This window comes from Thalassobaculum sp. OXR-137 (assembly GCF_034377285.1).
Classification (GTDB): domain Bacteria; phylum Pseudomonadota; class Alphaproteobacteria; order Thalassobaculales; family Thalassobaculaceae; genus Thalassobaculum.
The window spans coordinates 4,248,240-4,709,612 of sequence record NZ_CP139715.1 but is presented as its reverse complement, the minus strand read 5'-3'; the positions used below and the strand labels follow the sequence as shown (position 1 = coordinate 4,709,612).

399 protein-coding genes, 1 tRNA gene, 2 pseudogenes and 2 riboswitches (2 of these 404 running past the window's edge) are annotated in these 461,373 nt (G+C 67.3%); of the genes and pseudogenes, 235 read left to right on the top strand and 167 right to left on the bottom strand.

Translation table 11 applies throughout. The annotated features are described in order from the left end of the window. The 6 genes in view from T8K17_RS21865 to T8K17_RS21840 are tightly spaced (at most 49 nt apart) and all read left to right on the top strand, a layout consistent with a single transcriptional unit that may run on beyond the window. A protein-coding gene (locus T8K17_RS21865) for an ABC transporter permease (RefSeq protein WP_322331851.1) crosses the window boundary here: on the top strand, nt 1-549 show its 3' portion. Its footprint begins 354 nt before the window's first position; the window shows 549 of its 903 coding nt (coding positions 355-903); its start codon lies beyond the left edge, outside the window; the stop codon is at nt 547-549. 11 nt (nt 550-560) lie between these two features. Beyond that, entirely contained in the window at nt 561-1,700 is a 1,140-nt protein-coding gene (locus T8K17_RS21860; protein WP_322331850.1) for an oligopeptide/dipeptide ABC transporter ATP-binding protein, read from the top strand. Nucleotides 1,701-1,716: 16 nt separating this feature from the next. Continuing rightward, on the top strand, nt 1,717-2,733 hold the full coding sequence (locus T8K17_RS21855) for an ABC transporter ATP-binding protein (protein WP_322331849.1): 1,017 nt from the start codon (nt 1,717-1,719) through the stop codon (nt 2,731-2,733). Between the two features lie 49 nt (nt 2,734-2,782). Next, entirely contained in the window at nt 2,783-3,496 is a 714-nt protein-coding gene (locus T8K17_RS21850) for an isochorismatase family cysteine hydrolase (RefSeq protein WP_322331848.1), read from the top strand. Further along, a complete protein-coding gene (locus tag T8K17_RS21845; RefSeq protein WP_322331847.1) occupies nt 3,493-4,491 on the top strand; it encodes an asparaginase in 999 nt (332 codons plus the stop codon). Before T8K17_RS21850 ends, T8K17_RS21845 begins: the two co-directional genes overlap by 4 nt. A 14-nt stretch (nt 4,492-4,505) precedes the next feature. Continuing rightward, complete coding sequence (locus tag T8K17_RS21840; RefSeq protein ID WP_322331846.1) at nt 4,506-5,423, top strand: DMT family transporter; 918 nt, start codon at nt 4,506-4,508, stop codon at nt 5,421-5,423. Nucleotides 5,424-5,427: 4 nt separating this feature from the next. Here T8K17_RS21840 and T8K17_RS21835 read toward each other — a convergent pair whose 3' ends face one another. The 3 genes from T8K17_RS21835 to T8K17_RS21825 form a co-directional block, all read right to left on the bottom strand. Then, nucleotides 5,428-6,849, bottom strand: a complete 1,422-nt coding sequence (locus T8K17_RS21835; RefSeq protein WP_322331845.1) for an amidase — start codon at nt 6,847-6,849, stop codon at nt 5,428-5,430. Continuing rightward, nucleotides 6,846-7,070, bottom strand: coding sequence for a hypothetical protein (locus T8K17_RS21830; protein WP_322331844.1), 225 nt, complete (start codon nt 7,068-7,070; stop codon nt 6,846-6,848). Before T8K17_RS21830 ends, T8K17_RS21835 begins: the two co-directional genes overlap by 4 nt. 152 nt (nt 7,071-7,222) lie before the next feature. Beyond that, nucleotides 7,223-8,230, bottom strand: a complete 1,008-nt coding sequence (locus tag T8K17_RS21825; RefSeq protein ID WP_322331843.1) for a DMT family transporter — start codon at nt 8,228-8,230, stop codon at nt 7,223-7,225. A gap of 261 nt (nt 8,231-8,491) precedes the next feature. Between T8K17_RS21825 and T8K17_RS21820 the strand changes: the two genes are divergently transcribed. Next, nucleotides 8,492-9,202: a GntR family transcriptional regulator gene (locus T8K17_RS21820; RefSeq protein ID WP_322331842.1), complete on the top strand. Its 711-nt coding sequence runs from the start codon at nt 8,492-8,494 to the stop codon at nt 9,200-9,202. A gap of 3 nt (nt 9,203-9,205) precedes the next feature. Here T8K17_RS21820 and T8K17_RS21815 read toward each other — a convergent pair whose 3' ends face one another. Then, nucleotides 9,206-9,706 carry a helix-turn-helix domain-containing protein gene (locus T8K17_RS21815; RefSeq protein WP_322331841.1) on the bottom strand — a complete coding sequence of 167 codons (501 nt, stop codon included), beginning with the start codon at nt 9,704-9,706 and terminating at the stop codon, nt 9,206-9,208. Nucleotides 9,707-9,799: 93 nt separating this feature from the next. Between T8K17_RS21815 and T8K17_RS21810 the strand changes: the two genes are divergently transcribed. Next, nucleotides 9,800-10,459: a glutathione S-transferase family protein gene (locus tag T8K17_RS21810; protein WP_322331840.1), complete on the top strand. Its 660-nt coding sequence runs from the start codon at nt 9,800-9,802 to the stop codon at nt 10,457-10,459. Nucleotides 10,460-10,462: 3 nt separating this feature from the next. Here T8K17_RS21810 and T8K17_RS21805 read toward each other — a convergent pair whose 3' ends face one another. Beyond that, nucleotides 10,463-11,428, bottom strand: coding sequence for an N-carbamoyl-D-amino-acid hydrolase (locus T8K17_RS21805; RefSeq protein WP_322331839.1), 966 nt, complete (start codon nt 11,426-11,428; stop codon nt 10,463-10,465). A gap of 81 nt (nt 11,429-11,509) precedes the next feature. Next, the gene (locus T8K17_RS21800) at nt 11,510-12,358 is read right to left on the bottom strand and encodes an amidohydrolase family protein (RefSeq protein ID WP_322331838.1); all 849 of its coding nucleotides are present in this window, start codon (nt 12,356-12,358) and stop codon (nt 11,510-11,512) included. A gap of 280 nt (nt 12,359-12,638) precedes the next feature. Here T8K17_RS21800 and T8K17_RS21795 point away from each other — a divergent pair, with 280 nt between their 5' ends. The 5 genes from T8K17_RS21795 (at nt 12,639) to T8K17_RS21775 (ending at nt 17,267) form a co-directional block, all read left to right on the top strand. Then, nucleotides 12,639-12,875 (top strand): SDR family NAD(P)-dependent oxidoreductase, encoded by a 237-nt coding sequence (locus T8K17_RS21795; RefSeq protein WP_322331837.1) that lies wholly within the window; start codon nt 12,639-12,641, stop codon nt 12,873-12,875. A gap of 74 nt (nt 12,876-12,949) precedes the next feature. Continuing rightward, nucleotides 12,950-13,543 (top strand): hypothetical protein, encoded by a 594-nt coding sequence (locus T8K17_RS21790; protein WP_322331836.1) that lies wholly within the window; start codon nt 12,950-12,952, stop codon nt 13,541-13,543. Nucleotides 13,544-13,691: 148 nt separating this feature from the next. Continuing rightward, entirely contained in the window at nt 13,692-15,383 is a 1,692-nt protein-coding gene (locus T8K17_RS21785; RefSeq protein ID WP_322331835.1) for a methyl-accepting chemotaxis protein, read from the top strand. Beyond that, the gene (locus T8K17_RS21780; RefSeq protein ID WP_322331834.1) at nt 15,346-16,209 is read left to right on the top strand and encodes a protein-glutamate O-methyltransferase CheR; all 864 of its coding nucleotides are present in this window, start codon (nt 15,346-15,348) and stop codon (nt 16,207-16,209) included. Before T8K17_RS21785 ends, T8K17_RS21780 begins: the two co-directional genes overlap by 38 nt. Continuing rightward, complete coding sequence (locus T8K17_RS21775; RefSeq protein ID WP_322331833.1) at nt 16,206-17,267, top strand: CheB methylesterase domain-containing protein; 1,062 nt, start codon at nt 16,206-16,208, stop codon at nt 17,265-17,267. Before T8K17_RS21780 ends, T8K17_RS21775 begins: the two co-directional genes overlap by 4 nt. On the opposite strand, the gene T8K17_RS21770 is transcribed toward T8K17_RS21775, so the two are convergent. Together T8K17_RS21770 and T8K17_RS21765 are read right to left on the bottom strand one after the other, a co-directional pair. Continuing rightward, complete coding sequence (locus T8K17_RS21770) at nt 17,264-18,595, bottom strand: hypothetical protein (RefSeq protein ID WP_322331832.1); 1,332 nt, start codon at nt 18,593-18,595, stop codon at nt 17,264-17,266. The genes T8K17_RS21775 and T8K17_RS21770 overlap by 4 nt on opposite strands. 16 nt (nt 18,596-18,611) lie before the next feature. Next, on the bottom strand, nt 18,612-18,917 hold the full coding sequence (locus T8K17_RS21765) for a cupin domain-containing protein (RefSeq protein WP_322331831.1): 306 nt from the start codon (nt 18,915-18,917) through the stop codon (nt 18,612-18,614). Nucleotides 18,918-19,099: 182 nt separating this feature from the next. On the opposite strand from T8K17_RS21765, the gene T8K17_RS21760 reads away from it, so the two are divergent. From T8K17_RS21760 to T8K17_RS21745, 4 genes are all read left to right on the top strand, one after another. After that, a complete protein-coding gene (locus T8K17_RS21760) occupies nt 19,100-20,491 on the top strand; it encodes a class II 3-deoxy-7-phosphoheptulonate synthase (protein ID WP_322331830.1) in 1,392 nt (463 codons plus the stop codon). A gap of 99 nt (nt 20,492-20,590) precedes the next feature. Next, complete coding sequence (locus T8K17_RS21755) at nt 20,591-21,787, top strand: nicotinate phosphoribosyltransferase (RefSeq protein ID WP_416153146.1); 1,197 nt, start codon at nt 20,591-20,593, stop codon at nt 21,785-21,787. Then, nucleotides 21,784-22,518: a glutamine amidotransferase-related protein gene (locus T8K17_RS21750; protein WP_322331829.1), complete on the top strand. Its 735-nt coding sequence runs from the start codon at nt 21,784-21,786 to the stop codon at nt 22,516-22,518. Before T8K17_RS21755 ends, T8K17_RS21750 begins: the two co-directional genes overlap by 4 nt. A gap of 64 nt (nt 22,519-22,582) precedes the next feature. Then, complete coding sequence (locus T8K17_RS21745; RefSeq protein ID WP_322331828.1) at nt 22,583-23,533, top strand: glycosyltransferase family 9 protein; 951 nt, start codon at nt 22,583-22,585, stop codon at nt 23,531-23,533. 194 nt (nt 23,534-23,727) lie between these two features. Here the strand turns inward: T8K17_RS21745 and T8K17_RS21740 are convergent, their stop codons facing one another. Then, the gene (locus T8K17_RS21740; protein ID WP_322331827.1) at nt 23,728-24,681 is read right to left on the bottom strand and encodes a glycosyltransferase family 9 protein; all 954 of its coding nucleotides are present in this window, start codon (nt 24,679-24,681) and stop codon (nt 23,728-23,730) included. 95 nt (nt 24,682-24,776) lie between these two features. Here T8K17_RS21740 and T8K17_RS21735 point away from each other — a divergent pair, with 95 nt between their 5' ends. From T8K17_RS21735 to T8K17_RS21640, 20 genes are all read left to right on the top strand, one after another. Further along, nucleotides 24,777-25,298: a dihydrofolate reductase family protein gene (locus T8K17_RS21735; protein WP_322331826.1), complete on the top strand. Its 522-nt coding sequence runs from the start codon at nt 24,777-24,779 to the stop codon at nt 25,296-25,298. A gap of 49 nt (nt 25,299-25,347) precedes the next feature. Next, entirely contained in the window at nt 25,348-26,679 is a 1,332-nt protein-coding gene (locus T8K17_RS21730) for an aspartate aminotransferase family protein (RefSeq protein ID WP_322331825.1), read from the top strand. Between the two features lie 118 nt (nt 26,680-26,797). Further along, nucleotides 26,798-27,097: a hypothetical protein gene (locus T8K17_RS21725; protein WP_322331824.1), complete on the top strand. Its 300-nt coding sequence runs from the start codon at nt 26,798-26,800 to the stop codon at nt 27,095-27,097. Nucleotides 27,098-27,143: 46 nt separating this feature from the next. Next, the gene (locus tag T8K17_RS21720; RefSeq protein ID WP_322334992.1) at nt 27,144-27,893 is read left to right on the top strand and encodes a tetratricopeptide repeat protein; all 750 of its coding nucleotides are present in this window, start codon (nt 27,144-27,146) and stop codon (nt 27,891-27,893) included. Nucleotides 27,894-28,026: 133 nt separating this feature from the next. Next, complete coding sequence (locus T8K17_RS21715; protein ID WP_322331823.1) at nt 28,027-29,457, top strand: UbiA family prenyltransferase; 1,431 nt, start codon at nt 28,027-28,029, stop codon at nt 29,455-29,457. Continuing rightward, nucleotides 29,454-30,782, top strand: a complete 1,329-nt coding sequence (locus tag T8K17_RS21710) for an FAD-binding oxidoreductase (protein ID WP_322331822.1) — start codon at nt 29,454-29,456, stop codon at nt 30,780-30,782. Before T8K17_RS21715 ends, T8K17_RS21710 begins: the two co-directional genes overlap by 4 nt. A 6-nt stretch (nt 30,783-30,788) precedes the next feature. After that, complete coding sequence (locus tag T8K17_RS21705) at nt 30,789-31,541, top strand: SDR family oxidoreductase (protein ID WP_322331821.1); 753 nt, start codon at nt 30,789-30,791, stop codon at nt 31,539-31,541. A gap of 4 nt (nt 31,542-31,545) precedes the next feature. Next, nucleotides 31,546-32,475: an NAD(P)-dependent oxidoreductase gene (locus T8K17_RS21700; protein WP_322331820.1), complete on the top strand. Its 930-nt coding sequence runs from the start codon at nt 31,546-31,548 to the stop codon at nt 32,473-32,475. 10 nt (nt 32,476-32,485) lie between these two features. Then, nucleotides 32,486-33,781: an NAD(P)/FAD-dependent oxidoreductase gene (locus tag T8K17_RS21695; RefSeq protein ID WP_322331819.1), complete on the top strand. Its 1,296-nt coding sequence runs from the start codon at nt 32,486-32,488 to the stop codon at nt 33,779-33,781. A 9-nt stretch (nt 33,782-33,790) separates the two neighbouring features. Then, nucleotides 33,791-34,222 carry a GtrA family protein gene (locus T8K17_RS21690; RefSeq protein WP_322331818.1) on the top strand — a complete coding sequence of 144 codons (432 nt, stop codon included), beginning with the start codon at nt 33,791-33,793 and terminating at the stop codon, nt 34,220-34,222. Further along, a complete protein-coding gene (locus T8K17_RS21685) occupies nt 34,219-36,345 on the top strand; it encodes a hypothetical protein (RefSeq protein WP_322331817.1) in 2,127 nt (708 codons plus the stop codon). Before T8K17_RS21690 ends, T8K17_RS21685 begins: the two co-directional genes overlap by 4 nt. Further along, on the top strand, nt 36,342-37,256 hold the full coding sequence (locus tag T8K17_RS21680; protein ID WP_322331816.1) for a DUF3445 domain-containing protein: 915 nt from the start codon (nt 36,342-36,344) through the stop codon (nt 37,254-37,256). Before T8K17_RS21685 ends, T8K17_RS21680 begins: the two co-directional genes overlap by 4 nt. A gap of 515 nt (nt 37,257-37,771) precedes the next feature. Then, on the top strand, nt 37,772-39,301 hold the full coding sequence (locus T8K17_RS21675) for an ABC transporter substrate-binding protein (RefSeq protein WP_322331815.1): 1,530 nt from the start codon (nt 37,772-37,774) through the stop codon (nt 39,299-39,301). A gap of 221 nt (nt 39,302-39,522) precedes the next feature. Further along, nucleotides 39,523-40,482 carry an ABC transporter permease gene (locus T8K17_RS21670; RefSeq protein WP_322331814.1) on the top strand — a complete coding sequence of 320 codons (960 nt, stop codon included), beginning with the start codon at nt 39,523-39,525 and terminating at the stop codon, nt 40,480-40,482. 10 nt (nt 40,483-40,492) lie between these two features. Continuing rightward, nucleotides 40,493-41,554, top strand: coding sequence for an ABC transporter permease (locus T8K17_RS21665; protein ID WP_322331813.1), 1,062 nt, complete (start codon nt 40,493-40,495; stop codon nt 41,552-41,554). A gap of 4 nt (nt 41,555-41,558) precedes the next feature. Further along, nucleotides 41,559-43,214, top strand: coding sequence for an ABC transporter ATP-binding protein (locus tag T8K17_RS21660; RefSeq protein ID WP_322331812.1), 1,656 nt, complete (start codon nt 41,559-41,561; stop codon nt 43,212-43,214). Between the two features lie 180 nt (nt 43,215-43,394). After that, a complete protein-coding gene (locus T8K17_RS21655) occupies nt 43,395-44,771 on the top strand; it encodes an aspartate aminotransferase family protein (RefSeq protein ID WP_322331811.1) in 1,377 nt (458 codons plus the stop codon). Nucleotides 44,772-44,878: 107 nt separating this feature from the next. After that, nucleotides 44,879-47,989, top strand: coding sequence for an ATP-binding protein (locus T8K17_RS21650; protein WP_322331810.1), 3,111 nt, complete (start codon nt 44,879-44,881; stop codon nt 47,987-47,989). A 71-nt stretch (nt 47,990-48,060) separates the two neighbouring features. Beyond that, nucleotides 48,061-48,477: a response regulator gene (locus T8K17_RS21645; protein ID WP_322331809.1), complete on the top strand. Its 417-nt coding sequence runs from the start codon at nt 48,061-48,063 to the stop codon at nt 48,475-48,477. Nucleotides 48,478-48,577: 100 nt separating this feature from the next. Next, the gene (locus T8K17_RS21640) at nt 48,578-48,988 is read left to right on the top strand and encodes a cupin domain-containing protein (RefSeq protein ID WP_028792748.1); all 411 of its coding nucleotides are present in this window, start codon (nt 48,578-48,580) and stop codon (nt 48,986-48,988) included. Between the two features lie 54 nt (nt 48,989-49,042). On the opposite strand, the gene T8K17_RS21635 is transcribed toward T8K17_RS21640, so the two are convergent. From T8K17_RS21635 to T8K17_RS21620, 4 genes are all read right to left on the bottom strand, one after another. Continuing rightward, entirely contained in the window at nt 49,043-50,077 is a 1,035-nt protein-coding gene (locus T8K17_RS21635) for a TRAP transporter substrate-binding protein (RefSeq protein WP_322331808.1), read from the bottom strand. 63 nt (nt 50,078-50,140) lie between these two features. Next, on the bottom strand, nt 50,141-51,466 hold the full coding sequence (locus tag T8K17_RS21630; RefSeq protein WP_322331807.1) for a TRAP transporter large permease: 1,326 nt from the start codon (nt 51,464-51,466) through the stop codon (nt 50,141-50,143). Next, entirely contained in the window at nt 51,466-52,080 is a 615-nt protein-coding gene (locus tag T8K17_RS21625) for a TRAP transporter small permease subunit (RefSeq protein WP_322331806.1), read from the bottom strand. The genes T8K17_RS21630 and T8K17_RS21625 overlap by 1 nt, the downstream gene beginning before the upstream one ends. A 137-nt stretch (nt 52,081-52,217) precedes the next feature. Continuing rightward, nucleotides 52,218-52,718, bottom strand: a complete 501-nt coding sequence (locus tag T8K17_RS21620) for an N-acetyltransferase family protein (RefSeq protein WP_322331805.1) — start codon at nt 52,716-52,718, stop codon at nt 52,218-52,220. Between the two features lie 67 nt (nt 52,719-52,785). On the opposite strand from T8K17_RS21620, the gene T8K17_RS21615 reads away from it, so the two are divergent. From T8K17_RS21615 to T8K17_RS21605, 3 genes are all read left to right on the top strand, one after another. Next, nucleotides 52,786-53,226 carry a cupin domain-containing protein gene (locus T8K17_RS21615; RefSeq protein WP_322331804.1) on the top strand — a complete coding sequence of 147 codons (441 nt, stop codon included), beginning with the start codon at nt 52,786-52,788 and terminating at the stop codon, nt 53,224-53,226. 105 nt (nt 53,227-53,331) lie between these two features. Further along, the gene (locus tag T8K17_RS21610) at nt 53,332-53,850 is read left to right on the top strand and encodes a PAS domain-containing protein (RefSeq protein ID WP_322331803.1); all 519 of its coding nucleotides are present in this window, start codon (nt 53,332-53,334) and stop codon (nt 53,848-53,850) included. A gap of 98 nt (nt 53,851-53,948) precedes the next feature. Beyond that, entirely contained in the window at nt 53,949-54,464 is a 516-nt protein-coding gene (locus T8K17_RS21605; RefSeq protein WP_322331802.1) for a hypothetical protein, read from the top strand. Between the two features lie 9 nt (nt 54,465-54,473). Here T8K17_RS21605 and T8K17_RS21600 read toward each other — a convergent pair whose 3' ends face one another. Next, nucleotides 54,474-55,730, bottom strand: a complete 1,257-nt coding sequence (locus T8K17_RS21600) for a flavin-dependent oxidoreductase (protein ID WP_322331801.1) — start codon at nt 55,728-55,730, stop codon at nt 54,474-54,476. Nucleotides 55,731-56,003: 273 nt separating this feature from the next. Here T8K17_RS21600 and T8K17_RS21595 point away from each other — a divergent pair, with 273 nt between their 5' ends. From T8K17_RS21595 to T8K17_RS21585, 3 genes are all read left to right on the top strand, one after another. Beyond that, the gene (locus T8K17_RS21595) at nt 56,004-56,615 is read left to right on the top strand and encodes an RNA polymerase sigma factor (protein ID WP_322331800.1); all 612 of its coding nucleotides are present in this window, start codon (nt 56,004-56,006) and stop codon (nt 56,613-56,615) included. Beyond that, nucleotides 56,612-56,938 carry an anti-sigma factor family protein gene (locus T8K17_RS21590; RefSeq protein ID WP_322331799.1) on the top strand — a complete coding sequence of 109 codons (327 nt, stop codon included), beginning with the start codon at nt 56,612-56,614 and terminating at the stop codon, nt 56,936-56,938. The genes T8K17_RS21595 and T8K17_RS21590 overlap by 4 nt, the downstream gene beginning before the upstream one ends. 119 nt (nt 56,939-57,057) lie before the next feature. Next, nucleotides 57,058-58,227, top strand: coding sequence for an MFS transporter (locus tag T8K17_RS21585; RefSeq protein ID WP_322331798.1), 1,170 nt, complete (start codon nt 57,058-57,060; stop codon nt 58,225-58,227). A 26-nt stretch (nt 58,228-58,253) separates the two neighbouring features. On the opposite strand, the gene T8K17_RS21580 is transcribed toward T8K17_RS21585, so the two are convergent. Further along, nucleotides 58,254-58,562 carry a hypothetical protein gene (locus T8K17_RS21580; protein WP_322331797.1) on the bottom strand — a complete coding sequence of 103 codons (309 nt, stop codon included), beginning with the start codon at nt 58,560-58,562 and terminating at the stop codon, nt 58,254-58,256. A 360-nt stretch (nt 58,563-58,922) separates the two neighbouring features. Between T8K17_RS21580 and T8K17_RS21575 the strand changes: the two genes are divergently transcribed. Further along, entirely contained in the window at nt 58,923-59,261 is a 339-nt protein-coding gene (locus T8K17_RS21575; RefSeq protein WP_322331796.1) for a hypothetical protein, read from the top strand. A gap of 4 nt (nt 59,262-59,265) precedes the next feature. On the opposite strand, the gene gcvA is transcribed toward T8K17_RS21575, so the two are convergent. Continuing rightward, the gene (gcvA, locus tag T8K17_RS21570) at nt 59,266-60,168 is read right to left on the bottom strand and encodes a transcriptional regulator GcvA (protein WP_322331795.1); all 903 of its coding nucleotides are present in this window, start codon (nt 60,166-60,168) and stop codon (nt 59,266-59,268) included. A gap of 133 nt (nt 60,169-60,301) precedes the next feature. Between gcvA and T8K17_RS21565 the strand changes: the two genes are divergently transcribed. The 5 genes from T8K17_RS21565 (at nt 60,302) to T8K17_RS21545 (ending at nt 62,946) form a co-directional block, all read left to right on the top strand. Beyond that, nucleotides 60,302-61,144, top strand: a complete 843-nt coding sequence (locus T8K17_RS21565) for a phytanoyl-CoA dioxygenase family protein (protein WP_322331794.1) — start codon at nt 60,302-60,304, stop codon at nt 61,142-61,144. A gap of 219 nt (nt 61,145-61,363) precedes the next feature. Next, nucleotides 61,364-61,906: a hypothetical protein gene (locus T8K17_RS21560; protein WP_322331793.1), complete on the top strand. Its 543-nt coding sequence runs from the start codon at nt 61,364-61,366 to the stop codon at nt 61,904-61,906. 10 nt (nt 61,907-61,916) lie between these two features. Next, entirely contained in the window at nt 61,917-62,375 is a 459-nt protein-coding gene (locus T8K17_RS21555) for a Fur family transcriptional regulator (RefSeq protein WP_416153145.1), read from the top strand. 13 nt (nt 62,376-62,388) lie between these two features. Further along, on the top strand, nt 62,389-62,589 hold the full coding sequence (locus T8K17_RS21550; RefSeq protein WP_322331792.1) for a hypothetical protein: 201 nt from the start codon (nt 62,389-62,391) through the stop codon (nt 62,587-62,589). Nucleotides 62,590-62,757: 168 nt separating this feature from the next. Further along, on the top strand, nt 62,758-62,946 hold the full coding sequence (locus tag T8K17_RS21545) for a hypothetical protein (RefSeq protein WP_322331791.1): 189 nt from the start codon (nt 62,758-62,760) through the stop codon (nt 62,944-62,946). A 145-nt stretch (nt 62,947-63,091) separates the two neighbouring features. Here T8K17_RS21545 and T8K17_RS21540 read toward each other — a convergent pair whose 3' ends face one another. The 4 genes from T8K17_RS21540 to T8K17_RS21525 form a co-directional block, all read right to left on the bottom strand. After that, entirely contained in the window at nt 63,092-63,880 is a 789-nt protein-coding gene (locus T8K17_RS21540; RefSeq protein ID WP_322331790.1) for an SDR family NAD(P)-dependent oxidoreductase, read from the bottom strand. Then, entirely contained in the window at nt 63,873-65,159 is a 1,287-nt protein-coding gene (gene hisD, locus T8K17_RS21535; protein WP_322331789.1) for a histidinol dehydrogenase, read from the bottom strand. Before hisD ends, T8K17_RS21540 begins: the two co-directional genes overlap by 8 nt. 96 nt (nt 65,160-65,255) lie before the next feature. Then, nucleotides 65,256-66,272: a phytanoyl-CoA dioxygenase family protein gene (locus T8K17_RS21530; protein WP_322331788.1), complete on the bottom strand. Its 1,017-nt coding sequence runs from the start codon at nt 66,270-66,272 to the stop codon at nt 65,256-65,258. Between the two features lie 327 nt (nt 66,273-66,599). After that, nucleotides 66,600-67,535, bottom strand: a complete 936-nt coding sequence (locus tag T8K17_RS21525; RefSeq protein ID WP_322331787.1) for a LysR family transcriptional regulator — start codon at nt 67,533-67,535, stop codon at nt 66,600-66,602. A 153-nt stretch (nt 67,536-67,688) separates the two neighbouring features. Here T8K17_RS21525 and T8K17_RS21520 point away from each other — a divergent pair, with 153 nt between their 5' ends. The 3 genes from T8K17_RS21520 to T8K17_RS21510 all read left to right on the top strand — a co-directional run bounded on the left by T8K17_RS21520 (nt 67,689) and on the right by T8K17_RS21510 (nt 69,130). Continuing rightward, nucleotides 67,689-67,961 (top strand): RSP_7527 family protein, encoded by a 273-nt coding sequence (locus T8K17_RS21520; protein ID WP_322331786.1) that lies wholly within the window; start codon nt 67,689-67,691, stop codon nt 67,959-67,961. Between the two features lie 150 nt (nt 67,962-68,111). Next, nucleotides 68,112-68,636: an antitoxin Xre/MbcA/ParS toxin-binding domain-containing protein gene (locus tag T8K17_RS21515; protein ID WP_322331785.1), complete on the top strand. Its 525-nt coding sequence runs from the start codon at nt 68,112-68,114 to the stop codon at nt 68,634-68,636. Then, entirely contained in the window at nt 68,633-69,130 is a 498-nt protein-coding gene (locus T8K17_RS21510; protein WP_322331784.1) for an RES family NAD+ phosphorylase, read from the top strand. Before T8K17_RS21515 ends, T8K17_RS21510 begins: the two co-directional genes overlap by 4 nt. A 12-nt stretch (nt 69,131-69,142) precedes the next feature. On the opposite strand, the gene T8K17_RS21505 is transcribed toward T8K17_RS21510, so the two are convergent. Beyond that, nucleotides 69,143-69,721, bottom strand: a complete 579-nt coding sequence (locus T8K17_RS21505; RefSeq protein WP_322331783.1) for an XRE family transcriptional regulator — start codon at nt 69,719-69,721, stop codon at nt 69,143-69,145. Between the two features lie 52 nt (nt 69,722-69,773). Here T8K17_RS21505 and T8K17_RS21500 point away from each other — a divergent pair, with 52 nt between their 5' ends. From T8K17_RS21500 to T8K17_RS21485, 4 genes are all read left to right on the top strand, one after another. Then, nucleotides 69,774-70,481 (top strand): hypothetical protein, encoded by a 708-nt coding sequence (locus T8K17_RS21500; RefSeq protein ID WP_322331782.1) that lies wholly within the window; start codon nt 69,774-69,776, stop codon nt 70,479-70,481. After that, nucleotides 70,478-71,623, top strand: a complete 1,146-nt coding sequence (locus tag T8K17_RS21495) for an aminotransferase class I/II-fold pyridoxal phosphate-dependent enzyme (protein WP_322331781.1) — start codon at nt 70,478-70,480, stop codon at nt 71,621-71,623. The genes T8K17_RS21500 and T8K17_RS21495 overlap by 4 nt, the downstream gene beginning before the upstream one ends. Before the next feature lie 204 nt (nt 71,624-71,827). Further along, nucleotides 71,828-71,919, top strand: a tRNA-Ser gene (locus T8K17_RS21490). Nucleotides 71,920-72,226: 307 nt separating this feature from the next. Further along, entirely contained in the window at nt 72,227-72,568 is a 342-nt protein-coding gene (locus tag T8K17_RS21485) for a hypothetical protein (RefSeq protein WP_322331780.1), read from the top strand. Nucleotides 72,569-72,616: 48 nt separating this feature from the next. Here the strand turns inward: T8K17_RS21485 and T8K17_RS21480 are convergent, their stop codons facing one another. From T8K17_RS21480 to T8K17_RS21465, 4 genes are all read right to left on the bottom strand, one after another. Then, complete coding sequence (locus T8K17_RS21480) at nt 72,617-73,807, bottom strand: serine hydrolase (protein ID WP_322331779.1); 1,191 nt, start codon at nt 73,805-73,807, stop codon at nt 72,617-72,619. 148 nt (nt 73,808-73,955) lie between these two features. Further along, nucleotides 73,956-74,966, bottom strand: a complete 1,011-nt coding sequence (locus T8K17_RS21475) for an LLM class flavin-dependent oxidoreductase (protein WP_416153144.1) — start codon at nt 74,964-74,966, stop codon at nt 73,956-73,958. A gap of 926 nt (nt 74,967-75,892) precedes the next feature. Further along, nucleotides 75,893-77,233, bottom strand: a complete 1,341-nt coding sequence (locus tag T8K17_RS21470) for a HAMP domain-containing sensor histidine kinase (RefSeq protein ID WP_322331777.1) — start codon at nt 77,231-77,233, stop codon at nt 75,893-75,895. A 32-nt stretch (nt 77,234-77,265) separates the two neighbouring features. Beyond that, the gene (locus tag T8K17_RS21465) at nt 77,266-77,991 is read right to left on the bottom strand and encodes a response regulator (RefSeq protein ID WP_322331776.1); all 726 of its coding nucleotides are present in this window, start codon (nt 77,989-77,991) and stop codon (nt 77,266-77,268) included. A 431-nt stretch (nt 77,992-78,422) separates the two neighbouring features. Here T8K17_RS21465 and T8K17_RS21460 point away from each other — a divergent pair, with 431 nt between their 5' ends. From T8K17_RS21460 to T8K17_RS21445, 4 genes are all read left to right on the top strand, one after another. Next, on the top strand, nt 78,423-79,247 hold the full coding sequence (locus tag T8K17_RS21460) for a MipA/OmpV family protein (RefSeq protein WP_322331775.1): 825 nt from the start codon (nt 78,423-78,425) through the stop codon (nt 79,245-79,247). A gap of 193 nt (nt 79,248-79,440) precedes the next feature. Then, complete coding sequence (locus tag T8K17_RS21455; protein WP_322331774.1) at nt 79,441-80,583, top strand: amidohydrolase family protein; 1,143 nt, start codon at nt 79,441-79,443, stop codon at nt 80,581-80,583. 92 nt (nt 80,584-80,675) lie between these two features. Continuing rightward, nucleotides 80,676-81,359: a response regulator transcription factor gene (locus T8K17_RS21450; protein ID WP_322331773.1), complete on the top strand. Its 684-nt coding sequence runs from the start codon at nt 80,676-80,678 to the stop codon at nt 81,357-81,359. Next, complete coding sequence (locus T8K17_RS21445; RefSeq protein WP_322331772.1) at nt 81,356-82,357, top strand: HAMP domain-containing sensor histidine kinase; 1,002 nt, start codon at nt 81,356-81,358, stop codon at nt 82,355-82,357. The genes T8K17_RS21450 and T8K17_RS21445 overlap by 4 nt, the downstream gene beginning before the upstream one ends. A gap of 268 nt (nt 82,358-82,625) precedes the next feature. Here T8K17_RS21445 and T8K17_RS26320 read toward each other — a convergent pair. The 3 genes and pseudogenes from T8K17_RS26320 to T8K17_RS21435 all read right to left on the bottom strand — a co-directional run. Beyond that, nucleotides 82,626-83,177, bottom strand: a pseudogene (locus T8K17_RS26320) (O-antigen ligase family protein); the annotation flags it as partial. 447 nt (nt 83,178-83,624) lie between these two features. Further along, nucleotides 83,625-85,145 (bottom strand): glycosyltransferase, encoded by a 1,521-nt coding sequence (locus T8K17_RS21440; protein ID WP_416153143.1) that lies wholly within the window; start codon nt 85,143-85,145, stop codon nt 83,625-83,627. A gap of 282 nt (nt 85,146-85,427) precedes the next feature. Further along, nucleotides 85,428-86,507, bottom strand: a complete 1,080-nt coding sequence (locus T8K17_RS21435; protein ID WP_322331770.1) for a helix-turn-helix domain-containing protein — start codon at nt 86,505-86,507, stop codon at nt 85,428-85,430. 383 nt (nt 86,508-86,890) lie between these two features. On the opposite strand from T8K17_RS21435, the gene T8K17_RS21430 reads away from it, so the two are divergent. The 3 genes from T8K17_RS21430 (at nt 86,891) to T8K17_RS21420 (ending at nt 97,110) form a co-directional block, all read left to right on the top strand. Next, nucleotides 86,891-94,450 carry a DUF4347 domain-containing protein gene (locus T8K17_RS21430; RefSeq protein ID WP_322331769.1) on the top strand — a complete coding sequence of 2,520 codons (7,560 nt, stop codon included), beginning with the start codon at nt 86,891-86,893 and terminating at the stop codon, nt 94,448-94,450. A gap of 214 nt (nt 94,451-94,664) precedes the next feature. Beyond that, a complete protein-coding gene (locus T8K17_RS21425; RefSeq protein WP_322331768.1) occupies nt 94,665-95,648 on the top strand; it encodes a calcium/sodium antiporter in 984 nt (327 codons plus the stop codon). A gap of 139 nt (nt 95,649-95,787) precedes the next feature. Then, entirely contained in the window at nt 95,788-97,110 is a 1,323-nt protein-coding gene (locus T8K17_RS21420) for an FAD-binding oxidoreductase (protein ID WP_322331767.1), read from the top strand. 25 nt (nt 97,111-97,135) lie between these two features. Here the strand turns inward: T8K17_RS21420 and T8K17_RS21415 are convergent, their stop codons facing one another. Further along, nucleotides 97,136-97,786, bottom strand: a complete 651-nt coding sequence (locus tag T8K17_RS21415; protein WP_322331766.1) for a polysaccharide deacetylase family protein — start codon at nt 97,784-97,786, stop codon at nt 97,136-97,138. Nucleotides 97,787-98,271: 485 nt separating this feature from the next. On the opposite strand from T8K17_RS21415, the gene T8K17_RS21410 reads away from it, so the two are divergent. The 3 genes from T8K17_RS21410 (at nt 98,272) to T8K17_RS21400 (ending at nt 101,880) form a co-directional block, all read left to right on the top strand. Continuing rightward, entirely contained in the window at nt 98,272-99,387 is a 1,116-nt protein-coding gene (locus tag T8K17_RS21410; protein WP_416153142.1) for a reverse transcriptase domain-containing protein, read from the top strand. Further along, nucleotides 99,387-99,812 (top strand): hypothetical protein, encoded by a 426-nt coding sequence (locus tag T8K17_RS21405; RefSeq protein ID WP_322331764.1) that lies wholly within the window; start codon nt 99,387-99,389, stop codon nt 99,810-99,812. The genes T8K17_RS21410 and T8K17_RS21405 overlap by 1 nt, the downstream gene beginning before the upstream one ends. A 199-nt stretch (nt 99,813-100,011) precedes the next feature. Further along, nucleotides 100,012-101,880, top strand: coding sequence for a dihydroxy-acid dehydratase (locus tag T8K17_RS21400; RefSeq protein ID WP_322331763.1), 1,869 nt, complete (start codon nt 100,012-100,014; stop codon nt 101,878-101,880). 90 nt (nt 101,881-101,970) lie between these two features. On the opposite strand, the gene T8K17_RS21395 is transcribed toward T8K17_RS21400, so the two are convergent. Both T8K17_RS21395 and T8K17_RS21390 read right to left on the bottom strand, forming a co-directional pair. Then, nucleotides 101,971-105,285, bottom strand: coding sequence for an ATP-binding protein (locus T8K17_RS21395; protein ID WP_322331762.1), 3,315 nt, complete (start codon nt 105,283-105,285; stop codon nt 101,971-101,973). A gap of 155 nt (nt 105,286-105,440) precedes the next feature. Next, a complete protein-coding gene (locus tag T8K17_RS21390; protein ID WP_322331761.1) occupies nt 105,441-106,385 on the bottom strand; it encodes an aminotransferase class IV in 945 nt (314 codons plus the stop codon). A gap of 86 nt (nt 106,386-106,471) precedes the next feature. Between T8K17_RS21390 and T8K17_RS21385 the strand changes: the two genes are divergently transcribed. Beyond that, complete coding sequence (locus T8K17_RS21385) at nt 106,472-106,996, top strand: nuclear transport factor 2 family protein (RefSeq protein WP_322331760.1); 525 nt, start codon at nt 106,472-106,474, stop codon at nt 106,994-106,996. A 17-nt stretch (nt 106,997-107,013) separates the two neighbouring features. On the opposite strand, the gene T8K17_RS21380 is transcribed toward T8K17_RS21385, so the two are convergent. The 6 genes from T8K17_RS21380 to T8K17_RS21355 all read right to left on the bottom strand — a co-directional run bounded on the left by T8K17_RS21380 (nt 107,014) and on the right by T8K17_RS21355 (nt 115,341). Further along, nucleotides 107,014-108,591 carry a sensor histidine kinase gene (locus tag T8K17_RS21380; protein WP_322331759.1) on the bottom strand — a complete coding sequence of 526 codons (1,578 nt, stop codon included), beginning with the start codon at nt 108,589-108,591 and terminating at the stop codon, nt 107,014-107,016. A 2-nt stretch (nt 108,592-108,593) separates the two neighbouring features. Next, a complete protein-coding gene (locus tag T8K17_RS21375; protein WP_322331758.1) occupies nt 108,594-108,983 on the bottom strand; it encodes a hypothetical protein in 390 nt (129 codons plus the stop codon). Nucleotides 108,984-109,091: 108 nt separating this feature from the next. After that, a complete protein-coding gene (gene hisS / locus T8K17_RS21370) occupies nt 109,092-110,450 on the bottom strand; it encodes a histidine--tRNA ligase (RefSeq protein WP_322331757.1) in 1,359 nt (452 codons plus the stop codon). A 249-nt stretch (nt 110,451-110,699) separates the two neighbouring features. After that, nucleotides 110,700-112,466 (bottom strand): hydantoinase B/oxoprolinase family protein, encoded by a 1,767-nt coding sequence (locus tag T8K17_RS21365; RefSeq protein ID WP_322331756.1) that lies wholly within the window; start codon nt 112,464-112,466, stop codon nt 110,700-110,702. Further along, entirely contained in the window at nt 112,466-114,541 is a 2,076-nt protein-coding gene (locus T8K17_RS21360; protein WP_322331755.1) for a hydantoinase/oxoprolinase family protein, read from the bottom strand. The genes T8K17_RS21365 and T8K17_RS21360 overlap by 1 nt, the downstream gene beginning before the upstream one ends. Before the next feature lie 44 nt (nt 114,542-114,585). Next, a complete protein-coding gene (locus tag T8K17_RS21355; RefSeq protein WP_322331754.1) occupies nt 114,586-115,341 on the bottom strand; it encodes an aspartate/glutamate racemase family protein in 756 nt (251 codons plus the stop codon). A gap of 253 nt (nt 115,342-115,594) precedes the next feature. On the opposite strand from T8K17_RS21355, the gene T8K17_RS21350 reads away from it, so the two are divergent. The 5 genes from T8K17_RS21350 to T8K17_RS21330 all read left to right on the top strand — a co-directional run bounded on the left by T8K17_RS21350 (nt 115,595) and on the right by T8K17_RS21330 (nt 120,550). Further along, nucleotides 115,595-116,416 carry an NAD(P)-dependent oxidoreductase gene (locus tag T8K17_RS21350; protein WP_322331753.1) on the top strand — a complete coding sequence of 274 codons (822 nt, stop codon included), beginning with the start codon at nt 115,595-115,597 and terminating at the stop codon, nt 116,414-116,416. A gap of 34 nt (nt 116,417-116,450) precedes the next feature. Then, entirely contained in the window at nt 116,451-117,380 is a 930-nt protein-coding gene (gene kdgD, locus T8K17_RS21345; RefSeq protein WP_322331752.1) for a 5-dehydro-4-deoxyglucarate dehydratase, read from the top strand. Nucleotides 117,381-117,554: 174 nt separating this feature from the next. After that, nucleotides 117,555-118,541 (top strand): TRAP transporter substrate-binding protein, encoded by a 987-nt coding sequence (locus T8K17_RS21340; RefSeq protein WP_322331751.1) that lies wholly within the window; start codon nt 117,555-117,557, stop codon nt 118,539-118,541. Between the two features lie 176 nt (nt 118,542-118,717). Next, nucleotides 118,718-119,254, top strand: coding sequence for a TRAP transporter small permease (locus T8K17_RS21335; protein ID WP_322331750.1), 537 nt, complete (start codon nt 118,718-118,720; stop codon nt 119,252-119,254). Between the two features lie 12 nt (nt 119,255-119,266). Continuing rightward, entirely contained in the window at nt 119,267-120,550 is a 1,284-nt protein-coding gene (locus T8K17_RS21330; protein WP_322331749.1) for a TRAP transporter large permease, read from the top strand. Nucleotides 120,551-120,685: 135 nt separating this feature from the next. On the opposite strand, the gene T8K17_RS21325 is transcribed toward T8K17_RS21330, so the two are convergent. Next, a complete protein-coding gene (locus tag T8K17_RS21325) occupies nt 120,686-121,591 on the bottom strand; it encodes an SMP-30/gluconolactonase/LRE family protein (protein ID WP_322331748.1) in 906 nt (301 codons plus the stop codon). 14 nt (nt 121,592-121,605) lie between these two features. Further along, the gene (locus tag T8K17_RS21320) at nt 121,606-122,301 is read right to left on the bottom strand and encodes a FadR/GntR family transcriptional regulator (RefSeq protein ID WP_322331747.1); all 696 of its coding nucleotides are present in this window, start codon (nt 122,299-122,301) and stop codon (nt 121,606-121,608) included. 281 nt (nt 122,302-122,582) lie between these two features. On the opposite strand from T8K17_RS21320, the gene T8K17_RS21315 reads away from it, so the two are divergent. The 7 genes from T8K17_RS21315 (at nt 122,583) to T8K17_RS21285 (ending at nt 133,472) form a co-directional block, all read left to right on the top strand. Next, nucleotides 122,583-126,509, top strand: coding sequence for a response regulator (locus T8K17_RS21315; protein ID WP_322331746.1), 3,927 nt, complete (start codon nt 122,583-122,585; stop codon nt 126,507-126,509). Between the two features lie 13 nt (nt 126,510-126,522). Beyond that, nucleotides 126,523-127,452: a diguanylate cyclase gene (locus tag T8K17_RS21310; RefSeq protein ID WP_322331745.1), complete on the top strand. Its 930-nt coding sequence runs from the start codon at nt 126,523-126,525 to the stop codon at nt 127,450-127,452. A gap of 169 nt (nt 127,453-127,621) precedes the next feature. Next, nucleotides 127,622-128,653: a BMP family protein gene (locus T8K17_RS21305; RefSeq protein WP_322331744.1), complete on the top strand. Its 1,032-nt coding sequence runs from the start codon at nt 127,622-127,624 to the stop codon at nt 128,651-128,653. After that, nucleotides 128,653-130,200, top strand: coding sequence for an ABC transporter ATP-binding protein (locus T8K17_RS21300; RefSeq protein ID WP_322331743.1), 1,548 nt, complete (start codon nt 128,653-128,655; stop codon nt 130,198-130,200). The genes T8K17_RS21305 and T8K17_RS21300 overlap by 1 nt, the downstream gene beginning before the upstream one ends. Continuing rightward, nucleotides 130,190-131,239: an ABC transporter permease gene (locus tag T8K17_RS21295; protein WP_322331742.1), complete on the top strand. Its 1,050-nt coding sequence runs from the start codon at nt 130,190-130,192 to the stop codon at nt 131,237-131,239. Before T8K17_RS21300 ends, T8K17_RS21295 begins: the two co-directional genes overlap by 11 nt. 3 nt (nt 131,240-131,242) lie before the next feature. Further along, nucleotides 131,243-132,187, top strand: coding sequence for an ABC transporter permease (locus tag T8K17_RS21290; protein ID WP_322331741.1), 945 nt, complete (start codon nt 131,243-131,245; stop codon nt 132,185-132,187). A gap of 1 nt (nt 132,188) precedes the next feature. After that, complete coding sequence (locus T8K17_RS21285; RefSeq protein WP_322331740.1) at nt 132,189-133,472, top strand: amidohydrolase family protein; 1,284 nt, start codon at nt 132,189-132,191, stop codon at nt 133,470-133,472. A gap of 132 nt (nt 133,473-133,604) precedes the next feature. Here T8K17_RS21285 and T8K17_RS21280 read toward each other — a convergent pair whose 3' ends face one another. From T8K17_RS21280 to T8K17_RS21260, 5 genes are read right to left on the bottom strand one after another with little or no spacing between them, the layout of a single operon-like run. Beyond that, nucleotides 133,605-134,294 (bottom strand): glutathione S-transferase family protein, encoded by a 690-nt coding sequence (locus tag T8K17_RS21280; RefSeq protein ID WP_322331739.1) that lies wholly within the window; start codon nt 134,292-134,294, stop codon nt 133,605-133,607. Between the two features lie 11 nt (nt 134,295-134,305). Then, complete coding sequence (locus T8K17_RS21275; protein ID WP_322331738.1) at nt 134,306-134,926, bottom strand: glutathione S-transferase family protein; 621 nt, start codon at nt 134,924-134,926, stop codon at nt 134,306-134,308. A gap of 19 nt (nt 134,927-134,945) precedes the next feature. Next, a complete protein-coding gene (locus T8K17_RS21270) occupies nt 134,946-135,827 on the bottom strand; it encodes a transglutaminase family protein (RefSeq protein WP_322331737.1) in 882 nt (293 codons plus the stop codon). Between the two features lie 9 nt (nt 135,828-135,836). Then, nucleotides 135,837-138,239 carry a circularly permuted type 2 ATP-grasp protein gene (locus tag T8K17_RS21265; RefSeq protein WP_322331736.1) on the bottom strand — a complete coding sequence of 801 codons (2,403 nt, stop codon included), beginning with the start codon at nt 138,237-138,239 and terminating at the stop codon, nt 135,837-135,839. Between the two features lie 3 nt (nt 138,240-138,242). After that, a complete protein-coding gene (locus T8K17_RS21260; RefSeq protein WP_322331735.1) occupies nt 138,243-141,593 on the bottom strand; it encodes a transglutaminase family protein in 3,351 nt (1,116 codons plus the stop codon). A 187-nt stretch (nt 141,594-141,780) separates the two neighbouring features. Between T8K17_RS21260 and T8K17_RS21255 the strand changes: the two genes are divergently transcribed. The 5 genes from T8K17_RS21255 (at nt 141,781) to T8K17_RS21235 (ending at nt 146,831) form a co-directional block, all read left to right on the top strand. Beyond that, nucleotides 141,781-142,965: an ABC transporter substrate-binding protein gene (locus tag T8K17_RS21255; protein WP_322331734.1), complete on the top strand. Its 1,185-nt coding sequence runs from the start codon at nt 141,781-141,783 to the stop codon at nt 142,963-142,965. A gap of 73 nt (nt 142,966-143,038) precedes the next feature. Beyond that, a complete protein-coding gene (locus T8K17_RS21250; protein WP_322331733.1) occupies nt 143,039-143,821 on the top strand; it encodes an ABC transporter ATP-binding protein in 783 nt (260 codons plus the stop codon). After that, entirely contained in the window at nt 143,818-144,522 is a 705-nt protein-coding gene (locus T8K17_RS21245; protein WP_322331732.1) for an ABC transporter ATP-binding protein, read from the top strand. The genes T8K17_RS21250 and T8K17_RS21245 overlap by 4 nt, the downstream gene beginning before the upstream one ends. A 3-nt stretch (nt 144,523-144,525) precedes the next feature. Next, nucleotides 144,526-145,536 carry a branched-chain amino acid ABC transporter permease gene (locus T8K17_RS21240; RefSeq protein WP_322331731.1) on the top strand — a complete coding sequence of 337 codons (1,011 nt, stop codon included), beginning with the start codon at nt 144,526-144,528 and terminating at the stop codon, nt 145,534-145,536. After that, nucleotides 145,533-146,831 carry a branched-chain amino acid ABC transporter permease gene (locus tag T8K17_RS21235; RefSeq protein ID WP_322331730.1) on the top strand — a complete coding sequence of 433 codons (1,299 nt, stop codon included), beginning with the start codon at nt 145,533-145,535 and terminating at the stop codon, nt 146,829-146,831. Before T8K17_RS21240 ends, T8K17_RS21235 begins: the two co-directional genes overlap by 4 nt. Here T8K17_RS21235 and T8K17_RS21230 read toward each other — a convergent pair. After that, the gene (locus tag T8K17_RS21230; RefSeq protein WP_322331729.1) at nt 146,815-147,486 is read right to left on the bottom strand and encodes a TetR/AcrR family transcriptional regulator; all 672 of its coding nucleotides are present in this window, start codon (nt 147,484-147,486) and stop codon (nt 146,815-146,817) included. The genes T8K17_RS21235 and T8K17_RS21230 overlap by 17 nt on opposite strands. Before the next feature lie 158 nt (nt 147,487-147,644). Between T8K17_RS21230 and T8K17_RS21225 the strand changes: the two genes are divergently transcribed. The 4 genes from T8K17_RS21225 (at nt 147,645) to T8K17_RS21210 (ending at nt 154,691) form a co-directional block, all read left to right on the top strand. Continuing rightward, complete coding sequence (locus T8K17_RS21225; protein WP_322331728.1) at nt 147,645-148,838, top strand: efflux RND transporter periplasmic adaptor subunit; 1,194 nt, start codon at nt 147,645-147,647, stop codon at nt 148,836-148,838. A gap of 24 nt (nt 148,839-148,862) precedes the next feature. Continuing rightward, complete coding sequence (locus T8K17_RS21220; RefSeq protein WP_322331727.1) at nt 148,863-152,006, top strand: efflux RND transporter permease subunit; 3,144 nt, start codon at nt 148,863-148,865, stop codon at nt 152,004-152,006. Between the two features lie 185 nt (nt 152,007-152,191). Beyond that, entirely contained in the window at nt 152,192-153,235 is a 1,044-nt protein-coding gene (locus T8K17_RS21215; RefSeq protein ID WP_322331726.1) for a siderophore-interacting protein, read from the top strand. A 127-nt stretch (nt 153,236-153,362) separates the two neighbouring features. Further along, nucleotides 153,363-154,691, top strand: a complete 1,329-nt coding sequence (locus T8K17_RS21210; RefSeq protein WP_322331725.1) for a methyl-accepting chemotaxis protein — start codon at nt 153,363-153,365, stop codon at nt 154,689-154,691. A 25-nt stretch (nt 154,692-154,716) separates the two neighbouring features. On the opposite strand, the gene T8K17_RS21205 is transcribed toward T8K17_RS21210, so the two are convergent. From T8K17_RS21205 to T8K17_RS21185, 5 genes are all read right to left on the bottom strand, one after another. Further along, nucleotides 154,717-155,214 carry a PAS domain-containing protein gene (locus tag T8K17_RS21205; protein WP_416153141.1) on the bottom strand — a complete coding sequence of 166 codons (498 nt, stop codon included), beginning with the start codon at nt 155,212-155,214 and terminating at the stop codon, nt 154,717-154,719. A gap of 182 nt (nt 155,215-155,396) precedes the next feature. Further along, a complete protein-coding gene (locus tag T8K17_RS21200; RefSeq protein WP_322331723.1) occupies nt 155,397-157,658 on the bottom strand; it encodes a xanthine dehydrogenase family protein molybdopterin-binding subunit in 2,262 nt (753 codons plus the stop codon). Further along, nucleotides 157,655-158,137: a (2Fe-2S)-binding protein gene (locus T8K17_RS21195; RefSeq protein WP_322331722.1), complete on the bottom strand. Its 483-nt coding sequence runs from the start codon at nt 158,135-158,137 to the stop codon at nt 157,655-157,657. Before T8K17_RS21195 ends, T8K17_RS21200 begins: the two co-directional genes overlap by 4 nt. A gap of 5 nt (nt 158,138-158,142) precedes the next feature. Continuing rightward, the gene (locus T8K17_RS21190; protein WP_322331721.1) at nt 158,143-159,012 is read right to left on the bottom strand and encodes a xanthine dehydrogenase family protein subunit M; all 870 of its coding nucleotides are present in this window, start codon (nt 159,010-159,012) and stop codon (nt 158,143-158,145) included. A gap of 148 nt (nt 159,013-159,160) precedes the next feature. Further along, the gene (locus T8K17_RS21185; protein WP_322331720.1) at nt 159,161-160,789 is read right to left on the bottom strand and encodes an amidohydrolase; all 1,629 of its coding nucleotides are present in this window, start codon (nt 160,787-160,789) and stop codon (nt 159,161-159,163) included. A gap of 132 nt (nt 160,790-160,921) precedes the next feature. Between T8K17_RS21185 and T8K17_RS21180 the strand changes: the two genes are divergently transcribed. From T8K17_RS21180 to T8K17_RS21145, 8 genes are all read left to right on the top strand, one after another. After that, the gene (locus T8K17_RS21180) at nt 160,922-161,722 is read left to right on the top strand and encodes an MBL fold metallo-hydrolase (RefSeq protein WP_322331719.1); all 801 of its coding nucleotides are present in this window, start codon (nt 160,922-160,924) and stop codon (nt 161,720-161,722) included. An 84-nt stretch (nt 161,723-161,806) separates the two neighbouring features. Next, nucleotides 161,807-162,913 (top strand): ABC transporter ATP-binding protein, encoded by a 1,107-nt coding sequence (locus T8K17_RS21175; RefSeq protein ID WP_322331718.1) that lies wholly within the window; start codon nt 161,807-161,809, stop codon nt 162,911-162,913. A gap of 55 nt (nt 162,914-162,968) precedes the next feature. Then, nucleotides 162,969-164,159, top strand: a complete 1,191-nt coding sequence (locus T8K17_RS21170) for an ABC transporter substrate-binding protein (protein ID WP_322331717.1) — start codon at nt 162,969-162,971, stop codon at nt 164,157-164,159. Nucleotides 164,160-164,199: 40 nt separating this feature from the next. Beyond that, nucleotides 164,200-165,036: an ABC transporter permease gene (locus T8K17_RS21165; protein ID WP_322331716.1), complete on the top strand. Its 837-nt coding sequence runs from the start codon at nt 164,200-164,202 to the stop codon at nt 165,034-165,036. After that, nucleotides 165,033-165,863, top strand: coding sequence for an ABC transporter permease (locus T8K17_RS21160; protein ID WP_322331715.1), 831 nt, complete (start codon nt 165,033-165,035; stop codon nt 165,861-165,863). Before T8K17_RS21165 ends, T8K17_RS21160 begins: the two co-directional genes overlap by 4 nt. 56 nt (nt 165,864-165,919) lie before the next feature. Further along, nucleotides 165,920-167,524 (top strand): amidohydrolase, encoded by a 1,605-nt coding sequence (locus tag T8K17_RS21155; RefSeq protein WP_322331714.1) that lies wholly within the window; start codon nt 165,920-165,922, stop codon nt 167,522-167,524. Between the two features lie 32 nt (nt 167,525-167,556). Next, nucleotides 167,557-168,570 carry a dimethylarginine dimethylaminohydrolase family protein gene (locus T8K17_RS21150; RefSeq protein ID WP_322331713.1) on the top strand — a complete coding sequence of 338 codons (1,014 nt, stop codon included), beginning with the start codon at nt 167,557-167,559 and terminating at the stop codon, nt 168,568-168,570. 460 nt (nt 168,571-169,030) lie between these two features. Continuing rightward, on the top strand, nt 169,031-170,023 hold the full coding sequence (locus tag T8K17_RS21145; RefSeq protein WP_322331712.1) for an AraC family transcriptional regulator: 993 nt from the start codon (nt 169,031-169,033) through the stop codon (nt 170,021-170,023). A gap of 145 nt (nt 170,024-170,168) precedes the next feature. On the opposite strand, the gene T8K17_RS21140 is transcribed toward T8K17_RS21145, so the two are convergent. Genes T8K17_RS21140 through T8K17_RS21125 form a run of 4 tightly spaced genes read right to left on the bottom strand, consistent with a single transcriptional unit; the run spans nt 170,169 to nt 173,665 of the window. Further along, on the bottom strand, nt 170,169-171,068 hold the full coding sequence (locus T8K17_RS21140) for an SDR family oxidoreductase (RefSeq protein WP_322331711.1): 900 nt from the start codon (nt 171,066-171,068) through the stop codon (nt 170,169-170,171). Continuing rightward, nucleotides 171,065-171,772, bottom strand: coding sequence for a hypothetical protein (locus T8K17_RS21135; RefSeq protein WP_322331710.1), 708 nt, complete (start codon nt 171,770-171,772; stop codon nt 171,065-171,067). Before T8K17_RS21135 ends, T8K17_RS21140 begins: the two co-directional genes overlap by 4 nt. A 34-nt stretch (nt 171,773-171,806) precedes the next feature. Further along, nucleotides 171,807-172,616, bottom strand: a complete 810-nt coding sequence (locus T8K17_RS21130) for a sugar phosphate isomerase/epimerase family protein (RefSeq protein WP_322331709.1) — start codon at nt 172,614-172,616, stop codon at nt 171,807-171,809. Next, nucleotides 172,613-173,665, bottom strand: coding sequence for a Gfo/Idh/MocA family oxidoreductase (locus T8K17_RS21125; protein WP_322331708.1), 1,053 nt, complete (start codon nt 173,663-173,665; stop codon nt 172,613-172,615). The genes T8K17_RS21130 and T8K17_RS21125 overlap by 4 nt, the downstream gene beginning before the upstream one ends. A 124-nt stretch (nt 173,666-173,789) precedes the next feature. Between T8K17_RS21125 and T8K17_RS21120 the strand changes: the two genes are divergently transcribed. Both T8K17_RS21120 and T8K17_RS21115 read left to right on the top strand, forming a co-directional pair. Beyond that, complete coding sequence (locus T8K17_RS21120; protein WP_322331707.1) at nt 173,790-175,502, top strand: FAD-dependent oxidoreductase; 1,713 nt, start codon at nt 173,790-173,792, stop codon at nt 175,500-175,502. A 25-nt stretch (nt 175,503-175,527) separates the two neighbouring features. After that, nucleotides 175,528-175,968 (top strand): type II 3-dehydroquinate dehydratase, encoded by a 441-nt coding sequence (locus T8K17_RS21115; RefSeq protein WP_322331706.1) that lies wholly within the window; start codon nt 175,528-175,530, stop codon nt 175,966-175,968. A 605-nt stretch (nt 175,969-176,573) separates the two neighbouring features. Here T8K17_RS21115 and T8K17_RS21110 read toward each other — a convergent pair. Next, nucleotides 176,574-178,124 carry an AAA family ATPase gene (locus tag T8K17_RS21110; protein ID WP_322331705.1) on the bottom strand — a complete coding sequence of 517 codons (1,551 nt, stop codon included), beginning with the start codon at nt 178,122-178,124 and terminating at the stop codon, nt 176,574-176,576. 109 nt (nt 178,125-178,233) lie between these two features. Next, entirely contained in the window at nt 178,234-179,361 is a 1,128-nt protein-coding gene (locus T8K17_RS21105; protein ID WP_322331704.1) for a TauD/TfdA family dioxygenase, read from the bottom strand. A gap of 108 nt (nt 179,362-179,469) precedes the next feature. Between T8K17_RS21105 and T8K17_RS21100 the strand changes: the two genes are divergently transcribed. Then, nucleotides 179,470-180,372, top strand: a complete 903-nt coding sequence (locus T8K17_RS21100; protein ID WP_322331703.1) for a LysR substrate-binding domain-containing protein — start codon at nt 179,470-179,472, stop codon at nt 180,370-180,372. On the opposite strand, the gene T8K17_RS21095 is transcribed toward T8K17_RS21100, so the two are convergent. Then, nucleotides 180,361-181,245 (bottom strand): LysR family transcriptional regulator, encoded by an 885-nt coding sequence (locus tag T8K17_RS21095; RefSeq protein ID WP_322331702.1) that lies wholly within the window; start codon nt 181,243-181,245, stop codon nt 180,361-180,363. The two genes, T8K17_RS21100 and T8K17_RS21095, sit on opposite strands and share 12 nt — an antisense overlap. A 204-nt stretch (nt 181,246-181,449) precedes the next feature. On the opposite strand from T8K17_RS21095, the gene T8K17_RS21090 reads away from it, so the two are divergent. Genes T8K17_RS21090 through lpdA form a run of 4 tightly spaced genes read left to right on the top strand, consistent with a single transcriptional unit; the run spans nt 181,450 to nt 186,405 of the window. Then, complete coding sequence (locus tag T8K17_RS21090) at nt 181,450-182,694, top strand: 3-methyl-2-oxobutanoate dehydrogenase (2-methylpropanoyl-transferring) subunit alpha (protein ID WP_322331701.1); 1,245 nt, start codon at nt 181,450-181,452, stop codon at nt 182,692-182,694. Nucleotides 182,695-182,696: 2 nt separating this feature from the next. Then, nucleotides 182,697-183,710, top strand: coding sequence for an alpha-ketoacid dehydrogenase subunit beta (locus T8K17_RS21085; protein ID WP_322331700.1), 1,014 nt, complete (start codon nt 182,697-182,699; stop codon nt 183,708-183,710). Between the two features lies 1 nt (nt 183,711). Continuing rightward, nucleotides 183,712-185,013, top strand: a complete 1,302-nt coding sequence (locus tag T8K17_RS21080; RefSeq protein ID WP_322331699.1) for a dihydrolipoamide acetyltransferase family protein — start codon at nt 183,712-183,714, stop codon at nt 185,011-185,013. A 3-nt stretch (nt 185,014-185,016) separates the two neighbouring features. Then, complete coding sequence (gene lpdA / locus T8K17_RS21075) at nt 185,017-186,405, top strand: dihydrolipoyl dehydrogenase (protein WP_322331698.1); 1,389 nt, start codon at nt 185,017-185,019, stop codon at nt 186,403-186,405. 45 nt (nt 186,406-186,450) lie between these two features. Here the strand turns inward: lpdA and T8K17_RS21070 are convergent, their stop codons facing one another. Next, complete coding sequence (locus T8K17_RS21070) at nt 186,451-187,671, bottom strand: TauD/TfdA family dioxygenase (RefSeq protein ID WP_322331697.1); 1,221 nt, start codon at nt 187,669-187,671, stop codon at nt 186,451-186,453. Between the two features lie 364 nt (nt 187,672-188,035). Here T8K17_RS21070 and T8K17_RS21065 point away from each other — a divergent pair, with 364 nt between their 5' ends. The 4 genes from T8K17_RS21065 to ltaE all read left to right on the top strand — a co-directional run bounded on the left by T8K17_RS21065 (nt 188,036) and on the right by ltaE (nt 194,686). Then, nucleotides 188,036-189,589 carry an ABC transporter substrate-binding protein gene (locus T8K17_RS21065; RefSeq protein ID WP_322331696.1) on the top strand — a complete coding sequence of 518 codons (1,554 nt, stop codon included), beginning with the start codon at nt 188,036-188,038 and terminating at the stop codon, nt 189,587-189,589. Nucleotides 189,590-189,960: 371 nt separating this feature from the next. Further along, on the top strand, nt 189,961-191,523 hold the full coding sequence (locus T8K17_RS21060) for a methyl-accepting chemotaxis protein (protein ID WP_322331695.1): 1,563 nt from the start codon (nt 189,961-189,963) through the stop codon (nt 191,521-191,523). Nucleotides 191,524-191,810: 287 nt separating this feature from the next. Further along, a complete protein-coding gene (locus T8K17_RS21055) occupies nt 191,811-193,532 on the top strand; it encodes a methyl-accepting chemotaxis protein (protein WP_322331694.1) in 1,722 nt (573 codons plus the stop codon). Between the two features lie 95 nt (nt 193,533-193,627). Further along, the gene (gene ltaE, locus T8K17_RS21050) at nt 193,628-194,686 is read left to right on the top strand and encodes a low-specificity L-threonine aldolase (RefSeq protein WP_322331693.1); all 1,059 of its coding nucleotides are present in this window, start codon (nt 193,628-193,630) and stop codon (nt 194,684-194,686) included. 3 nt (nt 194,687-194,689) lie between these two features. Here the strand turns inward: ltaE and T8K17_RS21045 are convergent, their stop codons facing one another. Both T8K17_RS21045 and T8K17_RS21040 read right to left on the bottom strand, forming a co-directional pair. Further along, complete coding sequence (locus T8K17_RS21045; RefSeq protein ID WP_322331692.1) at nt 194,690-195,112, bottom strand: type II toxin-antitoxin system VapC family toxin; 423 nt, start codon at nt 195,110-195,112, stop codon at nt 194,690-194,692. Further along, on the bottom strand, nt 195,109-195,348 hold the full coding sequence (locus T8K17_RS21040) for a type II toxin-antitoxin system prevent-host-death family antitoxin (RefSeq protein ID WP_322331691.1): 240 nt from the start codon (nt 195,346-195,348) through the stop codon (nt 195,109-195,111). Before T8K17_RS21040 ends, T8K17_RS21045 begins: the two co-directional genes overlap by 4 nt. A 112-nt stretch (nt 195,349-195,460) precedes the next feature. Here T8K17_RS21040 and T8K17_RS21035 point away from each other — a divergent pair, with 112 nt between their 5' ends. From T8K17_RS21035 to T8K17_RS21025, 3 genes are all read left to right on the top strand, one after another. Then, nucleotides 195,461-197,299, top strand: a complete 1,839-nt coding sequence (locus tag T8K17_RS21035; protein ID WP_322331690.1) for an ABC transporter ATP-binding protein/permease — start codon at nt 195,461-195,463, stop codon at nt 197,297-197,299. 172 nt (nt 197,300-197,471) lie between these two features. Next, nucleotides 197,472-198,794 (top strand): OmpP1/FadL family transporter, encoded by a 1,323-nt coding sequence (locus T8K17_RS21030; protein WP_322331689.1) that lies wholly within the window; start codon nt 197,472-197,474, stop codon nt 198,792-198,794. A 74-nt stretch (nt 198,795-198,868) separates the two neighbouring features. Beyond that, nucleotides 198,869-201,259, top strand: coding sequence for a transketolase (locus tag T8K17_RS21025; protein WP_322331688.1), 2,391 nt, complete (start codon nt 198,869-198,871; stop codon nt 201,257-201,259). Between the two features lie 271 nt (nt 201,260-201,530). Here T8K17_RS21025 and T8K17_RS21020 read toward each other — a convergent pair whose 3' ends face one another. Beyond that, nucleotides 201,531-202,376, bottom strand: a complete 846-nt coding sequence (locus T8K17_RS21020; RefSeq protein ID WP_322331687.1) for a c-type cytochrome — start codon at nt 202,374-202,376, stop codon at nt 201,531-201,533. 201 nt (nt 202,377-202,577) lie between these two features. On the opposite strand from T8K17_RS21020, the gene hmgA reads away from it, so the two are divergent. From hmgA to T8K17_RS20995, 5 genes are all read left to right on the top strand, one after another. Beyond that, a complete protein-coding gene (gene hmgA / locus T8K17_RS21015; RefSeq protein WP_322331686.1) occupies nt 202,578-203,948 on the top strand; it encodes a homogentisate 1,2-dioxygenase in 1,371 nt (456 codons plus the stop codon). Between the two features lie 5 nt (nt 203,949-203,953). Continuing rightward, nucleotides 203,954-204,625 carry a hypothetical protein gene (locus T8K17_RS21010; protein ID WP_322331685.1) on the top strand — a complete coding sequence of 224 codons (672 nt, stop codon included), beginning with the start codon at nt 203,954-203,956 and terminating at the stop codon, nt 204,623-204,625. A gap of 291 nt (nt 204,626-204,916) precedes the next feature. Further along, the gene (locus tag T8K17_RS21005; RefSeq protein WP_322331684.1) at nt 204,917-205,873 is read left to right on the top strand and encodes a TRAP transporter substrate-binding protein; all 957 of its coding nucleotides are present in this window, start codon (nt 204,917-204,919) and stop codon (nt 205,871-205,873) included. An 82-nt stretch (nt 205,874-205,955) separates the two neighbouring features. Then, the gene (locus tag T8K17_RS21000) at nt 205,956-206,510 is read left to right on the top strand and encodes a TRAP transporter small permease (protein WP_322331683.1); all 555 of its coding nucleotides are present in this window, start codon (nt 205,956-205,958) and stop codon (nt 206,508-206,510) included. Then, on the top strand, nt 206,510-207,814 hold the full coding sequence (locus tag T8K17_RS20995) for a TRAP transporter large permease subunit (protein WP_322331682.1): 1,305 nt from the start codon (nt 206,510-206,512) through the stop codon (nt 207,812-207,814). The genes T8K17_RS21000 and T8K17_RS20995 overlap by 1 nt, the downstream gene beginning before the upstream one ends. 82 nt (nt 207,815-207,896) lie before the next feature. Here T8K17_RS20995 and T8K17_RS20990 read toward each other — a convergent pair whose 3' ends face one another. The 4 genes from T8K17_RS20990 to T8K17_RS20975 form a co-directional block, all read right to left on the bottom strand. Next, nucleotides 207,897-208,790, bottom strand: coding sequence for a PRC-barrel domain-containing protein (locus T8K17_RS20990; RefSeq protein WP_322331681.1), 894 nt, complete (start codon nt 208,788-208,790; stop codon nt 207,897-207,899). A 119-nt stretch (nt 208,791-208,909) separates the two neighbouring features. Continuing rightward, entirely contained in the window at nt 208,910-209,839 is a 930-nt protein-coding gene (locus tag T8K17_RS20985) for a polysaccharide deacetylase family protein (protein ID WP_322331680.1), read from the bottom strand. After that, nucleotides 209,836-210,564, bottom strand: a complete 729-nt coding sequence (locus tag T8K17_RS20980) for an aspartate/glutamate racemase family protein (protein ID WP_322331679.1) — start codon at nt 210,562-210,564, stop codon at nt 209,836-209,838. Before T8K17_RS20980 ends, T8K17_RS20985 begins: the two co-directional genes overlap by 4 nt. Beyond that, entirely contained in the window at nt 210,519-210,935 is a 417-nt protein-coding gene (locus T8K17_RS20975) for a DUF3830 family protein (RefSeq protein WP_322331678.1), read from the bottom strand. Before T8K17_RS20975 ends, T8K17_RS20980 begins: the two co-directional genes overlap by 46 nt. A gap of 218 nt (nt 210,936-211,153) precedes the next feature. Between T8K17_RS20975 and T8K17_RS20970 the strand changes: the two genes are divergently transcribed. Next, nucleotides 211,154-211,729: a GNAT family N-acetyltransferase gene (locus T8K17_RS20970; protein WP_322331677.1), complete on the top strand. Its 576-nt coding sequence runs from the start codon at nt 211,154-211,156 to the stop codon at nt 211,727-211,729. A 116-nt stretch (nt 211,730-211,845) separates the two neighbouring features. Further along, nucleotides 211,846-213,393 carry a glutamine-hydrolyzing GMP synthase gene (gene guaA, locus T8K17_RS20965; RefSeq protein WP_322331676.1) on the top strand — a complete coding sequence of 516 codons (1,548 nt, stop codon included), beginning with the start codon at nt 211,846-211,848 and terminating at the stop codon, nt 213,391-213,393. Nucleotides 213,394-213,427: 34 nt separating this feature from the next. Here the strand turns inward: guaA and T8K17_RS20960 are convergent, their stop codons facing one another. Then, nucleotides 213,428-214,297 carry a LysR family transcriptional regulator gene (locus T8K17_RS20960; RefSeq protein ID WP_322331675.1) on the bottom strand — a complete coding sequence of 290 codons (870 nt, stop codon included), beginning with the start codon at nt 214,295-214,297 and terminating at the stop codon, nt 213,428-213,430. A 146-nt stretch (nt 214,298-214,443) separates the two neighbouring features. Here T8K17_RS20960 and T8K17_RS20955 point away from each other — a divergent pair, with 146 nt between their 5' ends. Together T8K17_RS20955 and T8K17_RS20950 are read left to right on the top strand one after the other, a co-directional pair. Next, nucleotides 214,444-215,097 (top strand): hydrolase, encoded by a 654-nt coding sequence (locus T8K17_RS20955; protein ID WP_322331674.1) that lies wholly within the window; start codon nt 214,444-214,446, stop codon nt 215,095-215,097. 151 nt (nt 215,098-215,248) lie between these two features. Beyond that, complete coding sequence (locus tag T8K17_RS20950) at nt 215,249-215,953, top strand: sulfotransferase (protein ID WP_322331673.1); 705 nt, start codon at nt 215,249-215,251, stop codon at nt 215,951-215,953. A gap of 81 nt (nt 215,954-216,034) precedes the next feature. Here T8K17_RS20950 and T8K17_RS20945 read toward each other — a convergent pair whose 3' ends face one another. Then, nucleotides 216,035-216,250, bottom strand: coding sequence for a DUF3126 family protein (locus T8K17_RS20945; RefSeq protein ID WP_322331672.1), 216 nt, complete (start codon nt 216,248-216,250; stop codon nt 216,035-216,037). Nucleotides 216,251-216,426: 176 nt separating this feature from the next. On the opposite strand from T8K17_RS20945, the gene T8K17_RS20940 reads away from it, so the two are divergent. Further along, nucleotides 216,427-217,428 (top strand): nucleoside hydrolase, encoded by a 1,002-nt coding sequence (locus T8K17_RS20940; RefSeq protein ID WP_322331671.1) that lies wholly within the window; start codon nt 216,427-216,429, stop codon nt 217,426-217,428. Between the two features lie 61 nt (nt 217,429-217,489). Next, entirely contained in the window at nt 217,490-218,371 is an 882-nt protein-coding gene (locus T8K17_RS20935; protein WP_322331670.1) for a hypothetical protein, read from the top strand. 221 nt (nt 218,372-218,592) lie between these two features. Here T8K17_RS20935 and T8K17_RS20930 read toward each other — a convergent pair whose 3' ends face one another. The 5 genes from T8K17_RS20930 to T8K17_RS20910 form a co-directional block, all read right to left on the bottom strand. Next, on the bottom strand, nt 218,593-219,369 hold the full coding sequence (locus T8K17_RS20930) for an SDR family oxidoreductase (RefSeq protein ID WP_322331669.1): 777 nt from the start codon (nt 219,367-219,369) through the stop codon (nt 218,593-218,595). Nucleotides 219,370-219,432: 63 nt separating this feature from the next. Beyond that, a complete protein-coding gene (locus T8K17_RS20925) occupies nt 219,433-220,014 on the bottom strand; it encodes a hypothetical protein (protein WP_322331668.1) in 582 nt (193 codons plus the stop codon). 39 nt (nt 220,015-220,053) lie between these two features. Further along, nucleotides 220,054-220,407, bottom strand: a complete 354-nt coding sequence (locus tag T8K17_RS20920) for a PilZ domain-containing protein (RefSeq protein ID WP_322331667.1) — start codon at nt 220,405-220,407, stop codon at nt 220,054-220,056. 232 nt (nt 220,408-220,639) lie between these two features. Continuing rightward, the gene (locus tag T8K17_RS20915; RefSeq protein WP_322331666.1) at nt 220,640-220,897 is read right to left on the bottom strand and encodes a hypothetical protein; all 258 of its coding nucleotides are present in this window, start codon (nt 220,895-220,897) and stop codon (nt 220,640-220,642) included. Between the two features lie 336 nt (nt 220,898-221,233). Further along, nucleotides 221,234-221,572 carry a DUF2794 domain-containing protein gene (locus tag T8K17_RS20910; RefSeq protein ID WP_322331665.1) on the bottom strand — a complete coding sequence of 113 codons (339 nt, stop codon included), beginning with the start codon at nt 221,570-221,572 and terminating at the stop codon, nt 221,234-221,236. A 314-nt stretch (nt 221,573-221,886) separates the two neighbouring features. Between T8K17_RS20910 and T8K17_RS20905 the strand changes: the two genes are divergently transcribed. The 7 genes from T8K17_RS20905 (at nt 221,887) to T8K17_RS20875 (ending at nt 229,421) form a co-directional block, all read left to right on the top strand. Further along, nucleotides 221,887-222,531, top strand: a complete 645-nt coding sequence (locus T8K17_RS20905; protein WP_322331664.1) for a tetratricopeptide repeat protein — start codon at nt 221,887-221,889, stop codon at nt 222,529-222,531. Between the two features lie 7 nt (nt 222,532-222,538). Next, nucleotides 222,539-223,876: a PQQ-binding-like beta-propeller repeat protein gene (locus tag T8K17_RS20900; protein ID WP_322331663.1), complete on the top strand. Its 1,338-nt coding sequence runs from the start codon at nt 222,539-222,541 to the stop codon at nt 223,874-223,876. Nucleotides 223,877-223,886: 10 nt separating this feature from the next. Further along, on the top strand, nt 223,887-225,323 hold the full coding sequence (gene der / locus T8K17_RS20895) for a ribosome biogenesis GTPase Der (protein WP_322331662.1): 1,437 nt from the start codon (nt 223,887-223,889) through the stop codon (nt 225,321-225,323). A 56-nt stretch (nt 225,324-225,379) separates the two neighbouring features. Then, the gene (locus T8K17_RS20890) at nt 225,380-225,706 is read left to right on the top strand and encodes a hypothetical protein (protein WP_322331661.1); all 327 of its coding nucleotides are present in this window, start codon (nt 225,380-225,382) and stop codon (nt 225,704-225,706) included. 7 nt (nt 225,707-225,713) lie between these two features. Then, nucleotides 225,714-226,241 carry a cysteine dioxygenase family protein gene (locus T8K17_RS20885; RefSeq protein ID WP_322331660.1) on the top strand — a complete coding sequence of 176 codons (528 nt, stop codon included), beginning with the start codon at nt 225,714-225,716 and terminating at the stop codon, nt 226,239-226,241. A gap of 175 nt (nt 226,242-226,416) precedes the next feature. Beyond that, on the top strand, nt 226,417-226,881 hold the full coding sequence (locus tag T8K17_RS20880; RefSeq protein ID WP_322331659.1) for a PAS domain-containing protein: 465 nt from the start codon (nt 226,417-226,419) through the stop codon (nt 226,879-226,881). Nucleotides 226,882-227,048: 167 nt separating this feature from the next. Next, nucleotides 227,049-229,421: a HAMP domain-containing sensor histidine kinase gene (locus T8K17_RS20875; RefSeq protein ID WP_322331658.1), complete on the top strand. Its 2,373-nt coding sequence runs from the start codon at nt 227,049-227,051 to the stop codon at nt 229,419-229,421. Between the two features lie 12 nt (nt 229,422-229,433). Here T8K17_RS20875 and T8K17_RS20870 read toward each other — a convergent pair whose 3' ends face one another. From T8K17_RS20870 to alr, 7 genes are all read right to left on the bottom strand, one after another. Next, nucleotides 229,434-230,144: an SDR family NAD(P)-dependent oxidoreductase gene (locus tag T8K17_RS20870; protein WP_322331657.1), complete on the bottom strand. Its 711-nt coding sequence runs from the start codon at nt 230,142-230,144 to the stop codon at nt 229,434-229,436. A 7-nt stretch (nt 230,145-230,151) separates the two neighbouring features. Then, nucleotides 230,152-231,612 (bottom strand): amidophosphoribosyltransferase, encoded by a 1,461-nt coding sequence (purF, locus tag T8K17_RS20865; protein ID WP_322331656.1) that lies wholly within the window; start codon nt 231,610-231,612, stop codon nt 230,152-230,154. 96 nt (nt 231,613-231,708) lie between these two features. After that, nucleotides 231,709-232,398: a CvpA family protein gene (locus T8K17_RS20860; protein WP_322331655.1), complete on the bottom strand. Its 690-nt coding sequence runs from the start codon at nt 232,396-232,398 to the stop codon at nt 231,709-231,711. A gap of 12 nt (nt 232,399-232,410) precedes the next feature. Continuing rightward, nucleotides 232,411-233,814: a DNA repair protein RadA gene (gene radA / locus T8K17_RS20855; RefSeq protein WP_322331654.1), complete on the bottom strand. Its 1,404-nt coding sequence runs from the start codon at nt 233,812-233,814 to the stop codon at nt 232,411-232,413. A 14-nt stretch (nt 233,815-233,828) separates the two neighbouring features. Beyond that, on the bottom strand, nt 233,829-234,605 hold the full coding sequence (locus T8K17_RS20850; protein ID WP_322331653.1) for an ABC transporter ATP-binding protein: 777 nt from the start codon (nt 234,603-234,605) through the stop codon (nt 233,829-233,831). A gap of 11 nt (nt 234,606-234,616) precedes the next feature. Continuing rightward, entirely contained in the window at nt 234,617-235,390 is a 774-nt protein-coding gene (locus T8K17_RS20845) for an ABC transporter permease (RefSeq protein ID WP_322331652.1), read from the bottom strand. Between the two features lie 46 nt (nt 235,391-235,436). Continuing rightward, nucleotides 235,437-236,558 carry an alanine racemase gene (gene alr / locus T8K17_RS20840; RefSeq protein WP_322331651.1) on the bottom strand — a complete coding sequence of 374 codons (1,122 nt, stop codon included), beginning with the start codon at nt 236,556-236,558 and terminating at the stop codon, nt 235,437-235,439. Nucleotides 236,559-236,660: 102 nt separating this feature from the next. On the opposite strand from alr, the gene T8K17_RS20835 reads away from it, so the two are divergent. Beyond that, a complete protein-coding gene (locus tag T8K17_RS20835) occupies nt 236,661-237,473 on the top strand; it encodes a 2-keto-4-pentenoate hydratase (RefSeq protein WP_322331650.1) in 813 nt (270 codons plus the stop codon). 9 nt (nt 237,474-237,482) lie between these two features. On the opposite strand, the gene T8K17_RS20830 is transcribed toward T8K17_RS20835, so the two are convergent. After that, nucleotides 237,483-238,313, bottom strand: a complete 831-nt coding sequence (locus tag T8K17_RS20830) for a hypothetical protein (protein WP_322331649.1) — start codon at nt 238,311-238,313, stop codon at nt 237,483-237,485. A 205-nt stretch (nt 238,314-238,518) separates the two neighbouring features. Here T8K17_RS20830 and T8K17_RS20825 point away from each other — a divergent pair, with 205 nt between their 5' ends. Continuing rightward, the gene (locus tag T8K17_RS20825) at nt 238,519-239,916 is read left to right on the top strand and encodes an MFS transporter (protein WP_322331648.1); all 1,398 of its coding nucleotides are present in this window, start codon (nt 238,519-238,521) and stop codon (nt 239,914-239,916) included. A gap of 10 nt (nt 239,917-239,926) precedes the next feature. Here the strand turns inward: T8K17_RS20825 and T8K17_RS20820 are convergent, their stop codons facing one another. From T8K17_RS20820 to rpsF, 9 genes are all read right to left on the bottom strand, one after another. Continuing rightward, the gene (locus T8K17_RS20820; RefSeq protein WP_322331647.1) at nt 239,927-240,745 is read right to left on the bottom strand and encodes a PHB depolymerase family esterase; all 819 of its coding nucleotides are present in this window, start codon (nt 240,743-240,745) and stop codon (nt 239,927-239,929) included. Nucleotides 240,746-241,312: 567 nt separating this feature from the next. Next, entirely contained in the window at nt 241,313-242,842 is a 1,530-nt protein-coding gene (locus T8K17_RS20815) for a replicative DNA helicase (protein ID WP_322331646.1), read from the bottom strand. A gap of 279 nt (nt 242,843-243,121) precedes the next feature. Next, nucleotides 243,122-243,949 (bottom strand): phosphonate ABC transporter, permease protein PhnE, encoded by an 828-nt coding sequence (gene phnE, locus T8K17_RS20810; RefSeq protein WP_322331645.1) that lies wholly within the window; start codon nt 243,947-243,949, stop codon nt 243,122-243,124. Beyond that, a complete protein-coding gene (locus T8K17_RS20805; RefSeq protein ID WP_322331644.1) occupies nt 243,942-244,754 on the bottom strand; it encodes a phosphonate ABC transporter ATP-binding protein in 813 nt (270 codons plus the stop codon). Before T8K17_RS20805 ends, phnE begins: the two co-directional genes overlap by 8 nt. A 49-nt stretch (nt 244,755-244,803) precedes the next feature. Beyond that, nucleotides 244,804-245,685 (bottom strand): PhnD/SsuA/transferrin family substrate-binding protein, encoded by an 882-nt coding sequence (locus tag T8K17_RS20800; RefSeq protein WP_322331643.1) that lies wholly within the window; start codon nt 245,683-245,685, stop codon nt 244,804-244,806. Between the two features lie 383 nt (nt 245,686-246,068). Beyond that, entirely contained in the window at nt 246,069-246,662 is a 594-nt protein-coding gene (gene rplI / locus T8K17_RS20795; protein WP_416153140.1) for a 50S ribosomal protein L9, read from the bottom strand. A gap of 104 nt (nt 246,663-246,766) precedes the next feature. After that, nucleotides 246,767-247,693 (bottom strand): DUF2232 domain-containing protein, encoded by a 927-nt coding sequence (locus tag T8K17_RS20790; RefSeq protein ID WP_322331641.1) that lies wholly within the window; start codon nt 247,691-247,693, stop codon nt 246,767-246,769. 58 nt (nt 247,694-247,751) lie between these two features. Further along, nucleotides 247,752-248,006, bottom strand: coding sequence for a 30S ribosomal protein S18 (rpsR, locus tag T8K17_RS20785; RefSeq protein WP_175474174.1), 255 nt, complete (start codon nt 248,004-248,006; stop codon nt 247,752-247,754). After that, nucleotides 248,003-248,467, bottom strand: coding sequence for a 30S ribosomal protein S6 (gene rpsF, locus T8K17_RS20780; protein WP_322331640.1), 465 nt, complete (start codon nt 248,465-248,467; stop codon nt 248,003-248,005). Before rpsF ends, rpsR begins: the two co-directional genes overlap by 4 nt. Before the next feature lie 286 nt (nt 248,468-248,753). Here rpsF and ppk2 point away from each other — a divergent pair, with 286 nt between their 5' ends. The 6 genes from ppk2 (at nt 248,754) to mltG (ending at nt 254,225) form a co-directional block, all read left to right on the top strand. Next, nucleotides 248,754-249,641, top strand: coding sequence for a polyphosphate kinase 2 (ppk2, locus tag T8K17_RS20775; protein ID WP_322331639.1), 888 nt, complete (start codon nt 248,754-248,756; stop codon nt 249,639-249,641). Between the two features lie 116 nt (nt 249,642-249,757). After that, on the top strand, nt 249,758-250,720 hold the full coding sequence (fabD, locus tag T8K17_RS20770) for an ACP S-malonyltransferase (protein WP_322331638.1): 963 nt from the start codon (nt 249,758-249,760) through the stop codon (nt 250,718-250,720). Nucleotides 250,721-250,745: 25 nt separating this feature from the next. Then, nucleotides 250,746-251,486 (top strand): 3-oxoacyl-[acyl-carrier-protein] reductase, encoded by a 741-nt coding sequence (fabG, locus tag T8K17_RS20765; RefSeq protein WP_322331637.1) that lies wholly within the window; start codon nt 250,746-250,748, stop codon nt 251,484-251,486. Between the two features lie 173 nt (nt 251,487-251,659). After that, the gene (locus T8K17_RS20760; RefSeq protein WP_028792615.1) at nt 251,660-251,896 is read left to right on the top strand and encodes an acyl carrier protein; all 237 of its coding nucleotides are present in this window, start codon (nt 251,660-251,662) and stop codon (nt 251,894-251,896) included. 64 nt (nt 251,897-251,960) lie between these two features. Beyond that, nucleotides 251,961-253,226, top strand: coding sequence for a beta-ketoacyl-ACP synthase II (gene fabF, locus T8K17_RS20755; protein WP_322331636.1), 1,266 nt, complete (start codon nt 251,961-251,963; stop codon nt 253,224-253,226). Between the two features lie 15 nt (nt 253,227-253,241). Further along, complete coding sequence (gene mltG / locus T8K17_RS20750; protein ID WP_322331635.1) at nt 253,242-254,225, top strand: endolytic transglycosylase MltG; 984 nt, start codon at nt 253,242-253,244, stop codon at nt 254,223-254,225. 192 nt (nt 254,226-254,417) lie between these two features. On the opposite strand, the gene T8K17_RS20745 is transcribed toward mltG, so the two are convergent. After that, nucleotides 254,418-255,194, bottom strand: coding sequence for an SDR family NAD(P)-dependent oxidoreductase (locus tag T8K17_RS20745; protein ID WP_322331634.1), 777 nt, complete (start codon nt 255,192-255,194; stop codon nt 254,418-254,420). A 74-nt stretch (nt 255,195-255,268) separates the two neighbouring features. On the opposite strand from T8K17_RS20745, the gene T8K17_RS20740 reads away from it, so the two are divergent. Both T8K17_RS20740 and gmk read left to right on the top strand, forming a co-directional pair. Next, nucleotides 255,269-256,210 carry a YicC/YloC family endoribonuclease gene (locus T8K17_RS20740; RefSeq protein ID WP_322331633.1) on the top strand — a complete coding sequence of 314 codons (942 nt, stop codon included), beginning with the start codon at nt 255,269-255,271 and terminating at the stop codon, nt 256,208-256,210. 16 nt (nt 256,211-256,226) lie between these two features. Then, nucleotides 256,227-256,859: a guanylate kinase gene (gene gmk, locus T8K17_RS20735; RefSeq protein WP_322331632.1), complete on the top strand. Its 633-nt coding sequence runs from the start codon at nt 256,227-256,229 to the stop codon at nt 256,857-256,859. A 217-nt stretch (nt 256,860-257,076) separates the two neighbouring features. Here gmk and T8K17_RS20730 read toward each other — a convergent pair whose 3' ends face one another. From T8K17_RS20730 to T8K17_RS20715, 4 genes are read right to left on the bottom strand one after another with little or no spacing between them, the layout of a single operon-like run. Beyond that, nucleotides 257,077-257,847 carry a class I SAM-dependent methyltransferase gene (locus tag T8K17_RS20730; RefSeq protein ID WP_322331631.1) on the bottom strand — a complete coding sequence of 257 codons (771 nt, stop codon included), beginning with the start codon at nt 257,845-257,847 and terminating at the stop codon, nt 257,077-257,079. After that, a complete protein-coding gene (locus T8K17_RS20725; RefSeq protein WP_322331630.1) occupies nt 257,844-258,902 on the bottom strand; it encodes a glycosyltransferase family 4 protein in 1,059 nt (352 codons plus the stop codon). Before T8K17_RS20725 ends, T8K17_RS20730 begins: the two co-directional genes overlap by 4 nt. A gap of 9 nt (nt 258,903-258,911) precedes the next feature. Continuing rightward, nucleotides 258,912-259,310 carry a 6-carboxytetrahydropterin synthase gene (locus tag T8K17_RS20720; protein WP_322331629.1) on the bottom strand — a complete coding sequence of 133 codons (399 nt, stop codon included), beginning with the start codon at nt 259,308-259,310 and terminating at the stop codon, nt 258,912-258,914. Nucleotides 259,311-259,320: 10 nt separating this feature from the next. Next, on the bottom strand, nt 259,321-260,277 hold the full coding sequence (locus T8K17_RS20715) for a zinc-binding alcohol dehydrogenase (RefSeq protein ID WP_322331628.1): 957 nt from the start codon (nt 260,275-260,277) through the stop codon (nt 259,321-259,323). A 109-nt stretch (nt 260,278-260,386) separates the two neighbouring features. On the opposite strand from T8K17_RS20715, the gene T8K17_RS20710 reads away from it, so the two are divergent. The 3 genes from T8K17_RS20710 (at nt 260,387) to T8K17_RS20700 (ending at nt 262,494) form a co-directional block, all read left to right on the top strand. After that, nucleotides 260,387-261,013 carry a YceI family protein gene (locus T8K17_RS20710; protein ID WP_322331627.1) on the top strand — a complete coding sequence of 209 codons (627 nt, stop codon included), beginning with the start codon at nt 260,387-260,389 and terminating at the stop codon, nt 261,011-261,013. A gap of 169 nt (nt 261,014-261,182) precedes the next feature. Beyond that, the gene (locus T8K17_RS20705) at nt 261,183-261,806 is read left to right on the top strand and encodes a PadR family transcriptional regulator (protein WP_322331626.1); all 624 of its coding nucleotides are present in this window, start codon (nt 261,183-261,185) and stop codon (nt 261,804-261,806) included. Nucleotides 261,807-261,891: 85 nt separating this feature from the next. Continuing rightward, complete coding sequence (locus T8K17_RS20700; protein ID WP_322331625.1) at nt 261,892-262,494, top strand: NUDIX hydrolase; 603 nt, start codon at nt 261,892-261,894, stop codon at nt 262,492-262,494. Between the two features lie 4 nt (nt 262,495-262,498). Here T8K17_RS20700 and T8K17_RS20695 read toward each other — a convergent pair whose 3' ends face one another. Next, a complete protein-coding gene (locus tag T8K17_RS20695) occupies nt 262,499-263,350 on the bottom strand; it encodes a lysophospholipid acyltransferase family protein (RefSeq protein ID WP_322331624.1) in 852 nt (283 codons plus the stop codon). 115 nt (nt 263,351-263,465) lie between these two features. Beyond that, complete coding sequence (locus T8K17_RS20690) at nt 263,466-264,137, bottom strand: Fe2+-dependent dioxygenase (protein WP_322331623.1); 672 nt, start codon at nt 264,135-264,137, stop codon at nt 263,466-263,468. A gap of 108 nt (nt 264,138-264,245) precedes the next feature. Between T8K17_RS20690 and T8K17_RS20685 the strand changes: the two genes are divergently transcribed. Together T8K17_RS20685 and T8K17_RS20680 are read left to right on the top strand one after the other, a co-directional pair. After that, nucleotides 264,246-265,208, top strand: coding sequence for a glutathione S-transferase family protein (locus T8K17_RS20685; RefSeq protein ID WP_322331622.1), 963 nt, complete (start codon nt 264,246-264,248; stop codon nt 265,206-265,208). Nucleotides 265,209-265,323: 115 nt separating this feature from the next. Further along, a complete protein-coding gene (locus tag T8K17_RS20680; protein WP_322331621.1) occupies nt 265,324-266,043 on the top strand; it encodes a hypothetical protein in 720 nt (239 codons plus the stop codon). A gap of 599 nt (nt 266,044-266,642) precedes the next feature. Here the strand turns inward: T8K17_RS20680 and T8K17_RS20675 are convergent. Beyond that, nucleotides 266,643-267,167: a hypothetical protein gene (locus T8K17_RS20675; RefSeq protein ID WP_322331620.1), complete on the bottom strand. Its 525-nt coding sequence runs from the start codon at nt 267,165-267,167 to the stop codon at nt 266,643-266,645. A 479-nt stretch (nt 267,168-267,646) separates the two neighbouring features. On the opposite strand from T8K17_RS20675, the gene T8K17_RS20670 reads away from it, so the two are divergent. Together T8K17_RS20670 and T8K17_RS26315 are read left to right on the top strand one after the other, a co-directional pair. Further along, on the top strand, nt 267,647-268,456 hold the full coding sequence (locus tag T8K17_RS20670) for a fatty acid desaturase (protein ID WP_322331619.1): 810 nt from the start codon (nt 267,647-267,649) through the stop codon (nt 268,454-268,456). Nucleotides 268,457-268,617: 161 nt separating this feature from the next. Then, nucleotides 268,618-270,135 (top strand): P-loop ATPase, Sll1717 family, encoded by a 1,518-nt coding sequence (locus tag T8K17_RS26315; protein WP_416153139.1) that lies wholly within the window; start codon nt 268,618-268,620, stop codon nt 270,133-270,135. Nucleotides 270,136-270,170: 35 nt separating this feature from the next. Here the strand turns inward: T8K17_RS26315 and T8K17_RS26310 are convergent. Both T8K17_RS26310 and T8K17_RS20660 read right to left on the bottom strand, forming a co-directional pair. After that, nucleotides 270,171-270,455 (bottom strand): annotated as a pseudogene (locus T8K17_RS26310) (hypothetical protein); the annotation flags it as partial. A gap of 319 nt (nt 270,456-270,774) precedes the next feature. Continuing rightward, nucleotides 270,775-271,881: a mandelate racemase/muconate lactonizing enzyme family protein gene (locus tag T8K17_RS20660; protein WP_322331617.1), complete on the bottom strand. Its 1,107-nt coding sequence runs from the start codon at nt 271,879-271,881 to the stop codon at nt 270,775-270,777. Nucleotides 271,882-272,007: 126 nt separating this feature from the next. Here T8K17_RS20660 and T8K17_RS20655 point away from each other — a divergent pair, with 126 nt between their 5' ends. Further along, nucleotides 272,008-273,189 (top strand): iron-containing alcohol dehydrogenase, encoded by a 1,182-nt coding sequence (locus T8K17_RS20655; RefSeq protein ID WP_322331616.1) that lies wholly within the window; start codon nt 272,008-272,010, stop codon nt 273,187-273,189. A gap of 5 nt (nt 273,190-273,194) precedes the next feature. Here T8K17_RS20655 and T8K17_RS20650 read toward each other — a convergent pair whose 3' ends face one another. Together T8K17_RS20650 and T8K17_RS20645 are read right to left on the bottom strand one after the other, a co-directional pair. Further along, a complete protein-coding gene (locus T8K17_RS20650) occupies nt 273,195-274,019 on the bottom strand; it encodes a phosphate/phosphite/phosphonate ABC transporter substrate-binding protein (RefSeq protein ID WP_322331615.1) in 825 nt (274 codons plus the stop codon). Beyond that, complete coding sequence (locus T8K17_RS20645) at nt 274,016-274,900, bottom strand: helix-turn-helix transcriptional regulator (protein ID WP_322331614.1); 885 nt, start codon at nt 274,898-274,900, stop codon at nt 274,016-274,018. The genes T8K17_RS20650 and T8K17_RS20645 overlap by 4 nt, the downstream gene beginning before the upstream one ends. A 213-nt stretch (nt 274,901-275,113) precedes the next feature. Between T8K17_RS20645 and T8K17_RS20640 the strand changes: the two genes are divergently transcribed. Then, nucleotides 275,114-275,971, top strand: coding sequence for a fatty acid desaturase (locus tag T8K17_RS20640; protein WP_322331613.1), 858 nt, complete (start codon nt 275,114-275,116; stop codon nt 275,969-275,971). A 434-nt stretch (nt 275,972-276,405) separates the two neighbouring features. After that, on the top strand, nt 276,406-276,879 hold the full coding sequence (locus T8K17_RS20635) for a helix-turn-helix domain-containing protein (protein WP_028792594.1): 474 nt from the start codon (nt 276,406-276,408) through the stop codon (nt 276,877-276,879). Nucleotides 276,880-276,960: 81 nt separating this feature from the next. Here the strand turns inward: T8K17_RS20635 and T8K17_RS20630 are convergent, their stop codons facing one another. Beyond that, nucleotides 276,961-277,170: a hypothetical protein gene (locus T8K17_RS20630; RefSeq protein WP_322331612.1), complete on the bottom strand. Its 210-nt coding sequence runs from the start codon at nt 277,168-277,170 to the stop codon at nt 276,961-276,963. A gap of 125 nt (nt 277,171-277,295) precedes the next feature. Between T8K17_RS20630 and T8K17_RS20625 the strand changes: the two genes are divergently transcribed. The 6 genes from T8K17_RS20625 to T8K17_RS20600 are packed head-to-tail and all read left to right on the top strand — an operon-like array spanning nt 277,296 to nt 283,245. Then, the gene (locus T8K17_RS20625; protein ID WP_322331611.1) at nt 277,296-278,297 is read left to right on the top strand and encodes an iron-containing alcohol dehydrogenase; all 1,002 of its coding nucleotides are present in this window, start codon (nt 277,296-277,298) and stop codon (nt 278,295-278,297) included. Then, the gene (locus T8K17_RS20620) at nt 278,294-278,785 is read left to right on the top strand and encodes a GNAT family N-acetyltransferase (protein ID WP_322331610.1); all 492 of its coding nucleotides are present in this window, start codon (nt 278,294-278,296) and stop codon (nt 278,783-278,785) included. Before T8K17_RS20625 ends, T8K17_RS20620 begins: the two co-directional genes overlap by 4 nt. Beyond that, on the top strand, nt 278,782-279,819 hold the full coding sequence (locus T8K17_RS20615) for an aminoglycoside phosphotransferase family protein (protein ID WP_322331609.1): 1,038 nt from the start codon (nt 278,782-278,784) through the stop codon (nt 279,817-279,819). Before T8K17_RS20620 ends, T8K17_RS20615 begins: the two co-directional genes overlap by 4 nt. Further along, the gene (gene eno / locus T8K17_RS20610; RefSeq protein ID WP_322331608.1) at nt 279,816-281,105 is read left to right on the top strand and encodes a phosphopyruvate hydratase; all 1,290 of its coding nucleotides are present in this window, start codon (nt 279,816-279,818) and stop codon (nt 281,103-281,105) included. The genes T8K17_RS20615 and eno overlap by 4 nt, the downstream gene beginning before the upstream one ends. A 17-nt stretch (nt 281,106-281,122) precedes the next feature. Then, complete coding sequence (locus T8K17_RS20605; protein WP_322331607.1) at nt 281,123-282,070, top strand: 2-hydroxyacid dehydrogenase; 948 nt, start codon at nt 281,123-281,125, stop codon at nt 282,068-282,070. Between the two features lie 23 nt (nt 282,071-282,093). Beyond that, complete coding sequence (locus T8K17_RS20600; protein WP_322331606.1) at nt 282,094-283,245, top strand: alanine racemase; 1,152 nt, start codon at nt 282,094-282,096, stop codon at nt 283,243-283,245. A gap of 16 nt (nt 283,246-283,261) precedes the next feature. Here the strand turns inward: T8K17_RS20600 and T8K17_RS20595 are convergent, their stop codons facing one another. The 5 genes from T8K17_RS20595 to T8K17_RS20575 all read right to left on the bottom strand — a co-directional run bounded on the left by T8K17_RS20595 (nt 283,262) and on the right by T8K17_RS20575 (nt 291,086). After that, nucleotides 283,262-284,545 carry a pentapeptide repeat-containing protein gene (locus T8K17_RS20595; protein WP_322331605.1) on the bottom strand — a complete coding sequence of 428 codons (1,284 nt, stop codon included), beginning with the start codon at nt 284,543-284,545 and terminating at the stop codon, nt 283,262-283,264. Continuing rightward, nucleotides 284,542-284,916, bottom strand: a complete 375-nt coding sequence (locus T8K17_RS20590) for a hypothetical protein (RefSeq protein ID WP_322331604.1) — start codon at nt 284,914-284,916, stop codon at nt 284,542-284,544. The genes T8K17_RS20595 and T8K17_RS20590 overlap by 4 nt, the downstream gene beginning before the upstream one ends. Nucleotides 284,917-285,330: 414 nt before the next feature. Further along, nucleotides 285,331-286,584 (bottom strand): pentapeptide repeat-containing protein, encoded by a 1,254-nt coding sequence (locus T8K17_RS20585; protein WP_322331603.1) that lies wholly within the window; start codon nt 286,582-286,584, stop codon nt 285,331-285,333. A gap of 133 nt (nt 286,585-286,717) precedes the next feature. After that, nucleotides 286,718-289,942, bottom strand: a complete 3,225-nt coding sequence (locus tag T8K17_RS20580) for an efflux RND transporter permease subunit (protein ID WP_322331602.1) — start codon at nt 289,940-289,942, stop codon at nt 286,718-286,720. A 22-nt stretch (nt 289,943-289,964) separates the two neighbouring features. Then, the gene (locus T8K17_RS20575; RefSeq protein ID WP_322331601.1) at nt 289,965-291,086 is read right to left on the bottom strand and encodes an efflux RND transporter periplasmic adaptor subunit; all 1,122 of its coding nucleotides are present in this window, start codon (nt 291,084-291,086) and stop codon (nt 289,965-289,967) included. A gap of 168 nt (nt 291,087-291,254) precedes the next feature. On the opposite strand from T8K17_RS20575, the gene T8K17_RS20570 reads away from it, so the two are divergent. The 5 genes from T8K17_RS20570 to dxs all read left to right on the top strand — a co-directional run bounded on the left by T8K17_RS20570 (nt 291,255) and on the right by dxs (nt 295,936). Then, nucleotides 291,255-291,788, top strand: a complete 534-nt coding sequence (locus T8K17_RS20570) for a GNAT family N-acetyltransferase (protein ID WP_322331600.1) — start codon at nt 291,255-291,257, stop codon at nt 291,786-291,788. Between the two features lie 9 nt (nt 291,789-291,797). Next, nucleotides 291,798-292,724, top strand: coding sequence for a histone deacetylase family protein (locus tag T8K17_RS20565; protein ID WP_322331599.1), 927 nt, complete (start codon nt 291,798-291,800; stop codon nt 292,722-292,724). A 94-nt stretch (nt 292,725-292,818) separates the two neighbouring features. Next, nucleotides 292,819-293,082 (top strand): exodeoxyribonuclease VII small subunit, encoded by a 264-nt coding sequence (locus tag T8K17_RS20560; protein WP_416153138.1) that lies wholly within the window; start codon nt 292,819-292,821, stop codon nt 293,080-293,082. 12 nt (nt 293,083-293,094) lie between these two features. Then, a complete protein-coding gene (locus T8K17_RS20555; RefSeq protein WP_322331598.1) occupies nt 293,095-293,985 on the top strand; it encodes a farnesyl diphosphate synthase in 891 nt (296 codons plus the stop codon). Nucleotides 293,986-294,004: 19 nt separating this feature from the next. Continuing rightward, a complete protein-coding gene (gene dxs / locus T8K17_RS20550; RefSeq protein WP_322331597.1) occupies nt 294,005-295,936 on the top strand; it encodes a 1-deoxy-D-xylulose-5-phosphate synthase in 1,932 nt (643 codons plus the stop codon). Between the two features lie 7 nt (nt 295,937-295,943). Here the strand turns inward: dxs and T8K17_RS20545 are convergent, their stop codons facing one another. Then, a complete protein-coding gene (locus T8K17_RS20545; RefSeq protein ID WP_322331596.1) occupies nt 295,944-297,230 on the bottom strand; it encodes a DUF3422 domain-containing protein in 1,287 nt (428 codons plus the stop codon). Between the two features lie 136 nt (nt 297,231-297,366). Between T8K17_RS20545 and T8K17_RS20540 the strand changes: the two genes are divergently transcribed. The 3 genes from T8K17_RS20540 (at nt 297,367) to T8K17_RS20530 (ending at nt 299,981) form a co-directional block, all read left to right on the top strand. Then, complete coding sequence (locus T8K17_RS20540; protein ID WP_322331595.1) at nt 297,367-297,678, top strand: metalloregulator ArsR/SmtB family transcription factor; 312 nt, start codon at nt 297,367-297,369, stop codon at nt 297,676-297,678. Between the two features lie 63 nt (nt 297,679-297,741). After that, a complete protein-coding gene (locus T8K17_RS20535) occupies nt 297,742-298,767 on the top strand; it encodes a permease (protein ID WP_322331594.1) in 1,026 nt (341 codons plus the stop codon). Continuing rightward, nucleotides 298,764-299,981, top strand: a complete 1,218-nt coding sequence (locus T8K17_RS20530) for an MFS transporter (protein WP_322331593.1) — start codon at nt 298,764-298,766, stop codon at nt 299,979-299,981. The genes T8K17_RS20535 and T8K17_RS20530 overlap by 4 nt, the downstream gene beginning before the upstream one ends. Nucleotides 299,982-300,136: 155 nt before the next feature. Here the strand turns inward: T8K17_RS20530 and putA are convergent, their stop codons facing one another. Then, on the bottom strand, nt 300,137-303,796 hold the full coding sequence (gene putA / locus T8K17_RS20525; RefSeq protein WP_322331592.1) for a bifunctional proline dehydrogenase/L-glutamate gamma-semialdehyde dehydrogenase PutA: 3,660 nt from the start codon (nt 303,794-303,796) through the stop codon (nt 300,137-300,139). A gap of 89 nt (nt 303,797-303,885) precedes the next feature. Here putA and T8K17_RS20520 point away from each other — a divergent pair, with 89 nt between their 5' ends. Next, on the top strand, nt 303,886-304,335 hold the full coding sequence (locus T8K17_RS20520) for a DNA polymerase III subunit chi (protein ID WP_322331591.1): 450 nt from the start codon (nt 303,886-303,888) through the stop codon (nt 304,333-304,335). Nucleotides 304,336-304,485: 150 nt separating this feature from the next. Continuing rightward, complete coding sequence (ndk, locus tag T8K17_RS20515; RefSeq protein WP_322331590.1) at nt 304,486-304,908, top strand: nucleoside-diphosphate kinase; 423 nt, start codon at nt 304,486-304,488, stop codon at nt 304,906-304,908. A gap of 226 nt (nt 304,909-305,134) precedes the next feature. Here the strand turns inward: ndk and T8K17_RS20510 are convergent, their stop codons facing one another. The 4 genes from T8K17_RS20510 to purM form a co-directional block, all read right to left on the bottom strand. Next, a complete protein-coding gene (locus T8K17_RS20510) occupies nt 305,135-305,269 on the bottom strand; it encodes an aa3-type cytochrome c oxidase subunit IV (RefSeq protein WP_322331589.1) in 135 nt (44 codons plus the stop codon). Between the two features lie 102 nt (nt 305,270-305,371). Then, nucleotides 305,372-305,971, bottom strand: a complete 600-nt coding sequence (locus tag T8K17_RS20505) for a HupE/UreJ family protein (RefSeq protein ID WP_322331588.1) — start codon at nt 305,969-305,971, stop codon at nt 305,372-305,374. Between the two features lie 90 nt (nt 305,972-306,061). After that, complete coding sequence (gene purN, locus T8K17_RS20500) at nt 306,062-306,670, bottom strand: phosphoribosylglycinamide formyltransferase (protein WP_322331587.1); 609 nt, start codon at nt 306,668-306,670, stop codon at nt 306,062-306,064. Beyond that, nucleotides 306,670-307,779, bottom strand: a complete 1,110-nt coding sequence (purM, locus tag T8K17_RS20495) for a phosphoribosylformylglycinamidine cyclo-ligase (protein WP_416153201.1) — start codon at nt 307,777-307,779, stop codon at nt 306,670-306,672. The genes purN and purM overlap by 1 nt, the downstream gene beginning before the upstream one ends. Nucleotides 307,780-307,914: 135 nt before the next feature. On the opposite strand from purM, the gene T8K17_RS20490 reads away from it, so the two are divergent. From T8K17_RS20490 to T8K17_RS20465, 6 genes are all read left to right on the top strand, one after another. Continuing rightward, the gene (locus T8K17_RS20490) at nt 307,915-309,183 is read left to right on the top strand and encodes a DUF2066 domain-containing protein (RefSeq protein ID WP_322331586.1); all 1,269 of its coding nucleotides are present in this window, start codon (nt 307,915-307,917) and stop codon (nt 309,181-309,183) included. 5 nt (nt 309,184-309,188) lie between these two features. After that, nucleotides 309,189-310,289 (top strand): AI-2E family transporter, encoded by a 1,101-nt coding sequence (locus tag T8K17_RS20485; RefSeq protein ID WP_322331585.1) that lies wholly within the window; start codon nt 309,189-309,191, stop codon nt 310,287-310,289. Continuing rightward, nucleotides 310,273-310,989, top strand: coding sequence for a DnaA ATPase domain-containing protein (locus tag T8K17_RS20480; RefSeq protein WP_322331584.1), 717 nt, complete (start codon nt 310,273-310,275; stop codon nt 310,987-310,989). The genes T8K17_RS20485 and T8K17_RS20480 overlap by 17 nt, the downstream gene beginning before the upstream one ends. A 52-nt stretch (nt 310,990-311,041) precedes the next feature. Continuing rightward, complete coding sequence (locus T8K17_RS20475) at nt 311,042-311,821, top strand: SDR family oxidoreductase (RefSeq protein ID WP_322331583.1); 780 nt, start codon at nt 311,042-311,044, stop codon at nt 311,819-311,821. 142 nt (nt 311,822-311,963) lie between these two features. Continuing rightward, on the top strand, nt 311,964-314,267 hold the full coding sequence (locus T8K17_RS20470; RefSeq protein WP_416153137.1) for an RNA degradosome polyphosphate kinase: 2,304 nt from the start codon (nt 311,964-311,966) through the stop codon (nt 314,265-314,267). Nucleotides 314,268-314,384: 117 nt separating this feature from the next. Further along, the gene (locus tag T8K17_RS20465; RefSeq protein WP_322331582.1) at nt 314,385-315,818 is read left to right on the top strand and encodes a Ppx/GppA family phosphatase; all 1,434 of its coding nucleotides are present in this window, start codon (nt 314,385-314,387) and stop codon (nt 315,816-315,818) included. Between the two features lie 7 nt (nt 315,819-315,825). On the opposite strand, the gene rnd is transcribed toward T8K17_RS20465, so the two are convergent. Then, nucleotides 315,826-316,986 (bottom strand): ribonuclease D, encoded by a 1,161-nt coding sequence (rnd, locus tag T8K17_RS20460; protein ID WP_322331581.1) that lies wholly within the window; start codon nt 316,984-316,986, stop codon nt 315,826-315,828. Nucleotides 316,987-317,192: 206 nt separating this feature from the next. On the opposite strand from rnd, the gene T8K17_RS20455 reads away from it, so the two are divergent. Continuing rightward, the gene (locus T8K17_RS20455; RefSeq protein WP_322331580.1) at nt 317,193-318,104 is read left to right on the top strand and encodes an SPOR domain-containing protein; all 912 of its coding nucleotides are present in this window, start codon (nt 317,193-317,195) and stop codon (nt 318,102-318,104) included. Nucleotides 318,105-318,211: 107 nt separating this feature from the next. Here the strand turns inward: T8K17_RS20455 and T8K17_RS20450 are convergent, their stop codons facing one another. After that, nucleotides 318,212-318,937 (bottom strand): GGDEF domain-containing protein, encoded by a 726-nt coding sequence (locus T8K17_RS20450; RefSeq protein WP_322331579.1) that lies wholly within the window; start codon nt 318,935-318,937, stop codon nt 318,212-318,214. A 210-nt stretch (nt 318,938-319,147) separates the two neighbouring features. Here T8K17_RS20450 and T8K17_RS20445 point away from each other — a divergent pair, with 210 nt between their 5' ends. Next, entirely contained in the window at nt 319,148-320,005 is an 858-nt protein-coding gene (locus T8K17_RS20445) for an EipB family protein (protein WP_322331578.1), read from the top strand. A 19-nt stretch (nt 320,006-320,024) separates the two neighbouring features. On the opposite strand, the gene T8K17_RS20440 is transcribed toward T8K17_RS20445, so the two are convergent. Both T8K17_RS20440 and T8K17_RS20435 read right to left on the bottom strand, forming a co-directional pair. After that, a complete protein-coding gene (locus T8K17_RS20440; protein ID WP_322331577.1) occupies nt 320,025-321,338 on the bottom strand; it encodes a DNA polymerase IV in 1,314 nt (437 codons plus the stop codon). 7 nt (nt 321,339-321,345) lie between these two features. After that, entirely contained in the window at nt 321,346-322,329 is a 984-nt protein-coding gene (locus T8K17_RS20435) for an ROK family protein (RefSeq protein WP_322331576.1), read from the bottom strand. 108 nt (nt 322,330-322,437) lie between these two features. On the opposite strand from T8K17_RS20435, the gene T8K17_RS20430 reads away from it, so the two are divergent. Together T8K17_RS20430 and T8K17_RS20425 are read left to right on the top strand one after the other, a co-directional pair. Continuing rightward, the gene (locus T8K17_RS20430; RefSeq protein WP_322331575.1) at nt 322,438-322,851 is read left to right on the top strand and encodes a response regulator; all 414 of its coding nucleotides are present in this window, start codon (nt 322,438-322,440) and stop codon (nt 322,849-322,851) included. Nucleotides 322,852-322,855: 4 nt separating this feature from the next. Then, a complete protein-coding gene (locus T8K17_RS20425) occupies nt 322,856-324,262 on the top strand; it encodes a PleD family two-component system response regulator (RefSeq protein WP_322331574.1) in 1,407 nt (468 codons plus the stop codon). A gap of 107 nt (nt 324,263-324,369) precedes the next feature. Here T8K17_RS20425 and rpmG read toward each other — a convergent pair whose 3' ends face one another. From rpmG to T8K17_RS20380, 9 genes are all read right to left on the bottom strand, one after another. Then, nucleotides 324,370-324,537 (bottom strand): 50S ribosomal protein L33, encoded by a 168-nt coding sequence (gene rpmG, locus T8K17_RS20420; protein ID WP_028792559.1) that lies wholly within the window; start codon nt 324,535-324,537, stop codon nt 324,370-324,372. 65 nt (nt 324,538-324,602) lie between these two features. After that, nucleotides 324,603-326,213 (bottom strand): S41 family peptidase, encoded by a 1,611-nt coding sequence (locus tag T8K17_RS20415; RefSeq protein ID WP_322331573.1) that lies wholly within the window; start codon nt 326,211-326,213, stop codon nt 324,603-324,605. A 119-nt stretch (nt 326,214-326,332) separates the two neighbouring features. Then, nucleotides 326,333-328,579, bottom strand: coding sequence for a ribonuclease R (rnr, locus tag T8K17_RS20410; protein WP_322331572.1), 2,247 nt, complete (start codon nt 328,577-328,579; stop codon nt 326,333-326,335). Further along, the gene (gene topA, locus T8K17_RS20405) at nt 328,576-331,335 is read right to left on the bottom strand and encodes a type I DNA topoisomerase (RefSeq protein WP_322331571.1); all 2,760 of its coding nucleotides are present in this window, start codon (nt 331,333-331,335) and stop codon (nt 328,576-328,578) included. The genes rnr and topA overlap by 4 nt, the downstream gene beginning before the upstream one ends. A gap of 60 nt (nt 331,336-331,395) precedes the next feature. After that, nucleotides 331,396-332,565, bottom strand: coding sequence for a DNA-processing protein DprA (gene dprA / locus T8K17_RS20400; protein ID WP_322331570.1), 1,170 nt, complete (start codon nt 332,563-332,565; stop codon nt 331,396-331,398). Between the two features lie 109 nt (nt 332,566-332,674). Continuing rightward, nucleotides 332,675-333,292 (bottom strand): glycerol-3-phosphate 1-O-acyltransferase PlsY, encoded by a 618-nt coding sequence (gene plsY, locus T8K17_RS20395; RefSeq protein WP_322331569.1) that lies wholly within the window; start codon nt 333,290-333,292, stop codon nt 332,675-332,677. After that, nucleotides 333,285-334,619, bottom strand: coding sequence for a dihydroorotase (locus tag T8K17_RS20390; RefSeq protein WP_322331568.1), 1,335 nt, complete (start codon nt 334,617-334,619; stop codon nt 333,285-333,287). The genes plsY and T8K17_RS20390 overlap by 8 nt, the downstream gene beginning before the upstream one ends. Next, complete coding sequence (locus tag T8K17_RS20385; RefSeq protein WP_322331567.1) at nt 334,616-335,614, bottom strand: aspartate carbamoyltransferase catalytic subunit; 999 nt, start codon at nt 335,612-335,614, stop codon at nt 334,616-334,618. Before T8K17_RS20385 ends, T8K17_RS20390 begins: the two co-directional genes overlap by 4 nt. A gap of 56 nt (nt 335,615-335,670) precedes the next feature. Continuing rightward, nucleotides 335,671-336,918: a CaiB/BaiF CoA-transferase family protein gene (locus tag T8K17_RS20380; protein WP_322331566.1), complete on the bottom strand. Its 1,248-nt coding sequence runs from the start codon at nt 336,916-336,918 to the stop codon at nt 335,671-335,673. 156 nt (nt 336,919-337,074) lie between these two features. Here T8K17_RS20380 and T8K17_RS20375 point away from each other — a divergent pair, with 156 nt between their 5' ends. Further along, the gene (locus T8K17_RS20375; RefSeq protein WP_322331565.1) at nt 337,075-337,473 is read left to right on the top strand and encodes an MAPEG family protein; all 399 of its coding nucleotides are present in this window, start codon (nt 337,075-337,077) and stop codon (nt 337,471-337,473) included. Between the two features lie 6 nt (nt 337,474-337,479). Here the strand turns inward: T8K17_RS20375 and T8K17_RS20370 are convergent, their stop codons facing one another. After that, nucleotides 337,480-338,379, bottom strand: coding sequence for an AEC family transporter (locus tag T8K17_RS20370; protein WP_322331564.1), 900 nt, complete (start codon nt 338,377-338,379; stop codon nt 337,480-337,482). Continuing rightward, nucleotides 338,376-338,831: a Holliday junction resolvase RuvX gene (gene ruvX, locus T8K17_RS20365; protein ID WP_322331563.1), complete on the bottom strand. Its 456-nt coding sequence runs from the start codon at nt 338,829-338,831 to the stop codon at nt 338,376-338,378. Before ruvX ends, T8K17_RS20370 begins: the two co-directional genes overlap by 4 nt. An 84-nt stretch (nt 338,832-338,915) precedes the next feature. Between ruvX and gatC the strand changes: the two genes are divergently transcribed. The 7 genes from gatC (at nt 338,916) to T8K17_RS20330 (ending at nt 345,792) form a co-directional block, all read left to right on the top strand. Beyond that, nucleotides 338,916-339,203 (top strand): Asp-tRNA(Asn)/Glu-tRNA(Gln) amidotransferase subunit GatC, encoded by a 288-nt coding sequence (gene gatC, locus T8K17_RS20360; RefSeq protein WP_322331562.1) that lies wholly within the window; start codon nt 338,916-338,918, stop codon nt 339,201-339,203. Then, a complete protein-coding gene (gene gatA, locus T8K17_RS20355; RefSeq protein ID WP_322331561.1) occupies nt 339,203-340,684 on the top strand; it encodes an Asp-tRNA(Asn)/Glu-tRNA(Gln) amidotransferase subunit GatA in 1,482 nt (493 codons plus the stop codon). Before gatC ends, gatA begins: the two co-directional genes overlap by 1 nt. 3 nt (nt 340,685-340,687) lie before the next feature. Further along, nucleotides 340,688-342,148 (top strand): Asp-tRNA(Asn)/Glu-tRNA(Gln) amidotransferase subunit GatB, encoded by a 1,461-nt coding sequence (gene gatB / locus T8K17_RS20350; protein ID WP_322331560.1) that lies wholly within the window; start codon nt 340,688-340,690, stop codon nt 342,146-342,148. 100 nt (nt 342,149-342,248) lie between these two features. Continuing rightward, nucleotides 342,249-342,593 carry a cupredoxin domain-containing protein gene (locus T8K17_RS20345; RefSeq protein WP_322331559.1) on the top strand — a complete coding sequence of 115 codons (345 nt, stop codon included), beginning with the start codon at nt 342,249-342,251 and terminating at the stop codon, nt 342,591-342,593. Nucleotides 342,594-342,764: 171 nt separating this feature from the next. Further along, nucleotides 342,765-345,020, top strand: a complete 2,256-nt coding sequence (locus T8K17_RS20340) for an ATP-binding protein (RefSeq protein WP_322331558.1) — start codon at nt 342,765-342,767, stop codon at nt 345,018-345,020. Nucleotides 345,021-345,039: 19 nt separating this feature from the next. After that, nucleotides 345,040-345,435, top strand: coding sequence for a response regulator (locus T8K17_RS20335; protein ID WP_322331557.1), 396 nt, complete (start codon nt 345,040-345,042; stop codon nt 345,433-345,435). A gap of 135 nt (nt 345,436-345,570) precedes the next feature. Further along, nucleotides 345,571-345,792: a hypothetical protein gene (locus T8K17_RS20330; RefSeq protein ID WP_322331556.1), complete on the top strand. Its 222-nt coding sequence runs from the start codon at nt 345,571-345,573 to the stop codon at nt 345,790-345,792. Here T8K17_RS20330 and T8K17_RS20325 read toward each other — a convergent pair. From T8K17_RS20325 to T8K17_RS20310, 4 genes are all read right to left on the bottom strand, one after another. Then, nucleotides 345,761-346,351 (bottom strand): helix-turn-helix transcriptional regulator, encoded by a 591-nt coding sequence (locus tag T8K17_RS20325; RefSeq protein WP_322331555.1) that lies wholly within the window; start codon nt 346,349-346,351, stop codon nt 345,761-345,763. The two genes, T8K17_RS20330 and T8K17_RS20325, sit on opposite strands and share 32 nt — an antisense overlap. Beyond that, on the bottom strand, nt 346,348-346,959 hold the full coding sequence (locus T8K17_RS20320) for a cytochrome b/b6 domain-containing protein (RefSeq protein WP_322331554.1): 612 nt from the start codon (nt 346,957-346,959) through the stop codon (nt 346,348-346,350). The genes T8K17_RS20325 and T8K17_RS20320 overlap by 4 nt, the downstream gene beginning before the upstream one ends. After that, entirely contained in the window at nt 346,959-347,222 is a 264-nt protein-coding gene (locus T8K17_RS20315) for a PepSY domain-containing protein (protein WP_322331553.1), read from the bottom strand. The genes T8K17_RS20320 and T8K17_RS20315 overlap by 1 nt, the downstream gene beginning before the upstream one ends. 144 nt (nt 347,223-347,366) lie before the next feature. Beyond that, nucleotides 347,367-348,221 (bottom strand): TauD/TfdA dioxygenase family protein, encoded by an 855-nt coding sequence (locus T8K17_RS20310; RefSeq protein WP_322331552.1) that lies wholly within the window; start codon nt 348,219-348,221, stop codon nt 347,367-347,369. Nucleotides 348,222-348,278: 57 nt separating this feature from the next. Between T8K17_RS20310 and T8K17_RS20305 the strand changes: the two genes are divergently transcribed. Further along, nucleotides 348,279-349,244, top strand: coding sequence for a 2-hydroxyacid dehydrogenase (locus tag T8K17_RS20305; RefSeq protein ID WP_322331551.1), 966 nt, complete (start codon nt 348,279-348,281; stop codon nt 349,242-349,244). Between the two features lie 167 nt (nt 349,245-349,411). On the opposite strand, the gene T8K17_RS20300 is transcribed toward T8K17_RS20305, so the two are convergent. Both T8K17_RS20300 and T8K17_RS20295 read right to left on the bottom strand, forming a co-directional pair. After that, on the bottom strand, nt 349,412-350,362 hold the full coding sequence (locus tag T8K17_RS20300; RefSeq protein ID WP_322331550.1) for a CorA family divalent cation transporter: 951 nt from the start codon (nt 350,360-350,362) through the stop codon (nt 349,412-349,414). A 9-nt stretch (nt 350,363-350,371) separates the two neighbouring features. After that, nucleotides 350,372-350,866 carry a CinA family protein gene (locus T8K17_RS20295; protein ID WP_322331549.1) on the bottom strand — a complete coding sequence of 165 codons (495 nt, stop codon included), beginning with the start codon at nt 350,864-350,866 and terminating at the stop codon, nt 350,372-350,374. Nucleotides 350,867-350,966: 100 nt separating this feature from the next. Here T8K17_RS20295 and T8K17_RS20290 point away from each other — a divergent pair, with 100 nt between their 5' ends. Then, nucleotides 350,967-352,436, top strand: a complete 1,470-nt coding sequence (locus tag T8K17_RS20290; RefSeq protein ID WP_322331548.1) for an AMP nucleosidase — start codon at nt 350,967-350,969, stop codon at nt 352,434-352,436. A 116-nt stretch (nt 352,437-352,552) separates the two neighbouring features. On the opposite strand, the gene T8K17_RS20285 is transcribed toward T8K17_RS20290, so the two are convergent. From T8K17_RS20285 to T8K17_RS20270, 4 genes are all read right to left on the bottom strand, one after another. Further along, a complete protein-coding gene (locus tag T8K17_RS20285; protein WP_322331547.1) occupies nt 352,553-353,341 on the bottom strand; it encodes an SDR family NAD(P)-dependent oxidoreductase in 789 nt (262 codons plus the stop codon). 10 nt (nt 353,342-353,351) lie between these two features. Further along, entirely contained in the window at nt 353,352-353,852 is a 501-nt protein-coding gene (locus T8K17_RS20280) for a thioesterase family protein (RefSeq protein ID WP_322331546.1), read from the bottom strand. Nucleotides 353,853-353,859: 7 nt separating this feature from the next. Then, nucleotides 353,860-354,804, bottom strand: a complete 945-nt coding sequence (locus T8K17_RS20275; RefSeq protein WP_322331545.1) for a 3-hydroxyacyl-CoA dehydrogenase — start codon at nt 354,802-354,804, stop codon at nt 353,860-353,862. A 162-nt stretch (nt 354,805-354,966) separates the two neighbouring features. Continuing rightward, on the bottom strand, nt 354,967-357,717 hold the full coding sequence (locus T8K17_RS20270) for a chemotaxis protein CheW (protein WP_322331544.1): 2,751 nt from the start codon (nt 357,715-357,717) through the stop codon (nt 354,967-354,969). Nucleotides 357,718-357,955: 238 nt separating this feature from the next. Here T8K17_RS20270 and T8K17_RS20265 point away from each other — a divergent pair, with 238 nt between their 5' ends. Beyond that, nucleotides 357,956-358,456, top strand: a complete 501-nt coding sequence (locus T8K17_RS20265) for a PAS domain-containing protein (RefSeq protein ID WP_322331543.1) — start codon at nt 357,956-357,958, stop codon at nt 358,454-358,456. Nucleotides 358,457-358,466: 10 nt separating this feature from the next. Here the strand turns inward: T8K17_RS20265 and T8K17_RS20260 are convergent, their stop codons facing one another. Beyond that, nucleotides 358,467-359,234: a phytanoyl-CoA dioxygenase family protein gene (locus tag T8K17_RS20260; protein WP_322331542.1), complete on the bottom strand. Its 768-nt coding sequence runs from the start codon at nt 359,232-359,234 to the stop codon at nt 358,467-358,469. Between the two features lie 107 nt (nt 359,235-359,341). Here T8K17_RS20260 and T8K17_RS20255 point away from each other — a divergent pair, with 107 nt between their 5' ends. After that, nucleotides 359,342-359,887 carry a PAS domain-containing protein gene (locus T8K17_RS20255; RefSeq protein WP_322331541.1) on the top strand — a complete coding sequence of 182 codons (546 nt, stop codon included), beginning with the start codon at nt 359,342-359,344 and terminating at the stop codon, nt 359,885-359,887. A gap of 41 nt (nt 359,888-359,928) precedes the next feature. On the opposite strand, the gene T8K17_RS20250 is transcribed toward T8K17_RS20255, so the two are convergent. After that, on the bottom strand, nt 359,929-360,726 hold the full coding sequence (locus T8K17_RS20250) for an SDR family oxidoreductase (protein ID WP_322331540.1): 798 nt from the start codon (nt 360,724-360,726) through the stop codon (nt 359,929-359,931). Between the two features lie 296 nt (nt 360,727-361,022). Between T8K17_RS20250 and T8K17_RS20245 the strand changes: the two genes are divergently transcribed. The 11 genes from T8K17_RS20245 to T8K17_RS20195 all read left to right on the top strand — a co-directional run bounded on the left by T8K17_RS20245 (nt 361,023) and on the right by T8K17_RS20195 (nt 372,651). Further along, nucleotides 361,023-361,571 (top strand): hypothetical protein, encoded by a 549-nt coding sequence (locus tag T8K17_RS20245; protein ID WP_322331539.1) that lies wholly within the window; start codon nt 361,023-361,025, stop codon nt 361,569-361,571. Nucleotides 361,572-361,781: 210 nt separating this feature from the next. Next, nucleotides 361,782-363,227, top strand: a complete 1,446-nt coding sequence (locus tag T8K17_RS20240; protein WP_322331538.1) for a Do family serine endopeptidase — start codon at nt 361,782-361,784, stop codon at nt 363,225-363,227. Nucleotides 363,228-363,309: 82 nt separating this feature from the next. Beyond that, nucleotides 363,310-364,206: a LysR family transcriptional regulator gene (locus T8K17_RS20235; RefSeq protein ID WP_322331537.1), complete on the top strand. Its 897-nt coding sequence runs from the start codon at nt 363,310-363,312 to the stop codon at nt 364,204-364,206. Nucleotides 364,207-364,354: 148 nt separating this feature from the next. Next, a complete protein-coding gene (locus T8K17_RS20230; RefSeq protein ID WP_322331536.1) occupies nt 364,355-364,873 on the top strand; it encodes a PAS domain-containing protein in 519 nt (172 codons plus the stop codon). Between the two features lie 66 nt (nt 364,874-364,939). Next, a riboswitch (TPP riboswitch) is annotated at nt 364,940-365,035 on the top strand. A gap of 38 nt (nt 365,036-365,073) precedes the next feature. Continuing rightward, complete coding sequence (gene thiM / locus T8K17_RS20225) at nt 365,074-365,862, top strand: hydroxyethylthiazole kinase (protein ID WP_322331535.1); 789 nt, start codon at nt 365,074-365,076, stop codon at nt 365,860-365,862. A 94-nt stretch (nt 365,863-365,956) separates the two neighbouring features. Continuing rightward, nucleotides 365,957-366,388, top strand: a complete 432-nt coding sequence (locus tag T8K17_RS20220) for a GNAT family N-acetyltransferase (protein WP_322331534.1) — start codon at nt 365,957-365,959, stop codon at nt 366,386-366,388. Between the two features lie 299 nt (nt 366,389-366,687). Next, a complete protein-coding gene (locus tag T8K17_RS20215) occupies nt 366,688-367,173 on the top strand; it encodes an NAD(P)H-dependent oxidoreductase subunit E (protein WP_322331533.1) in 486 nt (161 codons plus the stop codon). Beyond that, nucleotides 367,170-368,726, top strand: coding sequence for a formate dehydrogenase beta subunit (locus tag T8K17_RS20210; protein ID WP_322331532.1), 1,557 nt, complete (start codon nt 367,170-367,172; stop codon nt 368,724-368,726). The genes T8K17_RS20215 and T8K17_RS20210 overlap by 4 nt, the downstream gene beginning before the upstream one ends. 10 nt (nt 368,727-368,736) lie before the next feature. Next, a complete protein-coding gene (fdhF, locus tag T8K17_RS20205) occupies nt 368,737-371,583 on the top strand; it encodes a formate dehydrogenase subunit alpha (RefSeq protein ID WP_322331531.1) in 2,847 nt (948 codons plus the stop codon). Nucleotides 371,584-371,596: 13 nt separating this feature from the next. Then, nucleotides 371,597-372,427, top strand: a complete 831-nt coding sequence (fdhD, locus tag T8K17_RS20200) for a formate dehydrogenase accessory sulfurtransferase FdhD (protein ID WP_322331530.1) — start codon at nt 371,597-371,599, stop codon at nt 372,425-372,427. Further along, nucleotides 372,424-372,651: a formate dehydrogenase subunit delta gene (locus tag T8K17_RS20195; RefSeq protein WP_322331529.1), complete on the top strand. Its 228-nt coding sequence runs from the start codon at nt 372,424-372,426 to the stop codon at nt 372,649-372,651. The genes fdhD and T8K17_RS20195 overlap by 4 nt, the downstream gene beginning before the upstream one ends. A gap of 6 nt (nt 372,652-372,657) precedes the next feature. Here the strand turns inward: T8K17_RS20195 and T8K17_RS20190 are convergent, their stop codons facing one another. The 3 genes from T8K17_RS20190 to T8K17_RS20180 form a co-directional block, all read right to left on the bottom strand. Next, complete coding sequence (locus T8K17_RS20190) at nt 372,658-373,374, bottom strand: GAF domain-containing sensor histidine kinase (RefSeq protein WP_322331528.1); 717 nt, start codon at nt 373,372-373,374, stop codon at nt 372,658-372,660. Nucleotides 373,375-373,713: 339 nt separating this feature from the next. After that, a complete protein-coding gene (locus T8K17_RS20185) occupies nt 373,714-374,283 on the bottom strand; it encodes a DUF882 domain-containing protein (protein ID WP_322331527.1) in 570 nt (189 codons plus the stop codon). Nucleotides 374,284-374,365: 82 nt separating this feature from the next. Next, on the bottom strand, nt 374,366-375,898 hold the full coding sequence (locus T8K17_RS20180; protein WP_322331526.1) for a L,D-transpeptidase family protein: 1,533 nt from the start codon (nt 375,896-375,898) through the stop codon (nt 374,366-374,368). Nucleotides 375,899-375,999: 101 nt separating this feature from the next. Further along, nucleotides 376,000-376,214, top strand: a riboswitch (cobalamin riboswitch). A gap of 123 nt (nt 376,215-376,337) precedes the next feature. Between T8K17_RS20180 and T8K17_RS20175 the strand changes: the two genes are divergently transcribed. The 9 genes from T8K17_RS20175 to T8K17_RS20135 all read left to right on the top strand — a co-directional run bounded on the left by T8K17_RS20175 (nt 376,338) and on the right by T8K17_RS20135 (nt 395,794). Further along, a complete protein-coding gene (locus T8K17_RS20175) occupies nt 376,338-378,263 on the top strand; it encodes a TonB-dependent receptor domain-containing protein (protein WP_322331525.1) in 1,926 nt (641 codons plus the stop codon). A 29-nt stretch (nt 378,264-378,292) separates the two neighbouring features. Beyond that, the gene (locus T8K17_RS20170; protein WP_322331524.1) at nt 378,293-379,096 is read left to right on the top strand and encodes an ABC transporter substrate-binding protein; all 804 of its coding nucleotides are present in this window, start codon (nt 378,293-378,295) and stop codon (nt 379,094-379,096) included. Further along, complete coding sequence (locus T8K17_RS20165) at nt 379,093-380,103, top strand: iron ABC transporter permease (RefSeq protein ID WP_322331523.1); 1,011 nt, start codon at nt 379,093-379,095, stop codon at nt 380,101-380,103. The genes T8K17_RS20170 and T8K17_RS20165 overlap by 4 nt, the downstream gene beginning before the upstream one ends. Further along, entirely contained in the window at nt 380,100-381,572 is a 1,473-nt protein-coding gene (locus T8K17_RS20160; protein ID WP_322331522.1) for a cobyric acid synthase, read from the top strand. Before T8K17_RS20165 ends, T8K17_RS20160 begins: the two co-directional genes overlap by 4 nt. Beyond that, on the top strand, nt 381,569-382,522 hold the full coding sequence (cbiB, locus tag T8K17_RS20155; RefSeq protein ID WP_322331521.1) for an adenosylcobinamide-phosphate synthase CbiB: 954 nt from the start codon (nt 381,569-381,571) through the stop codon (nt 382,520-382,522). Before T8K17_RS20160 ends, cbiB begins: the two co-directional genes overlap by 4 nt. A gap of 14 nt (nt 382,523-382,536) precedes the next feature. Next, complete coding sequence (gene cobO / locus T8K17_RS20150) at nt 382,537-383,157, top strand: cob(I)yrinic acid a,c-diamide adenosyltransferase (protein WP_322331520.1); 621 nt, start codon at nt 382,537-382,539, stop codon at nt 383,155-383,157. A gap of 90 nt (nt 383,158-383,247) precedes the next feature. Continuing rightward, nucleotides 383,248-383,781, top strand: coding sequence for a hypothetical protein (locus T8K17_RS20145; protein WP_322331519.1), 534 nt, complete (start codon nt 383,248-383,250; stop codon nt 383,779-383,781). Between the two features lie 238 nt (nt 383,782-384,019). Beyond that, nucleotides 384,020-384,685 (top strand): OmpW family protein, encoded by a 666-nt coding sequence (locus tag T8K17_RS20140; RefSeq protein WP_322331518.1) that lies wholly within the window; start codon nt 384,020-384,022, stop codon nt 384,683-384,685. Between the two features lie 255 nt (nt 384,686-384,940). Then, the gene (locus T8K17_RS20135) at nt 384,941-395,794 is read left to right on the top strand and encodes a hypothetical protein (RefSeq protein ID WP_322331517.1); all 10,854 of its coding nucleotides are present in this window, start codon (nt 384,941-384,943) and stop codon (nt 395,792-395,794) included. 314 nt (nt 395,795-396,108) lie between these two features. Here the strand turns inward: T8K17_RS20135 and T8K17_RS20130 are convergent, their stop codons facing one another. Genes T8K17_RS20130 through T8K17_RS20120 form a run of 3 tightly spaced genes read right to left on the bottom strand, consistent with a single transcriptional unit; the run spans nt 396,109 to nt 401,323 of the window. Next, a complete protein-coding gene (locus T8K17_RS20130) occupies nt 396,109-397,467 on the bottom strand; it encodes an HlyD family type I secretion periplasmic adaptor subunit (protein ID WP_322331516.1) in 1,359 nt (452 codons plus the stop codon). Beyond that, nucleotides 397,464-399,599, bottom strand: a complete 2,136-nt coding sequence (locus tag T8K17_RS20125; protein ID WP_322331515.1) for a peptidase domain-containing ABC transporter — start codon at nt 399,597-399,599, stop codon at nt 397,464-397,466. Before T8K17_RS20125 ends, T8K17_RS20130 begins: the two co-directional genes overlap by 4 nt. Next, nucleotides 399,596-401,323 carry a peptidase domain-containing ABC transporter gene (locus tag T8K17_RS20120; RefSeq protein ID WP_322331514.1) on the bottom strand — a complete coding sequence of 576 codons (1,728 nt, stop codon included), beginning with the start codon at nt 401,321-401,323 and terminating at the stop codon, nt 399,596-399,598. Before T8K17_RS20120 ends, T8K17_RS20125 begins: the two co-directional genes overlap by 4 nt. A 391-nt stretch (nt 401,324-401,714) precedes the next feature. Here T8K17_RS20120 and T8K17_RS20115 point away from each other — a divergent pair, with 391 nt between their 5' ends. From T8K17_RS20115 to T8K17_RS20090, 6 genes are all read left to right on the top strand, one after another. Next, nucleotides 401,715-403,016, top strand: a complete 1,302-nt coding sequence (locus tag T8K17_RS20115) for an FAD-dependent thymidylate synthase (protein ID WP_322331513.1) — start codon at nt 401,715-401,717, stop codon at nt 403,014-403,016. A gap of 98 nt (nt 403,017-403,114) precedes the next feature. Further along, complete coding sequence (locus T8K17_RS20110) at nt 403,115-404,251, top strand: SMP-30/gluconolactonase/LRE family protein (RefSeq protein WP_322331512.1); 1,137 nt, start codon at nt 403,115-403,117, stop codon at nt 404,249-404,251. A gap of 463 nt (nt 404,252-404,714) precedes the next feature. After that, nucleotides 404,715-406,253, top strand: coding sequence for an acyl--CoA ligase (locus T8K17_RS20105; protein ID WP_322331511.1), 1,539 nt, complete (start codon nt 404,715-404,717; stop codon nt 406,251-406,253). A 3-nt stretch (nt 406,254-406,256) separates the two neighbouring features. Continuing rightward, on the top strand, nt 406,257-407,231 hold the full coding sequence (locus T8K17_RS20100; RefSeq protein ID WP_322331510.1) for a 2-dehydropantoate 2-reductase: 975 nt from the start codon (nt 406,257-406,259) through the stop codon (nt 407,229-407,231). A 178-nt stretch (nt 407,232-407,409) separates the two neighbouring features. Continuing rightward, a complete protein-coding gene (locus tag T8K17_RS20095) occupies nt 407,410-407,736 on the top strand; it encodes a hypothetical protein (RefSeq protein WP_322331509.1) in 327 nt (108 codons plus the stop codon). 91 nt (nt 407,737-407,827) lie between these two features. After that, entirely contained in the window at nt 407,828-409,135 is a 1,308-nt protein-coding gene (locus T8K17_RS20090; RefSeq protein ID WP_322331508.1) for an ArgE/DapE family deacylase, read from the top strand. A gap of 212 nt (nt 409,136-409,347) precedes the next feature. Here T8K17_RS20090 and T8K17_RS20085 read toward each other — a convergent pair whose 3' ends face one another. The 3 genes from T8K17_RS20085 to T8K17_RS20075 all read right to left on the bottom strand — a co-directional run bounded on the left by T8K17_RS20085 (nt 409,348) and on the right by T8K17_RS20075 (nt 412,662). Further along, on the bottom strand, nt 409,348-411,351 hold the full coding sequence (locus T8K17_RS20085; RefSeq protein WP_322331507.1) for a pyridoxamine 5'-phosphate oxidase family protein: 2,004 nt from the start codon (nt 411,349-411,351) through the stop codon (nt 409,348-409,350). A 30-nt stretch (nt 411,352-411,381) separates the two neighbouring features. Then, on the bottom strand, nt 411,382-412,002 hold the full coding sequence (locus T8K17_RS20080) for a glutathione S-transferase (RefSeq protein ID WP_322331506.1): 621 nt from the start codon (nt 412,000-412,002) through the stop codon (nt 411,382-411,384). A 102-nt stretch (nt 412,003-412,104) separates the two neighbouring features. After that, entirely contained in the window at nt 412,105-412,662 is a 558-nt protein-coding gene (locus T8K17_RS20075; RefSeq protein ID WP_322331505.1) for a TetR/AcrR family transcriptional regulator, read from the bottom strand. A 173-nt stretch (nt 412,663-412,835) separates the two neighbouring features. Between T8K17_RS20075 and T8K17_RS20070 the strand changes: the two genes are divergently transcribed. Beyond that, entirely contained in the window at nt 412,836-413,912 is a 1,077-nt protein-coding gene (locus tag T8K17_RS20070; RefSeq protein WP_322331504.1) for an FAD-binding oxidoreductase, read from the top strand. 64 nt (nt 413,913-413,976) lie between these two features. Next, on the top strand, nt 413,977-415,629 hold the full coding sequence (locus T8K17_RS20065) for a thiamine pyrophosphate-binding protein (protein WP_322331503.1): 1,653 nt from the start codon (nt 413,977-413,979) through the stop codon (nt 415,627-415,629). A 281-nt stretch (nt 415,630-415,910) separates the two neighbouring features. Here T8K17_RS20065 and pcaB read toward each other — a convergent pair whose 3' ends face one another. After that, complete coding sequence (gene pcaB / locus T8K17_RS20060) at nt 415,911-417,227, bottom strand: 3-carboxy-cis,cis-muconate cycloisomerase (RefSeq protein WP_322331502.1); 1,317 nt, start codon at nt 417,225-417,227, stop codon at nt 415,911-415,913. A gap of 133 nt (nt 417,228-417,360) precedes the next feature. Between pcaB and T8K17_RS20055 the strand changes: the two genes are divergently transcribed. The 5 genes from T8K17_RS20055 to T8K17_RS20035 all read left to right on the top strand — a co-directional run bounded on the left by T8K17_RS20055 (nt 417,361) and on the right by T8K17_RS20035 (nt 422,217). Next, a complete protein-coding gene (locus tag T8K17_RS20055; RefSeq protein WP_322331501.1) occupies nt 417,361-418,998 on the top strand; it encodes a GMC family oxidoreductase in 1,638 nt (545 codons plus the stop codon). A gap of 11 nt (nt 418,999-419,009) precedes the next feature. Continuing rightward, nucleotides 419,010-420,035, top strand: a complete 1,026-nt coding sequence (locus T8K17_RS20050; protein ID WP_322331500.1) for an NADP-dependent oxidoreductase — start codon at nt 419,010-419,012, stop codon at nt 420,033-420,035. Next, a complete protein-coding gene (locus T8K17_RS20045) occupies nt 420,028-420,501 on the top strand; it encodes a MaoC family dehydratase (RefSeq protein ID WP_322331499.1) in 474 nt (157 codons plus the stop codon). Before T8K17_RS20050 ends, T8K17_RS20045 begins: the two co-directional genes overlap by 8 nt. Before the next feature lie 169 nt (nt 420,502-420,670). Beyond that, nucleotides 420,671-421,747, top strand: coding sequence for a PAS domain-containing sensor histidine kinase (locus tag T8K17_RS20040; protein WP_322331498.1), 1,077 nt, complete (start codon nt 420,671-420,673; stop codon nt 421,745-421,747). 107 nt (nt 421,748-421,854) lie between these two features. Beyond that, nucleotides 421,855-422,217, top strand: coding sequence for a response regulator (locus T8K17_RS20035; RefSeq protein WP_322331497.1), 363 nt, complete (start codon nt 421,855-421,857; stop codon nt 422,215-422,217). Nucleotides 422,218-422,325: 108 nt separating this feature from the next. On the opposite strand, the gene T8K17_RS20030 is transcribed toward T8K17_RS20035, so the two are convergent. After that, nucleotides 422,326-422,523 (bottom strand): CsbD family protein, encoded by a 198-nt coding sequence (locus T8K17_RS20030; RefSeq protein WP_322331496.1) that lies wholly within the window; start codon nt 422,521-422,523, stop codon nt 422,326-422,328. Between the two features lie 232 nt (nt 422,524-422,755). On the opposite strand from T8K17_RS20030, the gene T8K17_RS20025 reads away from it, so the two are divergent. Further along, the gene (locus tag T8K17_RS20025; protein ID WP_322331495.1) at nt 422,756-422,911 is read left to right on the top strand and encodes a hypothetical protein; all 156 of its coding nucleotides are present in this window, start codon (nt 422,756-422,758) and stop codon (nt 422,909-422,911) included. A gap of 104 nt (nt 422,912-423,015) precedes the next feature. On the opposite strand, the gene T8K17_RS20020 is transcribed toward T8K17_RS20025, so the two are convergent. After that, on the bottom strand, nt 423,016-424,173 hold the full coding sequence (locus T8K17_RS20020; protein WP_322331494.1) for an NADH:flavin oxidoreductase/NADH oxidase: 1,158 nt from the start codon (nt 424,171-424,173) through the stop codon (nt 423,016-423,018). A gap of 240 nt (nt 424,174-424,413) precedes the next feature. On the opposite strand from T8K17_RS20020, the gene T8K17_RS20015 reads away from it, so the two are divergent. From T8K17_RS20015 to glgA, 7 genes are all read left to right on the top strand, one after another. Beyond that, a complete protein-coding gene (locus T8K17_RS20015; protein ID WP_322331493.1) occupies nt 424,414-425,595 on the top strand; it encodes an acetyl-CoA C-acyltransferase in 1,182 nt (393 codons plus the stop codon). Between the two features lie 25 nt (nt 425,596-425,620). Beyond that, complete coding sequence (locus tag T8K17_RS20010; RefSeq protein WP_322331492.1) at nt 425,621-426,820, top strand: acyl-CoA dehydrogenase family protein; 1,200 nt, start codon at nt 425,621-425,623, stop codon at nt 426,818-426,820. Beyond that, nucleotides 426,817-427,947 (top strand): acyl-CoA dehydrogenase family protein, encoded by a 1,131-nt coding sequence (locus T8K17_RS20005; RefSeq protein ID WP_322331491.1) that lies wholly within the window; start codon nt 426,817-426,819, stop codon nt 427,945-427,947. Before T8K17_RS20010 ends, T8K17_RS20005 begins: the two co-directional genes overlap by 4 nt. Before the next feature lie 13 nt (nt 427,948-427,960). Further along, nucleotides 427,961-429,166 carry an acyl-CoA dehydrogenase family protein gene (locus tag T8K17_RS20000; protein WP_322331490.1) on the top strand — a complete coding sequence of 402 codons (1,206 nt, stop codon included), beginning with the start codon at nt 427,961-427,963 and terminating at the stop codon, nt 429,164-429,166. Nucleotides 429,167-429,250: 84 nt separating this feature from the next. Next, nucleotides 429,251-429,967 carry a tellurite resistance TerB family protein gene (locus T8K17_RS19995; RefSeq protein ID WP_322331489.1) on the top strand — a complete coding sequence of 239 codons (717 nt, stop codon included), beginning with the start codon at nt 429,251-429,253 and terminating at the stop codon, nt 429,965-429,967. Nucleotides 429,968-430,132: 165 nt separating this feature from the next. Beyond that, nucleotides 430,133-431,404: a glucose-1-phosphate adenylyltransferase gene (glgC, locus tag T8K17_RS19990; RefSeq protein WP_416153136.1), complete on the top strand. Its 1,272-nt coding sequence runs from the start codon at nt 430,133-430,135 to the stop codon at nt 431,402-431,404. Continuing rightward, nucleotides 431,401-432,870, top strand: coding sequence for a glycogen synthase GlgA (gene glgA, locus T8K17_RS19985; RefSeq protein WP_322331487.1), 1,470 nt, complete (start codon nt 431,401-431,403; stop codon nt 432,868-432,870). The genes glgC and glgA overlap by 4 nt, the downstream gene beginning before the upstream one ends. 168 nt (nt 432,871-433,038) lie before the next feature. Here the strand turns inward: glgA and T8K17_RS19980 are convergent, their stop codons facing one another. From T8K17_RS19980 to T8K17_RS19965, 4 genes are read right to left on the bottom strand one after another with little or no spacing between them, the layout of a single operon-like run. After that, entirely contained in the window at nt 433,039-433,428 is a 390-nt protein-coding gene (locus tag T8K17_RS19980) for a tautomerase family protein (protein WP_322331486.1), read from the bottom strand. 3 nt (nt 433,429-433,431) lie between these two features. Beyond that, entirely contained in the window at nt 433,432-434,490 is a 1,059-nt protein-coding gene (locus T8K17_RS19975; protein WP_322331485.1) for a phosphotransferase, read from the bottom strand. Between the two features lie 10 nt (nt 434,491-434,500). Continuing rightward, nucleotides 434,501-435,265 carry an SDR family oxidoreductase gene (locus T8K17_RS19970; RefSeq protein WP_322331484.1) on the bottom strand — a complete coding sequence of 255 codons (765 nt, stop codon included), beginning with the start codon at nt 435,263-435,265 and terminating at the stop codon, nt 434,501-434,503. A gap of 34 nt (nt 435,266-435,299) precedes the next feature. Beyond that, nucleotides 435,300-436,079, bottom strand: a complete 780-nt coding sequence (locus tag T8K17_RS19965; RefSeq protein WP_322331483.1) for a glucose 1-dehydrogenase — start codon at nt 436,077-436,079, stop codon at nt 435,300-435,302. A gap of 197 nt (nt 436,080-436,276) precedes the next feature. Here T8K17_RS19965 and T8K17_RS19960 point away from each other — a divergent pair, with 197 nt between their 5' ends. From T8K17_RS19960 to T8K17_RS19935, 6 genes are all read left to right on the top strand, one after another. Further along, entirely contained in the window at nt 436,277-437,797 is a 1,521-nt protein-coding gene (locus T8K17_RS19960) for an ABC transporter ATP-binding protein (protein ID WP_322331482.1), read from the top strand. Further along, on the top strand, nt 437,794-438,861 hold the full coding sequence (locus T8K17_RS19955) for an ABC transporter permease (protein WP_322331481.1): 1,068 nt from the start codon (nt 437,794-437,796) through the stop codon (nt 438,859-438,861). Before T8K17_RS19960 ends, T8K17_RS19955 begins: the two co-directional genes overlap by 4 nt. 10 nt (nt 438,862-438,871) lie before the next feature. Continuing rightward, nucleotides 438,872-439,792 carry an ABC transporter permease gene (locus T8K17_RS19950; protein ID WP_322331480.1) on the top strand — a complete coding sequence of 307 codons (921 nt, stop codon included), beginning with the start codon at nt 438,872-438,874 and terminating at the stop codon, nt 439,790-439,792. A gap of 37 nt (nt 439,793-439,829) precedes the next feature. Beyond that, nucleotides 439,830-440,909: a BMP family ABC transporter substrate-binding protein gene (locus T8K17_RS19945; protein WP_322331479.1), complete on the top strand. Its 1,080-nt coding sequence runs from the start codon at nt 439,830-439,832 to the stop codon at nt 440,907-440,909. A gap of 281 nt (nt 440,910-441,190) precedes the next feature. Next, nucleotides 441,191-442,123, top strand: coding sequence for an NAD-dependent epimerase/dehydratase family protein (locus tag T8K17_RS19940; RefSeq protein WP_322331478.1), 933 nt, complete (start codon nt 441,191-441,193; stop codon nt 442,121-442,123). 57 nt (nt 442,124-442,180) lie between these two features. After that, on the top strand, nt 442,181-442,519 hold the full coding sequence (locus tag T8K17_RS19935; protein WP_322331477.1) for an STAS domain-containing protein: 339 nt from the start codon (nt 442,181-442,183) through the stop codon (nt 442,517-442,519). A gap of 23 nt (nt 442,520-442,542) precedes the next feature. Here T8K17_RS19935 and T8K17_RS19930 read toward each other — a convergent pair whose 3' ends face one another. The 10 genes from T8K17_RS19930 to T8K17_RS19885 form a co-directional block, all read right to left on the bottom strand. Further along, nucleotides 442,543-444,090, bottom strand: coding sequence for a SpoIIE family protein phosphatase (locus T8K17_RS19930; protein WP_322331476.1), 1,548 nt, complete (start codon nt 444,088-444,090; stop codon nt 442,543-442,545). Between the two features lie 12 nt (nt 444,091-444,102). After that, entirely contained in the window at nt 444,103-445,491 is a 1,389-nt protein-coding gene (gene pelG / locus T8K17_RS19925; RefSeq protein ID WP_322331475.1) for an exopolysaccharide Pel transporter PelG, read from the bottom strand. Then, nucleotides 445,491-447,068, bottom strand: coding sequence for a GT4 family glycosyltransferase PelF (gene pelF, locus T8K17_RS19920; protein ID WP_322331474.1), 1,578 nt, complete (start codon nt 447,066-447,068; stop codon nt 445,491-445,493). Before pelF ends, pelG begins: the two co-directional genes overlap by 1 nt. Next, nucleotides 447,065-448,165 carry a hypothetical protein gene (locus T8K17_RS19915; RefSeq protein WP_322331473.1) on the bottom strand — a complete coding sequence of 367 codons (1,101 nt, stop codon included), beginning with the start codon at nt 448,163-448,165 and terminating at the stop codon, nt 447,065-447,067. The genes pelF and T8K17_RS19915 overlap by 4 nt, the downstream gene beginning before the upstream one ends. After that, nucleotides 448,162-449,565: a hypothetical protein gene (locus T8K17_RS19910; RefSeq protein WP_322331472.1), complete on the bottom strand. Its 1,404-nt coding sequence runs from the start codon at nt 449,563-449,565 to the stop codon at nt 448,162-448,164. The genes T8K17_RS19915 and T8K17_RS19910 overlap by 4 nt, the downstream gene beginning before the upstream one ends. Nucleotides 449,566-449,635: 70 nt before the next feature. Next, nucleotides 449,636-450,220: a CsgG/HfaB family protein gene (locus tag T8K17_RS19905; protein WP_322331471.1), complete on the bottom strand. Its 585-nt coding sequence runs from the start codon at nt 450,218-450,220 to the stop codon at nt 449,636-449,638. A 37-nt stretch (nt 450,221-450,257) separates the two neighbouring features. Beyond that, complete coding sequence (locus T8K17_RS19900; RefSeq protein ID WP_322331470.1) at nt 450,258-451,793, bottom strand: tetratricopeptide repeat protein; 1,536 nt, start codon at nt 451,791-451,793, stop codon at nt 450,258-450,260. An 8-nt stretch (nt 451,794-451,801) separates the two neighbouring features. Then, nucleotides 451,802-455,044, bottom strand: coding sequence for a tetratricopeptide repeat protein (locus tag T8K17_RS19895; RefSeq protein ID WP_322331469.1), 3,243 nt, complete (start codon nt 455,042-455,044; stop codon nt 451,802-451,804). Next, nucleotides 455,044-457,239: a hypothetical protein gene (locus T8K17_RS19890; RefSeq protein WP_322331468.1), complete on the bottom strand. Its 2,196-nt coding sequence runs from the start codon at nt 457,237-457,239 to the stop codon at nt 455,044-455,046. The genes T8K17_RS19895 and T8K17_RS19890 overlap by 1 nt, the downstream gene beginning before the upstream one ends. A gap of 38 nt (nt 457,240-457,277) precedes the next feature. Beyond that, nucleotides 457,278-457,970 carry an endo alpha-1,4 polygalactosaminidase gene (locus tag T8K17_RS19885; RefSeq protein WP_322331467.1) on the bottom strand — a complete coding sequence of 231 codons (693 nt, stop codon included), beginning with the start codon at nt 457,968-457,970 and terminating at the stop codon, nt 457,278-457,280. Between the two features lie 288 nt (nt 457,971-458,258). Here T8K17_RS19885 and T8K17_RS19880 point away from each other — a divergent pair, with 288 nt between their 5' ends. Continuing rightward, nucleotides 458,259-459,932 (top strand): GGDEF domain-containing protein, encoded by a 1,674-nt coding sequence (locus T8K17_RS19880; RefSeq protein WP_322331466.1) that lies wholly within the window; start codon nt 458,259-458,261, stop codon nt 459,930-459,932. A 268-nt stretch (nt 459,933-460,200) separates the two neighbouring features. Beyond that, entirely contained in the window at nt 460,201-460,890 is a 690-nt protein-coding gene (locus T8K17_RS19875; protein ID WP_322331465.1) for a Crp/Fnr family transcriptional regulator, read from the top strand. Nucleotides 460,891-460,897: 7 nt separating this feature from the next. On the opposite strand, the gene T8K17_RS19870 is transcribed toward T8K17_RS19875, so the two are convergent. Then, on the bottom strand, nt 460,898-461,373 hold the final stretch of the coding sequence (locus T8K17_RS19870; RefSeq protein ID WP_322331464.1) for a hypothetical protein. The gene runs 1,717 nt beyond the window's last position; only the last 476 of its 2,193 coding nucleotides appear in the window; its start codon lies beyond the right edge, outside the window; its stop codon occupies nt 460,898-460,900.

Genomic DNA, 461,373 nt, shown 5'->3' with positions numbered 1-461,373 from the left:
GGCACGCTCGGCATCGTCGCCGGCTTCGTCGGCGGGCGGACCAACATGATGATCATGCGCATGGTGGACGTGTTCTATGCCTTCCCGTCGATCCTGCTCGCGGTCGCCATTTCCGGCGCGATGGGCGGCGGCGTCGTCAACGGCATGCTGTCCCTGACCCTGGTCTTCATCCCGCCGCTGTGCCGGGTGGCGGAGACGGCCACCTCCCAGGTCCGCAACCTCGATTTCGTCGAGGCGGCGCGGGCCACAGGGGCGGGCACCCTCAGCATCATCCGCGTCCATATCCTGGGCAACGTGCTGGGGCCGATCCTGGTCTACTCCTCCAGCATGGTGAGCGTGAGCATCCTGCTCGCTTCGGGCCTGTCCTTCCTCGGTCTCGGCGTCACCCCGCCGGAGCCGGACTGGGGCCTCATGCTGAACACCCTGCGCCAGGCGATCTACATCAACCCGCTGGTCTGCGCGATCCCGGGCGTGGCGATCCTGATCACCTCCATCTGCTTCAACCTGGTCAGCGACGGACTGCGCGCGGCCATGGATGTCCGACTGTAGGGAGCAAGCCGATGACCATGACGGACGAGACCCGAAAGGCGCCGGCGCTGAGCCCGGTCGACCGCAAGGACGCCCGCGACCGCGGCGGCGAACGTCAGCCGATGCTGATCGCCCGGGAGCTGAAGAAGCACTTTCCCATTACCGGCGGCGTATTGAACCGCACCGTCGGCCATGTCCGAGCGGTGGACGGGGTGAGCTTCACGGTGATGAAGGGCGAGACCCTGGGCGTGGTCGGCGAGTCCGGTTGCGGCAAGTCGACCCTCGCCCGGCTGCTGATGCACCTGATCGAGCCGGACAGCGGCGAGCTGATCTTCGACGGCGACGCGGTCGGGGAGAAGGACGGGCTGCTGGTGCGCGACATGCGCCGGCTGATGCAGATGGTGTTCCAGGACAGTTACTCGTCGCTGAACCCCCGCATGCCCATCGAGGACTCGATCTCCTACGGCAAGAGGGTGCACGGGGCGAGCGAGGCGGAAGCCAAGGAGGCGGCGCGCGAACTGCTGACCAAGGTGGGGCTGGATCCGAACCTGTTCGGTCCGCGCTATCCGCACGAGCTGTCCGGCGGCCAGAAGCAGCGGGTGAACATCGCCCGCGCCCTGGTGCTGGAGCCCCGCGTGGTGATCCTGGACGAGGCGGTCTCCGCCCTCGACAAGTCGGTGGAAGCCCAGGTGCTGAACCTGCTGCGCTATCTCAAGCAGCATTTCAACCTGACCTACGTCTTCATCTCCCACGACCTGAACGTCGTCCAGTATGTCAGCGACCGGGTCCTGGTGATGTATCTGGGCGAGGTGGTCGAGATCGGTCCGGTGGACGAGATCTACGAGAACCCCAAGCATCCCTACACCCAGGCCCTGCTGGCCTCGCGGCTGTCCATGGATCCGGAGGACCGGATCGAGGAGCCGCCGCTGGTCGGCGATCCGCCGAACCCGATCAACCCGCCCTCGGGCTGCCGCTTCCGCACCCGCTGCAAGCACGCGGAGAAGATCTGCGAGATCGAGCGGCCGATCCTGGGCGAATGGTTGTCGGCGGAGGCCCATGTCACGGCCTGCCACATGTTCGTGCCGAATTCCGGCCACTCCGCCGCCGCCGCCGGCGTGCCGGTTCCGCCGACCCCGAAACCGTCTCTCACCGCCATGGCCGGCGGCGATTGAGCAGGAGGACAGCGCGATGACCGACATGGCCAAGACCCCGCTGGTCCGCCTTCAGGACCTCAACGTGAAGTTCGTGACCCGCGAGAGCACGGTGAGCGCGGTGAACGACGTGAACCTGACCCTCGATCCGGGCGAGGTGCTCTGCATCATCGGCGAGTCCGGGTCGGGCAAGAGCGTCAGCATGCGCGCCCTGATGCGGCTGCTGCCCGAGCGCCGCACCCGTATCACCGGCACCGTGGAGGTCGACGGCAAGGACGTGCTGTCGCTCAAGGGCAAGGAGCTGTCCGACCTGCGCGGCGGCCTCGTCTCCATGATCTTCCAGGAGCCGATGACGGCGCTGGACCCGGTCTACTCCGTGGGCCACCAGATCGCCGAGACCGTCCGCCGCCACGAGGGCTGCACTTATGACCAGGGCATGGAACGGGCGCTGGAGCTGCTGGAACTGGTGAAGGTTCCCTCGGCCGAGCGGCGGCTGAAAGCCTTCCCGCACGAGCTGTCCGGCGGCCTGCGTCAGCGCGCGATGATCGCCATGGCCCTGTCCTGCCGCCCGAAGCTGCTGCTGGCCGACGAGCCGACCACGGCGCTGGACGCCACGGTGCAGATCCAGGTGCTGATTCTGCTGCGCAAGATCCAGGCGGAGATGGGCATGGGGGTGATCTTCGTGACCCACGACCTGGGCGTGGCGGCGGAGATCGCCGACCGGGTGGCCGTCATGTATGCCGGCCGGATCGTGGAGACCGGGACGGTGACGGATGTGCTGCGCAATCCCAAGCACCCCTACACCCAGGGCATGCTGTCCTCCACCGTGCACGGCAACATGCGCGGCAAGGATATCGAGGCGATCCCCGGGTCTCCGCCCGACCTGCGTGCCATGCCGCCGGGCTGTGCCTTCGCCCCGCGCTGCAAATACGCCGAGCCCGCCTGCACCGCCGCCTTGCCGCCGGAGGTGATCTTCGATGCCGGCCGCATGGCGCGCTGCATCAAGGTGGCGCCGGACACCGTGCGCCAGAAGGAACTCGTCCCCGCCGAATGATGCCAACCGAATAATCCCCATCAGGAATTCCGCCGTCAGGGAGGCCGACATGATGAACAAGACCGAGATACCGCAGCGGGTCATCGACGCGGTGACCGCCCGCCTGGGCACGCCCCATCCGCACGCCAATCTGGACCCGTCGAAGACCGCGCTGATCGTCATCGACCTGCAGAACGGCTTCATGATGGACGACGTGGCCCATGCGCTCTGCGTCCAGGCCAGGGCCATCGTGCCGAACGTCAACAAGCTGGCGGAGGCGGTGCGCGCCACCGGCGGGCAGGTCTACTGGATCCAGAACACCCATGACGAGACCTGTCTGGAGAGCTGGTCGAACCTGCACGCGATGACCCCGCCGGCCAAGGTCGCCAAGCGGATCGAGTCCATGTCGCCGGGCGGGATCGGGCACCAGCTCTGGGCCGAGCTCGACGTGAAGGAGGGCGACCGCAAAGTCCTGAAGAACCGCTACTCCGCCTTCGTGGAGGGCTCCTCCGAGCTCCACGCAATCCTGCAGGCCGAGGGCATCGACACCCTGCTGATCACCGGCACGGTGACCAATGTGTGCTGCGAGTCCTCGGCACGCGATGCGATGATGCTGAACTACAAGGTCGTGATGGTGACCGACGGCAACGCCGCGGTGACCGACATGGAGCACAACGCGGCGCTGTCCAATTTCTACCTGACCTTCGGCGATATCTTCAGCACCGACGAGTTGGTCGACATCCTGCACAAGAATGCCGGCGTCGCGCAGGTGGCCGCCGAATGAGCAAGCCGAAGGTCGCAGTGATCGGCACCGGCGGCACCATCGCGTCGATCGGCAAGGGTCCCCTCGATATCCTCGACTACGGGGCCAACAACACCATGCTCGAGGTCGATAAGATCCTGGAGCTATTCCCCGAGGTGAATCTGGTGGCGGATGTGGTGGTGGTGCCGTTCCGCGCCATTCCCAGCCCGTCCATGGGCTTCGCCGAATGGAAGGAGCTGGTGCTCAAGATCGACGAGGTGGCGGCGGCCAATCCGGACCTCGCCGGCTTCGTGGTCACCCACGGCACCGCGTCGCTGGAGGAGACGGCCTACGTGCTCCATCTGACGGTCAAGACCGACCTGCCGGTGGTGGTGATCGGCTCCCAGCGGCCGTCCAGCGCGCTGTCGACCGATGCCGGGTTCAACCTGGTCAACGGCATCCGCACGGCGGCGAGCCCGCAGGCCAGAGGCATGGGCGTGATGACCCTGCTCAACGACGAGATCCAGTCCGCCCGCGAGGTGACCAAGACCTCCACCTACCGGATGCAGACCTTCCGCAGCCCCGATTTCGGCTGCCTCGGCCATGCGGACGGAGATGCGGTCGCCTTCTACCGCAAGCCGCTGCGCCGCCATGCGCCGGACACCGAGTTCGACATCCGGACGATGGACAGCCTGCCTCGGGTGGACATCGTCTATGCCTATTGCGGGTCCGACGGCACGGCGGCCCGCGCCTTCATCGAGGCCGGGGCCAAGGGCATCGTGTCGGCCGGCTTCGCGCCGGGTTTCTGCGGGCCTGGCGACGAAGAGCCGTTGAAGGAGGCGGTGGAGAAGGGCATCACCGTGGTTCAATCCAGCCGAGCCGGCAGCGGGCGCACCTTCAAGAGCACCAAGCTCAAGGAGAACGGCTTCCTCATCGCCGACAACCTCAACCCGCAGAAGGCCCGCATCCTGCTGGCCTTCGCCCTGGCGGTGACCAGCGAACCGGCCGAGATCGAGCGGATCTTCGCCACCTACTGACGGAGTCCTTATTCATGGCGACCGCCGACCCCGCTCAGGCGGCGGATACGGTCCAGCCTGATGGCCGGCGCGGCATCCTGCTGATGCTGGTCGGCCTTCTGCTGTTCTCGATCCTGAACGGCGTGGTCAAGGCGCAGACCGAGCTGTTTCCGGTCGTGCAGATCATGTTCTTCCGGAACTTCTTCGCCATGGTGCCGCTGGGCATCGTGATCCTGTTCGTCACCCGCCGCCGCTCCCTGCGCACCCGCCTGCCGCACTGGCATCTGCTGCATGCCGCCCTCATGTCAGGCGGCATCGGCCTGATCTTCGCCGGCTATGAGCTGCTGCCGCTGGCCGACGCGACGGCGATCAACTTCGCGTCGCCGCTGATCATCACCGCGCTGTCGGCGCCGTTGCTGGGGGAGCGGGTGGGGTGGGTGAAATGGGCCGCCGTCGCGGTCGGCTTCGCCGGGGTGATGTTCATGGTGCAGCCGAGCGGCGACGTGATCCGCGCGGGGGCCGTCTACAGCCTCGGCGGCACGATCCTCGCGGCCTTCGGTACCCTGGTCGCGCGGCATCTGAGCAAGCACGACAGCACCATGACCATCGTCTTCCTGTTCATGGCCCTGTCCTCGGCCATGGTGATCCCGCTGCTGCCGTCGGTGTGGGTGACACCGACGCCGCTGCAGGTCGCCGGGCTGATCGCCATGGGCCTGGCCTCGGGCGGGGCGCAGTACATGACGACCCGCGCCCTGTTCCATGCGCCGGCGGCGACCATCGCGCCGATGAACTATTCGAAGATGATCTGGGCCCTGCTGATCGGCTTCTTCGCGTTCGGCGACTGGCCGGGGCCGGTGGTGCTGGCGGGGTCCGCGCTGGTGCTCGCCAGCACCTGGGTCGTCTATCGCAGCGAGGGGCACGGCGAAGGGCGGCCGAAGCCGCCCCCCGCCTGATCCCTCACTCCGCCGCCGCGGCCCGCGCCGCCAGCATGGACGGCCGGTGCTTGCGCCACTCGGTGGCGGCCTCATAGGCGGCGCCGACCTGGAACACCGTCGCCTCGTCGAACGCCTTGCCGACGATCTGCATGGACAGCGGCAGACCGTTGCTGTGGTAGCCGGTGCAGACCGACATGGCCGGGCTGCCGGTGACGTTGAACGGCTGGGTCATCATGCCCGACAGCTTCATCGGATCGTCGCCCAGGCTGTCGAACCGGCCGGCGGTGACCACCGAGCACGGCGCGATCAGGGCGTCGTACTGGCCGAGGATCACGTTGTTCACCTCGATCGCCAGCTCGCGGCGCACCCGCAGGGCCTCCACATAGTCGGACCCGCGCACGAAAGCGCCGGCCATCAGCCGCTCCCGGGTCGGCCGGCCGTAGAGTTCCGGCCGCTCGATCAGGTCGTGCTCGTGGATGGCGTAGCATTCCGGCAGCACCAGCAGGCGGGCGCAGGCCTGGTACAGGTCGTAGGGGGAGAGTTGCACGGTCTCCACCGTGGCCCCTTCCGAGCGCAGGACGTCGAGGGCGGTGTGCAGGGCCTTGACCGCTTCCGGGTCGGCGGTGCCTTCCTCCTCGATCCAGTGCTCCACGAAGGCGATCTTCTTGCCGGCCACGCCTTTGTTCAGGACGGCGGTGTAGTCCGGCACCGGAACATCGGCGCAGGCCGGGTCCAGCGGGTCGAAACCCGCCATCACGGTCAGCGCGATCGCGGAATCCTCCACACTCCAGCTCAGCGGGCCGCAATGGTCCATGGTGTAGGAGAGCGGAAACACGCCCCGCCGGCTCACCCGGCCATAGGTCGGCTTCATGCCCACCGTGCCGCACAGGGCGGCGGGACCCCGGATCGAGCCACCGGTGTCGGACCCGAGTGCCATGCGCGTGATGCCCACGGCCACCGCCGCCCCGGAGCCGGAGGAGGAGCCGCCGGGGATGTGCTCGAGGTTCCAGGGATTGCGCGCCGGTGGGAAGAAGGTCTCGTCGTTCGGGGCGCCGGTGGCGAACTCGATGGTGGCGCATTTGCCCAGCATCACCGCCCCGCCGTCGAGCAGGAGCTGGACGGAATGGGCATTGGCGTCCGGTACGAACTCGGAGCGCAGGTGGGACTGGCAGGTCGTGAGCACGCCCTCGGTGTTGTAGATGTCCTTCACCCCGAACGGCACACCGTGCATCGGTCCAAGATCGGTCCCGGCCGCCAGTTCCGTCTCGGCGGCGGCGGCGCGGGCCAGGGCCAGGTCGGCGGTGACGGTGTTGAAGCTGTGGAGCGCGTCGTTGGTCGCTTCGATCCGCTCAAGCGCGGCTTCGGTCACGGCGACCGGGGAGACCGAGCCGTCGCGATACCCGCGGCCGAGCTCGGCGATGGACAGGTCCAGCAGCGCGCTCATACCACACCGCCTTTCCCGCCGTCGGACAGACGGCTGACGGTCTGGTAGGCGAAGACGTTGGCGGGCTCCAGCGCCGCCGGCTTGCGGCTGCGCACCACGTCGGTCCAGGCCTGTACCTGCTTATAGGCATTGAACATGGTCTGCTCGCGGTCCTGCGGAATGCTCAGGCCCGAGCGTTCGATCAGACCGTCGTACTGACGGCGGAGGGCGTCGTCATCCATGGTGTGTCTCCCTGAAGCAAGGCACGCGCGTTGGCGCACCGAAGGTCCCTGTCAGAGAGAACGGTAGACTCGGCAGGAATTGGATACAATTCGCAAATCGACATCTGTTTGTGTCCAGATGTTCATGGCCCAACCGATCAGGACGGTTCGGGTCAGGCCTGCGTCTCGGCCTTGCGCTTGCGGGCGGCCCGCTGTTCGGCGCGCACCGTGTAGAAGGAGGTAGCGCAGATCAGCGCCGCGCCCACCAAGGTCGTAACATCGGGAAGTTCCAGGAAGATGACAAAGCCCAGGATCGTCGCGAAAACCAGTCGCGAATAGTCCATCGGGGCCACGGCGGAGGCCTCGCCTTCCTTGAAGCCCTGAATGTTGCAGAGCTGGCCGATCACCGACAGCAGGCCGATGGCGAACATGATGCCCCATTGCTCCAGGGTCGGCGTTACCCAGAAATAGGCCGTCGGCACGATCATGATCACCCCCACCAGGATCGCCTGATAGCTCAGGATCGTCACCGGCCGGTCGTATTGCGAGACCTTGCGGATGATCACCATGACGCAGGCTGCCGCGGCGGCCCCGGCCACAGCCAGCAGGGAGTATATGTTGAAGCCGTCGGCGTCGGGCTTGACCATCACCAGCACGCCGACGAAGCCCAGGAGTACGGCGAACCAGCGCCTCGGTCCCGCCACTTCGTGCAGGAAGACCAGGGCGAGCAGGGTGACGAACAGGCTCTTGGCGAAGCTGAGCGCCGTCGCGTCGGCCAGGGGCAGGTGGACGAAGGCGGTGAATCCGCAGGTCATGGCGATCACCGCCATGCAGACGCGGGTCAGGTGCAGGGCCAGATGATTGGTCTTCAGAATTCCGGGATAGCCGGAGATCAGCACCGGCAGGACCGTGCAGGTCATGGTGATCTGCCGGAACATCAGGATCTGCACCACCGGGATTGTATCACCGATCTGCTTGATCAACGCGGTCATGAGGGTGAAGAAGAAGCCGGCGACGACGATCCAGACGGCCCCGCGCGCATTGGGGGACAGCGCGCCGAATGCGGTTCTTCCCGGTGCTGAAATACGCTCGATGCTGGTCTTCAATACATTGAAAGTATGGAAGAAACGGGACGAGGAACTGGGGTCGAGCCGGGCGTTGACCTGGGGGTCGCTTGACACGTAGACGGGCTTTCTGGCGAGGGCGCCGGCTTTCCGGCTGGACGGTGTATCCATGCGCCCGTTGGACATTGGATGCAATATGCCTTGACGGAAACAGTGTGAACGCTACCTAACGTGGGCCGGAAATGGTATATGACGGGAGCCGGTACAACGACCGGCGCGGGGGCGTGCGCCGGGTTTCGGCCTGAGCGGCTCTCCCGTTCAAGTCGGAGAAATGGGGCCGCCGGCAACGGACGGTCCATGGTTGGGATGGAACAGTCGATGGCAACACGCGGACAATCCGTCGCCCGCATACTGCGGGACGGCGTGCTCGACGGAAGCTACAAGCCGGGCGCGCGGATGAACGAAGTGGATATTTCCAACACGCTCGGCGTGTCCCGGACCCCCGTACGCGGCGCGCTGGGCGTGCTGGCGGCCGAGGGGCTGTTGGATTACGTGCCGAATAGCGGCTACGTCGTCCGCCGCTATACGGTCCAGGACGTGGAGGACGTCTATGCCGCCCGTTCGGTGCTGGAGGGGCTGGCCGCCCGCACGGTGGCCGAGCGCGGTCTACCCGATCACCATCGTGGCGTCCTGCACAAGGTCCTGTCGGAGACAGAGGCACTCTGCGACGCGCAGGAATGGAACGAGGACGTCCGGGATTCCTGGTCGCGTCTGAACGAGGCGTTCCACGAGGCGATCTTCGAGGCGGCGGACAACCGGCATCTGCGGGACCTGATCGGCAAGTCCCGGTCGATCCCCCAGTTGCAGGCGGTCAAGTTCCGCTGGCACGACCTGGACACGCTGATCGAGTCCTACTCCGACCATCTGGAGATCTTCGAGGCGATCGCCGACCGGCAAGGGGCGCGGGCCGAGCATCTGGCGCGCGAACATGTCTATCGCTCGGGCCGTCGTCTGATCGCCAGCTGGCGCCGGTTCGAGACCCCGACCCCGGTGAAGCGCCCCGTCCGCCGGGTTCCGCGGGCGGCCTGAGCCTCAGGACGCCGGGGCTTCCAGCGCCTGGGCAGCCGCAAAGGCCGCCCGGGCATCGTCGAGCACCGAACGCTGTGGCTTCGGCGCGCCAAGGTGCAGGTGGCGCAATTCGTCCATCAGCGCCTTCCACACTTCCGGCCCACCGTCGACCAGCAGCTTCGCGCGGGCCGAGAGCACGGCCGTGGGGTTGGTATGAGCCAGTCCCCAGGCGGCCATCTGCGCCAGCACCGGCACGAGCTGAATGCCCGCTTCGGTCAGGCTGTAGATGTGTTTCTGCCGGTGGCGCGGATCGGAAACGCGGGTGAGCAGGCCGCTGGCCGCCAGCCGTTTCAGACGGTCCGCCAGAATGTTGGACGCAATCCCTTCCAGATTGCCGCTCAGCAGGTCGCCATAGCTGCGCCGGTTCCCGAACATCACGTCGCGGATGACGATCAGGCTCCAGCGGTCGCCGAGCTGTTCGAGGGTCAGATTGATCGGGCAGCCGGACCGCCGTTCCTGCGCCAATGCTCGTCCTTTCTCAGACCGCTTGCAGAATGCAATTGGTCTCGCTAGGGTCATCCAGTTGCAAAATACAAGTGGTCAGGGGAAAGGCAAGCCATGCCGCTCATCGTCTACGGTCATTGCTTCTCGTCCTATACGCAGAAGGTCCTCCTCGCCCTGTACGAGAACGACACGCCCTTCGACTTCCGCGGTGTCGGGCCGGACCAACGGGACAACACCGCCGACTGGCTGCGCCTCTGGCCGATCCGGAAGTTTCCGGTTCTGGTGGACGGGGATCGCACGGTCGCCGAGACCAGCATCATCATCGAATACCTCGACCAGAATCACCCCGGCCCCGTGCGCTTCCTGCCGGACGAACCCAAGACAGCGCTGGAGGTCCGGTTCCTGGACCGGTTCTTTGACCTGCATGTCATGGAGGCGGCCCAGCACGCGGTGAACGGCGCGCTGACCGGCCTGGAAGACCGGGCCCGCGACGGACAGGCGCTGGCCGAAGAGAAGCTGGAGCGGTCCTACGCCTGGCTGGAAAACGCGTTGGCGGGCCGGGAATGGGCCGCGGGCGATGCCTTCACCCTGGCGGATTGCGCAGCGTCGCCGTCGCTGTTCTACGCCGACTGGGTGCACCGGATCTCCGACAGCTATCCGGTGCTGCGGGCCTATCGCGCCCGGCTGCTGGCCCGTCCGGCCTATGCCCGGGCGGTCGAGGAGGCCCGGCCCTACCGCAACCTGTTCCCGCTGGGCGCCCCCGACCGCGACTGACGCTCAGTCGTCGGGGCGGGCCAGCGCCGGGTCGATCCGCCTGGCCTCTTCCGGCGTTACTGGCCCCTTGGTGCCGGTGATCAGGCCGTAGGCGCCCGGCTCCCGGTGGCGCTCGAAGGCGAAGACGCTGTCGCGATAGGACTTGCACAGGTCGAGGTCGCAGGTGGCGACGACCAGTTCGTCCTCTTCGGTCACCGCCTGGGCGACGGTCTCGCCGGTCGGGGCGACGATCAGGCTGCCGCCCATCTGGTGCACCCCTTCCTCCACGCCCGCCTTGGCCACACCGACCACGAACGTGGCGTTCTGATAGGCGCCGGCCTGCATCACCAGTTCGTTATGGTGCCAGGACAGCCGGTCGTGCTCCGGCGCGGGCGGGTTGTGGATCGGCGTGTTGTAGCCGATCAGCACCATCTCCGCGCCCTGCAGGCCGAGCACCCGGTAGGTCTCCGACCAGCGCCGGTCGTTGCAGATCGCCATGCTGATGCGCCCGCCGAAAGCGTCGAACACGCGGAAGCCCAGATTGCCCGGCGCGAAATACCGCTTCTCCAGGTGCTGGAAGGCCCGCCAGGGCTCGTGCTCAGCATGGCCGGGGAGGTGGATCTTGCGGTACTTCCCGACGATCGACCCGGTTTTGTCCACCAGGATGGCGGTGTTGAACCGGGTGCCGTCGGCGGTCAGCTCCGCGTAGCCGAGATGGAAGCCGATCCCCAGGTCCCGGGCGGCCTCGAACAGCGGTTCGGTCTCCGGCCCGGGCATCTGCCGTTCGTAGAACCGGTCGAGTTCGGCCTCGTCCTCGAAATACCAGCGCGGGAAGAAGGTGGTCAGCGCCAGTTCCGGGTAGACGATCAGGTCGGCGCCCCGGCCTTTCGCGGTCTGCATCAGCCCGATCAGCCGGTGCACCGTCGCTTTGCGCGCCGTCTCCTGGGCGATGGGTCCGAGCTGGGCGGCGGCGACGGTGACTTGGCGCATGGGCGTGATCCCGGATCGGAAGCGGCGATCCGCAATGATGGAATGTTGCAGGTGCGAAGGGAAGACGCGATCCGCGCGCCGTCAGTCGTCCCATCCGTAGAGCCGGGCCGGATTGTCCTGCAGGATCTGCCGGCGGGTCTCCGCCTCGGGGAACCAGTCGGCCACCGCATGGTAGAGGCCAGCGGTGTCGAGCGGCTGATAGGACAGCATCGTATCGACGGAAGCGGTGGCACCGGAATGTTTCGGCGTATGCGGCCAGTCGCTGGCCCACACCATCCGGTCGGGCGCCATGGCGTGGATCGCGCGGGCGAGGTCGGCCACGCCCGCGCCGTCGGGGCCGGTGGAGATCCGGTAGGAGCCGGAGAGCTTCACCCAGGCGCCGCCGTCCAGCAGCCGGCGCATGTCGGCCAGATGCCGGTCGGGGTTGAGCGGATCGATCGCGCCGAAATGGTCGAGCACCAGCGGCACGCTCAGCGTCGGCTGGATCGCGGCGAGATCGGCCAGCACCGAGGCATCGCAGAATACCTGGATGTGCCAGGCACTGCCGGACAGCAGGCGGTCGAGCTTCGGCAGGACCGCGTCGACCGGAGCCGCCGCCGCCCGAACCGAGCGCAGGTTGACCCGCACCCCGCGCACCCGCCGGGCGTGGAGGGTCGCGAGGTCGGTGTCGCTGACCCTGTCCGCATCGATCACCGCCACGCCGCGCGCCGCATCGCCGACCGCATCCAGCGCATCGAGCGTGCAGCGGTTGTCGGTCCCGTAGGCGCTCGGTTGAACCACCACGACGCGGTCGATGTCGGTCTCCGCCACGGCCTTCCAATAGGCGTCGATCCCGGCTGGCGGCACGGTATAGCTGCGCGGTTCGGCGAACGGATAGTCCCTCTGGTCGCCGAAAATATGCATGTGGCAGTCCACCGCCCGGATGGTCATCGCCTCGCCTCCCTCGTGCTTTTTCCCGGCGCAGGGCGACCGGTTTGCCGCCTCAACCGTAGGACGTCGGCGGCTGGATGGGAAATTCAGTCTCTGACCGGCTTTAAAGCGCTGATGCCTATGGCAGGGTCCTCACGACCGGTAAGGTGGACGAGAGGGCGGCGACCAACTGCGTGCTGATCTGGCCCTCGAGCGGCCGAAGGAGGACGGCTTCACTTATGACAAGGTCTGGATCCGCTCCTACTACGATGCCCTGACCGACCCGCTGGCGGCCACGCCGGTGCATCCGTTCGGCATCACCGTGAACTCGGTCGCGCCGGGTTTCATGCCGACCAGCCCGGACTATGTCCGCCAATGGAAGTCCTATGGGGAGGAGGGACAGGCAGCCCTGGTCAAGAGCATCCCCATGGGTCGGATCGGCACCCCCACCGACATCGCCAACGCCGTGCTGTTCTTCGCTTCCGACCACGCCGAATGGATCACCGGCCAGACCTTGCGGGTGAGTGGCGGAATGTGAGCCTCCCGTCTCGGTTGCCGGTTCCGGCTTTCTGCATGCTAGTCTGAGCGTCCTGCCCGCCTGCGGACCCGTCCATGCTCACCTTCGCCGTCGCCCTGTTCTTCCTGATCATCACGCCGGGGATCGGGGTGCTGACGACGGCCGGCATCGGTGCCGGCTTCGGTGCGGGACCGGGCATCCGCTTCCTGGTCGGCCTGAATATCGGGACCAATCTGGCGGCCCTGCTGGTGGTGACGGGGATCGCGGCGGTGGTGCTGGCCCATCCGGTGATCGGCCCGACCCTGCTCTACGCCTCGCTCGCCTATCTGCTGTATCTGGCCTTCCGCATCGGCTGGGCCGGATCGCGGGTCGCCTTCATCGAGCGCAAGAGCGCGCCGGGCATCCTCGGCGGCATCGGCCTGCAGCTCATCAATCCGAAATCCTACGCGGTGAACACCACCCTGTTTTCCGGCTTCCACTTCATGGCGGAGGATCCGGCGCTGGAGATCGCGATCAAGTTCGCGATCATCAACCTGATCTGGGTGCCGGTGCATCTGACCTGGCTGTGGGCCGGCGTGTCGTTGAAGCGGCTCGATCTTTCGCCGCGCACCCAGTCGGTCATCAACAAGCTGATGGCCCTGTCCATGGTGATCGTGGTCGTGCTGGCCGCTTGGCCGGCCTCCGAGTGATTCGCGGAGTGGTGGCGGCGGAGGCTGCGCGGGACTCCTCGACCGGCCCCGCCAAGCCTCGGAATCAAAGCACTAATTGCGCTTTTCCTGCCAGCGGTCAGAATAGGGTCTTGGAAGCGGGCCTGGCCGGTCGATCGGGGGAAGACACATGCTGAGCAATATCTCCACAAAGCTGATTGCGCTTGTGGTGTTCATGACTGCGGCGCTTTTCGCGTTTGCCGGTTATACGATCCTGTCTCTCTCGATGGTCGCCAAACAGGTCGACCATATCGCGTCGACCGAAACCCCGATCGCGCAAAGTGCGTCGAAGGTGGTCGAAGCCCAGCTCCAGCAGGAACTCGCCCTGCATGTCGCCATCGCGGTATCCGGGCAGGGACGCGGCGATCTCGGCGAGGAGTATCTCAAGAAGTTCCAGAGCTATTCCCAAACGGTTGACGCCGAACTGTCGCAGATCGAAGCCATTCTCGACGCCGCCATGGCGCAGACCGACGAGCGCGAGGCCCTCTATGCGAGCCTGAAGGAGAACCTGCGGGAGATCCGCCAGCTCCGCGAACAGATCGCCGGCATCGCCAATCGAGTCATCACCCAGTACCGCGCGCTGGTCAGCGCGGCCGGTGCCCGCATTCCCCGGCTGTCCACCCTCGCTCCGAAGATGGAGGAGATCGAAGGCCTCCAGGGACGGCTGATGGCAGCGCTCGACAACATGGTCCACAGGGTCGATCAGATGACCTCGGACTCCGTCGCGATGATTCAGGAGTCGGAGCGGGATGTGATCCAGCATCTGATCATCGCCGCCGTCCTGATTGGCGCCGTGTCGCTGCTGATCGGAATCACCATGGCGCTGCGCATCCGCAGCCGGCTCGCCAATGCGGTGGCGACGGTCGACCGCTTCGCCATGGGCGACATGACGGTCCAGATCAGCAAGACCAACGCCAAGGACGAAATCGGCAGGGTGCTCTCGGCGCTCGGCCATATGCAGGAAAGCCTGATCGGCATCCTCGGCACCATCCGGTCGGTGGGCAACGGCATCACCACCGGCAGCAACGAGCTGCGCCAGACCGCGCGCCAAGTGTCCGACGGCGTCAACGATCAGGCGTCCAGCATCCAGGAAACCTCCGCCGCCATGGAGGAGATGACCGCCGGCATCCGGCAGAACGCCAAGAATTCCGAGGAGACCGAGAAGGTCTCCGAACGGATGGCGGTCGAGGCCGGTCGCTGCGCCGACGCGATGACCCAGACCGCCGCGGCGATGAAGGACATCTCCGCCAAGATCCTCGTGGTCGAGGAGATCACCCGCAAGATCGAGCTGCTGGCCCTGAACGCCTCGGTCGAGGCGGCGCGGGCCGGCGAGCACGGGCGCGGCTTCGCGGTGGTGGCCTCCGAGGTGTCGCGCCTGGCGGAGATCTCCAAGCAGGCGGCCAGCGAGATCCAGGACGCCTCGGCCGACGGCCGCGAGGCGGCGGAGAACACCAACCGCCTGCTGACCGACCTGCTGCCGGAGATCACCCGGGTGAAGGATCTGGTGCAGGGCATCAGCGCCGCCAGCGACGAACAGTCGGTGGGCGCGGACGAGATCAACGTGGCCATCCACCGTCTGAACGCGGTGGTCCAGCAGAACGCCGCCGCCGCCCAGCAGATGGCGGCGACCTCCGCCTCCATCGCCGGGCAGGGCAACGACCTGCAGAAATCCATGGCCCAGTTCAAGCTCGACGCGAATGGCGGCGGCACCGTCGAGGTCGCCCCGACACCGCGCAAGAGGGCCACTGCTCCGGTCGATGTCGAGGACGACGAGCCGGAGACCGATGACGCCATCACCTCCGGTAATTTCGGGAAGTATTGAGGCCGAGGGCGTGGAGCTGGAGAGCTTCCGACGGCTTGCGCATTCCCGGTTCGGCATCGTTCTGCCGGATAACGCGGAAAGTTTCCTGAATTCGCGCCTGCGCACCCTTATGGAGCGGACCGGCCACCGGGATCTGGAGACCCTGCTGCGATCGGCCGAGATGGAGAGCAACGGCGACCTGTTCATCGACATCGTCGAGCAGCTTTCCACCAACCACAGCTACTTCTACCGCGAACCGGCGCATTTCGAGTTCCTCACCACCGTCGCCTTGCCGGAGTTGACCGAGCGGCTGCGGCGGGAGCGGTCCCGGGACCTGCGGATCTGGAGTGCTGCTGCGGCGGCCGGGGAGGAGGCCTATTCCATCGCCATGGCGATGCGAAGCTTCTACGGCGCCCATTACAAGGACCTGGATGCCGGGGTCCTCGCCACCGACATCGCCAAGCGCTCCCTGCAGCGCGGCGCCGAAGGGGTGTACCGGTCGGAGACCTTTCGCCATATCCCCCAGGCTTGGCGCGAGGCCTATCTTCAGCCCGTGGACGACGACAGCTACCGGGTTATCAAAGAGGTCAGAGAGGACGTGATGTTCCGCTGGCTCAATCTGGTCGGGCCGATGACCGCCCTGCGCGGCGGCTTTCATGTCATCTTCTGCCGCAACGTCATGATCTATTTCGATGCGCCGACCCGCGAACGGCTGGTTCAGTCGCTCAACCATCTTCTGGCGCCGGGCGGATATCTGCTGATCGGCCATACCGACGATGCCGAGTTCGCGCGCAAGTATCTCGATCAGCTGCGCCCGGCGATTTTCCGTAAAAGAGTGAAGTCATGAGTGCCCTGCGGGTTGTGGTCGTCGCGGCGGATCCCCTGCTGCGCAAGGCGGTATCCGAGACGCTCACCGCGTTGCACAGCCTGGGCGAGGTGGCCGCCGTCACCCCGATCCGGGCGACGCCCGACCGGATGGCGGGTGCCGACGCGGTGCTGATCGCCGGGGCCGACGGCGACGCCAAAATCCTGAAGCCGGCGGTCGATGCTGCGATCGCCGCCGGCCGGCCGGTGGTGTTCGTGACCGTGGGCGACAACGGGTCGCCGGCCCTGCTGGCGCTCGGTGCCGCGGGGGCTCTCTCCGTCAAGGTCGCGGACCTGGACATCCGGGCACAGCTTGCCTCGGCCGCGCCTCGGATCGCCGACATGCTGCACCGGGCCGAGGCGGTGCAGGGGCCGAAGGGTGCCGAGGCGCCCAAGCCGATCGCCGCCGCGCAGACGGTTCGGCCGCCCGCCGCGCCTCGACCCGTGGCGCCGGGCGCACCCTATCTCGGCGTGGTGATCTGCATCGGCGCCTCGACCGGCGGGACCGACGCCCTGCTGGCGGTACTGTCCAAGACCCCGCGCAGCAGCCCGCCCATCGTCGTCGTCCAGCACATGCCGGAAGCCTATGTCGGCGATTTCGCGGCGCGGCTCGACAGGTCTTCGCCGATGGATGTGTCCCTGGCGCAGGACGATCTGCCGCTGCGTGCCGGCCTGGCGGTGGTGGCACCCGGCGGCCGGCAGCTTCGCCTGCATAAGGACAGCCGGGGCATCTGGACGCGGTCCGGCGAGGCCAGCCGTTTCGGCGGCCACTGTCCGGCGGTAGATGTGCTGATGCTGTCCGCCGCCGAGCAGCTCGGCAAGCGGGCCATCGGCGTGGTGCTGACCGGCATGGGTCGGGACGGGGCCGACGGGCTGCTGGCGATGCGCGAGGCGGGAGCCCGCACGGTGGCGCAGGACGAGGCGACCTCGGTGGTGTACGGCATGCCGCGGGCCGCCTTCGAGAACGGCGGCGCCGACACCGTCCTGCCCCTGGGCAAGGTGGCCGAGTTCGTTTCCGGGCTGGTGATGTCCCTACGTTAGCTGTCCGACTTCACCGTCCGGTCGGGCCAGTGCCGCAGCGCCGTTGCCACCCTCGCGACCACCGGCGCCCAGTCCCCGTCGCGCTGCTGCCGGAAGAGGCGTGTCCGCGGATACCAGAGCGAGTCCTCCCGCCCCAGGCCCCAGCGCCAGTCCGGATCGACCGGCAGCATCACATGGCAGGGCAGGCCCAGGGCACCGGCGAAATGCACGGTGTTGTTGGGCGGCGAGACCACCACGTCCATTGCCGCGACCAGGGCGGTCAACCCGTCGAGATCGTCGAACGGCTCGATGCCGTGATCGACCTCCAGGCGGTCGCCGAAGGCCGCCAGGTCGCCGCGGGACGCCCGGTACTGCAGCGAGATCAGGGCCACGTCCGGCAGGTCGGACAGCGCGTGCCAGAGCGTCGGCGCCACCGTGCGCCGCCACCCGTCTTCCGCCTGGCTGGTCCAGGTGATCCCGATCAGACGCTTGTCCGGATGGCGCCGTTGCAGGCGGTCGCGCAGCGTTCGGCGCTTGTGTCCGTCCGCCGTGAGATACGGCGCCGGCCGGACCGGGCCATCGTTCGATAGACCCAGGACGGCGGGAAGGTCGCCGGCGCAGATCCACGCCTCGGCGGGGGGCAGCGGGCCCAGGCTCCGGTCGGTATCCGGCGCGATCACCTGGATGTCCGGAAAGCTGCGCTGGATCGGCGCCGTCAGGCGTGCGGTCACCAGGAGCGTCACCGCGCCGACTCGCGGCCTGACCGCGGCGAGCAGGGTCAGGAACATGATCGTGTCGCCGATCCCCTGCTCGGTGATCAGCCGCAGCCGGCCGGCGATCGGGCGGCCGTCCCATTCGGGCAGTTCCGGCCAGATCGTCGCCGGGTCGGCCCCGAGCATCCGGTGGCGGGCGCGATAGAGCGGCCAGCCCCTGACGAAATCGCCGTGGCGGAGGTGGAGCAGGGCGGCGTTCATGTCGGCCATATGCGCCGGCGCTCCGGCCGCGCGGGCCCAGCCGCAGAGCCGCAGGGCGAGCGCGTCCTCGCCGTGGCGCTTCTTCGCGTTGCCGAAGTTGATCAAGGCAGGGCCGTCGCCTGGGGCCAGGAGCAGACCCCGAAGCCCGGCCGTCTCGGCCTCCCGGGTCCGGCCCAGCGTCCACAGCGCCAGCGCCTCCCGGTGGCGGGGCGGCGGCGCGAGCGGATCGGCGACCCGCGCGCGCCGGGCCCATTTGAGCCCCTCCAGCGGCGCCTCGGCCATCCGGCGTCCGGCCCAGGCATGAAGGACCCTGGGATCGTTGGCGCGGGTGACGGCGAGGCGCCGGATCTGGTCCGGAGGGAGCCCGTCGTTCATCGGACCGTCGCGGACATCAGGCGGACGCGGCTTCCTTCAGCTCGACTTCCATGAAGACGACCTTTCCGGGACCGTCGTTGATGACGTTGTGCTCGACGCCCGCGGGGCGGATATAGGGCTTGCCGACGACCATCTCGGCCTCGACGTCGCCGTCGGGCGTGGCGATGCGCAGCGGACCGCCGCTGGTCGGAACGATCACATAAGCCATCTCGTGCTTGTGCCAGCCGGTCGCGGAACCGGGCTCCAGGGTCCACTCGGTCACCCGGACCTTCTCGTCGTCGATATGCATGGCGGAACTGGCGGGCGGGTAGGTGTCGGTCATGAATGCCTCACAGGGTTGGATTGGGAGCACGATGCCCCCTCCCAGGGCACCGCGCAACGCGACGAGATGTGCCTGAGGGCGGATTTCCGCGCGAATCGGCTTCCAGTGCACGCATCGCGCTGTTAGAAACCGGCAAAACAAACGTAGGCTTTCGAGAACCCAATCCCCCGAGGGAGGGCGCGATGACGACCGAGTGGACCCCGACGACCTGGCGCGACCGGCCGATCCGGCAGGTGCCCGAGTATCCCGACCGGGAGAAGCTGGACGGCGTGCTGTCGACCCTGCGCACCTTTCCGCCGCTGGTCTTCGCCGGCGAGACCCAGCGGCTGCGCGCCGCGCTGGGCGAGGTCGCGGCGGGCAACGCCTTCCTGTTGCAGGGCGGCGACTGCGCCGAGAGCTTTGCCGAATTCTCCGCCGACAACATCCGCGACACCGTGAAGGTGCTGCTGCAGATGGCGGTGGTGCTGACCTTCGGCGCCGCCCTGCCGGTGGTGAAGATCGGCCGTCTGGCCGGTCAGTTCGCCAAGCCGCGGTCGGCCCCGACCGAGGTGATCGACGGTGTCGAGCTGCCGAGCTATCGCGGCGACATCATCAACGGCATGGAGTTCGACGAGGCCTCTCGGATCCCCGATCCGGAGCGGCTGCTGCGCGTCTACAACCAGTCGGCGGCGACCCTGAACCTGGTGCGCGCCTTCGCCACCGGCGGTCTCGCCAATCTGGAGGAGGTCCATCGCTGGACGCTCAGCTTCGTGGAGAAGAGTCCCGAAGGCGAGAAGTTCGAGCAGATCGCCGGCCGGATCGAGGAATGCCTGGCGTTCATGCGCGCCTGCGGCGTGACGCCGGAGAGCGTGGCCCAGCTCCGCGAGACCGACGTCTACACCAGCCATGAGGCGCTGCTGCTCGACTACGAGGAGACGCTGACCCGGCGCGACACGATCACCGACGACCGGGGCTGGTACAACACCGCCGCCCATATGGTCTGGATCGGCGACCGCACCCGGAACCTGGACGGCGCCCACGTCGAGTACTTCAAGGGCATCCACAATCCGATCGGCCTGAAATGCGGTCCGAGCCTGGATCCGGACGAGCTGATCCGGCTGATCGACGCGCTGAACCCGGACAACGACCCGGGCCGCCTGACGCTGATCGCGCGCTTCGGCTCCGACAAGGTGCGCGACGGCTTGCCGCCGCTGGTCCGCGCGGTGGAGCGCGAGGGCCGGCACGTGGTGTGGTCCTGCGACCCGATGCACGGCAACACCGTGAAGTCGTCCACCGGCTACAAAACCCGGCCGTTCGACCGGATCCTGTCCGAGGTGCGCTCGTTCTTCGAGGTGCACGAGGAGGAGGGGACCTATGCCGGCGGCGTGCATTTCGAGATGACCGGCCGCGACGTCACCGAGTGCATCGGTGGCGCCACCGGTGTGACCGAGGCCGCCCTGTCGGACCGCTATCACACCCATTGCGATCCGCGTCTGAACGCCGCCCAGTCGCTGGAGCTGGCCTTCCTGGTCGGCGAGATGCTGGTCCGCCGCCGCGGCGGCATCGGCGCCCAGGCCTTCAAGGCAGCGAGCTGACCGATATCGGGAGAGGAGGGGTGCCGTTCCGCATCCCCCCTTTTCCCTGTGCCGCTTCAAGCGCTACTCTCCAAGGCCTTGAGATTGGCGGAACGTTCCATGAGCGCGATCGAGCGGGATGACGAAGACCGGATGGCTCCGGCCGGCAACGGCTGGCCGACCACCCTTCGCCACCCAACCCCGGATACCCTGTCGGGGTATGTCGACAAGTACTTCACCCGCACCAAGGACTGCGTCGCCGCCTTCGGCGACAAGCGGGTGACCTATGCGGTCTTCATGCGCCGCCCCGTGACCTGCGCCACCCGGCTTGCCGTCGACTGGCTGAAATGGGTGATGGCCGAGCGCGGGGCGGAGGTGGACATCCAGGTCCTGCACAAGGAAGGGGCCTGGGTCGGCGCCGGCGAGCCGATGCTCTACATCACCGGCTCCTTCTATCACCTGGTCGATCTGGAGACCCAGTATCTGCAGAAGCTGGGTGCGGCCTGCGTGGCGGCCTACAACGCTTACACCATGTGCGTGGAGCTGCCGAAGACAGCGTTCCTGGCCATGGACGCCCGGCACTGCGCGGGCACCGAGATGGCCGAGATCATGGCCTATGGCGCCAGCGTCGGATCGGCCAAGGCGAAGAACAAGGTCGGCGCGGTCGGCTTCATCGGCAACGCGACCGATGCCACCGCCCATTACTTCGCTCAGAACCGCGGCTTCGGAACCATGCCGCACGCCCTGATCGGCTATGCCGGTTCCACCGTGCGCGCCGCCGAGATGTTCCACGAGACCCACCCGGCCGAGAACCTGACCGTGCTGGTCGACTATTTCGGCCAGGAGATCACCGACGCGCTTGCCGTCGCCCGCCGCTTCCCGGAGTTGGCGGCCGAGGGCAAGCTCGCGGTTCGGCTCGACACCCATGGCGGCCGCTATATCGAGGGTCTGGATACCGCCGAGGCTTATGCCGTGCTCGACCGCAAGGCGCCAGAGGCGATCCGAGGCTACCGCACCGAGGCCGAGCTGCGCTCGCTGATCGGTACCGGCGTGTCGGCCGCGGCGATCTGGTCCATGCGCGAGCGCCTGGACGCGGCCGGCTTCCCCAAGGTGCGGATCGTCGCCTCCTCCGGTTTCGGTCCGGAGAAGTGCCGGGTAATGGCCCTGGCCAAGGCGCCGGTGGACGTAATCGGTACCGGGTCCTATCTCCCTGACAAGTGGAGCGAGACCTACGCCACGGCCGACATCATCGATTACGATGGCGAACCGCGGGTGAAGGTCGGACGCGAGTTTCTGCTGCGCAAAGGAGAGTCATGACTTCGGACCGGTTTCTCATCGTCGTTCACCAGAAGACCTCCACCCCGGGCCGTGTCGGCCAGCTTCTGGAGGAGAGGGGCTACCGGCTCGACCGGCGCTGCCCCTGCATCGGCGACGACCTGCCGGACAATCTCAAGGACTATGCCGGCGTCGCCGTCTTCGGCGGGCCGATGAGCGCCAACGACTGCCAGCGCCTGGACGGCATCCGCTATGAGATCGACTTCACCAAGCGGGTCCTGGACGCGGACGTGCCGTATCTCGGCCTCTGTCTCGGGGCGCAGATCCTGGCCCGCGCCCTGGGCAGTACCGTCTCGCCGCATCCGGAACAGCATGCCGAGATCGGGTACACCAAGGTGATCCCGACCGAGGCCGCCGAGCGCGAGGGCCTGTTCGAGCACTCGACCCATTTCTACCAGTGGCACCGGGAAGGCTTCGAGATTCCGACCGGCGCCGAACTCCTGGCGACGGGCACGAACTCCTTCCCGAACCAGGCCTTCCGCTATGGCGACAAGGCCTATGGGCTGCAGTTCCATCCCGAGATCACCATCGACATGATCCACCGCTGGAACATGGGCGGCGGCCACCGTCTGGAGGTGCCCGGCGGCCAGCCGAAGCGCGCCCAGGTCAAGGGCTGGGAGCTGTTCCACGACGGGGTGCGCAAATGGACCCTGTCTCTGTTCGACCGGCTCGGCCTGCACCCCGTCCGCGCGATGCAGTCGGCGGCCGAGTAACCCCAGCACCTCGGATCGGGCGGAATAGGCTCGCGCGATCTATCCGCGCGCGCTATCGGGGGACATGCGCACGCTCTTCATCACATCGAACCGTCTCGGCGATGCCATTCTGTCGACGGCCGTCCTTGCCCGTCTGTTCGACGAGCATCCCCAGGCCCGGGTGACGGTGGCCTGCGGACCGGTGGCGGCGGCCTTGTTCGAAGGCGTGCCCCAGGTCGAGCGGGTGATTTCCTGGCGCAAGGAGAAGGGCGGTCGCCACTGGTGGACGCTCTGGCGGCAAGTGGCCGGCACATGGTGGGACCGGGTGATCGACATGCGCGGCTCGGCCCTAGCCTGGACTCTGCTGGCGCGACGGAGGGCAATCTACCGCACCCAGCGCGGCGACGCACACCGGCTGACGCAGATGGCCGAGGCCCTGGGGCTGGCGACACCGCTGATGCCGCGGCTCTGGCTGACCGAGGCGGACCGGACGGCGGCTTCGCAAATCCTTGGGACTGACGAACGCCCGCTGCTGGCGGTCGCCCCGACCGCGAACTGGCCGCCCAAGGCCTGGCCCGCTGACAGCTTCGCCGAACTGATCGGCCGGCTGACCGGTGAGGGCGGGCCGCTGGAGGGCGCCCGAGTGCTCGTGGCCGGTGGCCCCGGCGAGCGGGACCTAGCAGCGCCTGTGCTGGCGTCGGTGCCCGCCGACCGTCTGCTGGATCTGGTCGATCGCGCACCGCTCATGACTCTGGCGGCGTGCTTCGCGTGCTGCCGGCTGGTGGTGGCGAACGACAGCGGGTTGATGCATCTGTCCGCTGCGGCGGGTGCGCCGACCCTGGGCCTGTTCGGCCCCAGCAAGGATGCGCATTACGCGCCGGCTGGACCGGTCACGGCCTGGGTGCGCGCGCCGGAGAGTGCCGAGGCCCTGCTGGCGCGGTCGGCCGAGGTGGGGCGAACTCCCGGCGCGTTGATGACGGGGCTGTCGGTCGAGGCCGTGGAGGCGGCGGCGCGGGATCTGTTGGACACGTCCTAACCTCCCAACACTCCCCGGCCTCGTGCCGGGGCCCACGCCGAAACGCCCTCAGTCGGTTGACGGTGCCGATGGAAGCGTGGATCCCGGAACAAGTCCGGGAAGTGGGTGCGAGAGAATTTGATTGAACCTGCCCCCAGCGTCTTCCCGGGCCTGACCCGGGATCCGGAGCGCGATCGCTGGAGCGATGGGCGCGCCTACCCCAGCGCCCGGCTGAGGGCGTTCATCGTCGCTTCCACTTCGATCTCGGCCATGCGGTCGACCCGGTATTCCGCACCGCCCGCCGGCTGCAGCGCGTCCAGGTTCGGATACAGCGCCAGCGGCGGGGAGCCGCCGAACAGGCCGATGGTGGGCGCGCCCGTCGCCGCGGCCAGGTTCAGCATCCCGCTGTCATTGCCGAGAAATGCGTCCGCCGTCGCCGCCAGGGCCGCCGCCTGGCCGATCGGGCGGTTGATCGCCAGCACCACCTCGCCCCGGGCGTTCTGAAGGATGCGCTCGGCACTCTCCTTCTCCGCCTCACCGCCGACCAGGATCACGCTGCCGCCGGTGCGGTCGGTGAAGGCGCGGGCAAGTGCCGAGAAATTCCCCTCGGGCCAGAGCTTGAACGGCTCCGACGCGCCGATCCCCAGCACCAGCCAGGGACGGGGCAACTCGCCGTAGAGCCGCTGGATCTCCGCCTTCGCGGCGGCCGGCGGGTCGAGCCGCGGGGTCGGGTCGACGGTCAGCCCGCGCTGCCGCAGCAGGGCGGTCGCCTTGTCCGCCTGGTGCAGGTCACGGCCCTCGTTCGGCAGCTCGCGGTAGCTGATCCGGTTCGGGATATTGGCCATGCGGGTCGCCGTCAGGTAACGCCAGGAGCGGTGCAGGATCCACACCGTGTCCGCTTCGAACGCCTTCAGGTCGGTGCCCAGCCGCATCGCGCCGAGCGGGCCGTCGTGGCGGCCGGCCTTCTCCTTGCCCTGGGCGCGGTCGAGCCAGCCGATCTGCGAGATCCACGGCGCTCCCTCCAGCATCTGGTCGGCGGCCGAGCGCCGCTTGGTCACCAGCGCGATCTTGCCGTCCGGCGCGCTGTCGGCGATCGCCTTCAGATGCGGCAGGTGCCACACCATGTCGCCGATACCCGGCAGGGGCTGGATGACCAGCGTCTTCCCCACGACTCTCTCCCCTCGCGTCCTTGCGCTCCGTCGGCACAAATGCCTACACCACTGCGCCCGCGCCGTCAGTGCGCCAATGAGCGAAGGATTGTCAAATGGCCGAGGCCACATTCCGTCTCTACATGGCCACCAGCCTCGACGGCTATGTCGCCGACGCGGAGGGTGGGATCGACTGGCTGAACGATTACGAGACCGGCGTCGACTACGGTACCGAGGCGTTCATGGCCGAGGTCGATACCCTGATCATGGGCCGCGCCACCTTCGACCAGGTCATGGGCTTCGGGGGCTGGCCCTATGCCGGCAAGCGGGTTTTTGTCCTCACCTCGCGGCCGATACCCGACGCGCCGCAGGGCGTGGAGGGGACGTCCGATCTGGCGGGGCTGATCGCCGAACTGCGCGAGGACGGCGCCCAGGTGTGGATCGTCGGCGGACCGGCCGCGGTGGAAGGCTGCCGGGCCATGGGCGCGATGGACACGGTGGAGCTGTTCGTCATGCCGGTTCTGCTCGGCGCCGGCATTCCGCTCTTCGCCGGCGAGGCGGATGCCCTCGGCCTGCATCTGGTCTCGGTTGATGCCTACGAGACCGGCGCTGTCGCCCTGAAGTACGAGGTGGAGTGAACGCCCAATCGCTCCTAGTATCGCCCGACCAGCTTCAATGGAGTATGCCATGTCCCTCGCGGCCAATGAGTCGACCAAACCGAACGACCTTGAGTCGTTCTGGATGCCGTTCACGTCCAACCGCGACTTCAAGCAGAACCCGCGGCTGTTCGTCGAGGCCGAGGGCATGCACTACATCACCGCCGACGGCCGCCGGGTGCTGGACGGCACCTCGGGCCTGTGGTGCTCGAATGCCGGCCACCGGCGCAAGCCGATCGTCGACGCCATCAAGAAGCAGGCCGAGGTGCTCGACTTCGCGCCGGCCTTCCAGATGGGCCACCCGCTCTCCTTCGAGTTCGCCTCGCGGCTGACCCAGATGATCGAGGGCTTCGACCACGTCTTCTTCACCAACTCGGGTTCGGAGTCGGTCGACACCGCCCTGAAGATCGCGCTCGCCTATCAGCGCGCCCGGGGGCAGGGAACGCGGACCCGGCTGATCGGCCGGGAGCGCGGCTATCACGGGGTCGGCTTCGGCGGCATCTCGGTCGGCGGCATCGTCGGCAACCGCAAGCAGTTCGGCACCCTGCTCAACGGCGTCGACCACATGCGTCATACCCACGACATGGAACATAACGCCTATACCCGGGGCGAGCCGGAATGGGGCGCGCATCTGGCTGACGACCTGGAGCGGATCGTCGCCCTGCACGACGCCTCGACCATCGCCGCCGTCATTGTCGAGCCGGTCGCCGGCTCCACCGGTGTGCTGATCCCGCCGAAGGGCTACCTCCAGCGCCTGCGCGACATCTGCGACAAGCACGGCATCCTGCTGATCTTCGACGAGGTCATCACCGGCTTCGGCCGTCTCGGCTCCGCCTTCGGCAGCGACTATTTTGGCGTGAAGCCGGACATCTTCACCACGGCCAAGGGCATCACCAACGCCACCGTGCCGATGGGCGCCGTGTTCTGCCGCGACGGCATCTACGACGCGTTCATGGACGCGCCGGAGGGCGCCATCGAGCTGTTCCACGGCTACACCTATTCCGGCCACCCGCTGGCCTGCGCCGCCGGTCTCGCCACCATCGACCTGTACCGCGACGAGGGCCTGTTCGAGCGGGCGGCGGAGCTGGCGCCGTACTGGGAGGACGCCATGCACTCCCTGAAGGGCACCAACCACGTCATCGACATCCGCAACCTGGGCATGGTCGGCGCGGTCGAGCTGGAGGGCATTCCCGGCAAGCCGACGGCCCGGGCGATGGACGCGTTCAAGCAGTGCTACGAGAAGGGCCTGCTGATCCGCACCACCGGCGATATCATCGCGCTCTCGCCGCCGCTGATCGTCGAGAAGGACCAGATCGACTTCATCGCCGACACGATCGGCGGCGTGCTGCGCACCCTGCATTAACCATCGCGAAGAGTGTCCCGACGGTGTTTCGCTACACTCTTCAATAACTTGGCGGTTTACTCTACACTCCTCGACTGACAGCGGGGGGCCGCTGATGTTTGGACGGGGGTGAAGGGCGATGGGAACACTGGGACAGGGTCCGATACGGGCCGTTCTGGTGGTCGCTTGCGTCGGGCTGCTGGCCGGCTGCGCGGAGGTGGGGGCCTCCATGCAATCGGCGGTGGACGGCGTGAAGACCGCCTTCGAGCCGCCGAAGACCGAACCGGTGCCCGAGGTCGAGCCCCGTTACTGCTACCGCACGCTCGGCAAGGTGAACTGCTACCCGCAGCCCTTGCCAGCGAGCGAGGCGAACCGACTTGTCGGCTATCAGGGGCCGGCGCCGCGGGCCCATAGCGGAACAGGACCTCTCAGCCCGTGACGCCTCACATATGCTCGGCGCCGTCGGGGCGAGACCGCCAGTGACCATGCGCCTTCCCGGACTGCTCGTTCTGGCCAGCCTCTGCGTCCTCCCCCTGACAGCGCAGACGGTTCTGGCTCCCGCCGCCATGGCCCAGGGCAGCGTTCAGTCGGCCGATGCCGAGGTGCCGGTGCCCCGCACCTATGGCGAGGCGATGAACTGGTATCGCGAGGCGGCGGATGCCGGCGATCCCAAGGCGATGTTCTATCTGGGGCTGACCCTGGAGCAGGGATTGCGCGCCGGCGGGGATCCCAAGGACGCGATCGCGTGGTACCGCAAGTCCGCCGACAAGGGCTTCGCCCTCGCCCAGTTCAAACTTGGCCAGCTCTACCAGTTCGGGCAGATCGTGAAGCAGGATTCCGCGGCGGCGCGGGAGTGGTACGGCAAGGCGGCCGACCAGGGGCTCGCCGACGCGCAGTACAATCTTGCGGTCATGCTGGAGACCGGCGAAGGCGGCGCGGTCGACGCCGAGCGCGCGCTGGCGCTGTACCATGGTGCCGCCGACGGCGGGATTCCGGAGGCTTTCCTGAACCTCGCGGGCATCCTGGCGCAGGGGGAATTGGTCGATCAGGATCTGGTCGAGGCGCTGAAATGGCTGATCCTCGCGGACCGGGCGGGGCTCGAGCAGGGAGAGTCCATGTCGGCGGCGGTTCGCCAGCTGCTGAACGCGCCGGAAATCGCCGACGCGGAGACCCGCGCCGACCGCTGGCTGATCGCTCACGGAGAGCGCAACCGGACCCCCGGCGGACCGCAGTGAGGTCCGGCGCCGGCGGCAACGGGGCGGCCGGCTCTGCTGCGCCCATTTTGTTTCAATTTGATCCGCGCGTGCTCTAGAACGTCCGCGTAGCCAGTACCGATATTTGGGGGCGGACCGGGAGTCTCGGACCGCGATGGGGATGAAGCCGCCGATCTGCGTCGATCTCGATGGCACTCTGCTGCGCACCGACCTGCTGTACGAGTCGTTTCTCGTCGCCCTGCGGCGGCGTCCCTGGATCCTTTTCCTGCTGCCGTTTTGGCTGGCCGCCGGACGCTCGGTGCTGAAGCGCCGTCTGGCGCTGATCGCCACCGAAGCGCTGGATGTGGACTCCCTGCCGGCGACCGCGGATTTGGTCGACTACCTGCGGGCCGAGAAGGCGGGCGGTCGGCGGATCGAACTCGTCTCCGCCTCCGACCAGTTGCTGGTCGCCAAGGTCGCCGGGCGATTCGGCGACCTGTTCGATCATGTCGAGGGTAGCAACGGCACGACCAACCTCAAGGGAACGGCCAAGGCGCAGGTGCTCGCCGCCCGCCATCCCGGCGGCTTCGTGTATGCCGGCGACAGCGCCATCGATTCCGACGTCTGGAAGGTGGCCGCCGGCGCGATCCCGGTGAATGCCGCGCTGAAGCGCCGTGCGGCCATCGATCGTGAGGCGTCCGTGGAAGCCGCGTTCGGCGAGCCGCTGAACGAGCTCAAGGCGCTGCGCTCGTCCCTGCGCCTGCATCAATGGGCCAAGAACGGCCTGATCTTCCTGCCGCTGCTCCTGACCAGCACCCTCGCGCAGCCGGCGGTGGCTCTCGCCGCCCTGGCGACCTTTCTCGGCTTCTCCCTGGTCGCAAGCGGGACCTATCTGCTGAACGATCTGTTCGATCTCGCTGCTGACCGCCGGCATCCGACCAAGCGCTTGCGGGCACTGGCGTCGGGGCGTCTGCCGGTCGCCATCGGCATCGTGGCAGCACCCCTGCTCGTGGTTGCCGGACTGATCCTGGGCGCCCTGGCGGGGATAGGGGCCTTCTGGTGCCTCGCTGCCTATCTCTGCCTGACCCTGGCCTATTCCTTCGGCGTGAAGGCGATGGCGGTGGTCGATGTGGTGGTGCTCGGTGCGCTCTTCACCCTGCGCCTGTATGCCGGACACACGCTGATCGACAACGGGACGCCGGCCTGGCTGCTGGCCTTCTCGATGTTCCTGTTCACCAGCCTTGCCCTGGTGAAGCGGCTGGTGGAGGTGCGCGGGCTGGAGGCGAGGGGGCTCGACGCTATCCCGGGCCGCGGCTATCGCGCCGGGGACAGCGGCTTCATCGAGACCTTCGGCATGACCACCAGCATCGCGTCGGTTCTGATCTTCATGATCTATCTGGCGGTAGAGCCGGTCCATGTGGTCCGGCTCACTGACCCGGAATGGCTCTGGGTGGTGCCGGTGGCCATCGGCTTCTGGCTGCCGCGCGTGTGGCTGCTCGCCCGCCGCGGCGAGGTCCACGACGACCCGGTGGTCTTCGCCCTGAAGGATCCGCCGAGCCTCCTCCTCGGGGTGATCGCGCTGCTGGCGATCCTGGTGGCGGCATGACCGCGCGCGAGGACACCAAGGTCCTGGCCTGGGGCCGGGTCCATCGCGGCCGCCATATCGTCGCGGAACCGGCGATAAAGTCCGCGGTCGGTGAGGCCGTGCGCGAGACGGCCGCGGCGGGCGGATCGACCCTGGCCCATGGTCTGGGCCGATCCTACGGCGACAGCGGCCTCAATCTCGGGGGTGGGCTAGTCCGCACGATCGGGCTCGACCGGCTGATCGTCTTCGATCGGGAGACCGGGATCCTTCGGGCGGATGCCGGCGTGTCCCTGGACGCGGTTCTGCGGGCGGTGGTGCCGGCCGGCTGGTTCGTGCCGGTCACGCCGGGAACCAAGTTCGTCACCCTCGGCGGGGCGGTGGCAAACGACGTCCATGGCAAGAACCATCACCTGGCCGGAAGCTTCGGACGGCACGTCACCCGCTTCGGGCTCTGGCGCAGCGACCGGGGCGCGCTGGAATGCTCGGCGCAGGAGAATGCGGATCTGTTCGCCCTGACCATCGGCGGACTCGGTCTAACCGGCGTGATCACCTGGGTCGAACTCCGGCTGGAGCGGATCGCGTCGGCGATGCTCGATGTCGAGAACCTGCCGTTCGACGACCTCGACGCCTTCTTTTCCCTGTCGCAGCGCTCGGAAAGCTGGCCGTTCACCGTCGCCTGGGTCGATACCCTGGCGCGCGGGGCGCAGTTGGGGCGCGGAATCTTCTCCCGCGCCCGCTGGGCCCAGACCGGTGGGCTGGACCCGCATCGGCAGGGCGGCCCGCGGATGCCCGTCACCCCGCCGGGCGGCCTGCTCAACAGCGTGACCGTCGGTGCCTTCAACCGGCTGTACCGGGCCCGGCCGGGCGCGCGATTCCACGGCCGCCAGCACTACGATCCGTTCTTCTACCCGCTGGATCGGCTGCGCGATTGGAACCGCATGTACGGGCCGCGCGGCTTCTACCAGTGGCAATGCGCGGTCCCGGTGGCGACCATGCGCGAGGCGACGCGGACCCTGCTCGACACCGTCGCGGCCAGCGGCGACGCGTCGTTCCTGGCGGTTCTCAAGACTTTCGGTGATGTACCGTCTCCCGGCGTGCTGTCCTTCCCGACGCCTGGCGCGACCCTGGCGCTCGACTTCGCCAACCGCGGTGCCGAGACCCTGTCGCTGCTCGCCCGGCTCGACCGGGTTGTGGCAGAGGCGGGCGGGCGTCTATACCCGGCCAAGGACGGGCGCCTGCCGCAGGCCATGTTCCGCGCGGGCTACCCGCGGTGGACGGAACTGGAAGCGGCGCGCGACCCCGTCCTGATGTCGAGTTTCTGGCGCCGTATGACCGAGGAGGCCTGATCCGCAATGGCCGCGAAAAGCCGTATCCTGGTCCTGGGGGCCACCTCCGCCATCGCCGAGCGCTGGTGCCGCCTGCGCGCCACGTCGGGCGACAGCCTGCTGCTGGTGGCGCGGGACGGCGAAAAGCTGGCCGCGATCGCCGACGACCTGAAGGCGCGCGGCGCCGGAAATGTCCAGACGGTTGCAGAGGATCTGGCGGACACCGATGGCGCCGACGCGCGTTTCTCCGGCTGGGTCCAGACCCTGGGCGGGGTGGATATCGTGTTCCTGGCCTATGGCATCCTCGGCGACCAGGCCGAGGCGCAGCGCGACACCGACGCCTTGCTGCGCGGCATCGGAGCCAATTTCACCAGCGCGGTGGTCTGGTGCGAACTCGCCGCCCGGGCGTTCGAGCTGGCGGGGTCGGGCACGCTGGTCGGCATCTCCTCGGTGGCGGGCGACCGCGGCCGGCGCACCAACTACGCCTACGGTGCCGCCAAGGCCGGGCTGTCGACCTATCTGGAAGGCATGGCACACCGCTTTGCCGGGACCGGCGTCACGGTGATCTGCGTGAAGCCGGGTTTCGTCGCCACGCCGATGACCGCTCATATCGATGGCCGCGACGGCCCGCTCTGGGCGACGCCGGACCAGGTGGCCGAGGACATCCAGAAGGCGGTGGAGAAGAGGAAGCCGGAGATCTACACCCGCTGGTTCTGGCGCTTCGTGATGCTGATCATCCGCCATCTGCCGCGGCCCATCTTCAACAAGATGAAGATCTGATCCCATGCCGCGCATCGTCATCACCGGAGCCGCCGGCCTGGTCGGTCAGAACCTGATCGCGCGCATCGTCGACCGGGCCGACCTCCAGATCGTCGCCATCGACAAGCACCCCACCAACACGCCGGTGCTGGCGCGGCTTCACCCGGGCATCGAGGTGATCGCCGCCGATCTGGCGCAGCCGGGCTCGTGGAGCGAGGCGTTCAAGGGCGCCGACGCGGTCATTCAGCTTCATGCCCAGATCGGCGGCCTCGATCCCGAGGAGTTCGAGGCCAACAACGTGCGCGCCACGCGGCTGGTGCTCGACGCCATGAAGGGGCATGGCGTGCCCTATCTGGTGCACGCGTCGTCCTCCGTGGTGAACTCCAAGGCGGTCGATCTCTATACCGAAAGCAAGAAGGCCCAGGAGACGCTGGTGGTGGAGAGCGGCATCCCGCACGCCATCCTGCGCCCGACGCTGATGTACGGCTGGTTCGACCGCAAGCATCTCGGCTGGCTCGCCCGGTTCATGAAGAAGGCCCCGGTCTTTCCGATCCCGGGCGACGGCAAATACATGCGCCAGCCGCTCTATGGCGGCGACTTCTCCGACATCATCCTGGTCTGCCTGGACGAGCGGCGCGAGGGCGCCTGGAACATCTCCGGCCAGGCGGAGGTCGACTATGTCGATCTCATCAAGGCGGTGCGACGGGCGAGCGGGGCGAAGACTCCGATCGTCCATATCCCCTACAGCCTGTTCTGGATGCTGCTCCGGGTCTATGCGGTGTTCGACCGCGACCCGCCCTTCACCACCAAGCAGTTGGAAGCGCTCGTCACGCCGGACAGCTTCGAGGTGATCGACTGGCCGTCGATCTTCGGCGTGCGCGCCACCCCGCTTGACGAGGCGCTGGCCATCACCTTCAACGACCCGAAATATTCGGGCGTCGTTCTGGACTTCTGAGGAGGCCGGAATGGCCAAGGTCGCGATCATCGGCGCCGGGGCGATGGGGCTCGCCGCCGCCTATCACGCGCTGGAAGCGGGCCATGAGGTAACCGTCTACGAGGCGGATTCCGTGCCCGGCGGCATGGCGGCCCATCTCGACCTGGACGGGCTGTCGATTGAGCGGTTCTACCATTTCGTCTGCAAGGCCGATAAACCGACCTTCAAGCTGATGGAGCGGCTCGGCATCGGCGACAGGATGCGTTGGACCGGCACGTCCATGGGCTATTTCGTCGACGGCAAGATGTACCGCTGGGGCGATCCGATCGCGCTGCTGACCTTCCCGAAGATCGATTGGATCTCCAAGTTCCGCTACGGGCTGCAGATGTTCCTGTCGACCAAGCGCAACGACTGGTCGGATCTGGAAACCGTCTCGGCCAAGGACTGGATCCAGAAGGGATCGGGCAAGCGCGCCTATGACGTGCTGTGGCGCCGGCTGTTCGACCTGAAGTTCTTCGAATATGCCGACAATGTCTCCGCCGCCTGGATCTGGACCCGGATCAAGCGGGTCGGCACCTCCCGCCGATCCCTGATGCAGGAAGAACTCGGCTATATCGAGGGTGGGTCGGAGACCCTGGTCACCGCCCTGGTCGAGGCCATCGAGGCGCGCGGCGGGGTGATCAAGCTGGCCACTCCCGCCCGCGAGGTCATGGTCGAGGACGGCAAGGTCGTCGGCGTGCGCACCGATGCGGGCGTCGAGCCGGCCGAGGCCGCGATCTCCACCATGCCGACGCCGCTGGTCACTTCCCTGGTGCCGGCCCTTCCGGCCGACTGGAAAGCGAAATACGATGCCATTGTGAATATTGGCGTCGTTTGCGTTCTTCTGCGCCTGAAGACGTCGGTCACCGAGCACTTCTGGGTCAATATTAACGACCGGTCGATCGAGATACCGGGTATCATCCAGTTCTCTAATCTCCGGAACGTGGGTGACACGGTGGTCTATGTGCCGTTCTACATGCCGACGACCCACCCGAAGTTCGGCCGCGACGACCAGGCGTTCATCGACGAGAGCATGGCCTGCCTGAAACGCCTGAACCCGGCCGTGAGGGACAGCGATCTCAAGGCTTGGTCCGTCGGCCGACTACGCTATGCCCAACCGGTGTGCGAGCCCGGCTTCCTGGCCAAGATCCCGCGGATCCGGACGCCGATCCGCGGCCTGCAGATCGCCGATACCTCTTTCTACTACCCGGAGGACCGCGGGATCAGCGAAAGCGCCCGGGTCGCCGAGGAGATGGCGGCTGCCATCCCCGCCTCTCTCGCCGGCTGAGGAGCGGACGTGGCACGGACTCTGGTCCTCGGAGAATTCGGCCGTTTCCTGGTGACCGGCGGAATCGCGGCCGGCGCCAACGTATTGTCGCGTTGGCTCTTCAGTTTCGTCATGCCGTTCGAGGCCGCCGTGGTGGTCGCCTATCTGGTCGGGATGACCACCGCCTATGTGCTCGCCAAGCTGTTCGTCTTCGAGGCCTCCGGGCGCAGCGCCGGGGACGAGTTCTTCCGCTTCGCCCTAGTGAACGTCGTGGCCCTGGCGCAGGTCTGGCTGGTGAGCGTGGGGCTGGCCCGCTACCTGTTTCCGGCAGTCGGCTTTGCCTGGCATGCCGAAGATGTCGCCCATCTGATCGGCGTCGTGATCCCGGCGGTGACCAGCTATCTCGGCCATCGCCATTTTTCGTTCGCCGCCCGGTCGGCTACGGATGAAGGCGGTCGATGAAGAGCGTTGTCGCGTTCTCCATTGCCGTCGCACTAGGGACCATCGCTTTCGGCGCCGCGTATCCGTTGCTGTTCTCCACATCGACGCCGACCAACGACATCGTCGACTTCTATTATCGTTTCCTGGGATCCGGCGGATTCGCCGGATATGGACTGAAGAACCTCTACGCCCATCACAACGAGCATCGCCTGGTGGTGCCGCGGCTGTGGTTCATCGCCGACATCCTGCTGGTCCAGGGGCGCCAGACCTTCCTTCTGCTCGTCATCTTCGTCTCGGCCCTGCTCCATGCCGTCCTTTTGGCGGCCCTGTTCCGGGGGCTCGGCCAGTCTAAGAAGGCGGCGCTGGTGGCCTTCGCCTTGGCCGCCGCCGCGATGGTTTCTCCCGTCCAATACGAGAACCTGCTGCAGGGATTTCAGGTCCAATTCGTCCAGGTCTGGCTGTTCGCCACATTCGCGTTCGCTTTGATCGCCTGGGCGCCGGTGGACGAGGGGCGGCCGGTCCGGCTCGGCCTCTGCGTCGTCGGCGCGGTGACGTCGGCAATCCTGTCGACCTACAGCATGTTCAACGGCCTGGCGGTCTGGCCGCTGATGATCCTCTTCGTCTTCTGGCGCCGCCTGCCCTTGGGCTGGTGCCTGCTGGTGCTGCTGATCGGCGGCGCGCTGCTGGCGATTGAGATCTCCGGATTCCTGCATCGACCGCGCACCGGTCTTAACCTGCCTGCGGATGCGGATGCCTTCGTCTTCCTGCTTTACATGGCTCGCTACCTGACCTCCGGGATCGGCCAGATCGGGACCCTGGGTCAGGAGATTGTCGGCGTGGCCGCGATCCTCGGAGTTGTAGCGGCCGGCGTGCGCAACCTGCTTCGGCCCGGTCATTGCCCGCCGGCCCGCATGGCGATGTTCGCGGTCTGCGGCTTCATCCTGGTGGCGGCCTTCCTGACAGCGCTGGGCCGCTTGCAGTTCGGTTTGGGATCGTCCGACGCATCGCGCTACACCACGCCCTCGATGGTATTTCTTATGATCGTCGGAATGCTGGTTATGGACGACCTGTTGAGCCGATCCATGCCGAGGCTCCAACCGCCGGCGCTCGGCTTTCTCGTGGTCCTCTTTCTGGTGCCCGGGGTCGTGAAGGGCATCCGCGAGATGCCGACCCGCGCGATCGTGCGCGATCTCGCCGATCTTACCATCGTCAGCCATCTCGCCGGAGGGTATCGTCCGGAGGCGATGGTCTGGATCTATCCTCACTGGCCTCCCCATCCGGCGGGCGTGCTCGACATGATGCGCAGCAACAAGTTGGGACCCTTCTCCGAGCTCGAGCGCTTCCAGCCACCTGCGTCGGTATTCGCCGACGGCCCGGCTGTGGCAGGTCCGCTCTGCGAAGGAGCGGCCGAACGGCTTCAGATCGATCCGGTGACCGGCGTTACCTTCGCCGCCTGGATGATCGACCCGGCGACCGGACGCCAACCGCCCTGGGTCGTCGGACGCACGCTGGAAGGCAAGGTGATAGCCTGGGGAAAGGCGCTCGACCCGCGCCTTGACCGGGTGCCGATCCCCCACCCCAAACCGTCCGACCGTGGATATCAGGCCTTCGGCGATATCCCGGATCCGGGTGTTCGGGTGATCACCGTGGAAGGTGTTTTCGGCGATGGCAGCCGGTGCCGGCTTGCCGGCACCGTGTCCGCGGCACCCGATCTGTTCCTGGCCGAGCTGCCTGCCGGGGCGACCGTGGCCTTGGCAGGGCCGTGGACCTTTGACGGCGGCCCGCTCGATGGCGGCACGGGACCGTTTCCGGTGCCCGCGGAGGCGATGCCGGCCTATGGCAGCTTCGGCAAGGAGGATCGCCGCTTCGATGCGTCGATCGAGTTAGGCGATCCCGGTGGGGCGAGCGGCGTCCTGCTACCGATCCTGACCAACCGGTGGCCGCACGGTACCACCATCGAGCTCCTGAACCCGGCCGGCCAGCCGGTCGCCCAGTTTTACCTGGGCCGACCCGCCCAGGCCGGGTGGCTGTGGTTGGCCCTGCGGCCGACCTCGCTGGAGCCGGGCATGCGGCTGACGATCCGGACGACGAAGCGCCACGAGGCGAACAATGTGGCGTTCGGCACGCCGCACTGGCTGCCGTGACCGCGGCCGGCACCACCGCCCCGCGCTACGTGCCCTACGGCAAGGGGCGGTTTCAGCTCACGCTCGGGATCAAGGAAGTCGCCCCCGCGGACTGGCTCGATATCGACCGCTTCTATTCGGATCACATGGCCGAAAAGGAGCGCCTCCTGGCCGGATCCCATGGCGAGGTCTTCGCCGGGTTGCCCGGCAGCGAGGAGGCGCAACAGGAATGCCTCGAGGCGGTCCTGGAGGCACTTGCGGCGTTCCATCCCGGGCGGGTCTTTGCCGATGACCGCCAGGTCCGCACCGCCTGGGACGGGGGCCGTCTGAACCGGGCCGACTTCGCGGACCGGCCGCTCGATCTCGCGGGGCGGCTGGTGCAGGAGGATCTCTGCCTGATGCAGCCGGGCGAGGACGGCCATCGGCTGATTGCCGCGTCCCTGTGCTTCCCGGCGCGCTGGCGGCTGGCGGACAAGATCGGCCGGCCCATGAGCGCGATCCACGATCCGGTGCCCGGCTTCAACGACAAGCTGAACCGGCCCGTGGAACGGTTCTTCAGCGGGGTCGCCGCGGATCAGGTCTATATGCGGCTGAACTGGTCGGTGCTGGACGACCCCGCGCTGTTCCAACCGACCGGACACGGGCGCAAGGGGATCGACCCCACGATCACGCCGCAGACCGTCGCCGCGCGCCTGCACATCCGGATCGAACGCCAGACCTTCCGCCGGCTTCCGAACAGCGGCGTCCTGGTGTTCGGCATCAAGACTCTGGTCGATCCGATCGGGGCGATCGCGGACCGACCGGATCTGGCGGCGGCGATGCTCGGCTCCCTGCGGACCATGCCGGCGGACATGCGCGGCTATAAAAGTCTCGCTCCCTTCGCCGATGCGTTGGAGACCTGGCTGGAGGAGCGCTCTCGCCCGGTCGAGTGAGCAGTCGAATCCCCTGCCTGCACCGACGTCATCCGATTCGATCCGACTGAATTGTCTGTCTTCTTACTCCTGGCTGGGAACCGTCAGCACTTTCCGGCGTTCGTGTTTGTCTACTGGGGCGCGACGACTCGGGGGAAAATTCCAAACGAAATGTGTAGGGCCAATTGCCTGCCTGAGCTGGCGGGTCATGTCGCTTTTGGAACATTGTTTCTTCGGGTAACAACTTCGAGGCGACTGGATTTCCAAGACGAGGTCAGGACCCGGGCAATTTGTGAAAATGCGAGAAAACGGGCCGCCAAGGGGGACAGTGTGTTCCTACAGTGTTACGGTAGCCATCTCGGATGGGAACGATAGGGTCCTATAAACATCCAATGACCAAACACGCAGAGACCCTCGAAAATCGCTCGCATAGGACCAATCGGAAGGGAGCTACCATGTCAGAAAAATATCGCGACGACTTGATCGATCGCATGGCCGTCGAGGCAAAGCGAGGCCGGCTGTCTCGGCGTGACTTCATGCATTACGCGATGGCCGCCGGCGTTACTGCATCGGCGGCGGGAGGCCTTTGGACCTCCAAGGCGGCGATGGCTGCCCCCAAGCGCGGCGGCACGTTCCGTCTCGGCACTCATGACGGGAACACTTCGGACACCCACGATCCCGGCACCTATCTCAGTTTCTCCATCATCCAGCTCGCGCACACCTATCGCAGCTATCTGACCCAGATCACGCCGACCAATGAACTCGGCCCCGACGCGGCCGCGTCCTGGAGCGCCACGGACGACGCGACGGAGTGGACGTTCAAGCTGCAGAAGGGTGCGTCCTTCCACAGCGGCAAGCCGTTCACGGCGGATGACGCGATCGCCTCGCTCAACCACCACCGCGGCGAGAAGAGCACCTCGGCCGCCAAGGCGCTGCTGAAGGATGTCGTCGACATCGTCAAGGACGACGAGCACACGATCACCATCAAGCTGGCCAGCGGCAACGCCGACCTGCCGTGGCTGATGACCGACTATCACCTGGCCATGTGCCCGGCGAACAGCGACGGAACGATCGACTGGCAGTCCGGCGACGGCACCGGCCCGTACAAGATCGTCCACAACGAGTTCGGCGTCGGCAGCAAGCTCGAGCGTCACGACGGCTGGCACGGCGAAGGCGCGTATTTCGACGCGGTCGAGATGACCGTGCTGAACGATCCGAACGCCCGCCAGACCGCCCTGGTCACCGGCCAGATCGACGGCATCACGCAGCTCGAGCTGAAGACCCTGTCGCTGCTCAAGCGCAATCCGAACATCCTGGTGGATAACGTGCCGTCCGGTGCCGCGATCACCATGCCGATGTTCTGCGACGTGGCGCCGTTCGACAATGTGGATGTCCGCACCGCGCTGAAGCTCGCGATCGACCGCGAGGACATCATCAAGAAGATCACCTTCGACACGGCGATCCCGGGCAACGACTTCCACATCTCCCCGAACATGCCGTACTGGCCGGATCTGCCACAGCGCACCTACGATCCGGACAAGGCGAAGTTCCACCTGAAGAAGGCCGGCCAGGAGAACCTGACGGTCGATCTCTCCACGGCCGACAGCGTGTATTCCGGCGCGGTCGACATGTGCGTGCTCTATGCCGAGCATGCCAAGGCCGCCGGCATCACCATCAATGTGAACCGCGAGCCGAACGATGGCTACTATTCCGAAGTCTGGCTGAAAAAGCCGTTCTGCATGGTGCAGTGGGGCGCGCGTCCGACGCCGGACGTCATGCTCAGCCTGGCCTACAAGGACGATGCGGCCTGGAACGAGAGCCACTGGCAGAACGAGCGGTTCAACGAGCTGCTGCTGGCTGCCAAGGCCGAGCTCGACCAGGAGAAGCGAGCCGCCCAGTACCGCGAGATGGCCCAGCTCGCCCGCGACGACGGAGGGACCATCATTCCGATGTTCACCAACTTCGTCTACGCCCGGGCCAAGAACGTCGCCCATGGCGAAAACCTTGCCGCGAGCTGGCAGATGGACGGCGCGCGGGCCTGCAGCCGTTGGTGGTTCGACTCCTGAACCGACTTCGATCTTGACGGGTTCAGACCAGAACCCGTCAGCGATCGTTCGATACTGGTGGACCTTCCGGCCCGTGCCGGAAGGTCTGCTGGTTCAAACTATCGACGACAACCGTAGCCGGGGGGCTGTCGCTGGACTGCACTGCAAGCCGTAAGCGGAAAAAGCGGCGCAGGCGCACTTGGCAGCAAGCCAACTAGAAGCGATTGCAGAGGAGGCGGAAGATGAGCGACGTATTGAGCATCGTGCTCAAACGGCTCGGCCTTGGATTGATCACCCTGCTTGTGATCTCCATCCTGATTTTTTTCGCAGTTGAACTTTTGCCGGGCGACATTGCCCAAGCGGTCCTGGGACAGGGCGCTACCGAAGAGAACCTGAAAGCGTTGCGCGAGCAGCTCGGTCTGAACGAGCCCGCGATCTGGCGTTATCTCACTTGGCTCGGGGGCGCGGTTCAGGGCGACTTCGGCGTCTCGCTGATCTCCGGACGCTCGGTGGCGGAGACCATCGGTCCGCGCTTCGCGGCGACGCTGTTCCTGGCGAGCTATGCGGCGGTGATCGCGGTCCCGGTGGCCATCATCCTCGGCATCATCGTCGCCCTGCTGCGCGACAGCATCTTCGACCGGGTCGCAAACGTGCTGACCCTCACGTCGATCTCCTCGCCCGAGTTCTTCCTCGGCTATGTCCTGGTCCTGTATCTGGCGGTGAAGAACCCCTGGTTCCCGGCTCTTGCCAACGTGAACTTCCAGGATATCGGCACCTTCGAACTGTACTACCGAACCTTCCTGCCGGCGCTGACGATGGTTCTCGTGGTGGTCGCGCACATGATGCGCATGACCCGTGCGTCGATCATCAACCTGCTGGCCTCGCCCTATATCGAGATGGCGCGCCTCAAGGGGACGCCGGCGTGGAAGGTCATCGTCAAGCACGCGCTGCCCAACGCCTGGGCGCCGATCATCAACGTGGTCGCCCTGAACCTCGCCTATCTGATCACCGGCGTGGTGCTGGTCGAGGTGGTGTTCGTCTATCCGGGCATCGGCCAGCTTCTGGTCGACAGCGTGACCAAGCGTGACTTCCCTGTGGTTCAGGCCTGCTGCCTGATCTTCGCGGCGACGTTCATCCTGTTGAACCTCGCAGCAGATGTGGGGGCGATTCTGACGAACCCCCGCCTGCGTCATCCGAAGTGAGGGAAGCGTCATGAATTACTTCGTCATCGGTTACTACGCGCTTCTCATCGGAGCATCCTGCCTGGCCGCCTATTACTCGGTGCGCTCGGCTTTTCTGATCCTGTTCTCGCTGACGCTGGTCTCCTTCGTCGTCGGGATCGTCGGCGGCGAGTCCGCTCTTTGGACGATCACCATCTGCGCCGGAATTCTGGCCCTGTGCATCGGGACCGCCTACGCCTTCCGGGAGTTCCTGGTGATCGTCCTGTGGGGCGAGGGATCGAAGGCGATCAAGACCGCGCCGCTGACGGCGACGTTCGGCCTGTTCGTCATCATGACCTACGCCATCGCCGGCGTGTTCGCCCCTGTGATCGCTCCCTACGGCGAGGCGGAGGTGATCGCCGGGGCCTTCGCGCCGGCGGACGAGAACATGCTGCTGGGCGCCGACCAGCTCGGCCGCGATCTGTTCAGCCGCCTGGTGTTCGGCGCGCGGAACACCGTCGGCATCGCCCTCCTGGCCACGACCTTCGCATTCATCCTCGGCGCCCTGGCCGGGCTGATCGCGGCGACCCTGGGCGGGTTCTTCGACAACCTCATGAGCCGCGTCGTGGACGTGATCATGTCGGTGCCGTCGTTGATCTTCGCGCTGCTGCTGCTGTCGATCATGGGCACCAACGCCTTCGTGCTGATCTTCATCATTGCGATCATCTATGCGCCACGCGTCTTCCGCCTTACCCGGGCGGTCGCCGGCAACGTGGTGGTGATGGACTACATCGAGGCGGCACGGCTGCGCGGCGAGGGGCTCTGGTACCTGATCCGGCGGGAGATCCTGCCGAACTCCACCGCGCCGCTGATCGCGGAATTCGGGCTGGAGTTCTGCTTCGTCTTCCTGCTGGTGGCCGGCCTGTCGTTCCTGGGCCTGGGCATCCAGCCGCCGACCGCGGATTGGGGGTCGATGGTGCGCGAGAACGCGACGCTGATCTCGTTTGGCGAAATCACGCCGCTGTTCCCGGCGGGCGCCATCGCGCTGCTCACCGTGGCGGTGAACTTCGTCGTCGACTGGATGCTGTTCCGGTCCTCCGGACTGAAGGGGTAAGGATATGGCCGATAACAAAAACAAGGATCTGCTGCTCAAGATCCGCGACCTGCGGATCGAGGGCTACTCGGACGAGAAGTGGATCGAGATCGTTCACGGCATCGACCTCACCCTGCACAAGGGTGAGGTGATGGGCCTGATCGGCGAGTCCGGGGCGGGCAAGTCCACGATCGGCCTTGCCGCCATGGGCTTCGCCCGCGACGGCTGCAGGATCTCCAGCGGCTCGATCGAGTTCGACGGCATGGAGCTGACCACGACCACGGAAGCCGACCGCCGGGCCCTGCGCGGCTCGCGCATCGCCTATGTGGCCCAGTCGGCGGCGGCGTCCTTCAACCCGGCGCACAAGATCATCGACCAGCACACCGAGGCGCCGATCCACTACCGGATCCGCAAGCGGATGGAGGCGCAGGAGGACGCGATGGAGCTCTACGAGCGCCTGCGTCTTCCCAACCCGCAGGAGATCGGCTTCCGCTATCCGCACCAGGTGTCCGGCGGCCAGCTCCAGCGGGCGATGACGGCGATGGCCATGGCCTGCCGTCCCGACCTGATCATCTTCGACGAGCCGACCACGGCCCTCGACGTGACCACGCAGATCGAGGTTCTGGCCGCGATCCGCGACATCGTCGAGCAGTTCAACACCGCGGCGATCTACATCACCCACGACCTGGCGGTGGTGGCGCAGATGGCCGACACCATCAAGGTGCTGCTCAAGGGCAACGAGGTCGAGGAAGCCGACACCGAGACCATGCTGACCAACCCGAAGGAGGACTACACCAAATCCCTCTGGGCGGTGCGCAGCTTCAAGCGCGAGCAGAAGTCCCGCCCCGGCGGCGATGCCGTGCCGGTGGTCTCCGTGCAGAACGTGGATGCGGCCTATGGCGACACCCCGGTCCTGCACGACGTGTCCTTCGACATCCATGCCGGCATGACCGTGGCGGTGGTGGGCGAGTCCGGGTCGGGCAAGTCGACCACGGCGCGCTGCATCACCGGCCTCCTGCCGCCGACCGCCGGCAAGATCGTGATGAACGGCGTGGAGATGCCGCCGAGCTACAGGGACCGCTCCAAGGAGCAGCTCCGCCAGGCCCAGATGATCTATCAGATGGCCGACACGGCGCTGAACCCGAAGGTTCGGATCTGCGACATCATCGGCCGGCCGGCCCAGTTCTACATGGGCCTGCGCGGCGGTGCGCTGAAGAGCCGGGTCGACGAGCTGCTCGACCTGATCGAGCTGGAGCCGTCGAAATACTACAGCCGCTTCCCGCCGGAACTGTCGGGTGGCCAGAAGCAGCGCATCGGCATCGCCCGGGCGCTGGCGGCGGAGCCGAACTTCATCATCTGCGACGAGGTGACCAGCGCGCTGGACCAGCTCGTGGCCGAGGGGATCCTGAAGCTGCTCGACCGGCTGCAGAAGGAGCTGAACCTGGCCTACATGTTCATCACCCACGACCTCGCCACGGTGCGCTCGATCGCCGACGAGGTGGTGGTGATGAAGCAGGGCGAGGTGGTGGAAGCCGGCCCGAAGACCGAGATGTTCACCCCGCCGCACCATCCCTACACCGATCTGCTGCTGTCGTCGGTGCCGGAGATGGATCCGAACTGGCTGACCACCGTGCTCGAGGAGCGCGGCGTCGACAATATCGGCGAGGCGGCCAACACCTGACCGGTGGTCCGACCCGGGGAAAGGCGGCCATAGGGCCGCCTTTTTCTTTTCAGGCTCTATGGAGCGCACCGGGTCAGGCCTGACGGCCCCGAATTCCGGCCACAAAGGTTGCGGCGGCGGTCGATTTGCGCGATGTCCGAGGGCACAACCGATAAGTCTAAAAATGCGAGGTAGGCGGCCATGCTGACCAACGACCAGCTCGACAAGTGGGACCGGGAGTCCTTCTTCCATCCCTCCACCCATCTGGCCCAGCATGCCCGTGGCGAGAGCCCCAACCGTATCGTCACCGGCGGCTCCGGCGTCTATATCGAGGACCGCGACGGCAACCGGCTGCTGGATGGCTTCGCCGGCCTGTACTGCGTGAATGTGGGCTACGGCCGCCCCGAGATCGCCGAGGCGATCGCCGCGCAGGCGAAGGAACTGGCCTATTACCACGCCTATGTCGGCCACGGCACCGAGGCGTCCATCACCCTGGCGCAGATGGTCATGGACCGCGCGCCCGACGGCATGTCGAAGGTGTATTTCGGCCTCGGCGGGTCCGACGCCAACGAAACCAACATCAAGCTGGTCTGGTACTACAACAACATTCTGGGTCGGCCGGAGAAGAAGAAGATCATCTCGCGCTGGCGGGGCTATCACGGCTCGGGGCTGGTCACCGGCTCGCTCACCGGGCTGGAGCTGTTCCACAAGAAGTTCGACCTGCCGCTCGATCGCATCCTGCACACCACCGCGCCGGTCTATTACCGCCGCCCGAACCTGGCCAGCAGCGAGGCCGAGTTCGTCGCCGAGTGCGTGGCCGATCTGGAGGCGCTGATCGAGCGGGAAGGGGCCGACACCATTGCCGCCTTCATCGGCGAGCCGGCGCTCGGGACCGGCGGTCTGGTGCCGCCGCCGGCGGGTTACTGGCCGGCGATCCAGGCGGTGCTCGACAGGCACGACATCCTGCTGATCGCCGACGAGGTGGTGACCGGGTTCGGACGGCTGGGCTCCATGTTCGGCTCCGACCATTACGGCATCCGCCCGGATTTCATCACCATCGCCAAGGGCCTGACCTCGGCCTATGCGCCGCTGTCGGGTTCCATCGTGTCCGACCGGGTGTGGAAAGTGCTGGAGCAGGGCACGGACGAGTTCGGGCCGATCGGCCATGGTTGGACCTACTCGGCCCATCCGATCGGTGCCGCCGCCGGTGTCGCCAACCTGAAGCTGATCGACAGCCTCGGCCTGGTGGAGAATGCCGGCAGCGTCGGCGCTTATCTGAAGCAGGCGCTGATCGACGCCGTGGGCGACCACCCGAATGTGGGCGAGGTGCGCGGCGAGGGGCTGCTCTGCGCAGTCGAATTCGTCGCCGACAAGGCCGACCGCACGTATTTCGATCCGGCCCGGAAGGTCGGCGCGCGGATCGTGTCCGGCCTGCTGGAGCAGGGGGTGATCGGCCGGGCCATGCCCCAGGGCGACATCCTCGGCCTCGCCCCGCCGCTCTGCCTCACCCGCGAAGAGGCGGACAAGATCGTCGCCGCCACCAAAGTCGCGGTCGACCAGGTTGCCGGGACGCTCTGAGACCGGCGAAAGACCGTATAGAAAATAAGATTCTCGCTGCATTCCCGTTGCCAAGACTTAGGCGTTAGAGTTGACGCCGGGTCTTGGTTTGGGGGGATCGATTATTGTTGTCTCGCCGTTGGCTGGTCTTCGGGATCGTCGCGCTGTCGGTGCTGCTCGGCAGCGCCGGGATCTCGTACTGGGTCTACCACGCGCAGCGCGATGAGCTGGTCTCCGATGCCAGTCATGAGCTGAGCGACGCCACCGTCGCCTTCACCCAGGCGCTGAACGGGGTGTTCGAGCCGGCGCTGACGCTCGGCGGTACGGTGGCGGATTCCGGCATCCGAAATGCCCCCCCCAACCAGTGGCCGACCCTGTTCTTCGCTATCGCCACCGGGCCGGTGCGCCAGTTCGAGCAGATGAGCGGCGCCTTCCTGGGTTTTCCGGACGGCCGGTTCCTGCATGTTCAGGACCTGGAGGTCGCTGGCCCGAAACGGTCTTCCAGTCGCGGGCCGTCCAGCCGCGGCATCTATCAGCGGGTCATCGACACGCCCGACATCAATCCGCGCGGCCGGTGGCGGATCTACGATCCGGCGACGGGCCAGAGCAAGTTGTCGCCGCGGGTCACCGCACCCTACGATCCGCGCACCCGCGGCTGGTACAAGCTGGTCGCCGCCGACGGCAAGCCGCATTGGACCGACGTCTACCAGTTCGCGACCAGCGGCAAGCTGGGCGTGACCTATGCCCAGCCGATCCTGAACCCGGACGGCTCCCTCTGGGCGGTGCTGGGCGTGGACCTGTCGCTCACATCCCTGTCGCAGACCCTGCTGACCACCTCCGGCGCCCTGGCCCAGGCGGCCGATATCGTCTTCGCCACGGACCTCGGCGACAAGGTCCTGGGTCACCCGGAGCTGGCGGGCGATCCGGCCGATCTGGGGGCGAGCACCGCCGAATTCCTGGAGCGGTATCGCGACCCGACCTCCTTCGAAAGCCTTGCGGCGACTCAGCTCAAGCACGGCGCGCCGCTGCAGATCGTCGAGGCGGAGGGGAACAGCTACCTGACTACCAAGGCGGACCTGGATCCGGACCGGGCGATGCCGATGCAGATCTATCTCGCCCGCGACCTCGAGCAGGTGCTGTCCTCGGCCCGCGCGGTGGTCTATCGAAACGTGACCTTCGCCTTCCTCGTGGTGGTGGTATTCGGCGTGGTCGCCTCTTACGCGGTGAAGCTGCGGGTCGAGGTGGCCCTGCGCCAGCAGGCCGAGGCGGCGCTGATCGAGGCGCGCGATGTGGCCGAGGCGGCGACCCAGGCGAAATCGACCTTCCTCGCCACGATGAGCCACGAGATCCGCACTCCGATGAACGGGGTGATGTCCATGGCCGAACTCCTGGGACTGACCCGGCTCGACGGCGAGCAGCGGCGCATGGCCCGGATCATCATCGACTCCGCCACCGCCCTGCTGACGATCATCAACGACATCCTCGATTTCTCGAAGATCGAGGCCGGCAAGCTGGAGATCGAGGAGGTCGAGTTCTCGCTGATGTCGGTGGTCGGCGGGTCGGCGGAGCTGCTGGCCCCTCGGGCGGAGGCGCGGGGGCTGGACCTGATCGTTCACAACGATCCCTCCCTCATCGACCTGCGTCTCGGCGACCCCACGCGGCTGCGGCAGATCCTGCTGAACCTCGGCGGCAACGCGGTGAAGTTCACCGAGCAAGGACGGATCGACATCCGTGTCCGCCGGGTCGAGGCCGGTCCCGAGGAGACCGATACGATCGAGCGGCTGCGCTTCGAGGTGACTGATACCGGCATCGGTCTGACCGAGGAGCAGCGCTCCCGGTTGTTCCAGGCCTTTGTGCAGGCGGACAGCTCGACCTCGCGGAAATACGGCGGCACGGGGCTGGGCCTGTCGATCTGCCAGCGGCTCACAGAGCTGATGGGTGGCACCATTGGCGTCGACAGCGTGGCCGGGGAGGGCTCGACCTTCTGGTTCGAGCTGCCGCTGGCCGCGCTCGGCGATGCGCCGCCGCGATATCCGGACGACCTGTCCGCCGCCTCGGTCGCGTTGGTCGGTCTCGGCGACCGACTGGCCGAGGTGAGCGAGATCTATCTACGGGCCACCGGGATCGAGCGGATCGACCAGATGGGCTCGCTGATCGAGGCTTCCGGGGCAAGAACCTTGTGGATCCTGCGGTGCGGTGGTGAGGCGCCCGCTGTTGCGGACCTCGATCGGCTGGAGGGGCACATCGCGTTCCTCGGCTACCGCGGCGAACTGGCCGACCTGCCGCCGGCCGTGAAGAGCCGCGCAAGCGCGCTGCTGACGGTGCCGGTGGCACGCAACTCGCTGTGGCGGGCGGTGGCCATCGGCCTGGGGTTGCGGCCGGTCGAGGAGATCGAGGTCGAGCGGCGCGACGATATGGCCTTCTCGCCGCCGGATGTGGAGGCGGCGCGGATTGCGGACGCCCTGATCCTGGTCGCCGAGGACAACGAAACCAACCAGGTGGTGGTCCGCCAGATGCTCGCCCGGATGGGCTTCGCCTGCGAGATCGTCGACAACGGCCGGATCGCGCTGGAGCGGTGGCGCGCGTCCTCCGGCTACGGGTTGCTGCTGACGGACGTCAACATGCCGGAGATGGACGGCTTCGAGCTGGCGCGGGCCGTGCGGCGCGAGGAGGGCGACGGCGGTTCCCGCCTGCCCATCGTGGCGCTGACCGCCGATGCCCTGTCCGGCACCGAGGAAACCTGCACCCAGGCCGGCATGGACGGCTATCTGACCAAGCCGATCGACAGTCGGAAGCTGGGGGAGATGCTGGCCCGTTTCGTGCCGCAGGCGCTGGCTCTACGCCTGGAAGCGGACGACGTGCCGGCGGAGGAGCCGGCCGGTCCGGTCGTCGACTGGGACCCGGAAGTGTTCGATCCGGCGACGCTGACCGAGACCTTCGGAACGCTGGATGCCGAGGCGAAGGAACTGATCGCCGGAGCGGCCGCGACCTGGCCGGCTCGGATCGCCGAGATCGAGGCCGGGCTCGCCGACGGCGACAAGAAACGGGCGCGCGACGCCGCCCATGCACTGAAGGGAGCCGCTCTGTCGGTAGGGGCGAACCGCCTCGGCAGGATCGCGGCGGACCTGCAGGACTATCTCGACGATGACGAGTTGGAGATGGCCGGGATCATGGCGGAGCTGCTGACCCCCACCTTCGAGGAATTCCAGGATATTTTGCCTAAAATTATGTCGTTGTGAGTCGGACGCGTCTTGGGGGATGATTTTCAACCTATCCCGCTCAATCGCGGATCCAGTCTGGGGGCGAGGCGATGACTGCGTTCAACGAAGCCAACCCGTATGAGCAGATCCGCATTCTCGTGCTCGAGGACGAGAGCCACGTTCGCCAGATCATCGTCCGCCTGCTGCGGCAGATCGGCTTCCGGCTGATCCACGACGTCGCCAACGGCGCCGATGGGTTCAAGGAATTGCTGCGGGTCAATCCGCAGGTCATCCTCTGCGACATTCACATGGAACCGATCGACGGGCTCACCTTCCTGCGCAAGCTGCGCAGCCTCGGCAAGCCGGAGTTCACGCGTCTGCCGGTAATCTTTCTGACGGGGGATGCCGAGCGCGACACGGTGGTGCAGGCCAAGGACCTGCGGGTCGACGGCTATCTCGTCAAGCCGGTCTCGCCCAAACAGCTCAAGCAGCGGCTGGACGCCGTCCTGTTCCCGGCACAGTCCTGACGTCGGGCGGACCTGACAATATCCGACCCGTTGGCGCACGGGGCCGGTCGCGCTATCGTTTCCCCAACAGCAAGAACACTCGACCAAGAGAGAGGACGCGATGGGTAAGGAAACCTGGAAGTTCAGCCACAACGAAGCCGCCAACGCGGTCTTCACCGAGGGCATGCGCAAGATCTTCGAGTATCGGGATCTGGGCGTGAAGGACGCGACGAACGGCGATTATGTCGCCCATATCGTCAAGGCCAACGGCCGCAAGGACACCGACGAGGTGCAGCACTGGCACGTGCACGACTGCGACTTCCAGATGGTCTACGTGCTCAAGGGCTGGGCCAAGTTCGAGTATGCGGGCGAGGGCGTGCACACCATCCGCGCGGGCGACTGCATCAACCAGCGGCCGCTGATCCCGCACCGGGAGATCGAGTGCTCGCCGGACATGGAACTGCTGGAGATCGTCTCGCCGGCGAATTTCGAGACCCGGATCGTCGATGCGCCGGCCGAAGCGGCCGAGTAAGGCTTCATCCGACGGAGCGGCGGGCCCACCGCCGCTCCGGGACTAGCGGATAAGTCAGGTGTAGCGGTACGGCCGCCCGGCCTTTTCCATATCCTCGTTATACTGCTTGATGATGCCGACGACCTTCGCCTTGAGCGGGGATTCCTTGGCGATCTCGTCCCAGAACACCCGGGCGGCCGCCTCGACCGTCGCCCATTCGGCGTCGGGGATGGTGGTCAGTTCCATCTTGGTGCCGTTCACTCGCAGGCTCGCCTCGCCGCCCCAGTACCAGTACTGCCGGTAATAATGCGACTGGTCGCAGCACACCCGGAACAGGGTCTGCAGATCCTCCGGCAGTTCCTCCCAGCGGCCCATATTGGCGAAGAACGAGCCGCACCAGGCGCCGGAGATGTTGTTGGTCAGGAAGTAGTTGGTCACGTCGGCCCAGCCGACCGTGTAGTCCTCGGTGATGCCCGACCAGGCGATGCCGTCCAGCTCGCCGGTCTGCACCGCGACCTCGATGTCTTCCCAGGGCAGGGTGACCGGCACCACGCCGAACTGGGTCAGGAAGCGCCCGGCGGTCGGGAAGGTGAAGACCCGCTTGCCCTCCAGGTCCTTCAGCGACCGGATCGGGTCCTTGGTGGCGAAGTGGCAGGGATCCCAGGCACCGGCGGAGACGTGCTTCACCCCGACCTTGGCGTACTCCTCCTCCCAGATCTCGGCCAGGCCGTACTGATTGAACAGCACCGGCACATCCAGGGAGTAGCGCGAGGCGAACGGGAAATAGCCGCCGAATACCGTCACTTCGGTCGGCGAGGCCATGCTGTCGTCGTCGGACTGGACCGCGTCGATGGTGCCGCGCTGAAGCGCCCGGAACAGCTCCCCGGTGGGGACGAGCTGGTCGGCGAAGAACAGCTCGATCTGCATGCGGTCGCCGGCGATCTTGTTGAACATGTCGATAGCCGGCTTGATCACATGCTCGGCCAGCGCCGGGCCGGCATAGGTCTGCATGCGCCATTTGATGGTGGACTGCGCGATCGCCGGGGTCGCCAGCGCCACGGCGGGGGCGGCCGCGACGGCGCCCTTCATGAATGTGCGTCTCGTGGTCATGAAGCCCTCCTAATCTTTTGGTTGAGAAGGGTATGATGACCGGATTTTGCGGTGCGGCGAAAACTATTTCGCGTAGACCACGTCCGGCAGCCACAGGGCGATCTGCGGGAACACCATGACCAGGGCGAGCGCCAGCACCATGACCGCCGCGAAGGGCAGGATCGAGCGGTAGATATCGCGCAGGCCGATCTCCGGCGGGGCCATGGCGCGCATCAGGAACAGGTTGTAGCCGAATGGCGGGGTCATGTACGCGATCTGGGTGGTGATCGTGTAGAGCACACCGTACCAGATCAGATCGAAGCCCAGCGCGCCGACCAGCGGCACGTAGAGTGGGGCGACGATCACCAGCATGGCGGTGTCGTCGAGGAACGTCCCCATGATGATGAAGCTGAGCTGCATCAGGATCAGGATCGTCCAGGGGCTCAGGCCCAGCTTCTCGGTGAACAGGTCCTCGATCGCCTTGACCGCACCCAGCCCGTCGAAGATCGCGCCGAACCCGAGCGCTGCCAGGATGATCCACATGAACATGCAGGAGATCGCCAGCGTGTTCCGCGTCGTGTTCTCGAATACCTGCCGGGTCATCCGGCCCTTCAGCACGGCGGCGATAAAGGCGGCGAGCGCGCCGATGGCGGAGCTTTCCACCAGGGAGGTCCAGCCGTTCACGAAGGGGACCATCATCGACGCGAAGATCGCCAGCGGTAGCACGCCTGCGCGCAGCAGCCGCAGTTTCTCGGCCATGTCGATCTGCTCGCGCTCTGCCTTGTCGAGCGGCGGGCCGAGATGGGGCTGCAGCTGGCAGCGCACGTAGATGTAGACGATGAACAGCCCGGCCATCATCAGCCCCGGCATCACACCGGCGAGCCAGAGCTGACCGACCGGCTGGCGGGCGATCATCGCGTAGAGCACCAGCACGACCGAGGGCGGTACCAGGATACCCAGGGAGGATCCGGCCTGGATCACGCCGGTGACCATGATCTTGTCGTAGCCCCGGCGCAGCAGCTCGGGCAGGGCGATGGTGGCACCAATGGCCATGCCGGCGACCGACAGGCCGTTCATGGCCGAAATCAATACCATCAGCCCGATCGTGCCGATGGCGAGCCCGCCGCGCACCGGGCCCATCCAGACATGGAACATGCGGTAGAGATCGTCGGCGATCCGGCTCTCCGACAGCACATAGCCCATGAAAATGAACATCGGCAGGGTGAGCAGGGGGTACCACTTCATCAGCTTCATGGCGGCGGCGAAGGGGATCTCCACCCCGCCCACGCCCCAGAGAAGGACGCCCGCGGCCGCACCCACGAAGCCGATGGCGCCGAATACCCGCTGACCGGTCATCAGCATCAGCATCATGGAGGCGAACATCAGGGCGGCGATCAGCTCGTAGGACATCACGCCTCTCCCACCCGGTCGGTCTCTCCGGCGATCAGGCGATCAATGTCCTTGAACAGCTCGGCCAGCGCCTGCAACAGCATCAGCAGCACGCCCAGGCACAGGATGACCTTCACCGGCCAGATCAGCGGCCGCCAGGCGGTCGAGCTGCGCTCCAGATAGCCCATCATCTCCCCGGCCGCATCGAAGCCGCCGGTGACGAAGGCCCAGAACAGTTCCCCGAAGAAGCTGAAGGGCTCCATGCCGAAATAGCCCAGCGAATAGGCGGTGGAACTGACCGCGCCGTAGAACAGCACGCCGAGATAGAACATCAGGAACAGCACGGAGAAGCTGTCGACCCAGGCCTTGGTGCGCAGCGACCAGTCGCCGTAGAACAGGTCCATGCGGACGTTGGAGCCGAGCTGGATCGAGTAGGGGCCGCCCAGGATGTAGTAGGCGACCATCACGAACTGCGCGGTCTCCAGGGTCCACAGCGACGGGTCCAAGAAGGTCTTCGACGCCGAGGACCAGAGCAGCACGGCCATCAGCGCAAAGACCAGGTACATCGCGCAGCGCCCGATCGCCCGGTTGATCGCCTCGATGGCGCGCACATAGCCGCGCATGACCCCCAGCATCGGCCCCCTTCGTCGCCGCCTCGGGCGATCAGCCTTTGCGTTGAATCCCCGCAGGGTGTGCAACGCAGCGATGTAGTCCCGCGACTATCGGAGGGACGGGGCCGGGGTTCAAGCGGTTTAGGTCAGCACAGGTGACGTTACCCCGTGGCCCGTTGCATCACGACAACGTCGATCCAGTTGCCGAACTTGAAGCCGATCTTCTCCATATGCCCGACCTTTCGGAAGCCGAAGGCGGCGTGCATCGCCTCCGAGCCCGAGGCCGGGTCGCTGATCACCGCCATCATCTGCTTCCAGGGGCCCGCCTCGGCGATCCGCAGCAGCTCGGCCATCAGCGCGCGGCCGATGCCCTGCCGGATGGCGTCGTGGGCGATGTAGATCGAGTTCTCCACGGTGAAGCGGTAGGCGGAGCGGGGCCGGTACTTGCTGAGATAGGCATAGCCCACCACGACGCCGTCGCGCTCGGCGACGAGGTAAGGGAAGCCTGCGTCCAGGACGCCGGCACGGCGCTCGGCCATCTCGGGTTCGCCGGGCGCTTCCTCCTCGAAGGAGGCGGTGCCGTGCAGTACGTGGTGGGTGTAGATCGCGGTGATCGCGGGAATGTCGGACGGTTCCGACGGGCGGATGGTCACAGGGGTCATCGCGGACTTCCGAAAGGGGGACTTCGATGGTTCAATCCTGGCACCGAACGAACCGGGAGGACAGATCATGACGGTGATGGAAGCGGGGATCACGCCCGCCGGTGAAGGGGTGGACGGCGTCGTCTGGTCGATCCTGGGCCAGACCTACAAGCCGAAGCAGGAAAGCGAGAGCTGCTTCACCTTCGAGACCCTGTTCCCGCACGGCACCTTCGTGCCGCCGCATATCCACGCCGCCCAGGACGAGTTCATCTACATGCTCGACGGCACCTTCGATCTGGTGCTGGACGGCCGGAAGGCGCAGGCGGTGACCGGCGACCTGATCCACATGCCGATGGGCATCCCGCACGGGATCTTCAACAACTCCGGCAAGGACGTGAAAGCGCTGTTCTGGGTCTCGCCGGCCCGATCGCTCCGCCAGCTCTTCGAGAAGATCCACAACGTCGCCGATCCGGCCGAGGTCGTGCGTCTGGCGGCCGAATACGAGGTTGAGTTCCTGCCGCCGCCCTGATCACGGGAACTTTCCCTGGAAAATTTAGGGAATATGACCGATCTAAAATCGTATACGATCTCGACATAACGTTGGTAGAGACGCGTTGATGTAGGCTGATCGTATATGACGGCGTCGATGAAATGGCCGGAGCAGTTTCTCAACTGGCCGAGTTCCTACGTCTCCTTGCCCATCGAGCAGGTGAGCGACTATCCGTTGCTTGATGCGGCGCTAAAGGTCTGGCGCGACTCTGCGACGGACGGCCTGCCCAGCACCCTGGACCCGCTCGACCTGCCGCCAGCGCTGATCAAAGGCATCAGCCTGCTGTTCTGGGACGAGGACATTGAGGACTGGGTCATCCGCCTTTCCGCCACGCTTCTGGATGACGGCTATGGCCGGTCCATGCGGGGTGAGCGCATGGCGAACGCATTTCGTGCCGATGACGCTCCCGTTATCCGGGATGCGGTGAAGGCGGTGGTCGACAGCGGCCGACCGGACCTCATGCGGCGGGAGTATATGGATCGAGAAGGTCGTGTTTGGTCCTTCGTCCGTCTGGTTCTGCCGCTGAGCAGCGATGGGGGTAAACCCGACAGCTATGCGTTCGTCATAGATCCGGAAGCGTTCGGCCGCCGTATAGATCCTTGATATCGATACCGGGCGGTTCGCTTGTGAAAGCGGAGGAAAGATCAGCTTTGCAACCCATTTCCGAGGATCGCGCGTCTCCGCTTTACGGGCTCTCGCTGATGCCTCTGCACGATTCCGACGAACGCCTGCTGACCATGCCTGGGCTTCATGTGCCCCTGGCACTGGAGGCTGTCGAGGGCTATCCGATCCTCGCCCAGTGCCTGTCGGTCTGGCGCAGGGATGCCGTAGACCGGCTGCCGGTCACCGTTGACCCGGTCGAGATGCCGGTCGAAGCGATCAAGGGCATCAGCCTCATCGAATGGGACCCTCAGATCGGGGATTGGGTCGTGCGGCTGTCGGCCACGCTGATGGACCAGGGGCATGGCCGGTCGATGACCGGTGTGCGGATGCTGGAGACCTATCGGGACGAAGAGTATGCGGGCGTGAGCGAGCGGTTGCAGACAATCATGGACTCCGGCGAACCCGACCTGGCGCGGCGCGAGTTCGTCGGGTCGCGTAACCGGCGCTGGGCCTATGTGCGCCTGATCCTGCCGCTCAGCAGCGACGGGGTGAAGCGGGACCGCTACTGCCTGATCTACGACCCCGCGACCTTCGGCCACCGCATCGGCGTCTAAGCTCGGGCATCAAGCCCGAACGCGGTTGACGTCCGACTGGCTGAACTTGGCCAGGGTCGCGTATCCGCGCACGATAGCCTCCAGCTCTTCCCGGCTCGCCACATCGTCCAGCTTGGCGAACCGCTGGGGCGACCGGCTCTCCACCAGATCGATCACACCTTCCGGGCCGCCGGTCCGGTTGGTGCGCACGATTTCCGCGGTCGTCGGCAGGCGCTCCGCCTCGTAGGCCTTCAGGGCCCCCTCCACATCGCCGTCGCAGGTCGCCAGCAGGGGCGCGAGGCAGCGGGCGTCGAGGATCGCCTGGCTCGCGCCGTTGGAGCCCACCGGGTACATCGGATGCGCGGCATCGCCGAGCAGGGTAACCCGGCCGAAGGACCAGCGCTCGACCGGATCGCGGTCGCACATCGGAAACTCGTAGAAATCGACGGTCTGGGTGATCAGGTCGACCGGGTCGATCAGGTCGAGCTCGAACACGCCGTCCACATACTGCATCACGTCGGCCCGGTCGCCGAGCCGGCTCCAGTTCTCGCGCCGGGGCGGCGGGCGGTTTCCGTCGCCCAGCCGGGCGACCACGGCCCAGTTGATGAGCATCTTACCGGGCGTGTCCGGGTCGTTGTAGATCGGATAGCAGACGAACTTGGCGTTCATGCCGCCGGCGATGATCATCGAGCGGCCGGTCAGGAATGGGTCGCCTTCGACGGCGCCTCGCCACAGCATCAGCCCGTTCCAGCTCGGCGGGCCCTCGTCGGAATAGAAGGTCTCGCGGACCTTGGAATGGATGCCGTCGCAGCCGATCAGCACGTCCCCGGCCGCGGTCACCCGGGTGGCGGTGTCGCGACGCTCGAAGGTGGCGGTGACGGTCGCGCCGTCGTCCTCGAAGCCGAGGAGCTGGTGGCCGGTATGGATATGGTCGTCGCCCAGCCGCTCGCGCACCGCCTCCAGCAGCAGGGCCTGAAGCTTGCCGCGGTGGATCGAGAACTGCGGGAAGTCGTAGCCCGCATCGGTGCCGCGCAGATCGCGCCAGATCTCCTGGCCGAAGCGGTTCTGGTAGATCAACTCGTAGGTCCGGATGGCGACCGCATCGAGCCTTTCCAGCAGCCCGAGATCGGCGAGCTCCTTGATGGCATGGGGCAGGGTGTTGATGCCCACCCCGAGCTCGCGAATCGTCATCGACTGCTCGTAGACATGGGCGTCGATGCCCTGCTCGTGGAGGCTGAGCGCGGTGGCGAGGCCGCCGATGCCGCCACCGATGATGAGTGCTTTCATGCTCGCCCCTCCTTCGCGTCACGCCGCCCCCGGCCGCGGAGCCGACAGTCTTGCCGAGCCCATGCTCCCTGTCACGGCTCACCTGCGCCAGACCCCTCGGTCCGCCCCGAACCTCGGTAACCTTAGGAACAGCCGTCAAGCCATTGCCTTGACCTGAATCAATTCCCCATGATCGGCGGTCCGGATGATCGATGGGCCGAGGCGCGGCGTGCTAGAAGGCGTCCGTCTTGTTGGAAGGTCGGCGCCCGCGGCGTCCGGAGCCGGGAGAAGGGTATGGGGAGCACGGGCGGCGATCCGGCGGACGACAGCGCCCTTGTCGCCGGCTTGCAGGCGGGGGACCGCGCGGCGTTCGAGCGTCTGGTCCGCGATCACGGCGCCCGCCTGCTCGCGGTCGCCCGGCGCATGGTGCGCGACGAGGCGACGGCCCAGGATTGCCTGCAGGACGCGTTTCTCTCCGTGCATCGGGGGATTGCCCGGTTTGAGCCGCACGGTTCGTTTTCCGGGTGGCTGCACCGCATTACCGGCAATGCCTGCCTGATGCGCTTGCGCTCCGCCAAGCGGCTGGCCGAGACTCCGATCGACGACCTGCTGCCGGCCTTCGATGCGGATGGCGTGCGCATGGGCGAGCCGCGCACGGCGCTACGCGATCCGGAGAACGAGTTGGAGGCGGCCCGGATCCGCCGGTTCATGCGGCAGAAAATCGACGAACTCCCAGAGGGCTACCGTATCGTTCTGCTCCTGCGCGACATTGAGGGATACAGCACCCGGGAAGCGGCGGAGATGGTGGGCATCGCGGAGGGAGCATTGAAGGTTCGGCTGCATCGCGCCCGCGCGGCGCTGAAGACGCTGGTCGAGCCGCTTTGGAACGAATTGGAGCGGTCGTGATCACGCGTCGCAAGCTCAGATGGCGTATCCAGCACTGGCTGGAGGCCCGGCTGCCGGGACTGCTGACCTGTACCCAGTTCGAGGCGGTCGTTGATGCCTACATCGACGGCGAACTCGGATCGGTGGCTCGGGCGGCGGTGGATTTCCACACGCGCACCTGTCCCGTCTGCCGGCGCTACCTGACCGCCTACCGCAAGGTCCGGGACCTGGCGGCGGAGACCCTGACGCGGCCGGAGGCCGAGGCGCTGGAGAGCGTCCCCGACGATCTGGTCGCCGCCATCCTCGCCGCCCGGGACGCCGAGCCCGGCGCCGGATCCACCTAGCCTCTTTCCTGCCGCGTCGGGCGTCTAAGGGGGTGCACCGAGCGCCATTGCGTTTGATACTGAACCCTTCGTCGGGGCAGGTTCATCGCAGGGCATAGGTTTTGGAAATCCGCTTCCCCATGTGGCTTCGGGTGGTCGACAAGCCTGGGGCGACCGTTTTCGCGGCCCTGTCGGCGACCGAAGCCTTCTCGCGGGCGCTCGTTGCCGGCGTGATTCCGCTGGAGGCCTACCGGCTCCTCGATTCCGCGCGGAATGTCAGCCTGGCCTATACGGTGATCGGGGTGGTCGCCCTGCTGGCGAGTTTCGCGGTGCCGGTGGTGATCCGGGTGATCCGCCGGAAATGGATCTTCAGCGCGGGTTGCGTCTTCATGATGGCGGCGCCCCTGCTGATGCTGGCGGAAACCGCGATCCCGTTCGTCGGCGCACTGCAGTTCCGCGCCCTGGCGGTGGTCTGCGTCAACATCTCGCTGAACCTCTATATCCTCGACTATATCGCCCGAAAGGACTTCGTGACCGCCGAGCCGCGGCGCCTCGCCTTCATGGGGGTGGCCTGGTTCACCGGGCCGGGCCTCGGCATCTACCTGTACAAGACCTTCGGGCTGGAAGCGGTGTGCGTGCCGAGCGCCATCTTCGCGGTCGTGGCGCTTGCCTATTTCTGGGTGCTGCGGATGCGCGAGGATCCACGGGTCGCCCCGGCCAAGAAGCGTCCCCCCACACCCTGGGCGAATATCCGGCGCTATCTGGCGCAGCCCCGGCTGCGGCTGGCCTGGGCGATCCCGTTCGCCCGGAGCTCCTACTGGGCCGCGTTCTTCGTCTACCCGCCGCTGTATATCGCCAAGTACGGCGGCGACGAGATGCTGTCGGCAATCATGCTGTCGGCCGGGCAGGGGTTGCTGTTCGGCGCTCCGTTGGCGGGGAGGCTGGCGCGGGAACTCGGGATACGGCGGGTGATCATCCTGTCGTTCCTGTTCACCGGATCGGTCTGCATGGTCGCCGGCCTGACCCAGCCGTCGCCGGAGCTCGTGGCGGTGCTGTTCTTCGTCGGATCGGCGGGGGCGATGACCCTGGACGCGCTCGGCAACATCCCGTTCCTGCGCTCGGTCCATGCCTATGAGCGTTCCGAGATGACCTCGGTCTTCCGGACCTATATCGAAGTGTCCCAGCTTCTGCCGGCGGCGGTCTATGCCGTGCTGCTGCTGTATTTCCCGCTTACGGCCGTCTTCGTGGCGCTCGGCGTCCTGCTGCTGGCCACGGCCTGGATCTCGACCTACCTGCCGCGGCGGTTCTGACGCCGCTGCGGCAGCTCGAGTGCTGATCAGCGGCCGCCGGCGACGGCCCGCAGGGTCGGCTGGTCGTTCGCGGCCTCGCCGAGCATGTCGGTGTCGACCGGCTCCAGCTCCATCACCTCGACCGCGAGCACGACATTGTCGGCCACCGGGTTGCTGACCTGGGGGGTGGCGAGGGCGGCACGCTTGGCGTCGCGGTCCTCGCGCATGCTGGACAGGATGGCGGCGGCGATCGGCACCACGGCGCCGATCACGAAAATCACGCACACGATCGCCAGAAGAAGCGGATCAACGCTTCCGGTCTCGGCGAGGTGCAGGTTTTCGGTTCCCTGCGGCATGGCGCGCTTCCTTCTGTCCAGGGCCGGGCTTCTCGGCCGGAATACACATGGCCGAAATGTCGGCCGGAAAACAAAAGTCGGTCCCCGTTTCCGACGACCGACCCGGATCATATAGGACCTTCGTTACCAATCGGTTAGCTTACTTCCGACGTCGATGCTCCGCCGACGACATGGGGTGTCGCATTTACTGTTTTTTCTGTCGCGTTTTTCCGCTAAACGACCCTCGTCACCAAGGCCGGGTCGGCACGGGTCGGTCTCGGTGGCTTACGTACATTTTCGGGATGCGTCGCCTCTGGCCCACGGGCCGGTCGAGCGGCGCTTTTTCGTCCGACGCGCCTGTTGTGGGGGAGGCTCGAGGTCATGGCTATTCGTTTGGCGACTTTGCCGGTCGATGAGGTGAAGGTGCTGGCCGGTGTCGTGGGCTTCCCGCGCTGGGCCGGCGACGTGACCGTGGACGACGCCCTGATCGACCACCATCTGGCCAATGACGACCTGATCGAGCCGGACGACAGCCGCGATCCGAACGCCCCGATCCCGGCGGCCGAGCACGCCGGGCGGGTCGCCTGGCTGGTGCGCCACGTCGCCCGCGACGGCTGCTCCCTGACCCTGCGCGACGGCCGCATCCAGGACGGCAACCACCGTCTTGCCGCCGCCATGTATCGCGGCGACGCGCTGATCCGCGTCTGCTTCATGGATTGAGGCCTCAGGGGGCGGGGGATTTCTCCGCCTCCGCTCTGAGCCAGGCCACCAGTGCCCGGACCTTCGGCATGGCCATCCGGTCCGGCGGCGCCACCAGATGATAGCCCACCCCTTCGTCCACCGGCGCCAGATCGGCGAAGGGCTCGACCAGCGCGCCCGACGCCAGCGCGTCACGGGCCATGACCCGGTTCTCCAGCACCACCCCCAGTCCCTGAACGGCGGCCCGCAGCGAATGCGCCGACTGGGAGAAGCGCAGATTGCGGGCGCCCCGTAGGCCGGCGAGCTTGTGCCGGCGCAGCCAAGCCGTCCAACCGGTCAGGCGCTGGTCTGAATGGATCAGGGTCTGGCGCGCAAGGTCGGCTGGTGTGCGGATGCGGCCGGGTCCTCTCACCAGGGCCGGCGCGCAGAGTGCGACCAGACGTTCCGACACCAGTCGGTGGCTCTCCAACCCGGGCCAGGGGCCGATCCCGTAGCGGATGCTGGCATCCACCGCCTCGCGCCCGTAGTCGATGGGCCGGGAGGTGGCCTCGATCCGCAGGTCGACCTCCGGATGTTGCGTCAGGAACCCGGGCAGGCGCGGCAGCAGCCAGATCTCCGCGAAACTGGCCGGTGCGGTCACCACCAGCGTATCGGCCTGGCCGCGCTCGGCGATCTCGGCGGTGGCGGCCCGCAGGGTCTCGAAGGCCGGGGCGATCTTGGAGAAATAGACCTGCCCCGCATCGGTCAGCAGCAGCCGCCGGTTCAGCCGGTGGAACAGCTTCACCCCGAGCGCCTCCTCCAGAATGCGAAGCTGGTGGGACAGGGCCGACGGGGTAATCGACAGCGCCTCTGCTGCGGCCTTCACGCTCAGCCGCGTGGCCACCGCCTCGAAGGCGCGCAGGGCTGTCAGGGGAGGGAGCGTGTCCATATCGGATCGATATTCCTCAGCCGAATGCTGCAATAGTATCATTTGTCGGCCTGAAACCCGACTCTCATACTGGGTCCAAACATGAGCACCGCTCAGGTGAGGCGGGTGCCGGGACGCGATGAGGGAGAGAAAAATGGGCAAGATGCTCGATCAGGCGGCGATCGACCGCTACCACAGTGACGGCTATGCCTACCCGATCCGGGTCATGGACGCGGCCGATGCCGCGGGGTTCCGCCGGCGCTTCGAGGCATACGAGACCGCCAACGGCGGCTGGTACGAGCTGTCCAAGGGCCAAAAGCTCTACCTTCTGCAGACCTGGGTTTCCGATCTTGTCCAGCACCCCAAGGTGCTCGACGCGGTGGAGGATGTGCTCGGCCCCGACATCCTGTGCTGGGGCACCTCGCTCTTTGTGAAGGATGCGCAGAACCCGAGCTTCGTGTCCTGGCACCAGGACGCCACATACTGGGGCCTGGACCGGCCGGACGTGGTCACCGCCTGGATCGCCCTGTCGCCGGCGACCCTGGAGAGCGGTTGCATGAAGGTGCTCCCCGGCAGCCAGAAATGGGAGCAGATCGAGCATCGCGACACGCTGGCCAAGGAGAACCTGCTGACCCGGGGTCAGGAGATGGCCGTCGAGGTGAACGAGGAGGAGGCGGTGGCCATGCCGCTGGAGCCGGGCGAGATGTCCCTGCACCACGTCCTAGTCGCCCATGCCAGCAAGCCGAACGAGAGCGACGACCGGCGCATCGGCGTCGCCATCCGCTACGTCGCCCCGCATGTGCGCCAGATCAACGGCGACAAGGATTCGGCCCTGCTGTGCCGCGGGACGGACACCCACGGCAACTTCATCCACGAGACCCCGCCGGCGGCGGACATGGACGCGGCCGCCCGCGCCGAACACGCCCGGATCATGGCCTTCCGCCAGGGCGTTCTCTACAAGGGCGTGGCCGGAAAGCCGGCCCATACGGCGGTCTGAGGGATAACCTCATCGCGACGATCCCGGACGGCCGGCCGGTCGGTGCGGGATCGTCGCGGGGGCCCGCCGGAGGTCACGGGAAGGGCCGCTCCGACTCTCCTGTTTCAGCTAACGATAGGGATCGGCTATCGCCGTGATCGGCCTCAACTGTGTTGAGGCAAGCCGTCGGTTGGCGTAGGGTTTCCGGATAGACGCCGATCTCTGTTACAGGACGCGCAGATGGCCTACACATTTGAACAGTTCTGCCAAGACGCCCACGATGCCCTTGCGGCGGATCCGGGGCGCGGCGGCAGGGAGCGGATCCGGGATCTGCTCGAAACCCTCCTGCAAAACGAAGAATTCGTCACCGAGACCTGCGGCCCGCAGGCCGAAATCGGCGTCCATCAGATCTATCGGGATCCGGACTACGATTTCGTCGTGCTGGCCCATATCAACGATGCGCCGCGCCAGTCGCCGCCGCACGACCACGGGTCGTCCTGGGCGATCTACGGCCAGGCGACCGAATACACCGACATGAGCGAGTACAAGCGACTCGACGGTGGCGCCGGCGCCGGCGAAGCGAAGATCGAGAAATTGAAGACCTACCGCCTGACGCCGGGCCATGCCGGCCTATATGACGTGGGCGCGATCCATGCGATCGACTATCCGGCGGGCGCCCGCTTCGTGCGCGTCACCGGAACCGACCTCGCCACCGTTGAGCGGCTCAAGTTCGACGCGAAGGCCGGCAAGGCCGAGGTCATTCAGAGTGTTGGGGCAGGCTGAGGACGGACACGTGGCGGTTCAGATTCCGGTGAAAGACACCGATACCGTGGAAACGCGGATCGAGGATCTGTGCGCCAAGCGCGGATTGCGCATGACCGAGCCGCGCCGGGTGATCGCCCGCGTGCTGTCGGCGGCGGAGGATCATCCCGATGCCGAAGCGCTGTACGACCGGGTGAAGGAGGTCGACCCGACGATCTCCATGGCGACGATCTACCGCACCATGAAGCTGTTCGAGGAGATGGATATCGTCTCCAAGCGGGATTTCGGCGATGGCCGGGCCCGCTACGAGCCGCAATCCGGTCCGGAAGACCACCACCATCACATGATTGATGTTGAGACCGGCGAGGTTCTGGAGTTTTATAACCAGGAACTCGAAGACCTGAAGAAGCGGATCGCCCGCGACCTCGGCTTCGACCTTGTGGACCACCATCTGGAGCTGTTCGGCACCCGCCGGAAGAAACAGCACTGAGTCGGAAGCCATCATGACGGACGTACGAGAGATCGTCGCCTGTAGCCCGAGTGCCGCCTGCCATCAGGCGGTGACGCGTACCTACACTCGGTTGCGCGAGAACGGCGCGGACGAGCGTGTGGCCTTCGAGGCGGCGCAGAAGGTGTATTCCTGGCACCACCCGGAAGTGCCGCGCACCCAGGTTCCCTACGTCATCGCCGACTGGCTGCCCTGAGCGGAATCCTTTCTCGATCCAAATGAATTGTTAACCAAGCCGACTCAAAGCCGGCTTTTCCGTGCTGAATGATGCGCGGACAGCAATGCTGCATTGCAGCATACGCGCTGGAACCGCGCCGGGACCGGGATCATCTTCAGGAAAACCCCCTGAGGAATGGAGAGTCCGGTGGCGATCTATAAGAGCTACTACAAGGTCAAGTATCACGACGAGTACCAGGTCCGCTGGTCCGTCGAGCAGCAGAATGCCGTAAACGAGCTCGCCGGCCGTCCGGCCCGTGCCGTGTCCGGCACCGTGGGCGCTGTCTATGGCGGAACGATCGCCGGCAGCGACGCCGAAGCCGACCGCCGGGGCTGAGCGGCGCCCGGCATATCCCATACCGTCATCCCGGTGTGTCCCCGGACGTGGTCCGGGGCACGGCCGGGACCCATGGTTTGCTAAGGCGCCCGGTCCTGGGCAGCCCGGGGTCTCCCGGGATGACGGGACGGGGGTGAAACCGCCTTCAGCGTGCCGTCCAGCCGCCGTCGACCATGACCGACGACCCGGTCACCGAGCCCGAGGCCGGCGAGATCAGGTAGAGCGTCGCAGCGGCCACATCCTCCAGCTGCCCCAGCTCCCCCAGCGCGAGGCGGGACAGGGTATCCGCCTTGAAGGCGGGGTCCTCGAAGAAAGGCCGGGTCAGCGGCGTCTCCACGAAGGTCGGGCAGACCGTGTTCACCCGGATGCCGTGGCCGCCCAGATCCCAGGCCATCGCCTTGGTCAGCCCCTCCACCGCGTGCTTGCCGGCGCAGTAGACGGTCCGGTTCGGCGCGCCCACATGGCCCATCTGCGACGACATGTTCACGATCGTCCCCTTGATCCCGGCGGAGATCATCCCCGCCGCCACCGCCTGGGCGACGAAGAAACAGGCGCGCACGTTCACCCCGAACAGCCGGTCGTAGGTCTCCACCGACACCTGGGTGAACGGCTCCGGCTGGTTCGAACCGGCATTGTTCACCAGCCCGTCCACCGGTCCGATCCGCTCGAGGGCCGCCCGCGTACCCTCGATATCGGTGACGTCCTGCACCACCGTCTCGGCCGAGCCGCCCTGCGCCTCGATCTTCGCCTTCACCCGCTCCAGCGGTTCGGCGGAGCGGCTCAGCAGGATCACATGGGCGCCGGCCTCGGCGATCGCCTCGGCGCAGGCCGCTCCCAGCCCCTTGCCGGCGCCGGTGACCAGCACCCGCCTGCCGTCCAGCCGGAAGCGGTGGGCGACCCGGATCGGCCGGTCGTCTCCGCTCTGCTCAGGCATTCTTACCCCCATAGCGGCGCACGCGGATATCGGCCTGCTCCTTGTGTCCGGCGAAGCCCTCCAGGGCGCAGAGCCGCGAGCACACCTCGCCGACCTTCACGCTGGCCTCGTCGGTCAGCACCCGCTGGTAGGTGCAGGTCTTCATGAACTTGCCGACCCAGAGGCCGCCCGTGTACCGCGCCGCCTTCATGGTCGGCAGGGTGTGGTTGGTGCCGATCACCTTGTCGCCGTAGGACACGTTGGTGCGCGGGCCGAGGAACAGGGCGCCGTAGTTTGTCATGGTGTTCAGGAAGAAATCGTCGTCGGCGGTCATGATCTGCACATGCTCGCTGGCGATCTCGTCGGCGACCTTGGCCATCTCCGCCAGATCCTCGCAGACGATCACCTGGCCGTAGTCGCGCCAGGCCTGGCCGGCGATCTCGGCCGTTGGGAGCGACTTCAACTGGCGCTCCACCTCGGCCATCGTGTCCTTCGCCAGCTTCTCGGAGTTGGTCACCAGGATGGCCGGGGAGGTCGGCCCGTGCTCGGCCTGGCCCAGCAGATCGACGGCGCAGATCTCGCCATCCACGGTCTCGTCGGCGACGATCAGGGTCTCGGTGGGGCCGGCGAACAGGTCGATGCCGACCCGGCCGAAGAGCTGCCGCTTGGCCTCGGCGACGAAGGCATTGCCCGGCCCCACCAGCATGTCGACGCCGCCGATGGTCTCGGTGCCGAGCGCCATGGCGCCGACCGCCTGGATCCCGCCGATGCAGTAGATCTCGTCCGCCCCGCCCAGATGCTGGGCGGCGACGATCGCCGGGTTCGGACGGCCCTGATAGGGCGGGGCGCAGGTGATGATGCGCTTCACCCCGGCGACCTTGGCGGTCACCACGCTCATATGGGCCGAGGCGACCAGCGGGTACTTGCCGCCCGGCACGTAGCAGCCGACCGCGTTGACCGGGATGTTCTTATGGCCGAGCACGACGCCCGGCATGGTCTCCACTTCGATGTCCTGCAGGGCCGCCTTCTGGTGCTCGGCGAAGCTGCGGATCTGGGTCTGGGCGAAGCGGATGTCCTCCAGATCGGCCGGGTCGAGCTCGGCCAGCGCCTGCTCGATCTGCGCGTCGCTCAGCTTGAAGCTGTCGGGCGACCACTTGTCGAACTTCTCCGACAGCTCGCGCACGGCGGCATCGCCGCGCTTGGCGATATCCGCCAGCGTCGCCTCAACGACGGCGCGCACCTTGGCGTCGTCCTCCTGGCGTTCCTCTTCAGAGCGGGCGGTCTTCAGCCAGCGGGCCATCGTCGTCTTCCTCCACGAGTCTCGATTTGTTGTGGAGGACGGTGCCCCTGCGGCGGCGGGATTTCAACCGCCTATCGGCGGCCGATCGCGCCCCGATCAGGGCCGCATCGGCCGGCCTTCGTCAAAGCCATGGGTGATATAGTGCTTGTAGGCATCCACCTTGGCCTGCGCGACGTCCGGATTGGCCGCCAGATAAGCCTTGGCGTCGAAATCCTCCTTGGCGACGAGGCCGGAGGTCTCGTTCGTGAGGTGCGACATTGACGCGGTGTAGTCGTGATAGCAGACGCATCCCTCCGCAAAATAGTGGCAGACCAGCGCCTTGCGGCTCCATTGCCGGTCCCGGCGGGGCGAGCCGCCATGCAACAGGTTGGCGTGCCAGATCAGGACGTCGCCCTTCTTGGCGTCGAAATAGGTCGGTTCCAACCCGTTGGTTTCGATCAGGTTCTGGACATAGGGTTCATACTGGTTGTGATAGGCGACGTAACTGGCCTGTCCATCCTCGACGCTGATACCGATCTTGCCGGAGAAGGCGTAGTCCAGCTTGTGGGAGCCCGGGTAGTAGACCAGCGGTCCGGAATCGTCGTGGATATCCTCGAAGGCGAGCCAGGTCGCCGCCAGATAGCCCAGCGGATAGGTCGTCATGTGGATTGAATCCGAATGGGCGAGCTGCTGCGACCCCTTGTGACCCATGATCGTCTGGAAGGGCAGGGCGGAGACGCCCAGCAGCATGCTGATCACTTTGAGAATGTGCTCGTCGCACAGCAGAGCGTCGATCGCCGGCACTTTGAAATGCGGGTTCAGCACACGGCCCGGCAGCCCGGCCTCTGCTTCCTGACCGCGGTCCTCCACCGGCACCACGGTCCCACTGTCGATGGCCGCCTCGTAGTCGTGCCAAGCCTGTTCCAGCTGCTGGTCCGGAAAGGCGCCCTTGAGGATCACGTAGCCGTGCTCCCGCCAGTATCGGCACCACTCCGCCTCCTGGCGGGTAATCTCGCCGGTCGCAAGCTTGGCGTCGATCTGCGTCTCGGCATCGTCGCGGTCGAGCCATGGCACGGGGCCGGAACTCGGGAAATGCTCGGCGCGTGGGATCGGGATGGCCGTCGGGTCGATCATGACGTCCGGCTTAACCGGCGGAAAGCCCGGCGCGGACCGACGCAGCCGAGGCCGTTGCGATGACGCTGGCTCTGGCCCTGTCCTTCCACGACCGAGGCGCCGGGCGACGGCGCGGCGCACGGATGAAAGCAAAGTCATGGAGCCCCTCCCGAGTGTTCCTAGAAACGTCGGCCGGGCATTGAAAAACTATACGTGTGAGTATCCGGATACTATAGCCAGACCTTCTATAGGGTGAAAAATTTTATGGAATAGGTCAACCCGCAGCTCGACCTTCGCGCAGGCGGAATCCGCCGGCGCCTTCGATTCGCTACAGCCCTGTTGCGCGCCTTACTCCGCCGCGTCGCGGCCGCGCGTCGGGGTGCGGTCGAGCCAGTAGGGGCGGGGGCCGTACATCTCCACCAGATAATCGACGAAGGCGCGGACCTTCGGCGACAGGTGGCGGTTGGAGGGGTAGACCGCGTAGATCGGGACATCCTCGCTGACTAGGTCGTCGAGCACGGAGACCAGCTTGCCGTCCTGAAGATACTCACCGGCCACATGGGCGGCGAGCATGGTCAGGCCGGCCCCGGACAGGGCCAGGGCGAGGATCGAATCGCCGTGATTGGTGGCGATCAGGCCGCGGGCGCGGAACACCCGCTCTTCGTTGTCGACCTTGAAGTGCCAGTCGTTGATCGGGTTGCCCGGCTGCAGGGTGATCAGGGCGTGATCGGACAGGTCCTCCGGCTTCGCCGGCATGCCCCATTTCTCCAGATAGTGCGGCGAGGCCACCAGCTTGCGGTGGTTCGGCGCGAGCTTGCGCGCGATCAGCGAGCTGTCCTTGAGCTGGGCGATCCGGATGGCGAGGTCGACGCCTTCCTCGACCAGGTCGACCAGCCGGTCGGCGACCAGGAGCTGCACCTGCACCTCCGGGAAGCGGTCGATGAAGCCCGGCAGGTGCGGAGCGACATGGCGGTGGGCGAAGGTCGAGGGGGCTGTGATCTTCAGCAGCCCGCGCGGCGAGCTGTGGGCCGTGGTCACCGCCGCCTCGGCCTCGTCCACATCGGCGAGGATCCGCTTGCACCGTTCGTAATAGGCGGAGCCGACTTCGGTCAGGCTCACCCGGCGCGTGGTGCGGTTCAGCAGCCGCACGCCCAGCCGATCCTCCAGCGCCGAAAGCTGCTTGGAGACCACCGACGGCGACAGGTTCATGTGCCTTGCAGCGCCCGCCAGGCTGTTGTTCTCCACAACGGCCGCGAAAATCGACATTCCGGTCAGTACGTCCATGGCGGAACCATCCCCTTACCCGTCCAGAATTAATTCATCCGGAGCATGAATTCGGTGCCATCTTACTTAATTAAAGACCCGCTGAAAAGTTTTACATCTCGATCTCACAACGGCGCCGGGAGGATCTCCAGCGACCGATATACGGAGGTAGAGATGACCAGCATCGACACAAGGCATGCCCATCTTGGCGCGATTGCGACCGGAACGACCGATACGGCCGACGGCGCTCGTTGGACAACGGCCACCCTCTCGCCCAAGGCCATCGACCAGGCCGTTCTCCATGGCCGGCGCCTGCGCGCCCAGGCCTTTGCCAAGGCCGCGTCCGGCATCGGCGCCTGGGTCGTCGCCACAGTCCGCTCGGCGCTCGGCCGTCGCGCCACCAACAAGCTGGGCTGCGGCGAATGCGGCGACATGATGCGGGCGTGATGGCTTGTGAGGGCCATGGTTCAGGCTATTCCCATCAAACTCTGCAACAGGACGGCGATTGCAATTGCCGTCCGTGGTGATCGCCCGCTTAAGCCCTAGCGTTTCGCTCTCATTGTATTCTTCCGCCATGTGTCGTAGTTTGAGCGACACATGGCGGAAGGTGTTTCGATGGCGGCCGCAACAGATATTGATCTCGGTTTGGAGGACGCGGTCCGCAGCCCTGGCGCGGACGAGACGGTCCGAGCCTATCGATTGCTGGGTGGGCCGAAGGTCACCAAGCATCCGGTTCACACTGCGTTGGATGCGCACGATCTGATCGTCCGGGGGCTTCCTTCCACATCCCTTCTTCATCTGGTCGAGGCGGTCACCATCCTCGCCACTGGCGACGTCCTGAACAAGGCGATCGGCATCAGCATCCGGACTTTGCAACGGCGCAAATCGGACGCGAAGAAGAAGACGCTCTCGCCGGAACAGAGTAGCCGGGCATGGCGCTTTGCGGAGATCATCGCCCAGGCGACCGATGTCATGGGCAGCCAGGATGCTGCGGAAGCCTGGATGCTGGAGCCGGCGATCGGACTTGAGAACCGCCGCCCAATCGATCTCCTGGCATCCGCTGCCGGTGCGGAGGCGGTGCAGGACCACCTGACACGGCTGGAGTACGGGGTCTACGTATGACTCCTCTGCCGCCGCCGCTCGGATCCGGAGAAATTCGGTTCTGGCGGCTGGATCAGCGACGGCATGCGGAGACATGGGACGCTGGCGAAGGCGCGTATCGCGTCGGCGGCCGCTGGAACTCGAAGGGCGTTCGCGCGGTCTATACGTCGCTTGATCCCTCCACGGCGATCATCGAGGTGGCCGTGCATAAGGGGTTCAAGGTGTTGGATACCACGGCCCATATCCTGACAGCGGCGCGGGTGATCGATCCCTCCGTCATCCGGGTGGTCGAACCGGACGAGTTCCCGAACCCGAACTGGCTCGTGCCGGGCGCGCATGGTCCGGGCCAGCAGGCGTTCGGCAACCGGCTCCTGCAGGACCATCTGTTTGTACTGGTTCCATCCACGGTCTCCCGCCATAGCTGGAATCTGATCTTCGCTGCCGAGCGGGCCAAGGGTTACTTCGACGACGTGCGGCAGGAGCGATTTGCCCTGGATCCGAGGCTGCATACCTGAGCTGCGCCCGGGTCACCGGGCCCGGCGCACCATCATCGCCAGGACGTAGCGGCAGGTCTCGTCGCCGTCGTTGCGATAGGCGTGGCGGCTGGCGCCGTCGTAATAGATCGCATCGCCCGCCTCCAGCCGGTAGGGGACGTCGTCCAGGGTCACCGTCAGCGTTCCGGCTTCCACCAGCAGGTATTCGTGCGAGCCGGGCGGGTGCGGGCCGTATTCGCCGGTATCCACTTTAGGCGGCACGGTGGTCTGCATCATCTCGAACTCGACGCCGGGCACGACCGGAGAGAGGATCCGCCGGGTCCAGCCGCCGGGGCCGGGCACGACGACCTGGTCGCCGGCGCGCAGCACCACCGCGCGGGCCGGGCTCTCGTCCTCCACCAGCCGGGAAATGGAGGTCTCCAGCCCGGTGGCGATCCGGTGCAGGACCAGCACCGTCGCCGCTTTCTCGCCGCGCTCGACCGCGGACAGCATGCTGACGCTGATCTCAGCCCTCTCGGCAAGCGCGGCCAGGGTCAGGGACTGGACCTTGCGCATGGCTCGGATACGCTGGCCGAGCGCGATCAGGTCGAGGGCGGGATCGTCTCTTGTCATTGATTCCTCATTAGTGAAATATATCATCACTATCGAGGAATTCGAGGCGCAAATGCGCGGACGCAAACCGAAATTCAGGCATGTGCGGGGGCGGGACACGGCGTTCCAGTCGCTGCTCGGCCACAATGGCGGCCCGCCGCTGCCCTCGGCAGCGAGCTGGAATGCGTTCTGCTGGCGCAAGGCGGCCGCCAAGTCGCGCAAGACCCCGTCGCGCGAGGTCTTAGCGATCCGGATGCGCCGGGCCGCGGAACTGGGGCTTGATTATAGGACCTACGCCGCCGTGCTGGCCGATGGCGGCACCACGCCCCGCACGCTCGTGGTGATGCTGTCCCGCGCCGTCGTCGCCTATGGCCCGTTCGGCCCCCAGGTGAGCCTCGACGGGCTCCTGTCGCTGCAGAGTGCGGTATCCGACAAGCTCGCTGGCCTAAGCGGGCCGCAGATCGTGCTGATCGCGCCCGCCCCTGGCGGCGGCCCGGCCCGCGATGCGGTGTCGACGGCCCTGGACCGGACCGTGCGCGTCGCCGGCTGGCCCACCGCCGCGTCCGGGGTGCTGCCGGCCGCGCCGCCGGGGGAGGTCGCCGCCTGGCTGTGCGACCTGCTGACCGCTGCCGGCCTCTCGCCGCGCACCGCCCTGCTGATCGGCGAGCCGGAACCCTATCAGGACATCGTGACCCGGGCCCGTCTGCTCGGCCTTCTCCCGACACGGCGCTATTTCGATCTGCCGTCCCCGGCATCAAAGCCTCAAGGAACGCCTTCATGAAGACCAACAGACCGCTCGCCCCCGAAACCCTCGCCGCCCAGGCGCTCGGGTTCATCGATCCGGAGAACGGCGCCCTGGTGCCGCCGATCCACAGTGCGACGACCTTCGAGCGCCCGCCGGGCGGCATCGTCGGGCCCGGCTACAACTACACCCGCACCGACAACCCCACCTATGCCCAGGTCGAGGCGCTGCTGGCGCGGCTCGAGGGCGGGGCGGAGGCGCTGGTCCTGGCCTCGGGCATGTCGGCGGTGACGGCGCCCTTCCTGGCGCTCGGACCGGGCGACCATGTGGTGGTGCAGGACGTGCTGTACTGGGGCGTGCGCGCCTGGCTGAACGACTTCGCCACCCATTGGGGGCTGAAGGTGCAGTACGTGTCGGCCGGCGACCTGGACGCCCTGCGCGGCGCCATGCGGCCGGGCGAGACCAAGCTGGTCTGGGTCGAGACCCCGGCCAACCCGCTGTGGAACGTGGTCGACATCGCGGCGGCGGCCGAGATCGCCCATGCGGCCGGCGCCCGGCTGGCGGTCGACAGCACCGTCGCCACCCCGGTGCTGACCCGGCCGTTGGAGCACGGGGCCGATCTGGTGATGCACTCGGCGACCAAGTTCCTCAACGGCCATAGCGATGTGCTGGCCGGCGCCCTGATCACCGCCCGCGACGACGAGTTCTGGCAGCGCATCCGCATGGTCCGCAAGGACCTAGGCATGGTGATCGGCCCGCACGAGGCCTGGCTGCTGCTCCGCGGCATGCGCACCCTGCATATCCGCGTGCGCAAGGCCTGCGAGAACGCCCTGGCTATCGCCGAGGCGATGCAGGCCCATCCCAAGATCACGCACGTTCTTTATCCGGGCCTGCCGGACCATCCGGGCCACGTGGTGGCTAGGCGGCAGATGCAGGGCGGCTTCAGCGGCATGCTGTCGATCCGGGTGGCCGGCGGCAAGGAGGCGGCCCTGGAGACAATGCGCCGGATGGCGGTCTTCACCAGCGCCACCTCGCTCGGCGGCACCGAGAGTCTGGCCGAACACCGGCGTTCGACCGAGGGACCGGATTCGCCGGTGCCCGACGACCTGATCCGCCTGGCGGTGGGCATCGAGGCCACGGAGGACCTGATCGAGGACCTTACCCAGGCGCTCGATTTCTGAGCGGCGTCACGGCGGCGTCACGGCGGCGGGCGAGGGGCCGCGGGGCCGGCTGCGGTTCGGCGGGAGCCAGGATTGCCGCCATGCGGGTCGGCTCGGTCGGGCGGATGTCGCACGGCGCTTGACGGGGGCCATCGGCGGCCCGTAGAAGAGGCGCGCATACGCCGTGCGGGGGTCGGGAAACCGGCCCTCGAACGCCCTCCCGGCGGAGGGGTGGCCGAGTGGCTGAAGGCGGCGGTTTGCTAAACCGTTATAGGGGGAAACCCCTATCGTGGGTTCGAATCCCATCCCCTCCGCCAATTCCTTCTTTAGTCACTTGAAAATAAAGAGAAACTCTAGGGTGATAGGGCAATCTCCCTATTTGTCCCCTTGTGTCGGTTGGCTTAAGCGCTTTGTCGACAGTCTGCGATGATCTGCTCTTCGCTGAACCGACTGCGCTTCATCTGATCCGTCTCCTGCTCGGCGCCAGCCTCTACTCAAATCTGGAGGAATTTGCGAGCTCAGGTGAGCGTGAGCCGCCCTAAGAACGCCAACGTCAGCCATCGGAGTCCGCGTAGAGATGTGGCAAGGTCCATAGAATCCTACCCGCAACGTTAGGACATCGTCATGGCGCGCTTGAACCCCGTTGAACTTCGGGAGTTTTTGTTCGGAAAGACCCTGAATTGTTACGATCCCGAAAGTCGTGCGCATATATCGACCGCGCAGTACGGGGTGGACGGTGTTTGTCGGATGACGTTTTCGGACGGAACCGAGGACGCGGGTGTGTTTGGTCTGATCGATGACCTCTACTGGACCCAGTACAAGCAGTTCCGGTCGGGAACCTTGAACCACTTCTATCTTGAGTGGATATCGCCGCAGATGGCGCAGGCATTTCACAGCGATGGGCGCCGTGCGTTCCTGCAAACGCCTCTATCGGCGCCCGAAATTGGAGCGCTTGAAAGCCGTTGAAGGTCTGGCTTCCCTTTAAGGGGGACGGCCTCCATGGCGATCACTCGTTCACCCACGTAAGGCTTCCACGATTGCCCTGACCGCCCGGAGTGTGAGGTCGTTGCGCTCTTCGTCAATCGGGGCCGCTTGCGAGGAGACCTTGGCGATCACGACCTGGTTCGTGCGGTCGACGAACAGGTTCTGGCCGTGAACCCCAAAGCCAAAGAGGAGCGGGGCCGGGCCGTCCTGCACGTACCATTTGCTGCGGTACCGCATCGGCGCTCTTCGGAACAACTCGACGAAATCGCCTTCATTCCAGGCGTCGGGATCGCCGCCGGAAATCAGGTCATCGATCCATTCGGCGGGGATGATCTGCTGGCCATCGCGGCTTCCGCCCTGCAGCAGCAGCTGTCCGACCCTGGCGAGGTCGCGCACCGTTGTGCAGACGCCGCCCGCACACCGTGGCGCACCGAGCCGGTCGACCGTGATGTAGGCGCTGCGCTCCGCGCCCATGGGGCGCCAGAGGCGGTCGGACATGAGGTCGGCGTAGCGTTGGCCGCTCGCGCGCTCGATGACCCAGCCGAGCAGGTCGGTGTTGGGGGAGACATAGTGGAAGCGTCCGTTGTGCGGGCCGTCCGGCGCGGTCATGGAGGCGTAAAAGCTTCGTAGGTCGGACGGTCGCTCTCCTGGGTCGAGCGGGTTCCAGTTCTGCGCTTTGCGGTAGGCGATGATTGCGCCGGAGGTTGCCAGATAGTTCTCGTCGAATTCGACACCGGCCCGCATGTCGAGCAGATGGCGAACGCTGGCCCCTTTGTACGCCGTGTCGGCGATCTCGGGAACGTAGTCGGCCACAAAGGCGTTCGGATCGAGACTGCCGTCCTCTATCAGGATACCGGCAATCAGGCCGAGAAGCGATTTCGACACCGACATGAGGATATGCGGGGTGAAGGCGTCCATGCCATTGGCGTAGCTCTCGAAGACGATGTGGCCGTCATGCAGGATGACGATGCCATCGGTATCGGTCGCCGCCAGGAACTCGGTCAGCGACCCCGCGCCTTCTACGGCGAGTTGATCGAGATCGCGCGATGCGGTCGGCAGGGCTGCGACAGACTCGGGATCGTTGGGAATATCGGCCGAGGGCACGATCTCCCGCACGTGGTGAAAGGCCCAGCGGTTATAGGGAGCCGTCCGCCAATTCGACAAGTCCACCTGTGTCTCCGGAGACGGTGGAAAGCCCTGCATCAGGCGGGTTTTGGACATGTCGGCTCCTTTCGGCTGCACCGGCGGGCCATAGCCTATCCTCCCAACGCCGTACCGTCTCGCAGATCAGGTCCAGAGCCGGCCTGGCGAGAAGAGTCACCCCGTCATGACGTCGCTTGTGTTGCGGGACTCGCGGAGAGTCGCCGCCCTATGGGGTCGTCAGCCCCAGTTTCACGGCCAGCAGGGAGTAGCTGTCGCGGCGCGCCTGCTCGTCGTGGGTCCAGGTGACGATGGCCAACTCATCGACACCCGTCCGAGCCGCCAACTCGCGGATGCGATCGGCGACGCTGGGAGCCGCGCCAACGAAGGCGGTGCGGCGCAGCTCTTCGATGCGCGCGCGTTCGGCGTCGGTATACTCATAGCCCATCGCGAGGTCCGGCGGATCCAGCGGCAGATACAGGCCGCGGTCCCGGTAAAGCTGCCAGCGGGCACGGGAGCTGTAGTGATATTGCGCTTCTTCGTCGGTACCGGCGGCCAGCGCCCAGACACAGATTCCAGCATTCGGGGTCGGATGCCGGACGCTCGGCTTGTAGGTCTCGCGGTAGATGTCCAGGGCTTCCTGACCGCCTCTGCCGTCGGTGAAGAACCAGGCGAAGCTGTACGGAAGCCCGAAATGCGCCGCGACCTGTGCGCCGTAGGTCGAGCTGCCGAGAATCCAAATCTCCGGCGCGGTGTCGCCCTTGGGCATGGCTTCGACCACCCGGAAGGGATGGTTCTCTGCCAGCGGTTCGCCGTGAACCCAGGCCATCAGGTCGGCCACGTCGTTCGGGAACTGCGCCGGCCGCTCGTTCGCCAGCGGGTTCAGGGCGAAGGCGGTCCGGCCGTCCGATCCCGGCGCGCGCCCGAGCCCGAGGTCGATGCGGCCCGGCGCCAGAGCGTCGAGCACCCGGAACTGCTCCGCGACTTTCAGCGGCGCATAGTGCGGCAGCATCACCCCGGCGCTGCCGACCCGGAGACGGGTCGTCTGCGTGGCGATCGCGGCGATCAGGATTTCCGGTGCGGTGCCGACAATCGTCGGGTGGCTGTGATGCTCGGACACCCAGAACCGGTGATAGCCAAGAGTGTCGCAGTGTCTGGCAAGGGCCAAGGTATCGCGGATCGCGGCCCCCTGCGGGCGGCCGCTGGCAGCCACTGACTGGTCCAGAATTGATATGCGCACGGGGCGGGTCACTCCAGCTGTCGGGCAGGGCGTGCCGGGCGGGGTCAGGTCGAAATTGACCGCCTTATCCGAGGTTTTCGGACGGCACGCGCATCATTAGGCATTCCCTGCCATGAAGTCACGGACATGCCGCAGTGCGAGCTCGATCTTCCGGGCGTTCTCCTTTCAGGGGCAGAGGCTGGCCGGCGCGTTTGGTGCGAGCAGGGGCGTTTCCATTGCCGTCGCATACGGATGCGCTGGTCTGTCGTCGGGCATGACCTGAGCGCCTGGTTGCCTGCGGTTATTGGTCGAGTCCGGCACCACCCAGGAGACGGATCAGATGGAGCGCAGTCGGTTCATTGAAGCGCCGATCAGCGCGATTTTGCGTGAACAGAATGCTGGTCAGTGAGCGCGGATGAATCTCCCCTGAGTTCAGGAGACGCCGCAATCGACTCCGGATCTTGGTCCCTGATGACGCGGAACGCTTCTCCGATACTCAGAGAACGTTCCCTCTTCCAGGGAGCAGGAACGCGTCCCCAGAGCTAATTTCGGTAAGGCCTGCGTCGACCGCCAATTTTCTTTGAAATTTTTAGATTTTAAGAAGAAAAATTAATTATCTACATAATAGAATCCGGAATAATTATTTGATAATAAATATTGATCCATGATAGATGCCTGTATAGATCCATCGATCTTAGTATATGTTTCAGATATTTTCGTATCAGGGGGAGGTATATTATTTTTCTCTAGTAATTTTTTAGAATTTATTAAAAATGGAGGCAAAAACAAGAATCTCTTTCAAGTAAATGAGGAGCACATAGTCTCGAGGGGAGGCTCCAACGGTGACGTCTGCCGATGCGGTGGGACGGGCTCTACTAAACCAAGCTCCCTACCAGGTGCTGTGTCTCTTCCTTGCCGCAAATTCACGCAAGAAGCTGTTTCCGAAGTTAATGGCTAATAATCTGACCCGGCAACCAGATCCCTATTCTCAACCCATTATGCATGTTGGTTGCCCGTATGGTTCCGCCGTGCTTATGGACGATCGTCCGTGCTATCGACAGGCCGAGGCCCACATTTCCGGCCTCCGTGTTTCTGCCTTCGTCGACCCGGAAAAATGGCTCGAAGATATCGTCGAGCATCTCATCCGGCACACCCGGCCCCTCGTCGATGATCTCGATCGCAATGCCATCGTCATCTGGACCGACGGCCAAATGGACCTTGCTTCCGTAATTGACGGCGTTGTCGAGCACATTTCGAATGGCACGTCGCAATGACACCGGCCGGCAGAGATAGCTGTAGGTCCGCAGATTTGTAGAAAAGGCCACCCCGGGGAACTCTCTTGAGAGAGTCAATAGGGTCTCGACGAGATCGATCGTCTCGCTTCTCTCTTCCTGGACCTCCTGTCTGGCGAAAGCCAGGCTGCCTTCGACCATCGAGCCCATGTCCTGAAGCGTCTGGATCATCTCGGACTTGAGTTCTGGATCCTTGATGAATTCCGCTCTCAGTCGGAGGGAGGTGATGGGTGTCCGCAGGTCGTGACTGACGGCCGCCAGCATTTTCGTTCGGTCTTCGACAAATCGGCTGAGGCGTTCCTGCATCGTGTTGAACGCGATCGTCGTGGATCTGAGCTCGTCCGGCCCCGCCACCTCGATATATCCGACGGCCTCACCTTGGCCAAAACGTTCGGCAGCCAAAGACAATTGCCGCAATGGCGCCGTGATGCGTTTAACGATGATCGTGACGATCAGCAGGATGCCAATGAGCGTCAGGCCGGCGGACAGAATGACCGGCAGAAGAATCACCAGTTCGTCGACCGGCGACAAAACCCTGGCGTTCAGCCACTCCGTCTCATTCAGTTGCACCGAAACGTAATCAATCGGGCAGGTGATTCCTTGATCGGATGGCGCTTCCGCAATAAGGCAGTCTCCAATTTTCTTCGCGAACCAGAACTCCCAGACGCTCAAGGACGACACCGTATTATCGGTGGCGAATATAGGTATCCCGGATAGAGCGGCCGGGATGCGCGCAACACTGTCATCCGGAATGTCGAACCTGTGCTGAGTAAGCGGAAGATCATCAATGTGAAACTGAATATCCGGATCGCTCGTCGCTCTTAAGAGTTTCTCGCGTTCTGCTCCCGATGTCGTCCGCCCGATTTCATAAGCAGTCGCGACTTCCTCGATGACCATTCTGACCTGCTGTTCCTGGATACCTTCATCCGTCTTGACGTAGAAGACGACGAGGATGATGGCTTGAGACAGCAGCACGGTACCGATGATCAGAATCATCAGTTGTCCGGCAATCGTTCTGTGAAGTTTTCTCATCGGCGGGCAACGTCCAGAGTGAACATGTAACCGCCACCCCACACCGTTTTGATGATCTCGGGGTTTTTGGAATCCGCTTCGATTTTCTTGCGAAGTCTGCTGACCTGGTTATCGATCGACCTGTCGAACACATTGGCCGCGCGGCTGCTGACCATATCGAGCAACTGATCGCGCGAGAGCACCATCTTCGGATGGTCGAGAAAGGTCATTAGGAGCCTGAACTCCACCGTACTCAGCGCCGTTTCCTGATCGCCGTTCTCTTTCCTGAGGACCTGCCGGTCTACGTCGAGCACCCAGGTCCCGAAACCGATCTGACCCGCTTCAATTCCCGAATACTGCTTGGGTAGGCTGTGTACGCGTCGCAGCACGCCCTTGATCCGCGCCAGGAGCTCACGGGGGTTGAAGGGTTTGGTCAGGTAATCATCCGCGCCGATCTCCAGTCCGACAATTCGGTCGGTCTCACTGGCCACGGCTGTCAGCAGAATGACCGGTATGTCACGGGTCTCCCGTATCCGCCTGCAGATCTCCAGCCCACCTTCGCCCGGCATCAGGATGTCGAGGACGATCAGGTCGATATACGCTGCCTTAACGACAGCATCCATCTCGGCACCATTGGCGGCCATGGAGACCCGAAACCCGTTCTCGCCGAGATACTTCGCCAAGGGCTCGCGGATATTCCTGTGGTCGTCGACGACTAGGATGTGAGGATTCTTCGGCAGCATTGCGTTCAGAATCTCCAATCACCTCACTGCGTCGAGCTACGGACATTCGGATAATCAATTTGGCCGCGTCTCAAAAGCAGGAATATGTATAAAAGTATGCCAAGACCTTTACCTGGCACGGTTTTTTACAAAATCCGGCCGAGCCGGAGTAATCGTTCGGACCGTTCGCCACAGGAACGCGGGTGCGCGGTTTCGATTGGCGCCCAGGTCGGCGGAACTCGTGCCGCATGAGCCGCGCTCGATCGCCCGTTGGGAAATTCGCAGGATCGCCAAGCGCTGCCGAGACGCTGTTCTCCGGGCCATCGAAGCGCATAGGCTCTGTCACACTTTTTTACAACTTTACGGCCTTCCTGGCATACGCGTGTGAAATGTCGCCCCCAGACTGCCCAGCATCGAGACCTGAACGTCAAAGCTGAATGAGGGGCTAGGACATGAACTACATGGTTTGTCGCAACGGCGTCGCGGCCGGACTGCTGATGGCGAGCGTTGCACTCCCCGGGGTTGCGTCGGCCCAAGACGATTGGGAGTTCGTGATCGGAGCCGGCGTGGGATATGGATCCAAGTACGAGGGCTCCGACGAGATGGAGGCCATGTTCCTTCCGGTCGTCGACGTCACTTGGAAGGACACGGTGTATCTTTCGACGGAAGATGGATTGGGTGCCGTCGTTTACGACGACAACAATTTCACCGTGAATGTCGGCTTCAACTACGACTGGGGGCGCGAGGAAAGCGACAGTTCCGACCTGAGAGGGCTCGGTGATGTCGATGGTGCGGTAACCGCAAACCTGAGCCTCGAATATGACATCGGCCCCGTGACCCCGTTCCTCGAACTGACCCGGCATCTCGGCGGCACCAACGGGCTGGAAGCGTCCTTCGGTGTCGAAACCATGATCCCCGTGAGCGCCTTCATGGGTAGCGAGTCCGGGTCAAATGGAATGCGGTTGGGCGACGAAGGCGAGAGCGGACCGGCGTTCCTGGCGGGCCTATCGTCGACTTGGTCCGACGACAAATACATGAAGAACTATTTCGGCGTGAACTCGACGCAGTCGGCGCGCTCTGGCCTGCAGCAGTACACAGCAAAGTCTGGCCTCAAGTCGGTCACTGCGGAACTCGGCTTCCTGTATCCCGTCAACGAGAACTGGGAAGTCATGACCATGGTCGAATACAGCCGCTTGATCGGTGACGCGGCCGATAGTCCGATCAGCAAGGACGATGGTGTTGTCTTCGGCGGGTTGACCGTTTCCTACAAGTTCTGAGCGATCAGGGCGGGTCAGCCGTTGACCCAATGCCGCCTCACCGATCAGCAGCGATGCATGCCTCTTTACGCAAGCGTGAGCGGCAAAGGTTCGGAGCTGCGCTGACCCCAACGTCTATGGATCCAATCGCAGTCTTTGCACAGCGACAGCTGCCCCCAGACCGCACAGCAGAAACACCGGAGCGGATACTGATATGAAGCCGATCTTGAAGTCCCTAGAGCACGTGTTGATGGGGCGCCGCGACTTTCTGGGGGGCACGGCGGCCCTTGGTGTCGGTGCCGGATTGTCCGCACCCGCCATCGTCTCCCGCGCCGGCGCGGCGGAGCCGTCGGTCATCGCCCTACGAGACCGGGACCTGCCCTTTATCGCCACGGAAGAGACCTACACCACCGATGAGCTGATCGCGCTGAACGCGATCAACGACGATCACGTAGAGTACCTCAAGGAAACGGGTCTCGCCGAAATCGGCCCTGGCCGCGTCGGCGCGATGGACGGTGCGGGGATCAATGTTCAGATCCTCTCCGCACATACGCCGGGCGTGCAGAACCTCCCGGGCCAGGAAGGCGTCGATTTCGCCTATCGTCTCAACAAGATGATTGCCGATGGCCCGATGGCCGCCTATCCGGGCCGCTTCCAGGCCTATGCGACGTTGCCGCTGCAGGACCCGGAGGCATCGGCTGACGAACTGGAGCGCGCGGTTCGCGAAGATGGCTTTGTGGGAGCGATGACCAATGGATTCATTGGCAAGAAGTTCCTGGACCATCCCGATTTTGAGCCGGTTCTGGCGCGTGCCGAGGCCCTGGGGGTGCCGATCTACCTGCATCCGGGCTTCCCGCCCGATGAAGTCTTCGAGATCTACTACCGCATTACGCGGCCGGAATATAACAAAGAGTATCAGGACTACATCTTCAGTGGTTCTGGATATGGCTGGCACCAGGAAGTTATCACTCAATGCCTTCGCCTGATCATGACTGGGGCGTTCGACCGGTTCCCCAAACTGCAGATGATTATCGGGCACATGGGCGAGGGACTGCCGTTCTTCTACGAGCGTATCGTGGGGGATATGGGCGACGTGACCGAAGACGCGCTGAATAAGCCGCTCGGTCAATACTTCAATGACAATTTCTGGTACACGACCAGCGCCTTCTTCCAAGATGAACTTCTGCATCTTCTGCTGAGATACATCAGCGTGGATCGCGTCATGTTTGGTACGGATTACCCGTTTGCCGACATGAAGCAAGGAACCGACTGGTTTCGGGCCGTGGATCTGCCCCGGGAGGCCAAGGAAAAGATTGCGTTCCGAAATGCCGAGACGCTGTTCGGCATAAAGGTCTGACGCCTCTGCTCCGACAGGCGCCCGCGCTCGGCGCGGGGCCGTGCCCGCCGAGGTCCCTTCGCCGAGCCGTGCTGTCTGATCTGAGGCTGACCATGAGATCCCTGCTCATCGAAGATGACACGAAATCTGGCGCCTATATTGCCTCAAGCCTGCGCGAGATTGGGCACGTCGTCGACCATCTGGAAAACGGTCGCGACGGCCTTCTCCAGGCAACCCTGGGCGAATACGACGTTCTGATCGTCGACCGGATGCTGCCCGGCCTGGACGGTCTGGCACTGGTCCGCACTCTGCGCGGCGCCAGGATCCTCACGCCGATACTCTTTCTGACGGCAATGGATGGCGTCAACGACAGGGTCGAAGGCCTGAATGCCGGAGCGGATGACTATCTCGTCAAACCGTTCTCGTTCGCCGAACTCTCCGCCCGTATCAACGCTCTGGCCCGACGGCCGTGCCTGCGTGAAGAGGTCAGCGTTCTGACGGTCGGGGATCTTCAAATGGACCTCATTCGCCGGATCGTCACCCGGGCGGGCCAGCCGATCGATCTTCAACGTCGCGAGTTTGTTCTGCTGGAGCACCTCATGCGCACCGCCGGACGGGTGCAGACCAGGACGATGTTGCTGGAGGCCGTCTGGGACATTCAATTCGATCCGCAGACCAATGTGGTCGAGAGTCATGTCAGCCGCCTGCGCAGCAAGATCGACAAGCCATACGAGACGGACATGCTCCGAACGGTGCGCGGCGCAGGCTATGTTTTGCAGCCGGGAGGGCACGGATGACCGAGAACCCTGGCCCAGTCCGGCGCCGGTCAATGATGTGGTCCGGCCTGGAGAACATCGCCGCACCCGTCAGGCGTCTGTTCGCGACCACATCCATCTTCCGCCTCGCCGTGCTTGCGACGTCGTCGGCTCCATCGACCGCATCCCCTATCCGGCTCCCGTCCCGAACGGAAAGGCGGATCGTTGCGATCGGCAGGGCGCTGGACGCGGTGGCGGCGGGAGATCTGCACCGTAGACTGCCGGTTGGATCCGCAAGCGATGACCTCGATCGGGTCGCACAGGCCGTCAACACGATGCTCGACCAACTTGCTGAGACGATGGAAGGTCTGCGTCAGGTATCCGCTGATGTCGCCCACGAACTTCGCACGCCACTGACCCGGCTACGGACCACCCTACAACGTCTGGAAGCACAGACGGACCCGTTGGACCGGCCGATAGCCAAGGATGCGCTGGCTCAGATCGACTCCATCAACCAGGTCTTTCGCTTCATGCTGCAGATTGCCCAGATCGAGGCTGGGTCACCCCGTAGCCGATTTGTTCCGATCGATATGGCAGACCTGTGCCGTACCGTGGAGGAACTCTACGAGCCGATCCTGGAGGACGACGGGCGCCCGTTTACCGTCGATATCTGCGGATGCGGAGCCACTTGGGTCGCCGGCGACCGCGATCTGTTGATACAGATGATCGCGAACCTCCTCGATAACGCACTGCGCCATACGCCGCCCGGAACGGGTGTTGCGATGCGTCTCGCGCGTCAGTCGGCCGGCGAAGTCCTCCTCGAGGTGACCGACCGCGGGCCAGGCGTCCCGGAATCGGAACGGGATAAGGTGTTTCGCCGGTTGTACAGGTTGGAGCGGAGTCGCGGCTCCGAAGGCACCGGCCTTGGATTGTCTCTCGTAGCGGCCGTTGTTTCTCTGCATCGTTCGACGGTCTGCCTGTCCGACAATGACCCTGGATTGAAGGTGTCAATCGTCCTGCCGGCGACCGCTCCCGGTTAAGCCATGGCCCAGGCCCGTCGCCGGTCGGAACGGGCTCCGGGGAGGTGGGCGGCCGATGGTCGGCGGCGAACCGGAAGAGCAAAGCGGTCGCGGCCAGCGCGGCCCACCAGGAATCCGTTGTTATCTCGAAGTTCACCATGGACACCACGAGCGCGCTGGCAAGCGCGGCGTGAGCGAACGGCTGGCTGTGCCCCGGCATCCGGGAAACCCGACGCACGATCAAAAGAACGAAGGTCAGGGCGATACAGACGGAGATCCCACCGCCATACACCCAGAGCTCGATCCATTGATTGTGCGGATAGATGCCCGTTTCGGTCACGTGCGAGAAACCGGCCAACTCCTCCTGGGTAACCGGGATCTGCTTGGCAGTGGAGAAACCCCAACCCACCCAGGGGCGCTCCGCTATTCGGGCACTCATGTAGTCCCAGATCTCCAAACGATGCAGCCAGGATCGCTCAAGAGCGATGTTCGCTGAGACAACGTGTGGGAACGTCCACCGGACAAAGGCCGGTCCCATCCAGGCCACCACCGGCAGTCCGATCCAGAGGGCTTTTGTGACCACATGCGGCCGCCACAGGGTCAATAAGAGCACCACTGTACCGATGCTCAGCTGGAGCTTGGCGCCGGCACTCTGCGAGAGAGACGTCACCACAACGAGGGGAAGCGCAGCGGCGATTGCGCCGGGCCAGCCGAAACGGTTGCGCACTGCGAGCAAGATCGGCCAGGCAAGCACAACCAGATAGGCAATGCCCCGGTTATAGTCGCTTGGAGACCAATCCGCGGCATCACGGGCGAGGATGGCAAGGAGCCGGTGCTCCATCGCCAGATCGACGGCGGCCAGAGCAGAACCAACCGGCAGTCCGATCGCTGCGACCAGAAGTGCGAGACGGCGATGCGGCTCTTCGAAGGTCCGATCGTCGCAACCGAAAGCCAGAAGTCCCAGCGTGCCTGCAGAAATCAACGCCATCTGCATGATGCCGTCCAACGACGCGACGGGATCGATGCTCCACAGCGTACTGGCTGCGGACCAGATCAAGAATGCGGTGCAGAGCCAAGCGAGAGGAGGGTCGACGCGGACTGGAGGGTCGACCGTGCGGGGCTGCACCACGGCCAGCACCCCTGCCAGCCCGAAGATGATCGGCGCATAGGCGGCGCCATTGATGAGGCCCAATGTCGGCAAGAGGCCGCAAGCCAGTGCGACGGCAAAGGCGGAAATATGGCGCCGTCCGGCGATGCCGTTGCGGAAAAGCATCTTGGCCGCGCCGTATCAGTCGGCCATCGACAGACGGGATCGCGCCAGGCCCGAGGTCCAGCCGCGGTATGGCCGGTCCAACAGCGTTAGCAGACGATCGCAAAAGGCGGCGTTCCACCTGGCCAAAACCTCCGGGTCGCCCTCAGCCAGGGTGGCGTCGAGCTGATCCGCACCCAGGATAAGCACCGACCGACCGCTCATCTGGCGGTCGACGAGCCGTCGCAATCCCGAGAGTTCGATCAAGGCGGCATCGCGCGCCAGCGAGGTGTCCTGTCCCTCGTCATATGTCCAGTACGCGATTGCGGCGAGCACCGCCGCCGAGACCCGCTGGGCGTCCACTCCGGGCGCATTTTTCAGCATCTCTGCAGTCACTGCCGAGACCAGACGAGCATCGAGCTCCCCCACGGTGATCCGCGCCTGTCCGCCGGCGACCACTTGTCGATAGACGGCCATAAGGTCGGCAAGCACCTGCTCGCGGGAGAACTGTTTCACATATTTCCGGTGCCCGGCGTCAACCAACCGGGCCACCAGGTCCCGGTCCTGCGAGAGGCGCGTAATCGCAGACGCGAGCTCGGCAGGCCGATTGAACGGCACAACGAGGGCGTCCTCTCCATCGACCACATATTGACGCGGCCCATCGGCCGGCGTCGTGATCAGAGGGCGGCGCATTGACCAGGCCTCGGCGATGACGGTTCCGAACGGTTCGTACCGGCTCGGCAGAAGGCAAATATCGCAGAGCTCCAGCAACGCCCGCCGATCGGTCCGCCAGCCGAGAAAACGAACCTGGTCCGACACGCCCAACCTGGTCGCCAGGCGCCGGTACCTGCGCATTTCCGGGCCATCGCCGGCCAGCAGCAGGACCGTATCGGGAAGACCGCGAACCGCCTCGATCGCGGTGTCGACACCCTTCTTGTGATGCATCCGGGACAGCATCAGCAGGACCGTCGCAGTGGGTGCGATCGCCAGGTCCTCACGCCGTACGGGGGGATCCTCGCGCAAGGTGCCGAAGGTGTGGCAGAGGTAGGTGCGTCCGTGACCATCGCAGATCGTGCGGATGTGCCGGCAGATGTCTGGAGTCACTCCGATAAAGGCGTCGCAGTGCCGGAAATACTTCGCGGAGTAGTATCCTCCCATCCATCCCACGACCGGACACGGCATCTCGTCGGCCTCGATACCGGACCCGGGCACGAAGGATGCCGCGCGCGCCATCCAGGCGTGAACGATGTCCGGGCCCCAGTCCTCCGCCACCGACACGATCCTGGTTCGACCGCCGAGATACCGCGAGACAGGGGAAAACGACATGGTGACGGTCGGCAGACCCAACGCGGTCAGCCGCTGCAAGGTGAGATCATGCGGTCGGCAAATGATCTTTTGCTCAACCCCCTGGTCCGCCAGGGCCTCGATCGCGTCCAAGGCGAATGTCTCCGCTCCGCCAGTGGGGGCTCCCGCGATCACATGCAACACGCGCAGGTCCGCCACGTCCTGGGGGTGGTGACTGGAGATGGTACGAGGCCGTGCGGAAGATCGGTAAGGCATCAAGGCGCTCCCCGCGGACCCAACTGAGACAGGAGTCCGGCCATCCCAAGCGACTGGTGGAGATCGGGGAAAGAAACCAGAGACACAGCATGACCGGACGACCGCACTGTCTGCGGCGAACCTCACGGTCGTCTGACTTCGGGATTACCGATTTGTATAAATCACTGGCGAAGAACCGCCGGCATGAGCTTGGAGGAGAGACCGGGTGCGGCAATTCCCCTCGAGCACTCCGGCATCATCCTGCGTGAGGAGTTCCGCGCCCCTGCCCGACGGCTCTCCCCCCTATCCTGTGAGGTGAGACAGCCAGTCCTCGTAACGGCGGTCGGGACCGGACTGGTCGGACGCGCGCCAAGTCGAGGGCGTATATCCGGCCCGCGCCTCCCGCGGTGAAATGCCGAACCGGCGGCGGAAGGCCCGGGCGAACGCCGTGTCGCTCGCATAGCCGCTCTGCAGCGCGAGATCCAGGATCGGCAAGTCGCCGCCGGAATCCTTAAGCAACTCGGACAGCGCCCGGCGCAGCCGGCGCTCGCGGATATAGCTCTCCACCCCGCCATGGGGCTCGAACAGGTCGAACAGCCGGGTGCGCGATATCTGCATCCGCGCCATGATCCAGTCGACCGACAGGTCCGGCTCCGTGAGATGCGCCTCGATGAACCGCCGCACCGCGCTTCCCTGCGCGCTGGCGACGGCCATGCGCTGGCGCACATCCTGGCCGGGCGAACCGTTGAGGCACGCGGCCAACAGACCTATCGTGGTCGGGGCGAGCTGGAGCGCCTGGGGAAAGGTCAGCATCCGCGCGGTCTTCTCCAGCGAGATCATATGGTCCCGCAGAAGGCCGGCCAGCGGCAGGCGGGTGGGAATGATCCGCATATGCTGATCGTCGGGTGCGTGCAGCAGCCCCTCAAGTACCGCGCGCGGCACCACCAGCGAGAAATTCGTGAAATCGCGCGCGTTGGATGTGGATTCCTGGGCCAGATCGCGGACGAGCAGGTCGCCCGGCACCACCTGTCCGGACCGTCGGCCCACTTCCCATTCGCCGCCGCCGCTCTCGTAATACTGGATCAGGTAGTGGTCCAGACCGCCGCGCACGATCTGGGCGGCGGTGCGGCTCCACCGCTGCTGGACGATTCGGGAGCGGCCGATCAGACAATAGCCGAGCATGGCCGAGCGGATCTCCGCGTAGAACCCGCGATGGTGCAGCGTATGCGCGTCCACCTTGGTCTCGAACAGCATGGCCATGCTGTCCTGCCATAGATCCAGCCGGTCCTTCGCACCATTCCGGTCGATCCGGAACAGGGAGGTCGGAACGAGATCCGTCCCCGGATCGCCGTCCTTCTTCGGGTGTCCCTCTGACGGGGCCATGGCTTGGGTCGCGCCTTGCTTCGCGGAAGGAGATCGGACGGTCGAAGGCACCGCGCCCGGCTGACGGGCCCGCGTCCTCGACGCGTCGATCCCAAGATATCACCTCCGCCGGTGCCAAAGCAAAGGTGGATCTCGCCGCTAAGTTACCGAAAATTATTACAAAATTGTGAAATAGGCTCAGCCTTGGCCCCGGTTTCCCCGCTGAGGTTTTTCTGCCGGCCTGTTCGGTTTTCCGGACGCGCGGTCAGGTGGGGGCGTCCGTCCGGCGATATAGCCATTCCTGGAGTGTGGCATATGGCGGTGACCGGCACACCCGGTACCGAGCGCCACGCTCCCTTGCGCGACATTCCCCCCGTCGGTCGCGCTAACCAGCAGGTGTCGCTATGTCCGTGATCCGTCGCCCGTGGCCCGTCACAAGCCCCTCCATCCGCGCTCAGTCCGCCGCCCGGCATCGGCTGCTGGTCGTAGACAGCGACGTGCCGGCATCGCATGTCCTGGAAGCGGGTGTGGCGCCCGGCACCCGGATCCTGCGCCTGACATCGGCCGGCGACGGGCTGGGCCAGATCGCCCGCCATCTGGCCGGACGGCGCAGCGTCTCGTCCCTCCACATCCTGAGCCATGGCGAGCCCGGCGCGCTGCGACTCGCCGGTGAAAGGATCGACGCGGCCGCCCTGGACGCCGCCGCCGATGCGCTGTCGGAGATCGCCGCCTCCCTGTCGGAGGCCTCCGACGTCGTCGTCTACGGCTGTTCCGTTGCGCAAGGGGAGCAAGGGCGGCGCTTCGTCTCCGCGCTGGAGACCGCGCTGGGCACGCCGGTCGCCGCCGCCGCCGGCCCGGTGGGCACGGTCGAGCTGGGCGGATCCTGGGACCTGTCGCGCCTCGACGGCGCGTGGGTGGCGCCGGTCTTCTCGCCGGCCGCCCGGGCGGCCTTCCCGGCGGTGCTCGTCTCGACCGCGGGGACGGCCGGCGACGATCTGATAACCGGAACGTCTACCGCCGACGTGATTTACGGGTATGGCGGCAATGACAGCCTGAACGGCGGCGAGGGCAACGACCACATTTTCGGTCAGGACGGCAACGACCTCGCGAGCGGTGGCGACGGCAATGACACCCTGGACGGTGGCGATGACAACGATACCCTGGTCGGCGGCGACGGCGCGGACAACTTGGCCGGGCAAGACGGTGACGATGTTCTGTCCGGCGGCCTGGGCGACGACCTCGCCCGGGGCTATGCTGGCGCCGATACGATCTATGGCGGCGAGGGTGCCGATACGCTGCTTGGCGACGGCTATTCCAGCCAGGACGGCGCCGACCGGGTGTTCGGAGGCAACGGCGCCGACATCTTGAGCGGCGGCGGCGGCGCGGACACCCTGAGCGGCGGTGCCGACACAGATTCCCTGTTTGGGGGCAACGGCGACGACCTGCTTGCCGGCGGTGCCGATGCCGACCTGCTGCGCGGCGCTGCCGGCAATGACACCCTGAGCGGCGGCGACGGCAATGACGTCCTGAGCGGCGGTGCCGACCGTGACATGCTCCGTGGCGGTAGTGGCGAAGACACTCTGAACGGCAGTACCGGCGACGACACCCTCAGCGGTGGCGCGGATAGTGACAGCCTGAGCGGCGGTGCCGACAATGACGCCCTGTGGGGCAATGCCGGCGACGACTCCCTGTGGGGTAATGCCGGCAACGACTCCCTGATGGGGCATGCCGGGAGCGACGTGCTTTCCGGTGGCGCCGGCAATGACACGCTTCAGGGCGGCGCTGACGCAGACACGCTCGCCGGCGGCACCGGGAACGATCTGTTCACCGGCAGCTCCCCCGAACTCGACGGCGATACGATCCTGGATCTGGATCTCGATGGGGCCGATACGATCAGGCTCGATGGCTCCATGTTGACCTCGGCCAACGTCAGAGTCACCGGGACGACACTGGAGATCGACACCGACGATACCGATTTCTCAAGCGTCGAGGTCACCATCGAACTCAGCAAGAGCAACCTGGTGATCGATAGCGTCAATGGCTACGACCAGGCGATGTTCTCCTACGTCACGGACATCACCCTGAAATCGGGGTCCGTGGAGGTCACCTCGAACGCGGCCGGCTTCAACACCACCGACGGCACCAACCTGACCCCGTCCTCCGCCCTTGGGGCGACCAATGACAAGCTGACCATCGCCGATGCGGCGCATCTGGACGGATCGACACTTAGCGGCGGCGCCGGCACCGACACGATCGTGGCCGCGGACGGCAGCGACTTCACCAAGGTCGCTGCCCTGAACGGCTTCGAAGCCCTGACACTGACGACCGGCGGCTCCGCCACGATGACGGAGACCCAGTACGAGGGGTTCTCCACCATCGCAGGCGCGGGCAGCGAGACCATCACGCTCGCGGCGTCCGACGGCGACGACAGCGTCACCGGTGCGGCGGCCGTGGAATCCTTCGTTCTGACCGACACCTACAACTTCACCCTGGGCGCGGCCGGACAGAGCGTCACCGGCAGCAGCGGCGACGACACGGTCAGTATCGCCGGCTTTACCGCCACCGGCACCCTTAGCGGCGGGGCCGGGACCGATACGCTGCAACTCGGTGACGGCACCAACATCGCCGGGGCGTCGATCGACGGGGTCGAGACCATGACCCTGACCATGGGCGCGAGGGTCACCATGACCGCGGCCCAGCTCGTCCAGTTCACCGGCACGATCACCGGGACCGGCACCAATACCATCACGCTGACGACCACGGGCGACATCTCTTCGGCGGATCTGAGCGAGATCGAGACGCTGGCGACCAGCAGCGGTTCCACCGCCCAGACGGTGACCCTGACGGCGGCCCAGGCGGCCGGCAAGACGCTGACCGCAGTCGATTTGGGGCTGGACGGCTTCATGGTCACCGGCTCCGACGGCGACCAGAACGTCACGGGAAGCGGCGGCGCCGATACCCTGTCGGGCGGGGCCGGCGCCGACACCCTGTCCGGCAGTCTCGGCACTGACAGTCTTGTCGGCGGCGCCGGCGACGACAGTCTGAAGGGTGGCGCCCTCAACGACATCCTTTCCGGCGGATCGGGTGACGACACCCTGTCCGGCGGGGCCGCCAGCGACAGCATGGACGGCGGTGCCGGCGAAGATCTTCTCGCTGGCGGGGCCGGCGACGACACCTTCTCGGGTAGCGCGGAAGACTTCAACGGCGACACCATCGCCGATTTCGGCAAGTCGGACAGGCTGGTCGTGACCGGCGCGGACCTGTCGTCGCTGAACGGCCAGGTGGCGTCCGACAGCATCGCTATCGGCGACGGAACCCTGACCCTGACGGGGCTGACGAACGCGCTGACCTTCAGCGTGGCCTATGATACCGGCACGAACACCTCGTCCGTCTCGCTGGTCGACAGCCCGGTCTCCGCAACGCTGACGACGGAGAACGACACCCCGACCCTGACGGACGGTGCCGACACGATCGTGGCCGACGGCGCCAACGTGGTGAATCCCTCGGATCGGATCGACGGCGGTGCCGGCAACGACACGCTGCTGATCTCGCAGGATCAGTCCGCGACGTTCTCTGGCACCACCCTGACGAATGTCGAGACGATCCGGATCACCGGCGGCACCGCGACCCTCACCCTGGCCGACGGCACCGTCGCGTCCGGCCAGACCCTGACGGTCGACGCCTCCGGCTCTACCGCCGTCTTTATCGACGGCAAAGCCGAGGCGGACGGCACCTTCTGGATGAAAGGCGGGTCCGGAAACGACACGTTCAGCGGCGGTGATGGAGCCGACACCCTGTCGGGCGGCGCCGGTGACGACGCCATCGCAGGCGGCGCCGGTGACGACATCGCGGTCGGCGGCGACGGCAACGACACGCTGTCCGCTGCAGCGGGTTCCGACACGCTGTCGGGCGGCGCAGGCAACGACGAGGCCTACGGCGGCGACGGGGCCGATACCGTTCTCGGCGGCGCCGGTGCCGATACGGTCGCGGGAGGCGACGGCGACGACTACGTGGCCGGCGGCGACGGCGATGACAGAGTCTTCGGCAATGCCGGCAACGACACCCTTGTGGGCGGGGCGGGCAACGACGTCTTCGGCGGCGATGCCGGCAACGACCTGATCTCAGGCGGTGCGGGCAACGACCAGATGTACGGGGGTGCCGGCAACGACACGTTCTCGGGCGGCGACGGCATCGATCAGCTCTTTGCCGAAGACGGCGACGACCTCCTCATCGGTGGGGCCGGCAGCGTCGATATCCTGTCCGGCGGCGAAGGCGCCGACACCTTCGCCGGCACCCTCGACGAGCTTAACGGCGATCAGATCAAGGACTTCACCACCAACGACGTGCTCCTGGTGACCGGCACGGACCTGTCGTCCCTCGACGGCACCGCGGCGTCGGAGACCGTGCAGGTCGGCACCGGGAAGACCGCGACCCTGACTGGGCTCTCCGCCGCCAGCGGCACGTTCAAGGCGGTTTACGACAGCGGCAGCGGCAACACGACCATCACCCTGCTGCCGCCGCCGGTGTCCTTCACCCTGACCACCGGCTTCGACACCCCGAGCCTGACAGCCGGGGACGACACGATCCTCGCGGACGCCTCCGGTGTGCTGAACTCCCTGGACCGGATCTACGGCGGAGACGGCAACGACGTGCTGATCCTCTCCGTGGGACAGACCTTGGGGTTCCAAGGCACCCTGAGCAATGTCGAGACGGTCAAGGTCACCGGCGGGAACCAGACCATCACCACCGACGACGGCACGGTCGCCACCGGCAAGACCCTGACGGTGGACGCCTCGGACAGCTCGGACTGGATCAGTTGGAACGGCAGCGCGGAGACCGACGGTACCTTCGCCATCACCGGCGGCGACGGGGCGGACGTGGTGACCGCCGGCGCCGGGGCTGACACCCTGTCGGGCGGTGACGGCGCCGACACGCTGTACGGCGGCGGCGGAGTCGATTCCATCGTCGGCGGTACCGGAGCCGACTCTTTGTACGGCGGCGACGGGGATGACATCCTGCTCGGTGGCGACGGCGGAGACCTCCTGTCCGGCGGCGCCGGGGCCGATACCCTGTCCGGTGGCGCCGGCGCCGACACGCTGGTCGGCGGCGACGGCAATGACAGGCTGTTCGGCGACGCCGGGGCCGACACGCTTTACGGCAGCGCCGGCGCCGACACCCTGGCCGGCGGTGACGGCGACGATTCCTTCGTCGGCGGTGCCGGGAACGATGTGTTCACCGGCTCGGCGAGCGACTTGAACGGCGACACGATCGGGGACTTTTCCACGGGCGACCGCATCGTCGTCACCGGCTTGGACCTGTCGTCTCTCGACGGAGAGGATGCGGCGTCGACCATCGCGATGGATGAGGGGACGCTGACGCTTGCCGGCATCTCCGCCGCCAGCGGCACGTTCAGCGCGGTCTACGACAGCGGTACCGGCAACACGACCATCACCCTGGTGCCACCGCCGGTGACCTTCACCCTGACGATCAGCACCGACAATCCGACCCTGGGGGCCGGCAACGACACGATCACCGCCGATGCGTCCAATGTGCTGAACGCCGGCGACACGATCAACGGCGGCGACGGAACCGACGTGCTGACCCTTGCGGTGGCGCAGACGGTGACGTTCAATGCCACCAGCCTGACCAATGTCGAGACGGTCAAGATCACCGGCGGTGCTCAGGACATCACCACCCACGACGCCACGGTCGCCAGTGGCAAGACCCTGACGGTGGATGCGTCCGGCAGCACGGATGCGGTCAAGTGGTTCGGCTCGGCCGAACAGGACGGGTCCTTCTCGATCACCGGCGGCCAGGCCGGCGACACCCTGACCGGCGGCGGACTCGGCAGCACGATCTCCGGCGGTGCGGGCGATGATTACGCTGCGGGAAGCAACGGCAACGACGCGCTGTATGGCGGTGTCGGTAACGATTCCTTGTATGGGGCCATCGGGAACGACACCCTGTCCGGCGGCGACGGCAACGATCTCATGACGGCCCAGGCCGGCGATGACCTTCTGTTCGGCGGCGACGGCGCCGACACCCTATCCGGCAGTGCCGGTGCCGACACCCTGTCCGGCGGTGCGGGCGACGACTTCCTCGTCGGTGACTTTGACGATGATGCGGTCCATGGCGGCGCCGGCAACGACAGTCTTTACGGGGAGACCGGCAACGACAAGCTCTACGGCGGTGCCGACGCAGATGTTCTGAGCGGCGGGGCCGGGAGCGACACCCTGTCCGGCGGCGACGGCGCGGATCAGTTGATCGGGGAAGCGGGAGCCGACCTGCTCTACGGCGGCGCCGGCGCCGATACCTTCCGGGGAACCGCCGGCGACATGGATGGCGACACGATCGCCGACTTCTCGGTGGGCGACAGCATCAGGGTCATCGGAACCGATCTGTCGGCTCTGAACGGAACGACCGCGTCCGGCACTATCGCGACCGGAAGCGGCGATATCGCGCTGAGCGGCATCACCGGTGCCAGCGGCACGTTTGGGGCGGTCTACGCCGCTGGCACGACCACGATCACCCTGGTCGCCCCGCCCTCCGACGGCGGCTCCGGGGGCGGCAGCTCCGGGGGGAGCGGTGGTGGCGGGTCGTCGGGAGGCGGCGGTACCCCCAATGTCGTCGTCACTCCGACGACCCCCACCACTGGCACCGGCGGGTCCGGGACGACCACCGCGGAGACCATCACCAACAATGGAAGCACGCCAGGCTCGGCGCCGATCGTGCAGAACACGAACAACAACGGCAATGTGGTCACCGCCACCCTGCCGGCCGGGACCAGCCTCACCTCCGAAGGTCCGTCGACCGCCCAGTCCGGCGCCAACGCCGTGGACACCTTGGTCCAGGCGGTGGAGGGCCGCGGGTCGCCCTCGACCCCGCAATTGACGACCGGTGCCCGGGCTTTCCTCAACAACCTGAGCACCAACACGTCCCTGGACGTGCGCACGATCGTCCCGACCACGACTTCCGGCTCGACCTCGGAGCCGATCGTCATCGCCGGCAGCGAGCCGACCGACGGGTCGCCGCAGTCCGAGGCTTTCGTCATCGACATGCGCTCGATGCCGACGGGCTCCACCCTGCAGCTTGACAATATCGAGTTCGCCTCGGTCCTGGGCTCGACGACGGTCACCGGCGGCGCCGGGGACAACTATGTCACCGGCGACGAGAGCAGCCAGTTCATCTCGCTCGGCGTCGGCGACGACACCCTGTTCGGGGGGGCAGGGGCCGACACCATCGGGTCCGGCAGCGGCAAGGACGTCCTCTACGGCAACCAGGACAACGACCGGGTGTTCGGCGGCACCGAGGAGGACACGGTCTATGGCGGTCAGGACCAGGATGTCGTCTACGGCAACCAGGCGGCCGACGTGGTCTACGGCAACGCGGGCTACGACACGCTCTTTGGCGGTCAGGACTCAGATACCCTGTATGGCGGCCAGCACCAGGACCTGCTGTACGGCAACGTTGGTAACGACGTGCTCAACGGCAACAAGGGTCAGGACGCCCTGTATGGCGGGGCCGGCAACGACGCCCTGTCGGGCGGCGACGGCGCCGACACGCTGGTCGGCGGTGCAGGGGACGACACCCTGTCTGGCGGCCGCTCCAGCGAGGACGGGACCAACGACGGATCGTTCGACGTGCTGGACGGCGGCGCCGGCGACGACGCGTTCTACGGCGGCGAGGGCATCGACTGGATCTATACCGGTGCCGGGGCCGACCGGATCTATATCGAGGATCTCAACGGCTTCGACGTGGTCGCCGATTTCGACGTCTCGGAAGGCGACCGGCTGATGATCCAGGCCAATGTCAACGGCCAGGCCATCACCAGTTCGGCCGACGTCATCGCCCGGGCCAGCGACAATGCGGACGGCGATGTCGAGATCGACCTGGGCGGCCACTACGTCCGTCTGATCGGCGTCCACACCTCCGACCTGACGGAGACCCATTTCGGCTTCTTCTGAGGCGAGCGTCGCAAGTTGAAGGCCGCCCCTCGTCGTGTGTGACGGAGCGGCCGACATCGCGACGATCTTCCGGTTGGATTCTTTCGACGGAAATTGGGTTGCCATGGGGGTCAGGGCATTCACCCCGGGCCGTCGGCTCCCCATATGCGCCACCAGACGGTCGGCCTGCCGGTCACGCGATCGGATCCGGACCGGCCAAAGGGGTGCAATCATCTTGTTCGATATCTGGTTGCCGCTGCTCGGCGGTCTGGTGCTTCTCGTCGGCGGCGGCGAGTTGCTGGTGCGCGGGGCGGTTCAGGTCGCGACCCGGCTGGGTGTGTCGCCACTCGTCATCGGCCTGACGCTCGTCTGCTTCGGCACCTCGACGCCGGAACTGGTCACCTCGCTCCAGGCTGGTCTCGCCGGTGCGCCGGGCATCGCCTACGGCAACATCGTCGGCTCCAACATCTCCAACATCCTGCTGATCGTCGGCGTCTCGGCCCTGGTCTATCCGATCGCCGTCCAATCCGGCGCCCTGAAGCGGGACGGCGGGGTGATGGTAGCCGTGGCTGCGGTCTTCGCCGGGCTGTCCGCTCTGCTTCCCTTCGGACCGTGGATCGGCGCCATCCTCCTGGCCTCCCTGGCGGGCTACATCTACCTCGCGTTCCGTCAGGAACGGGTCGCCACACCGGACGGCCACGGCGCGGTCTATGACAAGAGCGCCGCGCTGCAGGACGCGGATCCCGGGGCGGTGCCCGGCGCCCAGCCGGCGGTCTCGCTTCTGGGATCCCTGGCGATCGCCGGGTTGGGCCTGGGCCTGGTGGTGCTGGGCGGTCATTTCCTGGTCGGGGGCGCGGTCTCGCTGGCCCGCGGTTTCGGGATCTCGGAGACGGTCATCGGTCTGACCATCGTGGCGATCGGCACGTCGATGCCGGAGCTTGTCACCTCCGTGATGGCGGGTATCCGGCGGCAGAGCGACGTGGCCTTCGGCAATATCGTCGGCTCCAACATCTACAACATCCTCGGTATCGGCGGTATGACCGCCCTGGTCGCGCCGGGCTCGGTGCCGGCCGAGATCGTCGGCTTCGACAATCTGGTCATGGTCGGCGTATCGGTCGTGATGATGGTGTTCGCCTATACCGGCCTGCGGATCGGCCGTCGGGAGGGCGCGTTGCTGCTCGCCGGATACGGCGGCTATCTCTACGTCATCTGGCCGTAAGGGACCGGCGCGGGGACGGGGACGGGCTGCGGGTTTCCGGATTTGTGCAGTGCGAAAACCAGGTGAGATTTCCGCGCGCTGCCGCTAGCCTGGAGGGCGCCAGATCGCTTCCTGCCGCCTGCCGTCCACGGAGTCCCCAATGCCCGCGCCGCTCGTCCGGATCGAGACGTCCGATACCCTGCCGTCCGAGGCCGATGTCGTCGTCATCGGCGGCGGCATCATCGGCACCTGCACCGCCTATTACCTCGCCCGCCGCGGCGTGGCGGTGGTGCTGCTGGAGAAGGGGCTGATCGGCGCCGAGCAGTCGAGCCGGAACTGGGGCTGGTGCCGACAGCAGAACCGCGACGCCCGCGAGCTGCCGCTCGCCACCCGCAGCCTGGCGCTGTGGGACGCGCTGCCGGAGGAGCTGGGCGAGGATGTGGGGTTCCGGCGCTGTGGGCTGACCTATCTGACCGACGACGAGAAGCAGCTCGCCACCTGGAGTGCGTGGTGCGATTTCGCCCGGGGCGAGGGTGTCGTCACCAGCGTGATGTCGGCGTCCGAGCTTGAGGAGCGCACGCGCCTGACCGGCAAGTCATGGCTCGGCGGCGTCTGGTCGCCCTCCGACGGCACCGCCGATCCGGCGCGGGCCGCTCCGCTGATCGCCAAGGGGGTGGAGAAGTTCGGCGGCACCGTCGTCCAGAACTGTGCCGCCCGCGGATTGGAAACCCATGCCGGCCGGGTCGGCGCCGTCATCACCGAAAAGGGCATCATCCGCACCTCCCGGGTCGTCATGGCGGGCGGCGCCTGGGCCTCGTCCTTCTGCCGGCAGCACGGCGTCCGCTTTCCCCAGGCGACCGTGCGGGCGACCGTGGTCTCCGTCGACGGCGCGCGGGACGTCCCGGATGCGCTGTTCACGCCGGATAATGCGATCACCAAACGGGCCAACGGCCGGGTCACCCTGGCCGTCGGTGGCCGGGGCGAGCTCGACCCGACCCTGCAGACCCTGCGCTTCGCCGCCCCGTTCCTGCCGATGTGGCTGGAGCGCCGCAAGTCGGTCTATCCCGGCAGCTTGCAGGGCATGTGCTGGGGGCACGAGACCATGGTGCGCTGGGTGATGGACCAGCCCACGCCGATGGAGAAGGCGCGCATCCTCGACCCGACGCCGTCGCGCCGGGCGGTCAACGAGACGCTGGCACGGGCGCAGAAGGTGCTGCCGGGTCTCCGCGACGCGACCGTGTCGCAGAGCTGGTCGGGCTATATCGACAGCACGCCGGACGGCGTCCCCGCGATCGGGGAGATCGAGGGGCTTCCCGGCTGCTTCCTGGCGGCCGGGTTCAGCGGCCACGGCTTCGGCATCGGACCCGGCACCGGTTACATGATCGCCGACATGGTCACCGGCACGCCGAGCTACGTGGACACCAACCAGTACCGGCTGTCCCGCTTCGACAAGTCGGCATGGGGCAAGGTCGCGGAGTTCTGATCCGGCCCGCCCGGGCTTGGCACGATCAGGCCGCGTCGGACATATACGGCTCGACCGGTGCCGCGATCCGCCCGTCGCGGATCGGCACGCAGGCATCGGGGAAATCCTGGCGGAACCGGGCGCCGAGTGCGGCGGCCTTGTCCAGGAACTCCTCCAGCCGGTCCATGGCCCCGGTGGGCAGGTCGTGCAGCACGATCAGGGTCCAGGGCTGCGCCTTGCACTGGGCCAGTGCCGTCTCCACCCAGCCGTCCGGGTCGGCCCAGTCCCGCGGGATGGCGTTCCACAGCACGCAGGAATAGCCCTCGCCGGTGAGGTGGTCGACGACCGCGCGCCGCAGCAGCCGCCCGTCGAGATTGCCGCCGCCGCCGAACGGCCGGAACAGCCGGGTTTTTGCTCCGGCCTCGCGTAGAACGCGGTCGGTCCGGGCGATCTCAGTCTCGACCAGATCCGGCGCCGGGTTCTCGCCGAGCGGGATGGAGTGGGTATAGGTGTGGTTGCCGATCCGGTGTCCGTCCGCCAGGGCGGCACGGACCAGGGCGGGTCCGTCCGGATGCTCCAGCTTCTTGCCGACCACGAAGAAGGTGGCCTTCAGCCCCCGCGCCCGCAGGATGTCGAGCACCCGGGGCGTGACCTCCGGGTCAGGGCCGTTGTCGAAGGTAAGGGTGAGGTCGAACATGGCACTGGTTTCTATCGGAATGACGCCTTGTTAGTCATTTCATATAACGCTTTTGATCTGCGTTTCCCAAACTATGTTGGGAGTGGGTTGAAATATACCTCAACGTATGGGAGGTATTCCTTGGCGCTTGCGGGTAGACTGAAATGCTGCGCTTCGCAGCAGAGGACAACAACGGTAGGCCCGCTGCTTGTCAGGACCATTAAAATCGTTGGTAATCTTATATATACCATGCGTACCACATCGCGAAAGAGTACCCGCAAGCGCTCTGATAGAAAATGACAGAATCGTACCTAAAATTGCTGCATGAAAGCAAATCTCTTAAAGATATAGCTGCGCTACTTCAAGTTACTCCGAAGGGGTTGTCCTACGCGCTGTATAAGATTCCTGAAGAAAAAAAGTACCGTACTATTGAAATTCCAAAGAAAAATGGCGGAGTTAGAATTATAAGTTCGCCAAATTCCAGGCTTAAGAATATTCAATAAAAATTGAATTCTATTTTATCCGAATGTATTATGGAAATACGGAAGGGGGATCCTCGTTATGATGAACATTCTTACGGATATATTTCTGGAAAAAATATCATAAAAAACTCAACTGTTCACTCGAGGAAAAGATTTGTATTTAATATTGATCTGGAAGATTTTTTTGGGTCAATAAATTTTGGTAGAGTGAGGGGGTATTTTATTAATGATCATTATTTTCGACTTGAGCCGGATGTCGCAACTATAGTTGCACAAATAGCGTGTTATAAAAATTCTTTACCTCAGGGTAGTCCGTGCTCTCCAATTATTTCTAACATGATCGGCAGAATACTTGATATTCGTTTAAGGGATTTGTCTAAAAAAAATAACATTGAGTATTCAAGGTATGTGGATGACATTACGTTTTCGAGTAACGAAAAAGTTTTTCCTAACGAGATAGCATTTCAGATTTCTATTTCTGATTGGGGAGTTGGAGAGCGATTAAATTCAGAAATAGAAAGGTCAGGATTTAAGGTTAATGAAGCTAAAGTAAGGATGTCGAAGAGACAAAGGAGACAGGTTGTTACTGGTTTGACAGTTAATGATAAGCCAAATGTTCGCCGAGATTTTCTAAAATATACGCGTGCAATGTGTGATAATTATTTTAATACTGGAAGGTATTTTATTAATTTTGAAAAAAATAAAATAGAAGAGTTTACCGCTGGTAACGTCCTGCGCGGAAGGCTGTCGCATATTTATTATGTTCAGCAGAGAAAAGATAGAAAAAATGAACACAATCAAATTTATATTGATAAAGGTGAATTTGTACCGCCGAAGGAAATGGTTGGTCTGTATCGAAATTTTCTTCTATTTTCTTATTTTGTTAAAATGGAAAAGCCAATAATAGTTACGGAGGGAAAAACAGATATTTTGTATTTTAAGAAAGCAATCAGAGCGCGGTCTGAGAAATATCGAGAACTTGGAGTAACCAATAGCAATGGAATTATTGAATACGCTGTAGATTTTTTTAACCCATCAATGAGAAATCAGGATTTGCTTGAGTTGGGAGTAGGGGTTATTGGGCAGAAAAAGCTAATTCAAGAATTTCCAGCAATAAAAAGAAATTTAATTTTAATTTAATGAATAAGCCTGTGATTATCGTTTGTGATAATGATGACGGCCCAAAGGGTGGACTGTTTAGCGTTGCAAAAAATATTTCAAAAAGGGAAATTTCCATTGAAACTACCGATATGTTTTATAATTTGTATGAAAATCTATATTTAGTGAAAACTCCGGAAAACGGAGATAAGTTTACATCTATAGAAGATCTTTTTCCAGATAGCGTTTTAAGAACAAAACTGTCTGGAAAAACATTTGATTCAACTAACAATTCTGATCCGAATACAACATACGGAAAGGCATATTTCGCAGATTATGTTGTATCACCGAATTGGAAGACAATCGATTTTTCAGGATTCGACAGTTTATTGGATCGTGTAGTTGCGTGCATAGCTGATTATCGTTCAAAGAGTGAGGAAGCTGAGGGTCCTGTTGAAGCAGCCTAATTGGTGCCCCTAGGATCGAGGGAAAATTTATTATTCAGCTAGCTTCTCCTCCTCATATTGACAACGCCTCCCGGGGGTTCCACTCCTTGGCCGAATGCCGCGCCATGCACTAGCATCCGGGGCCGGATCGGGGACCGCTTCCCAAGGGGAGCGGCAAACCGGAAAACCGACCGTCTCGTGCCGACCAGAGGGAACGCCTGTGAAAAACTCAAGAACCGTCCTGATCGACCGCCATCCGGGCCGCTCGGCCCAGACCATCGGGCTCGCCCGCGAGCTCGGCACCGACCCGGAGCTGATCCACGAGCCGTCCGTCGGCGTGGTCGGTACCAAGGGCGACAGCCAGTGCTATCTGGGCGTCCAGGCCAAGGTCGAGGCGATCCACCAGACCCTGAAGAGCCATGTGGGCTCCGAGGCGGACAAGCTGCGCCTGCGCCTCGTGCAGCCGGAATACACGATCGCCACCTCGGACGGCATCCGCAACGGCACCCGGGAGATGCGCTACTCGCTGATCGGCCGCGAAGTCACCCATGACGCGCTGTGCGAGCATCTGGAGGCCACGGGCCTGGCCGGCACCATCGCCGTCGTTGCCTGCGACAAGCCGCCGGTCGGGACGCTCGCCGCGATCCTGGAGCATAACCAGCCGGCCATCATCATGTCCGACGGGCCGATCCGCCCGGGCCACGATCCGAACACCGGCGAGGCCCTGGACATCGTCAGCGCCTATCAGGTCGCCGGCAATCCGGATGCCGAGTTCCGCCACCACATCTCCTGCCACGCCTGCCCGGGCTTCGGCAGCTGCGGCGGCATGTTCACCTACAACACGATGCAGACCTTCATCGGCGTCGTCGGCCTGCAGCCGCTGGAGATGGTTGCGCCGCCGTCGGACGATCCGCGCCGCCTGACCGAGTTCCCGGAAGTGCTGGTCAAGCACCTGGCCAGCATGATCGAGAAGGACCTGAAGCCGCGCGACATCGTGGTCCGCGACAGCCTGCGCAACGCGATGATCGTCGCCATGGCGATCGGCGGGTCGACCAACGTCACCCTGCACGCGCCGGAGATCGCGCGGGCGGCCGGCTACGCCGATTTCTGGAAGGAGATCATCACGCCGGAGGAGTTCAACCACCTGTCCCAGCACGTGGTGCCGGTGCTCACCGATGCCCGGCCCTACGGCAAGTATTCGATGGTCGATATCGACGCCGTCGGCGGCGTGCAGGTGATCGTGCGCGAGCTGCTGGAGGCCGGCCTGCTGAACGGCGACGTGCTGACCTGCACCGGCGAGACCCTGGCCGAGCAGGTCAAGCGGCTGGAGACCAAGAAGGTCGACGGCAAGGTCATCTATCCGGTGGAGAAGCCGTACAAGCCGACCGGCGGCCTGCGGGTGCTGGGCGGCAACCTGTCGCCGGACTTCTCCGCCATCCTGAAGCTCGCCGGCGTCGAGGTCGGGCTGGAGGACAACCGGTTCGTCGGCAAGGCTCGGGTGTTCGAGGGCGAGGCCGGGCTGCTCAAGGCCCTGGACGAAACGCCGGAGACCTTTGAGAACAACGACATGATCATCGTGCGCTACGAGGGGCCGAGCGGCGCGCCGGGCATGCCGGAGATGCTGGATCCGACCTCGCGCATCACCACCCTGTGCCGCGAGCGGGGCATCGCCGTCGGCCTGATGACCGACGCGCGGTTCTCGGGGGGCTCGGTCGGTCTGGTGATCGGTCATGTGGGGCCGGAAGCTGCACTCGGCGGTCCGATCGCGCTGATCGAGGACGGGGACGAGATCGTCGCCGACCTCAACACCAACGAGCTGTCCTGCACCGCCCTGGACGACAAGGCGACGCGGGATGCCCGTCAGGCGAAATGGGACAAGGAGGTCGCCGATAATGGCGGCATCCATCCGAACTGCGGCATCGCCGATACCCGCCTGCTGCACCGTGCTCGCCACACGGCGGTGCCGGCGACCCGCGGCGGCGGTCTGCACCCGAACCGCGAGGTCTGGGTGCGCGAGCCGAGGACGGCCGACCGGTCCGGCTTCTCGCCGAAGAACAAGTATCGCCCGCAGACCGACAAGACGTTCTGATCGGCAGTACCTTCCGCGCCGTCTATAGGACGGCTACCGGTATCCGCCTCCGGCGCTTCGATGGCGTTGGGGGCGGACCGCCGAGCGGTCTCAGGCCGCGTTGACGGAGGTCCGCGGCGCGCGTTGCAGGTACCGGGTGAGGGCGTCGACCGTCTCACCGCCGTAGGCCTTGATCTCCGACGCGGCCTGCTCGATCGGTGCGCGGTCACCCGCCCAGGCCAGATCCTCCAGCTGGCCGGCAAGTGCGGCCAGCTTGGGGGCACCGATATTCAGGCACAGGCCGCGGAGCGCGTGGATCTCGCGCGCCAGCTCGCCGGTATCCAGCCGGATCACGGTGTTGCCGAACTCTGCCGTACGCTGCTCGATCTCGGAGCAGGCGGAGCGGAGGAGCGGTGCGAAGACCTCTGGCGGCGTGATGCTCTGCAGCGTTGCCAGACGTTCGGGGTCGATCCACCGGTCGGTGGTGAGTTTGTCGGCAAACGGTGCTCCCGCGGGTCCGTCCGGTTCGACGGTCTCGTCGCCCGGCGCGGCCTGGGATATCGCAGCCTGAACGGCGCTCAGAAAGATCCCGAAGTCCATCGGCTTGGTCAGATACCGGAAGAAGCTGGCACCCTTGCCTTGGGCGCCGGCGTCCGTCAGGGCAGCCGCGGTCAGGGCGATGACCGGGATATCCCTGGTCTCCGGATTGGCGCGGAGAAGGGCGTGCACCTCCTGTCCGGAAATATCCGGCAGGTTGAGGTCCAGCACGATGACGTCCGGTCGCAACTCCGTGGCGCGATCGACCCCCTCCAGCCCGGTGGCCGCTTCCACGAACCGGACATCGGGCAGGGAGCTTACCGCATGCTCGACGATCCGCGCGTTGATCGGATTGTCCTCGATGCAGAGCAGGGTGAAACCCCCGACGGTCTCGGCCTGCTCCGGTTCCGCTTCGGGGCCGGAGGCCGGAGCGATCTCCTCCCTCGGCGCGGCCTCGCGGCTGCGCGGCAGGCTCAGCCAGAAGGTACTGCCGTTGGGCTGGGCCGGCTGATAGCCGATCTGGCCTGACATGGCCATCGCCAGTTTCTTGCTGAGGGCGAGGCCGATGCCGGTACCCTCGATACTGCCGAATTCGGCACCGAGCCGGTCGAACGGGGAAAACAGCCGCGCCGCCTTCAGCGCACTGATCCCGGGGCCGGAGTCGGTGACGGAGATCGTGATGTGGTTGTGGTCCTGCTCTACATGCACCCGCACGATGCCGCCGACGGTGTTGTACTTGATCGCATTGGACAGCAGGTTCAGCAGCACCTGGATCGAGCGCTGCTTGTCCGCCAGCACCGGGCCGATCGCGTCGTCGATCTCGACCTGCAGGTCGATTTCCCGCTGCTCTGCCAACGGCCGCACGCTGGTGACCGCCCGCTCGATCATTTGCGCGACATGGGTGGTCTGCGGTGTCACCTTCATCTGACCGGCCTCGACCGTCGAAAGGTCGAGAACGTCGTTGACCAGACTGAGCAGCAACTGTCCGCTGGAGACGATATAGCCGCTGTATTCGGTGACCTGCTTCTCGGAGAGCGAGCGGAGATCACCCCGCTGCAGGATCTCGCCGAAACCGATAATCGCGTTCAGAGGCGTCCTCAATTCGTGGCTCATGCTGGCCAGGAAGTCGGACTTCGCCTTGTTGGCCGCATTGGCGGCATCGCGGGCCCGGCGGATCTCCTCATACGCCATCTCGCGATCGGTAACGTCGAAACGCAGGAGCATTCGGCCGCCATCGGAGGTCTTCCGCTCGACCATCTCGATGGCCCGGCCGTTGATATGGATCAGTGTGGTGGCGTTGGCGTCGGCGTGCCGCTTGAGCCGCCAGCGGATCCAGGCCTCCGGATTCTCCTGGGCCTCCTCGATCATGCCGAGACCGACGACGCGTCGGATCATGGTTTCGAACGTATCGCCGATGCGCTCAACGAAGCCGATGCCGGTGGGGTGTTGGGACGGCGCGTTCCGGTAGATGAGTTCGTCGGCGTCGTTGAACAGCATGAAGCCGCCCGGGATGGCGTTGGTGGCGTCCCGAAGGCGCTCCTTGGCGTCGATGAAGTCGGTGATGTCGCGAGCCGTTCCCCGGTATCCGACGAAGGTTCCGTCCGTCCCGAAAATCGGAACGCCGCTGGTCCGGATCCATCGGATGCCGCTGGGCGAGCGCCGGGGATACTCGAAATCGGAGAATGGAAGGTGCTGGTCCAGAACCCGTTGGTGATCCTGAATCGCCGAGGGCGAGGCCATCAGCTCGCGGGCGCACATGTCGATGCGTCGCTTGCCCAAATGCCACTGCCGCGAGGCGTGGGACGCCTGCTCGACCGCCTTGGACATCCAGACCATGCGATGCTCGGCGTCGGTTTCCCAGAACCAGTCGCCGGAGGCTTCGGCGAAGTCGCGGAACCTGCCCTCGCTGTCGCGCAGCCGCTGGGCGACAGCTTCGCGCTGCCGGATCTGTACGATCAGGGCGGCGGCCACGCCGATCAGGAGCGCCACGGCGAGCAGCAGACGCCAGAAATCAGAAGCGAAGGCCGCCTTGAACCACGCCAGGGCTGGCGCGTGGTCTACCGAAATCGATAGAACGAACCGTCGATCGCCGGTCGGTGCGAAGCCGACGAGCCGGTCGATGTCGCTGGCGGCATCTTCGACGCGTAGATAGCCCGAGCCGATTTCGTCGATCACTCCGATGTCCAGCGCCGGCTCGAGAACCTGCAGGTTCGCGGGGTCGCCATCGAAAGGGTACCGGGCCAGGATGCGGCCGTCGGAGCGCGACAGGGTGACGACCGCACTAAGCCCGAGATCGGCCGCTTTGAAGAGTTGCCTGAAATAGGACGGATCGACGGTTCCGTAGATCAGGCCGTCGAACGTGCCTTCCTTGTCCGTCATCCGGTAGCCGACGAAGAATACGGTCGCCTGCAGCGTGGACGAGTAGAACGCCTCCGACACGTAGGACTCGGCGGACGGACCGTCGAGACTGCGGACGGCCCTGAAGCCGGGTGTCTTGGAAATGTTCAGCGGGGGCGGATTGGCCGAGCCGGAGGTGGCGAGCCGATTTCCCTCCCGATCCACCCACCCCAGGGTCTTCAGTACAGGCGTTCCGCCATGGACGGCCTTCAGCGTCCGGTGGATCTCCAGCGGTGTCAGCGCGCCGTCCCGCGCTTCCTGACGGATCCGAACCGTCTCGCGCAGGGCGGAATCGATGCCTTCGAAGACACGGGCGGTGTGCTGAGCGAGCAGTTGCGACGTGCGGCGGGACCTGGACTCGATCGAGTCGAGTTCTTGATTGTAGTCATGCCAATGGTCCCAGGAGACCATACCTATGAGCGCCACCAGGCCGATCGCAGCGCCGATCAGCACCTGGTGCTTCGGTTTTACGCTCAACCAGGACAAGGCCACAGGGAAACTCCGTCTAGAACAGATACGGAGCTAATTTGAGGCAAGTCGATTAGCATTCCCTTAACGCGGCCGATGGGCCGGCAGAGTAGTCCCGGTACCCGGGGGAGGGGTGAACGGCCGCTCTCCTCGAACTCCCCTGGTCCGCCTGCTGCGGATCAGCCGTAGTCGATCGGCGTGGCGTCCCGCCCCTCGCGGTGCCAGTCCCAGTAGGTCTCCTTCAGCCGGGCTGAGATCGGACCGGGCCGATCGTTGGAGAGAATCGTTCCGTCGATGCGCGCCGCCGGCATGACCCCGCCGGCGGTGGTCGAGGTGAAGATCTCGTCGGCGGCGCGGAGCTCGTCGGCGGTGATGGCGCGAATCTCCCAGGCGATGCCGAGCGCGTCGCACAGATCGAACACCGTCTGCCGGGTGATCCCTTCCAGCGCGCCGCGGTCGGGCGAGACCACGGTACCGTCCTTGACCATGAAGACGTTGAATCCGGGTCCCTCGGTCACCAGCCCGTCGGCGTCGAGCAGCACGGCGTTGTCGACCCCCGCATCCTCCGCCTCGAACATGGCGCGGACCAGATCGCCCCAATGGAAGTTTTTGATCGTCGGATCGACGCTTTCCGGCGAGATTCGCTGGGTCTTGGCGACGATCAGGTGGGCACCGCGTTCCTGCACGTCGGTGGGGATCACGTCGATCCACGGGATGGCATAGCAATAGAAGCGGTTCTGCATCAGGCTCGGGCGGCGCGGCATGCCGGGCAGGGGCACGCCGCGCGTGGCGATCATCGCGACATAGGCCTCCCGCAGGCCCGACAGCCGAACGCAGTCGGTCAGGATGCCGGCGATCGCTTCGCGGGAGTAGGGGATGGACATGCGAAGCCCGGCCATCGACTTCTCGAACCGCGCCAGGTGGTGCTCCAGGCGAAAGAAGGCGCCGCCCCAGACATGGACCACGTCGTAGGTCACGTCCGACTTGCCGAAACCCCAGTCCATGATCGAGATCGACGCCTCGCCGGCGGGGACGTAGCGGCCGTTGCAGAAAGCCGCCCCTTTGGAGAAGTCTGCGCCGCTATCGGCGGCCGTCCGGGCGTCGGGCGCGGTCAGATCGTTCATGGCGGATCCCCTTCATGCGTTCCCACATAGAGTGCGCTTGCGCTAGGACTGACGAAAATAGGGAAAATTGAAAAGGGAGAGCCCGGATGCCCCAGACGCACATCACCGCCGAGACCTTGGTTGACCGCGAGAAGATCAAGACGCTGAAGGCGCAGTACTGCCGTTTCCTGGATACCAAGCAGTGGGATCGGCTGGCGGGGCTGTTCCTGGAGGAAGCGACCTTCGAGGGGTTCGGGTCGGCCCCGACCGGCTCGACCGCCTCGCAGTTCGTCGCCGGCGCCAGCGCCCGTCTGCAGGAGGCGCTGACGGTGCATCACTGTCACATGGCCGAGATCGCGTTCGACGGGCCGGATCGGGCACGGGCCGTCTGGGCGATGGTCGACGTGGTCCAGTTCCTCGACGGCCGCGAGCCGATCGAGGCGCCCGGCCATAGCGGCTTCACCGGCTACGGCCACTACGAGGATGCCTGCCGCCGCGTCAACGGGATCTGGTACTTCGCCAGCAAGCGTCTGTCGCGAATCCGCATCGACCCGATCCCGCGGGACGATCCGGCAGCCTTGACCAATCGGTTGAAGGCCCATGCGGATTGGATCGGGTTCGCGGAGGCGTGACGGTCGCGGTCCGCCGCTCAGTTGCCGGTGCCGGTCTGGGCCAGGGCGTGCTGGTCGCGGTCAGCGAGGTACCGGTCGGCGGGCAGGTGGACGGTGACGCGGGTGCCGACACCCCATTCGCTTTCCAGCGTCAGCGCACCGCCGTGAAGTTCGGCCATCTTCCGCGCCAGCGGAAGTCCGAGCCCGGTTCCCTTCTCCAGGGGCGAGGACAGGCCTTCGACCCTGCCGAACGGCTCCATCACCTCGTCCAGGGACTCTGCCGGGATACCGGAGCCGGTATCTTCGACCAGGAGGGCGATGCGCCCGTCCGGCTCGATCCGGACATCGACCGAGACCATGCCGGCCACGGGTGTATGCTTCACCGCATTTCCCAACAGGTTGATCAGGATCTGCCGAATCTTCATCGGGTCGATCAGCAGCATCATGTGGTTGCGGTCCATCCTGGAGTCGAGCCGAACCCCGCGCTCGTGGGCGAGAGGGGCGATGACCCGCAGGGTTTCCGCCAGAAGTGAGGCGACATCGGTCGGCTGATCCGACAGGGATTCCCGGCCGACTTCGATCCGGGCGATATCCAGCAGGTCGTTGATCACCTTGAGCAGGTGCTTGCCGCTGTGCAGGATGTCGTCGGCGAATTCCTTGTAGCGGCCCGGCTCGATCCGTCCGAACAGTTCCCGGGACATGATCTCCGAAAACCCGATGATGGCGTTGAGCGGGGTTCTGAGTTCATGGCTCATCGACCACAGGAACTGGGTCTTGGAGTCGTTGGCCCGGTCCGCCTCGCGCTTGGCGATCTCCAGTTCGACGGTGCGTTCCACCACCCGCTGCTCCAACTCCTGGTTCAGCGTGGCGAGCGCGGTTTCCGATGCCTGGATCTGCGCGAAGGACTCCTGAAGCTGGCGCTCTCGGTCGGTCTCCGACACCACCAGGGTGTTGTACGCGTGCACGATGAGGCCCATTTCGTCGCGGCTGTTCCAGTGCACGATGTGCCGCGTCCCGGATCTGGCCGACCGCAGGATGGCGTCCGTCAGGCGGTTCAGCGGGCGGCGGATCAGGAAGCGGAACGACAGGCCGCCGGCGATGAGCGCCGCCAGGAAGGCGATGGAGATTGCCGACACGCCGAGCAGGAGCTCCAGCTCGCGGATCTCGACCAGTTCCGCATCGGAAAAGTCGGCCCGCAGCATCCAGTCCCCCCGGTCGTCGATGGGAAGCTCGAGAGAGTATCCCCCGTTTCCGGCCACGCAGCCCTGGGCCGGCGGCAGCGCGACGGCAACGGTCTCGCCGTTCCTGAGTTCGGCGCACAGAAACGCCCGGTCGGAGGCGAGGGGGGCCAGCAGATCGCCTGCCAGGGCCGGATCCACATAGGCGTCGTGCCGGTCGATCGCGCTGGCGACGCGGGCGGACAGATTGCCGATGCGGCTGGTCAGCAGCTCGTTATCCATGCGGTGCATGAAGCCGAAGATCAGCCAAGAGCAGGGGACGATGATCAGGAGGAAGGCGAGACTGATGACGGCGAGGAACCGGACGTAGAGCCGTTGCGTCCAGCGCGGCCGCGTGGGCAGTCCCGGGTCGGTCTTCGCCGCGACAGTCTCGGTCACGATTACCTCGTGACCTTTCCGGACGCCATCAGGCCCTGGAGAAGGGTGCGGTCGGCCACTGCGGTGTGAAACACCGTATAGGTGTTGTCCTGCCGCGCCATGTAGTAGTCGATCGGCACGGTCTCGCCAGCGTCGTCGCGAAAGTCGAAGCAGAGCACGAAATGCGCGCCGTAGATCAGGATCATGGGGTGGGCGGTCACCGGATGCAGCCGACGGACATCGCCGCTGGAACGATCGAGGTAGAGGATCGTGCCGTCGACCAGGCTGCGGTCGATATGGCGCTGCATGGCGGCCTGCAGGGTCGCCTTTTCGTTCAGGGACAGCTCCGTATCGGCGAATCCGGAGCCGGCGCTGAGCACGACCAGGACTGAGGCCAAAAGAAGCGCGCGCATCGCTTTCATCGAAAGACACTCATCGTCATTGCGTTGCAGTGCAAAATGCACGCACTGACTTAATAAACGATGAAGTCGGTTCCCGGCGATGTGGCGATCGTCGGCGGTCTATGGCTGGACGGAGAGCATGGTCTTCAGAGTTTCAACCAGCTTTTCCTCTTCGACCACCACCTGATCGCCCGACGCGAGGGTCTTCACCTGCCAGGTCCCGGCGGCGAACTCGTCCTCGCCGGCGACCAGGGCCAGCTTGAAGCCCTTGCGGTCGGCGTATTTGAACTGCTGGCCGATCTTGCGCTGCTCGGTCGCCACTTCCGCGCCGATCCCCGCCTTGCGCAGCTTGCCCGCCACGGTCAGGTACCGGTCCAGCTTGTCCTGGTCGAGCACGGTGACCAGGACCGGCGCGGTCGTCGCCTGCTCGACCGGCAGCAGCCCGGCCTCCATCAGGCGGGTGACCAGACGGGTCAGACCGATGGAAATGCCGACACCCGGCAGCTTGCGGTTGGTGTAGAGCCCGGCCAGGTTCTCGTAGCGCCCGCCGGAGCAGATGCTGCCGATGGACGGGTGGTCCACGAGGGTCGTCTCGTACACCGTGCCTGTGTAGTAGCTGAGGCCGCGGGCGACGGAGAGGTCGAGGATGAAGGTCTCCGGCGTCAGGCCGAGGCTGGCGGCCGCGCGGGCGACGGTGGTCAATTCCTCTACGCCGGCGGCGTAGGTCTCGTTCAGGCTGTCGGCCGGCGCCAGTTCCAGCAGCTTCGCGATCACCTCCTCGGCCGGGCCGCGCAGGGAGACATAAGCCATGATCAGGTCGAGCTGCTTGTCGTCGAGCTTGTAGGTCTCGGCCAGTTCCTTGCGGATCTCGTCCGGGCCGACCTTGTCGATCTTGTCGATCACCCGCATGGCGTCGGAGATCGAGCCGGATGGGATGCCGGTGCCGGACAGGAAACCCTCGAGCAGCTTGCGGTTGCTCATGCGGATCTGGAACGGCCCGATATTCATTTCCTTGAAGATGCCGTCGATGATCGCCGGGATCTCCGCATCGGTGATCAGGCTCAGCGTCTGGTCGCCGACCACGTCGATATCGCACTGGATGAATTCGCGATAGCGCCCGGCCTGCGCCCGCTCGCCGCGCCAGACCGGTTGGATCTGATAGCGGCGGAACGGGAAGACCAGCTCGCCCGCGTGCTGGGCGACGAAACGCGCCATCGGCACGGTCAGGTCGAAGCGCAGGGCGAAGTCGGTGTCCTCGCCGCCATCGGCGATCCGGTGGACGCCATAGACCTGCCGGTCGACGCTGTCGCCGCCTTCCTTGGCCAGCAGCACCTCGCGCAGCTCGAAGGCCGGGGTGCTGAGCGGCACCGCACCGGCCAGCTCGAAATGCTTCCGCACGATCTCGACGCAGCGGTTGAAGGTGATCTGCTCGGCGGGCAGGAACTCCCGCAGGCCGCTGATGGAACGGGGGCGAATCATGGCGTGCCGCTTCCCTTGTCGAAGTGCGTGTCGGCGCTCGGGGCGCTGGGGCCCTTGAACTAGAAGTTTGAAGGGGCGGGGGCAATAGCAGAGTGCGGGGGAGCGGGCGGCGACTCATCCCCCCGTCATCCTGAACTTGTTTCAGGACCTCAATTTGCCGCCGGATCGGCCCTCGGACGGTTGCAGACTGGCCCCGGGGCTTTGGAGGTCCTGAAACAAGTTCAGGATGACAGTGGATGGAAAGAGACCTTACCCCCGCCGTGCCGCCGTCGCCGCGACATCCACGCTGCCGTCCGACCCGATCACCACCCCGAACGCGTCGGCCGCCGTCTGCACCGAGATCAGCCCGTCCAGCACATCCTCGGCAACCGCCTGCGGATCGCGGGTCATCGGATCGCCGTAGCCTCCGCCGGCCGGGCCGAGGCAGCGGAAGCGGTCGCCCTTGGCGATGCGCATATGCGGCACCTTCGACGGCAGCTCGCGCACCGCGCCCGAGGGCGTGTGCAGCCGCAGCTCCGCCTGCTTGCCCGAGGCTCCGCCGTCGAAGCCCCAGGGGGCGAAGCCGTGGCCTTCGCCCTCCACCGACGCCCCGCCATCGGCGAGATACTCGAACTCCCGCACCGAGCCGAGGCCGCCGCGCCATTTGCCCGCACCCACCACGTCCTCACGCAACTCGTAGCGCGACACGCGTAGGGGGAGGTGGGTCTCGATATCCTCGATCGGGTTGTTGCGGGTATTGGCGTAGAGCGTGTCGACCGCGTCCATGCCGTCGCTGCCGTGCCTGCCGCCATAGCTGCCCTCGAAGATCTCCATGTGGACCCAGTGCTTGCCGGCATTGAGCCCGGAGAAGGCGATGACCTTCAGGTTGCCGATCCCGGCCGATACGTTATGCGGCATCGCCTGGGCCAGCGCCTTCATCACCGTGTCGGCAAGCTGGTTGCCCGGGCAGAAGCGGGCGATGGTCGGGGCCGGGAAGATCGGGTTGGCGAGGCACCCGTAAGGCGCCTTGATCTTGATCGGCCGGGTCAACCCGTCATTCACCGGGATATGGCCGTGCACGGCGGTGTCCAGCAGCACAGAGCGGATGGTCAGCCAGATGGCGATATCGGCGGTGCCGACCAGCGGCATGTTGATCGGCGCGTCGTCCACCTGGTCGGCGGTGCCTTCCAGATCCACCTCGATCTCGTCGCCGCGCACCCGGAGAGTGACACAGATCGGCAGCTCCTTCTTCTTCGGGTCGTCGGAATCCAGGAAGCCGTCGATATAGGTGGTGGCCGAGTAGTCGCCGTCCGGCAGCTTGGCGATGGCGCCGCGCATCAGCCGCTCGGCATGGTCCATCGCCCCCTCGCAGGCGGCCTCCAGGGTCTCCACCCCGTAGCGCTCCATCAGTTCCTCGAAGCGCTTCGCACCGATGCGGGCGGCGGCGATCTGCGCCTCCATGTCGCCGACCACCATGTCGGAAACCCGGATGTTGTCGCGCAGGATGTGCCAGACCGGATCGACCTTCACACCCCGGTCGTAGACCTTGATCGCCTTGAATTGCAGGCCCTCGGCATAGGCGTCGATGGCGTCGACGATGCCGCAGCTTCCGGGGGTCAGCGCGCCGATATCCAGGTGATGGGCGGTGGTGCCGGCCCAGGCGATCAGCCGCTCGCCGTGGAAGATCGGCACCATGAAGGCGACGTCGGGGCCATGGCTGGCGCCGGAATAGGCGTCGTTGTGCATGATCACGTCGCCCGGCCGCACGGTCTCGCCGCGCTCGGACAGGATCTTGTTGATGCCATGGATATAGCCGGGGATCGGACCGGATTGCAGCGGGGTGGATTGCGCACTCTCGGCGAGCCCTCGGCCGCTCGCGTCGACCAGGCCTGCGCCGAAATCCTCCGACTCCCGGATGATCGAGGAGTAGGACATCCGCATCAGCCGATAGCCCATTTCAACGGCGATGTTCTCCAGCGCGCCCTGGACGACGGCGATGGTGACCGGATCGACGCTCGGTTTGCTCTGGATGTTCATCACGCGTCTCCCTTGTTGAGCAGCAGGTTGCCGGCGGCGTCGGCGCGGGCGGTCCAGCCGGGCGGGACCACGGTTGTCGTGTCGGTCTGTAGGATCACCGCCGGGCCGGGTACGTCGGTGTCCAGCGGCAGCTTGAAGCGGTCTAGGAAGGCCGTGAGCAGGGGCTTTACGCCCTCCGACGTGGCGAACACCGCCTCGCCCCGGTGGACGGTGGCGGCCTCGACGCTGTCGCCGCCGGTGACGCTCGGCGGCGCGATCTTGGCCGCCTCGCCATTGGCGGTGACGCGGATGTTCACGATCTCCACCGGACTGCCGGGGAAGGCGTGGCCGTATTCGGCCTCGTGGGCACGGGCAAAGGCGTCGAGCACCTGCTTGACGACGGCGTCGGTCACCGCGCCCTCGGGGAAGGCGACCCGCAGCTCGTACCCCTGGCCGACATACCGCAGGTCGCCGGCGCGTCTGTAGGTCACGCCGGCCGGATCGACCTTGTCGGCGGCAAGCTGGGCGCCGAGATCGGCCTCCATCGCCGTGAAATCCTCATTCAGGCGGGCGAGGTCGATATCGGTGGAGACCTGGAACTCGGTCTTCACCGCGTCGTATTTCAGGTCCGTGGTCAGCAGGCCCACCGCCGAGGTGATTCCAGGCCATGCCGGGACCAGCACCGTCGGAATGCCCAGCAGGTCGGCCACGTCGGCGGCGTGCAGCGGACCGGCCCCGCCGAAGGCCACCAGGGCGAAGTCGCGCGGGTCGAGCCCCTTTTGCACCGTGCGTGAGCGGATGGCGTTGGCCATGTTGGCGTTGACGATGGTCAGGATGCCGGCCGCTGTCTCATGCAACTCGAGCCCGACCTTCCCCGCGAAGCCGGAGATGACCTTCTGCGAGGCGTCCACGTCGAGGGACATCTCGCCGCCCAGGAAGTTCTTCGGGTCGAGGCGGCCGAGCACCACATGGGCGTCGGTCACGGTCGGCTGGTCGCCGCCATGGCCGTAGGCGGCGGGGCCGGGCCGGGCGCCGGCGCTGCGCGGACCGACCCGCAGGGCCCCGCCGGCATCCATATGGGCGATGGAGCCGCCGCCGGCCCCGATGGTGTGGATGTCGATCATCGGGGCCAGGACCGGATAGCCGCCGATCCAGGTGTCTCGGGCCGTTGCCTCGGCGAAGGCGCCGTCGACGGTGATGCCGATATCCGCCGACGTGCCACCGATATCGAGCGTGATCAGTGAGGTGTGGCCGGACAGGGCGCCGCTCCACGCCCCGCCGAGCACACCGGCGGCCGGACCGGAGAGCAGGGTGAGGATCGGCTTCTCGGCCACCATCTTCGCCGTCGCCGCCCCGCCGTTGGAGCCCATCACGTGGAGGTCGCAGCCGAGCCCGCTGTCGCGCATGGCGCTTTCCAGGTGGCTGACATAGTCGCGGACCTTGGGGCCGATGAAAGCGTTCATCGCCGCCGTGGTGAAGCGCTCGAACTCGCGGAACTGCGGGGCGACGGAGGCGGAGGTGGTCACGAACGCCTCCGGATGTTCCTCGGCGACGATCTCGCGTGCCCGCTCCTCGTGCGCCGGATTGAGGTAGGAGAACAGGAAGCCGATGGCGATGGCCTTCACTCCCGCCGCCTTCAGCTCGCGGGCGGCCCGACGCACCGCGTCCTCGTCCAGCGGCACCAGCACCTCGCCGCGCGGCGGTGCCAGGCGCTCGGTCACGGTCTTGCGGTGGCGGCGCTTGACCAGCGGGCGGTCCTGCCACGGGATCTCCTGCATGATGGAATAGTGCTGCGGACGCTGGTGGCGGCCGATATGCAGGATGTCGCGATAGCCCTCGGTGGTGATCAGCCCGGCTTCGACCCCGTCATATTCCAGCACCGCGTTGGTGGCGATGGTGGTGCCGTGCATCAGGTGATCGATGCCGGCGGGATCCACGCCGACCCGGCGGCAGAGCTCGATCGCCCCCTCCACGACTCCACGAGACGGGTCGTCCGGCGTGGTCGGCGTCTTATGGATCACCGTCTCGCCCCTGTCGGTGTCGGTATAGACCAGATCGGTGAACGTCCCGCCGACATCGACGCCAATCAGTTTCATGCCTGTCTCCGCGCCCGGACGGGCGGCTAGGGTGGGAGGGGCGGTCACTCCGCCGCTTTGAGAGGGTCCTGGGGCGCGTGGCGGGAGAGTCCGCCGGAATAGGGCTTTACCCGGGGCGGGGCATAGGCGCCGCGTTTGCAGGTCTTCAGACCCAGTCCCACCAGCGCCTCGGCGAATTTCACGGCGGCCGCCACCCCGTCGATCACCGGCACCCCGGTCTCCCGGGTCAGCGCGTTGGCCAGATCGGTCATCCCTGCGCAGCCAAGCAGCACCGCTTCAGCCCGGTCCTCCTCGATGGCGGCGAGCACCTGATCGCGCACCTTGGCGGCGGCGGCCCCGCCTTCCTCCTCCAGCGCCAGCACCGGGATCGAGGCGGCCCGCACCCGGCGGCAGTGGCGCTCGAAGCCGTATTTCAGGGCCAGCATCTCGATGATCGGCACGGAGCGGTCGAGCGTTGTGACCACGGAAAAGCCGTGGCCGACCATGGAGGCTGCAGCCATCGCCGCCTCGCAGATGCCGACGACCGGCACGTCGACGATCTCGCGGCAGGCCTCCAGGCCCGGATCGTCGAAACAGGCGATCACCACGGCGTCGGCACCGTCGGCCACCCCTTTGCGGGTCTCCTCCAGCAGGCCGGGCAGGCAGAACGCCTCGTCGTAGTGGCCCTCGATGCTCACCGGGCCGTCTGCCGGGCTCAGAGCGAGGATCTGCGTTCCGGTCGCCGCCACGGCCACGGCCGTCTCGCGGATCTTGTCGGTCATGGAGGCAGTGGTGTTCGGATTGATCACGAGGATGCGCATGAGCCCGTTCCTTTGCCGGCGTCGGTGCCGGAGCGCCGCTGACAGCAGTGTATTCAGCGTCTCGACCGGCTGTGAAGGGTGCGCGGTCGGCGGTGGCGCCGGCGCGCAGCCGGGCCGCGCTTCATGCGTGCGCAAGACGCGATAGGCCACGGTCCTTGCCGACCCCACAGCCGGGATCTCGGAAAAGCGGTAGACGCATTGATCATATGAAGTTAGATCAATGATACCGATTGATCATATGGATGGTGTTGCCATGAAACGCGTGCTTCTCACGGGCGCCGGAGGCGGGATCGGCAAGCGGATGCGCCGGGAGCTGGCGGGCGCCTATCCGATCCTACGGGTGTCCGACGTGGCCGATCTGGGCCCGGCCGGGGAGGGGGAAGAGGTCGTCATCGGTGACATCTGCATCGCCGACGACCGCGCCCGCATGGTCGAGGGGGTGGACGGCATCATCCATCTCGGCGGCCTGTCGGTGGAGCATGCCTGGGACGATATCCTGCGGGTTAATATCGACGCCACCTACCGGCTCTACGAGGCTGCCTTCGAGGCCGGGGTGACGCGGATCGTCTTCGCCAGTTCGAACCATGCCGTGGGCTTCTACCCGCGCAGCCGGAAGCTCGACGGGACGGAGCGGCCGCGCCCCGACTGCCGCTACGGGTTGAGCAAGGTGTTCGGCGAGGGGCTGTCCCAGTATTTCGCCGACAATTACGGGATCGGAATCCTGTCGATCCGCATCGGCTGGTGCTTCCAGAAGCCCGAGACCCAGCGCCAGGTCGGGTGCTGGGTCAGCATCGGCGACCTGACCCGCCTGTGCCGGCTCGGCCTCGACCTGCCAGCCCTGCACCACGAGATCGTCTATGGCGTGTCCGACAATTCCCGCACCTGGTGGGATAACAGCACGGCCAGACGACTGGGCTTCGTGCCGCAGGACACGGCCGATGTCTGGATCCCGGAGGTCGACGCATCCACCGTACCGGAGCCGGGGAACGAGGTGGCCCTGGGCGTCCAGGGCGGTCCCTTCGCCAGCACGGAATATCACGGCGATCCGGCCCGGGTCGTGCCGGCCACCTCCTGATCGCCAAACCTGTCCGCCTCCAGAGGGAACAACCATGCCGCTGTCACCGCAGGAACTGAAATCGAAGATGGGATCGGGCCTGCTGTCCTTCCCGGTCACCCATTTCGACGCCGATCTGGAATTCGCCGAGGGGCCGTATCGCGAGCATGTCGGCTGGCTCTCCTCCTACGACGCCGCGACCCTGTTCGCCGCCGGCGGGACGGGCGAGTATTTCTCGCTCGGCCAGGATGAATTCGCCCGAATCGTCCGAGCCGCCGTCGAGGCGGCCGGCGGGCGCTGTCCGGTGGTCGCCGGCTGCGGCGTGAACACCCGCCGCGCCATCGCCGATGCCAAGGCGGCCGAGGCGGCCGGTGCCGACGGCGTGCTGCTGCTACCGACCTACCTGATGGGTGGCACACAGGAGGGCCAGTACGCCCATGTGAAGGCGGTCTGCGACGCGATCTCCATCGGTGTCGTTGTCTACAACCGGGCGACCTCGGTGCTGAAGGCGGACACGGTGGCCCGGCTGGCCGAGGCCTGCCCGAACCTGATCGGCTTCAAGGACGGGGTAGGGGAGATCGATCTGGTCACCCGCATCCGCGCCACCCTGGGCGACCGGCTGGTCTATGTCGGCGGCATGCCGACCCACGAGCTGTTCGCCTCTGCCTACGACGCCGCCGGGTTCTCCACGTATTCCTCGGCGGTGTTCAATTTCGTCCCCGAACTGGCGCTGTCTTTCTACGCCGCTCTGCGGGTCGGCGACCATACCGCCATGGATCGGATCCTGCATGGGTTCTTCTACCCCTTCGCCGATATCCGCGACCGGGTGGCGGGCTATCCGGTGTCGCTGATCAAGGGGGGGCTGAAGGCGGTGGGGCGCGACCCCGGGCCGGTGCGGCCGCCGCTGGTGAACCCGACGGAAAAGGACGTCGCCGACCTCGCCGAGGTGATCCGAAAGTCGGCCGAGTTCAGCGCGGCTGCATAAAAATACGATCAATAGACAGTTAGATTGACCAATTTCGTAAACGGAGCATACTTCTCGACAAAATAGAATTCCGACCGCGGACCCGAGCCGGATCGCCGGCGACCGCCGGGCGGATGCTCACCAAGTCGTGACGAAAAAAGCCCGGGTCAATCGGGCAACCATAGGGAGGATGACATGAAACTGATCGACAGGATTGGTGCGACCGCCATTGCGGTCGTCGTGGCGGCCGGCGTCGCCGGCGCTGCCCAGGCGGCCGAATGGAAGGGCTGGAACATTCACGTTCCGGACTATCCGAACACCGTCGCCATGGACAGGTTCGCCGAGCTCCTGGACAAGAACAGCGACGGGCGGATCACCCTGAAGATGTTCCATGGCGGCGTGCTCGGGAGCCAGCCGGACGCCATCGAGCAGCTCCGCATCGGGGCGATCGAGATCGGCAACTTCAACCTCGGCCCGATCGGTCCGGTGGCGCCGGAGGCGAACGTCGTCTCGCTGCCGTTCATCTTCAAGGACCAGGATCACATGCACCGGGCCATGGACGGCGCCCCGGGCGAGCAGATCAGTGCCGGCATGGAGAAGATCGGGATCGTCGCGCTGGCCTGGTACGATTCCGGCGCGCGCTCGTTCTACAACACCAAGAAGCCGATCATGAAGCCGGAGGACGTCGCCGGGATGAAGGTGCGGGTCATGAACAACGACCTGTATTCCGGCATGATCGCCGCCATGGGCGGCAACCCGTCGCCGATGGCCTTCTCCGAGGTCTATCAGTCGCTGAAGACCGGCGTGGTCGACGGGGCGGAGAACAACTGGCCGTCCTACGAGTCCACCGGGCATTTCGAGGTCGCCGGCTTCTACTCGATGTCCGAGCACCTGATCATCCCGGAATGCGTCTGCATCAACGCCGATGTCTTTAACGGCCTGTCGGACGCCGATAAGGACCTGGTGCGCAACGCCGCCCGCGAGTCCTCCGTCCTGCAGCGCGAGCTCTGGGCCAAGCGGGCCGAAGCGAGCCGCGACAAGGTCATCAAGGCCGGCGTGAAGTTCAACGCGATCGACGACAAGACCGCCTTCCAGGAGGCCATGAAGCCGGTCTACGCCAAGTTCCTGGAATCCAACCCCAATCTGAAGCCGCTGGTCGAAGCGATCCAGGCCACCCAGTAACGGCTTCCTGCGCGGCCGCCGGAGCCTACCGTCCCACGACGCTCCGGCGGCCCTTTTTTACAGGCGCTTCCTCCATCCGCGCCCGGCCAGCCGTGGCCGGCCAGCAGGGGTCAGTACAGCAGATGCATCCCCCGATTTCCGACGACAGGCCCGGCCGGGGAGGTCCGCTCCGGCCCGTGCTTCAACCGTTCTATCGGCTTCTGGACGCCGTCTGCCAGGTCAGCCTCGTGGTCTCCGGCACCGCCATGGTCACGCTGACGGTGATCTTCGGCTGGCTGGTCTTCGGCCGCTATGTGCTCAACGCCACCCCGACCTGGGTCGAGCAGGTATCGCTGCTGCTGGTGGCGCTGATCGGCTTCCTCGGCGCCTCGACCGGGGTGCACGAGCGCTCCCATCTCGGCGTGTCGTTCTTCCGGGACATAGCGCCCCGCCCGGTGCGGCTGGCGATGGAGCTGGTCTCCTATCTGATCATGGCGGTGTTCGGGGCGGTCATGATGGTCAACAGCTACAAGCTGGTCTTGTTCAAGTGGAGCGCCGAGATCCCGCTGATCAACCTGCCCGAAGGGTTGCGGGCCGTGCCGCTGACCCTCTGCGGCGCCTTCACGCTGGCCTATTCGATCGGCCACCTGATCCGCTTCTTCACCGGTGAGCGGCTGGACGACCGGATCTTGGAGACGCCGCCACCGGCCGATCTCCCGCATTCGGCCGAGTAGGGGGACGCCACGATGGGCCTGCTGATCCTTCTCGGGGTGTTCGCGCTGTGCGTGGTGATCGGAGTGCCGGTCGCCTTCGCCCTGGGAGTCGCCGCCGTCGCCGCCTTCTTCTACGAGGGCCTGCCGATGGTGATCGCGTTCCAGCGCATCATCTCCGGCATCAACGTCTTCTCGCTGATGGCGATCCCGTTCTTCATCTTCGCCGGCGAACTGATGTTCCACGGCGGCATCGCCATCCGGCTTGTGCGCTTCGCCTCGGCGGCGGTCGGCGCCGTGCGTGGCGGGCTCGGCGTGGTGAACGTCTTCTCCTCCATGCTGTTCGGCGGCATTTCCGGCTCGGCGGTGGCGGATATCTCCGCGCTCGGCTCGATCCTGATCCCGGTGATGAAGGAGAAGGGGTACGACGACGACTACGCGGTCAACGTCACCGTGACCTCCTCGATCGCCGGCATCCTGGTGCCGCCCAGCCACAACATGATCCTGTACGCGATCGCGGCGGGCGGCGGCATCTCCATCTCCTCGCTGTTCCTGGCCGGCGTGGTGCCGGGCGTGCTGATGTGTATCTGCCTCGCCGTCGCTGCCTATCTGATCGCGGTCAAGCGCGGCTACAAGGCGGAGGTGTTCCCCGGCTTCCATGCTCTGCTGCTGAGCTTCGTGGCGGCGATCCCGGGCCTGTTCACTGCGGTGATCATCGTCGGAGGCGTGCTGTCGGGCATCTTCACGGTGACCGAGTCCGGCGCCTTCGGCACGCTCTACGCCTTCGCCATCACGCTGATCGTCTACCGGTCCATGAGCTGGAAAGCCTTCAGCACGGCGGTGGTCAACTCGGTGCGCACCACCTCCATGGTGCTGATCCTGGTCGCCTCGGCCACGGCCTTCGCCTACATGCTGACCTTCTATCAGGTTCCCAACAAGATGATCGACTTCATGACCGGGATCTCCGAGAACCCGATCATGATCCTGATCATGATCAACCTCATGCTGCTGGTCCTGGGGATGATCATGGACATGGCGGCGCTGATCCTGATCTGCACGCCGATCTTCCTGCCGGTGGTCGTCTCCTTCGGCATGGATCCGGTGCAGTTCGGGATGATCCTGATGATGAACCTGGGGCTGGGCCTGTGCACCCCGCCGGTGGGCGCCTGCCTGTTCCTGGGCTGTGCGGTGGGCAAGGTGCCGATCGAGCGGGCGGTGCGCACGATCTGGCCGTTCTACGCGGCGATCCTGGTGGCGCTGGTCCTGACGACCTTCATTCCGGCGATCTCGCTGACCCTGCCGCAGTGGCTGGCGGGGTAAAATAAACATTAGCCGACTTCCTGCACGGTCCCGAAGGGCCGATCCAGGACCCTGTGACCGGCGCTGGGGCACGATCCTGGATCGGCCCTTCGGGACCGTCCAGGAAGTCGGAAAAGAGAGAGAGAAAGAGAGAAACTACGCCGCGCAGGGCGGCGGCGCGTATCCCGGAACGCCCGGATCGAAGGCGAAGAGGCCGCCGGCCCGGGGCTGCTTGGCCTCTGTTCCCTTGGTGATCAGCCCCGGCCCCATGCAGGTGAGGTAGAGCGTGTCCAGCCGCGGGCCGCCGAAGGCGAGGCAGGTCGGCTTCTCCACCGGAACCTGGACGATCCTGTCGATAGTCCCGGCGGGGGTGATCCGGATCACCTGCCAGCCTTCGATCCCGGCCATCCAGTAGCAGCCGTCCGCGTCCATCGCCGCGCCGTCCGGGCGCCCGGCGACCTGGCGCGTGTCGAAGAATACCCGGCGATTGGACGGGGTCCCGCTCGCCAGATCGTAGTCGAAGGCCCAGATGGTGCGCACCGCCGGATGGCTGTCGGACAGGTACATGACCGCGCCGTCCGGCGAGAAGGCCAGGCCGTTCTGCGTGTACAGGCCGTCGAGGATCTTCGGCGACGACCCGTCCGTCTCAAGCCGGAACAGGAGTCCGTTGCCCGGCTCCCCCGCGGCGGCGTTGGCCGGCCCGGCCTTCGGCATGGTGCCGGCCCAGAACCGCCCGGCCGGATCGACACAACCGTCGTTGAAGCGCATCCCGACGGCGCCCGGGGCGGCGGCGTTGAGCACGTCCACGCTGCCGGTCGCCGGATCGAAGGCGCACCAGCCCTCCTCCAGCCCAACCACCGCGCCGCCGCTCGCCCGCGGCGCCACGCAGCCGATGGCCGACGGCATCGGCCAGGTCTCGTTCCCACCGTTGGACGGGTCGAAGCGGTGCAGGGCAGGGGCGGCGATATCCACCCACCACAGCCGCTGGGCAGCCTCGTCCCAGACGATGCCTTCGCCCAACGTGGCACCGGCATCGAGCACGCAGTCGACGGTGGGGGCCATGGCCGCGGCTCCGTTCAGAGCGAGGCGCGGTAGCGGGCGATGCTGCCGCTCAGATGCGCGCGCATGGCGGCGCGGGCCCGGTCGGCATCGCCGGCGCTGATCGCATCGGCGATGGCCAGGTGCTCCTGGTGCACCCGCTGCAGGTAATCCTGGCTGATCAGGCGCTCCCGCTGTTCGGGCGAGAGAGAATTGCGCGGGATCGCATTTCGGCCGAGGGATTCCAGAAAGTCGGGAAACAGGTCGTTGTTCGTACCCTGGGCGATGGCGTCGTGGAAAGCGATGTCCAGCTCCACGGTCTTGGCGCCGGTCTCCAGCGCCCGGCCGAAATCGGCCATGTGCTCGCGGATCCGAGCGTCCTGGGACAGGGTGCGCCGGGTCGCGGCCAGCCCCGCCGCCTCGACCTCCACCGCCATCCGCAGTTCCAACAGGTCGAGCGCCTGATACATCTGGCCGGGCAGGAAGGACGGCATCGCGCGCGGCCGGGACTGCACCGGATCGAGCACGAAGATGCCCGCGCCGCGACGCGGCTCCACCAGCCCTTCGGCCTTCAGCACGGCGATCGCCTCGCGGATCACCGTGCGGCTGACGCCGAACTCGACCTCGAGTTCCTTCTCCGTCGGCAGACGGTCGCCCGCCTTCATGGGGCCCTCGGCGATCTTCGCGCGCAGCGCCTCGGTGGTCTGCTGGGTAAGACTGATGCTGCCCGTCATCTTCTATGCCCGATCTCTGGCGCTTCCAGGGTGTGTCGGACCAAAACGCCCTGCACATACGACTTTTGATACTCTTCGTCAGATATATTTAGCCTGTAATCCGGGGCTATGGAATCCCCGTAGGCAGTTCGGGCGGTCTGCGACGGGCGTCTTAACGATTTTCTTACCGAGTTGGATTTACCAACGACTCTGGGGCGAAGCGTCATGAATGAAGCGCGGTTAGCTGCTGCAACCGTCTGAGCCGATTAGGAGCCGCCGGATTGCGCTTTTCGCTTAGGACATTGACGATAGGACTGGTCGGCATTCTGTTTCTTGCCGGCTCCTTCGGCATCGGCGCGACGGCTTGGGTGCATCACCGGGTAGCCGAGACGCAGGAGAGCTGGAACGACTATCGCGATGCCAGCTCGGTGCGCGCCCGTTCCCTGGTCGAGATCACCGACAAGCTCGGGTATGGCGGCGCCATCGACCATCTCCTGAGCTTCGTGCTGCGCGGCGATTACGAGTACATCGAGAACCTGAACGCGGATCTGGGCTCCGTACGGTCGGCGGTCGACCGCTATCGGACCGTCGACATCACGGTCAAGGAAAAGGCCGCGCTGCGCGAGATCGAGGATCTCGTAAACATCCTCTACGACCGGTCCGAGCTTGCCCAGGTCATGCGCGCCTACGGCAATACGCCGAAGGAGACCGCCCGCGCCATGGCACTGTGGTCGCCGGGGGCGCTGATCGCCCTGGACGATCTACAGCATGCGGTGGTCGCGCGGCGGTCGCGCCACTCCACCGACGAGTCCAAGCTGGAACTGATCCGGGGCTTCCGGCGGGATGTCGGGTTCGGCGGGCTGATCGAATTCTACCGGAAACTCATCCTGCTCGGCGACACCGCCTTCGAGCCGCTGAGCCTGCGGGCGGCGGAACTTGCCCGGCAAACCCTCGACCGCTACCGGGCATTGCCGCTGAACGACCTGGAACGCCAGGCGCTCGACACCATCGGCGCCACGCTCGGGCAATACGAGGCGAGCATCCCGAAGATTGCCGCAATGGTCCGCGCAGGGACGCCGGCGAGGACGATCGATCACGCAACCGCCATCGACGACGGGCCGGCGCAGGCCTCGCTGGCCGTCTTGGAGCGGGCCGTGGCGTGGGATGCCAACCAACTCACCGAGATCATCCAGAACAATCTCGGCTTCGTGTCCCGCCTGACCAACGTGCTGGTCGTGCTGTTCGCCATCGGCGCGGTCTTGATCGGTGTGCTCATCGTCGGCGTGGTTCTCAATTCTGTGCAGCGCCCGCTCTCCCGGATCGCCGATGCCATGGTCCGGATCCCGGATGGCGATCTGGCGCCGGAGGAGAGCGTGGAGAGCCGGGTGCGCGAGGTGAGCGATCTGGCAAGCTCGCTCGAGATCTTCCGCCGCTACGCGTCCGATCTCGACATGACGGCGGCCATTCTTCACCAGTTCCACGAACTGTCGACGGACGTCTCGCTGAACACCCACGAGCGGATCCGCCAGATCCTGCAGCTCGGCGGCCGGCACTTCGGCACGGATGTCGGCACCGCGAGCCGGATCACCGGCGGACAGTATGTGGTCGAGCATTCGGTCGGCAGCGGCCCGATCCGCGCGCCCGGCACCACCTTCGATCTGAAGACGACCTACTGCAAACACACTCTGATGCACGATCGTGCGCTTGCCCTTCACGACGTGGAGACGAGCGACCTGGCCGAGGCGCTGTGCTTCCGTATCTTCGGCCTCCGGACCTATATCGGCGCGCCGGTGATCGTCGAAGGCGAGGTCTACGGGACGATCCACTTTTCGTCTCTCGACGCGCGCGAGCTTCCCTTCTCCAAGAGCGATCTGGTGCTTGTCGAGATGATGGGGCGCTGGCTCGGCATGGAGCTCGAGCGGGACCGGGCCCTGGCCCGACTGTCCTCGGCCCGAGACGCCGCCGAGGAAGGGACCCGGGCCAAGTCCTCTTTCCTGGCGAACATGAGCCACGAGATCCGCACGCCGTTGAACGGCATCATCGGTCTAGGCCGGCTGCTGTCCCAGACCCCGCTCAACCCCAAGCAGCAGGACTATGCCCAGAAGGTGCTGTTCTCCTCGGAGAACCTGCTCGGGATCATCAACGACATTCTCGACTTCTCGAAGATCGAGGCCGGTCAGGTCCAGATGGAGCGGACGGAGTTCCGTCTCATGAAGGTCATCGAGTCCGTCACCGCCATGGTGGCGCCCCGGGCGACGGAGAAGGATCTGGAGTTCCTGATCAGCGTCGATCCGGACACCCCCCAGGAGCTGGTGGGCGATCCGCTGCGCCTCGGGCAGATTCTCACCAACCTGTGCTCGAACGCCATCAAGTTCACCAGCGAGGGGGAGATCATCGTCTCGGTTCGGCCGGTCGAGATCGTCGACGGCCGGGTCGAGCTTCAGGTCTCCGTGCGCGACAGCGGCGTGGGGATGACGCCGGAGCAGATCGGCCAGATTTTCCGACCATTCACCCAGGCGGACGTGTCCACCACCCGGAAGTTCGGCGGGACCGGGCTCGGCCTGACCATCTCCAAGGAACTGGCGGAGCTGATGGGCGGGCGGATCTGGGTCGAGTCCGAACCGGGTGTCGGGTCCACCTTTCACTTCACCGCGCGCCTTGCCCTCGGTTCGGCCGGGGCCCACGCCGAAGCGGTGCTGCCGGCGGATCTCCGCGATCTGCGGATCCTGGTGGTCGACGACAACGAGATGGCGCGGCTGGTCATCGGCGACACGCTGCGCGCCATGGGTTTCCGGGTGGATGTGGCGGCGGACGGCCCCTCTGCCCTGGAGCGGATCCCGGTCGCGCCGGGAACGGCCGGCTATAACATCGTCCTGATGGACTGGATGATGCCGGGCATGGACGGTCTGGAAGCCGCCCGGCGCATCCGGGAGAGATGCGGCGACGGCCCCTGTCCCGCGACAATACTGGTCTCGGCCTTCATGCCGGACGAGGCCGTTCTGAGCATCGAAGGGGCGGGTCTCGCCGGCTACGTCACCAAGCCGGTCAACCAGTCCTCGCTGTTCGACGCGGTCGCCAATGCGGTGGGCCAGAACACCGGCCAGCGTTACGTCCGGACGGCCGGATCGGCCCGCGCCGATTCGACGATCCTGCCCGGTCTGCGCGTCCTTCTGGCCGAGGACAACGAGATCAACCAGGAAGTGGCCGTCGCCGTCCTGGAGCAGCAGGGCGTGACGGTCGATGTCGTGGAGAACGGCGAGGAAGCGGTGGCGCGGGTGCGCGACGGCGGCCCCGGTTACTACGACGCCGTCCTGATGGACGTGCAGATGCCGGTCATGGACGGTCTGGAAGCCACCCGGAAGATCAAGCTCGACCCCCGCTTCAACGCGCTGCCGGTCATCGCCATGACGGCGCATGCCCTGGAGGAGGAGCGCCAGAAGTGCTTCGCCGCCGGCATGTGCGATCACGTATCCAAGCCGCTGGACGAGGATAAACTGTTCGATGCTCTTGCCCGACACTGCCAGAAGCCGGATCGGCCCGCTGCAGCGCCCCGGCCCGGAAGACAGGCAGAGCCCACCCCCCCAATCTTGCCGGACGCGGAGGCGGCCATGACCATCGATGTGGATAGGCTGACGACGATCGACACGGTCGAGCTGCGCCGCGCGCTGCCGGACGACCTGACGTCGAGCCTGCTGCTGAAGTTCCGCGCGGCCCAGAGCGATACGCCTGCGGCGATCCGCCGGGGGATTGGCGAGGGGGACGCCCAGCAGGTGCGCCGCATCGCCCACCAGCTCCGGGGCGTGGCCGGAAATCTGCGCGCGACCGCGGTGTTCGAGGCCGCCACGTCGCTGGAACTCAAGATCGATGCCGACGGTCTGAGCGACGCTGACGAGATCGGCGCGCTGGTCACCCGCCTTACCGACGCGCTCGACGCCCTGATCGCCGATATCGATGCCGCGACGGTCCGCTCTGCACCGCCAACGACCGAGGCCGCAGGATCGGCGGGTGACGCGGGCGGCGAGGCGGTCCCGGCGGATCCGGCCGATATCCGGGCGCTGGTCGATCAGCTCCGCTCCGGCGCCATGGAGGCGGAGGAGACCTGGCGGAAGCTCGAGCCAGGGCTGCGCGCCCGCAATAACGAGGTCGCCGACACGGTGGCGGAAGCGATCGGAGATCTCGATTACGGAATGGCGGCCGCCAAACTCACGTCTTACCTCAGTGCGGCGTGACCCGGAGGCTATGATGCATCGAGACCTCGACATTTCCACATCGCGTATCCTGATCGTCGACGACGCGCGGGAGAATGTGCGGATCCTGGCGAGCATCCTGAAGGACGTTGCCTCCGTCTCGTTCTCGCTCGGCGGGCAGGACGCCCTGGTGAAGGCAAGTTCCACCCTGCCCGACCTGATCCTGCTGGACATCGAGATGCCCGATATGAACGGGCATGAGGTGATCACTCGGATTAAGGACGATCCGCGGACGGCGCCGATCCCCGTCATCTTCGTTACCAGCCATGCCGATGTGGAGGACGAGGAGACCGGGTTGAGGCTCGGCGCCATCGACTACATCACCAAACCCTTCAACCCCTCCATCGTGCGCGCCCGGGTGCGCAATCAGCTCATGCTGCGCGCTTATGCCAAGCAGCTGGAGGATCTGAACATCGAGCTGGAGCGGCTGGCGACCACCGATTCGCTCACCGGGCTTGCCAACCGGCGGGCGTTCCGCGAGCGGGTGACCCTCGAACTCAGGCGCCTCGACCGGTATGGCGGCGAAGCGTGCCTGATGATGATGGACCTCGACCACTTCAAGGCGGTGAACGATTCCTACGGTCACGACGCCGGCGATGCGGTGCTGCGGGCGGTGGCCCAGCGGGTGTCCGGCCAATTGAGGGAAACCGATACCTTCGGCCGCCTCGGCGGCGAGGAGTTCGCCGTCCTGGCCGCCGGGACGCCTGTCGAGCAGGGCGCGATGGTGGCCCACCGGCTGCTGAGCTCGGTCCGCGAGCAGCCGGTGATCTGGAACGGCCTGGAGATCGCGGTGACGACGAGTATCGGCATGACCGCCTTGCGGGCGGGCGACGGGTCGATCGACGCGGCTCTGGCGCGGGCCGACCAGGCGCTGTACGCGAGCAAGGACGGCGGCCGGAATCGGGTCGAGGTGCTCGCCGCCTGACAGCTGGGATTGCTGCGCTGCGGTGGCCTGTCCGGCGCGCCTGGGAGCGCCGGGAACTCAAGAGTATTGCGTCTTTATTGCACCCGCCTGTCGAGTGCGGCAGCATGCGTTTGCCACGGTGCACAAACGACTGCGCCGGCAATCGCAAGACAGGGACAGGGGTGGTGTCATGAACAAGAAACTTCAGATGGGCCGGTCCGGCTGGACCCGGCGCGGCGTGCTTGGCGCGTCCGGCGCGGCGATGGCGGCGGGGCTGCTGACGCGCCCGTCCCGCCTGTTCGCGGCCGAGCCGATCAAGACCGCCGGCATCTATACGGTGCCGGTCGAGCAGCAATGGGTGAGCCGAATCCACAAGGCCGCCGAGGCGGCCCAGGCGGCGGGCGAGGTCACCTATACCTTCTCCGAGAACACGGCCAATACCGACTATCCCCGGGTCATGCGCGAGTATGCCGAGCAGGGCGTGAAGCTGATCGTCGGCGAGATCTTCGGCGTCGAGCAGGAGGCCCGCGAGGTCACCCTGGAATACCCGGACGTTGCCTTCCTGATGGGCTCCAGCTTCATGCCGGACCCGGCCTATCCGAACCTGGCTGTGTTCGATAACTACATCCAGGATGCGTCTTATCTATCTGGTATCATTGCCGGATCGATGACGAAGTCTGGCAATATCGGCATGGTCGGCGGGTTCCCGATCCCCGAGGTGAACCGGCTGATGCACGCCTTCATGGCCGGCGCGAAGGAAATGAACCCGGACATCAAGTTCCAGGTGAGCTTCATCGGTTCCTGGTTCGATCCGCCCAAGGCGAAGGAGACCGCCTTCGCGATGATCGAGAACGGCGCCGACGTCCTCTATGCCGAGCGGTTCGGGGTGTCCGACGCCGCGCAGGAGAAGGGCATCCTCGCCATCGGCAACGTGATCGACACCCAGCCGGACTACCCGAAGACGGTGGTCGCCTCGGCCCTGTGGCATTTCGAGCCGACCTTCAACGCCGCCCTCGCGAAGGTGAAGGACGGCACGTTCAAGGCCGACAACTACGGCAAGTACTCCTTCATGAAGGAGGGTGGCTGCTCGCTGGCGCCGCTCGGCACCTTCGAGGGCAAGGTTCCGGCCGAGGCCATGGCCCTGGTCGAGAAGCGCGAGGCCGCGATCAAGGCCGGCGAGTACACCGTCGAGATCAACGACGAAGAACCGAAGTCGAGCTGATGCCCGCCGATCCGGGGGCGCGGGCTGTCCTGCGCCTCCGCACCATCACCAAGCGGTTCGGCCCGCTGACCGCCAACGACGCGATCACCTTCGACCTGCACGAGGGCGAGGTGATCGCGCTGCTCGGCGAGAACGGGGCCGGCAAGACCACCCTGATGAACATCCTGTTCGGCCACTACACGGCCGATGCGGGCGAGATCGAGGTGTTCGGCCATGCCCTCCCGCCGGGCAACCCGCGCGCCGCCCTGGAGGCCGGGGTGGGCATGGTGCACCAGCACTTCACGCTGGCCGACAACCTCTCCGTCCTGGACAACATCATCCTGGGCACCGAGCCGCTGTGGCGCCTGGGGACGGGCAGGGCGGCGGCGCGGGCGCGGATCGCCCAGCTCAGCCGCGACTTCGGCTTGGCCGTGCATCCGGATGCCAAGGCCGGCGCGCTCAGCGTCGGCGAGCGCCAGAGGGTGGAGATCCTGAAGGCGCTCTACCGCGACGCCCGCATTCTCATTCTGGACGAGCCGACCGCCGTGCTGACGCCGCAGGAGACGGACGACCTGTTCGCCACCCTGCGCAAGGCGGTGGCGCGCGGCCTGTCGATCATCTTCATCTCCCACAAGATGCATGAGGTGCTGGCCATCTCCTCGCGCGTCCTGGTGCTGCGCCACGGCAAGCTGGTGGGGGAGGTCGCGACGGCCGGGACCGACCGCCACCGGCTCGCGCATATGATGGTCGGCTCCGAGATCACCGCCCCCGAGGTCGGTGGGGCTGCCCCCGGCGAGGTGTTGCTGCGGCTGCGCGAGGTGTCCACCGTGCCGGTCGGTAATGCCGTGGGGCTGCGCGCCCTGTCGCTCGACCTGCGGGCGGGTCAGATCACCGGGCTGGCCGGCGTCTCCGGCAACGGACAGGCGGCTTTGGCCGACCTGATCGGCGGCGAGACGGTCCCGGCCTCGGGTGTCTTCGAGGTGGCCGGCGAGGGTGTCGGCGCCTGGACGCCCCGCGCCGCCCTGGACGCCCGGATCGGCCGGATTCCAGAGGATCGGCATCGCACCGGCACGATCTCTGATTTTACGCTGTCCGAGAACGCGGTCCTGGAAGCCTATGAAAAGGAACCGTTTTCCAAACGTGGCTGGTTCGACTGGAAGGCGATTGACCGGCACACGCGGGCGATCATTGAGCGCTACGACGTCCGCTGTCCTGGCCCCGACGCGCGCATCCGGCTTCTGTCGGGCGGCAACATGCAGAAGCTGATCCTGGGCCGCGCGCTTGAGGCCGAGCCGAAGATCATTCTGGCCGTCCAGCCGGTGCGCGGCCTGGATATCGGGGCGGTCACCTATGTGCAGAACCGGCTGATCGAGGCACGGGACGCCGGGGCCGCCGTGCTGCTGATCTCTGAGGACCTGGACGAGATCCTGACCCTGGCCGACGTCATCCACGTGATCTCCGAGGGCCGCCTGTCGCCGGCCTTCGCCCGCGGCACCAAGACCCCGGCGGAGCTTGGCGTGTGGATGGCGGGGCAGGGCTTCGAGGAAGAAGACAGCCATGCGGCTTGAACCTGTCGCCGATCCCGGCTGGTCCCGGACACTCGGCCTGCCGGCGCTGGCGCTGGGCGGGACGGTGGCCATTGCCATGGCGTTCGCCCTCGTGGCGGGATCCAGCCCGGTCGCCGTGCTCGGCCTGATCGTGAAGGGGGCGGTCGGCTCCAAATTTGCGCTGCTGGAGACCCTCAACCGGGCGACGCCGTTGATCTTCACCGGCCTCGCGGTCGCGGTCGCCTTTCGCGCTAAGCTCTGGAACATCGGGGCGGAGGCGCAGCTCTATATGGGCGCGCTGCTGGCGGTGGTGCTGGGCACCGGCCTGCTGCCGCTGCCCTCGGTCCTGCTGCTGCCGATCCTGATGATCGTCGCCATCGCCGGAGGCGCACTGATGCTGCTCGGCCCGGCCTTCCTGAAGACCCGGCTCGGCGCGGACGAGGTGGTGACCACGCTGCTGCTGAACTTCGTGATGATCCTGTTCGTCTCCATGCTGCTGGAAGGACCGCTGAAGGACCCGATGGGCATGGGCTGGCCGAAATCCCAGCGCCTGGTGGCCGAGGCGCGGCTGCCGCGGATTGTCGACGGGCTGCGGCTGCATTGGGGCTTCGGTCTCGCGCTGATCTGCGCGGTGGCGGTCTGGGTGATGCAGACCCGCACGACGCTCGGCTACGAAATCCGCGCCGTCGGCCTGAACCAGCGCGCCGCCGCCTTCGCCGGCATCCCGGTGACCAGGGTGGTGATCAAGACCGCCCTGATCTCCGGCGGTCTCGCCGGGCTCGCCGGCTTCTCGGAGGTGGCCGGGCTGAAGGGCAGCCTGACGTTGGATCTGAGCCCGGGCTTCGGCTACACCGGCATCATCGTCGCCATGCTGGCCCTGCTGAATCCGCTGGGTGTGGTCGTCTCCGCGTTGTTCGTCGCCGGCATCTTCGTCGGGGCCGACAGCATGAGCCGGGCGGCGGCCGTGCCGACCTATATCGCCGATATTCTGCTCGCCTCGGCCCTGTTGCTGATGGTGCTGGCGATCATGCTGACGCGCTTCCGCGTGGTGAGGGGGTAGGCGGTGGAGATCCTCGACATCCTGATTTCGGCCAGCTTCTGGGCGGCCGCCGTGCGCATCGCCAGCCCGCTGATCTTCGCCACCTTGGGCGAGCTGATCTGCGAGCGCGCCGGGGTTTTGAACCTCGGCATCGAAGGCATCATGGTGGTCGGCGCCTTCGCCGGCTGGATGGCGGTCTATTCCGGCGCCGATCTCTGGGTCGGGGTCGGTGTGGCCATGGCGGCGGGCATGCTGTTCGGGCTGCTGCACGCGATCCTGTCGGTGCCGTTCGGGCTGAGCCAGCACGTGGTCGGGCTCGGCATCACCCTGCTGGCGACGGCCTCCACCTATTTCGCCTATCGGGTCGCCCTGCCGCAGGTCACCAACCCGCCGCGGATCGAGGCATTCAAGGAACTGCCGATCCCGGTGCTGTCCGACATTCCGATCGTCGGCCAAGCTCTGTTCGCCCAGACGCCGCTGACCTATCTCGCCTTCGTCACCGCCGCGATCGTGGCCTTCGTCCTGTACCGCACGCCGCTGGGCCTGGCGGTGCGGGCGGTGGGCGAGAACCCGCATTCGGTCGAAGCCCAGGGCCTGTCCGTGACGGCGCTGCGCATGGGTGCCGTGGTGGTCGGCTCCGGGCTGATGGGGGTCGGCGGGGCGTTCCTGACCATGTCCGCCTTCAACTCGTTCTTCTTCGAGATGGTCAACGGCCGCGGCTGGATCTGCATCGCGCTGGTTGTATTCGGGGCCTGGAAGCCGGGCAAGGCGTTGCTTGGCGCGCTGCTCTTCGCCGCCTTCGATGCGCTGCAGATCCGCCTGCAGCAGACCTCGCTGGGGGCCGATATTCCCTACCAGATCTTCCTGATGATGCCGTATCTGCTGTCGATCCTGGCGCTGGTGGTGATGTCGCGCCGGGCCGAGGTTCCGGCGGCCCTCATGGTGCCGTTCAACAGGGGAGAGCGCTGAGATGTTCGACATCGTCGTGAAGGGCGGGACCCTGCCGGACGGGCGGGTCGCCGATATCGGCATCCGCGACGGCCGCATCGCCGCGGTGGAGCGGCTGGACGACGGCGTGGAGGCCGCAGAGGTGATCGACGCGGCGGGCGACCTCGTGAGCCCGCCCTTCGTCGACCCGCACTTCCACATGGACGCCACGCTCAGCTACGGCCTGCCGCGGATCAACGCGTCCGGTACCCTGCTGGAGGGCATTTCCCTGTGGGGCGAGTTGAAGCAGGTGATGACCGTCGACGAGGTCAAGGAACGCGCGCTCGCCTATTGCGACTGGGCGGCCAGCCTCGGCCTGCTGGCGATCCGCAGCCATGTGGACACCTGCGACGACCGCCTGCTCGGGGTGGAGGCGCTGCTCGACGTGCGCGAGGCGGTGAAGGGCTATATCGACCTGCAGCTCGTCGCCTTTCCCCAGGACGGGCTGTACCGCGACCCGACGGCCTACGCGAATACCGTGCGGGCCCTGGACATGGGCGTCGACGTGGTCGGCGGTATTCCTCATTTCGAGCGGACCATGGCCGACGGTGCCGCCTCGGTGACAGCGTTGTGCGAGATCGCCGCCGAGCGGGGCCTGCTGGTCGATATGCATTGCGACGAGACCGACGACCCGATGTCCCGCCATATCGAGATGCTTGCCTATGAGACGCAGCGGCTCGGCCTTCAGGGGCGGGTGGCCGGCTCGCACCTGACCTCCATGCACTCCATGGACAATTACTACGTCTCCAAACTGCTGCCGCTGATGGCGGAGGCGCAGGTGGCCGCGATCCCGAACCCGCTGATCAACATCATGCTCCAGGGCCGCCACGACACCTTCCCGAAGCGCCGGGGCCTGACCCGGGTGAAGGAGATGCAGGCGCTCGGCATCACCGTCGGCTGGGGCCAGGACTGCGTGCGCGACCCGTGGTACTCGCTGGGCACCGGCGACATGCTCGACGTCGCCTTCATGGGGCTGCACGTGGCGCAGATGAGCGCGCCGCAGGAGATGGCCCGCTGCTTCGACATGGTCACCACCGAGAGTGCGAAGATCATGCATCTGGACGGCTACGGCCTTGAGGTCGGCTGCGCGGCGTCGCTGGTGGTGCTGGATGCGGGGGACAAAGTGGAAGCGGTGCGGCTGCGCCCGGACCGGCTCTGCGTCATCGCCAAGGGCAAGGTGATCTCGCGGCAGGCGCGCAACGACGCCCGGCTCTCGATCCCCGGCCGCCCCGACAGCGTGCGGCGGCGGCACCGGGTGATGGGGTAGGGCGGCCTCCCTTAATCACCCCAAATTCCGTCATCCCGAACTTGTTTCGGGACCTCTTGGGGCGTGGATGAAAAATGAGGTCCCGAAACAAGTTCGGGATGACGATGGTAGAGGGAGGGCCGCGAGGTAGCCCTACCCCGCCGGTCGGACCGGCGACAGGAACAGTGGTGCTGCGATGCCTTCCTTCGAGGCGGCGGCCAGGGCAGCCGGGCGCTCCTGCAGCCGGGTCAGCATCGCCACCAGCTTGGGAAACCGCTCCAGATCGCCACGGCTCAGCGCCGGAGCCACGTCGCCGTAGAGCTGCGCCCAGCGGAGGCAGGCGGCGAGGTAGTAGTCGCACACGCTGACCGCCGCGCCGAGCAGCCAGGGGCGTCCATCGCCGAGCAGTTCCTCGTAGATCGCCAGATCCTCCAAGGTCTGGCGGCAGCTCCAGTCGGAGACGCCGACGGCCACAGTCCGGTCGTCCGAGACCCGGTCGGCGTAGAAGCCCAACCGCAGATAGGCATGCACCGTGTTGGACAGGTGGAACAGCCGGCGCAGATACTCTCCGCGCGCCGCCGCATCCTCCACCGGTGCACCGAGCGCGCCATGCTTGTCGCTGAGATACAGCAGGATCGCGGCGGTCTCCGCGATCGGCTGGCCGGTATCGTGGTCGACCAGAACCGGCAGCAGGCCGGTTGGATTCAGCTTGTGGAACGCCGCGTCCCGGCCGGTGCGCCGTCCCGCCACCAGGTGGTCGTCATAGGCAACGCCGAGCTCTTCCAGGGCGAAGCGGATGACCAGATTGGCGCTGTCGGGGTTGTAGAACAGGGTATAGGCCATGGAGGGCGCCGTCAGGATGGGTGGAAGGTGGTGGCGATCGCCGACGGGCGGGCGCGCAGCCGCTCGCACCAGTCGCGGACGCGGGGATGCGCATCCATCATCTCGCGGCCGACCGCGGTGAGGCAGAACAGGTCCAGCGCCGGCAGGAAATGGGTGTCGGCCAGGGTCAGCGCGGCGCCGGCGAGATACGGGCCGTCCCCCAGCCAGCGCTCCAGTTCGGCGAGCACCTTGCGCGAGACATCCAGCGCCTTGTCCCGCGGCATCCAGCCGGTCTCGACATCGCGCGCCTCGCTGACGAAGATGGTCCAAACCATGGCTGGATAGGCGTAGCTGTCCATGATCCGCATCGCCTGCACCGCACGGGCGAGGGCGCCGGGTTCGGTCGGCAGCAGCGGCGGCTCGGGATAGCGGGCCTCCAGATAGCGCTGGATCGCGTCGCTCTCGTAGAGCCTTACGTCGCCGTCCTCGAAGGCCGGGATCTTTCCGAACGGGTGCAGGTCGCCATACCAGTCCGGCAGGCCCGCCGGATCGAACGGGTCGACCGGCACCAGCTCGTAGTCCAGCCCCTTCTCCTCGAGGCAGAGCCGGACGGTGCGGACATAGACGCTGAACGGGCAGCCGTAGAGCTTCACCCGGTCCTCCTTCGATCGCTCATGAGAGCACGGCCACCATGTCGACCGATTGCGACGTGTCCTGGGAGCCGGCGGTGCGCAGGGCACCCTTGACCGGGGCCACGTCGAAATAGTCTCGGCCGACGGCGACCACCACATGATCCTCGCCGGCCATCATGTTGTTGGTGGGGTCGAACTCGACCCAGCCCATCTCCAGCCCGGACCATGCACGTACCCAGGCATGCATGGCGTCCGCACCCTCCAGCCGGGCCGCACCCTTGGGCGGGATGGTGCGCAGGAAACCGCTCACATAGCCCGCCGGCACGCCGATGCTGCGCAGGGCGCAGATGGCGATATGGGTGAAGTCCTGGCACACCCCGTGGCGGGCACGGAACGCCTCCTCCAGCGGGGTGTCGACGGCCGTCGCTTCCGGATCGAAGGTCATTTCCCGATGCAGGGCCGTGCAGATCGCCGTCACCGCTTCCAGGGCGGTGCCGCTGCCGGCGCTCAGCGTCTTCGCCCAGGCGGCGATCTCCGATACCTGCGGCACGCGAGGCGAGCGGCCGCGGAAGTGATGCGGAGACTCCGGCGAGACCGAATTGACCGTCTCCAGTTCCTTGGCGAGCCGTTCGAGGCTGGGCGAAACGTCGAACAGCTGTTCCAGGGCGGTGCGGTCGACCCGGGCCTTCATCAGGAAGGAGGTCTCCTCCACGGCCCCGTCATAGGAGATGTTGATGCACCGGTTGTCGAAGAAGTCGAAGAAAAGGCCCTGTTCGGTGGGGATCGGTGCCACGTCGAGGGACGAAGCGATGACCCGCTGTCGACCGGGCAGGGTGGCGGGCGTCAGCCGCAGGATGTGCCGGCCCGCGTCGGCGAGGCTGTCATAGGCGTACTCGATCTTCAGGGTGATGTCGTAGAGCATGCCCCGGCCCTAATGCAGATAGGTATCGGCCAGAAGGCCGGACAGGGACGCGGTGTCGGCCGACAGGGCGTCGAACCGATCCGGGGTGATCTCCCCTGGTGCGGCGGTGGTCAGCGCGGTCTTGATCTCCAGCACCTTGCGCTGGAACGGCGTCATCCGGACCTCCTCGACCGTGACCGGCAGGTAGGAGGCGTGATCGTCGATCGCCATGAGCTGCTGCAGCACGGAGCGTGGGTTCATGTCGTCGAGCATCAGCAGGTCGATGACCGTGTCCCGGCTCGTCCCCGCGGCGTAGCGGCGGCGGTGGGTCATCACGGAATCGCCGACCTCGATCGCCAGGTCCAGTGCGCCTTCCGGCGCCTCGGGATCGGTGCAGACCCGCAGGAAATGCATCATCGCGCCCGCGCGCTCGACCGCCCGGCCGATGCCGAGGAAGCGCCAGCCGGTCGACCGGTACATGTTCTCGTGCACCAGGCCGGCGAACCCGGCGATCTTGCGCAGCAGGACGCTGAAGGCGCGGGACGCGTCGTCGCCCGGCTGGATCCGCTCGGCGAACATCTCGGTGGTGCGGGTCAGGTCGACCAGCGCGTTCCAGGCATCGGTGGAGAACCGGTCGCGCACCTGGCCGGAACTGCGCAGGGCGGCGCGCAGGTCGTCCAGCAAGCCGTCCGAGATCGACTCCATCGCGTCGATCGACAGGGACTCCAGATAGTGGGACAGCATCGCCGCCAGCGGGTAGTCCTCGCCTCCGGTCTCCGCCAGACGGATGTGGAAGGACCGCAGCAGCCGCAGCTTGAAGTCGGCCCGCTCCACATACCGGCCGAGCCAGAACAGGTTGTCGGCCGCCGTGCTCGGCAGGGTGACGTCCTGGGTCCGCTTCGGCACGCCGCCGCCGGTGTCCAGCAGGGTGTCCACCGGTCCGGCATCGTCCGACACCACCCACACATCCGAGACCGCGCCGCCGCGCTGCATGGAGATGTCGGCGCTCTCCGCCGAATGGCCGATCCGCGCGAAGCCGCCGGGCATCACCACCCAGCCGTTGCCGGAACGGGCGACGAAGACCCGCAGGCTCATTGGCCGGGCCTCCAGCTTGCCGTCGACAAGGGCCGGGGCGGTGGACAGCGAGACGATCTCCTGGCCGGCCAGCAGGGGGCCGTTCTCGTCGATCCAGGCCGGGTCGACGTCGGTGCCGTCGGTCTTCTTGCCGGCGATCACCACGTTCGGGCCGTGGTCGAAAGGCAGACGGGTCGACATGGCGTTGTCGATGGTCATGCGCTCCAGATTGGCCTTCACGTAGTCGCACTCGCCCGGCCCGCCGCACCACCAGGTGGCGATGTTCGGCATGGCGAGGGGCTGACCGGTGAGGTGCTCGCTCATGCGCGGCATGAAGGCCATCAGGGCGCGGGCTTCCAGCGCGCCGGAGCCGAGCGCGTTGACCATGGAGAACGAACCGGCGCGCAGGGCCCCGATCATGCCCGGTGTGCCGAGCTGCGAGCTCTCGTTCAGTTCCAGCGGATCGGTCCATTCCGCGTCGAGTCGGCGCCAGACCACCGAGAGCGGCTGCAGCCCGCTGACCGTGCGGACCATCAGCCGGTTCTCCTTCACCGCCAGGTCGGCGCCCTGGACCAGCATGAAGCCGAGATAGCGGGCGATGTAGGAGTGTTCGAAATAGGTGTCGTTCAGCGGTCCGGGGGTGAGGATCGCCACCCGACTGCCGTCGCCGTCGCGCATCCCCAGCAGGGTGTCGCGGAACCGGCGGAAGAACCCGGCCAAGCGCATCACGTTCGCGCTGCTGATCAGCGAGGAGAAGCTGCGCGAGGTCGCCATGCGGGTCTCGAGCGCGAAGCCGGCGCCGGATGGGGCCTGGGTCCGGTCGCCCAGCACCCACCACTTGCCATCGGGCCCGCGGCCGATGTCGAAGGCGAGAAAATGCAGGTAGTGGACGTGCCGGGGTTGGACCCCGACCATGGGCCGCAGCCATTCCGGATTGGACGCCAGCAGGCGCGCCGGCACCACACCGTCGGCGACCAGCCGGTTCGATCCGTAGAAGTCGGCCATCGCCGCTTCCAGCACGTCGGCGCGCTGCATCAGGGCGGTGGCGATGTTCTGCCACTCACCGGCGTCGATCAGCATCGGCAGGTGGCTCAGCGGCCAGTCACGCTCCGTAGAATCGGTCGGGCCGTATTGCCGGAAGAACACCCCGGCATCGCGCAGATACTGGCTGCCCCGCGCCAGGGCATGGTCGAGCGCGTCTGGGTCGAGTGCCGCGAGATCGCGCAGGAACGGCTGCCAGACCGGGCGCACCCGGCCCTTGCTGTCGAACAACTCGTCCGCCACGCCGGGCAGCGTGCGGTAGGCGTCCAGGAGGCTGCCCCAATCGGATCGGTTCGCAGCCTGCTGTGGCTCGCTCATGGGTCAGGTTCCGGCCGCGCGTCTCAGGTCGAGGGTCAAGGGGAACTCGGGATGAGTCATCTCAGGTGCCGGAACATAGCTGCCCGGCGTATGTCCATGATACTCGAACCTTGCAAGTCTGCGTGCATCGGCTTCGTTGGCGTTGACCGGGAAGGTCTCGTAGTTGCGTCCGCCTGGATGCGCCACGTGATAGACGCAACCGCCCAGCGCCCGGCCTGACCAGGTGTCGTAGATGTCGAAGGTCAGCGGGGCATGGACTGGGATCACCGGATGCATCGCCATGGCGGGGCGCCAGGCCTTGAAGCGGACGCCGCCGACCGCGACTCCGCTGGTCTCGGTGGCGTGCAGCGGCATCCGGCGCTGGTTGCAGGTCACCACGTAGCGGCCCGGATCCAGCGCCGTCAGCTTGACCTGCAGCCGTTCGGTGGAGCTGTCCGTGTAGCGCGCGGTGCCGCCGATGGCGCCGGTCTCACCCAGCACGTGCCACGGCTCCAGCGCCTGGCGCAGTTCCAGATGGACGCCCTCGTATTCGACCTCGCCGCAGAACGGGAATCGGAACTCGGCCTGGGCCTCGTACCATTCGGACCGGAAGTCGAAGCCGTTCAGCCGCAGATCCTGCAGCACGTCCATGAAGTCGGACCACACGAAATGCGGCAGCATGAACCGGTCGAGCAGGGTGGTGCCCCAGCGGGTGAAGTTGCCGCCGATCGGCGACTTCCAGAACCGGGCGATCAGCGCGCGCAGGAGAAGCTGCTGCGCCAGGCTCATGCGCGGGTCCGGTGGCATCTCGAAGCCGCGGAACTCCACCAGCCCAAGCCGTCCGGTCGGGCCGTCCGGCGAGTACATCTTGTCGATGCAGATCTCCGAGCGGTGGGTGTTGCCGGTCACGTCGGTCAGCATGTTGCGCAGCAGCCGGTCCACCAGCCAGGGCGGCGGCGGGGCGCCGTTGTCCGGATGCGGGATCTGGCCGAGCGCGATCTCCAGCTCGTAGAGCGTGTCGTGCCGGGCGTCGTCGATGCGCGGCGCCTGGCTGGTCGGCCCTATGAACAGGCCGGAGAACAGGTAAGACAGGCTCGGATGGCGCTGCCAGTGCAGGATCAGCGACCGCAGCAGGTCCGGACGGCGCAGGAAGGGGCTGTCCTCCGGGTTGGCGCCGCCGACCACCACGTGGTTGCCGCCGCCGGTGCCGGTGTGCTTGCCGTCGATCATGAACTTGTCGGCGCCGAGACGGGACTGACGCGCCTCCTCGTAGACGCCTTCGGTGATCGCCACGCAGTCCTTCCAGCTGGTTGCCGGGTGGATGTTCACCTCGATCACGCCGGGGTCGGGGGCGACGCGGATCACGTTCAGGCGCGGATCGGTCGGCGGGGCGTAGCCCTCGATATGCACCTTCACGCCGACCTTGGCGGCGGCCCGCTCCACGGCGTCGAGCAGGTCGAGATAATCGTCGACCCGCTCCACCGGCGGCATGAACACGCACAGCCGGCCGTCGCGCGGCTCCACGGCGATGGCGGTGCGCACGGCGCCGCCAACCTCGCCGACCTTCTGCTCGATGACGTTCTGCACCTCGCCGCCGGCGGTGAAGCGCGCACGGGCCTGGTCCGGCGCCGTCTCGCCGGCCTGCGCCTCGCCGGGACCCCGTTCGGCGGAGAAGTCCGGCAGCGGGCTCTTCTCCTCCCAGGGATCGGCGATGTTCACATAGGGATACTGCGACGGCGGCACGTAGGGCAGGGCGCCCAGGGGCAGGCGGAAGCCGACCGGGCTGTCGCCGGGCACCAGGAACACGTGGCCCCGGCGCGGCTTCCACAGCTCGGACTTCCAGCGCCGGGTTTCCATCGACCGGGACTGCCAGCTCTGCACCGGCAGGACGTAGCCGGCCGGCTCGGTCAGGCCGCGGCTGAACACCCGGGCGATCCGGTGCCGCTCCTCGGCGTCGCGCAGCTTGGAGTTCTCCGGCGTCACGTTCTCCGGAAGGTTCGCCTCCTTCAGCACCCATTCGGCGGGGTCCTCGAAGGCGGGGACCACATAGTCCCGCTGGATCGCCAGGTTCTCGGCGATGGCCTTCAGCAGCGCCTCGGCCTCCTTTGGCCCGGCCTGCAGGGTCTCGGTCTCGCCGGCGATCAGGTCGGGGTCGCGCCAGATCGGCTTCTCGTCCCGCCGCCAGTACAGAGAGAAGGTCCAGCGCGGCAGGGTCTCGCCCGGATACCACTTGCCCTGGCCGTAATGCAGGAAGCCGCCCGGCGCGAACCGCTTGCGCAGCTTGCGGATCAGCACGTCGGCGAGGCCGCGCTTCATCGGGCCGACGGCGGCTGTGTTCCACTCCTCGGACTCGAACTCGTCGATCGACACGAAGGTCGGCTCGCCGCCCATGGTCAGGCGCACGTCGCCGGCGTTCAGCTCCGCGTCGACCTTCTCGCCCAGGGCGTGGAGTGCCTCCCAGGCATCGTCCGAGAACGGCATGGTGATGCGCGGATGTTCGGCCACCCGTTTCACCGTCATGTCGAATTCGAAATCGACCTTGGCGACGCTCGCCATGCCGGAGATCGGAGCGGCGTTGCGGTAGTGCGGGCAGGCGGCGAGCGGGATGTGGCTCTCGCCGGTCAGCAGGCCCGAGGTCGGGTCGAGCCCGATCCAGCCTGCACCCGGCAGGTACACCTCGGCCCAGGCATGCAGGTCGGTGAAGTCGTGATCCGTGCCGGCCGGGCCGTCCAGGGAGACCAGGTCCGGCTTGAGCTGGATCAGGTAGCCGGACACGAAGCGGGCGGCGAAGCCCAGATGGCGCAGCACCTGCACCAGCAGCCAGCTCGAATCCCGGCACGAGCCGCTGGCCAGTTCCAGCGTCTCCTCCGGCGTCTGCACGCCCGGCTCCATGCGGATCAGGTATTTCACCGCCTCGGAGACCTGGCGGTTCAGGTCGACGACGAAATTCACCGTACCGGACTGCGAGCGGTCCAGATTGTCGAGGAAGGACTGGACGCGCGGGCCGATGGGCTCCGGACGCAGATAGATGGTGAGGTCGTCGCGCAGTTCCTCGGGATAGGCGAAGGGCCACTGCTCCGCCGATTCCTCCACGAAGAAGTCGAACGGGTTGTACACCGTCATGTCGGCGACGAGATCGACCTCGATCTTCAGCTCGCGCACCGGCTCCGGGAACACGAAGCGGGACAGCCAGTTGCCGTACGGGTCCTGCTGGTGGTTCACGAAATGCGTGTCCGGGGTGACCTTCAGCGAGTGCGAGATCACACGGGTCCGGCTGTATGGCGCCGGGCGCAGACGGATGATCTGCGGACCCAGGCTGACCGGCCGGTCGTAGCGGTAATGCGTGAGGTGATGGATCGCGGCTTTGATCGACATGATTATCCAGATGGTTGCAGCGTCCGAGCGTACCCTAGGAGGTTATATCGCAATGGCGAAAGGTATTGCGAGGCTCCTATCGCATCCCGCGCGGAGTCCGCCGGATGGTCGCTTCGATTGCCGTCCTCGTTCACAAATGTATATTGGGGCAGACCACGAATGTGGCATCCAACAAGGGGAAACGACCATGAAACGTTTGCTACCGTTGCTCTGTGCGGCGGTGTTCTCCACCGCAGCCAATGCTCAGGAAGAGGTGAAGATCGGCATGCTCCAGGGCTTCACCGGCCCGACGGAGTCGCTGGTCAAGCCGATGGCGCTTGGCGGAGAGATGGCGATCCAGGAGATCTCCGACAGCGGACTGTTCCTGGGCGGCAAGAAGGTCGTCTCGGTGCGCGGTGACAGCACCTGCATCGACGCGGCGGCCGCCACGGCCGCGGCCACCCGTCTGATCACCTCCGAGAGCGTCGTCGGCATTGTCGGCGCGACCTGCTCCGGCGCGACCACCGCGGTCCTGAACAACGTCGCCCGCCCGAACGGCATCGTCATGATCTCTCCGTCGGCGACCTCGCCGGCGCTGAGCACGATCGAAGACGACGGCCTGTTCTTCCGCACCGCTCCGTCCGACGCGCGTCAGGGCGAGATCATCGGCGACATCCTGTCGTCCAAGGGGATCAAGTCGGCGGCGCTGACCTACACCAACAACGACTACGGCAAGGGTCTCGCCGACGCCATCCAGGCCGCTTTCGAGAAGGCTGGCGGCAAGATCACCGCCGTCGCCGCCCATGAGGACGGCAAGGCGGACTACTCGGCGGAAGTCGCGACCCTGGCCTCGGCCGGCGGCGACATCCTGATCGTGGCGGGCTACCTCGACCAGGGCGGCAAGGGCATGATCCAGGCCGCGCTGGACACCGGTGCCTTCGAGAAGTTCATGCTGCCCGACGGCATGGTCGGCGAGGCGCTGACCGAGAACTTCGGCGCTTCCATCGACGGCTCCATCGGCACCAACCCCGGCACCGACAGCCCGGGTGCGAAAATGCTGGCCGACCTTGCCGGCGGCAAGGGCTTCAAGGGCGACGACCCGTATGTCCCGGAGGCCTATGACGCCGCCGCCGTTCTGCTGCTGGCCATGCAGTCGGCCGGGAGCACCGACAGCGCGGTCTACAAGGAGCATGTGGAGAAGGTCGCCAACGCTCCGGGCGAGAAGATCTATCCGGGCGAGCTGGCCAAGGCCCTGAAGATCCTCGCCGATGGCGGCGACATCGACTATGTCGGCGGCACCGCGCTGGAGCTGATCGGCCCGGGCGAGTCCGCGGGCAGCTTCCGCGAGACGACCGTCGAGGGTGGCGCCTGGAAGACGGTGTCCTACCACTGACCGCCTGGCGGTTTTGATCGAACCGGGGACGGTCGGGCGCTGCCCGACCGTTTCCCGATCTCGGGTTGGCTGAATGATCAGAGTAGAAAACGTCACCAAGAACTTTGGTGGCATCCGCGCGGTGGACGGGGTCTCCCTGGAGATCGCGCAGGGGTCGATTACCGGCCTGATCGGCCCGAACGGGGCCGGAAAGACCACCCTTTTCAACATCATCGCGGGACATTTCCCGCCTTCCTCGGGGATGATCTTCCTCGACGGCGAGGATGTGACGGCGCTGGAACCGCACGAGCTGTTCCACAAGGGGCTGTTGCGCACCTTCCAGATCGCCCACGAGTTCTCCAGCCTGACGGTGCTTGAGAATCTGATGGTGGTGCCGGGCGAACAGCCGGGCGAGCAACTGCGCCACGCCTGGTTCAACTTCGCCAAGGTGCGCGAGGTCGAGGAAAAGGTCCGCCAGCGCGCCCGTGAGGTGATCGAGTTCCTGGAGATCCCGCATCTGGAGAACGAGCTGGCCGGCAACCTGTCCGGCGGCCAGAAGAAGCTTCTCGAGCTCGGCCGCACCATGATGGTCGACGCCAAGATCGTGTTCCTGGACGAGGTCGGCGCCGGCGTGAACCGCACGCTGCTGCAGACGATCGCGCGCTCGATCCAGCGCCTGAACCAGGAGCGCGGCTACACTTTCTGTCTGATCGAGCACGACATGGATTTCATCGCCCGGCTCTGCGACCCGGTCATCGTCATGGCCGAGGGACGGCTGCTGACCCAGGGGACGACCGAAGAGGTCATGAACAACGAGGACGTCATCGAGGCCTATCTGGGTACCGGCCGTAAGCACAAGCGGGTGTCCGAGGCATGAGCTTCCTGGCAGCGACTGGCATGACCGGGGGGTACGGCGGCGCCGACATCATCACCGGCTGCGAATTGCGGGTGGAACGCGGCGAGATCGCCGTGGTCGTCGGCCCGAACGGGGCCGGCAAGTCCACGGCGATGAAGGCCGTGTTCGGCATGCTGAACCTGCGCGAGGGCAGCGTGATGTTCGACGGCACCGACATCACAGGCCTGGCGCCGCAGGAGCGGGTGCGGGTCGGCATGGGCTTCGTGCCGCAGAACCGCAACGTCTTCGTCTCGCTCAGCGTCGAGGAGAATCTGGAGATGGGCGCGTTCATCCGCGACGACGACATCTCCCAATCGAAGGAACAGGTCTTCGAGCTGTTCCCGATCCTGGCCGAGAAGCGCAACCAGCCGGCGGGAGAGCTGTCCGGCGGCCAGCGCCAGCAGGTGGCGGTCGGCCGGGCGCTGATGACCCAGCCGCGGCTGCTGATGCTGGACGAGCCGACCGCCGGCGTGTCGCCGATCGTCATGGACGAGCTGTTCGACCGCATCGTGGAGATCGCCAAGACCGGCATCGCCATCCTGATGGTCGAGCAGAACGCCCGTCAGGCGCTGGAGATCGCCGATCACGGCTTCGTCCTGGTCCAGGGCACCAACCGCTTCACCGATACCGGCGAGGCGCTACTGGCGAACGAGGAAGTCCGCCGTTCGTTCCTGGGGGGCTGAGAGATGGAGATCGCCAACGCCTTCGCGCTGCTCGCGAATTTCGTCCTCGTTCCGGCGACCGCCTATGGCGCGCAGCTTGCGCTGGGGGCACTCGGGGTGACGATCATCTTCGGCATCCTGCGCTTCGCCAATTTCTCCCACGGCGAGCTGATGTCGTTCGGCGCCATGGTGACGATCCTGGTGACCTGGCTGCTGCAGATGAACGGGATCGGCCTCGGCCCGCTGCCGACGGCGCTGCTGGCGCTGCCGGTGGGCATCCTGGCGACCGTCGCCATGGCGGTGCTGACCGACCGCTACGTCTTCCGCTTCTACCGCAAGAAGCGGGCGAACCCGATCGTCTTCGCCATCGTCTCGGTCGGCGTGATGTTCATGATGGCGGGCATCATCCGCATCGTGATCGGACCCGACGACCAGAGCTTCGCCGACGGCGAACGGTTCCTGATCAGCTACGGCGATTTCAAGAAGCTGACCGGCTGGGACCAGGGCATCGCGATCAAGCAGACCCAGGTGGTCACCGTCGTCGTCACGCTCATCGTCGTCGCCTTCCTGTTCTGGTTCCTGCAGAAGACCCGCTGGGGCAAGGCGATGCGCGCCTATTCCGACGACGAGGATCTGGCGCTGCTGTCCGGCATCAACCCGGAGCGGGTGGTGCTGATCGCCTGGATCATCGCCGGCTCGCTCGCCTGCATCGCCGGCACGCTCTACGGTCTCGACAAGACCTATAAGCCGTTCATCTTCCTGCAGATCCTGCTGCCGATCTTCGCCGCCACCATCCTCGGCGGCATCGGCCAGCCGGTCGGCGCGGTGCTCGGCGGTTTCATCGTCGCCTTCTCGGAAGTCACGGTGACCTACGCCTTTAAGCGCTTCCTGGCCTATCTCGGCCCCGAGGGCTGGGAGCCCGACGGTTTGGTCCAGCTCCTGTCGACCGATTACAAGTTCGCGGTCTCCTTCGTCATCCTCGTCGTCGTCCTGCTGGTGCGACCGACCGGTATCATCCGGGGGAAAGTCATATGACCCGGCGCGTCGTTTTTCTGTACGGCCTCATGCTGCTGGTGCTGCTCGGGGTTGGGATGTTCCAGAGCTGGAACGTCGCCTTCGGCATCTTCAACCTGTGCCTGATCTCCGCGATCATGGCGCTCGGCGTGAACATGCAGTGGGGCTATGCCGGGCTGTTCAATGTCGGGATCATGGGCTTCACCGCGCTGGGCGCGCTGACCGCAGTGCTGGTCTCCATGCCGCCGGTGCAGGAGGCCTGGGCCGTCGCCGGCGGTGATCTTGCCTTGTCCGTCCTGTGTCTGGCCGCCACCGTGGTCGCCATTCTTGTGGCGCGGCGCGTGGTGCCGCCAGCCTTCCGGCTGCCGGTCACCGTCGCCCTGGTGGTCGCCGGCTACTTCCTCATCGGCGCCTTCTTCCTGCCGGCGACGGAGCGGATCGAGGCCATCGACCCGGCCCTGTCCGGCTATCTCGGCGGCATGGGCATGCCGGTGCTGCTGGCCTGGCCCCTGGGCGGCGTGGTCGCGGCCGGGGCAGGGTGGCTGATCGGCAAGATCTCGCTCGGCCTGCGGGCCGACTATCTCGCCATCGCGACCCTCGGCATTTCCGAGATCATCATCGCCGTCATCAAGTACGAGGAGTGGCTGTCGCGCGGCGTGAAGAACGTCACCGGCATCCCGCGCCCGGTACCCTACGAGGTCGATCTGGTCGACCAGCAGTGGTTCGTCGATCTGGCGACGTCGTTGGGCGCGACCGACATGAACGAGGCCTCCAGCCTATTCGTGAAGTTCTGCTACGCGGCGCTGTTCATCGTGGTCCTGGCCATCGTCATGTGGCTGGCCGAGCGGGCGCTGAAATCCCCCTGGGGCCGCATGATGCGGGCGATCCGCGACAACCGCGACGCCGCCGAGGCCATGGGCAAGGACGTGAAGGCCCGCCACCTGCAGGTCTTCGTGCTCGGCTGCGCCACCTGCGGCATCGCCGGGGCCATGCTGGCGACCCTGGACGGCCAGCTCACGCCGACCAGCTACATCCCGCTGCGTTTCACCTTCCTGGTTTGGGTGATGGTCATCCTGGGCGGCTCCGGCAACAACTGGGGGGCGGTTCTTGGCGGCTTCGTGATCTGGTTCCTGTGGGTCGAGGCCGAACCGCTGGGCAACTGGTTCATGGCGACGATCACGGCCCCGCTGCCGGACGACTCAGCGCTCGGCGCGCATCTGATGATGGGGGCGGCCTATACCCGCTACCTGCTGATGGGAGCGATCCTGCTGCTGGTCATGCGCTTCGCGCCCAAGGGGCTCATTCCGGAGCGCTGACGCGGTCTGAGGAGTCGTCCGTTGCCTCGACCGGCAGGTTGAGCGTGCGGGCGACCACGAAGCCGATCCATCGCACCGTCTCCGGGGCCCTCGGATCCCGTGCCGGCTGGGCGCCGAGCGAGCCGATCAGCCAGTCGCCGTGCAGGGCGTCCAGAAACAGCTTCGCGGCCTGATCCGGGTTGTCGATCGGCGCCTGTCCGCTGTCGCGGATTTCCGTCAGGTATCGGGCGAGGCGACGCTGCAGCCGGTCTGGGCCGTTGCGCAGGAAGGCGGCGATCACCTGCGGGAAGCGGTTCCCCTCGGTCATGAAGCTGCCGAAGATCCGCTGCGCCTCGGGTGTCCAGATCTGCTCGACCAGGTCCGTCGCCAGGCGGGTCAGGGTGGCGGTCGGATCGCCGGAGGCGTCGAGCTTGACCATCATCTGTTCGGCGAACGCCGCACAGCTCTCGCCGACCGCCGCCTCGATCAGCCCGTCCTTGTCGCCGAACGCCGAATAGATGGTGGCCCGGGAACCGCCCGCCCGCGCGATGATGTCGTCGAGGGTGGTCGCTCCGATCCCGTTCTCCTTGACCAGAGACCAGGCGGCGTCCACCAGCGCGCGGCGGCGGATCTCTCCGCGGGTCGGGGGTTTGCCGTGTCCCGGGCAACAGGCCATATCGGTCGCGATCCTCGTCGGGGGCTGGGGCGTTCGCACAAGTTTCTTGTTGTGCGGTGCAATATGTACTAGATAGTACACAAATTAGACAAGCCGCAACCCTGGACGCTGGAACCGATGCGTCCTCCGACGCAATTTCACGCACAAGGAACACGACTGTGCCGAAGGCTTTCCTGACCCGACTTTGTGTTGTGCTCGCCGCGACCATCGCGCTCGCCGGCTGTGAGGAAGAAAAGCAGGCCTCCGCGCCCGCGGCACGGCCGCCGGCACAGGTCGGTTTCACCACCGTGAAGGCGGAGGCGGTCGATCTGACCGCCCGGCTTCCCGGCCGCGTTGTGGCGTTCCGCCGGGCGGAGGTGCGCCCGCAGGTCGATGGCATCGTGACCAAGCGGCTGTTCGAGGAAGGGACGACGGTGACCGCCGGTCAGCCGCTCTACCAGATCGACGCCGCCGTCTACGAGGCCCAGGTGAAGATGGCCGAGGCCGACCTTGCCCGGGCGACGGCGACGCTGAACTCCACCCGCACGAAATTGAAGCGCTACGAGAGCCTGGTGAAGACCAGCGCCGTCAGCCGCCAGGCCTATGACGACGTCGCCGCCGAGGAGCAGGAGAACCGGGCCAGCGTGGCGTCGGCCAACGCCGCGCTCGACGCCGCCAAGATCAATCTTGGCTACACCGAGGTCCTGGCCCCGATCGGCGGCCGTATCGGCCGCTCGTCGATCACCGAGGGCGCGCTGGTGACGGCCGGGCAGGCGGATGCGCTGGCCACCATCACCCAGCTCGATCCGATCAATGTCGATTTCACGCAGTCGAGCGCGGAGCTCCTGCGGCTGAGCCAGATGTTCAAGACCGGGCAGCGGGCCCAGGGCAACGGCGACGAACTGCCGGTGACCCTGTTCCTCGACGCCATCGATCTGGAATACGACCACCGGGGCACCATGCAGTTCTCCGAGGTGACGGTGGACGAGACCACGGGCTCGGTCCGGCTGCGCGCGGAGTTCCCCAACCCCGAACGCGACCTGCTGCCGGGCATGTTCGTCCACGGCATCGTCAATCAGGGCGTGGTGGAGAACGGCTACCTGGTCCCGCAGGCCGCGGCGAGCTTCGACCGCATGGGCGACCCGTTCGTCTACGTGATCGGCGAGGACGATACCGTCAGCCAGGTCAAGGTTCACATCGTCGATGCCGCCGGCAAGGACTGGCTGGTCGACCGGGGGCTGAGCGACGGCATGCGGGTCGTGGTGGACGGGCTTCAGCGCATTCGCCCGGGGGCCAAGGTGACGCCGGTGGAAGTCCAGCGTCCCACCGCAGCTTCCGGCGAGAAGCCGCAGAAAATGAGTGCGCTGCACTAAGCGCGCTGAACCGAAAGCACTCCTATGGCCAGTTTCTTCATTGATCGCCCGGTCTTCGCCTGGGTCATCGCCATCGTGATCATGCTTGCGGGCGGTCTCTCGATCCTGCAGCTGCCGATCGAGCAGTATCCCTCCGTGGCGCCGCCGACGGTGCAGATCAACGCGACCTATCCCGGCGCCTCGGCGCAGACGCTCGAGAACACCGTGACCCAGGTGATCGAGCAGCAGATGACCGGTCTCGACAACCTGCGCTACATCTCCTCGACCAGCGACAGCAGCGGATCGGCGCAGATCAAGCTGACATTCGAGCCCGAGGCCGATCCCGACATCGCCCAGGTGCAGACCCAGAACAAGCTGCAGCTCGCCACCTCCCTGCTGCCGGAAGCGGTGGTGGAGCAGGGCATCCAGGTGTCCAAGGGCAGCGGCAGTTTCCTGATGGTGCTGGGCTTCGTGTCCGATACGGACATGGCGCAGACGGACATCGCCGATTTCGTCGCCGACAGCATCCGCGATCCGATCAGCCGCGTGAACGGCGTCGGCTCGGTCCGGCTGTTCGGCGCCCAGCACGCCATGCGCATCTGGCTCGATCCGGACCGGCTGCTCAGCTACAAGATCACGACCGCCGAGGTCCGGGCCGCCATCGTCGCCCAGAACACGGAGATCTCGGCCGGCCAGATCGGCGGCGCGCCCGCCGTGCCGGGCCAGCAGATCAACGCCACCCTGATCGCCCAGACCCGTCTGGAGACGCCGGAGGAATTCGGCAACATCCTGGTGCGGGTGAATACCGACGGCTCGCAGGTTCGGCTGAAGGATCTCGCGCGGATCGAGATCGGCGCCGCGTCCTACAGCACGGTTGCCCGATATGACGGCCGCCCGGCCGCGGGTGTGGGCATCAACCTCGCCTCGGGCGCCAACGCGCTCGATACCGCCGACGCGGTGCGCGCCAAGATCAAGGAGCTGCAGCCGTTCTTCCCGGCCGGGCTCGAAGTTGTCTATCCCTACGACACCACACCCTTTGTCGAGATCTCCATCAATGAAGTGGTGATGACGCTGTTCGAGGCGATCGTCCTGGTCTTCGTGGTGATGTTCCTGTTCCTGCAGAACATCCGCGCGACCCTGATCCCGACCATCGCCGTGCCGGTCATCCTGCTCGGCACCTTCGGCGTGCTGGCGGCGTTCGGCTTCACGATCAACACCCTGACCATGTTCGGCATGGTGCTCGCCATCGGCCTGCTGGTGGACGACGCCATCGTCGTGGTCGAGAACGTCGAGCGCGTGATGCACGAGGAAGGGCTCGGACCGCGCGAGGCGACCCGCAAGTCCATGTCGCAGATCACCGGCGCCCTGGTCGGTATCGCCATGGTGCTGTCGGCGGTGTTCGTGCCGATGGCCTTCTTCGGCGGCTCGACCGGTGCGATCTACCGGCAGTTCTCCATCACCATCGTGTCGTCGATGGTGCTCTCGGTGATTGTGGCCATCGTGCTGACGCCGGCCCTGTGCGCCACCATGCTGCGGGCGAAGGACAGCCACGGCAAGACCACCGGCCCGTTCGGCTGGTTCAACCGCGGCTTCGACTGGACCAACCGGTTCTACCGCAACAGCGTCGGCCATGTGGTCGGGCGCAAGTGGCGGTATGGCGTGGTGTACCTGCTGATCGTCGGCGGCCTCGCGTTCCTGTTCCTGCGCCTGCCGACCTCGTTCCTGCCGAACGAGGACCAGGGCATCATGTTCGCGCAGATCTCCCTGCCGGATAACGCCAGCCAGGAGCGCACGGTCGAGGTCCTCAAGAAGGTGGAGCGCCATTTTCTCGAGAACGAGAAGGACAACGTGAACGGCCTGTTCACCGTCGCGGGGTTCAGCTTCAGCGGCAGCGGCCAGAATGCCGGTATCGCCTTCATCAACCTTAAGGACTGGTCGGAGCGTCCGGATCCGGTGTCGGCTGTCGTCGGCCGCGCGTATGGCGCCCTGTCGCAGGTCCGCGAGGCGCAGATCTTCGCCTTCACCCCGCCGGCGATCATCGAATTGGGCAACGCCACCGGCTTCGAGTTCCAGCTGGTCGACCGCAGCGGCGTCGGTCACGCGGCGATGATGCAGGCGCGCGGGCAGATCCTCGGGTTGGCCGCGCAGGATTCGCGGGTATCGCAGGTCCGGCCGAACGGCTTTGCCGACACGCCGCAATACCGCGTCACCATCGACCACGAGAAGGCGAGTGCCCTCGGCCTGTCGATCTCCGACATCAACGCCACCCTGTCGACCGCCTGGGGCGCGTCCTACGTCAACGACTACATGGAGAACGGCAAGGTCAAGAAGGTCTACCTGCAGGCCGACGCGCCCTACCGGATGATGCCAGAGGATCTGGACCGCTGGTATGTGCGCAATGCGTATGACGAGATGGTTCCGTTCTCCGCCTTCGCGACCTCCGACTGGACCTATGGCTCGCCGCGCCTGGAGCGGTTCAACGGCTCGTCCTCGGTCCAGATCCAGGGTCAGGCGGCGGCGGGCGTCAGCTCCGGCGACGCGATGCAGGCGATGATCGACATGGCGCAGGAGCTGCCGGACGGCATCGGCTACGAATGGTCCGGCCTGTCCTATGAGGAGCGGATGTCGGGCGACCAGGCGCCGATGCTCTACGCGATCTCGCTTCTGGTCGTCTTCCTCTGCTTGGCCGCTCTGTATGAGAGCTGGAGCATTCCGGTATCCGTCATGCTGGTGGTCCCGCTCGGCGTGTTCGGTGCGGTGGCGGCGGCCTATCTGCGGATGCTGCCGAACGACGTGTACTTCCAGGTCGGGCTGCTGACCACGGTGGGTCTGTCGGCGAAGAACGCCATCCTGATCGTGGAGTTCGCCCGTGAGCTCTACGACGACGGCATGGACCTGCTGGACGCGACGGTGGAGGCCGCGCGCCAGCGCTTCCGGCCGATCATCATGACCTCCATGGCCTTCACCCTCGGCGTGCTGCCGCTGGCGATCAGCACCGGGGCGGGTGCGGCGAGCCGTCAGGCCATCGGCACCAGCGTCATGGGCGGCATGATCTCCGCCACCGTGCTGGCGATCTTCTTCGTGCCGCTGTTCTTCGTGATGATCATGCGGCTCTTCTCCAAGCGCCGGGCCCAACCGCCGAAGACAGAGACGCCGGACGGCGATCCGACGCCGGAGCCGGCCCACTAAGGCTCCGATAGATCGACAAGGGCGTCCGCCGCGCGGTGGGCGCCCTTTTTCGTTCGCGACCCCGACGCCGCCCGATCCGCGGAATAGCCGGATGGGAGCAGGTCCATGGTTGACAGCGGGGTCATTAATGCGAATGAGTTGCATTATTGTCCGTGCTGCTTCCCACCCCCTCCGAAGGCCGAGCCGTGACCGGATCCCTCCATGCCGAACTGAGCCTCACCCTGGACCGCGCCGATGCCTGGCTCGACGAGCAGGTGAAGCGTCTGGCCGAGCACGACCTACTGCCGGTCTCGCGCAGCCCCGATGCGGTCGAGTTCCAGAGCAGTTACGGGCGCTTCCGCCTGCAGGCGCACGGGACGGACCTGCAGGTGCGGGTCGAGAGCGCCGATGCGGGCGGTCTGGAGGTGCTGCAGGAGACGGTCTCCTTCTACCTGCTGGCCCACGACGGCACCCTGGCCGACCGCATGGTCTGGCGCGGATACGATCCGCAGGAAAGCCTGCCGGCGAACTTCCGGGAGATGGAGGTGATCGACCGCCGGCTGGTCAGCCCCTGGATGATCCGTCTGACCCTGAAGGGCAGGGACATCGACCACTTCGCCGAGCGCGGGCTGCATGTGCGGCTGATGGTGCCGCCAGCCGGCATTGGGCGCCCGCCGGTCTGGCCCAAGCGGTCGCGGTCCGGCGCAGTGGTTCTTCCGGAGGGCCCCGACGCACTGACCGTGCGCGTCTATACCATCCGGGCGATCTCCCTCGCCTTGGGGGAGATCGACGTGGACGTGGTGCGTCATGCCGGGGGCGCGGTGGCCGACTGGGCCGAGGTGGCGGCTCCGGGCGATCGGGTCGGGGTGATGGGCCCGGGCGGCGGTTCCTATCCGAAGGACGGGTGGCTGCTGATCGGCGGCGACGAAACCGCCTTGCCCGCCATCTCGCGGATCCTGGAGAAGCGCCCGAAGGATGCACGGGGGCATGCGGTGATCGGCCTGCGCAACGCCGAGGCGCGGATCGATCCGGTCGCGCCGGACGGCTTCACGGTCCAGTGGGTGGTCGGCGGCGATGGGGCGCTTGTCGAGGCCATGCGTTCTGTCGCTCTGCCGGCCGACGCCGGCGTCTGGTTCGCGGGCGAGGCGGAGACAGCCCGACAGGTGCGGGCACATTTCCGCGAGGATCTGGGCCTGCCGGCCGCCTGTGTCGCCAGCGCCGGATACTGGCGGCGCGACGGGTCCGCCTGACGGATCCGCTGGGGCGGAAAGCCCGAAGAAATCTCCGGCTATTGGCGGTCCACTTAACACTATCTAAACGGGTCGCTCCTAAGCTCCATCCGGACTGTCACGTTCGTCATTTGCTGGAGTCTGTAACATGAGCGCTGCGGAAGCGACCGGGTCGCTGTCGGCCGAGGATCTGATCGACGCGCTGCTCGCCGGCAATGAGGAACTGGTCGCCCGTCAGGGCGGCGAGATCGGCCAGAAGCTTCTGCGTCTCAAGGGCGTGGACACCGAGGGGGAGAGCCGCCTCGAACGCTGGGTGGAGATGTCGGTCGCGGCCAGCGACGGCGTGCGCCGGACCTCCGAAATGATGAGTTCCCTGCGCGATGTGGACAACCGCTCCCAGTCGATCGCCTCCGCCGTGGAGGAACTGACCGTTACGGTGCAGACGATCAGTCACACGACCGAGGGGGCGTCAGCCGAAGCCGCCGAGGCGGCGGCGGTGTCCGACAGCGGTCGGGCCGCGGCGGGTCAGGCGGTGGCCGCGATGGAAGGCGTCTTTCAGGTCGTCCAATCGGCGGTGCAGAAGGTGGACGCGCTGGCCGAAGCCTCCGTCGCCATCGGCGACATCGTCTCGACCATCGAAAACATCGCCAAGCAGACCAACCTGCTGGCGCTGAACGCCACCATCGAGGCGGCGCGGGCGGGCGAGGCGGGGAAGGGCTTCGCCGTCGTGGCCAGCGAGGTGAAGACCCTCGCCAACCAGACGGCCGGCGCCACCGTGGACATCCGCGAGCGCATCTCCGGCATCCGCACCGACATGCAGGAGATCGTCGGGGTCATGCGCTCCGGCGCGGAACGGGTCGAGGAGGGGCGGGGCACCATCCAGACCGTGGGCCAGGAAATGGAAAACCTCGCCGAGCGCATCGGCTCGGTGACGCGCAGCATGCACGAGGTGTCGCAGATCCTCGGCGAGCAGCAGACGGCCACCGCCGAGATCGCCGAGGGCGTCACCGCCATCGCCGACATGAGCGCGCGCAACGTCTACATGGTCGACAGCACCATCGGGCTGCTGGAGAAGACAGGTCCCACGATCAGCAAGGCGATCGACGGCTTCGTGCAGGCCGGCGTGCCCAATGCCACGATCCATGCCGCGAAGTCGGACCACATGATCTGGATGCGCCGTCTGGCCCAGATGCTGGTCGGTCGCGAGATGCTGCGACCTGACGAACTGGCCGACCATCATAGCTGCCGTCTGGGCAAATGGTACGACGCCCAGAATGATTCGCGGCTGACCGGCCATCCGGCCTGGAGGGCACTGATGACGCCGCATCAGCAGGTGCACCGTGCCGGCATCGACGCGGCCAAGGCCTTCGCCGCCGGCGACATCGCCCTGGCCACTGCGAAGGTCGAGGAGGCCGCCGAGGCGTCGCAGGAAGTCATGCGGCTGCTGAACGAACTGTCCGATCACCTGAAGAAATAGGGGGCCGGGCTCGGCCGCCTGCCGATCAGGGGGCGGGCAGGTAGACCGCAGCGCCGAGGATCTTGATCACGGTGCCCTCGTCGTCGGTGAGCGGCATCATCACGCTCTCGAAGCTCTTGTACTCCTTGTCGACCCAGCTCACCTGGCCGTGCGTTCGCACCGGAATGCGCCGCCGGCAGATCAGCCGGTAGATCTCGACGATCGGATGATCGGCTGGAAACGTGTCCGCGACCGTCCGCCCCGTCGCATCCCGATCCAGGATCTCGGTGATCCGGGTGCCGATCAGCGAATAGGTGAACTCCTGACCGTCGCCGGCAACCCGGACCATGAACAGGTCGGGCAGATGCGGGCGCAGGTCCAGCGGATCGATCCGGCTGGCTTTCGGCAGGCCTGCACCGTCCTTCAACGTTTCCCAATGTGCCAGGACGTGCCGCAAAGTCGGATGGGCGACCGTTGCTGTGAGATCGGCGTAAAACCAGGGCGGGAGGTCAAATTCCGAAGCCGATAGTGGGTCTGAATTCATTGGCTCCGCCTGCCTTTTCCTTACCTTTGTCTTTCTAACATGGGCTTGGTCTTGCTGCCATCGTGTGGGAAAGCCGGGAGTTGAAGCAGAAACGGCCGCCGGCTCGGTTGGGAGCGCGGCGGCCGTTCTTCGTCTGGAGCGGAGTGCCGGCTCGGGCCGGCGCTCCGTTGGTCAGTGTGCGGTTACTCGGCGGCCTGCTTGGCGGCGTTGGCGTCGATCGCGGCCAGGACGTTCGGCGGCGACAGCGGCAGGTCATCGATCCAGATGCCGATGGCGTCGTGCACCGCGTTGCGCACGGCCGCCGGACCCGGCACCAGCGGAACCTCGCCGACGCCGCGGACACCCTGCGGGTGCTTCGGATTCGGGATCTCGATGATGCCGCAATCGAGCATCGGCAGGTCGGAGCAGACGGGCATTCGGTAGTCGAGGAAGCCCGGATTATCGACCTGACCCTTCTTGTTGTAGATGTACTCCTCGTTCAGCGCCCAGCCAATTCCCTGGGCCACACCGCCCTGGAGCTGGCCTTCCACGTAGCTCGGGTGGATCGCCCGGCCGACATCCTGGAAGCAGGTGTAGCGCAGCACCCGCACGATCCCGAGATCGACATCCACCTCCACGTCGCAGACATGGGTGGCGAAGCCGCCTTCGGCACCGACGGTGTTGCTCTGGCTGCCGGCTCCGATCGGGCCGCCGGTGGCGTTCGCCTTAGCTGCGAGCTCCTCCAGGGTCATGGAGGGGAAGTTGGCGCTGTGCTCGCCCATCGGACGGGCCTCGCCGCCTTCCCAGACCACCTGGGACGGATCGATGCCCCAGATCTTGGCGGCCCGGCCCTTGAGCTGCTCGATCACCTGCTCGGTCGATTCGGTCACCACCATGGCCGAGGCGAACAGCACGCGGCTGCCGCCGGTCAGGTTGCTGTAGCCGATCGTGGCCGTATCGCCGATCTGCACGGACACCTGGTCGTAGTTGATGCCCAGAAGTTCGGCAGTGATGTTGGCGATGGACGCGCGCGAGCCGCCGATATCCGGGTGGCCCGTGGTCACCACGACGTTGCCGTCCTCGGTGATGTTCACCTGCGCGCTCGACTCGCCGCCGGCGTTGAACCAGAAGCCCGAGGCGACGCCCCGGCCCTGGAACTTGCCCGACAGCGGAGTCTTGTAGTGCTCGCTGTTCAGCGCGGCTTCCAGCGTCTCGACATAGCCGATGCGCGGGTAGGTGGGCCCGTGGGCGGCCTTGGTGCCCTCCTTGGCGGCGTTCTTCAGACGCAGCTTCAGCGGGTCCATGCCCAGTTCGGCGGCCAGCTCGTCCAGCACGCTTTCCACCGCGAAGGCACCGATCGGGGCACCCGGGGCACGGTAGGCGGCGACCTTGGAGCGGTTGGACACCACGTCGTAGCCGAAGGAATGCACGTTGGGGATGTCATACGGCGCAAAGGCGCAGCCCGCCGCCCCACGGATCGGCGAGCCCGGAAGGCAGCCGGCCTGGAGGTAGAAGGTTCCCTTGCCGGCGACGATGGTGCCGTCCTTCTTGGCACCGATCTTCACCGTGCTCTTGGAACCGGAGGTCGGGCCGGTGGCGCGCATGACCTCTTCGCGGGTCATGACCATCTTCACCGGACGGCCGGACTTCTTCGACAGGACCGTGGCGACCGGCTCCAGATAGACGATGGTCTTGCCGCCGAACCCGCCGCCGATCTCCGCCGGAATGGCGGTCACCTTGGACTGCGGGATGCCGGTCAGGAAGGAGGTCATCGCGCGGACCATGAACTGGCCCTGGCTGGAGCTCCAGATGGTGGTGCGGTCGTCGGGGGCGACGCTGACCACGCAGGCATGGGTCTCGATATAGCCCTGGTGCACCGGCTTGGTGGTGAAGCTGCGCTCGATCACCACGTCGGCCTCGGCGAAGCCCGCATCGACGTCGCCCAGGGTGTGCTCCAGGGTGCCGGCGATGTTGGACGGCTTGCCGTCGAACTTCATGAAGTCGTGCAGAATCGGCGCGTCCTTGGCGATGGCGTCGTCGATCTCGATAGCGAAGGGAAGAACCTCGTAATCCACCTCGATCAGCGCGCAGGCCTCGGCGGCGATCTCCTCGTTGGTCGCGGCCACGGCGGCGATCGGGTGGCCGTGGAACAGGACCTTTTCCTTGGCCAGCATGTTCCGGCTCATCCAGCGCATGTCCTGGATGCCCAGCGGCACCGGCGTATCGACCGGGAAGTCGACGAAGTCGGCGGCGGTGGCCACGGCCTTCACGCCCGGCAGGGCTTCGGCTTTGGATGTGTCGATCGACTTGATGACCGCATGGGGATACGGGCTGCGCAGCACCTTGGCCCAGATCATCCCGGGCATGGTGGCGTCGGCTGCATAGGCGGCGCGGCCGGTAACCTTGTCGGCGCCGTCCGGACGGACCGTGCGCTTACCGATCCATTTGTTGCTCTGGTCGTTCATCGGGCAGCCTCCCGCATGTCGGCGGCGGTCTCCATGACCGCGCGGACGATCTTGTCGTAGCCGGTGCACCGGCACAGGTTGCCGGCGAGCCAGAAACGGACTTCGGTTTCGGTCGGATCCGGATTGCGCTCCAGCAGCGACTTGGCCGCGACGAGCATTCCCGGGGTGCAGATGCCGCATTGCAGGGCGGCGGATTCCAAGAACTTCTGCTGCAGCGGATGCAGCTTGTCGGGCTTCGCCATGCCCTCGATCGTCTCGATCTCCTGGCCGTCGGCCTCGGCCGCCAGCATCAGGCAGGAACAGACCAGCCGGCCGCCCAGGGTGATGCTGCACGCGCCGCAGTCACCCGTGCCGCAGCCTTCCTTGGAGCCGGTGAGCCCGAGCGTGTCGCGCAGCGCGTCCAGCATGCTGTCGCCGGCATCGCACAGGAACTCGGTCGGCTCGCCGTTGATGGTGGTGGAAACGTGGATCTTCGCCATTGGTATCAGGCCCTCCCGGCGCGTTCGGCGGCGATTGCGGTCGTGCGCTTGAGCAGCACCCCGGCCACCTTTGTTCGGTATGCGATGGTGCCGCGCTTGTCGTCGATCGGGTTGCAGGCGGCCGAGCAGGCGGCGGCGGCCTTCTCGATCGCGGCGTCGTCCAGCTTGCTGCCGATCAGCGCCTTGGCGGCATCCTCGACGAGCAGGACGGTCGGGGCGACGGCACCCAGGCCGACGCGGGCGGCGGTGCAGGTGCCGTTGTCCATCGTCAGGCTGACGCCGACGCCGACCACGGCGATGTCCATCTCCGTGCGCGGGATCATCCGCAGATAGGCGTCGCTGGACCCCTTGGGGCGGGCCGGGAATGTGAAGCTGACGAGGATCTCGCCCGGCTCCAGGTTGGTCTTGCCCGGACCGGCGGGCACGTCCTCGACCTTCAACTCGCGGCTGCCGTTCGGCCCCTTGATGGTGGCGATCGCGCCCGCCGCAACGAGGGCAGGGACGCTGTCGCCCGCCGGCGAGCCGTTGCACAGGTTGCCGCCCATCGACGCGCGGCCCTGGACCTGGGTCGAGCCGATCAGGTTCAGCGCCTCGAGCACTCCCGGCCAGGCCTTGCCGAAGTCCGGGTCCTCCTCGAGCACCGCACCCGAGACGGCGGCGCCGATCCTGAAGCCGCCGTCCGCGGTCTTCTCGATCGCCGTCAGCTCCGGGATCTTCTTCACATCGAGGATCGTGCTGGGCTTCAGGAGGCCGGAGCGCATCTGCACGAGCAGATCGGTCCCACCGGCGAGAATGCGCGCAGCCCCCTCGGCCGCGGCGTATTGGGCGATCGCATCGTCGAGCGTCTGCGGCGCCAGATATCGAATGTCGGACATGGCCCTTCTCGTTTTCCTTTCCCGGACCCGCATCCCAATGACGCGGGGGCCCCTCTTCAGTGGGGGATTGCATACAAAATGCTCCGTCGCGCGAGGCTACGACGGTGACGGCGACACGACCACCCCCGAAAGATCGTCGGGATTTCGCCTATCGCTGGTGAACGACTCTACCGCCAATCACCGTCATGTCGACCTGCACATCGCGAATCTCTTCGGTCGGGATCGAGAAATAATCCCGATCCAAAACGGCGACGTCCGCCAGCTTGCCGACCTCGAGCGAGCCCTTCAGGTGTTCCTCGCGGCCTGAATGGGCACCGAGCCACGTATAGGCGTTCAGCGCCTCGGTCGGGGTGATCGCCTGGGAGGCGTCCAGATCGCCGCCGGTATCCGACTTGCGGTTGACCATCGACCACAGCGCCAGGAACGGGTTCGCCTGGCAGACCATGGCGTCGGAATGGCCCGGCGCAGGAATGCCGGCATCGATCATCGCCCGATGCGGCCACATGCGGGCCATGGCCTCCTGGCCGCGGTTGGCGATATAGGCGTCGCCCAGGTCGTACATGAAGCCGGTGGCAGAGCTGTCGATCACGCCGAGCGTCTTCAGGCGTTCCTGCAGCGGCGGGGTGACGTAGCAGCAATGCTCGACCCGCATGCGGTGGTCCTCCATCGGGTGCTGCTCCAGGCAGTACTCGATGGCGTCCAGGGCGAAGTCGATGCCGCGGTCGCCCACGCCCTCGATCATCACCTGCAGCCCGGCCTTGTGGGCGGCCAGCGCCCGGCGCTTCAGGTCTTCAAGCTCGTACAGCAGGACGCCGGTATTCGGCTCCGGCTCGCCTTTGATCTTCTTGCCGACATAGGGCTCGTAATAGGCGGCGGTGCGTCCGGAGGTGGAGCAGTCCGGACACCATTCCACGCCGATGATCCGCACCCAGTCGTCGCCGAATCCGGAGCGGATGCCCGCGGCGGCCAGGGATTCCACCAGCCCGGCCTCGCGGCCCGAGGCGATGATGCCGACCCGCATGTTGAGCCGTCCCTCGTCCTTCATCATCTGGTAGGCGCGGATGCCCTTGGACGGGGTCAGCGAGTTGTAGACCGAGGTGATGCCGTAGGAGGTCCACTCCGCGAACACTTTCTCCAGCCCGGCGGCAATGCTGTCCGGCGTGTCGCCCTCGTGCACCCGGTCGAGGAACAGATGGGCGGCTGTCTCGCGCACGATGCCGGTCAGCTTGCCGGTGTCCGGATGCTTGTCGAAGGCGCCGAATTCCGGCGGCTGGGTCGTTTCGTCGATGCCTAGCTCGGCGAAGGCCCGGCTGTTCGCCAGGCCGATATGGCCGTCGGTGCGCAGGATGAACAGCGGACGGCCCTGGGCGGCCGAATCCAGCTCTTCGATGGTCGGATAGCCGCCGGACTTGTTCTCGTTCAGCCGGTAGCCGGCGACCCATTCGTCCGGGCCCTTGCTCGCGGCGACCTCGGACAGGCGGGCGAGCAGGGCCTCGCGGCTCTGGATCCGGTCGGGGCTCAGCAGCTCCCAGGAGGCGAGGCGGGCGGCATAGGCGTCAGGGTGGTTGTGGCTGTCCACGATGCCGGGGATGACGGTGCGGCCGCCCAAGTCGATCACCTTGGTTCCGGGGCCGATCAGCGGCGCCATGTCGGCATCGCCGCCCAGGGCGACGATCTTGCCGTCGCGGGCGGCGAGGGCGGCGACCGTGGTCTTGTCCGCGTCCATGGTGGCGATACGCCCGTTGGTCATCACCAGATCGGCGGTGAGGCTGGTCATGTCAGTCTCCGGCTGTGCTTGCGCGGGAAGGAAGGGCATGCTGTGCGCCCGCCAATCCTCGCGAGGTTCGAAAGGGCAGACAAGCACCCTTCCTCGCATCCCCCCGTTTTTCGCCTGATCAGGGAGACAGCGATGCTGACCGGTTCCATCCCCGGCCCGACGTTCGACCGACTGCCGACCGCCGACAACTGGTTCGCCATCGAATGGTTGCCGCTCGGCTTGCTGCGCATATGGGAGCCGCATGTCTCCCGGCTGCTGCGGGCCAACATGTTCCTGGTGCGCGGCCGCGACCGCGACCTGCTGGTCGATGCGGGGATGGGGGTGTGCAGCCTGCGCCGGTTCCTCGACCCGTTTCTCGACAAGCCGGTCGTGCATGTCCTGAGCCACGCCCATGTCGACCATATCGGCTCGGCCCATGAGTTCGCCGACGATCTGCGCATGCACGCCGCGGAGGCCGAGGTGATGCGCAACCCGCCGGCCGACCTGCAACTCTCCTTCGACGGTTACAGCGAGAAGCGGAAAGAGGATCTGCGGAAATCCGGATTCGACGTGTCGGGCGCGCTGATCGCGGCTTCGCCCTCGCCGTCGTTCCGGCCCGAGGAATGGCGGATCCCCGGTGCTACGCCCACGGCGCTGCTGGCGGAAGGCGACACCGTCGACCTGGGCGACCGCAGCTTTCAGGTGCTGCACACGCCGGGGCACAGCCCGGGCTCCATCTGCTTGTGGGAGGAGAATACGGGGGTCCTCATCGGCGGCGACACGATCTACGATGGGCTCCTGATCGACACGCTGCCCGACAGCGATCCTGCTGCTTATGCTGTTTCTATGCGCAGACTAAAACAACTTAACGTCTCTGCGGTGCATGGCGGACACAGGGAAAGCTTTGGGTCTGCCAAGTATCAATTTCTGATTGATCAATATTTAGGCAGATAATGCTCGAAATTTGGGCTTGCGCTGCTGTTGCCTAAAAGCGCAGCATGCCGGCCTCGCTATTCGGTGAGTAAGGGATTAACACACATGCCGGACGGATCGACTGGGGCGCGGAGCGGCCACGCCCTGTCATTGCGGAACCTTTCGAAGGTCTACGGATCGCTTGCCGCGGTCGATGGGGTGGACCTCGACGTCCCGCGCGGGTCTTTCCTGACGCTCCTGGGCCCGTCGGGCTCCGGCAAGACGACAATTCTGATGTCGATCGCCGGTTTCGTCGAACCCAGCGGCGGCAGCATCCTGTTGGACGACAAGGACATCACGCGGTTCCCGCCGGACAAGCGGAACTTCGGCATGGTGTTCCAGGGATATGCCCTGTTCCCGCACATGACGGTGGCGGACAACATCTGGTTCCCGCTGAAGGTGCGCGGCGTCTCCAAGGCGGATGCCTCGGCGAAGATCAAGAGCGCGCTGGAACTGGTGCAGATGGGCCATCTGGCCGAGCGTTATCCCTCGCAGCTCTCCGGCGGCCAGCAGCAGCGCGTGGCACTCGCCCGCGCCATCGTGTTCGAGCCGGACCTACTGCTGCTCGACGAGCCGCTGTCGGCCCTCGACAAGAAGCTGCGCGCCGACCTGCAGTGGGAGCTGAAGTCGCTTCACCAGCGCCTCGGCACCACGTTCATCTACGTCACCCACGACCAGGAAGAGGCGCTGTCCATGTCGGACACGATCATCATCCTGCGAGACGGCAAGATCGAGCAGCAGGGCAACCCGGGCGACCTCTACGAGAAGCCCGCCACCCGCTTCGTCGCCGACTTCCTGGGTAAGTCGAACTTCCTCCACGGCACGGTCGCGGAGAAGCAGGACGGCTCGTTCACCTATGTCTGCGGCGGCCATCCGCTGGTGCAGGCCGGCACGCCGGCGCACACCATGGCCAATGGAGAGGTCGTGATTGCGCTGCGGCCGGAGAAGATCGCGCTGACGGCCGAACGCTCCGGGGCGACCAACGCCGTCTCCGGCAAGATCACCGCCTTCAACTATTACGGCTCGGCCTATCATTTCCAGGTTCAGACCGAGGCGCTTGGCGAGCTGATCGCCACGACGCCGGCCTGGACGTGCAAGATCGAGCCGTCGATCGGAAACACGATCTGGCTCGGTTGGGAGCCGGACGCGTCCGTGGTCGTGCGCGACCGCTGATATCCCATCAATCCGCGGTTGGCAGGGGGCCGGCCGCCAATGTGAGGAGCCTGGCATGACCTTGACCAAGACCCTGTACGAAAAGGATCTCTATCCTGAGATCGAGGACGCCGGTGACAGCGACTTCGCCCGCGACTGCGTGGAGATCGCCGCGCAGCGCCTGGAGAAGGGGCAGATCGACCGACGCACGTTCCTCCAGGCCATGGCGATCCTGGGCGCCGGCACGTCCGTCATGACCCTGGGCGGCGGTTCCGCCAAGGCGGCGGGCGAGATCGTGATTGTGAACTGGGGCGGTCCGGCGGTCGAGGCCTATCAGAAGGCGTTCGGCGATCCGTTCGAGAAGTCCAACGGCACCAAGGTCGTCATCGACGGCACCGGCCCGCTCGGCTCCAAGATCAAGGCGATGGTCGACGCGGGTGCGGTGACCTGGGACGTCTGCGACACCGGCACCGGCACCACGCTGGTCCTGCAGAAGCAGGGCGTCCTGCAGCCGATCGACTACTCCGTGGTCGACAAGTCGAAGATGCAGCAGCAGTTCGCCTACGAGTACGGCTGCGCCAACTACATGTTCAGCTTCGCGCTGACCTACAACAAGAAGTCCGTTCCGTCCGAGCCGACGGGCTGGAAGGACTTCTGGGACCTGGAAAAGTTCCCGGGCAACCGGACCCTGCGCAAGCAGCCGAACGGCATGCTGGAAGCCTGCATGATGGCCGCCGGCCGCTCGCCGAAGGAGGTCTACCCGATCGACATCGATCTGGCGGTCTCCAAGCTCAAGGAGATCAAGGACTACGTGATCGCCTGGGGCTCGGGCTCGCAGAGCCAGGAGCTGTTCCGCACCGGCGAAGTCGTCATGGGCAACATCTGGCACACCCGCGCCAACCTCCTGAACCAGGAGACCAACGGCGACGTGACCTGGACCTGGAAGGACGGCATCGTCACTGCCGGCATGTGGAACGTGCCGAAGAACAACCCGGCCGGTACCGAGACCGCGATGAAGTTCATCGCCTCGGCCCAGGATCCGGAACAGCAACTCGTGCTGTTCAACGCCATGGGCAACGGCCCGGCCAACCCGGCCGCCGCCAACATGGTTCCGGCCGACAAGAAGTACATCGATCCGGGTCAGCCCGAGAACCTCGCCGTCCAGGTCCTGCAGAACGGTCCCTGGTACGAAGAGGACAGCGGCGTCCGCAACCTGACCAACGACGAGCTGTCGCGCGAGAAGTGGCTCGACGCGCTGTCGTCGTAAGTCGATCGGTAATTAGACAAAGGGCATTGGCAGGCCGCACATGCACGCTTCACTTCGCCGGGTCTATTGGTGGCTGATCGCGCCGGCGGTCCTGCTCATGCTCGTCTTCTACATATATCCGCTGATCCAGGTTCTCTGGATCAGCGTGACCGATCCCGTGCCCGGGTTCGGCAACTACAGCGAACTGATCGACCGCTCCCTGATCCACCGGATCTGGATGACCACGGTCCGGGTCTGCGTGATCACCACCGCGATCACCGTGGTCTGCGGCTATATCGTCGCCTACGCCATGGCCCAGGTCGGCGAGCGCCAGCGCACCTGGATGATGTTCTGCGTGCTCCTCACCTTCTGGCTCAGCGTGCTGATCCGCGCCTTCGCCTGGGTCATGCTGCTGCGGACCCAGGGGCTCATCAACACGGGCCTGCAGGAGCTGGGCATCATCGACCAGCCGCTGCAGCTCGTGCGCAACGAATTCGGCGTGATCGTCGGCATGGTGCACTTCATGCTGCCGCTTGCGGTGCTGCCGATCTACTCCAACATGACCGGGATCCAGGACCGTCTGGTCAGTGCGGCCCGCGGCCTCGGCGCCTCGCCATGGGTGGCGTTCAAGGATGTCTACCTGCCGCTGAGCAAGCCCGGCCTGATCTCCGCGACCATTCTGGTCTTCGTGTTCTCCCTCGGCTTCTTCATCACCCCGGCGCTGCTCGGCGGCGGCAAGGTGGTGATGATCTCCGAGTACATCCAGGTGAGCTTCGAGGAGACGCTGCGCTGGGGCCAGGCCACCATGCTGGCCTCGACCCTGCTGTTCTCGGTGTTCCTGTCGCTCGCCCTGGTGGCCCGCTTCGTCGACTTGAAGAAAGTGTTTGGTGCGCGATGAAAAAGGATCCGCGCGTCGTCTTCGGCCGCTGTGTGGTCTATGGCCTTGCCTGGACCGTGCTGGCCTTCCTGGTCCTGCCGATGATCATCGTCGTACCGGTCTCCTTCACCGACCAGTACTACCTGTCGCTGCCCAAGGAAGGCTTGTCGCTGCAGCATTATGCGGCGTTCTTCGAGAAGGAGATCTGGCTGGCGGCCACGCTGGACAGCGTGATCGTCGCGACCTGTTCGACCATCGCCGCCCTGGTGCTCGGCACGCTCTGCGCCATCGGCTGCTGGCGGCTGGCGAGCAACGCGGCTGAGTCCGTCCGGACCTTCATGCTGACCCCGATCATCGTGCCGACGATCGTGCAGGCGCTCGCCATGTACCGGTTCTGGATCGATCTCGGGCTGATGGATACCTATTTCGGCCTGATCCTGGCCCATACCCTGATCGCCATCCCCTACGTGGTGATCACCGTCTCGGCCTCGCTCGCCAATTTCGACGTCCGGCTTGAGCAGGCGTCCCGCAACCTGGGGGCCTCGACCTCGCAGACCATCCGCTGGGTGATCCTGCCGAGCATCATCCCCGGCATGCTGTCCGGCGCGCTGTTCGCCTTCACCATCTCCTTCGACGAGATCGTCGTGGCGCTCTTCATCACCAGCCGCAACGTCTACACCCTGCCGAAGCGCATTTGGGACGGCATCCAGGATCACCTCGATCCGACCATCGCGTCGATCGCGACCATGCTGATCGCGATCACTCTCGCTCTGCTGCTGACCGAGCTGTGGGCGCGCCAGCGCCGACGCGCCCGGCTGACGGCCCGGATCGAGGGCGGCGAGGCCTGATCTTTCCGGCGTCGGCGCCAACCGCCGGCCGCCATGTCACATCGACGGAGACGACCATGACCGCGGAGTTGACGCCCGCCAAGCGGACCGCCCTTGCCTGGGTTGAAGCCAATGCCGAGCGCCTGTCGCGCGACCACATGGAGATCTGGCACCTGCACGAGCCGTCCTGGCGCGAGTACAAATCCGCCGCCTGGTATGTCGAGCGGCTGCGCGCCGAGAGCTTCGAGGTCGAGCCGGGCTCGGCCGGGATGCCGACCGCGCTCTGCGCCACCTGGGAGAACGGCACCGGCGGACCAACCATCTGTTGCTACGCCGAATACGACGCCGTGGTCGGCTCTAGTCAGGAGGCGGTGCCGTACCGCAAGCCGCGCGAGGGCGTGCATCCCTATGCCGCCGGGCATACCGATCCGCACTCGGCGCTGGGCCTGGGCGGGCTGACCGGGGCGCTGGCCATGCAGGCGGCGATGAAAGAGCACAACATTGCCGGCCGGATCAAATTCTTCGGCGAGCCGGCAGAGAAGATGTGCGGCTCCAAGCCGGTACATGCCAGCCACGGCTATTACGACGACATCGACGCGCTGATCAGCTTCCACCCGACCTCCCTGCCGGACCTGTCCAACACGGTGATCTGGGAGACCCATTGCGGCTGCTACTGGTCGAAGGTCTACACCTTCGAATCCGTCGATCCGGAGACCTGGGGCTCGGCCGGGGAGCGCAAGGGCTCGCAGAACAGCCACGCCATCGCCCGCGCGCCGGCGGCTCTGGACGCTATGTGCCTGATGTACACGACCACCAAGTACACCAAGGAGAACATGCTGCCGCACCGGGGCTCCTGGACCCTGAACGAGGCGATCCTCAACGGCGGCTTCGCCACGGCCGACAACCTGCCGCCGCGCTACTCGCAGATCCAGTACGCCTGGCGCTGCCCGTCCATCGAGATGGCCGAGGCGATCGAGCGGGTGCTGGACAACAACGCCGAGCATGTCGCCGGCCTGACCCACTGTCAGGTGAAGTCCGAATGGGTGACGAAGACCCGGCCGGGCATGGCGAACAACGCGCTGGCCGAGATCACCTACGCCAATTTCGAGTTGGTCGGCCCGCCGAAATTCTCCGAGGACGCCAAGGAGTTCGGCCGCGAGATGATCCGCAACCTGGGCTACGACGCGCCCGACGAGCCGTTCCCGGAGATCCTGGAGCAGCTCGTCGATCCGAAGGAGGGCGAGGCGATCCTGCGCTCGCAGATCCCGTCCTGGCAGAAGAACTATACCTCCGACGACTACACCGACATGACCTGGCACACCCCGACCGTGCGCCTCTATGTCGGCCGTGCGGCGCTGAAGAACCCGGCGCCTGGGGTGAAGGTGCCGCACTGGTGCCACTGCGCGCTGGGCGGCGTGCCGGGGGCCATGGACCCGATGTTCCTGACAGCCGGCAAGGTGATCGCCACGACCGGGCTTGAGCTGATGGAGAGCCCGGAGGCGCTCGCCCGCTGCAAGGCGGAGTTCGAGGAGCGCACCGGCGGCGGTATCGGCGGCAGCAAGTGGATCCCGCCGCTGCTCGGCAAGAACGCGCCGGCCCCGATCCACTTCCCGTGGCCGGAATATGTGGAGACGGTGCGGGGAACCGAATGGGTCATGCCGACGCCGCCGGCCCAGGACTGACAGCAAGACAAGAACGAAGAGGAGGAACCGCCATGGGTGCGGTCAGCGAATTCGAATACCGCTACAACATGACCATCAAGACTTTCCCCAGCCACGAGGAGCCGGGTTTCGAGAGCGCCGAGCAGCAGGAGACGGTCTGGGGCCGCAAATGGGGCTGCGACAACGATGTCGGCCGGCTCCGCATGGTGCTGATGCACCGGCCGGGCGAGGAGATGAAGATCCTCGACCCGTCCAAACGCCTGGAGCATCTGGGTTCCTACGGCGACGCCGAGGGTCAGACCTGGTACTGGCGCGGCGACAAGATCCACACCATGGAAGAGCAGCAGGAGCAGCATGACGGCCTCGCCGACGCCCTGCGTGCGGAGGGCGTGGAGGTCGTCTACCTGAAGCGCTGCGCGCCGGGTAAGCACAAGTCGATCTACACCCGGGACAGCTGCATCGGCGTGAAGGGCGGGGCCATCGTCACCCGCCTCGGCCCGATCGTGCGCCGCGGCGAGGAGGCCCCGGTGACCGAGACCCTCGGCGCGCTCGGCATGCCGATCCTGCGCACCGTCCACGGCACTGGCCTGATGGAGGGCGGCAGCTTCGTCTGGTTGAACTCCAAGACCGCCGTGATCGGCCGCTCTTCCCGCGTCAACGAGGAGGGCACCCGTCAGGTCGAGGAAGTGCTGAACGCCCAGGGCGTGGAGCTGCTGCGGGTGGATCTGACCGGCTACCGCCTGCATATCGACGGCGCGCTGGTGATGATCGACGTCGACACCGCGATTATTAACCCGACCCAGCTTCCGTTCTGGTTCCTCGGCAAGCTGAAGGAGCTGGGTATCCGGACCATCGAGGTGCATCCGGACGACCCTTCGGGCGTGGTCAACTGCATCGCGGTGAAACCGGGCCGGGTGATCATGGAGGCGGGCGCCTCCAAGCACACCGCCGACGCGCTCGACAAGCGCGGCATCGAGATCGTCCCGGTGAAGTACGACAAGGTGTTCCAGGGCGGCGGCGGCATCCACTGCTCGACCTCCCCGCTGATCCGCGACTCGGTCGACTGACCCAGCCACCTGCGACAAATTCGGGCCGTCCCTCCCGCTGCCCCGACTGCAGCGAAGGAGGGGCGGCCCCTTTGCTTTCAGGGCCTCTCTACCATAGGAAGGTTTCGCAAACGTCGGCGGCGAGGCGGCCCTGCCGGACGGACGGGAGCGGGTCGTACCGAAATCCCAGGCAACCTAGGCCGGATCTCCTATCTTTATCCTGCAGCATGTGCCACTGACGCTAGTGCCCCTGCACTCCGTGGGTTTCCGCGCGCGCCGTTTTTTGCAATTATTTCGCGCTCCCGAGCGGTTGCGGGTGCAGTCCGCAGCGGAAACTAACGCCTTTCTCGCAGTTGCGATTGCGACCTATTCGCAATACATTGATCTTTGAGCAATCAGCAGGTCTGGTCGAGGGCCATCTCGAATGAGTCATAGCAGCCGAACAGGAAACAGTCGCGCGGCCGAGGGGGTCGGATCCGCGGTGGATTCGGGTCAGCACCCGGGCGAAAGCGCCAATCTGGACTATTCCATCCGAACCCAGCAGATGACCGTGCCGTCGCACCCGATGGACGGCCGTTCCACATTCCAGGACTTCGCCTCCGGCATCAGCCTGGCAGCCACCGACGCGTTGGAGATGGCCGATCTCCAGTGCAGCACGACGCTGTATCCCGGCCTCAGCCTCGTGATGATGCTGGAGGGCAGTTACGACGCGACGATCGAAGGCGCCCCAGTGAAGTTCTCGGCCCGCCGCGGACCGGTCGGCCGGCTGATCTCGGTCACCCGGCCGACCACACTGCTGCGCACCTCCACCCGTGGCCGTTACGTCCGCAAGGTAACCCTGCGGGTGCCGATCTCCTGGTTCGAGGACCGCAGCGGCGACGATCCCGCCTCCACCCTGTCGCGCGAGCTTGAAGTCTTCCTGCGGGGCCAGGCGGCGGTCAGGGACTGGGAGCCGTCGACGGCCGCGGTGCGCAGCGCCGAGGATCTCCTGACCCGCGGCGCCGAGGGTGGGGTGCTGACCAGCATCGCCTCGGAGCGCGACATGCTGACCATCCTGGCCGATGCCCTGTCGGGGTTCCGGGTGGAGGAGCAGCGCGCGGTGCCGCGTCATCTGCGTGCCCGCGACATGGTGCGTGCCCAGACCGCGCGCGAGCTGATCCTGCGCAGCCTGGACGACGGCCTGCATCTTCCGGACATCGCCGCGCAGACGGGCATGAGCGTCAGCACCCTGCAGCGGGTCTTCCGAGACTGCTACGGCCAGACGGTGATGGAGTTCGCGCGGGTGCGCCGGCTGGAGATGGCCCGGGATCTGCTGGACAGGGAAGGGCTGTCGGTCGGCGACGTGGCGCAGCGGGTGGGCTATTCCAGCCCGGCCAATTTCGCCACGGCCTTCCACCGCGAATTCGGCTATCCGCCTTCCCAGGTCAAGGAACGCGCCCGCCGCGCGGCCATCGCCGAAAGCGAGCGGGTCTAGGGCTCCTTTCGCTCCCAGGTCTCGTGCCGGGGCCTACGCCACAGCAGGCCGAACGCCAGTCGACCACAGCCCGGCGGCGACCTGCGCCTAACCGTGGATCCCGGCACAAGCCTGGGAAGCCGGTTCAAGGAAGGGGAGAGCGGCGTTACGCCGCTCCCTCTCCCCGGTAGAACGAAACCGTCTTCGCCAGCCCGTTCGACAGCGGCGTATGGGGCAGGTCGCCGAGCACGGCGGCGATCGGGCTCGGGGCGATCACCGGATGCAGCGGCAGCGGCGGGCCCGACCAGTCGATCGCAGCACCCGGCACCAGCCCCATGATTCCCGACGCGATCGCCTCGACATCCGCCACCTCGCCGACCAGGGAGAAGGCGTGGGCGCCCTCGAACGGGCGTGTGGCGGCCGCCTCGAAGACGGCGGCGACGTCGTCCACATAGATCATGTCCGCCGCGCCGGAATAGCCGATCGTATAGGGACGCCCGGCGACCGCCTCGCGGCAGGCGATGGACGGCCCCGCCGTCAGCCCGGTCTCGCGGCCCGGCCCATAGACGATGGCCGGCCGGAAGCCAACGCTGGAGATCCCGGCATCGAGCCAATAGGCCCGCCCGCTGCCCTCGCAGGCGAGCTTGAAGGCGCCGTAATGGGTGGTGGGATAGGGGATGGCCCCGTCGTCGGGGCCGAAGACCCCGGCGCTGCTGGCATAGGCGACGCCGCGCATCCCCTGGGCCTTGGCCGCCTCGAACACGTTGAGCGTGCCGATCAGGTTGACCTGGGCGCCGAGGATGGGGTTCTGCGCACAGGCCGGGGTGAGAATGGCGGCCAGATGGATCGCGAAGTCGCAGCCTTCGGCCGCCCGCATCACGTCCTCGCCGGAGGCCACGTCGCCGGTGTGCCACTCGACCCGGTCGGCCGCGTCGCCGGCGATGGACCGCACGATGCCGCGATCCTCGCGCCGGTCGAAGACCCGCACCTGCAGGCCCCGCGCCGCGAGCCGTCGGATGATCCAGGCGCCGAGAAACCCGCCGCCGCCGGTGAGAAGGACGGTCATGCCGCACCGCCGGCCGCCATGTCGGCGGCGGTGAGCTGATAGGCGAGGTTGTAGACGATGGTCGCCGGGTAGCCGACGCCGCAGCCGCTCTCGGCGATGACCGCTTCGATGTCGGTGGCGGAGGCGATCAGCTCCGGCAGGCCGCTGCCTTCCACCAGGACGATGGCGTCGAATTCCTTCTCGCTCATCGTCGGGCGCAGCTCGGTCTCCTTGGTCTTCACGCCGGAGATCTCGCTGCGGGCGAGGCCGATATGGGTACAGCAGGCGCCGGTGACGCCCAAGAGAGTCCGGCTGAGCTGCGCCGCCTTGGCCCGGAGATCCGCCTCGCCGGCGCCGTCGAGGAAGTCGAGCCGCACCGTCGCCATCGCCCCGCCGTCGCCCACGCCGCTGGAGACCACCCGCTCGCAGGCGACCCTCAGGAAGTTGCGGAAGGTCGGCTGCACCTTGTTGCTCCAGTCGGTCGGGTTGTTGAGCCGCTCCAGATAGGCCGGCGAGCGGAACACCTCCGCCGTCTCGCCGCCATAGACCGTGCCGTAGCGGTAGCGCGGCAGGGCGTGGTTGATCAGCCGCTTGCCGACCGTGAAGCCGGGAATGGAGAGCCGCTCGGGCATGTGCTCGCGGGTATGCCACTCCATGTATTCGGTCCAAGACGCCGGATCGATGTCGTGGAACAGCGCCAGGAAGGCGGAGCCGGTCAGGGCCATGGGGTTTCCTCGTGGTTTCTTATGGTCGTTGGGGTCAGTCGCCGAGCAGGCGCTTGGTGGCTTCCAGGGAGCGGCGGGCCACCTCGGAGGCGCCGAAGCGGGCGGTGAGGTCCTGGTTCGGCACTTCGACGCTGACGGTCATCCCGGGCGGGATGTGGGCGGCGATCGCGGCGAGGTCGATGCCGCCCTCGCCGGGGATCATGCGGGCGGTGCGGGCCACCATGATCAGCCCCTCGTCGGACGGGTCGAAGGGCACCGGCCCGTCGCAGATCTGCACATAGTTCATCAGCGATGCGGGCAGGGCGGCGAGCTCGTCCAGGGTGGAGCCGCAGCGGTCGAAATGGAGGGTGTCGAACAGCACGGCGGCACTCGGATGGTCGGCCGCCTCCACCAGCCTGCGGGCCGAGCCCAGGTCCTTGCAGCCGGTCCAGGGCATGAACTCCAGGTCGGCGGTCAGCCGGTAGTCGCCCAGACGGTGACAGAGGGCCGTGTAATTGTCCTGGGTCCGCGCCGGGTCGGTGTCGTCGATGGCGACCAGCACGTGGCGGGCGCCGAGCTCGGAGATCCGGTCGAGGAACGGGGTGACACTGTCCAAATCCGTGTCCGGCTTCAGGCGGATCATCTCGGCATCGGCCATGGTCACGCCGGTGTCGCGCATCGCCGCTTTCACGTCGGCGAGGAGGGTGTCGTCGTCGAGCAGCGGGTGCAGGGTCTCGCCCGCGGCGGGCAGCAGGCGGAAGCTGACCATGTCGTAGCCGTGCTCGGCGGCGATCTTGACCGCCGTCACCGGATCGACGCCGTTGCCGGTGAGATAGCCGAGCGAATACAGGCGCTTGCCGGTCATGGCGCGGTCTCCTGCAGGCGCACCACCTGTCCGGTGGCGGCCGAGCGTTTGATGGCGGCGACCACCTGCATGTTCGCGATGCCGTCCTGGCAGGTGACCAAAGGTGTCACCTCACCCCGCACGACGGCACAAAAATGTTCCGCCTGGGCGACGTAGGTATCCTCTTTTCCGGCCTCCAGACGCCGCTGGGTGAGCGGATGCGTCCAGTTTCCGCCGGGCTCGTAGGTCCACAGCGACAGGTCCGGCAGGCTCAAGCCCCCCTCGCGCCCGGAATACAGATGGGTGATGTGATCGTGCTTGGGGAACCGGCCCGGATTCTCGCCCGACGACACCTCCCAGGACCAGGGGCCGACCGCCGCGTCCGACAGGGCGATGGTTGCGAGCCCGCCCTGCTCGAAGGTCAGGATCGCCGCCGTCGTGTCCTCCACCGCCAGACCGCGGGTCGCGTTCGAGTGGGTGCCCTGGACCGTCGCGATCTCGCCGAAGAAATGGCGCAGCAGGTCGATGTCGTGGATCGCGTTGATCAGCAGCGGGCCGCCCTGGGCGGGGTCGCGGCGCCAGGCCACGTCGAAATAGTCCGGCTGCTTCAGCATGGCGCAGGTCACCGTCGCCATCACCAGGGGGCCGATGGCGCCGTCGGTGATCGCTCGTTTGGCGGTCTTGATCAGCGGATTGTGCCGGCGGTGATGGCCGACCAGCACCGGCACGCCGGTCCGCGCCGCGACTTCGCCCAGCGTTGCCGCCTCCGACAGGGAACTGGCGACCGGCTTCTCCAGCAGGATCGGCAGGCCGGCGTCGAGCAGCCGGCCGGCGATCGGCACATGGGTGTCGTTGGGCGACGCCACGATGGCCGCCTCGCAGATCCCGGCCGCCAGCAGGGCGTCGAGATCGGCGAAATGCGGCACCTGATGCCGGGCCGCCAGGTCCCGGGCGGCGGGCGTCGGATCGACGATGGCCGACAGGCCGACGCCCTTTGCCTTCGACAGCGTGTCGATATGGGTGCGGCCGATCACGCCCGCGCCGATCACGGCGACCTTGAGGTCGTCCATTGGTTCCTCCCGTTTTACGTCAGCCTACACCGCGGGCGATCCAGGGTGGAACTGGGGTCTTGAATTGAAAACCCGGCACGGTGGGATAGGCTGGCATTCCCTCAGTCCGATGCGTGATCCCCCCATGTCCCGATTGCTGCCGTCGCCCGCCGATCCCCTCGACCGCGACTGGGACGTCATCGTGCTCGGCGGCGGGGCGGCCGGGCTGGCGGCGTCCGTCTTCGCCGGCCTGGAGGGGGCGCGGACCCTGCTGCTCGAGCGCTCCGAGTATGTCGGGGGTACCTCGGCCCTGTCGGCCGGGACGGTCTGGATTCCGAGCACCCGCCACGCCGATGCCGGCGGCAACGAGGACAGCCCGGACAAGGCGCTCGCCTTCCTCGACGCCGCGATCGGCAACCGGGCGCCGCGGGCGATGCGCCAGGCGTTCCTGGAGGCCGGACCGCAGGCCGTGCGGCGCCTGGAGGAGGCGACGGTGGTGCGGTTCCGCGCCCGGCCGTTTCATCCGGACTATCTCTACGAGCTCGAGGGGTCGGTCTCCGGCGGCCGCGCGCTGGAGGCGCTGCCCTTCGACGGCGGCACCCTGGGTCGGGCCCTGCGCAAGCTGCGGCCGCCGATCCCGGAGTTCACCCTGCTCGGCGGGATGATGGTCGACCGCGACGATATCGGCCACCTGATGAACGTCACGAAGTCCCGCACATCCTTCGGTCATGTTGCGCGGATGCTCGGCGGCTACGCGGTCGACCGGCTGCGCCATGGGCGCGGTGCCCGGCTGGTGATGGGCAATGCGCTGATCGGAAGGCTGCTGCGCGCGGCGCTGGATGCCGGCGTCACGGTGGCGACCGAGGCGGAGGTGACGGATATCGCCGGGGACGGTGCGGCCCGAACGGTCACGGTGAAGCGCGGCGGCCGCGAGGAGGTGCTGACGGCGACCGGCGGGGTGATCCTGGCGTCCGGCGGCTTCGCCCGCCACCCCACGCGGCGGGCCGAGTTCCTGCCCGATCCGCTGCCGGAATACAGCCCGGCCGCCCCCGGGAATACGGGCGCGCTGCACGACATCGCCCTGGCGCTCGGCGCCCGCTATGGCGAGGGCGCGGAGCAGCCGGTGTTCTGGGCGCCGGTCTCCCGACGCAAGCGGCGCGACGGCTCCATGGCGGTCTTTCCGCATTTCGTCCTCGACCGCTCCAAGCCGGGGATCGTCTCGGTCGGGCGCGACGGGCGGCGCTTCGTCAACGAAAGCCTGTCCTATCACCAGTTCGTCGCCGCCATGTACGCCGCGAACAGGGACGGCTCGACCATTCCGGCCTTCGAGATCTGCGATGCCGACGCCTTGCGGAAATACGGGCTCGGTATGGTGCATCCGGGCGGGCGCGGACCGGTCCCATTCCTGGCCGACGGCTACCTGGTGCGGGCCGACAGCCTGGAGGAACTGGCCGCGATGCTGGAGATCGACCCGGCCGGTCTGGCCGAGACGGTCGACCGCATGAACCGCTTCGCCGAGACCGGCGAGGACACCGACTTCCGGCGCGGCACCACGGTCTATCAGCGGGCCAATGGCGATCCGAAGCACGGGCCGAACCCGACCCTCGGGCCGATCCGCACCCCGCCCTTCTACGCGATCCGGCTGTGGCCGGGGGACATCGGCTCGGCCATCGGGCTGGAGACCGATACCGAGGCCCGCGTGCTGGGCGCGGAAGGAGCGCCGCTGGACGGGCTCTATGCCTGCGGCAACGACATGCATTCGGTGATGGGTGGGGTCTATCCGGCCCCGGGGATCAATCTCGGCCCGGCCATCGCCTTCGCCTATCTCGCCGCCCGCCACGCCGCGGGCCGGCGCTAATCAACGAAAATCTGGGAGGAAACCGATGTCTGAGCCCGTCGTCCACATCATCAACGGCCCGAACCTGAACACACTGGGCATCCGCGAACCGGAGATCTACGGCAACACGACCCTCGCCCAGATCGAGGGCTGGTGCCGCGAGGCGGCGCGCGGGCCGCTTGAGTTCAAGCAGTCCAATATCGAGGGCGAGATCGTCGACATGCTGCAGGCCGCGCGGGGCGTGGCCGACGGGGTGATCCTCAACCCGGCCGCCTACAGCTTCTATTCGGTGGCGATCCAGGACGCGCTGAAGATCTACGGCGGCCCGGTGATCGAGCTGCACATCTCCAACATCCACGCCCGCGACGAGGACCACCGCCATTCCATCCTGTCGAAGGCGGTCACCGCCGTGATCGCCGGCCTCGGCGCGCGGGGCTACGTGACGGCGCTGGAGGCGATGTACGAGCTGATCGACGCGCGGGGGTAGGGGCTGGGGCTGACTGCACTTCCCTTAAGGGAAAGGAGTGATGGTGGCCAACGGAGGGACCCACTCCCCGGATTCATTCCGGGGCAAGGCGTCCGCATGAGGGGACGTGGTTCAGCGATAACGAGCGTCAGCGAAGTCCCAGCGTTGCCCCGGAATAAATCCGGGAAGTGTCTGGTGAGAGGGGGACAAAGAACGGTGCCGCGAGTCCCGTGTGCTGAACTCGTTTTAGCCTGCCCCCCGCTCACACTGCCCGGCCTCGTGCCTGGCCGAGGGCCTCGGCGCGCGGGGATACGTGACGGCGCTGGAAGCGATGTACGAGCTGATCGACGCGCGGGGATAGGGGCTGACTGCACTTTCCTTAACGTCATCCCGAACTTGTTTCGGGACCTCTTCCGTCCCCGGTTGCCTGTTAGGTCCCGAAACAAGTTCGGGATGACGATTAAGAGGAAGGAGTGGTGGTGGCCAACGGAAGGAACCACTCCCCGGATTTATTCCGGGGTGAGGCTGGGGATCGCGTCGGCGCCAGATATCTCGGTTGCATCAGATGCCAAGCTGACGCCTTGCCCCGGAATAAATCCGGGGAGTGTTGCAGGGAGTAAGGCAGCCTAAACGCCCACCGCCGCCCGCGCCGCGGCCAGGGTCTGTTCCGGGCCGCCGCCGGCGTCGATCCGGTACCAGTCGAGGTATCCCAGATCCCGCTCCGCCTGGGACGCCACCACCGACCCGTCGGCGTCCGACGCGTCGCGCGCCCGGCTGTCGGCGCGGGCCACCAGGGTGTCGGTCGGCGCCTCCAGCCACAGACCGGTGAAGTCCACGTCCAGGTCGGCGGCGAGATCGGCCAGGGCCTCGCGCTCCTCCAACCGCTGGTTCACCGCGTCGACCACCACGCTCTGCCCGGCGCGCAGGGCGGCTTCCGCCTCCTGCAGCAGTGCGTCGTAGACCTGTCGGGTGACGTCCTGGGTGTAGCCGTCATCGTCCAGCTTCTCGTGCTCGCCCACGCCCATCAGCCGTTTGCGGATGATGTCGCTGCGCAGGTGGATCGCCCCGGGGAAGGGGGTGAGGTCGCCCGCCAGCTCGGCGGCCAGCGTGCTCTTGCCGGTGCCCGACAGCCCGCCCACGGCGATCAGCCGCGGCGGATAGGGCACAAGCACCGCCTCGGCGAAGTCGAAATAGCGCTGGGCTTCGGCCGCCAGCCCGGCCCTCTTGTCGTCGGCCGCGCTCTCCACCGAGGCGGCGATCACCTTGGCCCGGATCACCGCCCGAACGCTGACGAACAGCGGCATGGCGGCGAGGCCGGCGATCTGGTTCGGGTCGCGGTCCTCGGCCAGGTAGCGGTTCAGGATCAGGTTGGCTTCCCGTTTCAGCCCGCGCTCGCCCAGATCCATCAGCAGGAAGGCGAGGTCGTAAAGCACGTCGGTGGTGGCGAGCGCCTCGTCGAACTCGATGGCGTCGAACAGGGTGGGGGTCTCGCCGAGCAGCACGATGTTGCGCAGATGCAGGTCGCCGTGACAGCGCCGCACCCGGCCCTGGCGCTCCCGGGCATCCAGGGCGGAGGTGACGGATTTCAGGACCTCCTGGGAGCGGCGGGTCAGGTTCTCCGCCCGGAACGCGTCGAAGATCTCCGGCGTTTCCTTGAGGCTGCGGCCGTTGCTGCGGACGATCTCCTCAAGCGCCTTGGCGAAGCCGGTGCCCTCGCGCAGCGGCGCCCGTTTGTGGGAGGCGACGATGGCGGCGGCCGTGCGGCGCAGGAGGCCGTCGGAGAGGCCGTCACGCTCGGCGATCCGGTCCAGGGTCATGTCCACGTCGAAGCGGCGCATATGGACGGCCCACTCCACCGGTTCGCCCGTGCCGTCGATCGCCAGGCCGTCGCCATCGCGGGTGATCGGCACCGCGCCGAGATAGATGTCGGGCGCGTTCGGCCGGTTGACGGCGATCTCGGCCTCGCAGGCGGTCTTGCGCTTGTCTAGGGTGGAGAAGTCCATGAACGGGAACTTCACCGCCCGCTTCACCTTGTAGGCATCGTCCCCGGCCAGGAACACCGCGGCCCCATGGGTATCGATGCGTTGGACATCGTCGGCACCGGCATGGGTGGCGGGGTCGGCGAGGACGTCGAAGACCGCGCTCTGGTCCTCGACCACGTGGGAGGCGGTCGCCATCTCGGGCTCCTGGCAGTGGTGAGCGGAACAGCGGAGATTGCCGCTGCCCTTGTCGACATGGGCCCGTCGCGCCGGGGACGCAAGTTCGGAGATGTCGGGCTCGGCAGGGTCAGGCGGCGATGGCGCCCGCACCGTCCGCCCGGCGCCGGGCGTGCAGCCAGTACAGGCATTCCGGCCCGTCATAATCGATGTAGCAGCCTTGCAGGAACCGGGTCCCGTCCTCGGCGAAGGCGGTGCGGCCGTGCAGAGTGCGGTGGTTGTCCATCATCAGGCAGTCGCCGGGGGCGAGCTTGAAGCGGATCTGGAAGGCCGGGTCCTCGGCATAGGCGGCCAGCCGCCGGCGGCCCTCGAAGAACAGCTCGAGCACGTCGGGATGGGCGGCCGGCGGAAAGTCGAGCCGGGTGGAGAGCCGGATGGCCCGCAGGCGGCCGTCGGCATCGAGCGCGATCATCGGGGCGGTCGCCCGGTCGTCCACGTCGGCCGAGCGGTAGCGGAACGAGACCGGCAGCCGGGTCAGCACTTCATAGGCGTCGGGCGCGTCCCGCTTCAGCGCGGCGGCGATGGCGATGCCGTCCGCCAGGGTGCTGTCGCCGCCGGTCGCACCGTTCTCCAGGCAGTGCAGGAACTGGATCGCCGGGACCGCGCGGCGGTAGGGATTGTCGGAATGGGCGGTCAGCGCCAGGCCGGTATAGGCGAGGTCGGTCGCCTGGGCCTCGGTGCGCACGTTGAACAGCACGCCCCAGTTGGTCTCGCGGATCGGCCCGAAACGCCGGGCGATGGCGAGCAGGCTGTCCGGGTCCGTCGGCGTATCGCGCAGGATCGCGAAACCGCTGGTGAAGAATCCGTCGAGCAGGCCGTGTGTCGCCGCCGAATCCTCCAGCGCGGACCAGGAGGCCGAGGGCGGGACGATGGTGTCCGCCGTCCAGGCGGCGGGTTCGGGCAGGGCCGCCGGGTCGGGGGCGAGCCCGGCCTCCACCGCCAGCCAGTCGAGATCGAAGCGGCAGCGGTGCCCGTCAGAGAAATCGAGGGTCACGCCGGCGGTGTCGCTCGACGCCTCGACGATCCTCAGGTCGGCCGGTAGCCGGGTCGGATCGTAGGTGCGCTGATGGCTGTTCAGGTCCATCTGGTCCGGCGCCTCGCTGCGCTCCCGCAGCCAGAGCGGCACCAGCGTGGCGCGGCGCCCGCCCTGTTCGAGCCAGAGATGGCCGGTGGCCGGATCCAAGGTGCAGGAAGTCATCGTTCCGTCCCGTCGGTCAGTCGCAGTGGAGCGGAGTCTTCCTTTGATTCCGAATGCGTTACAGACATCAAATCCCGATATCTCCTATAATCTGACATTATGACTGAGATGCGTCACAGGCTGCCGTCGCTGAACGCGCTCGCGGTGTTCGAGGCGGCCGGCCGGCTCGGCGGCTTCAGCCGGGCGGCCCGCGAGCTGCGGATCAGCCAGCCGGCGGTCACCCGGCATATCCGCGGGCTGGAGGCGGCGGTCGGCCAGGCGCTGTTCCAGCGTGCCCATAACCGGGTCTCCCTGACCGAGCCGGGGCTGCGGCTCTGGCAGGCGGTGAATGCCGGCTTCGGCGATATCGCGGCGGTGGTCGACAGTCTGCGCGCGGCGGAGGAGGGGGCGGCGCTGGCGGTCTCCACCCATTCCGGCTTCGGCCAGCAATGGCTGCTGCCCCGGTTGGAAGGGCTGCGCGAGGCGTTGGGCGGCCGGTCGATCAGCCTGTCCATCGCCGACCGTTCGGCCGAGTTCGACCGCACCGAGTTCGATATCGGCGTGCGCCACGGCTATCGCGACGGTCTGGGGGCGAACGCCGTGCTGCTGGCGGAGGAGACGGTGATGCCGGTGGTCGGCTGGCGGCTGGCCGAGGCGCGCCCAGAACTGCTGTCCCTGCGCCCGGAGGATCTGGTCGACGCCACGCTGATCCACATGGACGAGGGCGACCGGCCGTGGATGACCTGGGCCCAGTGGTTCCGCCTCGCCGGCGTCCGCCGAACGCCGCCGCCGGCCCGGGTGCGGCTGAACCATTATCCGCTGGTGATGTCGGAGGTGATGGCCGGCACCGGGATCGGGCTCGGCTGGCGGCCGCTGATAGACGAGATGCTGGAGAGCGGCGTGATCGTCCCGGTCGGCCCGGAGATGGTGCGGCCGGACTGGGGCTGGTGGTTCGTGTGGAGCGACCGGGCGGCCCCCCAGGATGTGGAGCGCGCCCTGGCCTGGTTCCGCTCCTGGTTCTCAGGCGGGTGACATCACCCGCTCGCGCACGCCGCTGACGATCCGGTCGGCCACGGCGGACACCCGCTTCAGCCGCACGTCGGTCTCGTGTCTGATCAGGTAGAACGACCGCTTCAGCGCGATGGCGTCGCCGCGCACCGGCTTCAGCCCCGGATACGCCCGGGCGATGAAGTCCGGCAGGATGCAGACCCCCGCGCCGGCCAGCAGCCAGCGCAGCTGGATCAGCAGGCTGGTGGAGGTCAGCGCCGGGCGGACGTCGCTCACCACGTGCGGGATATAGTCGAGCGACGGATCGAATACGAGGTCTGAGATGTAGCCGATCCAGCGTGCCTGCCGCAGTTCCCAATCGCGCTTGAAACCGTCATGCCGGGCGATGACGGCATCGGTAGCGTAGAGGCGGAGCTGGTAGTCGGCGATCTTCTGCACGGTCAGCCGGCCGCTGGGCGGCGGCGAGACGGCGATGGCGAGGTCGGCCTCGCGCTGGGACAGGCTGAACACCCGGGGCAGGGCGACCACCTCCATGTCCAGATCCGGATTGCCGTTGCACAGCTCGATGCAAAGGTCGGAGAGCAGGAAATTCGCCACTCCCTCCGGCACGCCGATCCGCACCGCCCCGCTCAGGGTTTCGGTGGCTTGCCCGACCTGTTCGCGCGCCGCCTCGGCCGCCAGTTCCATCGCCTCGGCGTGGCGCATCAGGGCGTGGCCGGCCTCGCTCAGCGCATAGCCTTTGGGGCTGCGCTCGAACAGCTTGGTCTCCAGGCTGTGCTCCAGACCGGTCATTCGCCGACTGAGGGTCGCCACGTCCAGCCCGAGCCGGCGCGACGCGGCGGTCAGCTTGCCCTGGCGGCCGATGGCGAGGAACAGCTTCAGGTCGTCCCAGTTCATGTGGGCCAGTTCATGTGGCGTCTCCGATATGGGCGAAATTGCAAAATGATTTTGATATCTATCCTATTCAATGCGGCACATTTGCAAAATAAGACTTTGGTCCGGTGGGAACCGACCCTCGAATTTCCTGCCGCAGGGGACACATGAGGGAACTGAGGCGGTCCGGACCTGTTGACCCTGCAGAGGCCGCGTAGAGGAGGGAGCATGAGCGAGGAAACCGAGACCGGGCCGACGCTTAGCCTGCATGTGCCGGAGCCCGCCGTGCGTCCGGGGGACACGCCCGACTTCTCCAACGTCACCATCGCCCGCGCCGGTCAGGTGCCGCGTCCGCCGGTGGACGTGGCGCCGGACGACATCCGCGACATGGCCTTCTCCATCATCCGCGTGCTGAACCGTGATGCGGTGGCGGTCGGCCCGTGGGCCGGGCTGCTGTCGGCGGAGGAACTGCGCGAGGGCCTCAAGCATATGATGACCCTGCGGGCCTTCGACGCCCGCATGATGATCGCCCAGCGTCAGGGCAAGACGTCGTTCTACATGCAGAATCTGGGGGAGGAGGCGATCGCCTGCGCGTTCCAGAAGGCGCTCAGCCCCGGCGACATGAACTTCCCGACCTACCGTCAGGCGGGGCTGCTGATCGCGGCCGGCTATCCGCTGGTCGACATGATGAACCAGATCTATTCCAACGAGAAAGATCCGCTGAAGGGCCGCCAGCTCCCGATCATGTATTCCTCGCGGGACCACGGCTTCTATTCGATCTCCGGCAACCTCGCGACCCAGTTCATCCAGGCGGTCGGCTGGGGCATGGCCTCGGCGATCAAGGGCGACAGCAAGATTTCGGCGGCATGGATCGGCGACGGCTCCACCGCCGAGTCCGATTTCCACGCGGGCCTGGTCTTCGCCTCGACCTACAAGGCGCCGGTGGTCCTCAACATCGTCAACAACCAGTGGGCCATCTCCACCTTCCAGGGCATCGCCCGCGGCGGATCGGGCACCTTCGCGGCGCGCGGTCTCGGCTTCGGCATTCCGTCCCTGCGGGTCGACGGCAACGACTATCTGGCGGTCTACGCCGTGGCCAAATGGGCCATCGAACGGGCGCGGCGCAACCTGGGCCCGACCCTGATCGAGCATGTGACCTACCGGGTCGGCGGCCATTCCACCTCCGACGATCCGGCGGCCTACCGTCCGAAGACCGAGAGCGATGCCTGGCCGCTCGGCGATCCGGTGATGCGGCTGAAGAACCACCTGATCGAGCTCGGTGAGTGGTCCGACGAGCGCCATACCCAGGCCGAGGCCCAGATCCGCGACGAGATCATCACCGCTCAGAAGGAAGCCGAGAAGCACGGCACCCTGCATTCCGGTCAGCACCCCTCGGTGCGCGACATGTTCGAGGGCGTCTATGCGGAGATGCCGCCGCATCTGCGGCGCCAGCGCCAGCAGGCGGGGTACTGAGCATGACACGGCGCACGATGATCGAGGCGATCCGCGACGCCATGGACGTGTCCATGGAGCGCGACGACGACGTGGTGGTGTTCGGTGAGGATGTCGGCTTCTTCGGCGGCGTGTTCCGCTGCACCGCCGGGCTGCAGAAGAAATACGGGCCGTCGCGCTGCTTCGACACGCCGATCAGCGAGGCCGGCATCGTCGGCGCCGCCATCGGCATGGCGGGCTACGGGCTGCGGCCCTGTGTGGAGATCCAGTTCGCCGACTACGTCTATCCGGCCTATGACCAGATCGTGTCGGAGGCGGCCCGCATCCGCTACCGCTCCAACGGCCAGTTCACCGCCTCCATGGTGGTGCGCATGCCGACCGGCGGCGGCATCTTCGGCGGCCAGACCCACAGCCAGTCGCCGGAAGCGCTGTTCACCCACGTGGCCGGGCTGAAAACGGTGGTGCCGTCCAATCCGTACGACGCCAAGGGCCTGTTGATCGCCGCCATCGAGGATGACGACCCGGTGATCTTCCTGGAGCCCAAGCGGCTCTATAACGGTCCGTTCGACGGCTATCACGACCGGCCGGTCAAGCCCTGGTCCAGCTCCGAGCTGGGCGAGGTGCCGGACGGCCACTACACCGTGCCGCTCGGCAAGGCCAAGGTGGTCCGCGAGGGCAAGGCGGTCACCATGCTGAGCTACGGCACCATGGTGCATGTCAGCCTGGCGGCGGCCGAGGCGGCGGGGGTGGATGCCGAGATCATCGACCTGCGCACCCTGGTGCCGCTGGATCTGGAGACCATCAGACAGTCGGTGCTGAAGACCGGGCGCTGCGTCGTGGTCCACGAGGCGACCCTGACCTCCGGCTTCGGCGCCGAGCTGGCCGCCCTGGTGCAGGACGAGTGCTTCTTCCATCTGGAAGCCCCCGTGCGCCGGGTCGCCGGTTGGGACACGCCGTACCCGCATGCCCAGGAATGGGATTATTTCCCCGGACCGGATCGCATCGGCCGCGCCCTGCAAGAAGTTCTGGAGGTCTGAGATGGGCACCCACACCGTCAAGCTTCCGGATGTCGGCGAAGGGGTCGCGGAGGCCGAACTCACCGAATGGAACGTGGAAGTCGGCACCATCGTGCAGGAGGACGATATCCTCGCCACGGTGATGACCGACAAGGCCGCCGTGGAGATCCCGTCTCCCGTCGCCGGGACCGTCCAGTCGCTGGGCGGCGAGGTCGGCGAGGTGCTCTCCGTCGGCGCGCCGCTGGTGACGCTGGAGGTCGATGGCGACGGCAACACCGCGCCGGAACCCGAGGCGAAGGAAGCGGCACCGCTGCCGGTTGAAACCGACGACGAGCCGTCCGACGAGAAGCCGGAGCCGAAACCGGCATCCGAGAAGAAAGCCGAGAAGCCGGAACCGAAGAAACCTGCCAAGCCCGCCCCGGTCGCCACCGGCGGACCGGCCCGTGGCGAGCACGACCGGCCGATCGCGGCTCCGTCCGTCCGTCGTCGGGCGAAGGAGGGCGGGGTCGACCTGCGCCAGGTGCGCGGCACCGGTCCCGCCGGCCGCATCACCCATGAGGACCTGGACCTCTGGTTCAGCGGCTCGGGCGAGGCCCGCAGCGGCGGCGGCCGTGTGGCCAACAGCGCGGTGGAGGAGATCAAAGTCGTCGGCCTGCGCCGCCGCATCGCCGAACGCATGGCCGAGGCCAACGCCCATGTCGCCCATATCACCTATGTCGACGAGATCGACATGACCGAGCTGGAGCGGCTGCGCGAGACCCTGAACAAGGAACATGCCGGCGAGCGGCCGAAGCTCACCCTGCTGCCGTTCCTGATGCGGGCCATGGTCAACGCCATCGCCAAGCAACCGGCGATGAACGCCCATTACGACGACGATGCGGGCGTCATCCACCAGTATGGCGGCGTGCATATCGGCATCGCCACCCAGGCGCCGGGCGGCCTGATGGTTCCGGTGGTGCGCCATGTGGAGGCGCGCGGGCTGTGGGACAGCGCCGCCGAGGTCACTCGCCTAGCCGAGGCCGCGCGCACCGGGTCGGCGAGCCGGGACGAGCTGTCCGGCTCGACCATCACCATTACCTCGCTGGGGGCGCTGGGCGGCATCGCCACCACGCCGATCATCAACCGGCCGGAGGTCGCCATCGTCGGCGTGAACAAGATGCAGATGCGCCCGGTCTGGGACGGCACTCAGTTCGTGCCGCGCAAGATGATGAACCTGTCCTCCAGTTTCGATCACCGGGTCATCGACGGCTGGGACGCGGCGGTCTTCGTGCAGGCGATCCGTCGGCAGCTCGAAAACCCGGCCACCCTGTTCGTGGAGGACTGAGCGATGCGCGATATCAGCTGCAAGGTTCTCGTCATCGGCGCCGGACCCGGCGGCTATGTCTGCGCCATCCGCGCCGGCCAGCTCGGCCTGGATACGGTCATCGTGGACGGCGCGCCGCTGGGCGGCACCTGCCTCAATGTCGGCTGTATCCCGTCCAAGGCGCTGATCCACGCCGCCGACGAGTTCCACAAACTGGACGAGGCGGCGGCGGGCAATACGCCCTTCGGTCTGTCGGCATCGGCACCGAAGATCGATTTCGCCAAGACCATCGCCTGGAAGGACGGCATCGTCGAACGGCTGAACATGGGCGTCGGCGGGCTGCTGAAGAAGGCCGGCGTGAAGTCGATCCGCGGCTGGGCCAAGTTCGTCGATGGCAAGACCGTGGAGGTCGCCACCGATACCGGCACCCAGACGATCCGCGCCGAGAGCGTGGTCATCGCCACCGGCTCGGAGCCGGTCGAGCTGCCGGATCTGCCCTTCGGCGACCGGGTGATGTCGTCCACCGGCGCGCTGGCGCTCAAGGAGGTGCCGCGCTCCATGGCGGTTGTCGGCGGCGGCTATATCGGGCTCGAGCTGGGCACCGCCTTCGCCAAGCTCGGCTGCCGGGTGACGGTGGTGGAAGCGGCCGACCATGTGCTGCCGCTCTACGATGCCGAACTGGTACGGCCGGTGCTGGCGCGGCTGGAAGAGTTGGGCGTCACTGTGCTGACCGGTGCCAAGGCCGGCGGGATCGACAAGAAGGGGCTGAAAGTCGACCACGGCGGGGAGTCCAAGACCGTTGCTGCCGACAAGGTGCTGGTCACGGTCGGGCGCCGCCCGAAGACCGAGGGCTACGGGCTGGAGGAGCTGGATCTCGACCGCTCCGGCCGGTTCATCCGGATCGACGACCGCTGCCGAACCTCCATGCGCGGCGTCTATGCCATCGGCGACGTCTCGGGCGAGCCGATGCTGGCGCACCGGGCCATGGCTCAGGGCGAGATGGTGGCGGACATCCTGGCCGGCGAGCGCCGCTCCTGGGACAAGGTGGCGATCCCCGCCATCTGCTTCACCGATCCCGAGATCGTCACCGTCGGTCTCAGCCCGGCCGAGGCGGAGGCGGACGGCCACAAGACGATCTCCAAGCTGTTCCCGTTCCAGGCCAACGGCCGGGCGATGACGACGGCGCGGGAGGACGGCTTCGTGCGGGTGGTCGCGCGCGAGGACAACCACCTGCTGCTCGGCGTGCAGGCGGTCGGCGCCCATGTCTCGGAGATGGCGGCGGGCTTCGCGTTGGCGCTGGAGATGGGCGCGCGGCTGGAGGATGTCGCGGGCACGATCCACGCCCACCCGACCCACGGCGAGGCGTTCCACGAGGCCGCCCTGCGGACCTTGGGTCACGCACTGCACATCTAAGAAAAAGGCCCGGACCGTTGGGTCCGGGCCTCTGTCAGCGGGCCGTCAGTTGGAGACCAGCCGCGCCCGCTTGTGCCGGGCGATGATCCGCAACCGCGACCACAACTCCTCGCGCTCCACGTAGCAGCCGCGCAGCGCCCGCCCGCCGGTGCTCGGGTCGAAGGCGGTGCGGCCGTGCAGCACCCGCCGGTTGTCGAAGCCCAGCATCTCGCCGGCCTTCAGGCGCACATTCACCGAATTGTCCAGGCTCTCGCCCATCTCGAACAGCCGGCGCAGGCCCTTGTAGACCTTGTCGGCGGTGTCGAAATCGGCGGTGAGCGGCGCACGCAGCCACGGGCTCCAGCGCACCTCCTTCGGCTCGCCGGTGGCCGGGTCCAGATGGATCATCGGCACGGTCCAGCGGTAGTCGGTATTCACCGCCTTGTTGGCCGAGGTCATCGGCGTGGTCGACAGCGCCTCGTACAGCTCCGGCGCCTCGCGGCGCAGCTTCTCCACGACGAAGAACGAGTCCGCCAGCATGCTCTCGCCGCCGGTGGAGTCGTTCTGGATGCAGTGCAGGAACTGCAAGCCCGGCATGTATTCGCGGGTCGCCAGATCCACATGCAGCGGCAGGCCCATGGACGTGTAGGCGTTGGAATCCGCGTCCGGCTTGGTCACCACGTCGAAGGTGCGGCCGAAATTGTTGTCGCGTAGCGGGCCAAGCAGGGCGGGGATCGTCTCGACCACCGACCGGTCGGTGCCGACATTCTCCAGGATCGCGAAGCCGTAGACGTGCAGCGCCTCGCACCATCTGGCGAGCTGGTCCTCGTCCTCCAGGATGTTGGAGCCGTCGACCCGCACCGCCGAGACGTCCAGATCGCCGCCCCAGATCACCCGCTCCGGCAGGTCCTCGTCGCGGCTCGGCTGGCCGGGCCGGTAGGCGTAGAGCCAGCCGGGGTGGAAGCGGCTGGAGGTGCCGTCGGACCAGCGCACCGCGAGCGCGCCGGCCGGGTCGATCGTCGCCTCCAGCGCCGCCAGATCGGCCGGGAATTTGGTCAGCATCCGCGCCTGTTCGCGGGTCACCGGGTGGGTGGTCTCGGGGTCCGGCGAATTCTCGCGCAGGACCATCGGGTGAAACTTGCTTCGGCTGCCGTCGTCCCATTCCACCTCGACGCCGCCCCCGGCCGCCCGGGCGGCGGTGGGCCAGTGCTGGATGGGATAGCTGTCGAAGTCTGGCGTGCCGGGAAGACCGGTGGATTCGGCCACGGGCTCCAGGACCTGTGCCATATGGTATCTCTCCATTGGTATCGGTATGTGGGTCTGCGACGGGCGCGACGCCTCGCGTCCCGTGCGCGCAGTGTGGCGGAACGCCTGGGCTGACGAAAGGAAAATGCGGCCGGAACACGCGTGGGTCGGTTTAGTTGACTCCACGCAGGGTTGATGCACCGAATACGCTTCCGGTCCCTTGGGGTGCGATTGCGGGAACGGGATGCTATAAGCCGGCCATGCCGAAAACGGTGGCCTTGCCGATAGGGCAGTTTGGCTGTTGTGCGTCTGCTTTGGGTTCCGGGGAGTGGGACCTGTTGAGTCCGGAGGTCGCGCACCAGCCTTGGGGCACCGTTGGATTGGGCTTCACAAGAGGGGATACCACATGACCAAGATTTTGAGCGGCGCCTTCAATCGCCGCCGGTTCATGCAAACCACGGCCGTCGCTGGTATCGCGGCTGGCCTTCCGCTCGCCGGTGCGTCTGCCGCACCGAAGAAGGGCGGCACGATGAAGATGGGCAAGGCCCATGGCGGGACGTCCGACACGCTGGACCCCGGACTTTCGGAAAACGGCTTCACCCTGGCGCTGCTGTTCGGCATCCACGGCTATCTGACCGAGATCGGCGCCGATGGCGACGTGAAGCCGGGCGTCGCCGAGAGCTGGGAGGCCTCCGCGGACGCGTCCTCCTGGACCTTCAAGCTGCGCAAGGGCGTCACCTTCCACGACGGCCGCGAGCTGACCGCCGATGACGTGGTGGCGGCGATCAATCACCACCGCGGCGAGCAGTCGACCTCGGCGGCCGGTCCGATCGTCAAGGCGATCAAGGACATCAAGGTCGAGAACCCGTCGACCGTCACCTTCGTTCTCGACGGCGGCAACGCCGACTTCCCCTTTGTGGTCAGCGACTATCACCTGGCCATCGGCCCGGCCAAGGACGGCAAGCTCGACTGGAAGTCGGGCATCGGCTGCGGCGCCTACAAGCTGACCCGGTTCGATCCGGGCGTGATCGCCACCTTCGAGCGATATGACGGGTTCTGGGACGACAGCCGCGGCCATTTCGACGCGGTGGAGATGCACTGCCTGGTCGACCTGAACGCCCGCACCACCGCGCTGGTCTCCGGCGAGGTGCACGCGATCGACCGTCTCGACCTGAAGACCAGCGGCCTGCTGGGCCGCAAGCCGGGCATCGAGATCAACTCGGTCGCCGGCACCCAGCACTACACCTTCACGATGGATTGCCGGGCCGCGCCGTACAACGACGTCAACGTCCGCCGCGCCCTGAAGCACGCGGTCAACCGCGAGGAACTGGTCGAGAAGATCCTGTTCGGCTACGGCTCGGTCGGCAACGACGTGCCGATCGGCCCGAATCAGCGCTTCTTCAACAAGGAGATGCCGCAGACCTCCTACGATCCGGACAAGGCCAAGTTCTACCTGAAGCAGGCCGGCATGGACTCCCTGTCCGTGAACCAGTCGGCTGCCGATGCGGCCTTCGGCGGCGCGGTCGACGCGGCGGTCCTGTACCAGAACTCGGCCAAGGCGGCCGGCATCAACATCACCCCGGTCCGTGAGCCGAACGACGGCTACTGGTCCGACGTGTGGATGAAGAAGCCGTTCTGCGCGGTGTACTGGGGCGGGCGTCCGATCGAGGACCTGATGTTCTCGACGGCCTACCAGAGCGGCGTGGCCTGGAACGACAGCTTCTGGTCCAACGAGCGGTTCGACGAACTGCTGCTCAAGGCCCGCGCGGAGCTCGACGAGTCCAAGCGCCGCGAGATGTACTACGAGATGCAGGTGATCCTGAACGAGAACGGCGGCGTGATCATTCCGATGTTCGCCTCCTACGTCTTCGCGACCTCCGACAAGATCGGCCACGACAAGTTCGCGTCGAACTGGGATCTGGATGGCGAGCGCTGGATGGAGCGCTGGTGGTTCGAGTAATCCCAGATATCCGCCCGGATCTTCGATCGGATCTGCGGTCGGACCTTCGATCGAACGCATGACGGACGGCGGGCCCCTAGGGCCCGCCGTTTCGCGTTCGGCAGGCGGTTCGCGCTGCTTGGGTTTTGGGGCAATTAAACCTTAAAAAATTTGTGATTTCTGGCTGCAATCGAATACCCATTTTTATTGTATGACTAAGTGGTTCCCCCGAAAAATTACGGATAGCGTTCGCTGAGGAAGATCACTGCGGGCTCGGATATTCGAGCGGTAGCTGGGGGCGTCGTTACATGAATATCCGTCAGAAAATGGCTGCGTGTCTCGCAGGCATCATTTGCATATTTATTGCTGCCATCGCCTATGAGGCGCTGTCGTTGCGCCGCGATTTCGACCGGCTGGACGGCCTGCAGAACGAGGTCGAAGTCGGCTTCGGCAAGCTCGTCCCGCTGCAGCTGATGATGAAGGAGGCGCATTTCCTCATCATCCGGGCCAGCCGCGCGGCCGCGCAGGGCACCGAGGTCGCCGCCGACGCGGTGCGCGACAACGGCCGCGAAGCCGCCGATGCGCTGGAGACGGCCCAGAGATTGGCCGGACAGTCCGGCCTCGAGGACATCGCCAAGAACCTGGCCTCGGTGCACGCCTCCCTGGAGGCGGTGCTGCGCGAGAGGGTGTCGTCGGAAACCGCGAACAAGATGCGCGGCGTGGTCGGCGGGTTCAGTCTGGCGAACAACAAGATCAAGCAGGAGGCCAACGCGGCCATGGAGGCCACCACCGCGGAGATGGCGGCCGTGCGCGCCGATGTCGGCCGCTCGATTCTGTCCCTGCTGGTCGCCGCCGGCATCGCGCTCGTGGTGGCGGTGCTGCTCGCCTTCTACATGTTCCGGGTGATCCGAGACCCGATCGACAAGCTGATGCACGACCTGGATCTGGTGTCGCGCCGCTCCGACGAACCGCTGCTGCTGTCCGAGTCCCGCCGGGACGAGTTCGGTCCCGTTGCCCGGTCGCTCGCGCACCTGCACGGCGACCTGGTCGAGGCCGACCGCATCGCCGCCGAGCAAGACGCGGCCAAGGCCCGTCTGGAAGACGAGCGGCGCGAGAACCTGCGCGCCGTCGCCGGGGCCTTCGAGGAGCGGGTCGGCCGGATCGTGGAAGCCGTGGCGAGTGCTGCGACCGACCTGCGCGACTCCTCCGCCTCCATGACGTCGTCGGCCGACGAGGCGGCGGGCACCTCGTCCACCGTGGCGACCGCGGCCGAGCAGGCGGCGGGCAATGTCTCCACCGTCGCCGCGGCCGCCGAGGAGCTGTCCAGTTCGGTGAAGGAGATCCGCCGGCAGGTGATCACCTCCTCGGAGATCGCCGGCGCGGCCGCCGGCGAGGTGCAGGAGATCGTCGCGATGATCTGCGGCCTCGCCGACGCGGCGATGCGGATCGGCGACGTGGTCCGGCTGATCAACGAGATCGCCGACCAGACCAATCTGCTGGCCCTCAACGCGACCATCGAGGCCGCCCGCGCCGGCGATGCAGGCAAGGGCTTTGCGGTCGTCGCCAGCGAGGTGAAGGCGCTTGCGGGCCAGACGGCCATGGCGACCGAGGAGATCAGCACCCAGGTCGGCGAGATCCAGAGCGGCACCGGCGAGGCATCCAGCCACATCTCGCAGATCGCGGAAACCATCGGCCGGATGAACGAGATCGCCGCCGCCGTGGCCGCCGCCGTCGAGCAGCAGGGGGCTGCGACCGAGGAGATCGCCCGCAATGTCGATCAGGCCTCGGGCAGCACGCGCAACGTCTCCAAGAACATCGTCGGGGTGAGCGATGCCGTGAGCCGGACCGCCACGGTGGCCCATCGCATCGAAGGGGCGGCAGGCGAACTCGCCGGCCAGTCGACACGGCTTCAGGACGAGGTCAGCGGGTTCCTGGCGGAAGTCCGCGCCGGCTGACGACGACAGGGAAGGGCGGTGCGCCCGGCGTACCGCCCTTCCGGGATAGGGCGGACGACCCACACCGGGTGGTGGAGCGCGCGGGTATATCTATGCGCGTTCAGGTTAAAGGGAATTTCAATCCTGTTTGACGATAGGGCAAACACTGGGCCCGAAAACACGAGATTTTAAAGAAGTTTAATTCTTCTGCTGCGTAGCTGACGGCCGAATTCGCAGATAGCGTCACCGCCGTTTCGTCAGCCATCGAACCAGGGCGTTCCCCTGGTCCAGCAGGAAAATTCCCGACAATGACCATCCGTCAGAAAATGGCCGCATGCCTCGCGGGCATCATCCTCATTTTTGTCGCCGCGATCGGTTACGAGGCGGTCTCCCTCTCCAGAGATCTCAATCATCTGGAGAATCTGGAAGCCGAAGTGAACACCGCGTTCACGAAGATCGTGCCGCTGGACCTGCTGGTGAAGGACGTCCGGTTCCACGTGGTGCAGGTGCAGCAGTGGCTGACCGACATTTCGGCCACGCGGGGTCAGGACGGGCTGAATGACGGGTTCGACGAGGCGCGCAGCAACCGACAATCCTTCGAGACCGTCGTCGCCGAGGCCACGGCCCTGGCGCGCGACCTAGGCTATACGGACGTCGTGGCCGCGCTGAAGCGGACCTCGGAGGCGATGCCGCCGTTCTACGGTGAGGGCGAGAGGATGGCGAACGCCTATATCGAAGGCGGCGCGCCGGCCGGCAACAAGCTGATGGGCTCGTTCGACGCGGCCGCGGCGACCATGGCCGACGCGCTCGACACTCTGAGCGGTCTGATCGAAGGAAAGGGCGGTGAGACCACCGCGGCGGCGGTCGCGAATATGAGCAAGGTGCGCTCCGACGTCGCCCGCTCGGTCCAGATGCTGATCATCGCCGCTGCCGTCGCGATCTTCGCGGCGATTCTTCTGTCCTTCTACATGTTCCGGGTGATCCGCGAGCCGATCGACAAGCTGCTGGCCGACCTCGACACGGTATCGCGCCGGTCGAGCGAGCCGCTGCTTCTCAACAGCGGCCGCAGCGACGAGTTCGCCGCGGTGGGAACCTCCCTGGTCAAGCTCCATGGCGACCTGGTCGAGGCGGACCGGGCGGCCGAGCGGCAGAAGCAGGCCGAGGCGCGGCAGGAAGCCGAGCGCAAGGAGAACATGCTGGCCGTCGCCAAGTCCTTCGAGGACCGGGTCGGCGACGTCGTTCGGGCGGTCGCCAAGGCGGCGGCCGGCCTCAAGGAGTCGGCCACCTCGATGAGTGCGGCGACCGATCAGGCCGGGAGCCAGTCGTCTTCCGTCGCGGCGGCGGCCGATCAGGCGGCGGCGAATGTGCAGACGGTGGCCTCCGCCGCCGAGGAGCTGTCGAGCTCGATCGAGGAGATCCGGCGCCAGGTGTCGAATTCCTCGGAGATCGCGAGCGCGGCGGCGGGCGAGGTCGAACAGACGGTGTCCATGGTCAAGGGGCTGACGGAGGCCGCCGAGCGCATCGGCACCGTGGTCACGCTGATCCAGGACATTGCCGAGCAGACCAACCTGCTGGCGCTGAACGCCACCATCGAAGCCGCGCGGGCCGGCGAGGCCGGCAAGGGCTTCGCGGTCGTCGCGTCGGAGGTCAAGGCCCTGGCCGGGCAGACCGCGAAGGCGACGGAGGAGATCAGCCAGCAGATCGGCAGCATCCAGTCCGGTACCGGCGAGGCGGCCTCCGCCATCTCCCATATCGCCCAGACCATCGGCCGGATGAACGAGATCGCCGCGGCGGTGGCGGCGGCCGTCGAGGAGCAGGGCGCGGCCACCAACGAGATCGCCCGCAACGTGGAAGAGGCTTCCGCCGGCACGCGCGACGTGTCCGCCAACATCTCCGGCGTGCACCAGTCCGTCGGCCTGACCGCCGAGGGTGCGCGGCAGATCGAGACCGCCGCCACGGGGCTGGCCGACCAGTCGGACCGGCTGAGTCGCGAGGTGAACGGTTTCCTGGCGGAGGTGCGGGCCGGCTGACCGGAGCACATCGCGCGAGACGCCGTATTGGCGGCACGGACGGATCGGGGTATCGGTGTAGACCTTCCTAACCGCCCCGATCCCAGGAGCCTTCCATGACAGCCGCCGCCCTCCGCCCGGTCTCCGCGAACCGTACCCTGGACCTGCGCAGCGACACGGTCACCCAGCCGACCCCGGCGATGCGCGAGGCGATGGCCAAGGCCGATGTCGGCGACGACGTGTTCGGCGAGGACCCGTCCGTGCTGGCGCTGGAAGCCAAGGTCGCCGGCATCATGGGCAAGGAGGCGGCGCTCTACGTCTCCTCCGGCACCCAGTCCAACCTGCTCGGCGTGCTCGCCCATTGCGGGCGCGGCGAGGAATTTCTCATCGGCGACTGCTATCACGTGTTCCAGTACGAGGCGATGGGCACCGCCGTGCTCGGCAGCGTGGCGGCCTATCCGCTGCGCACGGACGCGGGAGGTGGGCTGGAGCCGCAGCAGGTGCTGGACGCGATCAAGCCGGACGACGTCCACAAGCCGATGACCAAGCTGCTCTCCCTGGAGAATACGGTCGCCGGCCATGTGCAGGCCCAGGACCGCATCGACGCCCTCGCCGACGCCGCCCATTCGCGCGGCCTGATGGTGCATATCGACGGCGCCCGGCTGATGAACGCGGCGGTCAAGCAGGGGCTGAAGGCCAAGGACATGGTGGCGAAGATCGACACGGTCTCGCTCTGCCTGTCCAAGGGCCTGGGCGCGCCGGTCGGTTCGGTGCTGAGCGGCCCGGCCGACTACATCAAGCGGGCCCGGCGCCTGCGCAAGATGCTGGGCGGCGGCATGCGCCAGGCCGGCATCCTGGCCGCCGCCGGCCTGCACGCCCTGGAACACCATGTCGACCGTCTGGCCGAAGACCACGCCAATGCCAAGCGCCTGGCCCAGGGCCTGGCCGAGGCGGGGCCGCTGAAGGTCGATGTGGACGATATCGACACCAACATGCTGTTCATCGAGCCCAGGGCCGAGGATGTCGAGCCGCTGCGGGCCTTCCTGAAGGAGCAGGGCATCGTGCTCGGCTCGCCGCGTCCGGCGAAGATCCGGGTGGTCACCCATCTGGACATCTCGGCCGAGGACGTCGACCGGATCGTCGAGACGGTCAAGGCGTTCTACGCCAAGCGCTGAGCTTCAGGGGCGGGCGGGCAGCACGGGGACGTTCAGCGCCTCGGCTGCCTGCCGGAGCTGCTGGTCGAGGGTGGCCAGCGGCAGCGACTGGGTGAGGGCGAGGTCCAGGTAGCAGGCGTCGTAGACCGTCAGCCTTGCGCCGGTTGCCAGGGCGAAGATGCGGGTGTGGAGACGGGCCAGTGGGGTGGGCTCGATCCGGACATCGAATGCCACCAGCGTTTCCAGCATTCCCTTGGCGCGATCCGCCGGAATGCGCCCGCATCGCGTGGCGGAAAGAAGGCCGTTCGCCACCTCTGTCGGCCAGATCGCGGGCGCGACGGCGCCTTCCGTTGCGACCCGGTCCATCAATCCGTCGCTGATCGGGTCGATCTCGTCGTCAAGCAGCCAGGTCAGGGTAACCGACGCGTCGAGGACGCAGACGGTCACGTGCGTCCGTCCTCGATCAATTCCTTCACCGTCACGCCGTCCAGGGTAAGGCCCTTTCGCAGCGCGCGGATCCGCGCGACCGCTTCCTTCGCCTTCTCCCGCCGGTCATCCGGGGCCGGGACAATATGGGCGATCGGCTTGCCCCGCCGGGTCACGACGATCTCCTCCCCGGCTTCGACGGCGTCCAGAAGCTGGGACAGGTGGGTTTTCGCCTCGAAGATTCCGACATGCCGCATGACACGCTCCTAACCAGTCATCTAGTTTATTTCGAGGATAGTCGGAAAACAATCCTGGTCGAGCGTGCGCCGATGCCCCATATCGTCAGGGCGACCGCAGACCGGAGTTCCGATGTCCCCCCGATCCCATGCCCGCCCTGACGCGAAGGGCGACTGGAACACAATTCGCACGCTGATGCCGTATCTCTGGCCGCCCGGCCAGAATGCCATCCGGGCGCGGGTGGTGGCCGCGGTGCTGTGCCTGGTCATCGCCAAGATCGCGACGGTCTACGTGCCGATCCTGTACAAGGATGCGGTCGACCTGATCTCCGGCGGCACCGATTTCGCCATCACCGCGCTGATCGGTATCGTGATCGGCTACGGCCTGCTGCGGGTCGCCCAGCAGGCGTTCGGGGAGTTCCGGGAATTCTTCTTCGCCCGGGTGGCGCAGCGGGCGATCCGCACGGTCGCGCTCAAGACCTTCGGCCACCTGCACGCCCTGTCCCTGCGCTTCCACATGGACCGCCAGACCGGCGGCCTGTCCCGGGCCATCGAGCGCGGGGTGAAGGGCATCGAATTCCTGCTCTCGTTCATGCTGTTCAGCATCCTGCCGACGCTGATCGAGATCGCCATGGTCTGCGGCATCCTCTGGTACTTCTTCGACGTCTGGTACGCGGTGGTCACCTTCGTGACGATCGCCGGCTACATCGCCTTCACGATGTTCGTGACCGAGTGGCGGCTGAAGTTCCGCCGGCGGATGAACGAGCAGGACCAGACCGCCAACACCCGCGCCATCGACAGCCTGCTGAACTTCGAGACGGTGAAGTATTTCGGCAACGAGCAGCACGAGGCGGACCGCTACGACGGCTCCCTGCGGCGCTACGAGGATGCCGCCGTCGCCTCGCGCAGCTCGCTGTCGCTGCTCAACGTGGGGCAGGGCTTCATCATCGCCGGCGGGTTGATCGCGCTGATGTCCATGGCCGGCTACGGGGTCAAGGCCGGGGCGATGTCGGTCGGCGACTTCGTCATGGTGAACACGTACCTGATCCAGCTCTTCCTGCCGCTGAACTTCCTCGGCTTCGTCTATCGCGAGATGAAGCAGTCGCTGGCCGACATGGAGGCGATGTTCCGCCTGCTCGACGTCCGGCGCGAGGTGGCGGACAAGCCGGACGCCACGGCGCTCACCCAGGGGCCGGGCCGGGTCGAGTTCGAGGACGTCCGCTTCGCCTATCGCGAGGACCGCCAGATCCTGCAGGGCATCTCCTTCAGCGTCGAGCCCGGCCAGACCGTCGCCATCGTCGGACCCAGCGGGGCCGGCAAATCGACCATCTCGCGCCTGCTGTTCCGCTTCTACGACGTCACCGGCGGCGCGGTGCGGATCGACGGCGCGGATATCCGCGACGTCACCCAGCAGAGCGTGCGCGCGGCGCTCGGCATCGTCCCCCAGGACACGGTGCTGTTCAACGACACGATCTACTACAACATCGCCTACGGACGGCCCGGCGCCTCGCCCTCGGAGGTGGAGGCCGCCGCCCGCCACGCCAGCATCCACGACTTCATCATGGGTCTGCCGGACGGCTACCAGACGGCGGTTGGCGAGCGGGGCCTGAAACTCTCCGGCGGCGAGAAGCAGCGGGTCGCCATCGCCCGCACGATCCTGAAGGATCCCCGGATCTACGTGTTCGATGAGGCGACCTCGGCCCTGGACAGCCACACCGAGCGGGCGATCCAGCAGAGCCTGCGCGAGGTGTCGCGAGGCCGCACCACCCTGGTCATCGCCCACCGCTTGTCGACCATCGTCGATGCCGACCAGATCCTGGTGCTGGAGGCCGGCCGCATCGTCGAGCGCGGCCGTCATGGTGAACTGCTTGCCCGCAACGGCGCCTATGCCGCCATGTGGCGCCGCCAGCTCGAGACCCGCGAGGAGGAGGACGAGCGGATCGGGGCCGAGACGGAACTCGTGCCGGGCTGATCGCGGTCGACTATCCGCGCGGCGCCTGCGTTCGGCGGATTTAACAATGCCGGTTCCTCCCCTACACTCGCCCCAAGGACCGGAGCAATTCCGGCGTTAACGGTTTGGAGAGCGGTTCCCGGTTCAGATTGCGGTGCGCTGAACCGATCGTGCTCTGGGGAGGAAGTACGGAATGCGGATCGCCCGTGCGGCTGCCTTTGCCACGCTGTTGGCATTTCCGGTCCAGGACGCGGCGGCTTCCGGATTCCAGATCAGGGAACAGAGCGCCAGCAAGCTCGGCAATGCCTTCGCGGGGGCAGGCTCATCGGGCGACGATGCGTCCATCCTGTTCTACAACCCCGCCGGTATCGCGCTGTTCGACGCGCCCCAGGCCCAGGCTGCCGTCTCGCCGATCTCGCCGCAGATCGAGTTCAGCGGCTCGGCCACCGACGCCACGGGAGGCCCGGTATCGCGCGGGGACGGGGGCGACGCCGGGTCGCCGGTGGCCGTTCCGAGCGCCTATCTGGTCGCGACGATCTCCGACCGGGTCAATCTCGGTCTGGCGCTCAACGTGCCGTTCGGCCTCGTCACCTCCTATGACGACGACTGGGTCGGTCGCTACCACGCGATCACCTCGGAACTTCAGACCGTGTCGATCACCGGGGTCGCCTCGCTGAAGATCAGCGACCGGCTCAGCATCGGCGGCGGGCCGGTCGTCACCTACGCTCAGTCGCGGCTGACGAACGCGATCGATTTCGGGTCGGTCTGCGTCGGCACGATCGGTCTCGGACCCTGTTCTTCTTTCGGTGCCCTGCCGCAGCAGGCGGACGGGAAAATCGACCTGCAGGGCAGCGACTGGGGCATGGGGGCGACCGCGGGACTCCTCTACGAACCGGTGAAGGGCACCCGGATCGGGCTGTCCTGGCGCAGTCAGGTCCGGCTGAAGGTCGAGGGCGACGCCGATTTCGACGTGCCGGCCAATGCCGCCATCCTGACCTCCGGCGGCGCCTTTACCGATTCCCCAGGATCGGCCGAGGTCACCTTGCCGGAGACCATCGGCCTCAGCGTCCATCATGACATCACCGACACGGTCGCCGTCATGGGGGACGTGGTCTGGACCGGATGGAGCCGCTTCGACGAGCTGCGGTTCGTCTTCGACAACCCGGCCCAGCCGGACGCGGTGACCCCGCAGAACTGGAACGACACGATCTTCGTCGCTCTGGGCGCGACCTGGCGCCCGACCGACGCCTGGACCTTGCGGACGGGCGTCGCCTACGATCAGAGCCCGACGGAGCAGAACTTCCGCACGCCACGGATGCCGGACAACGACCGGTACTGGGTCTCCCTCGGCGCCGACTACCGGATCGATCCGCGCTGGACGGTGTCGGCCGGCTACACCCATATCTTCGTCGAGAGCTCCAGGATGGATCACTCGGAGGCTGCCGCCGGCACGCTGCGCGGTTCCTACGAGGGCTCGATCGACGTTCTCACCCTCGGAGCGACCTTGCGCTTCTGACGCAACTTCCTGACATCGACGGGTCTGCGTCCCCTTGGTAGAACGGGGGCGTCAACCGGTGGAAAGGTATCGACATGGCGAAGCGGGCAGCGAACGCGGTCCCTGGCGGCGGTCTCATCGACCCCCAGAAGCTCGAGATCATGACCGCGCTGGAACGCAAGGTCCTGTGGCTGGCGATGTGGACAATCCACAACGCCAACCACATCCGCGACAGCCGCGACGGGCTCAAGGTCGGCGGCCACCAGGCGTCCTGCGCCTCGCTCAACACCATCATGAGCGCGCTGTATTTCGACGTGCTGCGCCCGCAGGACCGGGTCGCCGTGAAGCCCCATGCCAGCCCGGTCTTCCACGCCATCCAGTACATGATGGGCCGCCAGTCGGTGGACCAGCTCCAGCGCTTCCGCGGCTATGGCGGTGCCCAGTCCTATCCGTCGCGCACCAAGGATGCCGACGAGGTCGATTTCTCCACCGGCTCGGTCGGTCTCGGCGTGGCGATGACGCTGTTCTCCTCCATGGTGCAGGACTATGTCCGCATGCAGCACCTGGTCCAGGACCCGGAGCGCGCCGGCGAGGCGCCCGGCCGCATGGTCGCCCTGGTGGGTGATGCCGAGCTCGACGAGGGCAACGTCTACGAGGCGATGCTGGAGGGCTGGAAATACGACGTCCGGAACCTGTGGTGGGTGATCGACTACAACCGCCAGAGCCTGGACGGGGTGGTCTCCGACGGCCTTTTCCAGAAGATCCGCCAGTTCTTCGGCACGGTGGACTGGGAAGTCGTCATGCTGAAATACGGCAAGCGGCTGGAGCGGGTCTTCACCCAGCCAGGCGGCGACACCTTGCGCAACTGGATCGACGAATGCCCGAACGACCTCTACTCGGCCCTCACCTTCAAGGGCGGGGCGGGGGAGCCGGGCGTGTGGCGCGACCACCTGAAGAAGGACCTGCGCGGCGTCACCGGCATCAAGGCGATCCTGGAGGATCACGACGACGTCGAGCTGCACAAGCTGATGACCAACCTGGCCGGCCAGGACATGGAGGCGGTGCTCGAGGCGTTCCACGGCGTCACCGACGACCGGCCGCGCTGCTTCATCGCCTATACGGTCAAGGGCTACAACACCCCGCTCGGCGGCCATAAGGACAACCACTCCGGCCTGATGACCCCCGACCAGATGGCCCGCTTCAAGGCGGATCACGGTATCGAGGACGGCGAGGAGTGGGAGCCGTTCGCCAAGGCCGGGGTGGACGAGGGCACTCTGCGCGAGTTCGTGCAGGTGGTGGATTTCAACGCGCCGGGTTCGCGCATCCACAAGGCCGACAAGGTCGAGATCCCGTCGGTCCTGCCGATCCGCGGGCAGAAGACGATCTCCACCCAGATGGCCTTCGGCTCGGTGCTGCACGAGCTGTCGCGCGGCAACTCCGCCCTCGCCTCGCGCATCGTCACCACCTCGCCGGACGTGACGGTGTCGACCAATCTCGGCGCCTGGGTGAACCAGCGCGGCATCTTCTCCCTCGACGTGCGCAACGACGTGTTCCGCCAGGAGCAGGTGGCCTCGGCCCAGAAATGGATGCGCCACGGCGGCGGCCAGCACATGGAACTGGGCATCGCCGAGAACAACCTGTTCATCCTGCTGGCGGCGCTGGGCCTGTCCGGGCCGCTGTTCGGCACGCGGCTGCTGCCGGTGGGCACGCTGTACGATCCTTTCATCGCCCGCGGCCTGGATGCCCTGAACTACGCCTGCTATCAGGATGCCCGCTTCATGCTGGTCGCCACGCCGTCCGGCGTGACTCTGGCGCCGGAGGGTGGGGCGCACCAGTCGATCTCCACCCCGCTGATCGGTCTCGGCCAGCCGGGACTCACCAGTTTTGAGCCGGCCTATGCCGACGAGCTGGCGCAGATCATGCGCTGGGGCTTCGAGCACATGCAGGAAGAGAAGGGCGGCTCGGTCTATCTGCGCCTGTCCACCCGCTCCCTGGAGCAGCCGGACCGCAAGCTCGACGACGAGATGATCGCGGACATCCTGGCCGGCGCCTATTGGCAGGTCGAGCCGGGACCGGAGGCCGAGCTGGCGCTGGTCTATACCGGCGCGGTGGCCCCCGAGGTGATGGCGGCCTACGAGCAGATGGCCGACGACATTCCGGGCCTGGGCGTGCTGGCGGTGCCGTCGGTCGACCGGCTGTATCACGGCTGGCAGAAGAGCCTGCGTGGCCGCAATGGCAGCGGACCCGGGTCTAGCCATGTGGAGAAGGTGCTGTCGAAGCTGGCGCCGGGCGCGTCCCTGGTGACGGCCCAGGACGGCCACCCGGCGACCCTGAGCTGGCTCGGTTCCGCCACCGGCCGGCGGGTCTATCCGCTGGGCGTCACTGGGTTCGGCCAGTCAGGCGACATCCCGGACGTCTACGCCCATTACGGCATCGACACCGCGTCCATCGTGGATATGGCCGCGACGGCCTGTCTGGGGCGGTGATCCAACTACTCGCAACCCGTCATCCCGGTTTGTCCCCGGACCCGTTCCGGGGCAAGACCGGGACCGTGGCCCCGCCGCGGCTCCGGGTCCCGGCGGAGGCGGCTTGGTCCTGACGTTCGTCAGGACGACGGTTGAGGGTGCGAACGGACGCACCACCCCTCCCGTCATCCTGTCCCGGATTAAATCCGGGATCGTTTCAGGATCAAGCCGGCAGCTCGTCCGACGTCGCGAGGATCCTGATTTGCGTCAGGATGACGGCGCTTGAGCGCCGTCATTTCTCCGGCAAAGACCGCAAATACGCGATGATCGCCGCCATGTCGCTGTCGGACATGTGCGCGTAATACCCGTAGCCCATCGGCGGCAGCAGCTTGCGGCCGTCCTTGGCCACGCCGGAGCGTACCGCTGTGGCGATCTCCGCGTCGGTCCAGTCGGCCAGGCCGAGCGGCGTCAGGTTCGGCGCCACGCTCTCGCCCCACGGGCCCTGGAACTTCAGCCCGCCGCCGCCGAGCGCATTCACGACGTCCGGCGCGCCGGTGGCGCCGGGGCTTGAGTGACACTCCACGCAATGGGCGACCGGGCCCGCCAGATAGCCGCCATAGGCGACGGCATCCGCCGGATCCGGCGCGGCGACATGACCGACCGGCGGCCCCCAGCTCGGCGGCACCGGCACCCGGTAGACGCTCGCCGGGGTTTCGTTCTTCACCGCCGGGAGGCTGCGTAGATAGGCCACCAGCGCCATCGCGTCGGCGTCCGACATCCCACGATACAGGCCGATGGGCATCGGCGGGCCGATCACGCTGCCGTCGGGCCGCACACCCTCGCGGATGGCGCGGACGATCTCCGCGTCGCTCCAGCCGCCGATGCCGGTTTCCATGTCCGGCGTGATGTTGGAGGCGTAGACCGTCCAGACGGCGTTGTCTTCCATCAGCCGGCCGGAGAGCGCTTTGCTCATGTCGGGACCCTGCGGGCCGAACGGGGTGTGACAGTTGCCGCAGGCGGCCACCGCGTTCATCAGATAGGCGCCGCGCTCGACCGGTGTGTCGGCGGCCAGGGAGATGGAGGAAACGCACAGGAGGTTCAGCCCGGCCGCAGCCAGGGTGATAAGAAAACGATGCATGGAGGACCTCGCCCAATCCGCAACCGACCGGCGAGAGGCTATCAGCGTGAAGTGCCCGAGGCTATCCGATTTGGGGGTGGCGACCGGATCCGGATGCGACACTTAAGGTCGCAATGCACTATTGCCTTGCTCTCGGCCGGCTGCGGCGGTGGAATGACTCGCCCGTTACCCTGGTTCGCACCAACCCCCCGAGAGGGCGCCATGAACGAGCAATCGACCCGCATCTTCCGCGCCGCCAGCCGGGCGAAATACAACGAAGGCTACATGCCCGGCTTCGGCAACGACTTCGAGACCGAGGCGCTCGAGGGCGCGCTGCCGATCGGCCAGAACTCGCCGCAGCGCTGCCCCTACGGTCTGTATGCCGAGCAGCTTTCCGGCACGCCCTTCACCGCGCCGCGCGAGACCAACAAGCGCTCCTGGCTCTACCGGATGCGGCCGACGGTTCAGCATATCGGCGACATGACGCGGATCGAGCTGCCGCACTGGCGCTCCGCCCCGACGGTTGGGGAGAGCGACCTGCCGCTGGCGCCGATGCGCTGGGACCCCGCCCCGATTCCGGCCGATGCCGGCACCTTCCTGACCGGCATGCGCACCATCTCCACCGGCGGCGACGTGCATACCCAGACCGGCTTCGCCATCCACACCTACGCGGTGACCGAGAGCATGGACGCCGAGGTGTTCTGGAACGCCGATGGCGAGATGCTGGTGGTGCCCGAACTCGGGGCGTTGCGGATCTTCACCGAAATGGGCGTGCTCGACATCGCGCCGGGCGAGATCGCGGTGCTGCCGCGCGGCATCAAGTTCAAGGTCATGCTCGCGGGTGACGATCAGGCACGCGGCTATATCTGCGAGAATTACGGCGACCACTTCACCTGTCCGGAACGCGGGCCGATCGGGGCGAACTGCCTGGCCAACCGGCGCGACTTCCTCTCCCCCGTGGCCGCCTATGAGCGGCGCGACGGCACCGCCCACCGGATCGTCGTCAAATGGGGCGGCAGCTTCAACGCCTGCGAGATCGACCACTCGCCCCTGGACGTGGTGGCGTGGCACGGCAACTACGCGCCGTACAAGTACAACCTGCGCCATTTCTCGCCGGTCGGGCCGATCCTGAACGACCACGCCGATCCGTCGATCTTCACGGTACTAACGGCGCCCTCGGGCACGCCGGGGACGGCGAATATCGACTTCGTGATCTTCCCGCCGCGCTGGCTGGTGGCCGAGGACAGCTTCCGGCCGCCCTGGTACCACATGAACGTGATGAGCGAGTTCATGGGGCTGATCGAGGGCGTGTACGACGCCAAGCCCCAGGGCTTCGTGCCGGGCGGCATGTCGCTGCACAACATGATGCTGCCCCACGGACCCGACGCGGAGGCGTTCTACGGCGCGTCGGTGAAGGAGCTGACGCCGCAGAAGCTGGAGAACACCCTGGCCTTCATGTTCGAGACCCGGTTCCCGCAGCAGCTTACCCGCTACGCCGCTGCGCTGCCGACCCTGCAGGTGAAATATCCCGACTGCTGGCGGCCGCTGCGCAACCATTTCGACCCGGACCGGCCGGTCTGGAACGGGGACTAGGCGCGGTGATCGACAGGACCGAAGGGGTGGCGAGAGCCGGTCTCCGAACGCGGCACGATGGGCCGCGGGTCAACGATTTCGTCCGCGACGAGCCCGGCAGACCGACCTTCGGCGCGGTGGCCAAGGAAGGCAGCACGCCGGTCGATTGGCGCTACACCATGTGCCCGATCGATTCCGACGTGCTGGCATTCGGACCGTTCCGCGGCCTGGTGGCACAGTGGCGGATGCGCATCCGGCGCGGCGAGCTCCTGCCGCGGCGCGACGACTTCCAGTTCGAGGATTTCGCCGACTGGCTGGGCCGGATCTTCATCGCCAAGGTCGAGCGCGATCCGTTCAACCTGCGCTTCACCCTCTGGGGGGTGAAGCTGGTGGAGTGGTGGCGCGTCGACTACGCCAACCGGACCCTGGGCGAGCTTTCCTCGAACCCGGATCTCTGGCGGATGACCGAGATCCAGTACTTCGCCGAGATGGACCGCCAGCCGTTCATCGGCGTCGCCTGCGGCTTCCTCTCCCAGCACGGCCTCGCCCATATCAAGGTGCTCGGCCTCGACCTGCCGTTCTCCGACGGGAACGGCCTGACCCATGTGATCTCCACCCATATGAAGATCGATCTGGGCGAGACCATCGAGGACGTGCTGCCGGACTGCCCAATCTCGGATTTCACGCCGCCCTATTGAGCGTGATGCATTGAGTGCCTGGATATCGGGCACGGAATGTCCAATCATTGAGCACCGATTGCGGCTGCCCGTCCCTTGGGCGGGTGGTCTTCTCCCGGAAGCCGCCGGTCGGCGCCGTGGTCCCGTTTTTGCACTTGCGAGACGTGCCTGTGCGCTCTCCCGATATGCCGGCGACGGCACCAGGGGAAGGGAGAGACCTATCCGCATGACGCAACGAAGCGCCCGACCCTCGAAGTCGGGGCAATGGACATTCAGGAGAGAAGTACTATGGGGATCTTGAGGAAAACGGTCATGTCGGCGGTGGTCGGCGCCTCCATCGCCCTGACGGCCGGGTCGGCCTCGGCGGCGGAGTGGATCATGGCGTCCGGCTATCCGGACAGCAACTTCCACACCCAGAACATCAAGAAGTTCATCGAGGAGGTCGAAGCCACGACCTCGCTGAAGATTCAGCTCAACTCGAACGACACGCTGATCAAGCACGACGCCATCAAGACGGCGCTGCAGCGTGGCCAGATCCCGATCGGCGAAATCCGCCTCGGCGTCTACGGCAACGAGGATCCGATGTACGTCCTCGCCGGCCTGCCCTTCATCGCCGCCAACTACACCGAGGCGTGGCTGCTGAAGGACATGCAGAAGGGCTATTTCGACAAGATCTTCGCCGAGCAGGGTCTGCGGATCCTGTACTACGCCCCGTGGCCGGGCCAGGGCTTCTACACCAAGTTCCCGGTGAACGGTGTGGAGGACTTCAAGGACAAGAAGCTGCGCATCTACTCCACCGCCACCCAGCAGATGGGCGAGATGCTCGGCTTCAACGCCACCATCCTGCCCTTCGCTGAAATCCCGCAGGCCTTCTCCACCGGCCTGATCGAGGCGCTGTTCACCAGCCCGCAGACCGGTATCGACATCCAGGCCTGGGACAACACCTCCAACTTCACCTATGCCGGCGCGATCTTCTCCAAGAACGCCGTCGTGGTGAACGAGTCCTACTTCTCGGCTCTGCCGGTCGAGGAGCAGATGGCCATCCTGAAGGCCGCCGAGGCCGCCGAGCTGCGCGGCTGGGAGATGAGCGCGCAGACCACCGCCGCGCAGATGAAGACCCTCCAGGACAACGGCATGGCCACCGCCAGCGCCCCGCCGACCGTCATCGCCAAGATGAAGGAAATCGGCAAGGTGATGATGGACAACTGGCGCAAGGACGCCAGCCCCGAGGCCGCCGCGGTTCTCGACCGCTACCTCGCGCTGCAGTAACCCAGCGTGCCGCCGCCGGCTCCCGTCTCGGGGGCCGGCGGTTTTCGTTTGCCCCCGTGACTTACACCGCAGGACGCGCGCCATGCGCCAAGCTCTCGACCGGCTCTATCTCTGGAGCGGCTATCTGTCGGCCATTTTTCTGGTGGGGATCGCGCTGACGATCATCGCCCAGGTCGTCGCCCGCTTCTTTCCCAAGCACATCGTCGTGGATTCCACCGAGAGCGCCGGCTTCTGCCTGGCGGCCTCGACGTTTCTCGGCCTTGCCTACACCTTTCGCCACGGCGCCCATATCCGGGTCACGCTGCTGACCCGGCTGGCGACGGGGCTGGCCGACCGTCTGGCCCATCTGTGGAGCCTCGCGGTGTTCGCCGTGATCATGGGCTTCATGACGTACTATTCGGTCGACCTGGTCTATTTCTCCTACAAATTCCACGACATAAGCCCGGGCCTCCTGGCCATACCCTTCTGGATCCCGCGCTCGGCCATGGCGCTCGGCTCGCTGATCCTGCTGATCGCCCTGATCGACGAGATCGTCAGCGTCGCCCTCGGCAAAACGCCGAGCTACGTGGAGAACGACATGCAGGCCTACGAGGCCCATGACGACACCCCCGCCGTTCTGGATCGGGAGCGTGGCTGATGGACGCCGGGATCATCACACTCATCCTCTTCGTCCTGCTGCTGGGCCTGCTGGCCTCGGGCCTGTGGGTCGCGCCGACGCTGATCGCGGTCGGATACCTGGCGCTCGGGGTGTTCTCGCCGGCGCCGGCGGGCACGCTGCTCGCCAGCACCGTGTGGGACGCGAGCTGGAACTGGGCGCTGACGGCGCTGCCGCTGTTCGTGTGGATGGGCGAGATCCTGTTCCGAACGCGATTGTCGTCGGACATGTTCAACGGGCTCGCTCCCTGGACCTCGCGCCTCCCGGGCGGGCTGCTGCACGTCAACATCCTGGGCTGCGGCGTCATGGCGGCGGTCGCCGGATCCAGCGCCGTCACCTGCGCCACGGTCGGCCGCATGTCGATGCCGGAGTTGCGCAAGCGCGGCTACGACGAGGGGCTGGCGATCGGCACGCTGGCCGGATCCGGTACCCTGGGCCTGCTGATCCCGCCGTCGATCATGCTGATCGTCTACGGTGTCGTCGCCCAGGTCTCGATCTCGCGGCTGTTCATCGCCGGCATCGTGCCGGGCATCATGATCATCGCGATCTTCATGACCTATGTGGGGATCCGGGCGACGCTGAACCCCAGCCTGGCGCCGAAGCCGGACCGGCATCTGAGCTTTGGCGAGAAGCTGTGGGCGTCGCGCTTCCTGATTCCGGTCATGGGGCTGATCTTCGTCGTGCTCGGCTCGATCTACGGCGGGTTCGCCACGCCGACCGAGGCGGCGACCATCGGCGTGGTCGGCGCCCTGGTCCTGGCGGCGGTCAGCCGCTCGCTGACCTGGAGCTCCTTCATGGAGAGCCTGATGGGGGCGGTGCGGACCTCCTGCATGATCGCCTTCATCCTGGCGGGGGCGGCGTTCCTGTCGATCGCCATGGGCTTCACCGGCGTGCCCCGCGTGCTGGCGGGCTACGTGGACGCCTGGAACCTGTCGCCCTTCGCGCTGATCGCGCTGCTGACGGTGCTCTACATCTTCCTCGGCTGCTTCCTCGACGGCGTGTCGATGATGGTGCTGACGGCGGCCGTGGTGCTGCCGATGGTGGAGAAGGCGGGGATCGACCTGCTGTGGTTCGGCATCTTCACGGTGATCGTGGTGGAGATGGCGCAGATCACGCCGCCGGTCGGCTTCAACCTGTTCGTCCTTCAGGGCATGACAGGGCGGGACATCCTGAAGGTGACCAAGGCGGCGATGCCGTTCTTCGCGCTCATGCTGTTCGGCATTCTCCTCATCACCCTGGTGCCGGAAATCGTGCTGGGTCCGGTGCAGTTCATGCTGGCCAAATAGACCGACGGCGCCAGCGCCCGACCGCAACGAAAAAGGCCCGCGCCGAAGCGCGGGCCTTTCTGCATCCGCAAGGGACTGCCGATCAGTTCATAGGGGTCAGCAGCATGCCCTCGGTCTTCTTGGCGTAGCCGTCGGCGTCGTAGGCCGTGGCCGTGTCGAGCTGCTCCTCGGTGTACGGAACGATCACCGCGATCTCATCGGACTCGTTGCGGTACATCTCGACCTCCTTGAAGGCCATCGCCACCGGCTTCTCGCCGAGGCCGAGGAACCCGCCGACATCGACGACCATCGCGTCAATCTTGCCGTCGGCCGTCACCAGAACCTCACCGACTTCGCCGATATGGTTGAACTTGGTGTCATAGGCCCAGGCACCGTCGAGGGTTGCCGCCTCGATCTTCTCGGAGCTGAGCTTCTTGCGGCCTTCCATGAAGGACTCGCGGTTGTTCTTCGGCTCGGTAGCCGTGGTGGTCGCATCCTTGTCCACCGCGGCGACGGTCGAGGTCGCCGGCACGTTGTTCGCCGTCGACTCCTTCGTTGTCGGGGTCTTGTCGTCCAGGGACGTGGTGCGCTCCGGAGCCTCGTAGGCGCCGGCCTTCTCCAGCTCTTCCTTGGTCAGGGCGGAGACCAGACGGTACTCGTCGTCGCCGGCCTTCTCGAAGGAGAGACGGCTGAAGTCGACGGCGACGTTCTTCTCGCCCATGCCCAGGAACCCGCCGACGCCGATGATCACGGCCTTGATCGAGCCGTCCTCGCCGACGATGGCGTCGTCGATTTCACCGATCCGGTCGGCATCTTCGGCGGTGGACGCGTAGACGGAGTGACCCATCAGGTTGGACGCGAGATAGCCGCGGATCTGCTTGGCGCCGATCGTGTCGACGGATTCGAAGCGCATGTTGGTCTGAGCGTCGGAGGCAGCGATCGCCGGGCCCGACATCAGTGCGACGAGCGCCGTGGTGGCGAGCATCTTCTTGATCATGTTCTTCCCTCGATTCGTTGGGCGGCGTGGGTGACCGCATGGTTAACCAACGGGAGCAAGGGAGCGCAGTTCCAGGCGTTCGGTGTCGGCAGTGACACAAGTGATGCGTTTGATGCGACCTACGTTTTCGTGGCCGGATCGGCTGCGGCCGGATCGAAGTCGGACAGTCCGTTGAGCCGGCGCCAGTGGCGGGCGATCTCGTCCCGCCGGGCGACCCAGATGCCGCCCTTGGCCTGGATATGCTCCAGCACCCGGGCGAGGCCGGCGATGCGGCCCGGACGACCGATGATCCGCAGATGCAGGCCGATGGAAAGCATCTTGGGCGCCGTGCGGCCTTCCTCCCACAGCCAGTCGATGGCGTCGCAGCAGTAGCGGGCGAAATCCTCGGCGAAATGGAACCCGCCGCCGCGCTGGAACCGCATGTCGTTGGTGTCGAAGGCGTAGGGCAGGACGATATGGGGGCGGCCCCCGACCTCCAGTATCATCGGAAGGTCGTCGCCGTAATGGTCGCTGTCGTAGAGGAACCCGCCTTCCTCGACCAGCAGGCGCCGGGTGTTGGGGCTGGCCGCCGAGCGGGTGTGCCAGCCGAGCGGGCGCACGCCGGCGGCCTCGCGGATCTCCGCCACGCAGCGGGCGATGACGTCGCGCTCATGCGCCTCGTCCATGTTGGCGTGGCGCTCCCAGCGGTAGGAGTGGCAGGCGATCTCGTGGCCGCGCGCCGCCATGTCCCGGGCCAGCCAGGGCGACAGGGTGAGGGCGCGGGCACAGCAGTTCATCTGCGCTTTCGCCCCGTACCGGTCGAACAGCTCCATGATCCGCCAGTAGCCGGCACGGGTGCCGTAGTCGAAATGGGTGTCCTTGGCCGGGTCGGGGACGCCGACCACCTCCTCGACGATCTCGTAGACCGCCTCGTTGCGCTCGTCGCCGAGGGAAACGGAGAGTTCCGCCCCTTCCTCCACATTGACGACGAAGGACACCGCCAGCCGGGCGTCGGCCGGCCAGTGCGGATGCGGCGGGGTGCCGCCGTAGCCCTTCAGGTCGCGGTTCATGCGCCGTCGGCCTCAATCAGCGCCTTCAGGGCCAGGGCGGCGGCCGGAACCGGTTCCACGATCGGCAGGCTGGCCTCCGCGCCGAGCGCGCGCGCCGCCTGGGCCAGCGGCCCGCCGCCGACGATCACCGCGTCCACCTCCAGCGTCCCGGTCGCTTCGGCCAGCATCTCCCGCAGGGTCGCCATCAACAGTTCCGGGTCGCCCATCACCTTGTAGGGGTCGCCCTTGATCCGCAGGATGTCGACCAGCCGGTCGCCCTCGCCATAGACGACGGCCAACGCCCGCAGGTGCTCGTTCAGGTCGGGGGTGGTCGACAGGATGGCGAAGCGGCCATGGCGCCCCGCGGCCTGCATGGCGGCCTCGGCGATGCCGACCACCGGCACGTCCAGCAATGCCCTCAGATCCTCCAGCCCGGGATCCAGGAACGCCGACAGGATCACCCCCTCGCAGGGGTCGAGCCCGTCGCGGAACAGCCTCAGGAGCGAGGCGGTCGCCCGCTCCGCGCCGGCCATGTCGGTGATGATCGGCGGCGCGTCCTCGTTGGTCTTCAGCCGGACCGTCCAGTCGGGGCCGAGCGCTTCCTGGGCGAACGCGCCCATCAGATCGGTGGAGGCCCGCGTGCTGTTCGGGTTCAGCAGCAGGATGCTGTGGCCGGAGCCTTGATCGGCGGCGGACAGGGTCAGCGCTCCTCGAAGGAGATCGGCTGCGCCCCTTCCCACAGGCACAGGCGGCCCAGCTCGGCCAGGTTCTCCAGGCCCGAGGTGATGGTGATGAAGTGGTTGCCGGCGAGCTGGCCCATCTTCGAGGCGAACTGCACGCCGCCATAGGCCAGCAGGATTTCGGTCTCGCTGATGCCGCCCGGATAGAGCAGGATCTGGCCCGGTGCGGGATAGCTTGTGTGGTTCTCGTAGCCGACGCCGAACTCCAGGTCGCCGAGCGGCAGCCACACGCCTTCGCCGCTCCAGCGGACATGCACCGCCTTGCTGACGAAAGGCATCTGCTTGCGGAAGGCGGCGACGGTCTTCGGGGCCGCGGCCTCCTCGAATTTCGCCTCGAAGGTGAGGGGTCCGGCGGTGACGGTGAGGGCGCTCGGCATGGGCGTGTCCCGAAGGTTGTGACGGTGCGGATCACAGCCTGCCGCGCCGGCCGTCGCACTGCAAGATCGCCCGCGCGCCCGATGTCGGCCGCCTGCGGATTTCCCGTCCGCCGTCGCTGTTTCTTAACGGTTTGTGAGGTTTCCGCCGGTAGACTCCCTTCAAAGGGTGGGTAAGACTCCCCGGGGAAAGGGGGGCGCCACCGGTTCGGGAGAAGACCATGAAACAGATCACCGTCTCCATCCGGTCCGCCGAAACGTCGGATGCCGTCGGGTTGGCCCGCGTCCAGATCGAGACGTGGCGCGATGCCTATGTGGGCATGCTGCCGGACGAAGCGCTGATCGACCTCGACGAGATGCGCGCGGCCGTCCGCTGGACGCGGCTGGTTGCCCATCTCGAGGAACCGGACCGGCTGTCGGTGGCGGTGGTCGATGGCGACGTGGTCGGCTTCTGCCATGGCGGAAGCGGCCGGCGCGCCGTGTCCGCGGCCCTGGGCGCCGCCGACCGGATGGCCGAGATCTATGCCCTGTACGTCGATCCCAGCTTCCAGAGCCTCGGCATCGGCCGCGCCCTGCTTGGCCATGTGGCGCAGGGACTCGAGTCGGACGGTTTCACCGCGCTGACGATCCTCACCCTGGAGAGCAACCGTCACGGCAGGCGGTTCTATGAGACCCTCGGCGGGGCGGCAGGCGAGGCGGTTCCCTCGGTGATCACCGGCGCGCCGATCGACCAGACTCCCTATGTCTGGAGCGATCTTTCGGTTTTGGTGCGCCGCATCGAGACCGCCCAGGGTTAGGGATGGCGGGGCGGTCGCGCGGTTCCGCCTGATCGCCCGGAAAACCGCCGCTTGCCGGACCTTCGCGCTTGCAGTAGCTTCCGGCGCTTCCTGAGCACCGCGCCTGGGGGCAAAAGATGACCGATCGCGTTCTTATCCTGGATTTCGGCAGCCAGGTCACACAGCTGATCGCCCGCCGGGTACGCGAGAACGGCGTCTACTGCGAGATCTTCCCCTTCAACGTCGATCCCGAGCGCATCCGAGACTTCGGCGCCGCCGGCATCATCCTGTCGGGCGGACCCTCCTCGGTCTATGGCGAGGACGCGCCCCGCGCCCCCGAGCTGGTCTTTGAGATGGGCGTGCCGATCCTCGGCATCTGCTACGGCTCCCAGCTCCTGTGCCACCAGCTCGGCGGCACGGTGGAGAAGAGCGACGAGCAGGAATTCGGCCGCGCCGAGATCACCGTCAAGGACAGCTGCCTGCTGTTCGACGGCCTGTTCACCCCCGGCACGGTCGAGCCCGTCTGGATGAGCCATGGCGACCGCATCGCCGCCGTCCCGCCGGGCTTCAAGACCGTCGCCACCACCCCGTCCGCACCCTTCGCCTCCTTCGCCAACGAGGAGAAGCGGATCTACGGGCTGCTGTTCCATCCGGAGGTGGTGCATACCCCGCGCGGCGGCCAGCTCCTGCGCAACTTCACCCATAAGGTCGTCGGCCTGAAGGGCGACTGGACCATGGCCGCCTACAAGGACCAGGCGATCGCCAAGATCCGCGAGCAGGTCGGCGACGGCAAGGTGATCTGCGGCCTGTCCGGCGGCGTCGACAGCTCGGTGGCGGCCGTGCTGATCCACGAGGCGATCGGCGACCAGCTCACCTGCGTGTTCGTCGATCACGGGCTGCTGCGCGCCGGCGAGGCGGAGGAGGTCGACCGCCTGTTCCGCCAGCACTACAACATCCCGCTGATCACCCGCGACGCCAGCGACGTCTTCCTGGGCGAGCTCGAGGGCGTCGACGACCCGGAGGTCAAGCGCAAGACCATCGGCCGCCTCTTCATCGACGTGTTCGACGAGGAGGCCAACAAGATCGACGGCGCGCGCTTCCTGGCCCAGGGCACGCTGTACCCGGACGTGATCGAGAGCGTGTCGCCGACCGGCGGCCCGTCGGTCACCATCAAGTCGCACCACAATGTGGGCGGCCTGCCGGACTACATGAAGCTGGCGCTGGTGGAGCCGCTGCGCGAGTTGTTCAAGGACGAGGTTCGCGCGCTCGGCCGGGAGCTGGGCCTGCCGGAGACCCTGGTCGGCCGCCACCCGTTCCCGGGGCCGGGCCTCGCCATCCGCGTGCCCGGGGCGATCACCCGCGAGAAGCTCGACATCCTGCGCAAGGCCGACGCGATCTATCTCGACGAGATCCGCAAGGCCGGCCTGTACGACGAGATCTGGCAGGCCTTCGCCGTCCTGCTGCCGGTGCGCACCGTCGGGGTGATGGGCGATGCCCGCACCTACGACTACGCCTGCGCCCTGCGGGCGGTGACGTCGAGCGACGGGATGACGGCGGATTACTACCCGTTCCCCCACGACTTCCTCGGCCGCACCGCCACCCGCATCATCAACGAGGTGCGCGGCATCAACCGGGTGACCTACGACATCACCTCCAAACCGCCGGGGACGATCGAGTGGGAGTGAGGCGGTAGGGCCGCCCTGGCGTCCGCTTCCCGCCCTAATCCTTCTCGAAGAACTCCACCAGCAGCTCCGTCAGGACCCGGATCTTGCGGGCCGGATGCTGGCCGGGCGGGCGCATGAGATAGACGCCCGCCGGTGGCGGCGGGTGGTTCGTCATGACCTGTACCAACGCGCCTGAGGCCATGTACTCGTCGGTCAGGCAGTCGGGCAGGGCGGCGATGCCGAGCCCGGCGACCGCGGCGGCGGCGAGCGCTGTGCCGCTGTCGGCCTTGAAGCGGCCCTGGGGCCGGACCGTGACGATCCGGTCGCCATCCATCAGCCGCCAGCTCTCCGTCCCCTGCATGAGCGCATGGTGGGTCAGCAGTTCGGCGGCGGTCTGCGGCGCGCCATGGGCCTCGATATAGGCCGGGCTCGCCACGAACTTGCCGAACACCGGCCCGACCCGCCGGGCGATCAGGTCCGAATCCTGAAGATGGCCGACCCGGATCGCGCAGTCGAAGCCCTCGGCGATCAGATCCACGAAGCGGTCGGTATAGGAGGCATGGATGTGCAGCAGCGGGTGACGCCGCGCCATCTCTGCGAGCAGCGGCGCGAAATAGGTCGGGGCGAAGGACAGCGGTGCCGAAACCCGCAGGCGGCCGCGCAGATCGCCGTTCGGCAGGATGGCTTCGCGCGCCACATCCAGTTCCGCGCAGACCCGCGCCGCATGGTCCCGGAACGTCGCCCCGGCCTCTGTCAGGGCCGCGCCGCGGGTCGAGCGCGACAACAGCTGGACGCCAAGCTCCGCCTCCAGCCGGAGGAGCCGGCGGCTGACGATGGACTTGGACACGCCGAGTCGCCGCGCGGCGGCGGAGACGCCGCCCGCGTCGGCCACGTCCACGAAGGTCTGCAGGTCATCGGTGTCCATTCGGCGTTCCTCAATCTGCGACACAGCGTGGCAAAACCGATGGCTACCGTATCACGAAATGGAATGGCTATGTCCTCGCCAGCGGCACGGCACTCGGTCCGTGCGTCCGCACAAGCCTCCCCCACTCGGCATCAGAGGATCACACCATGTCCTTCCGCAACGGTCTCGCATCGCTTCTTCGCCCTGAAGACTCGGTCCTGGTTATGATCGACCACCAGCCGTTCCAGCTCGCAAACCTGCACAGCCACGATCCGCAGATGGTGGTGAACAATTCGGCCGGCCTGTCCAAGGCCGCCAAGGCTTTCAAGGTGCCGACCATCCTGACCAGCGTGCTGGCCGACCGCGGCGGGCTGATCTTCCCGCAGATCACCGAGGTGTTTCCGGGCCAGGAGGTGATCGACCGCACCCTGATCAATACCTGGGAGGACAAGACCGTCGTCGACGCCGTCACGGCGACCGGCCGCAAGCAGCTCATCATCGCCGGCCTGTGGACCGAGGTCTGCGTCGCCATGCCGGCGATCCAGGCGGCCGGCGAGGGCTGGGACGTCACCGTGGTCACCGATGCCAGCGGCGGGGTCTCGGTGGAGGCCCACCAGGTGGCGATCCAGCGCATGCTCGCCGCCGGCGTGAACATGATGACCTGGCTTGCGGTGGCGGCCGAATGGCAGCGCGACTGGGCCCGCGAGGAGACGGCGGAGGGTGTGACCGAGGTCATGCTTCAGCACGCCGCCGGCAGCGGCATCGCGTTCTTCTGGGAGCAGCAGTTGCTGAACACCCCGGTGCCGGGCGGCGCCGCCTGATCGATCCGAGGATGACGGGCGTGCCGTGCTGGATGACGCCCGTCATCCGACCCTTCGGGAGGCTCACGCCGTCCCAGGGAGGGCGAATTTGACTAACCTCGGTCTTTCCAACAAGGTATCGGCCATTGCGTAATTAGAGGCCGCGCGAACAATGACGCCAGACGAGTTCACGAGAATTGTTTCGCCGACCGTTCTGGCCAACAAGTCTTTCAACAAGATTTTCTGCATCGGCTACAATAAGACGGGCACGACGTCCTTAGAACAGGTGCTGCGGCTTTACGGATATCGGCTTCCCGATCAGCACGAGCAGGAAATCCGCCTCAGCAAACAGGTGTTCTCGACCAACTACCAGGAGATGAAGGGGTACTGCAGCCGGTTCGACGCCTTTCAGGACATGCCCTTTTCCCAGGGGCTGACCTATGTGGCGGCGGATGCGCTGTTCCCGGACAGCAAGTTCATCCTGACCGAGCGCGACTCGGACGCCTGGTTCGCCTCGATGTGTAATTTCCACCGGAAGGTCTTCCAGGCCGGGGAGATGTCGAAGCTCACGGAAGAGGACATCCGGGACCGGTTCACCTACCTCTATCCCGGCTACGTCCACGACACCAAGACGATGCTGTTGAGCGTCTTCCGCGGCGGAGAGCGGGAGGTCCGGTGGGACAAGCTCTACGACAAGGACTACTACGTCGGGATGTACGAATCCCGGAATGCCGAGATCAAACGGTACTTCTCCAACGCCCCGGACAAGCTGCTGGTGATCGACATCACGCAGGAACAGGACACCGCGAAGATCTGCGAGTTCCTGAACATTCCGACGCACATGAAGATCGCGGTGCCGCACTCGAACCAGACGTGATCGAGGGGCCGCACCGGGCTGCAAGGCGATTGCCCGCGTGCCGGCGCGCCCCTGAGGAGGGGCGCCGGCACCAGGTCGAGGTCAGAGCGACGCCAGGTCGATATCCAGAACGGTCATGTTGAACTGGTAACAGACCTCGCCGTCCTCGTCGTCGCGGAAGATGACGCCGAGGAACTCGTCGTCCAGCGTGACTTCGACGGAATCGTCCTTGTTCGCGCGCGGGACGAGGGCGATCCGATTGTTCGAAAAGCGATTGCGCAGATACGCCTGTACCTGAGCGATTTCCTTCGGGGTCACGTCTGTCTCCTCCCTATGAGCGTATCGGGCTGTTAAATAACTTGCGATGTGGTGAGTACGAGCTCGCTGTCCTCCACGGCTTATCGCAGGCGGCTGGGGTCGCGCAACCGCGATGGCGGTTTGGCGCAACGCCCGGATGGCTTAGAAGGGTACCCGATATCCGCCGAGAGACCGCCATGACCCCCCATCCTTCCCCGTCCGATCCCTCATCCGGCACCGCGCCCGCGGGTGCGGCCTCCGAAGACATCGTCATCGACTGCGATCCCGGCATCGACGACGCCATCGCCATCCTGCTGGCCGCCGCTTGCCCCGACCGGGTGCGCATGGCGGCGATCACCGCCACCCACGGCAATGTCGGCCTGGCCCTGACCGCCCGCAACGCCCGCAAGGTGCTGACGCTGGCCGGCCGATCGGACGTGCCGGTCCATGCCGGCTGTCCGCGCCCGCTGACCGCGCCGATCCACGACGCCGCCCATATCCACGGCGGCAACGGACTCGGCGGGGTGGACCTGCCGGACGGCGCCGGCGGCATCGACGACGCGCACGGCGTGGATGCGCTCATCGCCGAGGCCGAGCGGGGCCGCACGCTGGTCGCGGTCGGGCCGCTGACCAACGTGGCCGTGACCCTGATCAAGCGGCCCGAGACCGCCGCGCGCTGGCGCCGGCTGGTGATCATGGGCGGCGGCGTGGCCCGCGGGAACGTCACCCCCCAGGCCGAGTTCAACATCTTCACCGACCCGGAGGCAGCCCGCACCGTGCTGACCACGACCCTGTGGCCGGCGGAGGCGCGCCCGGTGCTGTTTCCGCTCGACGCCACCCATCAGGCGCTGCTGTCGCCGGCCTGGATCGCCGATCTCGCCGCGTCGGGCGGCACCGTCTGCAGGACCGCGGCGGCCATGCTGGGCGGCTACGAGACCCCCAGCACGGCGGAGCGCGGCGGCAAGGCGGTGCATGACGCCATGGCGGTGGCGTGGACCATCCGGCCGGAGCTGTTCGAGACGCGGCCGGCGCGGGTCGATGTGGTGACCGACACCGGTCCGTCGCGCGGCCGCACGGTCGCCGATTTCGCCTCGAGCGAACCGACGGCCGATATCGTGACCGGCGTGGACGCGCCGGCTTTCATCGACTGGCTGAAGGACCGGCTGGTGGCGCTGGACGCCGCCCGCCCCGGCGACTGATCGCCGACGCACACGGGACGTCCCGCATGACGTCCGACGGAAAACTTGGCATGGTAGGACAATGACGCTGACTGATCCTCTGATCGCCACCCTGGTGGTTCCCCTTGCGGTGACCGTGGCCGTCGCCCTGGCGCTGCGGCTGGTCGGCGGTGCCGGAACCGGGGCGCGGATCGCCGATTTCGGGATCCCGGTGGGCATGATCGTCGCCGTGGCGATTCTGCCCGGCCTGGCGCCCACGCCGCCGGTCACCATGATGGAGAAGATCGTCTGGCTGGCGGCGGCCGGCGGGCTGGTCGGTCTGCTGGTCGAGATGGTGACCCAGACCCGCTTCATCTCCGTCCTGCTGGCCTTCTTCTGGCCCTTTCTGGCGGTGGTCTGGACGTCGGGCATCGATGTGACCGCGATCGTCTCCGGCGAGACGCCGGCCCATAAGTTCCCCTACCGGGTGTTCGAGGTCTCCGCCGTCGCCGGCCTGATCGTCGGGCGGATGCATCAGCTTGCGGAAGTCGAGCTCTGCGCGCCGGTGGCGATGACCGTGATCGCCGCCGGGCTGGGCGTGCTGGGGCTGGTGACCGGGCCGAGCTATGCCTGGGCGATCGGTCTGCCGCTGGCGGCGGCCGGCCTCGGCTGGGTGATCTGCAACTGGCCGAACCGGCGCCTGCCGTTCGGCGCGCCGGGCGAGATCGGCGGCGGTGCAGTGGCGATCGCCCTGGCGGCGGTCATGGTCTACCAGGCGAAGCTCCCGGTGGTTCTGGTGCTGCTGGTGCTGTCGGCCCTGGCGATCGAGCCGCTGGCCCGCCGCTTCGTGGCGACCAACGCGCTGACCAAGTCGGACGCGGTGCGGCCGATCGCCCTGGCGGCGATCCTGGCCCTGCCGGCGGCGCTGGCGGTGGTTCTGGCACTCTACGCCCCGGCCCTGATCCCGAACCTCTACCGGCCGTAGGGGGCGTTTCCAATTCTTCAACATTGCCCGGATTTATTCCGGGCCGAGGCGTCAGCGCGCTTCCAAGCTTGGCCCGTCTTTCCCCAGCCCTTGCCCCGGCACAAGGCCGGGGAGTGCGTGGGAAGGGGATGTGGGTGAGGAGTCTGAACATCCCATTTCGTCATCCCGGACCACCCCGGACTTGATCCGGGCCTCGCCGGGATGACGGCGGTGTAAGGGGCTTACGCCAGCCCCTCCAGCCCGGCATCGACGCTGAGCGACTGGCCGGTGATGTTGCGGCCGGCCTCGGAGCAGATGAACAGGATCTGGTGGGCGATGTCGCCCGCCGTCACGAACCGCTTCATCAGGGTCACGTCGGCCATCTTGGTGCGCATCTCGTTCTCGGAGATGCCGCCGGCTTCCGCCTTCGCCCGGATCACCCGGTCGATGCGCGCACCCTCCACCGGACCCGGCTGGACGCAGTTCACGCGGATCCCGTGCGGGCCGAGCTCCATGGCGCAGGTGCGGGTGAAGCCGACGATGCCGAACTTCGCCGCCGAATAGGGGCTGCGCAGCGGGAAGCCGAACTTGCCGGCCGCCGAGGACAGGTTGACGATGCTGCCGCCGCCCGACTTGATCAGCGCCGGCACCGCCTTCTGGGTGCCGAGGAAGGCGCTGGTCAGGTTCACGGTCAGACAGGCGGTCCAGTCCTCCAGCGACACCTCTTCCACCGGCGCGGTCGGCCCGGCGGTGCCGGCGTTGTTCACCATGATGTCGAGCCCGCCCAGGGTCTCGATCCCCCTGTCCATGAAGTCCTGGAAGGCGGCCGCGTCGCCGACGTCGCAGGGCACGCCCTGCAGGCCCGGAATGGTCGCCTTGGCGTCCTCCAGCGCGTCCACGTCCAGGTCGCAGGTATAGACGGTGGCGCCGGCCGCGGCGAAGACCTCGGCGGTCTTGCGGCCGATGCCCTGGGCGCCGGCGGTGATGATGGCGCGCTTGCCCGTCAGATCGAGTTTCATGGGGTCCCTCCGGTCCTCGGTTTCTTGATCGGAGGCGACTATAGCGGGGGGAATATGGACGCGTCAGTCGTCCAGATTGAGTTTCTGACGCACGTCCTTGCGGATGACCTCCACGTCCTTGCCGCTCAGCATCACGCCGGCGACGACGAAGGCCAGGGCGAGGCCGATGGCCGAGGCCATGGCGCCGGTGCCCCAGGCCGGTCCGTAGGTCTCCCAGATGAACACCGTGCCGAACCAGAACCCGCCGAAGGAGGCCAGGGCGGCGAACAGCAGGAAGCCGACCCGCACGCACAGCCCGCCGATGCGGTTGGCCGACATCAGCTCGCGGAACATCGCCGAGGCCTCGGCTTCGGCGATAGCGCGGGTGATCTTGGTCTGCGCGATCCGAGCCCAGTCGTTGTAGGACATGCCGGTGCTGCCATCGAGGCGGCCCGGGTTGAGGATCGCCTCCTTCAGGTCCGCGACGATGGCGGCGGCCCGTTCGGCCGGCGTCTTGCGCTTCAGGCTCGGATAGATCGGGCCGTCATCGGAGTTCGCCGGCTGCTCGCGGAACACCGGAGGCGGCACCGCGCCCGCGCCGGGGCTCGCGGCCCCGCGACGCGGCGGCGGGGTGGCGCGGGCAGGGCGGTTGGACGGTGGGCGCATACGCTGTTCCGCTCGCATCGACATCGTTCCGGTCCGCGATCAGAGGACGCCGCGGAGCAATCTCTCGCGAAAATACCGGTTCAGCGTGTCGAAGGCGACCGAATCCAAATCGTTGAACGCCACGCCGACCGATCCGTCGGCCTCGTCCTTGCGCCGGACCTCGCCGTTGGTGCGGAACAGGGCGCCCGGGCCGGCGGTCGGCACGAAGACGCGCATGGCGGTGCTGTCGCCCGGCTCCAGCGCGCCGGAATATTCGAGAACCCGGAGGCCGCCCAGACTCCAGTCGCCGATGGCGTAGGGGGCGTTGCCGATGACCACGGTCATGGGCGCGGAGATGCGACGGGCGCGGCGGCGATCTGCGTTCTGGCTGCCCGAGGCGAGGGTGGCTGACATGGCGTCATCTCCGAATGGTGCTGCATCGTGTCCTGTGGAGCGGTGTCCGAGGGCACGGCTTCCGCCCGATATCCAGCAACCGGCGTGCCAGCGATCCGGCCTTTGAATTTCAACGATTCGCGCCCGGTGGTGCTGCCGCCGCTGCCGGTGCGACGGCAGAAACTGCCCGGTCGGATGCCGGGCAGAGACCGCCTTTGCCCAGTTGGGGGACGGCCCGGACGCCGGCGCGGACTCAGCCCGTGTGTTTGGTGATCTGCCCCTGGCTCGGCCAGGCCGGGCGGGTCGCCACGTCCTTCGAGCCGCAGGCGCTGCACCGCATCCGGGCGCCGATTTCCGGCACGGGGAAGTCCGGGCCGAGCTGCGCGACCAGCATGGCCGTCGCCGCCTCGGCATGGTGGCCGCAGCGGTTGCACCAGCAGAACACGCCGACCTTGGCCGACAGCAGATCCCCCAGATGGGCCGCACGCTGGGCGCGATCCGTCTTATCCATCAAGTCCCGCTTCAGCCGTCCCATCGCGCCACCGTCCTCGTTCCGTCGTCCGGGATGAGAACATAACAAGAACATTTGAAGCGAACAATCGGCACCGAAATTCAACCGGGCTTGGATTCAGCTAGAAGTTGTGCAGATGGCGAGGCGGCAGAGTGGATCGAAAATGAAGGCGGAAGAGACTCTTTGAGTGTGTTTGCGTATTTATTTATCGCGTCTCATACACACCCGATCCGTCATCCCGAACTCGTTTCGGGACCTTGCAAGGCCAAGGCTCCGATGAGGTCCCGAAACGAGTTCGGGATGACGGGTGAGGGGAGAGCGCGGAGTCCTGCGCCCTCAGCTCCGCACGAGCCGGGGCAGTTTCTCGAACACCGCGAGCACGTCGAGCAGGCTGCTGCTGCTCTTCAGCCGCTTCGGGCCGGCGAAGAGGGCGAAGGTCGGGCGCTTCTGGCCGCGGCGCTGGGTCTTCGACACCGAATACAGCGGCCGCTCGTGGGTGTGGCGGAAGATCGAGAACACCGCCATGTCGTCGTGCCGGTCCAGCGCGTAGTCCCGCCATTCGCCGGCGGCCACGCGGCTCGCATACAGCGACAGAAGCTGCCCCAGTTCATTGCGGGTGAAGAAGAAGTGGCGGACCGACTTGCGCGTGCTCGGGAGACGGATGAGATTTTCCATCGGCCGGCGGATATCCTTGCGTTACCTAGCCTGTCTGTCCGGAGAGTCTTCCTGAATTTGCCGGCGGGGTAAACCCCCAGCGGACACGCCGCGGCGCTGGGATTGCGTAAACCCGCGCGACACCGCCACACGGATGCCACGGCGTCGCCCCGGCATTGCCGCAGGGCGGTGGCAGCCCTGCAGACGCCCTGCGGGCGGTGCGCGTTGATTTCCGCACGCCCCGCCGCTAGGTTGCGCGACCGCCGCCACTCCGTGGGCGACTATGTCCCGGATGCGGGCGGCGGGCCGGACACCTGAGTTTGGAGAACGATGCCGTGGCCGACATCTTCCGGGAAGTCGACGAAGAACTGCAGCAGGAGCGCGCCGCGACGCTGTGGAAGAAGTATGGCGGATGGGTCATCGCGCTCTGCGTGGGCATCGTCCTGGCCGTCGCCGGCAACGTCTTCTGGCGTCAGTATCAGGCGAACGCCCAGGCCGAACAGGCTGCCGCCTATGCCACCGCGTCCGACCTGCTCGGCGAGGACAAGCCGCGCGAGGCCGCCCAGGCCTTCGCCGCGCTCGCCGATACCGGGGATGCCGGGTATGCCGCCATCGCCCGTCTGAGCCAGGCCGCCGCCCTGGTGGAGGCCGACGACATTCCGGCCGCCGCCGAGACCTACATGGCGATCGCCAACGACGCCTCGGTGCCCGCGCCCTATGGCGACCTCGCCCGGCTGCACGGCGTGCGGCTGCGCATCGGCGCGGCCGACGCGGCGACGCTGCACGGCGACCTGGCGCCGCTCCTGACCCCCGGCAACGCCTGGGAGCCGCTGGCCCGGGAAACCGAGGCGGCCATCTCGATCCAGCAGGGCGATACCGACGCTGCCCGGGAGACGCTGAAGCTGATCGCCGACAACCCGGCCACGCCGGCCCGGCTGCGCCAGCGCGCCAGCGAGCTTCTTCAGGCACTGGGCGGGTGAGGTCAGCGTGATTCGCTTCGGCGCCTGTTTCCCTCTCGCCGCCGCTCTCGCCGTCGCCCTGGCACTCGGGGCCTGCGGCAGCGGCGACTTCTTCGGCGAGGATTCCAAGGTCCCGCTTCCGGGCGAGCGGATTCCCGTCCTGCAGATCGGCGAGGGCATCAAAGCGGATCCCAACCTGGCCGACCAGCCGGTGGTGCTGCCGCGTCCCTACGTGAACGCCTACTGGTCGCAGCCCGGCGGCAACGCGTCCAAGGCGCTCGGCCATGTGGATGCCGGTGACAATCTGGCCCAGGCCTGGTCCGTGTCGATCGGCAGCGGCGGCGATGACGAGGTCTCGCTGCTCACCCAGCCACTGGTGGTGGGCGACACCGTCTTGGTCCTCGACAGCGAGGCCAACCTGCGGGCGGTCAGTGCCGCCAACGGCCGCGAGCTCTGGGACCACGACCTGAAGCCCGAGGACGAGGACGACGCGGTCTATCCGGGCGGCATCGTCGCCGATGCCGCCAACGTCTACGCCGCCACCGGCTTCGGCGAGGTGATCTCCTTCTCCATCGCGGACGGCTCGGAGAACTGGCGCGTGCGCCTGCCGGGCCCCGTCCGAGGCGCGCCGGCCATCGCCGACGGACGGCTGTTCGCGGTGACCCTGGAGAACCGCACCATCGCCCTGTCCACCGCCGACGGCTCCCGGATCTGGGAGCATCAGGGCATCACCGAGATCGCCTCCCTGCTGGGCGGCGCCGCCCCGGCGGTGCAGGGATCCACGGTCCTGGTGCCGTATTCCTCCGGCCAGCTCTTCGCCCTGCGGGTCGAGACCGGCCGCGTGGTCTGGGTGGAGAACCTGTCGAGCCTGCGGGCGCTGGACGCGATTTCCCGGCTCGCCGATATCCGCGGCAGCCCGGTTATCGACGGCGAGCTGGCCTTCGCCGTCAGCCACGCCGGCCGTATGGCGGCCATCGACATGCGCTCGGGCCGCCGGGTCTGGGAGCGGGCGATCGGCAGCACCCACATGCCCTGGGTGGCCGGCGACTACGTCTTCGTGGTCAGCCTGAGCGGCGAGCTCGTCGCCCTGACCCGGCTGGACGGCCGGGTGCGCTGGGTGCACCGGCTGCCGAATTTCGAGGACATGGAGGATCAGCAGGATCCGATCCAGTACGCCGGCCCTGTACTGGTGGGCGACCGCCTGCTGCTCGGCTCGTCGGACGGCTTCGTCTATGCGATCTCCCCCTATACCGGCAAATTGCTGGGACGCATCGAGGTCGGCGATCCGATCTACCTCGCCCCGATCGTCGCCGGCAGCACGGTCTACGTGCTAGACAACGACGCGCAATTGCGCGCGTACCGTTAGGGGACCGGACATGGCGCTCAAGGTCGCCATCATCGGCCGGCCGAATGTCGGCAAGTCGACGCTGTTCAACCGGCTGACCGGGACCAAGCACGCCCTGGTCGACGATACCCCCGGTGTGACCCGCGACCGGCGCGAGGGGGACGCCCGGATCGCCGATCTGAGCTTCCGCATCGTCGACACCGCCGGCCTGGAGGACGCTCACGACGACAGTCTGGAAGGGCGCATGCGCCGCCAGACCGAGGCGGCGGTGCAGCAGGCCGATCTGGTGTTCATGATGATCGACGCCCGGGCCGGCGTGACGCCGCTGGACGCGCATTTCGCCGACTGGCTGCGCCGGGTGAAGGTGCCGGTCACCGTGCTCGCCAACAAGTGCGAGGGGCGGGGCGGCATCGCCGGGCTCAGCGAGGCCTACAAGCTCGGCCTTGGCGACCCGGTGCCGATCTCGGCCGAGCACGGCGAGGGCATGGGAGAGCTCTACGACCTCATCCGCGCCCGGATCGAGGCCGACCCGGTGCTGGCGGCCGAACTGGCGGCCCAGTACGACGACGACCCGTTCCCCGAGGAGATCCTGGACGGCGTCGATCTGGACGAGGCCGACCTGGAAGAGGACGCGATCCTCAAGGACCGGGGGCCGAAGGGACCGCTGAAGCTCGCCATCGTCGGCCGCCCGAACGTCGGCAAGTCGACCCTGATCAACCGGCTGCTCGGCGAGGACCGTCTGCTGACCGGTCCGGAGGCCGGCATCACCCGCGACTCCATCGAGATCCCGTGGAGCTACAAGGGCCGGGACATCCACCTGATCGACACCGCCGGACTGCGCCGCAAGGCGCGGGTGGTGGAGAAGCTGGAGCGGATGTCCACCACCGACAGCATGCGCGCCGTGCGCTTCGCCCAGGTGGTCATGCTGGTGCTCGACGGCGAGCAGATGCTGGAGAAGCAGGACCTGGCCATCGCCCGCACGGTGCTGGACCAGGGCCGCGCCCTGATCATCGCCGTGAACAAGTGGGACGCGGTCGCCGACAAGAACGCCGCCGGCCAGCGCCTGCGCGACCGGTTGGACACCTCGCTCGCCCAGGTGCGCGGCATTCCCTGGATCGCCGTCTCCGCCCTGCGCGGCAGCAACCTGGACAAGCTGCTGGACGCGGTGTTCGACATCTACGACGTCTGGAACACCCGCGTGCCGACCAGCCGGCTGAACCGCTGGCTGGAACGGATGGTCGACCAGCATCCGCCGCCGCTGTCCAAGGGCCGGCGCCTGCGCCTGCGCTACATGACCCAGGTCAAGGCCCGTCCGCCGACCTTCGCCGCCTTCGTCAGCCAGGCCGACGAGCTGCCGGAAAGCTATGTCCGCTACCTGATCGGCGGACTCCGGGACGAATTCGGGCTGGTCGGGGTGCCGATCCGGGTTAACCTGCGCAAACGGCGCAACCCCTACGTCGACGACTGATCGCCGATAGGTGACGACGGAGGCGGTTGCCGATTACAGTGCTGCACGGAGCCGCCATGCGAGGCCGCGGAAAGACGAAGCCGGACGCCAGGGTGTCGATTTCCGACCTGGCCCGGATGTATGACGGCCGCAACAACGGCAAGCCGCCGACCCATCGCTATACGAAGGGGGCGATGCCGCTGCGCCGCAGTTCCCTCAACCCGAGCGGCACCGTCAACCAGAATGGCACGCGTCTGGCGCGGCTGAAGGCGCGGGCGTCCGGCATCCGCTATGCGCTGCAGACCGAGGCGATGGACCGCTCCAAGACAAGGGAGCTGGAGCAGACCCTGCGCAACCTTGAATTGGCGATCCAGGGTATGGAAAATGTCCTGAAGAACGAGTGAGGACACGGTGAGCGAGCGTCTCAAAACCCTGGTCGATGCGTGCCGCGCGGCGGTGACCTCCGCCGATCCGGTCGGCGGGGTCCGCGCCGCGCTTACGCTGCTGGGCGAGGAGCCGGACAAGGCCATCGCCGAAATCCCGGACTTCGAGGGCGAGGACTACGTCCTGCACCGCTCCGACGACCTGTCGGTCTTCATCGTCCGGCAGGCGCCGAATACCGCCGGCCCGCCCCATGACCACGGGATGACGGCGGTGATCTCGATGCTGGAGGGCGTGGAGATCCATCGCCGCTATCGCCGCGACGGGGACAGGATCGCGCTGGAGCGCGAACAGACCGCGGCACCGGGCGGCGTGCTCGTGCTCGCCCCGCGCGACGTCCATGCGATCGCCAACCCGGACGACGCGCCGTCCCTCGGCGTGCACGTGTATTTCGGCGACATTGTCGGCATTGAGCGCACGCTCTGGGACACCGGCACCGGGGAGGCGATGGCCTTCACCCTGCCGGACTACGAGCGCCGGGTGACGCCCTACCGCTAGCCGACGCCCGGCGAGACGGGCGGGATATGCGGCTTTCCTTGACTTCCGCACGCCACGCGCTAAGGGTGGGCGATATTTGAAGGTCGACATACGGCGCGTCAGTAGACGCCGGCCGACGGCACACGACCCCTCCATAGCCTGCGGTTTCCCCTCGATGCTAAAGCCTGAGACATTCGTGTCGGTGAACGACGGTCTCGATCTGTCGGCTATCGGCCAGTTCCCCATCCTGTCCAGCGTGCTGGAGACTTGGCAGCGGCTGGGCGGCGGCAAGGCGCCGGCCGGGATCGACGCGCTGGACCTGCCGGTCAAGGCGCTGCCCTACCTGATGCTGGTGGACCTCAAGGGGGATGACGACGCGGTGATCCGGCTGGCCGGAACGGCTGCCTGCGACATCTACGGCCGGGAGCTGCGCGGCACCAGCGTTCATGACTTCTTCGGCACCCGCGACGCCGGGCTGGTGCTCGACGACCTGCATGCCGTCGCCGAGACCGAAACGCCGATGCTGACCCGGCGCTTCTACGTCTCGATCAACGGCAAGCCGTGGAGCTATGTCCGCCTGCTGCTGCCGATACGGCCGGAGGGCGGGGCGGTTACCCGGATCCTGAAGGTGCTCGAGCCGAGCCGGTTCCGCTCCTCCTAGAGCGGCCTGTCCGCAATCGCACGAGACTATTGTCGGCGCTGCTGCCGATAGCTTGATGCTTGGGGGATCGGCCGATCGCCTGATAGCATCATGCTGGCCTACGTCGTCAAAGGCGGGGCCGGCAGGATCCCGGAATGCCTGTTCGACCTAGAGGGACGGGCAGCTTCATGCAGCTTAAATGGTTGGTAATAGTCGTCTTTGTCGGCGTTCAGACGCTGACCGCGGGTATTGTCGCCGTGACCACCTGGGCGGTGGTCACCAACTCCGTGGCCACCAACACCGCCCAGACGACCCGGGCGGTCGCCGACACCGTCCGCCTGCGCTACGAGCGGTTCGTCGATCCGGCGACCGACGCGGTCGATCTCGCCCGGTTCATCCTGCAGCGCCACGGCCCGGTCGATCTGTCCCTCGACACGTTCGAGCGGTTCATGTTCGATCAGCTCACCAGCCACCCGGTGGTCGACGCGCTGTATCTCGGGCGGTCCAGCGGCGAATTCATGATGCTCAAGCGCGTCCAGGCGCCCGGAGAGCCCAGCTTCCTGACCAAGCACATCCGGATCGAGCAGGGGACCCGCACGGTCGAGTTCCGGCTGCGCGACCGCCGGTTCGATCTGATCCGGAGCTGGCGCGACGACGACGACCCGTTCGATCCGCGCACCCGGCCCTGGTACCGGGTCGCCCGCGAGCAGGCCGAGGGCGACGGGCGGCGCTGGACCGAGCCGTACACGTTCTTCACCTCCGGCGCCCCGGGCGTCTCGACGGCCAACGCCCTGGTGGGGACGTCGCAGGATAGCTGGGGCGCGGTGTCGGTCGATATCGAGACCGGCTCGTTCTCCGAGTTCCTCTCCAGCCTTTCGCTGCCGAAGGGCGGCGGCGCCTTCATCGCCGGTTGGAACGGCGAGGTCGTGGCCCTGCCGTCGGAGGTTGACGAGGCGGCCCGGGCGCTGTTCGCGGATACCGACGGCAGCGGGCGTCCGGCCCTTCTGCTCGCCCTCATCGACGCCGACCCCGACGCCCTGGAGACGACGCGGGACGGCAGGGTGCTGCGCGACGTGATCGTCGGCGGCCAGCCCCATATCGTACAGCTCGTCGGCTTCGCGGAAGCCGGTATGCCCTGGAGCATCGTGGTCTCGGTCCCGGAGGAGACGGTCTTCGGCTGGGTGTATCGACTGCGCGATCGGATCATCTGGGTCAGTGTGGCCGCCAGCGTCGTGGCGACCCTGGTCCTCCTGCTGTTCTGGCGCCGGAGCATCGAGCGGCCGATGGCGGCGATCTCCTCCCGCCTCGCCATCATCGGCGCTGGGGGCTACAGCGGCGATCCCCCGGTGCGGGGGGTAAAGGAAATGCGCCGGATCGATGCGGCGGTGATCGCCGCGGGTCGCCTGATCAACGAGCGCCAGTCCGCCCGCCTGGAGCTGATCGCCCGCCTGCGCGACCTGGTGGAGGCGATGGAACAGGCGCCGGTGGGCATCGCCATCCTGGAAGCGGATCGGCGGCTGGGCTTCGCCAACCGGGCGGCCCGCATCGCCCTTTCGGTCGACGAGGGCGAGGACGAGTCGATCGATGCCGCCGTCCTCGGCATGACGGAGGCCGAATTTGCCGCCAAGGCGGAGCTCGTGCTCAACGGCCGCACCGTGCGGGGCGAGGCGGCGTTGCCGGGGCCGGCCGGCGTGACGTCCCAGTATGGCGTGGTGCTGTCGCCGCTCAGCGACGGGGGCTCCGTACGGCTTCTCCTGGTGCTGGAAGACGTCTCCACGGCCAACGATCTGGAGGCTGGGCTGATCGAGGCGCGCGAGGCGGCGGAGCGCAGCGACCAGGCCAAGACCCTGTTCCTGGCTCAGATGAGCCACGAGTTCCGCACGCCGCTCAATGCCATCGCGGGCTTCTCAGAAATGCTCCTGACCTCACCCGATCTCGGCGAGGCCAGGACCCGTCAGTATGTCGGCCATATCAGCGAGAGCGCGGCGACCCTGCTGGCGATGGTCGAGCGGATCCTGGAATACGTCCGCTACGAGAGCGGCGGCGTCGGCCGGATGCCGCGTCCGACCGACGTGGGCGAGGCCCTGGAGGCGGCCATTGTCGCTGTGGCCCCCGAAGCGGAAGCGGCCGGGGTCACCATGGACCTCACGCTGCACGGGCCGCTGGAGCCGGTGGCGGCGGACCCGGCCTTGCTGACCCGCGCCTTCGAGCAGATTCTGTCGAACGGGATCAAGTTCTCGACCGGCGGCGGCAGGGTCTCGGTCGCGGCGGCGGTGAGCCAGAGCAAGGGGGTGAGGCGGGTCACCGTCGGCGTGGTCGATCGCGGCAGCGGCATCAACCTGACCGATCTTCCGCGGGTATTCGAGCCGTTCTGGAAGGCGGCCACCCATCTGCGGACGAGCTCGCAGGGACCCGGCCTGGGGCTGGCCATCGCCCGCCGGATCCTCACCGGCTTCGGCGGCCGGATCGAGGTGGACAGCGCTCCCGGCGAAGGCACACGGGTGGTGGCGAGCCTGCCGGTCTTCGGCGGGCCCGGCGCGGACCGGTCGAACGACAACTGAGATCCGGGAGGATTATCCCTGGGCGTCGATCCGCTCGCCATGGGCCACGCAGGCCGGCGATGCGAGGTCGAGGAAGGCCGGCGCGATATCCTCCGGCGTCTTCAGGCTCATCGGATCTTCGCCCGGGAAGGCGGTCGCCCGCATTTTCGTGCGCGTGCCGCCCGGGTTCAGCAGGTTGACGCGCAGGTTGGTGCGCCGGGTCTCGCCGGCATAGGACCGCACCATGGCCTCCAGGGCGGCCTTGGAGACCGCGTAGGCGCCCCAGTTCGGCCGCTCGCCGACGGCGGCGCCGGAGGTCACGAAGATCGCCCGGCCGGCATCGGATTGGCGCAGCAGCGGATCGAGGCTGCGAACCAGACGCTGGCAGGAGGTCAGGTTGACCGTCATCACCTCGTCCCAGAGCTTGGGATCGTAATGCGAGATCGGGCTCAGCACCCCCAGGATGCCGTGGTTGGCGACCAGGACGTCCAGCTTGCCCCAGCGCTCGTAGATCGAGGCACCCAGGCGGTTGATCGCCTCGAAATCGGTGATGTCCATGGGCACCAAGGTCGCCGACCCGCCCGCCGCCTTGACCCGGTCGTCGGTCTCCTCCAGGCCGCCGACGGTGCGCGCGACCAGGATCAGATGAGCGCCTTCGCGGGCGAAGGCCTCGGCCACGGCGGCACCAATGCCGCGCGACGCGCCGGTGATGAGCGCGACACGCCCTTCGAGAATGCCAGACATCAAATCCTCAGGAGGCTTCGGCGAGCAGGGAAAGCTGACGGGTCCGGCCACCGCTGTAGTCGGTCAGCGCGATCGGATAGTCGCCGGTGAAGCACGCGTCGCAGAACTGCGGCTGCTCGTTGTTCCGCGCCGCTTCGCCCATCGCCCGGTACAGACCGTCGATGGAGATGAAGGCGAGGCTGTCGACGCCGATCTTCTCCGCCATCTCCTCCACCGACAACTGGGCGGCGAGGAGCTTCGAGCGCTCCGGCGTGTCGACGCCGTAGAAGCAGGAATGGGTGGTCGGCGGGCTGGCGATGCGCATATGCACCTCGGTCGCCCCGGCCTGGCGGACCATCTCCACGATCTTGGTCGAGGTGGTGCCGCGGACGATGGAATCGTCCACCAAGATGACCCGCTTGCCTTCCAATTGGCCGCGGTTGGCGTTGTGCTTCAGCTTCACGCCGAGGTGGCGGACCTTGTCGGTCGGCTGAATGAAGGTCCGGCCCACATAGTGGTTGCGGATGATGCCCAGCTCGAACGGCAAGCCCGAGGCCTCGGCATAGCCGATGGCGGCCGGCACGCCGGAATCCGGCACCGGGACGACCACGTCGGCGTCGACGCCGCTCTCGCGGGCGAGCTGGCTGCCGATGCCCTTGCGGGCGGCGTAGACGCTGTGCCCCTCGACCATGCTGTCGGGACGGGCAAAGTAGATGTACTCGAAGATGCAGAACCGGCTCGGCCGCGGACGGAACGGGAAGAACGAGCGCACGCCCTTGGCGTCGATCACCACCAGCTCGCCCGGATTGATGTCGCGCACGAAATCGGCGCCGATGATGTCCAGGCCGCAGGTCTCGGAGCACAGGATGTAGGCGTCGCCGATCTTGCCGAGCACCAGCGGGCGCACGCCGAACGGATCGCGCAGGCCGATCAGGGTGTCCTTGCTCAGGCAGATCAGGGAATAGCCGCCCTCGACCTGGTTCATCGCCTCGACCAGACGGTCGACCACCGAGGCGCGCCGCGAGCGGGCGATCAGGTGGATGATGACCTCGGTATCCATGGTCGACTGGAAGATCGAGCCCTGGCGGACCAGGCCCTCTCGCACCTGAAGCGCGTTGGTCAGGTTGCCGTTGTGGCACAGGGCGAAGCCGCCGAACTCCAGATCCGCGAACAGCGGCTGCACGTTGCGCAGCGCCGTCTCGCCGGTGGTGGAGTAGCGGGTATGGCCGATCGCCGAGTGACCGACGAGCTGGTCCATGACCTCCTGATTGTCCTCGCCGAAATTCTCGCCGACATGACCGAGGCCGCGGTGGACGTTGAACGTCGTCCCGTCGGTGGCCACGATCCCGGCCGCTTCCTGGCCTCGATGCTGCAGGGCATGGAGGCCCAGGGCGGTGTGCGCGGCGGCGTCGGACGTACCGAAGATGCCGTAGATCGCACACTCTTCATGAAGATGGTCGTCGTCGTAGGGGGAGGTCGTGAGCGTCATGCGCGGGTCCGGTCCTCAGTCGAGGGGGAGATACGGTCGGAGCGGTTCATACCGCATCCGATCGGCGACTGCCCTCCAAAACGAAACAGCACCCACCTATTGGGTGCTTTGGATGGCGCGGTTCAGTTCCTGACGTTCCTTGTCAGTATACCCCTGATTGGCTCCCGACGCATCGGGATTCGGGGTGTCTGTCTTGGGAGTGGGGCTGAGCAGCCGCTCTTTCAAGGCCTCGCGGGTCTCGTCCTCGGCCTGGCGGCGGAGCCGCGCCGCCTCGGTGTCGGCCTGGCTGCGCAGATGCTCGGGCACCAGGGCGGTCAGCCGGTCGGCACCGGCCACGATCAGCGGTAGAGATTTGGCTTCCGTCAGCCATGTGGGATGGTCCTGCGGATCCGGCTCGGCCCACAGCACCAGCAGATAGGCGACGCAGACCAGGATCGCGCCGCGCAGGATTCCGAACAGGAATCCGAGCGACCGGTCGACCGCGCCCAGGCCCACCATCTGCAGCGCGCCGCTCGCCAGACGCGCGAGGATCATGAAAACGATCAGCGCGACGATGAACAGCACGCCGCCGGCGATCAGCTCGCCCAGCGGCCCGTCGATCCCGGTCAGGTCCACAACCAGCGGCGTGGCGGGCTTGTAGCCGTAGATGCCGACCGCGAGCGCGCCGACCCAGGCGACGATGGAGAACACCTCCGCGACAAAACCCCGCATGAGCGCCAGAAGGCCCGACAGGACCACGACGGTGATGACGGCGATGTCGGTGATGTTGATCGGCAGAGAATCCATTGAGGGCCCGTATCAGGAGGCGACGACTCGGCGGCCGATGCGGGCATCGTCGCCAGGATCGTGGAGCAGGTCCACCAGATCATGTAGCCGGGAGATTTCGACCAAATCGAGGCCGCCGGACAGGGCCTTGCCGCCCTTGCGCCGGGAGGCGGGCAGCAGCGCCTTCTCGAAGCCGAGCTTGGCGGCCTCCTTCAGCCGCGCCTCGGCCTGGGTGACGGCGCGCACCTCCGCCGACAGGCCGATCTCGCCGAACACCACGGAGCCCTTTGGCACCGGCACGCCGGTCAGCGAGGAGAGCAGGGCCGCGGCCACCGCCAGATCGGCCGCCGGTTCGCTGACCCGCAGCCCGCCGGCGACGTTGAGGAACACGTCGTTGCCGGCCAGCGACACGCCGCAGCGCGCCTCGAGCACGGCGGTGACCATGGCAAGCCGGTTGCCGTCCCAGCCGACCACCGCTCGGCGCGGGGTGCCGTAGGGCGACGGGGCGATCAGCGCCTGGATCTCCACCAGCACCGGGCGCGTGCCCTCCACGCCGGCGAAGACGCAGGCGCCGGAGATGTCGTCCTGGCGGTCGGACAGGAACAGGGCGGACGGGTTGGACACCTCCATCAGCCCGCCCTCGGTCATCTCGAAGACGCCGATCTCGTCGGTCGGCCCGAAGCGGTTCTTCACCCCGCGCAGAATGCGGAACTGGTGGCCGCGCTCGCCCTCGAAGTAGAGAACGGTGTCGACCATGTGCTCCAGCACGCGCGGGCCGGCGATGGCGCCTTCCTTGGTCACGTGGCCGACCAGCAGCAGGGCGATGCCGCGTTTCTTGGCCACCCGGATCAGCTCCTGGGCGCTGGCGCGGACCTGGGCGACCGTGCCCGGCGCGCTGTCCAGGGCGTCCACATACATGGTCTGGATCGAGTCGATCACCACCACGTCGGGGCTGTCGGCCGCTTCCAAGCTGGAGACGATGTCGCGCACGCTGGTCGCCGCCGCCAGCCCGACCGAGGCACCGGCCACGCCGAGCCGCTGGGCGCGCATGCGGACCTGGTCGACCGCCTCCTCGCCGGAGACATAGGCGCAGCGGCAGGTGCTCGACAGGCCGGCGACGACCTGCAGCAGCACGGTCGACTTGCCGATCCCCGGATCGCCCCCGATGAGGGTCGCCGATCCGGGGACCAGCCCGCCGCCAAGCACGCGGTCGAACTCTCCGATGCCGGTGATCCGCCGGGGCGTCTCCTTGCTCTGGCCCGCGAGTTCGACGAAATTGATGCGCCGGCCGCCGCCGGGCTTAAGTCCCTTCGGCGCCGCCTCGACCACTTCCTCCACGAGGGTGTTCCAGGCGCCGCAGGCATCGCACTTGCCGGCCCATTTGGCCGTGACGGCTCCGCATTCCTGGCAGACGTAGCGGCTGGTCGATTTCGCCATCCGTCTCTGGCTCCTCAGCCGCGCCGGACGGCCATCTGGATCGGTCCCTCGGCCCGGCCGTGGATGAACTGGTCGACATAGTCGTTGCCGGAGCGGTCGATCTCCGCCACCGGGCCGACCCAGATGATCTTGCCCTGGTACAGCATCGCGACCCGGTCGGCGATCTTGCGGCAGCTCGCCATGTCGTGGGTGATCGACAGGCCGGTGGCGCCCAGCTCGCGGGTGCATTTCACGATCAGGTCGTTGATCACGTCGGCCATGATCGGGTCGAGGCCGGTGGTCGGCTCGTCGAAGAAGATGATCTCGGGGTCGGTGGCGATGGCGCGGGCCAGGGAGACGCGCTTCTGCATGCCGCCGGAGAGTTCGGACGGCGACAGGGTGGCCACGTCCTCGCTCAGGCCGACCTGGGCCAGCTTGTCGACCGCGACCTTGCGGGCATCGGCCCGGTCCACGTGCTTGGCGGCGATCAGGCCGAAGGCGACGTTCTCCCAGACCGGCAGGCTGTCGAACAGCGCGCCGCCCTGGAACAGCATGCCGAACTTGCGCATGTAGGCCTCGCGCTCCGAGCGCGGCAGGCCGACCACGTTCTCGCCGTCGATCTCGATGATCCCGGAATCCGGCTCCATCAGGCCGATGATGCATTTCAGCAGGACCGACTTGCCGGTGCCGGAGCCACCGATCACGACGATGCTCTCGCCGTCGCCGATATCCAGATCGATCCCGTCCAGCACGACCTTGGAGCCGAAGCTCTTCTTCAGGTCCCGGATGCGCAGTTTAGGGGTGTCGCTCATCTGCTCCGCCCTCAATCCGCAAAGAACATCTCGGTGATGACGTAGTTCGCCACCAGGATCATGATCGACGCGGTCACCACCGCGTTCGTGGTCGCCGCACCCACGCCCTGGGCCCCGCCGCGCGAGTTGAAGCCGTGGTAGCAGCCCATCAGCGAGATCAGGAAGCCGAACACCGCCGCCTTGACCAGGCCGGAGATCACGTCGATGCGCTCCAGATACTGGACGGTGGAGGTGATGTAGTTGGCGGCGTTGAAATCCAGCTTGTAAACGCCGACCACATAGCCGCCGAACACGCCGATGATGTCGCCGATCAGCACCAGGATCGGCAGGCTGATCGTCGCGGCGATCACCCGCGGCGCGATCAGGTACTTGAAGGGGTTGGTCGACAGGGTGGTCAGGGCGTCGATCTGTTCGGTCACCCGCATGGTGCCGATCTCGGCCGCCATTGCCGCCCCGACCCGGCCGGCGACCATGAGCCCCGCCAGCACGGGTGCCAGTTCGCGGGTCATCGACAGCACCACGACCGTGGCCACCGCGCCCTCGGCGGAGAACCGGGCGAAGCCGGTATAGCTCTGCAGCGCCAGCACCATGCCCGAAAACAGCGTGGTCATGCCGACCACGGGCAGGGAGTAGTAGCCGATCTCCAGGAACTGCCGCAGGATCAGCCGCGGATAGAAGGGCGGGCGCACGCAATGACTCACCGCCGCGGACGCGAACAGTCCGATGCGGCCCGTGGTGGCCAGGAATGTCAGGAAGCCTCGGCCGATCGCCGCGAGAGGATTCATCCGACGGAGTACCCCGATCGATCGTTGATGCAAGCGATCCCGGCCGTCATTCGGCACCGTCGACGTAGTGGCGCACATAGCGGCTGCCGAGCGAGGTCAGGAGCTCGTAGCCGATGGTGCCCGCCAGGTCCGCCATCGCGTCGGGCGTGACCGTCGGACCCAGCACTTCCACCATCCCTCCGGGGGCGACGTCGGCCGGATCCATGTCGGTCACGTCGACCGTGATCATATCCATGGAGACGCGTCCTACCACGTTGCAGGGGCGCCCACCAACTGCGACGCGTCCGAGGGAGGACAGGCTGCGCAGATAGCCGTCGGCGTAGCCCGCGGCGACCGTGGCGATCCGGCTCTCGCGCTCGGCCCGCCAAGACCCGCCATAGCCGACCGTCCAGCCCGGTTCGACGGTGCGGAGCTGGAGGATTCGGCCGTCGATTCGGATCGGGCAGCGCAGCGGATTGTCGCGCCCGGCCGAGGGGCGGCCGCCATAGAGCGCGATGCCGGGCCGGGCCAGATCATGGTGGTATTCCGGCCCGAGGAAGATGCCCGAGGAATTGGCGAAGCTCGCCTTGATGCCGGCCGGCAGGCGGGCGCGCGCCGCGCCGAAGCGGGCCAGCTGCTGGGCGTTCATCGGATTGTCCGGATCGTCGGCGGCGCAGAGATGCGACAGCACGTAGAGCCAGTCGACGCCGTCGAGCAGCGACGGGTCCTCGGCCACCCGGTCCATCTCGCGCCCGTCCAGGCCGAGCCGGTTCATGCCGGTGTCCACGTGCAGCATGGCGGCCAGGGGCGCACCGGTCCTCGCCCCGTGGTCGCGCCAGAGGGCGACCTGACCGAGGTCGTTGAGCACCGGGGTGAGCCCATGTTCGACATAGGCCGTCTCGGTTCCGGGCAGCAGGCCGTTCAGGCAGGCGATCGTGCCCTCGGGCAGGATCTGGCGCAGCGCCACGGCCTCGTCGAAGGTGGCGACGAAGAAGATGCGGCAGCCCTCCTCGTACAGAACCGGTGCCACATGGTCGGCGCCGAGGCCGTAGCCGTCCGCCTTGACCACGCCGGCGCAGGGCACGTCGCCCAGCTCCCGGCACAGGCGCCGATAGTTGTCCCGCACCGCACCCAGATCGATGGTGAGGCGAGACAGGGCGGCGTCGAAGGCGAATGTCGTCGTAACCATCAAGGTCCGATATCAGGCGGGCGGGACGGGGACAAGGCGCAAGAGGGGTTCTCCCCCGCCGAGCTTCGATCCATGCTCGGGGAAAAGAGGGAGGAACCCATCATGACCGATACTGCCACGACCGATACCGCCCGCATCGTCCGCGTCGCCGATGCGCTGGCCGATCAGCATGCCCGCCGCGCCCGGTATGCGCCGCTGGCCGGCGATCTGGCGCTGCCCGATCTCGATGCCGCCTACGACGTCCAGCGCCGGCTGATCGCGGGCTGGGAGGCCGGGGTCAAGGGGCCGATCGCCGGCTACAAGATCGCGCTGACCTCCAAGGCGGTGCAGGAGCTGTGCGGGGTGAACCAGTCCCTGGTCGGCGCCATCTTCGCCTCGACCGTCCACAAATCCCCCGCGGTGGTGAAGCTCTCGGACTTCGTCCGGGTCGGTCTGGAATTCGAGCTTTGCCTCAAGATGGGATCGGATCTTACTGATACTTCTGGAAATTATACGGCGGAATCCGTCCGCGATGCGGTCGAGCTGGCGGTGCCGGCCTTCGAGCTGATCGAGGATCGCGACGCCGATTACAGCACTCTCGACGGGATCTCCATGGCCGCCGACAACGCCTGGTCCGGCGGCATCGTGCTCGGCGAGACGACCGGCGACTGGCGCTCGCTCGACCTCGTCACCACGCCGGTGCGGCTGGAGTACAACGACGACGTGGAGGAAGCCGTGACCGGGGCCGCCATGGGCAATCCGCTGACCGCGCTGGCCTGGGTCGCCAACCTGCTGGCACAGCAGGGCCGCCCCCTGCGGGCCGGCCACTGGGTGATGACCGGTTCCACGGTGAAGACCCGCTACCCGAAACCCGGCGACAAGGCGGTCTATACCGTCGAGGGGCTGGGCAGTGTCGCGGTCTCTGTGAGCGGCTGACGCGAGCACTCAGGACGCGTGATAGAACCGCGTTACTTCATCCTGCGGCCGTTTGTGCACGTCAAGGGAGGTGGGGAGCTGGGGAGGCTCCTCCACCAGCGAGAAGTCCGTCTGGTAGCTGTAGCCGAGAGTCCGCACGCCGTTGTTCGGAGTCTTGATGGCGGCGAAGTCGCCGATATAGGTGACCGACCCGGGGACGACGGTGAAGACGACGGCCCTGGTATCGACGACGCGTCCGTCCCGGGCAAAATGGTGTCGAAAGTTGCCCTCGGTGCCTCTGTCAACGGTTGCGCCTGAGGTGGAACTGCCTGAATTCGCCGCGAGTCCAGCGACGACGAAGGGCAAGAGAATCAGAGGGGTCGTCGCCAGCGTCATCGCGGTGGAGAAGTTGGAGGACCCGCCGGCTGAACTGCCATCCGACCAGAAGCCGGCCTTGCCGAAATCGGTATGGGCGAGGATATAGGTTCCCGGCGGCACCTCGAAGGTGCGGGCGAGACGCCCCGTCTCGGAGTCGGTCGGCCGAACTGTGGCGCGCAGCATCTGCTTGGGCGGGGCGAGGCTGATCTCGTCGCCGTCCATGCTGACCGGGAGGAGACCGAAGGTGATGGCGTCCGTCGGCGCGCCGGGCTCGCGGCTCAGCACCACCATCACGCCCCCCGAGGTGGCGCTGTCCGCGTAGGTCGTGGACGGCACGTCGTTCGAAACGCTCTCGCCGTCCGGCCCGCCTTGGACGGCGCTGGTTGCCGACCCGCTCGGCGTGGTCACGCATCCGCCGAGTCCCAGCGCTCCCGACAGCATCAGCCCGCCCAGCACGCCGCGGCGCGTCATTCCGTGTCGCATGGTTTGCATCCCCGCCAGTCGATTGCCCGCTACAACCAAAGAGAGTAGAGGCGGCACTGTCAATCCATTCAAGCTTAGTGGGGAAGGGGGACAAGAGGCTGCACCCACTCCTGGCATGGCTATCCCGGCAGCACTGCGCTGTAACATCCGCGTCTTTCGCAGGGTGGCCGAGGTGGTACATCTTCGGCGCAACCAAGGACGCATGATGAAACACGCCCCGTCGGCCGCGACCGGCGAAGCCGCCACAGGCCCGAGCGCGCAGGATGTCGAGGACGGGCTGCCGGTGCCGCGCCGCTACGTCGCCATCTTCGCTCTCCTCGTGACGCTGATGATGGTGGTGCTGGACGGCGCCATCGCCAATGTCGCCCTGCCGACGATCCATGCCGAGCTCCAGGCCAGCACGGCCAAGACCGTCTGGATGGTGACGGCCTATCAGCTCGTCCTGGTCATGGCCCTGCTGCCCGCCGCCTTCCTGGGCGAGGCGATCGGCCCGCGGCGGCTGTTCACGGTCGGCGTGACGGTGTTCACCCTGGCCTCCGGGCTGTGCGCGCTGGCGCCCAGCATCGACTGGCTGATCGCCGCCCGGGTGCTGCAGGCGTTCGGGGCGGCGCCGATCATGTCGCTGACCATCGCGCTGCTGCGCTACAGCCTGCCGGCGCACATGATCGGCATGTACATCGGCGTCAATTCCATGGTGGTGGCACTGTCCTCCGCCGCCGGTCCGGCCATTGGTGCCGCCATCCTGTCCGTGGCCAGCTGGCCCTGGCTGTTTGCGATCAATGTGCCGATCGGCCTCGTCGTGCTGCTGGCGTCGACCGCCCTGGCCGGGCCGCGCGGCAGCGGCCGGCGGGCGGACGTGCCGGCGATGGCCATGAATGCCGGCGCCTTCGCGCTGCTGGTGCTGGGCGCCGGGCGGGTCGCCACGGAGCCGTGGCAGGGCTGCGGCATGCTGGTGCTGAGCGTCGTGACCTTCGGGCTGCTGGTGCGCCGGGAGTGGCACCGGGAGGTCCCGGTGATCCCCCTGGATCTGCTGCGGCGGCAGTCCTTCCGCCTTTCGGTCCTGGCCTCGATCTTCCTGTTCATGGCGTTCATGGCGTCTTTCGTGTCGCTGCCCTTCCTGTTTCAGCACGGCTTCGGCCTGCCGGCGTGGGAGACCGGTCTGGCGATGACCGCCTGGCCGCTCGCCCTGGCCGTGTCCGGGCCGATCGCCGGCCGCGTCTCCGACCGGGTGGACACCGCCTGGCTATGTGCCGTCGGCGCGCTGACCATGGCGGTGGGTCTGGGCATCGCGGCGGCCTTTCCGATCGGACTGGCGCCGCTTCTGGCCTGCATGGCGCTCACCGGGCTGGGGTTCGGCTTCGTCCAGGTACCCAACAACCGGAACATGCTGATGTCGGTGCCGCGGGAGCGGGCAGGGGCCGCCGGCGGGTCCCAGGGTACCGCGCGGCTGCTCGGCCAGACCTTCGGCGGCCTGGCGGTGGGCATCCTGTTCACGGTGCTGCCCGACGACACGGTCCCGCGCTACGGGCTGGCCATAGCCGCCTGCGCCGCCGCCTGCAGCGCTCTGGTCAGCCTGCGGCGGGCCCTCGGGCGCGGGACCTGACTGTCGGGGTTTACCGCGACCCGGTCTGAGACTGGGCCCAGGCGATCGCCCGCGCCATGTGGTCCATCGGAATGATGTGTCCGCCGGGATGCAGGCAGAGCTGAAGCTCCCTGCCCGACGTGCAGCCGCGCCAGATCTCGCAGCGCAGGTCGCCGGTCTCCGTCACCTCCGCCGGGTCGGCCGGACAGCCGTTCTGGGCACGCCAGAAGGCCATGCCCTTCAGCACGTCACCCTGGTGGTAGACCTCGCGGATCGGACGGCCCTGCATCGGCACCACCGTGTCGCCGGTGCCGTGCACATGCATCAGGGTCACCGGGCCGGACGGGCAGCTCTCCGGATGCGGCCGCCAGAAGGCGCCGGCGACCGGGAGGAAGGCGGTGAACAGATCGCCCTGGAAACAGGCCTGGTGCCAGGTCATCGACCCGCCGATGGAGAAGCCCGAGGCCCAGATGCGCGCCGGGTCCACCGGCCAGCGCTGCTTGGCGTCGGCCAGTATGGACCGCACGAAGGCATCGTCGTCGCGCAGCCGCTCGCGCAGGGGTGCGCCCTGATGGGCCCAGCGTTTTTCCTGGCCGTCCGGGGCGATCACCAGCACGCCTTCTTCGTCCGCGAGCGTCATCAGCTCCGTGTTGCCCATGACGACCTCGCCCGTCTGGCCGAAGCCGTGGAAGAAGATCAGCAGGGGCAGCGGCGTGGATCCGTCCCAGGAGGCGGGGACATGGGCCCTGTAGGTCCCGGCCTCGACGGCAAAGGACGCGTCTTCCGCCGCCCGGGCGGGGGCGGTGAGCAGGAGGAGGGCGAGGGGGAGAGACAGGAGCAGGCGGATCATGCCCGTACCCTGGCAACCCGCTCCCCGGCCGTCCAATGACAAGCCGGTGACCGGATTCGCACCGGGGCGACCGACCGGAGGGCCAGGCAAGGGGCGGCCGGATCCCGCGGTTTTCCTGGCTTTCAGCCGACGGGTTGTCGAACCGGGTCCTGCACCGCACCATTTCCGTGGTGTTCAACCAACTGAAAGGAGGTGATCCGGTGTCTAGTGATCTTGCGATGCGGGGCGAGCTCGTGTGCCTTGGCAGGATGTCGGAGCAGCCTTCGGCGGCCGTCTGAAGCACGTAAATCGAGTTCGAGCCTTCATCGGCTCACGGAAAGGCCGCCCCATCCGGGCGGCCTTTCTAATTTCGGGGTCTGTCCCGGCCCTTCGACACGTCCCCCTGGATCATGTTCGGAGTCCTGGTCTGGGCGAGGTCCAAAACCTCTCCGTCATCCCGAACTCGTTTCGGGACCACATTGGCGGATGGGAAGGGTGAGGTCCCGAAACGAGTTCGGGATGACGGACATTTATAGTTATTACCACGTCCTGAGCAGCCCGGACCCTGGTCCGGGCGTGTCGAAGGGCTCAGTAATGGTCCGGCACGTGGTCGTCGGCGACGTAGTTGGTGAACTTCGTCGTGGACCCGTCGAAATGCAGGGTCACCACGCCGGTCGGGCCGTGGCGCTGCTTCGAGATGATGACCTCGGCCTTGCCGTGGGCTTTCTCGCAGCGCTCCTTCCACGCGTCGTAGCGGTCGTGGAACTTCTGCGCGTCCTCCTCGATCCGCTGGATCGGCTCGGCCTTCTGCAGATAGTAATCCTCGCGATAGATGAACATGACGATGTCGGCGTCCTGCTCGATCGATCCGGATTCACGCAGGTCGGCCAGCACCGGGCGCTTGTCCTCGCGCTGCTCGACCGCGCGGGAGAGCTGGGAGAGGGCGAGGACCGGCACGTCCAGTTCCTTGGCGATCGCCTTGAGGCCCTGGGAGATGGCGGAGATTTCCTGCACCCGGTTGTCGATCCGCGCGCCGGGGGCCGGGCGCATGAGCTGCAGGTAGTCGACCACGATCAGCGCCAGCCCATGCTGGCGCTTCAGCCGCCGGGCGCGGGTCCGCAGGGTCGAGATCGGAATGGCCGGGGTGTCGTCGATGAACATCGGCGCCCGTTCCAGGTCCTGGCTCGCCTCCACCAGCTTGCCGAAATCCTCGTTGTCGAGCTGGCCACGGCGCAGCTTCTCCGAAGCGATGCCGGTGCGTTCCGACAGGATACGGGTGGCGAGCTGCTCCGCCGACATTTCCAGCGAGAAGAACGCCACCGGCTGCGGCGGGGTGTCCGGATCGTCCATCGAGCCGGTGGCGATGTGGAAGGCGATGTTGGAGGCCAGCGTCGACTTGCCCATGGCCGGACGGGCGGCGAGGATCAGCAGGTCCGAGGGGTGCAGGCCGCCGAGCAGGTTGTCGATGTCGATCAACCCGGTGGAGTAGCCGGCGAGCCCGCCCTCGCGCTTGTAGGCGGCCTCGGCCTGGGCCACGGATTCCGCCAGGGCCAGCTTCAGTTCCTTCAGCCCGTTCTCGCCCTCGCCGGTCTCGGCCAGGGTGAAGAGGTGGTTCTCGGCCTTCTCGATCAATTCCTGGGCGGCGGTGTCGAGGTCGCGGTCATAGGCGTCGTTGACCACGCCCTCGCCGATCTCGATCAGCTCGCGCCGCAGGTAGCAGTCGCGGATCTCGCGGCCGTAATCGGCGGCGTTGATGACGGTCACCACCGAGGCGGCGAGCTTGACCAGGTATTGGGCGCCGCCGACCTCGGCCAGGGCCTCGTCCTGGTCGAACAGGCCCTTCAGGGTGACCGGCGTGGCGATCTGGCCGCGGTCGATCAGCTTGGCGCAGGAGGCGAAGATCCGGCCATGGACCGGATCGGCGAAATGCTCGGCGCGCAGGAACTCGCTGACCCGCTCGTAGGACCGGTTGTTGACCAGGATGGCGCCCAGCAGCGCCTGTTCCGCCTCCAGATTGTGCGGCGGCTCGCGGTAGGACGCGGTGGCGGGGCCGGCGTCGTCTTGGACGAAGGCGTTCGGGCCAGGGAAGGGGGCGATGCTGGACTCGGGATCGGACATGGCGAGGCAACTCGGCTTTGCTGTTCGTGTTCCCTGGGGACAGATTCTAACGCATAGCCCGCCGGAGCCCCGAAACGCGAGCGTCTTGCACGTAGTATTGAAAAGGATTGTGGGGACGAAACCGGGGCTTAGCTGTGGATAGTTCCCGCGGGGGTTTGTCGGTCCCCGGCTTGCGCGACTCGGCGCCTGTGAATGATACGGGGGCGGAACGATGCCGTTCCCAACCTCTCCGGGCTGAACACACAGGACCGGGGAGTGTGGAGACGGGAAAGCGGCCGATCACCCCAGCCGGCGCCTCAGCCAGTCGGTGAGGTGCTCCATCGCCAACACGATGACGAAGATCGCCAGGATGATCGCCGAGGCCTTGGGATACTGGAACAGTTCGAAGGCGCTTTTCAGCTCCTGGCCGATGCCGCCCGCGCCGACGATGCCCAGGACCACCGACGACCGCACCGACAGCTCCAGGGCGAAGAGCGCGGTGTTGATGAAGGACGGCATGCATTGCGGGATCACGGCGGCGGCAAGCACGTCGATCTTGCGCGCCCCGATCGCCTCCAGCGCCTCGCGCGGCCGCTTGTCGCTGTCCTCCATGGCCTCGGCGAAGAAGCGGCCGCAGAAGCCGGCGGTGTCGACGATGATTGTCAGCGTGCCGGCGATGGCGCCGAGCCCGACCGCCGAGACGAAGAACAGCGCCCAGACCAGGTCCGGCACCGTGCGGAACAAGGATACCAAGCCCCGGGGGAGCCAGCGCAGCCGGCCGAACGGGCTCAGGCCCGCTGCCGAGCACCAAGCTAGCGGAAAGCTCAGCAGGATGCCGAACAGGGTGCCGACGAGGGCGATCTGCAGGGTCTCCACCAGCCGCATCCCCATGCGGCCGAGAAAGGCGGGATCGGTCTCAGGCGGCAGCATCCGTTCCAGCAGCGAGCCCATCCGCGGGATCGCGCCGATCAGCCGGTCCGCCGAGGGCGCGACCTCGCCGATGGACGCCAGCAACACCGCGCCGACCGCGACGAGAAGGGTGAACCGCAGCGGCGTCAGCCGGGGCCAGCGCGCGATGGTTCCGGCGGTCGGCCGGGCGTCCGGGTGGGCGAGAGGGGTGTCAGCCACGATAGATCGGCTCCAGGTCGCGTTCGGTGAGGTCGCCGGCGGCGGCGTCGAACACCACCTGCCCGGCCTTCAGCGCGACGATCCGGTCGGCGTGCTCCAGGGCGTGGCGCATGTCGTGGGTGGTGTAGACCAGCGTGCGCCGATGCTCGCCGGCGAGCCGGGCGAAGAGGCGCATGATGTCGAGCCCGGCGGCGGGATCGAGACTGGCGGCCGGCTCGTCGGCGAACAGCAGGTCCGGGCCGTGGACGATGGCGCGGGCGATGGCGACCCGCTGGGACTGGCCGCCGGACAGGGTGTCGGCCCGCGCCGCCGCCCGGTCGGCCAGCCCGACCGCGTCGAGCGCCTCCAGGGCGGCGTCGCGCAGGGAGGACGGGGCCAAGGACTGGTGCCAGCTGCGCCAGCCATGACCCTGGCCCAGCGCCCCGTTCACGACGTTGGAGAGTGCGCTGGTGCGGCCGACCAGCCCGTGGAACTGGAACACGAAGCCGAGCCGGCGCCGCATCACCGAGCGTTGCTTGGCGCTGGGTAGCTCCGTGAAGCGCTGGCCGAGGATCTCGACGGCCCCGCCGGTGATCGGAATCAGCCCGACCAGGGCGCGGAGCAGGGTCGACTTGCCCGCGCCGTTGGCGCCGAGCAGGGCGACGCGCTCGCCCGTCGCGATCGACAGGGTGACGCCGTCGAGCACCGGCGGGCCGTCGGCGAAGCGCTTGCAGACGGCGTGCGCCGCGATCAGCGGGGCGGCGGCGGCCGGTGCGGCGGCGACCGGATCCGCGTGCAGCGGCGAGGGTTGGAGCAGGGCTGTCATGATGATGACCGGGGCGGGCGCCGACCGGGAAGCCGGCGCCCAACCGCCGTCAATTGCCGACGAAGGATTTGAAGCCGTCGACCCCGATGGTCTTGTACATCGAGCGCACGTAGTCGTAGTCGCTGTCCTCGACGGTCGCGAGGAAGAAGCCGCCCTTGTACTTCTGATTGTCCTCGCCCTTCAGCACGGCGGCGAGCAGGGACTTGCCGTTGTCGACGAAGGCCTTGCGCACCTTGTCGATGGCCGCCGGATCGGCGTCGGCGCGGGCCACAAGGATGTCGTTCGGCAGGTCGCGGCCGCGGGCGACGACGGTGAAGGCCACGTCAGGATACGCCTCGCGGGCGCGCTGCAGGTGGCTGTAGTTCATGCCGATGGCGGCGATGTCGCCGCAGATCAGGGCCTCGACGGCGACGTTGCGGGAGATGATCTTCGGCTCGTAGTCCTGGCCGTAGACGAGGCCGAGGTCGGTCAGCGCCTGGGCCGGGCCGAGGTGCTGGGAGGTGGAGCCGACGGAGCCGAAGGCCACGCTCTTGCCCTTCAGGTCGGCGACCCGGCGGATCGGGCCGTCTGCGAGGGCGACGACCTGGGCGAAGTAGTCGGGACGCTGCCAGCCGACGACGATCTTGGCGTCGGTCAGTTCCTTGATCACCACGTACTCGGCCGGCCCAGTGAGCACCAGGTCCACCTGGCCGGCGTTGATCGCCTCGACGGCGGCGGTGCGGCTGCCGACCGGGAACAGCTCGATGTCCAGGCCGGTGCTCTTCTCGAGAGCGTCCTCGAACGGACCGAACTCGCTCTGCAGGGCCTCCAGGCCCTCGATATCGGTAACGGCGATCTTGAGGCTGTCGGCGGCGCTGGCGGGCGACGGGACGGCGAGCGACGGGACGGCGACCGCCAGGGCGGCGGCGGCGAGCAGGGCGCGGAGCTTCATGTGAGCCTCCTCCAGGGTGCGGGCAGATGCCCGGATCATTCGGAAGGCCCAGCGGATATCACCCGCCGACTGTCGCCGGTGTGACGCTGCGGTGTCGGAACGGCGTCGGTTCGATGATGGTTTGGTGACCGTGGATGTATCGCGGTGGATGTCCAGCGCGGGTTGTCGACCCTTCGACACGCCCCTGCGGGGCTGCTCAGGGTGAGGTCATTGAGAGCTTTGAATACCAAGACCTCGCCCTGAGCAGGGCCGGCGATGCCGGGCCGTGTCGAAGGGCCCGGGGGACCTTGGGATGACGGAGAAGGGAAGACGAGCCCCAATCCCAGAAACGCAAAGGGCCGTCCCGAAGGACGGCCCGTCGCAAGGCATATGCGGGGAGGGGATCAGGCCTCGGCCTTCTCCTCCTCGGTCTCCACGGCTTCCGGATCGAGCAGCTCCTCGACCTCGGGAGCCTCGTCTTCCATCCGCTCTTCCTCGTCCATCACGCCCCGATCGAGGGCGCGGCCGAGACGGGCCTGGGTTTCGGCCTCGTCCTGGGACCGGGCGATGTTCACGGTCACGTTCACCGAGACTTCCGGGTGCAACTGGACGCGCACCGGCTCCAGGCCGAGGGCCTTGAGCGCCTTGTCCAGCTTGACCTGGCTGCGGCCGACGGTGACCCCGGCGGCGGTCACCGCGTCAGAGATGTCGCGGGCCGACACCGAGCCGTAGAGCTGGCCGCTCTCGCCCGCGGCGCGGACCAGAACAACCGTCATGCCGTCGAGGGTCTTGGCGACCTGCTCGGCTTCCGACTTGCGCTCCAGGTTCTCGGCCTCGAGCTGCGCACGGCGCTCCTCGAAGACCTTGCGGTTGCCGTCGTTGGCGCGCAGCGCCTTCTTCTGCGGCAGCAGATAGTTACGGGCGTAGCCCGGCTTGACCGAAACCACATCGCCCATCTGGCCGAGGCTCTCGATCCGTTCCAGCAGGATGACTTCCATCGTCCTCACTCCTTCTCTTGCGGGCCTACGCCCCCCGGATAGGTATCCGGATTTCCTCATCAGGGCGGCGCCGAGGCGACCGCTTATCAGTCATTCGCCGCCGGTCACTCTTGCGGGGGAGGCCCCGCGCGACGGCGAAAATCGAAAACCACGTCCAGCATTCCAACCAGCACGATCACGGCGGCCGCCGCCCAGCTGAAGACCACCAGCAGGGCATAGGTTCCGCCGAGCCAGAGTCCCCCGCTGCCGCTGCGCCGGGACAGGGCGTGCACCACGCCGAGCCCGGTGAACAGGAAGATCAGCAGCACCACCGGAACCATGTTCCTGGCGGCGAAGCCGATCCCCTCCGGCAGATAGGCCACGGCCAGAACCGCCACGAGCACGAACGCGATCCAGCGCGGGGCCCGAAGGTCGGCAATGTCCGGCGTCGGCAGCGCGGCCTTGCCGAACCGGCGCAGAATGAACTGCGCAAGCCCGGCGCTGGCCGCCGTCGTCAGCACCCATCCCGCGGCCGCGAAGGCCGGGAACAGACTGGCCAGAGAGGACAGCATGTCCTGCAGTTCCGCCATGGGAAGCGGCGGTTGCCCGGCCTCCTCCGCATAGCGGGAGATCATGTCGAACGTCTCCTGCAGCTCGTCCGCGATCACCCCCTGCATGCCGTCCGGATGTCCGGACAGGATCAGGCCCGCCAGCGCGATCATGGCGCAGGCATAGGCGACCAGGGTGAGCAGCAGGACCCTGGGATGGCTGCCGCTCCGTTCGGCCTGCCAGATCAGCAGGCCGGCCGGTGCGCCGGTCATCGCCGCATGATAGGCCGCGACGTCGAGACCCATGGACAGGCCGAGGGCAACGAAGGCCGCCGCGGCAGCCGCCATGCCCAGAACCGCTCCGTAGGCCAGCCCCACAAGAAACAGCGGCAGCGAGGTCAGGGACAGCTGCAGCATCGCGAAGAACGGCGACGGATAGACCGCCACCGTCATCAGCGCGCTTGCTGCCGCCGCTATTCCAACCGTTAGCCAACCGTAGTTCATGAGGGGCCATCGTCGTGCCGACGTTCGTCAGGGTGCCGCCGGATGCTGGTCCGGTCGCTCAGCTCACCACGAACGGCAGAAGCGCCATGTTGCGGGCACGCTTGATCGCGCGCGCCAGCTCACGCTGCTTCTTGGCCGAAACGGCGGTGATCCGGCTCGGCACGATCTTGCCCCGCTCGGAGATGAAACGGGACAGCAGCTTGGTGTCCTTGTAGTCGATCTTCGGCGCGTTGGCGCCGGAGAACGGGCAGGACTTCCGGCGGCGCATGAACGGCTTGCGCACGGCCGCGCGAGCGATTTGCAACTGGCTCATTCTGCATCTCCCTTGCTGGAATCACGGTCGCGGCGATCGCCACGGTCGCCCCGATCCCCGCGGTCGCCCCGATCTCCACGATCAGCACGATCACGGTGGTCGCGGTCACCCCGGCCGCCACGGCCGCGATCGCGGTCGGACTTGGCCTGCATCATGATCGAGGGGCCTTCCTCGAGCTCTTCGACGCGGATGGTCATGTAACGAAGGACGTCTTCGTTCAGACGCATCAGGCGCTCCATCTCGGTCACGGCCTCGGAGGGCGCGTCGAGGTTGAAGAGCACGTAATGGCCCTTGCGGTTCTTGTTCACCTTGTAGGCGAGGTTCCGCAGACCCCAGTACTCGCGCTTCTTGACCTCGCCGCCGAGACCGGCGACGACTTCGGCGAACTGGTCGGTCAACTGTTCGACTTGGGTAGACGAAACGTCTTGGCGTGCGATGAACACGCTCTCGTAGTACGGCATTGCGCACTCCTTGTGGATGTTGCGCCCGGGGCATCACCCCTCGGGCAAAGCCGCATCGGTGCGTTGTTACGTATCGATGCAGCAAGGAGCTATGATTGCCGGACACCTGGGTGGCCGGAAGAGCGAGCACAATACGCAGAATTCCGCGAGGCGCAAGGGATTTCCCCGGGCATGACGGCGGTCGGGGCGACGTGGATATCAAAACGCGGCACCGTTTCCGGACACCGTCCCGACCCGGCGCCGGGCCGGGAAGCCGACCGGGATCATAAGGAGCGAGGGGAAAGCCATGCCGACCGCCAAGGACAGCAACAAGCCATCGCCGGCCGCTTCCGGCAATCCCGGCACCCGGGCCAGTGCGGAGGCGCGCCAGCGCCAGGCGGAGATGCGTCACGATCCGGCGGTCCTGCGCCATCTCTTCGAGAGCGGCGACTATCCCTATAAGTCACCGATGGAGCGCGAGTCCTACGAGCGGCAGAAGCGCGAGCTGCAGATCGAACTGCTGAAACTGCAGCGCTGGGTGAAGGATACCGGACAGCGCATCGTCATCGTCTTCGAGGGCCGCGACGCCGCCGGCAAGGGCGGGGCGATCCGCCGCTTCATGGAGAACATGAATCCCCGCGGCGCCCGGGTCGTCGCCCTGGACAAGCCGAACGACCGCGAACAGGGCCAGTGGTATTTCCAGCGCTATATCGAGCACCTGCCGACCCGGGGCGAGATCGTGCTGTTCGACCGCTCCTGGTACAACCGCGCCGGGGTCGAACGGGTGATGGGCTTCTGCGACGAAGCGGAATACCGCGAGTTCCTGCGCGAGGCGCCGGAACTGGAGCGGATGTGGGTGCGGTCCGGGATCAGCCTGTTCAAATACTGGTTCTCGGTGAACCGCGAGGAACAGGCCAAGCGGCTGCACGGCCGGGAGATCAACCCGCTGAAACGCTGGAAGCTGTCGCCCATGGACCGGGAGTCGGCGCGCCGGTGGGACGCCTATACCGAAGCCAAGGAGACCATGTTCTTCCACACCCACACCGCCGACGCGCCCTGGACCATCGTCAAGGCATCGGACAAGAAGCGCGCCCGCATCGCGGTGATCCGGCACTTCGTGCATTCCCTGGACTATCCGGGCAAGAATACCCGCGCCGCCAAGACGCCCGACCCGCTCATCGTCGGGAGTTGGTAGACCGCCGCATCGGTTCCCCGTGCCTTGACAAGCCGGCCGGTCCGTCGCAAACGACGCCCCGCCGCCACGACCGCAGAGCCGTGCGGCGGACAGAGACTCAATCGGGAGGAACGAACATGGCCGGCACCGCGCGGGCACTCGTGTTTCCGGGCCAGGGCAGCCAGACCGTCGGCATGGGCAAGGATCTCGCCGACGCGTATCCGGCAGCCGCCCAGGTGTTCGAACAGGTCGACGAGGCGCTCGGCGAATCGTTCTCCAAATTGATCTTCGAGGGTCCCGAGGACAAACTGACCCTGACCGCCAACGCCCAGCCGGCGCTGATGGCCGTCAGCCTCGCCGCCCTGCGCGCGGTCGAGGCCGAAAGCGGCAAAACCATCGACGAGATTTGCGAGTACGTGGCCGGTCACTCCCTGGGCGAATATTCCGCCCTGGCGGCTGCCGGCAGCCTGGACATCGCTGTCGCCGCCCGTCTGCTGCGCCTGCGTGGCGAGTCGATGCAGAAGGCGGTGCCGGTGGGCGAGGGGGCGATGGCCGCCCTGATCGGCGCCGACCTGGAGACCGCCGAGAAGATCGCCGAGGCCGCCCGTCCGGGCCCGGACGGCGAGCAGGTCTGCGACATCGCCAACGACAATGGCGGCGGCCAGATCGTACTGTCCGGCCATGCAGCGGCGATCGAGCGGGTTCTGTCCCTGGCCGGCGAGCATGGGGTGCGCCGGGCGGTGAAGCTGCCGGTCAGCGCGCCGTTCCACTGCTCGCTGATGGCCCCCGCCGCCGACGTCATGGCCGACGCCCTGGCCGGCACCGACCTGCGCGCGCCGCTGGTGCCGCTGATCGCCAACGTGACCGCCGCCCCGTGCGACGACCGCGACGACATCCGCCGGCAACTGGTCGAGCAGGTGACCGGTCGGGTACGCTGGCGCGAGACCGTGGAGAGCTTCGCCGGCCTCGGCGTCACCAGCGTCGCCGAGCTGGGCGCCGGCAAGGTGCTCTCCGGAATCGTGAAGCGCATCGACAAGTCGGTCGATGCCCACGCCATTAATTCGCCGGCCGACGTCGCCGGCTTCGTCGCCGCGCTCTGACGGCGCATCGCAACGGGAGGAAGACATGTTCGACCTGAGCGGCAAGACCGCGCTGGTGACCGGGGCGACGGGCGGTATCGGCGCCGCCATCGCCGAGACCCTGCATCGCCAGGGCGCCCACGTGGTCCTGTCCGGTACCCGCCAGGCGGTGCTGGAGGAGAAGGCCGCCGCCCTGGGCGAGCGCGTCTCCGTCGCGGCCTGCAACCTGGGCGACGCCGAGGCGGTCGAAGCCCTGCCGAAGGCGGCCGAGGCGGCCGCCGGCGCACCGCTGGACATCCTGGTCAATAATGCGGGCATCACCCGCGACCAGCTGCTGATGCGTATGAAGGACGACGACTGGGATCAGGTGATCGCGGTCAACCTGACCTCCGGCTTCCGGCTGTCGCGGGCGCTGGTCCGCGGCATGATGAAGAAGCGCTGGGGCCGGATCATCGGCATCTCCTCCATCGTCGGCGCCACCGGCAATCCGGGCCAGGCGAACTATGCCGCCGCCAAGGCCGGCATGGTCGGCTTCTCCAAGGCACTGGCGGCGGAAGTCGCGAACCGGGGCATCACCGTGAACGTTGTCGCTCCGGGCTTCATCGCCACGGCGATGACCGACGCGCTTCCCGACGCCCAAAAGGAGAAGCTGCTCGAGAGCGTTCCGGCGGGCCGACTCGGCACGCCGGAGGATATCGCAGCGGCCGTGCTATACCTCGCCAGCGAAGAGGCGGCGTATGTCACGGGGGCTACGATCCACGTCAATGGCGGCATGGCAATGCTTTGACGCCGGCTGGCGTGAGTTAGCCTGTAAAACCGGGCCGGTGTGCTGGTCTTAACAAAAGACTTGTGTTACAGCCCGCCGATCCAAATATCGCGGGTTCGCCGGAATACGCGGCGGGCCGCGACACCTGGGCAGCGAAAGCGCCCTCAGTAGAGAGAGATCAGAGGTTCAGGACCATGAGTGACGTTGCCGAGCGGGTTAAGAAGATCGTCGTCGAGCATCTCGGTGTCGACGAGTCTAAGGTGACCGAGGATGCGAGCTTCATCGACGATCTGGGCGCCGACAGCCTCGACACCGTCGAGCTCGTCATGGCTTTCGAGGAGGAGTTCTCCTGCGAAATCCCCGACGATGCGGCCGAGAAGATCCTGACCGTCAAGGACGCGATCGACTTCATCAAGAGCCAGGAAGGCTGAGTCGACTGCCGGAGCCCAGGCTCCGGCGCCGTCTCGCTTCACGCAGCTGGAAATGAGTGACGTCATGCGACGCGTCGTCATCACCGGCCTCGGGATGGTCACCCCGCTCGGATGCGGTGTTAAGACCAACTGGGACCGTCTGATGGCCGGTAAATCCGGCATCCGGGCAATCGACAGCTTCGACGTTTCGGACCTGCCGGCGAAGATCGCCGGTATGGTGCCGGAAGGCACGAAGGACGAGGGCGGCTTCGATCCGTCCGAGTGGCTCGAGCCCAAGGAACAGCGGAAGATCGATCGGTTCATCCTGTTCGGCATGGTCGCCGCGCAGCAGGCCGTCGAGGACTCTGGCTGGCTACCGACGGATGTCGAGGGCCAGGAGCGTACCGGTGTGATGATCGGTTCGGGGATCGGTGGCCTGACCACCATCGCCGAGGCCGCCGTCCTGCTTCAGGAACGCGGGCCGCGCCGGATCAGCCCGTTCTTCATTCCCTCCGCCCTGATCAACCTGGTCTCCGGCCAGGTCTCGATCAAATACGGCTTCAAGGGTCCGAACCATTCCGCGGTGACGGCCTGCGCCACCGGCGCCCACGCCATCGGCGACGCCGCCCGGCTGATCGCACTGGACGATGCCGACGTGATGGTCGCCGGCGGGGCGGAAGCGGCGATCTGCCGCCTCGGCGTTGCCGGCTTCGCCGCCGCGCGGGCCCTGTCGACCGGCTATAACGACAGCCCCGCAGAGGCCTCGCGCCCGTGGGATGAGGGCCGCGACGGCTTCATCATGGGCGAGGGTGCGGGCGTGGTCGTGCTCGAGGAATACGAGCATGCCAAGAAGCGCGGGGCGACGATCTACGGCGAGGTGATCGGCTACGGCCTGTCCGGCGACGCGCACCACATCACGGCTCCGGCCGACGATGGCGACGGCGGGTTCCGGGCGATGAAGGCCGCGCTCAAGCGGGCGCAGATCTCGGTCGACGACATCGACTACATCAACGCTCACGGCACCTCCACGCCGCTCGGCGACGCCATCGAGTTCGGGGCCGTCAAGCGCCTGTTCGGCAATGCCGCGGCCAACGTGTCCATGTCCTCGACCAAGTCGGCGATCGGCCACCTTCTGGGGGCTGCTGGCGCGGTGGAGGCGATCTATTCGGTGCTGGCGATCCGCGATCAGGCGGTGCCGCCGACCCTCAACCTGCACAATCCCTCCGAGGGGATCGACGGCATGGACCTGGTGCCGAACCAGGCGCGCGAGCGTCCGGTCCGGGTCGCCCTGTCGAACTCGTTCGGCTTCGGGGGCACCAACGCCGCCCTGATCTTCTCCAAGGTCGCCTGACCGGCGGGGTCGGCGATGGGGCGCTGGCTGCTCCGTCTGGCGTCCCTGCTGCTGTCGGCGGCGGTGATTGCCGGGTTCGCCGGGGTCTGGGCCTGGACCGAATTCACGCGTCCGGGCCCGCTCGCGGCGGAGACCACGGTCGTGATCCCGCGCGGCGCCGGCATGGAAACCATCGCCCACCGACTCCATGAAGCCGGGGTGATCACCGATCCCCGCATCCTCGCGCTCGGCGCCAAGGTCACCGGTCAGGCCCGCCGCCTGAAGGCCGGCGAATTCGCCTTCCCCGCCTCCGTCAGTCCGCAGCACGCCCTCGACATTCTGGAGAGCGGCGTCACCGTGGTGCGCCGGGTGACGGTGGCCGAAGGTCTGTCCAGCGCCCAGGTGGTCGCCGTGGTCGAGGCGGCGGATGGGCTGGAGGGCGAGATCGGCGATGTGCCGCTGGAAGGCACGCTGCTGCCGGAGACCTATCACTATGCTTTCGGCGACAGCCGGGCCGCGATCGTCGCCCGGATGCGCAGCGAGATGGACCGGACCCTCCGCACCCTGTGGGAGACCCGGGCGCCGGATCTGCCGATCGCCAGTCCGCAGGAGGCGGTGATCCTGGCCTCCATCGTCGAGAAGGAGACTGGGGTCGCGGCCGAGCGCCCGCTGGTGGCCAGCGTCTTCGTCAACCGCCTGAACCGGGGTATGCGGCTGCAGTCCGATCCGACCGTGGCCTACGGCATCGCCGGCGGCGAGGGCCTGGACCGGCCGCTCACCCGGACCGACCTGAAGTCGGAGACGCCCTACAACACCTACGTCATCGACGGACTGCCGCCGGGGCCCATCGCCAATCCGGGGGCGGCGTCGATCGCCGCGGTGCTGCAGCCGGCGGAGAGCGATTTCCTGTATTTCGTCGCCGACGGGACCGGCGGCCACGCCTTCGCCAAGACCCTGGCCGAGCACAACAGTAACGTCCGCGCCTGGCGCAAGTACCAGCGGGACAACCGGGCGGAGTAGCCCTTCGCCCTTCGACACGCCCTGCGGTCGCTGCTCAGGATGAGGTCAAAAATCTTTCGTCATCCCGAACCCGTTTCGGGACCTTCAGCCTGTAGTCGTTGTGAGGCCCCGAAACGAGTTCGGGATGACAGGTAGTGTATTGATGATCTCGCCCTCATCCTGAGCAGCGACCGCAGGGCGCGTGTCGAAGGGTCATTCCCCGCCCTTGCGCGGCAGCCGGCGCAGCAGCGGGTCGATCCAGGCCGGCGGTAGAGTCTGGAGCAGCCATACCGCCGCCGCCATCGGCCAGGGGAAGGCGATCCGCCCGCGGTCGCGCGCCAGACCCCGGCGGATGATCCGCGCCGCCTGGTCGGCCTCCATCATGAACGGCATCGGGAAGTCGTTCACCGCGGTCATCGGCGTGCGCACATAGCCCGGGCAGATCACCGACACCCGGATGCCCTTGCCGTGGAGACTGCCGCGCAGGCCCTCGCCCAGCACCTTCACCGCCGCCTTGGACGCGCAGTAGCTCGGTGCCCCGGGGATGCCCCGGTACCCGGCCAGGGAGGCGACCAGCGCGACCTGACCGTGTCCGCGCGCCTCCATCCGCCCGATCGCCGGCAGGATCGTGTTCAGCACCCCGTCCACATTGGTGGCGAAGACCGCGCGCACCTGCTCCGCCGGCTCCGCCCCGTCGCGTCCGGCGGTACCGGCGGAAATTCCGGCATTGGCGACGACTAGGTCCAGCGGGGCGGCATCGTCGCACGCCTCCACCCAGGCCTTCACCGCCGCCGCGTCGCAGACGTCCAGCACCGCCGTCTCGCAGGCCGCGCCGAGGTCCCGCACGCGCTCGGCCACCGCCGCCAGGCGGTCCGCGTTCCGGCCCGACAGGTACAGCCGGATGCCGGCGGCGGCATAGGCTTCCGCCACGGCCGCTCCCAGGCCGCTGGAGGCACCGGTGATCAGGATCGTCTTGGGCGCGCGGGTCATGGTTCCCTCCTGCTTGGCGCTTCGGGTGCCCATGGATATAAGGGCCGGGACTTCTGATCACGAAAGGATATCCCGTGAGCGAACAGAGCGCCCGCGTCACCAGCATGACCGGCTTCGCGCGCATCGACGGCGGCGCGACCTCGACGTCGGAGGATGGCGCGGCCACCGCCTGGTCCTGGAACTGGGAGATCCGCAGCGTCAACTCCAAGGGCCTGGACCTTCGCATGCGGCTGCCCTCGGTGGCGGAGAGCTGGGAGCAGGCGGTGCGGGAACGGGTGTCCGCGTCGGTGAACCGCGGCTCGGTCACGGTGAACTGGTCGCTGGAGAAGGCCGACCGCGCCACCACGCCGGACCTGGTCGTGAACGAGGCGTTCCTGGAGACGGTGCTCGGCCTGCAGCAGCGGCTGGAGGACAAGGGGCTGGTATTCCCGACCGCTCCGAGCCTCGACCGGCTGCTGAACGTGCGCGGCGTGCTGGAGACGGTGGAGCGCGTGGCCGACACGACGGTGATCGAGCAGCTTCAGGCGCCGGCCTTCGCCGATCTGGACAAGGCCCTCGGCGCTCTGGTCGACGCCCGGCACCGCGAAGGCGCGCGGCTGGAGACGGTGCTGCTCGGCCATCTGCAGGAGATCGACGGCCTGACCGCCGATGCCGCCAAGGTCGCCGAAGCCCAGCCGGCCGCCCTGCGCAAGCGGATCGAGGGGCAGCTTGCCCTGCTGCTGGCGGCCTCGCCGCCGGTATCGGAAGAGCGGCTGGCCCAGGAACTGGCGCTGCTGGCGACCAAGGCCGACGTGCGCGAGGAGACCGACCGGCTGGCCGCCCATGTCCATGCCTGCCGCGACCTGCTGACCGGCGGCGGTGCGGTCGGACGCAAGCTAGACTTCCTGTGCCAGGAGCTGAACCGTGAGGCCAACACGCTGTGCTCCAAGGCGATCGACTTGGACCTCACCAATATCGGGGTCGAGCTGAAGACGCGGATCGAGCGGTTCCGCGAGCAGATCCAGAACGTCGAATAAGCCGGAGACCCGACCCATGATCACCAGACGCGGCCTGATGCTCGTGCTGTCCTCGCCGTCGGGCGCCGGCAAGACGTCGATTTCCCGCAAGCTGCTGGAGCGCGAGGTCGACCTGTCCATGTCTGTCTCCGTCACCACCCGGCCGCGCCGGCCGGGCGAGGTGGACGGGCAGGACTATTTCTTCATCGACCCCACCGAGTTCCAGCTGATGGCGAACAGGAATCAACTGCTGGAGCACGCCAAGGTGTTCGGCAACTACTACGGCACCCCGCGCGGGGCGGTGGAGCAGGCGCTGGCGGCCGGCAAGGACGTGCTGTTCGACATCGACTGGCAGGGCACCCAGCAGCTCGCCGCGAACGCGCGCCAGGACCTGGTCAGCGTCTTCATCCTGCCACCCTCGACCCGCGAGCTGGAGCGCCGCCTGCGCACCCGCGCCCAGGACAGCGACGAGGTGGTCGCCCAGCGTATGGCCAAGGCGGCGGACGAGATCAGCCATTATCCGGAATACCAGTACATCGTCCTCAACGACGACATCGCCGCCAGCGTGGAGAAGATCCGCGCCATCCTCCACGCCGAGCGTCTGAAGCGCGAGCGGCTGGTGGGGCTGCCCGACTTCGTGCGCGGGCTGCAGGACGGCAGCGGGGACTGAGGGGGCGGCCCTTCGACACGCTCCCTGCGGGAGCTGCTCAGGGCGAGGTCTAAAAATTCTTCCGTCATCCCGAACTCGTTTCGGGACCTTCATGCTGCAGCCAAATCGAGGTCCCGAAACGAGTTCGGGATGACGGGAGTGGTTAACTGAACCTCGCCCTTAGCAGCCCCGCGTCAGCGGGGCGTGTCGAAGGGCCGGCGGTCGACCCGGTCGCCCCTCAGTCCGGCAGCCAGAGCTGATCCGCATGGCCGACCGCCAGTGCCCGCGGCTCCGACGACGCCCGGTCGCGCCAGGCCTCGATCGCCGCCGCCCGGTCCGGCGCGATCTCGGCGGCGGCGCCGGCCCAGCCGGCCACCAGGGCCGCGCGCATCGCCGGCTCGCCGGCGGCGATCTGCCAGTCGCTCATCGCCGTCTCAACTCCGGGCAGCAGCCGGGACAGGGTGACGGGGGCCTCCGGGCCGAGAGCCGGACCGAAGCCCTTGTCGCCGCGCTGGTGCCGGTTCATCAGGTCGCGGATCTCCCCGTCGCCCGCCAGCTCGGGCTCCCAGAGGATGCGGCCGTCATAGGTCAGCACCACGAGCAGGGCGCAGCGGATCTCCTGGACCCACGCCGCAAGGCGGGCCAGCCAGGCCTCGGATACCAGGTCGATCAGCGCCGAGGCGGTGACCAGCCCGGTCCCCTCTGGGATCAGCGCCGCGAGATCGCCGGCGAGATCGGCTTGGCGGACGCTCACGCCGGGGTGCCGTCGGGCAGCCTCTTCCAGCAAGGCGCCGTCCGCATCCACCAGAGTCCAGGACTGGCCGGCCGGCAGGTGCTGAGCCAGATGCGCCATGTTGTTGCCCGAGCCCGCGCCCAGATCGACCACCGACAGCGGCTCCGGTCCCGACCGGGCGGACAGCCAGTCGGCCAGGCGCCTCTCGAGCGCGGATGCTCGCGCGGCGGTGTCGTAGGGTGCGCGCAGGGCGAGCCAGTCGGCGGAAAAACTCATGGCAGCCTCGTCATCGCTTGGGCGAAGGCCGACCGCATGTCGGCCCAGGTGGTGAGCCCGGCCGCCGCCTGCCGCGCGCCATGGGCGAGGGTTCGGCGGTGGGCAGGGTCGTCCATCAGTCGGGCGAGGGAAGCGCCCAGGGCCGCGACGTCCCCCGCCGGTACCATCACACGGGCGGGTTCCGGCACGGACTCGGGCAGGGCGCCCGCATCGCTGGTGACGACCGGCAGGCCCCAGCGCACGGCCTCCACCGGGGCGATGCCCCAGCCCTCGTGCAGGCTCGGAAACACGAAGGCGTCGGCCGCGCGCCATTGGGCGTCCAGCGCCGCATCGTCGACGGCACCCGCCAGCGTTACCCGTCCGGCCAGCGGGCCGTCCTCGATCCACTTGCGCAGCCGGTCCGCATAGGCCGGGTCCCGGGCGTCCCCGACCAGGGTGAGATGCCAGTCCCGGTCGGCCAGCGGCGCCAGCGCTTCGAGCAGCAGGTGCTGGGCCTTGCGCGGGATCAGGGTGGCCACGCAGAGCAGACGCAGCGGTCCGGGCGCCCGCTTGGCCCGGAACGCCAGATCGGGTGCCGGATCGACCCCGGGAACCACCACCGTCACCCGATCGGTGTCGAGTCCGAGCGCACCGAGCCGGGCGCGGGTGGTCCGGCTGGGTACCAGGATGTGCCGGGCCAGGGCCAGGGCCTCGATCTCGTCGCGCAGCCAGCGGTCGCGCTCCTCTTCGGTGAAGCCCGTCTCGTCGCCCAGCGGATGGTGGACCAGGGCGATGATCCGCAGCCGCTGTGCGTGCGGCGCGATTACCGGAGCCAGCGCCGTATAGGCGAGTCCGTCGACGACCACCCGGTCCCCGTCCGGCACGGCGGTCAGGGCGGTCTGGGCTGCCGACCGGGCGGCCGCGTCGCCTTGCGGAAACGGCCCGTCGATCCGGAGTATGCCGGCCAGCAGTCCGGCTTCCCGCAGCCCCTGCACCGCGTGGCGGGCATAGACGAAGCCGCCGGTCGGCGTCGCCGGGTCGCCGGGGATCAGGAAATGGACGTCGGGACCGGCCACCGGTGCGGCTCAGAGCGTGCCGCGATAGCCGGCCGAGGCGACGTGGGACTCGTTGAACACCACCTCGATCGAGTCCAGCTCGGCGCCGGGCCGGCCCAGTCCGCCGTCGCGCGCCACCGCGGCCAGCTTGTCGAAGGCGGTCTTGGCCAGGAACTCCGTGGTGGTGTTCTTGCCGGTGAATTCGTCCAGCTCGTCCAGGTTGCGATAGGCCCAGGGCTTCAGGATGTCGGACAGGGCCGTGTGGGCGGCGCCGATATCGACCACCACGCCGTTGGCGTCGAGGGTTGCGGCATGGATGCGCACGTCCACCACGTAGGTGGCGCCGTGCAGGCGCTGGGCCGGACCGAACAGGTCGCCCTTGAAGGAGTGCGCGATCATGACGTGGTCGCGCACGGTGACGGTGAACATGCGAACTCCTTCAGTCCGGGTAGCGGATGCGATGACATAGGGCGGCAAGGCTGCCATCGGCAAGGGCGGCCATGGTGTCTGGCAGGGATGTGAACGGGCTCTCGCCGTCGATCAGCACGTCGAGCGCCGGATCGGCCAGCAGCGACAGGGCCTTGTCGAGCCGACGCCCGTAGTCCCAGCGCGGCCGGTGGGCGGGCGAGACCATCCCCACCTGGGTCGAGCGCAGGACCAGCCGGCGGCTGTGGAACGCCTCGCCGAGGGGAACGGGGACCGCGGCGCTGCCGTGCCAGCTCGCCTCCAGCACGGTGGCCTCCGTCCCGGCAAGCGACAGCGCGGTCGCCAGTCCGTTGGGGGTGCCGCTCGCGTGCACCACCAGGTCGGCGTCGTACCGGTCCGGCGCATCGGTGGAAAACGGAATGCCGAGCGCGGCCGCGGCGGGGCCGCGGGCGGGGTTCGGGTCGATGCCGACCAGGTCCACGCCGGGCAGACGGGCCGCCAGATAGGCGATCAGCAGGCCGACCACGCCGAGGCCGACCACCGCCACCCGGTCGCCCGGCGCGATGCCCGAATCCCAGAGCGCGTTCAGCGCGGTCTCCATGTTCGCGGCGAGCACGGCGCGGGCGGCGGGCACGTCTTCGGGGACCGGGCGCACCGCCTCGGCCGGCACCACGAACCGGTCCTGGTGCGGGTGCAGGCTGAACACGACCCGGCCGTCGTCCAGAACCCCCACCGCGCAGTAGCCGTATTTCACCGGTCCGGGAAACGTGCCGGCCTGGAACGGGCAGCGCATGGCGGCATGCTGGCTCTCGGGCACCCTTCCGGCGAAGACGAGGGTCTCGGTGCCGCGGCTGATCCCCGAATAGAGGGTTCGCACCGCGACCTCCGCGAGACCGGCGGGCGCGATCGCCTCCTGGCGGATTTCCCCCTGGTTCGGCCGGACCACCCAGAATGCTCGGGCCTGCGTCATGTGCACCTCACGCGGTTGTGGACCGGCGGGGCTGTTGCCGGCCCGGTGCTCCGTACTAGCTTGCCCCCTACTAGCCCGGGGCGGGGCGCGCCGAAAGGAGGAATGGACCATGGCGACTCACATCACCGCGATCCTGCGAAAGGCAGCGGCCGTGCCGCTGCTGGCGGCGAGCCTGTATCTGGGCCTGGCACCAGGTGCCGCCCGCGCACAGCCCTATGACTACGTGATCGACCCCGAGCATTCGGTGGTCGCCTTCACCGTCAGCCATCTCGGTTTCGCCGACGTGCTGGGCCGGTTCCTGGAGGTCGTCGGTTCCTTCACCTTCGACGAGGAGGCGCGCACCCTCAGCAACGTCAGCGCCGAGGTCAAGACCGCCAGCGTCTCCACCGCCCATCCGGCCCGCGACGAGCATGTGGCCAAGAAGGACTTCCTGTGGGCGCAGGAACACCCGGCGATCACCTTCACCGGCACCGGCGCGAAGCCGACCGGCGCCCGGACGGGCCAGGTCTTCGGCGACCTGACGATCCGGGGCGTGACCCAGCCGGTGGCGCTGGACGTGACCTGGAACCGCAGCGGCCGCTATCCCTTCGGCGACAAGCACTACGCCATCGGCATCTCCGCCCGCACCTCGATCAAGCGCTCCGACTTCGGCATGACCTATGCGCTTGAGGGCGACATGGTCGGCGACACGGTCGAGATCATCCTGGAGTTCGAGGCCATCCGCCAGGGGGGCTAAGCGCCACCCTAGCTCCCTGCGCCCTGAATCCGTCGAGACGACTTTCCGGTGTTCCTGTCCCGGATCCCGCCACCGGGCCGGGGCGCCGGGAGCGGAAGCGTCTTGACTCGATAGGGGTTCGATATATCTTTTATTTCGATATAACGAAACCCTATCGGAGATTTGCATTATGAGACATCGTCACGGGCGCCAGCATCGCCACGACCATCATCACGGCCACCACGACGGCTGCCGCTTCGCCCACGAGGACGGCGGCGGTCGGCGCGGCGGCCGGCACGGCCATCGCGGAGATCACGGAGGAGGCCATGGCGGCGGCCATCGGGGCGGACGTCGCGCCGGTCGGCTGTTCGACCACGGGGAGCTGCGCTACGTGGTTCTCGCCCTGATCGCCGAACAGCCGCGCCACGGCTACGAGCTGATCAAGGAGATCGAGGACCGGGTCGCCGGCACCTACACGCCGAGCCCGGGGGTCATCTACCCGACCCTGACCCTGCTGGAGGAACTGGGCCACGCCACGGTGACCGAGGAGGGCGGCAAGAAGCGCTATGCCATCACCGAGGAGGGGACGGCCTTCCTGGAGGGCAACCGGCCGGCCGCCGATGCGGCGATGGCCCGGATGGACGCCTTCGCCGCCCAGGCCGGCAGCGGTCCCGATCCCCAGGTGGTGCGGGCCATGGAGAATCTGAAGCTGGCCATGCGCCTGCGCATGGCGCGCGGACCGCTGAACGAGGATCAGGCCCGCGTCGTCGCCGCCGCCCTGGATGCCGCCGCCCTGGCGGTCGAGCAGAGCTGATCGGCCGCTACGACAGGGGCTTGATCGCAGGGTCCGCAACCGCGAGGCTGCGGCCCTGCGTCCCCGCTTGGAAGGAACCCGCCCAATGACCGAGACGCCGGCCCGGCGCGGGCCCTGGATCGTCAATGCCACCCGGCGGGTCTACGATAACCCGTGGATCGGCATCAGCGAGCACGACGTCACCGATCCGGGCGGCAATCCCGGCCTCTACGGCGTCTGCGAGGTGAAGTCTGTCGCCGTCGGAATCGTGCCGGTCGATGCGCAGGGGCATGTCTGGCTGGTCGGCCAGCATCGGTTTCCCCGCGACTACTATTCCTGGGAACTGCCGGAAGGCGGCGGCCGCCTGGATGTGCCGCCCATCGACTCCGCCCGCCGCGAGCTGAAGGAGGAGACCGGGCTGACCGCCGGAAACTGGTTGGAAATCCTGCACACCGACTTTTCCAACGCGATCTCCGACGAGATCGGCGTCGGCTTCCTTGCCTGGGACCTGACGGTGGGCGACGCCGATCCCGATCCCGACGAGAAGATCGATATCCGCAGACTGCCCTTCGCCGCGGCGTTGGAGATGGCGCTCGCCGGCGAGATCCGAGACGCGTTTTCTCAGAACATGCTGATGAAGGTGGAAATCCTGGGCCGGCGCGGCAGTCTGCCGGGACCGGTGGCCGACGCCCTGGGCTATCCCGCCTGACGCTCTATTTCGGACCGCCGAGCTCGTAGGTGATCGACCGCAGATGGTCGATCAGCATCCGCCGGTCCTTCAGATGGGCCAGATGCTCGAACGGGATGGTGTCGCCGACGGTCAGCGGCATGTCGGTGCCGATCTTGTTGGCGACTTCCTTGAACAGCAGCGCCTCGCGCATGGTCTGGCTGACATTGCTGGCGAACTGGAACAGCTTACTGTTCTGCCCCTGGAAATAGACCGGCACCACGCTCGCTTTGGCGGACACGATCAGCTTCGAGGTGAAGGGCTTCCAGTCGGGATCGACCGCCCGGCCGAAGGTCGACGGCGCGGTGGACACGGTGCCGCCCGGAAACACCACGATGGCGCCGCCCTCGGACAGTTCCTGCAGGGCGAGCTTGCGGGTCTCGATATTGGTTGCCAGGGCCTCCCGACTCTCGGCGAAGTCGATCGGCAGCAGGAACGGCCGCACCTCCGGCGCGCGGAACAGGACGGAGTTGGTCAGCACCTTGAAGCGCGGCCGGATGCGCGAGGTCAGGTAGCTGATCACGATGCCGTCGAGCACGCCGAACGGATGGTTGGCGACGATGACCAGCGGTCCGTCCTTCGGCACCGCCTCCCATTTCGCCCGGTCGTAGACCAGGTTCAGTTCCAGCTTGCGGACGGCGGCGGACCAGAAATCTTCGTCCGGAACCGGGTTCAGGCGGTGTTCCAGGTACAGCCGCTTCACCCGGGGCTGCCCGGTCATCTTCTCCACCGCCTGGATGATCAGGCGCTTGAGCACCGGATGTTCGGCCGAGGCGTAGGAGAAGTACGGAAGCTCCGGAGGCTCGGCGGCGCGCACGGGCTTCAGGCGTCTCAGCAAGGCTGTCGTCGGGCCTTTGACCATGGCTCTTCCGGTCGGGGCTTCTTATGGCGATATCGGCCGATGGTCGCCCGGCGGCAGGCTCCGGGTCAAGGATTGCGGCGGCCGGGCGGGTTCAGCTGTCGGCCCACATGCGCAGCAGGTTCAGCCGGGCCTTCTCCACCCGCAGCATCAGTTCCTCGTCGCCCTTGGTCGCCACCAGCCGCTCCATGACGGCCGCCAGGTCGCCGATGATCTCGCGCCGGGCGGGATCGCGCACCATGCTCTCCATCCAGGTCACGATCGCCATGCGCCGGCCCTTGGTGACCGGGTTCACCCGGTGGCGGTAATGGGTGGGGTACAGCACCGCGTCGCCGGCCTTGCCCTTGTAGACCTGCTCGCCGAAATCGGTGATCAGCACCAGCTCCCCGCCCTGGTAGGCGCCGGGATCGTTCAGGAAGATCGTCATGGACAGATCGGTGCGCATGCCCGGCCACTGGCCCATCAGGGCCGCGTCCACGTGGTCGCCGTAGCGGTGCCCCTCGGTGTAGGAGGCGAAGATCGGCGGCAGGATGCGCCGCGGGATGGCATTGATCGCCACCTTTTCGTTCTGCTTGATGATCGACAGAACGAAATCCGCCAGCTCCCGATACTCCGGACTGTTCGGCGCCACCTGGGTGTTTTTCTTGATCTCCTTGCCCAGCGGACCGCCGCTCATGGAGCCGTCCGCGAACTTGGCGCTGAACAGGCGTTTGGCGATGGTCTGCACCTGCTCCTTGGTGAGCAGACCTTCGATCATCGCAACCATTGCTGTCTCCCGATTGACCCGTTTGGTGTTGATTACCGCGCAATCCACCCCACCTTGGCCTTTCGATCAAGTCACTCTGTGGCAAGTCATTCAACGGACGAGGATTTCATGGGACAGCTGGTGGACGGCGTCTGGAAGACCGGCGACGTGCGCGGCGGCACCGAGGACGGAAACTTCAAGCGCAAGGAGAGCGCGTTCCGCGACTGGATCCGCGACGATCCCGAGGCGCGGTTCCAGCCGGAGGCCGGGCGCTATCATCTTTACGTATCCTATGCCTGCCCCTGGGCGCACCGCACGCTGATCTTCCGCAAGCTCAAGGGCTTGGAAGGCATGATCGACGTGACGGTCGTCGATCCGCTGATGCTGGAGAACGGCTGGCAGTTCACCGACGAGCATCCGGACACCCTGCACGGCGCGGAGTACCTGCATCAGGTCTATACGCGAGCCGACCCGAAATACACGGGCAAGGTCACGGTGCCCGTGCTTTGGGACAAGAAGGAAGGCACGATCGTCAACAACGAGTCGGCCGAGATCATCCGGATGTTCAACAGCGCCTTCGACCGGATCGGCGCGAAGCCCGGCGATTATTACCCGGCCGAGCTTGCCGAGGAGATCGACGCGGTCAACGACCGGGTCTACGAGACCGTGAACAACGGCGTCTATCGCACCGGCTTCGCCACCAAGCAGAAGGCCTACGAGGAGGCGTTCGACGACCTCTTCGACTCGCTGGACTGGCTGGAGGACCGGCTGAGCAGCCGGCGCTATCTCATGGGCGAGCGTGTCACCGAGGCGGATTGGCGCCTGCTGCCGACCCTGCTGCGCTTCGATCCGGTGTATCACGGCCACTTCAAGTGCAACCGCAACCGGGTGGTCGATTTCCCCAATCTCTGGAGCTACACCCGCGAGCTCTACCAGTGGGGCGGGGTTGCATCGACGGTGAATCTCGACCACATCAAGACGCACTATTACGGCAGTCACCGGACGGTGAATCCGACCGGGATCGTGCCGAAAGGGCCGCGCATCGATTTTGCCGCCCCGCATAACCGGGACCGGCTGAAATCGGCGGCGTAAGCGCCAGGCGCTCCGCTCGACTCGGCGGATCCGCTAAAACGGCACGGCTCTTGCTTTGATCTTGGCGACACATCGGATCGGCGGTTCTCCGCCGGTCTAGCCAAGGGAGAACATCATGTCGCTTGCCGCCGCACTGAAGAAGGGCCTCGAGACCGCCGACACGATCGGCAACTGGGATCCGTTCGCCGACGAGGCGAAGTCAAAGGCGGCACCGCGGGCACCCGTGACGGCCGCCTCGACACCGGCTCTCACCGGCCCGGCGAATACCAATGCCGCCGCCCGGGCGCTGGCCGCCCGCGACGGCGGGACGGCGCGCAGCCCGATCGCCGCCGTGCGCGAGACCGTCAAGACCGCCCCGGCCGTGCGCCCGAAAGCTGTAGCGGCGGCCGCACCCGCGCCGGCCCGTCCGGGGGGCACCGCGCAGGAGCGGATCGCGGCGCGTCAGGCCGGCCAGAAGGGCGCTGCCAAGCCGGCGCAGCGGGCCAACTGGCTGCATGACGCCATGCCCGGAGGCCGCGTCAACGCCGCCCAGTACGTGCGCGAACTCGACAGATTTGCATCGGAAGAGAACCGAAGGGCGGTCTCGGACGTTGTTATGGAAGTGAACCAGAGCGAGGTCGAAGGCGTGGTTCGCCACGCGGCCCGGATCAAGGGCCGGTACCTCGCCAAACTGCTGGATCTCGGCAACAAGTCGAAATCCGGCGTCATGGAAGCGGAAGTGAGTGAACTGACCCGCTACCGTGAAACGTATGAAGAGCTTGCTCGCGGGCTCGACATTCTGAAGTCCGCGATCGAGGCCGGAGACATCTCCGTCTCCGGAACGGTTCGGCGCTGAGGGACAGCACCCCCGGGGCACACGCTCCTGGGGCCTGACGCGAAGAGCCAGATTTCCTACCCCGAGTATCGAGGGCCGCCTGCGGGCGGCTCTCTTTCTTTTTGCGGGTTCTCTGGAGAGTCGGCCGCACTTTCTCCCCATTGGCCCGAGCGGCGTTCCGGGACTTGCTTCCTCTGTGATTGAGTGATGAGGCCGAGGGTCCAGGCGGAAGGGTGCAGGCGGCTGTCGTCTCTCTCTCTCTCTGTCTGTCTCTTCTCACTCCCCGGATTTATTCCGGGGCACGCGGATGGGCCCGACCGGGTGTCTGGGATCTGCTCTCTGATTTGGCGCCCGCGGACGGACTTGCCCCGGAATAAATCCGGGGAGTGAAAGGAGGGAGGGAGAGGCGCTGTCCTTTCCACGGTTCCCCCGCGTCCAGACCTCGCAGGAAACCGGCGCGGCGCTCGCCCGCTCCCGTCCTTTGCCGCTCGTCCTACGAACCCGCGCCGCCAAAGAAAAAGCCCGCTCCGGTGACGGAGCGGGCGAGGTGAGGGGGAGAGTGTGCCGTCTTGGGCGGGTGCCCTCCCGACGGCGAAGGAAACTCGTGACGTGCTGCGGTCTCAGGCGTGGTGCAGGGCGCGCGGCGCCTGGCTGTTCAGGAACCGGCGGGCGGCCTCGCGGTGATGGTCGTGGACGCTGTCCAGATAGATCCGCGCCTGGTGCAGGTCGCCGATGCGCGCCCCGTCGTCCATGCGCTCCAGCAGGCAGGTGTAGCCGACTTCCTTGAGGCTCTCGAACTCCTCGTCGGTCATCTCCTCCATGTGCTGGCGGAACTGGTCGGCGAAGACCCGGGCGAAATGGGTCATGGCCTCCCGGCGGAACCGCCAGGGCCGGGCGGAGAGATGGACCGCCCACTCGTCGATGGCGCCGCGGATGGCCTTGGGAAGCTGGTGGAACAGCAGGGCCTCGGCGGTCGGAACGTTTTCGTTGGCGACGCCGAAGACGACGTCGAGCTGGATCGGACCGGCGGCGCGGCCGCACAGGCTGACCGTGCTCAGCATCGGCACATGCCGGGCCTGGGCGACATCGAGGGCGATGGCGCCGTCGTTGGACGGCTGGAAATGGATCGGATCGATATCTCGCATTCTGCCTCTCCCGCAGCAGGTTTGTGTCGCGGGAGGTGTCGCAAGCGCCGGGCCAGAGGCAGGATGGATTTAAGTCGTTGTTTTATAATATCTCTGTTCGAGACGATCGGGACCGGGGGTAGGAATTGCCGGGGCCGACCCGGCAAGCGCTGCCGCACTGGACGGAAAACCCGGTCTCGGCCACTGTGAGCCGGCCGTGGCGCACAAAAAAAGGGGCCGCGACAAGCGCGGCCCGAGTTAAGGGAGGAAACGCCCAAGAAGTCTACACAGCATGTTGGGCAGTCATGCTGCACTGCAAAATATGATCGGCTGGGATATGCTTTGCAAGGCCTTTTCCATGCCGCGGCGCAAAAAATTGGTGAACGGGAAGTTGCTGAATGTCGGAAAGCCCGAAAGATCAAAGGGATGTCTCGCCCCAGGCCCAACTCACGGCCAGAAGCGACGGTCCGGGGCTCCGGCACCTGGCCTTGCAGGGGCTGTTGCTGGCTGCAACCGGGACGATGTGCCTGACCCTGGACGGGGCCGCATTGGTCGCGGCGATGGTGGCGCACGGCATCCTTCTCGTCTTCCTGTTCCCGCCGCTGCATGAAAGCGTCCACCGCACCGCGTTCAAGACCACCTGGATCAACAAGGCGGTCGCCGAGGTCTGCGGCTTCCTGCTGCTGCTGCCGCCGCGCTGGTACACCGCCTTTCACATGGCGCATCACCGGTTCACCCAGGATCCGGAGCGCGACCCCGAACTGGCCGCGCCGAAGCCCACGACCCTGCTCGGATATCTGTATGTCCTGTCCGGGGCCGAGTACTGGTTCCGGGTGGTGCAGGGTCTGGTCACCCGCGCCTTCGGCCACGCGCCGAGCGCCTTTCTGGACAGTCGGTCGCGGCCGCGCGCGATCCGCGAGGCGCGGGTCTATCTGGCGCTGTATGCCGCGATCGCCGTGGTGTCCGTGCTGACCGACCCGCGGCCGGTGCTGGTGCTCTGGGTCGGCCCGGTGCTGCTCGGCCAGCCGTTCCTGCGCGCCTATCTGCTGTCCGAGCACTGGGGCTGTCCGGCGGTCAAGGACATGTGGGCGAACACCCGCTCCGTGGTCAGCATCGCGCCGATCCGCTGGCTCGCCTGGAACATGCCCTACCACGCCGAGCATCACGCCAATCCGGGCATCCCGTTCCATGCGCTGCCGGCCTACGGCGACCTCATGAAGGGCTCCCGCAAGGTCGAGGCCGCCGGCTATCTGCCGTTCCATGGCGAGCGCATCGGCGCCCTGCGCAACGGCACGGCCGAGCCGCTTTAAGGGAAAATTTCACTGAAGTGTATTGAGTCACAAGGCTGAGCTTCGCAGAATGGGGGCTCTTGAATCTGGGCTGTGCAGCCATGTATAGAATTCTCTAGCCTCTTTAGGTTTAGGATAAATTCTTACTAAGGCCGAGGGCTAATGGGGGAGGGGAGGTCAAAATGATTAGTGAATGGATTGAGTTTGGACAGGTTTCAGCAGAGCGGGATGATAATCTGTCAGAGTATTTTTACGAAAATGGCGTGCTAGAGTCTGTAATTAAAAATCGCCACCATTTTTTAGTTCTTGGCCGGAAAGGTGCGGGAAAAACCGCAGTTTTTCAGCATTTTGAAAATAACCCAGAGAGATACATTGGAAAAAACGATCTTTCTATTAGTATGTCTTTGCAGAACTATAGCTGGGATGTGCACTCGCTATTGATGACAGAAGGGAAGGCGTCATCAATGGCTTACATACAGTCTTGGAAGTACGTAATTTATCTTTTATCAGTAAGAAAACTTATCGAATCTGGGGTGTCTAACAAGAAAATTGATCTCATTAAGAAGATTCTAGAGCGAATTTATACTTCACCAGTTCCTAGTATTAGTGAAATTATTGGGCAGAAATTACTTCAATTGAGTAAAATAAAATTGCCGGGAGCTGGCTTAAGTCTGGATGATGGTGAGCTAGAGAACTTATCGGCCGATGTCGGCGAGATATCATTTTCAGATGTCAAATCTGATAATTCACTAAAGGTTGTTTTGAATAATTCCTTGGAGCGTCTGACAGATATTCTAGAAGGCGTTCTCTTGGAATCATTTGATGAAAGTCGTCGTATATTCATCACATTTGATCGAATTGATGAGGCGTGGGACGAAGCATCATTTGAATCGAGCCAAAAAATTATAGCAGGACTTATTGGTGCGGCGGATAGTATTGTTTCAAAATTTCGAGGGTCGGTAAGGCCCGTCGTTTTCTTGAGAGAGGATATATTCGAGACGCTTAGTATAAATGATATGAACAAATTGAGATCCGACTGCGGGCAGCTTTTGGCTTGGTCCAAGGATGGGATTTCAAGAATGATTTTAGAGAGAGTGAATTTTTATGCTGATAGGAGTGGGAATGAACGATTCTCCAAAATAGAGGAATTGTTTGATCGAGAGCAAATGAGACAGCAGAGATCTCCATTTGATTATATTTTGTTGCGAACAATGTTGAGGCCGCGTGATTTTATTAGGATTTTTCAGTTGGTTAAGCTGGACATGGAGGACAGAAGAAATAATCCATTTGAGCATGAAGACGTTAATGAGCAAAAGCTTGAGTGTCAGTCAATTTATAATTCTGAACCTGCGTATTCAGAGTGGCTAGTTGATGAGATTAAGGATGAGTGGAAAGTGCAATCCCCTCAAATTAATCAATTTCTCACAGAGATACAAAATAATGGGGCAACGAATTTCACTGCATCTGACCTAATGTCGAGTTTGAATAAAATAGATATGGAATATAGTCTATCTGAAATAGGCGCAAATCTCAAGTTCTTATACGATAACTCTATAATTGGATTTCGTGTTGGGAAATCTCAGCAGTGGAAATTTAAATGTTTCTTTAAGTCACAAGGATTTCTGGAAGCGGATCTATATAAAGTGCACGATGGATTACATCGTGGGTTGAATCTGACGGAAAGTCGATCGTCTGCTTGAGTTGCCTGCTGCGGCCCCAGCACGTCCCAGACGTACTCGTTGGTCAGGAAGATGCTGGTATCGTAGACGACGTTGAGGCTGGCGAAGGCGCCGGCCGTCAGCGCACTGCCGCCGTATAGGTATCCGAGCGTGGCGTTCCGGCCGACGCCGATGAAGCGGTAGAGGATCGTCTTCTCGACGATTGTTTCCTGCGTCGTCTCCTCCAGGGTCGGCCCCCAGGTCTGCCAGGCGTATTCGAACCCGTAATAGGCGGCCGCGGCGGTCGCCGCATTGGCGATGAAGAACCCGGTCGTGGTCGCGGCGGAGGCACCCACCAGCATGTCGAAGACCAGCACGTCGGCCGCATTGGCCGCCGCCTGATAGGTCAGGGTCTTGTACAGGGTGCGCTGCCAGATCGGCAGATCGTCGGCGGCGGCCAGGATGGCCGCGTCCGGGAGGGCCGCCTCCGGCGTACCGGCCTGCTGCGCCTGGACCGGCCCCAGGGAACCGAGCATCAGCACGCCCGCCAGCAGCAGCGACCGCAGGCCTAGCGATCGGATCGTGGTCATCGCTGCATTCCCCCGGTATGCACGGTTCGTCCTCGGTGAACTGTAGCAGAGACGGCCCGCCCCGTCCGCTCCTTGGCCGCCCCCTGAACCCTCAGCCGATGCGGGTCGCGGCCAGGCGGTCCTCGTCCAGCGCCACGCCGAGCCCGGGTGCCTCGCCCAGGATCATCCAGCCGTCCTCGAAGCTCAGGGTCTCGCTCAGCATGTAATCGCGCCGCTCGGCCGACCATTCGGGCGGGTCGTAGGGGAATTCCAGGAAGGGCGGGTTGCCGGCGCCGCAGGCCAGATGGGCGTTGGCCGCGACGCCGAGCCCGTTCGACCAGGTATGCGGGGTGAAGATCAGGTTGGCGGCGACGGCGGCCTCGGCGATCCGCTTCAGCCCGCCGATGCCGCCGGTCAGTGCCGCGTCCGGCTGCAGCACGTCCAGGCAGCGGCGCTCGATGATCGTGTCGAACTCGAACACCTCGCGGTTCATCTCGCCGCCGGCGATGCGGATATCCACGGCGTTCCGCAGGGCCGCCATGCCGGCATAGTCGGCCCGGTGCAGCGGCTCCTCCATCCAGTAGATGCCCAGCTTCTCCAGCTCGCGGGCGACGGCCAGCGCGTCCTTCAAGGACCAGGGCCGCTCGGTGTCCCAGGGCATCCGCCAACCCTGGTTGCAGTCGACCATCAGGGTCAGCCGGTCGCCGACGGCGGCGCGCACCGCCTCCAGGGCGCGGATGTCGTCGCGCCAGTCGCCGCGGTGGAAGCGGATCTTCATCGCCGGGAAGCCCGCCTCCAGGAAGGACAGGGCGGCCTCGGCCATCTCCTGCGGCCCGCGCAGGGTGCCCGAGGAGGCGTAGAGCCGGGTGCGGTCCGATCGGCCGCCCGCCAGCCGCCAGACCGGCTGGCCGAGGATCTTACCGGCCAGGTCCCACAGGGCCAGGTCGAGGGGCCAGTAGCGGCTGTAGTGGAAGGCGAGGTTGTCCAGCACCCGGTTGTGCCGGTCGAGATCCAGCGGTTCCTGGCCGACGAACAGCTCGGCGTGCCGCTCGAAGCCGAGCATGGTGTCGCCCGAGCCGATGCCGACCGCGCCCTCGTCGGTGACGACGCGGACGATCGTGGCGTCGAACTCGGTGCGCGGACGGGTGTCCCAGCTCGCCCGGAACGGCGGATCGAGCGGCAGGCGGTGGTGGGTGATGTCGATACGGTCGATTTTCATGGAGCGCAGTGGGGACTTTTGCGTTGTACCCGTCAACGGCGAATGCGACCCCCGGTGGCGCTTTCGGACACGAAACTGAAACGCAAACCTGAAATCCTGAGCCTCGTAACCGAGACGGAGACGTCCATGCTGTCCGCATTCACCCATGAGCCCAGCCCGTCGATGAGCTACGGGCTCGACCGGGTCGATGCCCTGCCGGAAGACGTGTCGGCCCTGTGCGGGCCGGCCGCCCGGGTGCTGATCGTCACCGATCCGGGCGTGGTCGCCACCGGCATTCCCGAGGCCGCCGCCCGGCGGCTGGCGTCGGCCGGGATGGCGGTGGACCTGTTCGACGAGGTCGCCAGCGACCCGTCGGCCGAGTCGATCGACGCCGCCGCGCGCCGGGCCCGGTCCCACCGGGCGAATCTGATCCTGGGCATCGGTGGCGGCTCGGCCCTGGACGTGGCCAAGCTGGCCGCCTCCGTGGCGGTGGCCGATGCGCCGGCGGAGTCCTATGCCGTCATGGCCAACCCGCTGCCCGCCCGCGCGATCCGCAAGATCCTGATTCCGACCACCTCGGGCACCGGGGCGGAGATGACCCGCACCTCGGTCTACGGGCTCGACGGCGGGCGCAAGGTCTGGGCCTGGGGCAGCACGCTGAAGGCCGATCTCTCCATCCTCGACCCCTCCATGACCCTGGGCCTGCCGGGGCCGCTGACCGCGGCGACCGGGCTCGACGCCCTGGTCCATGCGGTGGAGGCCTATACCCATGTGCGCTCGACCCCCGTGGTGGCCGGCATGGCGCTGCAGGCGGTCGCCTTGGTGGCGCAGAACCTGGAGCGGGCGGTGACCACGCCGGGGGATGTGGAGGCGCGCGGCCGCATGGCGCTCGGCTCCGCCCTGGCCGGGGTGGCGATCGACGCCTGCGGCACCGGCCTCGCCCATGCCTTCGGACATGCGCTCGGCACGCTCGCCCATGTGCATCACGGCCGGGCCGTGGCGCTGGCCATGCGGGTCACGCTGCCCTGGTCGGCGACACGGCGGCCGGATCTCTACGCGCCGATCGCGACGGCTCTGGGCGTCGATCCGCGGCGCACCGGCGACGAGGCCGAGCATGCGGCGGCGGGCGCCGACCGGTTCGAAGCCCTGCTGCGGGCGGTCGGCCTGCCGGTCTCGCTGGCGGATATGGGGCTGGACGGCAAGGACGCGCCGCGCCTGGTGACGGTGGCGCTGGCGCCGGAGAACCGGCCGATGATCGACAACAACGCGATCCGTCCGGACGACGCGGAACTGCTGGACCTGGCCCGGTCGATCCTCGAGGCGTCTTAGGCGGGTCAGGCGAGCAGCGGGTAGCCGCGCGCCTCCGCCGCCTCGCGCATCGCCACCATCACGGTGTAGTCGGTATCCTCGGCCGGCAGCATTCCGGCGATGCGGAGCGTGTCGCGGGCTCCGGCGCTCTCCGGATCGGCCGCGGCCGCCAGAAGGGCGTCGGTCACCCGCTGCCGGGTATCGGCATCGGCGGCCCGGCGCACCGCATAGGGCAGGGCGGGGGTGGTCGCACTCCAGCCGAGCACGCGGATGCCCTCGATCTCCTGGGGTGCGGCGTCGCCGACCAGGGCAAAGGTCACCCCGTCCAGCGCGGCGATATCGGCCTTGCCCTCGCGCACCATCGCGAGGCTGTTGCGGTGGGCGCCGCTCCACAGCACCTCGGAGAAGAACCGCTCACCGTCCGCGATTGCCGCGACGGCGGCGCGCAGGACGTTGCAGCCCGACTGGCTGTCGGGCCCGTTGGCGGCGGCCCGGCGGCCGCGCAGATCGGCGAGCGTTTTCGCCGGATCCTCCTCGCGCACCACGAAGGCGCTGCTGTAGGTCCCGCCGCCGCAGCCCTCGGCCCGGTAGTCCGGGACGGCGATGGCGGTGAGGTCGCCCGCATAGGCATGGGTCAGCGGATAGCCGCAGGTCTGGGTCAGCAGCAGGGCCGGATCGCGCCAGTTCTCGCCGACCGTCCGGCCCCGTGTCAGGGCCGCCGGAACGTCTTCGATCCCGGCGCGGCGGAGATGCCGGGCGATGGCCGTCCACCAGTCGTCGGTCGCTTTGCGGAGTTCCGGCAGGTCGTACATGGTGAAGGCGGCGATTGGAAGTACGGCGGGGGCGCTCATGCGGGCAATCCTTTGTCGATCCGGTCGATCAGCGTCCGCATATAGGCGGGGATCTCGTGGGCGTGGACGACGGCGTGGCGGATCAGGTCGTCGAAGCGGCGGGTCAGCACCCGGATATGCTCGGTGGTGCTGAAGACAATATACATGTCGCCGGCATAGATCGCCGCCCGCTTCGGCCCGAAGATGGTCACCGGAATGGCGTAGTCGCGCACCCCGTCGAACAGGAACCAGCGCACGCTGGGGTACAGCTCGTCGATCAGGTCGGCGATGTGGGTGAGCTGGCGGCGCCGGACCTCCAGCGGCAGGTCCCGCCAGACGCCGGTGCCGTCGGCGAAATCGCGCACCGACTGGATGGACGTGCAGATCTCCACGTCGGTCTCCGGCTGTCGGACATAGTCGAGGCGGTCGCGCGAGCGGCGCATCGCCTGGTCGGCGGCCGAGGTCCCGGTCTCGTGGTGCTCGTATTCGATCACCTCCGGGATCTTCACCTGGTCGGGCAGGCTGGTCGGCACGTAGCGGATCTTGTAGCCGGCCGCCTCCGCATGCCAGCGCAGCAGGTTCTCGTCGGCGACGGTCCGGTTGTGCGGACTGATCTCCGGCGAGCGCTCCATGATGTCGGCGGTGAACTGCCCTTCCTCCGCAAGGCCGAGCAGCCAGTCCAGCGACACCTGAAGTGTTACCGCCAGGGCCGCGACGGTGTCGGCCCGGGGCAGGCGCACGCCGTCGTCCGACAGGATCTGGGAGAGGGTGGAGCGGTCGACGCCGATCCGCTTGGCCACCGCCGATCGGGACAGGCCGGCGCGGTCCATCGCGGCCTCCAGCCGCTCCCGGAAGAGCCGGGCGACATCCCGCTTGTCGGTAGGTTGAACAGACTGTTGCATTTAGTAAACATCGTTGCTTAAGCAGATAATTGTCAACATAAGTTTCGCATAGCCGCATTGCGGCAACATCGGGCCCGACGATAGGGTCGCGGCATGGAAAGAGTTCATCGCATTGCCGCCGACGGCACCGGCCACGGGCCCGCTGTCGCTGCCCCTCCTGTCGCCGCGGCCCCGCGCCCGGCCCGTCTTGCCGCGCGGGTAGAATGGCCCACCGTGTGGATCGCCCTGGCCGTCTATCTGCCGATCGTCGGGTCGCTGGCGGCGGTCTGGCTGCAGGCCGCGCCGTGGTGGGCGGCCGCCCCGGTCCTGGCTTGGTGCGTGGCATGGCAGGCGTCGCTTCAGCACGAGGTCATCCACGGCCACCCGACGCCGTGGCGCTGGATGAACCGCCTGATCGCCGGGCCGCCGCTGCTGGTCTTCGTCCCCTTCGACCGGTACCGCGACAGCCATCTGGCCCATCACACCGACGCGCGGCTGACCGATCCGCTGGACGATTCGGAGAGCTGGTATGTCACCGCCGAGCGCTGGCGGCGGGCGGGGCGCGTCGAGCGTTCCCTGCGCTGGACGATGAACACCCTGGCCGGTCGGGTGGTGCTCGGTCCGCTCTGGCTGATGGCCCAAGCGGTTGTGACAGATAGTCGCGATTTGGTGGCAGGACGGCGGCTTTTCCCACTCGCCGGCCATTTTATGCAACTTCTGGCATTGGCCTGGATCCTGTCCGCAGTGGGGGTGCCGCTGTGGGGATATCTGGCCCTGGTGGTATGGCCGGCGACCGGAATGATGCTGATCCGCAGCTTTGCGGAACACCGCCCGGACCCCAGTCCCGCTTGCAGAAGCGTCATCGTGGAGAACGGCGGGGCGCTGGGCTGGCTGTTTCTGTCGAACAATCTGCACGCGCTGCATCACGAACGGCCCGGATTGCCGTGGTACCTTCTGCGCCGCGTGTACCGGGACGGGGCCGACGGGATTCTCTCTCGAAATGGGGGCTACAGGTTCGACTCTTACGTCAAACTGGCAGCCACTTATCTTTTTTCACCTCGAGATCACCCGATTCATCCCTTATATCGCTAGCCGAAACTCAACTCTGAGGATTGTCGTCGCTCGGCGAAGTCTTTGGATCTGCGCGCTTTTTCGTTCGATAAAGTGGTTAATTTATGTGAATTTTGTTCTATTTCGCCATTAACGGGTTATAAACAAATCAATGTAATACAACGTATATCCGTGGTGCGGCCGGCGCTTGAATGAAAATGATTTCAAGTTTGTTGCCGGTCTTGCAATCGAGGGATATAGGAATGGGTGATTCCGGCCGCCTATCAACGCAGGAGAGCCTGTCGGGACGTTCCGCCCGGAACTCCCGCCCGCTCGCCTCAAACGTGTGGCAGTCGCAAACCCCGGAAACGTGTATTGCCTTGTCAGCAGGGCGATGCGAAACCCATACTGCACTTTTAGTGAGACGGCTGGCTTTCCGCCGCCCTGTCTCGAAGTAAGGAGGTTGAAGTAGCTCCATGGCTAAAGCCAAAGTAGATAAGCGTCGTGATGATCCCAACTACCAGATCACGAACAACAACCCGATCGATGTCCATGTCGGTCGCCGTGTGCGGCTGCGTCGCACGTTGCTCGGGATGAGCCAGGAGCAGCTTGGCGAGGCGCTGAACATCACGTTCCAGCAGGTTCAGAAGTACGAGCGCGGCAGCAACCGCATCAGCTCGTCCCGGCTGTGGGATATCGCCCAGATCCTGGACGTGCCGGTCAGCTTCTTCTTCGACGACATGTCCGACGACACGATGGCGCATTCCCCGCGCCGCATGAAGTCCGGCCAGCCGCGCGACGAATACGAGGAGAACCCGACGGACCCGATGGCCCGCCGCGAGACCCTCGAGCTGGTGCGCGCCTACTATTCGATCAAGAATCCGAACCTGCGCAAGCGCATCACCGAAATGGTGAAGTCGGTCGCGACCGCGCTGCCGGAAGAGAAGTAAGCCTCCCCCACCTCCCGGACATTATTTAAAGAGCGCGCCGCCCAGTCGGCGCGCTTTTCGTTTGGGGGATCGGTGCTGCCGTCAGGCCGATACGTCCACGCTCTGACCGCGCGCGGCATCGACGGGGACGGCCGGGGTCGCGGCCGAGCCCGGCACCTGGTCGGCGATCTGCTCGGCCACCGCCAGCAGGGAGGAAAGACCCTGGCCCAGCACGCGGACCTGCTCGTTCGCTGCGCGCACGCCGGACACCGAAAGTGCCGCGCTTGCTGCTGCCGCGTTCGAAATCGCCATGCCGTGTCGCTCCTGAACCTGATCGCTTTCGACCGTTATCCTAAAGCAGGTTGGCCCAAATTTGAAGGGCGGAGGCCGCGCCCGATCCGAGGGGACCGGGCGCCGGGAGCGGAACGGGGTGTCGGATGACAGTCGAGGCGGGCATCGTCTGGGGGGGAGTGGTCGCCCTTCGCACCGGACTCCAGGCCGACGCCGCGGTCCGTGCCTGGGCCGTGCCGCGCAGCCTTCGACGTCTTCTTCTCGTCCACGATGGGGCCGGTCGGCCCGAGCCGTTGATCCCGCTTTTCGAAGCCGCCGGGTTGGCGGTCTTTCCCCTCGCGCATCCGGGCGGGGCGTCTGTGGGCGCGGTCGCGGAGGCCGTGGGCGCCTATCATTTCGATCAATGCGACGCCGTCGTCGGTCTGGGCGGGGACGCGGCGGTGGAGCTTGCGACCCTGACGGCCCGCATGGCCGGACAGCGCCGGCCGTTGGCGGATCTGGCTATGGAGCCTGCCGCTCTCGACCCCCTCGGGACGGCGCCCTGTATGGCGGTGGCGACCGATCTCTCGGGCGTGGCGGCCCTGGGCGGCGCCCGTCTTCTGATAGACGACCGGGGCTGCCCGTTCCTGATTCGCGATCCCCTTCTGCGGCCCGACGCCGCCGCATGGTGCCCTGAGCTGGAGCCGGACGATCGGCGCCGATGGGTGGCTGCACTCTCATTGGATGCAGGAAATTCCCTAGCGGCCGAGAGAGTGATGAGCGCGTCGGTCGCGGCGGCGCCTGCCGAAGCCCTGGAAGTCGCCGCGACCCTGGAGCGGCGGCTCGGCCCCGGACGCGTCTTCGCCGCACTGGGCGAGGTCTCCGGGGAGCGTCCGCCGGGCCCGACCCTCGGCGCGGTCCTGATGGCCGCGTCCGGGGCAGGCGGCACGGCCGATCCGCTTCTCTCACTTCTCTCAAAGGCGTTGGATCCGACCGGCGACGGCCGGGCCGGGTTGGACGCTCTGCCCCTGGACGGTCTCGCCCATCTCGATCCGGCCACTCTACCGGTAGACATTTCCGGCGTGCTGGTGATGCTGGGACGAGACATACCGGCGCGCAGACGCCGTGGCGGACGGGGAGGGGCGGCGCGCGGCCGCCGGACGGAATGACGCAAGAGATCCGCGATGCCGAGCCCGGCGACTACGAGGCGCTGGTCGTCCTGAACAATGCCGCCGTCCCGGCGGTGAACGCGCTGACCGTCGCCGACTTCGCCGAGTTCGCGGCCCAGGCGGACCTGTTCCGGATCGTCGGACCCGTAGGCGATCCGCAGGCCGTCCTGATCGCCCTGCGCCCGGGTCGCGCCTATGACAGCCTGAACTACCGCTGGTTCGAGCGGACCTATGACAGTTTCCTTTATGTCGACCGGGTCGTGGTGTCCGAAACCCAGCGGGGCCGCGGCCTGGGCGCGGTGCTGTACGAGGATTTCGCCGCGGCCGGACGCCGGCTCGGCGTGCCGCGCCTGACCTGCGAGGTGAATCTCGATCCGCCCAATCCGGGATCGCTCCGGTTCCACGAGCGGCTCGGCTTCGTGCCGGTGGGCATCCAGGAGGCGGGCGGCAAGCAGGTCCAGCTCATGGCGCGGGATCTGGCGGCGTGAGCGGGGCGGACGCCCACCGGGATGCACCGCCCGAGGTCGTCGCCTCGCTCCGGGGTCTCGGTCTGATCGAAGCCGATGAGCAGCCGGTACTGACGCCGCTGACGGGCGGCGTCGCCTCCGATATCTGGCGGGTCGATGCGGCGCGCGGCCCGTTCTGCGTGAAGCGGGCGCTGGCCAAGCTGAAGGTCGCCGCCGACTGGCGCGCGCCGGTGATCCGCAACGAATACGAGGTCGCCTGGTTCGAGACGGTGGCGCAGGCGGTGCCGGAAGCCGTGCCGGAGATCCTCGGCCACGATCCGCAGGCCGGGCTGTTCGCCATGGCCTGGCTCGATCCGTCGAATCACCGGCTGTGGAAGGGGGATCTGGCCGCCGGTGTCGCCGATCCGGCGGTGGCCCATGCGGTCGGCGACCGGCTGGGCCGGATCCATGCCGCGACCGCCGCCCGCCCGGAACTGGCCGAGCGCTTCCCGACCGACAGCATCTTCCACGCGATCCGGCTGGAGCCCTATCTGGAAGCCGCCGGCCGCACCCGGCCCGAGGTGGCGGCGGAACTGACCGCCCTGGTCGGGCGCACGGCGGCCACCAAGCGCTGCCTGGTGCATGGCGATGTGAGCCCGAAGAACATCCAGGTCGGTCCGACCGGACCGCTGTTTCTCGACGCCGAATGCGCGTGGTGGGGAGATCCGGCCTTCGATCTGGCGTTCTGCCTCAACCACCTGCTGCTGAAATGCCTGTGGGTGCCGGGCAAGGCGACCGGGTTCCTGCGCTGCTTCGAGCGGATGAGCGCGGCCTATCTGGCCAAGGTCGACTGGGAAGAGGCGGCCGGCTTGGAGGCCAGGGTGGCGAGCCTGCTGCCGGGGCTGTTCCTGGCGCGGGTCGACGGCAAGTCGCCGGTGGAATACCTGACCGAGGAAACGGACAAGGCGCTGGTGCGCGAGACGGCGATCGGCTGGCTGAAACGCCCGCCCTCCACGCTCGCGGGCTTGCGGGACGACTGGGCGAAACAGATGGGTGCGGAAGGCGCAGGGACATGAGCGATACGATCGACGCGGTGATCGGCCGGCGGGTCTGGGACAGCCGGGGACGTCCGACCGTGGAGGTGGAGATCCGCACGGCCTCGGGCGCCATGGGACGCGCGATCGCCCCGGCCGGTGCTTCCACCGGCTCCGGGGAGGCGGTGGACCGGCGCGACGGCGGCACCGCGTTCGGCGGCCTGGACGTGCGCGGTGCGGTGGACTCGGTCAACGGCGAGATCGCCAAGGCCCTGAGGGGCCGCCCGGTCGAGGATCAGGCCGGCATCGACCGGGGCCTGGTCGAGCTGGACGGCACCGGCGACAAGTCCCGGCTCGGCGGCAACGCGATCATCGCCACCTCCATGGCGCTCGCCCATGCGGCCGCGGCCTCGGCCGGGCTACCGCTGTGGCGTCACCTGGCGGGCGAGGGCGCGCCCGGCCCGCTGCCGCTTCCGGAGATCCAGATCCTCGGCGGTGGCGCCCATGCCGCGCGCCGGGTCGACGTGCAGGATTTCATGGTCGTCGCCGTCGGCGCGCCGGACTATCCCACATCGCTGGACTGGACGGCCGATGTCTACCGGGCGGCGGGGAAGATCCTGGCCGATGCCGGCAAGCTGCAGGGCGTGGCCGACGAGGGCGGGTTCTGGCCGGCCTTCGACAGCAACGAGGAGGCGCTGGACTGTCTGCTGCGGGCCATCGAGGCGTCCGGCCACGCGCCGGGCGACGAGGTCGCCATCGCCCTGGACATCGCCGCCTCCGATTTCGGCAAGGGCGGGCGCTACACCCTGGCGCGCGATGGCCGGGAGATCGACAGCGACGGACTGAGCGAGATGCTGCTCGGCTGGCTCGCCAAATACCCAGTCGTCTCCATCGAGGATCCGCTCGGCGAGGACGACGAGGAGGCCTTTGCCCGTTTCACCAAGGCGGCACCGGCGGGCGTGCAGATCGTCGGCGACGATCTGGTGACCACCAACGCCCCCCGCATCGCACAGTGCGCCGCCCTGGGCGCCGGCAACACCGCGCTGATCAAGCCGAACCAGATCGGCACCCTGACCGAGACCCACGAGGCACTGGAAACCGCCCGGGCGAAAGGCTGGGGCGCCATCGTCTCGGCCCGCTCCGGCGAGACCGAGGACGTGACCATCGTCCATCTGGGGGTGGGCTGGGGAATTCCTCAGCTCAAGGTCGGGTCTTTCACCCGGTCGGAACGCATGGCGAAATGGAACGAGGGGCTGCGGCTGGCCGAACAGGTGCCGACCGGCACCGCCTTGCCGGCACGATCGGCCTATCCCTGGGGACGCACGTAACAAGGACAAGCGGCGGCATGAAGGTTCTGTATCACTACGACGTCGGCCCCTGGCTGCGCGACCGGTTGAACCGGATGGCGAAGGAGGAGGGGCTGCGGGTCGCGATCTGCTCGGAGCGGGATCACGAGGGCTTTCTGGAGCAGATGGTCGATACCGACGTGCTGCTGCACAACCTGGAGCCGGTGAAGGAAGAGCACATGGCGGCCGCGCCGAAGCTCAAGCTGGTGCAGAAGATCGGCGTCGGGGTGAACACCATCGACCTGGAAGCGGCGAAGAAGCGCGGCATCGCCGTCTGCAACATGCCGGGCACCAACAGCCAGGCGGTGTCGGAGATGACCCTGCTGCTGATGCTTGCCTGCCTGCGCCGCCTGCCGGTGTTCCATGCCCGCACCGCGCGCGGCGACGGCTGGGGCTGGCCGCCTGCGATGCAGGACACGCTGGGCGAGATCGCCGGCAAGACCGTCGGCCTGGTCGGCAACGGCTCGGTGCCGCAGCTTCTGACGCCGGTGCTGGAGGCGATGGGGGCGAGGGTGATCTTTACCAAGCGCGGCACGCCCGACCCGGCGACCCCGCAATGGGTCGACAAGGCGACCCTGCTGGCCGAGTCCGACATCGTCTCGCTGCACATCCCGCTGGTGGAGGAGACCCGCCACTGGCTCGACCGCGCGGCCCTCGCGCAGATGAAGCCGGGGGCGATCCTGGTGAACACCGCCCGCGGTCCGCTGGTCGACGAGGAGGCGCTGGCCGCCGCCCTGTCCGCCGGGCGGATCATGGGGGCGGGCCTCGACGTCTTCGCCGAGGAGCCGTCGCCGGCGAGCAATCCGCTGTTCAAGCTGGACAATGTGGTGCTGGCGCCGCATGTGGCGTTCTTCACCCTGGGCACGCTGGAGCGCAGCCTGGCGGTGGTGAGCGAGAACATCAGCCGCCTGCGCGACGGGCGCGAGCTGCTGCACCGGGTCGCCTGAGCGATCCAAGCGAGGAGACGACCGTGAACGATATCGCGCCGAGCCTCGGCGATCTGCCGACCCCCTGTCTGGTGTTGGACCGCAGCAAGATGGACCGTAACCTGACCCGGATGCTGAAGCGTGCGGAGACGCTCGGCGTGCGCCTGCGGCCCCATTGCAAGACGGCGAAGTCGGCGGAGGTGGCGCGGCTGGCCCTGGGCGGGGAGGTCGGCCCGATCACCGTCTCCACCATGCGCGAGGCGCAGTACTTCGCCGAGAACGGCTTCACCGACATCACGCTGGCGGTCGGCATCTCGCCGTCGCGACTGGGGCAGGCGGCCGATCTGCTGGCACGCGGCATCGACCTGTCCGTCATTACCGACAATGTCGTCATCGCCGGCGAGATCGTCTCCATGGGCCGGGCCCGGGGCGTCACCTTCCCGGTGATGATCGAGGTCGATGTGGGCGAGCATCGGGCGGGAATCGACGCCCATGCGCCGGAGCTGCTGGAGATCGCCGAGATCCTCACCGAGGGCGGGCAGGAGCTGCGTGGCATCCTGGCCCATGGCGGCCACACCTACGGCTGCCGCAGCCCGGAGGCGGTGGCCGAGATCGCCGAGCAGGAGCGGGCCGGCGCGGTCCTGGCGGCCGAACGGCTGCGCCAGGCGGGCCACGCCTGTCCGGTGGTCAGCGTCGGCTCAACGCCGGGCGCGCTGTTCGCCCGCTCCATGGACGGCGTCACCGAGATGCGGCCGGGCGTGTACATGTTCATGGACCTGTTCCAATCCGGGGTCGGCTGCTGCGGGTTGGAGGATATCGCGGTGACGGTCATGGCGAGCGTCACCAACCTGCGGCCCGAGCAGGGTACGGCGATGATCGATGCCGGCGCGCTCGCCCTGTCCAAGGACCGCTCGACCCAGGCGCAGCCGCGCGACTGCGGCTTCGGGTTGCTGCTGGACGCGTTCGGCCGGCCGCTGCCGGGGCTGACGGTGGAGGCGGTACATCAGGAGCACGGACGGCTCGGCGGGGTCGGGGCGGACCCGGCGGTGCTGCCGATCGGCAGCCGGATCCATGTGCTGCCGAACCATGTCTGCATGACGGCGGCGATGTACGACCGCTATGCGGTTGTCGACGGCCTCGACAAAGGGCCGAAGCAGCCGGTGGTGGCGTTCTGGGAGCGGGTGAACGGCTGGTAGGCGGGGCCGGAACCGCCTACGGCTTGGAGGCGAGTTCCGCCATCTGTTCCGGGGTGATGTTCGCACCGTCCAGCTCCGCACCGCGCAGATGCGCGCGGGCCAGCCGGGCGCCCTGGAAATTGGCGCCGCGCAGGTTGGCCCCGGTCAGCTTCGCACCGGTCAGGTCGGCATCGACGAAGACCGCGCCGGACAGGTTCGACACCCACATCCGGCCGGTCGGCGTGCCGTCGGCGGATTTCAGCTCGACCTCCGAGAAGTTCGCGCCGGCCGCCCGGGTCCCGGTCAGGTCGGCACCGGACAGGTTGATGCCCGCCAGCTCGGCGTCGCGCAGGTCGGCGCCGCTCAGATCGGCGCCGCTCAGGTCCGACATCACGAGGCTGGTCCGCCGCATGGTCGACCCGGCCATCTGCGCCTCGCGCAGATCCGCGCCGGACAGGTTCACGTCGGAAATGTCGATGCCCTGAAGATCGGTCTTGGCGAGCTGCGCCCGCGAGCCGCCGCGTCCCTGCTCGCGGATCCACACGGCGTGGTCGCGCAGGATGTCGCGCATGGAGCGGGACAGGCCGCGGCCGTCGGAATTCACCAGATTGGCGCCGGCCAGATCGGCGGAGGAGAGATCGACATTCTCCAGGATCGCGCCGTGCAGGTCGGAATTGCGCAGCATCGTGCGATGGATCAGCGCGCCGGACAGATTGGCGCCGGACAGGTTCGCACCGACGATCCTGGCGTCGGACAGGTTCGCACCGGACAGATCGGCGCCCGTCAGGTTGGCGTTCTCCAGATTGACGCCCGACAGGTTGGCGCCGCACAGCAGCGTCTTCTCCAGCGTCGCGCCGACCATGGAGGAATGGGACAGGTCGGTCCCGGAGAGGTTGGCGCCGTTCAGCTCCGCCTCGTCCAGTTCGGACTGGCCGATATTCGCGCGGATGATCGTGGCGGGGGCGGCCGGATTGCCGCTGATCAGCGCGCCGCCGCGCAGATCGGCTTCCTTCAGGTTGGCGCCGGCCAGGTTGGCGCCGCGCATGAAGGCGCCGCGCAGGTCGGCGCGCATCAGCAGCGATTTCGCCAGATCCGCGCCGTCCAGGTTGGCGCAGAACATGTCCGCATAGGATAGGTCGGCGCCGACCAGGATGGTGCGGGCCATATAGGCGCCGGAGAGCTTGGCCGACTGCAGCATCGCGCTGGTCAGGTTGAACTCCGACAGGTTGCAGCCGGACAGGTCCGCCCGCTGGCCGCCGGATTTGCGCTGAAGCCAGCGCTCGTGGCCTTCGATCAGCTTCAGTATCTGTTCCGGGGTCATGTCAGCGACCCGATCTGCCAGCCGTCAACGATCACGCGGTAGATCTTCGTCGGGCGCGGATCGGTCGCGTAGAAATGTTCGTCGATGCGCACCTTCAGGTCGCGCATTTCACAGTGGTCCTGCAACTGCTGAAATCCTTTGGTCGCGACGATGTCTGAGAGGCTTGTCCCCAGATCGGCCGCGGTGACGTCCTTGAGCGGCTCGCCGTTTTCGTCGGTCAGGTAATAGATCACGAAACCGCCGCCCGCCGGCCCGACCTTGGCGTCGGCATAGCGGGCCACGTCGTCTTCGACACGGGCCACCAGATCCAGAAGTTGGGTGCTGATCGTTTCTAGAAAGGATGCGTTATGCTCGGCCACTGTCGTCTTCATTGTTGAAGGTCAATCCGATCTGAGGTGTGGGCGTCGATGGACCGACCAAGACGGAGCGTTAAAAACTGGACGCGACGTTCAATCTCTCGACCAAACGTCGCGTCAGTACTGGAACAGTAGCCCGCAGCTTCTGGGCTTTGTGGCAAAGCACGCGACCCTGCCGGTAACTTGCGCTGTCGATCAACCGCCCGAGGAGGGGGCCGTCGCCGGCGTCTGCGGTGCCATGACAGTCTGGCTGGTCGACGTGGTAGAGGCGGATTTCGATGACCAACCGCAAGCCGAAGCGTCGGCTACGGCAAAGGACGACAGGCCAAGTCCCAATCCAACAACGACGATGAGGGTGCGCATAACGTACCTCCTATCTGTTGACCCTAAGAATAGTGTGTTCGGCGGCCGGCGACAACTGGAACTGGATCAGACGGCGGCGGCTGCGGTGTTCAGCGCGGAATCCAACTGGTCCGGATCGACCACGCTATCGGTCAGGTTCGCACCGGTCAGATTCGCGCCCTTCAGCTGGGCGCCGGAGAGGTCGCAGTGGGACAGATTCGCCCCGCGCAGATCGGCGCCCCGAAGGTCGGCGCCGTTCAACTTCGCCCCGGACAGGTTGGCCGGCCAGAGCCGTCCGGTCGGTCGTCCCTTGCTGTCCTTCAGGTTGACCGGCGAGATGTTCGCCTTCTGCAGATTGGCCCCGACCAGACTGGCATTGGACAGGTTCACGCCTTCCAGCGTCGCCTTGGTCAGGTCCGCACCCTCCAGGTTGCACTTGGCGAGATCGGACATCACCAGCAGTGTCTCGGAGAGGTTGGCGCCGCTCAGGATCGAGGTGTGCAGGTCCGCGCCGGACAGGTTCACGCCGGACAGGTCGATATGGCTGAGATCGGTGCCGACCAGCACCGCCCGGTCGCCGAGCCGGCCATCCTCGCGGATCCAGACATAGTGATTGTTCAGCATGTCGCGGATGTCGGAGGGCAGGGTGTCCTCGCTGCGGACCATGTTGGCGCCGGTCAGGTTCGCCGAACCCATGTCGCAGCCGTCGATATTCGCGCCGGACAGGTTGGCGTGCTTGAAAACGGTGTTGTTGATCACCGCCCCCTGGAGCTGGGCGTCCTGCAGGTTGGCGCCGCTGAAGTCGGTGTCGCTGAGGATGCACCCCTTCATGTCCGCGCCTTCCAGATTGGCGTTGCGCAGATTGACGCCGGACAGGTTAGCCCCGGCGAGGCTGGCGCCCGCCAGATTGGCATTGGCCATGGCCGAGTTGGACAGGTTGGCGCCGCGCTCGTTCTTGGTCGGGCTTTCGCGCTCGCCGTCCTCGTCGTCGCTGCCGAACATGAGCGTGCCGCCGCGGAAATCGGCGCCGCGCAGGTTCGCCCCGGTCAGGTTCACGTTGCGGATATTGGCGCCGCGCAGGTCGGCGTTCTCCAGATTGCAGCTCTTCGCGTCGACCCCGTCCAGGATGGCGCAGAACAGGTCGGCCTCCGACAGGTCGGTGCGGTGCAGGATCGCGCGGGTCAGGTCACAGCCCGACATCTTGGCGCCGCGCAGCCGCGCGCCCGCCAGCGAGAAGCCGGTCAGGTTCTGACGGGCCAGGTTCGCGCGCGCACCGCCGCGACCCTTGGTCAGCCAGGCTTCATGCTCCTGCAGGATCATGACGAATTGTTGCGGCGTCATCGGGATGCCCCAATGCCTGACGGTCTCATTGCGCGAATGTCTCCCCCCACCGTGCCGGGTAAACGTTAACACATCGTTTGCTTCACGCAGAAGCGTGCTCGGCGGCGGTCCTCCCGCCGCCGTCCGATCGCGGCTACTCGGCGGGCGCGCCCTTGGGGTCCGGCCCGACCGTCGGCGGGGTGGAGGCCCCCGGAGCGGCCGGGGCCGGCTGCTTTGCCTCCCGGCCTTCGATCGCCGACATGAAGAGCGACAGCATCGGCGGGATCAGTCCGAGGGTCAGCACCGCCGACAGGGCGAGGCCGCCGACCACGACCGAGCCCAGCCCCCGGTACAGCTCTGACCCGGCACCGGGGAACACCACCAGCGGCAGCATGCCGAGCACGCTGGTCAGGGTGGACATGAAGATCGGCCGGATCCGGTTGCTGGTGGCTTCCAGGATCGCCGCCCCCGGCGCCATGCCTTCATCGCGCAGATGGTGCAGCGTCTGGTGCACCAGCAGGATGGCGTTGTTCACCACGATGCCGATCAGGATGACGAAGCCCAGCAGGGTGAGCATGTCCAGCTTCTGCGGGGTGAAGGCATTGAGCATGCCAAGGCCCAGCATGCCGCCGGCGGTGGCCAGTGGCACCGAGAACACGATGATGATCGGGTAGAGGAAGCTCTCGAACAGGATCGCCATGACCAGGTAGACGATGGCCAGCGCCATCACCAGGTCGATCTGCATCTCCGCCCAGGTCTCCTGCAGCTTGCTGGCGGTTCCCGACAGCCGCATGGTCACCCCGGCCGGAACCCCCTCGGCGACGACCTTGGCGATCACCTGGTCGCGCAGGATCTCCATGCTCTCCTCCAGGGCGATGGAGGCGGGCGGCTGGACCACCAGCGTGATCGTGCGCTGCCGCTCGCGGTGCCGGATCTCGGTCGGGCCGGTCGTCACCTGCACCTGGGCCAGCGATCCCGCCGGCAGGATCATGCCCTGTTCGGTGACCACGGGCAGGGCCTCGATGCCCTGGGTCTGGGTGACGTTCTTCACCGGGCCGCGCAGGGTCAGATCGATCCGCTCGCCGTCGACGGTGATCTCCGCCACCCGCAGCCCGTCATTGAAGGCGTCGACGGTCTGGCCGAGCTCCAGCGCCGAGATTCCGTTATCGGCCAGCTTCGTGCGGTCGGGCAGCAGCCGGACCTCCGGCGCCCCCAGGGTGAGGCTGGGCAGCGGCCGGATCTGGGTGCCCTGGCTGCGTGGCAGGACCTCGTTGATCGCCCGGTCGATCCGCTGGGCGACCTCGACGATCTCGTTCATGTCGCCGCCGGAAATGTCGAGATCGACCGCCCCCGAACCGCCGACGCCGCGGCCGAACAGGGAGGTCTGGAAGAAGAAGGACCGGGTGCCCGGAACGGCGCTCACCGGCGCGCTGAGGACCGGGATCAGCTCCGACACCCGGCTGTCGTCGGCGGCGGCGGCGCCGATGATGGTGTTGGCGCGGAAGGCGACGAAGAAGAACCGCGACAGGGTCGGCGTGCCGTCCTCGGTCTGCAGCCGCTCGCCGCTCTCGTCCCAGATCGGGCGCGTGGCGTTCTCCAACTGGCCGGCAATGGCGGTCTGGGTGTCCAGGTTGTAGCCCGGCGGCGGCGCCAGCCGGCCGATCACCAGGTTGCGGTTGCCGTTCGGCAAATAGTCGAGCTTCGGCAGGAAGATGTAGGTCGAGATCGAGCACACCGCCGTCAGCGCGATGATCATCATCGCCGCGAAGCCGCGCGAGCGCACCGCCCGCCGGGTGATCCCCATCACGCTGCTGTGGAAGCCCCGGGCGAAATGGTCGATGCCGGGGATCCGCCGGTTCTGCGCCTTCTCCACCCCGGGGCCGAGGAGCCGGCTGGCTAGGGCAGGGACGACGGTGACCGACACCAGCAGCGACAGGAGCACCGAGACCGAGATCGCCACGGCGATGTCGCGGAACAGCTGGCCGACCTCCAACTGCATGACGAGGATCGGGATGAACACCATGACCGTGGTCAGGGCGGAGACCAGAACCGCGCCCCAGACCTGGGAGGCGCCGAGATAGGCGGCGTCCTTGGCGCTGCGGCCGTTCTGGCGCAGGCGGAAGATGTTCTCCAGCACGACGATGGCGGCATCCACCACCATGCCCACCGCGAAGGCGAGGCCGGCGAGCGAGATCACGTTGATCGAACGTCCGAGGGCGGCCATGGCCACGAAGGAGCCGACCACCGAGACCGGGATGGCGAGCGACACCACCAGCGTGGCCGAGCCCGACCGCAGGAAGGTCATCAGCACCACCGCGGCGAGCAGGCCGCCGACCCAGATGTTCTGCTGCACCAGGGCGATGGCCGAGGTGATGTAGGTGGTCTCGTCGTAGACCTTGTTGATGTAGAGCCCTTCGGCCGGCAGATCGTAGGCCGACAGCTCCTCCAGCGCGGCTTCGACCCCGGCCATGGTCTCGATCACGTTGGCCCCGGTTTCCCGGCGGATCGGCATGGCCATGCCGGGCTCGCCGAAATAGCGGATGCGCGAGACCGGCTCCTTGTAGTCGAACACCACGTCGCCGATATCGGCCACCGTCAGCCGGCCGACCCGGCCGGTCACCGGATCGATGGTCGAGCGCAGGACCACGTCGCGGACCGACTGGACGCTCTCGAAGTCGCCCTCGGTGCGCACGGTGTACCGGCGCTTGCCTTCCTCGACCGCGCCGGCGGAGATCGACGCGTTGGCGGCGCGCAGGCCCTGGACGACCTGACTGATGGTGATGCGGTTATGGGCGAGACGCTCCGGATCCACGATCACCTGCATCTCGCGTTCGGAGCCGCCATAGACGTCCACCCGGCTGACGCCCGGCACCCGCTCGATGCGGGTCTTGATGACGTCCTCCGCGAAGTCGCCGAAGGTGTGGATCGGCCGGTCGTTGCCGGGGACCCGGCGCAGGGTCAGCCAGGCGATGGCGTTGTCCTCGGCGCCGGCGCTGCTGAGCGTCGGCTGGTCGACCTCGGAGGGATAGTCGCCGACCCGGTCGAGCCGGTTGGCCACCAGCAGCAGCGCCCGGTCCATGTCGGTGCCGACCATGAACTCCAGCTCGATCCGACCGCGGCCGGTCTCGGCCGTGCCGAGCATTTCCTCCAGCCCTTCCAGGCCGCGCAACTCGTCCTCCTGACGGTTGACGATCTCGCGCTCGACCTCGGCCGGGGCGGCGCCGAACCACTCGGTCTCCACCGTGATCACCGGCCGGTTCACGTCCGGAGCGAGCTGGATCGGGATGTTGAGCAGGGCGACGATGCCGAACATCACCACCATGAGCACGGCGGAGACGACGGCGATCGGCCGCTCGATCGAGGCGCGGATGATGTTCATGGCCCTGTCCCCCGCTCTCGCCTCAGCCCTGGCCGGCGTCGACCGAGACGGTCTGGCCCGGTCGCAGCACCTCGTTGCCGCGGATCACCGCGAGCTCTCCGTCCTCCAGTCCGTTCAGGACCTCGAACCGGTTGCCCACGCTCTCGCCCAGGCGGACCGATCGGGGGACCGCCTTGCCGTCTTGCACGACGAAGACGATGTTCTCGCCGCGCTGGACGGTCACCGCGTCCTTGTCGACCGTCAGCACCTGCCGGCTCTGGTCCAGCGGGACCTCCAGGGTGATCGCCTGGTTCGCCGCGGTCGGCACCTGGGCGCTGTCCTGCGGCGTGAAGCGGACGGCGCGCGTGCGGGTGCGGGTGTTCTCCTCCGGGATCACGGCGCGGACGGCGGCGCTGAGCCGGGTGCCGTCCTGCAGCTCGGCCTCGACGACGGTACCGGGGCGCAGGCCGCCGGTCCGGTCGGCCGGCACGTCGGCCTCGATCTCCAGTTCCAGGTGATTGAGCATCGTCACCACCGGATCGCCGAGCCGCACATAGGAGCCGGCGGACACGTAGCGGACCGTCACCACCCCATCATACGGCGCGGTGATGGTCGCGTCAGCCAGGGCGATTTCCGCCAGGTCGAGCTGCGCCTTCGCGACGGCGGCGTCTGCTTCGGCGGCCCGCAGACCGGCGCGGTGCGCCTCCACGTCGCGCTCGGCATCCTCCATCCGGTCGGGGCGGTGGGCGCTGGAGTTCCTCAGCTTGCTCAGCCGGTCCAGGGTCTGCTGCGCTTTCGCCAGATTGGCCCGCTCGGCGATGATGTCGGCCGCGGCCGCCTTGGCCTGGGCGGCCACCCGTTCGCGCTCGGCGGTCAATCGGTCGCTGGAGAGCCGGGCGACGACGTCGCCTTTGCGGACCTGGTCGCCGACCTGCACCGCGACCTCGTCCACCTGCTCGGCGACCCGGGCGGCGAGCACCCCGGCCTCGCGGGCGACGAACCGGCCGAGGACATTGACGGTGGCGATCAGCGGCTGGCGGGTGACCGGATCGACACTGACCGAGGCGGCCCGCCCCTGGGCCAGGGCCGGATCGGCCGTGCTCAGGAACGCGCATAGGGCCAAAAGCCCGAGGATAAGGCCGGCGGGTCGGGTCGAAACGGGCATCGTCTGCAAGTCCTCGATGTCACTAGGCGATTGTAAGGTAGCACTCGCTGCGGCCTTGCAAGTCTACAGGGTGAGATATACCAAAGTCCGCAACTATTAACGGGCCGCCGGCTGCCGGCATGTCTGGATGGGCGGCGCGGGGAAGCGGCCGAAAAGCGAGTTTTTCCAATGGCATCCACCCCGACCGTGATCGAGACGGAGCGCTTGGTCCTGCGGCCGCATCGGCTGGAGGACGCCGAGAACATCACCCGGCTCTGGGCCGATCCGGAGGTGGTGCGCTACATCGGCCAGCCGTCGACCCGTCAGGAGAGCTGGTCGCGGCTGCTGCGCTATGCCGGCCATTGGGCACTGTTCGGCTACGGCTATTTCGCGGTCGAGGAGCGGGCGACCGGCCGGTTCATCGGCGATGTCGGCGTGGCCCAGTTCCGGCGCGAGGGAGTGGACGAACCCGAGAACTCGGCCGAGGCGGGCTGGGTCCTGTCGAGCGGGTGCCAGGGCCAGGGCTTCGGCCGGGAGGCGGTGACGGCTCTGCACCGCTGGATCGATACGTCACTCCCCGTACTCCGCACCCACTGCATCATCGACCCCCGGAACGAGGCGTCGGTCCGGCTGGCCCGGTCGGTCGGCTACGCGGAAATCGGTACCGTCAGCTACGCCGGCGACACCGTGCTGCTGCTGGTGCGCGAGCGGGGGGCTTGCTAGGCTCGGCCCATGACAACGCTTCTCTATACCCATGACGCCTGTGTTCACCACGAGCCGGGCAAGATGCATCCCGAGCACCCGGCGCGCCTGAAGGCGATCTGGCAGGCGCTCGAGGCACCGAATTTCAGCAAGCTGGACCGCCGCGAGGCGCCGCTGGCCTCGGTCGAGCAGATCGCCCGGGTCCATCCCGAGCGCTACGTGGCCGCCATCCTGGAGGCGGTGCCGAAGACCGGCATGGCGGCGATCGACGGCGACACCTTCCTGTCCCCCGGCACGGGCGAGGCCGCCCTGCGCGGCGCCGGCGCCGCCGTGGCCGCGACCGACGCGGTGCTGGGCGGGGAGGCGGCCAACGCCTTCTGCGCCACCCGGCCGCCGGGACACCATGCCGAGCCGGACCGGGCCATGGGCTTCTGCTTCTTCAACAACGTCGCCATCGCCGCCCGGCACGCCCAGGAGGTGCACGGGCTGAAGCGCGTGGCGGTGATGGATTTCGACGTCCACCACGGCAACGGCACCCAGGCGGCGTTCTGGGACACGCCCAGCCTGCTCTACGCCTCGACCCACCAGATGCCGCTCTATCCCGGCACCGGGGCGGCGACCGAGCGGGGGCAGGGCAACATCGTCAACGCGCCGCTGGCGCCGATGTCCGGCGGTCCTGAGTTCCGCCAGACCATGAGCGACCGCATCCTGCCGGCGCTGGAGGCGTTCCAGCCGGAGCTGCTGATCATCTCCGCTGGATTCGACGCCCATCGCGACGACCCGCTGGCCTCGCTGATGCTGGAGACAGAGGATTTCGTCTGGGCGACCAAGGAGCTGATGCGGGTCGCCAAGAAGGTCTGCGGCGGCAAGATCGTCTCCTGCCTGGAGGGCGGCTACGACCTGCAGGCGCTCTCCGTGTCGACGGCGGCCCATGTGAAGCAGCTCATGAAGGGCTGACGGGCCACGATCCGCGCTTTCCCGCGGCCCGCCCGCCGGCCTTGTTTCGCACCCGCACCCTGCATACACTCCGCGCGCTTTCCGGAGGATAGACGTGACCGATACACAAGCTGCCAAACCCGTCGCCGCGCCCGTCGACGCCATGAGCTTCGAGGACGCCCTGCGCGAGCTCGAAGCGATCGTCGAGACCCTGGAGCAGGGCCGGGGATCGCTGGACGATGCCATCGCCGCCTATGAGCGGGGGGCGGCGCTGAAGAAGCACTGCCAGAAGAAGCTGGAGGAGGCGCGCCTCAAGGTCGAGAAGATCAAGCTCGACGAGAGCGGCCAGCCGTCCGGCACCACCGATTTCGACGCCTGAGGGGAGCTGTCGATGGCCGACCTGCAGACCCTGCTGGAGGAGTGCGCCGCCACGGTCGACAAGACCATGGACCTGCTGCTGCCCCAACCGGACGACGCCGAAGCGCGGCTGTTCGAGGCCATGCGCTATTCCTGCACGGCGGGCGGCAAGCGGCTGCGGCCGTTCCTGGTGATGCAGTCGGCCAACCTGTTCCGGGTCGACAAGCGTTGCGCCGCCCGGGTCGCTGCGGCCGTCGAGTTCATGCATACCTACTCGCTGATCCATGACGACCTGCCGGCGATGGACGATTCCGACCTGCGCCGCGGCCGGCCGAGCTGCCACAAGCAGTTCGACGAGGCCACGGCGATCCTGGCCGGCGACGCGCTGCAGGCGCTGGCCTTCGAGGTGCTGGCCGCGCCCGAGACCCATGCGGATCCGGCGGTTCGGATCGAGCTGGTGCGCGAGCTGTCCCAGGCGGCCGGCGGCCACGGCATGTGCGGCGGCCAGATGATCGACCTGCTGGCCGAGCGCGACGGCGAGATGAATATCGGGGCTATCACCCGCCTGCAGCGCCTGAAGACCGGCGAGATGTTCGCATTCTCCTCCGTGGCGGGCGCGATCCTGGGCAAAGGCTCCTATCGGTCCTATATGGCTCTGCATAACTTCGCGCAGGAATTCGGCCTGGCCTTCCAGATCGCCGACGACCTGCTTGACGCCGAGGGCGACCCCGAGAAGACCGGCAAGCCGGTGGGGCAGGACGCCGCAGCGGGAAAAGCCACGTTCGTGTCCATTCTCGGGGCGGAGCGGGCCCGGGCGCAGGCCCATCTGCTGATCGATCAGGCGGTGCATGCGCTCGAGGTGTTCGACGAGGCGGCGGATCCGCTGCGCGAGGCTGCGCGTTACGTCGTCGACCGCACGAACTGACGGACTGGAAAGTAGGATCATGAGCCATCGGCCCGAGACACCGCTCCTGGACCGGATCGCCACACCGGACGATCTGAAGGGGCTGAGCGTCGCCGAACTGCGCCAGGTGGCTGACGAGCTGCGGGCTGAGACGATTTCCGCGGTGTCGGTGACCGGCGGCCATCTGGGCGCCGGCCTGGGCGTGGTCGAACTGACCGTGGCGCTGCATCATGTGTTCGACACGCCGCGCGACAAGGTGATCTGGGATGTCGGCCACCAGGCCTATCCGCACAAGATTCTGACCGGCCGCCGCGACCGCATCCGCACCCTGCGCCAGGGCGGGGGCCTGTCCGGCTTCACCAAACGGTCGGAGAGCGTGTACGACCCGTTCGGCGCCGCACACAGCTCCACCTCGATTTCCTCCGGTCTCGGCATGGCCGCCGCCCGCGACCTGCTGGGCGACGATTTCGACGTGGTCTCGGTGATCGGCGACGGTTCCATGAGCGCCGGCATGGCCTATGAGGCGATGAACAACGCCGGTGCCTCGGCCAGTCGCATGCTGGTGATCCTGAACGACAACGACATGTCGATCGCCCCGCCGGTGGGAGCCATGAGCGCCTACCTGTCGCAGATCGTGTCGTCGCGCTCCTTTGCCTCGTTCCGCGAGCTCGGCAAGCAGGTCGCCCGCCACTTCCCCAAGCCGCTGGAGCGCGCCGCCCAGCGGGCCGAGGAATTCGCCCGCGGCATGCTGACCGGCGGCACCCTGTTCGAGGAGATGGGCTTCTTCTATGTCGGCCCGGTCGACGGCCATAACCTCGACCACCTCGTGCCGATCCTGAAGAAGCTGAAGGGCCGCAAGCAGGGCCCCGTGCTGCTGCATGTGGTGACCGAGAAGGGCCGCGGCCATCCATTTAACGAGACCAATGCCGAGAAGTATCACGCGGTCGCCAAGTTCGACGTGGTCACCGGCGCCCAGTCCAAGCCGAAGCCGAACGCGCCGAGCTACACCAACGTCTTCGCCGACAGCCTGATCCAGGCGGCCGAAGCCGACGAGCGCATCGTCGCGGTGACCGCCGCCATGCCGTCCGGCACCGGCCTGAACAAGTTCGCCGAGCGCTTCCCGCACCGGAGTTTCGATGTCGGCATCGCCGAGCAGCACGCGGTGACCTTCGCCGCCGGCATGGCCTGCGAGGGCCTGAAGCCGTTCTGCGCGATCTATTCAACCTTCCTGCAGCGCGGCTACGACCAGGTGGTCCATGACGTGATGCTGCAGGAGCTGCCGGTGCGTTTCGCCATCGACCGGGCCGGCCTGGTCGGCGCCGACGGGGCGACCCATGCCGGCGCCTTCGACCTGACCTATCTCGGCTGCCTGCCGAATTTCGTGATCATGGCGCCGTCGGACGAGGCGGAGCTGAAGCACATGGTCGCCACCGCCGCCGCCATCGACGACGGCCCGTCCGCCGTCCGCTATCCGCGCGGCGAAGGCGTGGGCGTGGAGTTGCCGGCGACCGGCTCGGCGCTGGAGATCGGCAAGGGCAGGGTGGTGCGCGAGGGGACGACCGTCGCGATCCTGTCGCTCGGCACCCGCCTGCAGGACGCGCTGGCCGCGGCTGATGCGCTGCAGGCACGGGGGATTTCCACCACTGTGGCCGATGCCCGGTTCGCCAAGCCGATCGACACCGATCTGGTCACCCGCCTGGCCCGCGAGCATGCGGTGCTGATCACGGTGGAGGAGAACGCCATCGGCGGCTTCGCCACCCAGGTGCTGCACCATCTGGCCCATGCGGGTCTGCTCGATGGCGGGCTGGCGGTGCGGCCGATGGTGTTGCCGGACCGCCCCATCGACCACGACAGCCAGGCCGTCCAGTACAGGGATGCCGGGCTGCATGCCGAGTCCATCGTCACCATGGCGATCGGCGCGTTGATGGCGACCGGCGCCAGCATCGACATGTCGGCCGGACCGGTGGCCTGAGCGGCGTCTATTCGTCCTTCTCGCGTTCGATCCGGGCGCGCGCCCGCCGCGCGCCGAGCCAGACGAGGGCCGCGATGACCGGGACGGCGAAGCCCTGGACGGCGGGCACATTGACCGCCACTCCCATCGCCTTGACGGCATAGAGCAAATATCCGGCAACCCCGATCACGTAGTAGGTGATGGCCGCCACCGACAGGCCTTCCACCGTCTGCTGCAGGCGGAGCTGGAGCCGCGCCCGTTTGTCCATGGAGGCGAGCAGGTCGCGGTTCTGCGCCTCCAGGGTGATGTCGACGCGGGTGCGCAGCAGGTTGGCAGCCCGGGTCGCCCGCTCCGACAAAGAGGACTGCCGCGCCGCCGTCGACTCGCAGGTCCGCATGGCCGGCGTGAAGCGGCGGTCCACATAGGCGCTCGGCGTCGGGTGGTCGCCCAGGGGCACCTCGGCGATCTCCGCCACCCGGTCGCTCACCAGCCCCTGATAGGCCCGGGCCGCGGCGAAGCGATAGGAAGTGGCGGCGATGTTCTCCTCGATCTCGGCGGACAGGGTGATCAGCCGTTCGAGCATCCGCTGCTCGTCGTCGATCTGTCCGGCCGAGGTCATGGTCCCGGTCAGTTCCGCCAGGGAGGCGTCGATCCGGGCGATGGTCGGGGCGGCCTCGCGCGCCTTGGGCAGGGCCAGCAGGGCCATGTCGCGGTAGGTCTGGATCTCCACCAGCCGCTGCACCAGCCGGCCCGCCTGGCGCGGCAGCAGGGTGCGGTCGAACACCAGCATGCGGGTGAACCCGTCCGGCGCGATCCGGTGGTCGGTGGCGATCTCCGCCGCGCCCGCCAGCACCGTGGCCCGGCACAGGGAGGCGAGCGACAGGTGCTTGGCCAGTTCCGCCTCGGCCCGGTCGGTGCCGGCGGCGATCAGCGCCAGATGAATGGCGACGACCCGTTCGCCCGGCAGGGAGGCGAGCCAGTCCGCCGGCACGAGGGAGGAGGCGGGTTCGGCGAAAGGCGCGTCGAACGGTCCGTGCCGCAGGAAGGTGTAGGTGGTGAACTCGGTATGGCGCTCCCATTTCAGGCGGAACGTGCCGAAATCCATGATGTGGTGCGTGGCCCCGTCACCGGGCGGGGTGCCGCCGAGACGGGCGCAGAGCTCCTCAAGCCGGACCCGCTCGGTATCCCGGGCTCCGGTGCCGGTCAGCATCGCGATGTGGGAGACCCGCTCCGGCGCTTCCAACTCGGCGAACGGCCGCGCGTGCAGTTCCGCCGCCAGCGGAAATCTGAGGGGATGGTCTGACGGGGCGGACATTGGGCCGGCACCTTGCCGCTGCGGATGCGCCTATTACGCGTGAAAGACCGGCGCGGATCAAATGGGGTCGGTTTATTATTCCCATATTCTTCGGAATACCGTTGCAATGGCACCGCCGAATCCTTATATTCGCCCTATGGACAGTTCCGAGACAGCGCGCCGTCTTGAGGCCCTGGGCAACGAGACCCGGCTGGAGATCTTCCGCACCCTGGTGCGTGCGGGGCCCGACGGCTTGCCGGTGGGCGAGATCCAGTCCCGCACCGGCACCGCGCGCTCGACCCTGTCGCACCACCTGCACAAGCTGATCGCCGTCGGCCTGGTTCGCCAGGAACGGGATGGGACGACCCTGTACTGCCATGCCAATTATATCGAGATGCAGGCGACCATCGACTACCTCACCCGGGAGTGCTGCGCCGATGCGCGGGGCAGGTCCTGCAGTGCCGCGTAATCGCGGCTTTTTTTTGCCCAAGAATGTCGATATTCTTGGGAATAAGGAACAAGGAGACGTGCCATGGCCGATATGGCCCTGACCACCCGGCGTCTCGCCGGTAGGATAGATTGGACGCTGGTCGTCGTGCTGGCGGGTTTCGCCGTGCTCGCGCTCCTCGATGCGGGGCAGGCGCAGGACAGCGCCATTTTCGTCGGCGAGGCCCTGCTGGGGGTCGCGCCCTTCCTGTTCGCGTCCATCGCCATCGCGGCCTATGCCAAGGCGAGCGGGGCCGACAGCCTGATCGCCCGCGCCTTCGAGGGACGCGAGGTGACGATGATCGGGGCGGCCGCCCTGGTGGGGGCGCTGTCGCCGTTCTGCAGCTGCGGCGTGATCCCGCTGATCGCCGCCCTGCTGTCCATGGGCGTGCCGTTGGCGCCGGTCATGGCCTTCTGGCTGGCGTCGCCGCTGATGGACCCGTCCATGTTCTTCCTGACCGCCGGCACGCTGGGCATGGATTTCGCCCTGTTCAAGGTCGCCGCCGCCATTGCGGTCGGCCTGATCGGCGGCTTCGGCACCTACGCGATCGGCCGGGCTGGCGGCTTCGAGAACCCGCTTCGCGAGGGTGTTGGCAACGGCGGCTGCGGCGCCTCCAGCGTGCGGTCGCCCAAGCAGGTCGTCTGGCAGTTCTGGCACGAGCCGGCGCGGCGCGAGAAATTCGCCAAGAACGCCTGGGAGAACACCCTGTTCCTGGGCAAGTGGCTGGCGGTCGCCTTCTTCCTGGAGAGCCTGATGCTGGCCTATATCCCGGCCGAGACCGTGAGTTCGGTCATCGGCGGGGAGGGCTGGCTGCCGATCCTGGGCGCCACGCTGGTCGGGGTGCCGGCGTATCTGAACGGCTATGCCGCCCTGCCGCTGGTCGGCGGGCTGATCGAGCAGGGCATGGCGCCGGGAGCGGGCATGGCGTTCCTGCTGGCCGGCGGCGTCAGCTCCATTCCCGCCATGATCGCGGTTTGGGCTCTGGCCCGACCCCATGTGTTCGCCGTATACCTGGGCTTCGCCTTTGTCGGAGCCTTCTCCATGGGAGCGCTGTACGGCGTGATCGTTTGACCACTTCCTCCTCCATGGCGGCGGCGTTTCCCACAGGACGCGTCGCCGCCCTCGCCATTGCCGAAACTCTTGTCTGGGCCGGGATGTTCTACAGCTTCCCGGCGCTGATCGCGTATTGGGAGGCCGATCTCGGCTGGTCGAAGACCGAGCTGGCCGGCGCCTACTCCGCCGCCCTGGTCTGCTCCGCCGTCTGCGCGCCCTTCATGGGCAAGCTCATCGACAAGGGCCACGGCCGCGCGGTGCTGACCACCTGCGCGGTGATCGGCGGCCTTCTGGTCGGGCTGTTGAGCCAGGTACAGGCCTCCTGGCAGTTCTTCGCGCTCTGGCTCGGCATCGGCGTGTGCATGTCCGGCTGTCTCTACGAGCCGTGCTTCGCCTTCATCACAAGGATGATGGGCGGCGAGGCGCGCCGGGCGATCACCCGCATCACCCTGATCGCCGGTTTCGCCGGGACCGTGTCCTTCCCCCTCGGCGGTTTCGTGGCCGAGGCCCATGGCTGGCGCATCGCGGTGCTGACCTTCGCGGTGATCATCCTGGTGGTCGCCATCCCGCTGTTCCGTTACGGCACCGCCCTGCCGGCCCCCGAAGAGGAGACGGAGGAACGCTCGACCCTGCCGGACGGGTCGTCCGATCTGCGCCGGGCCATGGCCAAGCCGACCTTCTGGCTGCTCGGCGTGACCTTCGCGATGATCGGGCTGACCCACGGGATGGTCATCCCCCATCTGCTGCCGATGCTGGCCGAGCAGGGGGTCGCGGTGGCGACGGCGGTGCTGGCCGCCTCGATGATCGGGCCGATGCAGGTCGCCGGACGGGTGGCGATGATGGCGATGGAGCGCCGCTTCTCCATGCAGATCATCTGCGCGGTGTCCTTCCTGTTCATGCTCGCGGCGATCTTTTCGCTGATCGGGTCGATGGCGTGGCCGTTCCTGCTGGCCGCCTTCGTGTTCTTCCAGGGCTCCGGCTACGGGGTGACGTCGATCACCCGGCCGGTGGTGACGGCGGAGATCCTGGGGCGCAAGGGTTTCGGGTCGATCTCCGGCGCGCTGGCGCTCGGCTTCATGGGCGCCAATGCGGCGGCGGCGACGCTCGGGGCGGCGCTGTGGGAGGTCGGCGGCTATGCGCTGATGCGCTGGGCGATCTTCGTCCTGATCCTGGTCGGCGCGACGGCATTCCTCACCGCGATGACGCTGGCGAAGCGGGAGCGGGCGACCTAGTTCGTCGCCCTGGTCATTCTCTATTTCTCCCAACCGTCATCCCGGGAGACCCCGGACTTGATCCGGGATCTGCCCGGGACCCTGCCCCGACGCCCGCACCGGGTCCCGGCCTGCCCCCGGATCAGGTCCGGGCGCATCCGGGATGACGGTGTGATTTAAGCGGGGCCGCTCGCCGCCAGCAGGGAGGCGTTGCCGCCTGCCGCCGTGGTGTCGATGCAGAGATGCCGCTCCAGGACGTAGCGTTCCGGATCGATCCGGTCGGTGATTGGGATCAGCAGAGGCCCGTCGCGTTTGGCCAGGGCCTGGGCGAGGGGGCGGACGGCCTCGCGGTCGCCGGCATAGGCCACGCCGTCGATGCCGGGGATCTCGGCCAGGGCCTCCACCGCGATGGCGCCCTCAGCCACGATCAGGGCCGGGGCCAGGTCCTTCAGATCGGCCAGTGCGTCCTCCGCCCCCGGCGCGACGACCACCGCCCGGTTTCCGGTCGCCAGCGCCTGGATCGCCTGATCGCGCGCCGCCTCGGCACTCGGCCCCAGGCACAGGATGAGGCCGCGCGGATGGACGCTGAAGCGGTTGCTCTCGCCGGTCGGGCCGGGGAGTTCCAGCACCTGATCGGCGATGTCGGCCGCCGCACTCAGCGCCGGCGATCCGGAGGACAGGGCCTTGCCGACCGCCCGCAGGGAGGACCGCCCGCGCGCCGAGGAGATCAGCCGCGACAGGGCGGCGGCATCGACGAACCCGGCGGGCGGCTGGGCGGCCACCGGCTCCTCCTGTGACGTGCGGAACCGCGACAGGTAGTGCGGCCCGCCGGCCTTCGGGCCGGTGCCGGACAGGCCCTCGCCGCCGAACGGCTGGGAGCCGACGATGGCGCCGATCTGGTTGCGGTTGACGTAGAGGTTGCCGACCTCGGCCCGGTCGACCACCTGCTGCACCCGGCTGTCGACCCGGGTGTGCAGGCCGAAGGTCAGGCCGTAGCCCTTGGCGTTGACCCGCCCGACCACCCCGTCGAGATCGTCCGGCGCGAAGGTCGCGACATGCAGGACCGGGCCGAAGATCTCGCGCTCCAGCTCCTCGATCCCCTCCACCTCGATCACCGTCGGCGGCACGAAGGTGCCCTTGGCCGGGGTCTTCAGCCGCTTCAGCACCTTGCCGGCCTTCTCCATGGCGGTGCAGTGCGCCTCGATCCCGTCACGGGCTTCGGCGTCGATTACCGGCCCCACATCGGTCGACAACAGGCGCGGGTCGCCCAGGCGGAGCTCGTCCATGGCGCCGAATAGCATTTCCAGCAGCCGGTCCTTCACCTCGCGCTGGACATAGAGGCAGCGCAGGGCCGAGCAGCGCTGGCCGGCGCTCTGGAAGGCCGAGGCGATGATGTCGCGCACCGCCTGTTCGGGCAGGGCGGTGCTGTCGACGATCATGGCGTTCAGCCCGCCGGTCTCCGCGATCAGCGGTGCGTCGGCGGCGCCGGTCTCGGCCATGGCCTGCTGGATGCGCCGGGCGGTGTCGGTGGAGCCGGTGAAGCACACGCCGTCGATCCGCGGGTCGCCTACCAGCGCGCCGCCGACCGTGGCGCCGTCGCCGGGCAGGAGCTGGATCACGTCGTTCGGCAGCCCCGCCTCGTGCATGAGCGCCACAGCGCGGGCGGCGATCAGCGGCGTCTGCTCGGCCGGCTTGGCGATGGCCGTGTTGCCGGCGGCGAGCGCGGCGGCGATCTGCCCGGTGAAGATCGCCAGCGGGAAGTTCCAGGGCGAGATGCACACGAAGGTGCCGCGGCCCTTCTCGGCATCGCCGAAGCGGCGGGTCTCAGCTGCGTAGTAGCGGCAGAAATCGACCGCCTCGCGCACCTCGCCGATGGCGTCGAGCAGGGTCTTGCCGGCCTCGCGCGCCAGGATGACGAAGAGCTCCGGGGCATTGGCCTCGTAGAGATCGGCCACCCGTTCGATAAGCGCCGCCCGCTCGGCGGCGGGACGCTCGCGCCAGGCCTGCTGGGCCGCCCGGGCGCGCAGGATGGCGTCCTCGACCTCCTGCTCGCTCGTCTCCACCACCCGGCCGACAAGGTCGTCCGGATCGGCGGGATTGATCGCCTCGACCCCCGGCCGGTCGCCGCCATGGGTCGGCGCAGCACTCCAGGTCGCCTTGGCGAAGGGGGCGCGGGCCTCGTCCAGCTCGGCCAGGTCGACCGGATCGGTCTGGTCCCAGCCCTTGGCGTTGCGCCGCCCGGCACCGTAGATGTTCGCCGGCTTGGGGATACGCGGATTGGCGGTGCCGGCGCGCGGAAAGGGGTCGGCGGCGACCTGCTCGGCGGGCACGCTCTCGTCGACGATCTGATTCACGAAGGAGGAGTTGGCGCCGTTCTCCAGCAGGCGGCGGACCAGATAGGCCAGCAGGTCCTGGTGCTTGCCGACCGGGGCGTAGATCCGGCAGCGGGTGCCGTATTCCTGCTTCATCGTGCCGTGCAGCGACTCGCCCATGCCATGGAGGCGCTGGAACTCGAAGCTGTCCCGGTCCTCACCCGCCATATGGAGGATGGCGGCCGCCGTGTGTGCGTTGTGGCTGGCGAATTGCGGGTAGATCCGGTCGGTCATGCCCAGCAACAACCGCGCGCAGGCGATGTAGGAGACGTCGGTATTGGCCTTCTGGGTGAAGACCGGATAGCCGTCCAGCCCGAGGGTCTGGGCACGCTTGATCTCGGTGTCCCAGTACGCCCCTTTGACCAGCCGCACCATGATCCGCCGGTCCAGCCGCTCGGCCAGATCGTAGAGCCAGCGCAGGACGAAATGGGCGCGCGGCCCGAAGGCCTGCACCACCACCCCGAAGCCGTCCCAGCCGTCCAGCGCCTCGTCGCTCAGCACCGCCTCAATCACGTCGAGGGAGAGGTCGAGCCGGTCGGCCTCCTCGGCGTCGATGTTGAAGCCCATATTGGCGCTCTTCGCCAGCAGGGCGAGCGAGCGGCAGCGGGCGGTCAGTTCGGACATCACCCGCTTCTTCTGCGACACCTCGTAGCGCGGGTGCAGGGCCGACAGCTTGACCGAGATGCCCGGGTTCTCGCGGATGTCCTTCGATTTGCAGGCGGGGGCGATGGCGGTGATCGCGTCGGAGTAGGAGAGGTGGTAGCGCCGCGCGTCGGCCTCGGTGCGGGCGGCCTCGCCCAGCATGTCGAAGGAATAGGTGTAGCCGCGCTCCTCCATCCCGGCGCCGCGTTTCATCGCCTCTTCGATGGTGCGGCCGAGCACGAACTGGCGGCCGAGCTCGATCATCGCCTGGCCCACGGCGGTGCGCACCACCGGTTCGCCAAGGCGGCGCACGGCCCCGCGCAGGGCGGTGACCAGCCCCTGCTGCTCGCCCGGCCGAAGGACGCCGCCGGTCAACATCAGCGCCCAGGTGGAGGCATTGACCAGGGAGGAGGAGGAATGGCCCAGATGCTGGCCCCACTCGCCGGGGACGATCTTGTCCTCGATCAGCGCGTCGATGGTCGGCGTGTCCGGCACCCGCAGCAGCGCTTCGGCCAGGCACATCAAGGCGATGCCTTCCTTGGTGGAGAGGCCGTATTCGGCGAGGAAACTCTCCATCGCCGTGGGCTCGGTCGAGCTGCGCACGCTTTCCACCAGCCGGGCGGCATCCTTGGAGATCGCCGCCCTGTCCGCCTCGCTGAGGGAGGCCGCCTGCTTCAGGGCGGCGATGCGCTCCGCCTCCTCCGCCAGGGTAGCCGCCCGGATCTCGGCCCGCAGATCCGCATTCGCATGCGTCGCGGTGGCCAGGGAGGCGGTGGCCAGGGAGGGCGTGGAATGGCTATGCTCGGCCGACGGTGCGGTCATTGCCTTCTCCGATCTGGGGTTGTTGGAAACCTACACGCTGGAGGGGTGGTCCGTCATCGCTTGTGAAACTGTCCAGGGCGCCACGCCACGTGACCGAGATCGGCTTCTATCACCTGACCGCCACCGCGATGGACCGCGCCCTGCCGAAGCTGCTGGAAAAGACTCTGGAAGCCGGCGAACGCGCCGTGGTGCGCCTGGCCTCGGCCGAGCGGGTGCAGGCGCTGAACGCCCATCTCTGGATCTATGAGGAGCGCTCCTGGCTGCCCCATGGCTGCGAAAAGGACGGCGAGGCGGCGCTGCAGCCGGTCTGGCTGACCGACCGGGAGGAGAACCCGAACGGGGCGGGCTTCCTGTTTCTGGCCGAAGGGGTGGAGGCGTCGGACCTGGACAGCTTCAAGCGGGTCTTCGACCTGTTCGACGGCCGTGACGACCAGGCGGTCGCCGCCGCCCGGTCCCGCTGGAAGACGGCGCGCGACGCCGGTCACACGCTCACCTACTGGCGTCAGAAGGACAATGGCGGCTGGGAGAAGGCCGGGTAGGGCAGCGTGCGGCCGTAAGCAATCTTGCCACCGGCGCTTGCCGCTGCGCACCCGCATCGCTATAAGGCGCGCGAGCGTGCCGGCGGGGTGATCTGCCCCGCTCGGAACCCACAGTTTCCTTCAACGCATCTGCCAACGGAAGAGAGAGCCATGGCCCTCCAGCGCACCTTCTCCATCATCAAGCCGGACGCCACCGAGCGCAACCTGACCGGCGCCGTCAACGCCAAGATCGAAGAGGCGGGCCTGCGCATCGTCGCCCAGAAGCGGATCCAGATGACCCGCGCCCAGGCCGAGACCTTCTACGCCGTCCACAAGGAGCGGCCGTTCTTCGGCGAGCTGGTCGACTTCATGATCTCCGCCCCGGTCGTCGTCCAGGTTCTCGAAGGCGAGAACGCGGTCGCGAAGTACCGCGACGTCATGGGCGCCACCAACCCGGAGCAGGCCGCCGAGGGCACGATCCGCAAGGCCTTCGCCAAGTCGATCGGCGAGAACTCGGTGCACGGCTCCGACGCTCCGGAGACCGCGGCGATCGAGATCGCCCAGTTCTTCAGCGGCAACGAGATCGTCGGCTGACTTTAGGTCCTCACCACTCTGTTCCGACTTCCTGGACGCCCCCGGTTGTTACCGGGGGTGATCCAGGACCCTGGATCGGACGTCGGCATTACGGTCCTGGATCGTCCCTTCGGGCCGTCCAGGAAGTCGGTGAGGGGTAGGAGGGCGGCTGACGCTCGCCAGACCGTAGAAACGAAAAGGGCCGGTCCTCAGGACCGGCCCTTTTTTCATGCGCGGAACGCTTGGCTCAGGCGACGAAGATCGCCAGCAGCGCCACGAAGATCGCCAGCGCGACTCCGGTCCAGGTCGTGAAGCTCATGAAGCCGTCCCAGAACGCCTTCCGCTCACGGGTCATTTCAGCGAATTGATCGTTACCGGCCATGCTTCTATGCCCTCCAAGGCGCAGGATTGTTCGTCTGACGGGTTTATACGGTAAGGCGCGCGGCGCGAAAAGTGTCTTGCGGCACTGCCAGATCGCAAACCCTCAGATCATCGTGCCCATCATGCCGGCGCCGACCGCCGCGATCGTGACGCCTGCGACACGGATCGCCGTCATCCCGTTGGCGCTGAACCGCCGGGTCAGAACGAGCGCACCGAACAGCCCCGCCGCGTGCAGCAGTGCGGTCGCCAGCGCGAAGCCCGCGCCATATTCGACGGCCGTCAGCATCGGTCCCATCTCGGTTCCGTGTGCATGGCCATGGAATACCGCGAAGACGCCGGCCAGACCGACGGCGGCGGTCTGCGTCAAAGACCGTCCGAAGGTGGTCGCCAGGCCGGTGACCACGATGGAGGCGGCGATGCCCACCTCGACCAGCGGCAACGGATAGCCTGACGCGCCGGCCACCGCCCCCAGCATCATCATCGCGATGAAGGCGCAGGGCACGCTCCACATCGCCCGTCCGCCGACCACGGCCGCCATGGTGCCGACCGCGACCATGGTCAGAATATGGTCGAGGCCGCCCAGCGGATGCATGAAGCCGGTCAGGAAGCTCCCGGTCGGCCCGGCGCCGGTATGGGCGAAGGCGGAGGTCGTGAAGAGACCGAGCACGGCGACGGTCAGGGCGGCGACGGGAAGCGAGCGCATGGAAAAGACCCTCCGGAATGACGATGGAGGAAGTCTAGACCGCGCTTTTGCGATGCAACAAGACGCAGGGTGTCGTCGCTGGCGGTGCGCTCAACCGGTGAAGGCGCGCCGGCCCTCGATCCGCACCGATCCGCCGGCCAGCAGCGCCAGACCCGTGGGATAGATCCGGTGTTCCTGCTCCAGAATCCGCGCCGACAGGCTCGACTCGTCGTCGCTGTCCAGCACCGGGACGGTGGCCTGCGCCAGAATCGGGCCGTCATCCAGGTCGGGCGTCACCAGATGGACGGTACAGCCCGCCACCTTCACCCCGGCGTCCAGCGCCTGGCGCTGGGGGTGCAGCCCCTTGAAGCACGGCAGCAGGGAGGGGTGGATGTTCAGCATCCGCCCGGCCCAGCTTTCCACGAATCCGGTCGACAGGATCCGCATGAACCCGGCGAGGCAGACGATCTCGCAGCCGGCCGCGCGCAGGGCGGCGTCCATGGCGGCATCGAAGCTCTCGCGGTCGGCGAACTGCTTGTGATCGAACACCTGGGTGGCGATCCCGGCCTTGCCCGCCCGCTGCAGGCCGAAGGCGGAGGCCTTGTTCGAGATCACCAGGGCGATCTCCGCCGGGTAGGTCGGGTCGGCGGCCGCGTCGATCAGGGCCTGCAGGTTGCTGCCGCTCCCCGAGATCAGCACGCCGACGCGTTTGCGCGCCATCACGCCAGCCAGGTCTGATCGAGGCCGTCGAACACCACGGCGTCGCCGCTGCGCTTCTCGATCCGGCCGATGCGCACCGGGGTTTCGCCGTGGGCTTCCAGCGCGGCTTCGACGGCCGCGACTGCGTCCGCTTTGACCATCACCAGCATGCCGAGGCCGCAGTTGAAGGTTCGCAGCATCTCGCGCCCCTCGATCCCGCCTTCCTTGGCGAGCCAGGGGAACACGGCGGGCGGGGTCCAGCTTTGCAGGTCGAGCCGCAGGGCGAGGTGGTCGCCATAGACCCGGGGCGGGTTCTCGATCAGGCCGCCGCCGGTGACATGGACGAAGCCGTGGACGGCATCGGTCTGCAGGGCGGCGAGGCACGCCTTCACATAGATCCGCGTGGGCGCCAGCAGCGCCTCGGCCAGGGTCTTGTCGGACTCGAACGGCGCCGGCGCGTCCCAGGCGAGGCCCGTGCGCTCCACCACCCGGCGCACCAGGGAATAGCCGTTGGAATGCACGCCGGAGGAGGCGAGGCCGAGGACGATGTCGCCCTCGCCGACCTTGTCGCGCTCCAGCACCCGGTCGCGCTCGACGGCGCCCACGGAGAAGCCGGCGAGGTCGTAGTCGCCCTCGGAATACATGCCCGGCATCTCGGCGGTCTCGCCGCCGATCAGCCCGCAGCCGGCCTGGCGGCAGCCTTCGGCGATGCCGGCGACCACGTCGCGGGCGACGGCGACCTCCAATTTTCCGGTGGCGTAGTAGTCCAGGAACATCAGCGGCTCGGCGCCCTGAACGACGAGGTCGTTGACGCACATGGCGACCAGGTCGATGCCGACGGTGTCGTGCTTGCCGGATTCCAGCGCCACCCGCAGCTTGGTTCCCACCCCATCGGTGGCGGCGACCAGGATCGGGTCGGAAAAGCCGGCCGCCTTCAGGTCGAACAGCCCGCCGAACCCGCCGAGATCCGCGTTCGCGCCCGGTCGGCGCGTGGACGCGGCCAGCGGCTTGATGGCTTCGACCAGGGCGTCGCCCGCATCGATATCGACACCGGCATCGCGGTAGGTGAGGGGCTCGTTCGGGCGGCCGTTGCCGGGGCCCTTTGAGTAACTGTCACTAGGGGCGGTTATGGTGTCCTCCACCGCGCTGGGCTATAAGTCTGGTTCGGTTGCCGTTTACCAAAGGGGTATCGGGAACCTTTCGCCGCGTTGGCGGTTTATGCCGTGACGCTCATGCTCCCCGCAAGCGGCAAGTGGGAAGAAACCGTGCACCATCGATCCATCTTCATCGCCTCGATCATGCTCCTGGCGGCTGCATTCGGCAGCGCCGGCGCATCGGCCCAGGAGATCTTTACCGTGCGCGGGGTCCCTGTGGACGTGACCGCGGACAGCCCGTCGGCCGCACGCGAGAAGGCGATCGCGGAAGGCCGGCGCAAGGCGTTCGACATTCTGATGGGGCGGTTGCTTCCCGAGGGCGGCGCCTCCTCGGTGCCGCAGCAGTCCGACCAGAGCCTGGCGCTGATGACTCTGGGCTTCGAGGTCGCCAACGAGCGCAGCTCGGCGGTGCGCTACGTGGCGAACATGACCTACGCCTTCGACGAGGCGCGGGTGCGCAACTTCCTGAACCAGAGCGGGGCCGCCTATACCGAGACGCGGAGCCTGCCGGTGCTGGTGATCCCGGTGCTGGACGGCGCCGGCGGTCCGGTGCTGTGGGAGGAGGGCAACCCCTTCCGCGCCGCCTGGAGCCGGTCGCCGGTCGAAGGCGGTCTGGTGCCGGTCGTCGTCCCGTATTCCGACATCGCCGATGTGCGCGAGCTGAGCACGGCCCAGGCGCTGGACGGCGACGAGAAGGCGCTGACCGACATCGCCGAGCGGTATGGCGCGCGGGACGCGGTGGTCGTCGTCGCCAAGCCGAGCGGCGGATCGGTGGGGCTGACGGTCCGGCGCATCGGCCCGTCGGGCTCTGCCCGGACCCTGACCGGCACGGTGTCCGGCGAGACCGACACCGAGCGCTACAACGCCGCCGTCCAGAAGACGGTCGCACTGCTTGAGGACGCCTGGAAGCAGGACAACACGATCCGCGGCGGCACCGAGTCCCGCGTCACGGTGACGGTGCCGATAGACAGCCTGCGCCGCTGGCTGGCGGTCCGCGAAGGGCTCGACCGGACCTCGATCGTCTCGCGCTACGACGTGATCCAGCTCACCCGGATCGAGGCGCTGGTCGACCTCTGGATGATCGGCGGAACCGAGCAGCTTCGCGTGGCGCTGGAACAGCAGAACCTGCGTCTGGTGCCGGGGGCCGGCGATTACTTCCTGATCCAGCGCGGCCAGGAGATCCCGACCTCGCCTGACGGCTACTCCACGTCCGCTCCAGGTGCCGGGCCGGGCCTTCGCCCCGCGCCGGGGACGACAGTTCCGGCGACGGTGCCGGGTGGCACAACCACGCCGTCGAGCGCGCCTCCGACCGGGGGACCGGGCGGGTTCTCGCCGGCTCCGGGCAACGTGTCGCCCCTGCCTGCTCCGGCTGCCGGATAGCGTCTGTGACCAAGCGCGAACGGCAAGTCTTCTGGCTGCTTTTCCTGGCGGTCTTCCTGACGCTCGTCTACGTGCTGCGCGACGTGCTGCTGCCGTTCGTCGCCGGCATGGCCGTGGCGTATCTCCTCGATCCGGTGGTCGACCGGCTGGAACGGTTCAAGGTGAGCCGCACCCTGGGGACGTCGATCGTCGTCCTGGCGTTCTTCCTGGTCACCATCGGACTCGTGCTGCTTCTGGTGCCGCTGCTGCAGACCCAGGTCGAGCAGTTCGCCAAGTCGGTCCCGACCTATGTGGAGATGATCCGCGAGCGGGTCGGCCCGAAGCTTCAGGAAATGCTGTCCGGCTTCGACGAAGAGTCGGCGGTCAACAAGCTGCCGAACATCGCCGGCAATGCCATGGCCTGGATCGGCAATATCTTCGGCAAGCTGCTCAGCGGCGGCGCCTGGCTGGCGAATTTCCTGTCCATCCTGGTGATCACGCCGATCGTCTCGTTCTACCTGCTGCGGGACTGGGACCGCATGGTGGAGACCATCGACGGCTGGCTGCCGCGCGAACAGGCCCCGACCATCCGCGAGCAGATGCGGGCCATCGACCGCACCCTGGCCGCCTTCGTGCGCGGACAGGGCACGGTCTGCCTCGTCCTCGGGGTGTTCTACGCCATCGGCCTGTCCCTTGCCGGGCTCGATTTCGGGCTGGTCATCGGGCTGTTCTCCGGTCTGGTCTCCTTCGTCCCCTTCGTCGGCTCGACGTTGGGCGCCATTCTCAGCGTCGGGCTGGCCGTGGCCCAGTTCGACTCGTGGCAGCCGGTCGCCATCGTCGCCGCCATCTTCGTTGCCGGCCAGCTCATCGAAGGGAATTTCCTGACGCCGAATCTGGTGGGCGACGCGGTCGGCCTGCATCCGGTCTGGATCATCTTCGCCCTGCTGGCGGGCGGCGCGCTGTTCGGATTCCTGGGCGTTCTGCTGGCGGTGCCGGTGGCCGCCGTGATCGGCGTCTTGACGCGGTTCGCGCTGGAGCACTATCTCGCCAGCCCGTTGCATCTCCACGGCATACCGCCCGCCGACGATGCGATGAAACGCATTGAGTATGATGACCACAAGCCCTGACGCCGCCGCCCGCAGACAGCTCGCCCTCGATCTCGGCTTCCGGCCCGCGCTGGGCCGGGCCGACTTCCTGGTGGGGGCCTCGAACGCCGAGGCTGCCGCCTGGATCGACCGCTGGCCGGACTGGCCCGAACCCGCCCGCGGCCTTGCAATCGTCGGGCCGTCTGGTTCCGGCAAGAACCACCTGGCCGCGGTCTGGCAGGCGGCGAGCGGAGCCGCTCTGGTCGATGCGCCGGCGCTCTCGAGCGACATCGTCCCGGACGCCCTGGGGGACGCGCGCAACGCCGTCGTGGACCGGGTCGACGGCGGGATCGACGAGCCGGCCCTGTTCCATCTGTTCAATATGGTGGTTGAGCGGGGCGGCTCGCTGGTTATCCTGTCGCGCACTCCCCCGGCCAGGATGGAGATCTCGCTCCCCGACCTGGCCTCCAGGCTGGCGACCCTGCCGGTCGCGACCATCGGACTGCCGGACGAAGCCCTGCTGGCGGGCGTGCTCGCCAAGCATTTCGCCGACCGTCAGGTGCTGGTGCGCGATGACGTCATCGCGTATCTGGTGAACCGGATGGAGCGGTCCTTCGACGCCGCCGAGCGGCTGGCCGACCGGATGGACCGGGCCGCCCTGGAGGGGGACGGGAAGATTTCCATGCGCGTCGCGCGTCTGGCCATGGCCGACGAGGACATGGGCGACGCGGACGGGCAGTAACGCGAACGGGTAACGCCAACGGGCGGGCCGAACAGGAGAGGAGACTTAACGTATGGATCTGGGAATCAAGGGCCGCAAGGCGATCGTCTGCGCCGCCAGCAAGGGGCTGGGCAAGGCCTGCGCCATGAATCTGGCCGAGGCCGGGGTGGACCTGGTCATCAACTCCCGCACCCAGGAGACCCTGGAGGCGACGGCGGAGGAGATCCGCAAGGCGACCGGCGCCAATGTCGTGGCCGTGGCCTGCGACATCACCACGCCGGAAGGCCGCAAGCAGGTGCTGGATGCCGCGGGCGACGTGGACATCCTGGTGAACAACGCCGGCGGCCCGCCACCGGGCAACTTCCGCGACTGGGAGATCGAGGACTGGCAGAAGGCGGTGAACGCCAACATGCTGACCCCGATCGAGCTGATCAAGGCGACCGTCGACGGCATGATCGACCGCAAGTTCGGCCGCATCGTCAACATCACCTCCGCGGCCGTGAAGGCGCCGATCTCCTATCTCGGCCTGTCGAACGGTGCGCGTGCCGGCCTGACCGGCTTCGTCGCCGGCATCGCCCGCGAGACCGTGCGCCACAACGTGACGATCAACGGCCTGCTGCCGGGTCCGTTCGCCACCGACCGTCTGCACGGCAACCTGCGTCTGCAGGCCGAGAAGGCGGGTCGCAGCTTCGAGGACTACGCTGCCGAACAGGCGTCGAAGAACCCGGCCGGCCGCTTCGGCGAGCCCGACGAGTTCGGCGCCACCTGCGCCTTCATGTGCAGCGTTCACGCCGGCTTCATGACCGGTCAGAACATCCTGCTCGATGGCGGCGGGTACCCGGGCACTCTCTAAGGAGCAAATCACGATCAGATGGAGACATCTGGTCGTGTGAATTTGCTCTATACTCGACGAATTAGGGGACGATTCACGGTTCAGATCGAGTCGATCTGAACCGGTCGTGCTCTAACCGCAATCCGGAAAGCCGTCCGGTGTCATGCTCCTGTCACACGGGACGCGTACACGGGACGGCAGACTGTCCCGGAGGGCGGGCGGACAAGCGAGGAGAGCGTACGTGAGCGAGCAGGCCAGCCAGAGCGAGAGGCCCCGTCGTCCGACGTCGAAACGCGCCTCGGGCACCGCCAAGAGCCCGTCCACCGTCAAACAGGCGGCCGACGAGACGCCGGCGATCACGATCGGCAGCCCCGACCGGCTGATCAACCGCGAGCTCTCCTGGCTGTCCTTCAACACCCGGGTGATGGAGGAATCCCTCAACCCGCGCAATCCGCTGCTGGAGCGGCTGCGCTTCGTCGCCATTTCCGCCTCCAACCTGGACGAATTCTACATGGTCCGCGTTGCCGGCCTGAAGGGCATGGTCAACGCGGACATCACCTCGGCCAGCGACGACGGGCTGAGCCCGGCGCAGCAGCTTGCGGAGATCACCCGCGAGGTCGCCATCCTGATGAGCGACCAGCAGACCTGCATGAAGCGGCTGCGCGAGGAGCTGAAGGCGGCCGATTTCCACCTGGTCGACATCCCGGAACTCACCGCCCAGGACCGCGACTTCCTGCGGGCCCATTACAGCGAGCATGTCTTCCCGGTCCTGACGCCGCTGGCGATCGATCCGGCGCATCCGTTCCCGTTCATCCCCAACAAGGGCCTCTGCCTCGCCCTGACCCTGCGCGGCACCGCCGGGGCGTCCGACATGCAGGGGCTGGTCCCGCTGCCGTCCCAGGTCGGCCGCTTCGTCCGCCTGCCGGGCGACACCATCCGCTTCATCGCCATCGAGCAGGCGATCCTGCTGAACGTGGACCGGCTGTTCCCGAAATACGAAGTCACCGGACAGGGCGTCTTCCGGGTCATCCGCGACAGCGAGATGGAGATCGACGAGGAGGCCGAGGATCTGGTGCTCTCGTTCGAGACGGCGCTGAAGGCCCGGCGGCGCGGCAACGTGATCCGGCTCGCGGTCGACCTCGCCATGCCCGAAGAGCTGAAGGCGATGGTCATCAGCGAGCTGAACGTGGCCGAGGAGGATGTCTTCGCCCTGGAGGCGATGGTCGGGCTGGCGGACCTGTCGCAGCTCATCACCGCCGAGCGGCCGGACCTGCTGTGGCCGCCGTTCAACGCCCGCTTCCCGGAGCGGATCCGCGATTTCGCCGGCGACTGCTTCGCCGCGATCCGGGCCAAGGACATCGTCGTTCATCACCCCTACGAGAGCTTCGACGTCGTCGTCCAGTTCCTGCGCCAGGCGGCCTCCGACCCGTCGGTCATCGCCATCAAGCAGACCCTGTACCGCACGTCCAAGGACAGCCCGATCGTCAAGGCGCTGATCGAGGCGGCCGAGGCCGGCAAGACCGTCACCGCCATGGTCGAGATCAAGGCCCGGTTCGACGAGGAGGCCAATATCCGCCTCTCGCGCGATCTGGAGCGGGCAGGGGTGCAGGTGGTCTACGGCTTCGTCCACCTGAAGACCCACGCCAAGGTCTCGCTGGTGGTGCGGCGCGAGGGCAATTCCCTGCGGAACTACGTGCATTTCGGGACCGGCAACTACCATCCGATCACGGCGAAGATCTACACCGACCTGTCGTTCTTCACCTGCGATCCGGCCCTGTGCCGGGATGCGGCGCGGATGTTCAACTACATGACCGGCTATGCCCTGCCGGAGGAGATGGAGAAGCTGGCGATCTCGCCGCTGACCCTCCACAAGACGATCATCGACGGTATCAAGCAGGAGATCGACCATGCCCAGGCCGGTCGGCCGGCGGCGATCTGGGCCAAGATGAACAGCCTGGTCGACCCGATCCTGATCGACGAGCTGTACAAGGCGAGCCAGGCCGGGGTGCAGATCGACCTGGTGATCCGCGGTATCTGCTGCCTGCGGCCGGGGGTGAAGGGCCTGTCGGAAAACATCCGGGTGCGCTCCATCGTCGGGCGGTTCCTGGAGCATTCGCGGATCGTGGTGTTCGGCAGCGGGTCGAAGTTGCCGTCGGACGACGCGAAGGTGTACATCTCCTCCGCCGACTGGATGCCCCGCAACCTGTACCGACGGGTGGAGCATCTGGTCCCGATCGAGAACCCGACCGTCCACCGGCAGATCCTGGATCAGATCATGGTCGCCAACCTGAAGGACCAGACCAACAGCTGGATCCTGCGCAGCACCGGGCGGTTCGAGCGGATCGCCGCCGGCGAAGAGGATTTCTCGGCGCATACCTATTTCATGACGAACCCGAGCCTGTCCGGACGGGGCAGCGCGCTGCGGCGCGGCGGTGGTCCGAGGACCATCGGCGGATCGTCCTCCTGAGCCCTAGGCGCGAGCGGAACACTGACTACCGAGACTTCCGACACAAGATCGAAGCGGGCACGGCGCGACCATCGCATCGGCGTCCTCGATATCGGCTCCAACTCGATCCGTCTGGTCGTGTACGACCACGAGGGGCTCTCACCGGTGCCGGTGTTCAACGAGAAGGCCCTGTGCGGGCTGGGCCGCGGCCTGGACGAGACGGGGGCGCTGTCGGCGGAAGCCATGGCGTCGGCCCTGACCAACCTGCAGCGCTTCGCCGCCATTGCCGGGGCCATGCGGGTGGGCTGGGTCGATGTGCTGGCCACCTCGGCCGTGCGCGACGCCTCCAACGGTCCTGAGTTCGTCGCCGAGATCGAGCGGCGCACCGGCTACACGGTACGGATCATCGGCGGCGACGAGGAGGCGCGGCTCTCCGCCCTCGGCGTGGTCAGCGGCTTTCCCGACGCCAACGGCGTCGTCGGCGATCTCGGCGGCGGCAGCCTGGAACTGATCGACGTGGCCGACCAGCAGCTCGGCGCCCACACCACGATGCCGGTCGGCCCGCTGCGGATCGGCGAAGTGGAGCCGGGCAAGCGCCGCAAGATGGAGGCGCTGGTCGACGGCTATCTCGACGGCGCCCCTTGGATCGCCAACCTGGAGGGACGCACCCTCTACGCCGTGGGCGGCGCCTGGCGCAGCGTGGCCAAGGCGCATATGGCGGCGACCAACTATCCGATCGAGGTCATCCACGGCTACACCATCGACCGGGCGACCCTGACCGCCTTCCTGTCGAGTCTCTTCGGCAGCACCAAGAAATCGATCCGGGCGACGCCGGGCGTTTCGCGCCGGCGCGCCGACACCATGGCGACCGCCGCCCTGGTCCTTCAGCGGGTGCTGATGCGGGGCAAGCCGGACCGGGTGGTGTTCTCCGCCTTCGGGCTGCGCGAGGGCTGCATCTTCGACCGGCTGTCGTCGGAGGAGCGCCACGAGGACCCGCTGCTGGTGGCCGCCGTCTCCATCGCGCGCGAGACCAACCGTTTCGCACCGCCGGCGGAGACCGTGTTCAACTGGCTGAAACCGCTGTTCGGGGAGTTCGCCCGACGCGACGAACGTCTGGTGCGGGCGCTGTGCATGCTGAGCGACATGGCGTGGGCGGAGCACCCGTCCTATCGCGGCGAGCATGCCTTCCTGCGGATCTCACGCCTGCCGGTGGCCGGTCTCGACCATGCCGACCGGGTGTTCCTCGGCCTCGGCATGCTGGCCCGCTACAGCGGCCACGTGCAGATCGAGGCGGCCACGAAGGTGGAAGGGCTGCTGGATCCGCAGCGCCGGCTGCTGGCGGTTCAGGTGGGGCTGGCGCTGCGCCTCGGACTGACCCTGTCGGGCGGGGCGACGGCGCTGCTGCGCCGCACGCGGATCGAGGGGAGGGACGACGGTTTCGCCCTGACCTTCGCCCCCGAGGCGGTCGTGCTCATGGGCGAGGTGGTCGAGCGCCGGGTTCAGTCCCTGTCGGAATCCCTGCAGCGACCGATCGTGCTCAGCGTCCGCCCAGCGCGCAACGGCAAGCGCTGACCGGCTTCTACTCGGGAACCTCGATCAGGGCCAGGCGGTCCTTCTCCGGATCGAAGGCGAAGGCCAGCTTGCCGTGTTTGACCGCGAGCGCGGCATCGCCGAACACCTCGCGCCGCCAGCCCTTCATGGCCGGGACGTCGGCATTGTCGTCGGCGGCGATGGCGTCCAGGTCGTCGGCGCTGGCGACCAGCTTCGGCGCCACGTCATGGGCATCGCACTGCACCTTCAGGAGCACCCGCAGCAGTTCGGCCACCGGCTGACGGCCCTGGGGCTTGTCGCGCTGGTCGGAGACCTTGGGCCATGTTTCCTTCGGCGACTCCAGCGCGGACTGAACGGCCTCGAGGATCGCCCGGCCGGTCTTGCCGTTCGCCGATTCCCGGTTGAACGACCGCGAGCGCGACAGCTCGTCGGCCGAGGTCGGCGCCTGGGCGGCGATGTCGACCAGGGCGTCGTCGCGCAGGACGCGGCTGCGGGGGATGTCGCGGGACTGCGCCTCAACCTCGCGCCACGCGGACAGCGCCCGCAGCACGGCGAGGAATTTCGGCTTGGTGGAGCGGGTCTTCAGCCGCTTCCAGGATTCTTCCGGCTCGGTGACGTAGGTGGCGACGTCGGTCAGGACCGCCATCTCCTCGTCCAGCCATTCCGAGCGCTTGGTCTTGGCCAGCCGCTTCGCCAGGCGCTCGTAGCAGGGGCGCAGATGGATCACGTCCGCCAGCGCGTAGTCGATCTGGTGCTGCGACAGTGGCCTGTGGCTCCAGTCGGTGAAGCGCGAGGTCTTGTCGATGTTCGCGCCGGTGATCGCCCGGACCAGCCGGTCGTAGCTGACCGCGTCGCCGAACCCGCAGACCATGGCGGCGATCTGGGTGTCGAACATCGGCGCCGGCACCTGGCCGGTCATGTGCACGAAGATCTCGATGTCCTGGCGCGCCGCGTGGAAAACCTTCAGCACGTTGGGATTGGCCATCAGCTCGAACAGCGGCGTCAGGTCGATATCCGGGGCAAGGGTATCCACCGCGACCACATCCTCCTTGCCGGCGAGCTGCACCAGGCAGAGTCGGGAGTAGTAGGTCTTGTCGCGCAGAAATTCGGTGTCGATCGCAACGTAAGGCTCGTCCGCGATTCGCTGGCAAACGGCGGCGAGGGTTTCCGTGTCCGTGACGAGTGTCATGGCCGGTGGTAATACACGAGCCTTCCGGCGGCGCAAGAGTGCGCGGGATCCGGCGCCGAATCAGCACCGCGTTCGGACGCCGTTTCGACCCTTCGAGAGGAGGGCGCGATTCACAAACAATTTGACATAAACTACGACTGTTGCGCCGGTCGCTGCGATAAGTGAAGATTCGCACATTAAGCGCCTGGTGGGACGGGGGAAATCTCATGAAACGTATGATCGCGGTCGCCGCGATGCCATTGATTCTCGGCGGATGTCTGCCGATTCCGGTGACGATCGCGTCGACGGCGATCTCCGGCATCAGCTACATGCAGACCGGCAAATTTTCCGCCGATCACGTCCTTTCCGCCTTCGCCGAGCAGGATTGCGAGCTGACGCGGCCGCTCACCGGCGAGGCCATGTGCCAGGCGCTCGACCCCGAAAGTGCCGCCGCCGGCGAACGCGTGGTCGTCGCCGCCTATCCCGGCGACCGCGACAGCGGCAGCTTCCGCTCCAACAACGATCCGGAAATCAGCCTCGGCGCGATGAAGGTCGAGGACCGCGAGGAGCCGGTCCTGGTGGCGGCCGCGCTGTCTTTCTCCCCGCCGTTCCGCGCTCCGATCGAGACCCCGGGTCTCGTCTCCACCGACAAGCCGGTTCTGGCGGCCCCGAAGGCGATGGCCGGCGCGATGCCGCCGGTGCCGATCGCCCGCCCGGTGCTGGTCGCCCGCAGCATCGAGACCCCGGTCGCGGCCACCCTGGTTAGCACCGTATCGGTTTCGGCGCCGATCGAGCCCTGGACCCCGCCCGCCAACTACGTCCGTGGCCATCGGAGCGAGCGGGCGATGCCCGTCGCCGCGACGACCCAGGCTCCCGCCGGCGAGCAGCGTTATGTGGTGATCGGCTCCGTTCGCGACACCGGCCGGGCCGTGAGTCTGGCCGAGCGGTTTGCCGACAGGAATGCGGAGATTCGACCGGTCGATGTGGACGGTCAGATCTGGCATCGCGTCCTGGTCGGTCCCTACGGGCTGCGCGACGCGCAGCAGGCCAAGGCGGATCTGGGCATCGTCGACGGCCATCAGCCCTGGATCATCCGGCTCGCCCCGCGCGGCGAGGGCGATCAGGTGGCGATGCGCTGAGACGCCTCCGCGTCGACCTGGAGAGATTTCGGATCTGGCAAGGGCGGCTCTCGGCAGCCCTTTTCCGTTTTTCGCCGGCGGCCTGGTTCCGGGCCTCGGTCCCGGTCTCAGGCGCGGCGCTCGGCCTTGCGCCGGTACATGATCTCATCGGCGCGGTTCAGCACTTCGGCCGGCCGGTCCTGCGGCCGAAAGCTGACCGCGCCGACACTGGCGGAGACCGGCAGAACCAGCTCCCCCCAGCTCAGTCTCGTTGCATTCAGGCGCTTCTCCAGGCGCTTCGCCCGGGCCAGCCCGTCCGCGGCGTCCAGATCCGGCATCAGCACCGCGAACTCGTCGCCGCCCAGGCGGGAGACGGTATCGCTGGCCCGCACGTCGCGGGTCAGGACGCCGGCCACCAGCCGCAGCAGCTCGTCGCCGGCGGCATGGCCGTAGGTGTCGTTGACCGCCTTGAAGCGGTCCAGATCGATCATCAGCACAACGCCGCCGCCATTGTCTTCGCTGTCCTGGCTGTGGCGCTTCTGCTGGGCCATGGATTTGCGGAGCTGCATGTCGAAGCCGCGGCGGTTCATGACACCGGTCAGCTCGTCGGTGACCGAGAGATTTTCCAGCTCCGCGATGCGGGCCTGTTGACGCTCGATGCGCTTCTGCGCCTCGGTCATGGCTACGAGGGCCAGTTTCAGGGCGGCCGTCGTTTCCGACGGGCTCAGCTCCTCGGCATCGTTGGCCGGGTCCAGCGCGCCATTGAAACGGGCGAGCATACCCGCCACTTCGGCGTACATGCGGGCACTCGGTCCATCCAGCGGCGCGGTCATCAGGCTCGGATCGTGTGACATGGGTCACCTCACACATTGGTTACCCCATGCCATGCATCCGCCGTGCCACATGCGGCGTTTCTGTCAGTCGCGTAAGGTCATGAAAGCCTTTACTAATTTCTGGAAGGGCGCCGGGGAGATCCTGCATTGGGAAAAACTTGCCGATGCGGACGGACGGACAGGGGCCATTTTTCCGCCCTGTTCGCCATGTCATAGTCGGCGGAGAGTATGATGAAGGAGTGGCTTATGTTGGACCGAGCCCGCGCCGCGGCTGTTCTTGCGGTTGCCGTGTTGGGCGTTTCGGCGCTCGCACCCCACGCGACGGCGGGTCCCGCGACTGCCGTTCCGACGGCGGCCGTCGAGATCCTGCCGCACCGTGCGCTGTATAAGGTGACGCTCGACAAGGCGTCGTCCTCCTCCTCGATCGTCGACGTGCAGGGCCGCATGGGCTTCGAATGGCGTGACGCCTGCGACGGCTGGGCCGTCGAGCAGCGCTACGCCATGGAGTTCTCGCGGGCGGACGGCGACGGCTCGGTGATTCAGTCGACCTATTCGACCTGGGAATCCAAGGACGGCGACGTGTACCGCTTCTTCGTGAAGCGCGACCGGGGCGGCGGCGAGGAACGGATCGAGGGCAAGGCGGTGATGCCGCTGCCCCTGGGCTCCGGTCCGGGCAAGGTTACCTTCGCCGAGCCGGAGCAGCAGGAGCTTAAGCTGCCCAAGGACACCCTGTTCCCGACCGAGCACACGATCCGGATGATCCAGGCGGCGACCTCCGGCAAACGGTTCCTGCGGGCGCCGGTGTTCGACGGCGGCGAGCCTGAGGCGCCGTCGCTGATCTCCGCCGTGCTGGGCAAGGGTCGGACCGACAAACTGCCGTCGATCAAGGCCGAAGCCGCGCAGGGTGTCTACTATCCGTCGCGGCTGGCCTGGTTCGGTCCGGACAGCGAAGGATCCGAGCCGGATTTCGAGATGAGCATCGACGTCCTGGCCAACGGGATCGCCCGCTCGATCCTGGTGCATTACTCGGATTTTTCGGTCCGCATGAGCCTGGAAGAGGTCGAGGCGCTGCCGCCACCGGCCTGCTGACCGGCCGGACCTCCGAGCCTCAGAACTCCTCGCCCTCCGGCATCTTGTCGGAGGGTTGCTGACGGATTTTCTGCGCCTTCAGGCCGATGCCCTTGGTGATGGCCGCGGTGCCCAGCTTGGCGCGAACCGCGTCCATGGCGCTCTCCACCTTGCGCCGGGTCTCGAAACCCGGATCTGCCAGGTCGGCCGGATCGGCCAGCCGTTCGCCTTCAAGCTCGCTCACCCCCACGCCAATGAGCCGGAACCGCCGCCCGTCCGCCTGCTTGGCGAGCAGCGCGTCGGCCGTGCGGTAGATGCGGTCGGCCATCTGGGTCGGCGCCATCAGGTGCTGTTGCCGGGTCAGGATCTTGAAATCGGTCGTCTTCAGCTTGAGGGTGACCACGCCGCCGGCGATCGCCTTGCGCTTCAGCCGTCCCGACACTTCCTCGCTCAGCCGCCAGAGATAGGGCCGCAGCACCTCCACGTCGGAGATGTCGGTGTCGAAGGTGGTCTCGTTGGAGACGCTCTTCACCACCGACCCGGGCTCGATCCGGCGGTCGTCGCGGCCGTGGGAGAAGCGGGCGAGCCGCTGGCCTATGCTGCCGTAGCGGCGCATAAGCTCGGTTTCCTCGAAGGGCTGCAGATCGCCGATGGTGCGGATGCCGTCGGCGATCAGCTTGCGCTGCAGGGTCTTGCCCACGCCCCACAGGATGGACACCGACTGCTCGGCAAGAAAGCCGACGGCCTCGGTCCGGCCGATCACGTGAAAGCCGCGCGGCTTGTCCAGGTCGGAGGCGACCTTGGCGAGGAACTTGTTGTAGCTGAGGCCTATGGAGACGGTGACGTGGATGGTGTCCTCCACCCGCTTGGCCAGACGGGCAAGGGTTTCGGCCGGCGGCGCGCGGTGCAGGCGTTCGGTGCCGCTCAGGTCCATGAACGCCTCGTCGATCGACAGCGGTTCGACCTGCGGGGTGATGGCCCGCATCATCTCGCGGATTTCGCCGCCGACCGCCGCATATTTCTTCATGTCGGGCTTGATGACCACCGCATGGGGACAGGCGTCCAGCGCCTTGAACATTGGCATGGCCGAGCGGACGCCGTAGATCCGCGCCACGTAGCAGGCGGCGGAGACCACGCCCCGGTGCCGGCCGCCGACGATCACCGGCTTGTCGTGCAGGGACGGGTCGTCGCGCTTCTCGACGCTGGCGTAGAAGGCGTCGCAGTCCAGATGGGCGATGCTCAGCGTGCGCAGCTCCGGATGCGACAGAACCCGAGGCGAGCCGCAGGCGGGGCAGCGCCCCGGCGTGCCGGGGCTCCACACGAAGCATTCCCGGCACAGGGTCTCGACCGCCATGGCGGGGTCACTCCGCTCCGTGCAGGAAGGTGGCGGCGGCACGTCCCTGCCGCTCCGGCGGCCAGAGCCAGGCGGCGCCACGCACGCCGCTGCTGTCGCCATGGAGCGGCGGCACGATGCGGGTGTCGAGCCGGTCGGTGAAGACATGGGCCGGCAGGAGCTGCGGCAGGCGGGTGTAGAGCATCTCCACCCGGGAGAGGCCGCCGCCGAGGACGATGACGTCCGGATCCAGGATGTTGATGACGCCGGCGAGCCCGCGCGCCAGGCGGTCGGCGTAGCGTTCCATATAGGCGGCGGCCGTCGGGTCCCCGGCCTCGGCCGCCTCGGCGATCTGCGCGGCGGTGAGCGCCGGTCCGCCGGACTCCGCATAGCGCGCAGCCATGCCGGGGCCGGAGAGGAACGTCTCCACGCAGCCCCGGCGGTCGCAGTAGCAGGCCGGCCCCGGCCGCTCGTCGTCCTGCGGGGCGGGCAGGGGATTGTGGCCCCATTCGCCGGTGACCCCCATTGGGCCGTCGATCGCCTGCCCGTCGATCACCAGGCCGCCGCCGACCCCCGTGCCCAGAATCACGCCGAAGACGATGCCGGCGCCCCGCGCCGCGCCGTCCACCGCCTCCGAGACGGCGAAGCAGTTCGCGTCGTTCTGCACCCGCACCGGGCGATCCAGGCTCTCCGACAGGTCGCGATCGAGGGGCTTGCCGTTCAGCCAGGTGGAATTGGCATTCTTCACCACGCCGCTGGCCCGCGACAGGGAGCCGGGAATGCCGACTCCGACGCTGCCCTGGAGCCCGAGCTCCGATTCCAGGGAGCGAACCAGATCCGCGGCGCCCCGGACGGTGCCCGCGTAGTCGCCCTTGGTCGTCGCGACTCGGCGCCGCAGCAGTTCTCGGCCGTCCTCGTCGAGGGCGATCGCCTCCGTTTTGGTGCCGCCGAGATCGACGCCGATGCGCAGGCGGTTCAAGATCGGCTTTTGGTGCAAAGCTGCGTCATCCATGGTAAGCCCGTGTGTGATGGAATCGGGTCGAAGGGCTTGGTATTATCTCTATCCGGCTCAACTAATCGGGTCGAGTGTATCCCAGAACGGATCAAGGTGGATGAGGGTATGACCTCGGTCGAGACACAGAACGGAACCTCGGAACCGGCACCGTCTGCGGCAAAAACAGTCCTCATCGTCGAGGACAACGAGCTCAATATGAAGCTCTTCCATGACCTCCTGGAGGCTCATGGCTACGACATCATCTGCACGCGCGATGGGATGGACGCCCTGCGTCTGGCGCGCGACAAGCGCCCGGACCTGATCCTCATGGACATCCAGTTGCCGGAAGTCTCCGGGCTGGAGGTGACCAAATGGATCAAGGAGGACGATCGCCTCAAGTCGATTCCGGTGATCGCCGTGACCGCGTTCGCGATGAAGGGTGACGAGGAGAAGATCCGGGAAGGCGGGTGCGAGGCTTACATCGCCAAGCCGATTTCGGTCGGGCACTTCCTGGATACCGTGAAAAAGTTCCTGGGATAGCGCGATGCCGGGCCGCGTCCTCGTCGTCGACGATGTGCTGCCGAACGTCAAGCTGCTCGAAGCAAAGCTGACGGCGGAGTATTTCGACGTCCTCTCCGCCTATAACGGCCCGGAAGCGCTCGAGATGATCGAGCGCGAGATCCCCGATATCGTGCTGCTCGACGTCATGATGCCGGGCATGGACGGGTTCGAGGTGTGCCGCCGGATCAAGGCCGATCCGCGCACCACCCACCTGCCGGTCGTCATGGTCACCGCCCTGTCCGACGTGTCGGACCGGGTGCGCGGGATCGAGGCTGGTGCCGACGACTTTCTGACCAAGCCGGTAGTGGATGCCGCCCTGTTCGCGCGGGTGCGCTCCCTGCTGCGTCTGAAGATGATGATGGACGAGTGGCGCCTGCGGGTGGAGACCTCGTCCCAGCTCGGGATGCAGGAGCCCCGGGCGATGACGGAGATCGACGTCACCCAGGCCCGGGTCCTCGCCATCGAGGACAACCGCATCGACGCGATGAACCTGCGCGAGAGCCTAGCGGTCGACGGCGACACGGTGGAGCAGGCGGCGGACGGCGCAACCGGCTTCGCCCGCGCCTCTGCCGGCGAGTTCGACCTGGTGATCTGCAGCCTCAACCTGGCCGCCGACGACGCCCTGCGGCTGGTCTCCCAGTTCCGCGCGGCGGAGGCGACGCGCCATATCCCGATCCTGATGGTCGGCGAGGAGGACCAGACCGAGAAACTCGCCAAGGCGCTGGATCTCGGGGTCAACGACTACCTGATGAAGCCGATCGACCGGAACGAGATGCTGGCGCGCGTGCGCACGCAGATCCGCCGGCGGCGCCACCAGGAGCGGATGCGCGAGACCTATGAGCAGAGCCTCGCCCTGGCGCTCACAGACAGCCTCACCGGCCTCTACAACCGCCGCTACCTGCTGACCCACCTGGGGCGGCTGATGAGCGACACGGCGGAGCGGCAGAAGCCCCTGGCGCTGCTGGTCATCGACGTCGACTACTTCAAGCAGGTGAACGACACCTACGGCCACGGGGTCGGCGACCGGGTGCTGCAGCACATCACCGAACTGATGCGCAGCAGCGTGCGCAACGTCGATCTCGTCTCCCGCCTCGGCGGCGAGGAATTCGTGGTTGTGATGCCCGATACGCCGGAGCATTTCGCCATGATCGTGGCCGAACGGCTGCGGGACGTGATCGGCTCGACGCCGATGCGCCTGGAGGACGGCCGCGAACTCGGGGTCACTATCAGCATCGGCTGCGCCCTGCGGAGAGCCGAAGGCGAAGACAGCATCGACAAGCTCATCGGCCGAGCCGACGACGCGCTGTATCAGGCGAAGCGCCAGGGTCGCAATCTCGTCGTCCTGGCCAAGGACGAGCCCGCAGCGGGCAACATCACCGCCGCCAAATAAGGCCCCCGTACCGGCCCGAAGAGACCGGATCAGCCAGCAAACCGTCCCGGCAAAACAAAAGGGCCGCCCACCGGGCGACCCTCGGGGTCGTCAGCCAGAGGCCGAGATCACTTGATCTTGGCTTCCTTGAACAGGACGTGCTTGCGCGCGACCGGATCGTACTTGCGCAGCTCCAGCTTCTCGGTCTTGGTGCGCGGGTTCTTCTTGGTCACGTAGAAGTACCCAGTCTCGGCGGTGCTGACCATCTTGATCAGAACGGTCGCGGGCTTCGCCATCTCTCATCTCCTTCGCCTTAGCGGAGGCCGCAAAATAGCTACGGCGCCGCACATGTCAAGCGTGCTTAGTTCGGATCCTTCGGCCGCTCGCCGAGCGCCACGCGGGACGCATGGAAAGCGAGCTGGAACAGTTTGCGGTCGGACAGCAGGCGCACGGCCAGCCGGGTGTCGCTGTCGGTGGTCGACGGCGGATGGTCGGCATGGCACCAGCCGAGCAATTTCTGCCGTTCCGTCTCGTCCATCCGGGTGACGTAGAGCCGCTTCTGCATCGTCTCGCTCAGCCGCAATTCGCCCGACTCGAGGGCGGCCGCGCTGACTTCCGGATCGTCGCCGTAGTCGGGCGTGCAGATCGACGGGAACACGCCGAAATCCGACAGCGCATAGCCCGACGGGGCGTGCATCCGCGCCCAGGTGAGAATCAGCTCGCTGGAGATCGGCGGAATATCGATCACCCGCTGCACGGTCCCCTTTCCGTAGGAGCGGGCGCCGATCACCAGGGCCCGGCCGGAATCCTGCAGGGCGGCGGCCACGACCTCGGCGGCGGAGGCGGAGCCGCTGTCGATCAGCACCGCGATCGGCGCCAGGGTGGCGGTGGTGCGGTATTCGGCGTCGTAGCGGTGGCGCGACATGCTGTGCCGGCCCTGGGTCTCCAGGATGATGCCGTGATCGACGAACAGATCGGCGACCTCGACCGCCTCGTCCAGGGTGCCGCCCCGATTCTGGCGCAGATCCAGGATGATCCCGGGCAGATCGTCGCCCAGCGCGGCCTTGGCCTCGAGCAGGGCCTGGGACAGGGCGTGGGCGGTATCGCTGTTGAAGCCGCTCACCTTGAAATAGGCCATGCCGCCGACGGCGGCATAGCTCACCGTATCCTCGATCACCCGTTGGCGCAGGATCTCGAACGTCCGCTCCTCGGTGCCGCGGGCGATGCGGATCGCCACGGTCGTGCCGATGGTGCCGCGCAGCAGGTTGGCGGTCGCCTCCATATCCTTGTCGGTCACCGAGTGGCCGGCGACGGAGACGAAGCGGTCGCCGGGCAGCAGCCCGGCCGTCGATGCCGGCGAGCCGTGGAACACCGAGGCGACGATCACCGACCCGTTGGCCTCGCCGATGGTCACGCCGATCCCGGTATAGCCCTTGCGCGCGGCCCGACCGGCGCGGGTTTCCGCGGCGTTGTGGTAGCGCGAGAACCGGTCGAGCTTGCCGGCGATGGCGTCGAAGGCGACTTCGTAGAGCCGGTCGGCGGTCGTCTCCGAAAGGACGAGCGAGCGCTGGCGGGCCGCCTCCAAGGCGGCGGCGGTCAGCCGGGCCCATTTGGTCGGATTATCGTCGCCCGGAACGGTGAATTTCGCGAAGGGGGTTCCGGTCTCGGTGACGATCAGCGAGTCGCCCCGGCGCACGAAGTCGATCGCCGGATCGAGCGCGGCCACACCATCCAGCGCCGCCAGCGCCAGGGACTGGGTCGGCACCGGCTCGACATACAGGTCGGCGATGCCTTCGTAGCCGATGGAGAAGGCTTCGGCGCCGGTATCCATGGCGAAGGACGTCGGTCCGGGGGATTCCGGCCGCGAGCCCGTGCACGAGCCGAGCAGCAACAGCGCGACCCCGGCGACGGCGATGCGGGGAGCAGCGGAAACGAAGGCGGTGAGCGGCGAGAACCGACGGGGGTTAAGCATTCACGGGCACTCGACATTACGCGTGGAAGCAGAAAACCACGATAGGTCCACAATGGTCCAATTCCAGGGCTGAATCAATCGCCGCCACCGGCAGGCCGGGACGGCGTTTCCGGCATGGCTCAGCGCCGTTTGCGGCCCTTGGGCGGCTTGCCGCGGGCCTGCGGGCGGCGTTTTGGACCGCCGTGGCGCCGGCCGCCGCGCGGGGCCGTGCCCTGCTCGCCGCCGGACACGATCTCGACGACGATTCCCCCGGAGGCCGCATCGGCATCCACCAGCCGCACCTCGACTCGGTCGCCCAGGCGGAAAATCCAGCCATGCGAGCGCCCGGTGAGCGTGTGGTGCACGTCGTCGTGGTCGTAATAATCGTCCGGCAGGGAGCGGATCGGCACCAGCCCGTCTGCCCCGGTCTCGTCCAGGGTGACGAAAACGCCGAACTTGGTCACGCCGTTGATCCGGCCGGGGAAGATCCCGCCGACCCGGTCCGACAGATGGCGGGCGAGGTAGCGGTCCATGGTGGTGCGCTCGGCCACGGCGGCGCGGCGCTCGGTCATGGAGATGTGCTCGCCCCATTCCTGGAACTCGCTGTCGTCGTCCGGCCGCAGCCCGTCCTCGCCGAATTTCAGGCCGCGAATCAGCGCGCGGTGCACCAGCAGATCCGAATAGCGTCGGATCGGCGAGGTGAAATGGGCGTATTTGGTCAGCGCCAGGCCGAAGTGGCCCAGATTCTCGGGGGCGTAGACCGCCTGGGACTGGGAACGCAGGACCAGCTCGTTGACCATGCGCTCGTGCGGCTCGCCCTTCACCTTGGCGAGAACGCCGTTGAACGCCTTCGGCCGGATCACCTGACCCTTGGCGAAGGCGATGCCGAGTCCCTCCAACACCTCGGACAGGGCGGCGACCTTCTCCGGATCGGGGGTCTCGTGCACCCGGTACATGCAGGGCTGGCGGCGGTCCTCCAGGGTCTCGGCGGCGCAGACATTGGCCAGCACCATGAACTCCTCGATCAGCATATGGGCGTCGAGGCGCTCGCGGATGCCGATTTCGGTGATGTTGCCGGCCTCGTCGAGGATGACCTTCTTCTCGGGCAGCTCGATATCGAGGGCGCCGCGTTCCGTGCGCGCCTTGCGCAGGGCGGCGAAGGCGCCGTAGAGCGGCTCGAGCACGCCGTCGGGGATCCCCTCGGCGCTGCCGCCGTCGCGGGCCTGCTGGACCTGGCGATAGGTGAGGCGGGCCCGGGAGCGCATCAGCCCCCGCATGAAGGCATGACGGCGCTTATTGCCCTCGGAATCGATGACGATCTCGACGGCCATGCAGGCGCGGTCCTCGTCGGGACGCAGGGAGCACAGGCCGTTGGACAGGGCCTCGGGCAGCATCGGCACGACCCGGTCGGGGAAATAGACCGAGTTGCCGCGCTTCAGCGCCTCGCGGTCCAGCGGATCGCCGGGCCGCACGTAATGGGCCACGTCGGCGATGGCCACCAGCAGGCGGTAGCCGCCCGGGTTCGCCGGATCCTCGTCCGCCTCGGCGAAGACCGCGTCGTCGAAGTCGCGGGCGTCGATGCCGTCGATGGTGACCAGGGGGATGGCGCGCAGGTCGGTGCGCTTGCCGAGCGCCACCGGCTTGGCCTTCTCCGCCAGCTCGACCGCCGCCTCGGGAAAGACGTCGGGGATTTCCTGCTCATGGATGGCGATCCGGCTGAAGGAGCGCGGATCGGCGGCCCCGGCGAAGCGCTCGATCACCCGGCCGAGCGGCATGCCGAGCCGGCTTTTGGGCATGATCTCCACGGTCACCAGGTCGCCGGTGACCGCTTCCTTCTCGTCGCCCCGGGGGATCCGGATCTCCGATTTCGCCTTCTTGTCGGTCGGTCGGACCCGGCCGCCATCGGCGGTCTTCTCGAACACGCCGAAGGTACGCGCGGCGGTGCGGCCCAAGCGGCGGATCACCCGGGCGATGTAGAAGCTCTCGCCGGCGCGCTCCAGGCGGCACAGGGCGCGGTCGCCGGAGCCCATGGGGCCGGAGCGGCGGTCGGGCAGGATATGGATGCGCGGGGCCGGCTCCTCGGCCTCGCGGCCGACGGCGCGGGCCATGACCTCGCCGTCCTTGTCGGTGCCGGTGACTTCCAGCACCGTCACTTCCGGCAGGGCGCCCGGCGGCGCGACCTTGCGCTTGCGCCCCATATCGAGGTCGCCGGCGTCGGCCATCTCCTTGAGCAGGCCGCGCAGCTCGGCGCGCAGGGGGCCCTTCACGTCGAAGGCGCGGGCGATCTCGCGACGGCCGACGGGGGTGGGACTGTCCTCGACGAAGGCGAGGATCTGCTCACGGGTGGGAAGCTGGGCGGGGGGACGGGCCACGTCGCGGTCGCTCAACTTCCCGTGGTTCCGGCGGTGTCCCCGTCACCCGCCTTCTTGGATTTCGCCGCCGTCTTCTTGGCGGGCGCCTTCTTGGCCGAGGCCTTCTTCTTCGGCGCGGCCTTCTTCGCCGCCGGCTTGCCGCCGTCCGCCTTGGCGTCGTCCGCCTTGGCGTCGGCCTTCTTCGCGGTCGACTTCTTTGCCGGGGTCTTCTTGCCCGAGGCCTTCTTCGGCGCGCCCTTGCCGCTCTTCTCCGCCTTGGCGTTCAGCAGCTCGATCGCCCGTTCCAGGGTGATGTCGTCCATCTCCTCGCCCTTGGGCAGGGTGGCGCGCAGGGAGCCGTGCTGGGCATAGGGGCCGTAGCGGCCGGCCTGGACCGTCACCGGCTTGCCGTCCACCGGGTGGTCGCCCAGGGGGCGGCCCGGCTTCTTCTTCGAGCCCTTCTCGGCGAGAATCTGCACCGCGTGGTTCAGGCCGATGGTCAGGACCGTGTCGTCGCCGGGCAGGCTGACATAGCTGCCGGCATATTTGAGGTACGGACCGAAGCGGCCGATCCCGGCCTCGATCATGTCCTTGGTCTCCGGATGCTCGCCCACCGGACGGGGCAGGGAGAGCAGGGCGAGGCCCTTCTGGAGGTCGATATCGGCCGGCGACACCTGTTTGGGCAGGGAAGCGCGCTTGGGCTTCTCCTTGGAGCCTTCCTCCGGCTCGCCGAGCTGGACATAGACGCCGTAGGGCCCCTTCTTCAGGCTCACGTCCTTGCCGGTGACCGGATCCTGGCCGAGCACCCGGGGCAGGGCGCCGCCCTCGCTCTCGCCGTCGACCGGGCGGCCGCCGGCGGCCTCGCCGAGCTGGCGGGTGAACTTGCATTCCGGATAGTTCGAGCAGCCGATGAAAGCGCCGAACTTGCCGAGCCGCAGGGACAGCTTACCGGCGCCGCAGCCCGGGCATTCCCGGGCCGGCTGGCCGTCCTCGCCCTTGGGAAAGAAGTGGTCGGCCAATTCGGCGTCGAGCTTCTCGATCACGTCGCCGATGGACAGGTCCTTGGTTCCGTCGACCGATCCCTTGAACGCCGACCAGAAGTCGCGCAGCACCTGGCGCCAGTCGATCTGCCCGTCCGACACGTTGTCGAGCTGGGTCTCCAGATCGGCGGTGAAGTTGTACTGGACGTAGCGCTCGAAGAAACTGGACAGGAAGGTGGTAACCAGACGGCCACGGTCTTCCGGAATGAACCGGCGGCGGTCCAGGCGCACGTATTCGCGGTCCTGCAGCACCTGCAGGATGCTGGCATAGGTGGAGGGCCGGCCGATGCCGAGCTCTTCCATCCGCTTCACCAGGCTCGCTTCCGAATAGCGCGGCGGCGGCTGGGTGAAGTGCTGTTCCGGGGTGACCTCCTGGCGCGAGACGGCGTCGCCGTCGGCCACGGCGGGGAGGATCTTGTCGTTCTCGTCGTCGCTCAGTTCCGCGCCGTCGCTGTCGTCGCGGTCTTCGCGGTACAGCTTCAGGAAGCCGTCGAAGGCGATGACCGAGCCGGTCGCCCGCAGCACGCTGCGTCCGCCCTTGTCGGTCACGTCAATGGTGGTCTGGTCGAGTTCCGCGCTGGCCATCTGGCTGGCCACGGCGCGCTTCCAGATCAGCGAGTAGAGCTTCCACTGGTCGGCGTCGAGGCGCGAGCGCAGCGCTTCCGGCGACCGGTTCACATCGGTCGGACGGATCGCCTCGTGCGCCTCCTGGGCGTTCTTCGCCTTTGTGCTGTAGACCCGCGGGGTGTTCGGCAGGTAGCGGTCGCCGTATTCGCCGCCGATCGACCGGCGGATTTGGGTGATCGCCTCCGGCGACATCTGCACGCCGTCGGTTCGCATATAGGTGATGAGACCGGTGGTCTCGCCGCCGATATCCACGCCCTCGTAGAGCCGCTGGGCGAGCTGCATGGTGCGGGTGGCGCCGAATCCGAGTTTGCGGGACGCCTCCTGCTGCAGGGTCGAGGTGGTGAAGGGCGGGGCCGGGTTGCGCTTGACCCGCTTCTTCTCCACCGAGCCAATGGAGAAGTCGCCGGCCTCGATGGCGGCCACGGCGGCCTTGGCCTGGGCCTCGGACTTGATGTCGAGACGGTCGAGCTTCTGGCCGTCCAGATGAGTCAGCCGGGCGGTGAAGGTCTTGCGTTCCTGGGTGCGGAATACCGCTTCCACCGACCAGTATTCCTGGGCGACGAAGCGCTCTATCTCCGACTCGCGCTCGCAGATCAGCCGCAGGGCGACGGACTGCACACGGCCCGCGGAGCGGGCGCCCGGCAGCTTGCGCCACAGGACCGGCGACAGGGTGAAGCCGACCAGATAGTCCAGGGCCCGGCGCGCCAGATAGGCATCGACCAGATCCTGGTCCAGCTCGCGCGGATGCGCCATGGCGTCGAGCACGGCGTCCTTGGTGATGGCGTTGAAGGCCACGCGCTTGACGTCGATGTCCTTGAGGACCTTGCGCTCGGCCAGGACGTTGCGGATGTGCCAGCTGATCGCCTCGCCTTCGCGGTCCGGGTCAGTCGCCAGGATGAGCTGTTCGGCGCCCTTCACGGCGTCGGCGATCGCCTTGACCTGCTTCTCGGACCGCTGGTCGGTCTGCCATAGCATCTGGAAGTCCTGGTCCGGATCGACGGATCCGTCCTTCGGAGGCAGGTCCCGGATATGGCCATAACTCGCCAGCACGTGATAGTCGCTGCCGAGATATTTGTTGATAGTCTTGGCCTTGGCCGGGGACTCGACGACAACGACTTTGGTCATACGTACCGTTCGCTTTCCCAGGGTCCGGCCTGGTCTGCCGCCGGCAGAATGGCCAGGCGGTCAGGCCGGAACGTCCATTCGTCGCGACACCTGGTTTCCAGGATGACGGTCGATGAGGCCGGCAAGTTCCGCCTCCAGAAGCACCGTCGCGACGATCGGAGCCGACAATTGGCACCCGCGGATCAGTTCGTCAACCGCGACCGGTTCGGAGCTGAGGGCGTCCAGCACCGTTGCCCGCACCCTGTCATCGAGCTCTAGGGCGGGCGGATCAAGGGCTTCACCGCCATAGGAGCCCTCCCAATCCCGGCCTTGGGGTTCGCCCAATTTTCTCTGGGGCATTCCGTCGAGAACCCGCAGCACGTCGTCGGCGGACTCGACAAGAAAGGCCGCCCCCTCCTTGATCAGGCCGTTGGTGCCGCCGCAGCGCGGGTCGAGCGGCGAGCCGGGAACGGCGAAGACCTCGCGGCCCTGGTCCAGCGCCCGCCGGGCAGTGATCAGCGAGCCGGACCGGTTCGCCGCCTCGACCACCAGCACGCCGAGACTGAGTCCGGCGATGATGCGGTTGCGCGACGGGAAATGCCGGGCCTGGGGCGTGGTGCCGACCGGCTGCTCGGCGACGATCGCCCCCGCCTCGGCGATCCGATGGAACAGGTCGGTGTGTTCGGGTGGATAGATCACGTCGATCCCGCCGGCCACCACCGCCACCGTGCCGCTCTCCAGGGATCCTTCATGGGCGGCGGCGTCGATCCCGCGGGCGAGGCCGGAGACCACGGTGTACCCGCCGCGGCCGATCTCCCGCGACAGGACCGAGGCCAGCTTGCGGCCGTTCATGGACGCGTTGCGGGCGCCGACCACCGCCACCGCGCGTTGGGCCAGGACATGCGGGTGGCCGATCAGCGAGAAGGCCCCGGGCGCGTCCTCGACGGCCGCCAGGGCCGGCGGATAGGCCGCGTCGCCATAGACGATCAGCGTGGCCCCGACCCTGGCATTGTCCTCGACCTCGCGACCGGCGCTGGCCACGGACGGGACCCGCAGCGGAGTCCGGCGGCCGCCCCGCCGGGCCAGATCGGGCAAGGCGGCGATCGCCCGCTCGGCACTACCGTAGCGTTCCAGAAGCTGGCGGAAGGTGATCGGCCCGACATTCTCGGTGCGGATCAGTCGCAGGCGATCGATCCGCTCCCGCTCGGAGAGGTTGGCGGGCGAAGGGCGATGGGCGGTATCGGGCGGCATCGGCCGGCTCCCAGGCGATGACAGGCGCGGGAGCTATGGAAGGGCGGGGGCCGAAAATTTCCGTTTCGTATGCGAAATAACCAACCGAAGTGAAACCGCCTTTACGGTTTCACTTCTTGCCGAAGCTAATCTTGCTTTCTTCGCCCTTGATCAGGCGGCGGATGTTCTGGTGATGGCGCAGCCAAATGATCGCGGCGATCACGCCGCCGGCAATGCCGAATTCGACTCCCTTCAGGTGCCAGGCAAGGAACGGGGCAACGGCCATCGCGACCAGTGCTGCGGCCGAGGAATAGCGGAACACGAAGGCGATCGCCAGCCACAGGCCGCAGACGATCACGCCCACATTCGGCACCAGGGCGAGCCAGACGCCGATGGCGGTGGCCACACCCTTGCCGCCTTTGAATTTCAGCCAGACCGGGAAGCAGTGTCCGAGCACGGCGCCGATGGCGGCGAGCAGGGCGAAGTCGGTTCCGAACTGCCAGCCGACCGCGACCGCCAGGATGCCCTTGCCGCCGTCGAGCAGCAGGGTGGCGGCGGCAAGACCCTTGCGGCCGGTGCGCAGGACGTTGGTGGCCCCGATGTTACGGGAGCCGATCGCCCGGATATCGCCCAGCCCGGCCATGCGGGTGAGCACCAGCCCGAACGGGATGGAGCCCACCAGATAGGCGAGGAGGAAGCCGGCATAGAGCGGCCACGTGGTCTCGAGGGGTCCGAACGGATCAGGCATCGACGAAAACCTTGCGTCGTGTTGGAGGCGGCACTTCAGCCTCTACATCAAATACGGTCGTTCCGCGATAGACCGTGCGCCAGACGCGGCCCTCCACGGGCCGGCCGTCGAACGGGGTGTTGCGGGATTTGGACGCGAAACGCTCCGGCTCGATCTTGCCGGCCCGGTTCAGGTCGAAGATGACCAGATCCGCGTCGCCGCCGACCGCCAGGGTGCCGTAGGGCAGGCCGAGGATGCGCGCCGGCGCCACCGTGAGCCGGTGCAGCAGGTCCAGCAGGCTCATCGCCTCGGTATGCACCAGCTCCAGGCTGATCGGCAGCAGCGTCTCCAGCCCGACCCCGCCCGGCAGCGCCTGGGAGAACGGGACGCGCTTGCTGTCCTGGTCGTGCGGGGAATGGTCGCTGGCGATCGCGTCGATCGTGCCGTCCGCCAGGCCGGCCACCACCGCCAGCCGGTCCTGCTCGCTGCGCAGCGGCGGCGAGAGCCGGGCGAAGGTCCGGTAGTCGATCACCGCGCCTTCGTTCAGCGCGAAATAGGGCGGGGCGGTGTCGCAGGTCACCGGCAGGCCGCGCTTCTTGGCCTGGCGGATCGCGTCGATGGCGGCCCCGGTGGAGAGGTGGGCGGCGTGGTAGCTGCCGCCGGTGAGCTCCACCAGCCGCAGGTCGCGCTCGACCATCATCACCTCGGCAACAGCCGGGATGCCGGCGAGCCCCAGGCGGGTCGCCGTCTCGCCCTCGTTGGCCGAGCCCTCGCGGGCCAGGGCCGGGTCTTCGGGGTGCTGGACGATGGTTCGCTTGAAGATGCTGGCATAGGACAGCGCCCGGCGCATGACGAGGGCGTCTGCGATGGCGTGCTCGCCGTCGGTGAAGGCGACCGCCCCGCTGTCGGCCAGCATGCCGAACTCGGTCATCTCCTCGCCGCGCAGTCCCTTGGTGGCGGCGGCATAGGGATGGACGTTGGCGAGCCCGACCTCGAGCGCCCGGCGCTCCACGAATTCCAGCAGCGACACGTCGTCGATGATCGGATTGGTGTTCGGCAGGGTGGCGAAGGTGGTCACGCCGCCGGCGACCGCCGCCTTCTGGGCCGAGGCCAGGGTCTCCATATGCTCGTCGCCCGGCTCGCGGACCTGCACGCGCATGTCGACCAGACCCGGCGCCAGGCAGCGGCCGGCGCAGTCGATCACCTCGGCATCGGCCTGGATGGCGTCGACGAAGACCTGCGGGCCCACCTCGGCGATCTTGCCGTCGCGCACCAGCAGCGCGCCCCTGGCGTCGAGCCCGCTTGCCGGATCCAGCAGGCGGGCATTCTTGAACAGCGTGGCCCTCATTGGTTCTTCGCCCAGGGTTCGGTCTGGTTGGTGACGAGGATGTCGAGGATCGCCATGCGCACGGCCACGCCCATCTCCACCTGCTCGCGGATCAGCGAGCGGTCGATGTCGTCGGCCACCAGGCTGTCGATCTCCACCCCGCGGTTCATCGGGCCCGGATGCATGATCAGCGCGTCCGGCTTGGCCGCCTGGAGCTTGTCCACGTCGAGGCCGAAATACCGGAAATACTCGCGTACCGACGGCACGAAGGAGCCGCGCATCCGCTCGGTCTGGAGCCGCAGCATCATGACGATGTCGCAGCCGGCGATGCCGCGCTCCATGTCGTGATGGATCTCCACGCCCATCCGCTCGATGCCGCTGGGCAGCAGGGTCGGCGGGGCGACGAGACGGACACGGGCGCCCATGATCGACAGCAGGTGGATGTTGGAGCGGGCGACACGGCTATGGGCGACGTCGCCGCAGATCGCGACCTCCAGCCCCTCCAGCCGACCCTTGCGCCGCCGGATCGTCAGCGCGTCGAGCAGCGCCTGGGTCGGGTGCTCGTGGCTGCCGTCGCCGGCATTGATCACCGAGCAGTTCACCTTCTCCGAGAGGAGCTGCACCGCGCCGGACTCGGAGTGGCGGACCACCAGGGCATCCGGGTGCATGGCGTTCAGCGTCATCGCCGTGTCGATCAGGCTCTCGCCTTTCTTGATCGACGAGGTCCCGACGGACATGTTGATCACGTCGCCGCCGAGCCGCTTTCCGGCCAGCTCGAAGCTGGTGCGGGTTCGGGTGGAGTTCTCGAAGAACAGGTTGATCACCGTGCGGCCACGCAGGCTGGAACCCTTCTTGTCCAGCTGGCGGTTCTGGTCAACGAAGCGCTCCGACCGGTCGAGCAGATAGTCGATATCCGGTCGGGTCAGCCCCTCGATGCCGAGCAGGTGACGGTGGGGGTACGCGCGGCCGTCATCATCGGATGCGGGCGTTGCGAGCTGGGAAAGGGCGTCGGTCATTAAAGGGGCTGTATATGCCTCGTTGCCCCGCGGGGCAACCGCGCCAGGGGAGAATCTCAGATCACCTTTGCATCCCGCAGCTTGGCGACCAGCGCGGCGTCGAGGCCGAGCTCCCCGGTCAGCACCTCCTCGGTGTGTTGGCCGAGAATCGGGGGCGGCCGGCGATAGGTGGCCGGGGTCTCCGACAGCTTCAGCGGATAGGCGACGGTCGGCACGCCGTCGGGGGTGAGGGCATGGCCGGGGATGGTGGTGGCCATGCCGCGCGCCTGCACCTGCGGGTCGGCGAAGACCCGGTCGATGGTGTTCACCGGACCGCAGGGCACCTTGGCCGCTTCAAGAGCCGCGACCCAGTCGTCGGTGGTGCGGGTGGCGAAGATCGCCGACAGTTCGGCGCGCAGGGCGTCGATATTGGCCAGCCGGGTGGTGTTGCTGACAAAGCGCGGGTCCTCGGCCAGTTCGGCGCGGCCGGCGACATTGAGAAAGGCCTGGAACTGCCGGTCGGCGCCACAGCCGAGGATGACGAAGCCGTCGGAACTGGCGAAGACCTCGTACGGGGCGACGTTGGGATGGGCGTTGCCGAGCCGGCCCGGCACCACGCCGCCGACCAGATAGTTCATCGCCTGGTTCATCAGCCAGGAAACCTGGGTGTCGAGCAAGGCGGCGTCGATGTGCTGCCCCTGGCCGGTCAGGTCGCGGTGGCGCAGGGCGGCCAGGATCGCGCTGGTGGTGTACATGCCGGTCATCATGTCGGCGATGGCCACGCCCACCTTGGTCGGCTGGCCGTTGGGGTCGCCGGTGACGCTCATGATCCCGCCCATGGCCTGGGCCAGCAGGTCGTAGCCGGGGCGCGGCGCATAGGGGCCGGTCTGCCCGAAGCCGGTGACGCTGGCATAGACCAGGCGCGGGAAGCGCTCCCTGATCTGGTCGTAGGCGAGACCGTAGCGGGCCAGGTCGCCGACCTTGTAGTTCTCGACGAAGACGTCGGCGCTCTCCAGCAGTTTCAGCAGGATCTCACGACCCTCAGTCTGGGTGAAGTCGAGGGTGATGGAGCGCTTGTTGCGGTTGGTGCCGAGGTAATAGGCGCTCTCGGTGGTGTCGTTGCCGTCGCCGTCTTTCAGGAAGGGTGGCCCCCACCGCCGGATGTCGTCGCCGGCCCCCGGCCGTTCGATCTTGATCACATCCGCCCCGAGATCGCCCAGGGTCTGGGTCGCGATCGGGGCCGCCAGGACGCGCGAGGCGTCGACGACGCGGATGCCGTCGAGCGCCATGGGGGTGGCGGGACTGGTGGGGGCGGTATCGGTCATGGGGGCGGCCTCGGCGGTCAGCGGAGACCACTGGTTAGAGCAGCCTTGCGTGCGGAGCAATGTGGGTTCATTTCATAGAATGAAGCGGTCCCCCTCGGTTCGGTGCGGGGACCGGCGTGCGGGGCCGCGCGTTCCGGGCGAAGACTGGAGGAGAAGATGGAGACATTCCCATTCGAGATCCGGGTTCTCGCCTGGTCGGGCCTCCTGGCGGCCGGACAGCTCGTGCTGCTGGCCGTCTATGCCAACCTGCAGCTCGGCCCGCGATATCTCGCGTCGGCGCGAGACGAGCCGCGTCAGCTCACCGGCATGGCGGCCCGCCTGCAGCGGGCCTTCCAGAACCAGATCGAGGGATTGGTCCTGTTCTCCGCGGCGGCCGTGGCGGTGACCTTGGCCGGCATGTCCTCTGCGACGACGGAAGCCTGCGCGCTCGCCTATATCGTCGCGCGGGTCGTTTATATTCCGCTGTACTGGTTCGGGGTTGCCTGGCTTCGCACGGTCGCCTGGGCCATCGGTTTCTTCGCGACGGTCGTCATGCTCGTGTCCGTGGTGCTTTAGGGCGGATCAAACCACCGCCAGGAACACCGGCAGGGTCACCGCCGCCACGATCACCTGGGTGGTCAGGATCGCCGCCATCAGCTCGTGGTCGCCGCCGAGCTGCCGGGCGAAGACGTAGGACGACGCCGAACTCGGCAGGGCGTTGAACAGCACCGCCACCGCCAGCGGCACCCCGGTCAGCCCGAGCGGTCCCGCGAGGGCCAGGGTCAGGGCCGGGATCGCCACCAGCTTCACCGCGTTCGACAGCAGCAGCGCCGGCCAGCCGCGCTTCAGCACGGCGAACCGCAGCCCGGCCCCCACCGCCAGCAGGCCCAGCGCCAGGGCGGCGCCCGCCAGCTTGTCGAGCCCCTCGGCGATCAGCGGATGGATGCCGATGCCGGTGGCGTTCAGCGCGATGCCGGCCATGCAGGCGACGAAGATCGGGTTCTTCAGCATCGCCCAGAGCACGCGCAGACCCGTCACCGGGTCGCGCCCGGCCATGCGGGTCAGCACCCAGATGGATATGGAGTTCACCAGCGGGATCACCGCGGCGATGCCGACCGCCGCCAGGGCCTCGCCCTCCTGGCCGTAGAGCGCGCCGACGCTGGCCACGCCGATATAGGTGTTCTGGCGGATCGCGCCCTGGATGACGCTCGTATAGGCGGGGCCGTCGATGCCGGTCAGCCGGTAGATCGCCAGCAGCGCCCCGGTTGCGAGGATCACCGCGCCGGCCATGGCGATCACCATTGGCCCGACCGTGTAGTCGGACAGGTCGGTGGCGCCGAGCTTCAGCAGCAGCAGGGCGGGCAGCAGCAGCCAGTAGGTGAGCTGCTCGATCGCCCGCCAGCCGTCATCCCCGAACGGCCCGATGCGTCCGAGTACCGCGCCGAGAACGATCAGACCGAAGACGGGGAGGAGGGCGCTCAAAGAGCGTCCAGAGCCGACTGCAGGATATAGGCGGCCGCCGCCGCGTCGATCGATTCGCCGCGCCGTTTGCGGCTCAGGTCCTCGGCGATCATCGCCCGCTCCACCGCCTGGCTGCTCATGCGCTCGTCCTGGAAGATGCTCGGCAGGTCGTGGCGCTTCAGCAGTTCCTCGGTGAGGTCGCGGGTCGACTGGCAGCGCGGGCCTTCGGTGCCGTCCATGTTGAGCGGCAGACCGATCACGAATCCGCCGACCCCGCGGCTCTCGGCGATCTTGATCAGTTCGTCGGCATCGGCCGAGAACTTCTTGCGCCGGATCGTGGTCACCGGGGCCGCGACGCGCAGGGCGGCATCGGAGATCGCGACGCCGATGGTCTTGGACCCGAAATCGAGTCCGATCAGACGGGCGCCGGGGGCGAGAAGGCGAACAAGGTCGCCGGGCTTGCAGATGGGCATGGGCGGTGCTAGCTTCCGCGCTTCCAAACGGCGGAAATCCGCCGTTTTTCGCGCTCCTGAGAATAACTGGGACGGTCTTAGCCCATGTCGCTCGACAAGGCCACTGTCGCGTCAATCGCGAATCTCGCACGGATCAAGGTATCTGACGACCGCCTGGAGGCGATGGTCGGCGATCTGAACGCCATTCTCGGCTTCGTCGAGCAGCTCGACGAGGTCGATACCTCCGGCGTCGAACCGCTCGCCAGCGTGACCGGCCACACCCTGCCGCAACGCGAGGACGCGGTCACCGATGGCGGGTATCAGGCCCGGGTCACCGCGAACGCGCCCGAATCCGCCCATGGTTTCTTTGTCGTGCCGAAGGTTGTCGAGTGATGACGGATCTGTTGGACCTGAGCCTGGCGGACGCCCGGGCCAAGCTCGCCGCCAAGGACATCTCGAGCACCGAGCTGACCAAGGCCTATATCGCCCGCATGGAGGCGACGGCGGGGCTGAACGCCTACATCACCACCACGCCGGACAAGGCGCTGCAGATGGCCGAGCAGGCCGATGCGCGCCTGGCCAAGGGCGAGGGCGGGGCGCTGGAGGGCATTCCGCTCGCCATCAAGGACCTGTTCTGCACCGAGGGCGTGCCGACCACGGCGGCCAGCCACATCCTGGACGGGTTCATCCCGCCCTATGAGTCGACGGTGACCGCGAACCTGTGGAACGCCGGGGCCGTGCTGCTGGGCAAGACCAACCTGGACGAGTTTGCCATGGGCTCGTCCAACGTCACCTCCTATTACGGCCCGGTGGAGAACCCCTGGCGCTCGACCGACGAACCCGACAAGAAGCGGGTGCCGGGCGGGTCGTCCGGCGGCTCGGCGGCGGTCGTCGCCGCGCGCGCGGCGCTGGCCGCGACCGGAACCGATACCGGCGGCTCGATCCGTCAGCCGGCCAGCTTCTCCGGCATCGTCGGGCTGAAGCCGACCTACGGCCGCTGCTCGCGCTGGGGAATCGTCGCCTTCGCCTCGTCGCTTGATCAGGCCGGACCGATGGCCCGGACCGTCGAAGACGCGTCGATCCTGCTGCAGTCGATGGCCGGGCACGATCCGAAGGACTCCACCTCGGCGGCGGAAGCCATGCCGAACCTGTCGGCGGCGCTGAACCAGGGTGTGAAGGGCATGCGTATCGGCGTGCCGGCCGAGTACAAGGTCGACGGCCTGCCGGAGGAGATCTCCAAGGTCTGGCAGCAGGGAATCGACTGGCTGAAGGCCGAGGGTGCCGAGATCGTCGACATCTCCCTGCCGCACACGAAATACGCGCTGGCGACCTACTACATCATCGCCCCGGCCGAGGCCTCGTCCAACCTGGCGCGCTATGACGGCGTGCGCTACGGGCTGCGGGTCGATGGCGGTAGCCTGGCCGAGATGTATGCCAACACCCGCGCCGAGGGCTTCGGCGACGAGGTGCAGCGCCGGGTGCTGATCGGCACCTATGTGCTCTCCGCCGGCTATTACGACGCCTATTACCTGAAGGCCCAGAAGGTCCGCGCCCTGCTGCGCCGCGACTTCGATCAGGCCTTCGAGAAGGTCGACGCCATCCTGACGCCGACGGCGCCGTCGGATGCCTTCGCCATCGGCGAGAACGAGGACGATCCGGTCAAGATGTACCTGCAAGACGTGTTCACCGTGCCCGCCAGCCTCGCCGGTCTTCCCGGCATCTCCGTGCCCGCCGGCCTGTCCGAGCGCGGCCTGCCCATGGGGCTACAGGTGCTCGGACGGATGTTCGACGAGGGGTCCGTGGTCCGGGTCGGCCGGGCGCTGGAGCGGGCGGCGGATTTCAAGGCCGTGCCGGCCATGGTGCGGGAGGGCTGAGCGATGACCGAACCGTATCGCATCCAGGGTGAGACCGGCGAGTGGGAGGTCGTGCTCGGCCTCGAGGTGCACGCCCAGGTGATCTCCAAGGCGAAGCTGTTCTCCGGCTCCGCCACGACGTTCGGGTCCGAGGCCAATACCCAGGTCAGCCTGGTCGACGCCGCCATGCCGGGCATGCTGCCGGTGATCAACCGCGAATGCGTGGAGCAGGCGGTGCGCACCGGTCTGGCGCTGAAGGCCAAGATCAACCTGCGCAGCGTCTTCGACCGCAAGAACTACTTCTACGCCGATCTGCCGCAGGGCTATCAGATCAGCCAGTACAAGGACCCGATCGTCGGCGAGGGCGAGCTGCTGCTCGATCTGCCCGACGGCAGCACCAAGTCGATCGGGATCGAACGGCTGCACCTGGAGCAGGACGCCGGCAAGTCGCTGCACGACCAGCATCCGCAAAAGACCTATATCGACCTGAACCGGTCGGGTGTGGCGCTGATGGAGATCGTCTCCAAGCCGGATCTCTCCTCGCCGGAGGAGGCCGGGCTGTACGTGAAAAAGCTGCGCTCGATCCTGCGCTATGTCGGCACCTGCGACGGCAACATGCAGGAAGGCTCCCTGCGCGCCGACGTTAACGTGTCGGTGCGCAAGCCGGGCGATCCGCTGGGCACGCGCTGCGAGATCAAGAACATGAACTCGGTGCGCTTCATCCATCAGGCGATCGAGTACGAAGCGCGGCGCCAGATCGAGATTCTGGAAAGCGGCGGCCAGATTGACCAGGAGACCCGCCTGTTCGACACCGGTCGCGGCGAGACCCGCTCCATGCGCTCCAAGGAGGATGCGCACGACTACCGCTACTTCCCGGATCCGGACCTGCTGCCGCTGGTGCTGGAGCAGTCCCGGGTGGACGCGCTCGGCGCCAACCTGCCGGAACTGCCGGACGTGAAGAAGGCGCGGTTCATGTCCGAGTTCGGCCTGTCGTCCTACGACGCCGCGATCCTGGTGGAGGAGCGGGCGACCGCCGACTGGTACGAGCGGCTGGCCAAGGGCCGTGACCCGAAGATCGCCGCCAACTGGCTCATCTCCGAGCTGTTCGGTGCGCTGAACAAGACCGGCAAGGATCTGTCCGACAGCCCGGTCTCGGCCGATGCGCTCGGCGGACTGGTCGACCTGATCGGCGACGGCACGATCTCCGGCCGCATCGCCAAGGAGGTCTTCGCCGAGATGTTCGAGACCGGCAAGTCGGCCGGCGAGATCGTCGAGGAGAAGGGCCTGAAGCAGGTCTCCGACACCGGCGCGATCGAGGGCATCATCGACGAGGTCCTGGCGGAGAACGCCGACAAGGTCGAGCAGTATCGCAGCGGCAAGGACAAGCTGTTCGGTTTCTTCGTCGGCCAGACCATGAAGAAGAGCCAGGGCAAGGCGAACCCGGGCATGGTCAACGATCTCCTGCGCAAGAAGCTCGACGGCTGACACGCGTTCACGCCTGCGCGAGTTCATGAACCAATACTGACATGCACACGCCAATCGTGCATTAGACTGGGCGTGGGGAACATATTCGGCGAGGTTCGGCATGCAGGGCAGGATGATCGCAACGTGCTGTGCGGTGGCGCTCGGTTCCGTGATCGGGATCGGGGCCGCCTGGGCAGCCACGACCCATACCGTGGTCCAGAAGGGCAAAGACTTCTGGTCCAGCGCGATGACGTTCGAGATGACGGTTCAGGCGGGCGACGCAATCGCCTTCGTCAACAGCGACGTGTACGACCACAACGTCTATTCCGAGACCCCCGGCAACAGCTTCAACATCGGGGTCCAGGAACCCGGCAGCACGACGCGGGTGGCGCTCGCCAATCCGGGCGTCGTGGACGTGCGGTGCCGCATCCATCCCAAGATGAAGCTGACCGTTACGGTGGAATGAGCGGGGGCGCTGGCAGCATTCTTCCTGCGCGCGCTCCAACACCCTGCCTCTCACTCCCCGTCCCGGATTAAATCCGGGGCGCGAAGTGAAAAGGAATGGTGGGTGAGCCTTCCCAACCTTCATGTTGACCCTGCCGTGCTATCCTTACCCTCCCGCAAAAGGTGAGGCGCGATGCTGGATCGGATCTCCATTCGCTGGAAGCTGGTCGGCGCGTTCCTCGGCGCGGTGGTCGCGGCCGCCGCGTTGGCTGCCGTCGCGCTGACCGCGACCTGGTCCCTCGGCGATCTGGCCCAGCGGCTCTACGACCAGCCGCTGCAGGCGATCAACCACGCCCGCTCCGCCCAGGTGAATTTCGCCGTGCTGCGCCGCGCCGATGCGGACACCGATCAGGATACCCGCTGGGACGACCTGCTCTCCGACCTTGCGGTGGTGCAGGAGCGCTCCAGCGACGCGGCCGTCCCCGGCCTGCTGGACCAGATCCGTTCGGAACTGGCTGGGTGGCGGGCCGATCCGGCACCGGAAGCGGCGGAAAAGATCGCGGAGGACCTGGAGATCCTCGTGGAGGTGGCTGCCTCCGGCGGATTCAAGTTCTGGCTCGAGGCCGAACGGCTCATCGAACAGACCAAGCTGTGGACCATGGGCGTCGTCGGCGGCGTGCTGGTGCTTGCCGTGGCGATCGCCTTCCTGCTCGCCCGCACCATCGTGCGCCCGCTCGGCCGCATGGAGGACGCCATGACCCGGCTGGCCGCCGGCGAGGGCGAAGTGGCGGTCCCCGATCTCGGCCGCGGCGACGAGATCGGCGCCATGGCCTCCGCGCTGGCGGTGTTCAAAACCGCGATGGCGGAGGTGCGGGAGGCCAAGGACCGGGCCGAGGACGCCACGCGGGCCAAGTCCGAGTTCCTCGCCATCATGTCCCACGAGATCCGCACCCCGATGAACGGGGTGATCGGCATGACCCGGCTGCTGATGGACAGCGACCTCGATCCGGCCGCCCGCGACACCGCCCGAACGGTGCTGGATTCGGGCGAGAGCCTGATGACGATCCTCAACGACATCCTCGACCATTCGAAGCTGGAGGCCGGCCGCCTCGATCTGGAGGCGGTGGATTTCGACCTGCATCGGGTGATTCGGGGGGCGGTATCGCTCATGCAGGGTCGCGCCTCGGAACGCGGGCTCACCCTGTCGGCGGAGATTTCCGAGGATGTGCCGCGATATCTGGTCGGCGATCCGGGCCGTCTGCGCCAGGTGCTGCTCAATCTTGTGGGCAATGCGGTGAAGTTCACCGAAAGCGGCTCGGTCCGGCTGGTCGCGGGGCGCGGGGAGGGCGGGCGCGTCGTGCTGTCGGTGATCGATACCGGCATCGGCATGGATTCCGAGACCCAGGGGCGATTGTTCCGCGACTTCGCCCAGGCCGACGCCTCGGTCGCCCGCAAATTCGGCGGCACCGGCCTCGGCCTGTCCATCGCCAAACGGATCGTCGGCCGCATGGGCGGCAGCCTGACGGTGACCAGCGCCGTGGGCGAGGGCTCCATCTTCCGGGTCGAGATCGACCTGCCGGAAGGCGTGGCGGTGGACGAGGCGGCGGCGGAAGCGCCGATTGCGCTGCGCCGGCTCACTGTCCTGGTGGCCGAGGACAATGTCGTGAACCAACAGGTGGCGCGGGGACTGCTCGGTCGCGACGGGCACAGCGTGACCATCGTGGAAACCGGCCTGGCGGCGGTGGAGGCCGTGCGCGACGGCAGGTTCGACGTGGTGCTGATGGACCTGCACATGCCGCAGATGGGAGGATTGGAGGCCACGCGGGCGATCCGGGCGCTGGCGGGTCCTGCGGCGGCCGTGCCGATCGTCGCGGCGACCGCCGGGGCGATGGATCACGAGATCCGCGCCTGCCTGGAGGCCGGCATGAACGCCGCCGTGCCCAAGCCGATCGACCCGCGCGTCCTGACCCGCACTCTGGCTGCCGTGACCGGCGGAGCGGAGGCGTCGGAGGAGGGAGACGACCTCTTCGATAGTTTCGGCGAGGAAGAGGACGAAGACGATGCCGCCGCTGTTCTGGAGCGCGGCGATGCCCCTTTCGAGCCGATCCTGATCGACCGGCTGGCCGATCAGCTCGGCCCCGATTTCGCCGGGGAAATGGCGCGGGATTTCGACGGAACCGCCCTGGACGCGCTGGCGGCAATCGCCGCCGCACGAGCCGCAGGAGACCGCGCCGCCTGGGCAGATGCCGCACACAAGCTCAAGAGCGGGGCCGGGGCGATCGGTCTGCGCGCGGTGTGGCGCCTCGCGGAAGGGATTGAACGGGACGCCGAGGCGGGCGATACCGGCAGTGCGGGTGCGGCGAGCGATCGTCTGCCATCGCTGATCGCGGAAGGACAGGCGCTGCTGGCCGGCCATCTGCGCCACGTCTCGGTCACCGAAGACGCTTAGCAAGGACGGATAGAACCGCATGACGGAGTTGGGACGCGATTTTTCGGGCCTGCGGGTCCTCCTCGCCGAGGACGAGGAGATGGCCAGCAAGCTTGCCCGCGGCGCGCTGCGCCTCGCCGGCATCACCGATATCGTCTACTGCCGCGACGGCGCCGAGGCGGTGAAGGCGCTGGACAGCCAGCGCGGTACCTTCCAGCTCGTGATCTCCGACTGGAACATGCCGACCATCTCCGGCATCGAGCTGCTGCGCTACGTCCGCATGTATCACCAGCCCCTGAAGTTCATCATGCTGACCGGCCGCAAGCAGACCGATGCGGTGCTGCAGGCCCGGGAACTCGATGTCGATGCCTATGTCGTCAAACCCTTCTCCCCCGAGGCGCTGAAGAAGAAGGTCGAGCTGCTGTTCCGGATGTAGCTGCCGGCTGGAGCGCCTGGGCGGCTTGTGGATACCATCGCGGTCTGTCTGTAATGAAATCGCCATGAAGCGCACAAAGTGCGCTTGACGTGCGCACCGTGTGCGCGCACGCTTTTCCTCATGTGGCACTTGGCAATGATCGTGGTGTGTTCGCTCAACGGTGACGTCTGCGCCTATCGGACGAACGTGGCCACGCTGGAAAACAAAGAAGCCTGCGAGCGGCTGGGCTATCTGGTCGGAGGCGGTGCGCTCGAGCGCTCCTACGGCTCGTTCACACTCGGCGAGGTCACCGTCAAATGCGAGCGGATCGAGGAGGTGGCGGCCGTTACGCCGGCCCCTCGTCGGGCGCCGAACTGACGGCGGATCGCCGGTCCAGCCCCGGCAGCGCGCCGGCCAGCAGATCGTCGGTGAAAACCGCGAGAAGCTGCGCGCGGTTCGACACGCCGGCCTTGGCGTAGACCCGGGTGAGCTGGGCGCGCACGGTCCCGGCCGCCGATCCGCGCAGATCGGCGATCTCCGCGACGTCGAACCCCTTCAACGCGAACAGCGCCACGTCGGATTCGGCCGGGGTCAACCGCCAGCGCTCGAAATAGCCGGCGATCAGCTCCCCGAAGGCACCGGAGGCGACGGAAACCGCCGCTTCGGCCCGGCGCGAGCGCTCCAGCGTCCGGCGCATCTCCAGCCCGGTGAAGATGACGCCCAGGCCCAGCGCCGCCGAGACTGCCGCCTCGAACACCGTGTGCAGGTCCGGGCCGTCCAGCAGCAGGTCGCCGGCCACGTCGGCGACGAAGAACACCGTGCACAGCGTCTGCAGCACCAGCAGGCCGGCGAGCACCAGGGCCCGCCGCCCCGGGGCGGACTTCAAGACCGCCGGGCGGTCCGGCGGTCGTTGATGCATCTCTTCGGCTGGCGTCACTCGGCGCTCCGGCGGGTCGACTGGCCGCGTATCATGCCACGAACCAAGTTCCGGCCGGAAAGCCGCTGTTCCACCGCCACGCCGGCGACGTGCAGGGCGGCCAGGATCAGCAGCAGGTTGGCGGCGATCTCGTGGGTCTCCTCGACGATCTCCTCCAACTCGTTCTCCTCCCCGTCCTCGTGGCTGTCGATCTGGACGGAGACCTCCTGCCGGTGCTCGGTCGGGAAAGGCTCGGTTTCCAGGATCACGCCGGTCGCGGCAGTCACGGTCAGCATGCCCCAGAGTGCATAGACCATGACGCTGCCCGCCGGATTATGCGAGCGGTGGGTCTTGTGGTGGCCGGTGAAGACGTTGGTCAGGTGATCGACCGCGCCGGAGATGCTGAACGGGAAGGAGGAGAAGCGCGCCTCCACCGGTCCGATGAATCCCCAGAGCAGGCGCAGAACCAGCATGGCCAGCGCGCCATAGCCGATCCAGATATGCAGGGTCGATCCGCCCTCGTCGATCAGGCCGTTGATGACGATGGCGGCGGCCACGGTCCAATGGGTGATGCGGACGATCGGGTCCCAGACGGGACCCGATGCCGCGATGGGTTCGGCGGCGGCCATCAGTCGTCGAGCTCGATGGCGGTTACGGCACCGGTGGTCTCGTCCACCTTGATCTCGTAGCGCTTGCCGTCGCGGGTCGCCTTGATCTCGATGCGGCCGTGCTCGCGCTCCTGCTTCTGCACGGTGTAGCCCGCCTTGGTGAGGGCGGCGGCGGCCGCTTCCGGTGTCGTGCCCAGGACGGTGCCGGGGGTCAGGTCGGAGGCGAGGCCGGCGGTGGTGATGACGGCGGCGAAGAGGGCGGCCAGAAGGGCGGTTCGGATCATCGGTTTTCTCCAGCTTGGGTACGGGCAGACACGCCTTGTGTCGGTCCCGCCAAGCTGTCCTTCCGAACGCCGCTCCGCCATCGCACCGGCGCGTAAAGGCGCCCGCGTAAGCGCGCGCTTACGCGCCGGCAGCGCGGGTTTCGGTCAGACCGGGCGGTCGCCGAACACCGTGGTGCGGTGCATGTAGCGGTCGCCGACGCCGTCGTAATCTGCCACGGCGTAGTGCATGGTCGAGCGGTTGTCCCAGACCAACAGGTCGCCCTTGCGCCACTGGTGGCGGTAGACGAATTCCGGCCGGGTGCAGTGCTTGTAGAGGTAGTCGAGGATCGGCTGGCTCTCCTCCACCGACATGCCCTCGATATGGGTCACCACGCCGGCATTGAGAAACAGGCACTTGCGGCCGGTCTCGGGGTGGGTGCGGACCAGCGGGTGGCTGAGCGCCGGGGTGGCCTGCAGGTGACTGTCGGTGACGGTCTCGTTCTTGAAGCTGCCGGACTTGGCCTTCTCGAAATCGTGCACGCAGCGCAGGCCCTCGATCATCTTCTGGAAGGTCGGGGACAGCTCGTCCCAGGCCTTGGTCATCGCCGCGAACTGGGTGTCGCCGCCATATTCCGGCACCTCGATGCCGTAGAGCAGCGAGCACTTGGCGGCGCGCTCCTTGTGGCTGTTGTCGGAATGCCAGTAGGTGCCGGCGCGCTGCCGGCCGAGCTTCTGGCCGTCCTTGACCTTGTTGGAGACCCGGTAGATCTCCGGATGGCCCGGCAGCAGGTAGGGCTCCACCGTCTGGCCCTTCAGCGGGTCCAGCTCGCCGAAGCGCTGCGAGAAGGCGATCTGGTCCTCCGGTTCGAGCTCCTGGTCGCGCAGGACCAGCAGCCCGCCGCTGTCGAGCCAGGCCTGATACAGCTCGCCGAACGCATTGTCGCCCAGGTCGCGCGTGACCTGAATGCCGCTGATCTCCGTCCCGATCACCGGGTTCAGGCGCCGCAAAGACAGGGTCATGACAATTCTCCCTTTTCCTCGATAGGATCGCGCATCCCCTTACTCCGGAGACGCTTTATGACTTCCCGCATCCTCTACTTCGTGCCCGCCGACGACAAGCTGCGGTCTTTGATCGAGGGCGAGAAACCCGAGGGTTTCACCGTAGATTACCTCGACAGCGACGACCCGGCGGAGCTGGCGGCGAAGCTGGCGGAGGCGGAGGTCATCATGGTCGGCGCCCGGCGTCTGACCGAGGCGGACGTGGCCGCCGCGCCGAAGCTGCGTCTCGTGCTGCACCAGGGGGTGGGGTACCACGACACGGTGGCGACCAAGGCGATCCGCGACCGGCAGATCCCGCTGGCGATCACACCCGGCGGCACGCCCGAGGGCGTGGCCGAGCACGCGCTGATGATGATGCTGGCGACCGGCCGTCGGCTCGCGTTCCAGGACAGCGAGCTGCGGGCCGGGCGTTGGCATTCCAACACCTTCCGGGCGGAGGCTCGGGGTCTCGGCGGCTCGCGGGTGGGCATCGTCGGCCTCGGCCGGATCGGCAAGCAGGTGGCCAAGCGCCTGGTCCCGTTCGACTGCGACGTGGTCTATCACGACCTGCTGGACATGGACCCGGCGGTGGAGCACGACCTGCGGGTCACCCGGGTGAGCTTCGAGGAGCTGATCTCCACCAGCGACTTCATCACGCTGCACCTGCCGCTGACCGAGCTGTCCCATCACATGATCGACAAGCCGCAATTCGCGGCGATGAAGCCGGGGGCGATCCTGATCAACTGCGCCCGCGGTCCGGTGGTGGCCGAGCCGGCCCTGCTGGAGGCGCTGGAAAGCGGGCATCTGGGCGGCGCGGGCCTCGACGTATTCGAGATCGAGCCGGTGGTTGGGCCGTCGCCCTTCGCCAAGTTCCGCAACGTGGTCCTCACCCCGCACAACGCGCCGGGCACCCAGGACATCATGCGCCGCAAATTCCGCGAGATGTTCGCCAACGCCGTCCGCTTCGCCGGCGGCGACAGCCTGGAGAACAAGATCGAGTTGTGAGGTTCCTCCTTACCTAGCTCTAGCCGACTTCCTGGACGGCCGGCCGGCAGGCCGGTTGATCCAGGATTCTGGTGCAAGGGTTCGGGACACGATCCTGGATCGCTGGCGCGTCCAGGAAGTCGGAGAGAGAGAGGGGAGGATGGAAGGAGAACGAGGGAGATACCGCCCTAAATCCAGCCCCGCCATTTCAGCAGACCGATGCCGGCGAGGAAGCTGCCGCCCATCAGCAGCAGCACCAGCAGGAACGCATAGGGCGTGTCCGCCCCCGGGATGCCGGCCACGTTCATGCCGAGCAGGCCGGTGATGAAGCTCAGCGGCACGAACAACGCGGCCAGGATGGTGATCAGGTAGGTGTGGCGCGCCTGGGTGGCCGCCGTCTCCGCCGCCAGATCGTCGCGCAGCAGGGCGGCCTGGCTCTCGATCTCTCGCAGATGCTCGATCTGGCGCACGAACTCGTTCTCGCAATCGGCGATGGCTGCCAGATCTTCCGGCGTCGTCCAGCCCTGGGCGATGTGGCCGAGCCGGCTCAGCGCCTCGCGCTGGGGCGTCATGAACCGGCCGAGCGGCAGCAGGTCCCGGCGCAGGGCGGCGAGGTCGTCCTCGCGGTTTGGTCCGGTCGCCGTATCGATCGCCTCCAGCCGGTTGTCCAGTTCGATGATCCTCGCGTCGAACCGGTTCGACAGGCCCTCGATCAGGTCGGTGACGAAGGCGGCCGGGGAGGGCGGCGCGGTCCCCGCCGCGCAGCGGTTCACCAGATCCTCCAACGCGCGGAAGCGGAACTTGCGGCAGGTCACGACCTTGCGCTCCGACACGCTCATGCGCAGGGCGATCAGCGGGTGATCGCCGACCTCCTCGTTCAGGTTCACGCCGCGCAGCACCATCAGGGTGCGGCCGCCCACGTTCCAGGCGCGCGGCCGGGTCTCCTCCACCAGCAAGGCCTCGATCGCCGCGTCGGGCAGGCCGAGGGTGGTCAGTATCTCGGCCACATCGGCCTCGGTGCGCAGCAGGTTCACCCAGCGCCAGGCCCCCTCGGGCACTGGCCGGGCGAGGTCGTCGGCACCCAGGGGAGTGGCGCGGCCGTCGGGCGTGATATCGTAGGCGCGCAGCAGGGCGGTCATGGGCGACGCTCAGGCGGTCATCGGCTGGTCGAGCGCTTCCACCAGCGCGTCCAGCGCCGCCTCGGTGAACCGCCACATGTTCGCCTCGCGATCCCGGCTGGCGGTCTCGAGGGTGAAGACCCGGGTCACCGGGCCGGAAAGCGCGATGCAGGTATGGCCGGCGGCATCGCCATAGCGGTTGCCCTGCGGCCCGGCCGCCCCGGTCTCCGCCAGGCCCCAGGTGGTCTCCATCCGCCGCCGCATGGTCTCGGCCAGCAAAGCGGCATAGGGCTCGGAGGAGGAGCGCATGCCCGGATGCTGCTTGAACTCGATATCGGTGAACATTTCGCGGGCCTTGTGGGTGTAGATCACCCCGCCGGCGACGAAATAGGTCGAGGCTCCCGGTACCGCCAGCAGGCAGGAGGAGATCAGTCCGCCGCTGGAGGACTCGGCCACGGCGATGGTCTCGCCCCGTGCCCGCAGCAGCCGGCCCGCCGTCTCGCCAAGCCTGCCCAACTCGCCCATCCTGTCCTCCCGTTGCGTCTGGAATCGCGCTATCTCTATGATCAGGCAATGCTACCCGCGCGGCAGGAATATGGCGACGGGCAAGCGCAGGGAGGATGCGATGAGCTCCAGCGGCGACCCGGCAGCAGCGCGGATGCGGGCCTTCGACTCCGCCGAGGGCGTGGTGGAGGAACTGGACCGGCTCTATCGCGCCGAGACCGAGCGGCTGCAGGCGGCGTTCCACAGCTTCGAGGCCGGCACCATGCAGGGCCGGGTGCGGGCCACCTATCCCATGGTGCGCCTGACGGTGACCGACGACGACGTCGGCCCGCTCTCCACCGGCGCCTTCGGCTTCGCCGACGAGGCCGGGGTCTACGAGGGGACCTTCACCCGCATCGACCTGTTCAAGACACACCTGACCAAGCAGGTCGGCGCCATCCTGGAAAACCACCGCCGGCCGCTGGAGGTCGGGCTGTCCGATCTGCCGATCCCGCTGCCCTTCGCCTTTCCCGACGGCATGAAGGTCGGCGACGGCTTCGACGGGGCGGCGATGTCCCGGCTGAAGCGGCATTTCGACATGCCGTCCCTGCGGGTGATGGACGACTGCATCGTCAACGGAGAGGTCGATCACACGCCGAGCGGGGCGCTGCCCCTGGCGCTGTTCACCGCCCCGCGGGTCGACTACTCGCTGCACCGCCTGCGGCACTATTGCGGCACCTCGGCGGAGCATTTCCAGAACTACGTCCTGTTCACCAACTACCAAGTCTATATCGACGGCTTCATCCAGCGGGCCGAGGAGCTGGTGCAGCAGAAGGGCAGCGGCTACACCGCCTTCGTGGAGCCGGGCGACCGGGTGCTCCGGCCGGACGGCACGGCTCTGGGGGCGCCCGCCTCCCGCGCGCCGCAGATGCCGGCCTACCATCTGGTGCGCGACGGGCATCAGGGCATCACCATGGTCAATATCGGCGTCGGCCCGTCCAACGCGAAGACGATCACCGACCATGTGGCCGTGCTGCGCCCCAACGTCTGGCTGATGCTGGGCCACTGCGCGGGGCTGCGGAACATGCAGCGGCTGGGCGACTACGTGCTGGCCCATGCCTATCACCGCGACGATCACGTGCTCGACGCCGACCTGCCGGTGTGGGTCCCGATCCCGGCCCTGGCCGAGGTGCAGCTCGCCCTGGAACAGGCGGTGGCCGACATCACCGGGCTCGACGCGATCGGGGTGAAGCGGATCATGCGCACCGGCACAGTCGCCTCCACTGACAACCGGAACTGGGAACTGCGCGACCAGCGCGAGCCGGACCGCGCGCTCAGCCTGTCGCGGGCGATCGCCCTGGACATGGAGAGTGCGACGGTGGCGGCCAACGGCTTCCGCATGCGGGTGCCCTACGGGACGCTGCTCTGCGTGTCGGACAAGCCGCTGCATGGCGAGCTGAAGCTCCCGGGCATGGCAGACGACTTCTACCGCCGCCAGGTGGCCCAGCACCTGGACATCGGCTTCCGCGCCATGGAGATCCTGCGCGGGTTGCCGCCGGAGAAACTGCACTCCCGCAAGCTGCGGAGCTTCAACGAGGTGCCGCTGCAGTAGGGCGCGTTCCCATAAGCGTCCACACGCCCGTCATCCCGGACAGCCCCGGGTCGAGCCCGGGGTTGTCCGGGATGACGGGTAGGGTGGGGCTGGGAGCGGCTTGATCCTGACTTGCGTCAGGACATCATCCAGCCGCCGGCCACGTCCAGCACCTGGCCGGTCACGAAATGCCCGGCCTCCGAGGTCAGGTACAGCGCCGCCGACGCCACGTCCTCCGGCTGCCCCAGCCGGCGCATCGGGGTGTCCAGCCGCGCCGCCTCGTTCACCGCCGGATCGACCCCGCGCATCAGCGGGGTCTCGATCCGGCCCGGCGCCAGGGCGTTCACGTTGATGTTCGACGGCCCGAGCTCGCCGGCGAGCTGTTTGGTCATGCCGATCAGCCCGGCCTTGCTCGCCGGGTAGTGCACGCCGACGAAGGTCAGATGCCGCTTGGCCGAGACCGAGGACTGGTTGACGATCGAGCCCCAGCCGCGCGCCACCATGCCCGGCCCGAAGGCCCGGACCCCGTGGAACGCGCCGGTCAGGTTCACCGACAGCACATGGGCCCATTCCGCCGGGTCCATCTCCAGGGTCGGCGCCGGCTTGCCCGCGTGCTTGGGCGAGATGCCGGCATTGTTGACCAGGATCTCCGCCACGCCGAGCCCGGCTTCCACCTCGCGCGCGGCGGCCTCCACATCCTCCCAGCGGGCGACGTCGCAGGTCACGGCCATGGCCTTGTGGCCCGCGCCGGCGAGGGCGCCCGCCGTTTCCTCCGCCGCGTTGCCGTTGGCGTCGAGCACGGCGACCAGGGCGCCGGCGGCGGCCAGCGCCTCGGCGATCGCCCGGCCGATGCCGGAGCCGCCGCCGGTGACGACGGCCACCCGGCCGATGTGGGTTTGAGGGGCGGTCTGGGGAGCGTCGGTCATGCGGGGGCCCTCACTGCTCTTCCGGCGCGTCGAGGGCGCGGATCGCCGCGCGCACGTCGTCGGGGATCGCCACCTTTTCGCCGGTGGCGTTGATCATCAGCACCAGCAGCGCCTCGCAGGTGCAGGCACAGCCGTCCTTGCCCCAGGCGGCATACTCCATGACGAAGGAGGTGCGGCGCATCGACTTCACCCTGGCGGTGACGAAGACCGGGTCGTGATAGGCCAGCGGCTTCAGGTAGCGGGTGGTGAGGGTCATCATCACCGGCCCAGGCTTGTCGACCGCGTGGCGCGGGATGCCGATCGATTCCAGATACAGGTTCCGCGCCGCCTCGAACCACAGCAGAAACGCCGTGTGGTTGGCATGGGCGAAGGCGTCCACGTCGGACCATTCCACCAGCCGGGCCATGCCGGACTGCCAGTCCTCGGGAATGCCGTAGGCCGCGCGGTCGGCGTCGAAGATCGTCAGCCGGCGGCGCACGGCCGCCGGCGAGGTGTCCAGGGCGTCGTCCATCGCTGCGTCAGCCGCCGAAGTCGTCGGTGGCGGCCTGCTTGTGCTTCAGCAGGGCCATCAGGCGCCGGTCGCGCCAAACCTGACGGCTGCCGAGATCGTCCGCACCCAGCAGCTTGCGCCGCTCGCTCTCCATCCGCTTCACCGTGTCCGCGTCCCAGACCCGGACTTCGGCCTGTTCGGCCTGCAGCCGCTCGTAGAACGGACCGTAGCGTCCGCAGTAGTCGGCGATGCCGCCTGGGGCGTTCAGGTCGATGGTCTCGAACGGACCCATGAAGGACCAGCGCAGGCCGAGCCCGTCCTTCACCGTCTTGTCCAGGTCGTCGGTGGAGATCACCCCGTCGGCCACAAGCTTGAAGGCCTCGGCCAGGAGGGCGCCCTGCAGGCGGTTGAGGACGAAGCCCTCCACCTCCTTGTTCACCGCCACCGGCACCATGCCGACGGAGTCCATGACCTGGCGGGCGCGCTGGATCACGGCGGGATCGGTCCAGGGGGCGGGGCAGAGCTCGACCAGCGGGACGAGATAGGGCGGGTTTACCGGATGGGCGACCAGGCAGCGCAGCCGGCCGGGCAGGGCCTCGGTGTATTTCGACGCGGTGATCGAGGAGGAGGATGAGGCGAGGATCGCGTCCGGCTCGGCATAGCGGTCGGCCTCCTCGAACAGCCCCTCTTTGGCCTCCACGGTCTCGGCGATGCATTCCTGCATCCAGCGCGCGCCGTCCAGCGCGTCGCCGAGCGTGTCGACCGCGGTGACCCGGGCCGCCACGTTCGCGGCACTGTCGATCAGGCCCTGGGCTTCCAGGTCGTCCAGATTGGCGCGCAGCAGCGGCAGCGAGGCGGCAAGCGCCTCGGGGTTGCCGTCCCATAGGCGCACGGAATGGCCGGCGCGGGCGAAGACGATGGCCCAGGCCCGGCCGATCAGGCCGGCCCCGGCAACCGCGAAGGTCTCGGGCATGACGTTCCCTCAGATGCGTTTCTTCGTGATGGTGGCGCGCAGTCTAGCCGCCGGGCCACCGCACCGGGAAGGTCCGTCGACCGGTGCCGCAAAACAAAACGGGCGCCGCAAGGGCGCCCGGATTGATCGGTTGGGAGAGGGGCCTCGGGAGGCCTGGCAGGACTACTCCTTGAGCAGCTCCGGCAGGGCGTCCAGCAGGGCGTCGCGGTCCGACTTCGCCACGTAGTCCGCGAAGCCGACCTGATGGCCGCGCTCCAGGTCCTGTTCGGACGTCCGGGACGACAGGGCGACGACCGGCGTGTCGGCCCAGGCGGTCTCCTTCAGCTTCTCGGCGAAGGTGAAGCCGTCCATGTCCGGCATCTCGATGTCGGTGACGATCAGGTCGAAATTCGCTCCAGCCTCGCACAGGTCGAGGGCCTTCTGCGCGCTGTCGACCGGCACGACCTTGTAGCCGGAGGTGGCGAGCAGCGGGGTCATCAGGTTGCGGAAGAACGCGCTGTCGTCGACCAGCAGCAGACGGCGCTTGCTGGTGTTCTCCTTGCCCTGGCGCGAGCGGCGGAACCAGTCGCCGAAGGCCTCGGTCAGGTAGAACCCGGCATCGACGATGTCGGTCGCCTTGTCCTTGATGATCGCCGAACCCATCATGCCGGCGCCGTCCGGGGCGATGGTGACGTCGATCCGGTCCTCGACCACGTCGAGGATCTCGTCGACCACCAGGCCCATCGACTTGCCGTCGTCGGTGAAGACGAGGGCGGGGCGCTGGCCTTCGCGGGCCAGGGCAGCGGCACCCTTGCAGATGACCAGCGGCATCAGCGAGCCGCGGTACTGCACGAGCGGCCGGCCTTCGGAATGCTCCACCGTCTTCAGGTCGAGCATCTCGATGCGGGCGACCAGCGAGAGCGGGACCGCCTTCGGACCGTCGTCGCCGGACTTGAACAGCAGCAGGGTCTGCTCTTCCAGGGACATGTCGAACTCGTCGCTGCCGTCGTAATCGGCCTGATCCGGGACGATGACCTCGCCGGTCTCCTGGGCGATGCCGTTGGGATCGAGGATCATGATCACAGAGCCGTCGCCGAGGATGGTGTTACCGGAGAATACGGTCAGGTCGCGGAGGACCGGGGCGACCGGCTTGACCACGATTTCCTCGGTGTCGAACACCTTGTCGACCAGCAGGCCGAAGGAATAGGTGCCGACCTGCATGACGACCACGAAGGTCTCTGCCGTGGTGTCCGCGGTGTCCTTGCCTTCGTCCAGGCGCAGCAGGTCCCGCAGGGAGACCAGCGGCAGCAGGCGGTCGCGCAGACGCATGACCCGGGTGCCCTGCACCGTCTCGATGCGGTTCGGACCGTCGGTCGTGGTCTTGACCAGTTCCAGCACGGAGAGCTGCGGGATGGCGAAGCGCTCGCTGGAGGAGGCGACGACCAGGGCCGAGACGATGGCCAGCGTCAGCGGGATCTTGATCTTGAAGACCGAGCCCTTGCCCACCTGGCTGGTGAGGTCGACGGTGCCGCCGATCTTCTCGATGTTGGTCTTCACCACGTCCATGCCGACGCCGCGGCCGGACACGCTGGTGATCTTCTCCGCGGTGGAGAAGCCCGCCTTGAAGATCAGCTGCAGGATCTGCTGATCCGACATGTTGGCCGCGTCGGCCGAGCCGACCACGTTCTTCTCGATCGCCTTGGCGCGGATCTTCTCCGGGTCGATTCCCTTACCGTCGTCGGCGATCTCGATGATGATGTGACCGCCCTCGTGATAGGCGTTCAGGCGGATATGGCCGGTCTCCGACTTGCCGAAGGCGAGGCGGGTGGCCGGGTCCTCGACGCCGTGATCGGCGGAGTTGCGCACCATGTGGGTGAGCGGGTCCTTGATCATCTCAAGGACCTGGCGGTCGAGCTCGGTGTCCGCGCCCTGCATGACCAGCTCGATCTTCTTGTTCAGTTCGTGCGCCAGGTCGCGCACGATCCGCGGCAGCTTCGACCAGGCATTGCCGATTGGCTGCATGCGCGTCTTCATGACGCCTTCCTGCAGCTCGGAGGTCACCTGGCTCAGGCGCTGCAGCGGAACGCTGAAGCCTTCGATCTCGCGGCCGTTGCTGCGGGCGATCTGCAGGAGCTGGTTGCGCGTCAGCACAAGCTCGGAAACCATGGTCATCAGGTTCTCGAGCAGATCCACGTTCACGCGGATGTTCTGCGAGGCGGCCTTGCTCTCGGCGATCGGCATCGCCTCGGCGGTGGCGGAAGAGGTCTCCGGAGCCTTTTCGGCGATGGCCGGGACCGACGGCGGGGCGGCCGGCAGCTCGGGCTCGAACTCGGCGGCCGCCGGGGTCTCCTCGGGGCCGGGCGCTTCCATGAAGGCGCGCTCCAGTTCGTCCAGGGGAACTTCGCCCGGCCGGGTGCCGATCACGTCCCCACCGGGGATCGGGGCGTCGAGATCCGCGTCGGCCAGGGTCTCCATGGTAGCGTCGGCGGCGGCCTCGGGGTCATTGGCCACGGCGGCGGCCGGCGCGGCAGGGGCGGCCGGCGCGGCAGTGGGAGTGCGGCCCTCGGCCAGCTCGTTCAGCTGCTCGATCAGGTCCTCGTCGCTGCCTTCCGGCTCCTGCTCGGTCTGCTCGATATGGGCCAGGATGCTCTTGATCCGGTCGAGCGACGCCAGGATGACGGTGACCGAGGTCGGGGTGACCTCCAGCTCCTTGTCCCGGTACTTGCCGAGCACGTTCTCCGCCGCGTGGGCGACGGTCTCGAGTCGCGGCAGGCCGATGAAGCCGCAGGTTCCCTTGATCGTGTGCACGATCCGGAAAATGCTGGCGATCAGACCCGCGTCGTTCGGGTTCTGCTCCAGCTTGACGATTTCAACGTCGAGTTCGGCGAGTCCTTCCGCCGTCTCGGTGAGGAATTCGCTCAGCAGCTCATCCATGTCTTCTGACCCCTGTCGTGGCACGCAAACGCATTACCTGTTTGACACTAGAGTTCAAAGAAAAGGTTAACGCAGGACCACCCGGCGACCTAGATTTGAGATATCCTGTTTTCTTTGTCATATGATTGAAGGCTGGGAAGAGACGGGAGCCGTCGGGGAGGGACGATGGAGGGATTTCGGTGGACTGTGTCCGGTTGCCTTGGAAGGCCGAGGGCGTCTCCGCGGGGAGGCTGCGCGGATGAGTGACTGGGGCCGCGTCGACAACACGGTCAAGCCGATTGCCGAGGCCCGGTCACCCCTGATCCGACAGCTCTACGACTATTGGCATGGCAAATGCTGCGGGCGGTCCATGCCGGCACGCGCCGATATCGATCCGCTCGATATCCCGATCCTTCTGCCGTACCTGATTCTGGTCGACGTCCTGCCCCCGGACGGCCGGCTGAAGGTCAGGCTGATGGGGACGTGGATCGTCAATATGTTCGGCCACGACTACACCGGCCGGTTCCTGGACGAGGTCGATCTGGGCGAGGCCCGGGGCGAGATCCTTCGGGAATACGCCGAGGCCGCCGCGCTCGCGCGCCCGGTGTGTTCCGATCACTGGTACCGCAGCCTGGGCGACCAGCTCTACGACATCGAGCGGCTGATCCTCCCGCTGTCGACGGACGGAACGACCGTGTCGATGCTGCTCATCATCCTCGAGTTCACGGAGCGGAGGCCCCGGCCACGTGCCACGATCTGAACGGTCGGCCTCAGGCGAGGGGGCGCACACGGAAGTCGTTGCGCCCCGAGCGGTCCTCGCCCCGCAGCAGGAACAGGGTGCGCACCGACTGATCGTAGTCGCCGCGTTCGGCCGCCGCCTTGCGCGCAAGCTCGCGATCGTAGAACGAACTCGTCGGCATCAGCCGCAGGGTCATCCCGCGGCGCGGCTTGGCGGACGCGTTCGCCTCCGAGCCATGGTAGAGGTAGACGTCGTGCAGCGAGATCTGTCCCGCTTCCAGGGCGACGTCGACCGCTTCCGATTCGTCGAACGTCCCGGCGGCCAGTTCCTGGCTGAGGGTGGCCGAGGGGTCCTTCTTCAGGTCGTGTTTCGCCAGATCCTTCGACTTGTGGGAGCCGGGGATGAAGCGCATGCAGCCGTTCTCCGGCGTGGCGTCGTCCACGGCGATCCAGACGGTACAGGTGGCCAGCGGCCGGATCGGCCAGTAGGCCCCGTCCTGGTGCCAGGGGGTCCGTTTGCCGTTCAGGGCCGGTTTGGCGAAGAAGCTCATGTTCCACAGGGCGATGTCGGGGCCGATGAGCTGGGCGACCATGTCGAGGATCGCCGGATCGCGCGCATAGTTCAGGAAGCCGCTGTCGAAGGTCAGCAGATCCGGGCAGTTGTCGCGAAACTCCGGATGGCGCGACAGCAGGCGGTCATGGTCATCCCGGATCGCCTGCAGCGTCTCCTGCGGCAGCCGATAGTTAGGGAACACGTAACCTTTGTCGTGGTATTGGGCGATCTCGGCGTCGGTCAGCATGCCGTTTCCTCCTTTGCCGCGGTTCGGTCCGCGGGCCTGGATGCGATGATCTTCCGGACGACCTCTTCGAATCAACTCCTCGCGGCACCGGTTGCCGAGGTCCCGGCGTGAGCGCAGACCCGCCCCGCCCGCACCCCCGGCTTGCCGGCGCCGATCCGCGCATCCTGGATCTGCTCGACGGGTGGCGCGCGGCCCGCCACGGCCAGGCGGTCGCCCAACGCAGCGCCTTCGATCCGCTGACGATCGCCGCAATGCTGGAATATGTTTGGATCTACCGCCTCGCCCCGGAGCGCGACGACTATGTCTGCGATCTCGCCGGCGAGGAGGTCAACACGGTCTGGGGCAGTTCGATCAAGGGCCGGACCCTGACCGAGATCGTCGGCGCATCGCATCGCCAGACCCTGGCCCGGCGCTGGGACGACGCAAGAAGCACACCGGCCATTCTCTACAGTACCACCGAGGACCTGCCGGATCCGCATTTCGTCCACCGGGTCGAGCGGCTGGTGCTGCCGATGACGGGACGCACCGGAGAGATCGACTCCGTGCTGGGAGTGAGCCTGTACGACCTGCGCCGCGACAGGCTCTCCTCGAACACCGATACCCAGCCGGCCATGCCGGCGGCGGTCGTCCGGATTCCGGCCGCCGAGCTCTGACCGTCGAACTCTGATCGCAGAACTCTGACGGCCGGCCGCCCTCAGAACGGGTTGGTGACGATCCCGCCTTCGACCCGCAGGGCGGCGCCGTTGGTGGCGCTGGACGCCTTGGAACAGACATAGCAGATCATGTTCGCCACCTCTTCCGGCGTGGCGTAGCGCTGGATCAGCGACGCCGGACGCCGTTCGGTGAACATGGTCGAAGTCAGCGCCTCCAGCGTGGTGCCCTGGGCCTTGGCGCGGGCGGTCAGCCGCTCGTGCTGGGCCTCCACCCAGGTCGGACCCGGCAGCACAGAGTTGACGGTGACGTTGGTCCCCTTGGTCGCTTCCGACGCGCCGCGGGCGATCACCAGTTGCGCGCTCTTCGACATGCCGTAGTGCACCATCTCCTTCGGAATGTAGATCCCGGACTCGCTGGAGACGAAGACCACCCGGCCCCAGTCCTTGGTGTCCAGCATGTCCTTCAGGTAGTGCCGGGTCAGGCGAACGCCGCTCATCACGTTGACGTCGAACATCTCCTGCCAGTCCGCATCCTCGATCTCGAAGAACGGCTTCGGGCCGTAGATCCCCATGTTGTTCACCAGGATGTCGACGCTGGGCACTGCTCCGATCAACGCGGCGCAGCCTTCCGCGGTGCCGAGATCGGCAATCTGGCCATGGACGACGGCCGACGGAGCCGCCGCCAGCACCGCTTCCACCGCTTCCGCGACCGACGTCTCGCTGCGGCCGTTGACGACGACCTCGGCGCCCATGGAGGCCAGCCCCTTTGCGGTAGCCAGCCCGATGCCGCGGGTCGAGCCCGTGACCAGCGCGGTCTTGCCGGTAAGATCCAAATCCATGCGAGGCTCCCTCAATGTGTCGATTGCCATGCCGTTGGCGGCACGGGGTTCGCGCCAGCCTAGCCCAGGTGCCCGTCCCGTCACCATCCGGTGTCTGGCCCGCCGATTTCTCAATGTCCGGCGGTGATCTTCCCGGTATTCACAAGCCTTTCCCGAGTAAAGGGCCGCCGAATGCCCGGTACCGGGATCATCGTCCACTGGCCGATGTAAGTAATTTGCTAACCATTTATCTCTAACTTGAAGCGGGACATTCGATACAGGCGGGCCTCCACCGTCTCCATTGAGAGAGAAACCACATGGCTGTTGGCCCTCTCCATTCGACCCTGCGGCGGCATTCCTCGACCCAGTCCGTCGTCGAGGACACCGGACATCTCGTCGTCGGCGATCCGGTTCTGGTCTCGCCCATCGTGGCCCGCGGCTATGCAGCCTGGAAGGCGGCACGCTGCGACGAGGGATTGCCGCTGGCCGGCGGCCTCAAGGCGGAAGCGCTGTCGGACATCCTGCCCTATGTCTATCTGGTCGACGTCCTGTGGTCGGACGCCCATGCGGAGGTCGCCGACTTTCAGTACCGCTTGGTCGGAACCGACGTCGTCTTCCATACCGAGTCCGACAATACCGGTCGTCTCCTCTCCGAGATCGCTGGGCAGGGCAGCCAGGGCACGCTGATCCGCCTGTACCAGCTTGCCAGTGCCGCCGCGGAGCCGGCGGTGCAGCGCATCGCCTACCTGACGAAGACCGGATCGCGCCATTGGTACGAGACGATCGTCATGCCCATGGCGCTGGACCGCGGCGGCCCGGCAACCCGGCTCCTCGGGGTGGCGGAGCATTTCTCGCAGGCCGTCTGACCCGGTCTCTCAATCGCTAGGCGACGGGCTCCGGAGCGGTCGTAGGCCGACGACGCTGACACCTCGCCGCCACATCTGCCGCTAAATTGCCTTATCTCGGTCCGCGTCCTGAACAGATCGGCGCCTACTTGTGCCATCGACGGCGAAGGCGACGTTGACGAGACGGCCCGACGTCGCCCGCGCTCAACAAATCGATGGAGGGCAATTCAGATGACCCGTTCGAGAACGCGCGCCGGCTTCCGCGCGGCGCTTCTGGCGACCGCCCTGGTGGCGGCGCCGATGATCGCTCAGCCGATATTCGCGCCGAGCGTCGCATATGCCCATGGCGAACTTCCGGGCTCCTTCTCGGAGCTGGTGAAGAAGGCCAAGCCGGCTGTGGTGACCGTTCTGACCAAGACGTCCAGCGGTGCCCCGGAGGTCGGCGGCCAGCAGATCCCCGAACTGCCGCCGGGACACCCGCTGCACGATTTCTTCGACAAGTTCTTCGGCGGCCAGCCGCCGATGGGCCAGCAGCAACAGCCGCGTGAGGCCCGCGGTATCGGCTCCGGCTTCATCGTGGATGCCGGCGGTACCGTCGTGACCAATAACCACGTCGTCGACGGCGCCGAGGAGATCAAGGTGGTGCTGGACGACGGCACCGAGCTCGACGCCACCCTGGTCGGCCGCGACCCGAAAACCGACGTCGCCGTGCTCAAGGTCTCCAGCAAGACGCCGCTGCCGACGGTCCCGTGGGGCGACAGCGACGGGCTCGAGGTCGGCGACTGGGTCGTCGCCATCGGCAACCCGTTCGGCCTGGGCGGCACGGTGACCTCCGGTATCGTCTCGGCCCGCGGCCGCGATATCAATGCCGGCCCGTATGACGACTTCATCCAGGTCGACGCCGCCATCAACCGCGGCAATTCGGGCGGCCCGCTGTTCAACACCGATGGCCAGGTCGTCGGCATGAACACCGCGATCTTCTCGCCGAACGGCGGCAATATCGGCCTCGGCTTCTCGGTCCCGGCCAATCAGACCCGGGCCATCGTCGCCGAGATCCTGGAGAAGGGCACCGTGGAGCGCGGCTTCATCGGGGTTCGGATCCAGCCGGTGACGCCGGAGATCGCGGACAGCCTCGGCCTGTCGTCCCATGACGGGGCGCTGGTTGCCGATGTCGATCCCAGCGGTCCGGCCGGTCAGGCGGGGCTGAAGGCGGGCGACGTCATCCTGCGCTTCGGCGATGCCAAGATCGGCGAGGTCCGCGACCTGACCCGTGCGGTGGCCGACACCGATCCGGGCGAACGGGCCAACCTGACCGTCTGGCGCGACGGCTCCGGCCGCGACCTGGACATACAGGTCGGCACCTATCCGAAGGACGAGCAGATGGCGGAAGCGGCCACCGCTGCTCCCAGCACCAACGGCCTGGAGGTTGCGCCGCTCGGCGTCACCCTGGGTGACGAGGAAGACGGAGCGGTGGTCCTGTCGGTCGCTCCCGACGGCGCCGACGAGCTGCGGCCGGGCGATGTGATCGCCGCGGTCGGCCAGTCCCAGGTCGCCAATGCGAAGGAAGCCCGGGCCGCGATCGACGCGGCGAAGTCCGGGCACAAGAAGTCCGTGCTCCTGCTGGTCCGCCGCGACGGTCAGCAGCGCTACGTGGCGGTGCCGTTGCGCGACGCGTAAGTTACCGGCACCTTTAGGGCCGTGCACCGGGAGTGTCCCCTCGGTGTGCGGCCCTTTCACGTCGTGCCGGAGCGTCGCGTCCATGGATATCAGACAGCTCCAGTACCTCGTCGCGCTCGCCCGCGAGCAGCATTTCACCCGCGCCGCCGAGGCCTGCGGGATCACCCAGCCCACCCTGTCCGGCCGCATCCGCCAGCTCGAGCACGAGCTCGGCGTGCCGATCGTCCTGCGCGGCCAGCGCTATATCGGCCTGACCAACGAGGGCCAGCACATCCTGAAATGGGCGCAGCGCATCCTCGAAGACTGCGACAACCTCCGCGACGACCTCTCCGCCCTGTCCGGCGCGCCGGAGGGGCGGATGGTGCTCGGCGTCATCCCGTCGGCACTCGCCGCCGTGCCGCCGCTGACCGAACTGCTGCGCCGGCGCTTTCCGAAGCTGACCTTCAGCATCCGCTCGCAATCCTCCAAGGATATCGAACGGCATCTGGCGGAATTCTCCATCGATGCCGGCATCACCTATCTCGACAGCGAGCCGATCGACATTTCCTCCTCCCAGCCGCTCTATCGCGAGCGTTACCGGCTGGTGGTGCGCCAGGACCATCCGCTCGCCGGCCGCGACAGCGTGGCCTGGGGCGAGGCGGCCGAGCATGCGATCTGCGCGTTGACCCCCGACATGCAGAACCGGCGCATCATCGACCGCGCCTTCGCCAAGGCGGGCTGCCATCCGCATCCGGAGATCGAGAGCAATTCGGTGATCAATCTCTGCGCCTATGTGCAGACGGCCGGGCTGGTCAGCGTGCTGCCCGAGGCGCTGACCCGGGTGGTTGGGGAGGGCGCGGGCCTGCGGGCGATCCCGCTGGTCGATCCGGTGGTGGAACACATGATCGGCGTGGTCGCCCTGGACCGCGAGCCGATGTCGCCGCTGGTGGAGATGCTGCTGGAAGCGGCCAAGGGCTATCCGGACCTCGTGGCGCCCTAGCCGGCGATTTGCCGGAAGAGTTCGGCGACGAATCCCGGTCGGGGCGAGCGCGCAGCGACGGCGCCGGGGCCGGTTGTTTCGCTGTCCGACATGGCGTATAGCGGGACTGCTCCGGGTTGAAAAACCCCTATCCCAGAAAGGGATAACGATGGTTGTCACCTATGTGCGTCCCCTGCCGCGTAACATCTCCGACGGTTCGGGCTCGGCCGACGGGCCGAAGCCGGGTCGGTGGGATTGGACGGTCGCTCTCGTCAGCCCGATGCTGCAGGGGCTGCTGCGAACCTGGCGCGCGAAATGTCGCGAGGACGCGCTGCCGGCGCGCCGCGACTTCGACCCGCTGGACATGCGCGACGCCCTGGGCTGGCTGTTCGTCGTCCAGGCCGACCCCGATATCGACGATTTCCGCTACACCTTGATCGGGACCGAGATCACCGAGCAGGTTGGCCGCGACAACACCGGCCGCCATGTCGGCGAGGTGTTCGGACAGGCCGGACTCGAACTCTACCGCGAGGTCCGCGACACACGGCAGCCGGTGCGTGTTTGGGGCGTCGTCGACTGGCTCGATAAGGAGCACAAGTCCTACGAAACCCTGGTCCTGCCGCTGGCGGATGACGGCCACACCGTCGATCGCTTCATCGGCGCTATGGTCTTCGGGTCGAGCCGATAGCCTGCGCGGCAGGAACGATCATCCAAACGACCGTCTTGCGCACCGCCGGGGTCGGGACCACGTTCAGAAGACGCACGGGGGCGTCCGCATCTGCGGGCTGAGAAGCACCCTTCGAACCTGAACCGGATCATGCCGGCGGAGGAAGTTGCGGAGCCGCCCAACTCCGGCGGACCGCTGTCCCGCCCGGCGGAAAGGCACTCATGATCAAGCCCGGAACCCACCTGAAATCCCTGCGGGACACCGCCCCGCTGGTGCAGAACATCACCAATTTCGTCGCGATGAACGTGGTCGCCAATGCCCAGCTCGCGGTCGGCGCGTCGCCTGCCATGGTGCATGCATTGGAGGAGGCGGGCGAGTTCGCCGGGATCGCCGGCGCGCTAACGGTGAATATCGGCACCGCCGATGCCGGCTGGGAATCATCCATGGTCGCCGCCGCCCAGGCCGCGTCGGCAGCGGGCAAGCCTTGGGTGCTCGACCCGGTGGCGGTGGGGGCGACCGGCTTCCGCAACCGGCTGGCCGCCCGACTGCTGGCGCTCAACCCGACGGTGCTGCGCGGCAATGCCTCGGAGATCCTGGCGCTGAGCGGGGCCGTCGCCAGCGGCAAGGGGGTGGACGCGGGCGATCCGGTCTCTGCCGCCGAGAACGCCGCCCGGCATCTGGCCCAGCGCACCGGCGGCGTGGTCGCGGTCAGCGGCGCGGTCGATTTCGTCACCGACGGCGAGCGCGCCCTGCGGATCGAGGGCGGTCATGCGCTGATGGGCCGGGTGACGGCCATGGGCTGTGCGCTGACCGGCGTGGTCGGTGCGTTCCTGGTCGGCCAGGATCCGTTGGCGGCGACGGTTGCCGCCCATGCCTGTTTCGGCCGCGCCGGTGAGATCGCGGCCGAGCGGGCCGAGGGGCCGGGCAGTTTCGGCCCCGCTCTGATGGATGCGCTCCATGCCATGACCCCGGACCGGCTCGACGCCGAGGCAAGGATCGAGGCGGTCTGATCCTTGGCCCGATGCGATCCCGCCCGCTTGGGCCTCCGGCGGCTCGGTGTCTTCGCGGTATGCACGGATGCTGTGCGATATCGGGAGGCAGGCGATGGCGATCGAGTGGAGCCAGTCGGTAGAGGATGTGGACTGGCAGGAGTTGGCGGATCTGGTCCGCGCGGCCCCGCTGGGCGACAAGACGCCGGAGTTCCTGCGCACGGTGTTCACCAACAGCCTGCATCGCGAGTTCGCCCGCGAGGACGGCCGGCTGGTCGCTGCCGGGCGGGCGCTGTCGGACGGGGCGGACTGCGCCTATCTGGCGGATATCGTCGTGCATCCGGACATGCAGGGGCAGGGATTGGGCGGCACGGTGATCCGCCGGCTGCTGGAGCGGGTGCGCGATCACCGCAAGATTCTGCTCTACGCCGTGCCGGGCAAGGAGCCGCTGTACCGGAAATACGGCTTCCGGCGGATGACCACGGCGATGGCGATCTTCGAAGACCAGGAAGCGAAGATCGAGCAGGGGTATCTGAGCGCGGAGTAGGGGGCGCTCGGCCATGGGCCGGGTCCCGGCCGGTCTCCGGATCGAGTCCGGAGTTCGCCGGGATGACGGTGACGGGAAATAAATAGTGTCGTCATCCCGGACGATCCCGGGCTTGATCCGGGGGCGGGCCGGGACCTAGTGGATGCTCCGACCGCGATTTTCTCCCGCGCTGCACCATAGAGCGCGTCTATCACCGCATTGAATCGTCCGATTTGACCGCAACTTGCGGCTGAGCCCATCGTGCCCGGAACACTGCGCCGTGTCGGTCGACAGTGCTGGTGAATGGGAGACAGGCACGGATGATCGAGGCTGAAAACGCACCGCCGCCGGCGGGAGCGGTTGCCGAGGCGACCGCGATCTGCGCGCGCCATGGCAACGACCCCGCCGCCCTGCTGGAGATCCTGCACGATCTGCAGGAGGAGACCGGCTTCGTGCCCGAGGCGACCCTGCCGGCCATCGCCAGCGCCCTCAACCTGTCCCGCGCCGAGGTCCACGGCGTCGTCAGCTTCTACCACGACTACCGCCGCGCGCCGGCCGGTCCCGTCGTCGTCAAGCTGTGCCGGGCCGAGGCCTGCCAGTCCATGGGCGCCCTGGCGCTGATCGAGACGGTCTGTGCGGCCCGCGGGATCAAACTCGGCGGCACCTCGGAGGACGGGGTGACCATCGAGCCGGTCTATTGCCTGGGCAATTGCGCGCTCGCCCCCGCCGCCATGGTCAACGGTCGGCTGGTCGGTCGCGCCGATGCCGCCCGCCTCGATACCGCCGTGCGGGAGGCCCGCTCATGACCGCCGTCCTCTACGTCCCCCGGGATTCCGCCGCGCGCTCCGTCGGGGCTGATGCCGTCGCACAGGCCATCGCCGACGAGGCCGCCGCCCGCGGTGCCGACGTCAAGATCGTGCGCAACGGCTCGCGCGGCATGTTCTGGCTGGAGCCGCTGGTCGAGGTCGAGACCGCCGCCGGCCGCGTCGCCTACGGGCCGGTGGCCGCCGAGGACGTGCCGTCTCTGTTCGACGCCGGCCTGCTCGCCGGAGACGGCCACCACGCCCTGGCGCTCGGCCTCACCGAGGAGATTCCCTTCCTGAAGCATCAGGAGCGTCTGACTTTCGCCCGCGTGGGCGTGATCGACCCGCTGGATCTCGCCTCGCTCAGCGCCTGGGGCGGGCTCGACGGGCTGAAGGCGGCGCTGGAGATGGACGGTGCGGCGATCTGCGCCGCCATCGCCGAGTCCGGCCTGCGCGGCCGCGGCGGTGCGGGCTTCCCCGCCGGCATCAAGTGGAAGACGGTCCACGACCAGCCGACGGGCCAGAAATACATCTGCTGCAACGCCGACGAGGGCGACAGCGGTACCTTCGCCGACCGCATGATCATGGAGGGCGACCCCTTCACCTTGATCGAAGGCATGGCGATCGCCGGCCTCGCGGTGGGGGCGGAGGACGGCTACATCTACATCCGCTCCGAATATCCCGACGCCATCGCGACCATGCGTGCTGCCGCCGAGCTGATGGAGCAGGCCGGCTGGCTGGGTGCCGATATCGGCGGCAGCGGCAAGACCTTCCGTCTGCATGTCCGCCGTGGGGCCGGCGCCTATATCTGCGGCGAAGAGTCGTCGATGCTGGAGAGCCTGGAGGGCAAGCGCGGCACCGTGCGGGCCAAGCCGCCGATCCCGGCCATCCACGGCCTGTTCGGCAAGCCGACCGTCGTCAACAACGTGCTGACGCTCGCCACCGTGCCGGTGATCCTGGCCAAGGGCGCGGACTACTACAAAGGCTTCGGCATGGGCCGCTCGCGCGGGACCAAGCCGTTCCAGCTCGCCGGCAACATCAGGCATGGCGGTCTGGTGGAGAAGGCCTTCGGCGTCACCCTGCGCCAGCTCATCGAGGAGTTCGGCGGCGGTACGGCGTCGGGCCGGCCGTTCCGCGCGGCCCAGGTCGGCGGCCCGCTCGGCGCCTATGTCGACGCGGCGATGCTCGACCTGGAGACCGACTACGAGAATTTCGCCGGTAACGACGCGATGCTCGGCCATGGCGGCATCGTGGTGTTCGACGACAGCGTCGACATGGCGGCGATGGCCCGCTTCGCCTTCGAGTTCTGCGAGATCGAGAGCTGCGGCAAGTGCACCCCCTGCCGGATCGGTGCGGTGCGCGGCAAGGAGACGGTGGAGAAGATCCAGCGCGGTGAGAATGTGGACGCCAATCTCGAGCTGGTGGCGGATCTCTGTGAGACCATGCGCGACGGCTCGCTCTGCGCCATGGGCGGTCTGACGCCCATGCCGGTGCTGTCTGCCATGCGTCTGTTCCCCGAAGACTTCAACACCACGCCCCTGATGGCGGCCGAATAGGAGAGAACGGATGGCCCTTCTCAAAGAGACCGATTTCGGCACGCCCGCCAAGCAAGGCGCTCCGGTCACCCTGACGATCGACGGGGTCGAGGTCACCGTGCCCGAGGGCACGTCGATCATGCGCGCCGCCACGCAGATCGACCGGCCGATCCCGAAGCTCTGCGCCACCGACAGCCTGGCCCCCTGGGGCTCCTGCCGCATGTGCCTTGTGGAAGTGGAAGGGGTTAAGGGCACTCCCGCCTCCTGCACCACGCCGGTGCGCGCCGGCATGGTCGTCACCACCCAGAACGACCGCCTGGCGAAGATCCGCAAGGGGGTGATGGAGCTCTACATCTCCGACCACCCGCTGGACTGTCTGACCTGCTCGGCCAATGGCGACTGCGAATTGCAGGACATGGCGGGCGCAGTCGGCCTGCGGGAGGTGCGCTACGGCATGGACGGGGCGAACCATTTCGCCGGGGAGAGCCGCAAGCCGGTCGACACGTCCAACCCGTACTTTCAGTTCGACCCGGCAAAGTGCATCGTCTGCTCGCGCTGCGTTCGGGCCTGCGAGGAGGTGCAGGGCACTTTCGCCCTGACCATCGACGGCCGCGGCTTCGCCTCCATGGTCTCGGCCGGCACTCAGATCGACGATTTCTTCTCCTCCGAGTGCGTGTCCTGCGGCGCCTGCGTCCAGGCCTGCCCGACCGCCACGCTGATGGAAGCCTCTGTCGTGGAGAAGGGTGTGCCGACCCGCTCGGTTGAGACCACCTGCGCCTATTGCGGCGTGGGCTGCTCCTTCAAGGCGGAGCTGCAGGGCGACAAGGTCGTGCGCATGGTGCCGCAGAAGTCCGGCGGCGCGAACGAGGGGCATTCCTGCGTGAAGGGCCGCTTCGCCTGGGGCTACGCCACCCATAAGGACCGGGTGACCACCCCGATGGTGCGCGAGAAGATCACCGATCCGTGGCGCGCGGTCTCCTGGGACGAGGCGATCGGCTTCGCCGCCGACCGGTTCAAGAAGATCCAGGCGGAGCATGGGAAGGGTGCCATCGGCGGCATCACGTCGTCGCGCTGCACCAACGAGGAAGTCTACGTCGTCCAGAAGATGATCCGGGCCGCCTTCGGCAACAACAACGTCGATACCTGCGCCCGGGTCTGCCACTCGCCGACCGGCTACGGGCTGAAGACCACCTTCGGCACCTCGGCCGGCACCCAGAACTTCAAGTCGGTGGAGAAGGCGGACGTCATCCTGCTGATCGGCGCCAACCCGACCGACGGCCACCCGGTCTTCGCCTCGCGCATGAAGAAGCGGCTGCGCGAAGGGGCGCAGATCATCGTCCTCGATCCGCGGCGCATCGACCTGGTGAAGTCGCCGCACATCAAGGCGGCCCATCACGTCCAGCTCCGTCCCGGCACCAACGTGGCGGTGATGAATGCGCTGGCGCACACCATCGTCACCGAAGGCTTGGTGGACGAGAAATTCGTGGCCGAGCGCTGCGAGGATGCCGATTTCGAGCGCTGGCGGGCCTTCGTCGCCGAGGAGCGCAACTCCCCGGAAGCCCTGGCCGAGCGCATCGGCGTCGAGCCGGAGACCCTGCGCGCCGCCGCCCGCCTCTTCGCCACCGCCGGCAACGGGGCGATCTATTACGGCCTCGGGGTGACCGAACACAGCCAGGGCTCGACCATGGTCATGGCCATGGCCAACCTCGCCATGGCGACCGGGAATATCGGCCGCGAGGGCGTGGGCGTAAATCCGCTGCGCGGCCAGAACAACGTGCAGGGCTCCTGCGACATGGGCAGCTTCCCGCATGAGTTCCCCGGCTACCGCCACGTCTCCGACGACGCCACCCGCGCGCTGTTCGAAAAGGCCTGGGGCCGGCCGCTGCTGGCCGAGCCGGGGCTGCGCATCCCGAACATGCTGGCCGCCGCCATCGACGGTACCTATCGCGGCATCTTCATCCAGGGCGAGGACATCGCCCAGTCCGACCCGAACACCGTGCATGTGACGGCGGCGCTGGAGGCGATGGATTGCGTCGTCGTGCAGGACCTGTTCCTGAACGAGACCGCCGGCTACGCCCATGTGTTCCTGCCGGGCACCTCGTTCCTGGAGAAGGACGGCACCTTCACCAATGCGGAGCGGCGCATCAACCGGGTGCGCCCGGTGATGAAGGAGGCGACCGGCCTCAGCGAGTGGGAGGCGGTCTGCCGCCTCGCCAACGCCATGGGCTACGGGGCCATGTCCTACGCCTCGGCGGCCGAGATCATGGATGAGATCGCCGCCCTGACGCCGACCTTCGCTGGGGTCAGCCATGCCCGGCTCGACGGCGGCGCGTCGCTGCAATGGCCGGTGACCGACGCCGCGCCGGACGGTACGCCGACCATGCACCGTGACGGCTTCGTGCGCGGCAAGGGCCGGTTCATGGTGACCGAATACGTCGCCACAGACGAGCGCACCAACCGTCACTTCCCGCTCATCCTGACCACCGGGCGGATCCTCAGCCAGTACAATGTGGGCGCCCAGACACGGCGCACCGAGAACGGCCGCTGGCATCCGGAGGACATCCTGGAGATCCACCCGCACGACGCCGAGGAGCGGGGGATCGGCGAGGGCGACATGGTCAGCGTCGGCTCGCGCATCGGCGCCACCGCCCTGCGCGCGACCATCACCGACCGGGTGCCCCAGGGCGTCGTCTACACGACCTTCCACCACCCGGTGAGCGGCGCCAACGTCATCACCACCGAGTATTCCGACTGGGCGACCAACTGTCCTGAATACAAGGTGACGGCGGTGCAGGTGAGCAAGTCGAACCAGCCCTCCGACTGGCAGGAGCACTTCCGCGACGTCCATGAGCGCCAGTTCGTGGTGGCGGCGGAATGAGCGGGAGCGCGTGATGGAGATCCGGCGCCTCGACGGCTCCGCGAGCGACGTCTCGCCCAAGGTCACCGGCACGCTGCTGACGGAGGACGGTGTGCGGCCGCAGGCCTGGCAGGTGCCGGAGGAGACGCCGGTCGCCGTGCTGGTCAACGGCGACAGCTTTGCCGTGATGATGGCGACCCCGGCCGATCTGGAGGATTTCGCCGTCGGCTTCGCGCTGACGGAAGGCATCGTGCCCTCGGCGGCCAAGATCGAGAGCCTGCGGATCGGTGAGGCGGGGGACGGCTACCTGCTGAACCTGCGGGTGGCGGAGCGCTATGCCGACGCCGCCCAGGACCGCAAACGCTCCATCGCCGGCCGCTCCGGCTGCGGCATCTGCGGCGCCCAGACCATCGAGGCCGCCGTGCCGCGCCCACCGCGAGTGCAGGGCCGCACGCCGGAGGCCGAGGCGCTGACTCGCGCCTATGACGCTTTGCGCGACGTCCAGGTGATGAACCGCTCCAACCACTCCACCCACGCCGCCGCCTTCTGCGCTTCGGACGGGACAATCGAGCGGGTGCGCGAGGATATCGGCCGGCACAACGCCCTGGACAAGCTGATCGGTTCGCTCGCCCGCGACGGAAGGGACGCCCGCGGCGGCTTCATCCTGATGTCGAGCCGGATCAGCGTGGAGCTGGTTCAGAAGGCGGCCATCGCCGGCGCGCCGTTCCTGGCCGCGGTGTCGGCGCCCAGCAAGCTGGCGATCGACGTGGCCGGCCGCTGCGGGATGGGGCTGGCGAGCCTCGCCGCCGAGGGGATCATGGTGTTCGAGCCCGGCACCGGAACACGCACGGAGAAGGTGGCATGAAGCGCCAGGATATCGTCCGCATGGCGAACCAGATCGCCGACTTCCACAAACCCTATCCCAGGGACGAGGCGGTGGCCGGGGTCGCCCAGCACATCATCGATTTCTGGGATCCGCGGATGCGCGCCGATCTCGCCGCTCAGCTCGCCGAGGACGAGGCCGGGTTCAATGAGCTTGCTCTGGCAGGGGCCAAGCGCGTCGTGGCCGGGCAGCCCGCCCAAGCCTGATTCCGGTCAGCCTTCGCAGGCCTGGGGTTCGTCGAGCAGCCGCCCCAGGGTCTCGGCCAGGTCGCGGCCCGAGCGGGCGATGATGTCCAGATATTCCTGAGCCCGCTGCGGGTCGCCATCGTAGATCCCGCTGCGCAGCACCTCGGAGAAGCCGATCACGGCGTTCAGCGGCGTCCGGATCTCGTGGCTGACCTGGGCCGAGAACATGCTGGTCGCCCGCCGCACGTCGGCGCGCAGCAGCCGGTAGCGCATCAGGTCCATGACCGTTTCGGCCAGATCCGACAGGGACGCCATCTGGTCGTCGGTGAACTGCCGCGGCCGCGTGTCGATGACGCAAAGGGAGCCGAGCGCGAGCCCGTCTTCGGTGATCAGCGGCACCCCGGCATAGGCCCGGATATGCGGTTCTCCGGTCACAAGGGGATTGTCCATGAAGCGGGAATCCTCCAGCGCGTCCGCGACCACCATCGGGGTCCGCTGCAGGATCGTGTAGGAACAGAACGCCATGTCGCGCGTCGTCTCGCTGATGGACAGCCCGCAGATCGACTTGAACCATTGCCGGTCCCGGTCGACCAGGGAGACGGAGGCGATGGGGGTCTCCATGATCCGGGCCGCCGCCCGTGAAATCCGGTCGAAGCCGGCTTCCGGCGGGGTGTCCAGAATCTGGAACCAGATCAGCTCAGCGAGCCGATCGTTCTCGTTGCTGGGAAGGGGGACGCTCAACATGCCGGTCCGACCATTGTCCTATGCAAGGTCCGGGAGGGCTCAAGGAGAGCGCCGGAGCTGCAGATATTACGGATTTGTACGATCCTCATTTTACTAATTTATCTATAAATTTCGTTAAATTTCAAACGTTCTGACAAACGAGAAAAAGTCTTTTAAAACTTGAAGATGTTTGGGATTTGGCGAATGGGAGCCGATATTTTGACGGCTCGGCCCCGGCCGCCTGCGCGGGTTCGAAATCGAACCCCGCAGTCTCGCGGCCGAGGAGATGCGCCATTGCGCAACGTCGCCCGATCGTCGCCGTGCCGGGAAAGCCCGGACAGGCGGGGTGAGGAGGGGCTGTTACGCCCCCCAAGTCCTCGGCGCGCCGCAGTCGATATGGACGAAATTGGACCGGGAATAGAGCCCGACGCCGCCGCGGTTCATGGCGATCGCCGCCTTGCCGACGGTGCTCACCCGCATCCCCGGCACGCGGATGTCCAGGGCCATGCCCTGCATGTGGAGGCTGCGCTTGGCCACGCCCGACGTGCTGGCGCGCAGCGCCTCGTTGGTCTTGGCCGAGCGGTAGCCGCAGATGATGCCGATGCGCTGGGTGATGCCCAGCCGGACCGACAGGTCGTGGAGATAGTCCAGCACCCGGGGGTCGATCGCGTGGACCGACCCGTCGTGGTGGTCGCGCAGGATGTAGCTGATCTTCCGCAGAGCCTCGGTGTCGTATCGGCCGTTCCGGAAATAGGTGATGTCGAGCCGCTCGTCGGTATGCAGGTGCTCGATCTTCAGCTTGCGGGTGTCATGGGCGGCGACAATGGCCGAGCGCGCCGGCGTGCCGCCGGTCATCAGAAGCGCCAAAGCGCCCAGGGCCGCCCGCCGCGTAACCCGGCGTCGGGGCGAGGAAGCGAAGTGTTCCGTCATGTCCGATGGTCTCCGAGGCGCCGTGGCGCGAGAAAACCTCTTTCCTTCGGTTTGCGACTCCGTGCAAGCGTTTTTGTCGGCGTCAGCGCAAACCCAGGGCCTTGGCCAGGAGGGGGTCCCGCCCGTAGATATCGTCGCGGAATTCGGCCGTCCCACCCTCGCCGATCCAGGCCGTCAGATAGGTCAGATGGACGGCCACGGGGGTCTTCAGGTTGACCCGTGTCGTCTTCTTGCTGTCGAGGATCTTGCGGACCTGTGCGGGGTCCTGGCCGTCCGCCGCCAGCATCACCTCCGACAGTGTGATCGGCTTCTGCAGCCGGATGCAGCCGGAACTGAAATTGCGCACCGACTTGGCGAAGAGGTCGCGCGCCGGCGTGTCGTGCAGGTAGACGTCGAACTGGTTGGGGAACATGAACTTCACCTGGCCGAGCGCGTTCTTCTCCCCCGGCGCCTGGCGCAGGCGATAAGGGAACCGGCCCTTCGGGATCGAGGACCAGTTCACCGTCGCCGGATCGATCCGCGGCGCGTCGTTCTGATAGCCGGCATAGAGCTCGTAGCCGCCGGAGGTCAGGTAGCTCGGGTCCTTCTTGATCTTCGGCAGCAGATCCTCGGCCGCGATCTTCGCCGGCACGCTCCAGGTCGGGTTGAACTCCAGATATCGGATCCGGTCGCTGAAGATCGGCGTCTCGCGATAGGGGCGGCCGATGATCACCCGCATGGTCAGCCGGGAGACCCCGCCGACCACATAGTCGAGCTCGAACCCGGCCATGTTGACGAAGACGTGGTCGTCGCCGAAATCGTCCGGCATCCAGCGGAACCGTTCCATGTTCAGGACGATCTGCCGGATCCTGTTCTCCACCGGGACGTTCATGGCGGCCACGGTCTTGGCGCCGACCGCGCCGTCCGAATCGAGCCCGTGGCGGCGCTGGAACTGGCGCACCGCGCTTTCCAGGGCCGGGTCGTACAGATCGGAGGCGCCTGGGACCGGGGTGAGGTCCGCCGTGGCGGCCAACCGGTGACGGACGGCGGAGACACGCGGGTCGGTCATGCCGGGCTTCAGGGTCGGCCCCTCCGGTACCGCGGGCCAGCCGCCGGCCTTGGCCAGCGCCCGGTAGTCCAGCAGCAGACGGCGCAGGCGACGGTAGATCGGATTGCCCGGCGCCAGATCGGCCATCGCCTTGGCGGTCTCCGGCGCGGCGTGCACCGCCTCCAGAAGGGCGAGACCGTCGACCTCGCGCCGGAACACGTACAGGTCGGGGTCGGCCTTCTTCGGGGCGATGCGTCCGGCCTGCAGGTCGGTCAGGTAGCGCAGCAGGGCCCGGCCGACCTCCCGGTCCAGGGCATCCGGCGTGTCGACCGCGGGCAGGGTGTAGTCGGACGGGCGCAGGCCCTGACGCTCGGCCCGTTCCAGGACCCGGACGACGGCAGCACCCTTGGCGTTGAGGGTGGGAACCTCGGTTTCCTCCACCCAGGCGTGCCCGTCGCCGCGAGCCGCCAGAAACGCCTCGACGACGGCCTCCGGATCCGGCGTCTGCGCCACGGCGGGCGCCGCCAGGGCCAGGAGAAGCGCCAGCAGGCCGACGACGGCGGATTGGATCTTGATCTGGACTGTCATCAGAGGCTTCCGGGTTCCGGTGGTCTTCAGGACGCATGGTTCCCAGTAACCCTAAGGGCTGAAAGGGAAGATTGACAGGCCCACCCCCCGACCGTAGCGTCCGGCCGTCAATCGCATGTGGTGTCCCGACCCATGATCTGGGGTCGGGATGAAACGGGAAGCCGGTCAGACTCCGGCACTGCCCCCGCAACGGTAGGCGAGGTTGATCCGCCGCAAGACGCCACTGTGCCGCCTGGCATGGGAAGGCGCGGTCGGATCGGGGCCCCTGGGCCCGGCCTCGCAAGTCCGGAGACCGGCCACGGCGTGAAACCTCGATATCGCGGGGCGCGATGATCGGGGTCGGCCGTGGCGCATGACCCGTGGCCGTCCCCCGTCCGTCCAGCTCCTCGATGTCTCTTTAGCAACGCCGCGCGGGTGTGCGCCGGACGAGGAGAATGCCATGACTTTCCAGAACCGCCCGATATCGGGCCGATCCCTGAGGGGGGCAGCGCTGATCGCCGCGCTGGTGGCCGCCGGTGCGCTGCCGGTCCAGGCCCAGCAGGCTAAGGCGCAACAGCTCGCGGCCGGCGAGCGCGCCACCGTCGCCACCTCAAACGAGGTCGTTGTCACCGCCTCGCGCATCGCCGAGACGGCCGACGAGACCCTGGCCCCGGTCAGCGTCGTCACCCGCGCCGAAATCGAGCGCCGGCAGATCCGGTCCGTGCCGGACGCTCTGCGTCAGGTGCCGGGCCTGACCCTGAGCAACAACGGCGGCGTGGGCAAGGCGACCTCGGTCTTCCTGCGCGGCACCGAGAGCGACCATGTCCTGGTCTTGATCAACGGCGTGAAGGTCGGCTCGGCCACGCTCGGCACGTTCAACTTCGAGAGCCTGTCGATCGACGACGTGGAGCGGATCGAGGTGGTGCGCGGTCCGCGCTCGCATCTCTATGGCTCGGAGGCGCTGGGCGGCATCATCCAGATCTTCACCCGCAAGCCGACGGACGCCACCCACGCCCATGCCAGCGTCGGCTACGGCAGCAACGACACGATGGAGGGCACCGCCGGCTTCTCCGGCCGGGCCTCCGGCATCGGGTTTTCGGCGAGCACGAATTACATCCGCACCGACGGGATCAACTCCTGCGGCAATGGCACGGCCATCCCCGGCGGCGGCTGCTTCGCCAACCAGCCCGACAAGGACGGCTTCGAGCGCAGCTCGGTGACGGGCGGACTGGACTACGCTTTCTCCAATGGTATCAAGGTGGAAGCGACCGGTCTTTATGCGACGAGTGAAAACGAATACGACGGATCGGCCTCGAACGAGTCGGAATCGGTGAACTACGTTCTCGGGCTGCGTGCCCTGGCGTCTCCGACCGACTATTGGGACGTGACCGCCTCGGCGGGTCATACGGTGGACGACAGCGACAATTTCTTCGACGGCACCTATCAGTCGACGTTCAAAACAGAACGCAACGTCTTGTCTTTGCAGAACGATCTGTACCTGTTGCAGGATCACGTCACGACCCTGGGCGTGGATTTCCAGCGCGATCAGGTCGACAGCGACACCGGGTATGTGGAGGACAGCCGCGACAATACCGGCGTCTTCGCCCAGCACCGGGCCGAGTTCGGTCGCCACACGGTGCAGCTCAGCGGCCGCGTGGACGAAAACGAGCAGTTCGGCGGCTACCTGACGGGCGGTGCCGCCTACGGCTACCGCATCACCGACAACCTGCGGGCCACCGCCTCCTACGGCACCGCGTTCAAGGCGCCGTCCTTCAACGAGCTGTACTATCCGGGTTTCGGCAACGCGGACCTGGATCCGGAAATGTCCGAGAGTGCGGAGATCGGCCTCGCGGCGACGGTCGGCGGCTTCGAGCTGGGGGCCAACCTCTTCCATACCGAGATCGACGACCTGATCGCCTACGACAGCTCGATCTTCGCCCCGGCGAACGTGGACAAGGCGCGGATCACCGGCCTCGAGCTGACCGTGTCGGGCGAGGTGGCGGGCTTCCTGCTCTCCGCCGGCGCCACCTTCCTCGATCCGGTGAACGCTTCCGGCGGGGCGAACGACGGCAACCTGCTGCCGCGCCGGGCCGAGCAGGTCTACACCCTGTCCGTTGACCGCGAGCTCGGCGGGCTCGGCCTGGGCTTCGGCGAGTTCGCGGTGGGGGGCGACGTGCACCACGAGAGCGAGCGCTACGACGACCTTGCCAACACCCGGACGCTGGACGCCTACACGACGGTCGATCTGCGGGCGAGCTGGGATGCGACGGAGAACTGGGGCGTGGGTTTCACCCTCTCCAACATCTTCGACGAGGACTACAAGACGGCGTCCTTCTACAACCAGCAGGGCCGGGCGGGCTTCCTGCGCCTGACCTACCGGCGCTAGCCGCGATGGGACGGACGGCGCTTGTCCTGTTGGCCGGCCTGCTTCTGGCGGGACCGGCTGTGGCGGCGCCGTCCGAGCCTGCCGTGGTGTCCATCGACTACTGCGCCGACCAGTATGTGCTGGCTCTGGCCGACCGGGCGCAGATCCACGGGGTGTCGCCCCGCGCCCGCCAGGCCTTCTCCTATCACCGTGACCGTGCCGCCGGCGTGCCGGTGATCGAGCCGGTGTCCGAAGCGGTCCTCTTCGCCGCGCCGGATCTGGTGGTACGCTTCTGGGGCGGCAACCAGCGTCTGGTGTCGATGCTGGACCGCACCGGGGTCGACACGGTGAACATCGTCTACGGCCATGACAGCGAGACCATCTTCGCCAATCTGACCAAGGTGGCGGCGGCGCTGGGCCGGACGGAGGAGGCCGCGCGCCTGATCGCCGACCAGCGCGACCGCATGGCCGCCCTGGAGGCCAAGCCGCGTCTGGGTCTGCGCGCCCTCTATCTGACGCCGAGCGGGACCACCGGCGGGACCGGCACGGATATCGACGGGATGATCCGCCTTGCCGGGTTGGAGAACATGGCGGCCGAGCTCGGCTATCGCGGCTGGCGCACGCTGTCGCTTGAGGAACTGGTGATGAACCCGCCGGACGTCTTCATCGGCAGCTTCTTCGACGACCGCGACGTGGCCCGGTCCTCCTGGTCGCCGGCCCGCCACCCGCGTCTGGCCGCGATGATGGGCGAAGTGCGCACGGTGCCGGTGCCGGGCCGGTTCCTGTCCTGCAGCGGGCTGTTCTCCGTCGATGCCGCCGAATATATCCGCGCCACCCTGGACGGGACGCGATGAGCGCCCGGTCGGTCGAAATCGGCGACAGGGTCCTGCTGCCGGTGCTGGCCGTGGTGCTGGTGGCCGTGGCGCTGGTGTCCCTGTGCATCGGCGCGGCGCCGCTTGCACCGGCCGATGTGCTCTTCGTCCTGGGCGGCGGCGGCGCCGAGGTGGAACGCATCATCGTCTTCGAACTGCGCCTGCCCAGGGTGGTGCTCGGTATCCTGCTGGGCGCGGTGTTGGGCTTTTCCGGTGCCGCCCTGCAGGGCCTTCTGCGCAACCCGCTGGCCGATCCCGGCGTGATCGGCGTGACGGCGGCGGCCGGGTTCGGCGCGGTGGTGGCGATCGGCTTCGGCCTCGCGGCGGTGTCGGTCCTGCTGGTGCCGATGGCGGCCATCGCCGGCGCGGCGGTGGCGACGGTGCTGCTCTTCGCCGTGGCGGCGCGCAACGACAGCCTGCTGGTGCTGATCCTGACCGGCATCGGCATTTCCAGCCTGGCGACTGCCCTGACCTCGCTCGCCTTCAACCTGGCGCCCGACCCGATCACCCTGCGCGACATGATCCTGTGGCTGCTCGGCTCCCTGGAGAACCGCACGACCACTGACCTCGCGATCGCCACCCCCTTCGTTCTCATCGGCTGGGCCGCCATGGCGACCATCGGGCGCGGCCTGGACGCGCTGAGCCTGGGCGAGGAGACCACCCGCTCCCTGGGAATCGACGTCGCCCGTCTGCGCTGGCGGGTGGTGCTCGGCGTGTCGGCCTCGGTGGGGGCGATGGTGGCGGTCTGCGGCGCCGTCGGCTTCGTCGGTCTGGTCGTCCCGCACATGGTCCGGCCCTTCGTCGGTTACCGGCCCGGCCGGGTGCTGGTCGCGAGCGCCCTGGGCGGCGCCGTCCTGATCACCGTGGCCGACCTGCTCACCCGCATCCCGACCGGCGGCGAACGGCTCCAGCTCGGCGTGGTCACCGCCCTGATCGGCGCGCCGGTCTTCATCTGGATCGTGCAGCGCTCCTGGATGGCCGGACGATGACCGGTAAGGCGCTCATGCTTCAGGGCACCGGCTCCGATGTGGGCAAGTCGGTGCTCACCGCCGGTCTGTGCCGGGCCTTCGTGCGGCGCGGCATGACCGTGCGGCCGTTCAAGCCGCAGAACATGTCGAACAACGCCGCCGTGGCCGAGGATGCCGAGGACGGGGCAGGGGAGATCGGCCGGGCCCAGTGGCTCCAGGCCCTGGCCTGCGGCGTGGCGCCCAGCGTCCACATGAACCCGGTCCTGCTCAAGCCGAACAGCGATACCGGCTCCCAGGTCGTCCTGCGCGGCCGGGCGCTGGAGGTGGCGGAGGCGCGGCAGTATTGGGGGACGCGCGGATCGCTGCTCGCCCCGGTGATCGAGAGCTTCGAGCATTTGAAGGCCCAGGCCGATATCGTCGTGGTGGAAGGTGCGGGCAGTGCGGCCGAGGCCAACCTGCGCCGGGGCGACATCGCCAATATGGGCTTTGCAGTCCCCACCCGCACTCCGGTGGTCTTGGTCGGCGACATCAACCGGGGCGGGGTGATCGCCGCCCTGGTCGGGACCCAGGCGGTGCTCGACGCCGCCGACCGGGAGACGGTCGCCGGCTTCATCGTGAACCTGTTCCGCGGCGACCCGCGCCTGTTTGACGACGGCCTCGCCATGATCGTCGAGCGCACGGGCTGGCGCAGCTTCGGCGTCGTGCCCTTCCTGCCGCAGATCAAGGCGCTGCCGGCGGAGGACGCGGTGGTGCTCGAGCAGGGCCGGGCGGGGGAGGACGGACGCACCGTCGTCGCCGTGCCGATGGTCGCCCGCATCGCCAATTTCGACGATCTCGACCCGCTGCGCGCCGATCCGGCCTTCGACGTACGCTTCTGTCCGCCGGGCACGGCCCTGCCGGGCGACGCGGCGCTTGTGGTGCTGCCGGGGACCAAGTCGACCCTGTCCGATCTCCGTTTCCTGAAGGCCCAGGGCTGGGACATTGACATCCGCGCCCATGTGCGGCGCGGCGGCCGGGTGCTCGGCCTGTGCGGCGGCTACCAGATGCTCGGCACCTGGGTGCGCGACCCGAAGGGGATCGAAGGGCCGGCCGGCGAGGAGCCGGGGCTGGGCCTGCTCGACGTGGAGACGGTGATCGAGCCGGCCAAGACCGTGCGCAACGCGACCTGCCGCTGCACCCTGCTGGACGCCGAGGCCACCGGCTACGAGATCCATGCCGGCCGCACCACCGGGCCGGGACTGGCGCGCACCTTCCTGGAGCGCGACGGCGAGACCATAGGCATCCTGTCGTCCGACGGGCTGGTGGTCGGATCCTACCTGCACGGCATGCTCGGCGACGATGCGTTCCGCGCGAAGTACCTGCAATTCGCTGGGCTGAGCGGCACGCCGGGGCTCCGCTTCGCCGATCAGGTCGAGGCGGCCCTGGACGCGCTGGCCGAGGCGCTGGAGACGCATCTGGACGTGGACGCGCTGCTGGAGGCCGCCCGGTGAGCGCGCTGGTCGTCGCCGGGGCGATGGTGCTGGATGCCGTCACCGGCGATCCCCGGTCGCTTTACGACCGTATTCCCCACCCTGTCACCCTGATGGCCCGGCGGTTGACGGAACTGGAGACCTGGCTGAACCGGCCCGAAGATACCGACCGCCGCCGCCGGACGATGGGGGTGATTGCTCTTGCCGTTTATGTCTCCGCCTGGACCTTGGGCGGCCTTCTCGTCACCCGGTTCCTGGACGGGCAATTGGGAACGCTGCTGACGATCGCGCTGGCCTCCACCCTGCTGGCCGGCCGCGACCTGTTCGACCATGTGGGCGCCGTGGCCAAGGCGCTGGCCGGGACCGAGGACACGACTGCGGCGCGCGAGGCGGTGGGCCGGATTGTCGGCCGCGAGACCGCCTCTCTCGACCGTCCCGCCATCGCCCGCGCCGCCATCGAGAGCCTGGCGGAGAACCTGTCCGACGGGTTCGTCGCCCCGGTCTTCTGGTTCGCCGTCGCCGGGTTTCCCGGACTCGTCGCCTACAAGGCGATCAATACCGCCGACAGCCTGATCGGCCACCGCAGCGAGCGGTATCGCGCCTTCGGCTGGGCGGCGGCCCGGCTGGACGATCTGGCCAACTGGATCCCGGCCCGCATCACCGCCGCCCTGTTGTGCGCGGCGGCCCTGAAGGAAGGCCGGACGGGCGAGGCGTGGACCACCGCCCGGCGCGACGCGGCCCTGCACCTGTCGCCCAATGCGGGCTGGCCCGAGGCCGCCATGGCCGGGGCGCTGGGCATCCGGCTCGGCGGGCCGCGCCGCTACGGCACCGAGCAGGTCGACGGCGCCTGGTTCGGCACCGGCCGTGCGGAGGCGGACGCCGCCGACCTCTCCCGCGCCCTGCAGATCGCCCGCCGGGTCTGGATCGGCCTGATCCTCGCCGCCCTGGCCGTCGCATTCATCTTCGACTGAAAAGGAAGCCCCCCATGACCGATACCGAGGAGTCCGCCCGGGCCGAGGCCCACCGCGCCGAGATGAAGCGGGTGCAGGCGGAGCACCGCGCCCGGATGAAGACCAAGCAGAAGGCCGAGCGCGGCCTGCTCGCCGTGCACACGGGCGACGGCAAGGGCAAGTCGACCGCCGCCTTCGGCACCATCATCCGCGCGCTCGGCTGGGGCCGGTCCGTGGGCATGGTGCAGTTCATCAAGGGCACCTGGAAGACCGGCGAGAACGAGTTCTTCAAACGCTTTCCCGACCTGCTGACCTTCAAGCGGATGGGCGACGGTTTCACCTGGGACACCCAGGACCGAGACCAGGATATCCGCGCCGCCAGGGTCGCCTGGGACGAGGCCCAGGCGATGTTCACCGGCGGCGACTACGACCTGGTGGTTCTGGACGAGCTGAACATCGCCCTGCGCTACGAATACCTGGCGGTGGACGAGGTGGTCGACGCGCTGGCCGGCCGGCATCCACGCACCACGGTGATCGTCACCGGCCGAAACGCGCCGGAAGCGCTGATCGAGTCGGCCGATCTGGTCACCGAGATGACCAAGGTGAAGCATCCCTTCGACGCGGGGATCAAGGCGGCGCCGGGCTTCGATTACTGAGCCCGCTGGGCCGTCATGTTTGCAAGTCGCGGAAATTCGGCGCAGAATCAGGCTCTCAGGCTCGCCTGATTACCGGCTGGAGGAACACCGATGGCCCGCGACCTGCGCCCAAAGCCGGGCGGCACTCCGCACACTCATCGCGTCGAGGAGGAGGCGGAGGACGATCCGTTCAATCCGGTCGACAACGAACCGAGCGAGCTCGACGACCTCACCCATGCCGAGTTCCTAGCGATCTATCGCGACGCCTCGGACAATATCCGCTTCGCCAAGGAGCAGATGTGGCGGTCGCTGCTGTACTTCACCGCCGGGGCCATCGCCGTCGCCGGCTACGGAGTGGTCACCAACTGGAGCGATCCGCAGCTTTCCCAGTACCTGCTGGTGATCGTCTGGCTGTGCAGTGTCCTGACCGTGCTGATCATCCTCAGCCTGCAATGGTGGCAATCGGCCGAGCATCAGAAGATCGCCTTCGTCACCGCGAAATGGTCGAGCTTCGCCACCGCCGCCCGGCGGCGTAAGTCGAAGGCGATGAGCGACGTGCAGCGCTACGGCATGCTGGCGGCGATGATCCTCTATCTGGAGCTCATCACCATCGCCGTGACCCGGATCTTCATGGTTCAGTACTAAAGGGCGTTGCGCGTCTTACCGGCCTTGCGCCGAGATCCAGACAGAGGGCCGCTGGATCGTCGGTTCCATCCGAGACCCGGCTTAGGCGGCCGATTTTCCCATCCGGCCGGCACCCTCTTACGCCGGCCCTAAAAATTTCCGGGGTTTCGATCACGAACTGTTGATCTGTGTCAAAGCCGGGGAGATCGGACAGGCGCAAGTAGCCGTCATCGAATGTCTCACCAGGAAAGAACGGATCATGAGTATCTCCGGGAAACTGACGGTCATGGCGGCCACCGCGGCGGTGGTGGGCGCTCTCACGGTGGCGGGCGGTAGCGCCCAGGCGCAGAGCTTCGACGAGTTCAAGCCGAAGTCGGCCGGCGATTTCGTCATCCGCGCCCGCGGCATCGCGATGGTGCCGGACGAGAGCACCTCCACCAGCGACATCGCCACCGGCGAGGGCGAGCTGACCAACGACTACGTTCCGGAAGTCGACTTCTCGTACTTCATCACCGACAACATCGCCGTGGAGCTGATCGCGGCGACCACCAAGCACGACCTGACCTGGAACAATCCGGACGTCGATCTGGGCTCGGTCTGGCTGCTGCCGCCGACCCTGACCGTGCAGTATCACTTCATGCCGAAGGAGCGCTTCAGCCCCTATATCGGCGCGGGCCTGAACTACACGCTGTTCTACAACGAGAAGTCGGGGGCGGCGCAGTCGATCTCCTACGACAACAGCATCGGCTACGCGCTGCAGGCCGGCTTCGACTACGCGATCTCCGGTCCGTGGTCGCTGAATGTCGACGTCAAGAAGGTCTTCCTCGACACCAAGGTGACCGCCGATCTCGGCGCCGGCCCGGTCAAGGTCGATGCGGACCTCAATCCCTGGGTATTCGGCGTGGGCGTCGGCTACCGCTTCTGATCCCCACCGAATTGAGGTGGACTGCGCGGCCCCGTCTTCCCGGACGGGGCCGCGTCGCGTCGGACGCCACCGTGGTGGACGGGCGGGGAAGGACTGCGGCGCTTTATGCATATGTATATATGCGTTTATGAATGAATACTTGGAATTGGGGTCTTTATCCTTGCTGAACGTGGGAGAACTCACGGCGGCGCGGGTAATTAGATTGTATTTTATCTAAAATGCAGTACTGTCCTCCCAGGTTTGGGGGGGACGAGCATGGCCGACGATAGACTGGACCAGGACGCCGAAGCGGGTACCGGCAACGGCGAACGCGGCTCGACTCAGGAATCGCCGCGGGGACAGCGTCCCGGCGCGAACGAGGGCGACTCGTCGGGCACCGGCGGCCAGGGAGACGATCCCCGATCGGCCGACGGCAACGTCCATCTCGGCTCCCAGCGCAACCCGGACACGTCCACCGTCGAGCAGACGGACCGGCGCACCGTCCAGAACGAGGATGTGAGCGTCCGCGAGGCCGAGGCACGGCGTACCGGCCGCGGCTCCGACTCCGAGCGACAGAACGAAAGCGGCGAGTCCCAGGCCCAGGGCGGCAACGACCAGGCACGCGGAGGACGCGACGGTGGCGAACGTGGCGGCGGCGATCGCGGCGAAGGCCGGATCGGCGGCAACGAGCGCGGCGCCCCGACCGGCGACGGACCGGCCGGCAGCGGCGGACAGCAGAATTCGGGCCAGAATACCGGCGCCGGCGATACCGGCGGCGTAGCCTCGGGGGCTGCAGGCTCCGGCGATCTGGCGGCCACCGCCTCGGGCCGGCCTGCGGCGGATGCCGGGGGCGGGGCGCAGCCTGACGGCGGCGAGTCCGCGAGCGGCGAGGCGCCGGCACAGCAGCCCGGCACCACCGAGGCCGGGGCCGGCAATGGCGGGGCGAGCGACGGCACGGGAGGCGGCGCCACCTCCGTCCTCGGCGGCGCGGCATCCGATGGGCTGGGCGGCGGGGCCGGCGGCGACGGTGCCGTCCAGGCTGGGCCGCAACAACGCGCTTCGGCCGGCTCTGAGGCGGATGCTCGGGACACCGGGGAGCCGGCGCGGGATACCACCGCCCGGCGGATCGACGGCGACTCCGGCTCGACGGCGGATGACGGCCGGATCGGCGGGACCAACGCGGGCACGGATGCGGCCATCGGCACCGGTACGAACGCGCGCAGCGGGACCACAGGCCAGCAGACCGGCGGCCAGACGGGATCCACCGGCACCACCTCGTCGGCGACAGAGTCCGCCGGGGACGCAGAGCCGGCGGCGACCACCCGGGGGACCAGCACCGAGGACGTGGTCGACGAGACCGGCACCAGCCCGCTCTCCGGCCCCGCCACGGACCCGACCGCTCCCCCCACCGGCGGCGCGGATACCGTGACGTCCGGCGAGGACACGACCTCCGGCGGCGCCGACACGGTCACCTCGGGCGAGGACACGACCTCCGGCGGCGCCGACACGGTCACCTCGGGCGAGGACACGACCTCCGGCGGCGCCGACACGGTCACCTCGGGCGAGGACACGACCTCCGGCGGCGCCGACACGGTGACGTCGGGCGAGGACACGACCTCCGGCGGTGCCGACACGGTGACCTCCGGCGAGGACACCACCTCCGGCGGTGCGGACACGGTGACGTCCGGCGAGGACACGACCTCCGGCGGCGCCGACACGGTGACGTCCGGCGAGGACACGACCTCCGGCGGCGCCGACACGGTGACGTCGGGTGAGGACAGGACCGCCGGCGGTGCTGACACGGTGACGTCGGGTGAGGACACGACCTCCGGCGGTGCCGACACGGTGACGTCGGGCGAAGACACGACCTCCGGCGGCGCTGACACCGTTTCGTCTGGTGAGGACACGACCAACGGCGGTGCGGACACAACTTCTGGTGGGGAGGACACGACCTCGGGCGGATCCGAGACGCCGGCCTCGGGCCATAACACACCCGGCGGCGGCACTGGCAGCGGCACCCAGGACGAGACCGTCACGGGCGGTGCCGGCCATGATTCAATCGAGACCGGCGCCGGCGACGACCGCATCTTGGCGGGTCAAGGCAACAACCGCGTCGATGCCGGGCGCGGCGATAACTTCGTCAGCGCCGGCTCGGGCAGCGACACGATCTCGGCTGGTTCTGGCGATGACACGATCCGCGCGGGTGACGGTAACAACGTCATCTCCGCCGGTCAGGGCGAAAACCAGATCACGGCCGGCTCCGGCTCCGACACCGTGCGGACGGGCAATGACGACGATTCCGTGCGGGCCGGCAACGGCAGCAACGACATCAATGTCGGCGGCGGCGACAACACCGTCAGTGCCGGCTCCGGTTCCGACCGGGTCACGGCAGGCTCCGGCGATGACCGTCTGGTCGTCGGCGACGGGCGCAACACGGTGGATGCCGGTTCGGGCGACAACTATGTGAGCGCCGGACGCGACAACGACGTGATCAGCGCCGAGGGCGGCGACGACACGATCTATGGCGGTGAGGGCTCGAACCGGTTCGAGGCTGGTTCCGGGGACAACTTCGTCAGCGCCGGATCTGGTTGGGACACGATCTCTACCGGGTCGGGGGACGACACGATCCGGGCGGGCGACGGCAACAACGTCATCTCCGCCGGCCAGGGCGAGAACCAGATCACGGCGGGCTCCGGCTCCGATACGGTGCGGACGGGGAACGACGACGATTCCGTGCGGGCCGGCAACGGCAGCAACGACATCAATGTCGGCGGCGGCGACAACACCGTCAGTGCCGGCTCCGGCTCCGACCGGGTGACGGCAGGCTCCGGGGACGATCGGCTGATCGTCGGCGACGGGCGCAACACCGTCGCTGCCGGCGATGGCGACAACTATGTGAGCGCCGGCCGCGACGGTGATGTCATTACTGCCGGCAGCGGCGACGACACGATCTACGGCGGCGACGGCTCGAACCGGGTCGAGGCTGGTTCGGGCGATAACGTCGTCAGCGCCGGATCTGGCTGGGACACGATCTCCGCCGGTTCTGGCGATGACACGATCCGGGCGGGTGACGGCAACAACAGCGTGGTCGCCGGGGACGGTGAGAACCTGATTTCATCGGGCACCGGCTCGGACACGATCCGCGCCGGCAAGGACGACGACACGGTGCGGGCCGGCAACGGCAACAACGACATCGATGTCGGCCGAGGCGACAACGAAGTGACCGGTGGCTCCGGTTCCGACCGGGTGACGGCAGGCTCCGGGGACGATCGGCTGATCGTCGGCGACGGTCGCAACACCGTCGCTGCCGGGGACGGCGACAACTATGTGAGCGCCGGACGGGACGGTGACGTCATTACTGCCGACGGCGGCGACGACACGATCTATGGCGGCGACGGCTCGAACCGGGTGGAAGCGGGGGGAGGCGACAACCTGCTGTCGGTCGGCTCGGGCAGCGACACGATCTCTGCGGGTTCGGGCGACGACACGATCCGGGCGGGCGACGGTAACAACGTCATCTCCGCCGGTCAGGGCGAGAACCAGATCACGGCAGGCTCCGGCTCCGATACGGTCCGGACGGGCAACGACGACGATTTCGTGCAGGCCGGCAATGGCAGCAACGACATCGATGTCGGTGGCGGCGACAACACGGTCAGTGCCGGTTCGGGCTACGACCGGGTGACGGCAGGCTCCGGCGACGACCGCCTGGTCGTCGGCGATGGGCGCAACACGGTGGATGCCGGTTCCGGCAACAACTATGTGAGCGCCGGCCGTGACAACGACGTCATCAGCGCCGAGGGCGGCGACGACACGATCTATGGCGGCGACGGCTCGAACCGGGTGGAAGCGGGGGGAGGCGACAACCTGCTGTCGGTCGGCTCGGGCAGCGACACGATCTCTGCGGGTTCGGGCGACGACACGATCCGGGCGGGCGACGGTAACAACGTCATCTCCGCCGGTCAGGGCGAGAACCAGATCACGGCAGGCTCCGGTTCCGACACGGTGCGGACGGGCAACGACGACGATTTCGTGCAGGCCGGCAATGGCAGCAACGACATCGATGTCGGTGGCGGCGACAACACGGTCAGTGCCGGTTCGGGCTACGACCGGGTGACGGCAGGCTCCGGCGACGACCGCCTGGTCGTCGGCGATGGGCGCAACACGGTGGATGCCGGTTCCGGCAACAACTCTGTGAGCGCCGGCCGCGACAACGACGTGATCAGCGCCGAGGGCGGCGACGACACGATCTACGGCGGCGACGGCTCGAACCGGGTCGAGGCCGGAGGCGGCGACAACCTGCTGTCTGCCGGCTCGGGCAGCGACACGATCTCCGCCGGGTCGGGGGACGACACGATCCGGGCTGGCGACGGTAACAACGTCATCTCCGCCGGTCAGGGCGAGAACCAGATCACGGCCGGATCGGGTTCCGACACGGTGCGGACGGGCAACGACGACGATTACGTGCAGGCCGGCAATGGCAGCAACGACATCGATGTCGGCGGCGGCGACAACACGGTCAGTGCCGGGTCAGGCTACGACCGGGTGACGGCCGGATCGGGCGACGACCGTCTGGTTGTCGGCGACGGACGCAACACGGTGGATGCCGGTTCCGGCGACAACTCTGTGAGCGCCGGACGCGACAACGACGTGATCAGCGCCGAGGGCGGCGACGACACGATCTACGGCGGCGATGGCTCGAACCGGGTTGAGGCTGGAGGCGGTGACAACCTGCTCTCTGTCGGCTCGGGCAGCGACACGATCTCTGCCGGGTCGGGCGACGACACGATCCGCGCAGGCGACGGCAACAACGTCATCTCCGCCGGTCAGGGCGAGAACCAGATCACGGCGGGGTCGGGTTCCGACACGGTGCGGACTGGGAACGACGACGATTCCGTGCAGGCCGGCAATGGCAGCAACGACATCGATGTCGGCCGAGGCGACAACGAGGTGACCGCCGGCTCCGGTTCCGACCGGGTGACGGCAGGCTCCGGCGACGACCGTCTGGTCGTCGGCGACGGTCGCAATACCGTCGCTGCCGGCGATGGCGACAACTATGTGAGCGCCGGACGGGACGGTGACGTCATTACTGCCGGCAGCGGTGACGACACGATCTATGGCGGCGAGGGCGCGAACCGGGTGGAAGCGGGGGGCGGCGACAACCTGCTGTCGGCCGGCTCTGGCTGGGACACGATCTCGGCGGGCTCGGGCGATGACACGATCCGGGCGGGCGACGGCAACAACAGCGTCGTCGCCGGGGACGGCGAGAACCTGATCTCGTCGGGCACCGGCTCGGACACGATCCGCGCCGGCAAGGACGACGACACGGTGCGGGCCGGGAACGGCAACAACGACATCGATGTCGGCAGGGGCGACAACGAGGTGACTGCCGGTTCGGGCTACGACCGGGTGACGGCAGGCTCCGGCGACGACCGTCTGGTGGTCGGCGACGGGCGCAACACGGTGGATGCCGGCGACGGCAACAACTATGTGAGCGCCGGCCGCGACAACGACGTGATCAGCGCCGGCAGCGGCGACGACACGATCTATGGCGGCGACGGCTCGAACCGGGTCGAGGCTGGAGGCGGTGACAACCTGCTCTCTGTCGGCTCGGGCAGCGACACCATCTCTGCCGGGTCGGGGGACGACACGATCCGCGCGGGTGACGGCAACAATGTCATCTCCGCCGGCCAGGGCGAGAACCAGATCACGGCAGGCTCCGGCGCCGATACGGTGCGGACGGGCAACGAGGACGATTCCGTGCGGGCCGGCAACGGCAGCAACGACATCGATGTCGGCGGTGGCGATAACACGGTCAGTACCGGCTCCGGCTCCGACCGGGTGACGGCCGGATCGGGCGACGACCGTCTGGTTGTCGGCGACGGACGCAACACGGTGGATGCCGGTTCCGGCGACAACTCTGTGAGCGCCGGACGCGACAACGACGTGATCAGCGCCGAGGGCGGCGACGACACGATCTACGGCGGCGATGGCTCGAACCGGGTTGAGGCTGGAGGCGGTGACAACCTGCTCTCTGTCGGCTCGGGCAGCGACACGATCTCTGCCGGGTCGGGCGACGACACGATCCGCGCAGGCGACGGCAACAACGTCATCTCCGCCGGTCAGGGCGAGAACCAGATCACGGCGGGGTCGGGTTCCGACACGGTGCGGACTGGGAACGACGACGATTCCGTGCAGGCCGGCAATGGTAACAACGACATCGATGTCGGCCGAGGCGATAACGAGGTGACCGCCGGCTCCGGTTCCGACCGGGTCACGGCAGGCTCCGGGGACGATCGGCTGATCGTCGGCGACGGTCGCAACACCGTCGCTGCCGGCGATGGCGACAACTATGTGAGCGCCGGACGGGACAGTGACGTCATTACTGCCGGCAGCGGTGACGACACGATCTATGGCGGCGAGGGCGCGAACCGGGTGGAAGCGGGGGGCGGCGACAACCTGCTGTCTGCTGGCTCGGGCAGCGACACGATCTCGTCGGGTTCTGGCGACGACACGATCCGGGCTGGCGACGGCAACAACAGCGTGGTCGCCGGGGACGGCGAGAACCTGATTTCGTCCGGCACCGGGTCGGACACGATCCGCGCCGGCAAGGACGACGACACGGTGCGGGCCGGCAACGGCAACAACGACATCGATGTCGGCCGAGGCGACAACGAGGTGACTGCCGGTTCGGGCTACGACCGGGTGACGGCAGGCTCCGGCGACGACCGTCTGGTGGTCGGCGACGGGCGCAACACGGTGGATGCCGGCGACGGCGACAACTATGTGAGCGCCGGACGGGACGACGACGTCATCTCCTCCGGGTCCGGCGACGACACGATCTATGGCGGCGACGGCTCGAACCGGGTCGAGGCTGGTTCGGGCGATAACTTCGTCAGCGCCGGATCCGGCTGGGACACGATCTCGGCGGGTTCTGGCGATGACACGATCCGGGCGGGCGACGGCAACAACAGCGTCGTCGCCGGGGACGGCGAGAACCTGATCTCGTCGGGCACCGGCTCGGATACGATCCGCGCCGGCAAGGACGACGACACGGTGCGGGCAGGGTCCGGCAACAACGACATCGATGTCGGCCGAGGCGACAACGAGGTGACCGCCGGCTCCGGTTCCGACCGGGTGACGGCAGGCTCCGGCGACGACCGTCTGGTCGTCGGCGACGGTCGCAATACCGTCGCTGCCGGCGATGGCGACAACTATGTGAGCGCCGGACGGGACGGTGACGTCATTACTGCCGGCAGCGGTGACGACACGATCTATGGCGGCGAGGGCGCGAACCGGGTGGAAGCGGGGGGCGGCGACAACCTGCTGTCGGCCGGCTCTGGCTGGGACACGATCTCGGCGGGCTCGGGCGATGACACGATCCGGGCGGGCGACGGCAACAACAGCGTCGTCGCCGGGGACGGCGAGAACCTGATCTCGTCGGGCACCGGCTCGGACACGATCCGCGCCGGCAAGGACGACGACACGGTGCGGGCCGGGAACGGCAACAACGACATCGATGTCGGCAGGGGCGACAACGAGGTGACCGCCGGCTCCGGTTCCGACCGGGTGACGGCCGGGTCGGGCGACGACCGTCTGGTCGTCGGCGACGGGCGCAACACGGTGGATGCCGGCGACGGCGACAACTATGTGAGCGCCGGACGGGACGACGACGTCATCTCCTCCGGGTCAGGCGACGACACGATCTATGGCGCCGGCGGCTCCAACCGGATCGATGCCGGGTCCGGCGATGATTTCGTCAGCGCGGCGGGGGGATCGGACACGGTCTCCGCCGGCTCGGGCGACGACACGATTCGGGTCGGGGACGGCAACAACAGCGTGGCGGCGGGCAGCGGCGACGACAGCGTCAGCACCGGCTCCGGCCGCGACACCCTGTCCGGCGGCGACGGCAACGACCTGCTGCGCGCGGGCAATGGCGACAACCAGGTCGAGGGCGGATCGGGCCACGACACGATCAGCGCCGGAAGCGGCCGCGACGCGTTGTCCGGCGGTGCCGGCAACGACCGGATCCTCGCCGGTGACGGCAACGACACGGTGGCCGGCGGCTCTGGCGCGGATACTGTGGATCTCGGCGCCGGGAACGACGTCGGGGTCTTCGATGTCGACGCCAACCGCAATACGAACGGCACCGACAGCTATCAGGGCGGGTCGGGGCGCGACACCCTGCGGGTGGAGGTCTCCTCCGATCGCCTGGAGGGGAATGCAGGCGACGATCTGTTCGCGCTGAAGGATCATTTCCAGGACATCCGCGACGGCCTGGCCGATTCCGAGACCAGCCGGAGCTTCGACGGGCTCGACCTCACCATCGACAGTTTCGAGGACGTCCAGTTCGTGGTCGACGGCGCGGTCGCCGACCTCAACCGCGGCCCGGTCGTCACCGGCGTGCAGCCGGTCAGCCTGTCCATCGGCGAGGACGGCGGGTTCGACGGCGCGACCGTCGGCGGCGGCCGCAACGCCTCCGATCTCGCTGTCGGCTCCGGCGCGGCCGACGGCAGTCCCGGCAGCATCGCACTGCTGTCCCAGGTGACCGTCAGCGATGCCGACCGCGAGGACAGCATCAGCCGCGCCGAAGTCAGGATCGAAAATCTGGGCGGGGCGGGCACGGTTACGGTCGGCACCGGGATCGGCGGGATCACCGCCTCGGTGGCGACCCAGGAGGATGGCAGCGTCGTCGTGACCTTCGAGGGCGACGCCCCGCCTTCGCGCTACACCGAGGCCCTGCGGTCGGTGTCGCTCAGCCTGTCGGAGACCCCGTCCGGCGACAGCGAGGCGCGCATCAGCGTCGTGGTGGAAGACGAGCACGGCGCCCGCAACGAGGCGGCCACGGCGGATCTCGCCATCGACGACGACCGGCCGGAACCGGTGGAGGGCGACGGCGCCGATACCCTGAGCGGCGGCGGGGCCCACGATACGCTGACGGGCGGTGCCGGTGCGGACACCCTGAGCGGCGGTGCGGGCGACGACACCCTGTCCGGTGGTGCCGGCAACGACACCGTCTCCGGCGATGCGGGCGGCGATACGCTGAGCGGCGGCGCTGGGAACGACAGCGTCTCCGGCGATGCGGGCGGCGACACGCTGAGCGGCGGTGCCGGCAACGACACCGTGTCCGGCGATGCGGGCGGTGACACGCTGAGCGGCGGCGCTGGCAACGACACCGTCTCCGGTGATGCGGGCGGCGACACGCTGAGCGGCGGTGCCGGCAACGACACCGTCTCCGGTGATGCGGGCGGCGACACGCTGAGCGGCGGGTCGGGCAACGACACCGTCTCCGGCGATGCTGGCGGCGACACGCTGAGCGGTGGTGCCGGCAACGACAGCGTCTCCGGCGATGCGGGCAGCGACACCCTGTCCGGTGGTGCCGGCAACGACACCGTCTCCGGCGATGCCGGAGCCGATACCCTCACCGGGGGCGCGGGGAACGACACGCTCTCCGGCGATGCGGGAGAGGACTCGCCGGCGCCGCAGGAGGACGGCAACGATCTTCTGGTCGGCGGCAACGGATCCGACCGGCTCTACGGCGGGTCCGGCGCCGACACGCTCTATGGCGGCGAGAACGACGATTATCTCGACGGCGGGTCGGGCGCGGACACCATGATCGGCGGCAACGGCCGCGACACGTTCATGGCCACCGATGGCGACCGGATCACCGACTACGAAACCCAGGACGTCGTCCGCATCAACGCCAGCGTCGGCGGCGACAATGTCGTCCTGAACTCAAATGGGACCACCACCGAGGTCAGCATCGATCTCGACGGCGACGGTCAGGGCGACGGGGCCTTCTCCCTGGACGGCGATTTCGCGTCGGTCACGACCTCCACCAACGGAGAGACGACGGACCTGAGATTCGGTGCGGGCCCGAACGGAGCCGGCAACGGGTCCGGGGGTGCCGACTATGTCGACACCGGCTCCTCGAACAATGGCGCAGGCGGTAGCGGATCCGACGAGGAGATCGCCCGCGAGCGCTTCTCGTCCGGCCGCGGCGGGGGCCGGGGCGGGATCGTCTCGGGTGCGGCCCCTGTCGGTCCGGCCCCGCAGGCCGGCAACGAAGGCGAGCGGCTGAACGGCAGCCACGGCAACGACCTGCTCTCGGGCGGATCCGGTGACGACACGCTGAACGGCGGCAACGGCAGCGACACGCTGTCCGGCGGTGCCGGCAACGACTCGCTCGACGGCAGCCACGAGGCGGACTCGCTCCAGGGCGGCGCGGGCGACGACACTCTCAAAGGCGGCAACGGCCTCGATACGCTCTCCGGCGGTGCCGGGAACGACCGGTTGGAGGGTAGCCACGATGCCGACCTGCTCGACGGTGGGGCGGGCAACGACACCCTGTCCGGCGGCAACGGCCTCGACACGCTCTCCGGCGGTGCCGGCGACGACAAGCTCGAGGGCAGCCACGACGCCGACCGGCTGGACGGCGGGGCGGGCAACGACACGCTGTCCGGTGGTAACGGTCTCGACACGCTTTCCGGCGGGGCCGGCGACGACAAGCTTGAGGGCAGCAACGACGCCGACCGGCTGGATGGCGGGGCGGGCAACGACACGCTGTCCGGCGGCAACGGCCTCGACACGCTTTCCGGCGGGGCCGGCAACGACCGGCTGGAGGGCAGCCAGGACGCCGACCAGCTCGACGGCGGGGAGGGTAACGACACGCTGTCCGGCGGCAACGGGGCCGACACCCTTTCCGGCGGGGCGGGCGACGACTTCCTTGACGGCAGCAACGACAGCGACCAGATGGTCGGCGGCGACGGGAACGATACCCTGTCGGCCGGGAACGGCCGGGATACGGTCGCCGGCGGCGACGGCGACGACACGCTGATCGGCGGCAATGACGACGATGTGCTCTATGGCGGTGACGGCGCCGACGAGGACGCGGCCCTGTTCGCCGAGGTCGAATCCGGCGGCGCGGAGCAGAGCCAGGACTGGGTCTCGCTCAGCGAGGATGCCGGCGGCGATACGATCACCGATGGTGGCGAGGGCGCCGGCGCCGGGGAGAGCGGCGATGGCGCTGGCGACGGCTGGAACGACGGCGATAGCGGCGGCGGAGATACCGGCGGCGGGACGCCCGCCGGCGAGGATCTCGACGACAACATGCAGGTCGCCGGCTTTGGGTGAGGCTTCTCTACGGGCACGGACGGCGTCCCGGCTCCCTGCCGGGACCGCCGGGCGTAGACGCGGCGTCGATGAGATCCGGCGGGCCCGGCACGCGGTGCTCCGGTCCCGGCCCAGGGCCGGGGATCGGACGTGGCCGGTCGCGGGCGCAATAATCCTTGGACACTTCTCGGCCTTGTGCCCGGATCCACGTTGGAACGCGCTTCTTCTTTAAACGCGGTTTCCCGCCCTCCGGGCTGGGGATGGCCGGGCCCCTGCCCAGGGAGCAGTTCCCGAAGGAGAAAACCGGAAAGGCGCGGCGACCTTTCCGGCCGCCTTTACCGCTCCGTAAACCCGATCTGGAAGGCGCGGGTGATCGGCTTGGCCAGGTAATCCAGCAGGGTGCGGTCGGAGGTGCGGATATCCGCCTGCACGATCATGCCCGGCAGGATCATGTGCTTGCCGGCCTCCTCGCCGAAATGGTTGCGGTCCAGCCGGATCACCACCGTGTAGAAGCTGGCGCCGGTGCCGGATGCGACCGTGGTCGGTGAGATCCGCTCCACTTTGCCCGGCATGCCGCCGAACTGGGCGAAGTCATAGGCGGTGACCCGCACCGTGGCCTCCTGGCCCGGAGAGACGAAGGCCACGTCCTTCGGGTTCAGCAGCACTTCCACCACGTTCTCGTCGTCGATCGGCACGATCTGCGCGACCGCGGCTCCGGGCGCGATCACCGAACCGGGTGCGCTCACGGTAAGGTCCTGGACCACGCCGCGGATCGGCGACTTGATGTCGAGCCGGGCGAAGCGGTCCTCGAACCGGCTGATCGATTCCGCCACCTCGGCCCGCTCGGCGGAGATCGTGGTGATCTCCGACAGCGCCTGGTTGTCGTTGGTGCTCTCGAACGACACCCGCCGGGCCTCGATCTCGGCGATCTCTTGGCGGTTGCGGGCGATCAGCCCTTCCAGCTGCACAAGCTGGCCGCGGGTACGGTTCAGGTCGCGCAGCACGTCCAGATAGGTGAAGCGCCGGGTCAGCCCCTTGTCCAACAGCTCCTTGCGCAGCCGCTCCTCCTCCTCGATCAGCTTGATGCTGTCCTCGATGGTCTTGCGCTGGGAGAGCAGGGTGGTGAGCTGGATGTTCTGGTCCTTCAGCTGCTCGTCGAAGAGCTGCATCCGGTCCTTCGAGGTCGCCCGGCTGGCCGCCAGGAGCTCGCTCTGCTCCTTGGTCAGTTCGGGATAGGTCGCGCGCCAGGGCGAGAAGTCGGGTTCGCGGTCCTGGATCTGGGCATAGAGTCGCTCCAGCCGGGCCGCCAGGGAGGCCTCGCGGGTGCGGAGCTGCCGCAGTTCGGAGCCGGCGCCCGTACCGCTCATCTTGATCACGGTCTGGCCGGGCTCGACGATGTCGCCGGGCCGCACCAGCACCTGTTCGACGAGCCCGCCTTCCAGGTGCTGCAGCACGGTGACGTTGGAGGACGGGATCACCTTGCCGTCGGCCCGCGCCACCTGGTCGAGCCGGGCCATCGCCGCCCAGACGATCGCGCCGGCGACGGCGAACGCCAGCAGCAGGATCGTCAGCCGGATCAGCCGCGGCGAACTGCTCTCCTCCAGGTGGATCGACTGGGCGAGATAGGAGGTGCGGCGCACGGCTGGCGTGCCGGCGGCACGTCCGGGACGCGGGGAGACGGTGATATTGCTCATGGGTTCTGCATCCCGGAGATCGTCAGGGAGTCGCGCTTCGCCTCGGTGAGACGCCCCTGGTTGAGCTCGAAAACGCGGTCGGCCAGGCGCATGGCGCTCGGACGGTGCGTCACGAAGAAGATGGTGCGCTGGCCCTTCAAGGCCTGCAGCTCGCGGGTCAGGGCGGCGTCGCCGGCGTCGTCGAGATTCTGGGCCGGCTCGTCCAGCAGCATGACCGGGCTGTCCTTCAGCCAGATCCTGGCGAGGGAGAGTTTCTGGCGGAAGCTCTCCGACAGGCTGACGCTCTTTTCGTCGCCGATGACCGTTTCGAAGGCGTCGGGCAGGCTCTCCACCTCGTCCAGCACGCCGGCCCGGTCGCAGGCGTCGCGCAGCGCCTGGAACGGGGCATCGGGACGGGCGAGGCGCAGATTTTGGGCGATCGTGCCGTGGAACAGGTCGGTGCTCTGGGACAGGTAGCCGATATTGCGGCGATGCTCGACCGCCCCGAGATGGCGCATCTCCACCCCGCCGAAGGAAATCGTGCCCGCCTGCGGCTTAAGCAGTCCGGCCATGACCTTGAGCAGGGTCGATTTTCCCGATCCGCTCGGCCCGACCAGCGCCACCATCTCGCCCGGCTTCACGTCCAGGGAGACGGCGAGCAGGGCGGGATCGGCCTCCTGGTTGTAGCGCACAGAGACCCGGCGCACGGCGATGTTGGAGGTGAACCGGTGATCGGACACCCGGGCATCGGTCGAACTGTCTTCGGACTTGGCGCGCATCAGCCGGTCGACCTGGGCGATGGTGCCCCGCATCTGCACCAGCCGCGGCAGGCTCTGGCAGCCGACCTGGGCCGGGACCAGAATACGCCAGACCAGGGCCATGGAGGCGACCAGGGCGCCGGTCGTCATGCGCTGGTCGATGACCGCCTCGGCGCCGAAGAAGAGGGTCATCAGCCCGGTCGCCATCAGCACGCCGTGCAGCAGCGACTGCAGGACCGTGTTCAGCCGCGCCGCCCGGTTGCGCTCCAGCGCGGTGCGGGCGGACAGCGGGCGCAGGCGGTCCATGAAGGCGGTGCCGAGCACCGTGGCCCGGATGCTGCGCTGTTTGGAGATCACTTCGGTCGCCACCTGGTCGCGGGCCGCCCGGGCCGCCGCGGCGTTGCGCTCCGCCCGTTGGATCGCCGGGACGAACAGCGCGCCGACGAAGCCGATGGTCACCAGGCCGAGCAGCGGCACGACCACGATCGGCTGGGCGATCAGCGCGATCACCAGGATCGAGGTGACGATCAGCGGAATCTCAAGGATCAGGGTCATGACCGGCGAGTTCATGACATCCCGCAGACCCTGGAAGTTGCGGAACCGGGCGAGCTGGGTGCCGAGCGTGTTGCCCTCGGCGCCGCTGGGCGGCAGGGAGAGGATCTTGCGGAACACTTCGGTCGACAGCAGGAAGTCGATGCGTCCGGCGACATGGGCGACCGAGGCGCCGCGGATCTGGCGCAGGCAGAAATCGACGAACAGGGCCAGCGCCACCCCCGGCAGCAGCCAGTAGAGGCTGGCCGGCGAGGCGGCCGGGATGACGCTGTCGTACACGGTCATCACGAAGATCGGCACGATCACGCCGAACAGGGAGCCGATCACGCTGGTGATCGCCACCATGGTGATTTCGCGCCGGAAGCGGCGGAACAAGGTGCCGACGAAGGAGGTGTCCGGCGTGGCGGACTCGTCTTCCGGCTGGTCGCGGGCGAAGGTGTAGTAGTAGCCGATCACCTTGGCCGCGCGGAACCGCACCACCTCGCGGGTCCGGCTGTCGAAGGCGGTGACCTCGCCGCCGACGCGGGTCAGGATCACCAGCGGCACGCCGGTCTCCGACACGAAGAGGCACGGCGTCAGGCGCCCGTCGATATCGGCGGCCCGGCCCTTATGCCGCACGCTCACATAGCCGAGTTCGGCCAGGACGTTGCGGAAGTCGATCAGGTCGATGCGTTCGGCCACATGGGGCAGGGCGCGCAGCAGCTTGTCGGGATCCGGGACCCAGCCGAGCGCGGTGAGCAGCGGCATCAGGCAGGACGCGAAGTCCGAGGCCAGTTCGAACCGGCCCATCTCCTCCTGGCGCAGCGCCTCGGCGAGTCCGTCGCGGATGGTCATGGTGCTCATGCCCCGCCTCCGCCGTTCACCACCCGAAGTTCGGCATGCACGTCCACCGGCGCCGTCTCCCCGTCCTCTCCGACGGCCTGCGGATCGGCGCCGATGGTGATCTCGCGATGGGCCAGCGCCTGGAAGGACGGGCGCGGGGTCGCCATCAGGATGGTGGTGCTGGTCTGCCGGCGGGCAAGGGCGGCGCGGAACCGGTCGTCCGCATCGCGGTCCAGGTTCGAGTTGCACTCGTCCATCAGCAGGATGTCGGGCTGCCGCGCCAGCGCCCGCACGATCGGGATCTGCTGGCGGATCGAGGCCGGCAGGGTGTCGCCCGCACCGGCCCGTATCTCGGTCTGGAAGCCCATGGGCAGCTTGGAGACCGCCTCCGTCAGGCCCAGTTCCTCGGCCACATCCTCGACCTCGGCGATATGATCCGGCGACGGATCGAAGCCGGTGATGTTGTCGAAGATCGTGCCTTCGAACAACGACGGGTTCGGGCCGAGATAGGCGATGCGCGAGCGCAGCCACTCGTCGTCGAACGCTTCGGCCTCGATGTTGTCGTAGAGAACCGACCCCCTGTCAGGCAGCAGGATATGGGCGGCCAGGGCCAGGAGGGTGGACTTCCCGCTCCAGTTCCCCCGGGTGCTGATCAGCACGGTCTCGGCGGCGTCGACCGCCAGGGTCAGGTTCTCGAAGACGGGGCGGCCGTTGGAATAGCTGAAGGTCACGTCGCGGAACTCCAGCGCGCCGTGCAGCGAGTCCCGCACGATGCCGCCGCCGCTGTCGATGGTCGGCATGGCGGCCAGTTCCTTGATGCGCTGCTTGGCGATGCGCACGGACTGATACTGGCTCCACAGCATCGAGGCCCGGTTCAGCGGCTGCAGCGCCCGGCCGGTCAGCAGCATGCAGGCCGCGATTCCGCCGATGGTCATGCTGCCGTTGATCACGGCGAGGCTGCCGGCGGCGACGATGGCGATCTGGGCCGCCTGGGTCACCAGATTGGTCAGCGCCTGGGCGGAGATGCTGCCCTGGATCAGGTTGGCCGTGATCGTCGCGCTCGACTCCATCACCCGCTCGTAGCGCCGCTTCATCAGCGGCTCCATGGCGTAGGACTTGATGGTCGACACCCCGCTCAGCACTTCCATCAGGAAGTTTGACTGGGCGGAGTTGTTCGCCTGGCGCGCCTCCATCCGGCTGCGCACGGTGAGGCCGCTGAGGATCGCGGCGACGGCGGTGAAGCCGACGAAGGCCAGCAGCACGAAGCCGAGCGGTCCGCCGATCAGAAAGACCAGGGCGACGAACAGGATGAAGAACGGGAAATCGACGATGAGCTGGGGCAGGTAGCCGGCCCGGGACTCCCGGATCGCGTCGATGGCGGCCAGCCGCTCCAGGTGCATGGCGGTGGATTCCGCCTGGAAGCTGCGCGGGTCGGCGGCGAAGACCTTCTCCATGACGCCGAGAAACGCCCGATGGCTATAGCGGGCGGCCCGATGGCTGACGATGGCGCCGCGGGCGATGCGGATGGCGACGTCGATCGCGATGGCGCCGAGCACGCCGACGGTCAGCAGGCTGAGCGTATACTCCGACGCGTTCGGCAGCACCCGGTCGTAGATGATCAGGATCGCGATCGGCAGCCCGGTGGCCATGAGATTGGAGATGAGCGACGCCAGCACGATGGACGGTGTCGCCGCACTCGGAATCCTCTCGATATCCTTTGCGAATCCTGCCTCGCCAGCGCCCATCATTGTGTTCCAGCATCCCCCACCAGTGTCGAAGTCATACCGCAAATCAAAGTGAATTGAACTAATTCTTATGCAATTGCCCTGGTTTCTCTGTGTGTATTCGTTTTCGGTCGATTTCGGTCCTGAGCGTTGGGGCGAGTCCGCTGCCTTCCAATCTCGGGGACGACCTCGTGCTGAAACCGGGTTGGGCGGCACCCGCCTCGCCCCGCCTCAGTCGATTCGCCGACCTGCGTTGCGACCCGAAGGTTGGGAAGGGGGCGGCGAGACGGGCGACAGGGGAGGCCATCTACGAGTGGGGTGCGCGTCGTGATCCGCCGCTATATATTGCGGATCGGATCGGTCGGCGGCCTACCGATCCTGTTGCACGTGGGGCCGCGCGAGGATTTCGGAAATGCGGATCGTGATCGAGGACGGCGTGGCGCCGGAGGCGAATGCCATGCTTCAGGCGCTGTACAGCCGGTCGGCGTCGAGCGTCGTCGACCATCTCGCCCGCGTCCAGGAGCGCGGCTTCCGCAAATTCATGGAAAGCTACTATGTCGGCTACGGCCATGAATCGATCGGCGACTGTGGCTTCACCACCATCTTCATCGAGAATGTGTCCATTCTGACCTGCAAGGCGGTGCAGGACACGCCGCTCTATTTCGGTCAGGAGACCTCGACCCGCTACCTCGACTTCTCCGCCCAGGGGCACAGCGATCCGGTGGGCAGCGCCGGGTCCGAGGCGATCATCCGCGGCTGGCTCGACCTCTACGCCCAGGTCAATGCCGAGACCCTGGCGGAGCTGACCGCCACCCAGCCCTGTCCGGAAGGGGTGAAGGAAGGGGTCTGGGCCAAGACCCTGGAGGCCCGGGCCTTCGACATCGCCCGCGGCTTCCTGCCGGCCGGAATCCACTCCCAGCTCTCCTGGACCACCAACCTGCGCCAGGCCGCCGATCACCTGCGCGACCTCGCGGTGCATCCGCTGGCGGAGACCCGCGACGTGGCGGCCAAGATCCTGGCCGAGCTGAAGGAGAAGTATCCGGGCTCGTTCAGCCACAAGGACTACCCGGCCCAGTCCGCCTACCGGGCGATGACCGCCGGCGGCGATGCGTACTACCGGGGACAGCCCGACCATCCGGCCTTCGCCTATGTCTGCACCGCCGATCGCGAGGGCATCGACCTGCTGGACCGTCGGATCTTCACCGACCGGCCGAAATACGAGCCGCTGCCGCGCCGGGCCGGCTCCTACGCCTCCTTCGAGTGCCAGTTCCTGATGGATTTCGGGTCCTTCCGCGACATCCAGCGCCACCGCAACGGCTATTGCGAGATGCCGCTGCTGAGCTGGACCCACGGCTTCCACCCCTGGTATCTTGAGAGCCTGCCGGCGGCGACCCGTGTCTCGGTCGAGCCGCGGATGGCGGAGCTGCGGGCGGCGGCGGAGACGCTCGCCACCACCGATGAGGAGCGCCAGAACTACCTGCCGCTCGGCCTGCTGGTGCCGTGCCGGGTGGTCTACGATCTGCGGCAGATGGCCTATGTGGCCGAGCTGCGGTCGGGCAAGACGGTGCACGCCACCCTGCGCACGGTCGCCCACCGGATGCACGACGCGGTGAAGACCGAATTCCCCTTCGTCGCCCTGCACTGCGATCTCGAGGACAGTGCGCTCGATGCCAGGCGCGGAACCCAGGATATCAAGCCCGTCGCAAATTCCTGAACAACACGCAAAGATAGTGTACGCTCTCCCAGCCGGCTGTCCGACCGGTCCAAAGAACCGGCGGATGTCGGAATAACAAGAACCTTCGGGAGGACGACATGTTCAAGCGTGCAGCGCCGCCGTCGAGCGGACAACACCCTGACTCTGTTTCGAAATCCGCCTCCGACGGCTTCGATCGCCGAAAATTCCTGACCGCGGCGGCGGCCGTGGCGGCCACGACGGCGATGGCGCCGGACGCGTTCGCCCGCAACTTCGGGCCGAATGCCGACCCGGTGCGCTATCCCGAGCCCGACGTCATCGGCCTCGATCCGCGCTTCAAGTACAAGCTCGGCAACACCCCGATCCAGCGGCTCTACACCGGCACGCTCTGGGCCGAAGGGCCGGCGTGGAACGGGGTCGGCCGCTACTTGATCTGGAGCGACATCCCGAACAACGAACAGCTTCGCTGGGTCGAGGAGGAGGGACAGGTCACCCGCCGCTTCCGCTATCCCTCGGGCAATTCCAACGGCAACACCTTCGACTATCGCGGCCGGCAGATCGCCTGCGAGCACGGCAACCGCCGGGTGGTGCGCTACGAATACGACGGCTCGCTCACGGTGCTGGCCGACAGTTTCGAGGGCGGCGAGTTCAACGCCCCGAACGATGCGGTGGTGCATCCTGAGGACGGCTCGATCTGGTTCACCGATCCGGGCTATGGCGGGCTGATGGAATACGAGGGCAACCGGCTCGACACCGGCTCCGTCCAGCCGAACCGCAAGGAGGCGGTGTACCGCATCGACGCCAATTCCGGCGCGATCACCAAGGTCGCCGACGAGCCGTTCAAGCCGAACGGCCTGTGCTTCTCCCACGACTACAAGAAGCTGTATGTCGCCGATACGGGCGTGTCCCACTATCCCGAGGCGAAGAGCCAGATCTGGCAGTACGACCTGAACGGCGACAAGCTCTCCAACCCGCGGACCTTCGCGAGCATGGAATGGGAAGGCCGCACCGGCTTCGCCGACGGCATCCGCTGCGACGAGGACGGCAACGTGTGGTCGAGCGCCGGCTGGGTCGGCGACGGCTATGACGGCGTGCATATCTTCGCCCCGAACGGCGACCGGATCGGCCAGATCAAGCTGCCGGAGATCTGCTCCAACCTCTGCTTCGGCGGCACCAAGCGGAACCGTCTGTTCATGACGGCGAGCCAGTCGATCTACGCGGTCTATGTGGAGACCCGCGGGGCGCATATCACCTGAGGGGAGTGGTCCGGAACGGTCCACGACGAAGGCACGCCCCGGCCTTGTGCCGGGGCGATCCCACAAACCCGCGTGGTGCTGCCGATGGTGCCCAGGCTTCGCCGCCCGCCACCGACCCTTGCCGTTACCCCGGCATAAGGCCAGAGAGTGAGGAGGCTCGGGAGACGGCGAGAGCGGCAGGTAAAGTGTTCTCCACCCACTTCCCCCTCAACACTCCCCGGCCTTGTGCCGGGGTGATCCCAAAAGCTCGTGTGGTGCTGCCCGATCATGCCCAGTTCTCGCCGCCAGTCGCCGACCCTGGCCGTTGCCCCGGCACACGGCCGGGGAGTGAGAGGGGAAAGGCTTTGGAGTCGAGCGAGGGTGTTGGATCGCCACACCTCTCCAAGCCCTGCCGTTGCGTTCGGGCGTCTTTCGGTCCCATGCTGTGTCCAACAAAGAAAAATCACCCATGGGAGGAACACGCATGGCGTCGCCGAGGAGTGTGTACGAACTCTTGCAGCAGGGGGCCGGCGGCGATCCGGCGATCGGGGCGCCGGGCCGGACCGATCTGACCTATGCCGGGCTGCGCGAGCTGGTGGAGGCGACCGGCCGGGCGTTGGCCGGGGCAGGGATCGGGCCTGGAGACCGGGTCGGCATCGTGCTCGCCAACGGCCCGGCGATGGCCTCCTGCTTCCTCGCCGTCGCCGCCCATGCGACCGCCGCCCCCCTGAACCCGGGCTACCGGGAGGACGAGTTCGACTTCTACATCTCCGACCTGAAGGCGAAGGCGGTGATCGTCGCCGCCGGTGACGACACGCCCGCCCGGGCGGTGGCCCAGAAGCACGGCGCCACCCTGATCGAGCTCGCAGAGGACATGAGCGGCCCCGCCGGCAGCTTCAACCTGGACGTGGGCGGCTCGGTCCCCGACGCAGCACCCCCGGCCGATCCCGACGACATCGCCCTGGTGCTGCACACCTCCGGCACCACCTCGCGGCCGAAGATCGTCCCTCTGTCCGGCGCCAACCTGGCGGCCTCTGCCGGCCACATTGCCGCCTCCCTGGCGCTGAAGCCCGCCGACCGATGCCTGAACATCATGCCGCTGTTCCACATCCACGGGCTGATGGCGGCGGTCAGCGCCTCCATGCGGGCCGGCGCGTCGGTCCATTGCGCCCCCGGCTTCAACGCCCTGCGCATCTTCCAGCAGTTCGAGGAAGTGCGACCGACCTGGTACACGGCGGTGCCGACCATGCACCAGGCGATCCTGGGCCGGGCGGCGCGCAACAGGGCGGTCATCGACGGGCTCGGCCTGCGCTTCATCCGCTCGTCCTCCTCCTCCCTGCCGCCGCAGGTGATGACCGAGCTGGAGGCGGTGTTCGGCTGTCCGGTGATCGAGAGCTACGGCATGACGGAGGCATCGCACCAGATGTCCTCCAACCCGCTGCCGCCGGCCCCGCGCAAGCCTGGTACCGTCGGCATCGCCGCCGGGCCGGAGATCCGGTTGATGGATGCGGAGGGACGGTTTGCGGCGCCCGGCGAGGCGGGAGAGATCGTGATCCGCGGTCCCAACGTCACCGCCGGCTACGAGAACAATCCCAAGGCCAATGCCGAGAACTTCCCCGACGATCCGGACGGTGGCGCCCGCTGGTTCCGCACCGGCGACGAGGGGCGGCTCGACGAGGACGGCTATCTTTCCATCACCGGCCGCCTGAAGGAGATCATCAACCGCGGCGGCGAGAAGATCGCCCCGCGCGAGGTCGACGAAGTGCTGATGGACCACGACGCGGTGGCCCAGGCGGTGACCTTCGCCGTCGCCCATCCCAAGCTGGGCGAGGAGGTCGGCGCCGCCGTCGTGCTGGGCGAAGGCAAGAGCGCCACCGAGCAGGAGCTGAAGGATTTCGTCTCCACCCGGCTCGCCGACTTCAAGGTGCCGCGCAAGCTGGTGATCCTGGAGGAGATTCCGAAGGGTGCCACCGGCAAGCTGCAGCGTATCGGGCTGGCCAAGAAACTCGGCCTGGAGGAATAGGGCATGCGGGTCTGCATCTACGGCGCCGGGGCGATCGGCGGGTTTCTCGGCGTGGCCCTGGCGCGGGCTGGCTGCGAGGTCAGTCTGGTGGCCCGCGGTCCGCACCTGGCGGCGATCAAGGAGAACGGCCTGACCCTGCTGCAGGACGCCACGCGGGAGACGGTGCGCCTCAACGCGTCGGAGGATCCGGCGGAACTCGGCCCCCAGGACCATGTGATCGTCGCGCTGAAGGCTCATTCCGTGCCGGCGGTCGCCAAGAAAATGACGGCGCTGTTCCACGAAGAAACGTCCCTGGTGACGGCGGTGAACGGCGTGCCCTGGTGGTATTTCCACGGTCTCGGTGGCGAGCTGGAGGGCACCCGGCTGGAAAGTGTGGATCCGGGCGGGGTGCAGTGGGACACGCTCGGCCCCGAGCGCGCCATCGGCTGCGTGGTCTATCCGGCCTGCGAGATCGAGGAGCCGGGGGTGATCACCCATCAGGACGGCGACCGCTTCACCCTGGGCGAGCCGTCGGGCGAGAAGACCGGGCGCGTGCAGGCGCTGTCGGAGGCGATGCGGGCCGGCGGGCTGAAGGCGCCGGTGCGGCCGCGCATCCGCGACGAGATCTGGGTGAAGCTGTGGGGCAACCTGTCCTTCAACCCGATCAGCGCGCTGACCGGTGCCACGCTTGAGCAGATCTGCGGCGACCCGGAAACCCGCGCGGTGGCCCGGGCGATGATGCTGGAGGGCCAGGCGGTCGGCGAAGCGCTGGGCGTGAAGTTCGCCATCGACGTGGACAAGCGGATCGAGGGAGCGGCGGCGGTCGGCGCCCACAAGACGTCGATGCTGCAGGACCTGGAGCGCGGCCGGGCGATGGAGATCGACGCCCTGGTCGCCTCCGTCCAGGAGCTCGGCCGGCTGACCGGCGTGGCGACCCCGACCATCGACATGGTGCTCGGCCTGGTGAAGATGCGGGGCCGCACGGCGGGGTGTTATTGAGGGCCTGTCCTGCATTTACCGACCTTCGTCATCCCGAACTCGTTTCGGGATGACGAAGAAGGGGCGGGCGCATCCGTGGCAAACACCACCGAAAAATAGCTCCGGCGTTTACTGAATCTTTAGACCGCCCGGCGATACTCCGCTCAGAACAACACAGACGTATCCAGGAGGACGCCCCATGGCGATCAGCGGTATCGGATCCGGAACCGGCTTGGGCTACCAGGCCCTCAGCCAGCTTCAGGGCCTGCAGGCGGGTGCCGCCGGCGCCAGCGGCGGGCAGGGCACGGGCCAAGGCGGCAGCCAGGCCACCCAGCAGGCCGGCAACCAGGGTGTGCGCATCCAGGGCCCGTCCCAGTCGGCTGCGGCCACCAACATCACGCCGAATGCGGTCGAGGAGACCGAAACGGGCAACACCCGCACGTCCCAGACCGCGTCGTCCACCGCCACCCCGCCGCCGCCCCCGGCCGGCTCGGGCCGCGGTCAGCTTCTCGATATCGCCGCCTGATACCAATTCGATTTCCGCGTCTTGCGCGCTTGCCGCGCACCGTACGATCCTTCGGCCAGACCCCCTCCCAAAATGGCTGAAGGATCGTACGATGACTGCCTCCGCTCCCGGAAAACTCGACCCTGACCTCGCCAAGCGCATCACCGATGCGGTCGACGCCGCGTTCGATGCCCAGATCGAGTTCACCAAGGAGCTGGTCTCCCGTCCGTCGATCCGCGGCCAGGAACATCTCGCCCAGGACCTCATGGCCGAAGCCATGGCCAAGCGCGGCTATGCGGTCGACCGCTGGCTGGTCCGCGAGGACGACATCAAGCACCACGAAGGCTTCTCGCCGATCAAGGTCGACTACGCGAACGCGTGGAACGTCGTCGGCACCCACCGCCCGCGCAACGAGACCGGCCGCTCCCTGGTGCTGAACGGCCATGTGGACGTGGTGCCGGAAGGCCCCCTCGACATGTGGTCCAGCCCGCCCTACCAGCCGCGCATCGAGGGCGACTGGATGTACGGCCGCGGGGCCGGCGACATGAAGGCCGGCGTGGTTTCCAACATGTTCGCGCTCGACGCGCTCAAGGCCGCCGGCGTACAGCCCGCAGGCCGGGTGCATCTGGAGAGCGTCTGCGAGGAGGAGAGCACGGGCAACGGCGCGCTCGCCACGCTGGTGCGCGGCTATACCGCCGATGCCTGCCTGATCAGCGAGCCGTCCTCCGGCCATGTGAACCGGGCCGTCATGGGCGTGACCTGGTTCCGGGTGCATGTGCGGGGCTTCCCGGTCCATGTGGCGACCGCCGGCAGCGGTTCGAACGCCATCATGGCGGCGTACGATCTCATGAAGGACCTCAAGGAACTGGAAGCCCGCTGGAACGCCAAGAAGGGCGAGACCAAGAACTACAAGGACGCCAAGCACCCGGTGAACCTGAACGTCGGCAAGATCGTCGGCGGCGACTGGGCCTCCTCGGTGCCGGCGTGGTGCACCTTCGACTGCCGGGTGTCCTACTTCCCGGGCTTCAAGCCCCAGGAGATGGCGCGCGACATCGAGGACACGATCCGCAATGCCTCGGCCAACCACCCGTTCCTGTCGAACAGCCCGCCGGAGGTCGAGTTCAACGGCTTCTTCACCGAGGGCTACGACCTGGAGCCGGGGACAGAGGCGGAACTCACCCTCGCGCGCCAGCACGAGGCTGCGTCCGGCAAGCCGCTCGAGGAGCGGATCGCCACCGCCTATATCGACAGCCGCGTGTTCGTGCTCTACGCGGGCATCCCGTGCCTGGTGTACGGCGCCCATGCGGAGAACGTGCACGGCTTCGACGAGCGGGTGAGCATCCAGTCGATTCGCGAGTCGACCAAGGCCATCGCCCTGTTCATCGCCGACTGGTGCGGCACGGAGCCGGTGGCGGCGTAGGCACTCCATCTATTCCCACACCCGTCATCCCGCCGAGCCCCGGACTTGATCCGGGGCTCGGCCGGGATGACGATTGTTTAATGAGATGTAAGACCTCGCCCTGAGCAGGAGCGGAGCGACGTGTCGAAGGGCCGGGCGACAACACGTCGGCCCTTCGACACGCCCCCGGATCAAGTCCGAGGGCTGCTCAGGGCGAGGTCGGAGAGCGCGGTTCAAACACCCAGGCTCACCGGCCCTACCGGATGCGCCTGGCAGGTCAGCGCGTAGCCGTCCGGCACCGCCGCCTCCGGCGTTTCGGCATACCCCACATCGCCCGACAGCAGCTTCACCGCACAGGTGCCGCACCGACCGGAACGGCAGGAGAAGTCCACCGGTACCCCCGACGCTTCCGCCAGATCGAGCAGGCTGCCCGCCTCGGGGGTCCACTCCGCCGTCTTGCCGCTTGCCGCGAAGGTGACCGGCGCCCGCTCGGCAGCCACCGCCGCCGGCGCCGCACTCGGCAGGGTCGATGGCCCGAAGAACTCGTAGTGGATCCGGTCGGCGGCCACGTTCAGACCGCGCAGGCCCGCATGCAGGTCGGCGACGAATCCGCCCGGTCCGCACAGATAGAAGTCGTAATCCCCGAACGGCAGCAGGCCCTGCAGCAGCTCGAGATCCACCCGTCCGACGCTGGCATAGTCCGCCCCGAGCACGTCCTGCGGGCGCGGCCGGCTGAACCGGATGTGCAGGTTCACCCCCGGCGCAAGCAGGGCGAGGCGGCGCAGGTGGGGGCCGAACGCCTGTTCGGAGCCATCGCGGGCGCCGTGGATGAAATACACCTCGCGCGGGGCGCGGCGGCGGATGCCCTCGCGCACCAGCTCGTTGAGCATGGCGATCATCGGCGTGATGCCGACCCCGGCGGAGAGCAGAACCACCGGACGCCGGGACGCCGCGTCGAGCACGAAATCGCCGCGCGGGGCCATCGCCTCCACCGTATCGCCGGGTTGGAGGCTGGCGTGCAGAAACCCGGACGCGGCCCCTCCCGCCTCGCGCTTAACGCTGATCCGCAGGTGCCCAGGCTGGGCCGCGTCGGAGATCGTATAGGTGCGCAGCAGCGGCTTGTCGGTTCCGGGGAGGGCCAGGCGGATCGGCAGATACTGGCCGGCACGGTGAGGTGCGATGCCGTCGCCATCGGCCGGCGTCAGGTAGATCGAGCGGATGCTGTCGCTCTCGGCGTCGATGCGGGCGACGGTGAAGGGCCGCCAAGTGTCGCGCTCGGCCAGGGCCGCGCGGGTCCGCTCCGCCTCCTCCCAGGTGCCGGTGTCCGCCAGGACGGGGGACGCTTCGAGCGGAGCGAACCGCACCGGAAGGACGCGCCGGCGCAGGACGACGGCGGTCGGCCTGAAACGCACCAGCCGCTCCGCGCCGCGAAAGGCCGCTAGTTCCGGTCCGTCCCAAAGCGTTTCCGCCGTGCCGGTGAGCTGCAGCAGGTCGCCGCTCTCGAAATCGGCGAACAGCAGGCCGGCGCGGGGATCGACCGCGAGATTTCCCAGCGTGTTGAAGTAGTTGTTGCCGGAGAAGTCGGGCCAGAGCAGCGCGCCGTCCTCGGCCACCGTCACGAAACCCGCCCGTCCGCCCCGGTGGGAGACGTCCACACCTTCCGGTGCATTGGTGGCGATGAAGAACGTGTCCGCCCGCTCGATCCTGTCGCGGACCTTGTCGCCGATCCGCTCGGAGAGCTCGGCTGGGGGCCGGGTCACGATCGCTGCCGGCTCGCGGCTGCGGGTGTGGATGTATTGCGGGCAGTTGCCGAAGCTTTCCAGTACGTCCAGCGTGAAACCATTCTTGCCGATCGCCGCGATCCGCCCGTTCGCGCGGTTGCGCCGACGGTTCTGCGGCATCAGGCCGAGCAGGCCCAAGGGCGCGCCGGCCTGCATTCCGGCAAACGCCGGGTCGTCGGCTTCCGGCAGCAGCCCGACAGTCAGGCGTGTGCGGGTCGGCGAGCCGATGAAACCCGGCTCGCCGACCAGCACGGTCGCCCAGGGCCTGCCGTCCGAATCGACGGAGCCCACGAAAAGCAGGTCCAGGTCGGCGAAGAACGTCCGGTGCTGGTCCGGCAGGAAGCGTCGGATGTTCTGGCTGCCCACGGCCGCGATGCGCTCGCGCACGCCGGCCCGGTCCTGCATCGCAAGCTCGCCCGCATGGAAAGGCGTCCGATTGGTCTCTGGCGTGGACATGGCGTGCTCCTGACGCAGACCGGCCGTGGGTCAGCCGAGAATTTCGGCGGCGGTGGGGAAGGGGAAGAAGCGCGGGTGGGCCTCGATCCGCGCCAGCCAGCGCCCGACATGGGTATACGGAGCGAGGTCGACATCCCCCTCGGGCGCATGGGCGACATAACTGTAGATCGCCACATCGGCGAAGGTCAGGCGGTCGGCGGCCAGATACTCGCGCTGCGCCAGATGGGCGTCGAGCAGGGGCAGGATTTTCGCCGAAATCGCCAAGGCGGCGGCGTGGTTCAGGGGCGCCCCGAACACTTTCACCAACCGGGCGGTCGCAGGGCCGTACTTGATCTCTCCGGCGGCAACCGAGAACCAGCGCTGAACTTCAGAGGCTTCCACGGGGTCACGCGGCATCAGCGTGCCGTCGTCATACTTGGCGCCGAGATAGGCGAGGATGGCGTTGCTGTCCGGGATTACGGTGCCGTCGTCGTCGAGCACCGGGACCTGGCCGAATGGGTTGAGTGCCAGGAACTCCGGCGTCCTGTTGCCGCCGGCCTGCATATCCACGGCGACGCTTTCGAACGGCAGATCAAGCAGGGAGAGGGCGAGCGCAATCCGGTGGGAATGGCCGGAGAGCGCAGTACCGTAGAGTCTGATCGTCGGGGACATGGAAAGCTCCGTGCAAAGATATGAACCGAACGATCGGTACATAATTCGCTCCGACAAAACGTCAAGGAGATTTTCCCGGTAACGCTTGTGACGATCTCGAGACTAGAGGATCAGGGTGCGGTCGAGCCTGTCCAGAACCCGCCGGAACGGGGCGGTGTCTCCCAGGCCCCGGGACACCACGAGCCCGCCATGGATTGCGATCAGCGCGTCCTCCGCCCGGCGCAAGGCCTCCTCCGGCGGATGGCCCGCCTCCCGGGCGACCCCGGCCAGGGCGGTGCGCAGGTTGGCCAGACGTTCCGCCACCCGCGCCCCGAACGCCGTCCGGGCGTCGCCGATGGCGAAAAGCTCCAGCAGGCAGGAGCGTTTGCCGCCCAGATAGAACCGATCGAGAGCACCGACCAGGCCTCGGACCTTCTCCTGTGGAGAGGCATCGCTCTGCAGCAGCGGGGCCACTTCCTGCGCCATCCACTGCTCGGCGCCGGCGAGGACGGCGAGGGCCATATCCTCTTTGCCGTTCGGGAAATAGTGATAGAGGCTGGATCGGCCGAGCCCGGTGGCATCGGACAGCAGCTTCAGGCTGGCGCCATCGTATCCGTGCCGGCGGAATACGTCGGCGAGCTTGTCGACGATCTCCTCGCGCGGGGTGGTGGGTCGGGCCATGCTGCGCTCCTTTATACCGAACGATCGATATAGTGGCAGTCTTCCGGAGCGCAAACGATCTGCGGCCTCGGCCGGCGTCATCGAAATGCCTCTGATGGACGCTATCAGGGTGTCTGGGAAGATTGAGAGGACCGCGTGGTGTCGACTATGAGCACGAAGACGGGCGCAGGCCGATGAGCGGTCCCAGAATCGCCGTTGTCGGCGCGGGGATCGTCGGTGCCTCGATCGCCTATCATCTTGCCGTGCGCGGTGCGGCGGTGATCCTGGTCGATGCGGCGGAGCCGGCGGCCGGCGTGACTGGGCGCGCCTTTTCCTGGATCAACATCGCCCATACCCGGCCGCATCCCTATCAGGCGCTGCGGCAGGCGGCGATCGGCGACTGGCACCGGATCGAGGCGGAGCTTCGCGGGGCGGTAACCGTGGATTGGTGCGGCGCGCTGAGTTGGGATGAGGATCCGGCAGAGACCGAGCGGCTGGTCGCGCACCATGTGGCGGCCGGCTATGACGTGCGCCTGCTCGGCCGGGCCGAAATCTCCGCGGTGGAGCCCGGACTGGTCGAGCCGCCGCGCGGTGCGGCCCACGCTCCGGGCGAGGGGGCGGTCGATCCCGTCGCCGCAACCCGCGCGCTCTGTGCCGCCGCGCGGGAAGCCGGGGCGGAGTTGCGGTTCGGTGCCCGTGTCGTCGGACTGATGGAGACCGGCGGCCGGGTGACGGGCCTTGCGCTGGAGGCTGGGGAGATCGCCGCCGAGGCCGTGGTCCTCGCGGCCGGGGTGGGGTCGACGGATCTGGCGCGAAGTGTGGGTGTCGCCCTGCCGCTGCGGGCCTCTCCCGCCACCCTGATCCGGATGCGCACTCCCGGCCCGCTGGTGCGCGGCATCGTCTGTTCGCCAGCGTTGGAGGTGCGGCAGGCGGGGGACACTTTGATGCTGTCGGCAGCCGATTATATCGACGACACACCGGAGCACGGCCCGATGGCGATCGGCCGCCGCGTCCTGGAGGCGGTGCGGTCAGGGATCCGCGGCGCGCAGGACGTCGAGCTGATCGACGCGGTGCCGGGCTGGCGGCCGATGCCGCAGGACGGCGCCCCGATCGTCGGCTTCGCGCCGGGCATCGGCGGGCTGTACCTGGCGGCGATGCATGCGGGGATCGTTCTGGCCCCGGTGGTCGGTCGGTTGGCGGCGGCGGAGATCCTGGACGGTCGTGCCGCCGATGCATTGCAGCCGTGCCGGCCGGAGAGATTCCGTCTCTAGGCACGCCCCCGCCGGTCTCGCCATACTCCCGGCAACAAACCAAAAAGATCCCGGGAGGAAGAGCATGGCCGAGACGTATCGGGTGGGTGACCTCGTCGCCGATTTTCTGCAGCGCATGGAGGTGGAGACGGTGTTCGGCATCGTCTCGGTGCACAACATCCCCACGCTGGACGCCATCGGCCGCCGCAACGCCATCCGGTTCGTCACCGCCCGCAGCGAGTACGGCGGCGGACACATGGCCGATGCCTATGCCCGGGTGCAGGGCGGCCTCGGCGTGCTGATCACCAGCACCGGGCCGGGGGCGGCGAATGCGGTGCCGGCGCTGGTGGAGGCCGCCTTCGCCTCGACCCCGCTGCTGCACATCACCGGCCAGACGCCGACGGCCATGCTGGACCGCGACATGGGGCCGGTGCACGACGTGCCGGGCCAGTCGGCCATGCTCGCGTCGGTCTGCAAGAGCGCCTATCGCATCCTGTCGCCGGACCAGGCACTGGGGATTCTCACCCGGGCGGTGACCGACGCGATGACCGCGCCGACCGGGCCGGTCACCGTGGAGATCCCGATCGACGTGCAGCGCGCGCCGATTGCCCGTCCAGCGGAGCTGGAGACCCTCGGCTTGCCGCGCACCGGGGCCGTTCTGCCCGATGCGCCGTCGATGTCGGCGCTGGTCGAGACGGTGAAGGCTGCCCGGCGCCCGCTGCTCTGGGTCGGAAACGGGGCCAAGCACGCGACGGGTGCGGTGCAGGCGCTGGTCGATCTCGGCATCCCGGTGATCAGCAGCTGGAACGGCCGCGGGGCCGTGCCGGAGGATCATCCGCTGTCGCTGGCGGCCGGGGCCGGCCTGCCGGAAATCCAGTCCTTTCTCGACAGCGTCGACCTGCTGATCGTCGCCGGCTCGCGGCTGCGCGGGCATGAGACCCAGGACCAGTCGCTCGCCCTACCGGCCCGCCGGGTGCAGATCGACATCGACGCCAAGGCGCAGGGGCGCACCTACACCACCGACCTGTTCGTGCGGGGCGAGGCGGGGGCGACCCTATCGGCCCTGGCCGAGAAGCTGGCCGGCGGCCTGTCCATCGACCCGTCGCTGGCCGGCGATGTGGCGGCGGCGCGCAAGGCGGCGAAGACGGCCTACAGCACCTTCCTGGACGGCTACGCGGCAATGCCGGAGATCGTGCGCCGGGCGCTGCCCCGCGACGGGGTTTTCGTGCGCGACGTCACCCTGTCGCACACCACCTGGGGCCACCGGGCCTTCGAGGTCTACGGGCCGCGCGACACGCTGTATCCGGTGGGCGCGGCTATCGGGCCGGGCCTGTCTATGGGCATCGGCGCCGCCCTGGGGGCAGGGGGCCGCAAGACGCTCTGCATCAGCGGCGATGGCGGCTTCGCCATGAACCTGGGCGAGCTCTGGACCGCGGCGGACGAGCGGGCCGACGTGGTGTTCCTGGTGATGAACGACCGCGGCTTCGGGGTGATCAAGCACATCCAGGACAGCCTGTATGGCGGCCGCCACCACTTCGCCGATCCGACCCCGCCGGACTTCAAGCGCCTCGCCGAGGGGAGCGGGATGCCCTACGCCGTCGTGCAGTCGATGGACGCGCTGGAGGCGGCGCTGAGCGAGGCGCTGGCGGTGCCCGGTCCGGCGCTGGTCGAAGTCGACATGGCCGCCATCGGACCGTACCCGCGCTACTACAGCCCGCCGCCCTACGCGAAGGGGTGAGGGGGGCCTACATAAACCCAATCAAGTCATCCCGAACTTGTTTCGGGACCTCCGGGCGTTTGGAAAGATCAAGGTCCCGAAACAAGTTCGGGACGACGACTTTTTGAAAATGCCTATGACCTCGTCCTCAGCAGCGGAGGCCCGGATGGATCCGGGCCGGAGCGTTTCGAAGGACCGGCCCGCTGCACCAGGCCCTTCGACACGTCCCCCGGCTCAATCCCGGATTTAATCCGGGACGGGGTCCTGCTCAGGGCGAGGTCATCGAGAGATTTCAATGAGAACTACAGCGCCAGCACCCGGTTCACGATCTCTTGGGAGGCGCCGAGGTAGTTCAGCGGATCGGCCGCCGCGTCCCAGTCCACCGGCGCGTCGCAGCGCTCGCGCAGCAGGTCGGTGATCGAGCGGCCGGAGCCCGGCGCGTCCTTGCAGACCTGCTTCACCAGGGCCTGGGCCTCCACCTTGCCGATATGCGCGGCGAGGGCGGTGGTCACCGCCTCGGCCATGATCAGTCCGGTATCGAGGTCCAGATTGGCCCGCATCCGGGCCGTGTCGACGTGGAGGCCGGACAGCGTCTCGCCCATGATCCGCAGGGCCGCGGCCGTGGCGAGGACCATCGGCGGCAGGAAGATCCATTCCAGCGTCCAGCCGGGTCCGCCGCGCTCGTGTTCCTGGATCGACGCGTGGTGCAGGCCGGACAGGTTGGTGGCGTTCGCCCGCGCCAGGGTGACGAGCATCTCGACGCCGATCGGATTGGCCTTCTGCGGCATGGCGCTGGAGCCGCCGCCGCCGCCGGCGCGGATCTCGCCCACCTCGTTCTGGCCCATGAGCAGCAGGTCGGCGCCGATCTTGCCAAGGGTCCCGGTGATTCCGGACAGCCAGTCGCCCAGCCCGAGCATGCCGTCGCGCGCCGTATGCCAGGGCGACACGGCCCGCTCCAGCCCCAACTCGTCGGCCAGCATGTCGGCCACGTCCATGCCCTGGGGACCGATGGCGGCGAGGGTTCCGGCGGCGCCGCCGAACTGGACGACCAGCAGTTCCTCGCGAACCCAGATCAGCCGCTCGCGGTGGCGCTTCAGGGGTGCCAGCCAACCGGCGACCTTGGCGCCGAAGCTGATCGGGATGCCCTGCTGGGTGCGGGTGCGGCCGGCCATCACCGTGAAGCGGTGGTCGTCGGCCATCACCGAGAGCAGGGCGATCACCGCGTCCAGCTTCGCCTTGATCCGGTCGGTGGCCGCCGCGAAGCAGAGCAGCAGGGCGTTGTCGTAGATGTCCTGGCTGGTGGCGCCGGCGTGGATGTGATCGCGCGCGTCCGCTCCGACCTGATCCCGGAGCTGGCTGACCAGGGCCACGATCGGCACCCCGGCGGACCGCATGCCGGTGCCGAGATCCGCCATGTCCGGCATGAACCCGTCCAGGGCGGCGTCGATCGCCGCGGCCGCCTCCTGCGGGATCACGCCCATCCGCCCCTCGACCCGGGACAGCGCGCGCTCGACGTCGACCATTGCCCGGGTCACGGCGGCATCATCGATCAGGGCGGCGATTTCGGGATCGGACAGGAGCGGGGCGGTGAGGGCGGAGTCGAAGGCGGTAACGGGCATTCCAGTCGTCCTTGAGATTGGTCGTTCCTCGTCAGCATAGCGCGGCGCGGTTGGCGGCTCGACAGATCATCCGTGCCGTGCTCGCATTCCACGAAGCTGTCCGGAAATAAGGGCAGCATGGGAGGGAAGGACGATGCAAGACGCGCAAGGGAACTCGGACGCGATGACCGCCGAGGTCGATTTCATCATTGTCGGGGCGGGATCGGCCGGCGCGGCCCTCGCCAACCGGTTGACGGAAAGCGGAAAACACAAAGTCCTGCTGCTGGAAGCGGGGGCGGCGAGCCATCCGTACAGCCGCATGCCGGCGAGCTTCGGCCTGCTGATTTCCGACCCCGCGGCGAACTGGTGCTACACCTCCGCGCCGGAGCCGGCGACCGCGAACCGGGAAATTCCCGTCCCGCGCGGCAAGCTGCTCGGCGGGTCGTCCTCGATCAACGGACTGGTCTATGTGCGCGGCCAGCCGCTCGACTACGACACCTGGGCGCAGCGCGGGAACCGGGGCTGGAGCTTCGACGACGTCCTGCCGATCTTCAAGCGGATGGAGAATTACGAGCACGGCGCCGACGACATGCGCGCCCAGGGCGGCCCGCTGCATGTCTGCGAGTCCTACGACCAGAGCCCGCTCTACGAGGCGATCTTCCGCGCCGGCGAGGCGGTCGGCATCCGGCGCAACCCGGACTATAACGGCGCCGACCAGGAAGGCTTCGTACGCACCCAGACCACGATCAAGAACGGCATTCGGCAGAGCACGGCGGTGGCCTATCTGGAGCCGGCGCGCAACCGGCCGAACCTGCGGATCGTCACCGGCGCGCTCGCCACCCGGCTGATCCTGGAGGGCAAGCGCTGCGTCGGCGTCGCCTACCGGGTCGCCAACAGCGAGGAGGTGGAGGTCCGCGCCGGGCGCGAGGTGATCGTGTCCTGCGGCGGAGTGGCGGCCCCGCAGCTTCTGGAACTCTCGGGCATCGGCCGGCCCGACGTCCTGAAGCCCCTCGGCATCGAGGTGAAGCACGAGCTGCCTGCCGTCGGCGAGAACCTGCGTGACCACATCAACGCCCGGATGGTCTGGCGGCTGAAGCAGCGCGGGGTATCCTACAACGAGCGCATGTCCGGGCTGATCCCGCGCGGCTGGCAGTTCCTGCGGTATCTCACCACCCGGCGCGGCTTCATGGCGATGCCGTCCGCCCCGATCCTCGGCTTCCTGAAAACACGTCAGGAGCTTGAGACGCCGGACATCCAGGTCCATGTGATGCCCTATGTCATCCGCGACGCCAAACGCCGGCTGCTGCACGACTGGCCAGGCATGACCATGACCTGCTACCAGCTTCGCCCCGAAAGCCTGGGCACCATCCATGTGCGCTCGGCCGATGCGCGCGAGCATCCGGAGATCCGCTTCAACTTCCTGTCCGACGCCCTGGACCGGCAGACCATGACCGACGGGCTGCGGCTGATCCGCAAGGTGGCGGAGGCCGCACCCATGGATCCGCTGCGTGGCGAGGAGGTCGAGCCGGGCACCGGCGCCACCAGCGACGAGGACCTGCTGAACCACGTGCGCAACACCGCCAACACCGCCTTCCACCCGGTCGGCACCTGCCGCATGGGACCGGGGCCGGACTGCGTCGTCGACAGCCGCCTGCGGGTCCATGGCATCGCCGGCCTGCGGATTGCGGATGCCTCCATCATGCCGACCATGGTGTCGGGCAATACCAACGCAGCGGCCATCATGATCGGGGAGAAAGCCTCCGACATGATCCGCGAAGATCATCCGAACTGAGGGATTTCCCCATGAAGACCACCCAGATCCGCCTTGCCTCCCGTCCGAAGGGCGAGCCCGTCGCCGCAGATTTCGAGAAGGTCGAGGTCGATCTTCCCGAGGTCGGGGAGGGGCAGGTGGCGCTGCGTACCATCTACCTGTCGCTCGACCCCTATATGCGCGGGCGGATGAGCGATGCCCGGTCCTACGCCCAGCCGGTGGAGATCGGGGGCGTGATCACCGGCGGCACCGTCTGCCAGGTCGTGCAGTCGCGCTCCGACAAGTTCAAGGAGGGCGATTTCGTGCTCTCCATGTCCGGCTGGCAAAGCGCCGACGTGGTCGACGCCAAGGGCCTGCGCAAACTCGATCCGGCCGACGCGCCGATCTCCACTGCCGTCGGCGTGCTCGGCATGCCGGGGCTGACCGCCTATGTCGGCCTCCTGGACATCGGCCAACCGAAGGAGGGGGAGACCGTCGTGGTCTCTGCGGCTTCCGGTGCGGTCGGCTCGGTCGTCGGCCAGCTCGCCCGGATCAAGGGCGCGCGAGTGGTCGGCGTTGCCGGGTCGCCGGAGAAGGTGGCTTTCGTGAAGGACGAGCTCGGTTTCGACGCATGCGTCTCGCACCGCTCCGACACGCTGAAGGAGGACCTGAAGGCGGCCTGTCCGAACGGCGTGGACGTGTATTTCGAGAATGTCGGCGGGGCGACCCTGGATGCGGCCCTGTCCCTGATGAACCCGTTCGGGCGCATCCCGGTCTGCGGCATGATCTCGCTGTACAACGCCACGTCCCTGGATGGCGGGCCGAGCCGGGCCAGTCTGATGCGGCAGATCCTGACCGACCGGCTGCACATCCAGGGCTTCATCGTCACCGAGCGCTGGGACCGCTTCGGCGCCTTCGTGAAGGAGGTCGGCGGCTATATCCGCTCCGGCGAACTGAAGTATCGCGAGGACATCGTGGAGGGGCTGGAGAACGCGCCCGACACCTTCGTCGGCCTGTTGAAGGGCAAGAATTTCGGCAAGCAGCTGATCCGCGTCTCCGCGGACCCGACCCGTGACTGATCCCCGGAGCTTCGAGACGGTCGAGGCTCTGGAAGCCTGTGTCGGCGAGGAGATCGGGGTCAGCGGCTGGATCGAGATGTCCCAGTCGCGGATCCTGCGCTTCGCCGACGCGACCGACGACCGGCAATGGATCCATCTGGACCAGACCCGGGCTGAGGCCGAATCCCCCTACGGCACGACGATCGCCCACGGCTACCTCACCCTGTCGATGCTGCCCCGCATCACCGCCGAGGTGTTCACCCTGAAACCGCGGGTGGCCGGGATCAACTACGGCCTGGACCGGGTCCGCTTCATCGCGCCGGTCCCGGCCGAAAGCCGGATCCGGGGACGGGTGGTGCTCGACCAGGTGGTGCGCGTAAAGCCGGATACGATCCGGGTGCACATGACCGTCACGGTGGAGACCGACCAAGGCGACAAGCCCGCCTGTGTCGCTTCCGCCATTGCACAGTACATCGTTTCGACCTGACCGAGGCGCCTGGCACGGCCGCTCCTGTCGATCCGTCGGCAGTGAGGGGTCGGGCCGGGATGCTCTCGCAAATCCCCATTAGTGGGTTGATCGATAGGGCCGAGAATGTCAGGCCTTTAGACTGCACGTGTCGTTTTTCGTACGGCAGGGTCGGGGACGGGAGGGATCAATGCAGGAGCACGAGCGCACGACAACGCATACGTGGCGTGTCAGCCCCGATCCCATGTGCATTATCGACCGCAACGGCTGCTTCGTCGCCGTCAACCCGGCCTGGACCCCGATCCTCGGCTGGTCCGAAACGGAGATCATCGGCCGGCCCTATCTTGAGCTGCTGCACGAAGGCGATATCGAACGCTCCATGGCGGCCTTCGAGGAGGTGAAGAGCGGCAACCCGGTGCTGCGGTTCGAGAACCGCTACCGGACCAAGGACGGCGGCTTCCGCTGGTTTTCCTGGGTCGCCGTGCCGGAGGGCGACTATTTCTACTGCGTCGTCCGCGACGTGACCGGCGACAAGGAGCGCGACCAGACGATCGCCGATCAGCGCGACGAGGCGGAACTGAGGGAGCAGTTTCTCGCCATCCTCGGTCACGATCTGCGCAACCCCCTCGCCGCGATCATTTCCGGGACCAGCCTGCTGCTGCGCGAGAAGCAGAGCGAGCGGTCGTTCTTGGTTCTGCAGCACATGCAGGCCAGCGGCATGCGGATGGCCGAACTGATCACCAACATGATGGATTTCGCCCGGGTCCGGCTGGGCGACGGGATCGGTCTGGAGCGGACCTCGATCCCCGATTTCGCCGACAGGGTGTCCAGCATCGTGCAGGAGGTTCAGGCGGCCTTCGTCGGCGCGCTGATCGAGCTGAAGACCGACATCCGCGGCGACGTGTATTGCGACGGACCGCGGACGATGCAGGTGCTCTCCAACCTGCTCGGCAATGCGGTCACCCACGGCGCCAGCAATCAACCGATCACGGTGGATGTCGTATCGTCGGACAGCCGGCTGACGATCTCGGTCTGTAACAAGGGAAAGCCGATCCCCCAGGAGACCCTGAAGACCCTGTTCCAGCCCTTCTTCAAGGGCGACCCCCACTCCAGCCCGCACGGATTGGGTCTCGGCCTCTACATCTCGTCGCAGATCGTCTCCGCCCATGGCGGGGAGATCAGGGTGACCTCCGAGGTGGACACGATCTGCTTCACGGTCGACCTGCCCGTCTCCAAGCCACAGCCTCTCGCCGCGATCCAGGCCTGAAGCGGTCGCGGGCGGTGCCTGCGAAAAAAAAAGCGAACCGCCAAGGGAACCACCGCCACCGTGGATCGTTTAAATTCTTTAGACCGCTCCGCGGCAGAAGGGATTTCATGACGGACGTACGAACCGTGTTGGTCGTCGAAGATGAGCCCCTCGTACGCCTGTCCACCTGTGAGGCCTTCACCGAGGCCGGGTACGACGTGCTCGAAGCCGAGAACGGCGAGCAGGCCGTCGAGATCCTGACCAACGGATCGCAGATCGATCTGGTCTTCACCGATATCCGCCTCGGCGGCGTCCTGAACGGGTGGGATGTGGCCGAGGAGGCGCGGGTCGCCCATGCCGGCGTCCATGTGATCTATGCGTCGGGAAATCCGGTCCGTCCGAAACGCAACGTGAGCGGTAGCCAGTATTTCCAGAAGCCCTACCGGCCCCAGACCATCGTGAACGCCTGCCGCCTTCTCGCGTCGAGATAGCAATCGGCTTCGACCCGGTTGCGGGCGGAAATTCTGAAAGTCTAGGTCCGAAGAACAAAGAAGGCCGCATGTTTCCATGCGGCCTTCCAGTGTATCAGCGCGCGCCGATCAGATGCGGTCGGCCCAGTCGCGCACTTCCTGCTTCGCCTCTTCGCGAGACTTGCCGTACTTGGCCTGAATCAGGCCTTCCAGCTCGGTCTGCTTGCCCTCGACCCTGTCGAGTTCGTCGTTGGTAAGGTCGCCCCACTGCTGCTGCGCCTTACCCTTGAAGGATTTCCAGTTACCTTCGATTTGATCCCAATTCATGGCTTTGCCTCGTATTCGGTGGGGGGTACTGGGAGAACGCAGACCCCCATTTGCCGGTTCCCGAGATGGGTAAGTGACGTAAGTCAATTTTCAGGCAGAGCCGGAACCGGTATCTCAGCCGGTACTCTACAAAGACTTCGACAGCCATCGAGGAATACACACCTGCGGTTGGGAACCTCTGTCGTGACCGCGCGTTTCCAATGTCACACGCAACCGTGCGAGAGACAGATCCATGGCAGACAAGTCGAATCCCCCGGATCATCCGGTAGATCCGTTGCAGCCGGGAACGGTGCCGTTTTCCAGGCCGCCGCGCCCGAAGGCCCCGGACGCCGGCGAAACCGATCACGAAGAGAATCACAAGGACAAGAAGCCGCCGATCGAGCGGTGACCGCGTCCCGAAGGTAAGCCGGAGTGGTGAGCTTCTCCCCGACAGATCCGCTCCGTATCAAGCGCTGGCGTTCCCCCGACGCCAGCGCTTCTTGTTTTTGAGCGTCAGTCGGCCGCCTGCTCGCGGGCATAGGCACGCAGGCCCTTGTCCCATTTCTCCAGCCACCAGGCGTACTGGTGCGGCCATTTCTCGAAATCGGGATCGATGTCGAAATGCTGGGCCGCGTGCAGGGCCCAGAACGGATCGACCAGGGCCTGACGGCCGATGGCCACCAGATCGGCGCGTCCCTCCTGCAGGATCCGCTCCGCCAGTTCCGGCTCGCGGATCAGGCCGACCGCCATGGTCTGGATGCCGACCTCCGTCTTGATACGCTCGGCGAAGGGCACCTGGTAGCCCGGGCCGCGCTTCAGGTTGGCGTTGGTCGCCCCCTTGGGCGAGTTGCCGCCCGAAGAGCAGTCGATCACGTCGACCCCGCGCTCCTTCAGCGCCTTGGCCAGCACAACGCTGTCCTCCATCTCCCAGCCGCCGTCGATGCCGTCGACCGAGGAAATCCGCACGAAGAGGGGCTTGTCCTGCGGCCAGGCCGCGCGCACCGCCTCGGCCACCTCCAGTGGGAAGCGCATCCGCCCCTCCACATCGCCGCCATAGCCGTCGTTGCGGGTATTGGAGAGCGGCGACAGGAAGGTCTGCAGCAGATAGCCGTGGGCCATGTGGATCTCGATCAGCTCGAACCCGGCATCCAGCGCCCGCTTGGCCGCGTCGGCGAAATCCTGGCGGGTCTGCTTCAGGTCGGAGTCGTCCATCATCTTCGGGGTCAGCCAACCGTCGGTCAGGGCCAGGTCCGACGGGCCGTAGGGCTGCCAGAGCTTGTCGCCGTTGGCGATCTCCTTGGGGCCGACCGGGCCGCCGCCCTCCCAGGGGCGCTGGGTGGAGGCCTTGCGCCCGCCATGGCCGATCTGCACGCCCGGCACGGAGCGCTGCTGGCGGATGAAATCGGTGATCGGTCGGAAGGCGTCCACCTGTGCCTGATTGTACAGACCCGGACAGCCGTTGGTGATTCGCCCCGACTCCGACACGCCGGTCGCCTCGACGATCACGGCGCCGGCGCCGCCCATGGCGAACTTGCCGTAATGGACCAGGTGATAGGTGTTCGGTATCCCGTCGACTGCCGAATACTGGTCCATCGGCGAGATGACGATGCGGTTGTTCAGCGTCGTCGACTTGATGGTCAGGGGCTCGAAAAGGAGCGGCGATGCGGTCATGAAGGTCCTCCCGTAGGCAACCGGCCGAAGTCTTTTTGTCGACCGCGAGGAGACCGCCTGGGCGGCGTCCTGGCAAGGGCTGAAGATTGGGATGCAGATCCCCGACCTGGATGAGACGAGTTGCCGCCGGGCGTTGGCATGAGAAAGGTTCCCGTGCCACCGTGCTCCTGCTATCGATGCTAGAACCATATCCCGGCGCCGCTGCCCGGCGCTCAACGGGAATTACAGAGGGAGGGCCTCATGCGTGAGGCGGTCATCGTGTCCACCGCCCGGACACCGATCGGCAAGGCGTTTCGCGGCGCCTTCAACAACACCCACGGCGCGGTTCTCGCCGGCCACGCGATCAGCCACGCGGTCGCCCGCTCCGGGCTCGATCCGGCGGAGATCGAGGACGCGATCATCGGCTGCGGCCTGCCTGAAGGCGCCACCGGCCAGAACATCGCCCGCCTGTCCGCCGTGCGTGCCGGCCTGCCGGTCAGCACCGCCGGCACCACGGTGAACCGGTTCTGCAGCTCCGGTCTGCAGACCATCTCCATGGCCGCCCAGCGGGTGATCGTCGACGGCGTGCCGGCCATGGTCGCCGGCGGCGTGGAGTCGATCAGTCTCACCCAGGCCAACCTGAACAAGGTCCACCTGACCGAAGCCTGGCTCATGGAGCACAAGCCGGCCCTGTGGATGTCGATGATCGAGACCGCCGACATCGTCGCCCAGCGCTACCGCATCAGCCGCGAGGCGCAGGATGCCTATGCCGCCGAGAGCCAGCGCCGCACGGCGGCCGCCCAGGCGGAAGGCCGGGTCACCGAGGAGATCGTGCCGTTGCAGAGCACCATGCTGGTCAAGGACAAGGAGACCGGCGAGGTCAGCGAGAAGACCGTCACCCTGGAGAAGGACGAGGGCAACCGGCCCGGAACGACGGCGGAGGCGCTGGCCGGTCTGGAGCCGGTGCGCGGTCCCGACCAGTTCATCACCGCCGGCAATGCCAGCCAGCTCTCCGATGGTGCTTCGGCCTGCGTGGTGATGGATGCCAAGGCGGCCGAGCGCCGCAACATCGAGCCCCTGGGCATCTATCGCGGCCTGGTCGCCGCCGGCTGCGAGCCGGACGAGATGGGCATCGGCCCGGTCTTCGCCATCCCGCGCCTGCTGGAGCGCGCCGGGCTGAAGATCGACGATATCGACCTGTGGGAGCTGAACGAGGCTTTCGCCAGCCAGGTCATCTACTGCCGCGACAAGCTCGGTATCCCGAACGACAGGCTGAACGTGAACGGCGGTTCGATCTCGATCGGCCACCCCTACGGCATGACCGGCGCGCGGATGGTTGGGCACGCCCTGATCGAGGGCAAGCGGCGCGGCGCGAAATACGTGGTCACCACCATGTGCGTCGGCGGCGGCCAGGGCGTGGCCGGGCTGTTCGAGGTCGCCTGAGAAAGACCAATAGGAGAACAAGGCCATGGACGTGGTTCTGTCACCCGAGGAGGAGGCCTTCCGTCAGGAGGTCCGCGCCTTCCTCGCCGAGAAGCTCCCCGCCGATATCGCCGAGAAGACCGGCAACGGTTTCCGCATTTCCAAGCAGGACCATGTCCGCTGGCAGAAGATCCTGCACGAGAAGGGCTGGATCGCCCCGAACTGGCCAGCCGAGCTTGGCGGCACCGGCTGGACGCCGATGCAGAAGCACATCTTCGACGAGGAATGCGCGCTGGCCGGCGCACCGATGGTGATCCCGTTCGGCGTGACCATGGTGGCGCCGGTGATCATGAAGTTCGGAAACGAGGCGCAGAAAGAGCGCTTCCTGCCGCGCATCCTCAGCTCCGACGACTGGTGGTGCCAGGGCTATTCCGAGCCCGGTTCCGGCTCCGACCTCGCCTCGCTGCGCACCAAGGCTGTGCTGGACGGGGACCATTACGTGGTCAACGGCCAGAAGACCTGGACGACGCTCGCCCAGCACGCCGACTGGATGTTCACCCTGGTGCGGACCCAGGACACCGGCAAGCCGCAGGAGGGGATCACCTTCCTGCTGATCGACATGAAGAGCCCCGGGATCAGCGTCCATCCGATCACCACCCTGGACGGCAGTGCCGAAATCAACAGCGTCTTCCTGGAGGACGTCCGCGTGCCGGTGGAGAACCGGATCGGGGAGGAGGGCAAGGGCTGGACCTACGCCAAGTACCTGCTCGGCCATGAGCGCACGAGCATCGCCGCGGTCGGCCGTTCCAAGGCGCAGCTGCGCAAGCTGAAGGGCATCGCCAAGGTCGAGCTCGCCGGCGGCAAGCCGATCATCGAGGATCCCGATTATGCCCGCCGCCTGGCGCAGATCGAGATCGACCTGCTGTCCTTGGAGAGCCTGGTGCTGCGCACCCTCTACGCCGAGAGCGAGGGCAAGCCGGTGGGGGCGGAGCCGTCCTTCCTGAAGATCAAGGGCACGCAGATCCAGCAGGGCCTGACGGAGCTGCTGATGGAGGCGATCGGCCCCTACGCCGCCCCGTATCAGCCGGAAGCGTTCCGCGACGAGGGCTGGAACGAGGAGCCGGTCGGCCCGGATTACGGCCCGGCCCTGGCGCCGCTGTATTTTAACTGGCGCAAGGCCTCGATCTACGGCGGATCGAACGAGATCCAGAAGAACATCCTGGCGAAGATGGTGCTCGGACTATGAGTTTCACGTTTACCGACGATCAGCGGCAGCTGGCGGACAGCATCGCCCGCTTCCTCGCCGACAAGTACGGCTTCGAGCAGCGCAACAAGATCCGCAAGGGCGACGGCGGCTGGTCGCGGGAGATCTGGGCCGAGTTCGCCGCGCTCGGCTGGCTCGCTCTGCCGATCGCCGAGGAGCATGGCGGGCTGGGCGGTACGACCGTCGATCTCGCGCTGATGATGGAGCAGTTCGGCAAGGCCCTGGTGGTCGAGCCGTTCGTGGCCACCATCGTGCTGGGCGCCGAGATTGTCGCCAAGGCCGATCCGGCGCGGGCCGCTGAGATCCTGCCCCAGGTGGCCGCCGGCGAACATCTGCTGGCCTTCGCCCATAGCGAGCCGAACAGCCGCTACGACCTGCCGCGGGTCTCCACCATGGCGACCCAGGGCGACGAGGGCTGGATCCTCGACGGGCACAAGGCGGTCGTCCTGCATGGCGACAGCGCCGACACCCTGATCGTCTCGGCCCGCACTGGCGGGCGCGACGACGAGCGCGACGGCATCACCCTGTTCCTGGTCCCCGGCGATGCCGAGGGGCTGACCAAGAAGACCTATCCCACCATCGACGGCATGCGCGGCGCCGATCTGGAGTTCGACGGCGTGCGCGTCGGTCCCGACGCGGTGCTCGGCGAGATGGGGCATGCGCTGGACATAGTCGAAGGTGTGGCCGATCGGGCCTGCGTGGCGCTGGCGGCCGAAGGGGTCGGGGCGATGCAGGCGACGGTGGACCTGACCACCGACTACCTGAAGACCCGCACCCAATTCGGCAAGCCGCTCGGCAGCTTCCAGGTGCTGCAGCACCGGGCGGTCGACATGTTGTCGGAGACCCGCTTCGCCCACGCCCTGTGCTACCGCACGGCCGGGCTGATGGACACGGTCGGAGGGGTCGAGCGTGCCCGCGCGGCCTCGATCATCAAGGCCGAGATCGGCCGCGCCGGCAAGATGGTCGGCGAGGAGGCCGTCCAGCTCCATGGCGGCATGGGCATGACCGACGAAATGGCGGTCGGCCACTATTTCAAGCGGCTTCGGCTGATCGACGTGACCTTCGGCAATGCCGGCCATCATCTGAGCCGCATCGTCGGCATGGCGTAAGGGAAGGACCTCCATGATCCCCGAAATGAGCGACAAGGCGGCCGAGCTGCGCAACCGCGTGCAGGCCTTCATGGACGAGCATGTCTATCCGGCCGAGCACGTCTATGAGGAGCAGATCGCCGCCGGCGCCAGCCGCTGGACCGCCCCGCCGATCATGGAGGAGCTGAAGGCCAAGGCGAAGGCCGCCGGGCTGTGGAACATGTTCCTGCCGGAGAGCGACCTCGGGGCGGGCCTGTCGAACCGCGACTACGCCCCGATCTGCGAGGTGATGGGCCGGTCCTCCATGGGCTCGGAGGTGTTCAACTGCTCCGCCCCGGATACCGGCAACATGGAGGTGCTGGTCCGCTACGGCACCGACGAGCAGAAGGCCAAGTGGCTGACCCCGCTGCTGAATGGCGAGATCCGCTCCGCCTTCGCCATGACCGAGCCGGCGGTCGCGTCCTCCGACGCCACCAATATCGAGGCGCAGATCACCCGCGACGGCGACGAGTATGTGATCAACGCCCGCAAGTGGTGGACCTCGGGCGCGCTCGATGAGCGCTGCAAGATCATGATCTTCATGGGCAAGACCGATCCCGATGCGGAGAAGTACCGCCAGCAGTCGATGATCCTGGTGCCGCTCGACACGCCGGGCGTGACGGTGAAGCGGGCGCTGACGGTGTTCGGCTACGACCACGCGCCGCACGGCCATGCGGAGGTGACCTTCGAGAATGCCCGTGTACCGGTGACCAACGTGCTGCTGGGCGAGGGCAGGGGCTTCGAGATCGCGCAGGGCCGCCTCGGCCCGGGGCGCATCCACCACTGCATGCGGCTGATCGGCCAGGCCGAGCGCGCGCTGGAATCGATGAAGGCCCGGGCCCGCTCCCGCGTCGCCTTCGGCAAGCCGCTCTCCGACCAGGGCGCCTTGCGCCACACCATCGCCGAATGCCGCATCGCCATCGACCAGGCCCGCCTGATGGTGCTCTACGCCGCCCACAAGATGGACACGGTCGGCAACAAGGCGGCCCGCCAGGAGATCGCGATGATCAAGGTCATCGCTCCGCGCATGGCCTGCGACGTCATCGACAAGGCGATCCAGGTGCATGGCGGCGGCGGTGTGTCCCAGGACTTCCACCTGGCCCATGCCTATGGCCACAGCCGCGCCCTGCGCTTGGCCGACGGCCCGGACGAGGTGCATCTGGAATCGATCGCCAAGTCGGAGCTGAAGAAGAACGCCTGACCGGCGGCATCCCGCCGCTATTGAAATCCACCGCCCAAATCCCCTTTTCGCCAGTACCGAGATTTATGACGAGGTACTGAGGCGATGGACGTTCAACGGCTGCTGGACGGGTTCCTGGGCAACGGATCCGGCTCGACATCGAAATCCGGGCTCGGCGGGATGGCAGGCGGCCTCGCCGACAAGATGCCCGGCGGGCTGATGGGCGGAGCGGCGGCGGGCGGTCTCGTCGCGGCGCTGCTGAGCTCTAAGAAGGCCCGCAAGCTGGGCGGCAAGGCGCTGACCTATGGCGGTCTCGCGGTCCTGGGCGGCCTCGCCTACAAGGCGTGGAGCGACCACCGCGCCAACCGGCCGGAGGCGGCCGCCACCGACGCGCCCCCGGCGGCGCCGGCCGACAGCGGCTTCGATCCGGCCCGGCTGCGCGACAGCCGCGGCGACGATTTCCGGCTCACCCTCGTTCGCGCCATGGTCAGCGCGTCGCTGGCCGACGGCCATATCGACGAGCGCGAGCAGGCGATGATCGATCAGCAGATCGGCGCGACGGATCTGGCCGAGGACGAGCGCCGCTTCATTTCCGACCAGCTCGACCGGCCGGCCGACCCGATCGCCATCGCGTCCCTCTGCGCCGACGAGCCGCAGGCGACGGAAGTGTATCTGGCCTCTCTCGTGGTGCTGGATCCCGGCATCCCCGGCGATGCCCGGTACCGCCAGCGCCTGGGCGACGCCCTGCGCCTGCCGGACGACCTCCGGCGGCGGCTGGAGCGCGAGGTCGAGGTCCATCTGCGGTCGCCCGAGGCGGTGTAGACACCGCGCTCCGGCTAACCGGCCCCGGGCGGGCGCTGCAAATATGCAAGTGACGCCTGTGATCTCCGGGAACGCGCCCCATTCTTTGTCGGTTAACCATACGACGCGGGAACAGCGTCGGATTATGGTGTCGGACGGTCCGAACCAGCAATGAGGGGGAAAGCTATGGTCCATACTCCGGGGCCCACGCGCCTTGCACAGCAGACCATGGCCTTTGTCCTCGCAGGCGGGCGCGGCAGCCGGCTGATGGAACTGACGGACCGCCGGGCCAAGCCGGCGGTCTATTTCGGCGGCAAGAGTCGGATAATCGACTTCGCGCTCTCCAATGCGGTCAATTCCGGCATCCGCCGCATCGGTGTCGCCACCCAGTACCGCGCCCACAGCCTCATCCGGCATCTGCAGCGCGGCTGGAGCTTCTTCCGGGCGGAGCGCAACGAGTACCTGGACATCCTGCCCGCCTCTCAGCAGTCGGGCGGCGAGAACTGGTATCTGGGCACCGCCGACGCCGTGACCCAGAACATCGACATCATCGACAGCTACGACCCGGAATACGTCGTCATCCTGGCCGGCGACCACATCTACAAGATGGACTACGAGGTAATGCTGATCCAGCACGTGGAGACCGGCGCCGACGTCACGGTGGGCTGCCTGACCCTGGATCGGTCGGAGGCCTCGTCCTTCGGCGTCATGGCGGTGGACGGGCGCTCCCGCATCGTCGACTTCGTGGAGAAGCCGGCCGATCCGCCGCCGCTGCCCGACGATCCGGACAAGGCGCTCGCCAGCATGGGGATCTACGTCTTCAACTGGTCGGTCCTGCGCGAGCTTCTGCTGGAGGATGCGGCCGATCCGACCTCCAGCCACGATTTCGGCAAGGACATCATCCCCTCCGTGGTGAAGGGCGGCTCGGCCTACGCCCATTTCTTCTCCGACAGCTGCGTCATGAGCGGCCTGGAGCCCGCCCCGTACTGGCGCGACGTGGGCACGGTCGACGCGTTCTGGGAGGCGAATATCGACCTCACCGACTTCGTGCCCGGTCTCGACCTGTTCCACGAGGACTGGCCGATCTGGACATACGGCGAGGTCGTTCCCCCGGCGAAGTTCGTGCACAACGAGGACAACCGCCGCGGCCGGGCCGTCAGTTCCATGGTGTCGGGCGGCTGCATAATATCCGGCACGACGATCGAGCGCTCTTTGCTGTTCACCAAGTGCCACACCCATTCCTATTCCGACCTGTTCGAGGTGGTCGCCTTGCCGAAGGTTGTCGTGAACCGCCATGCAAGGCTGAAACGGGTGGTCATCGACCGCGGGGTGGAGATCCCCGAGGGTCTGGTCGTCGGTGAGGATCCCGACGAGGACGCCAAGTGGTTCCGCCGCACCGAGGCGGGGACCTGCCTGATCACAAAACCCATGATCGACCGCTGGATGGCCGCGCGATGAGAATTCTGTTCGTCGCCTCGGAATGCGTTCCGCTGGTGAAGACCGGCGGACTGGCCGATGTGGCTGGCGCGCTGCCCAAGGCCCTGACCCGCAAGGGTGTCGACGTCCGCGTCCTGGTACCGGGCTATACCGGCGTGATGGCGCGGATGGCCGAGGGGAAGGTCGTGTGGCGCGCCGACGACGTGTTCTCGCGGCAGGCGGTGGTGCGCCGCGCGCCGGTGGACGGGCTCGACGTCCTGGCGCTGGATATCCCGGAATTCTACGAGCGCGACGGCCTGTACGTGACCCGGGACGGGGCCGACTGGCCGGACAACCCGGTGCGCTTCGCCTCATTGGCCTGGGTGGCGGCGTCGATTGCCCGCGATGGGCTGGAAGGAGGCTGGCGTCCGGACATCGTCCATGCCCACGACTGGCAGGCCGCCCTGGCTCCGCTCTATCTGAAGGATTGGGGTGTGCCCGACGTCGCCTCCATCCTGACGATCCACAACATGTCCTACCAGGGCATGTGCGGCGCCGATCTGCGCCGCGACCTGAAGCTTCCCGAGGCGGGGTTCGACGCCCAGGGCTATGAGTTCTACGGCCAGGTGAATTTCCTGAAAGCGGGCCTGATCCATTCCGATCTGGTAACCACGGTCAGCCCGACCTATGCCCGCGAGTTGGAGAGCCCCGATTTCGGCTGGGGCCTGGAAGGGGTCCTGGCCGCGCGGCAGGAGCGGGCGATCGGCATCCTGAACGGCATCGATACCGAGATGTGGGATCCGATGACGGATCCGGCGGTGCCGTCCTTCACCACCCGGTCGCTGTCCGGCCGGCGCTCGGCCTGCAAGTCGCTGTTGAACGCCTTCTCGATCGACGCCGACCGGCCCGGGCCGCTCTTCGCCGTCGTCAGCCGCCTGACCGACCAGAAGGGCCTGGACCTGCTGCTCGGAATCCTGCCGGACATGCTGCGCAACGGCGGCTCCCTGGTGCTGCTGGGCAGCGGCGACCGTAGATTAGAGGAGGCGTTCCAGACCGCTGCCCGCGACCATGAGGGCTCGGTCGGGGTGCGCATCGGTTACGACGAGGATCTGGCGCATCGGATCTATGCCGGGGCCGACGCGATCCTGGTGCCGTCTCGGTTCGAGCCCTGCGGGCTGACCCAGATGTATGCGATGCGCTATGGCGCGTTGCCGGTGGTGGCGCGGACCGGCGGTCTGGCGGACACGATCATCGACGCGAACTCGGCGGCGATCAGCGCCGGGGTGGCCACCGGCTTTCAGTTCGAGCCGGGATCGCGCGAGGCGTTCGCGAACGCCATCGCCAAGGTCTTCGCGGTGTTCTCCGAGCCGGGGCTGTGGCGCCAGATGCAGCGCAACGCCATGCGCCACCCGGTCGGCTGGGACGGCCCGGCGGAGCGCTATGTCGACCTCTATGCAAGGCTGATGGCGGCGAAGGAGGGGCAGCGGCGATTCAGCGCGACGATGTGAGAGCGCGCGACGCTCTCTCTCTCTCCAAACCCAACGTCACTCCCCGGCCTCGTGCTGGGGCGATCGGATGAGCCAGGGGTGGAACTCGCCGGATACCACGAAGCGCATGGGATTGCCCCGGAACAAGTCCGGGAAGTGGTATGAGGGGAAGGGAGGAGAAACCTTCTCCTACGTCTGCACCTTGTAGTTCAGCGCCAGCTCGTCGCCGATCTTGCCGCGGATGCCCCAATTGGCCATCGGCGTCTCGATGATCGTGATCTCGACCGCCTCCACCGGAATGCCGGCGGCTTCCGGCACCGCCTGCATCAGCCCGCGCAGGCAGGCGCGTTTGGCGGCGTCGCTGCGACCCTCGAACATCAGGATCTCGATCACCGTATAGCCGTCGCCCCGGTCGGCGGGTTGGATGAAATCGGCATCGTCCAGGGCGATGAACCGGTGGAACCGCTTGTCCTCCGGCAGCCCCAGCGCCGCCATCATCACCCCGTGGATCGCGTCGGACAGGGCCTGGCGGTGGCGGTCGATGAAGGCGCGCCGGGCGTGGATCTTGATCTGGGCCATGGATCAGGCGCCCCGGCTGGCGATGGCCCAGCCGATCTCCGCCAGGCGCGGCGCCTTGGCCCCGACTTCCAGCGCATTGGCCGAGCTGGCATTGCCCTTGAGCCCGCGGAAATAGACGCCCTGGCAGATCGCCGCCAGCCGGAAGAAGGAGAGGGCAAAGAAGTACCGCATGTCCGGCATCGCATCCCGCCCGGTGCGCTGGCGGTATTTTTCCAGGTATTCCGCCTCGGCCGGGATGCCCATGGCCTCCAGGTCGAGGCCGACCATGCCCTTCAGCGCCTTCTCTTCGTGGACCATGTGATAGGGCATGCAGGTATAGGCGACATCCGCCAGCGGATGGCCGAGCGTCGCCAGTTCCCAGTCGAGCACGGCGATCACCCGCGGCTCCGTCGGGTGCAGCATCATGTTGGGGAGGCGGAAGTCGCCATGGGCGATGGCCACCTCGTCCGGCACGCCGGGATGGACGTTCAGCCACTCGGTCAGCCGGTCCATGTCCGGCATCGGGTCGGTCTTTGTGGCTTCGAACTGCTTGGTCCAGCGCGCGATCTGGCGGCCGCAGTAATTCGCCGGCCGACCGAAGTCCCCCAGCCCCACCGCCTCGACATCGACGGTGTGCAGCTTGGCCAGGGCGGCGTTGGCGCTGTCCCAGATCGCTGCGCGCTCCTCCGGACTGTAGCCCTCATCGAGCGAGGGCTCGTCCGGGATGCGGCCGTCCAGGAAATCCATGACGTAGAACGCCGTGCCGATCACCGACGCATCCTCGCAGAGATGTCGCATGACCGGCACCGGCACGTCGGTCTGCGCCAGGGCCGCCATGACCCGGTACTCGCGCTCCACCATATGGGCCGAGGGCAGGAGGTCTCCCGGCGGCTTCTTGCGCAGCACGTAGGACGCGTTGCCGTCGGCGGTGTCGAGGCGGAAGGTCGGGTTGGACTGGCCGCCCTGGAACTGCCGCACGGTCAGGCCGGAGGCCGCGCCGTCGAGCCCCTGATCCGCCAGGTAGCGGGCCAGCCCCGCCTCGTCGAAGCGGTGGGCGTCGGTGACCGGGCCGAGATTCGTCATGCCGATCCCCTCAGGACGGATCGCCGATGGTCCGCCCGCCATCGGCGACGATGGTCTGGCCGGTCACGAAGCGGGCGCCGTCGGAGGCGAGATAGGTCGCCAGCCAGCCGATATCCTCGGGCTCGCCGATCCGCTGCAGGGGCGTGACGTTCTCCATGATGGTGCGACGCTTGTCGTCCTCCCACAGGGCGCGGGCGAAGTCGGTGCGGATCAGGCCCGGGGCGATGGCGTTGACCCGGATGTTCTTCGGCCCCCATTCGACGGCGAGGTTGCGCACGAGCTGCTGCTCGGCCGCCTTGGAGATGCCGTAGATGCCAAGCTTGCGGTTGCCGTACATGGAGGCGATGGAGGAGATCAGGATCACCGCCCCGTCGCCGCGTTCGGCCATTTCCGGCAGCACCATGTTGCAGAGCCAGAACGCGCTCTTCACGTTGGTGTCCATGATCTTGTCATAGGCGTCGTCCGACACCTCCGACATCGGGCCGAAGACCGGGTTGGTGGCGGCGTTGCAGACCAGCACGTCGATCTTGCCGAAGGCCTTGCGGCTGCCGTCGACCAGCGCCTGCAGTTCTTCCTTGCGGCCGATGTTGCAGGGGATCGCCACGGCCTCGCCGCCGGCCGCCTTGATCTCCTCGGCGACCGCCGTGCAGGCGTCGGCCTTGCGCGACGAGATCACCACCTTGGCACCCTGTTTCACCATGCATTCGGCGATGGATTTGCCGATGCCGCGGGACGAGCCGGTGATCAGCGCCACCTTGCCGGTCAGATCGAACATATGCGTGTCTCCTCCAGAAGAAATCGGCCGGGCGTCACATCGCGCAGATGCCGCCATCGACCGTCAGCTCGGTGCCGGTGACGAAGGCGCTGTCGTCGCTCGCCAGATACAGGACCGCGCCGGCCACATCGGCGGGCGCGCCCATGCGGCCCAGCGGGGCGGCGGCGACGATCGCCTGGCGCAGGCGCTCGGGGTTGTGGTGCCCGTCGACCATGCGGTCGACCATCGGCGTGTCGGTATAGGACGGGTGCACCGAGTTGCAGCGGATGCCGTAGCCCTTCTTGGCGCAGTGCAGGGCGATCGACTTGGTCAGCAGCCGCACGGCCCCCTTGGAGGCGGAATAGACCGGGATCGCCGGGGCGCCGACCAGGCCGGCGATGCTCGACATGTTGACGATGGACCCGCCCGTCGGGGCCGCGTTCGCCTTCATTGCCGCCACGCCGTATTTGCAGCCCAGAAAGACGCCCTTGCCGTTGATGTCCATCACCCGGTCCCAGTCGTCGACCGACGCGTCCTCGATCGACCCGCCCGAGCCGCCGGTGCCGGCATTGTTCACGAGCACGTCCAGCCGGCCGTGGCGGTCCAAGAGCTCTGTGGTGACCCGCTGCCAGCCGTCCTCGTCGCGCACGTCCAGCAAAGAGAAGGTCGCGCCGATCTCGGAGGCGGCCGCGTTGCCGCGCTCGGCATCGATATCGGCGATGGTGACGGTCGCCCCCTGGTCGAGGAAGATCTCGGCGATCGACCGGCCGATTCCCGACGCGCCGCCGGTGATGAGCGCGGTCTTTCCTGCAAGCCTGTCCCTGCCGGCCGCCATGCGTTTCTCCCTGTGGTCGATCGTTCCGTCGTGGGCCCGTCTGGCGCGGGCTCGGTTGGCCGCAGTCTAGGACACGTCATCCGGGCGACGCATCCCCAAAGGTTCAGCGTGCGCTGCAACAAGATGCTCGACTCCGGCGCTGCCAGCCTCTACCCAGGAGGATCGATACGCGATCTACCCGGCGGGGGCAGGGCCGAATGAGCGACTTCCTTCTGGAGGCCGTCCATATCACCAAGAAATTCGGCGAGTTCGCCGCCAATGACGACGTGACTCTGCGCCTGAGGCCCGGCGCGATCCACGCGCTGCTGGGCGAGAACGGTGCCGGTAAATCCACCCTGGTCAAGATGATGTACGGCGCCCTGCAACCGAGCGAGGGCGAGTTGCGCTGGCGCGGGGCCCCGGTGCGCATCGCCAATCCCGCCGCCGCCCGGGCGCTCGGCATCGGCATGGTGTTCCAGCACTTCTCCCTGTTCGAGGCGCTGACGGTCACGGAGAACATCGCGCTCGCCCTGCCGGGCAGCGCCGACATGAAGGAACTGGCCGCGCGGATCGCTTCGGTGTCGCGGGAATACGGCCTTCCGCTGGAACCGGATGCGCTGGTCGCGGACCTGTCGGTCGGCCAGCGCCAGCGGATCGAGATCGTGCGCTGCCTGCTGCAGGAGCCGGCTCTGCTGATCATGGACGAGCCGACGGCGGTGCTCACCCCCCAGGAGGCCGACCAGCTCTTCGTCACCCTGCGCCGGCTGGCCTCGGAGGGCTGCGCCATCCTCTACATCTCCCACCGGCTGGAGGAGGTGAAGGCGCTGTGCCACGAGGCGACGATCCTGCGCCGGGGCAAGGTGGTCGCCACCGTCGATCCGCGGCAGGAAACCGCCGCCTCGCTCGCCCGGCACATGGTCGGGGTCGACGTGGCCGTGGTCTCGACCCGCTCAGGCGCGGTGTCCGGAGAGCCTATCCTGACCCTCGACCATGTCTCGCTGCCGGCGGACGGACCGTTCGGCACCGCCCTGCGCGACGTGTCGCTGCGGATCGGCGCCGGCGAGATCGTCGCCATCGCCGGGGTCGCCGGCAACGGCCAGTCCGAACTGTTCGATGCGGTCAGCGGCGAGCGGGTGGAGGGGCTGACCGGCGCCATCACCATCGCCGGCCAGGTCTGTGCGGCGCGGGGGATCAAGGCGCGCCGGGCACTGGGTGCCGCCTTCGTGCCGGAGGAGCGGCTGGGGCACGGCGCGGTGCCGGACTTCCCGCTGTCGCAGAACGTGATCCTGACCCGCTTCGCCGTGGATGACGGCATGGTGCGGCGCGGGCTGGTCAATCTCGGCATGGCCGGCGACGTGGCCGGGCGGGTGGCCGGCGCCTTCGACGTGCGCACCTACCATTCGGACCCGGAGGCGAGGTCGCTGTCCGGCGGCAACCTGCAGAAATTCGTGATCGGCCGCGAGCTCGACCGCAAGCCGCGGCTGCTGGTGGTCAACCAGCCGACCTGGGGCGTGGACGCCGGGGCGGCTGCGGTGATCCGTCAGGCGCTGATCGATCTGGCGGAGGAGGGCTCGGCGGTGCTGGTGATCAGCCAGGACCTGGACGAGATCTTCGCCATCGCCGACCGCATCGCCGTGATCTCCCGTGGCGAGCTGTCAGAGGCCCGGCCGACCGCAAGCCTCGACCGCGAGGCGATCGGCCTGCTGATGGCCGGCGCCCACGAGAGGGCGGCGTCATGAGGCTGGTGCTGGAGAGACGGGCCGAGCGCTCCAAGCTGATGACCTGGCTGTCGCCGCTGCTCGCCGTGGCGCTGACCCTGGCGACCGGCGCGGTGATCTTCTCGCTGATGGGGCTCGACCCGGTCCATGCGCTCTACGTCTATTTCCTGGAACCGGTGCTCTGGTGGTGGTCGCTGGAGGAACTGGTGGTCAAGGCCGCACCTCTGGTGATGATCGGCGTCGGGCTCGCCATCTGCTTCCGGGCCAATGTCTGGAACATCGGGGCGGAGGGCCAGCTCACCATCGGCGCGCTGTTCGGCTCGGCCCTGCCGATCCTGTGGCACGAGTTCCAGAGCTTCCCGGTCATGGTGCTGATGCTGGCCATGGGCGCGCTGGGCGGCGCGCTCTACGCCGCGATCCCGGCCTTCCTGCGCACCCGGTTCGGCACCAACGAGATCCTGACCAGCCTGATGCTGGTCTATGTCGCCCAGCTCATCGCCGACTGGTTCATCCGCGGCCCTTGGCGCGACCCGCAGGGCTTCAACTTCCCGAAATCGGTGCAGTTCGATGGCTGGCAGCTTCTGCCGACCCTGGGCGACGGCCGCATCCATCTGGGCGCCGGGCTGGCCCTGGTGGCGGTGGCAGTGCTCTACGTGGTCATGTCGCGCACTCTGAAGGGCTTTGAGGTGCGGGTGGTGGGCACGGCACCGCGGGCGGGCACCTTCGCCGGCTTCTCCTCCAAGCGCATGGTGTGGTTCTGTCTGCTGCTGTCGGGCGGGCTGGCCGGGCTCGCCGGCATCTGCGAGGTGGCCGGGCCGAGCGGGCATCTGCAGCCGTCCATCTCTCCCGGCTACGGCTTCACCGCCATCATCGTCGCCTTTCTCGGCCGCCTGAACCCGGTCGGCGTTCTGGTCGCCGGCATCATGCTGGGCATCAGCTATCTCGGCGGCGAGGCGGCACAGATCGACCTCGGCATCTCCGACAAGACCGCCCAGGTGTTCCAGGGCATCCTGCTGTTCTTCGTCCTGGCCTGCGACACGCTGATCCTCTACCGGATTCGCCTGCTGCGCCCGCAAACGACATGAGGGCGGGGCGATGACGGGTCTGGAAGCGGTCATCCTGACGATCATCACGGCCTCCACGCCGCTGCTGCTGGCCGCCATCGGCGAGCTGGTGGTGGAGCGTTCCGGCGTTCTGAACCTGGGCGTGGAAGGGATGATGGTGGTCGGGGCGGTCTGCGGATTCGCCGCCGCCTACACGACCGGCTCGCCCTATCTCGGGGTGCTTGCAGGAGTTCTGGCCGGGATGGCCATGTCTTTGCTGTTCGGCTTCCTGACCCAGACGCTGGCCACGAATCAGGTCGCTTCCGGCCTGGCCCTGACCCTGCTCGGTCTCGGCCTGTCCGGGCTGATCGGGGAAAGCTTCACCGGCCTGCCGGGGGTGAAGCTGCAGCCGCTGGACATCCCGGTGCTGAGCGACATCCCGTTCCTGGGGCCGATCCTGTTCGGCCAGGACGTGCTGGTCTACGCCTCCTTCGCCCTGGTCGCCGGCGTCTCCTATGTGATGACCCGGACCCGCACCGGGCTGATCATCCGGGCGGTCGGCGACAACCACCATTCGGCCCATGCGCTCGGCTACAACGTGATCGCGGTGCGCTACGGCTGCATCCTGTTCGGCGGCGCCTGTGCCGGGCTGGCGGGCGCCTATCTCTCGCTCGCCTACACGCCGCAATGGGTGGAGAACATGACCTCCGGGCGCGGCTGGATCGCGCTCGCCCTCGTGGTTTTCGCCACCTGGATCGCTCGACGGGTGCTGATCGGCGCCTATCTGTTTGGCGCGGTCTGGATCATGGGGCTGTACGCCCAGGCCCTGGGGATCGGCATCCCGTCCCAGGTCTTGTCGTCCTTCCCCTATCTGATAACCATTCTGGTGCTGGTCCTGATCTCGCGGAACAGGACGCTGACCAAGATCAATACACCGGCGTGCATCGGCCAGACCTTCGTGCCGGACCGGTGAGACTGCCATCCCGAGAACAGGACAGGAGACGGGGACAATGAGGAAGATAGTCAAGCTCGCGGTCGTCGCCGCGATGCTCGCCGCCGGGGCTTTTGCCGCCGCGCCGGCCAGCGCGGCCGATCCGCTCAAGGTCGGATTCATCTATGTCGGCCCGATCGGCGATCACGGCTGGTCCTACCAGCACGACCAGGGCCGTCTCGCCATCGAGAAGGAGTTCGGCGACAAGGTCGAGACGGTCTACGTGGAGAAGGTGGCCGAGGGCCCGGATGCCGAGCGGGCGATCACCCGTCTGGCGCGTCAGGGCGCCGGCCTGATCTTCACCACCTCCTTCGGCTTCATGGAGCAGACGCTGGCCGTCGCCAAGAAGTTCCCGGAGATCAAGTTCGAGCACGCCACCGGCTACAAGCAGGCCGACAACCTGGCCACCTATTCGGCCCGGTTCTACGAGGGCCGCTACGTGATCGGCCAGATCGCCGCCAAGATGTCGAAGAGCGGCGTCGCCGGCTATGTCGCCTCGTTCCCGATTCCCGAGGTGGTCCGCGGCATCAACGCCTTCCTGCTGGGCGCCCAGTCGGTCAATCCGGACTTCAAGCTGAAAGTCGTGTGGGTGAATTCCTGGTTCGATCCGGGCAAGGAAGCCGATGCCGCCAAGATCCTGATCGGCCAGGGTGCCGACATCATCACCCAGCACACCGATTCTACGGCGCCGCTGCAGATCGCCGAGGAGCAGGGCGTGGTCGGCTTCGGCCAGGCCTCCGACATGATCAAGTTCGCGCCGAAGGCCCAGCTCACCGCGATCGTGGACGACTGGTCGGCGTATTATATCGAGCGGACCAAGGCGGTGCTCGACGGTACCTGGAAATCCGGTGACGTCTGGGGCGGCATGGGCGCCAAGATGGTCGTCATGGCCGACTACACGAACATGCCGGACGACGTGAAGGCGATGGCGCAGGAGACCGAGGCCAAGATCACCTCCGGCGCGTTCCATCCGTTCACCGGCCCGATCTACAAGCAGGACGGCACGCTCGCGGTGGAAGAGGGCAAGACCCTCGACGACGGCACCCTGCTGGGCATGAACTGGTACGTGCGCGGCATTGACGACAGCCTGCCGCAGTAAGTCTGCCGCAATCCTGCCAGCCTTCAGGGCTGCTGGAACGACCCCTCTCCGGGCGACCGGGGAGGGGTTTCGTGTTTCCGGGTTCAGGGGCGGCGCTTGGGGTCCACCGCTCTTGCGCGAACAGGGTTCCGGGGAAACTCCGCCATGGCTGCAGGCTGCAAGAATCTTTGTGAAATTTAACAAATATTAAGTCGTTTTGTTGTTTTCTGCGGTCGCACACGGCGTCGATCAGTGTGAAGTTTGCATAAGTATCAACTTGTTCCCACCGACTGGAGCGATACGTGAGGATCCTGGTAACAGGGGGATGCGGGTTCATCGGCAGCCATGTCGTCGATGCCCTTCTGGCCGCCGGGCACGAGCCGGTTGTCCTCGACGACCTGTCCACGGGCAGGCGCGCGAACGTGCCGTCCGGGGTCGAGATCGTCGAAGGCTCGGTGGAGGATTCCGACGCGGTCGCCCAGGCGATCCACGGCTGCGGCGCGGTGGTGCATCTGGCGGCGATCGCTTCGGTCCAGAAATGCAATGAGACCTGGGCCGAGAGCCACGCGGTCAACGTCACCGGCACGGTGAAGGTGCTGGAGGCGGCACGGGACGCCGGCCGGATCCCGGTGGTCTATGCCTCCTCGGCCGCGATCTACGGCGACAACGCCAACACCCCGCTTTCCGAGAGGGAGGCGCCGGCGCCGCTCACCGCCTACGGGGTCGACAAATACGGCTCCGAGCTGCATGCCGGGGTGGCGGGGCGGATTCACGGGGTGCCGAGCTTCGGGCTGCGGTTCTTCAATGTGTTCGGTCCGCGCCAGGATCCCTCGTCGCCCTATTCCGGGGTGATCTCGATCTTCGCCTCGCGCTTCGCCAAGGGGCAGGGGGTCAGCATCCATGGCGACGGCGGGCAGGTCCGCGACTTCGTCTATGTCGGCGACGTGGTGGCGCACATCCTGGCGGCGCTGAAGGCGGCCGATACCACGGCACCCGTTGCGAATGTCTGCACCGGCGCGCCGACAACCGTTCTCGGCCTCGCCGAGACGCTGCGGGCGATGACCGGAAACCGGGGCGATATCGTCTTCGGGCCGGCGCGCGCCGGCGACATTCGAGTGTCGATCGGCGATCCGGCAGTGGCGGTCCGCCGTATGGGTATACGGGCGGACGTGAGTCTTGAGGAGGGTTTGCGGCGTCTGCTCAGCGCGGATTACGCCGTGGACCTTCCGCACTAGGACATGATGGAAAGGCGGCTCGATATGCGAGCGACATTGGCACAGACGGGGGTTGAAATGGGCTACACCATCGAACGGGCGGACAGCCATTCGGTGATCGCCTTCGACGGAGACCTGGATTCGGCCGAGGTGCAGATGGCGCGCGGCGAGGTCGAGGCCCTGATCGGTGAAGGCAAGCCCCTGGTTTTCGACCTGAGCCGCGTCGAATTCATCGACAGTTCCGGGATCGGCCTGATCGTCCACGCCTTTCGCGCCCTGAGCGCCAAGCGTTCCAAGGTGGCGGTCTGCGGTGCCACCGACCAGCCGCTCGAACTGCTGAAGGCCACTCAGCTCGACCGTTTCATGGCGTTTTTCGACTCGCCCCGGGAAGCGCGCGAGGCCGTCGGCGCGGCGTGACCCGCGCTCTGGTCTGTTAAGCTCTAGCGCCGGCCGATCGCGATCAGGCTGGTGTCGTCCTCCAGGACGCGCGTCGTGCCGATGTGGTCGCGCAGCACCGCCGCCGGCATGTCGAAAACCGGCGTCTCCCCATGCCGCAGCAACAGGTCGAACAGACGCTCGCCGGCCGCGGCGGGGTTCCGGCGCACCGCGGCGACCTCCGACAGACCGTCGGTATAGAGCAGCAGGCGGCTGCCCTTCTCCAGCGTCAGGTGCATGGTCGGAAAGGGGAGGTCCTGTTCCAGGGCCGGAAGCGGGCCGCTGATCTCCGCCCAGCGCGCGGTCGTGCCGCTGACCACGATCGGGAACGGGTGGCCGGCCGAGCAGATCTCGATCCCCCCCTGCGCATCGAGCGCCACGAGCTGGATCGACACGATGGTCCGCTCGAAGGTGGGATCGGCGAACAGGCTGTTGGAGAGCTGGGTCATCAGCTCGTCGATACCGGGCTCGCCGTCGGCGCCGAGAATCACCGAGCGGAAATAGGCGGCCACCCCGTGGGCGAAGAACCGGGCCGCCAGCCCGTGCCCCATGACGTCGGCCAGCAGGACGATCAGACGTCCGCCCACCATGCCCGACTGGATCAGGTCGCCGCCGCCCAGGCTCGCGGTCTCCCCGGCGAATCCGAGATCGAACCCTTCGAACCGCTTCGGCAGATTGGGTCGCAGTCCCTCCGTGAGATCCTTGGCCGATTTCGCGATCAGCGCCTCGCGGACCTTGCGCGACCGGGTGATCAGCCGGCGGGCGATGCGCAGCAGGACCGGCGGGTCGATCGGCTTGGGAACGAAGTCGTCGATCCCCAGGTCGCTGGCCTCCGCCATCGTGCGGTCGTCCCCGTGGGCCGACAGGAAGACGAAGGGGACGATGTCGGTCTCGATATCGCGTGCCAGCTCCTTGCGCAGCTCGATCCCGTTCATTTCCGGCAGGCCGATATCGGACAGGATCAGGTCCGGCGGATAGCTGCGGATCAGCCGCAGGGCCTGGCCCGGCAGCTCGAAGTCGAAGACTCGGAAACTTTGCCGCAGGATCGACTTGAGGAGCTGGCGGGTCAGCGGCTCGTCCTCGATCACCACGATCACCGGCCGGGTGATGAACTCGGCGCGGGGCGGGAAGCAGAGCGACAGTCTGTTCGGGCGGGTCAGGCCGTTGCCGGCATCGTAGTCGTAATCGGCGAAGCGGGTGCCGATGAACTTCATGCCCATGCCGTGGGTGCGCGGTCCTTTGCGGCGGTCGGCGAAGGTCGCCAGCGCCAGATAGGCGTCGAAATTCTGGAACGCGCCGCCGTCGTCGAAGATCTCCAGCGCCCAGACCGCGCCGTCGTTATGCAGGTGAACCTTGATTTCGGTCGGCGCCGGCGCCCCGTGCTTGAGCAGGTTGGTGGTGTGCTCCTGCAGGGCGAGCTGCAGGTCCTGCACCAGCCGGCGCGGGATGTCGGAACTGGCCAGAGCGTCCTTGAGCCCGTGGCGGAGGATGCGCAGCGAGGCGAGATCGGGGTCGCGGATGACGGACTCGAAGACGGGGATGCCCCGGCGCATGGCGGACGTCTCCTATGCCCCGGTGACCGAGGGGTTGTTGCGCACGAAGGTGTAGTAGGGCAGGTGGCGCAGGACGTTGAACAGCAGCACGACGCCGAGGGCGAAACACACCAGGGTCGACGCGAAATAACCGTATCCAAGATAGGGAAATCCAAGCTCCGACGTCGCCCAGGTGAAGGCGCCGTTGGTCGCCAGGAAGACGATGTTGAGCGTCAGGGCCGGGCGGCGGGCGTCGAAATACATCAGCAGGATGCCGCAGAACAGCATCAGCACGTGGAACAGCGCCCCCAGCACGCCGAAGCGGAACATGCCGATCTGCCGCGAGGCGCCGCCCGCCGCGTCCAGGATCGTCGGGGCGAAGAAGATCACCAGAACGGAGATCACGATCTGGATCACCATGACCGAACGCAGCCCGTCGGTCGCCGACCGTTCGACGCCGCGCTGGTTCTCCAGGATCGCCTCCAGCGTCGAGTGGTCGCCGATCTGCCTGTAGAAGCGCTGGTAGTCCTCGAAGAACCGGGTCTCCACCGCGACGGTGAAGATCGCCAGCGCCGGCACGATGGTCAGATAGGCGAGGAACATCGCCCCGTCGTACAACGGTGCGGTCACCAGCGCCCCGCCCACCACCGAGGTGTCGTCGAGGGTGGCCCAGAGCACCCATTTGTCGATCCAGATCGCCAGATTGTAGACGAGGCCGCCGAGCGCCAGTTCCCAGTAGTCGCGGAAATAGCGCAGCAGGTTGACCGGCCGGGTCATGGGGTAGCGGTATTCCGCCAGCACCGTGGCCATCAGCACCAGCATCGTCAGCGCCAGGCCGCCGCTGAACGCCGCCAGCGCGCCGATCGGCCCGTATGCCGCGCCGACAAGGTAGGTCAGCGCCACCGACCCGGCCATGCCGAGCCCGAAGGAGACCGTAACCCGCACATAGGCCTTCAGCGCCGACAGGAACAGCCCGGCGACCCAGATCGCCGAGATCACCGCATAGTTCGCCAGGGCCAGCAGGGCCAGCGGGATCGGTATGGTACAGACGACCAGATAGAACCACGCCGCCAGCAGCAGCCCTGGGGCGGTGCCCAGCACCATGGCCGTCACCATGAGAGCGGGAGCGGTGTCGACCCGTTTCTCAAACACCCGGTCGGCCAGATAGCGGGTGGCGACCAGGATCACCGGACCGGTGATCACCAGGCTGACCGAGAAATTATAGACGATGATCGATCTGAACAGCTCCAGGCTGTCGCGCGGCATGGCGTCGGTCAGGATCAGGTTGATGGCGATCAGCGCCAGCACCGTCAGCAGCCACGGCCCGGCGGAGATGAAGACCGAATGGCCGTAGCCGATCACCGCCCCGATCAGGTCGTCGCGCTGGGTCAGCCGACGCAGGGTGAAGCCGATGCCCGCCATCAGCGCCGTGCCGTGGAGGCGACCGGCGCCAGCGCGCCGGCCCGTGCGCGGCCACCGTCGTTTTCTTTCCCGTCGATCTTGGACCCATCGGGCCGCGCCATCATATCGCGGTAGAGGTCGCCGTAGATCCGGTCGATCTCGCGCTTGTTGTAGTAGCGCTCGGTGCGGCGGCGGATCCCGTCGCTGCACTGGCGCCACCAGTCCGGATCGATCAGCAGCCGGCCCATGGCCGCCGCGGCGGCATTGGGCGAGGACAGCGGCACCACCTCGCCCCCGGCCCCGAGGGCGGGGGCCTCGTCAGGATGGCCCTCGATCATCTCGCGGCAGGCGCCCACATCGGTCGCCACGGTCGGCACGCCGGCGGCGCCCGCTTCCAGGATCACCAGCGGCTGCGCCTCTGAGATCGAGGTCAGGGCCAGGACGTCGACCCGGCCCAGATACTCGGCGATCTTGACCCGCCCGAGGAAGACCACGGTCTCCTCCAGTCCGAGATAGCGCACCAGCTCGAAGCACTCCTCGGCGTATTCCTTGTCCTCGTCCGCCGGTCCCATGATCCAGCACAGCACGTCGGGCACGGTCTTGCGCAGCACGTCGGCGGCGCGGATGTAGGTCTTGATGTCCTTGATCGGCACCACCCGGCCGATCAGGGCGACGGTCGGCCGCCGCGGGGCGCTATCGCGGACCAGGGCGCTGTAATGCGCCACGTCGATGCCGTTCGGAATGATCCGCATCCGCTCCGGCGGCGCGCCGTCCGCCCGCTGCAGGATCTGGTTACCGCCGTACAGCGTGGTGATCGCGGTGCAGCTCTCGTAGCAGACCCGGGCATAGGCCTGGAACGCCGCCATCCAGAGCTGGCGCAGGTCCCAGCGCGGGGTCTCGATCTGATACCAGCTGTCGGCTGCATCGTAGAGCCACTCGGCCATGGTGATCTCGATACGGCGCTCGTTGGTGTAGATGCCGTGCTCGGTCAGCACCGCGGGCCGTCCGGTCTCCATGGCGGCCCGGGCGGCGACCAGCCCGGCATAGCCGGTTGAGATCGTATGGTAGACGCGGGCCCGCGGCAGATCGCAGAGCAGGGTCGCGAACAGCCCGCCGAATAGTGCCCGCCAGGTCCAGAAATACTCCAGGAACGAGCTCTCGGGCGCGTCCTCGCGGTACATGGCGGTGATCATCTCCCAGGCCGCCGGCGAGTTCATCAGCAGCCGCGTGCCGAGCCGGCCCCGGGCATCCGCGATCAGCGAGACCGCCCGCCGGAAGCCCGCCTGGGCGGTATCGTCGCGCATCGAGATCAGCGCGTCGGTCAGCTCCCGGATGAGGCGGGGCGCGCCGAGCGTCCCCGACGGCCCGTCCGCCCGCGCCCGCAACGGCACGTTGACCACCCCGACCACGTTGTCCGGCAGCTCGTAGCGCATCTCCCGTTCCTGGTCGTCGGAGGTCAGGGCGACGATGGAGAAGGTCATCGGCGCCTGCGCTTTGATCAGGTCGTGGGTCCAGGTCGATACCCCGCCCGCCACATAGGGGTAGGAGCCTTCCAGGATCAGACACACATCGGCTTCGGGCAGGGCGGCGCGGCTCACGGTTCCGCCTCCAGCGGCTGGAACGCCGTGAGCGCCGAGATCTGCCAGAGATTGATCACCGGATTGATGCCCGTGTACTCCTCGCTGAGCCCGAGCTGGGCGAGCTTCGGGTCGTCGAGCACGAGCCGCAGGTCGTCGAACCGGCGCAGCCTGAACAGGCACTCCGCGTGCCAGAGCGTCGGCCGCGGGTCCTCGCAGCGCATCGCCAGGCCGGATAGGTGCATCTCCGCCTCGTCGATCATGTCGAGGCGCAGCATGAGCCGGCCGATCGCCAGGTCGATATCCTCGCGCGCGCCCAGCCGCCGGTTGGCGCCGCGATAGGCGGTGAGCGCATCGGCCATCACCGACCGCTGGCGGTCGTCGTCCAGCACGCCGGCATAGGCGTAGTCGTCCAGATGCCGGGCGAGGGACAGCAGGGCGTCCGCATCCTGCGGCGCGGCGCGCACGGCATCCTCCAGCTCGATGCGGGTGGCGTGATAGCGCTCCTCGATGGTGCTGGCCGCCGTCGCTGCCTGTACCCTGATGGACGCCTCCGGATCGGCCAGCGCCATCTGCAGGGCGGGGGCGAACTCGCTGCGGAACCGGCGCGCCAGCAGGGCGACCACCGCCTGCTTCGCCCTAGTGGTGCCGGTGAACAGAACGTCGGTGAGCGAGTTGACCGAGCCTTCGGCGACCGCGTCCTCGCGGCCTTCCAGAAGCCGGCGGTACAGCAGTTCGCTGCGGGATTCATGATCGTCGGGGAACAGGCTCTCGTACCATTCCTCGAACGGCCGCGCACTGCGGCTGAAGACCAGGGTCATCGCCGCCAGCAGCGCGGTCGCCACCGGACCGCCGGGCCCCAGGGTCAAGGTCATCCAGGCGAGCCAGCTCAGCAGCCGCGTCTCGCGCCCGCGCCGCGTCTCCCACACCGCGAACAGGACGAGAATCAGGCTGAACGCCAGATGTCCCGCCAGTGCTGTCGGCCAGTCGATCCGGCCGTCCGTCACCGCCCAGAGCAGCGACGCCTCCACGGCGAAGGCCACCGCAATGTCCAGGGCCGTCCGGCCGACCCGGACCGGGCGCTCGGTCGGCAGCTCCGGTGGGGTGGAGGCGCTCATGCCGATCCCCCTCCCGACGGCGCGGGGGCGGGCGCGGTCTCCTCGATCGGCCGGGCCTCGATCAGGATCTGGTCCAGGGGGACGCTTGGCGGCAGGTGGCCGGCCATCGCCTGGCGCAGCTTGCTGCCCAGCAGCTCGGCGTCGTCGAGCGGCGTGCCCGGCAACAGAATGGCGTATTCGGCGTCGTCCGCCTCGCGCTCGAAGGCGAGATCGGTGGAGCGGAAGGTGGCGCGCGCCGCTTCGCCCAGCGCCAGCGCCAGGATCGAGTGCTGCTCCGGCGCCAGCGCGTCGGGATCGACGGGCCGAACGATGAGCTGGCTGGAGGAGAAGCCCTTGCGCCGGCCGAGCTGGACCAGCAGCGCGTAGATCCGCTCCGACACCTCGGCCGTCATCAGCAGGTCGTTGGCGCCGGTCAGCCGGTCGGCCTGAAGCTGCTGCCACCGGCGCGCGCGCATCCGCGCGGCCGCGATCCAGGAGCAGATGACGTTGAAGTTCTCCAGCGTGTAGAGGTTGAAGTCGAGGAAGGCGGTCTCCTCGACCTTCAGCATGCCGACGATCTCGCCGCTGTCCAGGTCGGTCAGCGCGCCGGCCAGCAGGCCCTGGCCCATGAGCTTGCGCTCGTCCATCGGCCGGGCGGCACACAGGGCGGGCTCGCGGGCGAGCAGATGCCGGACCACCGGGTGGCCGAGGTCCAGGCGGCGCTCGAAGTGGTCGTCCTCCTGCCAGCCGACCGCCCGCTCCAGCACGAAGCCGTCCGGCGCCAGTGTCCACAGGGAGTATTTCTGCGGCGACAGGACCGACTGGATGAGCTGATCCAGGCCCCGGGATAGGCGCGCCTCGTCGGTGACGTCCATCGACTGGGCGGCGCGGTAGGTGGTGATGACCGTTCGGAACTGCCGGGCGATGCGCGCTTCCAGGGCCGACTTGGTGCGCTTCAGCTCCTCGAACCCGTTGGCGATGAGCTGGTTCTGATGTTCCAGCAGGGAGAGCCGCGTCTGCAGACGGGTGCGCTCCGCCAGCTCGCGGTCGCGCATCTGGCCGAGGATCTGGCCGACGCCGACCCACAGGGCCGGTCGCAGGCCGATCCCCGCCCAGTACTGGAACACGTCGGCGCCGAGTTCCGGCACCGGCAGGTTGCCCACCGTCAGTGCCAGGCTGGCAGTCAGGGCGGCGACCAGGCTCGCATTGGCGCCGTACTGCACCGCGACCAGGATGACGATCAGCCAGAACGGGTGGGGTCGGACATCCCAGAACCGGTCGCCGTCCAGCAGCAGGGCGTCGATCGCCAGCACCGCCACGAAGAACAGCGCGATCTCCACCCACGCGGCGACGCGCACGCCCAGGAGCCTGCGCGGGGCAGGGGGCGCGGCGGGCGCGTCGGCGGCGGGTCGGTCGGTCATGGGCGCTCGATCATGGGCGTGTGGTTCGGGGCGTGCGGTTGGCCCGGTAGGGCTGAAGACGAAACGCGGATCAGCGGTCCGTCAGGGGATCGACCATGGACGAGACGACCCGCTGTGCCGTGGCGTTGAGCGAGCCGCGCTCCAGATAGCCGCCGCCCATCACCGAATGGCTCGACGCCCAGAGCACCGTCCCGGTGCCGGCCTGCACCAGCCGGGCGTTCAGGCCGACGACCGGCTCCTCGCGCAGACCCTGCTGATAGCCGAACTCCGACACGCTGCCGATGACGATGGCATCCACCTCCAGCAGACCGGCCGCCTGCTGGGCGGCGGCGACGCTGGTGAGGTTCTCCGGGTCGATCTTGAGCTGCGCCAGGGCGCGGCGGGTCTCGGTATCTTCCTGCAGCTCGAAGACGCCGCGATCGTAGAGTTCGGTCGCCATCAGCTCGGCGACGATGCGGCCGGCATTGGGGTAGTTGGTCAGGTTCTCGAACGGCAGCACCGCCACCTTCATGGTCTTGAAGTCGGCGTTCGGGTCGACATAGTCGCGCGCCTGACGGTCGCTGGAAGCGCAGGCGGCCAGAGCCAGCGTCAGCGCCAGGGCACCGATCCGGACCGCGAGGCTGCGGGCGGCTGTCGCCAGTGGACGTGCGATCATGTTCATAGGGTCCTCCTTTCCGCCGCGCCGGGCGCGGTCAGAACCGGGTTCTCAGGGACAGCCCTCCATAGAAGAGCTGGTTTTGGGTGCCGCGGGACTCGTTGATGCTGGTCCCGAGAGTGGTGCTGATCTCCAGGTCGACCAGCGGTTCGTAGATCAGGTTGACCTCGGCCAGCGGTCCGCCGCCGTTCAGGCGGTCGTAGGTATAGCCGGCGACGCCCTGGGCGCGGATATACGGACCGAAGGACCGTTCCGCCGTCGCATCCAGGGTATGGCCCTCGCGCGAACTCAGCGGCAGGAGGTCGGCGCCGGTGGCCGGATTGTCCTGGGCGTTGAGGATGTATTCGGCGTCGAAGCGGTAGCCGACGGTGGACAGCGGCCAGTCCTCCGGCAGGCGCCGCCGGGCTTCCAGCGTGATCGCCGCACCGGCGCCGGCATGGTCGCCGTCCAGGCTGTAGCGGTTCAGCGCGCTGCCCGCGGAGATCTCGTAGGACTCGCCGACCTGCCATTGACCGTCCACCCCGACGCGGTCCCGCGCGCCGCCGGAGACGATACCCTCGACAAAGTTAAAATCCGGTTCCGACCAGCGCGCGTCGAGCCCGATCCGGCCGGCGCCGCGGTCCAGGTCGACCGCAAAGCCGGCGCCGGCGACGTAGGTGGAGGCGTAGAGGCTGCCGGCGAGCTGCAGGGCGCCGTCGCGGGGCGGGGAGAGGGTCAAGGTGCCACGCTGGCGGTCGCCCTCGAAACGCTCCACCCGGCCGTCCCGCCGGGTCACAGCGCCGGCCTCCATGTGCCGGTTCTCCAGGCGGTATGCGAGGCTCAGCCCCTCGGCGCTGGAGACCCGGCCGTCCAGGGCGGTGATGATCTGCGTCTCGCCGTTCTCCACGTCCTGGTAGCGGGTCGACAGCGCCGCCGTGTCGGCAAGGTCGCGGGCCAGCCGCTGACGGTCGCGGATCGCGCCGGGCAGCTTCGGGTCGAGCGCCAGGGCGGCGTCGTAGAGCGATACCGCCCGGCGTGGCCGCCCCAGTTCCTCCTCGGCGCGCGCGAGCAGCAGCATGACCTCGATGTTGCGCGGGTCGTCGCGCAGCAGCCGCACCAGGATTGCCCGCCCGTCCGTCACGGCTCCGGACTCGATCTGGGCCAGCGCGCGATAGTAGTCGAGCCGGCCCCGCTGGGGGTCGCTCTCGGCGGGGGCCGCGGGGGTCTCCTGCACCGCCGGACGGTTGGCGAAGATGGTGACGCCCGAGGGACCCGGTTCGATCAGGGTCTGGACCCCGGCGGCGAAGCGGACGAGCAGGGAATCGTAGCCGTACTCGATCGTCTCGATCCAGGCGGCGTTGTCCCGGGCGACGGTCTCGACGTTCCGCGGCTCGATGGCGCCGGGGAAGCGGAGCACCACCTCCTGGCCGTTCTGCTCGGTATCCTGCGGCGTGGCGCCGTCGAAGACGAGGTCGAGCGTCGTGTCGCCGACCGCCCGCGCCTCAAGCGAGACCGGCACCTGTGCCCGGACGGCGGACGGCTGGAGCAGGCTCCAGGCCAGCACCGGCATCGTCAGGGCTACAAGAAGGCGCATCGACCCGCTCACTTCAGTTTCAGGATCGAGCGGGCGCGCCGCAGATCACCGGTTTGGATCAGCAGATCGGCAAAATCCGCGCGCAATCCTTCGTCTCCCGGCCGCTCTCGAACCAATCTGTCCATCAAGGCCACCGCTTCCTCGGTACGGCCGAGGCGACGCAGCAGATTAGCCCGCGCGACTTCCTGAGTGAAATCGCGGGGTTCGATCTTCATAAGCTGCGCGTGGGCCTTGCGATAGAACGGCATTGCCTGCGCGCTCCTGTCGGTGCGGGCCAGGGTGTCGGCATAGTAGTAATTGGCCTCGTAGTCCCCCTCGCCATTGGCCAGATAGGCGGCCAGCAGACGTTCGGCGTCGATCAGCCGGCCTTCGTCATAGGCAATCAGCCCCAGGGTGCGCTGCGCCTCCGTATCGGCAGGGGCGGCGTTCAGGACCGCCCGCCAGGCGGCGGTGATCAGGCCGCGGTCGCGGGTATTCTCGGCGGTCCGGGCGAGGGCGCGCAGACGGTCTGGATCGGCGATCCGCGCGAGGGCCTTGAGCATCGCCTCGCGCAGCAACCGGCGGTCGTCGCTCTGGGCATAAGCACTGACCAGATGGAGCAGGTCCTGGTCGGTCTTCGCCCCCTCAGGCCCGCCGATCAGCGAGGCCACCCGCCCGCCGGCCCGGACCTCGAGCAGCTTGTCGAGCCAGGCATCGCGTTCCTTGCCGCTCGCCGTGCGGGCCCTGGCCTCGATCCAGTCCAGCGCATCCGGCCGGGGGCGCGGTCCCCAGAGATAGAAGAGCTGGCGCACGCTCTCGCTGTCCGGTCCGGCATCGGTGGCGACCTGGCGGAACAGGGTCTCCGCCGTGCTCCGGTCGCCGGTTTCCAACGCCCGGAACGCCGTCTCCCGGGTGTAGGCCTCGCCGAACCGGCCGCTCTTGGCCAGGTCGATCTCGAAGGCCAGGGCCGCCTCGCGCCGGCCGGCGCGGCGCAGGAGCTCGGCATAGAGGGCGGCGAAGTCGCGGCTCGACGTCGCCCGGGGCTTCACCGCTTCGGCGGCGGCGGCCGGGTCGATATCGGCGAGGGCATAGGCCAGCGACAGGGCGATCTTCGGTTCCGTCGATCCGGCCAGGCGGGCGGTGGTCCACTCGACCAGTTCCTGGCGCCGGCCGAGGTCGTTCAGCACGGCGATATAGGCCGCGTCCCACTGGGCGGGCGCACTTTCGGCCAGGGTGCGGAACAGCGGCACCGCCGCCGCCCGATCGGCATCGGACAGGGCGTAGACGATGGTCGAGGCTTCCTCGGAGGTCGGGTCGACGGTCCCGATCCGGGACTGTGCCAGCCTGGCGAAATCGTCGACCCGGCCCAGACGCTTGGCGGCGCTGGCGGCGGTGTACCACCATCCGCCGCCGCGGCTCTCCGCGAGGGCAAGGACCTGATCCCAGACGGCACCGTCGGCGCCGGCCTGCAGCAGATTGTAAACCAGGGTCTCGCGCGTTTCCTCGCTCAACTCGGGCCGCGCCATCTGCCGGGTCCACAGGGCCACCAGTTCGTCGGTGCGGCCGAGGGAACCCAGAATATCGGCGTAGAGCGGCTCCACCTCCGGGGTCTGCGGCACCAGCGGGCGGATGAGCGTCAGCGCCTCCTCGGCCTCGCCGCGCCGGAACAGGGCATAGGCCAGGCGCCGGACGGTGTCGTCGCCCTTGTCGAGATCGATGAGGCGGCGCGCGGCGGCGACGGCCACGTCCCAGTCCTCCTGGCGCTCGGCGAGGAAATATAGGTCGGTTGCGGTGCCGGTGTCCAAGGCCGGCTCGCGGGCCAGCCATTCCGCCACCAGCGTCGGGCGTCCGGTCGCCAGGGCGAGCTGCGCCCAGATCGCGCGGAGCCGCGGTGTGCTGCGCCGGGCCAGCAACGCCGCCACGTCCCAGAATCCGTCCTCCGCCCGGTCCAGTCTGACGTACAGCTCGGCCAGCAGCAGCGCGCCCTCGACCGGCAGGGAGGGATCGTCGATGGAGGGATGCAGCAGGTCGAACGCCTCCTGCGCGCGGTCCAGCCGGGTCAGGAGGTTCGCCAGGCCGAGACGGTCGTCGATCGACGCCACGCCGTGGCGCAGTGCGATGTCCGCATACCGGGTCGCCGCCGCCGTGTCGGCGCGGGCCAGCATGATCTCGGCTCCCAGGATCGGTTCCTCCTCCAGAACGTCCGGGCCGAGGTCGGCAAGCATGCGGTCGACGGTGTCGGTCCGCCCCGCCCGATGCAGTTCGCCGATCAGCGACAGCGCCGGTCCTACGCCGATCCGTTCCAGACCGAAGCGGGACACGACATCGACGGCGAGGTCGAGATCGGCCCGCTTCAGCGCCAGGTCGATCAGGCTGGCGGCACTGCCCGGGGGCAGGGCGTCGTCGCGCCACCAGCGCAGCATCTCCTCCCGGGCCGCGTCGTCGCGTCCCAAGGCCCGCAGCGCGACCGCGTGCAGCTGGCGCCAGTCGGCCGAACTGGTTTCCAGGGACGGGCGGCGTTCCAGGATCTCGAGACCCAAGTCCGGCACTTCGCGAAACAGCGCCACATCGGCGAAGTCGATCAGGAGCTGGGGGGGAGCGTCTGGGGTCAGAACCGTATCGGCGATCTGCCTGGCCCGGTCGCGCTCGTCCAGGAAGAGGGTCATGTCGAAGAGCTGGTGGCGGTACGACGGGTCCAGCGCCTCGGGGGCGGTATCGAGGATGTCGGACAGCGTATCCACGGCGGACGCGTAGTCGCCGGTGGCGGTCTGCAGGTCGGCGAGCTCCAGCTGGCGGGGGACGGGGGCTGCATCGTAGGTGCGCAGCCAGTCCAGGGCCGCGACCTGTTTCTCGGTCATGCCGGCCTTGTAATAGGCTTCGGCCAGTTCCTCGATCCGCTCGGCGGTCGGGGCGATGGCGGTCAGGCGCTCCAGGGTGTGCAGGTACAGCCCGAAGCGGCGGTCCTGCCGGTAGAGATCGGCCAGTCGGCGCAGGATGTCGGGACCGGTGCCGATGGCCTCCTCGAAGCTGTCGACCAGCTCGATGGCGCGGTCCACGTCGCCGTTGCGGATGTAGATTTCGAGCAGGCCAGAGACGATCTGGGGAGAGCGGTCACCGGTGGCGATCTGCTCCTCGAAATACGCCCGCGATGCCTCGTACTCCCGGTCGCGCAACATCATGGTGCCGAGTTCCTTCTGGCTCGGCAGCAGCAGGAAGCTGAGGGCAAGCGCCACAATGACGACGAAGACGGTGGTGATCGCGAATTGGCGCATCAGTCGCCGATCCGCTCGATCCGGATCCGTGCGGCGACCGTGGCCTCGACGTCCGCGCCCGGGGCGATCCGCAGCCGGCGGTCATCTCCCACCCTGACGGTCTCGCTCCAGGCGGTCGCGCCGTCCTGGTCGATCCGAACCCGCCAGTCTCCGGCGGTCGGCACGATCCAGGTCATCGACAGGGTACCGAAGCCCTCGGCGCTGACGGACAGCCCGTCATCCCCCTCGAGTGCCAGCCCGCGGACCGGCCATCGGCTTTGCAGCAGATAGGGGTGCGGCGCGGGATCGGGATCCAGCGGGTGATCGCGCTCGGTCAGGGCCACGACGGGCTCCGCGGCGTCGGGGTCGAGGGCGACGTAGAGGCTGCCATGGGAGGGCCGGGCGCCGAGCACGCCGGAGGATCGGGCGAAATCGACGGCCGTGCGGCTCGCGCGGTCGAACCGCAGGGTCTCCAGCGCGCCGCGTGCTTCGACGCGCCAGCGACGGTCGCCCAGGGAGATCAGCCGCGTCGCATAGAAACCGTCGGCGATCCGCGCGAAATGGGAGGCGGTCACCGGGGCGATCTCCCGTGCCTCCATCGCGCCGTAGACCTGGATCAGGGCGTTGGTGGAGGCGATCTTTTCCGCCGAGTAGCTGTGATAGTACAGGTTGATCGGCTTGATCCGGATTGGCAACTCGGTGTTGCGGATCGTCTGCAGGACATGGCGATAGGCGAAGAACCGGCCGCTCCACAGGTCGGTATAGGTGTTCTCGTTGCTCATCGAGGCATAGATCTGACGCTCGGCCCCGACCGGCACGCTGATGGGGGCAACGAAGCCGTAGGAGCGGTAGTCGCTGTCGAAGCGGGTGTCGCCGCCGTTGATGTTCTGCATCCCGGCCTCGCGCGCTTCCCGCAGCGCGGCCTCGAAGGGCGAGGTGTCGCCCGACCATTGGATTACCCGGACCGGCTTGCCGCCGACCTCCGCGATGCGCTTCAGCGAGCCGCCGATCTCCAGCTCGAGGTCGAAGGGTTTGGTGAAGAACGCCCGCGGCAGGGCGTAGCGGCCGATATCCACCGTCTTCTCGGTGCCGTCGCTGTCCTTTTCCTCGGCGATGTCGGCATAGCCCTGGTGGATGTCCTGATTGGGGTCCGCCCGGCGCACGATCGCCTGCTCGACCGCCGGATCGTAGTCGGCGAAGAAGGACCATCGGAACGGGTGGCTGTAGGTGTGCGAGCCGGCTTCCACCTGCGGCTGCTCGAAGAAGGCGCGGGCAACGTCCCTGGCCTCGGCATCGTCGATCCAGTCGGGGTCGAGCTCGGCCGCGATCGGAGCGATGGTGACGGGCAGATCCGGGAACCGCTTGATCACCCGCTCCAGCAGAACCCGGGCCGCACTGGCCGGTGCGTCGTCGATCTTCACCTCGGAAATGCTGCGCCAGCCGTCGCCGTCCACATGGCTGTAGAACAACCGCCGCCCGACGAGGGTCGTGGTGTCCGGCTTCGGCAGGTCGTCGGTGGCGAAGGCGAGGCGGAAGAACTCGAACGGGTTGATCAGCCAGCGTCGGATATTGGAGGGCGGATCGACTTCGACGGCATAGGACGGGGCGACCAGGCCGCCGTTCGGGCCGGTCACGACGAGATCCCCTCTCGCGGGCTGGTGGCCGGGGACCTCCACGCTCAGATGCGAGACCGCGCTCGGATCCGCCAGAACGGTCTCCGTGAAGGCCGGCGGCAGGGGCGGCGTGTGTTCGAAACCCCAGATCTTCGGGTTCCGGACCGGGTAGGTCGCCCCGGCGGTATAGGACACATAGGTGCCGACATAGCGCACGCCCAGGCGTTCCAGCAGACGGTTGATCCGGTCCTGCGGCAACGGGCCGGTCTCGGGATCGGCGGAGATGCCGGGATCGCCGAAGATCACCAGCTTCTTGCCGAGGTCGAGGGCCCGCTCGTACCACTCCAGAAGCCGCGCGGCACCGGGGCGGCTGGGGGAGTTCAGCCAGGCGAAGACGCCCCTGACATCCGGTCGCTCGGTCAGGTCGGGCAGGGGATCGGTGACCCGGTGATACTCGACGACCAGTCCGAGCTGTTCCAGCGGCATGGTGGCCAGCTGGTGGCTGCGGGCTTCGCGCAGGCGGCTGTCCTTGCCGCCCTCCCAGAGGGCGATGACCGTGCGGGGGATGGGCGTCTGGGCATGGGCCGGTGCTGCCGCAAACACTCCGCACGCCAGGAAGAGAAGAATGCCGAGACGGCGCATCATTCGTCGCGGGGAGCCGGAACGATGCGGTCGAGCTCGATGGTCGCCACGTAGGGGGAGAAGCCGTTCGCGCGCTGGACCCGGTAGATCTCCGCGACGGTCTCCCGGTCGGCCGGATCCCAGTAGTCCAGGGTGAGGACGCTCAGGTCCGGGTTCTTCGCCATCGCCCGTTTCAGGATGTCCACCTGCTCCAGATAGAGCGGTTCCGGCACCTTCTGATAGGTTTTCGAGGCAAAATCGTAGTCGGCATAGACCGATTCGCCGAGGACATGGTCGATATCGGACCCCACCTGATCGAGCAGGCCGTATCCCCGATTCAGGATGATCGGCACCTCCGGCCAATGCAGTTTCAACGCCTTGACCAGCCGTGCCGCCGCCCGGGTCATGCCGGCATTGGCCACCGGATCGCGTCGCTCCAACTCCACCGGATTGTCCAGCGTGTCCAGGAACAACCCCTGAAACCCGCGCTGCAGGATCGCCGGCACCATCTCCTCGATGACCATCGCCACCCAGCGGGTATCGCGCACGTCGATGAAGTGGCTGCCTGTCCAGTTCGGGTTCTCCTCGCCCAGGATTCCCCAGTCCTGCAACCGGGCGAACTCCGCGCGTTCCCGGTTCATTTCCCCCAGACTGATATACCCGAAAACGGACTTGCCGGCGTCCGTCAGCGGTTCGATGGGCGGGTGCGCCATCCGGTCGAATATCAGGAGGTCGAAAGGAAGCAGCGTTTCGAACGCCGCTTCTGCCGCATAGAATACGGTCCAGCGATACGGATTCCGGTCCGACGACGCGCGCGCGACGGCGCGTCTCGACGGTCCATAGAAGGACGCGAAGGCAAGGGAGGCGAGGATCTGACGTCGAGTAAGCATGAGAAATTTACGGTATTTTAGGGAATATACCAAAGTATCCGAACGCCGACACCTCTCATCTGTGGACCTCTCCTGCCAGAGAATTCGGCAATCAGATTGTTTGGATCGCCGATGACTCTCAAAGGCCAGATCGTTGGAGCCACGTTGGGGCTCGCCATCACCGTAGCGGCGGCTATCGCGCTGATGGTTGCCGATCTCGTCAGCGAGCAGGTGCGCGATCGTATCGGCGACAGTCTGAGCGACCTCTCCACGGAAATGGCGGACCGGCTGACCCGCGAGATGGTCGTCCGGATCGCGGAGGTCGAGATCATCGCCAACCTTCCGGCCCTCGGCGGTATGGACGACCTGAAGCGCGCCCGTCCGGTCATCGACCATCTTCAGAGCGCGGTCCCGGAGTTCTCGTGGGTCGGCATCCTGGACGAGACGGGCCGGGTTCAGGCCAGCACGGGACGGATCCTGGAAGGGGTGGATATCAGCCATCGGCCGGTGTTCATCGAAGGCATCAAGGACCGGTTCATAGGCGATGTGCACGACGCCGTCATGCTGGCGTCGCTGCTCGAGAACCCGACGGGCGAACCAATGAAGTTCGTCGATATCGCCATGCCGATCTTCGACGCCTCGCGCAAGAAAGTGGGTGCCGTCGCCGCCCATCTGAGCTGGACCTGGGCGAAGTCGGTCGAACTGGCGCTGCTGCAAGGGCGCGGCACCCGCCATGACGTCGATCTGTTCGTGATTTCGGCGGACGGAACCGTCCTGCTCGGCCGCGACCCGTCCCTGCTCGGCCAGAAAGTCGACGTTCCGGCTGAGGCCGCGAGCGGCGGCAAGGACTGGACGATCAAGACCTGGGTCGACGGGAAGGACTATGTGACCGGCTACGCCCAGGTGAGGGGGCAGGGAGCCTTCGAGGGGTTCGGGTGGGTCGTCCTGTCCCGCAAGCCCGTCGACGTCGCCTTCAAGCCGATCGGCGATCTCTCGATCCGGATCGCGATCATCGGGGCGATATTCGCCGCGCTCGCCGGCGGCCTGGGCTGGTTGATCGCCAGCCGCATCGCCAAACCGGTCAGGGCGCTTTCAGAGGCCGCGAATGCCCTGCGGCTGGACCAGACCGCAACCTTTCCGAAGATCCGGGGTCCCCGCGAGATCGAAATCCTGTCCGAGGCTTTCGAAGACCTGATCGAGACCCTGATCGCGAAGCAGACGGATCTGGACGCGGTGACCGATCGGGCTTTCAGCGATCCGCTGACCAATCTCGGCAACCGTGCGTTCCTGGAGAATTTCCTCGCCACACGGCATCACGCCGACGGCGCCTACGCGGTATTGGCCATCGACCTCGACGGGTTCAAGCAGGTCAACGACAGTCACGGACACGAAGCGGGAGATCAGGTCCTGATCGGCGTCGCCCAGCGGCTACGCGGCTGCATGCGCTCGGGCGACGTGCTCGTCCGGCTCGGCGGTGACGAATTCCTGGCCTTCCTCGGGATGCTCGATGCCTCCCGGGACGGACCGGCACGCCGGATCGCCCTGCGGGTCGTGGAGCAGATCTCAGAGCCGTTCGATCTTGCCGGCGCCGGCGCCTCCGGACCGGTCCCCGCCCGGATCGGCGCCAGCGTCGGCGTGTCCTTCTACCCGCGCGACGGGCGGGATCTCTCCGAGGTCATCAAGCGCGCCGACAGTGCCCTGTATGCCGCAAAGCGCGGCGGAAAAGGCAAAGTGTGGATCCATGGCGACCATATGCCGGTCGCCCACCGGGCCGGAGCCCAGCTCCGGACCACCGACGCCGAATAGAGTCCCGCAAGACGGCGCTTGTTCAACGGGCAATGGGCCGTCCGGTATGCGTTTCTTCCGATCGGGAGAGACCCGCGACGCTCCCTTTATTTTCCCGAGGCGCGACACGTCTTCTCCAAGCTCCGAAACGGAGGATATTGCCGGTTTCACTGAATCGGTGTTTCGATATGGCTGGATGCGTTAACGTTTTAAGCTGAACGCCGGACCGGGATTCCCCGATCCGGCCGGGCGTTTTGCGCAGGCAGGATCGGGGGAGCCGGGCGGGATCATGAACACGCGTGCCGCAAAGCTGAAGAAGGCCTATCTGTTCAGCGATCTCGACGAGGCGGTGCTCGATCGCATCGGCGATCTCTGCGACTGGCGCCGGTACCAGAAGGGGCGTCAGATCGTCGGCGAGCAGGATCTGACCAATGTGGTTTACATCCTCGCCAGCGGCCGGGTCCGCGCGAAACGGTTCTCCACCAGCGGCAAGGAGGTTTCCTACCGCGACCTGGATGAAGGCGCGACGTTCGGGGAGTATTCGGCCATCGACGCCCGGCCGCGCTCGGCCACGGTGGTGGCCCTGACCGACTGCGAGACGGCGGTGCTCGGTCAGGTCGAATTCCAGACGCTGATCCAGGAGCACCCCGCCGTCGCCATGCGCTTCATCAAGGAGCTGGTGCAGCAGGTCCGCAGCCTCAGCGATCGGGTCTTCGAGTTCAGCACTCTGGCGGTGAACAACCGCATCCATGCCGAACTGGTCCGGATGGCCAGCGACGCTCCCGAAGAGGCGGGCGGCATCCGGCTGATCAAGAGCCCGCCGACCCATCTCGAGATCGCCAACCGCATCAGCACCCACCGCGAGGCCGTGTCGCGGGAGCTGGCGTATCTGGAGAGCGAGGGGCTCATCCGGAAGTCGCGCCAGGTGCTCGAGATCCTGGACCTGGATCGCCTGCGGTCGATGATCTCGAACTTCTGACGCGCCGCTACCAGTTCTCCTCGATGGCCCTCGCCACCGCCGAGCGGTTCTCGGTTAGCGGATTGATCGCCTCGGCCACGGCGACGACCGCCTCCCGGGTCACGCCCGACTGTTTCATCGCGGTGATCGCGGCCCGGACCCGGCGGGCGTTCGGCGTCATCGGCGACATCCGGGCTTTTCCGTCGATCGGGGATTCCGCGAAGGTCGCCACCTGCAGAACGCCGGCCGCCAGCCGCGCGCCCAGCGGATAGGCCGGCTGCCGCAGCAGGATGTCGGTATCCTCGATCCCGCGATAGGTCGCCAGATATCCCAGGGCCATGGCCTCGCAGAACGGGCGCCGTCCGGTGATGCGCGCGGTGCTGCGCGACCGCGGCGGGTCGACGCGCACGGTCACAGTGACCGACGGGCCCTCGATCCAGCCGCGCTCGCCGGTGCGCACCGCCAGCTCGATCACATGGTCGCCGGTCCCGGTGAAGACCGGAT

Bases quoted from the DNA above. Each gene is read 5' to 3' on its own strand.
- T8K17_RS21860 (WP_322331850.1), top strand. From the start codon at position 561: ATGACCATGACGGACGAGACCCGAAAGGCGCCGGCGCTGAGCCCGGTC.
- T8K17_RS21855 (WP_322331849.1), top strand. From the start codon at position 1,717: ATGACCGACATGGCCAAGACCCCGCTGGTCCGCCTTCAGGACCTCAAC.
- T8K17_RS21850 (WP_322331848.1), top strand. From the start codon at position 2,783: ATGATGAACAAGACCGAGATACCGCAGCGGGTCATCGACGCGGTGACC.
- T8K17_RS21845 (WP_322331847.1), top strand. From the start codon at position 3,493: ATGAGCAAGCCGAAGGTCGCAGTGATCGGCACCGGCGGCACCATCGCG.
- T8K17_RS21840 (WP_322331846.1), top strand. From the start codon at position 4,506: ATGGCGACCGCCGACCCCGCTCAGGCGGCGGATACGGTCCAGCCTGAT.
- T8K17_RS21835 (WP_322331845.1), bottom strand. From the start codon at position 6,849: ATGAGCGCGCTGCTGGACCTGTCCATCGCCGAGCTCGGCCGCGGGTAT.
- T8K17_RS21830 (WP_322331844.1), bottom strand. From the start codon at position 7,070: ATGGATGACGACGCCCTCCGCCGTCAGTACGACGGTCTGATCGAACGC.
- T8K17_RS21820 (WP_322331842.1), top strand. From the start codon at position 8,492: ATGGCAACACGCGGACAATCCGTCGCCCGCATACTGCGGGACGGCGTG.
- T8K17_RS21810 (WP_322331840.1), top strand. From the start codon at position 9,800: ATGCCGCTCATCGTCTACGGTCATTGCTTCTCGTCCTATACGCAGAAG.
- T8K17_RS21805 (WP_322331839.1), bottom strand. From the start codon at position 11,428: ATGCGCCAAGTCACCGTCGCCGCCGCCCAGCTCGGACCCATCGCCCAG.
- T8K17_RS21800 (WP_322331838.1), bottom strand. From the start codon at position 12,358: ATGACCATCCGGGCGGTGGACTGCCACATGCATATTTTCGGCGACCAG.
- T8K17_RS21790 (WP_322331836.1), top strand. From the start codon at position 12,950: ATGCTCACCTTCGCCGTCGCCCTGTTCTTCCTGATCATCACGCCGGGG.
- T8K17_RS21785 (WP_322331835.1), top strand. From the start codon at position 13,692: ATGCTGAGCAATATCTCCACAAAGCTGATTGCGCTTGTGGTGTTCATG.
- T8K17_RS21780 (WP_322331834.1), top strand. From the start codon at position 15,346: ATGACGCCATCACCTCCGGTAATTTCGGGAAGTATTGAGGCCGAGGGC.
- T8K17_RS21775 (WP_322331833.1), top strand. From the start codon at position 16,206: ATGAGTGCCCTGCGGGTTGTGGTCGTCGCGGCGGATCCCCTGCTGCGC.
- T8K17_RS21770 (WP_322331832.1), bottom strand. From the start codon at position 18,595: ATGAACGACGGGCTCCCTCCGGACCAGATCCGGCGCCTCGCCGTCACC.
- T8K17_RS21765 (WP_322331831.1), bottom strand. From the start codon at position 18,917: ATGACCGACACCTACCCGCCCGCCAGTTCCGCCATGCATATCGACGAC.
- T8K17_RS21760 (WP_322331830.1), top strand. From the start codon at position 19,100: ATGACGACCGAGTGGACCCCGACGACCTGGCGCGACCGGCCGATCCGG.
- T8K17_RS21755 (WP_416153146.1), top strand. From the start codon at position 20,591: ATGAGCGCGATCGAGCGGGATGACGAAGACCGGATGGCTCCGGCCGGC.
- T8K17_RS21750 (WP_322331829.1), top strand. From the start codon at position 21,784: ATGACTTCGGACCGGTTTCTCATCGTCGTTCACCAGAAGACCTCCACC.
- T8K17_RS21745 (WP_322331828.1), top strand. From the start codon at position 22,583: ATGCGCACGCTCTTCATCACATCGAACCGTCTCGGCGATGCCATTCTG.
- T8K17_RS21735 (WP_322331826.1), top strand. From the start codon at position 24,777: ATGGCCGAGGCCACATTCCGTCTCTACATGGCCACCAGCCTCGACGGC.
- T8K17_RS21730 (WP_322331825.1), top strand. From the start codon at position 25,348: ATGTCCCTCGCGGCCAATGAGTCGACCAAACCGAACGACCTTGAGTCG.
- T8K17_RS21725 (WP_322331824.1), top strand. From the start codon at position 26,798: ATGGGAACACTGGGACAGGGTCCGATACGGGCCGTTCTGGTGGTCGCT.
- T8K17_RS21720 (WP_322334992.1), top strand. From the start codon at position 27,144: ATGCGCCTTCCCGGACTGCTCGTTCTGGCCAGCCTCTGCGTCCTCCCC.
- T8K17_RS21715 (WP_322331823.1), top strand. From the start codon at position 28,027: ATGGGGATGAAGCCGCCGATCTGCGTCGATCTCGATGGCACTCTGCTG.
- T8K17_RS21710 (WP_322331822.1), top strand. From the start codon at position 29,454: ATGACCGCGCGCGAGGACACCAAGGTCCTGGCCTGGGGCCGGGTCCAT.
- T8K17_RS21705 (WP_322331821.1), top strand. From the start codon at position 30,789: ATGGCCGCGAAAAGCCGTATCCTGGTCCTGGGGGCCACCTCCGCCATC.
- T8K17_RS21700 (WP_322331820.1), top strand. From the start codon at position 31,546: ATGCCGCGCATCGTCATCACCGGAGCCGCCGGCCTGGTCGGTCAGAAC.
- T8K17_RS21695 (WP_322331819.1), top strand. From the start codon at position 32,486: ATGGCCAAGGTCGCGATCATCGGCGCCGGGGCGATGGGGCTCGCCGCC.
- T8K17_RS21685 (WP_322331817.1), top strand. From the start codon at position 34,219: ATGAAGAGCGTTGTCGCGTTCTCCATTGCCGTCGCACTAGGGACCATC.
- T8K17_RS21675 (WP_322331815.1), top strand. From the start codon at position 37,772: ATGCATTACGCGATGGCCGCCGGCGTTACTGCATCGGCGGCGGGAGGC.
- T8K17_RS21670 (WP_322331814.1), top strand. From the start codon at position 39,523: ATGAGCGACGTATTGAGCATCGTGCTCAAACGGCTCGGCCTTGGATTG.
- T8K17_RS21665 (WP_322331813.1), top strand. From the start codon at position 40,493: ATGAATTACTTCGTCATCGGTTACTACGCGCTTCTCATCGGAGCATCC.
- T8K17_RS21660 (WP_322331812.1), top strand. From the start codon at position 41,559: ATGGCCGATAACAAAAACAAGGATCTGCTGCTCAAGATCCGCGACCTG.
- T8K17_RS21655 (WP_322331811.1), top strand. From the start codon at position 43,395: ATGCTGACCAACGACCAGCTCGACAAGTGGGACCGGGAGTCCTTCTTC.
- T8K17_RS21645 (WP_322331809.1), top strand. From the start codon at position 48,061: ATGACTGCGTTCAACGAAGCCAACCCGTATGAGCAGATCCGCATTCTC.
- T8K17_RS21640 (WP_028792748.1), top strand. From the start codon at position 48,578: ATGGGTAAGGAAACCTGGAAGTTCAGCCACAACGAAGCCGCCAACGCG.
- T8K17_RS21635 (WP_322331808.1), bottom strand. From the start codon at position 50,077: ATGACCACGAGACGCACATTCATGAAGGGCGCCGTCGCGGCCGCCCCC.
- T8K17_RS21630 (WP_322331807.1), bottom strand. From the start codon at position 51,466: ATGTCCTACGAGCTGATCGCCGCCCTGATGTTCGCCTCCATGATGCTG.
- T8K17_RS21625 (WP_322331806.1), bottom strand. From the start codon at position 52,080: ATGCTGGGGGTCATGCGCGGCTATGTGCGCGCCATCGAGGCGATCAAC.
- T8K17_RS21620 (WP_322331805.1), bottom strand. From the start codon at position 52,718: ATGACCCCTGTGACCATCCGCCCGTCGGAACCGTCCGACATTCCCGCG.
- T8K17_RS21615 (WP_322331804.1), top strand. From the start codon at position 52,786: ATGACGGTGATGGAAGCGGGGATCACGCCCGCCGGTGAAGGGGTGGAC.
- T8K17_RS21610 (WP_322331803.1), top strand. From the start codon at position 53,332: ATGACGGCGTCGATGAAATGGCCGGAGCAGTTTCTCAACTGGCCGAGT.
- T8K17_RS21605 (WP_322331802.1), top strand. From the start codon at position 53,949: ATGCCTCTGCACGATTCCGACGAACGCCTGCTGACCATGCCTGGGCTT.
- T8K17_RS21600 (WP_322331801.1), bottom strand. From the start codon at position 55,730: ATGAAAGCACTCATCATCGGTGGCGGCATCGGCGGCCTCGCCACCGCG.
- T8K17_RS21595 (WP_322331800.1), top strand. From the start codon at position 56,004: ATGGGGAGCACGGGCGGCGATCCGGCGGACGACAGCGCCCTTGTCGCC.
- T8K17_RS21585 (WP_322331798.1), top strand. From the start codon at position 57,058: ATGTGGCTTCGGGTGGTCGACAAGCCTGGGGCGACCGTTTTCGCGGCC.
- T8K17_RS21580 (WP_322331797.1), bottom strand. From the start codon at position 58,562: ATGCCGCAGGGAACCGAAAACCTGCACCTCGCCGAGACCGGAAGCGTT.
- T8K17_RS21575 (WP_322331796.1), top strand. From the start codon at position 58,923: ATGGCTATTCGTTTGGCGACTTTGCCGGTCGATGAGGTGAAGGTGCTG.
- gcvA (WP_322331795.1), bottom strand. From the start codon at position 60,168: ATGGACACGCTCCCTCCCCTGACAGCCCTGCGCGCCTTCGAGGCGGTG.
- T8K17_RS21565 (WP_322331794.1), top strand. From the start codon at position 60,302: ATGGGCAAGATGCTCGATCAGGCGGCGATCGACCGCTACCACAGTGAC.
- T8K17_RS21560 (WP_322331793.1), top strand. From the start codon at position 61,364: ATGGCCTACACATTTGAACAGTTCTGCCAAGACGCCCACGATGCCCTT.
- T8K17_RS21550 (WP_322331792.1), top strand. From the start codon at position 62,389: ATGACGGACGTACGAGAGATCGTCGCCTGTAGCCCGAGTGCCGCCTGC.
- T8K17_RS21540 (WP_322331790.1), bottom strand. From the start codon at position 63,880: ATGCCTGAGCAGAGCGGAGACGACCGGCCGATCCGGGTCGCCCACCGC.
- hisD (WP_322331789.1), bottom strand. From the start codon at position 65,159: ATGGCCCGCTGGCTGAAGACCGCCCGCTCTGAAGAGGAACGCCAGGAG.
- T8K17_RS21530 (WP_322331788.1), bottom strand. From the start codon at position 66,272: ATGATCGACCCGACGGCCATCCCGATCCCACGCGCCGAGCATTTCCCG.
- T8K17_RS21525 (WP_322331787.1), bottom strand. From the start codon at position 67,535: ATGGACGTACTGACCGGAATGTCGATTTTCGCGGCCGTTGTGGAGAAC.
- T8K17_RS21520 (WP_322331786.1), top strand. From the start codon at position 67,689: ATGACCAGCATCGACACAAGGCATGCCCATCTTGGCGCGATTGCGACC.
- T8K17_RS21515 (WP_322331785.1), top strand. From the start codon at position 68,112: ATGGCGGAAGGTGTTTCGATGGCGGCCGCAACAGATATTGATCTCGGT.
- T8K17_RS21510 (WP_322331784.1), top strand. From the start codon at position 68,633: ATGACTCCTCTGCCGCCGCCGCTCGGATCCGGAGAAATTCGGTTCTGG.
- T8K17_RS21505 (WP_322331783.1), bottom strand. From the start codon at position 69,721: ATGACAAGAGACGATCCCGCCCTCGACCTGATCGCGCTCGGCCAGCGT.
- T8K17_RS21500 (WP_322331782.1), top strand. From the start codon at position 69,774: ATGCGCGGACGCAAACCGAAATTCAGGCATGTGCGGGGGCGGGACACG.
- T8K17_RS21495 (WP_322331781.1), top strand. From the start codon at position 70,478: ATGAAGACCAACAGACCGCTCGCCCCCGAAACCCTCGCCGCCCAGGCG.
- T8K17_RS21485 (WP_322331780.1), top strand. From the start codon at position 72,227: ATGGCGCGCTTGAACCCCGTTGAACTTCGGGAGTTTTTGTTCGGAAAG.
- T8K17_RS21480 (WP_322331779.1), bottom strand. From the start codon at position 73,807: ATGTCCAAAACCCGCCTGATGCAGGGCTTTCCACCGTCTCCGGAGACA.
- T8K17_RS21470 (WP_322331777.1), bottom strand. From the start codon at position 77,233: ATGATTCTGATCATCGGTACCGTGCTGCTGTCTCAAGCCATCATCCTC.
- T8K17_RS21465 (WP_322331776.1), bottom strand. From the start codon at position 77,991: ATGCTGCCGAAGAATCCTCACATCCTAGTCGTCGACGACCACAGGAAT.
- T8K17_RS21460 (WP_322331775.1), top strand. From the start codon at position 78,423: ATGAACTACATGGTTTGTCGCAACGGCGTCGCGGCCGGACTGCTGATG.
- T8K17_RS21455 (WP_322331774.1), top strand. From the start codon at position 79,441: ATGAAGCCGATCTTGAAGTCCCTAGAGCACGTGTTGATGGGGCGCCGC.
- T8K17_RS21450 (WP_322331773.1), top strand. From the start codon at position 80,676: ATGAGATCCCTGCTCATCGAAGATGACACGAAATCTGGCGCCTATATT.
- T8K17_RS21445 (WP_322331772.1), top strand. From the start codon at position 81,356: ATGACCGAGAACCCTGGCCCAGTCCGGCGCCGGTCAATGATGTGGTCC.
- T8K17_RS21440 (WP_416153143.1), bottom strand. From the start codon at position 85,145: ATGCCTTACCGATCTTCCGCACGGCCTCGTACCATCTCCAGTCACCAC.
- T8K17_RS21435 (WP_322331770.1), bottom strand. From the start codon at position 86,507: ATGGCCCCGTCAGAGGGACACCCGAAGAAGGACGGCGATCCGGGGACG.
- T8K17_RS21430 (WP_322331769.1), top strand. From the start codon at position 86,891: ATGTCCGTGATCCGTCGCCCGTGGCCCGTCACAAGCCCCTCCATCCGC.
- T8K17_RS21420 (WP_322331767.1), top strand. From the start codon at position 95,788: ATGCCCGCGCCGCTCGTCCGGATCGAGACGTCCGATACCCTGCCGTCC.
- T8K17_RS21415 (WP_322331766.1), bottom strand. From the start codon at position 97,786: ATGTTCGACCTCACCCTTACCTTCGACAACGGCCCTGACCCGGAGGTC.
- T8K17_RS21405 (WP_322331764.1), top strand. From the start codon at position 99,387: ATGAATAAGCCTGTGATTATCGTTTGTGATAATGATGACGGCCCAAAG.
- T8K17_RS21390 (WP_322331761.1), bottom strand. From the start codon at position 106,385: ATGAACGATCTGACCGCGCCCGACGCCCGGACGGCCGCCGATAGCGGC.
- T8K17_RS21385 (WP_322331760.1), top strand. From the start codon at position 106,472: ATGCCCCAGACGCACATCACCGCCGAGACCTTGGTTGACCGCGAGAAG.
- T8K17_RS21375 (WP_322331758.1), bottom strand. From the start codon at position 108,983: ATGCGCGCGCTTCTTTTGGCCTCAGTCCTGGTCGTGCTCAGCGCCGGC.
- hisS (WP_322331757.1), bottom strand. From the start codon at position 110,450: ATGATTCGCCCCCGTTCCATCAGCGGCCTGCGGGAGTTCCTGCCCGCC.
- T8K17_RS21365 (WP_322331756.1), bottom strand. From the start codon at position 112,466: ATGAACATCCAGAGCAAACCGAGCGTCGATCCGGTCACCATCGCCGTC.
- T8K17_RS21360 (WP_322331755.1), bottom strand. From the start codon at position 114,541: ATGAAACTGATTGGCGTCGATGTCGGCGGGACGTTCACCGATCTGGTC.
- T8K17_RS21355 (WP_322331754.1), bottom strand. From the start codon at position 115,341: ATGCGCATCCTCGTGATCAATCCGAACACCACTGCCTCCATGACCGAC.
- T8K17_RS21350 (WP_322331753.1), top strand. From the start codon at position 115,595: ATGAAACGCGTGCTTCTCACGGGCGCCGGAGGCGGGATCGGCAAGCGG.
- kdgD (WP_322331752.1), top strand. From the start codon at position 116,451: ATGCCGCTGTCACCGCAGGAACTGAAATCGAAGATGGGATCGGGCCTG.
- T8K17_RS21340 (WP_322331751.1), top strand. From the start codon at position 117,555: ATGAAACTGATCGACAGGATTGGTGCGACCGCCATTGCGGTCGTCGTG.
- T8K17_RS21330 (WP_322331749.1), top strand. From the start codon at position 119,267: ATGGGCCTGCTGATCCTTCTCGGGGTGTTCGCGCTGTGCGTGGTGATC.
- T8K17_RS21325 (WP_322331748.1), bottom strand. From the start codon at position 121,591: ATGGCCCCCACCGTCGACTGCGTGCTCGATGCCGGTGCCACGTTGGGC.
- T8K17_RS21320 (WP_322331747.1), bottom strand. From the start codon at position 122,301: ATGACGGGCAGCATCAGTCTTACCCAGCAGACCACCGAGGCGCTGCGC.
- T8K17_RS21310 (WP_322331745.1), top strand. From the start codon at position 126,523: ATGCATCGAGACCTCGACATTTCCACATCGCGTATCCTGATCGTCGAC.
- T8K17_RS21305 (WP_322331744.1), top strand. From the start codon at position 127,622: ATGAACAAGAAACTTCAGATGGGCCGGTCCGGCTGGACCCGGCGCGGC.
- T8K17_RS21300 (WP_322331743.1), top strand. From the start codon at position 128,653: ATGCCCGCCGATCCGGGGGCGCGGGCTGTCCTGCGCCTCCGCACCATC.
- T8K17_RS21295 (WP_322331742.1), top strand. From the start codon at position 130,190: ATGCGGCTTGAACCTGTCGCCGATCCCGGCTGGTCCCGGACACTCGGC.
- T8K17_RS21285 (WP_322331740.1), top strand. From the start codon at position 132,189: ATGTTCGACATCGTCGTGAAGGGCGGGACCCTGCCGGACGGGCGGGTC.
- T8K17_RS21280 (WP_322331739.1), bottom strand. From the start codon at position 134,294: ATGGCCTATACCCTGTTCTACAACCCCGACAGCGCCAATCTGGTCATC.
- T8K17_RS21270 (WP_322331737.1), bottom strand. From the start codon at position 135,827: ATGCTCTACGACATCACCCTGAAGATCGAGTACGCCTATGACAGCCTC.
- T8K17_RS21265 (WP_322331736.1), bottom strand. From the start codon at position 138,239: ATGAGCGAGCCACAGCAGGCTGCGAACCGATCCGATTGGGGCAGCCTC.
- T8K17_RS21260 (WP_322331735.1), bottom strand. From the start codon at position 141,593: ATGTCGATCAAAGCCGCGATCCATCACCTCACGCATTACCGCTACGAC.
- T8K17_RS21255 (WP_322331734.1), top strand. From the start codon at position 141,781: ATGAAACGTTTGCTACCGTTGCTCTGTGCGGCGGTGTTCTCCACCGCA.
- T8K17_RS21250 (WP_322331733.1), top strand. From the start codon at position 143,039: ATGATCAGAGTAGAAAACGTCACCAAGAACTTTGGTGGCATCCGCGCG.
- T8K17_RS21245 (WP_322331732.1), top strand. From the start codon at position 143,818: ATGAGCTTCCTGGCAGCGACTGGCATGACCGGGGGGTACGGCGGCGCC.
- T8K17_RS21240 (WP_322331731.1), top strand. From the start codon at position 144,526: ATGGAGATCGCCAACGCCTTCGCGCTGCTCGCGAATTTCGTCCTCGTT.
- T8K17_RS21235 (WP_322331730.1), top strand. From the start codon at position 145,533: ATGACCCGGCGCGTCGTTTTTCTGTACGGCCTCATGCTGCTGGTGCTG.
- T8K17_RS21230 (WP_322331729.1), bottom strand. From the start codon at position 147,486: ATGGCCTGTTGCCCGGGACACGGCAAACCCCCGACCCGCGGAGAGATC.
- T8K17_RS21220 (WP_322331727.1), top strand. From the start codon at position 148,863: ATGGCCAGTTTCTTCATTGATCGCCCGGTCTTCGCCTGGGTCATCGCC.
- T8K17_RS21210 (WP_322331725.1), top strand. From the start codon at position 153,363: ATGAGCGCTGCGGAAGCGACCGGGTCGCTGTCGGCCGAGGATCTGATC.
- T8K17_RS21205 (WP_416153141.1), bottom strand. From the start codon at position 155,214: ATGAATTCAGACCCACTATCGGCTTCGGAATTTGACCTCCCGCCCTGG.
- T8K17_RS21200 (WP_322331723.1), bottom strand. From the start codon at position 157,658: ATGAACGACCAGAGCAACAAATGGATCGGTAAGCGCACGGTCCGTCCG.
- T8K17_RS21195 (WP_322331722.1), bottom strand. From the start codon at position 158,137: ATGGCGAAGATCCACGTTTCCACCACCATCAACGGCGAGCCGACCGAG.
- T8K17_RS21190 (WP_322331721.1), bottom strand. From the start codon at position 159,012: ATGTCCGACATTCGATATCTGGCGCCGCAGACGCTCGACGATGCGATC.
- T8K17_RS21185 (WP_322331720.1), bottom strand. From the start codon at position 160,789: ATGACCAGCCTCACCGCCGATCTGGTGATGACCAACGGGCGTATCGCC.
- T8K17_RS21180 (WP_322331719.1), top strand. From the start codon at position 160,922: ATGCTGACCGGTTCCATCCCCGGCCCGACGTTCGACCGACTGCCGACC.
- T8K17_RS21175 (WP_322331718.1), top strand. From the start codon at position 161,807: ATGCCGGACGGATCGACTGGGGCGCGGAGCGGCCACGCCCTGTCATTG.
- T8K17_RS21170 (WP_322331717.1), top strand. From the start codon at position 162,969: ATGACCTTGACCAAGACCCTGTACGAAAAGGATCTCTATCCTGAGATC.
- T8K17_RS21165 (WP_322331716.1), top strand. From the start codon at position 164,200: ATGCACGCTTCACTTCGCCGGGTCTATTGGTGGCTGATCGCGCCGGCG.
- T8K17_RS21160 (WP_322331715.1), top strand. From the start codon at position 165,033: ATGAAAAAGGATCCGCGCGTCGTCTTCGGCCGCTGTGTGGTCTATGGC.
- T8K17_RS21155 (WP_322331714.1), top strand. From the start codon at position 165,920: ATGACCGCGGAGTTGACGCCCGCCAAGCGGACCGCCCTTGCCTGGGTT.
- T8K17_RS21150 (WP_322331713.1), top strand. From the start codon at position 167,557: ATGGGTGCGGTCAGCGAATTCGAATACCGCTACAACATGACCATCAAG.
- T8K17_RS21140 (WP_322331711.1), bottom strand. From the start codon at position 171,068: ATGACCGTCCTTCTCACCGGCGGCGGCGGGTTTCTCGGCGCCTGGATC.
- T8K17_RS21135 (WP_322331710.1), bottom strand. From the start codon at position 171,772: ATGGCCCTGACCGGCTCCGCCTTCCTGGCGCTGTTCCACGACATCGAT.
- T8K17_RS21130 (WP_322331709.1), bottom strand. From the start codon at position 172,616: ATGACCGGCAAGCGCCTGTATTCGCTCGGCTATCTCACCGGCAACGGC.
- T8K17_RS21125 (WP_322331708.1), bottom strand. From the start codon at position 173,665: ATGGACGACCTCAAGGTCGCCGTGATCGGCGCGGGCGTGATCGGCCGC.
- T8K17_RS21120 (WP_322331707.1), top strand. From the start codon at position 173,790: ATGTCCCGATTGCTGCCGTCGCCCGCCGATCCCCTCGACCGCGACTGG.
- T8K17_RS21115 (WP_322331706.1), top strand. From the start codon at position 175,528: ATGTCTGAGCCCGTCGTCCACATCATCAACGGCCCGAACCTGAACACA.
- T8K17_RS21110 (WP_322331705.1), bottom strand. From the start codon at position 178,124: ATGGCGACCGCCTCCCACGTGGTCGAGGACCAGAGCGCGGTCTTCGAC.
- T8K17_RS21105 (WP_322331704.1), bottom strand. From the start codon at position 179,361: ATGACTTCCTGCACCTTGGATCCGGCCACCGGCCATCTCTGGCTCGAA.
- T8K17_RS21100 (WP_322331703.1), top strand. From the start codon at position 179,470: ATGCGTCACAGGCTGCCGTCGCTGAACGCGCTCGCGGTGTTCGAGGCG.
- T8K17_RS21095 (WP_322331702.1), bottom strand. From the start codon at position 181,245: ATGAACTGGGACGACCTGAAGCTGTTCCTCGCCATCGGCCGCCAGGGC.
- T8K17_RS21090 (WP_322331701.1), top strand. From the start codon at position 181,450: ATGAGCGAGGAAACCGAGACCGGGCCGACGCTTAGCCTGCATGTGCCG.
- T8K17_RS21085 (WP_322331700.1), top strand. From the start codon at position 182,697: ATGACACGGCGCACGATGATCGAGGCGATCCGCGACGCCATGGACGTG.
- T8K17_RS21080 (WP_322331699.1), top strand. From the start codon at position 183,712: ATGGGCACCCACACCGTCAAGCTTCCGGATGTCGGCGAAGGGGTCGCG.
- lpdA (WP_322331698.1), top strand. From the start codon at position 185,017: ATGCGCGATATCAGCTGCAAGGTTCTCGTCATCGGCGCCGGACCCGGC.
- T8K17_RS21070 (WP_322331697.1), bottom strand. From the start codon at position 187,671: ATGGCACAGGTCCTGGAGCCCGTGGCCGAATCCACCGGTCTTCCCGGC.
- T8K17_RS21065 (WP_322331696.1), top strand. From the start codon at position 188,036: ATGACCAAGATTTTGAGCGGCGCCTTCAATCGCCGCCGGTTCATGCAA.
- T8K17_RS21055 (WP_322331694.1), top strand. From the start codon at position 191,811: ATGACCATCCGTCAGAAAATGGCCGCATGCCTCGCGGGCATCATCCTC.
- ltaE (WP_322331693.1), top strand. From the start codon at position 193,628: ATGACAGCCGCCGCCCTCCGCCCGGTCTCCGCGAACCGTACCCTGGAC.
- T8K17_RS21040 (WP_322331691.1), bottom strand. From the start codon at position 195,348: ATGCGGCATGTCGGAATCTTCGAGGCGAAAACCCACCTGTCCCAGCTT.
- T8K17_RS21035 (WP_322331690.1), top strand. From the start codon at position 195,461: ATGTCCCCCCGATCCCATGCCCGCCCTGACGCGAAGGGCGACTGGAAC.
- T8K17_RS21030 (WP_322331689.1), top strand. From the start codon at position 197,472: ATGCGGATCGCCCGTGCGGCTGCCTTTGCCACGCTGTTGGCATTTCCG.
- T8K17_RS21025 (WP_322331688.1), top strand. From the start codon at position 198,869: ATGGCGAAGCGGGCAGCGAACGCGGTCCCTGGCGGCGGTCTCATCGAC.
- T8K17_RS21020 (WP_322331687.1), bottom strand. From the start codon at position 202,376: ATGCATCGTTTTCTTATCACCCTGGCTGCGGCCGGGCTGAACCTCCTG.
- hmgA (WP_322331686.1), top strand. From the start codon at position 202,578: ATGAACGAGCAATCGACCCGCATCTTCCGCGCCGCCAGCCGGGCGAAA.
- T8K17_RS21005 (WP_322331684.1), top strand. From the start codon at position 204,917: ATGTCGGCGGTGGTCGGCGCCTCCATCGCCCTGACGGCCGGGTCGGCC.
- T8K17_RS21000 (WP_322331683.1), top strand. From the start codon at position 205,956: ATGCGCCAAGCTCTCGACCGGCTCTATCTCTGGAGCGGCTATCTGTCG.
- T8K17_RS20995 (WP_322331682.1), top strand. From the start codon at position 206,510: ATGGACGCCGGGATCATCACACTCATCCTCTTCGTCCTGCTGCTGGGC.
- T8K17_RS20990 (WP_322331681.1), bottom strand. From the start codon at position 208,790: ATGATCAAGAAGATGCTCGCCACCACGGCGCTCGTCGCACTGATGTCG.
- T8K17_RS20985 (WP_322331680.1), bottom strand. From the start codon at position 209,839: ATGAACCGCGACCTGAAGGGCTACGGCGGCACCCCGCCGCATCCGCAC.
- T8K17_RS20975 (WP_322331678.1), bottom strand. From the start codon at position 210,935: ATGCCGAGCGCCCTCACCGTCACCGCCGGACCCCTCACCTTCGAGGCG.
- T8K17_RS20970 (WP_322331677.1), top strand. From the start codon at position 211,154: ATGAAACAGATCACCGTCTCCATCCGGTCCGCCGAAACGTCGGATGCC.
- guaA (WP_322331676.1), top strand. From the start codon at position 211,846: ATGACCGATCGCGTTCTTATCCTGGATTTCGGCAGCCAGGTCACACAG.
- T8K17_RS20960 (WP_322331675.1), bottom strand. From the start codon at position 214,297: ATGGACACCGATGACCTGCAGACCTTCGTGGACGTGGCCGACGCGGGC.
- T8K17_RS20955 (WP_322331674.1), top strand. From the start codon at position 214,444: ATGTCCTTCCGCAACGGTCTCGCATCGCTTCTTCGCCCTGAAGACTCG.
- T8K17_RS20950 (WP_322331673.1), top strand. From the start codon at position 215,249: ATGACGCCAGACGAGTTCACGAGAATTGTTTCGCCGACCGTTCTGGCC.
- T8K17_RS20940 (WP_322331671.1), top strand. From the start codon at position 216,427: ATGACCCCCCATCCTTCCCCGTCCGATCCCTCATCCGGCACCGCGCCC.
- T8K17_RS20935 (WP_322331670.1), top strand. From the start codon at position 217,490: ATGACGCTGACTGATCCTCTGATCGCCACCCTGGTGGTTCCCCTTGCG.
- T8K17_RS20930 (WP_322331669.1), bottom strand. From the start codon at position 219,369: ATGAAACTCGATCTGACGGGCAAGCGCGCCATCATCACCGCCGGCGCC.
- T8K17_RS20925 (WP_322331668.1), bottom strand. From the start codon at position 220,014: ATGCGCCCACCGTCCAACCGCCCTGCCCGCGCCACCCCGCCGCCGCGT.
- T8K17_RS20920 (WP_322331667.1), bottom strand. From the start codon at position 220,407: ATGTCAGCCACCCTCGCCTCGGGCAGCCAGAACGCAGATCGCCGCCGC.
- T8K17_RS20915 (WP_322331666.1), bottom strand. From the start codon at position 220,897: ATGGATAAGACGGATCGCGCCCAGCGTGCGGCCCATCTGGGGGATCTG.
- T8K17_RS20910 (WP_322331665.1), bottom strand. From the start codon at position 221,572: ATGGAAAATCTCATCCGTCTCCCGAGCACGCGCAAGTCGGTCCGCCAC.
- der (WP_322331662.1), top strand. From the start codon at position 223,887: ATGGCGCTCAAGGTCGCCATCATCGGCCGGCCGAATGTCGGCAAGTCG.
- T8K17_RS20890 (WP_322331661.1), top strand. From the start codon at position 225,380: ATGCGAGGCCGCGGAAAGACGAAGCCGGACGCCAGGGTGTCGATTTCC.
- T8K17_RS20875 (WP_322331658.1), top strand. From the start codon at position 227,049: ATGCAGCTTAAATGGTTGGTAATAGTCGTCTTTGTCGGCGTTCAGACG.
- T8K17_RS20870 (WP_322331657.1), bottom strand. From the start codon at position 230,144: ATGTCTGGCATTCTCGAAGGGCGTGTCGCGCTCATCACCGGCGCGTCG.
- purF (WP_322331656.1), bottom strand. From the start codon at position 231,612: ATGACGCTCACGACCTCCCCCTACGACGACGACCATCTTCATGAAGAG.
- T8K17_RS20860 (WP_322331655.1), bottom strand. From the start codon at position 232,398: ATGGATTCTCTGCCGATCAACATCACCGACATCGCCGTCATCACCGTC.
- radA (WP_322331654.1), bottom strand. From the start codon at position 233,814: ATGGCGAAATCGACCAGCCGCTACGTCTGCCAGGAATGCGGAGCCGTC.
- T8K17_RS20850 (WP_322331653.1), bottom strand. From the start codon at position 234,605: ATGAGCGACACCCCTAAACTGCGCATCCGGGACCTGAAGAAGAGCTTC.
- T8K17_RS20845 (WP_322331652.1), bottom strand. From the start codon at position 235,390: ATGAATCCTCTCGCGGCGATCGGCCGAGGCTTCCTGACATTCCTGGCC.
- alr (WP_322331651.1), bottom strand. From the start codon at position 236,558: ATGGTTACGACGACATTCGCCTTCGACGCCGCCCTGTCTCGCCTCACC.
- T8K17_RS20835 (WP_322331650.1), top strand. From the start codon at position 236,661: ATGACCGATACTGCCACGACCGATACCGCCCGCATCGTCCGCGTCGCC.
- T8K17_RS20830 (WP_322331649.1), bottom strand. From the start codon at position 238,313: ATGCGACACGGAATGACGCGCCGCGGCGTGCTGGGCGGGCTGATGCTG.
- T8K17_RS20825 (WP_322331648.1), top strand. From the start codon at position 238,519: ATGAAACACGCCCCGTCGGCCGCGACCGGCGAAGCCGCCACAGGCCCG.
- T8K17_RS20820 (WP_322331647.1), bottom strand. From the start codon at position 240,745: ATGATCCGCCTGCTCCTGTCTCTCCCCCTCGCCCTCCTCCTGCTCACC.
- T8K17_RS20815 (WP_322331646.1), bottom strand. From the start codon at position 242,842: ATGTCCGATCCCGAGTCCAGCATCGCCCCCTTCCCTGGCCCGAACGCC.
- T8K17_RS20805 (WP_322331644.1), bottom strand. From the start codon at position 244,754: ATGACAGCCCTGCTCCAACCCTCGCCGCTGCACGCGGATCCGGTCGCC.
- T8K17_RS20800 (WP_322331643.1), bottom strand. From the start codon at position 245,685: ATGAAGCTCCGCGCCCTGCTCGCCGCCGCCGCCCTGGCGGTCGCCGTC.
- rplI (WP_416153140.1), bottom strand. From the start codon at position 246,662: ATGGAAGTCATCCTGCTGGAACGGATCGAGAGCCTCGGCCAGATGGGC.
- T8K17_RS20790 (WP_322331641.1), bottom strand. From the start codon at position 247,693: ATGAACTACGGTTGGCTAACGGTTGGAATAGCGGCGGCAGCAAGCGCG.
- rpsR (WP_175474174.1), bottom strand. From the start codon at position 248,006: ATGAGCCAGTTGCAAATCGCTCGCGCGGCCGTGCGCAAGCCGTTCATG.
- rpsF (WP_322331640.1), bottom strand. From the start codon at position 248,467: ATGCCGTACTACGAGAGCGTGTTCATCGCACGCCAAGACGTTTCGTCT.
- ppk2 (WP_322331639.1), top strand. From the start codon at position 248,754: ATGCCGACCGCCAAGGACAGCAACAAGCCATCGCCGGCCGCTTCCGGC.
- fabD (WP_322331638.1), top strand. From the start codon at position 249,758: ATGGCCGGCACCGCGCGGGCACTCGTGTTTCCGGGCCAGGGCAGCCAG.
- fabG (WP_322331637.1), top strand. From the start codon at position 250,746: ATGTTCGACCTGAGCGGCAAGACCGCGCTGGTGACCGGGGCGACGGGC.
- T8K17_RS20760 (WP_028792615.1), top strand. From the start codon at position 251,660: ATGAGTGACGTTGCCGAGCGGGTTAAGAAGATCGTCGTCGAGCATCTC.
- fabF (WP_322331636.1), top strand. From the start codon at position 251,961: ATGCGACGCGTCGTCATCACCGGCCTCGGGATGGTCACCCCGCTCGGA.
- mltG (WP_322331635.1), top strand. From the start codon at position 253,242: ATGGGGCGCTGGCTGCTCCGTCTGGCGTCCCTGCTGCTGTCGGCGGCG.
- T8K17_RS20745 (WP_322331634.1), bottom strand. From the start codon at position 255,194: ATGACCCGCGCGCCCAAGACGATCCTGATCACCGGTGCCTCCAGCGGC.
- gmk (WP_322331632.1), top strand. From the start codon at position 256,227: ATGATCACCAGACGCGGCCTGATGCTCGTGCTGTCCTCGCCGTCGGGC.
- T8K17_RS20730 (WP_322331631.1), bottom strand. From the start codon at position 257,847: ATGAGTTTTTCCGCCGACTGGCTCGCCCTGCGCGCACCCTACGACACC.
- T8K17_RS20720 (WP_322331629.1), bottom strand. From the start codon at position 259,310: ATGTTCACCGTCACCGTGCGCGACCACGTCATGATCGCGCACTCCTTC.
- T8K17_RS20715 (WP_322331628.1), bottom strand. From the start codon at position 260,277: ATGACGCAGGCCCGAGCATTCTGGGTGGTCCGGCCGAACCAGGGGGAA.
- T8K17_RS20710 (WP_322331627.1), top strand. From the start codon at position 260,387: ATGGCGACTCACATCACCGCGATCCTGCGAAAGGCAGCGGCCGTGCCG.
- T8K17_RS20705 (WP_322331626.1), top strand. From the start codon at position 261,183: ATGAGACATCGTCACGGGCGCCAGCATCGCCACGACCATCATCACGGC.
- T8K17_RS20700 (WP_322331625.1), top strand. From the start codon at position 261,892: ATGACCGAGACGCCGGCCCGGCGCGGGCCCTGGATCGTCAATGCCACC.
- T8K17_RS20690 (WP_322331623.1), bottom strand. From the start codon at position 264,137: ATGGTTGCGATGATCGAAGGTCTGCTCACCAAGGAGCAGGTGCAGACC.
- T8K17_RS20685 (WP_322331622.1), top strand. From the start codon at position 264,246: ATGGGACAGCTGGTGGACGGCGTCTGGAAGACCGGCGACGTGCGCGGC.
- T8K17_RS20680 (WP_322331621.1), top strand. From the start codon at position 265,324: ATGTCGCTTGCCGCCGCACTGAAGAAGGGCCTCGAGACCGCCGACACG.
- T8K17_RS20675 (WP_322331620.1), bottom strand. From the start codon at position 267,167: ATGCGAGATATCGATCCGATCCATTTCCAGCCGTCCAACGACGGCGCC.
- T8K17_RS26315 (WP_416153139.1), top strand. From the start codon at position 268,618: ATGATTAGTGAATGGATTGAGTTTGGACAGGTTTCAGCAGAGCGGGAT.
- T8K17_RS20660 (WP_322331617.1), bottom strand. From the start codon at position 271,881: ATGAAAATCGACCGTATCGACATCACCCACCACCGCCTGCCGCTCGAT.
- T8K17_RS20655 (WP_322331616.1), top strand. From the start codon at position 272,008: ATGCTGTCCGCATTCACCCATGAGCCCAGCCCGTCGATGAGCTACGGG.
- T8K17_RS20650 (WP_322331615.1), bottom strand. From the start codon at position 274,019: ATGAGCGCCCCCGCCGTACTTCCAATCGCCGCCTTCACCATGTACGAC.
- T8K17_RS20645 (WP_322331614.1), bottom strand. From the start codon at position 274,900: ATGCAACAGTCTGTTCAACCTACCGACAAGCGGGATGTCGCCCGGCTC.
- T8K17_RS20635 (WP_028792594.1), top strand. From the start codon at position 276,406: ATGGCTAAAGCCAAAGTAGATAAGCGTCGTGATGATCCCAACTACCAG.
- T8K17_RS20630 (WP_322331612.1), bottom strand. From the start codon at position 277,170: ATGGCGATTTCGAACGCGGCAGCAGCAAGCGCGGCACTTTCGGTGTCC.
- T8K17_RS20625 (WP_322331611.1), top strand. From the start codon at position 277,296: ATGACAGTCGAGGCGGGCATCGTCTGGGGGGGAGTGGTCGCCCTTCGC.
- T8K17_RS20620 (WP_322331610.1), top strand. From the start codon at position 278,294: ATGACGCAAGAGATCCGCGATGCCGAGCCCGGCGACTACGAGGCGCTG.
- eno (WP_322331608.1), top strand. From the start codon at position 279,816: ATGAGCGATACGATCGACGCGGTGATCGGCCGGCGGGTCTGGGACAGC.
- T8K17_RS20605 (WP_322331607.1), top strand. From the start codon at position 281,123: ATGAAGGTTCTGTATCACTACGACGTCGGCCCCTGGCTGCGCGACCGG.
- T8K17_RS20595 (WP_322331605.1), bottom strand. From the start codon at position 284,545: ATGACCCCGGAACAGATACTGAAGCTGATCGAAGGCCACGAGCGCTGG.
- T8K17_RS20590 (WP_322331604.1), bottom strand. From the start codon at position 284,916: ATGAAGACGACAGTGGCCGAGCATAACGCATCCTTTCTAGAAACGATC.
- T8K17_RS20585 (WP_322331603.1), bottom strand. From the start codon at position 286,584: ATGACGCCGCAACAATTCGTCATGATCCTGCAGGAGCATGAAGCCTGG.
- T8K17_RS20580 (WP_322331602.1), bottom strand. From the start codon at position 289,942: ATGAACATCATCCGCGCCTCGATCGAGCGGCCGATCGCCGTCGTCTCC.
- T8K17_RS20575 (WP_322331601.1), bottom strand. From the start codon at position 291,086: ATGCCCGTTTCGACCCGACCCGCCGGCCTTATCCTCGGGCTTTTGGCC.
- T8K17_RS20570 (WP_322331600.1), top strand. From the start codon at position 291,255: ATGGCATCCACCCCGACCGTGATCGAGACGGAGCGCTTGGTCCTGCGG.
- T8K17_RS20565 (WP_322331599.1), top strand. From the start codon at position 291,798: ATGACAACGCTTCTCTATACCCATGACGCCTGTGTTCACCACGAGCCG.
- T8K17_RS20555 (WP_322331598.1), top strand. From the start codon at position 293,095: ATGGCCGACCTGCAGACCCTGCTGGAGGAGTGCGCCGCCACGGTCGAC.
- dxs (WP_322331597.1), top strand. From the start codon at position 294,005: ATGAGCCATCGGCCCGAGACACCGCTCCTGGACCGGATCGCCACACCG.
- T8K17_RS20545 (WP_322331596.1), bottom strand. From the start codon at position 297,230: ATGTCCGCCCCGTCAGACCATCCCCTCAGATTTCCGCTGGCGGCGGAA.
- T8K17_RS20540 (WP_322331595.1), top strand. From the start codon at position 297,367: ATGGACAGTTCCGAGACAGCGCGCCGTCTTGAGGCCCTGGGCAACGAG.
- T8K17_RS20535 (WP_322331594.1), top strand. From the start codon at position 297,742: ATGGCCGATATGGCCCTGACCACCCGGCGTCTCGCCGGTAGGATAGAT.
- putA (WP_322331592.1), bottom strand. From the start codon at position 303,796: ATGACCGCACCGTCGGCCGAGCATAGCCATTCCACGCCCTCCCTGGCC.
- ndk (WP_322331590.1), top strand. From the start codon at position 304,486: ATGGCCCTCCAGCGCACCTTCTCCATCATCAAGCCGGACGCCACCGAG.
- T8K17_RS20510 (WP_322331589.1), bottom strand. From the start codon at position 305,269: ATGGCCGGTAACGATCAATTCGCTGAAATGACCCGTGAGCGGAAGGCG.
- T8K17_RS20505 (WP_322331588.1), bottom strand. From the start codon at position 305,971: ATGCGCTCGCTTCCCGTCGCCGCCCTGACCGTCGCCGTGCTCGGTCTC.
- purN (WP_322331587.1), bottom strand. From the start codon at position 306,670: ATGGCGCGCAAACGCGTCGGCGTGCTGATCTCGGGGAGCGGCAGCAAC.
- T8K17_RS20480 (WP_322331584.1), top strand. From the start codon at position 310,273: ATGACCACAAGCCCTGACGCCGCCGCCCGCAGACAGCTCGCCCTCGAT.
- T8K17_RS20475 (WP_322331583.1), top strand. From the start codon at position 311,042: ATGGATCTGGGAATCAAGGGCCGCAAGGCGATCGTCTGCGCCGCCAGC.
- T8K17_RS20470 (WP_416153137.1), top strand. From the start codon at position 311,964: ATGCTCCTGTCACACGGGACGCGTACACGGGACGGCAGACTGTCCCGG.
- rnd (WP_322331581.1), bottom strand. From the start codon at position 316,986: ATGACACTCGTCACGGACACGGAAACCCTCGCCGCCGTTTGCCAGCGA.
- T8K17_RS20455 (WP_322331580.1), top strand. From the start codon at position 317,193: ATGAAACGTATGATCGCGGTCGCCGCGATGCCATTGATTCTCGGCGGA.
- T8K17_RS20450 (WP_322331579.1), bottom strand. From the start codon at position 318,937: ATGTCACACGATCCGAGCCTGATGACCGCGCCGCTGGATGGACCGAGT.
- T8K17_RS20445 (WP_322331578.1), top strand. From the start codon at position 319,148: ATGAAGGAGTGGCTTATGTTGGACCGAGCCCGCGCCGCGGCTGTTCTT.
- T8K17_RS20440 (WP_322331577.1), bottom strand. From the start codon at position 321,338: ATGGCGGTCGAGACCCTGTGCCGGGAATGCTTCGTGTGGAGCCCCGGC.
- T8K17_RS20435 (WP_322331576.1), bottom strand. From the start codon at position 322,329: ATGGATGACGCAGCTTTGCACCAAAAGCCGATCTTGAACCGCCTGCGC.
- T8K17_RS20430 (WP_322331575.1), top strand. From the start codon at position 322,438: ATGACCTCGGTCGAGACACAGAACGGAACCTCGGAACCGGCACCGTCT.
- T8K17_RS20425 (WP_322331574.1), top strand. From the start codon at position 322,856: ATGCCGGGCCGCGTCCTCGTCGTCGACGATGTGCTGCCGAACGTCAAG.
- rpmG (WP_028792559.1), bottom strand. From the start codon at position 324,537: ATGGCGAAGCCCGCGACCGTTCTGATCAAGATGGTCAGCACCGCCGAG.
- T8K17_RS20415 (WP_322331573.1), bottom strand. From the start codon at position 326,213: ATGCTTAACCCCCGTCGGTTCTCGCCGCTCACCGCCTTCGTTTCCGCT.
- topA (WP_322331571.1), bottom strand. From the start codon at position 331,335: ATGACCAAAGTCGTTGTCGTCGAGTCCCCGGCCAAGGCCAAGACTATC.
- dprA (WP_322331570.1), bottom strand. From the start codon at position 332,565: ATGCCGCCCGATACCGCCCATCGCCCTTCGCCCGCCAACCTCTCCGAG.
- plsY (WP_322331569.1), bottom strand. From the start codon at position 333,292: ATGCCTGATCCGTTCGGACCCCTCGAGACCACGTGGCCGCTCTATGCC.
- T8K17_RS20390 (WP_322331568.1), bottom strand. From the start codon at position 334,619: ATGAGGGCCACGCTGTTCAAGAATGCCCGCCTGCTGGATCCGGCAAGC.
- T8K17_RS20385 (WP_322331567.1), bottom strand. From the start codon at position 335,614: ATGACCGACGCCCTTTCCCAGCTCGCAACGCCCGCATCCGATGATGAC.
- T8K17_RS20380 (WP_322331566.1), bottom strand. From the start codon at position 336,918: ATGACCGATACCGCCCCCACCAGTCCCGCCACCCCCATGGCGCTCGAC.
- T8K17_RS20375 (WP_322331565.1), top strand. From the start codon at position 337,075: ATGGAGACATTCCCATTCGAGATCCGGGTTCTCGCCTGGTCGGGCCTC.
- ruvX (WP_322331563.1), bottom strand. From the start codon at position 338,831: ATGCCCATCTGCAAGCCCGGCGACCTTGTTCGCCTTCTCGCCCCCGGC.
- gatC (WP_322331562.1), top strand. From the start codon at position 338,916: ATGTCGCTCGACAAGGCCACTGTCGCGTCAATCGCGAATCTCGCACGG.
- gatA (WP_322331561.1), top strand. From the start codon at position 339,203: ATGACGGATCTGTTGGACCTGAGCCTGGCGGACGCCCGGGCCAAGCTC.
- gatB (WP_322331560.1), top strand. From the start codon at position 340,688: ATGACCGAACCGTATCGCATCCAGGGTGAGACCGGCGAGTGGGAGGTC.
- T8K17_RS20345 (WP_322331559.1), top strand. From the start codon at position 342,249: ATGCAGGGCAGGATGATCGCAACGTGCTGTGCGGTGGCGCTCGGTTCC.
- T8K17_RS20340 (WP_322331558.1), top strand. From the start codon at position 342,765: ATGCTGGATCGGATCTCCATTCGCTGGAAGCTGGTCGGCGCGTTCCTC.
- T8K17_RS20335 (WP_322331557.1), top strand. From the start codon at position 345,040: ATGACGGAGTTGGGACGCGATTTTTCGGGCCTGCGGGTCCTCCTCGCC.
- T8K17_RS20330 (WP_322331556.1), top strand. From the start codon at position 345,571: ATGATCGTGGTGTGTTCGCTCAACGGTGACGTCTGCGCCTATCGGACG.
- T8K17_RS20320 (WP_322331554.1), bottom strand. From the start codon at position 346,959: ATGGCCGCCGCCGAACCCATCGCGGCATCGGGTCCCGTCTGGGACCCG.
- T8K17_RS20315 (WP_322331553.1), bottom strand. From the start codon at position 347,222: ATGATCCGAACCGCCCTTCTGGCCGCCCTCTTCGCCGCCGTCATCACC.
- T8K17_RS20310 (WP_322331552.1), bottom strand. From the start codon at position 348,221: ATGACCCTGTCTTTGCGGCGCCTGAACCCGGTGATCGGGACGGAGATC.
- T8K17_RS20305 (WP_322331551.1), top strand. From the start codon at position 348,279: ATGACTTCCCGCATCCTCTACTTCGTGCCCGCCGACGACAAGCTGCGG.
- T8K17_RS20300 (WP_322331550.1), bottom strand. From the start codon at position 350,362: ATGACCGCCCTGCTGCGCGCCTACGATATCACGCCCGACGGCCGCGCC.
- T8K17_RS20295 (WP_322331549.1), bottom strand. From the start codon at position 350,866: ATGGGCGAGTTGGGCAGGCTTGGCGAGACGGCGGGCCGGCTGCTGCGG.
- T8K17_RS20290 (WP_322331548.1), top strand. From the start codon at position 350,967: ATGAGCTCCAGCGGCGACCCGGCAGCAGCGCGGATGCGGGCCTTCGAC.
- T8K17_RS20285 (WP_322331547.1), bottom strand. From the start codon at position 353,341: ATGACCGACGCTCCCCAGACCGCCCCTCAAACCCACATCGGCCGGGTG.
- T8K17_RS20280 (WP_322331546.1), bottom strand. From the start codon at position 353,852: ATGGACGACGCCCTGGACACCTCGCCGGCGGCCGTGCGCCGCCGGCTG.
- T8K17_RS20275 (WP_322331545.1), bottom strand. From the start codon at position 354,804: ATGCCCGAGACCTTCGCGGTTGCCGGGGCCGGCCTGATCGGCCGGGCC.
- T8K17_RS20270 (WP_322331544.1), bottom strand. From the start codon at position 357,717: ATGGATGAGCTGCTGAGCGAATTCCTCACCGAGACGGCGGAAGGACTC.
- T8K17_RS20265 (WP_322331543.1), top strand. From the start codon at position 357,956: ATGAGTGACTGGGGCCGCGTCGACAACACGGTCAAGCCGATTGCCGAG.
- T8K17_RS20260 (WP_322331542.1), bottom strand. From the start codon at position 359,234: ATGCTGACCGACGCCGAGATCGCCCAATACCACGACAAAGGTTACGTG.
- T8K17_RS20250 (WP_322331540.1), bottom strand. From the start codon at position 360,726: ATGGATTTGGATCTTACCGGCAAGACCGCGCTGGTCACGGGCTCGACC.
- T8K17_RS20245 (WP_322331539.1), top strand. From the start codon at position 361,023: ATGGCTGTTGGCCCTCTCCATTCGACCCTGCGGCGGCATTCCTCGACC.
- T8K17_RS20240 (WP_322331538.1), top strand. From the start codon at position 361,782: ATGACCCGTTCGAGAACGCGCGCCGGCTTCCGCGCGGCGCTTCTGGCG.
- T8K17_RS20235 (WP_322331537.1), top strand. From the start codon at position 363,310: ATGGATATCAGACAGCTCCAGTACCTCGTCGCGCTCGCCCGCGAGCAG.
- T8K17_RS20230 (WP_322331536.1), top strand. From the start codon at position 364,355: ATGGTTGTCACCTATGTGCGTCCCCTGCCGCGTAACATCTCCGACGGT.
- thiM (WP_322331535.1), top strand. From the start codon at position 365,074: ATGATCAAGCCCGGAACCCACCTGAAATCCCTGCGGGACACCGCCCCG.
- T8K17_RS20220 (WP_322331534.1), top strand. From the start codon at position 365,957: ATGGCGATCGAGTGGAGCCAGTCGGTAGAGGATGTGGACTGGCAGGAG.
- T8K17_RS20215 (WP_322331533.1), top strand. From the start codon at position 366,688: ATGATCGAGGCTGAAAACGCACCGCCGCCGGCGGGAGCGGTTGCCGAG.
- T8K17_RS20210 (WP_322331532.1), top strand. From the start codon at position 367,170: ATGACCGCCGTCCTCTACGTCCCCCGGGATTCCGCCGCGCGCTCCGTC.
- fdhF (WP_322331531.1), top strand. From the start codon at position 368,737: ATGGCCCTTCTCAAAGAGACCGATTTCGGCACGCCCGCCAAGCAAGGC.
- fdhD (WP_322331530.1), top strand. From the start codon at position 371,597: ATGGAGATCCGGCGCCTCGACGGCTCCGCGAGCGACGTCTCGCCCAAG.
- T8K17_RS20195 (WP_322331529.1), top strand. From the start codon at position 372,424: ATGAAGCGCCAGGATATCGTCCGCATGGCGAACCAGATCGCCGACTTC.
- T8K17_RS20190 (WP_322331528.1), bottom strand. From the start codon at position 373,374: ATGTTGAGCGTCCCCCTTCCCAGCAACGAGAACGATCGGCTCGCTGAG.
- T8K17_RS20185 (WP_322331527.1), bottom strand. From the start codon at position 374,283: ATGACGGAACACTTCGCTTCCTCGCCCCGACGCCGGGTTACGCGGCGG.
- T8K17_RS20180 (WP_322331526.1), bottom strand. From the start codon at position 375,898: ATGACAGTCCAGATCAAGATCCAATCCGCCGTCGTCGGCCTGCTGGCG.
- T8K17_RS20175 (WP_322331525.1), top strand. From the start codon at position 376,338: ATGACTTTCCAGAACCGCCCGATATCGGGCCGATCCCTGAGGGGGGCA.
- T8K17_RS20165 (WP_322331523.1), top strand. From the start codon at position 379,093: ATGAGCGCCCGGTCGGTCGAAATCGGCGACAGGGTCCTGCTGCCGGTG.
- T8K17_RS20160 (WP_322331522.1), top strand. From the start codon at position 380,100: ATGACCGGTAAGGCGCTCATGCTTCAGGGCACCGGCTCCGATGTGGGC.
- cobO (WP_322331520.1), top strand. From the start codon at position 382,537: ATGACCGATACCGAGGAGTCCGCCCGGGCCGAGGCCCACCGCGCCGAG.
- T8K17_RS20145 (WP_322331519.1), top strand. From the start codon at position 383,248: ATGGCCCGCGACCTGCGCCCAAAGCCGGGCGGCACTCCGCACACTCAT.
- T8K17_RS20140 (WP_322331518.1), top strand. From the start codon at position 384,020: ATGAGTATCTCCGGGAAACTGACGGTCATGGCGGCCACCGCGGCGGTG.
- T8K17_RS20135 (WP_322331517.1), top strand. From the start codon at position 384,941: ATGGCCGACGATAGACTGGACCAGGACGCCGAAGCGGGTACCGGCAAC.
- T8K17_RS20130 (WP_322331516.1), bottom strand. From the start codon at position 397,467: ATGAGCAATATCACCGTCTCCCCGCGTCCCGGACGTGCCGCCGGCACG.
- T8K17_RS20125 (WP_322331515.1), bottom strand. From the start codon at position 399,599: ATGAGCACCATGACCATCCGCGACGGACTCGCCGAGGCGCTGCGCCAG.
- T8K17_RS20120 (WP_322331514.1), bottom strand. From the start codon at position 401,323: ATGGGCGCTGGCGAGGCAGGATTCGCAAAGGATATCGAGAGGATTCCG.
- T8K17_RS20115 (WP_322331513.1), top strand. From the start codon at position 401,715: ATGCGGATCGTGATCGAGGACGGCGTGGCGCCGGAGGCGAATGCCATG.
- T8K17_RS20110 (WP_322331512.1), top strand. From the start codon at position 403,115: ATGTTCAAGCGTGCAGCGCCGCCGTCGAGCGGACAACACCCTGACTCT.
- T8K17_RS20105 (WP_322331511.1), top strand. From the start codon at position 404,715: ATGGCGTCGCCGAGGAGTGTGTACGAACTCTTGCAGCAGGGGGCCGGC.
- T8K17_RS20100 (WP_322331510.1), top strand. From the start codon at position 406,257: ATGCGGGTCTGCATCTACGGCGCCGGGGCGATCGGCGGGTTTCTCGGC.
- T8K17_RS20095 (WP_322331509.1), top strand. From the start codon at position 407,410: ATGGCGATCAGCGGTATCGGATCCGGAACCGGCTTGGGCTACCAGGCC.
- T8K17_RS20090 (WP_322331508.1), top strand. From the start codon at position 407,828: ATGACTGCCTCCGCTCCCGGAAAACTCGACCCTGACCTCGCCAAGCGC.
- T8K17_RS20085 (WP_322331507.1), bottom strand. From the start codon at position 411,351: ATGTCCACGCCAGAGACCAATCGGACGCCTTTCCATGCGGGCGAGCTT.
- T8K17_RS20080 (WP_322331506.1), bottom strand. From the start codon at position 412,002: ATGTCCCCGACGATCAGACTCTACGGTACTGCGCTCTCCGGCCATTCC.
- T8K17_RS20075 (WP_322331505.1), bottom strand. From the start codon at position 412,662: ATGGCCCGACCCACCACCCCGCGCGAGGAGATCGTCGACAAGCTCGCC.
- T8K17_RS20070 (WP_322331504.1), top strand. From the start codon at position 412,836: ATGAGCGGTCCCAGAATCGCCGTTGTCGGCGCGGGGATCGTCGGTGCC.
- T8K17_RS20065 (WP_322331503.1), top strand. From the start codon at position 413,977: ATGGCCGAGACGTATCGGGTGGGTGACCTCGTCGCCGATTTTCTGCAG.
- pcaB (WP_322331502.1), bottom strand. From the start codon at position 417,227: ATGCCCGTTACCGCCTTCGACTCCGCCCTCACCGCCCCGCTCCTGTCC.
- T8K17_RS20055 (WP_322331501.1), top strand. From the start codon at position 417,361: ATGCAAGACGCGCAAGGGAACTCGGACGCGATGACCGCCGAGGTCGAT.
- T8K17_RS20050 (WP_322331500.1), top strand. From the start codon at position 419,010: ATGAAGACCACCCAGATCCGCCTTGCCTCCCGTCCGAAGGGCGAGCCC.
- T8K17_RS20040 (WP_322331498.1), top strand. From the start codon at position 420,671: ATGCAGGAGCACGAGCGCACGACAACGCATACGTGGCGTGTCAGCCCC.
- T8K17_RS20035 (WP_322331497.1), top strand. From the start codon at position 421,855: ATGACGGACGTACGAACCGTGTTGGTCGTCGAAGATGAGCCCCTCGTA.
- T8K17_RS20030 (WP_322331496.1), bottom strand. From the start codon at position 422,523: ATGAATTGGGATCAAATCGAAGGTAACTGGAAATCCTTCAAGGGTAAG.
- T8K17_RS20025 (WP_322331495.1), top strand. From the start codon at position 422,756: ATGGCAGACAAGTCGAATCCCCCGGATCATCCGGTAGATCCGTTGCAG.
- T8K17_RS20020 (WP_322331494.1), bottom strand. From the start codon at position 424,173: ATGACCGCATCGCCGCTCCTTTTCGAGCCCCTGACCATCAAGTCGACG.
- T8K17_RS20015 (WP_322331493.1), top strand. From the start codon at position 424,414: ATGCGTGAGGCGGTCATCGTGTCCACCGCCCGGACACCGATCGGCAAG.
- T8K17_RS20010 (WP_322331492.1), top strand. From the start codon at position 425,621: ATGGACGTGGTTCTGTCACCCGAGGAGGAGGCCTTCCGTCAGGAGGTC.
- T8K17_RS20005 (WP_322331491.1), top strand. From the start codon at position 426,817: ATGAGTTTCACGTTTACCGACGATCAGCGGCAGCTGGCGGACAGCATC.
- T8K17_RS20000 (WP_322331490.1), top strand. From the start codon at position 427,961: ATGATCCCCGAAATGAGCGACAAGGCGGCCGAGCTGCGCAACCGCGTG.
- T8K17_RS19995 (WP_322331489.1), top strand. From the start codon at position 429,251: ATGGACGTTCAACGGCTGCTGGACGGGTTCCTGGGCAACGGATCCGGC.
- glgC (WP_416153136.1), top strand. From the start codon at position 430,133: ATGGTCCATACTCCGGGGCCCACGCGCCTTGCACAGCAGACCATGGCC.
- glgA (WP_322331487.1), top strand. From the start codon at position 431,401: ATGAGAATTCTGTTCGTCGCCTCGGAATGCGTTCCGCTGGTGAAGACC.
- T8K17_RS19980 (WP_322331486.1), bottom strand. From the start codon at position 433,428: ATGGCCCAGATCAAGATCCACGCCCGGCGCGCCTTCATCGACCGCCAC.
- T8K17_RS19975 (WP_322331485.1), bottom strand. From the start codon at position 434,490: ATGACGAATCTCGGCCCGGTCACCGACGCCCACCGCTTCGACGAGGCG.
- T8K17_RS19970 (WP_322331484.1), bottom strand. From the start codon at position 435,265: ATGTTCGATCTGACCGGCAAGGTGGCGCTGATCACCGGCTCGTCCCGC.
- T8K17_RS19965 (WP_322331483.1), bottom strand. From the start codon at position 436,079: ATGGCGGCCGGCAGGGACAGGCTTGCAGGAAAGACCGCGCTCATCACC.
- T8K17_RS19960 (WP_322331482.1), top strand. From the start codon at position 436,277: ATGAGCGACTTCCTTCTGGAGGCCGTCCATATCACCAAGAAATTCGGC.
- T8K17_RS19955 (WP_322331481.1), top strand. From the start codon at position 437,794: ATGAGGCTGGTGCTGGAGAGACGGGCCGAGCGCTCCAAGCTGATGACC.
- T8K17_RS19950 (WP_322331480.1), top strand. From the start codon at position 438,872: ATGACGGGTCTGGAAGCGGTCATCCTGACGATCATCACGGCCTCCACG.
- T8K17_RS19945 (WP_322331479.1), top strand. From the start codon at position 439,830: ATGAGGAAGATAGTCAAGCTCGCGGTCGTCGCCGCGATGCTCGCCGCC.
- T8K17_RS19935 (WP_322331477.1), top strand. From the start codon at position 442,181: ATGGGCTACACCATCGAACGGGCGGACAGCCATTCGGTGATCGCCTTC.
- T8K17_RS19930 (WP_322331476.1), bottom strand. From the start codon at position 444,090: ATGCGCCGGGGCATCCCCGTCTTCGAGTCCGTCATCCGCGACCCCGAT.
- pelG (WP_322331475.1), bottom strand. From the start codon at position 445,491: ATGGCGGGCATCGGCTTCACCCTGCGTCGGCTGACCCAGCGCGACGAC.
- T8K17_RS19915 (WP_322331473.1), bottom strand. From the start codon at position 448,165: ATGAGCGCCTCCACCCCACCGGAGCTGCCGACCGAGCGCCCGGTCCGG.
- T8K17_RS19910 (WP_322331472.1), bottom strand. From the start codon at position 449,565: ATGACCGACCGACCCGCCGCCGACGCGCCCGCCGCGCCCCCTGCCCCG.
- T8K17_RS19905 (WP_322331471.1), bottom strand. From the start codon at position 450,220: ATGATCGCACGTCCACTGGCGACAGCCGCCCGCAGCCTCGCGGTCCGG.
- T8K17_RS19900 (WP_322331470.1), bottom strand. From the start codon at position 451,793: ATGCGCCTTCTTGTAGCCCTGACGATGCCGGTGCTGGCCTGGAGCCTG.
- T8K17_RS19895 (WP_322331469.1), bottom strand. From the start codon at position 455,044: ATGCGCCAATTCGCGATCACCACCGTCTTCGTCGTCATTGTGGCGCTT.
- T8K17_RS19885 (WP_322331467.1), bottom strand. From the start codon at position 457,970: ATGGCGCACCCGCCCATCGAACCGCTGACGGACGCCGGCAAGTCCGTT.
- T8K17_RS19880 (WP_322331466.1), top strand. From the start codon at position 458,259: ATGACTCTCAAAGGCCAGATCGTTGGAGCCACGTTGGGGCTCGCCATC.
- T8K17_RS19875 (WP_322331465.1), top strand. From the start codon at position 460,201: ATGAACACGCGTGCCGCAAAGCTGAAGAAGGCCTATCTGTTCAGCGAT.